The 427,864-nt window shown below is 71.5% G+C and carries 395 protein-coding genes, 1 rRNA gene, 5 pseudogenes and 3 riboswitches; of the genes and pseudogenes, 184 read left to right on the forward strand and 217 right to left on the reverse strand.

The annotated features are described in order from the left end of the window. From rrf to ACWD3I_RS13470, 11 genes are all read left to right on the forward strand, one after another. Positions 1–95, forward strand: a 5S ribosomal RNA gene (gene rrf / locus ACWD3I_RS13420); the annotation flags it as partial. A gap of 109 nt (positions 96–204) precedes the next feature. Next, entirely contained in the window at positions 205–813 is a 609-nt protein-coding gene (locus ACWD3I_RS13425) for a CDP-alcohol phosphatidyltransferase family protein (RefSeq protein ID WP_327715811.1), read from the forward strand. Between the two features lie 116 nt (positions 814–929). After that, complete coding sequence (locus tag ACWD3I_RS13430) at positions 930–3,425, forward strand: mannose-1-phosphate guanyltransferase (RefSeq protein ID WP_365408553.1); 2,496 nt, start codon at positions 930–932, stop codon at positions 3,423–3,425. Positions 3,426–3,592: 167 nt separating this feature from the next. Next, entirely contained in the window at positions 3,593–4,438 is an 846-nt protein-coding gene (locus tag ACWD3I_RS13435; RefSeq protein WP_365408555.1) for a DUF881 domain-containing protein, read from the forward strand. Beyond that, positions 4,435–4,767 carry a small basic family protein gene (locus ACWD3I_RS13440; RefSeq protein WP_003988855.1) on the forward strand — a complete coding sequence of 111 codons (333 nt, stop codon included), beginning with the start codon at positions 4,435–4,437 and terminating at the stop codon, positions 4,765–4,767. Before ACWD3I_RS13435 ends, ACWD3I_RS13440 begins: the two co-directional genes overlap by 4 nt. A 5-nt stretch (positions 4,768–4,772) precedes the next feature. Beyond that, complete coding sequence (locus ACWD3I_RS13445; protein ID WP_365408560.1) at positions 4,773–5,606, forward strand: DUF881 domain-containing protein; 834 nt, start codon at positions 4,773–4,775, stop codon at positions 5,604–5,606. A gap of 61 nt (positions 5,607–5,667) precedes the next feature. Further along, a complete protein-coding gene (locus ACWD3I_RS13450; protein WP_095046465.1) occupies positions 5,668–6,561 on the forward strand; it encodes an FHA domain-containing protein in 894 nt (297 codons plus the stop codon). A gap of 44 nt (positions 6,562–6,605) precedes the next feature. Then, positions 6,606–7,343, forward strand: coding sequence for a transcriptional regulator FtsR (gene ftsR / locus ACWD3I_RS13455; protein WP_365408563.1), 738 nt, complete (start codon positions 6,606–6,608; stop codon positions 7,341–7,343). Between the two features lie 76 nt (positions 7,344–7,419). Beyond that, the gene (locus ACWD3I_RS13460) at positions 7,420–7,893 is read left to right on the forward strand and encodes a bifunctional nuclease family protein (RefSeq protein WP_004002801.1); all 474 of its coding nucleotides are present in this window, start codon (positions 7,420–7,422) and stop codon (positions 7,891–7,893) included. A 251-nt stretch (positions 7,894–8,144) separates the two neighbouring features. Continuing rightward, the gene (locus tag ACWD3I_RS13465; RefSeq protein ID WP_095046464.1) at positions 8,145–8,792 is read left to right on the forward strand and encodes a MerR family transcriptional regulator; all 648 of its coding nucleotides are present in this window, start codon (positions 8,145–8,147) and stop codon (positions 8,790–8,792) included. Between the two features lie 57 nt (positions 8,793–8,849). Further along, positions 8,850–10,238, forward strand: a complete 1,389-nt coding sequence (locus ACWD3I_RS13470; RefSeq protein ID WP_451084087.1) for a DNA polymerase IV — start codon at positions 8,850–8,852, stop codon at positions 10,236–10,238. A gap of 81 nt (positions 10,239–10,319) precedes the next feature. Here the strand turns inward: ACWD3I_RS13470 and ACWD3I_RS13475 are convergent, their stop codons facing one another. Further along, positions 10,320–10,697 carry a PRC-barrel domain-containing protein gene (locus tag ACWD3I_RS13475; RefSeq protein WP_365408567.1) on the reverse strand — a complete coding sequence of 126 codons (378 nt, stop codon included), beginning with the start codon at positions 10,695–10,697 and terminating at the stop codon, positions 10,320–10,322. A 120-nt stretch (positions 10,698–10,817) separates the two neighbouring features. Continuing rightward, positions 10,818–10,914, forward strand: a riboswitch (glycine riboswitch). A gap of 174 nt (positions 10,915–11,088) precedes the next feature. Between ACWD3I_RS13475 and gcvP the strand changes: the two genes are divergently transcribed. Then, positions 11,089–13,974, forward strand: a complete 2,886-nt coding sequence (gcvP, locus tag ACWD3I_RS13480; RefSeq protein WP_365408570.1) for an aminomethyl-transferring glycine dehydrogenase — start codon at positions 11,089–11,091, stop codon at positions 13,972–13,974. Between the two features lie 85 nt (positions 13,975–14,059). On the opposite strand, the gene ACWD3I_RS13485 is transcribed toward gcvP, so the two are convergent. From ACWD3I_RS13485 to modA, 4 genes are all read right to left on the reverse strand, one after another. Continuing rightward, positions 14,060–14,479, reverse strand: a complete 420-nt coding sequence (locus tag ACWD3I_RS13485) for a TOBE domain-containing protein (RefSeq protein ID WP_365408573.1) — start codon at positions 14,477–14,479, stop codon at positions 14,060–14,062. A gap of 26 nt (positions 14,480–14,505) precedes the next feature. Beyond that, complete coding sequence (locus tag ACWD3I_RS13490) at positions 14,506–15,570, reverse strand: ABC transporter ATP-binding protein (protein WP_365408576.1); 1,065 nt, start codon at positions 15,568–15,570, stop codon at positions 14,506–14,508. A 113-nt stretch (positions 15,571–15,683) separates the two neighbouring features. Further along, the gene (locus tag ACWD3I_RS13495) at positions 15,684–16,538 is read right to left on the reverse strand and encodes an ABC transporter permease (protein WP_365408579.1); all 855 of its coding nucleotides are present in this window, start codon (positions 16,536–16,538) and stop codon (positions 15,684–15,686) included. After that, complete coding sequence (gene modA / locus ACWD3I_RS13500) at positions 16,535–17,362, reverse strand: molybdate ABC transporter substrate-binding protein (RefSeq protein ID WP_365408582.1); 828 nt, start codon at positions 17,360–17,362, stop codon at positions 16,535–16,537. Before modA ends, ACWD3I_RS13495 begins: the two co-directional genes overlap by 4 nt. A 221-nt stretch (positions 17,363–17,583) precedes the next feature. Between modA and ACWD3I_RS13505 the strand changes: the two are divergent. Then, a pseudogene (locus ACWD3I_RS13505) lies at positions 17,584–17,866 on the forward strand (hypothetical protein); the annotation flags it as partial. A 62-nt stretch (positions 17,867–17,928) separates the two neighbouring features. Here the strand turns inward: ACWD3I_RS13505 and ACWD3I_RS13510 are convergent. Further along, a complete protein-coding gene (locus tag ACWD3I_RS13510; protein ID WP_365408585.1) occupies positions 17,929–18,324 on the reverse strand; it encodes a TOBE domain-containing protein in 396 nt (131 codons plus the stop codon). Positions 18,325–18,428: 104 nt separating this feature from the next. On the opposite strand from ACWD3I_RS13510, the gene ACWD3I_RS13515 reads away from it, so the two are divergent. Beyond that, entirely contained in the window at positions 18,429–19,025 is a 597-nt protein-coding gene (locus tag ACWD3I_RS13515; RefSeq protein ID WP_365408588.1) for a DUF1707 SHOCT-like domain-containing protein, read from the forward strand. Here ACWD3I_RS13515 and ACWD3I_RS13520 read toward each other — a convergent pair. After that, entirely contained in the window at positions 19,003–19,530 is a 528-nt protein-coding gene (locus ACWD3I_RS13520) for a hypothetical protein (protein ID WP_365408591.1), read from the reverse strand. The two genes, ACWD3I_RS13515 and ACWD3I_RS13520, sit on opposite strands and share 23 nt — an antisense overlap. Before the next feature lie 172 nt (positions 19,531–19,702). Further along, positions 19,703–21,661 carry an APC family permease gene (locus ACWD3I_RS13525; protein ID WP_365408594.1) on the reverse strand — a complete coding sequence of 653 codons (1,959 nt, stop codon included), beginning with the start codon at positions 21,659–21,661 and terminating at the stop codon, positions 19,703–19,705. Between the two features lie 510 nt (positions 21,662–22,171). Here ACWD3I_RS13525 and ACWD3I_RS13530 point away from each other — a divergent pair. From ACWD3I_RS13530 to ACWD3I_RS13550, 5 genes are all read left to right on the forward strand, one after another. Further along, the gene (locus ACWD3I_RS13530) at positions 22,172–23,665 is read left to right on the forward strand and encodes a glycoside hydrolase family 43 protein (protein WP_365408639.1); all 1,494 of its coding nucleotides are present in this window, start codon (positions 22,172–22,174) and stop codon (positions 23,663–23,665) included. A 217-nt stretch (positions 23,666–23,882) separates the two neighbouring features. After that, positions 23,883–25,178, forward strand: coding sequence for an extracellular solute-binding protein (locus tag ACWD3I_RS13535; RefSeq protein WP_365408597.1), 1,296 nt, complete (start codon positions 23,883–23,885; stop codon positions 25,176–25,178). A 6-nt stretch (positions 25,179–25,184) separates the two neighbouring features. After that, positions 25,185–26,183, forward strand: coding sequence for a carbohydrate ABC transporter permease (locus tag ACWD3I_RS13540; protein ID WP_365408600.1), 999 nt, complete (start codon positions 25,185–25,187; stop codon positions 26,181–26,183). Next, positions 26,180–27,007: a carbohydrate ABC transporter permease gene (locus ACWD3I_RS13545; protein WP_365408603.1), complete on the forward strand. Its 828-nt coding sequence runs from the start codon at positions 26,180–26,182 to the stop codon at positions 27,005–27,007. The genes ACWD3I_RS13540 and ACWD3I_RS13545 overlap by 4 nt, the downstream gene beginning before the upstream one ends. Positions 27,008–27,053: 46 nt before the next feature. After that, positions 27,054–28,100, forward strand: a complete 1,047-nt coding sequence (locus tag ACWD3I_RS13550) for an endo-1,4-beta-xylanase (RefSeq protein ID WP_365408606.1) — start codon at positions 27,054–27,056, stop codon at positions 28,098–28,100. Between the two features lie 99 nt (positions 28,101–28,199). Here the strand turns inward: ACWD3I_RS13550 and ACWD3I_RS13555 are convergent, their stop codons facing one another. The 4 genes from ACWD3I_RS13555 to ACWD3I_RS13570 all read right to left on the reverse strand — a co-directional run bounded on the left by ACWD3I_RS13555 (position 28,200) and on the right by ACWD3I_RS13570 (position 30,950). After that, positions 28,200–29,246, reverse strand: a complete 1,047-nt coding sequence (locus ACWD3I_RS13555) for a LacI family DNA-binding transcriptional regulator (RefSeq protein WP_365408609.1) — start codon at positions 29,244–29,246, stop codon at positions 28,200–28,202. A gap of 210 nt (positions 29,247–29,456) precedes the next feature. Continuing rightward, on the reverse strand, positions 29,457–29,663 hold the full coding sequence (locus ACWD3I_RS13560; RefSeq protein ID WP_365408612.1) for a DUF5999 family protein: 207 nt from the start codon (positions 29,661–29,663) through the stop codon (positions 29,457–29,459). Between the two features lie 279 nt (positions 29,664–29,942). After that, positions 29,943–30,527 (reverse strand): hypothetical protein, encoded by a 585-nt coding sequence (locus ACWD3I_RS13565; RefSeq protein WP_361547331.1) that lies wholly within the window; start codon positions 30,525–30,527, stop codon positions 29,943–29,945. A 204-nt stretch (positions 30,528–30,731) separates the two neighbouring features. Continuing rightward, complete coding sequence (locus ACWD3I_RS13570; RefSeq protein WP_365408615.1) at positions 30,732–30,950, reverse strand: hypothetical protein; 219 nt, start codon at positions 30,948–30,950, stop codon at positions 30,732–30,734. A gap of 126 nt (positions 30,951–31,076) precedes the next feature. On the opposite strand from ACWD3I_RS13570, the gene ACWD3I_RS13575 reads away from it, so the two are divergent. After that, positions 31,077–32,597 carry a glutamate-cysteine ligase family protein gene (locus ACWD3I_RS13575; protein WP_365408618.1) on the forward strand — a complete coding sequence of 507 codons (1,521 nt, stop codon included), beginning with the start codon at positions 31,077–31,079 and terminating at the stop codon, positions 32,595–32,597. Between the two features lie 47 nt (positions 32,598–32,644). Here the strand turns inward: ACWD3I_RS13575 and ACWD3I_RS13580 are convergent, their stop codons facing one another. Then, positions 32,645–34,417 (reverse strand): substrate-binding and VWA domain-containing protein, encoded by a 1,773-nt coding sequence (locus ACWD3I_RS13580; protein ID WP_365408621.1) that lies wholly within the window; start codon positions 34,415–34,417, stop codon positions 32,645–32,647. 187 nt (positions 34,418–34,604) lie between these two features. Here ACWD3I_RS13580 and ACWD3I_RS13585 point away from each other — a divergent pair, with 187 nt between their 5' ends. Beyond that, positions 34,605–35,405, forward strand: coding sequence for a CPBP family intramembrane glutamic endopeptidase (locus tag ACWD3I_RS13585; RefSeq protein WP_365408624.1), 801 nt, complete (start codon positions 34,605–34,607; stop codon positions 35,403–35,405). A gap of 23 nt (positions 35,406–35,428) precedes the next feature. Here ACWD3I_RS13585 and ACWD3I_RS13590 read toward each other — a convergent pair whose 3' ends face one another. Next, positions 35,429–36,238, reverse strand: coding sequence for a PhzF family phenazine biosynthesis protein (locus ACWD3I_RS13590; RefSeq protein WP_365408627.1), 810 nt, complete (start codon positions 36,236–36,238; stop codon positions 35,429–35,431). Between the two features lie 50 nt (positions 36,239–36,288). Next, on the reverse strand, positions 36,289–36,708 hold the full coding sequence (locus ACWD3I_RS13595) for a hypothetical protein (protein ID WP_365408630.1): 420 nt from the start codon (positions 36,706–36,708) through the stop codon (positions 36,289–36,291). Between the two features lie 80 nt (positions 36,709–36,788). On the opposite strand from ACWD3I_RS13595, the gene ACWD3I_RS13600 reads away from it, so the two are divergent. Together ACWD3I_RS13600 and ACWD3I_RS13605 are read left to right on the forward strand one after the other, a co-directional pair. Continuing rightward, positions 36,789–37,574, forward strand: a complete 786-nt coding sequence (locus ACWD3I_RS13600; protein ID WP_365408633.1) for a cyclase family protein — start codon at positions 36,789–36,791, stop codon at positions 37,572–37,574. Beyond that, positions 37,571–39,199, forward strand: a complete 1,629-nt coding sequence (locus tag ACWD3I_RS13605; RefSeq protein ID WP_365408636.1) for a thiamine pyrophosphate-binding protein — start codon at positions 37,571–37,573, stop codon at positions 39,197–39,199. The genes ACWD3I_RS13600 and ACWD3I_RS13605 overlap by 4 nt, the downstream gene beginning before the upstream one ends. Before the next feature lie 28 nt (positions 39,200–39,227). Here the strand turns inward: ACWD3I_RS13605 and ACWD3I_RS13610 are convergent, their stop codons facing one another. The 3 genes from ACWD3I_RS13610 to ACWD3I_RS13620 form a co-directional block, all read right to left on the reverse strand. Next, on the reverse strand, positions 39,228–39,860 hold the full coding sequence (locus ACWD3I_RS13610; RefSeq protein WP_451084088.1) for a response regulator transcription factor: 633 nt from the start codon (positions 39,858–39,860) through the stop codon (positions 39,228–39,230). Further along, positions 39,857–41,077, reverse strand: a complete 1,221-nt coding sequence (locus ACWD3I_RS13615; RefSeq protein ID WP_365407698.1) for a sensor histidine kinase — start codon at positions 41,075–41,077, stop codon at positions 39,857–39,859. The genes ACWD3I_RS13610 and ACWD3I_RS13615 overlap by 4 nt, the downstream gene beginning before the upstream one ends. Before the next feature lie 100 nt (positions 41,078–41,177). Further along, the gene (locus ACWD3I_RS13620; RefSeq protein ID WP_365407695.1) at positions 41,178–42,305 is read right to left on the reverse strand and encodes an ABC transporter substrate-binding protein; all 1,128 of its coding nucleotides are present in this window, start codon (positions 42,303–42,305) and stop codon (positions 41,178–41,180) included. Between the two features lie 215 nt (positions 42,306–42,520). Between ACWD3I_RS13620 and ACWD3I_RS13625 the strand changes: the two genes are divergently transcribed. Then, positions 42,521–43,147, forward strand: coding sequence for a PadR family transcriptional regulator (locus ACWD3I_RS13625; protein WP_095046469.1), 627 nt, complete (start codon positions 42,521–42,523; stop codon positions 43,145–43,147). A 75-nt stretch (positions 43,148–43,222) separates the two neighbouring features. Here the strand turns inward: ACWD3I_RS13625 and ACWD3I_RS13630 are convergent, their stop codons facing one another. Together ACWD3I_RS13630 and ACWD3I_RS13635 are read right to left on the reverse strand one after the other, a co-directional pair. After that, positions 43,223–43,651, reverse strand: coding sequence for a type II toxin-antitoxin system Rv0910 family toxin (locus tag ACWD3I_RS13630; protein ID WP_365407693.1), 429 nt, complete (start codon positions 43,649–43,651; stop codon positions 43,223–43,225). 114 nt (positions 43,652–43,765) lie between these two features. Then, positions 43,766–43,954 (reverse strand): hypothetical protein, encoded by a 189-nt coding sequence (locus ACWD3I_RS13635; RefSeq protein WP_266833647.1) that lies wholly within the window; start codon positions 43,952–43,954, stop codon positions 43,766–43,768. Between the two features lie 198 nt (positions 43,955–44,152). On the opposite strand from ACWD3I_RS13635, the gene ACWD3I_RS13640 reads away from it, so the two are divergent. The 3 genes from ACWD3I_RS13640 (at position 44,153) to ACWD3I_RS13650 (ending at position 46,937) form a co-directional block, all read left to right on the forward strand. Continuing rightward, a complete protein-coding gene (locus ACWD3I_RS13640) occupies positions 44,153–44,683 on the forward strand; it encodes a Clp protease N-terminal domain-containing protein (protein ID WP_365407690.1) in 531 nt (176 codons plus the stop codon). Positions 44,684–44,823: 140 nt separating this feature from the next. Continuing rightward, positions 44,824–45,828, forward strand: coding sequence for an EamA family transporter (locus ACWD3I_RS13645; RefSeq protein WP_365407687.1), 1,005 nt, complete (start codon positions 44,824–44,826; stop codon positions 45,826–45,828). 173 nt (positions 45,829–46,001) lie between these two features. Further along, a complete protein-coding gene (locus ACWD3I_RS13650) occupies positions 46,002–46,937 on the forward strand; it encodes a DMT family transporter (protein ID WP_365407684.1) in 936 nt (311 codons plus the stop codon). A gap of 39 nt (positions 46,938–46,976) precedes the next feature. Here ACWD3I_RS13650 and ACWD3I_RS13655 read toward each other — a convergent pair whose 3' ends face one another. Then, the gene (locus ACWD3I_RS13655; protein ID WP_365407681.1) at positions 46,977–47,609 is read right to left on the reverse strand and encodes an FMN-binding negative transcriptional regulator; all 633 of its coding nucleotides are present in this window, start codon (positions 47,607–47,609) and stop codon (positions 46,977–46,979) included. After that, positions 47,609–48,292: a pyridoxamine 5'-phosphate oxidase family protein gene (locus ACWD3I_RS13660; protein WP_365407678.1), complete on the reverse strand. Its 684-nt coding sequence runs from the start codon at positions 48,290–48,292 to the stop codon at positions 47,609–47,611. Before ACWD3I_RS13660 ends, ACWD3I_RS13655 begins: the two co-directional genes overlap by 1 nt. A 48-nt stretch (positions 48,293–48,340) precedes the next feature. On the opposite strand from ACWD3I_RS13660, the gene ACWD3I_RS13665 reads away from it, so the two are divergent. Beyond that, a complete protein-coding gene (locus ACWD3I_RS13665) occupies positions 48,341–49,672 on the forward strand; it encodes an aminotransferase class I/II-fold pyridoxal phosphate-dependent enzyme (RefSeq protein ID WP_365407675.1) in 1,332 nt (443 codons plus the stop codon). Here the strand turns inward: ACWD3I_RS13665 and ACWD3I_RS13670 are convergent. Next, positions 49,669–50,667: a DMT family transporter gene (locus ACWD3I_RS13670; RefSeq protein WP_365407672.1), complete on the reverse strand. Its 999-nt coding sequence runs from the start codon at positions 50,665–50,667 to the stop codon at positions 49,669–49,671. The two genes, ACWD3I_RS13665 and ACWD3I_RS13670, sit on opposite strands and share 4 nt — an antisense overlap. A 74-nt stretch (positions 50,668–50,741) precedes the next feature. Here ACWD3I_RS13670 and ACWD3I_RS13675 point away from each other — a divergent pair, with 74 nt between their 5' ends. Next, positions 50,742–51,644 carry a LysR family transcriptional regulator gene (locus ACWD3I_RS13675; RefSeq protein ID WP_365407668.1) on the forward strand — a complete coding sequence of 301 codons (903 nt, stop codon included), beginning with the start codon at positions 50,742–50,744 and terminating at the stop codon, positions 51,642–51,644. 6 nt (positions 51,645–51,650) lie between these two features. On the opposite strand, the gene ACWD3I_RS13680 is transcribed toward ACWD3I_RS13675, so the two are convergent. Beyond that, the gene (locus ACWD3I_RS13680) at positions 51,651–52,118 is read right to left on the reverse strand and encodes a pyridoxamine 5'-phosphate oxidase family protein (RefSeq protein ID WP_365407665.1); all 468 of its coding nucleotides are present in this window, start codon (positions 52,116–52,118) and stop codon (positions 51,651–51,653) included. Positions 52,119–52,257: 139 nt separating this feature from the next. Between ACWD3I_RS13680 and ACWD3I_RS13685 the strand changes: the two genes are divergently transcribed. Next, entirely contained in the window at positions 52,258–52,911 is a 654-nt protein-coding gene (locus ACWD3I_RS13685) for a cysteine hydrolase (RefSeq protein ID WP_365407662.1), read from the forward strand. Here ACWD3I_RS13685 and ACWD3I_RS13690 read toward each other — a convergent pair. Next, positions 52,877–53,296 carry a Rieske (2Fe-2S) protein gene (locus ACWD3I_RS13690; protein WP_365407659.1) on the reverse strand — a complete coding sequence of 140 codons (420 nt, stop codon included), beginning with the start codon at positions 53,294–53,296 and terminating at the stop codon, positions 52,877–52,879. The genes ACWD3I_RS13685 and ACWD3I_RS13690 overlap by 35 nt on opposite strands. 93 nt (positions 53,297–53,389) lie before the next feature. On the opposite strand from ACWD3I_RS13690, the gene ACWD3I_RS13695 reads away from it, so the two are divergent. The 7 genes from ACWD3I_RS13695 (at position 53,390) to ACWD3I_RS13725 (ending at position 59,409) form a co-directional block, all read left to right on the forward strand. Next, positions 53,390–54,154, forward strand: coding sequence for a HipA family kinase (locus ACWD3I_RS13695; protein ID WP_365407656.1), 765 nt, complete (start codon positions 53,390–53,392; stop codon positions 54,152–54,154). Further along, positions 54,151–54,567: a DUF3037 domain-containing protein gene (locus ACWD3I_RS13700; protein WP_365407653.1), complete on the forward strand. Its 417-nt coding sequence runs from the start codon at positions 54,151–54,153 to the stop codon at positions 54,565–54,567. Before ACWD3I_RS13695 ends, ACWD3I_RS13700 begins: the two co-directional genes overlap by 4 nt. A gap of 125 nt (positions 54,568–54,692) precedes the next feature. Beyond that, on the forward strand, positions 54,693–55,454 hold the full coding sequence (gene fabG / locus ACWD3I_RS13705; RefSeq protein ID WP_365407650.1) for a 3-oxoacyl-ACP reductase FabG: 762 nt from the start codon (positions 54,693–54,695) through the stop codon (positions 55,452–55,454). 11 nt (positions 55,455–55,465) lie between these two features. Beyond that, complete coding sequence (locus tag ACWD3I_RS13710; RefSeq protein WP_046258652.1) at positions 55,466–56,227, forward strand: SDR family oxidoreductase; 762 nt, start codon at positions 55,466–55,468, stop codon at positions 56,225–56,227. A gap of 192 nt (positions 56,228–56,419) precedes the next feature. Then, entirely contained in the window at positions 56,420–58,003 is a 1,584-nt protein-coding gene (locus ACWD3I_RS13715) for an ABC transporter substrate-binding protein (protein ID WP_365407645.1), read from the forward strand. A gap of 89 nt (positions 58,004–58,092) precedes the next feature. Continuing rightward, the gene (locus ACWD3I_RS13720) at positions 58,093–58,776 is read left to right on the forward strand and encodes a uracil-DNA glycosylase (protein ID WP_365407642.1); all 684 of its coding nucleotides are present in this window, start codon (positions 58,093–58,095) and stop codon (positions 58,774–58,776) included. A 111-nt stretch (positions 58,777–58,887) separates the two neighbouring features. Continuing rightward, complete coding sequence (locus ACWD3I_RS13725; RefSeq protein ID WP_365407639.1) at positions 58,888–59,409, forward strand: hypothetical protein; 522 nt, start codon at positions 58,888–58,890, stop codon at positions 59,407–59,409. 358 nt (positions 59,410–59,767) lie between these two features. Here ACWD3I_RS13725 and ACWD3I_RS13730 read toward each other — a convergent pair whose 3' ends face one another. The 3 genes from ACWD3I_RS13730 to ACWD3I_RS13740 form a co-directional block, all read right to left on the reverse strand. Next, positions 59,768–60,253 (reverse strand): hypothetical protein, encoded by a 486-nt coding sequence (locus ACWD3I_RS13730; RefSeq protein WP_365407636.1) that lies wholly within the window; start codon positions 60,251–60,253, stop codon positions 59,768–59,770. Positions 60,254–60,365: 112 nt separating this feature from the next. Next, complete coding sequence (locus ACWD3I_RS13735; RefSeq protein ID WP_365407633.1) at positions 60,366–60,878, reverse strand: DinB family protein; 513 nt, start codon at positions 60,876–60,878, stop codon at positions 60,366–60,368. A gap of 41 nt (positions 60,879–60,919) precedes the next feature. After that, positions 60,920–61,516, reverse strand: coding sequence for a TetR/AcrR family transcriptional regulator (locus tag ACWD3I_RS13740; RefSeq protein ID WP_365407630.1), 597 nt, complete (start codon positions 61,514–61,516; stop codon positions 60,920–60,922). Between the two features lie 74 nt (positions 61,517–61,590). On the opposite strand from ACWD3I_RS13740, the gene ACWD3I_RS13745 reads away from it, so the two are divergent. Together ACWD3I_RS13745 and ACWD3I_RS13750 are read left to right on the forward strand one after the other, a co-directional pair. Next, a complete protein-coding gene (locus ACWD3I_RS13745) occupies positions 61,591–62,772 on the forward strand; it encodes an FAD-dependent monooxygenase (RefSeq protein ID WP_365407627.1) in 1,182 nt (393 codons plus the stop codon). A 13-nt stretch (positions 62,773–62,785) separates the two neighbouring features. After that, positions 62,786–63,691 (forward strand): Gfo/Idh/MocA family protein, encoded by a 906-nt coding sequence (locus ACWD3I_RS13750; protein ID WP_365407624.1) that lies wholly within the window; start codon positions 62,786–62,788, stop codon positions 63,689–63,691. Here the strand turns inward: ACWD3I_RS13750 and lnt are convergent. Then, a complete protein-coding gene (gene lnt / locus ACWD3I_RS13755; RefSeq protein ID WP_365407621.1) occupies positions 63,615–65,180 on the reverse strand; it encodes an apolipoprotein N-acyltransferase in 1,566 nt (521 codons plus the stop codon). The two genes, ACWD3I_RS13750 and lnt, sit on opposite strands and share 77 nt — an antisense overlap. A gap of 78 nt (positions 65,181–65,258) precedes the next feature. Then, on the reverse strand, positions 65,259–65,738 hold the full coding sequence (locus ACWD3I_RS13760) for a nuclear transport factor 2 family protein (protein WP_365407618.1): 480 nt from the start codon (positions 65,736–65,738) through the stop codon (positions 65,259–65,261). Positions 65,739–65,889: 151 nt separating this feature from the next. Here ACWD3I_RS13760 and ACWD3I_RS13765 point away from each other — a divergent pair, with 151 nt between their 5' ends. Continuing rightward, positions 65,890–66,429: a hypothetical protein gene (locus tag ACWD3I_RS13765; RefSeq protein ID WP_365407616.1), complete on the forward strand. Its 540-nt coding sequence runs from the start codon at positions 65,890–65,892 to the stop codon at positions 66,427–66,429. A 9-nt stretch (positions 66,430–66,438) separates the two neighbouring features. On the opposite strand, the gene ACWD3I_RS13770 is transcribed toward ACWD3I_RS13765, so the two are convergent. Then, entirely contained in the window at positions 66,439–67,008 is a 570-nt protein-coding gene (locus ACWD3I_RS13770; protein WP_365407613.1) for a chloramphenicol phosphotransferase CPT family protein, read from the reverse strand. A gap of 50 nt (positions 67,009–67,058) precedes the next feature. Here ACWD3I_RS13770 and ACWD3I_RS13775 point away from each other — a divergent pair, with 50 nt between their 5' ends. Next, on the forward strand, positions 67,059–67,640 hold the full coding sequence (locus tag ACWD3I_RS13775) for a hypothetical protein (protein WP_365407610.1): 582 nt from the start codon (positions 67,059–67,061) through the stop codon (positions 67,638–67,640). 15 nt (positions 67,641–67,655) lie between these two features. On the opposite strand, the gene ACWD3I_RS13780 is transcribed toward ACWD3I_RS13775, so the two are convergent. Together ACWD3I_RS13780 and ACWD3I_RS13785 are read right to left on the reverse strand one after the other, a co-directional pair. Then, complete coding sequence (locus tag ACWD3I_RS13780) at positions 67,656–67,835, reverse strand: hypothetical protein (RefSeq protein WP_365407607.1); 180 nt, start codon at positions 67,833–67,835, stop codon at positions 67,656–67,658. Between the two features lie 114 nt (positions 67,836–67,949). Then, on the reverse strand, positions 67,950–68,825 hold the full coding sequence (locus ACWD3I_RS13785) for an undecaprenyl-diphosphate phosphatase (protein ID WP_365407604.1): 876 nt from the start codon (positions 68,823–68,825) through the stop codon (positions 67,950–67,952). A 271-nt stretch (positions 68,826–69,096) separates the two neighbouring features. On the opposite strand from ACWD3I_RS13785, the gene ACWD3I_RS13790 reads away from it, so the two are divergent. Genes ACWD3I_RS13790 through ACWD3I_RS13805 form a run of 4 tightly spaced genes read left to right on the forward strand, consistent with a single transcriptional unit; the run spans position 69,097 to position 72,707 of the window. Beyond that, the gene (locus ACWD3I_RS13790) at positions 69,097–70,242 is read left to right on the forward strand and encodes a Gfo/Idh/MocA family protein (RefSeq protein WP_365407601.1); all 1,146 of its coding nucleotides are present in this window, start codon (positions 69,097–69,099) and stop codon (positions 70,240–70,242) included. After that, on the forward strand, positions 70,239–71,165 hold the full coding sequence (locus ACWD3I_RS13795; protein WP_365407598.1) for a DUF6807 domain-containing protein: 927 nt from the start codon (positions 70,239–70,241) through the stop codon (positions 71,163–71,165). The genes ACWD3I_RS13790 and ACWD3I_RS13795 overlap by 4 nt, the downstream gene beginning before the upstream one ends. Continuing rightward, entirely contained in the window at positions 71,159–71,866 is a 708-nt protein-coding gene (locus ACWD3I_RS13800) for a cupin domain-containing protein (protein ID WP_365407595.1), read from the forward strand. Before ACWD3I_RS13795 ends, ACWD3I_RS13800 begins: the two co-directional genes overlap by 7 nt. A 52-nt stretch (positions 71,867–71,918) precedes the next feature. Then, positions 71,919–72,707, forward strand: a complete 789-nt coding sequence (locus ACWD3I_RS13805; RefSeq protein ID WP_365407592.1) for an alpha/beta fold hydrolase — start codon at positions 71,919–71,921, stop codon at positions 72,705–72,707. A gap of 15 nt (positions 72,708–72,722) precedes the next feature. Here ACWD3I_RS13805 and ACWD3I_RS13810 read toward each other — a convergent pair whose 3' ends face one another. Continuing rightward, the gene (locus ACWD3I_RS13810) at positions 72,723–73,193 is read right to left on the reverse strand and encodes a winged helix-turn-helix transcriptional regulator (RefSeq protein WP_365407589.1); all 471 of its coding nucleotides are present in this window, start codon (positions 73,191–73,193) and stop codon (positions 72,723–72,725) included. A gap of 107 nt (positions 73,194–73,300) precedes the next feature. Here ACWD3I_RS13810 and ACWD3I_RS13815 point away from each other — a divergent pair, with 107 nt between their 5' ends. Continuing rightward, entirely contained in the window at positions 73,301–74,470 is a 1,170-nt protein-coding gene (locus tag ACWD3I_RS13815; protein WP_365407586.1) for a thiolase family protein, read from the forward strand. A gap of 58 nt (positions 74,471–74,528) precedes the next feature. On the opposite strand, the gene ACWD3I_RS13820 is transcribed toward ACWD3I_RS13815, so the two are convergent. Then, a complete protein-coding gene (locus ACWD3I_RS13820) occupies positions 74,529–75,296 on the reverse strand; it encodes a TVP38/TMEM64 family protein (RefSeq protein ID WP_365407583.1) in 768 nt (255 codons plus the stop codon). Between the two features lie 49 nt (positions 75,297–75,345). Between ACWD3I_RS13820 and ACWD3I_RS13825 the strand changes: the two genes are divergently transcribed. The 3 genes from ACWD3I_RS13825 to ACWD3I_RS13835 all read left to right on the forward strand — a co-directional run bounded on the left by ACWD3I_RS13825 (position 75,346) and on the right by ACWD3I_RS13835 (position 78,456). Beyond that, positions 75,346–76,068, forward strand: a complete 723-nt coding sequence (locus tag ACWD3I_RS13825; protein ID WP_365407580.1) for a DNA alkylation repair protein — start codon at positions 75,346–75,348, stop codon at positions 76,066–76,068. Between the two features lie 254 nt (positions 76,069–76,322). Then, entirely contained in the window at positions 76,323–77,492 is a 1,170-nt protein-coding gene (gene tuf / locus ACWD3I_RS13830; RefSeq protein ID WP_365407577.1) for an elongation factor Tu, read from the forward strand. 118 nt (positions 77,493–77,610) lie between these two features. Beyond that, entirely contained in the window at positions 77,611–78,456 is an 846-nt protein-coding gene (locus ACWD3I_RS13835) for a spermidine synthase (RefSeq protein ID WP_365407574.1), read from the forward strand. On the opposite strand, the gene ACWD3I_RS13840 is transcribed toward ACWD3I_RS13835, so the two are convergent. The 4 genes from ACWD3I_RS13840 to ACWD3I_RS13855 form a co-directional block, all read right to left on the reverse strand. After that, a complete protein-coding gene (locus ACWD3I_RS13840; RefSeq protein ID WP_365407571.1) occupies positions 78,418–79,725 on the reverse strand; it encodes an MFS transporter in 1,308 nt (435 codons plus the stop codon). The two genes, ACWD3I_RS13835 and ACWD3I_RS13840, sit on opposite strands and share 39 nt — an antisense overlap. Positions 79,726–79,788: 63 nt before the next feature. Beyond that, positions 79,789–80,778 carry a hypothetical protein gene (locus ACWD3I_RS13845; RefSeq protein ID WP_365407568.1) on the reverse strand — a complete coding sequence of 330 codons (990 nt, stop codon included), beginning with the start codon at positions 80,776–80,778 and terminating at the stop codon, positions 79,789–79,791. Positions 80,779–80,849: 71 nt separating this feature from the next. Beyond that, a complete protein-coding gene (locus ACWD3I_RS13850) occupies positions 80,850–81,866 on the reverse strand; it encodes a hypothetical protein (RefSeq protein ID WP_451084089.1) in 1,017 nt (338 codons plus the stop codon). A 66-nt stretch (positions 81,867–81,932) separates the two neighbouring features. Next, positions 81,933–82,835: a hypothetical protein gene (locus ACWD3I_RS13855; protein WP_365407269.1), complete on the reverse strand. Its 903-nt coding sequence runs from the start codon at positions 82,833–82,835 to the stop codon at positions 81,933–81,935. 86 nt (positions 82,836–82,921) lie between these two features. Between ACWD3I_RS13855 and ACWD3I_RS13860 the strand changes: the two genes are divergently transcribed. Then, positions 82,922–83,359 carry a DUF4442 domain-containing protein gene (locus ACWD3I_RS13860; RefSeq protein ID WP_365407374.1) on the forward strand — a complete coding sequence of 146 codons (438 nt, stop codon included), beginning with the start codon at positions 82,922–82,924 and terminating at the stop codon, positions 83,357–83,359. A gap of 51 nt (positions 83,360–83,410) precedes the next feature. Here the strand turns inward: ACWD3I_RS13860 and galU are convergent, their stop codons facing one another. Continuing rightward, positions 83,411–84,367, reverse strand: a complete 957-nt coding sequence (gene galU, locus ACWD3I_RS13865; RefSeq protein WP_365407272.1) for a UTP--glucose-1-phosphate uridylyltransferase GalU — start codon at positions 84,365–84,367, stop codon at positions 83,411–83,413. Positions 84,368–84,825: 458 nt separating this feature from the next. Here galU and ACWD3I_RS13870 point away from each other — a divergent pair, with 458 nt between their 5' ends. The 3 genes from ACWD3I_RS13870 (at position 84,826) to ACWD3I_RS13880 (ending at position 89,036) form a co-directional block, all read left to right on the forward strand. Continuing rightward, complete coding sequence (locus ACWD3I_RS13870; protein ID WP_451084090.1) at positions 84,826–86,547, forward strand: RICIN domain-containing protein; 1,722 nt, start codon at positions 84,826–84,828, stop codon at positions 86,545–86,547. Positions 86,548–86,724: 177 nt separating this feature from the next. Continuing rightward, positions 86,725–88,326: a carboxylesterase/lipase family protein gene (locus ACWD3I_RS13875; RefSeq protein WP_365407278.1), complete on the forward strand. Its 1,602-nt coding sequence runs from the start codon at positions 86,725–86,727 to the stop codon at positions 88,324–88,326. 65 nt (positions 88,327–88,391) lie between these two features. Further along, entirely contained in the window at positions 88,392–89,036 is a 645-nt protein-coding gene (locus tag ACWD3I_RS13880; RefSeq protein ID WP_365407281.1) for a DedA family protein, read from the forward strand. An 86-nt stretch (positions 89,037–89,122) separates the two neighbouring features. Here the strand turns inward: ACWD3I_RS13880 and ACWD3I_RS13885 are convergent, their stop codons facing one another. Then, positions 89,123–89,650, reverse strand: coding sequence for a gamma carbonic anhydrase family protein (locus tag ACWD3I_RS13885; protein WP_266899753.1), 528 nt, complete (start codon positions 89,648–89,650; stop codon positions 89,123–89,125). A 109-nt stretch (positions 89,651–89,759) separates the two neighbouring features. On the opposite strand from ACWD3I_RS13885, the gene ACWD3I_RS13890 reads away from it, so the two are divergent. Continuing rightward, positions 89,760–90,512: an acyltransferase gene (locus ACWD3I_RS13890; RefSeq protein ID WP_365407284.1), complete on the forward strand. Its 753-nt coding sequence runs from the start codon at positions 89,760–89,762 to the stop codon at positions 90,510–90,512. 11 nt (positions 90,513–90,523) lie between these two features. Here the strand turns inward: ACWD3I_RS13890 and ACWD3I_RS13895 are convergent, their stop codons facing one another. After that, on the reverse strand, positions 90,524–91,381 hold the full coding sequence (locus ACWD3I_RS13895) for a DMT family transporter (RefSeq protein WP_365407286.1): 858 nt from the start codon (positions 91,379–91,381) through the stop codon (positions 90,524–90,526). A 93-nt stretch (positions 91,382–91,474) separates the two neighbouring features. Here ACWD3I_RS13895 and ACWD3I_RS13900 point away from each other — a divergent pair, with 93 nt between their 5' ends. After that, a complete protein-coding gene (locus ACWD3I_RS13900; RefSeq protein WP_365407289.1) occupies positions 91,475–92,047 on the forward strand; it encodes a helix-turn-helix domain-containing protein in 573 nt (190 codons plus the stop codon). Between the two features lie 20 nt (positions 92,048–92,067). Continuing rightward, entirely contained in the window at positions 92,068–92,625 is a 558-nt protein-coding gene (locus ACWD3I_RS13905; RefSeq protein WP_365407292.1) for a YbaK/EbsC family protein, read from the forward strand. A gap of 10 nt (positions 92,626–92,635) precedes the next feature. On the opposite strand, the gene ACWD3I_RS13910 is transcribed toward ACWD3I_RS13905, so the two are convergent. Next, complete coding sequence (locus tag ACWD3I_RS13910) at positions 92,636–93,670, reverse strand: cation diffusion facilitator family transporter (RefSeq protein WP_365407295.1); 1,035 nt, start codon at positions 93,668–93,670, stop codon at positions 92,636–92,638. A gap of 60 nt (positions 93,671–93,730) precedes the next feature. On the opposite strand from ACWD3I_RS13910, the gene ACWD3I_RS13915 reads away from it, so the two are divergent. Beyond that, a complete protein-coding gene (locus tag ACWD3I_RS13915) occupies positions 93,731–94,090 on the forward strand; it encodes an ArsR/SmtB family transcription factor (RefSeq protein WP_365407298.1) in 360 nt (119 codons plus the stop codon). Between the two features lie 7 nt (positions 94,091–94,097). On the opposite strand, the gene ACWD3I_RS13920 is transcribed toward ACWD3I_RS13915, so the two are convergent. Then, complete coding sequence (locus ACWD3I_RS13920) at positions 94,098–95,321, reverse strand: 4-hydroxybenzoate 3-monooxygenase (RefSeq protein WP_365407301.1); 1,224 nt, start codon at positions 95,319–95,321, stop codon at positions 94,098–94,100. Positions 95,322–95,421: 100 nt separating this feature from the next. Here ACWD3I_RS13920 and amrS point away from each other — a divergent pair, with 100 nt between their 5' ends. Together amrS and ACWD3I_RS13930 are read left to right on the forward strand one after the other, a co-directional pair. Continuing rightward, positions 95,422–96,465 carry an AmmeMemoRadiSam system radical SAM enzyme gene (gene amrS / locus ACWD3I_RS13925; RefSeq protein WP_365407304.1) on the forward strand — a complete coding sequence of 348 codons (1,044 nt, stop codon included), beginning with the start codon at positions 95,422–95,424 and terminating at the stop codon, positions 96,463–96,465. Continuing rightward, the gene (locus ACWD3I_RS13930) at positions 96,462–96,674 is read left to right on the forward strand and encodes a radical SAM-modified peptide, FtsH ternary system-associated (RefSeq protein WP_327715723.1); all 213 of its coding nucleotides are present in this window, start codon (positions 96,462–96,464) and stop codon (positions 96,672–96,674) included. Before amrS ends, ACWD3I_RS13930 begins: the two co-directional genes overlap by 4 nt. A gap of 1 nt (position 96,675) precedes the next feature. Here the strand turns inward: ACWD3I_RS13930 and ACWD3I_RS13935 are convergent, their stop codons facing one another. The 13 genes from ACWD3I_RS13935 to ACWD3I_RS13995 form a co-directional block, all read right to left on the reverse strand. Next, positions 96,676–99,798 (reverse strand): hypothetical protein, encoded by a 3,123-nt coding sequence (locus ACWD3I_RS13935; RefSeq protein WP_365407307.1) that lies wholly within the window; start codon positions 99,796–99,798, stop codon positions 96,676–96,678. A 250-nt stretch (positions 99,799–100,048) separates the two neighbouring features. Then, positions 100,049–101,755, reverse strand: coding sequence for a hypothetical protein (locus tag ACWD3I_RS13940; RefSeq protein ID WP_365407310.1), 1,707 nt, complete (start codon positions 101,753–101,755; stop codon positions 100,049–100,051). A gap of 3 nt (positions 101,756–101,758) precedes the next feature. Beyond that, on the reverse strand, positions 101,759–102,691 hold the full coding sequence (locus ACWD3I_RS13945) for a soluble NSF attachment family protein (RefSeq protein ID WP_365407313.1): 933 nt from the start codon (positions 102,689–102,691) through the stop codon (positions 101,759–101,761). Then, complete coding sequence (locus ACWD3I_RS13950) at positions 102,688–102,966, reverse strand: hypothetical protein (protein ID WP_365407316.1); 279 nt, start codon at positions 102,964–102,966, stop codon at positions 102,688–102,690. The genes ACWD3I_RS13945 and ACWD3I_RS13950 overlap by 4 nt, the downstream gene beginning before the upstream one ends. Positions 102,967–102,969: 3 nt before the next feature. Beyond that, entirely contained in the window at positions 102,970–103,776 is an 807-nt protein-coding gene (locus ACWD3I_RS13955; protein ID WP_365407319.1) for a hypothetical protein, read from the reverse strand. 61 nt (positions 103,777–103,837) lie between these two features. Beyond that, positions 103,838–104,989 carry an AAA family ATPase gene (locus ACWD3I_RS13960; RefSeq protein ID WP_365407323.1) on the reverse strand — a complete coding sequence of 384 codons (1,152 nt, stop codon included), beginning with the start codon at positions 104,987–104,989 and terminating at the stop codon, positions 103,838–103,840. Next, on the reverse strand, positions 104,986–106,845 hold the full coding sequence (locus ACWD3I_RS13965; RefSeq protein WP_365407326.1) for an ATP-binding protein: 1,860 nt from the start codon (positions 106,843–106,845) through the stop codon (positions 104,986–104,988). Before ACWD3I_RS13965 ends, ACWD3I_RS13960 begins: the two co-directional genes overlap by 4 nt. Then, positions 106,842–107,744 (reverse strand): hypothetical protein, encoded by a 903-nt coding sequence (locus ACWD3I_RS13970; protein ID WP_365407329.1) that lies wholly within the window; start codon positions 107,742–107,744, stop codon positions 106,842–106,844. The genes ACWD3I_RS13965 and ACWD3I_RS13970 overlap by 4 nt, the downstream gene beginning before the upstream one ends. Then, entirely contained in the window at positions 107,692–108,723 is a 1,032-nt protein-coding gene (locus tag ACWD3I_RS13975) for a JAB N-terminal domain-containing protein (RefSeq protein ID WP_365407332.1), read from the reverse strand. Before ACWD3I_RS13975 ends, ACWD3I_RS13970 begins: the two co-directional genes overlap by 53 nt. Next, positions 108,713–110,164, reverse strand: a complete 1,452-nt coding sequence (locus ACWD3I_RS13980; RefSeq protein WP_365407335.1) for an effector-associated domain EAD1-containing protein — start codon at positions 110,162–110,164, stop codon at positions 108,713–108,715. Before ACWD3I_RS13980 ends, ACWD3I_RS13975 begins: the two co-directional genes overlap by 11 nt. Continuing rightward, positions 110,161–111,252, reverse strand: a complete 1,092-nt coding sequence (locus tag ACWD3I_RS13985; RefSeq protein WP_365407338.1) for a HesA/MoeB/ThiF family protein — start codon at positions 111,250–111,252, stop codon at positions 110,161–110,163. Before ACWD3I_RS13985 ends, ACWD3I_RS13980 begins: the two co-directional genes overlap by 4 nt. Further along, the gene (locus ACWD3I_RS13990) at positions 111,249–111,995 is read right to left on the reverse strand and encodes a hypothetical protein (protein WP_365407341.1); all 747 of its coding nucleotides are present in this window, start codon (positions 111,993–111,995) and stop codon (positions 111,249–111,251) included. The genes ACWD3I_RS13985 and ACWD3I_RS13990 overlap by 4 nt, the downstream gene beginning before the upstream one ends. Then, positions 111,992–112,885 (reverse strand): effector-associated domain EAD1-containing protein, encoded by an 894-nt coding sequence (locus ACWD3I_RS13995; RefSeq protein ID WP_365407344.1) that lies wholly within the window; start codon positions 112,883–112,885, stop codon positions 111,992–111,994. The genes ACWD3I_RS13990 and ACWD3I_RS13995 overlap by 4 nt, the downstream gene beginning before the upstream one ends. 204 nt (positions 112,886–113,089) lie before the next feature. Between ACWD3I_RS13995 and ACWD3I_RS14000 the strand changes: the two genes are divergently transcribed. The 4 genes from ACWD3I_RS14000 to ACWD3I_RS14015 are packed head-to-tail and all read left to right on the forward strand — an operon-like array spanning position 113,090 to position 118,949. Next, positions 113,090–115,213 (forward strand): hypothetical protein, encoded by a 2,124-nt coding sequence (locus ACWD3I_RS14000; protein WP_365407347.1) that lies wholly within the window; start codon positions 113,090–113,092, stop codon positions 115,211–115,213. After that, entirely contained in the window at positions 115,210–117,063 is a 1,854-nt protein-coding gene (locus ACWD3I_RS14005) for a hypothetical protein (RefSeq protein WP_365407350.1), read from the forward strand. The genes ACWD3I_RS14000 and ACWD3I_RS14005 overlap by 4 nt, the downstream gene beginning before the upstream one ends. Before the next feature lie 9 nt (positions 117,064–117,072). Then, positions 117,073–118,374 (forward strand): hypothetical protein, encoded by a 1,302-nt coding sequence (locus ACWD3I_RS14010; protein ID WP_365407353.1) that lies wholly within the window; start codon positions 117,073–117,075, stop codon positions 118,372–118,374. Further along, the gene (locus tag ACWD3I_RS14015) at positions 118,371–118,949 is read left to right on the forward strand and encodes a hypothetical protein (RefSeq protein ID WP_365407356.1); all 579 of its coding nucleotides are present in this window, start codon (positions 118,371–118,373) and stop codon (positions 118,947–118,949) included. The genes ACWD3I_RS14010 and ACWD3I_RS14015 overlap by 4 nt, the downstream gene beginning before the upstream one ends. On the opposite strand, the gene ACWD3I_RS14020 is transcribed toward ACWD3I_RS14015, so the two are convergent. Next, on the reverse strand, positions 118,950–119,858 hold the full coding sequence (locus tag ACWD3I_RS14020) for a formylglycine-generating enzyme family protein (RefSeq protein WP_451084091.1): 909 nt from the start codon (positions 119,856–119,858) through the stop codon (positions 118,950–118,952). Positions 119,859–119,892: 34 nt separating this feature from the next. Continuing rightward, a complete protein-coding gene (locus ACWD3I_RS14025) occupies positions 119,893–120,300 on the reverse strand; it encodes a CoA-binding protein (protein WP_365407359.1) in 408 nt (135 codons plus the stop codon). A 149-nt stretch (positions 120,301–120,449) separates the two neighbouring features. After that, positions 120,450–120,609, forward strand: a riboswitch (cobalamin riboswitch). 84 nt (positions 120,610–120,693) lie between these two features. On the opposite strand from ACWD3I_RS14025, the gene ACWD3I_RS14030 reads away from it, so the two are divergent. The 6 genes from ACWD3I_RS14030 to ACWD3I_RS14055 all read left to right on the forward strand — a co-directional run bounded on the left by ACWD3I_RS14030 (position 120,694) and on the right by ACWD3I_RS14055 (position 125,319). After that, on the forward strand, positions 120,694–121,701 hold the full coding sequence (locus ACWD3I_RS14030; protein ID WP_365407362.1) for an ABC transporter substrate-binding protein: 1,008 nt from the start codon (positions 120,694–120,696) through the stop codon (positions 121,699–121,701). Then, positions 121,698–122,711 (forward strand): FecCD family ABC transporter permease, encoded by a 1,014-nt coding sequence (locus tag ACWD3I_RS14035; RefSeq protein WP_365407365.1) that lies wholly within the window; start codon positions 121,698–121,700, stop codon positions 122,709–122,711. Before ACWD3I_RS14030 ends, ACWD3I_RS14035 begins: the two co-directional genes overlap by 4 nt. Further along, positions 122,708–123,478: an ABC transporter ATP-binding protein gene (locus ACWD3I_RS14040; protein ID WP_365407368.1), complete on the forward strand. Its 771-nt coding sequence runs from the start codon at positions 122,708–122,710 to the stop codon at positions 123,476–123,478. The genes ACWD3I_RS14035 and ACWD3I_RS14040 overlap by 4 nt, the downstream gene beginning before the upstream one ends. A gap of 171 nt (positions 123,479–123,649) precedes the next feature. Continuing rightward, positions 123,650–124,351, forward strand: a complete 702-nt coding sequence (locus ACWD3I_RS14045; protein ID WP_451084092.1) for a hypothetical protein — start codon at positions 123,650–123,652, stop codon at positions 124,349–124,351. After that, the gene (locus ACWD3I_RS14050; RefSeq protein WP_365412767.1) at positions 124,348–124,890 is read left to right on the forward strand and encodes a SixA phosphatase family protein; all 543 of its coding nucleotides are present in this window, start codon (positions 124,348–124,350) and stop codon (positions 124,888–124,890) included. Before ACWD3I_RS14045 ends, ACWD3I_RS14050 begins: the two co-directional genes overlap by 4 nt. 123 nt (positions 124,891–125,013) lie before the next feature. Beyond that, complete coding sequence (locus ACWD3I_RS14055; protein ID WP_365412769.1) at positions 125,014–125,319, forward strand: DUF6210 family protein; 306 nt, start codon at positions 125,014–125,016, stop codon at positions 125,317–125,319. Here ACWD3I_RS14055 and ACWD3I_RS14060 read toward each other — a convergent pair. Beyond that, entirely contained in the window at positions 125,316–125,495 is a 180-nt protein-coding gene (locus ACWD3I_RS14060) for a hypothetical protein (RefSeq protein ID WP_365412792.1), read from the reverse strand. The two genes, ACWD3I_RS14055 and ACWD3I_RS14060, sit on opposite strands and share 4 nt — an antisense overlap. A 90-nt stretch (positions 125,496–125,585) precedes the next feature. On the opposite strand from ACWD3I_RS14060, the gene ACWD3I_RS14065 reads away from it, so the two are divergent. From ACWD3I_RS14065 to ACWD3I_RS14075, 3 genes are read left to right on the forward strand one after another with little or no spacing between them, the layout of a single operon-like run. Next, positions 125,586–126,212 carry a YigZ family protein gene (locus tag ACWD3I_RS14065; RefSeq protein ID WP_365412771.1) on the forward strand — a complete coding sequence of 209 codons (627 nt, stop codon included), beginning with the start codon at positions 125,586–125,588 and terminating at the stop codon, positions 126,210–126,212. A 51-nt stretch (positions 126,213–126,263) separates the two neighbouring features. After that, positions 126,264–127,436: an exonuclease SbcCD subunit D gene (locus ACWD3I_RS14070; RefSeq protein ID WP_365412773.1), complete on the forward strand. Its 1,173-nt coding sequence runs from the start codon at positions 126,264–126,266 to the stop codon at positions 127,434–127,436. Between the two features lie 34 nt (positions 127,437–127,470). Further along, complete coding sequence (locus ACWD3I_RS14075; RefSeq protein WP_365412775.1) at positions 127,471–130,464, forward strand: SMC family ATPase; 2,994 nt, start codon at positions 127,471–127,473, stop codon at positions 130,462–130,464. 1 nt (position 130,465) lies between these two features. On the opposite strand, the gene ACWD3I_RS14080 is transcribed toward ACWD3I_RS14075, so the two are convergent. After that, complete coding sequence (locus ACWD3I_RS14080) at positions 130,466–130,912, reverse strand: Lrp/AsnC family transcriptional regulator (RefSeq protein WP_266895434.1); 447 nt, start codon at positions 130,910–130,912, stop codon at positions 130,466–130,468. 135 nt (positions 130,913–131,047) lie between these two features. On the opposite strand from ACWD3I_RS14080, the gene ACWD3I_RS14085 reads away from it, so the two are divergent. The 3 genes from ACWD3I_RS14085 to ACWD3I_RS14095 all read left to right on the forward strand — a co-directional run bounded on the left by ACWD3I_RS14085 (position 131,048) and on the right by ACWD3I_RS14095 (position 133,088). Further along, positions 131,048–131,530 (forward strand): rhodanese-like domain-containing protein, encoded by a 483-nt coding sequence (locus ACWD3I_RS14085; RefSeq protein ID WP_365412778.1) that lies wholly within the window; start codon positions 131,048–131,050, stop codon positions 131,528–131,530. Between the two features lie 164 nt (positions 131,531–131,694). Beyond that, positions 131,695–132,213 (forward strand): immunity 21 family protein, encoded by a 519-nt coding sequence (locus ACWD3I_RS14090; RefSeq protein ID WP_365412780.1) that lies wholly within the window; start codon positions 131,695–131,697, stop codon positions 132,211–132,213. Positions 132,214–132,254: 41 nt separating this feature from the next. Next, on the forward strand, positions 132,255–133,088 hold the full coding sequence (locus ACWD3I_RS14095) for an SDR family oxidoreductase (RefSeq protein WP_365412782.1): 834 nt from the start codon (positions 132,255–132,257) through the stop codon (positions 133,086–133,088). Positions 133,089–133,112: 24 nt separating this feature from the next. On the opposite strand, the gene ACWD3I_RS14100 is transcribed toward ACWD3I_RS14095, so the two are convergent. Continuing rightward, positions 133,113–134,801: a DUF885 domain-containing protein gene (locus ACWD3I_RS14100; protein WP_365412784.1), complete on the reverse strand. Its 1,689-nt coding sequence runs from the start codon at positions 134,799–134,801 to the stop codon at positions 133,113–133,115. A gap of 32 nt (positions 134,802–134,833) precedes the next feature. Then, complete coding sequence (locus ACWD3I_RS14105; protein ID WP_307033663.1) at positions 134,834–135,325, reverse strand: Lrp/AsnC family transcriptional regulator; 492 nt, start codon at positions 135,323–135,325, stop codon at positions 134,834–134,836. Between the two features lie 60 nt (positions 135,326–135,385). Between ACWD3I_RS14105 and ACWD3I_RS14110 the strand changes: the two genes are divergently transcribed. Beyond that, positions 135,386–136,588, forward strand: a complete 1,203-nt coding sequence (locus tag ACWD3I_RS14110) for a trans-sulfuration enzyme family protein (RefSeq protein ID WP_365412786.1) — start codon at positions 135,386–135,388, stop codon at positions 136,586–136,588. A 3-nt stretch (positions 136,589–136,591) separates the two neighbouring features. Here the strand turns inward: ACWD3I_RS14110 and ACWD3I_RS14115 are convergent, their stop codons facing one another. The 5 genes from ACWD3I_RS14115 to pdxR all read right to left on the reverse strand — a co-directional run bounded on the left by ACWD3I_RS14115 (position 136,592) and on the right by pdxR (position 145,456). Continuing rightward, complete coding sequence (locus ACWD3I_RS14115; protein WP_365412788.1) at positions 136,592–137,986, reverse strand: GNAT family N-acetyltransferase; 1,395 nt, start codon at positions 137,984–137,986, stop codon at positions 136,592–136,594. A 141-nt stretch (positions 137,987–138,127) separates the two neighbouring features. Further along, positions 138,128–140,770: a DUF7824 domain-containing protein gene (locus ACWD3I_RS14120; RefSeq protein ID WP_451084093.1), complete on the reverse strand. Its 2,643-nt coding sequence runs from the start codon at positions 140,768–140,770 to the stop codon at positions 138,128–138,130. Continuing rightward, positions 140,767–142,197: an SWIM zinc finger family protein gene (locus ACWD3I_RS14125; RefSeq protein ID WP_365405707.1), complete on the reverse strand. Its 1,431-nt coding sequence runs from the start codon at positions 142,195–142,197 to the stop codon at positions 140,767–140,769. Before ACWD3I_RS14125 ends, ACWD3I_RS14120 begins: the two co-directional genes overlap by 4 nt. Before the next feature lie 154 nt (positions 142,198–142,351). Next, on the reverse strand, positions 142,352–143,926 hold the full coding sequence (locus ACWD3I_RS14130) for an alkaline phosphatase D family protein (RefSeq protein ID WP_365405710.1): 1,575 nt from the start codon (positions 143,924–143,926) through the stop codon (positions 142,352–142,354). A 150-nt stretch (positions 143,927–144,076) separates the two neighbouring features. Further along, the gene (gene pdxR / locus ACWD3I_RS14135) at positions 144,077–145,456 is read right to left on the reverse strand and encodes a MocR-like pyridoxine biosynthesis transcription factor PdxR (protein ID WP_365405712.1); all 1,380 of its coding nucleotides are present in this window, start codon (positions 145,454–145,456) and stop codon (positions 144,077–144,079) included. Positions 145,457–145,794: 338 nt separating this feature from the next. Between pdxR and ACWD3I_RS14140 the strand changes: the two are divergent. Beyond that, a pseudogene (locus ACWD3I_RS14140) lies at positions 145,795–146,583 on the forward strand (DMT family transporter); the annotation flags it as partial. A gap of 81 nt (positions 146,584–146,664) precedes the next feature. Here the strand turns inward: ACWD3I_RS14140 and ACWD3I_RS14145 are convergent. Next, complete coding sequence (locus tag ACWD3I_RS14145) at positions 146,665–147,495, reverse strand: alpha/beta fold hydrolase (protein ID WP_266832571.1); 831 nt, start codon at positions 147,493–147,495, stop codon at positions 146,665–146,667. Positions 147,496–147,638: 143 nt separating this feature from the next. Between ACWD3I_RS14145 and ACWD3I_RS14150 the strand changes: the two genes are divergently transcribed. Then, a complete protein-coding gene (locus ACWD3I_RS14150; RefSeq protein ID WP_365405717.1) occupies positions 147,639–148,520 on the forward strand; it encodes an RNA polymerase sigma-70 factor in 882 nt (293 codons plus the stop codon). Between the two features lie 166 nt (positions 148,521–148,686). Beyond that, positions 148,687–149,448 carry a GntR family transcriptional regulator gene (locus ACWD3I_RS14155; protein ID WP_365405720.1) on the forward strand — a complete coding sequence of 254 codons (762 nt, stop codon included), beginning with the start codon at positions 148,687–148,689 and terminating at the stop codon, positions 149,446–149,448. An 87-nt stretch (positions 149,449–149,535) separates the two neighbouring features. Here the strand turns inward: ACWD3I_RS14155 and ACWD3I_RS14160 are convergent, their stop codons facing one another. The 3 genes from ACWD3I_RS14160 to ACWD3I_RS14170 form a co-directional block, all read right to left on the reverse strand. Beyond that, positions 149,536–150,693 carry an ROK family protein gene (locus ACWD3I_RS14160; protein ID WP_266895450.1) on the reverse strand — a complete coding sequence of 386 codons (1,158 nt, stop codon included), beginning with the start codon at positions 150,691–150,693 and terminating at the stop codon, positions 149,536–149,538. 99 nt (positions 150,694–150,792) lie between these two features. Continuing rightward, on the reverse strand, positions 150,793–151,455 hold the full coding sequence (locus ACWD3I_RS14165) for a response regulator transcription factor (RefSeq protein ID WP_365405725.1): 663 nt from the start codon (positions 151,453–151,455) through the stop codon (positions 150,793–150,795). A gap of 14 nt (positions 151,456–151,469) precedes the next feature. After that, positions 151,470–152,639: a sensor histidine kinase gene (locus tag ACWD3I_RS14170; RefSeq protein ID WP_365405728.1), complete on the reverse strand. Its 1,170-nt coding sequence runs from the start codon at positions 152,637–152,639 to the stop codon at positions 151,470–151,472. A 108-nt stretch (positions 152,640–152,747) separates the two neighbouring features. Here ACWD3I_RS14170 and ACWD3I_RS14175 point away from each other — a divergent pair, with 108 nt between their 5' ends. Genes ACWD3I_RS14175 through ACWD3I_RS14185 form a run of 3 tightly spaced genes read left to right on the forward strand, consistent with a single transcriptional unit; the run spans position 152,748 to position 154,880 of the window. Further along, positions 152,748–153,668 carry an ABC transporter ATP-binding protein gene (locus ACWD3I_RS14175; RefSeq protein WP_365405731.1) on the forward strand — a complete coding sequence of 307 codons (921 nt, stop codon included), beginning with the start codon at positions 152,748–152,750 and terminating at the stop codon, positions 153,666–153,668. A 1-nt stretch (position 153,669) separates the two neighbouring features. Continuing rightward, positions 153,670–154,395 carry an ABC transporter permease gene (locus ACWD3I_RS14180; RefSeq protein ID WP_365405734.1) on the forward strand — a complete coding sequence of 242 codons (726 nt, stop codon included), beginning with the start codon at positions 153,670–153,672 and terminating at the stop codon, positions 154,393–154,395. A 41-nt stretch (positions 154,396–154,436) separates the two neighbouring features. Beyond that, positions 154,437–154,880, forward strand: coding sequence for a hypothetical protein (locus ACWD3I_RS14185; protein ID WP_365405737.1), 444 nt, complete (start codon positions 154,437–154,439; stop codon positions 154,878–154,880). A gap of 12 nt (positions 154,881–154,892) precedes the next feature. Here ACWD3I_RS14185 and mug read toward each other — a convergent pair whose 3' ends face one another. The 9 genes from mug to ACWD3I_RS14230 all read right to left on the reverse strand — a co-directional run bounded on the left by mug (position 154,893) and on the right by ACWD3I_RS14230 (position 165,248). Continuing rightward, positions 154,893–155,438 carry a G/U mismatch-specific DNA glycosylase gene (gene mug / locus ACWD3I_RS14190; RefSeq protein WP_365405740.1) on the reverse strand — a complete coding sequence of 182 codons (546 nt, stop codon included), beginning with the start codon at positions 155,436–155,438 and terminating at the stop codon, positions 154,893–154,895. Between the two features lie 13 nt (positions 155,439–155,451). After that, the gene (gene purB / locus ACWD3I_RS14195; RefSeq protein WP_365405743.1) at positions 155,452–156,894 is read right to left on the reverse strand and encodes an adenylosuccinate lyase; all 1,443 of its coding nucleotides are present in this window, start codon (positions 156,892–156,894) and stop codon (positions 155,452–155,454) included. A gap of 83 nt (positions 156,895–156,977) precedes the next feature. Beyond that, the gene (locus ACWD3I_RS14200; protein ID WP_365405746.1) at positions 156,978–157,760 is read right to left on the reverse strand and encodes an SGNH/GDSL hydrolase family protein; all 783 of its coding nucleotides are present in this window, start codon (positions 157,758–157,760) and stop codon (positions 156,978–156,980) included. Positions 157,761–157,865: 105 nt separating this feature from the next. After that, on the reverse strand, positions 157,866–158,879 hold the full coding sequence (locus ACWD3I_RS14205) for a hemolysin family protein (protein ID WP_365405749.1): 1,014 nt from the start codon (positions 158,877–158,879) through the stop codon (positions 157,866–157,868). Continuing rightward, on the reverse strand, positions 158,876–160,219 hold the full coding sequence (locus tag ACWD3I_RS14210) for a hemolysin family protein (RefSeq protein ID WP_365405752.1): 1,344 nt from the start codon (positions 160,217–160,219) through the stop codon (positions 158,876–158,878). Before ACWD3I_RS14210 ends, ACWD3I_RS14205 begins: the two co-directional genes overlap by 4 nt. A 196-nt stretch (positions 160,220–160,415) precedes the next feature. Beyond that, positions 160,416–160,841 carry a GNAT family N-acetyltransferase gene (locus ACWD3I_RS14215; protein ID WP_365405755.1) on the reverse strand — a complete coding sequence of 142 codons (426 nt, stop codon included), beginning with the start codon at positions 160,839–160,841 and terminating at the stop codon, positions 160,416–160,418. A gap of 58 nt (positions 160,842–160,899) precedes the next feature. Next, entirely contained in the window at positions 160,900–161,757 is an 858-nt protein-coding gene (locus ACWD3I_RS14220; RefSeq protein WP_365405757.1) for an LLM class F420-dependent oxidoreductase, read from the reverse strand. Positions 161,758–161,833: 76 nt separating this feature from the next. Continuing rightward, the gene (locus ACWD3I_RS14225; RefSeq protein ID WP_365405760.1) at positions 161,834–164,401 is read right to left on the reverse strand and encodes an ABC transporter permease; all 2,568 of its coding nucleotides are present in this window, start codon (positions 164,399–164,401) and stop codon (positions 161,834–161,836) included. A gap of 4 nt (positions 164,402–164,405) precedes the next feature. Beyond that, positions 164,406–165,248 (reverse strand): ABC transporter ATP-binding protein, encoded by an 843-nt coding sequence (locus tag ACWD3I_RS14230; RefSeq protein WP_365405763.1) that lies wholly within the window; start codon positions 165,246–165,248, stop codon positions 164,406–164,408. A gap of 203 nt (positions 165,249–165,451) precedes the next feature. Here ACWD3I_RS14230 and ACWD3I_RS14235 point away from each other — a divergent pair, with 203 nt between their 5' ends. Together ACWD3I_RS14235 and ACWD3I_RS14240 are read left to right on the forward strand one after the other, a co-directional pair. Beyond that, on the forward strand, positions 165,452–165,691 hold the full coding sequence (locus tag ACWD3I_RS14235) for a hypothetical protein (RefSeq protein ID WP_046263397.1): 240 nt from the start codon (positions 165,452–165,454) through the stop codon (positions 165,689–165,691). Between the two features lie 4 nt (positions 165,692–165,695). Next, positions 165,696–166,070: a fic family toxin-antitoxin system, toxin component gene (locus tag ACWD3I_RS14240; RefSeq protein ID WP_267017840.1), complete on the forward strand. Its 375-nt coding sequence runs from the start codon at positions 165,696–165,698 to the stop codon at positions 166,068–166,070. On the opposite strand, the gene ACWD3I_RS14245 is transcribed toward ACWD3I_RS14240, so the two are convergent. After that, on the reverse strand, positions 166,071–166,754 hold the full coding sequence (locus tag ACWD3I_RS14245; RefSeq protein ID WP_365405767.1) for a class I SAM-dependent methyltransferase: 684 nt from the start codon (positions 166,752–166,754) through the stop codon (positions 166,071–166,073). It lies immediately after the preceding gene. Positions 166,755–166,827: 73 nt separating this feature from the next. Next, positions 166,828–167,514 (reverse strand): esterase/lipase family protein, encoded by a 687-nt coding sequence (locus ACWD3I_RS14250; protein ID WP_365405770.1) that lies wholly within the window; start codon positions 167,512–167,514, stop codon positions 166,828–166,830. A 115-nt stretch (positions 167,515–167,629) separates the two neighbouring features. Between ACWD3I_RS14250 and ACWD3I_RS14255 the strand changes: the two genes are divergently transcribed. Beyond that, positions 167,630–169,999, forward strand: a complete 2,370-nt coding sequence (locus ACWD3I_RS14255; RefSeq protein ID WP_365405773.1) for a helix-turn-helix transcriptional regulator — start codon at positions 167,630–167,632, stop codon at positions 169,997–169,999. A 72-nt stretch (positions 170,000–170,071) separates the two neighbouring features. Here ACWD3I_RS14255 and bioD read toward each other — a convergent pair whose 3' ends face one another. From bioD to bioB, 3 genes are read right to left on the reverse strand one after another with little or no spacing between them, the layout of a single operon-like run. Further along, the gene (gene bioD, locus ACWD3I_RS14260; protein ID WP_365405776.1) at positions 170,072–170,788 is read right to left on the reverse strand and encodes a dethiobiotin synthase; all 717 of its coding nucleotides are present in this window, start codon (positions 170,786–170,788) and stop codon (positions 170,072–170,074) included. Position 170,789: 1 nt separating this feature from the next. Then, entirely contained in the window at positions 170,790–172,070 is a 1,281-nt protein-coding gene (locus ACWD3I_RS14265) for an adenosylmethionine--8-amino-7-oxononanoate transaminase (protein ID WP_365405779.1), read from the reverse strand. Further along, the gene (bioB, locus tag ACWD3I_RS14270) at positions 172,063–173,274 is read right to left on the reverse strand and encodes a biotin synthase BioB (protein WP_365405782.1); all 1,212 of its coding nucleotides are present in this window, start codon (positions 173,272–173,274) and stop codon (positions 172,063–172,065) included. The genes ACWD3I_RS14265 and bioB overlap by 8 nt, the downstream gene beginning before the upstream one ends. A 147-nt stretch (positions 173,275–173,421) precedes the next feature. Here bioB and ACWD3I_RS14275 point away from each other — a divergent pair, with 147 nt between their 5' ends. Then, on the forward strand, positions 173,422–174,549 hold the full coding sequence (locus ACWD3I_RS14275; protein WP_365405785.1) for an 8-amino-7-oxononanoate synthase: 1,128 nt from the start codon (positions 173,422–173,424) through the stop codon (positions 174,547–174,549). A gap of 36 nt (positions 174,550–174,585) precedes the next feature. Here the strand turns inward: ACWD3I_RS14275 and ACWD3I_RS14280 are convergent, their stop codons facing one another. Both ACWD3I_RS14280 and ACWD3I_RS14285 read right to left on the reverse strand, forming a co-directional pair. After that, the gene (locus ACWD3I_RS14280; protein WP_046262967.1) at positions 174,586–174,807 is read right to left on the reverse strand and encodes a DUF397 domain-containing protein; all 222 of its coding nucleotides are present in this window, start codon (positions 174,805–174,807) and stop codon (positions 174,586–174,588) included. 9 nt (positions 174,808–174,816) lie between these two features. Next, positions 174,817–175,686, reverse strand: a complete 870-nt coding sequence (locus tag ACWD3I_RS14285; protein WP_365405788.1) for a helix-turn-helix domain-containing protein — start codon at positions 175,684–175,686, stop codon at positions 174,817–174,819. A 212-nt stretch (positions 175,687–175,898) separates the two neighbouring features. Here ACWD3I_RS14285 and ACWD3I_RS14290 point away from each other — a divergent pair, with 212 nt between their 5' ends. Next, positions 175,899–176,357 (forward strand): ATP-binding protein, encoded by a 459-nt coding sequence (locus ACWD3I_RS14290; RefSeq protein ID WP_365405791.1) that lies wholly within the window; start codon positions 175,899–175,901, stop codon positions 176,355–176,357. Between the two features lie 98 nt (positions 176,358–176,455). On the opposite strand, the gene ACWD3I_RS14295 is transcribed toward ACWD3I_RS14290, so the two are convergent. From ACWD3I_RS14295 to ACWD3I_RS14305, 3 genes are all read right to left on the reverse strand, one after another. After that, complete coding sequence (locus ACWD3I_RS14295) at positions 176,456–176,929, reverse strand: C40 family peptidase (RefSeq protein WP_046262964.1); 474 nt, start codon at positions 176,927–176,929, stop codon at positions 176,456–176,458. 3 nt (positions 176,930–176,932) lie between these two features. Beyond that, positions 176,933–177,131: riboswitch (cyclic di-AMP (ydaO/yuaA leader) on the reverse strand. 351 nt (positions 177,132–177,482) lie between these two features. Then, positions 177,483–177,791, reverse strand: a complete 309-nt coding sequence (locus ACWD3I_RS14300; protein ID WP_365405795.1) for a hypothetical protein — start codon at positions 177,789–177,791, stop codon at positions 177,483–177,485. 7 nt (positions 177,792–177,798) lie between these two features. Beyond that, a complete protein-coding gene (locus tag ACWD3I_RS14305) occupies positions 177,799–178,434 on the reverse strand; it encodes an ATP-dependent Clp protease proteolytic subunit (protein ID WP_365405798.1) in 636 nt (211 codons plus the stop codon). A gap of 64 nt (positions 178,435–178,498) precedes the next feature. Between ACWD3I_RS14305 and ACWD3I_RS14310 the strand changes: the two genes are divergently transcribed. Then, positions 178,499–178,795 carry a type II toxin-antitoxin system Phd/YefM family antitoxin gene (locus ACWD3I_RS14310; protein WP_365405801.1) on the forward strand — a complete coding sequence of 99 codons (297 nt, stop codon included), beginning with the start codon at positions 178,499–178,501 and terminating at the stop codon, positions 178,793–178,795. A gap of 58 nt (positions 178,796–178,853) precedes the next feature. On the opposite strand, the gene ACWD3I_RS14315 is transcribed toward ACWD3I_RS14310, so the two are convergent. Then, positions 178,854–179,858, reverse strand: a complete 1,005-nt coding sequence (locus tag ACWD3I_RS14315) for an ABC transporter permease (RefSeq protein ID WP_365405804.1) — start codon at positions 179,856–179,858, stop codon at positions 178,854–178,856. 117 nt (positions 179,859–179,975) lie between these two features. On the opposite strand from ACWD3I_RS14315, the gene ACWD3I_RS14320 reads away from it, so the two are divergent. The 8 genes from ACWD3I_RS14320 to ACWD3I_RS14355 all read left to right on the forward strand — a co-directional run bounded on the left by ACWD3I_RS14320 (position 179,976) and on the right by ACWD3I_RS14355 (position 187,131). Then, complete coding sequence (locus ACWD3I_RS14320) at positions 179,976–180,623, forward strand: TetR/AcrR family transcriptional regulator (RefSeq protein WP_365405807.1); 648 nt, start codon at positions 179,976–179,978, stop codon at positions 180,621–180,623. A gap of 111 nt (positions 180,624–180,734) precedes the next feature. Continuing rightward, the gene (locus ACWD3I_RS14325; protein ID WP_010355509.1) at positions 180,735–181,037 is read left to right on the forward strand and encodes an urease subunit gamma; all 303 of its coding nucleotides are present in this window, start codon (positions 180,735–180,737) and stop codon (positions 181,035–181,037) included. An 11-nt stretch (positions 181,038–181,048) separates the two neighbouring features. Next, positions 181,049–181,360 (forward strand): urease subunit beta, encoded by a 312-nt coding sequence (locus ACWD3I_RS14330; protein WP_266895517.1) that lies wholly within the window; start codon positions 181,049–181,051, stop codon positions 181,358–181,360. Next, entirely contained in the window at positions 181,353–183,074 is a 1,722-nt protein-coding gene (locus ACWD3I_RS14335) for an urease subunit alpha (protein ID WP_365405811.1), read from the forward strand. Before ACWD3I_RS14330 ends, ACWD3I_RS14335 begins: the two co-directional genes overlap by 8 nt. Next, positions 183,074–183,748 (forward strand): urease accessory protein UreF, encoded by a 675-nt coding sequence (locus ACWD3I_RS14340; protein ID WP_365405814.1) that lies wholly within the window; start codon positions 183,074–183,076, stop codon positions 183,746–183,748. Before ACWD3I_RS14335 ends, ACWD3I_RS14340 begins: the two co-directional genes overlap by 1 nt. Before the next feature lie 220 nt (positions 183,749–183,968). Next, positions 183,969–184,646 carry an urease accessory protein UreG gene (gene ureG / locus ACWD3I_RS14345; protein WP_365405817.1) on the forward strand — a complete coding sequence of 226 codons (678 nt, stop codon included), beginning with the start codon at positions 183,969–183,971 and terminating at the stop codon, positions 184,644–184,646. Then, positions 184,634–185,416 carry an urease accessory protein UreD gene (locus tag ACWD3I_RS14350; RefSeq protein WP_365405820.1) on the forward strand — a complete coding sequence of 261 codons (783 nt, stop codon included), beginning with the start codon at positions 184,634–184,636 and terminating at the stop codon, positions 185,414–185,416. The genes ureG and ACWD3I_RS14350 overlap by 13 nt, the downstream gene beginning before the upstream one ends. 113 nt (positions 185,417–185,529) lie before the next feature. After that, complete coding sequence (locus ACWD3I_RS14355; protein ID WP_365405823.1) at positions 185,530–187,131, forward strand: alpha/beta hydrolase; 1,602 nt, start codon at positions 185,530–185,532, stop codon at positions 187,129–187,131. 35 nt (positions 187,132–187,166) lie between these two features. Here the strand turns inward: ACWD3I_RS14355 and ACWD3I_RS14360 are convergent, their stop codons facing one another. From ACWD3I_RS14360 to ACWD3I_RS14380, 5 genes are all read right to left on the reverse strand, one after another. Then, positions 187,167–188,180, reverse strand: a complete 1,014-nt coding sequence (locus ACWD3I_RS14360) for an NAD-dependent epimerase/dehydratase family protein (RefSeq protein ID WP_451084104.1) — start codon at positions 188,178–188,180, stop codon at positions 187,167–187,169. Positions 188,181–188,254: 74 nt separating this feature from the next. Then, positions 188,255–188,980 carry a lysophospholipid acyltransferase family protein gene (locus ACWD3I_RS14365; protein WP_365405829.1) on the reverse strand — a complete coding sequence of 242 codons (726 nt, stop codon included), beginning with the start codon at positions 188,978–188,980 and terminating at the stop codon, positions 188,255–188,257. A gap of 324 nt (positions 188,981–189,304) precedes the next feature. Then, entirely contained in the window at positions 189,305–190,528 is a 1,224-nt protein-coding gene (rocD, locus tag ACWD3I_RS14370; protein ID WP_365396608.1) for an ornithine--oxo-acid transaminase, read from the reverse strand. Then, positions 190,525–191,349, reverse strand: coding sequence for a dimethylargininase (gene ddaH / locus ACWD3I_RS14375; protein ID WP_365396605.1), 825 nt, complete (start codon positions 191,347–191,349; stop codon positions 190,525–190,527). Before ddaH ends, rocD begins: the two co-directional genes overlap by 4 nt. 124 nt (positions 191,350–191,473) lie before the next feature. After that, positions 191,474–191,989, reverse strand: coding sequence for an Lrp/AsnC family transcriptional regulator (locus ACWD3I_RS14380; protein ID WP_266895525.1), 516 nt, complete (start codon positions 191,987–191,989; stop codon positions 191,474–191,476). A gap of 78 nt (positions 191,990–192,067) precedes the next feature. Between ACWD3I_RS14380 and ACWD3I_RS14385 the strand changes: the two genes are divergently transcribed. Genes ACWD3I_RS14385 through ACWD3I_RS14400 form a run of 4 tightly spaced genes read left to right on the forward strand, consistent with a single transcriptional unit; the run spans position 192,068 to position 196,149 of the window. Then, positions 192,068–192,832 carry a LytR/AlgR family response regulator transcription factor gene (locus ACWD3I_RS14385; protein WP_365396601.1) on the forward strand — a complete coding sequence of 255 codons (765 nt, stop codon included), beginning with the start codon at positions 192,068–192,070 and terminating at the stop codon, positions 192,830–192,832. Then, positions 192,829–193,200 carry a hypothetical protein gene (locus ACWD3I_RS14390; RefSeq protein WP_365396598.1) on the forward strand — a complete coding sequence of 124 codons (372 nt, stop codon included), beginning with the start codon at positions 192,829–192,831 and terminating at the stop codon, positions 193,198–193,200. Before ACWD3I_RS14385 ends, ACWD3I_RS14390 begins: the two co-directional genes overlap by 4 nt. Next, positions 193,197–194,909, forward strand: coding sequence for a sodium/solute symporter (locus tag ACWD3I_RS14395; protein WP_365396595.1), 1,713 nt, complete (start codon positions 193,197–193,199; stop codon positions 194,907–194,909). The genes ACWD3I_RS14390 and ACWD3I_RS14395 overlap by 4 nt, the downstream gene beginning before the upstream one ends. A 34-nt stretch (positions 194,910–194,943) precedes the next feature. Continuing rightward, positions 194,944–196,149, forward strand: a complete 1,206-nt coding sequence (locus tag ACWD3I_RS14400) for a sensor histidine kinase (protein WP_365396592.1) — start codon at positions 194,944–194,946, stop codon at positions 196,147–196,149. A 23-nt stretch (positions 196,150–196,172) separates the two neighbouring features. On the opposite strand, the gene ACWD3I_RS14405 is transcribed toward ACWD3I_RS14400, so the two are convergent. From ACWD3I_RS14405 to ACWD3I_RS14435, 7 genes are all read right to left on the reverse strand, one after another. Next, positions 196,173–196,310, reverse strand: a complete 138-nt coding sequence (locus tag ACWD3I_RS14405) for a hypothetical protein (RefSeq protein WP_199924711.1) — start codon at positions 196,308–196,310, stop codon at positions 196,173–196,175. A gap of 52 nt (positions 196,311–196,362) precedes the next feature. After that, positions 196,363–198,210, reverse strand: a complete 1,848-nt coding sequence (locus ACWD3I_RS14410) for a serine/threonine-protein kinase (protein ID WP_365396589.1) — start codon at positions 198,208–198,210, stop codon at positions 196,363–196,365. 139 nt (positions 198,211–198,349) lie between these two features. Further along, the gene (locus tag ACWD3I_RS14415) at positions 198,350–199,726 is read right to left on the reverse strand and encodes a PASTA domain-containing protein (protein WP_365396586.1); all 1,377 of its coding nucleotides are present in this window, start codon (positions 199,724–199,726) and stop codon (positions 198,350–198,352) included. A gap of 101 nt (positions 199,727–199,827) precedes the next feature. Next, positions 199,828–200,778 carry a cytochrome c oxidase assembly protein gene (locus ACWD3I_RS14420; protein ID WP_365396583.1) on the reverse strand — a complete coding sequence of 317 codons (951 nt, stop codon included), beginning with the start codon at positions 200,776–200,778 and terminating at the stop codon, positions 199,828–199,830. Between the two features lie 112 nt (positions 200,779–200,890). Further along, complete coding sequence (locus ACWD3I_RS14425; protein ID WP_266832467.1) at positions 200,891–201,916, reverse strand: 6-phosphofructokinase; 1,026 nt, start codon at positions 201,914–201,916, stop codon at positions 200,891–200,893. 191 nt (positions 201,917–202,107) lie between these two features. Further along, a complete protein-coding gene (locus ACWD3I_RS14430; RefSeq protein WP_365396580.1) occupies positions 202,108–202,836 on the reverse strand; it encodes a type 1 glutamine amidotransferase in 729 nt (242 codons plus the stop codon). Between the two features lie 18 nt (positions 202,837–202,854). Next, positions 202,855–204,093: a MurT ligase domain-containing protein gene (locus tag ACWD3I_RS14435; RefSeq protein ID WP_046257292.1), complete on the reverse strand. Its 1,239-nt coding sequence runs from the start codon at positions 204,091–204,093 to the stop codon at positions 202,855–202,857. A gap of 103 nt (positions 204,094–204,196) precedes the next feature. Between ACWD3I_RS14435 and def the strand changes: the two genes are divergently transcribed. After that, positions 204,197–204,751: a peptide deformylase gene (gene def, locus ACWD3I_RS14440; RefSeq protein ID WP_365396577.1), complete on the forward strand. Its 555-nt coding sequence runs from the start codon at positions 204,197–204,199 to the stop codon at positions 204,749–204,751. A gap of 54 nt (positions 204,752–204,805) precedes the next feature. Here the strand turns inward: def and ACWD3I_RS14445 are convergent, their stop codons facing one another. Continuing rightward, positions 204,806–205,450, reverse strand: a complete 645-nt coding sequence (locus tag ACWD3I_RS14445) for a TetR family transcriptional regulator (protein WP_365396574.1) — start codon at positions 205,448–205,450, stop codon at positions 204,806–204,808. A 172-nt stretch (positions 205,451–205,622) separates the two neighbouring features. On the opposite strand from ACWD3I_RS14445, the gene ACWD3I_RS14450 reads away from it, so the two are divergent. After that, positions 205,623–206,852 carry an acyl-CoA dehydrogenase family protein gene (locus ACWD3I_RS14450; RefSeq protein WP_365396571.1) on the forward strand — a complete coding sequence of 410 codons (1,230 nt, stop codon included), beginning with the start codon at positions 205,623–205,625 and terminating at the stop codon, positions 206,850–206,852. Between the two features lie 34 nt (positions 206,853–206,886). Here ACWD3I_RS14450 and ACWD3I_RS14455 read toward each other — a convergent pair whose 3' ends face one another. The 11 genes from ACWD3I_RS14455 to ACWD3I_RS14505 form a co-directional block, all read right to left on the reverse strand. Then, positions 206,887–208,119 carry a vWA domain-containing protein gene (locus tag ACWD3I_RS14455; RefSeq protein ID WP_365396568.1) on the reverse strand — a complete coding sequence of 411 codons (1,233 nt, stop codon included), beginning with the start codon at positions 208,117–208,119 and terminating at the stop codon, positions 206,887–206,889. After that, positions 208,116–209,357: an AAA family ATPase gene (locus ACWD3I_RS14460; RefSeq protein WP_365396566.1), complete on the reverse strand. Its 1,242-nt coding sequence runs from the start codon at positions 209,355–209,357 to the stop codon at positions 208,116–208,118. The genes ACWD3I_RS14455 and ACWD3I_RS14460 overlap by 4 nt, the downstream gene beginning before the upstream one ends. 51 nt (positions 209,358–209,408) lie before the next feature. Next, positions 209,409–210,791, reverse strand: coding sequence for a hypothetical protein (locus ACWD3I_RS14465; RefSeq protein WP_365396563.1), 1,383 nt, complete (start codon positions 210,789–210,791; stop codon positions 209,409–209,411). Between the two features lie 87 nt (positions 210,792–210,878). Beyond that, entirely contained in the window at positions 210,879–211,400 is a 522-nt protein-coding gene (locus tag ACWD3I_RS14470) for a cupin domain-containing protein (protein ID WP_365396560.1), read from the reverse strand. Next, the gene (locus tag ACWD3I_RS14475) at positions 211,397–212,614 is read right to left on the reverse strand and encodes a cytochrome P450 (RefSeq protein ID WP_365396557.1); all 1,218 of its coding nucleotides are present in this window, start codon (positions 212,612–212,614) and stop codon (positions 211,397–211,399) included. The genes ACWD3I_RS14470 and ACWD3I_RS14475 overlap by 4 nt, the downstream gene beginning before the upstream one ends. A 1-nt stretch (position 212,615) precedes the next feature. Beyond that, on the reverse strand, positions 212,616–213,677 hold the full coding sequence (locus ACWD3I_RS14480) for a type III polyketide synthase (RefSeq protein ID WP_365396554.1): 1,062 nt from the start codon (positions 213,675–213,677) through the stop codon (positions 212,616–212,618). A 172-nt stretch (positions 213,678–213,849) separates the two neighbouring features. Continuing rightward, positions 213,850–214,086 carry a DUF6213 family protein gene (locus ACWD3I_RS14485; protein ID WP_365396551.1) on the reverse strand — a complete coding sequence of 79 codons (237 nt, stop codon included), beginning with the start codon at positions 214,084–214,086 and terminating at the stop codon, positions 213,850–213,852. A gap of 25 nt (positions 214,087–214,111) precedes the next feature. After that, the gene (locus tag ACWD3I_RS14490) at positions 214,112–215,497 is read right to left on the reverse strand and encodes an NADP-dependent succinic semialdehyde dehydrogenase (RefSeq protein ID WP_365396548.1); all 1,386 of its coding nucleotides are present in this window, start codon (positions 215,495–215,497) and stop codon (positions 214,112–214,114) included. A gap of 65 nt (positions 215,498–215,562) precedes the next feature. Next, positions 215,563–216,024 (reverse strand): NUDIX domain-containing protein, encoded by a 462-nt coding sequence (locus ACWD3I_RS14495; protein ID WP_365396545.1) that lies wholly within the window; start codon positions 216,022–216,024, stop codon positions 215,563–215,565. A 19-nt stretch (positions 216,025–216,043) separates the two neighbouring features. Next, positions 216,044–217,582, reverse strand: coding sequence for an ATP-dependent DNA ligase (locus tag ACWD3I_RS14500; RefSeq protein ID WP_365396542.1), 1,539 nt, complete (start codon positions 217,580–217,582; stop codon positions 216,044–216,046). A gap of 124 nt (positions 217,583–217,706) precedes the next feature. Continuing rightward, positions 217,707–218,633 carry an NAD(P)/FAD-dependent oxidoreductase gene (locus ACWD3I_RS14505; protein ID WP_365396540.1) on the reverse strand — a complete coding sequence of 309 codons (927 nt, stop codon included), beginning with the start codon at positions 218,631–218,633 and terminating at the stop codon, positions 217,707–217,709. Between the two features lie 65 nt (positions 218,634–218,698). Between ACWD3I_RS14505 and ACWD3I_RS14510 the strand changes: the two genes are divergently transcribed. The 6 genes from ACWD3I_RS14510 to ACWD3I_RS14535 all read left to right on the forward strand — a co-directional run bounded on the left by ACWD3I_RS14510 (position 218,699) and on the right by ACWD3I_RS14535 (position 223,959). Further along, the gene (locus ACWD3I_RS14510) at positions 218,699–219,271 is read left to right on the forward strand and encodes a helix-turn-helix domain-containing protein (protein ID WP_365396537.1); all 573 of its coding nucleotides are present in this window, start codon (positions 218,699–218,701) and stop codon (positions 219,269–219,271) included. Between the two features lie 111 nt (positions 219,272–219,382). Then, complete coding sequence (locus ACWD3I_RS14515) at positions 219,383–220,360, forward strand: NADPH:quinone oxidoreductase family protein (protein WP_365396534.1); 978 nt, start codon at positions 219,383–219,385, stop codon at positions 220,358–220,360. Next, complete coding sequence (locus ACWD3I_RS14520) at positions 220,357–221,538, forward strand: acyl-CoA dehydrogenase family protein (protein ID WP_365396531.1); 1,182 nt, start codon at positions 220,357–220,359, stop codon at positions 221,536–221,538. Before ACWD3I_RS14515 ends, ACWD3I_RS14520 begins: the two co-directional genes overlap by 4 nt. Continuing rightward, a complete protein-coding gene (locus ACWD3I_RS14525; protein WP_365396528.1) occupies positions 221,535–222,617 on the forward strand; it encodes an acyl-CoA dehydrogenase family protein in 1,083 nt (360 codons plus the stop codon). The genes ACWD3I_RS14520 and ACWD3I_RS14525 overlap by 4 nt, the downstream gene beginning before the upstream one ends. 172 nt (positions 222,618–222,789) lie before the next feature. Further along, positions 222,790–223,653 carry a phosphatidylinositol-specific phospholipase C/glycerophosphodiester phosphodiesterase family protein gene (locus tag ACWD3I_RS14530; protein ID WP_365396525.1) on the forward strand — a complete coding sequence of 288 codons (864 nt, stop codon included), beginning with the start codon at positions 222,790–222,792 and terminating at the stop codon, positions 223,651–223,653. 111 nt (positions 223,654–223,764) lie between these two features. After that, positions 223,765–223,959: a hypothetical protein gene (locus ACWD3I_RS14535; protein WP_046257273.1), complete on the forward strand. Its 195-nt coding sequence runs from the start codon at positions 223,765–223,767 to the stop codon at positions 223,957–223,959. 3 nt (positions 223,960–223,962) lie between these two features. Here the strand turns inward: ACWD3I_RS14535 and ACWD3I_RS14540 are convergent, their stop codons facing one another. Together ACWD3I_RS14540 and ACWD3I_RS14545 are read right to left on the reverse strand one after the other, a co-directional pair. Continuing rightward, positions 223,963–225,201, reverse strand: coding sequence for a phosphodiester glycosidase family protein (locus tag ACWD3I_RS14540; RefSeq protein WP_365396522.1), 1,239 nt, complete (start codon positions 225,199–225,201; stop codon positions 223,963–223,965). A gap of 65 nt (positions 225,202–225,266) precedes the next feature. Continuing rightward, entirely contained in the window at positions 225,267–225,626 is a 360-nt protein-coding gene (locus tag ACWD3I_RS14545; RefSeq protein WP_365396519.1) for a DUF779 domain-containing protein, read from the reverse strand. 36 nt (positions 225,627–225,662) lie between these two features. Here ACWD3I_RS14545 and ACWD3I_RS14550 point away from each other — a divergent pair, with 36 nt between their 5' ends. Further along, on the forward strand, positions 225,663–226,118 hold the full coding sequence (locus ACWD3I_RS14550; RefSeq protein WP_365396516.1) for an SRPBCC domain-containing protein: 456 nt from the start codon (positions 225,663–225,665) through the stop codon (positions 226,116–226,118). A 3-nt stretch (positions 226,119–226,121) separates the two neighbouring features. Here ACWD3I_RS14550 and ACWD3I_RS14555 read toward each other — a convergent pair whose 3' ends face one another. Then, the gene (locus ACWD3I_RS14555; protein WP_365396513.1) at positions 226,122–226,574 is read right to left on the reverse strand and encodes a MarR family winged helix-turn-helix transcriptional regulator; all 453 of its coding nucleotides are present in this window, start codon (positions 226,572–226,574) and stop codon (positions 226,122–226,124) included. A gap of 182 nt (positions 226,575–226,756) precedes the next feature. Between ACWD3I_RS14555 and ACWD3I_RS14560 the strand changes: the two genes are divergently transcribed. Continuing rightward, positions 226,757–227,725, forward strand: a complete 969-nt coding sequence (locus tag ACWD3I_RS14560) for an alpha/beta hydrolase (RefSeq protein ID WP_365396617.1) — start codon at positions 226,757–226,759, stop codon at positions 227,723–227,725. A gap of 33 nt (positions 227,726–227,758) precedes the next feature. On the opposite strand, the gene ACWD3I_RS14565 is transcribed toward ACWD3I_RS14560, so the two are convergent. Beyond that, positions 227,759–229,021, reverse strand: coding sequence for a YhgE/Pip domain-containing protein (locus ACWD3I_RS14565; RefSeq protein ID WP_365396511.1), 1,263 nt, complete (start codon positions 229,019–229,021; stop codon positions 227,759–227,761). 76 nt (positions 229,022–229,097) lie between these two features. Continuing rightward, entirely contained in the window at positions 229,098–229,658 is a 561-nt protein-coding gene (locus ACWD3I_RS14570; protein WP_365396508.1) for a rhodanese-like domain-containing protein, read from the reverse strand. A gap of 72 nt (positions 229,659–229,730) precedes the next feature. Between ACWD3I_RS14570 and ACWD3I_RS14575 the strand changes: the two genes are divergently transcribed. Then, a complete protein-coding gene (locus ACWD3I_RS14575) occupies positions 229,731–230,009 on the forward strand; it encodes a metal-sensitive transcriptional regulator (RefSeq protein ID WP_171141959.1) in 279 nt (92 codons plus the stop codon). 18 nt (positions 230,010–230,027) lie between these two features. Here the strand turns inward: ACWD3I_RS14575 and ACWD3I_RS14580 are convergent, their stop codons facing one another. The 6 genes from ACWD3I_RS14580 to ACWD3I_RS14605 form a co-directional block, all read right to left on the reverse strand. After that, entirely contained in the window at positions 230,028–230,771 is a 744-nt protein-coding gene (locus tag ACWD3I_RS14580; protein WP_365396505.1) for a sulfite exporter TauE/SafE family protein, read from the reverse strand. After that, positions 230,768–231,097 carry a rhodanese-like domain-containing protein gene (locus tag ACWD3I_RS14585; RefSeq protein ID WP_365396502.1) on the reverse strand — a complete coding sequence of 110 codons (330 nt, stop codon included), beginning with the start codon at positions 231,095–231,097 and terminating at the stop codon, positions 230,768–230,770. Before ACWD3I_RS14585 ends, ACWD3I_RS14580 begins: the two co-directional genes overlap by 4 nt. Before the next feature lie 2 nt (positions 231,098–231,099). Then, entirely contained in the window at positions 231,100–232,470 is a 1,371-nt protein-coding gene (locus ACWD3I_RS14590) for an MBL fold metallo-hydrolase (protein ID WP_365396499.1), read from the reverse strand. Between the two features lie 163 nt (positions 232,471–232,633). Further along, positions 232,634–234,238, reverse strand: coding sequence for a SpoIIE family protein phosphatase (locus tag ACWD3I_RS14595; protein ID WP_365396614.1), 1,605 nt, complete (start codon positions 234,236–234,238; stop codon positions 232,634–232,636). 329 nt (positions 234,239–234,567) lie between these two features. Next, entirely contained in the window at positions 234,568–235,212 is a 645-nt protein-coding gene (locus ACWD3I_RS14600) for a class I SAM-dependent DNA methyltransferase (protein WP_365396611.1), read from the reverse strand. 286 nt (positions 235,213–235,498) lie between these two features. Continuing rightward, entirely contained in the window at positions 235,499–236,323 is an 825-nt protein-coding gene (locus ACWD3I_RS14605; protein ID WP_365396496.1) for an FG-GAP repeat domain-containing protein, read from the reverse strand. Positions 236,324–236,841: 518 nt separating this feature from the next. Here ACWD3I_RS14605 and ACWD3I_RS14610 point away from each other — a divergent pair. The 3 genes from ACWD3I_RS14610 to ACWD3I_RS14620 all read left to right on the forward strand — a co-directional run bounded on the left by ACWD3I_RS14610 (position 236,842) and on the right by ACWD3I_RS14620 (position 242,736). Then, a complete protein-coding gene (locus ACWD3I_RS14610) occupies positions 236,842–237,831 on the forward strand; it encodes a hypothetical protein (protein WP_365396493.1) in 990 nt (329 codons plus the stop codon). 97 nt (positions 237,832–237,928) lie between these two features. Continuing rightward, entirely contained in the window at positions 237,929–239,767 is a 1,839-nt protein-coding gene (locus ACWD3I_RS14615) for an HSP90 family protein (RefSeq protein ID WP_365396490.1), read from the forward strand. A 2-nt stretch (positions 239,768–239,769) separates the two neighbouring features. Beyond that, a complete protein-coding gene (locus ACWD3I_RS14620) occupies positions 239,770–242,736 on the forward strand; it encodes a hypothetical protein (RefSeq protein ID WP_365396487.1) in 2,967 nt (988 codons plus the stop codon). 102 nt (positions 242,737–242,838) lie between these two features. Here the strand turns inward: ACWD3I_RS14620 and ACWD3I_RS14625 are convergent, their stop codons facing one another. From ACWD3I_RS14625 to ACWD3I_RS14650, 6 genes are all read right to left on the reverse strand, one after another. Beyond that, positions 242,839–244,500, reverse strand: a complete 1,662-nt coding sequence (locus tag ACWD3I_RS14625) for an HEXXH motif domain-containing protein (RefSeq protein WP_365396485.1) — start codon at positions 244,498–244,500, stop codon at positions 242,839–242,841. Between the two features lie 351 nt (positions 244,501–244,851). Further along, positions 244,852–245,892 carry an effector-associated domain 2-containing protein gene (locus tag ACWD3I_RS14630; protein WP_365396482.1) on the reverse strand — a complete coding sequence of 347 codons (1,041 nt, stop codon included), beginning with the start codon at positions 245,890–245,892 and terminating at the stop codon, positions 244,852–244,854. Between the two features lie 35 nt (positions 245,893–245,927). Next, on the reverse strand, positions 245,928–247,109 hold the full coding sequence (locus ACWD3I_RS14635) for a hypothetical protein (RefSeq protein WP_365396479.1): 1,182 nt from the start codon (positions 247,107–247,109) through the stop codon (positions 245,928–245,930). 39 nt (positions 247,110–247,148) lie between these two features. Beyond that, positions 247,149–251,456: an FxSxx-COOH system tetratricopeptide repeat protein gene (fxsT, locus tag ACWD3I_RS14640; protein ID WP_365396476.1), complete on the reverse strand. Its 4,308-nt coding sequence runs from the start codon at positions 251,454–251,456 to the stop codon at positions 247,149–247,151. Then, entirely contained in the window at positions 251,456–252,526 is a 1,071-nt protein-coding gene (locus ACWD3I_RS14645) for an AAA family ATPase (protein ID WP_365396473.1), read from the reverse strand. Before ACWD3I_RS14645 ends, fxsT begins: the two co-directional genes overlap by 1 nt. Further along, complete coding sequence (locus ACWD3I_RS14650) at positions 252,498–254,351, reverse strand: VMAP-C domain-containing protein (RefSeq protein WP_365396470.1); 1,854 nt, start codon at positions 254,349–254,351, stop codon at positions 252,498–252,500. Before ACWD3I_RS14650 ends, ACWD3I_RS14645 begins: the two co-directional genes overlap by 29 nt. Before the next feature lie 345 nt (positions 254,352–254,696). On the opposite strand from ACWD3I_RS14650, the gene ACWD3I_RS14655 reads away from it, so the two are divergent. Continuing rightward, positions 254,697–255,572 (forward strand): DUF3592 domain-containing protein, encoded by an 876-nt coding sequence (locus ACWD3I_RS14655; RefSeq protein ID WP_365396467.1) that lies wholly within the window; start codon positions 254,697–254,699, stop codon positions 255,570–255,572. Here ACWD3I_RS14655 and ACWD3I_RS14660 read toward each other — a convergent pair. From ACWD3I_RS14660 to ACWD3I_RS14675, 4 genes are read right to left on the reverse strand one after another with little or no spacing between them, the layout of a single operon-like run. Then, positions 255,565–256,821 carry a CHAT domain-containing protein gene (locus ACWD3I_RS14660; RefSeq protein WP_365396464.1) on the reverse strand — a complete coding sequence of 419 codons (1,257 nt, stop codon included), beginning with the start codon at positions 256,819–256,821 and terminating at the stop codon, positions 255,565–255,567. The genes ACWD3I_RS14655 and ACWD3I_RS14660 overlap by 8 nt on opposite strands. 17 nt (positions 256,822–256,838) lie before the next feature. Beyond that, positions 256,839–258,491 (reverse strand): hypothetical protein, encoded by a 1,653-nt coding sequence (locus ACWD3I_RS14665; RefSeq protein ID WP_365396461.1) that lies wholly within the window; start codon positions 258,489–258,491, stop codon positions 256,839–256,841. A gap of 3 nt (positions 258,492–258,494) precedes the next feature. After that, the gene (locus ACWD3I_RS14670) at positions 258,495–259,706 is read right to left on the reverse strand and encodes a hypothetical protein (protein ID WP_365396458.1); all 1,212 of its coding nucleotides are present in this window, start codon (positions 259,704–259,706) and stop codon (positions 258,495–258,497) included. Further along, positions 259,706–261,067: a hypothetical protein gene (locus ACWD3I_RS14675; protein ID WP_365396455.1), complete on the reverse strand. Its 1,362-nt coding sequence runs from the start codon at positions 261,065–261,067 to the stop codon at positions 259,706–259,708. Before ACWD3I_RS14675 ends, ACWD3I_RS14670 begins: the two co-directional genes overlap by 1 nt. Before the next feature lie 113 nt (positions 261,068–261,180). Between ACWD3I_RS14675 and ACWD3I_RS14680 the strand changes: the two genes are divergently transcribed. Genes ACWD3I_RS14680 through ACWD3I_RS14690 form a run of 3 tightly spaced genes read left to right on the forward strand, consistent with a single transcriptional unit; the run spans position 261,181 to position 262,347 of the window. Beyond that, positions 261,181–261,606 (forward strand): hypothetical protein, encoded by a 426-nt coding sequence (locus ACWD3I_RS14680; protein ID WP_365396452.1) that lies wholly within the window; start codon positions 261,181–261,183, stop codon positions 261,604–261,606. Continuing rightward, positions 261,603–261,884, forward strand: a complete 282-nt coding sequence (locus ACWD3I_RS14685; RefSeq protein WP_365396449.1) for a hypothetical protein — start codon at positions 261,603–261,605, stop codon at positions 261,882–261,884. Before ACWD3I_RS14680 ends, ACWD3I_RS14685 begins: the two co-directional genes overlap by 4 nt. A 1-nt stretch (position 261,885) precedes the next feature. Further along, a complete protein-coding gene (locus ACWD3I_RS14690; RefSeq protein WP_365396446.1) occupies positions 261,886–262,347 on the forward strand; it encodes a hypothetical protein in 462 nt (153 codons plus the stop codon). A gap of 83 nt (positions 262,348–262,430) precedes the next feature. Here the strand turns inward: ACWD3I_RS14690 and exaC are convergent, their stop codons facing one another. The 6 genes from exaC to xylB all read right to left on the reverse strand — a co-directional run bounded on the left by exaC (position 262,431) and on the right by xylB (position 270,086). After that, a complete protein-coding gene (gene exaC, locus ACWD3I_RS14695; protein WP_365396443.1) occupies positions 262,431–263,954 on the reverse strand; it encodes an acetaldehyde dehydrogenase ExaC in 1,524 nt (507 codons plus the stop codon). Between the two features lie 149 nt (positions 263,955–264,103). Then, positions 264,104–265,420 (reverse strand): GAF domain-containing protein, encoded by a 1,317-nt coding sequence (locus ACWD3I_RS14700; RefSeq protein WP_365396440.1) that lies wholly within the window; start codon positions 265,418–265,420, stop codon positions 264,104–264,106. 56 nt (positions 265,421–265,476) lie between these two features. Continuing rightward, positions 265,477–266,082, reverse strand: a complete 606-nt coding sequence (locus tag ACWD3I_RS14705; RefSeq protein ID WP_365396437.1) for an N-acetylmuramoyl-L-alanine amidase — start codon at positions 266,080–266,082, stop codon at positions 265,477–265,479. Positions 266,083–266,125: 43 nt separating this feature from the next. Then, complete coding sequence (locus ACWD3I_RS14710; RefSeq protein WP_365396434.1) at positions 266,126–267,139, reverse strand: acetamidase/formamidase family protein; 1,014 nt, start codon at positions 267,137–267,139, stop codon at positions 266,126–266,128. 144 nt (positions 267,140–267,283) lie between these two features. Next, entirely contained in the window at positions 267,284–268,540 is a 1,257-nt protein-coding gene (locus ACWD3I_RS14715) for an ROK family transcriptional regulator (RefSeq protein WP_365396431.1), read from the reverse strand. A 100-nt stretch (positions 268,541–268,640) separates the two neighbouring features. Further along, positions 268,641–270,086: a xylulokinase gene (gene xylB, locus ACWD3I_RS14720; protein ID WP_365396428.1), complete on the reverse strand. Its 1,446-nt coding sequence runs from the start codon at positions 270,084–270,086 to the stop codon at positions 268,641–268,643. Positions 270,087–270,232: 146 nt separating this feature from the next. Here xylB and xylA point away from each other — a divergent pair, with 146 nt between their 5' ends. After that, positions 270,233–271,399, forward strand: a complete 1,167-nt coding sequence (xylA, locus tag ACWD3I_RS14725) for a xylose isomerase (protein ID WP_365396425.1) — start codon at positions 270,233–270,235, stop codon at positions 271,397–271,399. Between the two features lie 150 nt (positions 271,400–271,549). After that, positions 271,550–272,389 carry a hypothetical protein gene (locus ACWD3I_RS14730; RefSeq protein ID WP_365396422.1) on the forward strand — a complete coding sequence of 280 codons (840 nt, stop codon included), beginning with the start codon at positions 271,550–271,552 and terminating at the stop codon, positions 272,387–272,389. On the opposite strand, the gene ACWD3I_RS14735 is transcribed toward ACWD3I_RS14730, so the two are convergent. Continuing rightward, complete coding sequence (locus tag ACWD3I_RS14735; protein ID WP_365396419.1) at positions 272,390–273,730, reverse strand: esterase-like activity of phytase family protein; 1,341 nt, start codon at positions 273,728–273,730, stop codon at positions 272,390–272,392. Positions 273,731–273,855: 125 nt separating this feature from the next. Between ACWD3I_RS14735 and ACWD3I_RS14740 the strand changes: the two genes are divergently transcribed. Further along, positions 273,856–274,260: an NUDIX hydrolase gene (locus tag ACWD3I_RS14740; protein ID WP_365396416.1), complete on the forward strand. Its 405-nt coding sequence runs from the start codon at positions 273,856–273,858 to the stop codon at positions 274,258–274,260. On the opposite strand, the gene ACWD3I_RS14745 is transcribed toward ACWD3I_RS14740, so the two are convergent. From ACWD3I_RS14745 to ACWD3I_RS14755, 3 genes are read right to left on the reverse strand one after another with little or no spacing between them, the layout of a single operon-like run. After that, positions 274,247–274,798, reverse strand: coding sequence for a GNAT family N-acetyltransferase (locus ACWD3I_RS14745; protein WP_365396413.1), 552 nt, complete (start codon positions 274,796–274,798; stop codon positions 274,247–274,249). The two genes, ACWD3I_RS14740 and ACWD3I_RS14745, sit on opposite strands and share 14 nt — an antisense overlap. Positions 274,799–274,804: 6 nt before the next feature. Then, positions 274,805–276,037, reverse strand: coding sequence for an SWIM zinc finger family protein (locus ACWD3I_RS14750; protein WP_365396410.1), 1,233 nt, complete (start codon positions 276,035–276,037; stop codon positions 274,805–274,807). After that, on the reverse strand, positions 276,034–278,889 hold the full coding sequence (locus tag ACWD3I_RS14755) for a DEAD/DEAH box helicase (protein ID WP_365396407.1): 2,856 nt from the start codon (positions 278,887–278,889) through the stop codon (positions 276,034–276,036). The genes ACWD3I_RS14750 and ACWD3I_RS14755 overlap by 4 nt, the downstream gene beginning before the upstream one ends. Positions 278,890–279,135: 246 nt before the next feature. On the opposite strand from ACWD3I_RS14755, the gene ACWD3I_RS14760 reads away from it, so the two are divergent. Then, positions 279,136–279,318, forward strand: coding sequence for a hypothetical protein (locus ACWD3I_RS14760; RefSeq protein ID WP_365396404.1), 183 nt, complete (start codon positions 279,136–279,138; stop codon positions 279,316–279,318). Positions 279,319–279,329: 11 nt separating this feature from the next. Here the strand turns inward: ACWD3I_RS14760 and ACWD3I_RS14765 are convergent, their stop codons facing one another. Further along, complete coding sequence (locus ACWD3I_RS14765) at positions 279,330–280,715, reverse strand: tannase/feruloyl esterase family alpha/beta hydrolase (RefSeq protein ID WP_365396400.1); 1,386 nt, start codon at positions 280,713–280,715, stop codon at positions 279,330–279,332. A gap of 233 nt (positions 280,716–280,948) precedes the next feature. Between ACWD3I_RS14765 and ACWD3I_RS14770 the strand changes: the two genes are divergently transcribed. Next, positions 280,949–284,317, forward strand: coding sequence for a hypothetical protein (locus ACWD3I_RS14770; RefSeq protein WP_451084094.1), 3,369 nt, complete (start codon positions 280,949–280,951; stop codon positions 284,315–284,317). A gap of 38 nt (positions 284,318–284,355) precedes the next feature. On the opposite strand, the gene ACWD3I_RS14775 is transcribed toward ACWD3I_RS14770, so the two are convergent. Beyond that, complete coding sequence (locus ACWD3I_RS14775) at positions 284,356–285,180, reverse strand: hypothetical protein (RefSeq protein ID WP_365413632.1); 825 nt, start codon at positions 285,178–285,180, stop codon at positions 284,356–284,358. A gap of 134 nt (positions 285,181–285,314) precedes the next feature. Beyond that, a complete protein-coding gene (locus ACWD3I_RS14780; protein ID WP_365413630.1) occupies positions 285,315–285,611 on the reverse strand; it encodes a hypothetical protein in 297 nt (98 codons plus the stop codon). Positions 285,612–286,037: 426 nt separating this feature from the next. Here ACWD3I_RS14780 and ACWD3I_RS14785 point away from each other — a divergent pair, with 426 nt between their 5' ends. Next, positions 286,038–287,393 carry an NAD(P)/FAD-dependent oxidoreductase gene (locus ACWD3I_RS14785; RefSeq protein WP_365413634.1) on the forward strand — a complete coding sequence of 452 codons (1,356 nt, stop codon included), beginning with the start codon at positions 286,038–286,040 and terminating at the stop codon, positions 287,391–287,393. A 3-nt stretch (positions 287,394–287,396) separates the two neighbouring features. Here the strand turns inward: ACWD3I_RS14785 and ACWD3I_RS14790 are convergent, their stop codons facing one another. Further along, positions 287,397–288,074 (reverse strand): class I SAM-dependent methyltransferase, encoded by a 678-nt coding sequence (locus tag ACWD3I_RS14790; protein ID WP_451084095.1) that lies wholly within the window; start codon positions 288,072–288,074, stop codon positions 287,397–287,399. 113 nt (positions 288,075–288,187) lie between these two features. Between ACWD3I_RS14790 and pgm the strand changes: the two genes are divergently transcribed. After that, positions 288,188–289,828, forward strand: coding sequence for a phosphoglucomutase (alpha-D-glucose-1,6-bisphosphate-dependent) (gene pgm / locus ACWD3I_RS14795; RefSeq protein ID WP_365413626.1), 1,641 nt, complete (start codon positions 288,188–288,190; stop codon positions 289,826–289,828). 26 nt (positions 289,829–289,854) lie between these two features. On the opposite strand, the gene ACWD3I_RS14800 is transcribed toward pgm, so the two are convergent. Continuing rightward, positions 289,855–290,379: a PadR family transcriptional regulator gene (locus ACWD3I_RS14800; RefSeq protein WP_365413624.1), complete on the reverse strand. Its 525-nt coding sequence runs from the start codon at positions 290,377–290,379 to the stop codon at positions 289,855–289,857. A 146-nt stretch (positions 290,380–290,525) separates the two neighbouring features. Between ACWD3I_RS14800 and ACWD3I_RS14805 the strand changes: the two genes are divergently transcribed. Then, positions 290,526–291,281: an alpha/beta fold hydrolase gene (locus tag ACWD3I_RS14805; protein ID WP_365413622.1), complete on the forward strand. Its 756-nt coding sequence runs from the start codon at positions 290,526–290,528 to the stop codon at positions 291,279–291,281. Between the two features lie 17 nt (positions 291,282–291,298). Here ACWD3I_RS14805 and ACWD3I_RS14810 read toward each other — a convergent pair whose 3' ends face one another. Further along, positions 291,299–291,898, reverse strand: a complete 600-nt coding sequence (locus ACWD3I_RS14810) for a class I SAM-dependent methyltransferase (protein ID WP_451084096.1) — start codon at positions 291,896–291,898, stop codon at positions 291,299–291,301. 152 nt (positions 291,899–292,050) lie between these two features. On the opposite strand from ACWD3I_RS14810, the gene ACWD3I_RS14815 reads away from it, so the two are divergent. The 7 genes from ACWD3I_RS14815 to ACWD3I_RS14845 all read left to right on the forward strand — a co-directional run bounded on the left by ACWD3I_RS14815 (position 292,051) and on the right by ACWD3I_RS14845 (position 298,604). Continuing rightward, on the forward strand, positions 292,051–292,824 hold the full coding sequence (locus ACWD3I_RS14815; RefSeq protein WP_365405696.1) for an MHYT domain-containing protein: 774 nt from the start codon (positions 292,051–292,053) through the stop codon (positions 292,822–292,824). Between the two features lie 45 nt (positions 292,825–292,869). Then, positions 292,870–295,428 (forward strand): sensor histidine kinase, encoded by a 2,559-nt coding sequence (locus ACWD3I_RS14820; protein WP_365405693.1) that lies wholly within the window; start codon positions 292,870–292,872, stop codon positions 295,426–295,428. Continuing rightward, positions 295,425–295,859, forward strand: a complete 435-nt coding sequence (locus ACWD3I_RS14825) for a roadblock/LC7 domain-containing protein (protein WP_365405690.1) — start codon at positions 295,425–295,427, stop codon at positions 295,857–295,859. The genes ACWD3I_RS14820 and ACWD3I_RS14825 overlap by 4 nt, the downstream gene beginning before the upstream one ends. A 23-nt stretch (positions 295,860–295,882) precedes the next feature. Beyond that, a complete protein-coding gene (locus ACWD3I_RS14830) occupies positions 295,883–296,296 on the forward strand; it encodes a DUF742 domain-containing protein (protein ID WP_266895682.1) in 414 nt (137 codons plus the stop codon). Positions 296,297–296,443: 147 nt separating this feature from the next. Further along, positions 296,444–297,049 (forward strand): GTP-binding protein, encoded by a 606-nt coding sequence (locus tag ACWD3I_RS14835; protein WP_365405686.1) that lies wholly within the window; start codon positions 296,444–296,446, stop codon positions 297,047–297,049. A 133-nt stretch (positions 297,050–297,182) separates the two neighbouring features. Then, positions 297,183–297,596 (forward strand): roadblock/LC7 domain-containing protein, encoded by a 414-nt coding sequence (locus tag ACWD3I_RS14840; protein ID WP_171139844.1) that lies wholly within the window; start codon positions 297,183–297,185, stop codon positions 297,594–297,596. A 126-nt stretch (positions 297,597–297,722) separates the two neighbouring features. Beyond that, positions 297,723–298,604, forward strand: a complete 882-nt coding sequence (locus tag ACWD3I_RS14845; RefSeq protein ID WP_365405682.1) for a DUF6397 family protein — start codon at positions 297,723–297,725, stop codon at positions 298,602–298,604. A gap of 22 nt (positions 298,605–298,626) precedes the next feature. Here ACWD3I_RS14845 and ACWD3I_RS14850 read toward each other — a convergent pair whose 3' ends face one another. Beyond that, on the reverse strand, positions 298,627–299,493 hold the full coding sequence (locus ACWD3I_RS14850; protein ID WP_365405679.1) for an acyl-CoA thioesterase: 867 nt from the start codon (positions 299,491–299,493) through the stop codon (positions 298,627–298,629). A gap of 19 nt (positions 299,494–299,512) precedes the next feature. Beyond that, positions 299,513–302,026, reverse strand: a complete 2,514-nt coding sequence (locus ACWD3I_RS14855; RefSeq protein ID WP_365405676.1) for a DEAD/DEAH box helicase — start codon at positions 302,024–302,026, stop codon at positions 299,513–299,515. 145 nt (positions 302,027–302,171) lie between these two features. Between ACWD3I_RS14855 and ACWD3I_RS14860 the strand changes: the two genes are divergently transcribed. Then, positions 302,172–302,966, forward strand: a complete 795-nt coding sequence (locus ACWD3I_RS14860; protein ID WP_365405673.1) for a metal-dependent hydrolase — start codon at positions 302,172–302,174, stop codon at positions 302,964–302,966. A 70-nt stretch (positions 302,967–303,036) separates the two neighbouring features. Here ACWD3I_RS14860 and ACWD3I_RS14865 read toward each other — a convergent pair whose 3' ends face one another. From ACWD3I_RS14865 to ACWD3I_RS14880, 4 genes are all read right to left on the reverse strand, one after another. After that, positions 303,037–303,303 carry a type B 50S ribosomal protein L31 gene (locus ACWD3I_RS14865; RefSeq protein WP_365405670.1) on the reverse strand — a complete coding sequence of 89 codons (267 nt, stop codon included), beginning with the start codon at positions 303,301–303,303 and terminating at the stop codon, positions 303,037–303,039. Positions 303,304–303,318: 15 nt separating this feature from the next. Then, complete coding sequence (locus ACWD3I_RS14870; protein ID WP_365405667.1) at positions 303,319–303,780, reverse strand: DUF5709 domain-containing protein; 462 nt, start codon at positions 303,778–303,780, stop codon at positions 303,319–303,321. 535 nt (positions 303,781–304,315) lie between these two features. Continuing rightward, on the reverse strand, positions 304,316–306,097 hold the full coding sequence (locus ACWD3I_RS14875) for an ABC transporter ATP-binding protein (RefSeq protein WP_365405664.1): 1,782 nt from the start codon (positions 306,095–306,097) through the stop codon (positions 304,316–304,318). Next, entirely contained in the window at positions 306,094–307,878 is a 1,785-nt protein-coding gene (locus tag ACWD3I_RS14880) for an ABC transporter ATP-binding protein (RefSeq protein ID WP_365405661.1), read from the reverse strand. The genes ACWD3I_RS14875 and ACWD3I_RS14880 overlap by 4 nt, the downstream gene beginning before the upstream one ends. 136 nt (positions 307,879–308,014) lie before the next feature. On the opposite strand from ACWD3I_RS14880, the gene ACWD3I_RS14885 reads away from it, so the two are divergent. From ACWD3I_RS14885 to ACWD3I_RS14895, 3 genes are all read left to right on the forward strand, one after another. Continuing rightward, positions 308,015–308,725 (forward strand): L,D-transpeptidase family protein, encoded by a 711-nt coding sequence (locus tag ACWD3I_RS14885; RefSeq protein ID WP_365405658.1) that lies wholly within the window; start codon positions 308,015–308,017, stop codon positions 308,723–308,725. 57 nt (positions 308,726–308,782) lie between these two features. Further along, positions 308,783–310,414, forward strand: a complete 1,632-nt coding sequence (locus ACWD3I_RS14890) for a peptide-N4-asparagine amidase (protein ID WP_365405655.1) — start codon at positions 308,783–308,785, stop codon at positions 310,412–310,414. A 179-nt stretch (positions 310,415–310,593) separates the two neighbouring features. Next, complete coding sequence (locus tag ACWD3I_RS14895) at positions 310,594–311,988, forward strand: cation:dicarboxylate symporter family transporter (RefSeq protein ID WP_365405652.1); 1,395 nt, start codon at positions 310,594–310,596, stop codon at positions 311,986–311,988. 60 nt (positions 311,989–312,048) lie between these two features. On the opposite strand, the gene ACWD3I_RS14900 is transcribed toward ACWD3I_RS14895, so the two are convergent. Continuing rightward, on the reverse strand, positions 312,049–312,507 hold the full coding sequence (locus ACWD3I_RS14900) for a MarR family winged helix-turn-helix transcriptional regulator (RefSeq protein ID WP_266895710.1): 459 nt from the start codon (positions 312,505–312,507) through the stop codon (positions 312,049–312,051). A 94-nt stretch (positions 312,508–312,601) separates the two neighbouring features. Here ACWD3I_RS14900 and ACWD3I_RS14905 point away from each other — a divergent pair, with 94 nt between their 5' ends. Further along, complete coding sequence (locus tag ACWD3I_RS14905) at positions 312,602–314,404, forward strand: ABC transporter ATP-binding protein (RefSeq protein WP_365405648.1); 1,803 nt, start codon at positions 312,602–312,604, stop codon at positions 314,402–314,404. A gap of 43 nt (positions 314,405–314,447) precedes the next feature. Next, a complete protein-coding gene (gene mltG / locus ACWD3I_RS14910; RefSeq protein WP_365405645.1) occupies positions 314,448–315,305 on the forward strand; it encodes an endolytic transglycosylase MltG in 858 nt (285 codons plus the stop codon). A gap of 12 nt (positions 315,306–315,317) precedes the next feature. Here the strand turns inward: mltG and ACWD3I_RS14915 are convergent, their stop codons facing one another. The 5 genes from ACWD3I_RS14915 to ACWD3I_RS14935 form a co-directional block, all read right to left on the reverse strand. After that, positions 315,318–316,385 (reverse strand): NAD(P)-binding domain-containing protein, encoded by a 1,068-nt coding sequence (locus ACWD3I_RS14915; RefSeq protein WP_365405642.1) that lies wholly within the window; start codon positions 316,383–316,385, stop codon positions 315,318–315,320. A gap of 46 nt (positions 316,386–316,431) precedes the next feature. Then, positions 316,432–317,454, reverse strand: coding sequence for an ABC transporter substrate-binding protein (locus ACWD3I_RS14920; RefSeq protein WP_365405639.1), 1,023 nt, complete (start codon positions 317,452–317,454; stop codon positions 316,432–316,434). Positions 317,455–317,494: 40 nt separating this feature from the next. Then, the gene (locus tag ACWD3I_RS14925) at positions 317,495–318,268 is read right to left on the reverse strand and encodes an ABC transporter ATP-binding protein (protein WP_365405636.1); all 774 of its coding nucleotides are present in this window, start codon (positions 318,266–318,268) and stop codon (positions 317,495–317,497) included. Then, on the reverse strand, positions 318,241–319,116 hold the full coding sequence (locus ACWD3I_RS14930; protein WP_365405633.1) for an ABC transporter permease: 876 nt from the start codon (positions 319,114–319,116) through the stop codon (positions 318,241–318,243). The genes ACWD3I_RS14925 and ACWD3I_RS14930 overlap by 28 nt, the downstream gene beginning before the upstream one ends. A gap of 156 nt (positions 319,117–319,272) precedes the next feature. Next, positions 319,273–319,356 (reverse strand): putative leader peptide, encoded by an 84-nt coding sequence (locus ACWD3I_RS14935; protein ID WP_349817350.1) that lies wholly within the window; start codon positions 319,354–319,356, stop codon positions 319,273–319,275. Between the two features lie 122 nt (positions 319,357–319,478). On the opposite strand from ACWD3I_RS14935, the gene ACWD3I_RS14940 reads away from it, so the two are divergent. Further along, the gene (locus ACWD3I_RS14940; protein ID WP_365405630.1) at positions 319,479–319,907 is read left to right on the forward strand and encodes a secondary thiamine-phosphate synthase enzyme YjbQ; all 429 of its coding nucleotides are present in this window, start codon (positions 319,479–319,481) and stop codon (positions 319,905–319,907) included. A gap of 8 nt (positions 319,908–319,915) precedes the next feature. On the opposite strand, the gene ACWD3I_RS14945 is transcribed toward ACWD3I_RS14940, so the two are convergent. The 3 genes from ACWD3I_RS14945 to ACWD3I_RS14955 form a co-directional block, all read right to left on the reverse strand. Beyond that, positions 319,916–320,347: a hypothetical protein gene (locus ACWD3I_RS14945; protein WP_365405627.1), complete on the reverse strand. Its 432-nt coding sequence runs from the start codon at positions 320,345–320,347 to the stop codon at positions 319,916–319,918. 287 nt (positions 320,348–320,634) lie between these two features. After that, positions 320,635–321,651, reverse strand: a complete 1,017-nt coding sequence (locus ACWD3I_RS14950; RefSeq protein ID WP_451084097.1) for a WD40 repeat domain-containing protein — start codon at positions 321,649–321,651, stop codon at positions 320,635–320,637. Between the two features lie 151 nt (positions 321,652–321,802). Continuing rightward, positions 321,803–322,783 carry an FAD-dependent oxidoreductase gene (locus ACWD3I_RS14955; protein WP_365405621.1) on the reverse strand — a complete coding sequence of 327 codons (981 nt, stop codon included), beginning with the start codon at positions 322,781–322,783 and terminating at the stop codon, positions 321,803–321,805. 109 nt (positions 322,784–322,892) lie between these two features. Between ACWD3I_RS14955 and ACWD3I_RS14960 the strand changes: the two genes are divergently transcribed. Continuing rightward, positions 322,893–323,786 (forward strand): LysR family transcriptional regulator, encoded by an 894-nt coding sequence (locus tag ACWD3I_RS14960; protein ID WP_365405618.1) that lies wholly within the window; start codon positions 322,893–322,895, stop codon positions 323,784–323,786. A 16-nt stretch (positions 323,787–323,802) separates the two neighbouring features. On the opposite strand, the gene ACWD3I_RS14965 is transcribed toward ACWD3I_RS14960, so the two are convergent. Further along, the gene (locus tag ACWD3I_RS14965) at positions 323,803–325,047 is read right to left on the reverse strand and encodes a DUF418 domain-containing protein (protein WP_365405615.1); all 1,245 of its coding nucleotides are present in this window, start codon (positions 325,045–325,047) and stop codon (positions 323,803–323,805) included. 211 nt (positions 325,048–325,258) lie between these two features. Here ACWD3I_RS14965 and ACWD3I_RS14970 point away from each other — a divergent pair, with 211 nt between their 5' ends. Then, complete coding sequence (locus tag ACWD3I_RS14970) at positions 325,259–325,474, forward strand: hypothetical protein (protein WP_365405612.1); 216 nt, start codon at positions 325,259–325,261, stop codon at positions 325,472–325,474. Between the two features lie 76 nt (positions 325,475–325,550). After that, complete coding sequence (locus tag ACWD3I_RS14975) at positions 325,551–327,338, forward strand: ABC transporter ATP-binding protein (RefSeq protein ID WP_365405609.1); 1,788 nt, start codon at positions 325,551–325,553, stop codon at positions 327,336–327,338. Between the two features lie 64 nt (positions 327,339–327,402). Here ACWD3I_RS14975 and ACWD3I_RS14980 read toward each other — a convergent pair whose 3' ends face one another. Continuing rightward, entirely contained in the window at positions 327,403–328,512 is a 1,110-nt protein-coding gene (locus tag ACWD3I_RS14980; protein ID WP_365405605.1) for a sensor histidine kinase, read from the reverse strand. Continuing rightward, positions 328,509–329,168 (reverse strand): response regulator transcription factor, encoded by a 660-nt coding sequence (locus ACWD3I_RS14985; RefSeq protein ID WP_323185318.1) that lies wholly within the window; start codon positions 329,166–329,168, stop codon positions 328,509–328,511. The genes ACWD3I_RS14980 and ACWD3I_RS14985 overlap by 4 nt, the downstream gene beginning before the upstream one ends. Positions 329,169–329,370: 202 nt before the next feature. On the opposite strand from ACWD3I_RS14985, the gene ACWD3I_RS14990 reads away from it, so the two are divergent. Beyond that, the gene (locus tag ACWD3I_RS14990) at positions 329,371–330,573 is read left to right on the forward strand and encodes a DUF418 domain-containing protein (protein WP_365405602.1); all 1,203 of its coding nucleotides are present in this window, start codon (positions 329,371–329,373) and stop codon (positions 330,571–330,573) included. Between the two features lie 22 nt (positions 330,574–330,595). Here ACWD3I_RS14990 and ACWD3I_RS14995 read toward each other — a convergent pair whose 3' ends face one another. The 5 genes from ACWD3I_RS14995 to ACWD3I_RS15015 form a co-directional block, all read right to left on the reverse strand. Continuing rightward, the gene (locus tag ACWD3I_RS14995; protein ID WP_365405599.1) at positions 330,596–332,887 is read right to left on the reverse strand and encodes a zinc-dependent metalloprotease; all 2,292 of its coding nucleotides are present in this window, start codon (positions 332,885–332,887) and stop codon (positions 330,596–330,598) included. 99 nt (positions 332,888–332,986) lie between these two features. After that, on the reverse strand, positions 332,987–333,883 hold the full coding sequence (locus tag ACWD3I_RS15000) for a S1 family peptidase (RefSeq protein ID WP_451084105.1): 897 nt from the start codon (positions 333,881–333,883) through the stop codon (positions 332,987–332,989). A 205-nt stretch (positions 333,884–334,088) separates the two neighbouring features. Beyond that, entirely contained in the window at positions 334,089–334,922 is an 834-nt protein-coding gene (locus ACWD3I_RS15005; protein ID WP_365405593.1) for an alpha/beta fold hydrolase, read from the reverse strand. Between the two features lie 88 nt (positions 334,923–335,010). Next, complete coding sequence (locus ACWD3I_RS15010) at positions 335,011–336,222, reverse strand: SGNH/GDSL hydrolase family protein (protein ID WP_365405590.1); 1,212 nt, start codon at positions 336,220–336,222, stop codon at positions 335,011–335,013. A 127-nt stretch (positions 336,223–336,349) separates the two neighbouring features. Continuing rightward, a complete protein-coding gene (locus ACWD3I_RS15015) occupies positions 336,350–337,414 on the reverse strand; it encodes a LacI family DNA-binding transcriptional regulator (RefSeq protein WP_365405587.1) in 1,065 nt (354 codons plus the stop codon). A gap of 230 nt (positions 337,415–337,644) precedes the next feature. Here ACWD3I_RS15015 and ACWD3I_RS15020 point away from each other — a divergent pair, with 230 nt between their 5' ends. The 4 genes from ACWD3I_RS15020 to ACWD3I_RS15035 all read left to right on the forward strand — a co-directional run bounded on the left by ACWD3I_RS15020 (position 337,645) and on the right by ACWD3I_RS15035 (position 342,924). After that, the gene (locus ACWD3I_RS15020) at positions 337,645–339,927 is read left to right on the forward strand and encodes an MMPL family transporter (protein ID WP_365405584.1); all 2,283 of its coding nucleotides are present in this window, start codon (positions 337,645–337,647) and stop codon (positions 339,925–339,927) included. Between the two features lie 106 nt (positions 339,928–340,033). After that, on the forward strand, positions 340,034–341,242 hold the full coding sequence (locus ACWD3I_RS15025) for a sensor histidine kinase (protein WP_365405581.1): 1,209 nt from the start codon (positions 340,034–340,036) through the stop codon (positions 341,240–341,242). Beyond that, on the forward strand, positions 341,239–341,955 hold the full coding sequence (locus tag ACWD3I_RS15030; RefSeq protein WP_365405578.1) for a response regulator transcription factor: 717 nt from the start codon (positions 341,239–341,241) through the stop codon (positions 341,953–341,955). The genes ACWD3I_RS15025 and ACWD3I_RS15030 overlap by 4 nt, the downstream gene beginning before the upstream one ends. An 84-nt stretch (positions 341,956–342,039) precedes the next feature. Then, on the forward strand, positions 342,040–342,924 hold the full coding sequence (locus tag ACWD3I_RS15035; RefSeq protein WP_451084098.1) for an NAD(P)-dependent oxidoreductase: 885 nt from the start codon (positions 342,040–342,042) through the stop codon (positions 342,922–342,924). A 52-nt stretch (positions 342,925–342,976) separates the two neighbouring features. Here ACWD3I_RS15035 and ACWD3I_RS15040 read toward each other — a convergent pair whose 3' ends face one another. Then, on the reverse strand, positions 342,977–343,840 hold the full coding sequence (locus ACWD3I_RS15040; RefSeq protein ID WP_451084099.1) for a glycoside hydrolase family 16 protein: 864 nt from the start codon (positions 343,838–343,840) through the stop codon (positions 342,977–342,979). Positions 343,841–344,094: 254 nt separating this feature from the next. Between ACWD3I_RS15040 and ACWD3I_RS15045 the strand changes: the two genes are divergently transcribed. Next, entirely contained in the window at positions 344,095–345,513 is a 1,419-nt protein-coding gene (locus tag ACWD3I_RS15045; protein WP_365411955.1) for a condensation domain-containing protein, read from the forward strand. Positions 345,514–345,539: 26 nt separating this feature from the next. On the opposite strand, the gene ACWD3I_RS15050 is transcribed toward ACWD3I_RS15045, so the two are convergent. After that, positions 345,540–345,704 carry an aromatic-ring hydroxylase C-terminal domain-containing protein gene (locus tag ACWD3I_RS15050; protein WP_365411958.1) on the reverse strand — a complete coding sequence of 55 codons (165 nt, stop codon included), beginning with the start codon at positions 345,702–345,704 and terminating at the stop codon, positions 345,540–345,542. A gap of 17 nt (positions 345,705–345,721) precedes the next feature. Between ACWD3I_RS15050 and ACWD3I_RS15055 the strand changes: the two genes are divergently transcribed. Continuing rightward, positions 345,722–346,573 (forward strand): isocitrate lyase/PEP mutase family protein, encoded by an 852-nt coding sequence (locus ACWD3I_RS15055; protein ID WP_365411961.1) that lies wholly within the window; start codon positions 345,722–345,724, stop codon positions 346,571–346,573. Positions 346,574–346,606: 33 nt separating this feature from the next. Here ACWD3I_RS15055 and ACWD3I_RS15060 read toward each other — a convergent pair whose 3' ends face one another. Beyond that, entirely contained in the window at positions 346,607–347,959 is a 1,353-nt protein-coding gene (locus ACWD3I_RS15060; RefSeq protein WP_365411963.1) for an MFS transporter, read from the reverse strand. 110 nt (positions 347,960–348,069) lie between these two features. After that, a pseudogene (locus tag ACWD3I_RS15065) lies at positions 348,070–348,967 on the reverse strand (amidohydrolase). A gap of 124 nt (positions 348,968–349,091) precedes the next feature. Here ACWD3I_RS15065 and ACWD3I_RS15070 point away from each other — a divergent pair. After that, complete coding sequence (locus ACWD3I_RS15070) at positions 349,092–349,523, forward strand: hypothetical protein (protein WP_365411966.1); 432 nt, start codon at positions 349,092–349,094, stop codon at positions 349,521–349,523. A 2-nt stretch (positions 349,524–349,525) separates the two neighbouring features. On the opposite strand, the gene ACWD3I_RS15075 is transcribed toward ACWD3I_RS15070, so the two are convergent. Together ACWD3I_RS15075 and ACWD3I_RS15080 are read right to left on the reverse strand one after the other, a co-directional pair. Beyond that, on the reverse strand, positions 349,526–349,957 hold the full coding sequence (locus ACWD3I_RS15075) for a DUF6174 domain-containing protein (protein ID WP_365411969.1): 432 nt from the start codon (positions 349,955–349,957) through the stop codon (positions 349,526–349,528). An 89-nt stretch (positions 349,958–350,046) separates the two neighbouring features. After that, the gene (locus ACWD3I_RS15080) at positions 350,047–351,006 is read right to left on the reverse strand and encodes a trypsin-like serine peptidase (protein ID WP_365411971.1); all 960 of its coding nucleotides are present in this window, start codon (positions 351,004–351,006) and stop codon (positions 350,047–350,049) included. Positions 351,007–351,214: 208 nt separating this feature from the next. Between ACWD3I_RS15080 and ACWD3I_RS15085 the strand changes: the two genes are divergently transcribed. Beyond that, on the forward strand, positions 351,215–352,420 hold the full coding sequence (locus ACWD3I_RS15085; RefSeq protein ID WP_365411974.1) for a cysteine desulfurase-like protein: 1,206 nt from the start codon (positions 351,215–351,217) through the stop codon (positions 352,418–352,420). Between the two features lie 22 nt (positions 352,421–352,442). Here ACWD3I_RS15085 and ACWD3I_RS15090 read toward each other — a convergent pair whose 3' ends face one another. Then, the gene (locus ACWD3I_RS15090) at positions 352,443–353,264 is read right to left on the reverse strand and encodes a DUF1684 domain-containing protein (protein ID WP_365411977.1); all 822 of its coding nucleotides are present in this window, start codon (positions 353,262–353,264) and stop codon (positions 352,443–352,445) included. A gap of 159 nt (positions 353,265–353,423) precedes the next feature. Between ACWD3I_RS15090 and ACWD3I_RS15095 the strand changes: the two genes are divergently transcribed. The 4 genes and pseudogenes from ACWD3I_RS15095 to ACWD3I_RS15110 all read left to right on the forward strand — a co-directional run bounded on the left by ACWD3I_RS15095 (position 353,424) and on the right by ACWD3I_RS15110 (position 360,751). After that, positions 353,424–356,798, forward strand: coding sequence for a pyruvate carboxylase (locus ACWD3I_RS15095; RefSeq protein WP_365411980.1), 3,375 nt, complete (start codon positions 353,424–353,426; stop codon positions 356,796–356,798). A 72-nt stretch (positions 356,799–356,870) separates the two neighbouring features. After that, positions 356,871–358,155 (forward strand): annotated as a pseudogene (locus tag ACWD3I_RS15100) (MFS transporter); the annotation flags it as partial. Positions 358,156–358,204: 49 nt separating this feature from the next. Beyond that, positions 358,205–359,122, forward strand: coding sequence for a TIGR01777 family oxidoreductase (locus ACWD3I_RS15105; RefSeq protein ID WP_365411983.1), 918 nt, complete (start codon positions 358,205–358,207; stop codon positions 359,120–359,122). A gap of 75 nt (positions 359,123–359,197) precedes the next feature. Beyond that, positions 359,198–360,751 (forward strand): MFS transporter, encoded by a 1,554-nt coding sequence (locus ACWD3I_RS15110; RefSeq protein ID WP_365411986.1) that lies wholly within the window; start codon positions 359,198–359,200, stop codon positions 360,749–360,751. On the opposite strand, the gene ACWD3I_RS15115 is transcribed toward ACWD3I_RS15110, so the two are convergent. The 5 genes from ACWD3I_RS15115 to ACWD3I_RS15135 form a co-directional block, all read right to left on the reverse strand. Beyond that, positions 360,740–361,477 (reverse strand): helix-turn-helix transcriptional regulator, encoded by a 738-nt coding sequence (locus tag ACWD3I_RS15115; protein ID WP_365411989.1) that lies wholly within the window; start codon positions 361,475–361,477, stop codon positions 360,740–360,742. The two genes, ACWD3I_RS15110 and ACWD3I_RS15115, sit on opposite strands and share 12 nt — an antisense overlap. 258 nt (positions 361,478–361,735) lie before the next feature. Beyond that, positions 361,736–362,488, reverse strand: a complete 753-nt coding sequence (locus ACWD3I_RS15120) for an SDR family NAD(P)-dependent oxidoreductase (protein WP_451084100.1) — start codon at positions 362,486–362,488, stop codon at positions 361,736–361,738. Between the two features lie 9 nt (positions 362,489–362,497). After that, on the reverse strand, positions 362,498–365,416 hold the full coding sequence (locus tag ACWD3I_RS15125; RefSeq protein ID WP_365410902.1) for a glycosyl hydrolase 115 family protein: 2,919 nt from the start codon (positions 365,414–365,416) through the stop codon (positions 362,498–362,500). Positions 365,417–365,739: 323 nt separating this feature from the next. Continuing rightward, the gene (locus tag ACWD3I_RS15130; protein WP_365410896.1) at positions 365,740–367,794 is read right to left on the reverse strand and encodes a calcium-binding protein; all 2,055 of its coding nucleotides are present in this window, start codon (positions 367,792–367,794) and stop codon (positions 365,740–365,742) included. A 108-nt stretch (positions 367,795–367,902) separates the two neighbouring features. Further along, the gene (locus ACWD3I_RS15135; RefSeq protein ID WP_365410893.1) at positions 367,903–368,310 is read right to left on the reverse strand and encodes a DUF5997 family protein; all 408 of its coding nucleotides are present in this window, start codon (positions 368,308–368,310) and stop codon (positions 367,903–367,905) included. Between the two features lie 58 nt (positions 368,311–368,368). Here ACWD3I_RS15135 and ACWD3I_RS15140 point away from each other — a divergent pair, with 58 nt between their 5' ends. Then, the gene (locus tag ACWD3I_RS15140) at positions 368,369–369,127 is read left to right on the forward strand and encodes a LysR substrate-binding domain-containing protein (protein WP_365410890.1); all 759 of its coding nucleotides are present in this window, start codon (positions 368,369–368,371) and stop codon (positions 369,125–369,127) included. A 3-nt stretch (positions 369,128–369,130) separates the two neighbouring features. Here the strand turns inward: ACWD3I_RS15140 and ACWD3I_RS15145 are convergent, their stop codons facing one another. Beyond that, positions 369,131–371,944, reverse strand: a complete 2,814-nt coding sequence (locus ACWD3I_RS15145; protein ID WP_365410888.1) for a beta-L-arabinofuranosidase domain-containing protein — start codon at positions 371,942–371,944, stop codon at positions 369,131–369,133. Between the two features lie 210 nt (positions 371,945–372,154). On the opposite strand from ACWD3I_RS15145, the gene ACWD3I_RS15150 reads away from it, so the two are divergent. Both ACWD3I_RS15150 and ACWD3I_RS15155 read left to right on the forward strand, forming a co-directional pair. Next, positions 372,155–374,773: an ATP-binding protein gene (locus tag ACWD3I_RS15150; RefSeq protein WP_365410885.1), complete on the forward strand. Its 2,619-nt coding sequence runs from the start codon at positions 372,155–372,157 to the stop codon at positions 374,771–374,773. A gap of 109 nt (positions 374,774–374,882) precedes the next feature. After that, a complete protein-coding gene (locus tag ACWD3I_RS15155; RefSeq protein ID WP_365410881.1) occupies positions 374,883–376,298 on the forward strand; it encodes an FAD-binding oxidoreductase in 1,416 nt (471 codons plus the stop codon). A 4-nt stretch (positions 376,299–376,302) separates the two neighbouring features. Here ACWD3I_RS15155 and ACWD3I_RS15160 read toward each other — a convergent pair whose 3' ends face one another. After that, on the reverse strand, positions 376,303–376,755 hold the full coding sequence (locus tag ACWD3I_RS15160; protein WP_365410899.1) for a carboxyl transferase domain-containing protein: 453 nt from the start codon (positions 376,753–376,755) through the stop codon (positions 376,303–376,305). Here ACWD3I_RS15160 and ACWD3I_RS15165 point away from each other — a divergent pair. After that, positions 376,714–377,094: a hypothetical protein gene (locus ACWD3I_RS15165; RefSeq protein ID WP_365410905.1), complete on the forward strand. Its 381-nt coding sequence runs from the start codon at positions 376,714–376,716 to the stop codon at positions 377,092–377,094. The two genes, ACWD3I_RS15160 and ACWD3I_RS15165, sit on opposite strands and share 42 nt — an antisense overlap. Before the next feature lie 7 nt (positions 377,095–377,101). Here ACWD3I_RS15165 and ACWD3I_RS15170 read toward each other — a convergent pair whose 3' ends face one another. Next, entirely contained in the window at positions 377,102–377,797 is a 696-nt protein-coding gene (locus ACWD3I_RS15170; RefSeq protein ID WP_365410878.1) for an HAD family hydrolase, read from the reverse strand. Positions 377,798–377,810: 13 nt separating this feature from the next. Then, positions 377,811–378,287: an Lrp/AsnC family transcriptional regulator gene (locus ACWD3I_RS15175; protein WP_365410875.1), complete on the reverse strand. Its 477-nt coding sequence runs from the start codon at positions 378,285–378,287 to the stop codon at positions 377,811–377,813. A 211-nt stretch (positions 378,288–378,498) separates the two neighbouring features. On the opposite strand from ACWD3I_RS15175, the gene ACWD3I_RS15180 reads away from it, so the two are divergent. From ACWD3I_RS15180 to ACWD3I_RS15190, 3 genes are all read left to right on the forward strand, one after another. Continuing rightward, positions 378,499–379,992 carry an FUSC family protein gene (locus ACWD3I_RS15180; protein ID WP_365410872.1) on the forward strand — a complete coding sequence of 498 codons (1,494 nt, stop codon included), beginning with the start codon at positions 378,499–378,501 and terminating at the stop codon, positions 379,990–379,992. Between the two features lie 153 nt (positions 379,993–380,145). Continuing rightward, positions 380,146–381,351 (forward strand): nitric oxide synthase oxygenase, encoded by a 1,206-nt coding sequence (locus tag ACWD3I_RS15185; protein WP_365410869.1) that lies wholly within the window; start codon positions 380,146–380,148, stop codon positions 381,349–381,351. A gap of 102 nt (positions 381,352–381,453) precedes the next feature. Next, complete coding sequence (locus ACWD3I_RS15190) at positions 381,454–382,479, forward strand: lactonase family protein (RefSeq protein ID WP_365410866.1); 1,026 nt, start codon at positions 381,454–381,456, stop codon at positions 382,477–382,479. 89 nt (positions 382,480–382,568) lie between these two features. On the opposite strand, the gene ACWD3I_RS15195 is transcribed toward ACWD3I_RS15190, so the two are convergent. From ACWD3I_RS15195 to ACWD3I_RS15210, 4 genes are all read right to left on the reverse strand, one after another. Next, positions 382,569–383,489, reverse strand: coding sequence for a sirohydrochlorin chelatase (locus ACWD3I_RS15195; RefSeq protein WP_365410863.1), 921 nt, complete (start codon positions 383,487–383,489; stop codon positions 382,569–382,571). A gap of 119 nt (positions 383,490–383,608) precedes the next feature. Continuing rightward, a complete protein-coding gene (locus ACWD3I_RS15200) occupies positions 383,609–384,619 on the reverse strand; it encodes an N-acetylglucosamine kinase (RefSeq protein WP_365410861.1) in 1,011 nt (336 codons plus the stop codon). Further along, complete coding sequence (locus ACWD3I_RS15205; protein ID WP_365410858.1) at positions 384,616–385,293, reverse strand: uracil-DNA glycosylase; 678 nt, start codon at positions 385,291–385,293, stop codon at positions 384,616–384,618. The genes ACWD3I_RS15200 and ACWD3I_RS15205 overlap by 4 nt, the downstream gene beginning before the upstream one ends. A 72-nt stretch (positions 385,294–385,365) precedes the next feature. Continuing rightward, the gene (locus ACWD3I_RS15210) at positions 385,366–386,448 is read right to left on the reverse strand and encodes a WD40/YVTN/BNR-like repeat-containing protein (protein ID WP_365410855.1); all 1,083 of its coding nucleotides are present in this window, start codon (positions 386,446–386,448) and stop codon (positions 385,366–385,368) included. Positions 386,449–386,730: 282 nt separating this feature from the next. On the opposite strand from ACWD3I_RS15210, the gene ACWD3I_RS15215 reads away from it, so the two are divergent. After that, positions 386,731–387,330: an Rv1733c family protein gene (locus ACWD3I_RS15215; RefSeq protein ID WP_451084101.1), complete on the forward strand. Its 600-nt coding sequence runs from the start codon at positions 386,731–386,733 to the stop codon at positions 387,328–387,330. A gap of 11 nt (positions 387,331–387,341) precedes the next feature. Here ACWD3I_RS15215 and ACWD3I_RS15220 read toward each other — a convergent pair whose 3' ends face one another. Together ACWD3I_RS15220 and ACWD3I_RS15225 are read right to left on the reverse strand one after the other, a co-directional pair. Beyond that, positions 387,342–389,345 carry a HEAT repeat domain-containing protein gene (locus ACWD3I_RS15220; RefSeq protein ID WP_365408229.1) on the reverse strand — a complete coding sequence of 668 codons (2,004 nt, stop codon included), beginning with the start codon at positions 389,343–389,345 and terminating at the stop codon, positions 387,342–387,344. A 123-nt stretch (positions 389,346–389,468) separates the two neighbouring features. Beyond that, the gene (locus tag ACWD3I_RS15225; RefSeq protein WP_365408232.1) at positions 389,469–391,109 is read right to left on the reverse strand and encodes a DNA alkylation response protein; all 1,641 of its coding nucleotides are present in this window, start codon (positions 391,107–391,109) and stop codon (positions 389,469–389,471) included. 65 nt (positions 391,110–391,174) lie between these two features. Here ACWD3I_RS15225 and ACWD3I_RS15230 point away from each other — a divergent pair, with 65 nt between their 5' ends. Continuing rightward, positions 391,175–391,906 carry a PaaX family transcriptional regulator C-terminal domain-containing protein gene (locus ACWD3I_RS15230; protein WP_365408234.1) on the forward strand — a complete coding sequence of 244 codons (732 nt, stop codon included), beginning with the start codon at positions 391,175–391,177 and terminating at the stop codon, positions 391,904–391,906. Between the two features lie 63 nt (positions 391,907–391,969). Here the strand turns inward: ACWD3I_RS15230 and ACWD3I_RS15235 are convergent, their stop codons facing one another. Then, positions 391,970–392,740, reverse strand: coding sequence for a pectate lyase (locus ACWD3I_RS15235; RefSeq protein ID WP_365408237.1), 771 nt, complete (start codon positions 392,738–392,740; stop codon positions 391,970–391,972). A gap of 39 nt (positions 392,741–392,779) precedes the next feature. Continuing rightward, positions 392,780–393,458: pseudogene (locus tag ACWD3I_RS15240) on the reverse strand (pectate lyase family protein); the annotation flags it as partial. A gap of 351 nt (positions 393,459–393,809) precedes the next feature. Between ACWD3I_RS15240 and ACWD3I_RS15245 the strand changes: the two are divergent. Together ACWD3I_RS15245 and ACWD3I_RS15250 are read left to right on the forward strand one after the other, a co-directional pair. Beyond that, entirely contained in the window at positions 393,810–395,126 is a 1,317-nt protein-coding gene (locus ACWD3I_RS15245) for an extracellular catalytic domain type 1 short-chain-length polyhydroxyalkanoate depolymerase (RefSeq protein WP_365408240.1), read from the forward strand. A 359-nt stretch (positions 395,127–395,485) separates the two neighbouring features. After that, positions 395,486–396,112: an NADPH-dependent F420 reductase gene (locus tag ACWD3I_RS15250; protein ID WP_365408243.1), complete on the forward strand. Its 627-nt coding sequence runs from the start codon at positions 395,486–395,488 to the stop codon at positions 396,110–396,112. A gap of 3 nt (positions 396,113–396,115) precedes the next feature. On the opposite strand, the gene ACWD3I_RS15255 is transcribed toward ACWD3I_RS15250, so the two are convergent. Next, positions 396,116–397,195 carry an NADH:flavin oxidoreductase/NADH oxidase gene (locus tag ACWD3I_RS15255; RefSeq protein WP_365408246.1) on the reverse strand — a complete coding sequence of 360 codons (1,080 nt, stop codon included), beginning with the start codon at positions 397,193–397,195 and terminating at the stop codon, positions 396,116–396,118. A gap of 120 nt (positions 397,196–397,315) precedes the next feature. On the opposite strand from ACWD3I_RS15255, the gene ACWD3I_RS15260 reads away from it, so the two are divergent. Continuing rightward, positions 397,316–397,669, forward strand: a complete 354-nt coding sequence (locus tag ACWD3I_RS15260) for an ArsR/SmtB family transcription factor (protein ID WP_365408249.1) — start codon at positions 397,316–397,318, stop codon at positions 397,667–397,669. On the opposite strand, the gene ACWD3I_RS15265 is transcribed toward ACWD3I_RS15260, so the two are convergent. Together ACWD3I_RS15265 and ACWD3I_RS15270 are read right to left on the reverse strand one after the other, a co-directional pair. Beyond that, positions 397,589–398,977, reverse strand: coding sequence for a nucleobase:cation symporter-2 family protein (locus ACWD3I_RS15265; RefSeq protein ID WP_365408251.1), 1,389 nt, complete (start codon positions 398,975–398,977; stop codon positions 397,589–397,591). The two genes, ACWD3I_RS15260 and ACWD3I_RS15265, sit on opposite strands and share 81 nt — an antisense overlap. Before the next feature lie 105 nt (positions 398,978–399,082). Next, a complete protein-coding gene (locus ACWD3I_RS15270; protein WP_365408254.1) occupies positions 399,083–400,426 on the reverse strand; it encodes an FAD-dependent oxidoreductase in 1,344 nt (447 codons plus the stop codon). A gap of 199 nt (positions 400,427–400,625) precedes the next feature. On the opposite strand from ACWD3I_RS15270, the gene ACWD3I_RS15275 reads away from it, so the two are divergent. Next, positions 400,626–401,087: a DUF6214 family protein gene (locus ACWD3I_RS15275; protein WP_365408257.1), complete on the forward strand. Its 462-nt coding sequence runs from the start codon at positions 400,626–400,628 to the stop codon at positions 401,085–401,087. Between the two features lie 28 nt (positions 401,088–401,115). On the opposite strand, the gene ACWD3I_RS15280 is transcribed toward ACWD3I_RS15275, so the two are convergent. Further along, on the reverse strand, positions 401,116–401,751 hold the full coding sequence (locus ACWD3I_RS15280) for a DUF305 domain-containing protein (protein ID WP_365408259.1): 636 nt from the start codon (positions 401,749–401,751) through the stop codon (positions 401,116–401,118). Between the two features lie 97 nt (positions 401,752–401,848). Between ACWD3I_RS15280 and ACWD3I_RS15285 the strand changes: the two genes are divergently transcribed. Next, entirely contained in the window at positions 401,849–403,348 is a 1,500-nt protein-coding gene (locus ACWD3I_RS15285; RefSeq protein WP_365408262.1) for an LVIVD repeat-containing protein, read from the forward strand. On the opposite strand, the gene ACWD3I_RS15290 is transcribed toward ACWD3I_RS15285, so the two are convergent. From ACWD3I_RS15290 to ACWD3I_RS15315, 6 genes are all read right to left on the reverse strand, one after another. After that, the gene (locus ACWD3I_RS15290; RefSeq protein WP_365408264.1) at positions 403,336–404,013 is read right to left on the reverse strand and encodes a TetR/AcrR family transcriptional regulator; all 678 of its coding nucleotides are present in this window, start codon (positions 404,011–404,013) and stop codon (positions 403,336–403,338) included. The genes ACWD3I_RS15285 and ACWD3I_RS15290 overlap by 13 nt on opposite strands. Positions 404,014–404,166: 153 nt before the next feature. Further along, on the reverse strand, positions 404,167–404,883 hold the full coding sequence (locus ACWD3I_RS15295; RefSeq protein WP_365408267.1) for an HAD family hydrolase: 717 nt from the start codon (positions 404,881–404,883) through the stop codon (positions 404,167–404,169). Positions 404,884–404,892: 9 nt separating this feature from the next. Beyond that, the gene (locus ACWD3I_RS15300; protein WP_365408270.1) at positions 404,893–405,393 is read right to left on the reverse strand and encodes a hypothetical protein; all 501 of its coding nucleotides are present in this window, start codon (positions 405,391–405,393) and stop codon (positions 404,893–404,895) included. After that, positions 405,390–406,061 (reverse strand): phosphatase PAP2 family protein, encoded by a 672-nt coding sequence (locus tag ACWD3I_RS15305; protein ID WP_365408273.1) that lies wholly within the window; start codon positions 406,059–406,061, stop codon positions 405,390–405,392. The genes ACWD3I_RS15300 and ACWD3I_RS15305 overlap by 4 nt, the downstream gene beginning before the upstream one ends. Before the next feature lie 53 nt (positions 406,062–406,114). After that, positions 406,115–407,050 carry a M56 family metallopeptidase gene (locus ACWD3I_RS15310; protein ID WP_365408276.1) on the reverse strand — a complete coding sequence of 312 codons (936 nt, stop codon included), beginning with the start codon at positions 407,048–407,050 and terminating at the stop codon, positions 406,115–406,117. A gap of 75 nt (positions 407,051–407,125) precedes the next feature. Next, a complete protein-coding gene (locus ACWD3I_RS15315) occupies positions 407,126–407,656 on the reverse strand; it encodes a DUF5134 domain-containing protein (RefSeq protein WP_365408279.1) in 531 nt (176 codons plus the stop codon). A gap of 163 nt (positions 407,657–407,819) precedes the next feature. Between ACWD3I_RS15315 and ACWD3I_RS15320 the strand changes: the two genes are divergently transcribed. The 4 genes from ACWD3I_RS15320 to ACWD3I_RS15335 all read left to right on the forward strand — a co-directional run bounded on the left by ACWD3I_RS15320 (position 407,820) and on the right by ACWD3I_RS15335 (position 413,228). Then, a complete protein-coding gene (locus ACWD3I_RS15320) occupies positions 407,820–409,430 on the forward strand; it encodes an FUSC family protein (protein ID WP_365408282.1) in 1,611 nt (536 codons plus the stop codon). Further along, the gene (locus ACWD3I_RS15325) at positions 409,427–409,963 is read left to right on the forward strand and encodes a MarR family winged helix-turn-helix transcriptional regulator (protein WP_365408284.1); all 537 of its coding nucleotides are present in this window, start codon (positions 409,427–409,429) and stop codon (positions 409,961–409,963) included. The genes ACWD3I_RS15320 and ACWD3I_RS15325 overlap by 4 nt, the downstream gene beginning before the upstream one ends. Positions 409,964–410,050: 87 nt before the next feature. After that, entirely contained in the window at positions 410,051–412,597 is a 2,547-nt protein-coding gene (locus ACWD3I_RS15330; protein WP_451084102.1) for a cellulosome protein, read from the forward strand. Positions 412,598–412,730: 133 nt separating this feature from the next. Then, on the forward strand, positions 412,731–413,228 hold the full coding sequence (locus ACWD3I_RS15335; RefSeq protein WP_365408290.1) for a cupin domain-containing protein: 498 nt from the start codon (positions 412,731–412,733) through the stop codon (positions 413,226–413,228). Between the two features lie 16 nt (positions 413,229–413,244). On the opposite strand, the gene ACWD3I_RS15340 is transcribed toward ACWD3I_RS15335, so the two are convergent. The 3 genes from ACWD3I_RS15340 to ACWD3I_RS15350 all read right to left on the reverse strand — a co-directional run bounded on the left by ACWD3I_RS15340 (position 413,245) and on the right by ACWD3I_RS15350 (position 416,060). After that, complete coding sequence (locus ACWD3I_RS15340) at positions 413,245–414,297, reverse strand: aldo/keto reductase (RefSeq protein WP_365408293.1); 1,053 nt, start codon at positions 414,295–414,297, stop codon at positions 413,245–413,247. Positions 414,298–414,401: 104 nt separating this feature from the next. Continuing rightward, positions 414,402–415,166, reverse strand: a complete 765-nt coding sequence (locus ACWD3I_RS15345; RefSeq protein ID WP_365408296.1) for a VOC family protein — start codon at positions 415,164–415,166, stop codon at positions 414,402–414,404. Between the two features lie 501 nt (positions 415,167–415,667). Beyond that, on the reverse strand, positions 415,668–416,060 hold the full coding sequence (locus ACWD3I_RS15350; RefSeq protein ID WP_365408298.1) for a VOC family protein: 393 nt from the start codon (positions 416,058–416,060) through the stop codon (positions 415,668–415,670). A 70-nt stretch (positions 416,061–416,130) separates the two neighbouring features. On the opposite strand from ACWD3I_RS15350, the gene ACWD3I_RS15355 reads away from it, so the two are divergent. After that, the gene (locus tag ACWD3I_RS15355; protein ID WP_046257150.1) at positions 416,131–416,661 is read left to right on the forward strand and encodes a GNAT family N-acetyltransferase; all 531 of its coding nucleotides are present in this window, start codon (positions 416,131–416,133) and stop codon (positions 416,659–416,661) included. 15 nt (positions 416,662–416,676) lie between these two features. On the opposite strand, the gene ACWD3I_RS15360 is transcribed toward ACWD3I_RS15355, so the two are convergent. After that, positions 416,677–417,360: a glycerophosphodiester phosphodiesterase gene (locus ACWD3I_RS15360; RefSeq protein ID WP_046257149.1), complete on the reverse strand. Its 684-nt coding sequence runs from the start codon at positions 417,358–417,360 to the stop codon at positions 416,677–416,679. Between the two features lie 381 nt (positions 417,361–417,741). On the opposite strand from ACWD3I_RS15360, the gene ACWD3I_RS15365 reads away from it, so the two are divergent. The 6 genes from ACWD3I_RS15365 to ACWD3I_RS15390 all read left to right on the forward strand — a co-directional run bounded on the left by ACWD3I_RS15365 (position 417,742) and on the right by ACWD3I_RS15390 (position 423,616). Beyond that, positions 417,742–419,139 carry a DUF6421 family protein gene (locus ACWD3I_RS15365; RefSeq protein WP_365408302.1) on the forward strand — a complete coding sequence of 466 codons (1,398 nt, stop codon included), beginning with the start codon at positions 417,742–417,744 and terminating at the stop codon, positions 419,137–419,139. A gap of 50 nt (positions 419,140–419,189) precedes the next feature. Further along, entirely contained in the window at positions 419,190–419,939 is a 750-nt protein-coding gene (locus ACWD3I_RS15370; protein WP_365408305.1) for an SDR family oxidoreductase, read from the forward strand. After that, a complete protein-coding gene (locus ACWD3I_RS15375; RefSeq protein WP_365408308.1) occupies positions 419,936–421,006 on the forward strand; it encodes a threonine aldolase family protein in 1,071 nt (356 codons plus the stop codon). Before ACWD3I_RS15370 ends, ACWD3I_RS15375 begins: the two co-directional genes overlap by 4 nt. An 83-nt stretch (positions 421,007–421,089) precedes the next feature. Next, positions 421,090–421,683 carry a transglutaminase domain-containing protein gene (locus ACWD3I_RS15380; protein ID WP_365408311.1) on the forward strand — a complete coding sequence of 198 codons (594 nt, stop codon included), beginning with the start codon at positions 421,090–421,092 and terminating at the stop codon, positions 421,681–421,683. A gap of 8 nt (positions 421,684–421,691) precedes the next feature. Beyond that, the gene (locus ACWD3I_RS15385) at positions 421,692–422,396 is read left to right on the forward strand and encodes a B3/B4 domain-containing protein (RefSeq protein ID WP_365408314.1); all 705 of its coding nucleotides are present in this window, start codon (positions 421,692–421,694) and stop codon (positions 422,394–422,396) included. A gap of 26 nt (positions 422,397–422,422) precedes the next feature. Beyond that, positions 422,423–423,616: a hypothetical protein gene (locus ACWD3I_RS15390; protein ID WP_365408317.1), complete on the forward strand. Its 1,194-nt coding sequence runs from the start codon at positions 422,423–422,425 to the stop codon at positions 423,614–423,616. A 6-nt stretch (positions 423,617–423,622) separates the two neighbouring features. Here ACWD3I_RS15390 and ACWD3I_RS15395 read toward each other — a convergent pair whose 3' ends face one another. The 3 genes from ACWD3I_RS15395 to ACWD3I_RS15405 all read right to left on the reverse strand — a co-directional run bounded on the left by ACWD3I_RS15395 (position 423,623) and on the right by ACWD3I_RS15405 (position 426,152). Then, entirely contained in the window at positions 423,623–424,645 is a 1,023-nt protein-coding gene (locus ACWD3I_RS15395; protein WP_365408319.1) for a hypothetical protein, read from the reverse strand. Between the two features lie 173 nt (positions 424,646–424,818). Continuing rightward, on the reverse strand, positions 424,819–425,547 hold the full coding sequence (locus tag ACWD3I_RS15400; RefSeq protein ID WP_365408321.1) for a lysophospholipid acyltransferase family protein: 729 nt from the start codon (positions 425,545–425,547) through the stop codon (positions 424,819–424,821). Positions 425,548–425,735: 188 nt separating this feature from the next. After that, positions 425,736–426,152 (reverse strand): DUF4395 domain-containing protein, encoded by a 417-nt coding sequence (locus ACWD3I_RS15405; RefSeq protein ID WP_365408324.1) that lies wholly within the window; start codon positions 426,150–426,152, stop codon positions 425,736–425,738. 76 nt (positions 426,153–426,228) lie between these two features. Between ACWD3I_RS15405 and ACWD3I_RS15410 the strand changes: the two genes are divergently transcribed. From ACWD3I_RS15410 to ACWD3I_RS15420, 3 genes are all read left to right on the forward strand, one after another. Further along, positions 426,229–426,642, forward strand: a complete 414-nt coding sequence (locus ACWD3I_RS15410) for a TlpA family protein disulfide reductase (RefSeq protein ID WP_365408327.1) — start codon at positions 426,229–426,231, stop codon at positions 426,640–426,642. Positions 426,643–426,850: 208 nt separating this feature from the next. Continuing rightward, positions 426,851–427,360 (forward strand): flavin reductase family protein, encoded by a 510-nt coding sequence (locus tag ACWD3I_RS15415; RefSeq protein ID WP_365408330.1) that lies wholly within the window; start codon positions 426,851–426,853, stop codon positions 427,358–427,360. 214 nt (positions 427,361–427,574) lie between these two features. After that, a partial coding sequence (locus ACWD3I_RS15420) for an electron transfer flavoprotein subunit beta/FixA family protein (RefSeq protein WP_451084103.1) occupies positions 427,575–427,864 on the forward strand: 290 nt, incomplete at its 3' end.

Below are 427,864 nucleotides of genomic sequence, written 5' to 3' on the forward strand. Positions count from 1 at the left end.
AAACGCCCGGTTACATTCCGAACCCGGAAGCTAAGCCTTACAGCGCCGATGGTACTGCAGGGGGGACCCTGTGGGAGAGTAGGACACCGCCGAACTCCTTTTATAGCTCTGGCTCTTGGGCATACCGCCCAAGAGCCAGAGCTTTTTTGCGTTGAGGTAGGGTCAGGGGGCATCGTTGGCACATTTCCCACAGGAGGCCCCCGGGTGGAGGTCCAGGAGACTCGCGTCCAGACGGAACGAGTCCTCACCATCCCCAACATCCTCAGCATGGCGCGCCTCGTTGGCGTGCCTGTCTTCCTGTGGCTGATTCTCAGGCCCGAGTTCGGAGGCCCCCAAAGTGACGGCTGGGCGCTTCTGGTGCTCGCCTTCAGCGGGGTCAGCGACTACCTGGACGGCAAGCTCGCGCGGCGTTGGAACCAGATCAGCAGCCTGGGCCGGCTCTTGGATCCCGCGGCAGACCGGCTCTACATTCTCTCGACTTTGGTCGGGCTCACCTGGCGCGAGATTCTGCCAATCTGGTTGACCGCTGCACTTCTGGCGCGTGAGCTGGTCCTGCTGGTGATGGTGGGTATCCTCAGGCGCCATGGCTATCCGCCTCCGCAGGTGAACTTCCTTGGCAAGGCCGCCACGTTCAACCTGATGTACGCCTTCCCGCTCCTGCTGCTCAGTGACGGAAGTGGTTGGCTCCCGTCACTCGCTGCTATTTTCGGATGGGCGTTCGCCGGATGGGGTACAACGCTGTACTGGTGGGCAGGAGTCCTCTACGTGGTACAAGTCCGCCGCCTCGTCCGTGCGGACACCATGGCCGATTGAACTCGTCGATAGGCGCGGCCGACAGCGGCTCGATGGCCCGTGGCGAGAAAGTGCGGGACAATCAGTGCGGGTGAAGTCGGCTAGACCGTCGTCTCTTAGAGGAGGACGCTTCCGACATGAAGGCCGTCGTGATGGCCGGAGGCGAAGGCACACGCCTTCGCCCCATGACCTCAAGCATGCCCAAGCCGCTCCTGCCGGTGGTGAACCGGCCGATCATGGAGCACGTGCTACGGCTGCTCAAAAGGCATGGTCTCAACGAGACCGTCGTAACCGTCCAGTTCCTGGCCTCTCTGGTCAAGAACTACTTCGGTGACGGCGAAGAGCTCGGAATGGAGCTCTCGTATGCCAATGAGGAGAAGCCACTCGGTACCGCCGGAAGCGTCAAGAACGCCGAAGAGGCGTTGAAGGACGATGCTTTCCTTGTTATTTCCGGCGATGCCCTGACCGACTTCGACCTCACCGAGCTGATCAATTTTCACAAGGAGAAGGGCGCGCTGGTCACTGTCTGCCTGACGCGCGTACCCAATCCTCTGGAATTCGGCATCACCATCGTCGATGAGGAAGGAAAGGTCGAGCGTTTCCTCGAGAAGCCGACCTGGGGCCAGGTTTTCTCCGACACGGTGAACACCGGTATCTATGTGATGGAGCCCGAAGTCTTCGATTATGTCGAAGCCGACGTGCCCGTCGACTGGTCCGGCGATGTCTTCCCGCAGTTGATGAAGGAAGGCAAGCCGATCTACGGCTTCGTGGCCGAGGGGTACTGGGAGGACGTGGGCACCCACGAGAGCTATGTGAAGGCGCAGGCCGATGTCCTGGAGGGCAAGGTCGACGTCGAGATCGACGGCTTTGAGCTCTCGCCCGGGGTGTGGGTGGCCGAGGGTGCCGAGGTGCATCCGGACGCCGTTCTCCGTGGTCCCCTCTACATCGGGGACTACGCCAAGGTCGAGGCGGGCGCCGAAATTCGCGAACACACCGTCGTGGGCTCCAACGTGGTCGTGAAGAGTGGGGCCTTCCTGCACAAGGCGGTTGTGCACGACAACGTGTATGTCGGGCAGCAGAGCAATCTGCGGGGCTGTGTCGTCGGTAAGAACACAGACGTCATGCGCGCGGCCCGGATCGAGGACGGCGCCGTCATCGGCGACGAGTGCCTCATCGGTGAAGAATCGATCGTGCAGGGCAATGTCAAGGTCTACCCGTTCAAGACCATCGAGGCCGGCGCCTTCGTCAACACCTCGGTCATCTGGGAGTCCAGGGGCCAGGCGCATCTCTTCGGCGCCCGTGGGGTGTCCGGCATCCTGAATGTGGAGATCACGCCCGAACTCGCCGTACGCCTCGCCGGCGCCTATGCGACGACGTTGAAGAAGGGTTCCACCGTCACCACGGCCCGCGACCACTCCCGTGGTGCGCGTGCGCTGAAGCGGGCGGTCATCTCCGCGCTGCAGGCCAGCGCCATCGACGTACGGGACCTGGAGAACGTACCGCTGCCTGTTGCCCGGCAGCAGACCGCGCGGGGCAGTGCGGGCGGGATCATGATCCGGACCACGCCTGGGGTGCCGGACTCCGTCGACATCATGTTCTTCGACGGGCGCGGTGCCGACCTGTCGCAGGGCAGTCAGCGGAAGCTGGACCGGGTGTTCGCGCGGCAGGAGTACCGACGTGCGTTCCCCGGCGAGATCGGGGATCTGCACTTCCCGGCCAGTGTCTTCGACTCGTACACCGGATCGCTGCTGCGGAACGTCGATACGACGGGGATCGCCGAGTCCGGTCTGAAGGTCGTCGTCGATGCGTCGAACGGCAGTGCCGGGCTGGTGCTGCCCAGTCTGCTCGGGAAGCTCGGTGTGGACTCGCTGACCGTCAATCCCGGGCTGGACGAGTCGCGGCCGACGGAGACCGCGGATGTGCGGCGGTCGGGGCTGGTGCGGCTCGGTGAGATCGTGGCGTCGTCGCGGGCCGCGTTCGGTGTGCGTTTCGACCCGGTGGGTGAGCGGCTGTCATTGGTCGACGAGAAGGGGCGGATCGTCGAGGACGATCGGGCACTGCTCGTCATGCTGGATCTCGTGGCGGCGGAGCGTCGTAGTGGACGCGTGGCGTTGCCGGTGACCACCACGAGGATCGCCGAGCAGGTGGCGGCCTACCACGGCACGCAGGTGGAGTGGACGACCACGTCGCCCGACGACCTGACACGGGTCGGGCGGGACGACTCGACCATTTTCGGCGGTGACGGCAAGGGTGCCTTCATCGTGCCGGAGTTCAGCAGTGTGTTTGACGGTACGGCGGCGTTCGTACGGCTCATCGGGCTGGTGGCGCGGACGCAGTTGACCCTCAGCCAGATCGATGCGCGGATTCCGCGGGCGCACGTGCTCAAGCGGGATCTGGCGACTCCGTGGGCGGTCAAGGGTCTGGTGATGCGGCGGGTCGTGGAGGCCGCCGGGGATCGCTTTGTCGACACGACTGATGGTGTGCGGGTCGTGGAGACCGACGGGCGATGGGTGATGGTGTTGCCCGACCCCGCCGAAGCCGTCACCCATTTGTGGGCTGAAGGGCCGGACGACGCGTCCGCGCAGGCGCTGCTCGACGAGTGGGCGGCGGTCGTGGACAGCGCCGGCCGCTGAAAGACGCAGCACGCGTGCGTGCCGGACAGGTGTCCCCAAGGGGGCCTGTCCGGCACGTCGGTGGGGCCATTCGGAGGTAGTGGTCGCGACGTGCGACGATGTGCGGCATGCCGCAGCAGCCCCCCGTTCGGAGCGCCCCTACGCGCCCCTCACGCCCGGACGCGTCCATGTCGCTGCTCACCAACGTCATGGACCACAGCCTCGATGACGGGTACGCCGAGGCGGCCGCGCGGAAGAAGGCCGCGGGCGACAGTGGTATGCCGAAGACGCTCCGGGCGAAGCTCGGGCTGGCCGGCGGGCTGGTACTCGCCGCGCTTGTCGTGACCGTCGGGGCGGCGCAGGCGCGGGTGGCGGCGCCCGTCGTGGCCAAGGAGCGCGAGGAGCTCATCGACCGCATCGACCGTGAGACGGACGCGGCGGACAAGCTCGAGGACAGCGTCGACGAGTTGCGCGACGACGTGAGCGCGCGCCAGCGCGAGGCGCTCAGGGAAAGCGGCGGCAGCGGCCAGGCGGACCTGGTGGGCATTCTGTCGGGGGCCACCGCGGTGCACGGCCCCGGAGTGAAACTGGTCGTGAACGACGCCAAGGAAGCCACCACCGGCGGCGACGGCGACCCGCGCGAGACCTCCGGGTTCTCCGACACCGGACGGGTGCGGGACCGGGACATGCAGCGCGTGGTCAACGGACTGTGGGAGTCGGGCGCCGAGGCCGTCTCCATCAACGGGCAGCGGCTGACGGCGCTGTCGGCGATCAGGGCCGCGGGTGACGCGATACTGGTCGACAACAGGCCGCTGGTACCGCCGTACACGGTGCTCGCGGTGGGGGACGGGCAGCGGCTGAGCACCAAGTTCCAGAACAGCGCCGACGGGCTGTATCTGCACGCCCTGCAGGAGAACTACGGCATCCGGACGAGCATCTCCACGGAGGGCGACCTCCGGCTGCCCGCGGCGCCGAGTGTGATCGTACGTACAGCACAGCCGAACATCGAGAAAAGCGAGAAGGGCACATCGTGATCGCCGTACTGGGCCTCGTCGTGGGAGTCGTGGCCGGCCTGTTGGTCCGGCCCGAGGTTCCGGCGGTCGTCGAGCCTTATCTGCCGATCGCCGTCGTGGCGGCGCTCGATGCCGTCTTCGGCGGACTGCGGGCCATGCTCGACGGCATCTTCGACGACAAGGTCTTCGTGGTGTCGTTCCTGTCCAACGTGGTCGTTGCCGCGCTGATCGTGTTCCTGGGTGACAAGTTGGGCGTGGGAGCCCAGCTGTCCACGGGTGTCGTGGTCGTTCTCGGTATCCGCATCTTCTCCAACGCCGCGGCCATCCGCCGACACGTGTTCCGGGCGTGAGGCCGATGAGCAACCAGGACGAGACGTCGGAGAACAGGCTGCGCAAGGAGCTGCCCGAGGAGGTGCCCTCGGCGGACACCGAGGCCGCCGAACCGGCCGAGAAGCAGGAACCCGGGCTCACCGGCCGCCAGCGGCTGGCGCAGGGCCTGTGGCCGCCGCGGCTGACCCGGGCCCAACTCATCGTCGCCGTGCTGCTGTTCGGCCTCGGCTTCGGCCTGGCTGTACAGGTGGCGTCGAACAGCGACGGGGACAGCGCTCTGCGTGGTGCGCGTCAGGAAGATCTTGTTCGCATCCTCGATGAACTGGATGACCGTACTCAGCGTCTTGAAGACGAGAAGGCGGGCCTCGAGAAGCAGCGTGACGAGCTGGAGAACAGTTCGGACCAGGCCGAGGAGGCTCGCAAGCAGACGCTGGAGAAGGAGAGGCAGCTCGGGATCCTGGCGGGCACGGTGGCCGCGCAGGGGCCCGGTATCACGATGACCATCGACGACACGAAGGGGACGGTCGAGGCGGACATGCTGCTCGACGCGATCCAGGAGCTGCGTGCGGCCGGTGCCGAGGCGATCCAGGTGAACGGCGTACGGGTGGTCGCGGGCACCTATCTGACCGACTCGGGCAAGAGCGTGAGTGTCGACGGGAACAAGATCAACGCTCCCTATCGTTTCAAGGTCATCGGCAAGCCGCAGGATCTCGAACCGGCGCTCAACATTCCTGGAGGCGTGGTGCAGACTCTTGAGAAGGAGCAGGCCACCGTTACCGTCGAGCGGTCGACCAAGATCGTCGTGGACGCCTTGCGAGCGGCGAAGCAGCCTGACTACGCTCGGTCGTCCTCCCAGTGAACCGCGGGTGCATGGGGGGCGTCCGGCCAGGGCATGAGGTTGCGGGGGGTCGGCGCACCGATTGGGTGGTGCGTGGTGGAAACTGTCAGGTGGATACGGACGTTGTGAGGATGTCCGGGTCGGCCGGTGTATGCAATCAGGGTTCGTCCTGCCCCACGGGCGGGTCTGTTTCGGTCAAGGGGAATCGCCCGTGAAGTTGTTTGCGAAGTTGTTCGGCAAGAGCGCGCGAGAGGGTAGCGACAATGCGAACGCGACCGCTCGTCATCGCGCACAGCCAGACGCGGAGGGCCAGCGCCCGCTGTTCCGGGACCAGCTGGGCGGCGACGTTCCCGGAGGTCAGGGCGCGCCGTCTGTTGACCCTGCGCAGTCCGGCGGCATAGGTTTCGGGCAACCGTCAACCTCGAGTACGGGTGGAGAGTTTTCCATGTCGGCCCTGGTGTGTACGAGGTGCGGTAACCGCAACGCGGAGAACAGCCGCTTCTGCTCCAACTGTGGTGCGCCGCTGAGGGGTACGCCCGAGCGCCCGTCGGAGACGACCTCCACGATCTCCATCTCCGGTCTCGAGGCATACGACGCCGAGGTCACCGGTCAGACGCAGATGCCCATGCTCTCTCCGGAGGCACAGGCGGCCGTGGACGCGCTGCCGCTGGGCTCCGCTCTCCTGGTGGTGCGCCGCGGGCCGAACTCGGGCAGCCGCTTCCTGCTGGACGGCGAGCTGACCACGGCCGGACGTCATCCGCAGAGCGACATCTTCCTGGACGACGTGACGGTGTCTCGCCGGCATGTGGAGTTCCGTCGCCAGCCGGACGGCTCGTTCACCGTCGCCGATGTCGGCAGTCTCAACGGCACGTACGTGAACCGTGAGCGGATCGACTCGGTGCCGCTGCACAACGGCGACGAGGTGCAGATCGGCAAGTACCGGCTGGTCTTCTACGCGAGCCAGCGGGGCTACTGACCCGCCCCCGGGCTTCGTCCGGGGGACACCCCCAGGGAAGGTCCATGCTTCAAACACCGAGCGGCGGTGCCCGGGACGGTGCCGCCGCCGCGGACAGTGGGCTGATGAGCATCGGCACGGTGCTGAACGCGCTGCGTGACGAGTTCCCCGAAGTCACCATCTCCAAGATCCGCTTCCTGGAGTCGGAGGGGCTCATCGAGCCGCAGCGGACCCCCTCGGGGTATCGCAAGTTCAGCCCGGAGGACGTCGAGCGCCTCGGACACGTGCTGAGGATGCAGCGGGATCACTATCTGCCGCTCAAGGTGATCCGCGAGCACCTGGACGCGATGGGGCGGGGCGAGGCCGTCGCACTGCCCGTCGTGGGGCGTCAGCGCGACGGTGAGGCGCTGCCCGACCCCTTCGAGGCACCCACCGCCGTACGGATCGGGCGGGCCGAGCTGCTCGTCGCTGCCGAGATCGGCGAGCGGGAGCTCGAGGAGTGGGAGTCGTACGGGCTGATCGCCGCGCTGCCGGACGGGGCGTACGACGCCGAGACGGTCACCGTGGCGGCGCTCGTCGTCGAGCTGGGGCGGTTCGGGATCGAGCCGAGGCATCTGCGGGTGATGAAGGCCGCAGCCGACCGGGAGGCCGGCCTGGTGGACCAGGTGGTGGCCCCGTTGAGGCGGCACCGCAATCCGCAGACGCGGGCGCACGCGGAAGCCCGTGCGAAGGAACTGGCGGGGCTCACGGTGAAGCTGCATGCGGCGCTGGTGCAGACCGCCCTCGGTGTGCGGCTGCCCTGAGGCCTCGTACGCCGGATCCGTCCCCCGTTTCCTGCCCGACTACCCAAACGTCCCGGGCACGGCCTAGGGTTGCTGTGTGAACGAGCTCGATGTCGTAGGTGTCCGGGTCGAAATGCCCTCCAACCAACCGATCGTGCTCCTGCGTGAAGTGGGAGGCGACCGCTACCTCCCGATCTGGATCGGGCCGGGGGAGGCGACGGCGATCGCTTTCGCCCAGCAGGGCATGGCCCCCGCGCGACCGCTGACCCACGACCTGTTCAAGGACGTGCTGGAAGCCGTCGGTCAGGAGCTCACCGAAGTACGCATCACGGATCTGCGTGAGGGCGTCTTCTACGCGGAGCTGGTCTTCGCCAGCGGAGTCGAGGTGAGTGCCCGACCCTCCGATGCCATAGCGCTGGCGCTGCGTACCGGGACGCCGATCTACGGCAGCGACGGTGTGCTCGACGACGCGGGCATCGCCATCCCGGACGAGCAGGAGGACGAGGTGGAGAAGTTCCGCGAGTTCCTCGACCAGATCTCGCCCGAGGACTTCGGTACCAGCAGCCAGTGAGGCATGGCCGGACTCGCGGTCCAAGACGGGGCGGCCGTGTCCGGTGACCACTGAAATGCTGGCATTTGCCAGCGGCGAGTGAGAGCGTCCTGCGGCCCGTCCCGAGCGCATTCGGCTAGCCTTTCCCCGCGGTGGGGTACGGCAAACCACTCCTAGGGTGATTATCACTCGGCGTGCCGAGTGTGGCGATCGTTGACGCACCCCGGGTGACTGCCTACCGTCGAGAAGGCAGGTCAAGGACGGAGGTCGGCGTGAGAAGCAGCGGCGACGGTACGGCTGGGGGTGCTCCCGGACGCAGTCTGGGGGCGAGCGGCCCGTACCCGCTTCACAGCAGCGCGGCCGATCACGCTCCGCAGCGACCGGCGGTCGTGCCGAGCAGCGGCGGAGGGGCGACGTCCATGGCGTCCGAGGAGATCGGCTACCGCGGTCCGACGGCCTGTGCGGCCGCCGGCATCACTTACCGCCAACTGGACTACTGGGCGCGCACCGGGCTCGTGGAGCCGAGCGTGCGGCCCGCCCACGGGTCGGGGACGCAGCGCCTGTACAGCTTCCGGGACGTCGTCGTCCTGAAGATCGTCAAACGGTTCCTCGACACCGGGGTGTCGCTCCAGAACATCCGCACCGCCGTGCTGCACCTGCGTGAGCGCGGGTTCCGGGACCTGGAGCGGATGACGCTCATGAGCGACGGTGCCACGGTCTACGAGTGCACCTCGCCGGACGAGGTCCACGCGCTGCTCCAGGGCGGTCAGGGGATCTTCGGCATTGCCGTGGGCGTCGTGTGGCGGGATGTCGAGAGCGCGCTGTCGCAGCTGCACGGGGAGCGGATCGACACCGGGGAGACCCTCGTAGGACACAACCCGGCGGACGAGCTGGCGCGGCGGCGCAACCGGGCGGTCTGAGGGCCGCTCCACGCTCGCGGCGGGGCATTGTCAGTGGCGTAGGGCAGCATCGGAGATGTGAGAACCGCGCCCACGATCCTGCATCTCGACATGGATGCCTTCTTCGCCTCGGCGGAGCAGGCGTCCAAGCCGAGCCTGCGAGGGAAGGCCGTCGTGGTGGGCGGGCTCGGGCCGCGTGGGGTGGTGGCCACGGCGTCGTACGAGGCCCGGGTGTTCGGTGTGCACTCCGCGATGCCCATGGCCCAGGCACGGCGGCTCGTGCCGAACGCCGCGTACCTTGTGCCGCGCTTCGGGTTCTACCGGTCGATCAGTGAGCAGGTGATGGGGCTGCTGCGGGCGCTGTCGCCGCTTGTGGAGCCGCTCAGCCTCGACGAGGCGTTCGTGGATCTGGAGGCCGGGGGAGCGGCCTGGGACGAGGAGTCGGCGCGGCTGGCCGGGGTGAAGCTGCGCGCCGACATACGGGCCGGCACGGGGCTCACGGGGTCGGTGGGGCTCGCGGCGTCCAAGATGCTCGCGAAGATCGCCTCCGAGCAGGCCAAGCCGGACGGGCTGGTGCTGATCGAGCCGGGGACCGAGCGGGCGCTGCTGGGGCCCAAGTCGGTGCGGATCCTGCCAGGGGTGGGGCCGGCGACGGGTGACCATCTGCGGCGGGCCGGGATCCACACGGTCGAGGAGATCGCGGAGGCGGGGGAGGACGAGCTCGTACGGCTGCTGGGGAAGGCCCATGGGCACGGGCTGTACGCGATGGCGATGGCGTACGACGAGCGGCCCGTGGTGGCCGAGCGGGAGACCAAGTCCGTGTCGGTCGAGGACACGTATGACGTGGACATCCATGACCGGATGCGGGTCGGGCTGGAGGTGCAGCGGCTGGCGGATCGGTGTGTGCGGAGGTTGCGGGGGGCCGGGCTGTCGGGGCGGACCATTGTGCTGAAGGTGCGGCGGTACGACTTCTCCACGTTGACCCGGTCCGAGACGTTGCGGGGGCCGACCGATGACGTGGCGGTGGTGCGGGAGGCCGCGGCGCGGTTGTTGGACTCCGTGGACACGACGGGTGGGGTGCGGCTGCTGGGGGTCGGGGTGAGCGGGCTTGCCGACTACACGCAGGAGGATCTGTTCGCTCAGGCTGCGGGGGAGCGTGCCGAGCTTGCGGAGGAGGAGCAGCGGGTCGAGGTGGCTGAGGAGTCGCCGGTGGTTCCCGTCGAGCGGCGGTGGGTCTCGGGGCACGATGTGCGGCATGACGAGTTCGGGCATGGGTGGGTGCAGGGGAGTGGGCTGGGGAGGGTGACCGTGAGGTTCGAGACGCCGGATTCCGCGCCGGGGCGGGTGCGGACGTTTTCGGTGGAGGATCCTGCGTTGGCGGTGGCTGAGCCGTTGCCGTTGGTGCCGGTGGTGTGTGGGGTGTCCGGTCTTCGGCCGGATTCGGATTCCCGTCCGCACCACCCGTGACGGTTTCGTTGTCGGGCGCGGGTGGCCCCTGTGGGGGCTGAGCACCGTCGTCGGCGGCCGCAGGTCTGTGTGTCTGCTCCGTCAGGCTTCCGCGTCCTCCGTGCCTGCCAGCTTGCCGAAGTCGTGGTCCGGGAAGGGGGGCGGTGGGGCCACGTCCAGGCCGTAGTGGTGGTAGAGCTGGAGTTCCTGGTCGGGGGACAAGTGGCGGCCTACGCCGAAGTCCGGGGCGTCCTTGATCAGGGCTCGTTCGAAGGGGACTCGGAGGGCGCCCTCGAGGAGTTCGCTGGGTTCCAGGGGGACGAATGCGTCCCTGCTGAAGAGGCCGGTGCGTATGGCCGCCCATTCCGGTACGCCGGTCGCGTCGTCGAGGTAGACCTCGTCGATCGTGCCGATCTTGGTGCCGTTGCGGTCGAAGGCCTTGCGGCCGATCAGGTTCCGAGGATCGATATCGGTCTGCACGGGCCCTCCACTAGGTCGCGACTCGCAACTCATCCGTAAGCACTACGAAAGAGCACATTGGGGGAGGCGGCCACTCGAGGGATCCGCGTCTGCCTCGCTGCTAGGCTGACAAGCGGCTGCTGACCCTGTGCGGGAGAGTCCTCCGGACACTGTTCGGAGGCGCCGAAGGAGCAAATCCTCCCCGGAATCTCTCAGGCACACGTACCGCATGGACGAGGCCACTCTGGAAAGCAGGGCGGGAGTACGGCTTCCGCTCTCACCGACGGTGAAAGCCGGGAGCCCTCGGGCGCCCCGGTGAAGCTCTCAGGTTGAGATGACAGAGGGGGAGGCCGTCCGGGTACCCGTGCCGTGGTGCCCCTCGCAGGTCGTGTCAGACCAGGAGGCCTCCGTAATGACCGCCCACCGCACTCCGCTCACAGAGCTCGAGCAGGGGATCCCCTTCGAGCAGCGCCACATCGGGCCCGACCAGGAGGCGCGGGCCAAGATGCTCGCGCAGGTCGGCTATGGCTCGCTGGACGAGCTCACCGCCGCCGCGGTGCCGGATGTGATCAAGAACGCCGATGACCTCGACCTGCCCGGTGCTCGCACCGAGGCAGAGGTGCTTGCCGAGCTTCGCTCGCTCGCCGATCGGAACCAGGTTCTCGGCTCCATGATCGGACTCGGGTACTACGGGACCTTCACGCCGCCCGTCATCCTGCGCAACGTCATGGAGAACCCTGCCTGGTACACCGCCTACACGCCGTACCAGCCCGAGATCTCCCAGGGACGGCTCGAGGCTCTGCTCAACTTCCAGACCATGGTCGCCGAACTGACCGGACTCCCCACCTCCGGTGCCTCGCTGCTCGACGAGGGCACGGCGGCCGCCGAGGCCATGTCGCTGTCCCGGCGCATGGGCAAGAACAAGAAGGGGCTGTTCCTGGTCGACGCGGACGCGCTTCCGCAGACCATCGCCGTGATCGAGACCCGTGCCGAGCCGGCCGGCGTGGAGGTCGTGGTCGCCGACCTCGGCGACGGCATTCCGGCCGACGTCGCCGGTCGTGAGATCAACGGCGTGCTCGTCCAGTACCCCGGCGCCTCCGGTGTCGTGCGGGACATAAAGCCGCTGATCGAGCAGGCGCACGAGCTCGGAGCGCTGGTCACCGTCGCCGCGGATCTGCTCGCGCTGACGCTGCTGAAGTCGCCCGGTGAGCTCGGGGCCGACATCGCGGTCGGAACCACACAGCGCTTCGGTGTGCCGATGGGCTTCGGCGGGCCGCACGCCGGCTACATGGCGGTGCGCGAGAAGTTCGCGCGCAGCCTGCCCGGGCGGCTCGTGGGTGTGTCCGTGGACGCCGACGGGCACAAGGCGTACCGGCTGGCCCTGCAGACCCGTGAGCAGCACATCCGCCGGGAGAAGGCGACCAGCAACATCTGTACCGCGCAGGTGCTGCTCGCCGTGATGGCCGGGATGTACGCCGTCTACCACGGGCCCGAGGGGCTGAAGGGCATCGCGCGGCGGACCCACCGCTACGCCGGCATCCTCGCCGCGGGGCTCACCGCCGGTGGTGTCGAGGTCGTGCACGGCGCCTACTTCGACACGGTGACCGCCCGGGTGCCGGGCAGGGCCGCCGAGGTCGTCGCCGCCGCGCGCAAGAACGGCGTCAACCTGCATCTCGTGGACGCCGACCGGGTCTCCGCCTCCTGCGACGAGACGACCACGCGGGCCCAGCTGAGCGCCGTATGGTCGGCGTTCGGGGTCGAGGGTGACGTCGAGGCGCTCGACGCCGCCACCGAGGACGCCGTGCCGGCCGGGCTGCTGCGGAGCGACGAGTTCCTCGCGCACCCGGTCTTCCACCAGTACCGCTCCGAGACGGCGATGCTGCGCTACCTGCGCAGGCTCGCCGACCGGGACTACGCGCTCGACCGCGGCATGATCCCGCTGGGCTCCTGCACCATGAAGCTCAACGCGACCACCGAGATGGAGCCGGTCACCTGGCCCGAGTTCGGGCAGCTGCACCCCTTCGCGCCCGCCGAGCAGGCGCAGGGCTATCTCACGCTCATCCGTGAGCTGGAGGAGCGGCTCGCCGAGGTCACCGGATACGACAAGGTGTCGCTGCAGCCCAACGCCGGGTCGCAGGGCGAGCTGGCCGGGCTGCTCGCCGTACGCGGGTACCACCGGGCCAATGGGGACGAGCAGCGGACCGTGTGTCTGATCCCGTCCTCCGCCCATGGGACCAACGCCGCCAGCGCGGTCATGGCCGGGATGAAGGTCGTCGTCGTGAAGACCGCCGAGGACGGCGAGATCGACGTCGAGGATCTGCGGGCGAAGATCGAGCAGTACCGCGACGAGCTGTCGGTGCTGATGATCACGTACCCGTCGACGCACGGTGTGTTCGAGGAGCATGTCGCCGACATCTGTGCGCAGGTGCACGAGGCCGGCGGGCAGGTCTACGTCGACGGTGCCAACCTCAACGCCCTGGTGGGGCTTGCCAAGCCGGGCCACTTCGGCGGGGACGTCTCGCACCTCAACCTGCACAAGACCTTCTGCATCCCGCACGGCGGTGGCGGTCCGGGTGTCGGGCCGGTCGGTGTGCGTGCGCATCTGGCGCCGTATCTGCCCAACCACCCGCTGCAGCCCGCCGCCGGGCCGGAGACGGGTGTCGGGCCGATCTCGGCCGCGCCGTGGGGGTCCGCGGGGATCCTGCCGATCTCGTGGACGTACGTCCGGCTCATGGGCGGTGAAGGGCTCAAGCGCGCCACGCAGGTGGCCGTCCTCGGTGCCAACTACATCGCCAAGCGGCTCGAACCGCACTACCCCGTGCTCTACACCGGCCCTGGAGGGCTGGTCGCGCACGAGTGCATCATCGATCTGCGGCCGCTGACCAAGGCGACCGGAGTGAGCGTCGACGACGTCGCCAAGCGGCTCATCGACTACGGGTTCCACGCGCCGACGATGTCGTTCCCGGTGGCGGGGACGCTGATGATCGAGCCGACCGAGTCCGAGGATCTGATCGAGCTCGACCGGTTCTGCGACGCGATGATCGCGATCCGCGGGGAGATCGAGAAGGTCGGCGCCGGCGAGTGGCCCGCGGAGGACAACCCGCTGCGGAACGCGCCGCACACCGCCCGGGCGCTCGGCGGGGAGTGGGAGCACGCGTACACGCGCGAAGAGGCCGTGTTCCCGGCCGGGGTGTCGGTCGCGGACAAGTACTGGCCGCCGGTGCGCCGGATCGACCAGGCCTTCGGTGACCGGAATCTGGTGTGCTCCTGCCCGCCGCTGGACGCCTACGAGGACTGAGCCGGTTGTTGGGATGGGCCCCGCTTTCGGCGGGGCCCATCTTTTGTGTCCGCCGTGTCCGCCGTGGTCGCTGTGTTCGCCTGGCTCACTCGGTCGCGAGGGAGACCTCGGTCGACTTGATCAGAGCTACGACGGGGGTGCCGGCGGCGAGGGCCAGGTCCTCGGCGGCGTCCTTGGTGATGGCGGCGGTCAGTTCGGTGCCGTCGACGGTCACCTTGACGGCTGCCATGGCGGGGCCCGTGGTGATGCCGGTGACCGTGCCGGGGAGCCGGTTGCGGATCGAGAGGCCCTCGACGGGGCCCGTGGCCAGGGAGATCTCCGTCGACTTCACGAGGGCGCGTACGGCGGAGCCCGCCGTGAGGGCCAGGTCCTCGGCCGCTTCCCTGGTGATCGCGGCGGTGAGGTTCTGGCCGCCGGAGAGCCGGACCTTGACCGTGGCCATCACGTCGCCGGGGGTGACCTCGGTGACGGTGCCGGGGAGTTGGTTGCGGATGCTCAGAGTCATGGCATCAACTTAGAGCTGTGTATGGCTTACGCCGGGTATGCGTGCGTTTGCGTCGCCTTCACCGTGGCCCAGACCTCCGCACCCGGGTGCAGGTCGAGTTCGGCCGCGGCGACCGTGGTGAGGTCCGCGGCGAGGGGGAGTTCGCCGGTGAGGTCGGCGCGGATCTGGTCGCCGTGGGTCTCCAGGCCGGCCACCTCGCAGTGCCAGAGGTTACGGGCGCTGGAACCGGTGGGGCGGTCGCGGTAGAGGGTCACGGCGGACGGCGGGAACGCGACGAAGGCCTCTCCCGTGAGGTCCTCGGTGGTGGTGATGTCGGGGCCGGCCTCCAGGTGGACCGTGTGGCCTTCTGACCGGCCCTTGTAGAGGTTCAGGCCTACGAGCCGGGCGATGTAGTCCGTACGGGGGTGGCGGGCGATGTCGGACGGGGTGCCCTGCTGGACGACCCGGCCGTGCTCGATCACGACCAGGCGGTCGGCCAGGACCATCGCGTCCAGGGGGTCGTGGGTGACCAGGACGGCGACGGCCTCGAAGTCGGCCAGGTGGCGGCGGAGTTGGGAGCGGACCTCCAGGCGGGTGCGGGCGTCCAGGGCGGCGAGGGGTTCGTCGAGGAGGAGCAGGCGCGGGTGCGTGGCCAGGGCGCGGGCCAGGGCGACGCGTTGGGCCTGGCCGCCGGAGAGTCTGCGGGGTTTGGCTGTGGCGTGGTCGATGAGCCCCATGCGGGTCAGCCACTCCGTTGCCTGCTGGCGGGCCTCCGCCTTTGTCGCGCCCTGGCAGCGGGGGCCGAACGCGACGTTGTCCAGGGCTGTGAGGTGCGGGAAGAGGAGGTAGTCCTGGAACACGACGCCGACGGGGCGGGATTCGGGGGGTGTGCGGTCCAGGTCGGTGCCGTCGAGGCAGAGGTGGCCGGCGGTGAGAGGAGTGAGGCCGGCGAGGGCGCGCAGGGCGGTGGTCTTGCCCGCGCCGTTGGGGCCGAGGAGGGCTACCACCTCGCCGGGGGCAGCCGTGAGGGTGATGTCGAGGTGGAAGGCGGGGTGGGCGACGACCAGGTGGGCGTGGAGGCCGTTGGTCGGGCGCGGGGGTGTTGTGGGCATCCGGCCTTCGACCGGATCTGTTTTCTCACCCGCACCACCCGTGCCGCTTTCGTTGTCGGGTGCGGGTGGCCCCTGTGAGGGCTGAGCGCCATCGGCGGCGGGACGAGTGTTGGTCATGACGCCGTCATCCAGCGGTCCCGCAAGCCCGCCAGTACCGCGATCGACACCGCCAGGAGCACCAGGCTCAGGGCGATCGCCGCTGCCGGGTCGCTCTGGAGGGCCAGGTAGACCGCGAGGGGCATGGTCTGGGTGCGGCCGGGGAAGTTGCCGGCGAAGGTGATCGTGGCGCCGAACTCGCCCAGGGCTCGGGCCCAGGCGAGGACGGCGCCGGCGGCGATACCCGGGGCGATCAGGGGGAGGGTCACGCGGCGGAAGGCCGTGAAGCGGGAGGCGCCCAGGGTGGTGGCCGCCTCCTCGTAGCGGGGGTCGGCCGCGCGCAGGGTGCCCTCCACGCTGATGACCAGGAACGGCATCGCCACGAAGGTCTCCGCGACGATGACGCCTGCCGTGGTGAAGGGGAGCGTGACGCCGAACCAGGAGTCCAGCCAGCGGCCCACGATGCCGTTGCGGCCCAGGGCCATCAGGAGGGCCACGCCGCCCACCACCGGAGGGAGGACCAGGGGAAGGGTCACCAGGGCGCGGACCAGGCCGCGGCCGGGGAACTCGGTGCGGGCCAGGAGCCAGGCCAGGGGGACGCCGATCAGGAGACTGAGGGCGGTCGCGGCCGTGGCGCACACCAGGGACAGACGTAGCGCCTGCCATACCTCGGCGCTGGTCAGCTGTTCCGGGAGGGTGCTCCAGGGGGCCCGGACCAACAGGGCGACCAGGGGGAGGATCAGGAACGCCAGGCCCAGCAGGGCCGGGAGGAGCAGGGGAAGCGGTACGCCCTTGAACGGCTGCCGGGCGCGGCGGCGCCGCGGACCGCCCTTGAGGGTGTCCGCGACGACGGTCCTGTCCAGGGATGTCATGGCTTGAGGAACCCGGCCGCGGTCAGGACCTTCTGGCCCTCGGCGGACTGGACCAGCTCGATGAACGCCCTCGCCGCGGCGGAGTTGGGGGCGTCCTTGAGCAGGGCGATCGGGTAGTCGTTGATGGCGTCGGCCGACTCGGGGAAGTCCACGCCCTCCACCTTGCCACCCGCGGCCTTCACATCGGTCTTGTAGACCACAGCGGCGTCGGCCTCCTTGAGCTCCACCTTCGTCAGAGCGCTCTTGACGTCCTGCTCGTAGGAGACCGGAGTGAGCTTGAGGCCGCCGGCGTCGAGGGCCTTCTGGGCGGCGGCGCCACAGGGGACCTCCTCGTCGCACAGCACCACCTTGAGGCCGGACTTGGTGAGGTCCTTGAGGGAGGAGATCTTGTCCGGGTTGCCCGGCAGGGTGGCGATCTCCAGCTGGTTGCGGACGAAGGTGGCGGGCGCCCCCGTGGCGTCACCCGCGTCCGTGACGATCTTCATCGTCTTGGGGCTGGCCGCGGCGAACACGTCGGCGCCGGCGCCGCTCGTGATGCTGGCGGCCAGGGTGTCGCTGCCGCCGAAGTTGAAGGTGACCTTGGTGCCGGGATGCGCCTTCTCGAACTCCTTGCCCAGGGTCGTGAAGCTCTCCTTCAGGGAGGCCGCGGCGAAGACGTTCACCGTGCCGGACAGCTTCGCCGACGTGGAGGCCGAGGTGTCGGAGCCCGCGGAGTCGGAGTCGGAGGAGGAGCACGCGGTCAGGGCCAGCAACGCGGCGGCTCCGGCACCGGCCAGTCGCAGGGTCCGGCGGGTACGACGGGTCCGGCGAGCGGAACGGGTCATCACGGTCTACTCCTTCACGTTCTTCGGGCATGGGCCGCTGGGGCCCGGCAGCGGCCTGTCGAAGACCCTGCGGCGATGATACTGCCGCATATGCAAGGCATTAGTCTCCTGTTGCATCGCATGATCCGGCCCCATGGCGGGATGGGGTGCGCATGTGCGTTTGTACGGGACTGCCGTGCGGGTACGGTCCTGCTGGGGGGCGGTGTCTCGTTGCGCGACCAGTGCTCTCCGACGCCGAGCCCGGGTTCGACCCAGGGCGTCGCAAGGACCGGTCGCGCTTCCTCATCGGGGTGACCGGCGTACGGGCATCGCGCGCTGTCGTCCTGGGTCGTGATCGACCCGGACTGCGCCCACGCGCCCGTGCTGCTGGCGGTGAGCATCGACGAGGCTCCGCTCGACCGGGCCGGAGCTCAGCTCGTGCTGCCGCAGGACCGGTGAGGGCGCGCTGTGTCAGCGGGGGTCACCGGGATGCGGGTGGACGGTGGGTACGGGGGCTGGGCCTGACGGGACCGGGGCTTGACCGGCCCGGGTCTGAGCGGCTCGGGTCCGAGGGCCCCGGGGGTCTCTCAGGTGCGGTCGATGTGTACGTTTGTCGACTTCACGCGGGCCGTGGCCTCCATGCCGACCTCCAGGCCCAGTTCCTCGACGGCCTCGCGGGTCAGCAGGGAGACCAGGCGGTGCGGGCCGGCCTGGATCTCGACCTGGGCGGCGACGTCGCCGAGCTTGATCGCGGTGACGATGCCGGGGAAGGCGTTGCGGACCGAGGTGTACGACGGCGCCTCGTCGCCGGTGTCGCCCCTGGCCAGCTCGACGGAGAACGCGGCCAGGTCCTGGCCGTCGATGAGCCGGCGCCCGCCCTCGTCGCGGTGGGTCGCCATCCGGCCCGCGTCCGCCCAGCGGCGCGCGGTGTCGGGGCTCACGCCCAGGAGTCGGGCCGCCTGGCCGATCGTGTACGACTGCATGCGGATCACGATAGGGGCATCAACGGGGAACGGGGGGTGCGGGGTTGAGCGTTGGGTGTAACGCGATATAGCTTTAGTTCGGTACCTGGGATCGGAGTGAGGGCATGTCGGGTGAGTTGGCGCGGGGTGGCGGGGACGCACCGGTCGAGCTGAGGGCCTCGCATGCGGACCGGGACCGGGTCGTGGACATACTGCGTATCGCGGCGGGGGACGGCCGGCTGACCGCTGAGGAACTCGACGAGCGCCTGGAGGCGGCCCTGTCCGCCCGCACCCTGGGGGAGCTGGCCGGGCTGACGGCGGACCTTCCGGCGGACGCGGCCGGCGAGGTCAAGAACGTCGTCCGGATCGAGCAGCAGGGCGGGTCGGCGGTGCGCGGCGACGGGTGGGCGGTACCCCGGCGGCTGGAGGTCGAGTCCTCCTGGGGTGACGTGACGCTCGACTTCACCGACGCGGTGATCACGTACGACACGCTCTACGTCGACCTCGACATGCGGGGTGGGACGCTGCGGCTGGTGACGCGGCCCGGCGTCGTGGTGGAGACCGACTCGCTGGTCGTCGAGTACTCCCAGGTGAGAACGCGTCCTGCCGGTGACTCAGGCACACCTGTCGTGCTGCGGGTGGAGGTCGGCGGGCGGCTGAGGTACGGCAAGGTCGTGGCCCGGGGGCGGCGGGGGTTCCTCAGGAGATCCCGGACGCCCTGAGTACCGACAGGGCGGTCTCGTCCTCGATCTCCTGGCCGAGGTGGCGTAGAGCGTCCGTGCTCTGGCGCAGGGTGCCGTGTTCGAGCGAGTGGCGTACGCCTGTGTCCAGTTCGTGCCAGAGGAAGGGATTGGTGATCAGGACGCGGGGGTCGCATTCCAGGCGGTTGCCGTGGGTGTCGCGGAGGATCAGGTGCGCGGAGATCTGGCCGTAGAGCTGTACTGATACCAGGGCGTCCGTGTGGACCCGGTGGTGGCCTGTGAGGCCCTGTACTTCCAGCCAGCCCGGTCCCGCGGTGATGCGTTGGGGGAAGAGGACCGCGAAGACCGTGGCGGACAGGGTGAGCCAGAGCAGGGCGCGGGTGAGGTTCAGGGTGCCCATGTCCCAGTCGACGAACAGGGTCAGGGCGCCGAAGGTGAGGGCGAGGCCTGTCGCCAGCCGGACGGCGCCGCGCCAGTGGCGGTCGTCGGCCGGGGGCGGGGGGTTGCTCCGTCCGCTCGGTCGCATGAGTCGACGGTAGGGCGAGACGGGGGTGGGTGTGCTGCCACTGACGGCGCTCTGACGTCGTTCCGTTGAAGATTGACGCGATTTCTATGGCGGTGTGTTTGCGGGCGCGGGTGAGCCCTGTGGGGGCTTGGCGCCGTCGGCGGGTCGGATGCGCGTGCGGCCTGTTCGTCCGTCAGCCCGTGTGCACCCGTGGGCGGCGGGCTCTGTCCGGCTCTGCCTCGCGGAGGACCTCTCGGGTGACCGGGGCCACCTCGCCCTGGCCGAAGAGGAAGAAGCGGAGGAAGTTGGCGAAGGGGCTGCCCTCGGTCCACTCGAAGTAGATGTGCGGGGTGCAGCCCGTGGTGTCGCGTACGTGGAGCAGCAGCGCGGCCAGGGCGTTGGGGATGGAGGAGGATTCCAGGGTCAGGATGCGGTAGCGGTTGTGGAGGACCTCACCGCGCACCGTCAGGCCCGCCTCGAATTCGGAGGGGTCCAGGACCGTGACCTCCACGAAGACGAAGTCCTCCTGGCCGGGGATGTCGTTGTCCTCGCGGATCTGCTCGATCTTGTCGCGGTACTCGGCTTTGTCGCGCTGGTCGGGCTCGTTGGCGATGAAGCGGATCTTGCGGCTGGCGATGTCCCTGATGAAACGTTCCGCCATGGGGTCGAGCGTCACGCTCGTCACGCGGAGCTCGAAGGCTCGGGCCAGGCGGGAGAGCAGGGAGACCAGGATGATGCCGGCGATGAAGCAGGCGCCGATCTTCACGCCGTCCGGGCGCTCGATGACGTTGACGACCGTTGTGTAGAGGAACACCGCCGAGATGACGGCGAAGCCGATGGTCCAGTTGCGCTGGCCGGCCTTGCGGGCGGCGATGGTCACCGCGATCGCGGCGGAGCTGATCAGGACCAGTACGCCGGTGGCGTACGCGCCGCCCTGGGCGTCCACGTCGGCGTCGAAGATCCAGGTGACCAGGAACGCGATCAGGGTGAAGACGATGACCATCGGGCGGACGGCTCTGGCCCAGTGCGGGGCCATGCCGTAGCGGGGCAGGTAACGCGGCATCAGGTTCAGCAGGCCGGCCATCGCGGAGGCGCCGGCGAACCACAGGATGGCGATCGTCGAGACGTCGTAGACCGTGCCGAAGGCGCCGCCCAGGTACTCGTGGGCGAGGAAGGCGAGGGCGCGGCCGTTGGCCTGGCCGCCGGACTCGAACTCCTTCTCCGGGATCAGGAGGGTGGTGATGAAGCTGGTGGCGATCAGGAAGCAGCTCATGATCACGGCGGCGGTGGTGAGCAGCTTCTTCGTGTCGCGGATCCGGCCGGCGGGGTTCTGATCGGTATCGCCGGGCTCACCCTTGACGTGCGGCATGACGGCGACGCCGGTCTCGAAGCCGGAGAGGCCGAGGGCGAGCTTGGGGAAGACGATCAGGGCCACGCCGATCATCACGAAGATGTTGCCGTGCTCGTTGGTCAGGGCGGTCGACCAGTCGGTGACCACGTGGTCGGCGGTGATGACGTGCCAGAAGCCGACGATCACGACGACGACGTTCAGCGCGAGGTAGATGCCCACCAGGACGACCGCGACGCCGATCGCCTCCAGGAAGCCCTTGAGGAACACCGCGCCGAGCAGGGCGACCAGGATGAGGGTGATCAGGAGCTGCTTGTCGTGCAGGGCGCTGTTCAGGTGCGGGTTCTCGACGAGGTGGGTCGAGGCGTCGGCGGCCGACAGGGTGATGGTGATCAGAAAGTCGGTGGCGGCGAAGCCGAGCAGGGTCAGGACGAAGAGTTTGCCCTTCCAGAAGGTGAGCAGGCGCTCCAGCATCGCGATCGAGCCCTGGCCGTGGGGACTCTCCTCGGCCACGCGGCGGTACACGGGCAGTGCGCCCGCCAGGGTCACGATCACCAGGACGATGGTCGCGATCGGGGAGAGCAGACCGGCCGCGAGCGCCGCGATGCCGGGCTGGTAGCCGAGGGTCGAGAAGTAGTCGACGCCCGTGAGACACATGACCCGCCACCACGGCCGGCCCTCCGGCTCCGGCTTGGACTCGGCCGGCTGGGCCGGCCGGCCGTGGTCGCCCTTGCCCATGTCGGACAGGCCTTCCAGCATCCATGCGCGCAGCCGACTGGGTGGCGCGTGTTCGGTGGTGGCCATCGGGGCTCCTGTGTGCGGCTCAGCGTGTGGTTCCGGCCATCACCGGGACGGCCGCATCAGCGTAAGCGGAGAGTGACGTCAGGGCCCACGGATGAGGGGGCTGAGGGCGTCAAGCTTCCGTTAAGACTGGCTTTTCGGATGTCCGCGGCACGGCAAGAGAGGAGCGTAGGGGCGGGTTCGGGGTGGATCGCGTCGTGGTGGGGAGCGAGGAGGCGGGGCGGCGGCAGCGGACACCCAGCGTCATGTCGTACGTCTGCGCGCGGAGCGATTCTTGGCGGGACGGCAGCGGCGTCGGCCGCCAACGTCGCGTCGACGTCGGCGACTTCGCAGCGACGGATCCGCGGACAGAATCCTGAGCGACCGCCGTACGTGAAGGAGCAGCCGGTACGTGGGTCTGTGGCCCCGGTGTCTTGTCGCCGGCCCCCTGGCCACCTACAGTGCGACTCCGTAACGTTCGCCAGATCATCCGAAAGTTTCGCCCTCGTGCGACGCTCGAAGGGACTGACGCACATGCGGACGTACGGCAATCCTGTGATCGGCGGGTTCCATCCGGACCCGAGTGTGTGCCGGGTGGGGGAGGACTACTACCTCGTCTGTTCCAGCTTCGAGTACTTCCCGGGGGTGCCGCTCTTCCACAGCCGTGACCTGGTGCATTGGCGGCAGATCGGCAACGTCCTCGACCGGCCCGGGCAGTTGGAGCTGCCCGACGACCTGCCTGCCTCGGCCGGTATCTACGCCCCCACACTGCGTCATCACGACGGCCGCTTCCACCTGATCACCACCAATGTCGGGGCGCGTGGCAACTTCATCGTCACCAGCGAGCGTCCCGAGGGGCCGTGGTCCGATCCCGTATGGCTCGACCTGGCCGGGATCGACCCCGACCTGGCCTGGGACGAGGACGGTTCCTGCTGGGTCGCCGTCGCCGGCTGTGCGGTCGCGCGTATCGACCCGGGCACCGGCAAGGTGCTGGAGGGTCCGCTTCCGGTGTGGTCCGGGTCGGGCATGCAGGATCCTGAGGCGCCGCACCTCTACCGCATCGGTGAGTGGTGGTACCTCCTGGTCGCCGAGGGCGGTACGGCCCATGGGCACAGCGTCTCGATCGCCCGGGCGCGGTCGCCGCGCGGGCCCTATGAACCTGCCCCGGCCAATCCGATCCTGACCCATCGCAGCACCGGTCTGCCCATCCAGTGCACCGGCCACGCGGACCTGGTGGAGGCGGCTGACGGCACCTGGTGGATGGTGCTCCTCGGTACCCGTCCGCGCGGGTACTTCCCGTCCTTCCATGTGCTGGGCCGCGAGACGTTCCTGACTCCGGTGCAGTGGGTCGACGGCTGGCCCAGGGCGGAGCCGGTGCTGGAGCGACACCCGGCGCCGGCGGCCTGGCACGCCGTCGAACCGTCGCCCGCACGGGACGACTTCGACGCCGCCGACCTGGCCCCGCACTGGATCTCCCCACGCCGCAGGCCGGACGGCTCGTGGTCGCTGGGGGAGCGGCCGGGATGGCTGACCCTGCGGGCGACGGGGACCAGCCTGGACCGGCCCGGGCACACCTTCGTAGGGCGCCGCCAGCAGCACCACGACTGTCGGTTCGCGGCCCGGCTGGACCCCGGGGCGGGGCGCGCGGGCCTCTCCGTCCGCCTCGACGAGGCGCATCACTACGACATCGAGGTCGCCGGGGGAGAGGCGGCCGTGTTCGCCCGGATCGGCCCGGTGCGGCAGTGCCTCGTGCGGCGGACGGTGGAGTCGGGGCCGGTCACGCTCACCGTGGAGGTCCGTACGGACTCGCCGGTGTCCCCGACTGGGCAGGAGGAGCCGGGAGTTCGCGCGGGAGGCCCCGACGCGGTGGCGCTCGGCATCGACGGCGTACGGCTCGCCGAGCTCGACGGCCGTTATCTGTCCACGCAGGTCGCCGGTGGCTTCACGGGGCGGGTGGTCGGAATGTACGTCACCGAGGGCAGCGCGGCCTTCGACTGGTTCGAGTATGTGCCCGAGCGGCAGGCGTAGTTCCGGAAAGCGTCGGAAACTCTCGGTCCGGGCCGATCGGTGCCAACCGGCCCGGACATCGGGGAAGTCGGCCGCAGATTCACCGCGTACAAGGGGTTGCCACCGTTTGGCAGCTGTCTCTAGGGTGCGGCATCAACGAACCTTTCTGGATCAACTCCGAAACTTTCGGTCCAGTGGACGGGCGTAGACGCCCCGTCCCGTACCCAAGGAGCACACCATGGGCGACCCGGCACTGTCCCGCCGCGGCTTCCTTTCGGCGTCCGCCGCGGCCGGTCTGGGCATGACCGCACTGAGTGGCTGCGGTGACTCGGATGATGAGGGGTCGTCCGACGGGACGACCACCATCGAATGGTGGAACATCTCCACCACCGAGCCGGCCAAGAGCGTCTGGGCGGCCCTCGCCAAGAAGTTCGAGGCCCAGAACCCCAAGGTCAAGCTGAAGATCGTGCAGTTGGAGAACGACGCCTACAAGTCGAAGATGACGGCACTGATCGCCTCCGGGAAGCTCCCCGACATCTTCCACACCTGGGGCGGCGGCGTCCTCAAGCAGCAGGTCGACGCGGGTCTCGTCGAGGACCTCAGCGACCGGACGAAGCCGTGGGCCGACGGCCTGCTGAAGGTGTCGAAGGAGGCCTACCTCCTCGACGACAAGGTGTACGGCATCCCGTTCGACATCGGCATGATCGGCTTCTGGTACAACAAGGCGCTCTTCAAGCAGGCTGGCATCAGCGAACCCCCCACCACCTGGGGCGCGTTCCTCGAAGCCGTCAGCAAGCTGAAGTCGAAGAACATCACCCCCATCGCCCTCGCGGGCAAGGAGAAGTGGCCCGGCATGTACTACTGGGCCTACCTCGCGATGCGCACCGCCGGCGCGAGCGCCCTGCAGAAGGCCTATGACGACAAGGACTTCACCGGCGCCGAGTTCATCCAGGCGGGTGCCCACCTCAAGACCCTCGTCGATCTCGAGCCGTTCCAGAAGGGCTACCTCAACGCCGCCTACTCCACCCCGACCGGCCAGGCGGCCACCGTCGGCAACGGCAAGGCGGCCATGGAGCTCATGGGTCAGTGGGCCCCGAACGTACAGGCCGACTCCGGCAAGGGCCTCGGGAAGGACCTGGGCTTCTTCCCGTTCCCCGCGGTCGAGGGCGGCAAGGGCACCATCACCGAGGTGTTCGGCGGCGGCGGTGGGCACGCCCTGCGCCGGGGCGCCCCGCAGGCGGCCGTCGACTTCCTGAAGTTCTTCGCCTCCGAGGCCACCGACCTGGAACTGGTCAAGAAGACCGGCACCCTCCCGGTGGTCCCCGGCGCCGAGAGCGCCATCGCCGACCCCAACATCAAGGCCGTACAGACGCAGCTGAACGCCGCCACCGGCTTCCAGCTCTACCTCGACCAGGCGTACGCCCCCGCCGTCGGCCAGGAGGTCAACGACAGCGTGGCCGCGCTCATCGCCGGTTCCAAGTCCCCCGAACAGGTCGCCCAGTCGATCACGAAGACCGCGAAGGAAGAGCAGTAGCAGGCGATGACCTCCACGTTCCTCGCAGACAAGCGGAGCGGCCCCGGCGCCGATACCCCGCCCCCGGACACCGTCAGGGCCCGGGGGCGGGCCCGGCGGCGCGTCCTCAACTGGCTCACCGCGATGGGCTTCCAGCTGCCCGCCCTGGTCCTCTTCTCCGGGCTCGTGCTGCTGCCGATGCTGTTCGCCCTGTACGCCGCCTTCTTCCGCTGGGGCGGCTTCGGGATGCCCGAGGACTACGTCGGTGTCGACAACTTCACCGACCTCTTCGACAACCCGGTCTTCCTGGGCGACCTGTGGCGCTGCCTCGTCCTGGTCGCCCTCACGCTCGCGATCCAGCTGCCGTTCGCGCTCGCCATGGCGGTCCTGCTCAACCAGCGGCTGCGCGGCCGGGCCGTCTACCGGATGCTGTTCTTCGCGCCCTACGTGCTGTCCGAGGCCATCACCGGCGTGCTCTTCAGCATGGTGTTCGCCCCGGACGACGGACTGGCCGACCATCTCCTCGGCAGCATCGGCCTCGACAGCCTCGGTGGCGAGTGGTTCGCCGACCAGTCCTATGTGATGGCGACCCTGTTCATCGTCATGACCTGGAAGTACTTCGGCTTCCACATGATGCTCCTGCTGGCCGGACTCCAGTCCGTCCCCCGGGAGTTGACCGAGGCGGCGCTGATCGACGGCGCCAATGCCTGGCAGCGCTTCCGCAGCGTCACCCTGCCGCTGCTCGCGCCCACCATCCGTATCAGCGTCTTCCTGGCCGTCATCGGCTCGATCCAGCTCTTCGACCTGGTGTGGGTGATCACCCAGGGTGGCCCCGACCACCACTCCGAGACCATGGCCGTGACCATGTTCCAGTACGGCTTCAAGCGTTACCAGGTCGGCTACGCCAGCGCGATCAGCGTGGTGATGTTCGGGATCTGCCTCGTCTTCGCCCTCGCCTACCGGCGGTTCGTGCTCCGCCGCGACCTCGAAGGGGCCACCACCACGATGAGGGGGGCCGGGAAATGAGCCGCAGGAACGCCCGCACGTTGCCCTTGCACCTCATCCTCGTCGCCGTCGGCGTCGTCATGCTCGTACCCCTGGTGTACGCAGTCCTGTCCGGCTTCAAGTCCACCGACGAACTCTCCAGCAACCCCTTCGGACTGCCGAAGCGCTGGCTGGGGAGCAACTACACCGACATCATCGGCGGAAGCGACTTCTGGAAGCTGCTCGGCAACAGCACGCTGATCGCGGTCGCCACGACCGTGCTCGTCGTCGCGGTGTCCGCGCTCGCGGCCTTCTCCTTCGCCCGGTTCGCCTTCCGGGGCCGGGAGGTGCTGTTCACCTTCTTCACGATGGGGCTGATGTTCCCCTTCGCGGTGGCCGCCCTGCCCCTGTTCCTGCTGCTGCGCTATCTCGGTCTGCTCGACAACCCGCTGGGCGTGATCCTGCCGCAGGCCGCGTTCGGGCTGCCGATGACCATCATCATCCTGCGCGCCTTCTTCCGGGAGATCCCCGGCGAGCTGGAGGAGGCGGCCACCCTCGACGGGTGCAGCTCCTTCGGCTTCTTCTGGCGGGTGCTGCTGCCCATGGCCCGGCCCGCACTCGGCACCGTCTCGGTGCTCGCCGTCGTCACCAGCTGGAACAACTTCATGCTGCCGCTGCTGGTGTTCACCGACAACACCTGGTGGACGCTGCCCATCGGCGTCCAGCAGTTCCAGGGCCAGTACTCCGCGGAGTACGCCCGTGTCTTCGCCTATCTCGTCCTCGCGATGGTTCCCGCCCTCGCCTTCTACTCGGTCGCCGAGCGCCAGCTCGTCGGTGGCCTCACCGCCGGAGCCACCAAAGGCTGACGGCGGTCGTACGGCTCACCCACCCCCGCACGTGAGGAGTCGCACCATGCGCAAGAACCGTCTGAGACTCGTCGGCGTCCTCGCCGCCGGTCTGATGGCTGCCGGAGTAGGTGCCGGTGTACCCGCCCAGGCGCACGACCAGCCGACCACACTCGCCGACCTCGCCCAGCGGCACGGCCGTTACTACGGCAGCGCCACCGACAATCCCGAACTCGTCGACGAGCCCTACAAGGCGATCCTCGGCAGCGAGTTCGACATGATCACCCCCGGCAACGGCCAGAAGTGGTACGCCACCGAGCCCCAGCAGGGTGTCTTCGACTTCTCCAAGGGCGACGAGATCGTGAACCTCGCTCGCGCCAACCACCAGCGGGTACGCGGCCACACCCTGGTCTGGCACAGCCAGCTGCCCGACTGGCTGACCAGCCGAGAGTGGACGGCGACCGAGCTGCGGGCCGTGCTGAAGAAGCACATCCAGACCGAGGTACGGCACTACCGCGGCAAGATCTACGCCTGGGACGTCGTCAACGAGGCCTTCAACGAGGACGGCACCTACCGCGAGACGATCTTCTACAAGACACTCGGCCCCGGTTACATCGCCGACGCGCTGCGCTGGGCCCACCAGGCCGACCCGAAGGCCAAGCTCTACCTCAACGACTACAACGTGGAGGCGGTCGGCCCCAAGAGCGACGCCTACTACAAGCTGGCCAAGGAGCTGAAGGCGCAGGGCGTCCCGCTGCACGGCTTCGGCCTCCAGGCGCACCTCGCGCTCCAGTACGGGTATCCGACGACCCTCGAGGACAACCTGCGGCGCTTCGCCAGGCTCGGCCTGGACACCGCGCTCACCGAGGTCGACATCCGGATGATCCTGCCCGCGGACGAGACCAAGCTGGCCACACAGGCCCAGTGGTACCGGGACCTGACCGACGCCTGCCTCGCGGTGCGCCGCTGCGTCGGCATCACGCTCTGGGACTACACCGACAAATACTCCTGGATCCCGGCGTTCTTCGAGGGCCAGGGCGCGGCGCTCCCGTGGGACGAGCAACTCCGCCCCAAGCCCGCCTACTTCGCGATCAAGGAGGCGCTCAAGAAGTAGCGGTACGGCGGTGAGACGCCCGGCGGCTGGGCAAGGAGGGGAGTCCGCCGGGGTGCGGCCCGGCCCGGCGGTGTGGCTCACCGCCGGGCCGGTGCCGGGTCAGCGTGCCGGGGGCGCGGTGCTCGCGCGGACCACGAGTTCCGTGCCGAGCTCCACCCTCGGTGAGTCCGGCTGCTCGTCGCGGGCCAGCTTGAGCACCGTGCGGACGGCCAGCTTGCCCATGTCGGCGAGCGGTTGACGGACCGTGGTGAGCGGCGGGGCGGACCAGCGGACTTCCGGAAGGTCGTCGAAACCGACCAGGCTCATGTCCTCCGGGACCCGGAGCCCGCGTCTGCGCAGCGCCTCGATCGCGCCGAGCGCCATCTGGTCGCTGGCAGCGAAGATCGCCGTCGGCGGTTCGGCCAGGTCCAGCAGCACGTTGCAGCCCTCGAAGCCGGACTCGGGGTGGAAGTCGCCGGGGACGACGAGGGAGTCGTCGACCGTGAGCCCCGTGCCCTCCAGCGCGGCGCGGTAGCCGTCGAAGCGGGCCCGGGAGCACAGCAGCCGGGGCGGGCCCGAGATCAGACCGATCCTGCGGTGGCCCAGCGACAGCAGATGCTCGGTGGCCGCCATGCCGCCCGACCAGTTCGCGGCGCCGATGGTGGGGGCGTCCAGCGCGGGGGAGCCCGCCGGGTCGACGACGACCAGCGGGACGCCGAGGATGCGCAACTCCTCGTGCAGCACCGGCTCCAGGACCGAGGTGACCAGGATGACGCCGTCGGAGGCCCGGGCCCGCAGATTACGCATCCACTCGCGGGCGTCGCCGGAGCGGCCGTGGATCGCCGAGACCACGGTGCCGACGCCGGCCGCGTGCGCCACCTCCTCGACCCCGCGGATGATCTCCACCGCCCAGGGGCTGTCGAGGTCGTTGAAGACCAGGTCGAGCAGGGCCGCACCGCTGGCGGAGGTGCTCGGGCGCTTGCGGTAGCCGTGCAGGCGGAGCAGTTCCTCCACGCGGGCCCGGGTCCTGGGCGACACGTCGGAGCGGCCGTTGACGACCCGGGAGACGGTCGGCACGGAGACGCCGGCCTGTCGGGCGATCTCGGTGATCGTGACCCGGCCCCCGGTCTCGGGCGCCCCCTCGGTGTCGACCTCGTGTGCTGTCAACTCCCCACCTCCGTCGACGGATCGAAACTTCCAGGAGTCTTCCGGAAAACGGGTGCCCATGGGAAGTGCGCCAGGGAGAAGAGCGCATTCCGCATGGGGGACTACACGGAGTGATCGCCCCCGGACATGCGTCGGGGCCGGTTCGCAGCACAGGTCTGCGGGCCGGCCCCTCAAGTCACCGGGCGGTCGGTCCCACCGCGCGGTAGCGCCTCAGGCGGCGGTCATCACCTTTTCGGTGCCCAGTGGGCGGTGCGGGGCGATGATCTTGCCGTCGGGCAGGAGCTCACCGGTGTCCTCGAACTGCAGAACGCCGTTGCACAGCAGGCTCCATCCCTGCTCCGGGTGGTGCGCCATGAGGCGGGCGGACTCCCGGTCGGCGGATTCGGCGGTCGGACACGGCGGCTGGTGCTGGCACATTGGTGGGATCTTTCGCTTTGTCGTGGTTTTCATAGCTGCCCCCGTTGTGATAAGTCGGTCGGAACCAGTGTTGCCCCACGGGCGTCAATCCGCAGGGATTTGGCAGCACCGCTACTCACAGGTTCATGACGCATCACCCGCGCGGACGGTTCATTCCAACTCCGCTGTCTCTTCGGGTGGTTCGGGATGGTCGGATGGGGCTAGTCCGGACGGGGTGCGGGCACGAAAAGGGCTCGTACGAGCTGCTTTTCGCTCGTACGAGCCCCATAATCGAAGATGTCAGGCGAGCTGTCCCAGAAGCGGGGCCGGAGTCGCCCGGTGGGTCAGCACCGGGAGCAGTTCGGCGACGCGGTGCGGCCGGTGGGCCGCGATACCGGGCGGTGCGGGCGCCAGCGGGACGAGCAGATCGGTGGCGGCGGGGTGGCCGGTGGCGCCGTCCGCCGTGAGGTCGCCGTGCAGCCAGAGAGTGAGCATGTAGAGGCCCGGGACCGACAGCAGGCGCGGCTGATAGGGCTGTTGCATGGTCTCGGCCTGGCGCAGCGCACGCTCGGTGGAGGCGATGTAGGGGCCCTCGAAGAAGTGCGAGAAGGCCCAGCCGTCCGGGGTCAGCCGGGTCTCGGCGGCGGCCACCGCGCGCTCCTGGCAGCGGATCAGGAAACGCCACCCGGTCAGTCGGGTGGCGGAGGCGCCCGCGGCGGTGATCTCGTCAAGTACGTGTACGGGCAGGGGGAGTTCGGGGGTCGCGGGTCCCTGTGCGGTGCGCAGGGAGGGAGTCCGGGCCTCGCGGACGGCGGTGGGCGAACCGAGCGCGGTGAGGACGGAGCGAAGTGCGGGCGCGGGAGCCGGGGGGACATGCAGCGGCATGGTGGGTCGCCTCTCATTCGACAGGCACAGTGGCGCGAGGACGTGGGCGGACGGCGCTGTCAGCTCGCGGGGTCAGAGAGGCGGGGCCGGGTCATGGGTGCGTGGGATGTGCGTGAGACCTGCCGTACGTCACCTCGACGACAGGATCAACAGACCGTCGGCGCCAACCTTCTGCCTCGTTCGCGGAGTTTATACGACACGTGTTCAGACGGTGTTTCGTCTACCCGTTTCCGACGTGAACAGCAAGGGTCCATTCAGTCGGCGATACGTGGGAATCATCCCGTTTTTCGGCGAGGATGCGGCGGTGACCTCGATGAATACCGAGGGCGCGGTCGGCCAATTCTCGTCGGCGTTTTTCACGAGGCGTGCGGGGAACCCGAAACTGCACAGTGCCGCATGCCCGGTGAATGTGCCGCCGGTCACTTCGAACAGCGTAGCGGGCACCAAGACCGCGCGGGACGTTATCGATCGTCTCCACTGGGCATCATCCCACGTGACCCGATACCGGCGGCCGGATCTTCGGTCCGCCCATCCAAGGAGGGACGCTCGATGGGGGAGAAGGTCGCGGCAGGTCGGTTCGACCTGTCCGATCGGCAGCTCTACCGCGGCAAGCTCCGCAAGTGCCTGACGGGACTGGAGCGGCTGCTGGCGGAGAAGCGGTTCGATCGCCCGAAGAACCTCATGGGGCTCGAGATCGAATTGAATCTCGCCGGTGCGGACGGTATGCCGAAAATGTTGAATGCGCAGGTTCTCGAGCGTATCGCAAGCCGAGATTTCCAAACAGAACTCGCCATGTTCAACCTGGAAGTAAACATAGCCCCACATCCCTTGGGTGGCCGGGTATTCGACCGGCTCGCCGAAGAACTGCGCACCTCGCTGGCATATGCCCATCGAAAAGCGGGAGAGCTCGACGCGGGAATCGTGATGATCGGCATTCTGCCGACGCTCGACCGGGACGACCTGGTCTCCTCCAACCTCTCGGACGTCGACCGTTACGCACTGCTCAACGAACAGATCGTGGCCGCCCGGGGCGAGGACTTCGTCCTGGACATCGACGGGGTCGAGCATCTCGTCTGCACCTCGAAGTCCATAGCCCCGGAAGCCGCCTGCACCTCCGTGCAGTTGCATCTCCAGGTCACCCCGGGCCGCTTCGCCGACGTGTGGAACGCGGCGCAGGCCGTCGCGGCCGCGCAGATCGCCGTAGGAGCCAACTCCCCCTTCCTGTTCGGGCGTGAGCTGTGGCGGGAGTCGCGGCCGCCGCTGTTCCAGCAGTCCACCGACACCCGGCCGCCCGAGCTCCAGGCGCAGGGTGTGCGGCCGCGGACCTGGTTCGGGGAACGGTGGATCTCCTCGGCGCACGACCTGTTCGAGGAGAACCTGCGCTACTTCCCGGCCCTGCTGCCGATCTGCGACGACGAGGATCCGCTACGGGTCCTGGACGAGGGGGGCGTCCCCTCACTCGCCGAACTCGTCCTGCACAACGGCACCGTGTACCGCTGGAACCGGCCGGTGTACGGCATCGCCGACGGTGTCCCGCATCTGCGGGTGGAGAACCGGGTCCTGCCCGCGGGGCCCACCGTCACCGACGTCATCGCCAACGCCGCCTTCTACTACGGCGTGGTCCGCGCCCTCGCCGAGGACTCCCGGCCGGTGTGGAACCGGCTGCCCTTCGAGGCCGCCGCCGCCAACTTCGACGCGGCCTGCAAGCACGGCATCGAGGCCCGCTTCGACTGGCCGCGGCGCGGACGGTACGGCGGCGGGCTGACCCAGGTCGACGCCGTCACCCTGGTGCGCGACGAACTGCTGCCGCTCGCGTCGGCGGGCCTGGACGCGTGGGGGGTCGAACCCGCGGACCGGGACCTGTACCTGGGCGTGATCGACGAGCGGTGTCGCCGGCGGGCCAACGGGGCGACCTGGCAGGCCGCGACGTTCCACCGGGCCCTGGAGTCGGGCCTCGACCGCGACGCCGCACTCGCCGCGACGACCCGGCGGTACGCCGAGCTGATGCACCTCGGTGAGCCGGTGCACACCTGGCCGGTGGGGTTGCCGGAGCCGGTGCCCCTGGGGTGAGCGGCCGGGGAAGGTGCTCGGGGAAGTCCAGGGCTGAACGGCCCCGCTCAGCCCTGCCCGCTCCCCTCCGCCCCCGCCGCCACGATCGCCTTGAGGATCACCTCGTGGATCTGGGACGGGTCGGAGACCTCCTGGCCCGTGCCACCGGTGGACTTCGCTATCTGCTGGGCCTCTTCGCGGTCGGCGTCGGGGCCGACGGCGATCATGATCAGCGGGACCGGGCGGTCGGGGTCGGTGAGTTCCTGCAGACGCCTGATGAGCGTGGAGCGGGAGATGCTGCCGGGGTCCTGGTTGACGCCGTCGGTCAGCACGACCAGGGCGTTGAACTTGCCCTTGGCGTAGGAGGCGGTGGCCTCCGTGTACGCGGCGAGCGTGGTGTCGTACAGGCCCGTCGCGCCGTTCGGGACCGGAGCCAGTTCGCTGAAGGCCGCCGACAGCTTGTCCCGTTGGGTTCCGCCGTCCTTGTTGTCGCCGAGGCGTCCGGTCGGGACGAGGACGCGGTAGTCCTTGTCGCCGTCCAGCTTGGTGGAGAACTGCCACAGACCGATCTCGTCCTCCGGCGTGAACGTGGCGAGCGCCTGGAGGAGGGATGCCTTGGTCACGTCCATGCGTGACCGGTTCGTGCCCGGGACCAGCTCGGACATGGAGGAGGACGCGTCGACGACCGTGGTGACCCGCGCGCTCTGCACCGTGATCGTCCATGTGCCGAGGGCTTCCTGGAGGGCCCCCTCCGAGGCCGGCTTGAGGGGGTCCTGCGCGTACGGCTGCGGCTTGCTGCCGCCGGCCCGCGTCACCAGCGTCTGCGCGACCTCGTCGACGGAGGTGCGGAACCCGTACTTCCCCATGAGCCGGCGCTGCTCGGGCTTGCGCAGATAGTTCATGAACTTCAGCGCCGCCCGGCTCTCGTCGGTGCTCAGCGCCGACTGGTCGACCAGCGAGTACGGGTAGTCGAGCCGGGGCGAGCCGTCCTTCGGGTAGAAGAGGTCGAGGCCCTCGCCGTCGGCCGCGGTGTTGTAGGTGAACGCCGCCTGCTCGCTGAGGATCAGCGCCTGGTTGCGCTTCGGGTTGCCCTGTTCGGTGCCCGAGGCATCGCGCGGCAGCGTGTCCAGGACCTGGGTGTCGCTGTCGGAGGTGCGCTGCGACAGGGTCTTCATCATGGCCGCGGCCTGGGTGTCCCCGTCCTTGATCTCGGCGGCGCCGGTGCCCAGCTGGGTGAGGGCGAGCAGTCCGGTGGCGCTGCGCGAGGGGTCGGCCGAGCCGAGCTTGAGGGAGTCGTCCTGCATCGTGGCGCCGACCAGCTCGATCCAGCTGTACGACTTCTTCGGCCACCCCAGCGACTTGGCGGCCTCCGGGACCATGGCCACGCCGACCGGACTGGAGGCGAAGCTGCCGACCGGGGTCACCTCCGTCGCCTTGGTGTCCGCGGCGATCCGCTGGACCCACAGCTCCGAGTCCGGTACCCACACCTGGACGTCGGTCTGCCTGCCGGCCAGCAGTGTGTCCGTGAGCTTGTACGAGTCGTGCGCGGTCACCTCGACGTCGACGCAGCGCCCGTCGGAGGTGAGGCTGATGTCACGGGCCCGCTGCGCGGCGGCGCGCAGGGCGGGGGTCATGTCGGGTGAGGCGGCGAGCTTCAGGTCCACCGCGTCGTCCTGACAGGAGGAACCGAAGGAGAGCAGTCCGCTCTGGACGGCGGCCGCGGTGCCGCCCGCGACGGTCAGGACGAGCACGGTCGCGATGGCCACCGAACGGCGGCGGGTGCGTGGGCGGGGGTCGCTGCCGCCCGCCCCATACTGATCGGGCAAGCTGTGACGTCCCATGACTGTGGTGCCCCTCCCTGTTGTCACCTTCTGCCGGTCTCACGGCCGTATGGCATGCAAAGGGGAGGTCAGCCCCGTACGGTGTCCGTCCCCCAACGGCCAGTCGCGCACGATCTTCGCAACTTCTTTCGAGACCTTAGCGGGGCGGCGATGGGGATGGGACGGGATTACTGAATTGGAGTCAGGTGTGCAGGGAGAGGCGGGCCGCGTGGCCGATTCTTTTCCAGAGGAGGGGCCTTCGCGGCGGATCTTCCGGGATGAGACGCTGCTCGTTCTGGGGCTTTCGCTCGGTGCGAGCGGAGTGTCCGCCCTGATCAGCTTTGTCGGATCGGTCACCAAACCGGGCGGCCTCAAGGACCAGGCGGCCACCCTCAACGCCTCGGCCGCGCCGGGCCGCCCCTGGCTCGATCTGTCCTGGCAGCTCTTCGGGATCGCCTCGTCCCTCGTGCCCGTCCTGCTCGTCGCGCACTTCCTGCTGCGCGAGGGCGGGAGCCTGCGCACCCTCGGCTTCGACCGCACCAGGCCGTGGCCCGACCTCGGCCGCGGGGCGGCGGTCGCGGCGGTGATCGGCAGCACCGGAATCGCCTTCTACCTGGCCGCACGCGGGCTGGGGTTCAACCTCACGGTGGTTCCGGAGGCGCTGCCCGAGGTGTGGTGGAAGTACCCGGTGCTGATCATGTCCGCGATGCAGAACGCGATCCTCGAAGAGGTCATCGTCGTCGGGTATCTGCTGCGTCGGCTGGGCCAGTTGGGCTGGACGCCCGGGTCCGCGCTGATGGCCAGTTCCGTACTGCGCGGCTCGTACCACCTCTATCAGGGCATCGGTGGCTTCATCGGCAACATGGTGATGGGCGTGGTGTTCGTCTACCTCTACCGCCGGTGGGGGCGGGTGGGGCCCCTGGTGGTGGCGCATTCGCTGCTCGACATCGGGGCGTTCGTCGGCTACGCGCTGCTGGCCGGGAAGGTGGACTGGTTGCCGACGGCGTAGCCGCCGGCAGCCCGCGTCGGGGGTCAGACGAGCAGGTCGCCCTCGATCGTCGTGACCGCCCGGCCGGTGAGGAGCGTGCGGTCGCCGGCCAGCCGGGTGCGGACGCGGCCGGAGCGGGGCGAGGCCTGCAGACCGGTGAGTTCGGTACGGCCCAGGCGCTCGGACCAGAAGGGCGCGAGGGCCGTGTGAGCGCTGCCGGTGACCGGGTCCTCGTCGATGCCGACGTTGGGGAAGAAGCAGCGGGAGACGAAGTCGTAGCCGAGCGCCGGGTTCTCGGCGCGGGCGGTGGCGATGATGCCGCGCTCCGAGTAGGCGCCGAGGGCCTTGTGGTCGGGGGTGAGGGCGTGGACGGTCTTCTCGTCGGCGAGCTCGACGAGGAGGTCGCCGACGTTCGGACCGGTGTCGAAGGCGATGAGCGGCTCGGCGCCGAGGGCCGTCGCGACCCCCTCCGGGGGCTCGACCGGGGTCAGCGGCGCGGTCGGGAAGTCCAGAGTGATCGACCCGTCCGCACCGGGCGTCGCGATCAGCACACCGCTCCGCGTGGCGAACCGCACCGGCCCCTCGTGGGCACCGGTGGTGTGCAGCACATGGGCCGTGGCCAGCGTCGCGTGCCCGCACATGTTGACCTCGGCGGCCGGCGTGAACCACCGCAGCGCCCAGTCGGCCTCGCCGCCCTCGGGAAGACGGTGGGCGAACGCCGTCTCGGCGTGATTGACCTCGACGGCGATGTTCTGCAGCCGGTTGTCGTCCGGGAAGGCGTCCAGCAGCAGGACCCCGGCCGGGTTGCCGGCGAAGGGCCGGTCGGTGAAGGCGTCGACGATTCGAATACGCATGACACCGACGCTAGGCCGACCCGAAGTCGCAGGCCAAGGCCAATTCCGGGTCACTGGACCGATTTGGGGACGGCCAGCACCCGCACCAGCGCCCCGACGGCTGTCGTGGCATCCGGCGTGGTGAGCACGAGCACGGGATCCGGGGTACGCAGGAGCCGCCCGCGCCAGACCCGGAAGACGGCACTCCCCCCGGGCCCGTTCGTGTCGTAGGAGATGCTCCCCGGTACTTCACGGCCGAGTCCTCCGCCCGGCTCCCAGTAGGGCAGTCCGTCCTCGAAGCGCAGGTAGTTGTGGCTGATGTACGGATACCACCGGCGCAACGGGCTCTCGCGGGCGGCGAGCACGAGTTCCTCCGCGAGCGGCGGTACCCAGGACGGCCCGCTCCGCACGGCGTCGTCGTCGCTTCTCGCGACCCGCACCAGCCAGTCCCACTGCTCGCGCAGCACCCGCGCACCGTCGTCGTCCCCCACGGACCGAGTCTGGACGCGCCCCCGGAGATGGTGCAACGTCGTCAACGCGTCCCGTGCTCAGACCAGTTCAGGAGGTCACCATGACCAAGCCGTCCGTTCTCGCCGCGCTGTTGTCCGGGCTGCGGAGTGGCGCGATCGAGGTCGTCGACCTCACGTCGACGCTGTCGTCGGAGACGCCGGTGATCCGGTTGCCGGAGGGGTTCGGGCAGACGCAGGTGTTCGAGTTGGAGGAGATCAGCCGTTACGACGACCGGGGGCCGGCCTGGTACTGGAACAACTTCCGCACGGGTGAGCACACCGGTACGCACTTCGACGCGCCCAACCACTGGGTGACCGGCAAGGACCTCGCGGACGTGGCCTCCGTACCGGTGAGCCGGCTGATCGCTCCCGCCGCCGTGATGGACTTCTCCGCCCTGGCCGCCAAGGACCCCGACTTCCTCGTCGAGGTGGACCACATCAAGGCCTGGGAGGCCGAGAACGGCCCGTTGCCCGAGGGCGGGTGGCTGCTGCTGCGCACCGGCTGGGACGCGCGCTCGCACTCGCAGGAGGAGTTCCTCAACGCTGACGAGAACGGCCCGCACACCCCGGGCCTGTCCCCGGAGTGCGCCCGCTGGGTCGCCGAGGAGTCGCCGGTGATCGGCCTCGGCACCGAGACGGTCGGCACCGACGCCGGAGGCGCCCACTCCTTCGACCCGGCCTTCCCGTGCCACTCCTACCTGATGGGCAACGACAAGTACGGCCTGACCCAGCTCCAGAACCTCGCGGAACTGCCCGCCACCGGTGCCGTCGTCATCGCCGGTCCGCTTCCGATCCTCAAGGGCTCCGGCTCACCCGCCCGCGTCCTCGCCCTGGTGGAGCGGTCATGAAGGTCGCCGAAGCCGTCGGCCGGGCCCTGACCGCGGCCGGCGTGGACCATGTGTTCGGCGTGGTCGGCTCCGGCAACTTCCACCTCACCAACGCCATGGTGGCCACCGGGGCCCGCTACGTCGCCGCCCGCCACGAGGGCGGAGCGGCCACCATGGCCGACGCCTACACGCGGATGACCGGGAGGGTCGCCGCGCTGAGCGTGCACCAGGGGCCCGGGCTGACCAACGCCCTGACCGGCATCGCCGAAGCCGCCAAGAGCCGCACGCCCCTTCTCGTGCTCGCGGCCGAGGCGACCCGGCCCACCTCCAACTTCCACGTCGACCAGGAGGCGTTGGCCCAGGCCGTCGGCGCGGTCACCGAGCGCGTGACCTCCCCGCACTCCGCGGTCGAGCAGGCCTGCGACGCCGTACGACGCGCCCTGCACGAGCGCCGTACCGTACTGCTCAACCTCCCCCTGGACGTGCAGGCCCTGGACCTGCCCGACACCGCCGCCATCGCCGCCGCCCCGCCACCCGCGCGGGCCGCCGTCGAGCCGACCCAGTCCGATGTGGCGGCCCTGGTGGCCGCCCTCGAACGCGCCCGCCGCCCCGTCTTCGTGGCCGGCCGGGGCGCCCGCTCACCCGGCGGCCGCGACGCCCTCACCGCGCTCGCCGACCACCACGGCGCGCTGCTCGCCACCTCGGCCGTGGCCCACGGTCTGTTCCACGGCGACCCCTGGTCGCTCGGCATCTCCGGCGGCTTCGCGTCCGACCTGACGGCCGAACTGATCCAGGGCGCCGACCTGATCGTCGGCTGGGGCTGCGCTTTGAACATGTGGACCATGCGGCACGGCCGCCTCATCGGTCCGGACGCCACCGTCGTCCAGGTCGACGACGACGCGTCGGCCCTCGGCGCCCACCGGGAGGTCCACCTCGGTGTCGTCGGTGACGTGGCCCGCACCGCCCGGCGCGCACTCGACGCGGGCGGCGCACGGCGGGAGGGGTACCGCGGAGCGGCCATCGGCGTGGGGGTGCGCCGACGGGACGTGCCGTACGAGGACGAGAGCACCCGGGACCGTATCGACCCGAGGACGCTGAGCATCGCGCTGGACGACATCCTCCCGGCGGAGCGGGTCGTCGGCGTGGACTCCGGGAACTTCATGGGCTACCCGAGCGCCTATCTGTCGGTGCCCGACCAGGACGGCTTCTGCTTCACCCAGGCTTTCCAGTCGATCGGCCTGGGTCTGGCGACCACGATCGGCGCGGCCCTGGCCCGGCCCGACCGGCTGCCGGTGGCCGTGCTCGGCGACGGCGGCGCGCTGATGGGCGCGGCCGAGCTGGACACCGTACGCAGGCTGGGGCTGCCGATGGTGGTGGTCGTCCACAACGACGAGGGCTACGGGGCGGAGGTGCACCACTTCGGGCCCGACGGCTTCCCGCTCGACACGGTCACCTTCCCGCCGACCGACATCGCCGCCATCGCCCGCGGCTACGGCTTCGAAGCGGTGACCGTGCGGACGCGCGCCGATCTCAAGGCGGTCGAGGACTGGGTGGCGGGGCCACGGTCGGTGCCGCTGCTGGTCGACGCCAAGGTGGCGGGGGAGCACGGGGCCTGGTGGCTGGAGGAGGCCTTCCGAGGGCACTGAGGGTCGGCCGCGTTGTTCGGTCGGGCTGTCAGTCGAGCTGGATGAGTCCCCGGCGCGCGGCCTCCGTCACGGCGGCCGCGCGGTTCTCCACCTTCAGCTTGCGGTAGACGCGCACCAGGTGGGTCTTGACGGTCGCCTCGCTGAGGAACAGGGCCTGGGCGATGGCCCGGTTGCTCAGACCCTCCGCCGCCAGCCGTACGACCTCGACCTCGCGCCCGGTCAGATCCACGTCGGGGCTGACCACCTGGCCGACGAGTTCGCCGACGACCTCGGGGGCGAGGGCCAGGGCGCCGGCGGCGGCGCCACGGACCGCCCGGAAGAGCTCCTCGGGCGGCCCGGCCTTCAGTACATATCCCCGGGCGCCCGCCTCCAGCGCCCGCACGACGTCGGTCCGCCCGGAGAAGCTCGTCAGCATCAGCGCGGGCACGGCCGGGGCCTCGACGGTCAACCGGCGGACCGCCTCGATGCCGTCGACGGCGCAACCGGCGAACCGGAGGTCCATCAGCACGACGTCCGGCTTCAGCTCCGCGGCGAGCCGTACGGCTTCCTCGCCGCTGCCCGCCTCCGCGATGACCTCGAGATCCGGTTCCCCCTCCAACAGGGCCCGTAGCCCGGCGCGTACGACGGCGTGGTCGTCCGCGATCACCAGCCGTACGGTCATCCGGCGGTCGCCGAGGTCAGACGGGGAGCCGCCGCAGGCAGCACGGCCCGGACCCGGGTGCCCCGGCCGGGCGCGCTGGTGACCCGCAGGTCGCCGCCGCACTCGAGGAGCCGGGCGCGCGCGGCGGGCAGGCCGAAACCGCGGGTCGGCCGGGCGAGAGCCCCGGCGCCCGCCGGGTCGAAGCCCACTCCGTCGTCCTGTACGTCGAGTTCGATCCGGTCCGCCTCGTGGTGAAGAGTGACCAGGACGTTCACCGCGCGGGCGTGCTCGCGGACATTGGCCAGCGTGCCCTGCGCGACCCGGAACAGGGCGGCGGCCGCCTGCTCGTCCAGGACGGGACGGGACTCGCCCGCGGACCGGAATCGCACCTGGGCGGCCGACCCCTGCTCCGCCTGGACGCACAGCAGCCGCAGCGAGCCCTCGAGCCCCTCCTCGGCGACGGCGGACGGTGTGAGGTCGTGGATGATCCGGCGGGTCTCGGCGAGATTGCCGTCCAGGCCGTCGGCCACCGCGCGCACCCGGGTACGGGCAGCGTCCGGCCGCCGGTCCCAGTCCCGCTCGGCCGACTGGAGCAGCATCAGGCTGCCCGCGAGTTCCTGGGCCAGTGTGTCGTGCAGGTCGCGGGCGATCCGGGTGCGTTCGGCCAGTACGCCGGCCTCGCGCTGTTGTCCGGCGAGGATGTCGCGGGTGCTCCGCAACTCGTCGAGGAGGCGCTGGCGTTCGGCGGCGTCCCGCTGCTGCGTCCGGTAGAGGGCCACGGTGCCCCAGACCGCCGCGACCGGGATCAGTGCCATCTCCAGGTCGAGCCGGCCGGTCGAGCCGACCAGCCGCCAGCCCAGTACGACGGAGATCGCGGCCACCGCGACCAGCGCCGCCCGCTTCCCCAGAGCCCGCAGGGCCGCGCACGCCAGCGGTACGCCGCACCAGGCGTACGCCCAGGTCACCGGCGCCTCGGCGAGGAACACGAGGAAGCTCCAGAGACCGATCAGCGTCGTGATCCAGGCGAGCCGGAGGGCGGCGCCGAGCCGGCTCCACAGGCCCAGACCCGCCCCGTACACCACGGCCAGCAGCCCGCTGAGGCTGACCATGTGCCAGCACAGCGGGCTGTTGAGATCGACGAGCCGCACGGCGGCGGCGCCGACGACCAGGAAGAACACGAAGTGCGGGGCGTGTTCCAGGGCGTGTCGGGTGCCGCGGACGGGAGCGCGGTCGGTCACGGCAGATCCCCTTGGACTCACTGATCCACTTGGACAGGGCGTCCGAGTCTATCCGGGGGCTGTATGACCGATGTGAAGAGCCGGGGCGCGCTGTCCGCCCCTACGCGCCGGGGTGCAGTCCCGGCCAGCCGGGCGTGGGGTCGCCCTTCACCTCGCCGAAGTACAGGGCGAAGGTCTGCTTCCAGCGCTCGATCGCGGCACGGTCGGCCATGAAGCGGGGGAAGCCGTCGAGGTGCGCGTTGGGGTACTCCCAGACCGGCTTGAGGCCTGCCGGGGGAGTGACGTCGGTACGCACGGACCAGCCGTTGAAGGACCCCTGCTGGGTGGCGAGCGACAGCTGCCAGTTGAGGTACAGCTTGGCCGCGGTCGGGTTCGCGGCCTGCTTCAGGATCGCCGCGCGCTGGCCCCACGCCATGAACGGGGCGCTGTCCGGGACGACCCACTTCACGGGCCCGGTGGCGAGGGGGGCGCCCGATCCGCCGACACCGATCGCGTGGGTGCCGGCGCGGACCGCGTCGCCGGGGGAGTTGCTGCCCCGCGCGAAGCGCACGTCCTGGGCGGCGAGCTTGGCCACCCACTCCCAGCCGTACTTCTGGGCGTAGAGCGAGTAGAGGTAGAGGACCGCGTCGTCGTCGTGCGGGTAGGAGGAGGCGATCCTGCCCTTCCACTTCGGGTCGACCAGGTCCAGTGGGGTACGCGGGGCGTCCGAGCCGACCGCCGAGGTGTCGTACATGAAGCTGAAGCCGATCGCCCCGATGGCGACCCAGGCGCCGTGCGGGTCCTTGAACCTGTCGTACACCTTGGAGAACCCGGCGGGCTTGTAGCGCAGGAGCCTGCCCTGCTCCTTCCAGCGCGTGAAGTCCTGGAGGGTCTGCAGTTGTACGACGTCGGGGACGAGGGTGTCGGTCGCGAACTGGTTGTCGACGCGGACGTCGTGGTACTTGCTGTAGTCCACGACCAGGGTCAGGTCGATGTCCGGGAAGCGCTTGAGGAACGCGGCCTTGGTGAAGTCCTGCTGGGTCGGGGTGTCTCCGCCGGCGTAGAGGACGAGCTTCCCGCCCTCCGCGAGGGCCGCCTTGTAGAGCTCGTCGAGGGTCCTGGTCTCCTCGGATCCGGTGGTACGCGCGGTGGGGGCGGCCTGGGCCGGGTTGGCGCCGAGCGCACCGATACCGATGGCCGCACCGGCGCCGGTGGCGAGGACACGTCGTCTGCTGGGGAAGCTGGACATGCTGCGGGGGCCTCTCTGCTGGGGGGTGAGGTACGCAGCTTGCTCGTTCCCGGTGGGTGTTCGCGTCCGCCGGGCGGAGCGATGGGCGCGCCGGAGTGGTATCCGCGGTTCAACCGAACGATTGACCAGGCCTTTCGGTAGAGGCTTGCCTTGCGAACTATTCCGATATATCGTTGACGCATCGCGACAGATCAACGATGGATGGAGTGATTGCGATGCGTTCCCATGGATTCGAACGTGGACACGGTGGACCCGGCCCCCGCGGCGGCCGAGGCGGCTTCGACGGACGGCGTGGTGCCTTCGGCCCCTTCGGGCCGGGTGGCGGCCCCGGTGGTTTCGGCGGACCGGGCTTCGGCGGCCCGGGCCCCTGGGGGCCTCGAGGGCGTGGCGGACCGAGGGGGAGGGCGCGGCGCGGCGATGTACGTGCGTCGATCCTGGCCCTGCTCAGGGACCGGCCCATGCACGGGTACGAGATGATCCAGGAGATCGCCGAACGCAGCGGCGGGGCGTGGAAGCCCAGCCCGGGTTCGGTGTACCCCACCCTCCAGCTGCTGGAGGACGAGGGTCTGATCGCCAGCGAGAGCGAGGGCGGCAAGAAGCTGTTCGCGCTCACCGAGGCGGGCCGCACCGCGGCCGAGGAAGGCCCGGACGCGCCCTGGGAGGAAGCCTCCCGCGGCGTCGACTTCGAGGCGCTGAACGAGATCCGCCAGGCCGGCTTCGGGCTGATGGAGGCTTTCGGCCAGGTCTGGAAGACCGGCAGCAAGGAGCAGCGCGAGAAGGCCCTCGCGGTCATCACCGATGCCCGCAAGAAGCTGTACCTGATCCTCGCCGACGAGGACTGACGGTCACGGAGCCGTGAAAAAGGCGCCCCGCGGAGCGATCCGCGGGGCGCCTTCGTGTCCGCTGCCGGGCTGCCGTCAGGTCACCAGCCCGGCCAGCTTGCGCAACGACTCGTTGAGCGCGGCGGTCGCCGAGTCCTTGAGCTTGCCCGCCATCAGCGCGACCGCGGCGCCCGTGAACTCGCCGTCGATACGGACCGTCGTCGCGTCGCCGTCCGGGGTGAGGGTGTAGCGGTTGGCGACGGTCACCGCCATCGGGCCCTTGCCGCGGATGGCCAGCACCCGGGCCGGCTCCAGTTCCTCGATGGTCCACTCGACCTCGGCCGGGAAGCCCATCAACTTCATGTTCTCCTGGAACGTGGCGCCCACCTCGAGGGCCGTGGGGCCGCCCTGCGGGAAGCTGGTGTGGGTGGCGTTCCACTGCCCGTACGCGGGCCAGTCCGTGAGCTGTGCCCACACCTTCTCGGCCGGTGCCTCGATGCGTGCCTCCGCGCTGACTTCGGCCATGCGACCACCCCTTCGACTCGGGCTACGGTGTCGCGGAACGTAGCCGCAGGGCCTGAAACATTCAATGCTGATGAACCGTCAGAAAGTGTGGAGACCCCGGACCGGGGGTGCCGCTCAGGCCACGAGCCGTATCACCGCCGCGTCGAACAGGTCCCACGCCCGCGGGAAGGCGCTCTCGTCGTGGCAGTGCCACGCCTCCCAGAACAGGTCGGCGAGCAGCGCGTCCTCCGGGGCGTACACCCGGTACACGTACTGCCTGCCGTCGATGGCCGGCAGAGCCACCAGCCAGTACCTGCTCTCCATGTCCGTGTTGGACGAACGAGGGAGCACAGTGGTTGCGTGCGGGGCGCGGGGCAAGGAGGCACGCGCCGCCGCGGGGTGAACGGCCTGATCTCATCCGTAAGGAGGAGATTCCGGCCACCGGGGTCCACTCTGTGTGGGACGCGAAGATGGTTCCCTTCGGGGATGACCCGGGTCGGCGTGGCTGATGAGGTGGGGGATGTGCCACCCCGTATCCCCCGGCAATCCGTGAACGAGCCGGGCAGCAACCGCGCGGACATCGATGCCAGGCTCGGCGAAGAGCTGGCGACGGTGGTCTCCGGAGCGCGCCGCCGATCGGTCCGGGACGGGGACCGGCAGATCGACACGGCCCATCTGCTGCACTCGCTCCTGGAGTACGACCCCGAGGTGCGCGCCGTCTTCGAGGACGGCCCGCAGCTCGCACGGCTGCTCGGCTATCTCGTGCAGCGCAGCATCGGCTACGGACTGCGCTGGCAGGGCAGCGTCGAGGACTCCGGCGCGGTCCCCGTGGTGACCGAGGCGGAAGGCCTCTCGCCGCTGGCCGCGGGCGCGATGGAGTACGCCGGTGAGCGCGCCGTCCACCGCGGCGCCGACCGCGCGAACGGGATGGACCTGCTGGCGGCCCTCCTCGTCGACCCGCAGGCCCGCGCTGTCGAGGTCCTCACCCGCGCGGGCATCGACGCGGGCGCGGTGCCGGGCCGGATCGAGAGCCGGGCGCAGAGCGCTTCCTGAGCTCGACGCGGCACCCCCTGGTCTGCCCGCGGGCGCCCCCTTGTCCCACTCATGGGCCACCCCTTTGCCTCTGCTGCGCCGGTCCAGCCGCTGAGACAGGTGTCATCGGGGATGACGCTCCTGTCATCGCCTGTCATCATGTGTCGGTGCATACGACTGACAGCAGGGGCGGCAACCGCGGAAAGGGCGTCGGGCTCGGGCTCGCGCTCGCGTCGGCGGTCGCCTTCGGAGGATCCGGTGTCGCGGCCAAGCCGCTGATCGAGGCGGGACTCGACCCGCTTCATGTGGTGTGGCTGCGCGTGACCGGCGCGGCGCTCGTGATGCTGCCGCTCGCCGTCCGGCACCGTGCCCTGCTGCGCAGTCGCCCCGCGCTGCTCGCCGGGTTCGGACTGCTGGGCGTGGCCGGGGTCCAGGCGTTCTACTTCGCCTCGATCTCCCGCATACCCGTCGGCGTCGCGCTGCTCGTCGAGTACCTCGCCCCCGCCCTCGTCCTCGGCTGGGTCCGCTTCGTGCAGCGGCGACCGGTCACGCGGGCCGCCGCGCTCGGGGTGGTCCTCGCGGTCGGCGGGCTCGCCTGTGTCGTGGAGGTCTGGTCGGGGCTGAGCTTCGATGCCGTGGGCCTGCTCCTGGCGCTGGGTGCCGCCTGTTGCCAGGTCGGCTACTTCGTCCTGTCCGACCAGGGCAGCGACTCCGGTACCGACGCCCCCGATCCGCTCGGCGTCATCGCGTACGGCCTCCTCGTCGGCGCCGTCGTGCTCACCGTCGTCGCCCGCCCCTGGACGATGGACTGGTCCGTCCTCGGCGGCACCGGGGACATGAACGGCACCCCGGTCGCCGCCGCCCTGCTGCTGTCCTGGATCGTCCTCGTCGCCACGGTCGTCGCCTACGTCACCGGCGTGGTCTCCGTACGTCGCCTCTCCCCGCAGGTCGCCGGAGTCGTCGCCTGCCTCGAAGCGGTCATCGCGACCGTCCTGGCCTGGGTCCTGCTCGGCGAGCACCTGTCCGCCCCGCAGATCATCGGCGGCGCGGTCGTGCTGGCCGGCGCCTTCATCGCGCAGTCCTCGGCCCCCGCGCACCCCGCCCCTGAGCCGGTGGCGAGCGGCGGCCCGGAAAGGGAGTTGTCGGCCCGGTCGAGCGCCTCCTAGGCTGCCGATCATGCATTCCCACCGCGTCATCCTCGCGCCGCCCGCCGCCTGAGGCGGGCCCTCCGGAGATCACGCCCGGCTGTGCGCCGGGCGCAACGGTGCTGCCCGCGGACGAAGTCCACGGATCCCGCTGAGCCGGGTTCCTCACTTCTCCATGTCTGCGGAGACGACAAGTGTCGAATGCTGCTTCCGGCCTGCCCATCGGGCGAGGCCTTCTCTATCTGATCATCGCCGGTGCCGCCTGGGGCACCGCGGGCGCGGTCGCCGCGCTGGCCTACGGGGTCAGCGACCTGGGACCGGTCGCCCTTTCCTTCTGGCGCTGCGCTTCCGGGCTCGTACTGCTCACCGCCGTACGCCTGGTGCGCCCGCGGCGCCGGACCGCCGTACGGGAGCCGTTCCGTCGCAAGGGACTGCGGGCGGGTGCCACGGGTCTTGGGCTCGCCGTGTTCCAGACCGGCTATTTCGCGGCGGTGGAATCCACCGGACTCGCCGTGGCCACGGTCGTCACGCTCGGCGCGGGTCCCGTCTTCGTCGCGCTCGGCGCACGACTGACCCTGGGGGAGCGGCTCGGGCGCGGCGGGGCCGTCGCCGTCGCCGGCGCGCTCGCCGGTCTCGGGGTGCTGACGCTCGGCGGCGAGGGTTCGACCCTCCGTCCGTCGGGCGTTCTGCTCGGGCTGGTGTCGGCGGCCGGAGGGGCGTCGATGACGCTGCTCACGCGCCGCTGGGGTCGTGACGGCGGAGCGGACGCCGCCAGTACGTCCTTCGGGGCGTTCGCCGTCACCAGCGTGCTGCTGCTGCCGTTCGCCCTGGCCGAGGGCCTGGTACCGCACACCGCGCGGCCCGGCCCGCTGCTCGTGCTGCTGGTCTACCTCGCGGCCGTCCCCACGGCCCTCGCATACGGCCTCTACTTCGCGGGCGCGGCCGCCGTACGGTCGGCCACCGTGTCCGTGATCATGCTGCTCGAGCCGGTAGGCGCGGCGGTGCTAGCCGTCGTCCTGCTCGGCGAGCGGCTGACGACGCCGACCCTCGCCGGCACTCTGCTCATGCTCGGGGCTGTCACGGGGCTCGCATGGGCGGAGGCGCGCGGAGCGCAACGGCCGGTGGTCTGACGCCGAGGGGCCCTCGCCTTGTGGTGAGGGCCCCTTCGCTCAGGCTCCGCGGCGGCGCAACAGATGCTCGCGCGCCGCCGCGTCACCCGGCGCTGACCGTTCCGTCAGCCTCTCCACGATCCGGTCCTGCACCTCCGGCGTCCGATGGTTCGCGTACTTGAACTTCGCGCGTACACCGGTGACTTCGAGCCGCACACCTCGCAGACCGGAGAGCAGTCGGCCGTACGGCGCCTCGCCGACCGCCACCTCGGCGGAGCCGCCTTCCGGCTGGAAGTGGCCGACCTGGCGGTTGAGCAGCGCGGCCTTCTCCGCCGGGTCGTCCACGACATGGGCCCGGCAACGGAGTTGGACCGCCGCGTAGAAGCTGGTCGGTGTGCCGTGTTCGGGTGGGCTGTCCGGGGGCGCCTGCCAGGGGCCGGGGACGTACACGTAGTCGTCGACCACGCTCAGCACGACCTCCGGGTCCGCAAGCAGCGCGGCCCACACCGGGTTCGGCCGGGCCAGATGTGTCAGGACCACTCCGCCCGGGGCGTCGTACGTGAAGTGCAGCGGCTGGGCGTACGGCGGCTCGCCGTCCAGGCCGTTGACGACCAGCGTGCCGAAGTCGTGCACGGCCAGCCACTGTTGCCATTCGGCGTCGTCGTGGGGCGCGTCCCAGGGGTGGATCAGCATCACAGAGCCCCGAGATAGTCGGGCAGTTCGGTCCCGGGGGCCAGGAGCGGGTCGGCGACCGGGGTCTCGTAGCCCTTGCGCAGCGGGACCACTCCGGCCCAGTGCGGGAGGTCGAGGTCCTCGGGCTCGTCGTTCACGCCACCGGTGCGGATCTTCGCGGAGACCTCGTCCAGGTCGAGCCGGATCACGGCGGTGGCGGCCAGCTCCTTCTTGTTGGCGGGCCGCGAGTCCTTGGAGCGGCCGGCCACGACCTGGTCGACGAGCGCGTCCAGGGCGAGGAGCTTCTCCTGCGGGTCCGTCACGTCGTACGCGGTGCCGTGCACCACCACGGAGCGGTAGTTCATCGAGTGGTGGAAGCCCGAGCGGGCCAGGATCAGCGCGTCGACATGGGTCACCGTCAGGCACACCGGCAGCCCCGGGTCGGCCTGGCCGGTCATCCGCAGCGGACGCGAGCCCGTCGAGCCGTGCACATAGAGCCGTTCGCCGATCCGGCCGAAGAGCGTGGGCAGCACGACCGGCGCGCCGTCCCGGACGAAGCCGAGATGGCAGACGCAGGCCTCGTCGAGTATCGCGTGCACGACCTCCCTGTCGTACGACGCCCGGTCCGCCGAGCGGGTGGGGACCGTGCGGTCGGTCGCCGGGTAGGCGGTCGGCTGAGACGTCGGCTGCTGGGTCCCCTGCATGACTCTCTCCATTTGCGGTCCATGTTGCACTAGTGCATAATCTGCTTTGTGCTAGGAGGATACAAGATCCAAGGGCGTCGCGCAGCTGAGATCGCGGCGAGCGTCGAGCGAGCGGTGGGCTCCGGCGAGCTGGAACCGGGTCAACTGCTGCCGCCGATGAGGGAGTTGGCGGTCGAGCTGGAGGTGAATCCCAATACCGTCGCGGCCGCCTACCGGATCCTGCGGGAGCGCGGGGTCATCGAGACCGCCGGGCGCCGGGGCAGCAGGGTGCGGCCCCGACCGGCCACGACCGGGCGCGAGGCCGTCCGGGTGGATGTGCCCGAGGGGGTGCGCGACGTGGCGAACGGCAACCCGGACCCGGGGCTGCTGCCACCGCTGGCGAAGGTGTTCGCGGCGGCGGCCGAGCGGAACGACCGGGAGCCGGTCCTGTACGGCGACGCCGCCGTCGAGCCGGAGCTGGCGCGCCTGGCCCGGGCCGGCCTGGACGCCGACGGGGTCCCGGACGGGCCTGTCCACGTCGCCTCCGGCTCGCTCGACGTGGTCGAGCGCGTCCTCGCGGTCCACCTCAAGCCCGGCGACACCGTCGCCGTCGAGGATCCCGGCTGGGGCAGCCTGCTCGACCTCGTCCCGGCGGTCGGGCTGCGCACGGCTCCCGTCCGCGTCGACGACGAGGGGCCGCTCCCGGACGATGTGCGTCGGGCGCTGGAAGCGGGGGCGCGGGCGCTGATCGTGACCGACCGGGCGCAGAATCCGACCGGGGCGGCGGTGACGGCGGGGCGGGCGAAGGCGTTGCGGGCGGTGCTGAAGGAGTACCCGCAGGTGCTGCTCATCGAGGACGACCACGGGCACGGCATCGTGGATCTGCCGCTGCATCCCTTGGCCGGTGTCACTCACAGCTGGGTGTTCGTGCGGTCGGCGGCCAAGGCGTACGGGCCGGATCTGCGGTTGGCCGTGTTCACCGGCGACGCCGTGACGGTCGACCGGGTGCGGGGACGGCAGCGGGTGGGGCCCGGTTGGGTCAGCCGTATCGGTCAGCGGGCCCTGGCGGGGCTGTGGGCCGAGGGTGCGGTGGACACCAGGGCCGTGTCGGCGGCGTACGCCGGGCGGCGGGACGTGCTGATCGGGGCTCTGGCGGATCGCGGCATCGCCGCGCACGGCCGCAGCGGCATGAACGTGTGGATTCCGGTGCCGGACGAGACCGGGGCGGTGGCGCGGCTGCTGCACGCGGGGTGGGCGGTGGCCCCCGGGGCCCGCTTCCGGATGGGTGCGGGTCCCGGGATCCGGGTCACGGTGTCGACGTTGACGCAGAGGGAGGCGGTGTCGCTGGCGGAGGCCGTCGCCGCGGCCGTCGGGGCCGGGCCGGTACGGGGGTATGCCTAGCGCGCCGCGAGGTCGTGATGGGGGTGCGGCTCGGCGGGGGCCGGTCGTGCCCCGCGGCGGAGCCGCGCAACGACACGGCCCCGCGCCCCTGACGGGGCGCTGTGGCGCAACTGCGTCAGAGCCGCCCCCGCCAGGACGATCACCGCTCCCACCGGTGTCGACCAGCTCAGCGACTCGCCGAGGATCGCGACGCCCGCGGCGGTGGCGATGACCGGGATGAAGTACGTGACCATCTGAGCGGTCGTGGGGCCGACCTCCGCGACCAGGCCGTACTGGATGAGGAGGGCCAGGCCCGTCCCCAGGGCCCCCAGGGCGGCGATCGCCAGCAGGGGCGTCACGGCGAAGCGGCTGGGCAGGTCGGTGAACAGCGGTGTCACGACCGCCAGTTGCAGTGTCGCCAGCAACAACTGGGCGCCGGTCATGGAGAGATGGGAATGACCGCCGCCGGCCAGCGTGCGGCGGACGTAGATCCAGCCGATCGGGTAGCTCAGCGAGGCCAGCAGGGCCATCGCGGTGCCTCGCGCGTCCAGGCCGTGGAAGCCCTGCCAGGCGCCCAGGACCGTCAGGACGCCGAGGAAGCCGAGGCCGAGACCGGCGACCCGGGTGCGGGTCGGGCGGTCCTCCGACAGGGCGACCAGTGACAGGACCATGCCCCACAGCGGCGAGGTCGCGTTGCAGATGCCCGCGAGCGTGGACGGGATCGTCAGCTCCGCGTAGGCGAAGAGCGAGAAGGGCAGGGCGTTCACCAGGAACGCGGCCACCGTCAGATGGCCCCAGGTGCGCGCCCCGCGCGGCAGCCGCTCCCGCTTCACCGCCATCGCCGTCGCCAGTACCGCCGTCCCGAACAGCAGCCGGCCCAGCGTGACCTGGAAGGGCGCGTACCCCTCGGTGCCCACCTTGATGAGCAGGAAGCTGAAGCCCCAGATCAGCGAGAGGGCCGCGAAGCGCAGACGCCAGTCGAGGGTGCGGGTCCGGGTGTGGATGGCGGTGGTCATGGGGACCACCCTGGCGCCGAACATCGCGTAGCACAATCGAGATTTTCACCCCGGTATCTCGTAGCATTGCTTACATGTTGAACCTGGAGCGCCTGCGCACCCTCGACGCCCTCGCCCGGCACGGCTCGGTGAGCGGCGCCGCCGAGGGGCTGCACATCACGACCTCGGCCGTCTCGCAGCAGATGTCCAAGCTGGAGCGTGAGGTCGGCCAGCAGCTCCTCGCCAAGAACGGCCGGGGGGTGCGGCTCACGGACGCCGGCCGGCTGCTCGCCGAGCACGCGGCCCGCATTCTGTCTCAGGTCGAGCTCGCCCAGTCCGACCTGGAGGCCCAACGCGGGCAGGTCGTCGGAGAGTTGAGGCTCTCGGCGTTCCCGACCGCCGCGCGCGGACTGTTCCCCGCCGCACTCGCCGCCCTCAAGGCGGAGCACCCCGCACTGCGGGTCCGCTCGTGCGAGCTGGAGCCCGAGCTCGGTATCGCGGGGGTGGTCCGCGGCGACCTCGACCTCGCCGTGGTCCTGGACTGGTACAACAAGCCGATGCCGCTGCCGGACGGCCTCGTCAAGGCGTCCGTCCTGGACGACCCGGCGGATGTCGCGATGCCGGTCGGGCACCGGCTCGCCGACCGCGACGAAGTGGACCTCGCCGAGTTCGCCGGGGACGAGTGGATCACCTGGGGGCAGGGCGAGTTCTGTCACGAATGGCTGATGTTCACCCTGCGCTCCAAGGGCATCGAGCCCATCGTCGGCCACCGCGCCGCCGAGACCCACACCCAACTCGGGCTCGTCGCCGCGGGGTTGGGCATCTGCATCGCCCCGCTGCTGGGCCGGCACCCGATGCCCGACGGGGTCGTCACCGTCCCGCTCAAGCAGCGGGTCCGGCGCCATGTGTACGTCGTCTGGCGCGCGGACGCCGACCGCCGCCCGTCGATCAGGGCGGCGGTCGAGGCGCTGCGCGAGGCCGCGGCGAACGTCGGCTGAACCGCCCTACAGGACAGCGAGCTTGCGGAAGTCCCAGGACACGATCTTGTCCGGCGTCAGCCGCATCCACGCATGCCGTCCGTCGTGCGGCATCTCGTCGAGCCTGAAGTTCTTGCGCGCGAACAGCGTCTCGGGGACGTCGAGTTCGGCGTACAGATCCCCGACGCGCGGGGCCTCGCCCACGAAGTCCACGGCCCCGGACAGCTCGACGCCGCGCAGCTCGTCGTACTCCTCACCGGTGTCGACCACTATCGCGACCCGAGGATCGCGGCGCAGGTCGGTCCAGCGCTTGCTCTTCACCACCGAGTACAGCCAGAGCGAGGTGCCGTCCCAGGCGAACCAGAGCGTGCTGACATGCGGGGCGCCGCCCGTGGACACGGTGGCGACCCGGCAGGTGCGCTGGCTGGTGAGGAACTCGTCCAGCTCGCCCGGCGTCATCATGATCTTCCGGCCCCGGCGCTGAGTGACGGTCATGCGGCCCCCTCTTCCTTCTCCCACGTCGTGCCAGAGGAGAGATCCTCTGACATCACGTCAGAAAAGGATGCGGCGTCTTCCGTCCCCACGCAATGGTGGTTACGCTCCCGGCTCCACCGTCGGCGACCAGGGGGCGACCGTGCCGTCGAACGAACAGCTCAGCCAACTCCTCGAACCGCACTCCACGGTCCTGCTCACCGTCGAGTGCCAGCAGGGTGTCGTGGGCCCGGACAGCGCGCTGCCCGAACTCGCCAAGGAGGCGCGGTCGTCGGGCGCCCTCGCCAACGTCGCCCGGCTGGTGGCCGCCGCCCACGAGAGCGGGATCCAGGTGATCCACGCCCTCGCCGAACGCCGCCCCGACGGCCGCGGCGCCAACCGCAACGCCCGACTGTTCCGCGCCGCCGAACGGCTCCCCGTCCAGCAGCTGTCCGGCACCACCGCGGTCCGGATCGCGGCCCCGATCGAGGTCACCGAGGAGGACTTCGTCGTACGACGACTGCACGGGCTGTCGCCGATCCAGGGCACCGACGTCGACCCCCTGCTGCGCAACCTGGGCTGCCGCACCCTCGTCGTCACCGGTGTCTCCGCCAACGTGGCGATCCCCAACGCCGTGTTCGACGCGGTCAACCGCGGCTACACCGTGGTCGTACCGACGGACGCGATCGCCGGGGTGCCCTCCGACTACACCGCCGCGATGATCCGCAACACCCTCGCCCTGGTGGCGACCCTGGCGACCACGGCCGACGTGGTGGCCTGTCTCACGCGAGCGCGATCGAGTCGCCGCTCACCGTGATCTTCTGCTCGGGCAGCGGCTGGGTGGCGGGCCCCTTCTTCACGCTGCCGTCGCTCACCGAGAACTCGCTCTTGTGGCACGGACAGGTGATGACCCCGTCGGAGACCCCCGTCACCGCGCATCCCTGATGGGTGCACTTCGAAGAGAAGGCCTTGAACTCGCCCGCCGCGGGCTGGGTGACCACCACGCCCGCGTCCTTGAAGATCTTGCCGCCGCCCTCGGGTATGTCCGACGTCTTCGCTAGCGCGGTGCCGGAGGCGGCGTCGGACCCGTCGTCGTCCGACCCGCACGCGTTCAGCGTGAGGGCGAGCCCCGCCGCCCCCACCGCCGCCACGACGGTGCGCCGACTCGGTGCCGAGGTGGGATGAAGCGATTCGCTGGACATGGTCACGTCCCCTTCCACGGATATCTCGTGAACTGCCCAGGGGTACGGACCCGGCGTGCCCGTTGTTCAGACACCCCTCGGTAACCTGGGGCGATGCTCAAGGAAGCCATCGCGACCCGCTTCATCACGCCCCTGCGTGAGGGCGGCTCGCTGCCGGGGCTCGTCGAGGCCGACGATCTCGGGACCTACGTCATCAAGTTCACCGGCGCCGGGCAGGGCCGCAAGACGCTCGTCGCCGAGGTCGTCGTCGGTGAACTCGCCCGCCGCCTCGGCTTCCGGGTACCCCGGTTGGTGACGCTCGCCCTGGACCCGGTGCTCGGCCTCGGCGAACCCGAACAACAGGTGCAGGACCTGCTCCGCGGCAGCGGCGGCGCCAACCTCGGCATGGACTTCCTCTCCGGCGCCCTCGGCTTCGACCCGCTCGCCTTCACGGTGGACCCGGAGGAGGCCGGCCGGATCGTCTGGTTCGACGCGCTGGTCAACAACGTCGACCGTTCCTGGCGCAACCCCAACCTGCTGATGTGGCACGGCGATCTGTGGCTCATCGACCACGGCGCGACCATGATCTGGCACCACAACTGGCCCGGCGCCGAGGCCTCCGCGGCCCGCCCGTACGACGCCTCCGACCACGCCCTCGCACGCTTCGGGCCGGACGTCGAGGCCGCCGCCGCACACCTGGCGCCCCTCGTCACCGAGGACCTCCTCGCCGAGGTCACCGCCGAGATCCCGGACGTCTGGCTGGCCGACGAACCCGGCTTCGACACCCCGGACGACCTCCGCCGCGCCTACGCCCGCCCGCTGCACGCCCGTGCCGCCGTCATCCACGACCGCATCAACGGCATCGAGGGAACCACGTGACCGAGCGCCACATCATCCGGGGGAGCGAGCGCAACGACCGGGACGTCTACGAGTACGCGCTGCTGAGGGTCGTCCCCCGCATCGAGCGCGGCGAGTGCATCAACGCCGGGGTGCTCGTGTACTGCCGTGCCAAGGCCTACGTCGGTGTCCGCACCCACCTCGACGAGGCCAAGCTGCTGATTCTCGACCCGGACGCGGACGTGGCCGGCGTGCGGGCCGCACTGCGTGCCGTCGAGAGCGTGTGCGCGGGTGGCGAGGAGGCGGGTCAGGCCGCGTCCGACGACGCCGGGCGGCGCTTCCGCTGGCTGATCGCGCCCCGCTCGACGGTTGTCCAGCCCGGCCCCGTGCACACCGGACTCACCGCCGATCCGACGGCCGAGCCGGAGCGCCTGCTCAACCTCCTGGTGAGGTAATGGATCACACTCGGCTCATGTGACGTTGACACCGGGTGCCAGGGCTTCTAGCGTCACGTCTGCTGAAGGTACTAAGCGGTCGCTCACCAGATGGGCGTCCTTCTCGAGGGCGAGGAGAACCAGCAATGTCCACCACTGAGCAGCGGGTCGCCGTGGTCACCGGCGGAGCGCGGGGCATCGGCGCCGCCACCGCCGTACGACTGGCCGCCGAGGGCCGCGCGGTCGCCGTGATCGACCTCGACGAGGCCGCCTGCAAGGACACCGTCGAGAAGATCACCGCGGCGGGCGGCAAGGCGATCGCGGTCGGCGCGGACGTCTCCGACGAGGCCCAGGTCGAGGCGGCCGTCGCCCGGGTCGTCGCCGAGCTCGGCGCCCCGACGATCCTCGTCAACAACGCGGGCGTGCTCCGCGACAACCTGCTGTTCAAGATGAGCGTCGCGGACTGGGACACCGTCCTCGGCGTCCACCTGCGCGGCTCCTTCCTGATGACGAAGGCCGTCCAGAAGCACATGGTCGACGCCGGCTTCGGCCGCGTGGTCAACCTGTCCTCCTCCTCGGCGCTCGGCAACCGCGGCCAGGCCAACTACTCCGCGGCCAAGGCAGGCCTCCAGGGCTTCACCAAGACCCTCGCCATCGAGCTCGGCAAGTTCGGCATCACCGCCAACGCCGTCGCCCCCGGCTTCATCGCCACCGACATGACCGCCGCCACCGCGGCCCGCGTCGGCATGGGCTTCGAGGAGTTCAAGGCCGCGGCCGCCACCCAGATCCCCGTCGCCCGTGTCGGCTACCCCGAGGACATCGCCAACGCGATCGCCTTCTTCACCGACGAGGCCGCCGGCTTCGTCTCCGGCCAGGTGCTGTACGTGGCCGGCGGACCGCTCGACTAGGGATCACGGACATGACTGAACTTCCTGAGCTCTCCGGCAAGGTCGCCCTCGTCACGGGCGCCAGCCGCGGTATCGGCTACGGCGTCGCCGAGGCGTTCGTCGCCCGGGGCGACCGCGTGATCATCACCGGCCGCAACGAGGACGCCCTGAAGGAGGCCGTCGAGCAGCTCGGCGCCGACCGGGTCGTCGGCGTCGCCGGCAAGGCCCACGACGAGGAGCACCAGGCCGTCGCCGTCGCGCGTGCCATGGAGGCTTTCGGCCGCGTGGACTACCTGGTCAACAACGCCGGTACCAACCCGGTGTTCGGGCCGATCGCCGACCTCGACCTGAACGTGGCCCGCAAGGTGTTCGAGACCAACGTGATCTCGGCGCTCGGCTTCGCGCAGAAGACCTGGCACGCCTGGCAGAAGGACAACGGCGGCGCGATCGTCAACATCGCCTCCGTCGCGGGCGTCGCGCCCTCGCCCTTCATCGCCGCGTACGGCGTCAGCAAGGCCGCCATGATCAACCTGACCGCGCAGCTCGCGCACGAGTTCGCGCCCAAGGTGCGGGTCAACGCGATCGCCCCGGCCGTCGTGAAGACCAAGTTCGCGCAGGCGCTGTACGAGGGCCGGGAGGCCGAGGCCGCCGCGTCCTACCCGCTGGGCCGGCTCGGTGTGCCCTCCGACATCGGCGGCGCCGCGGCGTTCCTGACCTCCGCGCAGTCCGACTGGATCACCGGCCAGACGCTCGTCGTCGACGGCGGCATCTTCCTCAACGCCGGGGTCGGCTGACCGACCCCGCACGCATCACGGGCGCCACTGGACACCAGTGGCGCCCGTGTCCATGTACAAGACCCGCACAGACCTCTGACAATGCCGCCACAGCAGTACCGGCCACGAACATGCCGGAGGGCCCGGTTCAGGCCGAGTAAAGCTGCGGTATGGTCTGCCAACCCTTGGTATGGCAGCTCGAGGAGCGTGCGCGTGTTCAACCGGATCAGAGGCCTTTGGCGGATGGCAGCCATCGCATCCATATCGTCGCTGGTGGCCGGATGTGGTGTGTTCTCCTCGGACTCCTCCGATGGCGGGGACCCGATCGTCGTCGGTACCACCAGTGCCCCGGCCACGCTGGACCCCGCGGCCTCCTGGGACAACTCCTGGGAGCTGTTCCGCAACGTCTATCAGACGCTCCTGAACTATTCCCCCGGTGGCACCGACCCCGAGCCCGACGCCGCCGAGAGCTGCGAGTTCACGGACACGTCGAGCACCGAGTACAGCTGCACGCTGCGCGAGGGCCTGAAGTTCTCCAACGGGCACACACTGGACGCCAAGGCCGTCAAGTACTCGATCGACCGGATCAAGAAGATCAACGTCAACGGCGGCCCCGCGGGCCTCTTGGGCACTCTCTCCCGGGTGCAGGTGAAGAGCGATCTCGAGGTCGTCTTCCATCTCAGCCAGCCCGACGCCACTTTCCCCCTGGTGCTCACCACGCCCGCCATGTCGATCGTGGACCCCGAGGAGTACTCCGCGGCCGAGATCCGCAAGGACGGCAAGGTCAGCGGCTCGGGGCCCTACACCCTCGACGCCTACGACGAGGGCAAGAAGGCCGAACTCGTCAGCAACGACAACTACAAGGGCATAGCGGATCTCCAGAACAGCGCCGTCACCATCCGCTACTTCCAGCAGTCGGACGACATGGTCGACGCCCTCAGGAACAAGGAGATCTCGGTCGTCTACCGCGGTCTCGCCGCCTCCGACACCGTGGACATCGAGGAGAACCAGCGCAAGGAGGGGCTCCAGCTCGTCGAGAACGCCACCTCCGAGATCAGTTACCTGGTGTTCAACCCCAGCGACCCGTGGGCCGCGAAGCCCGCGGTCCGCAAGGCCGTCGCCCAGATAGTCGACCGCGCGGCGCTCGTGCACAAGGTCTACAAGGACACCGTCCAGCCGCTGTACTCGATGGTCCCGGCCGGACTCACCGGCCACACCACGGGCTTCTTCGACGACTTCGGAAGCCCCAGCGTGGCCAAGGCCAAGCGGCTCCTCACGCAGGCGGGGATCACCGAGCAGGTCCCGCTGACCCTCTGGTACGCCACCGACCGCTACGGCTCGACGACCAAGCCCGCCTTCGAGGAGCTGAAGAAGCAGCTGGAGGCCTCCGGCCTGTTCACGATCACTCTCAAGAGCCGCCCGTGGAAGACCTACGTCGAGGGCTACCAGAAGGGCGAGTACCCGGTGTTCGGGCGCGGTTGGTTCCCCGACTTCAACGACGCCGACAACTTCATCGCACCCTTCGTGGGTGAGCAGAACGCGCTCGGCACCCCGTACGACGCCCCCGAGATCACCGGCAAGCTGCTGCCGGAGTCGCGCGCGGAGAGCGACCGCGGGGCGGTGACCCGGCAGATCGAGGACGCTCAGCAGATCCTCGTGGACGACGCACGGCTGCTGCCGCTGTGGCAGGGCAAGCAGTACGTGGCCGCGGACGAGGAGGTCGGCGGTCTGGAGAACGTCATCGACCCGGCGACCATGATGACGATGTGGGAGCTGTACCGGAAGACCAGCTGGTAGTCCCGCGTTCCAGGGGAGTGGAGTGCGTTGTCAGTGGTCGCCTGTAGGTTCTGAGACCTGAAGTGACCGCACGACATAAGGACGTTGACGTGACCGACATCGCCATGCTGCCCGAGTCCTGGCGCGAGGTCCTGGGCGACGAGCTCCAGCAGCCCTATTTCAAGGAGCTGACCGAGTTCGTCGAGGAGGAGCGGGCGAAGGGTCCCGTCTATCCGCCGCGCGAGGAGGTCTTCGCCGCGCTGGACGCGACGCCGTACGACAAGGTGAAGGTCCTGATCCTCGGTCAGGACCCGTACCACGGCGAGGGCCAGGGCCACGGCCTGTGCTTCTCGGTGCGCCCCGGGGTGAAGACCCCGCCCTCGCTCCGCAACATCTACAAGGAGATGAAGGAGGAGCTGGGCACACCGATCCCGGACAACGGCTATCTGCTGCCGTGGGCCGAGCAGGGTGTCCTGCTGCTCAACGCGGTGCTCACCGTCCGGGCCGGCGAGGCGAACTCGCACAAGGCCAAGGGCTGGGAGAAGTTCACCGACGCGGTCATCCGCGCGGTGGCCGACCGGCCCGACCCGGCGGTCTTCGTGCTGTGGGGCAACTACGCCCAGAAGAAGCTCCCGCTGATCGACGAGGGCCGTCACATCGTGGTCAAGGGCGCGCACCCCTCGCCGCTGTCGGCGAAGAAGTTCTTCGGCTCCCGTCCGTTCACGCAGATCAACGAGGCCGTGGCGCTCCAGGGCCACGAGGCGATCGACTGGACGATCCCGAACCTGGGCTGACTGCCGCCGGGCCGGTTCCTCGTCGGGCCGGCCCGGTGCCGCCTGACCGGGATTGTCGGTGGGGGCCGTTAGCGTCGGGTGGTATTGACCGACGAGTGCCCGGAGGACGCGGTGGCGGAGCGACAGGAGCAGACGGCGCCCGATGCCGTGATGACGCGGATCGGGCAGGTCGTCATGCTGCATCACGCGGGGGACCGCGAGGAGGCCCGGCACCGCTTCCTGGACCTGTGGGCGGAGATCGGCGAGGACGGCGACCCGCTGCACCGCTGCACCCTCGCCCATTACATGGCCGACGCCCACGACGACCCCTCGGACGAACTCGCGTGGGACCTGAGGGCGTTGACGGCTGCCGAGGAACTCACGGACGATCGTCTCGCCGAGCATGAGAGCGAGCTCGCGGTCAGGGCGCTGTACCCCTCGCTGCATCTGAACCTGGCGGCCGACTATGTGAAGCTCGGCCGCCCCGACGCCGCGCGCACGCATCTGCGCCGGGCGCGACGGGCGGCGGAATCACTCGCCGACGACAGCTACGGGGACGGGGTACGGGCGGCGATCAGCCGACTGGAGCTGCGGCTCGGGGAAGACGGTTCCTCCGCCACCGGAGGGTGGGGACCGCCGCGGCAGCGGCCCTGAGGCGGCGGAGGCCGGGCGGCGCGGCCGGTGCGGCGGCAGTCCGACCGGCTGACACCCGGCGGCTCTCGGTCCGGAATCCTTGTGGCGCCTTGCCCGGCATCTCGCGGCGCCTTGCGGTGTCTCGCTCGGCATTCCGCGGCTTCTCGCTCGGCACCTTGCGGCGGTTCACCCGGCGCCCGGGGCGCCGCGGCCGGCACCGTCGGGTGGCTCGGCAGATGCCCGCCGCGCGCGTGTGTGACGGACGCCGGCCGCTCAGGTCTGGTAGACGCCCGCCACGTGGCCTCGGCTCATGCCCGCCACGTGGCCTCGGCTCATGCCCGCCACGTGGCCTCGGCTCACGCCCGCTCCGCAGCACCGGCTAGCGCCCGTACGTCCGCTCGCAGATCACCGCTTCCGGGCTGTCCTTGCGCCACCCGCCGTACTGCTTGCCGAGTTTGCAGACGTCAGGGTTCTTCGGGACCTGGGCGGCGACGTCGGGAATCCCGACGTGCGGCCGCGGGGCCTCGGGGTGTCCGGGCTGGGGATGGGCCGGCCGGGCGTGCGGCTGTGAGCGCGGCGCCTGTTGCCCGGGCGCCGGTGCGGCGGCCGAGGAGGGGGGTGCCTCCTTCGGCCGGGGCGCACTCCGTCTCGACTTGCGGGACGACTCGATCAGTTGCAGGGCCTCCTGGGCCGGTGCCTGCACGACCTGCGGCTCCGCCCGGCCGTCGGGCCGGGGCGCCGCCGGCTGGGACGGCACCACCGGCGGCCCCGGGGCGACGGATGGGTGCTGGACGGTCACACAGCCGGAGAGGGCCGAGACGGCCACGGTGACCAGGAGCGTTGCGGTCGTCGTCGTTCGATGCACCCGCGCAACTCTGCTGGGTCGCGCCGGCTTTGGGACACCGGACAAGCGGAGGTTGCCCCGCACGGGTGATCTCCGGCCCCGTACGGAGGGCGGGCCCTGCGCGAGGGTGACGTCAGTCGCCGGTCGCACCGTCGAGGCGCTCGCGGATCAGGTCGGCGTGGCCGTTGTGGCGGGCGTACTCCTCGATCATGTGGGTGTAGATCCACCGCAGGTTGAAGCGCTCGCCGGTGCGCCGGTGCTTGCCCGCGGACAGGTCGTCCAGCCCGAAGCCGGCCGCGTTGCGCCGGGCGACCTCGATCTCGGCCTGCCAGGTGGCCTGGGCCTCCTCCCAGGTGTCCGCCTCGGTGAGATGGAACTCGCCGTCCGGGTCCTCGTCGCTGTAGTAGAGCGGCCCCTGATCGTCGTCGGCCAGCACCTTGCGGAACCAGCCCCGCTCGCACTCCGCCAGATGCCGCACCAGCCCCATCAGGGACAGCTCGGAGGGCTCCACGGCGGCGGTCCTGAGCTGGGCGTCGGTCAGGCCCTCGCACTTCCAGGCCAGGGTCTGCCGGTGGTAGTCGAGCCAACCCTCCAGCATGGTCCGCTCGTCGGCGTCGGTCGCGGGTTCACTTCGCTGCGTCGTCATGCCCGCATCGTGTCCCAATCCACCAGGTCCGGCCACGCATTTCAGGTGCCGAGCATCCCGTCGAGCAGTTCCCGCAGCCCCGCCCGCACCTCCTCCGGCCCCGGCACCCGCGTACTGAACGACCCGGCCACGCAGGAGAACATCAGACCGTCCGCCCAGGCCACCAGGGACAGCACATGCCGGTCCGGTTCGGTGGAGCCCATGGCCGTGACGAGGACGGCGAGCTGGTCCCGGAAGCGGGCGCCGGTGGCGTCGAAGTAGGCCCGCAGCTCAGGGCGGCGCGTGGCCTCCAGGGCCAGTTCGTAGCGGGCGAGGGTCAGTTCGCGGTGGTGGGTGAGGGCGCGGTGCGTCGCCAGAGCCAGGGCCTCCACCAACGCGGGGAGGCCGGCCTGCGGGTCCGGCATCTCGTCGAGCGCCAGCACCTTCGCCTCGCGGTCGGCCAGCCGGCGCACCGCCAGCTCCAGCAGCGCCTGTCGGGTACGGGCGAGATTCGACGTGGAGCCCTGGGGCAGCGCGGCCACCTCGTCGACGGCCCGGTGGGTGAGCCCCCGCATTCCGCGCTCGGCGAGCAGCGCGAGCGCGGTGTCGGCGACGAGGTCGGTACGGGAGGCCGGGGCCGGTTCGGTGCGTACGGGCATGGAGCTCAATCTACCCGGCGCACTACAGCTGTAGTACGGTCGATGCGGAACTACATCTGTAGTGAGGAGTGGTCATGACACAGACCCGGCGCGTAGTCGTCATCGGCGGCGGCATAGGCGGCCTGGCCGCGGCCGCCGCACTGCATCTGAGCGGCCGGCAGGTCACCGTCCTGGAGCGGGCCCGCTCCCTGGAGCCGGTCGGTGCCGCGATCTCCCTGGCCCCCAACTCCCTGCGCGCCCTGGACGTCATCGGTATCGGCGACGAGATCCGCGACCTCGCCGCCTGGACGGGTGACGGCGGCCTGCGCACCCCCGGCGGGCGCTGGCTCTCCCGTTCCAGCGCCGCCGCCGCGGCCGAGCGCTTCGGCGACCCGCTCGTGCTGCTGCACCGGGCCACCCTCATCAACAGCCTGGCCGCAGTGCTCCCCCCGGACGCCATCCGCACGGCAGCGGAGAGCACCCTCGTCGACCCCGGCGACGCCCGCCGCCCGGCCCGCGTGCGGACGCCCGACGGCGAGCTGGAGGCCGATCTCGTCGTCGCCGCCGACGGCGTCCGCTCCGCCGTACGCGCCACGCTGTTCCCGGACCACCCCGGCGCCGTCTACTCCGGATTCACCACCTGGCGTGTGGTGATCCCCGTGCCCGCCACGGAGTTCGCCTCGCACGAGACCTGGGGCCGGGGCCGCATCTGGGGCACCCACCCGCTCAAGGACGGCCGGGTCTACGCGTACGCCGCCGCCCTGGCGCCCGCGGGGGAGCGGGCCCCGGACGAGAGGGCCGAACTCGTCCGCCGCTACGGCGACTGGCACGACCCCATCCCCGCGGTGCTCGCCGCCGCCCGCCCCGAGGACGTCCTGCGCCACGACGTCCACCACATCGCCGAACCCCTGCCCGCCTTCCACCGCGGCCGGGTCGCCCTCCTCGGCGATGCCGCGCACGCCATGCCCCCGACCCTCGGCCAGGGCGGCAACCAGGCGATCGAGGACGCGGTCGTTCTGGCACACCACGCGGACGACCTGGCCGCCTATTCGGCGGCACGCCTTCCCCGTACGACCGCCATGGCCCGCCAGGCTGTCAGGATCGGACGCCTCAACATGACGCCGAACCGCGCCCTCATGGCCGTACGCAACTCCGCGATCGCCGCACTCTCCCTCGCCGGCCCGGCCCTCTTCCTGCGCGGATTCGACGGCATCGCCGACTGGCGGCCGCCGCAGCCGCCGTATGCTTCGGTCGTGTCAGAGGCGGGCAAGCGGTAGGGAGAACCCAGTAGTGAAGGTCGGCTGCATCGGACTCGGCGACATCGCCCGGAAGGCCTATCTGCCGGTGCTCGGCGGTCTGCCCGGCGCCGAACTCCATCTGCAGACCCGCACCCCGGCCACGCTGGCCCGGGTCGCCGACGGCCTCCATCTGCCCGGGGCCCAGCGCCATCAGGACCTCGACTCACTTCTCGCGGTCGGGCTCGACGCGGCCTTCGTGCACGCGCCCACCGTCGTGCACCCCGAGATCGTGACGCGGCTGCTGGAGGCGGGCGTACCGACGTACGTCGACAAGCCGCTGGCGTACGAACTCGCCGACTCGGAGCGGCTGGTGGCCCTCGCGGAGGAGCGGGAGGTGTCTCTCGCGGTCGGCTTCAACCGGCGCTACGCGCCCGGGTACGCGCAGTGCGCCGACCATCCGCGCGAGCTGATCCTCATGCAGAAGAACCGGATCGGGCTGCCGGAGGAGCCGCGGTCGATGATCCTCGACGACTTCATCCATGTCGTCGACACCCTGCGCTTCCTCGCTCCGGGCCAGGTCGACGACGTCACCGTGCGCGCCCGGGTCCAGGACGGACTGCTGCATCACCTCGTGCTCCAGCTCTCCGGCGACGGCTTCACCGCGCTCGGCGTGATGAACCGGCTCAGCGGCTCGGCCGAGGAGATCCTGGAGGTGTCCGGGCAGGACACCAAGCGTCAGGTGGTCAACCTCGCCGAGGTCATCGACCACAAGGGGCAGCCGACCGTGCGACGGCGCGGGGACTGGGTTCCGGTCGCCCGGCAGCGGGGCATCGAGCAGGTCGTCATGGCCTTCCTGGACGCCGTGCGCGCGGGGAAGGTGGTCAGCGCCCGGGACGCGCTGGCGACCCATGAGCTGTGCGAGCGGGTGGTACGCGCGGTCCAGGAGCAGGCCGCCTGAGCCGCAGGGCCCGGACACCCTGCCCCGCGCACCAGACGGCGACGATGAGCAGCGCCGCGTGGGGCACCCAGTCGCCGAAGCGGACGTACGGGGTGACGCCCGTGGCCAGCGGCACCTCGTAGACCGCCGTCGCGCTCGCGCTCGTGCCGAGCCATGAGCCGACCCGCTGTCCCTCCGGGCCGTACACGGCCGAGACGCCGGTCAGGGTCGCGTGCACCATCGGGCGGCCCGTCTCGGCGGCGCGCAGGGCGGCGAGCGAGGCGTGCTGCTCGGGGGCCCAGCTGTGCTGGAAGGACGACGTCGACGACTGGGCGATCAGTACCTCGGCACCGTCCTCGGCAAGATGCCTGCTCATGTCGGGGAACGCGGACTCGAAGCAGACCATCGGACCGACCCGCAGCCCGTGCCCGACGTCCATCACCACCTGCTCGGTGCCCTGCCTGCGGTTCTCGCCCGCCGCCTTGCCGACCGAGGTCGCCCAGCCGAGCAGTGAGCGGAAGGGGATGTACTCGCCGAAGGGCACGAGCCGCATCTTGTCGTAGCGATCGCCGGTGAGGCCGTCGGCGCCCACGAGCACGGAACTCTTGTAGATGCCGGGCTTGTCGGAGCGCCGGGCGTCCACGTTGACGAGGATGTCGGCGCCGGTCTCCCTCGAGAGCGCGGCGAGCCTGCGGGCGAGGTCGGGCCGGGCGACGAGGTCGAAGCCGACACTGCTCTCGCCCCACACGACCAGGTCGACGTCCTGCCCGGCCAGTTGACGGGTGAGCTGTTCCTCGCGGACGAAGCGCCGGTCGCCGCCCTCGATGACACCCGGCTGTACGACGGCGATCCGTACGCCGCCGTCGGCGTCCGGGCGCGGCGACCACATCCAGGCCGCCGAGGCGGCGGCGGCCGTGGCCACGAGACCGGCCAGCGCGGGCACGCGGGACTGCCGGACGGTGATCAGCACGGCGACCGCGACGTTCACGGCCACCACCAGGAAACTGATCAGCCACACCCCGCCCACCGAGGCCAGCCGCAGCGCCGGCGCCACCTCCCACTGACTGGCGCCGAGCATCCCCCACGGCCCGCCGAGGCCCTGCCAGGAACGGACGAGCTCCACCAGCAGCCAGCCCGAGGGCAGGACGAGAAGGGAGCCGAAGATCCGGCCGCGCGAGGGCGTCCCGGCGAGGAAGCGGCGGACCAGCCATCCCCAGGGCGCCCACAGCGCGCCGAGGAGGGCCGCGATGACGAACGTGAACACATGCAGGCTCGGCAGCAGCCAGTGGTGCATGACCAGCATGAAGCCGAGCCCGCCGAACCAGCCGTCGTACGCCGCCCTCTTCGCGGTCGCGGCGGAGCGGACCAGGGCGATCCAGGGGACCAGGGCGACGTAGGCGAACCACCACAGGGACGGGGCGGGGAAGGCGAGCACGGGCAGGGCGCCGGCCAGCGCGACGACGGTGGAACGCCGCCAGGGGGAGGTGAGCCAGTGGTCGAGCGTCTTCATACAGCGACTCCTACCCCGTGCGCCCTCCAGTGTGCGTGGTGCGGACGCCCCGGGGACAGAGGGCGTCGGCTCAGTTGATCATGGACGTGGGGCGGGGGCCGGGAGGCGACGCCATTTCTCCTGTACGACGACCTCGCGGAGCCGCCAGCCGTCGTGCGTGCGCAGCAGCCCGAAGGCGTAGCGGCCGCCGCAGATGAAGTCCGGGGCCGCATCGGCTCCGTCGCCGTCCCGGTCGATGCGCATCGGATTGACGTAGTCGGCCTGGACGCGGGCCGTGTCGCCCGTGTCGTGGTCCCACTGGCCGAAGGTGATGCGCCGGTTGACGATCAGATGCTGCCGCATCGAGAACACCCGCAGGCTCTCCGTGAGCCAGGTGGCGACCTGCCCGGCGTCTCCCTCGACACCGCCGGCCGAGCGGTAGTCCGCGCGCCCTTCCGGGGCGAACAGTTTTCGGTACCCCTCCCAGTCGCCGTCGTCCACGGCCACTGCGTACTCGGTGATCAGTTCGTCGACGGCCAGCCGGTCCATCACGGTGGCGAGCTCCACACGCTGCGTCATCGGCTCAGTGTTGGGCACGGGGCGGGCGGGGCCAAGAGGCGTGCGGTGACATTCGGGTGGCGGGCCGGGTGGCGGCTGATGGCATCGCCTGCTCGTCGAGGTCGTCGGCCGCCCATGTGGTCGCCACCGGCAGGAACTCGTGTTCGGCCGCATGCGTCGCGGTGAGGCCGGCGCGGCCCGGCGGGAGGCCCTCGCGTACCTGGCCGAGCTGGACCTCACAGGGGAACCCAGGAGCTGGAGCAACATCCTTTCGTGGTGGAGCACGCTGTTGGCCCTGTCGGGCCGGTCGGCGGAGCCCGCACCGTCCGCGGACGCGCCGGTGCCGGCGTTCGGTTCGGCACTTCTTCAGTGGTCGCCCGATGTCACACAGGCGTACTTCGAAGGGCTGGGTCCTCTCGAAGACCAGGTCGAGGCGCTACGGCAGGACCCGTCCGCCTCCCTCCCCGAACTGGTCGCCCTGCACCGCAGGCTGACCATCCGCACCGCCGTGCACCGGGAGCACCGCAACTACCGCATCCTGAAGCCGCTGCGCCCCGTCTTCGACGAGAGGGTGACCCTCGCCCGCCGTCTCGCCGAACGGGAGGAACTGGGCCGGGCCTTGACGGACCGTTCCATGTTCCTGGTCGCGGCCAAACAGTACGGGCAGGCCCATGACGACTTCCGCGAGGCCTGCGCCCTGCTGGACGGGTGATCCGGCGGGTCAGAGCAGCGCGCGCAACCGCTCGAACGCCGTCGGTGTCGGGCGGTCCGGCAGGAACTCCTTGATGCGCAGGGCGCATTCCCTCGGGGTGGCGCTGTCGGTGTCGCACTCGACGTCGTAGATCCCGTGGGAATGCACTTGCGCCAGTTGGCCGGCCGCGAGCCCGGGCGGCCGGTCGCCCCGCTCACCCTCCCGGCGCGCCAGCTCCAGGGGCGGGCAGTGCACGCCGACGAACACCACGCCGCGGGGTGCGAACAGCGACAGGCAGTCGTCGAGTCGCCACCGGGCGCTCAGCACATGGTCGACGACGACGTTGTTCCCCGCGGCCGCCATCCCCGCGACCGCGCGGTGGAAGCCCTGCCAGGTGCGGTGCAGGAGGGTGCCCACCTGGTCCGGCGGCACGGGGGCACTCGACCGCATGGCGTGGAACGCGTCCACGGGCATGTGGAACCAGGGTTCGTCGAGGATCGACAGCAGCTCGGTCGCGATGCTCGACTTGCCCGAACTGGAGGTGCCGTTCAGGAAGATGACGAGGCCCTGGCGCGGGGGGACGCTGTCGAGATGCTTCATGGGGTGGATCTTAGGAGGCGCTTCGGCGACCCGTGAGGGATCATCGTGCGATGACGCATGCCGCTTCGTTCCGCCACCAGTTCTGGGCCCAGGGCTTCTACGAGTTGGCCATCGAGGTCGGCTCGACGGATGACGCGGGCCTTCAGGCCGTCCTGGGCGCGGTGTGGGCGGCGGCGGATGTGCAGGGGTGCTACGGACACGGGGACCGGGAGCCGGAGGAACAGGAGGCCGTGCCCTGCACGGTCGCCTCGCTGGAGGAGTTCGGGCATCTCCGCGGCCGCGTCCGGTTGCCCACAGGGGACCTCGCGGCGTGCGGAGTCATGACGGTCCGTGGTGGTGACGACAGCAGTGACTGGCTGGACTTCTATGTGCCGGAGAGTGCGCTGGACGCCGCCGGAGTCGCCTACTGGGACGGTCGGCCCTTCTACCGCTCCGCGCTGATCGACGACTGGCTGGCCGCCATCGCCATCGAGGCGTTCCGCAGCGCGGCCTTCAGTTGTGCCGCCGTCGGATGGGAGGTCTCCGGATGCATCGACGCGGCGTCACTGGCCGGTGAGCTGCCGGAGAAGCGGGGCGTGGGGTATCTGGTGCCCCACGACGGTGTCCTCCGCTACGGTCCCGCCAACGACTGAGCCGCAGGCCTTGGTTCAGGCCGCCTTGATGACGGTCCCCCGGATCGCGGCCGCCCACTCGACCACCAACAGCTCGTATTCCTTGCGCTCCTGGGCCGACAGTGATCCGCCTGCCCGCATCCACAGCGCACGGATCTGCTCGTTCACTTCGGCAGCAGACCGCACGGAACCAGAGGCCACGGAATAGGGGGGCATGCGGACAAGCCTAAGGGCAGGAACTGACACTGCGCTACCGAACGGCTACACACAACGTATGTGATGGGTCACGGTGTTCGCTGTGTGAACGTGTTGACTCCGCTGTCGTAGGTGTCAGCCGGCCGACTCCGCGGCGTGCGGGCTCAGCCCGCCGAAAGTCACCAGCAGGATGATCACGATGCCGAGCGCGATGCGGTACCAGACGAACGGCATGAAGCTCTTGGTCGAGATGAACTTCATGAACCACGCGATGACCACGTATCCGACGACGAACGCGATGATCGTCGCGAAGATCGTCTGGGGCCAGTCGACATGGCCGCCCTCCATCGCGTCCTTGGTCTCGAAGAGGCCGGACGCGAGGACCGCGGGGATGGCGAGGAGGAAGGAGTAGCGGGCCGCGGACTCGCGCTTGTAGCCCATGAAGAGGCCGCCGCTGATCGTGGCGCCGGAGCGGGAGACGCCCGGGACGAGGGCGCAGGCCTGGCAGAGGCCGAAGATCAGGCCGTCCCGTACGCCCAGGTCCTCCAGGCCCTTGCGCTGCTTGGCCGCGCGGTGCTTGCCGCCGGTCTCGTCGCGGGCCGCCATCCGGTCGGCGATGCCGATGATGATGCCCACCACGATCAGCATCGTCGCCGTGATCCGCAGATCGCGGAACGGCCCCTCGATCTGGTCCTTCAGTGTCACGCCGAGTACACCGATGGGGATCGAGCCGACGATCACCAGCCAGCCCATCTGGGCGTCGTGGTCGCTCCGCAACTCCTTGTTGAACAGCGATCTGGTCCACGCCGAGATGATCCGCCCGATGTCCTTGCGGAAGTAGATCAGTACGGCTGCCTCGGTGCCGATCTGCGTGATCGCCGTGAAGGCCGCACCGGGGTCCTCCCATTCGGCGAACGCCGCGGTCAGGCGCAGATGCGCACTGGAGGACACGGGGAGGAACTCGGTCAGCCCCTGGACGAGTCCGAGGATGAAGGATTCAAACCAAGACATGAAGGTAGGGAGTCCAAGCGCTGATCGGAGGAGGAGCGACGGGCACACCGAGCCGTCCGGGCGCGGTGATCACAGGTGTGGAGGGCAGCCTAGCGGCCTCGGACGACAGGCCTGGCACGGGGTGCGGGCCGAGCGCCGGTGAGCAGGGCATGCGCGCTGTTGACCGGCCAGGGTGCGGCCGCTTAGGTTGCTGCGGAGAGAAAGCGCTTGCTGCTCCTATGGCAGGTGTCGGCGCTGTCCGCCGTTCGTTCGAGGAGTGCTGATCGCGTCCATGTCACCCACCACTCCCTACGACGGCCGCCGCATCCGGGCAGCCGTCATCGGTACCGGCGCCATCGCCCGGGGCTCCCACCTGACCGCGCTCGGCGCACTCGCCGAGGAGGGCGAGGTCGAGGTGGTCGCGGCGGTTGACATCGATGCCAAGGCCGTCGAGGAGTTCTGCGCGGCGGGCGGTGTCCCGCACGGCTACACCGACCTCGACCGCATGCTGCGCGAGCAGCGCCCCGACCTCGTCAGCATCTGCACCCCGCCGACCCTGCACCGCGACCAGACCGTCGCCGCGCTGCGTGCCGGGGCCTGGGTGTGGTGCGAGAAGCCGCCGGTGCCGACCCTCGCCGACTTCGACGCCGTGGAGGCGGAGGAGGGCAAGGAAGGCGGCCCGTACGCCTCGATCGTCTTCCAGCACCGCTTCGGCTCCGGCACCCGGCATGTGCGCCGGCTGCTCGACGGGCAGGACCTGGGCCGCCCGCTCGTCGCGCACTGCCAGACCACCTGGTACCGCGACACCGCGTACTACGCCGTGCCCTGGCGTGGCCGCTGGGAGACCGAGGGCGGTGGCCCGGCGATGGGCCACGGCATCCATCAGATGGACCTCCTCCTCGACCTGCTCGGTCCCTGGAGCGAGGTGCGCGCCATGGCCGGGCGGCTGGTGCACGACGTACAGACCGAGGACGTCTCCACCGCGCTGGTCCGCTTCGAGAACGGCGCGCTGGCGACCGTCGTGAACAGCGTGCTGAGCCCCGACGAGGTCAGCCGCATCCGCATCGACTGCGAGCGCGCGACCGTCGAGCTCACCCATCTGTACGGTCACAGCAACGAGAACTGGACCATCACCCCGGCGCCCGGCGTACCGGACGAGCAGACCGCCGCCTGGCGGGACTTCGGCGCGGACGTGCCCAGTTCGCACACGGAGCAGCTGCGCGAGCTGGTCGCCAGCATGCGCGCCGGGGAGCGGCCGCGCAGCAGCGGTGCCGACGGACGTGGCAGCCTGGAGCTGATCGCCGCGCTGTACAAGTCGGCGTTCACGGACGTCACGGTGAGGGCGGGCGAGATCGGCCCGGGCGACCCGTTCTACACGGCCATGCACGGGAACGCGCCCGGCTGGGCCCCCGTCGTCAGCGAGGAGGTGCCCGTATGACCGGGCTGCGCATCGTCCACGCGCACGGCGACCGCGTCACCGTGACCGACCCCGCCACCGGCGTGGAGCTGCTTTCCTACGTCTACCGTCCGGAGGCGGCCTGGGAGGCCCCCAAGCCGTACATCCACCCGCTGCGGACCCTGGCCGGCGACGTCGTCACCGACTACCGGCCCAACGACCACCGCTGGCACAAGGGCCTGTCCCTGACCGCCTCGCACCTGTCGGGCGCCAACCTGTGGGGCGGCAATTCGTACGTGCACGGCGAGGGCTACCTCGAACTCCCCGAGCGCGTCGGCTCGATGGCTCACGTCGGCTTCGACGAGGTCTCCGCCCACGACGACCGGGTCGTCATCGCCGAACGGCTGACCTGGCACCCGTACAGCGGCGAACTGTGGGCCGAGGAGCAGCGCCGGATCGAGATCCACGACGTGGACCAGGAGTGCGGATCCTGGGCGCTGACCTGGACGAGCGCCATCACCAACCGGCGCGACGAGCCGCTGGTCTTCGGCAGCCCCACCACCGCCGGACGCGAACTCGCCGGGTACACGGGCCTGTTCTGGCGCGGCCCGCGCGCCTTCCGCGACGGCCGCATCATCGCGCCGGACGCGGAGGGCCCCGGCCTGCTCGGCGCGCAGGCCCCCTGGCTGGCCCTGTCCGGCGAGCACGACGGCACGGACGGCCACGCCACCCTCGTCTTCGAGCACGCCCCGGAGAACGACCACCTCGGCGCCGAAGGCGCCCACCCGGCCCACTGGTTCGTCCGCAACGAGCCGTTCGCCGGCGTGGCCCCCTCGTGGGCCTTCTACGACGAACTCGAACTCGCCCCCGGCGACACCCTCACCCGCCGCTACCGCGTCGTCGTCGCCGACGGTGCCTGGCAGCGGGAGGAGATCGCCAAGTACCTGGAGGCACACCCGTGGTGACCGCCTTCGAGGGACTGCCCGGCGGGGTCGCCGTCTCGCATCTGTGCGTGTACGACTGGCCCGCCGCCGACGGCGCCTCCGGCGGAACCCCCCATATGCACCTGACCTGTTCGGAGGCGTACGTCGTCACCGGCGGCCGGGGTTCGGTGCAGACCCTCACGACGTCCGGGTACGAGGTCACGCCCCTCGTACCCGGCACGGTCGCCCGGTTCACGCCGGGCACCGTCCACCGGCTGGTCAACGACGACGATCTGCGCATCACCGTCCTGATGCAGAACAGCGGGCTGCCGGAGGCGGGGGACGCGGTGCTCACGCTGCCCCCGGAGTACCTGACCGACCCGCAGACGTACGCCGCCGCGACCGCCATCCCCGCGGACGCGCCCGAGGCCGCACGGGAACGCGCCGCACGGGCCCGCCGCGACCTCGCCCTGGAGGGGTATCGGGTGCTGCGGGAGGCTCCCGAGGGGCTGGCCGACTTCCATCGCGCGGCCGCCGCGCTCGTACGGCCGCGACTGGCCGAGTGGCGGGAGCGCTGGCGCAACGGTGCGGCGGCCGCCGCCGCGGCGACGGGGGAGCAGCTCGACCGCCTCGAACAGGGCGACCTCTCCCACCTCGCCGACGCCGTCGTACGGTCCGAACAGCCCTCGGAGCACGGCAGGTTCGGGATGTGCGGGCGGCTGGACGTCTACAAGGGCGGCTGAACCGCGCTCCGGTCGACGGGACACCGCTCGCGGGGGCGTCTAGCCTGGAGTCATGGCCACGGTGCAGGTGGGCGGGCTCGAGATCGCCTACGACCGCGTCGGCCAGGGCCCCCTGCTGGTCCTCGTGCACGGCGCGGGCGTCTACGCCCGTATGTGGCAGCCACAGCTCACCGGACTGGCGGACGAGTTCACGGTCGTGGCCTGGGACGAGCCGGGGTCCGGACGTTCCTCCGGCATCCCTCCCGGGTTCGGCCTCGCGGACTACGCCGACTCCCTCGCCGCGCTGATCGAGGAGCTGCGGCTCGGCCCGGCCCATGTCGCCGGTCTCTCCTGGGGCGGGACGGTCGTACTGGAGCTGTACCGCCGTCATCCGGCGGTCGTCAGGACATTGCTGCTGGTCGACACCTATGCCGGCTGGAAGGGCTCCCTGCCCGCGGGAGAGGTGGCGGCCCGGGTCGAAGGGGCGCAGCGGATGCTCGCCGTGCCCCGCGAGCAGTTCGATCCGAGGCTCCCGGGTCTGTTCGCCGGGGAACCGCCCGCCGAGTACGTGCCGCTGCTCGACGCCATGGCACGCGACGTACGGCCGGAGACGCTCGGTGCGCAGCTGTTCATGATGGCCGGGACCGACCAGAACGACCTGCTGCCGCGCATATCGGTGCCGACGCTGCTGCTGTGGGGGGAGCTGGACGTGCGTTCACCGCTCAGCGTCGCCCATGCCTTCCGTGACGCGATTCCGGGGGCCGAGCTCGTGGTGATCCCGGGTGCGGGGCACATGAGCAACCTGGAGCGGCCGGCGGAGTTCAACCGGGCGGTCCGTGCGTTCTGCCGCGCGCACCGTTGATCAGTCGTTGCGTCTCTACGCCGCCGCAGGCCCCGTCACGGTCCAGCCGGCCGCCTGTGGATGGGCCGTCAGGTCCTCGTGACGGACCTGCTCGCCGCATGCCGTGCAGGTGACGACCGGGGCCAGTTCGTTGCCGCAGACGTGCTCGACCACCATGGGGCGGTCGTCGTCGTTGCGGAGGTGGCGGTCGCCCCAGGCCATGAGGGTGATCAGGACCGGCTCCAGTTCGAGTCCCGCCGGGGTGGGCCGGTACTCGAAGCGCTGCGGCCGCTCGCTGTAGGCCCTCTTGGTGAGGATCCCGGCGTCGACGAGCCGGCGCAGACGCGTGGCGAGGACGTCGCGCGGGGCGCCGATGTTGCGCACCAGCTGGTCGAAGCGACCGTTGCCGAGGCAGACCTCGCGCAGGACGAGCAGCGAGTACTTCTCGCCGACGAGCGCCAGGGTGTCGGCGATGGAGCAGGGGCGCGGGTGTTTGGTGGCGGCCATGGTGCCGATTCTAGAGGAGGGTTTGAATTTCCAACTCACAGAGTTATGGTGAGTTCGGATTTCCTACTGACCGGTAGTGCCCGAATTCCCAGTGCTGGAGGCCGTCCATGCGTGACGCAGTCATCGTCGAAGCCGTACGCACCCCGATAGGCAAGGGCAAGCCGAACGGTGCCCTCGCGCACGTCCACCCCGTCGAGCTCCTCGCCCACACCCTGCGCACCCTCGTCGAGCGTTCCGGCGTCGACCCGGCCCTCATCGACGACGTCATCGGCGGTACCGTCGACCAGGTCGGCGAACAGGCCATGAACACCACCCGCTACGCCCTCCTGTCGGCAGGCTTCCCGGAGACGGTCCCGGCGACCACCGTGGACCGCCAGTGCGGCTCCTCCCAGCAGGCCGTGCACTTCGCGGCCCAGGGCGTCATGTCCGGCGCGTACGACCTCGTCGTGGCGTGTGGCGTCGAGTCGATGAGCCGGGTGCCGATGTGGTCCAACGTGCCGCCCGGCAAGGACCCCTTCGGCCCCGGTGTCGCCGAGCGCTACCCGGAAGGGCTCGTCCCGCAGGGCATCAGCGCCGAGCTCATCGCGGCGAAGTGGTCGATCGCGCGCGAGCAGATGGACGCGTTCGCGGTGTCGTCCCATCTCAAGGCGGCCGAGGCCTGGGAGAAGGGGCTGTTCGACGCGGAGGTCGCGCCGTTGGAGGGCGTGGCGCGCGACGAGTGCGTACGGCCGTCCAGCACGGCCGAGGTCCTCGCCGGGCTCAAGCCCGCGTACTACGACCCGGCCTTCGCCGAGCGCTTCCCGCAGATCGAGTGGAACGTCACGGCGGGCAACGCGAGCCCGATCAACGACGGCGCGTCGGCTGTGCTGATCACGTCGAGCGAGACCGCGGCCCGGCTCGGCCTGCGGCCGCTGGCCCGGCTGCACAGTTTCGCCGTCACCGGGTCCGATCCGATGCTCATGCTCACCGGCGTCGTCCCGGCCACGGAGAAGGTGTTGCGGAGGGCTTCACTGACCCTGGACGACATCGACCTGTTCGAGGTCAACGAGGCGTTCTCCAGCGTGGTGCTGGCGTGGCGGCAGGAGACCGGTGCGGACCTGGACAAGGTCAATGTGCACGGGGGCGCCATCGCGATCGGGCACCCGTTGGGGGCGAGCGGTACGCGGCTCACGACGACGCTTGTGCATGCCATGCGAGAACGGGGCGCTCGCTATGCCTTGCAGACCATGTGTGAGGCGGGTGGGCTCGCCAACGCCATGGTGCTTGAAGGTGTGTAGGCGGCTGCCGGTCGGTGAGGGCTGGTCGCACAGTTCCCCGCGCCCCTGAAGGGGCGCGTCAGCGGCCCCGCAGATGATGGCGCTTGCGCCACGCCACCACCGCTCCCACCAGCGCCGGGACCGCGATCGTCGCCATCGCGATCAGGAACGCCGGGGACGTCGGTGTCGACGCGCGGGCCCCTGCCACGACGTACGCGGCGGTGTTCGGGATGGAGCCGAGCGCCGTCGCCAGCAGGAACGGCACGTAGCCCATGCGCGAGACCGCGGCGCAGTAGTTGGCGGCGGCGAACGGGACGCCGGGGAACAGCCGGATCGCCAGCATCGAGCGGAAACCGTGGCGGCTGAGCTGGCCGTCCGCGCCCTGCAGCAGACGACCGCGCAGCAGCGGGCGGAGGGCGTCCTGGCCCAGTACCCGGCCCAGCGTGAAGGCGATGCCGGCGCCGAGCACCGTGCCCGCCAGTGCGGCGCCGAGGCCCAGCTGCGAGCCGAAGAGAGCGCCTGCGGCCAGGTTCAGCAGCGGGCGTGGCACGAACGCCACCGAGCACAGCCCGTACGCCACCGCGTACACCAGGGCGGCCGCGGCTCCGCCGAGCTCCGGTGGCCAGCCGTCGGCCAGTAGCCGCTGTGGCTCCAGGAGCAGCACGGTCGACCCGGCCGCCACGAGGAGCGCGACGAGCAGGGACAGCCGCGACCAGGGCGAGAGCAGCACTCTCGAGAAGCGGGCGGCGAGGCCGGCCGTGACGGGTGCCGCGAGGGCGAGCTCCGTGGCGGTGGCCGGGGGAGCGGCCGTGGCGGTGCCCCCAGAGCGGGTGGTGGCATCGAGCATCCGGTGACACTAACCGACCAATGTGTGTGATCGCCGTATGGTTCGTCTCATGAGCGTCACAGGTGTGGGATCTCCCTCACTGCCGCAGAGCACCCTTGCGGACACCGTCCTGGGGCGGCTCACCGCCGTCTACGGCGCCGCGGCCGACCCCGAGCGGGCCGGGCCCATGCGCGCGTACATGAAGGACGTCGCCCCCTTCCTCGGCCTCACCACGCCCGTGCGCCGCTCGCTGTCCCGCACCGTCCTGGAGGGCGCGCCCCGCCCCGACGAGGCCGACTGCACCGCGATCGCCCTGCGCTGCTGGGAGCTGCCCGAGCGCGAGTACCAGTACTTCGCCGTCGACTATCTGCGCCGCCACGCGCGCGTGCTCCCGTCCGGTTTCCTGCCGGTGGCCCGGCACCTCGTCTCCACGGTCCCCTGGTGGGACACCGTCGACCTGCTCGCCGCGCACGTCGTCGGCGCGATGGTGACCGCCGACCCGAAGCTCACGGCCGACATGGACGCCTGGATCGTGGACGACGACCTGTGGATCGCCCGCACCGCCCTGCTCCACCAACTGCGTTACAAGGAACACACCGACGCAGACCGCCTCTTCACGTACTGCCTGCGTCAGTCCGGGCACCCCGACTTCTTCATCCGCAAGGCGATCGGCTGGGCGCTGCGCGAGTACGCCAAGACCGACCCGGAGGCCGTACGGGCCTTCCTCGCCAGGGAGAAGGGCCGCTTCGCGCCGCTGTCGGTGCGGGAAGCACTCAAGAACATCGGCGCCTGACGTCCCGTAGCTCGAAAAACCATTCGACGCCGAGCCGGGCGTCGGCAATGATCGGCCTCATGTTCCGGCACGCCTTCCTCTTCGCAGCATCCGCAGTCGCGGATGCACCGAAGGCTGCCGTTGAAATCCTCCTGGCTGCTGTCGACGGCGCCCGAAGCTGACCCTCTCCGGATTGTCCGGCGGACCCCGCAGGGGGAGGGTCGGCCAGTTCCCCGGGGTCCCCGACACCAACGAAGAGGCTTCGAGGAATCGCCATGCCCAAGACGGCATACGTGCGGACCAAACCGCATCTCAACATCGGCACCATGGGCCACGTCGACCACGGCAAGACCACCCTGACCGCCGCCATCACCAAGGTCCTCGCCGACCGCGGCACCGGCACTTTCGTCCCGTTCGACCGCATCGACCGGGCCCCGGAGGAGGCCGCGCGCGGCATCACCATCAACATCGCGCACGTCGAGTACGAGACCGACACCCGGCACTACGCGCACGTGGACATGCCGGGCCACGCCGACTACGTCAAGAACATGGTCACCGGCGCCGCACAGCTCGACGGGGCGATCCTCGTCGTCTCCGCGCTCGACGGGATCATGCCGCAGACCGCCGAACACGTGCTGCTCGCCCGGCAGGTGGGCGTGGACCACGTGGTCGTCGCGCTGAACAAGGCGGACGCGGCGGACGACGAGCTCGTGGAACTCGTCGAGCTGGAGGTCCGTGACCTGCTCACCACGCACGGGTACGGCGGCGACGCGGTGCCTGTCGTACGGGTCTCCGGGCTCAAGGCGCTCCAGGGCGACCCGCGGTGGACGGCGTCCATCGACGCGCTGCTCGACGCGGTGGACACGTATGTGCCCATGCCGGAGCGGTACTTGGACGCGCCGTTCCTGTTGCCGGTGGAGAACGTGCTCACGATCACCGGCCGCGGGACGGTCGTCACCGGTGCGGTGGAGCGGGGCACGGTCCGGGTGGGCGACCGGGTCGAAGTGCTCGGGGCGGAGGTCGAGACCGTCGTCACCGGGCTCGAGACCTTCGGCAAGCCCATGGACGAGGCGCAGGCCGGCGACAACGTGGCGCTGCTGCTGCGGGGCGTCCCCCGGGACGCCGTACGGCGTGGGCATGTGGTGGCCGCGCCGGGCAGCGTGGAGCCGCGACGGCGGTTCTCGGCGCAGGTGTATGTGCTGTCCGCGCGTGAGGGCGGTCGGACGACGCCGGTGTCGACGGGGTACCGGCCCCAGTTCTACATCCGTACGGCGGATGTGGTGGGGGACGTCGACCTGGGTGAGGTGGCTGTCGCGCGGCCGGGGGAGACGGTCGGGATGACCGTTGAGCTGGGGCGTGAGGTGCCTCTGGAGCCCGGGCTCGGATTCGCCATCCGTGAGGGTGGCCGGACCGTCGGCGCGGGGACCGTGACAGCCGTCGAGTGAGGGTGGCTGACGTCGGTGGGGGACTGCGGGGCCGTTGTGGCCGGCCGCGCAGTTCCCCGCCCCTTCGGGGCACGTCCCTGCCGGCGCGGGACAGAACGGTCACCGGCACAATGACGGGGTGACCGAGCCGATCCCCGTCGCCCGTGCCGTCGATCACGGGTTCGCCAAACTCATGCCCGACGTCGACCGTGCGCGGGCCTGGCTGCTCACCGTCGACGGGGCGCCTCAGTCGTACGTCGATCTGGACGAGCCGACGCATCTGGAGTTCGAGTACGCCCGTCGGCTCGGGCATGTGCTGGACACCGTCGCGGAGGCCGGGCGGCCCCTGGACGCGCTGCACCTCGGGGGCGGGGCGCTGACGTTGCCGCGCTACCTCGCCGCCACCCGGCCCGGGTCCCGGCAGGATGTCGTCGAGGCCGATCAGGAGCTGTTGCGGTTGGTCGCGGAGCATCTGCCGCTGCCCGACGGGGCCTCGATCGCCCTGCACGGCGCCGATGCGCGGGCGTGGCTGGAGGCGGCTCCGGCCGACTCCGCGGACGTGCTGGTCGCCGATGTCTTCGGAGGCTCGCGGGTGCCCGCGCACCTCACGTCCCTCGGCTACGTCCGGGAGGCCGACCGGGTGCTGCGGGACGGGGGCGTCTACCTGGCCAACCTCGCCGACGCGGCGCCCTTCGCCTTCCTGCGGTCCCAACTGGCCACCCTGGGCACGGTGTTCCCGGAGCTCGCGCTGATCGCCGAGCCGGGGGTCCTGCGGGGCCGGCGGTTCGGGAACGCCGTGGTGGTCGCCGCCCGGAAGCCCTTCGACACGGCCGCGGTCGCCCGGCTCACCGCCTCCGACGCCTTCCCCGCCCGTGTCGAGCACGGGGCCGCCCTGCGGGACTTCACCGGCGGTGCGCGGCCCGTGCGGGACGAGGACGCCGTGCCGTCACCCGAGCCCCCCGACGGGGCGTTCGGCATCGGCTGAGTCGGCTGAGTCGACTGCCGCGGACTGTGCCACCGGCTTGCTGCGCCGCCCGAGGTTCCGCACGTCCGGTACGCACAGCACCGCCGCGGTCACCACCACGACCAGCGCCGCGCAGCCCCACAGCGCGTTGGAACGGCCGAACGCCGACTCCGCGGGACCGGCCAGCGCGGTCGCCAGCGGCACCATGGCGACGGAGCCGAACCAGTCGTAGGCCGAGACCCGGGAGAGCTTGTTCTCCGGGATCTCCTGATGGAGGGCGGTCATCCAGCTCACCCCGAAGACCTCCACCGTCACGCCGGTGAGGAACATCACCGCGCACAGGACCCCGGCCGACGTGGGCACCGCGAGGGCGGCCGAGGGGAGGGCCAGGGGGAAGACACCGAGGGTGCCCCAGAGCAGCAGGCGGCGTGGCTTCCAGCGGGTCATGAGCAGGGCGCCGGCGACCGTGCCCGCGCCGAAGAAGCCCAGGGCCAGGCCCCAGGGGCCCGCCCCGCCCAGATGGTCGCGGGCGACCAGCGGGCCGTAGACCGCGTCGGCGGCGGCCACGACCGCGTTCGCGATCGAGAACTGTACGACGATGCCCCACAGCCACGGCCGGCTGCTGAACTCCTGCCAGCCCTCCCGGAGGTCGGCGAGCAGGCCGTCGCCCGGCGTGCGTGGCGCGATATGGCTCACGTCCAGGAAGGAGCGCAGGGCTCCGGCCACCGCGAACGCCACCGCGTCCGCCGCCAGCACCCAGCCCGGGCCGATCGCGGCGACCATCGCACCGCCCAGCGCGGCCCCGCCCACGGTCGCACCCTGCATCGCCATCCGGAACACCGCGAAGGCCCGGCTCACCTGCTCGCCGGAGACCGAGGACATCAGCATGCCCTCGGCCGCCGGGCTGAAGAACGCCTGGCCGGTGCCGCCCAGCGCGGTGAGCAGCATCATCTGCCACAGCTGCGGATCCCCGGCGAGGACGAGCACCGCGAAGACGCCCTGCGACACACAGTTGAGGGCGTTCGCCGCGACCATCACCCGGTGCCGGGGGAGCCGGTCCGCGATCGCGCCGCCGATCAGCAGGAACACCACCAGCGGCAGCGTCCGCGCGGCGGCCACGAGTCCCACGTCACCGCCGTCGCCACCGGTCTCCAGGACGGCGAACGCGGCGGCGATCAGCGCGCCGTGGCTGCCGAGGTTGGTGACGACCGCCGAGGCGGTCAGCAGGCTGTAGTTGCGGCCGGCCCAGTCGGGTCTGCGGCGGCGTATCGGGGCGTCGGCGGAGGTCACCGGCCGACTATCCCCGTACCGCCCCCGACTTGCCAAACCGATTCCCGGCCTTTGACCTGCTGGTCAGCCCGTGGGTTCGCCGTGCAGCCGGACCGTGCCGAGGATCTTCTGGACCGTCGCGTCCGGCACCTCGTCACCGGTGCCCTTGACCCCGTGGAAGGTCCAGGAGACGAAGTCACCCGTGGAGTTCTTGAACGCGAACGTGGTCGCCTTGCCGTTCGTGTCGCACTTGTCCGTCTTCGGCACACCCGTCGAGTAGGTCGTGGCGACGCTGCCCTCGATGCCCGAGGCCGTGGTGTACGCCTTCGCCTTGCCGATGGTGAGCAGTTTCTTGGAGGCGTCCTTCTGGTCGGTGTATCCGCCGAACACCCACCAGGCCGAGTCGTTGCGGGCGACGTCGGCGGTGTTCTTGGCGCCGTTCTGGCCCTTGGTGCCGGCCGTGCCGAGCGCCTTGTCGCTGGTGGTGCCGTCCTTGTCGGAGTCGGAGGTGCACCACTTCTCCTGGACGTAGGCCGGTGCGGACATGCCGATGAGGGCCGAGCCGTCGCCCTTCTTCTCGTCCTCGTAGCCGATGAACACGCCGGGCGACTCGACCTGCCAGTCCGCCGGGACGTCGAAGGCGGTGCCCCACTTCGGGTTGACCACGACCTTCCAGCCGTCGACGGTCGCTTTCGCCCCGTCACCGCCCCGCGGATCGTCCCCGGTGCTCGGGCTCGCCGAGGTGGGCGCAGGGGTCGTGGCGGTCGGGGTCGGGTCGCCGCCGCCGTCCGCCTTGTCGTCCTTGTCACCGCCCAGGACGAGGAAGCCGGTCACACCGGCGGCCACGACGACGGCCAGGGCGGCCACGATCGCCGTGATCTTCGTACGGCTGCCACCGCCGCCGGGACCTCCGGGCTGCGGTGGCCGGGGTATGTCCCACTGGGGCTGCTGCCCGTAGGGGTTGGCCTGCTGATAGCCGGGTTGTTGGTACGGATTGGGTTGCTGGTACCCGGGCTGCTGGTACGGGTTGTGCGGGTTCTGCTCGCCCCCGGGCGGCTGCTGTTCTGGCCACATGGCCGACAACCCTAGGGGGGCGGGGAGGCCGGTGCCGTGCACATCCGGCAAGCGGCCGGCCTCCCCACGGCTCAGCCCGTCGGCTCGCCGTGCAGCCGGACCGTGCTCAGGATCTTCGTGATCGTGGCGTCCGGGAGCTCCTCGTCGACGCCCGTGGCCCCGTACAGGCTGAACGCCACGAAGTCACCGGCGGAGTTCTTGAACCCGAACGTGACCGCCTTGCCGTCGCTCGCGCACTTGCCCTTCTGGGGCGTGTTCTTCGAACGGGCCCAGGCGATGCTGCCCTCGACGCCCGACGTCGTCGTGAACGCCTTGGCCTTCTCGTCGAGGGCGATGCTCTTCTTGTCCGGCTGCGTGTAGCCGCCGTACACCCACCACGCGACCTGGTTGAGGGCGACCTCGTCGGTGTCCTTGGCTCCGTTGGCGCCCTTGGTGCCCGCGGTGGCGAGGGCGGTCTCCTCCTTGTCACCGTCCTTGTCGTCGTCGGAGGTGCACCACTGTTCCTTGAGGTACGCCGGCGCCGACATGGTGATGATGGGCTTGTCGCCGGCCTTGGCGTCGTCCTCCTCGAAGCCGATGATCATGCCCGGAGACTCGACCTGCCAGTCCGCCGGGACGTCGAAGGCGGTGCCCCACTTGGGGTTGATGACGACCTTCCAGCCGTCGATCGTCGCCTTCTCCTCCTCGCCGCCCCGCGGGTTGTCGTCCGAGCCGGAGGCCGACGCGGAGGGATCGGTCGAGGCGGACTTCGACGCGGGCGCGGACCGGCCGGTCTGCTTGTCCGAGCCGCCGTCCGCCTCGTCGTCCTTGTCACCGCCCAGCACGAGGAAGCCGGTCACACCGGCGGCCACGACGACGGCCAGGGCGGCCACGATCGCCGTGATCTTCGTACGGCTGCCACCGCCGCCGGGACCTCCGGGCTGCGGTGGCTGGGGCGTGTCCCACTGGGGCTGCTGCCCGTAGGGGTTGGCCTGCTGATAGCCGGGTTGTTGGTACGGATTGGGTTGCTGGTACCCCGGCTGCTGGTACGGGTTGTTCTGGTCCTGCGGGTTCTGCTCGCCCCCGGGCGGCTGCTGTCCTGGCCACATGGGCAGTCACCTTAGTGGCGCCGGTGCATCGATTCGGTCACCGCCCCTTGTCAGGGACGTAGCAAGTCAGGACTCCTCGGGCGTGAACACGCGTACCGTGCTCAGGATCTTCTCGACCGTGGCCTGCGGAACCTCCTCGTCGACGCCCGCGGCGCCGAAGAACGACCACGACGCGAAGTCACCCTCGGCGTTCTTGAAGGCGAAGGTCGTCGCCTTGCCGTCCGTGTCGCACTTGTCCTGCCGCTCGACCCCGGAGGACTCCGAGGTGGCGACGCTGCCGGTCAGGCCCGACGCGGTGGTGAAGGAGGTGGCCGTCGCGGTGGTCACCTTCTTCTTGTCCGGTTGGGTGTACATGCCGTAGACCCAGGCCGCGGAGTCGGCGCGGGCGATCTCCTCGGTGCTCCGCGCGCCGTTGTTGCCCCGTGATCCGGCGCTCGCCAACGGGGTGTCGTCGGTCGTGCCGTCCTTGTCGTCGTCCGAGGTGCACCACTGCGCCTTGAGGACGGCGGGTCCCTTCATGGCGACCAGCGGTGTCTCGCCGGGATCGTCGTCCTCCGTGACGTAGGACACCCAGTCCCTCGACTCCAGCGCCCAGTCCGCCGGAACGTCGAAGGCGACGCCGAGGTCGGTGTTCACCACGGCCTTCCAGCCGTCCACGGTCGGCTTCTGACCGTCGGCCGTGCGCGGGTTGCCGGACGCGGACGGCGACGCCGAGGAACGCGTCGGGTCCGGCGCCGCCTCGTCGTCGCTGCCGCCCCCGAGGAACACGGCACCGGTCACCAGGGCGGCGACCACGACGGCCGCGGTCGCGGCGAGGGCGACGGTTCTCGTACGCCGGCTCCCGCCGTCCGGTGCGGGCGGCGGTTGCGCGGTGTACGGGTTGGGTTGCTGATATCCCGGCTGCTGATAGGGGTTCGCGTCCTGCTGCGGATTCGTTCCGCCCCCCGGCGGTCGCTCTCCTGGCCACATGGGGCGTAAGGATACGACGATCACCGCACCGACCTGGCCATGCCAGGCTACTCGTGGGTAACATGCCCGTCATGAGCGCAGACCAGATGTCGATCGGCGAGATGCTGTCCGCCACCGTCCCCATGGCCCGGACCCTGCACCTCGAGTTCCTGGAGACCACGCCGGAGAAGGCCGTGGTGTCCCTGCCGGACCAGGGCGAGTACCACAACCACGTGGGCGGCCCGCACGCCGGCGCGATGTTCACGCTCGGCGAGACCGCCAGCGGCACCATCGTCCTCGCCGCGTTCGGGGACCAGCTCTCGCGAGCCGTGCCGCTCGCCGTCAAGGCCGAGATCGCGTACAGGAAGCTCGCGATGGGAGCCGTCACCGCCACCGCGACCCTGGGCCGCCCGGTCGCCGACGTGGTCGCCGAGCTGGACGCGGGGGAGCGCCCCGAGTTCCCGGTGGCGATCGAGATCCGCCGTGCCGACGGGGCGGTGACCGGTGAGATGACCGTGGTCTGGACGCTGCGTCCCAACGGCTGAGCCGCGCGTCCTGACGAGGCCCCGGCCGTCGGTCGGGGCCCCGGTGTGAGATCAGGCCGCGAGCCGCCGGCGTTCGGCTCCGCCGCTCTCGGCCGCCGTGACGAACTCCTTGAGCCAGGCGAGGAATTCGGGCCCCAGGTCGGGCCGGTCGCAGGCGAGCCGGACCACCGTGCGCAGGTAGTCCGCCTTGTCGCCGGTGTCGTAGCGCAGTCCTTCGAAGACGACCCCGTGCACCGTGCCGCCCATGGCGAGTTCCTGGAGGGCGTCGGTCAGTTGGATCTCGCCGCCGCGGCCGGGCGGGGTGCGCTCCAGGGTGTCGAAGACCGCGGGGTCGAGGACGTAGCGGCCGATGACCGCGTAGGTGCTGGGCGCGTTCTCGGGCGACGGCTTCTCCACGAGCCCGGTCACGCGGACGACGTCCTCGTCGTCCGTCCTTTCCACGGCGGCGCAGCCGTAGAGATGGATCTGTTCGCGGGGCACCTCCATCAGCGCGACGACGCTCCCGCCGTGCTCGTCGCGGACGTCGAGCATCCGGCTGAGCAGTGTCTCGCGCGGGTCGATGAGGTCGTCGCCGAGCAGGACGGCGAACGGCTCGGCGCCGACGTGCCGACGGGCGCACAGCACCGCGTGGCCGAGGCCGAGGGGTTCGCCCTGCCGGATGTGGTGGATGTTGGCGAGGCGGGCCGGGTCGCGTACGGCGTCGAGGCGGACCGTGTCGCCCTTCGCCGCGAGGGCCTGCTCCAGCTCGAAGGCGTGGTCGAAGTGGTCCTCGATGGCCCGCTTGTGGCGACCGGTGATCATCAGTACGTCGTCGAGGCCGGCCGCGGCCGCCTCCTCCACGACGTACTGGATGGCCGGCTTGTCGACGACCGGGAGCATCTCCTTCGGCGTCGCCTTGGTCGCGGGCAGGAAGCGCGTGCCGAGCCCTGCGGCCGGGACGACCGCCTTGCGTACGGGGCCGCCGGGGGAAGGGGTCGCGGGGTCGGTGGGGGTGTGGGGGACGATCATGCGGCCCATGCTGGCCGACGGGAATGAGAGCTTCCAGAGAGAGACGTGGGAGCGCGCTGTGTGTCGGGCCCGGGGTTGCGAAAGTTGGAGATTTCGTGTGCCAACTGTCTTTGCTTGCACACAACTTGGGGTCGGCCGGTTCGGCGCTTCGAATGCGGGTGCGGATACCGCCGGTAACTTATCTGAATTCACTGCGTTTTGAACTTTGGTCACTCGAACTTCTTGTTTCCTGTGTTTCACGTGTGCGAAAGTGACCGCCCCGAATGACCGCACCGTACCTGACGCGGCATAGGTATGCACCAATCACGCACCTGCTTTCCGGCGGACGCGCAATAGCCATGCCGTCCTGCGGCTTGGAAGGAAATGGTTCAGTGCAATCCCCTTACCCCCCAAGGCCCCCCTATCCGCCGCGCCCCGGAGCGACTCCGGGGGAGACCGACCGAAATCTCGTCGCCCAATTGGGCGGTGCCGAGGGCGGTGACCGTGCTGTCGCGCTGCTGATGGCCCGGCACTGGCGGGCCGCGCATGACTACGCCGTCATCTGTCTGGCCTCCTCGTCCGGTTCGGCGGAGCTCGTGGCCGCCGCTGCGTTCCACCGGGTGCTCGGGCGGGCGGGCGGGGGTGCGGTGCGGCCCCAGCTCCTGGCCGCCGTACGGGACACGGTGAAGGAGTGGGCCGCACAGGACCGCATTTCCGCGGCGCTGCCGGAGCTGGGCAAAACGACCGGCGGCCGTGGACTGCGTGCCGCGCGGGGCGCCACCCCTGAAAGGCGGCAGCTCGCCGAGCGTGCATTCCGGGCCCTTCCGGGTGCCTCGCAATGCCTGTTGTGGCATGTCGAGGTCGAGGCCGAGCACATATCCGTACCGGCCGGTCTGCTGGGGGTCGACATCCCCCAGGCGGCGGACGGGTTGGAACGGGCGCGCGACCAATTCCGGGAGGGCTGTGTACGAGCCCACCGGGAACTCGCGCCCTCCAAGGACTGCCGCTTCTACAACCGCCTCCTCGACGTCCCGATTCGCCGTGGCGGCGCCCTGCTCCCCGATGTGCAGCAGCATCTGATGGAGTGCCGCCACTGCCGGCACGCTGCCGAACAGCTCAGCCATTTCGAGGGCGGCCTCGAGGCGCTGCTCGCCGAGACCGTGCTCGGCTGGGGAGCCCGGCGCTATCTCGACTCCCGGCCCGGCCGCGGCGGTTCGAACCAGTCGCCGGCCGCCCGTCCGCGCGGCGGCCGGCACCGGCCCACGCGTGTCGCCGCACCGAGACGGCACACCAAGGCGGCGATGGTCGTGGGTCTGACCTCCTTCGCTCTGCTCGCGACCGTCCTCGTCGCCAAGGGCTGGTCCGATGACAACGGTGTCCCCGACCCCGGTGTCACCTGGGGCGCGCCCAGCGGCAACGACACCGTGCCCAGCCCCGACTCGGTGCCCTCGTCCGACGGTTCCCCGTCGGCCGCCTCCGCGAGCGAGCCCGTGGAGATCGGCCAGGGCCGACTCCGCAGCCGCGCCGCCGACCTCTGCCTCGACATCCGTGGGAACAAGGTCCAGGCCGGCTCCACGACGGTGCTCGGGGCCTGCTCCTCGGCGCTGTCCCAGCAGTGGTCGTACCAGGACGACGGCCTGCTGCGCAGCCTCGCCGATCCCACGCTCTGCCTCGGCGCCGACACCGACGACGGTTCGGTCGTCCTCGCCGGATGCCTGGTGCACACCGGTGAGGTCCAGTACGACCTCACCGTCCGCGGTGAACTTCTGCTGCGCTGGGGCAAGGGGCTGGTCGTCGCACCCGACAAGGACCTCGACGTCGTAGTGGTCGAGCGCGACGGCTCCGCGGACCAGGGGTGGCTCTTCGAGACGGCGGACACGCCCACCGCGGAGACGCGGAAGAAGGGCGAGACGGAAGAGAAGGAAGACAGGACGGAGAAGACGGAGAAGGGCGAACCGAAGGAGAAGGGGGAGAAAGAGGAGGACGGGGATCGCCAACTCCCGGACACCGCCTCGAAGTCACCCACCGCCGCGCCGGTGCGCCCCGATGACTCCGACGGCCACGCTCCGGGCGAGGTGGAGGAGTACGAGCCGCGCGCGGCCCAGGTCGACCACCGGGACGAACCCGAGGACCCGGGCGTTCTCCAGGACGTGCCGGTGGCGGGAACCGTCGTCACCGCGGTCGGATCCCTCCTTCACTGACCCAGGGGCCGCCTCGTCGAGGCGGCCCCTCCTTCGGTTCTTGTCGGCATCCGGCCGCTTCTTTTTCACCGCATTGACACGAGTCACCAACGGTCATAGTTTTCCCGCCGCGCCCATGGCGTTTCTCACCGGATGTGTTCACCAAGTCGTGCCCGCACACCGAAGGAGTGACGGCTCATGACCGACACCGTCTCCCGGCGACCGGCCCCGCGTCGGCTGGGCGGGGCGATCGCCGTCGCCCTGACGGCACTGGCGGCCGCGCTCGTGGCGCCCGCACCCGCTCGGGCAGCCGGCTCGTCCGATCCCGTGGTCCGTACGGAAGCCGGTCTGGTACGAGGCGAAGTCACCGCCGAGGGACGGCAGTTCCTCGGCATCCCGTACGCCGAGCCGCCCGTCGGCGCGCTCCGCTGGAAGGAACCGAGAGCGGTCCGGCCGTGGCACGGGGTGCGTACAGCACAGGACTTCGGCAACAAGTGCGTGCAGGCGTCGAGTTGGGACCCCGGGTACGAGCGGCCCTCGCACACCGAGGACTGCCTCGACCTCAATGTGTACGTCCCCGAAGGCAACGGGCACCGCGCGGTCATGGTCTGGTTCCACGGCGGCGGGCTCACCGCCGGGGCCGGACAGGACATCGTCCCCGACACCTTCGCCCGGCAGACCGGCACGGTCGTGGTCACCGTCAACTACCGCCTGGGTGCGATGGGTTTCCTCGCCACCGCGGGGCTCGACGACGAGGCCCGCGACGGGGTCTCCGGCAACTTCGGCATGCTCGACCAGCAGACGGCGCTGCGCTGGGTGCGCGCCAACATCGGACGCTTCGGCGGCGATGCGGGCCGTGTCACCATCGCCGGTGAGTCCGCGGGCGGCCGCTCGGTCTGCACCCAGCTCGCCTCACCCACGGCGAAGGGACTGTTCCGGGCGGGCGTCGTCGAGAGCGGGGCGTACGACGACTGCGCCGCCCGGACACGGGAGACGGCCGTGAGCCAGGGAGCCGCGTTCGTGCGGCAGCTCGGGTGCGAGACGGTGGCCTGTCTGCGCGGCAAGTCGGCCGCCGAAGTCCTTGCCGCACAAGGGGAGTTCGACTGGGGTCCGGTGGCCGGTGGACGCTTCCTGCCCACGCAGCCCTCGGACGCCTTCGCCCAGGGTGCCGCCACCGGGGTGCCGGTGATGAACGGGGCGAACCAGGACGAGGGCCGGCTCTTCGCCTTCGCCCGCTTCGACCTCGGCGGGGCTCCCCTCACGGCCGAGCAATATCCGACGGTCATGCGGGAGGAATTCGGCGAGCAGGCGCTGCGGCGCTACCCGGTCTCGGCGTACCCGACGCCCACGATCGGCTATGCCACGGCCCTCGGCGACCAGCTCTTCGCGTGCAGCGCGCTAAGGCTCGACGGCGTGCTCGCCGGCCGCGGACCGGTCTACGGGTACGAGTTCGCCGACCGCACCTCCCCGGCGTTCGCCTCACTGCGCAATCTGGGGACCGACTTCGACTTCGGGGCCACCCATGTCAACGAGTTGCAGTACCTCTTCAAGCACTTCGGCCTCCGGTCCCCGCTGAACAGCGAGCAGAAGGTACTGGCGCGGCAGATGGTCCAGTACTGGGGATCCTTCGTCCGCGGAGGAGTGCCGCGGGCCGACGGACAGCCCTCGATGCCCGGCGGTACGGGGACGGTGCTCTCGCTGCGGACGGCGTCCGCCGGGGGTAACGCCGTGAGTGCGACCGTGCACCGTGAGCACCGGTGCAACCTGTGGGACGCCGCCACCGTCTCACTCAACGGGTAGGCTGCCCCGGCGCACGCTCGTGTGGAGCGTGCGCCGGGAACACAGGACAACGGGAGGAACCGGCGGTGCACGTCCAGGAGTGGCTCGAGACCGTACCCGCGGTCAGCATCTATCTGCTGGTGGGCCTGGTCATCGGCCTGGAGAGCCTGGGCATTCCGCTGCCGGGCGAGATCATCCTCGTCTCGTCCGCGCTGCTCGCCTCCCAGCACGGTGAGATCGACCCGTTCGTCCTCGGTGCCTGCGCCAGCGCGGGAGCGATCATCGGTGACTCCATCGGCTACGCGATCGGCCGCAAGGGTGGTCGTCCACTGCTGGCCTGGCTGGGCAGGAAATTCCCCAGGCACTTCAGCGAGGGGCACATCGCCACGGCGGAGCGGTCCTTCGAGAAGTGGGGCATGTGGGCCGTCTTCTTCGGCCGGTTCGTCGCCCTGCTGCGGATCTTCGCGGGGCCGCTGGCGGGTGTGCTGCGGATGCCGTACTGGAAGTTCCTGATCGCCAACGTTTTCGGTGGGATCCTCTGGGCGGGCGGTACGACGGCCGTCATCTACTACGTGGGGATCGTCGCGGAGTCGTGGCTGAAGCGGTTCTCGTGGCTGGGGCTGGTGCTCGCCGTGCTGATCGGGCTCACGTCGATGCTGGTGCTCAAGCGCAAGGCCGCGAAGGCGCAGGGCGCGGTGCGTGAGGCTGAGACCGTAGGGGCTGCCGAGTAGTTTCGGGCGCGGGTCGGCCGTGGCTGGTCGCGCCCACGCGGCGGAGCCGCAGATCGATACAGCCCCGCGCCCCCAGGTCCGCTGCTCTAACCGTGGATTTCGTTGTGCGCCTTCGCCAGATCCGCGTACAGCGTGCCGTTCAGTGTTACGCCCTGACGCTCCTCCTCCGTCAGCTCACGCCTCACCTTCGCCGGTACCCCCGCCACCAGTGAACCCGGCGGCACCTGCATGCCCTGCGGGACCAGCGCCTGTGCCGCCACCAGCGATCCCGCGCCGATCACCGCGCCGTTCAACACGGTCGCGCCCATGCCGATCAGACAGTCGTCCTCGACCGTCGCCCCGTGCACCACCGCGTTGTGCCCCACCGACACCCGCTCGCCGATCGTCACGGGGAATCCCGGGTCGGCGTGCAGGGTGCAGTTGTCCTGGATGTTGCTCTGCGCGCCGACGGAGATCCGCTCGACGTCGCCGCGGACCACGGCCCCGTACCAGAGGCTCGCCCCCGCCTCCAGCGTCACGTCGCCGATCACCGAGGCGGTGGGGGCCACGAAGGCCTCGCCGTCGATCTTCGGTTCCCGGCCGCCGATGCCCGTGATCAACGCCTTGTGCGTCATCGCCTTCTCCTCGTCGTCGCTGACACCGGCACCGTACGCCACGCGCGTGGGGCGAAGATCACAGGCCCGGTCGCTCATCGCCCCACCTCACCCTGAGTACGGTGACCTCGTGCCGAAGAAGAACACGTTCTCATCCTGGTGTCGCGGCCTCACGCAGCGTGCCGTCCACGCGGGCTGGGCCTGGGTGCAGCGCACGGGTTCCGTGACCGCCGAACACCCGGGACGGTTCCGCTTCGGCGCGCTGGGCGAGCACTCGCGGCTCGCGTTTCCGCTCGGCACGGTCTTCGGGGAGCCGTGGATCCAGCTGGGCTCGCACTGCATCGTCGGTGAGCAGGTCACCCTGACCGCCGGTCTGATGCCCGACCTGGACCTCGGTCCGGAGCCGATCCTGCGGATCGGGGACGGTGTCGTCCTCGGCCGTGGCAGCCATGTCATCGCCGACACGACGGTCACCATCGGCAGCGACTGCTACTTCGGGCCCTATGTGTACGTCACGTCCACGAACCATTCCTACGACGATCCGCACGAGCCCATCGGCAAGCAGTGGCCCCGGATGGAGCCGGTGGAGATCGGCCCCGGCTGCTGGATCGGCACCGGTGCCGTGATCCTGCCGGGGGCGCGGATCGGGCGGAACGTGGTCGTGGCGGCCGGGGCGGTGGTGCGCGGTGTGGTGCCCGACCACGCCGTGGTGGCGGGGGCGCCCGCCAGGGTCGTACGGCGATGGACTCCCGAGGCCGGCTGGCAGCCGCCGCTGCGGACCCCGGCGCCCAGGCCGATACCCGAGGGGGTCACGCCGGAGCAGCTCAACGCGCTGGCCGGGCTGGACGAGGAGACCGCGGCGAAACTCGCCGAGCTGGACTGATCCGGGACGGCTCAGCCGGTCGCCAGCAGCAGTGTGCCCACCAGGGCCAGGCCGGCGCCGGCGGCCTGGACCGCCCGCAGCCGTTCGCTGAGGAAGCCGCGTGCGGCGAGGGCGGTCACCACGGGGTAGAGCGAGGCGAGCACCGCCGCCACGGTGACCGGGCCCAGTCGGGCGGCGATCGCGTAGGTGCCGTTCGCCGCGACGTCCGCGAGGCCGACGAAGGCCAGCGTCGGGAGCGAGGCCCAGGGGAATCCGCCCGGCGGGAGCGCGGGGACGCCCTTGCGGACCGAGACGTACAGGGCGCCGCCGCCCACGGCGACGTTCACCACGCGCTGCACGAAGAGTGCGAGGAACAGCCCGGTGACCGTGGTGGACGCCTCCGCGATCAGCGCGAACACCGTGCCGAAGCCGAACGCCGCGACCAGGGTGAGCAGGATGGTCTGCCGCTGCACGGGGGCGCCCCTCAGCTGCGGGCCGCCCGCGAGGACGACACCGAGGACGGCGACCCCGATCCCCGCGAACTGCACCGGACCAGGGCGCTCGCCGAGGTAGAGACCCACGCCGACCGGGACGGCCACGCCGAGGGTGCCGAGCGGGGAGACCACGCCCATCGGGCCCAGGGCGAGCGCCTTGTAGAAGCAGATCAGGGCGACGGGGCCGACGAGTCCGGCGGCGACCGCGAACCACAGCCGCGGTCCGGTCTCGCTCCAGCCGCCGGTGGCGACCACGATCGCACCGAGCACGACCGTCGCGATCGCCTGCGAGACGACCACCACCGTGAGCGCCGGGGTGCGCCGGGTCAGCAGTCCGCCGCCGAAGTCGGCCAGCCCCCACAGGAGACTGGTGGCCAGGGCGAAGAATGCTGTCACGGGGTGCCTCGCAGTACAGTTCGGTGAACAATCGGGTGCATCTCACCGTAGTTCAACCGAGTGCACTGTGTCATACAGAATATTGGACGTGATGTGTCGGACCTCGATCTGCTGACCCAGTCCCTGGCGCGCAACGTCAAGCGCTGGCGGGCCGAACGCGGCTTCACCCTGGATGCGCTCGCCGCACGCGCCGGAGTCAGCCGCGGCATGCTCATCCAGATCGAACAGGCCCGGACCAATCCGAGCATCGGCACGGTCGTGAAGATCGGCGACGCCCTCGGTGTCAGCGTCACCACCCTGCTCGACTACGAGCAGGGTCCGAAGGTGCGTATCGTCCCGCCCGAGCAGGTCGTCCGTCTGTGGCACACGGACGCGGGCAGCTACAGCAAGCTCCTCGCGGGCACGGAGGCCCCCGGCCCACTGGAGATGTGGGGGTGGAAGCTGATGCCGGGTGAGAGCAGCTCCTCCGACCCGCACCCGGTCGGCACGGTCGAGATCGTGCACGTCACGGTCGGCGAACTGACCCTCACCGTCGACGGCGTCGAGTACCGCGCCCCGGCCGGTTCCAGCGTCACCTTCGAGGCCAACGCCTCGCACACCTATGGCAATCAGGGTGACGTCCCGATGGAACTGCTGCTGGCCATCTCGGTGCCGGCCGCGCCCTGAGCGGCTGTTAGCGTGCGGCCATGGACGCACCCATCGGACACTTCGACAACGCCCGGCCCGCCCCCGACTGCCTCGACGAACTGACCGCCCCCGTCGCGGACGCCGTACGCCGCTGGAGCGGCAGTGTCCCCGCCGGCGAGATCATCTACGTCGAGACCGACCCGGAGTGGGCCGACACGGCCGTCTTCGTGCAGCACTACGGGCAGGAGCTGCTCGAACAGTCCGCGAACTGCGTCGTCGTCGCGGGCAAGCGCGGCGGAGAGTCCCAACTGGCCGCCTGTGTCGTCCTGTCCACCACCCGCGTCGATGTCAACGGCGTGGTGCGCCGCCAACTCGGTGCCCGCAAGGCCTCGTTCGCCTCGATGGACACGGCGACGGGGGAGAGTGGCATGGAGTACGGCGGCATCACCCCGGTGGGACTCCCCGCCGACTGGCCCGTGCTGGTGGACTCGGCCGTCGTCGACCTGCCCTACGTACTGGTGGGCAGCGGACGTCGGCGCGGCAAGCTGCTGGTGCCGGGGAAGGCGTTCGCGCAGCTGCCGGGTGCGGTGGTGCTGGAGGGGCTGGGCGTGGTCTGAGCCCCTGGGTTCAGGCCGGCGTGTGGTGGGCGAGGGTGAGATGCGGGTCGTCCTCGCCCGGCAGTGGTGCGGGGTCGGCGTGCACCAGGGCCGCGGTGAGCCGGGGGACCGCGTGCAGCAGGGCGTGCTCGGCCTCGACGGCTACCGCATGGGACTGACGTACCGTCATGTCGCCGTCGACGACCACCGCGACCTCGGCGCGCAGCCGGTGCCCGATCCAGCGCAGCCGCAACTCACCGACCTCGCGCACGCCTTCGACCTCCCGCAGAGCATGCTCGGCCCGGTCGACGAGCGCCGGGTCGACGGCGTCCATCACTCGCCGGAACACCTCGCGCGCCGCGTCCCGCAGCACGAGAGCGATGGCGGCGGTGATCGCCAACCCCACGACGGGGTCGGCGAGTTGCCACCCCAGGGCCGAACCACCGGCCCCGAGCAGCACGGCCAGTGACGTGAATCCGTCCGTACGGGCGTGCAGCCCGTCCGCGACCAGCGCGGCCGAACCGATGTCCCGGCCGACCCGGGTCCGGTACCGCGCCACCCACTCGTTGCCCGCGAAACCGACCAGCGCGGCGACGGCGACCGCCCCGACGTGCTGGACCGGACGCGGGTCGAGGAGCCGCTCGATGGCCGTCCACCCGGCGAAGGCCGCCGACGCGGCGATCGTCAGCACGATCGCGATGCCCGCGAGATCCTCGGCCCGCCCGTACCCGTAGGTGAAACGCCGTGTCGCCGCACGGCGGCCGAGCACGAACGCGATCCCCAGCGGAACGGCGGTCAGCGCGTCCGCGGTGTTGTGCACGGTGTCCCCGAGCAGCGCGACCGACCCGGACATCACCACCACGACCGCCTGCGCCAGCGCCGTCACACCGAGCACCGCGAGCGAGACCCACAGGGCGCGCATGCCGCGCGCGGAGGACTCCAGGGCGGAGTCCAGCTTGTCGGCGGTCTCGTGGGAGTGGGGGGTGAAGAGATGGGTGAGGCGGTGGCGGAGGCCGGAAGGGGTGTGATGGTGGTGTCCGTGTTCGTGGTGATGGCGGTCGCTCACGTGTTTCCCCTTCCGGCGCGTGTAGTGGACGTTCCCCGCCCACGGCGCCATTATGTGCGTATGAGCGCACGCATGCACCTATCACCTGCGCATCATGCGCACCCGCGTACCCCCGGCGACGAACAGTTCGCCCTCGCCGCCGAGCTCCTCGCCCTCCTCGGCGACCGCACCCGCCTCACGCTGCTGCACGCCCTGACGGCCGGAGAGGCCGACGTCACGACCCTCACGGAGGCCTGCGGAGCGGCGCGTCCCGCGGTCAGCCAGCACCTGGCCCGGCTGCGGCTGGCCGGGCTGGTGAACACACGGAAGGAAGGACGACGGGTGATCTACTCACTGCGGGACGGGCATCTGCGGCGGCTGGTGGACGAGGCGCTGAGCGTGGCGGACCACCGGCTCGACGACCGGCCGGTTCACGACTGAGAGGGGCTCAGTACCCGGACCCCTTGCCCAGGTACTGCTCCGCGAAGGCCGACGCCGCGGACGGCGAGCCGAAGAGCCGACGCAGGCGGGCCAGGGTGGTGCCCGCGCGGTAGGGGTCGCCGGAGGAGGTGCCGTGGTAGATGTCGGAGAGCCACTGGGAGAACTCCTGGTAGTCCCAGACCCGGCCCAGACACGCCGCCGAGTAGCCGGACAGACCCGTGCCGTCACCCTTGCCGAGCTGTGCGATGAGCGCGTCGCCGAGCAGGAACGCGTCGTGCAGGGCGAGGTTCATGCCCTTCGCCGCGATGGGTGCCGTGAGATGGGCGGCGTCCCCGGCGAGGAAGAGGCGGCCGAAGACCATCGGCTCGACGACATGGCTGTGCATGTCGAGGACGCGCTTCTCGATCAGCCGGCCCTCTGTGAGGGGCGGTGCGCCCGCCGCCCCCAGGCGCTCCCGCAGCTCCGACCAGACGCGGTCGTGCGACCAGTTCTCCGGGTCGTCGCCCGGCGGGCACTCCAGGTAGTAGCGGGTCACCTCCGGGCTGCGGGCCATGTGGCCGGCGAAGCCGTTCGGGTGCATGCCGAACACCACGCAGTCGTTGGACGGCGGCGCCTCGGCGAGCAGCGCCAGCCAGCCGATGCCGTAGTCGTAGCGGGAGATGTGCGCGCGGTCCGGCGTCAGTACCGCGCGGGTCGCGCCGCGAGCGCCGTCGCAGCCCGCGACGAAGTCGCAGTGGATCAGCACGCGTTCGCCCGACTCCGGGTCCGTGTACGACACCGACGGGCGGTCCGTGTCCAGGTCGTGCAGCTCCACGTCCCGCACACCGAACCGTATGTCGCCGCCGCGCACGTCGGCGTACTCGCGCACCAGGTCGGTCACCAGCAACTGCTGTGGATAGATCCAGTGGTGATGGCCCGTCAGCCCGGCGTACTCGAACCGGTACCGCTCCCCGCCGAACCGGAACTCGCACTCAGCGTGCCGCTGCGCCCGCTCCAGCAGGTTCACCGCGAGGCCCCGCTGCTCGAGACCGCGTACCGCCCACTCCTCCAGAACCCCGGCCCGGGGCCGCTGTTCGATGAACTCACGGGTCTCGATCTCCAGGACCACGCAGTCGACGGAGGCGGCCCGCAGAATGTTTCCGATGGTGAGCCCCGCGGGCCCGGCGCCGATGACGACGACCGGACTGCGCCGCGCGGCACCGGAGTCGGAGTGGGGGGTGGGGGAAGTCATCCGAGCATTATGTCCGCGCCCTGTCGCAGCCGGGAACCGAGTACCGTGGAAATCCGGGTGACCGTGCGGTGCTCGTGAGCGGGGTGATGGGTTGGACGGGGTGGTCGCTTGGGTACCGGCCGACTTCTACCGTCCCGTCGCCGGTGGCCTTCAGTGCACCCTCTGCCCCTTCCGCTGCCGGCTGCGCGACGGTGACACCGGCGCCTGCAAGGTGCGCCGGCGGGAGGGCGACCGGGTCCTGACCGCCACCCGGGGAACCACCGTCGAGCACTGGTCGTCGGTCGAGCGCAAGCCCTTCTACCACTTCCGGCCCGGCCTGCCGCTGCTGACGCTGGCCCCGCCGGGCTGCTCGTTCCGCTGCGACTACTGCGTCAACCACCGTGTCTCCCAGTACGGCAGGGACCCCGACAGCCGCGTCGCCCCGCGCGACACCGACCCCGAGGCACTGGTGCGGGCCGCGGCGGAGCGGGGCGGCGGCATCGCCCTGTCGTACTCCGAGCCCTCCCTCGCGGCCGAGCTGACCCTCGAACTCGGCGCGCACGCGCGGACGTCGGGCGTCCCGGTGGTCTGGAAGAGCAACGGCTTCCTCACCCCCGAAGCCGTGGAGCGCGTCGCGCCGGTCCTCGCCGCCGTCAACATCGACCTCAAGGCGGCCGGTGAGGAGGAGCACCGCCGGCTCACGGGTGCGCCGCTCGCCCCGGTCCTGGAGACACTGCGGCTGCTGAAGGCCGCGGGGGTGTGGGTGGAGGTGAGCACACCGCTGATCCCCGGGACCAGCGCCGAGGACGAACAGCTCGCCAGGATCGCCGAGTTCGTCGCCGGACTCGGCCCCGACACGCCCTGGCATCTGCTGCGCTTCACCCCGACCTATCGGATGAACCGCCAACGGCCCACCACGCCCGAGCGGTTGGGGCGTGCCGTGCGGATCGGACAGGCTGTGGGACTGCGGTATGTGTACGTCGAGCGGGCGTTGGGCGCCGAGGGACGGGCCACTCGCTGCCCGGGGTGCGATGCCGAGGTGGTGTCGCGCGGGGTGTGGGAGCAGGCCGGGAGCCGCTTGCGGGACGGGCGGTGTCCCGGGTGCGGGGAGCCGATCGCGGGTGTGTGGAGCGACGTCGACGTGAACGAGGGGAGCCGAGGATGAGCACCGAGTACCGCTTCGTGGAGGACCTGCCGGACCTGATCGACGCGTCCGAGTACGACGAGCATCCCGACGGACGGCTCGTACGGCTGCGGATCACCTGGGACGAGCAGGGTGTTCAGGTGCTGGGCGACGCCTTCCGGCCGGACCTGCTGGAGGCCCTGCTGGAGAAGATGGGGCCGGACGCGGTGGAGCAGATGCTCTGCGGGTGACCTAGAGCCGGCCCAGGATCCGCGTGAGCACCCGCCGCAGCTCCTCCCCGCCCGGTTCCGGTGCCAGCACCCATGCGTCCGGACCCTCGGGCGGCACCGGGTGGTGCGGATAGTGGACCCGCAGGGTCAGCGCGCCGGGCACGGGGAGCGGGGGCTCGTGGGCGTGGGTCAGCAGCAGGGTGCGGGGCTCGCCCGAGTCCACCGCGGCCAGGTCGCGTGCCGCTTCGCGGGCCAGCGCCGCCGCACGTAACGGGGCCGCGGGTTCGGGCATGACCGGCGTCCACAGCCGGCGCAGGTCCGCCGCCGACGTCAGCCGGTCGGCTGTGCCGAGTCCGTCGAGACGTACCAGCGCCACCGCCCGCTCGGCCTCCAGCAGCGCCGCCGCCAACAGGTGCGCGCACAGCCGCAGACAGCTGCCGACCTGCCCCTGCGCCGCTGCCCCCGTGTCGAGCACGAGCACGGCGTCCCGCTCGGTCCACGGCAGCCGGCCGCGCCGCGTCCGGTACAGCAGGGCGTCCTGGGCCCACAGGGCGTTCACCAGGGGTGCCGGGAGCGCCATCTGACCCGGCACCAGACGGTCCGGCGGGCCGTGCCGGGCCCACTGGGCCGGGGCCCCGGCGGTGGTCGGACCGGGCACGTCGTCACCCAGCGGCACGGGCAGCCGCGACGGCAGACCGGGGAGCCGGGCGGCGGCCTCCGCGGCCGAGGCCCACGGTCCGTCCGCGAGCCGTAGCGGCAGCGCCGGGTCCTGGCACACCGCGTCCGGGCCCAACAGGGCCAGCAGCGGAAGGAGTTCGCGGTGCACCCGGTCGAGTGCGGTGGCCAGCCCGTCCGCCGTGACCGAGGACCGCTCCGGCTGCTCGCCGCTGCCGCGCAGCCCCCACTCCAGCGTCGTCCGCAACTCCTGCAACGGGATGCCCGGGGGCGGGACGTAGCGCGGGTCCGGCGGCAGCCGGGACGCCACCACCGCGCTCAGCGCCGGATGCGCGCCCCGCGGCCAGTCGAGGTCCCGCAGGGCGCGGGCCGCCCGACCTTGGTGCAGGAGCCGCCGCCCCGCGGGCGCTGCCGGTCGCAGCAGTGCCGAGATGTCGACGAGCGCGTCCAGCGGTACGGCGGCGTCGACCGCGGCGGCCATGGTGCCCAACTCGGAGAGATACTCGGGTGATTCGGGCAGCGGCGGGCCGGGTTCCGTGGTCTCCTCGGAGGTCAGCACGTCCCACAGGACCGTACGGCCGCCGCTGTACGTCGTCGCCAGCCGCCGTCCGTCGGGGGACCAGCGCACGGACCACACGGGTCCCGGCGAGGGGCCGTCGGGCTCCAGGGCCATCGCCACCGCGCCCCGGGCCACGTCCCACACCTCGACCACCGAGGTCGCCTCGCCAGGTCCCGGCGCGGCCAGCAGCGACCCGTCCGGCGACCAGGCCAGGGCCGGCGCCCAGCCGCGTCCGCCGGGGGTACCGAACTCCCGCTGCACCCGCCAGGTGAGCGTCGACCACACCACCGACGGCCCCTGCCCCGCGGGCGGCGTCGCCGCCAGTCGGCTGCCGTCCGGGGACCAGGCGACCCGGGTGGCGAACGCGCCGGAGGGCAGGGCCAGCCGCCGGGCGCGCTCCAGCCGCGGCATGTGCCACAGCACCACCGCGCCCGCGGTACCGGCGGCGAGCAGCGTCCCGTCGGGGGACCAGGCGGGGCGGCCCGTGCCCTGGGGCAGATGCAGACTCCTGGGCTGCCGCGCGGGGGTGCCCCGGGCGTCGAGGGTGTGCACGTACAGATGGGTCGGCGCCGGCCCGGGCTCGGGCACCGCGAGCGTCGCCGTACCGTCGTGGGACGCCGGACACCACGCGGGCGCCTGGCCGCCCTGGAGTACGGCACGTGTCTCACCGCTGTCCAGGTCGAGGACCGTCAGCCCCGTCTGCCCGTCACGGGAGGAGCAGGCGAGCAACTCGGGTGACCCGGTGGAGAGTTCGAGGTCGTGGGCGCCCCCCGGTCCGGTGGCCGCCGTGGCCGTCCACTCCGTGCCCGGCCGACCGGGGGTCCGGGCGGCGAGGGTGCCCGGTTCCGTCTCCAGCACGCAGCGGCCGTCGCGCGCCGACCAGGCGACGGCGGGGGCCCACAGCCGCTCCCCGCCGTCGTACAGCGGCGTCGGCCCGGAGATCCGGGGCGCGCGGTCGCGCAACGACGGCAGCGCGCGGCCGACGGACCGGCACATCGCAGCGGCCCAGCTGCGCAGCAGTACCCCGACCCGGCGCTCCGAGGGGTACGGGGCCGCGTCCGGCAGCTCCCACAACTCCCGTCCCGCCAGCACCCGGCCGGTGGGCGACACACTCAGGTCGCGGGCCGAGCCCGCCCGCGCGGGGAGGAGGGCGACGGGCTCCAGCGCACGGTCCAGGACGAGCAGCGCTCCCTGGTCCGTGGCGGTCACCAGGAACCGTCCGGTACGGCTGAAGCCCAGCCCGAGCACGGCACCGGACACCGCGGCGTCCGCGAGCGCACGGCCCGTGGCGCGGTCGACCAGATGGACGCCGGCCGCGTCCGCGAAGGCCAGCGCGTCCCGGTCGGGGGACCAGGCGAGGGCGGTGACGGCCGTACGGCCGGTACAGGGCGCGAAGTCCATCCGAACCGGGGAGACGCTCCACAACTGCAGCGCGGTGGCGGTGGCCAGACACAGCTGACGGCCCTGGGGATCCCAGGCGAGCGCGACCACGGGGTCCACGGTCGGCAGCGCGGACGAGGCGAGGGTGCCCCGGTGATGGAGCAGCACACCGCTGCCGGCGCAGGCCACCCACAGCCCGTCGGGCGACACCGCGAGCGTGTGCGCGCCCGCCGGCACCGCGAACCCGTCGTCGGCGAGGGCCCCGCTGTCCCCGTCGTACACCTCCACCCGTCCGCCCCGCAGCACGAACACCTCACCACCGTCAGGGCCCCACGCCACCGCCTCCGGCACCCCCTCGCCGGGCGCCGACCACAGCACCCGCCCGGTGTCGTCACGGCAGGTCAGCGCACGATCCATGAGCTGGAGGAACGCGGTGCCGTCACGGGAGAGCCCGGCACAGGGCCCGTCGCCGGTGAGGGCGAGGAGCCGGCGGGGGGCGGGCGGCGCGGGGGCGTCGGGGGTGGCGGTCATGGCCGTCCCGGGAGGCGGGGAGGGGGCGGCTGACGTCGTACGGACCCGGCGCGGATCGGCGCGTGCGGTGCGGTCGTCCCCGCCGGATCGAGCACTTGCGGTACGACGGTGAGGGCGCCCGGCGTGGCGCTGATCCGGGACCTCCGGCTGGGGTGTGCCGACGCGGCCGCGCTCACGGGTCGTGCCGCGTCACGGTGGGCGAATCCGCCCCTCCCGGCGATGCGGACGTGGCTTGTCGGCGCCGTCGTCGTCACTGTTCCTCCGCCACGTCCAGCGCCGCCTGTTCGTACAGCCGGGCCGCCTCCAGCAGATCCCCCGCGGAACGGTACGCCTCGGCCGCGCCCTCGTGGTCGCCCAGGGCGCGCAGGCGGGTGGCGCGTTCCAGCGCCTCGCCGCGGTCGTGGGGGGCGGTCGGGTCGGTGGGGTGGGGCGGGGTGTTCGTGCCGGCCAATACCTCCAGGGCGTCCAGGAGTTCACGGCCTGCCTTGGAGAGGCCGCTGGACACCTCCACCGGGTCCGGTGGGGTCCACAGGGTCCAGACGGGGACCATCGGGGTCAGGGGGAAACGGTGTCGGCCGCCGTGCCAGCAGACCACCGCCGACGTGCCGTCCAGGGCGAAGAGGCGGGCGCGGGCCGACGGCGGCAGCGGGGGTGCCAGGGTGTGGCCGGACTCCAGGAACAGGCTGCCGGGGCCGAGTCGGCGCAGCGGTACGCCGAAGGGCAGATCCCGGGCAAGGCCCGCCGGTTCGAGGAGCAGATGGCAGCCGGGGCCGGGCAGCAGGAACCCGGCCTCGCCCAGTGGGCGGCCCGGCAAGTAGCGGCGCAGCAGAGGGAGTTCGTCGTCGTGCAGCAGCACCGCGTCCACCGTGGTCCCGGCGCCCGCGTCCGCCACGACCCGCACCTCCACCGAGGGGTCCCGCGCGCCGCCCGGCAACTCCCGGGTGGGTTCGGGTGGTTCGGGGAGGATCCCCACCAGTTCCGCCGGTACCGGGGCGGGCGGGCCGAGCGGCTCCAGCCGCAGCGGAGGCCACTCCTCGCAGTCACCGACGAGCCACAACTCCCCTTCGGGCACCGGGGAGTACAGCAGCGCGTCGGACACCCGAGGGCGCAGCCGTACGTCCAGCAGCAGCCGCTCGCAGGACGCGACCGGGCGGCAGACCACGGTCCTGGGCAGCGCCGACAGGGACACGGTCAGGGCGTGCGGGACCGCGTCGGGGCCCTCCAGGGACAGCAGCGTCGTCTCCCGTTCCGTCGGGTCCGTCCCCTCCAGGGAACGCACGCGGACGGCGAGCGTCGACACCTCTATGCCGAAGGCGAGCGCCTGGCGGACCACCGAGGGGAGCAACTGCGGGGCGGCGAGCACATGGAGCGTGCGGTGGGCCGTGGTGGCGGGCGCGGCGAGCGGCAGCCGGGAGACCAGGTCCACCACGTCGAGCCGGGGCCAGGCCAGCACGTCGGACAGCTGCCCCGGGCCGCCCGCGAGGGCACCGTGCGAGAGGACCGGCAGGGCCTGCGCGCCGTGCAGGGTCAGCAGTTCCGCGCCTACGGCCGGGCCGATGACGCTGAGCAGCCAGACCGCCCCGCCACCGGGCTCCGCGTGGCAGCTCCACTCCGCGGCCCCCGCGCTCCGCAGCGCCTCGATCGCGCCGAGGACCCGGTGCGCGGCGGGGAAGCGGCCGGCGACCCGCCAGTCGACGGTCGGGGGCGGCGAGTACGGCACGGGCGGCACCGGTGCCGGCCCGTCCTCGTCCCTGGGGCGTGCCGGACGCACGCTGAAGCGGATGCCGTGGTCGGAGCCACCGCCCGACTGGCGCGGTGGATGGGCGGGCGGCGTCGGCGGGGGCGCACCACGGGCCGCCGGCCGGGCCACGAGCGGGGTCGGCGGGGCGCCGGCGGTGCCGTTCTCCGAGCTGATGCGGTTGAGCAGCCGACGCAGCGGGCTCTCGGGGCGGTCCATCGGTCAGGGGCCCTCCGCGCGGCCGGTGCCTTGCTCCGCGGGCGGTCCCAGCGGCGGTCGGGTCGTGGGGACGAGGCGGCTTGTGGTCCGGTCTCGCGCCGAGCCGGTGTCCGTCTGCGCGGGCGGTTCGGACGGCTGCCCGGCCATGACATCGACGCGGTTCGCGGTCCGGCCTTCCGCTCGCGCGGTGTCGGCTTCGGCGGAGGGTTCCGACGGCGGCCGGGCTGCGGCAGCGAGGTGGTGCGTGGCTCGGCCTTCTGCCCGGTCGGCGTCCGCACCGGCGGCGGGTTCCGTCGGGAGCCAGGCCGCGGAGCCGAGGTGGTCCGTGGCCCACTCTCGCCAGCGGTTCAGTACGTCGCCGCCGCCCTGGCCGTCGTACGCCGCGCGGAACAGCCGCGCGCCCCAGTCGAACCGCTCGACGCGGTCCGCGGCCTCCACGCCCCAGCCCAGCATCAGCCGGCGCTCCGTGCGGGCGGCCAGGGTGGGCAGTCGGGCCTCGATACGGGGGAAGAGGCCGAGCAGCGGGCCGGCGGGGCCGCCGCCGAGGCGGTCGGCGAGGGCGCGGGCGAGTTCGAGGCGCAGCTGCTGCGGGCCCTTGCCGACGGCGTCGGTGCCGGCCAGTAGCTGCCGGGCCGGGGTGATCTCACCGGCGAGGAGCAGTTCCCAGGCGGCCTCCAGGCGGCGGCCCCGCTCCTGCCAGCAGCGGGCGGCGAGTTCGGGCCGGCCCAGGAGGCGGTAGCAGCGGGCCGCCTGTTCCGGGTGCCCGGCCTGGCGGTAGGTGCGGGCCGCGTGCTCCAGGTCGCCCGCCCGCTGGTAGGCGTCGGCCGCCGACCACTGCCAGCCGAGGAGGTCGTAGCAGCGGGCGGCCTCGGTGTGGGCCTGGGCCTCGGAGTAGCAGCGCGCGGCCTTGAGCAGCAGCCGCGTGCGCGAGCTCATGATCTCTCCTGTTCACCCGGGGCCGCCTCGGTCTCCTCGTCCTCGGACCGCGACCCCGCCGTCGGCTGCGGGCCGTGCCGCCACCGCGGCGGCTCCTCGAACGGCGAGACCTCCTCGACATCGGGTCTGCGGGCCAGGACCTGCCCCAGTTCGGCACTGATCCGATCGTGCTCGGCATCGTGCTCGGGGCCGGAGCCGGAGCCGATGTCGTCCACCTGGAACAGCTCGACCTCTCCGGTCTCCGTGTTGAACCGGAACCGCACACGCACCCGCATCGGTCAGTTCTCCATCCCGAGATCGAGCTCGAACTCGATGTCGATACCGTCCTCGGACTCCTGCTGCCGGACGCCGGTCGCGCCGTGCTGCCGGGCGAAGTCGAGAAGGGCCCTCTGATAGGCGATGGCCAGGACACCGTTGACCGCGCGCAGTCCGTCCCGGCCGAGTGCGGTGATGCGTTCCCGGTTGCGGGTGTCGAGGTCGGAGCGGACCCGTTCCCGCTCCTCGGCCAGCCGGGTCCGCGCGTCGGCGTCGGCGGCCTCCTGCAGCCGTGCCTGCGCGGCGGCGGCGGCCGTCGCCGACTCCCGGTCCGCCTGCATCCGCAGCCGGCCGGCCAGCTCTCGGGCCCGCTGTACCGCGTCGGCCTCGGCCGCCACCTGCGCCTCGCGCTCGGCCACCTCACGGGTCCGCCCGGCGAACCCGTCGGCGTAGTACCGCCCTTCGGCGCTGCCGGTGGCCTGCTCCCGCACCGCGCCCCGCAGGGTCTCGGAGGCGCGGCCCTCGGCGGTCACCGAGTCCTCGAGGCGTGCGGTGACGACGAGTTCGCCGGTACCGGGGTCGTAGCGGACCTGACCGTCCGGCAGGGTCAGCACATGGCCGCCCTGTTCCACATGCCAGTCGTCGGCCGTGGCGAGCGTGCGCTCGAAGACCAGGCGGGTGGCCTGTCCCAGAGTGCCTCCGAAGGGATGGCGCACCTCCAGCTCGCTGACCACGGAGTCGCTCGCGCTGGCGCGGCGTTCCAGGGCGAGTTCCCACGCCTCGACGACGTCCCGGGTGGCCTCGACACGGACCCTGCGCGGATTGCACATGTAGCTGGTGTCCCCCTCATTCCGCAGCGGGGCGCGCTCGGAGCGCGCCCTTCGGTGTGCGTCAGCCCTGGTCCAGCAATTTCAGAGTCTCGTCAATGATACGCGCGACCTCCCCTTCGCCCTCTCTGTTGCCGGGAACCGCACGCCTCAACTCCAGTCTCAAAGCGTTGAGTTGCCGCAGCACCCGCTCGACCGCGGCGGGCGGCGAACCGGCGTCGACCTGGCGGCTGACGATCCGGGCCTCGGAGACCAGACGCCGCATGGTGCGGGCCGGCTCGTCGGGGTCCTCGCCCGGCCGGCCGGTGCGGCGCCGCACCGCCTCCCGCACCACCGTGGCGTGCGCCGGGTCGGACCAGAAGTGCTCCAGCGGCCACAGGTCGGCGGGTTCGGCCCGCACCCGCTCGGCACGCAGGGCGGCGGCCGCCACCAGGCGCTGTCCGCGGATGATCCGGCGGTCCGACAACGTCACGCCCTGGCCCAGGAGTTCACGGACCAGCTCGGCGTACTCGGGGGTGACCGCGCTCAGATCGGCGTGCGCCAGCTGACGGCCCAGACGGCCCAGCGCGGCGGGGTCGATCCAGCTGTGCCCGTCGCCTTCGGCCGGGGTGCCACGTGCGGCCCCCTTCGCCAGCAGCTCGTCCAGCCGGTCCCCGGCCACCGGCGGGATCGTCAGCCGCAGCAGGAACCGGTCGGCGAAGGCCAGCAGCGACGGGTCCTGCGGCAGGCTGTTGGCGGCGCCGACGAGGGTGATGAGCGGGACGGACTCGATGTCGTGGCCGTTGTGGAAGACCCGCTCGTTCATCACCGTCAGCAGGGTGTTGAGGATCGGGCTGCCGCTCTGGAAGATCTCGTCGAGAAAGGCGACCTGTGCCGTGGGCAGCATGCCCTCGGTGCGGAACCGGTACTGCGCGCCGCTCTGGAAGGCGGGCACGTCCACCGGCCCGAACAGCTCGGCCGGTTCGGTGAAGCGGGTCAGCAGCCGGACGAAGGGACGGCCGCCCAGGCCCGCGGCGAACCGGCTGACCAGGTCCGTCTTGCCGGTACCGGGAGGGCCGAGCAACAGCACGTGCTCATGCGCGATCACCGCGACCTCCAGCAGATCCAGAGCGAGCCGACGCCCCACGAAGTGCTGCTCCACACTGCGGCCGAGCGCCTTGAGCCGCCGTACGGCCGAGAGGTCCTCGTCGCTCCAGGTGGTGGTGACGGTGGTCATCGGCGCTCCGAGATCATTTCCAGGCGCCCCTGCTGGAGGCGGCCCACCAGCCAGCCCAGCCGGCGCGCGTCCGGTTCGATGCCGTGCATGTGGCGGCCGACGAACGCGTCCCGCATGAGCGAGCGCAGTTCGTCGCCGTTGCGGCCCGCGGTGGCCTCGGCGATCAGTTCCAGGACCTCGTCGTCCAGAGAGACGTGATAGCGGCCGGCGTGGTGGCGCAGGATCGCCCGGCGCGCTGTGACGTCGGGCAGCGAGATGGCGATCGAGCGGAACCGGCTCGGCCGCAGCAGCGCCTTGTCGATGATGTCGATGCGGTTGGTGGTGCCGATCACCAGCATCGGCACCTCGGGCCGGAAACCGTCCATCTCGGTGAGGATCTGCGCGACCACGCTGTTGCCGGCCCGGGTGCCGCCGTCAGGGCGGCTGCTGCGTTCCATCGTGATCGCGTCGATCTCGTCGAAGACGATGACGGAGGGTGCGCTGCGCCGCGCCGACGCGAAGATCTCCCGCACCTTGCGCTCGCTCTCACCGACGTACATGTCGGTGACCTCGGGCCCCGACACCACCTGGATGGTGGCGTTCATGCCGTTGGCGATGGCCTTGGCGAACAGGGTCTTACCGGTGCCGGGCGGGCCGTAGAAGATGATGCCGCGCGGGACGAGTTCGCCGCGCACCTCCTCCATGTCGTCCGGCAGGCTCTGGGCTCCGCTGATGATGGCGAGGGTCCGCCGGATCTCGTCCTTGACCTCCTCGTAGCCGCCGATGTCGTCCAGCGTCACATTGGGCACCTCGAAGTGGGAGGACTGCTGCGCCTTGAAGGTCAGCAGGGTCTCCCGCAGGTCCTGGAGCGTGGCCCGGCTCTCCCGCTGGCGGTGCCGCTCGTGGGCGTACCGCATGGCCTGCCGCAGCCGTACGGGGTTCATGCCGGCCACGTGCTTGTAGAACTCGCGCGGCTGGAACCCCTCGAAGGTCCCGGCCTCCTCCCGGGTCACCAGGGCGACCCCCAGCAGGCTCTCCTCGTGCTCCGGTGTCCTGACCTTCGGCGGCAGACCGCTGAGGGTCACCCGGGCGCTGAACCGCTCGGCCAGCACGTCCGGCAGTGGCAGGGTCGGGTCGGCGAAGGCCAGGACCAGCTGGTCCGGGAAGGCGTACAGCAGCTCGACCAGCTCACGGGCCTCGGCGTGCCGGCCGAGGTCTGCGCTGCCGGCCAGCAGGTCGAGATGGGTGAGGACGATGACGTCGCCCTCCTTCAACTCCTCCAGTTGGGCGCGGAGCCGGGCCAGTCGCCGCTGGCGGGTGTTCATCGACGCGCCGGACATGTCCGCGACCGGATCGTCGGAGGGGCGGCCGCCACCGTCCTCGGAGGAGTCGTCGTCGAGGCGGACGCCGCGACACTCGGCGAGGGTGACCATCTCCTCCCACAGATGGGTCACGACCAGCTTCTCGCTGATGACGAGGACGGGCAGACCGCTGCGCAGCAGGGAGGCGACGGCCTCGATGTGCGGGTAGTAGGCGAGCCGGACGGCCTCGGCGTCGGTGATCTTCTCCGGGTGGGCGGCCGGTTCGGGGCCGGCGGGGGACTCGACCCCCGGGGCCGCCGGTGGCGGTTCGTCCTTGACGAGCGACGGTACCCCCGGCGGCGCGAACAGCGCTGTCTCCGGGGCGAGTTCGGTCCGCAGCCAGACGTCCGGACCGAACTCCGACCAGGGCCGCTCCAGCAGCTCCGCGTCCAGCGGGTCGAGGAGCCACACCTCGCACGAGGCCAGCACCTCCCGCAGTGAGCGGTCGCCCGGGGCGCCGAGGAGGTCCATCCGGCCGCCGTGGTCCGCGGTGGCCAGGCGCAGGGGTCGGGTCATCGGTCCAGCACCTCGCGCAGTCCCTCGAACTCCCGTACCCGGCCGTAGACACGGTGCAGTGCCACGCCCACGCGGTGCCCCTGGAGCATCCTGCGGCGGCGCAGCTCCTCGGGGTGCCGTCGGGCCATGACGGCCAGGGGTTCCCACCAGTCGAGCGTCGACCGCGCCCACTGTCCGCGCGAGTCGTCCTCCAGCAGCCGGGCCGGGTTGCCGCGCGCCAACTCCCGGATGTCGTCCGTGAGTCGGTGGTAGTACTCACCGTGGTGCAGCAACGCCGTCTCGTACACCTCGTACACGACTGTTCTCTCCCCCGGGGTGAAGCGGAACCGGCGCAGCAGCGCCGCGCGATGGCGTGCGGTCTCGGGCGAGGACGGTGGCGCCGCGAGGGCGTCGACCGCCGTGCGCCGGCCCTCGGGGTGGTCGAGGAACCGGTCGAGGAGCTGCCCGCACTGCTCCCGCATGTCCGGCGGGGGAAGGTCGAAGAGCGCGGTGACGGGGGAGGCGCGCAGCAGCTCCGCGCGCAGCTCGGCGTCGACCGGCGTCGCCGACAGCACACGCCCCACCAGGCCGTGACGGCACATCAGGTCGCGTACGGTGCCGGATCCGGTTACCCCGAACACCGCCTGCCGGGCGGTCGGCGGGTCGTCCCTCAGGGCCAGTGCGGCGGCGACCATCAGCGGCTCCAGGCCTGTCGGCCCGCGGTCGCCGAGGGGCGGGTCCGACAGGTGCAGCCGGGCCGCGGTGACCCGGGCCAGCCGCTCCAGGAGGACGACGGGATCGTCCGCGCTCTCGTGCGGCCGGGCCGAGGCGGTCGGGGGCGGCGCGGGTGTGCCGCCGGGCGCCGGCTCAGTGATGGCCCAGTGAAGGATGCGTACTACGGTGCTTGTCAGCGTCGTCATCGAGGTTCCGGATCGGACAGGGGGCCATCCAGTCGTCGGAGGAGGCGTAGCAGGTCAGCACCCGCCTGCGCGAGGTGAGGTTGATGAGGGCGGCCACCTGCCAGGGGCGTCGGAAGGTGTCCCGGTGCAGGTCGATGTCGGTGCGTGAGAGGCCGATGGTGCGTTCGGTCTGGAACAGGTGGGTGTGGTACCAGCCGACCAGCTGCCGGTCACCGAGGGTCCGGTTCATCGCGCCGAACGAGTCGCCGGTGAACGTGAAGTGCATCAGCGAGGCCCCCGAGTGCTCGGCCGGCAGCACCTCGTCGACGATCACCGCGTGCAACTCCGGTACGTCCGCCCGCCGGAAGGCCCGCCCGACCAGGAACCCGCCCTCCTCGATCTCGGTCGACAGCTCCATCTCCATCAGCCGCCGCCGCACCCCGGCGCCGAGCAGCACGGTCACCGGAGCCTCGGTGTCGGTGAGTTCGACCCCGTACTCGGCCAGGTCGAGCAGGGGGATCTGGGGCTCGGCCGCCGGACGGATGCCGAACGCCAGCCGGGTGGAGCGGGAGGTGTCGATGTCGTCCGTGCCGTCCACCACCGGGGGCAGCCGCTGAGCCGACTCGTCGTCCTCGGCCGAGGGCAGCCCAGCGATACGGAACGCCCACCGGCGCTCCTCGGGGGCGAGTCCGCGGGCCAGCCGGGCCAGGACCGGGCCGACGAGACTGTTCACGGAGTAGGGCTTCTGGTGGACCACGCGTCCCTCCATGTGGATCTTGACATGGATGTACCCGAAGTCGGCACGGAGATTGGTGAGGTGAGGGTCCTCTCCCTCGTAGGTGTCGGGGCCCGGGTCGTTGCGCAGCATCAGCACGAAGCGGGCGCTGCCCTTGAAGCCTGCCGTCTCCGCCGCGAAGGCCGGCTTCAGCAGCGAGATCAGCGGTGCGGTGTGCACCAGCTGCCGTGACTCGCCCTGGAACAGCTCGACGTCAAGTGCCATCGGCCACCCCGTCCGTGGGCCTTATCCGCAGGGCGCCGACGCGCAGCGCGCCGTCCACGGGAGGCGGGGCCGCCACCGGCGGCTTGCCCCCGATGGCCTCGATCATGGCCGCACCCTCCTCGGTCTGGGCCCAATACGCCGCGATCGGGTTGAAACTGTCCGTGATCTCGTAGTTACGATACCCAGCCATGTCCACGAGCATCTGGCACAGTTGGCCGAAGTCCAGGGCCGGACGCCAGGAGTGGGCCAGCACGCCCAGGCACACGGCCCCTTCGGCCTGGGGGTACTGAGGATCGGGCCCCTTGATGTTCGGATGGAAGATCGGGCTCAGCCAGAAGACGGCCGGGGCGACCAGCGGGAAGTCCGGACCCAGCAGGATCAGCGCGTTGTGCCGGTCCTGGCGCTCGGGGCGCGGGAAGGTGTTCGCGCTCCGCTGGTCGGGGAGGCGCAGACCGGATCCCTTGAAGCGGATCTCGTAGTCGGTGGGGAACTCCGGGTCGTCCGTGTCGACGATCTCGAAGTCCGCGTGCTGGTCCGCGTAGCGCTGCATCTCCTCGCGGACCCGGATGATCGCCTGCATCCGCAACTGGGCGTTGCCGGCGGTGGCTTCGGGATAGACGTTGAGGGTCTCGCCCTCGCGCACCCCCGCTTCGTGCAGGGACTGCGCCGGGTCGAGTCGGCGGAAGCTGCCGTCCGGCTGCTGGTGGTCGACGACGGTACGCGGGCGGCGCCCCATCCGGCCCTCGTAGTGGGCCAGCACGGCGGCGGCGATGTCCCGCACCGGCGTGATCGACGGCACACCCGCCAGGTCGTACGGCTGCTGGTCGGGGCCGTTGACCCGCAGCGCCTCCAGCAGATAGGGGCGGTGGTCGTAGACCTCCTGGAGGAGCTCCAGGTCCGTCGGGGCGCCCGCGTCGACCAACCGCCCGCGCAGCTCGTCGATCTGACTGTCCGTCAGTTCGTAGGTCAGCGACATCGCGATCTGTCCGACCTGGGCCTCCTCGCCCTGACTGACGAAGAACAGCTCGGCGCGGGCGTCGAAGTCGCGGACCTCCTCGATGAAGTCGGCGTGGTGCGTGGTGCACACGAAGACCAGCGTGGGATAAGTCTCCGCACCGGGCGGGCTCGCCTGGCCGACGGACGCGGCATGCGGTACCGCACGGGGCGGCGTCGGCGGCTCGGTGACCGGCTCCAGCGCCTCGACCGAGGCCCGGAACAGGGCGTTGCCCGGGTACTCGTTGTGCACCGCGCGGGCCAGTTGGGCCTCGCCCTCCACGAGCACGCCCGCGTCGATCAGGCGGCGCGCCTCGGACCAGTAGACCCGCGAGGTCGCGTCCACCGACGGTAGCCGGCTCTCCGGGAACCCGATGGTCCGCAGGATGATCTCGCCCTCCCGGGGGTTGATCACCCGCTCCAGCTCGTTGTACAGCTCGTCCCTCACCGGGCACCCTCCGTTGTCGCGCGGTGTTCCTGGGCCGACTCGCCGGGTGCACCCACCGGTTCACCCGCGCTCGCGGCCAACTCGACGTATCGCAGCCCCGATCCGTCCCGCCGGGCCACGGGCAGCACTTCGCGCGGCGCCACCCCCAGTGCGCTCAGCCGCGCCGAGGCGGGCGCGGACCGCAGCCGGGAGGTGACGGCGGGCACCGCCGCCCGCCGCCGCACCGGCCTGCTGAATCCTGCCCAGGTGAGAGGCTCTTCGCGCATGTCCACGTGGTCCAAGAGCTCGGCCACCGTGGCCCCGTGGTCCAGCGGCAGCACCGGGACCTCGTCGGGCAGCCGCTCGTGCAGCGGGCAGTCGGGGTCGGGCCGGTCGTGCGGGGCGGTCCCGGACAGCGGTACGGCGAGACCGGCGGCGTCGATCCGCAGCGGCGCGTCCGGCACGGACAGCCCGAGCAGCAGTCGTACGGCGAAGTCGGCCAGCCAGGTGCCGACGAGCGCGGACACCGGGGCCGAGGCGCCCACCGCACCGGCCGGATCGGGTGCCGCGCACGACCAGGGGTCGTCCTGCACCGCCCGCTCGGCGGGCCCGAGGCCGCATGCCCAGCAGCGTCCGCCGGGCGGGAACCAGGAGACCTCGCCGCCCCACGCGTGCGTGCCGCCGTCGAGCATGCCCGTCCCGGCGAGCGTGCACCGCCCGGCCAGCGCGATCCGGGCCGCCCGGCTGTCCAGCGCGCCCACCACCAGGTCGGCCGCGCGCAGTTCGGCCAGCCCGGCACCCGAGACATGGGGCGCCTCGCGTGCGTCCACCACGGTGTCGGGGGCCAGATCCGCCAGTGCCTCCGCGAGGACCTGCGCCTTGGGCCGGCCCACGTCCGTCGCGCGGAACAGCGGGCAGCGGCTGAGGTTGCTGACGGCGACCGTGTCCGGGTCGCACACCACCAAGCGGCCCAGACCGGACAGGGCGAGCGTCTGAGCCACCGTGTTGCCCAGCGCCCCGGCGCCTGCCAGTACGACCGTCGCCCCGGCGAGCCGCTTCTGGTCCCAGCCGGGGATCAGGGCGTGCCGCGCGAACCGGTCCCCGGTCACCGGGTGTCCCGCAGGGAGTTGAGCATCAGACAAGGGACCCCCGGATGCTGCGCCTTCCAGTCGTCGTAGCAGACCAGGCCGTGGTCGGGGTCCCGGTGGACGGCGCTGGCGCAGGTCGGCGCGTGCGGCGAGCAGGTGCAGTGGATGACCACCTCGTCCGGGCGGAAGGTGTGGCCGCACACCCAGCACCGGTGGCGGGTGGGCGCCCCGTCGCCCGGACCGGGATGGAGCCGCAGCAGGGGGTGGTCGCCCTGCAGCCGTACGGTGGACAGCTCCGGTGGCGGCGGGTTGGCCTCGTCGAGCCCCGAGTGGAACAGCGCGGCCGTCGCGGTGGTCTGCGCGCCGGCCTCGGGGTTGAGGCAGTCGAGCAGTCGGCTGCGATGCTTGAGCACGACCCCTGGGCCGGTTTCCGCCCGCTCGATGGAGATCTGCTCGCCCAGCCGGAAGGAGTGGTGGCAGACGGGGCAGGTGGTCCCCGCCGAGCCGAGTTTGCGCAGCAGCTGCGAGGTGACGACGGAGACCTCCTCGCCGGGCTCGTCGTCGTCCCAGCCCGGCAGGGCGTCCGACTCGCGGCTCCCGCCCGCCTGGCCGAGCAGGAAGTCGTACGCCGCCGCGCTCGGTCCGCCGACCGTCTCCGCCTGTGTCTGCGCGCGCTCCCGTTCCTGGCTGCGGCGGCGCCGCTCGGCCACGTTCACGCCCTGGGGGACGTGCACGCTCACGGTGCGGGGCCGCGGGTCCGTCATACCGTGTCGCCCTCCCGGGCTCGCACCGCGCGCCGCAGGTCCGGCAGCCCGCGCGGGCCCAGGCCGACGCCCGCCCGGCCCCGGTCGAAGGCGCCCTCCCAGGACGCACCGAGGGCCAGCGCCGCGTAGTAGTCCCGGCAGAAGGCCAGCGCGTCCTGGTCCGCGAGCCGCTCCGGGGAGCCGATGACCTCCTGCGCGTGCGGGGCGAGCACCTCCGCATAGCGGCCCAGATGACAGGCGTTGAGCACGACCACGGTCACTCCGCCCACGGCGTCCAGGACCGCGGCGAGGGCCTCGGCGCCGACGGGGGCGACCGAGCCGTCGTCCTCCTCGAGGAGCAGATGGCCGCTCGGCGCACCGTGCCCGCCGAAGTGCAGGACGTCCGGCTTGTGTTCGGTGAGCGCCGGGATCACGTCCTGGCGCCGGGTCGCCGCCGACAGCCGGATGTCGAGGGCGCGTCGGCTGCCCCGGCGGGCGGCCTCCTCGATGGTGCGGTATTCCAGGCGCAGTTGGAGCCGTGACGCCTCCTTCGGCCCCGCGAGCAGGCAGAGGACCGTGAGTTCGTCCGGCGGGGCGAGGAGGGCCGATTCGTCCGGTGGGGCACCGGGACCGGTCGTCACCGAGCGCAGGACCTGGTTGCCCGGATAGTCCTGGGCGGCTTCCTCGAGCAGGTCCTCCAGGGTGAACCGGAAGGCCCCGTTCTCGATCATCCGGCAGACCGCGAACCAGGTGCTGAGCGGCGCCTGGGCGCCGCCGAACGGCGGCAGCCGCGACGGGTCCGCGCCCAGGCGGTACAGGAGCTGTTTGGCCTCAGTGGCATCGTCGTAGAGAGTGGCGACGACACGCAGCACCCCGTCGCGGTGCAACTGCACAGCCGTCAGTGCCGCCATGGGCGCCCCCTCCCGTCGTGCCTCGACTGTACCGGCCGGGCGCGATCTCCGACTTGGCTTCTGCCAACCGAAGTTGATCAGCCGTCAGGAAGGTGTGGAGGGCAAGTGCACTCATTCAGATGCTCTGCCTGAAGCAGGGCCCGACCGGGCAACGTTCTGTGATAGTTGGTCTTCCACGCGGTTCAACGGGGAGGAGACGCGGGGGTGGTGGAGTTCCGGGGGCGACGGCCCGGTTCCGGAGACGGAGAAGAGGCGGTCTTCGACCTCGAGGCGGAGACGGGGGAACGCGCCCGGTTCGAGCTGCCTCCCTTCCGGGTGCGGCGCTACCGCAGGATGCCCGGCCGGCATCCGGTCATGGTGCAGGAGGCGATAGGGCCCGACGCCGAGCGGCAGATGCGCCGCCACGCCGAACTCTCCGGCAGCGTGGTCGACTTCCACGGCCCGCAGGTGCCCCGCCAGCTCGCCCACGTCCTCGCCTACGACCACTCCGAGCGCCCCCACAAGCTGATCCTCGACTGCCGCGGCGAACGCCTGGCCGACTTCGCCTCCCCGGACCGGCTGCACGGACCGAGGCTGCGCACCGTCGTGCAGGACCTGTTCGAGGCCGTCGCCGCGCTGCACAAGGCGCGGCTCGTGCACGGCCGGATCAGCCCCGAACACCTGTGGTGGGACGAGGCCGAGGGACTCCAACTCGCCGGACTGGAGGGCGCGGTGTACGCCACCGAGCCACTGCCCGACCGGCCGGTGACCGACTGGGACGCGCCCGGCTTCCGGCCCGGTGTGCTCGCCGCCGCCGACCAGGACGTACTCAGTGCCGCGCTGGTGGCGTTCTGGATGGCCACCGGCGAGACCCTGCCGCGCGGCATTTCGAACCCCCGCGTCCACAACCTCGTCGCGCAGGGCCACGAGGACTGGCTCCAGGACCTGCTCCGCTCGGCGTTCCCGCTGGGCTCCACGGTGACCCCGCCCGCCCGCGAGCTGGCCCGCCGGCTGGCCGAAGGCGACGCCCCGCAAGGACTGCTGGAGCGGCCGCTCGCGGAGCGGGAGCGAGCGCGCGAGGCCCACGCCCGCGAGGAGTTCCGCGCCCTGCGCGCCCGGCAGGGGGCCGGCGCCGGGAACCTGCGGGCCAAGCGGCACAGCACCGCCACCGCAGGGCCACCGGCGTGGTGGCGCCGGGTGGGACAGCGGCTGCGGATCCTGCCGGACCGCCCGCTCCTCGCCCTCGGCGCCGTCGAATGCCCGATGTGCCTGAGAGCGCTGAACTGGGACACGGCCGAGCGGGTGGTCCTCGACGCGTCCGGCGAGATGGTGCCCGAGCGGGATCTGCCCGTCCACTCGGAGGCCGAGCGCAACGCCCAGCTCGCCCGCACCTATGTGGTCTGCCCGGGCAACGACGACGTACCGCAGCACGAACTCCCGGACCGCTACCCGATGTTCGGCACCGAGCCGGTACGCATCGGGCTGGTCGGCGCCTCCTCCACCGGCAAGTCCCACCTGCTCGCCGCCATCATCGACCAGGCCCGCAAGACCACCGTCATGCGGCGGTACGGGCTGCGGGTCGAGGCCCTGGACCCCCAGCGCTACCACCACTACCTCAACGAGGTCGTCGCGCCCTTCATCGACCGCCGCGAGGAACTCCGGGCCACCGCCGACCGGCCCGAACTGCGCTACGCCACCGGCCTCGTCGTCACCGACGAGCACTCCGGCAGATCGCACAGCGTGATCTTCTTCGACGTGGCCGGCGGCCGGCTGGAACGCCCCGGCCGGGAGGCGGACTTCCTCAACCGGCTCAGCGCCCTGCTGTGCGTCGTCGATCCCACCCGCGTCCCCGGACTGACCTCGCACGGCGGGGCGACCGGTCGCGACCCGGCGTTCGAGCACGTCCGCCAGCGGCTGCGCCAGCAGGCCGACCCGGCCGTCCCCTTCCTGCCGGTGCCGTGCGCGCTGGCCGTGACCAAGAGCGATCTGCTGCGCTTTCGCGGATACAAGGAGATCGACGACTGGCTGCACGAGAAGCCGGACGCCGAAGGCGACCTGAGCACCGTCCAGCAGGAGAGCGAGGACGTGTACGCCTTCCTCGCCGCCCGCGGGGGCGGCGACTGGCTGCAACTCGCCGGCGAATGCCTGGGCTCCACCCTGCACCTCGCCTCCGCCACCGGCACCGGACCCCGCGAGCAGGGCGACCGGGCGGCCGCGCGCCGCTTCGACGAGACGCTGTTCCGCCAACACCGGGTGCTACGACCGCTGTTGGCGCTGTTCGCGATGAAGGGCGTCATGACCGGACCGGCCGCGGACGCCCTGCTGCGCGGAGGGGGCCACGGCACATGAGCCCGCCCCCGCACGGCGGTCCGCGCGCCGACATCACCGTCTACCGCTGGTCCGAGCGCTCCCTGACCGGACGCGGCGACGTCGGCCCGGTCACCACCTCCCTCGACCGCGAAGCGCTGCTGCGCTGGAACAGCCGTATAGAGAACATGGTGTGGGCCACCCAGGAGCACCCCGGGGACACCGCTCCCGGCTTCGTCTACCTGCGCTACGGCCCCGAGGCGGCCGTCCTGCGCAAGCTCCCGGTGCGCGACCCGCACGGCCGCGCCGGCTCCACCCTCACCCATGTCCTGACCGGCCCGGCCGCCGGGATCGACCTCCACCTCGCGCTCGCCGCGTGCCGCAGCGACTGGGACGACTGGCTGCCCCCGCAGGTCCGCCAGGACGCCCTCCTCGACGGGAAGGCACCGCGGGAGAACGCCTCGGAACCACCGCAGCGCGTCCCCCTGGACCTGGTCCGTCGGCTGCTCCTGGAGGAGAAGCGGCTCCTCGACGCCCTCGACACGGCCGCCGCCGAGCTCTCCGACGAGTTCCTCCTCCGGCTCGCCGAGGCGCTGATGGAGGAGCCCGGAGCGCCCCTGACCGTGCTCGGCTCGCCCGTGGACGGCGAGGTCGTCATCCACGTCCTGGCCGGGCTGCTGGGCCGGGTCGTCGCCGGCAGCTGGAGCTTCGCCACCCGCGAGGAGAACGACGGGGCCAAGGACCTGCCCCAGTTCGTCTTCGTACGACGTGACAGCGCCGGCACGCTCCAGTCGGCGCGGCGCCGCATCGACGCCGAAGCCGCCGCGGGACCCGGCGGCCCCTTGCGCGACCAGGCCGCGCGGCTGGTCGCCTTCCACCGGCGGCGCGGCGCGGACGCGCTGACCCGGCTGGCGCCCGCGCAGCCGCTGGGTACCTCCGCGCAGATCCTCGACTGGGCGGCCGGACACCAGGTGGCCCCCGGACTGATGAGCGACGTCACGAGTCTGCTGGAGGCCGCCCCGCGCGGCGACCTGTCGCAGAAGGAGGACGCGTATCTGCGCAGCCCGACCTCACTGCCGCGGGTGCAGCTGGAACTGGACCGCCTGACCGACGGTCAGCTGGCCCATCTGGTGGCCCTGTGGCGGAAGGACACCCTCGAAGCCGGGTCCTACCGGCACCTGAGGCCGGAGATCCACACCTGGGCACTGCACCGCTGCCTCGACGCGGCCGCCCACGGCGGCGCCCCCGACCTGGTGCGCGAGCTAGCCGTGCGGCCGCCCGAGGACCAGGTGGTGCTGCGCGTGCTGAACGAACGGATGGAGCGCGCCGCGCACCGGCGCGCCAGCTTCGACGTGCTGCCCCTGCTGCGGACCGCCCAGGAGATCGGTGTCTCCCGGACGGCGCTGGACGACCTGATGAGGGTGATGGTGGAGCGCTTCGCGATGGCCGACCTGCTCAGCGAGGTCGACCGGATCAGCCGGATCGCACCGGACCAGGCCCGCACCCTGCTGGAGAACTGCACCCGGCGCCGCGACTCCGGCCGGGAACGCCGCGACCCCTTCGACGTGCTGCGCCGCACGGGGTTCCTCGCCGAGGCGGTGGACCGGATGGCGCCCCAGAGCCCCTGGCGGGCGGTACATCTGTACCGGCTCCTTCTGCTGTGCACGGTGGGCGAGTCGGTGGGCCAGCGCGAGGTGCTGGACGTCCTGGACGCGGCGGGCCGCACGCCGTCGCCGTATCTGCTCCAGGCGCTGGCGGACAGCTGCCGCCGGGGCAAGGCCCAGGACACCGTCTTCGCCGCCGTCGTCCAGCAGTACTTCCGGGAGCATCTGCCCGCCCGGCCCGACGACGGGCACGGCCGCGATTCGTCCCGCCGCGACCCCTGGTACTGAGGAGAGGTTTTGGCCAGCAGGAAACCCGCCCGGCACCAGTCCGTGCCCCCCGTCCCGGAGTCCTTGCCCGATGCTCCCGCTCCGGAGCCCGCGCCGCCGGCCCCCGAGCCCGCGGACTCGTTACGGACGGCCGCCGACCGACTGGCGGAGCTGGCCGACGAGTGCCCCGAGGGCAGCACGGGGCGCACCGTACTGACCTGGATCGCCGACGACGCCCGGGCCGGCGGGCGCGCCCTGTCCGGCGTCAACCTGCTGCACGCCTATCCACCCGACACACTGGTGCCGGACGAGCCGTCGAGCAGCAGCGGGCGGATAGCCGTCGTGTCCACGTTCCGGGACGTGGCGGTCTTCCTGCCGATCGTGCTGACGTGGCTGTCCCTGTGGTTCGCGTTCCGGGACTTCGAGGACGCGCCGAAGGGCACCAACTTCCTGACGCTGTGGTCCTCGGGGCTCGGCGGTACCGCGGTACTGCTCGTCGTCCTGCTCATCGGCGGGGTGGTCCTCGCGACCCTGTGGCTGCAACGCCTCGAATGGGCCACCGAGCGCGACGCCTCCCGCGAACGGCTGCGCGGACAGGTCGCCGGGCAGCTGGCCCTCCTCACCATGGAGCTCGCCAAGTACGCGGTCCTGGAGGCGCAGGCCGTGCCCGCGGGCCAACTCGTCGGCATCGCACGGGACATCACCCGCAGCACCGCCGAACTCTCCCGCACCATGGCGGACAGCGCCGACCGGATGGAGAGGATCTTCGAGCCCGGCCCGGAGAGCAGGTTCGTCACCGCGATCGACAAGTGGACCGAGTCGGCGGGCGAGTTGGGCGCGATGGGCCGCTCCCTGACCGTGCCGCACCAGCTGTTGCGCGACTTCGCCCGGATGCGCGAGGAGCTGCGCGCCGACGAGACGGCGACCCGGGAGTCCCTCACCCGGCTGCTCGCCGAACTGCGCAAGGCGGCCGGCAGCTCCCAGGAGGCCAACCGGGTGCACGCCACGGTCGCCGACGAGGTCTCGGAGACCACCCGCAAGGTCGGCGTGGCCATGCAGCTCCTGAGCGACAACAGCGAGCGGATGTACTCCTACATGGACGCCCTGGAACGGGTGCTCGCCCTGCTCCAGAACGACCGGCCGGTCGGCTATGGCCCGCTGCCGATGTCGAACTCCGACGGCATGGCGAACGGCTCCCACAACGGAGGACGGGGGAACGGCCATGGCGGCGGCGCGCAGCCCCCGTCCGAGACCCCCCGGCCGGACGGCGGGGCCGGGACACCGCCGCCCCGCCGCCCCGGTGACGACTGGTACGGGCAGGACCAGGGATGAGGAGGCGCCCGACGGGCACCGGCGTCGCCCCGCGCCACCTCGCGGGCTGGCTCTTCGCGGACCTGTTCCTGGTGCTGTTCCTCGTCGTGCTCGGCATGGTGGCGTCGGACGGCACGGACGAGGCGTCGGGCACCGGCAAGAAGCCGAAGCCGTCCGCGTCACCCTCGGCCGCCTCGCCGTCCCCCTCCCGAACCGCCAAGGGCCCACTCGGACTCGACCCCCAGCGGCACACCTTCACCGTGTCCCTTTCCTCCGGGGCGACCGGGCGCGCCTCCGGCAGGGGCACCCTGAACGCGGCCGACCGCAAGAAGGTCGTCGCGGCCCTGGACAAGGAGATCCGCAAGAGCGCCGACGGCCGCCGCATCGGCATGGTCATCACCTTCGGAGTGGCCCCGCAGGCCCAGCTGGGGGCGGCGACGGACCTCGCGGAGGACGTGAACCGCATCCTCAAGTCAGGGCGCCCGCAGGCGTTCTGCGGGGGGAACGTCGGTACGCGGCCGTTCTGGTCCGGGGGTTCGGCGGACCGGGTGGAGATCGAGCTGTACTACATCAACGCGTGCGAGGGTCAGGGGTAGTCAGGACCTCCGTGCGCAACGGAAACCCGTGTGCCCACTGGAGCTGTCAGGGGTGTTGGCGCTGCGCGCGGCCACCCGGTAGCGGTTGCAGTAGGACTTGTGGCACATGTACGAGCCACCGCGGATGACCCGGGCGGCGTGTTCACGGCTCCACCGGTCGGCGCACCATTCCCATACGTTGCCGGACACGTTGTGGAGCCCGAACCCGTTCGGTTCGAAGGCGTCCACCGGAGCCGTGCCGCGATATCCGTCGGCGGCGGTGTTCCTGGTGGGGAAGGCGCCCCGCCAGATGTTGCAGCGGTACGTGCCGTCGGGGTCGAGTTCGTCGCCCCAGGGATACCGCTTCTGCTCCAGACCGCCGCGGGCCGCGTACTCCCATTCCGCCTCCGTGGGCAGCCGCTTGCCCGCCCAGGCCGCGTAGGACGCCGCGTCGTGCCACGACACATGGACGACCGGATGGTCCGCCCGGTCCTCGACCGAACTGCCGGGCCCCTCAGGCCGGTTCCAGAGCGCTCCCTCGACCCCGCACCACCAGGGCGTGTCCTCGGGTCGCGGGGCGCCGCGGCGGAGCGTGGCGGGCAGGAAGCCGGCGAAGACGTACGACCATCCCAGGCGCTCGGCATCGGTGGCGTACCCGGTGTCGGCGACGAACCCGGCGTACTGCTCATTGGTCACCGCGCACGCGTCGATCCGGAAGGGTTCGACCCGCACCGCCCGCACCGGACCCTCCCCGTCGGCGGGGAACCCCTCCGCGTCCTGCGCGCCCATCAGGAACTCGCCACCGGGCAGCGCCACCATGCCATCGTCCGGACCCCGGGGAGCCCGTGACGGCGGTACGACCCGCGGCTCCTCGCTCGGGCCGCCTCCCGACGGCATGCAGCAGCGGGCGGGTGACGGCGACTCGTGCATGGCGCGAGGCTAGGCGACGTTCCTGTGCGGCCGGTCAGCCGAGCCGGGGGATCTCGATGGCGGGGCAGCGGTCCATGACCATCTCCAGACCGGCGGCCCGGGTGCGCTCGTAGGCGGCCTCGTCGATCACTCCGAGCTGGTACCAGACGGCCCCGGCGCCCTTCGCGACGGCCTCGTCGGCGACGGCACCGGCGAGGTCGCTGTTGACGAACACGTCCACGACGTCGACGTCGAAGGGGATCGCCTCCAGCGAGGGGTAGCCCTGCTCGCCGTGGACCGTCTCCGCCTTGGGATGCACAGGCACGATGCGCTTGCCGTACCGCTGCAGCACGTCCGCGACGCCGTAGGCCGCGCGCCGCTGGTTCGACGACAGGCCCACGATCGCCCAGGTGTCGCCGCTCTCGGTGAGGATCTTGCGGATCGTTGCTGGGTCGCCGTACACGCTCGGCCTCCTCGGAAGTCCTGCCAGGGCTGATGTGCGCGACAACAGCGGACGCGGCTCGTCGATTCCCGCAGAGCGCCGGACCGGTCTCCCTCCGGTCCGGCACAGCCGTTCGAAAAGGGTACGCACCGCCGTGATAGCTTGCCGAGGCCAGTCGAACCCATGGACGTGGGTCAGGGAATCCGGTGCGAATCCGGAGCTGACGCGCAGCGGTGAGGGTGACGGGCGGGGCCTTTCGCCACTGGATGTCGTACGACGTCCGGGAAGGCGCCCCGGCCCGGCGGAACCCGAGTCCGAAGACCTGCTGGCGGCCCCCGCGGCCGACCTGCGGCGGGGGAGCACCGTACGACCGGGCTCCGCGTTCGAGCCCTCGACGACTGAGGACCGACTCCCGTGCCGCACGCGCGTTCTGCCACCCTGCTCGTGGCAGGAACCCTGCTCCTGACCGCCTGCTCCGACGCCGACTCGACCGATGCCAAGCCCGCCGTCACCCTGAAGAACTGCGGCCACACCGTCAGCGTCGCTTCGCCCCCGAAGCGGGCCGTCTCCCTCAACCAGGGCACCACCGAGATCATGCTCTCCCTCGGTCTCGCCGACCGCATGGCGGGCACGGCGACCTGGACCGACCCCGTGCTGAAGGGACTGGAGAAGGCCAACGCGAAGGTGGCGCGGATCGCCGACAACGCCCCTTCCTACGAGCGGGTCCTGGAGGCCGAACCCGACTTCGTCGCCGCCTCCTTCGTCTCCACCCTCGGCAAGGGCGGCGTCGCCACCCGCGAACAGTTCGACAAGCTCGGCGTCCCCACCTACGTCTCCCCGTCCGACTGCGCAGGCAAGGACAACGACAGCGGCGGCGACGGGTCGCGGAGCAAGGCTCTCGGCATCGACGCCGTCTACGGCGAAGTCCGGGACCTGGCCAAGGTGTTCGGGGTCGAGGAACGCGGCGAGAAGCTGGTCGCCTCGCTCAAGGAACGGATGCGGAAGGCCACTTCGGGCCTCGACGCCTCGGACGTGACCCTCCTGTACTGGTTCGCCAACTCCGAGTCGCCCTACATGGCGGGCTGTTGCGGCGCACCCGGCATTATCACCCGGACCCTGGGCGCGAAGAACGTCTTCGACGACACGCACGAGGAGTGGCCCCAGATCAACTGGGAGACCGTCGCCGACCGTGACCCCGACGTCCTCGTCATCGGCGACCTCACCCGCAAGTCCCAGACCGCCGAGTCGGCCGACAGGAAGATCGCGTTCCTGGAGTCGAACCCGGTCACCAGGAACATGGCCGCCGTCAGGCACAAGCGGTACGTGCTGCTCAGCGGACAGGCCATGAACCCGACCATCCGCACCATCGAGGGCGTGGAGAAGGTCGCGGCCGGACTCCGCGAGTCCGGGCTCGCCAAGTGACCGCACGGCCTCTTGCCCTCGGGGTGGCGGGGGCCTTCCTGCTGGTCGCCTCCGTCGCCGTGGCGATCACCATCGGCCCGGCGGACATCCGGGTCCAGGACGTGTGGTCCACCGTCATCGCCCATCTCGGCGTCGGCACCTCGGAGTTGACGCCCATCCGGGACGGCATCGTCTGGCAGCTCCGGCTGCCCCGCACCCTCCTCGCGGCGGTGTGCGGGGCCGGACTCGCCGTGTGCGGTGCGGTGATGCAGTCGCTGCTGCGCAACCCGCTCGCCGACCCGTTCGTCCTCGGCGTGTCCTCGGGCGCCTCGACGGGGGCCGTCGCGGTGGTCGTCCTCGGTGTCGGCGCGGGCGCGGTGTCCGTGCCGACGGGGGCGTTCGTGGGCGCCCTGGTCTCCTTCGCGCTGGTGCTGTTCCTCAGCCACACCCTCGGCGGCAGCACCGACCGGGTCGTCCTGGCCGGCGTCGCCGCCATGCAGCTCTTCTCCGCGCTGACCTCGTTCATCGTGCTGACCGCGGCCGACGCCGAGACCACCCGGGGCGTCCTCTTCTGGCTCCTCGGCTCGCTCAGCGGCGCGGGCTGGACCGACGTATGGGTGTGCGCGGCCGTGCTCGCCCTCGCACTGGGGGTGTGTCTGACGTACGCCCGTACCCTCGACGCCTTCGCCTTCGGCCAGGACGCGGCGGCCGCGCTCGGGGTGGCCGTCGCGCGGACGAGGCTGGTCCTCCTGTGCGTCACGGCCCTGCTCACGGCCGTGCTGGTCAGCTCCGCCGGGGCGATCGGCTTCGTCGGCCTCGTCCTGCCGCACGCCGTGCGCGCCCTCGTCGGCGCGGGCCACGCCCGGCTGCTGCCGCTGTCCGCGCTGGCCGGGGCGGTGTTCCTGGTGTGGGTGGACACCCTGGCCCGCACCGCGCTCGACCCGCAGGAGGTGCCGGTGGGTGTGGTGACGTCACTGATCGGAGTGCCGGCGTTCGTGGCGGTGCTCTACCGGACGAGGAAGGTGCGATGAGCCTGCGCGCGGACCGTGTCGGCCGTACGACCGACGGCCATCTCATCCTCGACGGCGTCACCCTCGCCCCCGAACCGTGCTCCGTCGTCGGGCTGTTGGGCCCCAACGGCTCCGGCAAGTCCACCCTGCTGCGGCTGCTCGCGGGGTTGCTTGCACCGACGGCAGGGGTGGTGACCCTGGACGGCGCTCTCCTGTCCGGCCTGCCCCGGCGCGAGGTCGCCCGACGACTCGCCGTGGTCGAACAACAGGCGGACACCCAGGTCGAGTTGACAGTCCTCGACGTCGTACGACTGGGTCGCGTCCCGCATCGCCGCGCCTGGACGCCTGCGACCGAGCAGGACGAGAAGGCCGTACGCGCGGCCCTGGAACGCACCGGCCTCACCGAACGCGTCCACCAGCCCTGGCACACCCTGTCCGGCGGCGAACGCCAGCGGGTGCAGATCGCCCGTGCCCTCGCCCAGGAACCCCGCGAACTCCTCCTCGACGAACCCACCAACCACCTCGACATCCACCACCAGCTGGACCTGCTGGACCTGGTCGCCGGGCTCCCCGTCACCACCGTCGTCGCCCTGCACGACCTCAACCTCGCGGCGATGTACTGCGACCACGTCGTCGTCCTGCACGCCGGCCGCGTGCACTCCCGCGGTGCGCCCGGGGACGTGCTGACGGAGGAGCTCATCGCCGAGGTGTACGGCGTGCGGGCGGCCGTGAGCAGGGAGGGAGCGGACGGACGGCCGCACGTACGGTTCCTGGGGACGCTGCTCTGAACGCCTGTTCGGCCGACCGGTCGCGAGGTACCGTGCGGGCAGTCCGCACACAGGGGGTGGCCGATGTCCGGACACGTCACGCGTGCCGTGCCTGCCGTCGGACTCCGCCACCCTGACCGGAATCCGGGCCACCTGCCTGCGCACGACCCCGACCCCGCCTACGCTCACCACGTGCTGCACATCATCGACGCCCGAACCGGCGCCCCCGTCCCTGCCCGCCGTGGCCCGACCCGCGTCGAGGCACATGTGCCGGGCTACGACGGCACCGCCCTGCGCGTGCTGCTCGTCGCCGACGTCCTCGCACGCGCCCTGGAGATCGGCGGCACACCCGTCTGGTCACTGCTCAGCACCGAACAGGACCGGGCGGAACTGCGGGCGGGTGCGGCGGCCCTCGGCATCCGGCCCTTCGAGGACGGCCGGGACAGCGGCCCGGGGACGGGCGGGTCCCAGGTCATCCACGTGGTCGGCGAGGGCGGGGCGACACCCGACGGGGTGCGGGTCACCGTCGCGCCGGTCGCGGGTGCCCCGGAAGGAGCCGACCCCGGTGTGCTCCGTCTCGCGTTCCTGTCCAGCCGCCACGGCCTGCCCGTACGCCTCGACGCGGCCGCCGTGTCGGAGGCCCACGACACGCTCGCACGCTGGCGCCGAGCCGTCGCCGCATGGGCGCGCAAACCGTCGAAGCCCGTCCCCGAGGACGTGCGCGGAGAGCTGTGTACCGCCTGGGAGGACGATCTGGACGTCCCCGGGGTGCTGCGCGTCCTGCACCGGGTCGAGACCTCCGACCTCCCGGAGGGCGCCCGCTTCGAGACGTACGCCTACGCCGACCGGCTCCTCGGCCTGGAACTGACCCGCGACCTGGGGACCTTCGCGTGATCGCGCGTGCCGGAGCGGGCCCGCTGCGCCGCCTGGTCGTGCTGCGGCACGCCAAGTCCGCCTGGCCCGAGGGCGTCCCCGACCACCAGCGCCCCCTGGCCCCGCGCGGCCGCCGGGACGCACCCGCCGCGGGCCGCGCGGTCGTCGAGGCCGACTTCCTGCCCGACCTCGCGCTGTGCTCCACCGCCGTCCGCGCCCGTCAGACCTGGGACCTCGCCTCCGGCCAGTGGGGCACTCCGCCGCCGGTCCGGCACGACGGGCGCCTCTACGGTGCCGACGTGGCCGAACTCCTCGAGGTCGTGCACGAGGTGCCCGCCGAGGTCGAGACGCTGCTGCTGGTCGGCCACAACCCCGGTCTGGAGGAGCTCGTCGTCGATCTGGCGGGCGACGGCCTCGACGACACCCTGGAGCGGGTCCACGTGAAGTTCCCGACCGCGGCCATCGCCGTGCTGACCTGGCGCGGCACCGGGTGGGAGGCCCTGCTCCCCGGCACGGCACTGCTGACCGCGATGACGGTGGCGAGGGGCAAGAAGGAGTGACCGAGGCCAAGCGGTACGTCTTCCTCGACCCCGACGGCACCGGAACCGATCAGGGCTGGATGTTCGTGGTCGTCGCGGCGCCGACCGGCGTGGTCCATGGAGCCCAGGGCGGGGGTTACGCCTGTGCCCTACGAGCAGGAGGGCTATCTGCTCCCTGTGTTCGGGCGGGACCTCGACGACGAGCTGAAGCAGATCTTCGTGCGGGGACTGAAGGGATGGGGTTCGCGCGGCCTGGACTGGCCGGAGGAGCTCCTGGCCCGGCTCAGGAAGGCGGTCGCCGTCCGCCTCCACGGCTCCGCCAACCGCGACGACACCTGGCCCAGCACCCTCGTCCTGGACGAGTCCCGCCTCGCCGAGGCCGACGAGGCGTGGGTCCCGGTGCTCACCCCCGACGGACCCGGCTTCCTGGTCCGGGAGAACTCCGACTAGCCGACGTGCACCCGGGGCCGTCGCTCCGGGTCCGGCTCGGCCCGCCGCAGCACCACCTCGGGGGTGGCGTGCGGCCCCGGGTGCCGGGCCGTCTGCTCGCTCAGCCCTTCCCGCAGCCACTCCCGGCAACGGGCCCTGGCATCGCCCTCCGAGCCCTCCGCCTGCGTGCCGGTCATGCGGTGACCTCCCTGCGGCGCGATCTTCACCACATCGTCGCCCGCACCTCCGGGTCGGGCGAGCCGAGACGGTCCGCATAGGGTGGCCGGATGCCGGACGAGTACCGCACAGTCGCCCACGCGGGCGTGCACGAGACCGAGGTCAACCGCTCCCGCTTCCTGTGCGCCCTCGCCCCCGCGGCCACGGAGCAGGAGGCCCAGGACTTCATCGCGTCCGTCCGCAAGGAGCACGCCGACGCCACCCACAACTGCTTCGCCTACGTCATCGGCGCCGACGCCGCGATCCAGAAGGCGAGCGACGACGGCGAACCCGGCGGCACCGCGGGCGTCCCCATGCTCCAGATGCTGCTGCGCCGCGACATGCGGTACGCCGTCGCCGTCGTCACCCGCTACTACGGCGGCGTCAAGCTCGGCGCGGGCGGCCTCATCCGCGCGTACGGCGGAGCGGTCGGCGAAGCCCTGGACGTCCTCGGCACGATCACCCGCCGCCGCTTCCGCCTCGCCAAGGTCACCGTCGACCACCAGCGCGCCGGCAAGCTCCAGAACGACCTCCGCTCGACCGGCCGCGAGGTCCGTGACGTCCGGTACGGCGAGGCGGTCACGATCGAGATCGGGCTGCCGGACGCCCATGTGCCGGCCTTCGAGGCGTGGCTCGCGGACGTGACCGCCGGGACGGCCGGGTTCGAACTGGGTGGAGAGGCTTATGGCGATGCCTGAAAGGCCGGTAACCGCCCGTGATGTCAGACCCGGCCGTTAGTCTCGGGGATCATGCGACTGCTGCACACTTCCGACTGGCATCTCGGCCGGGCGTTCCACCGGGTCAACATGCTCGGGGCGCAGGCCGAGTTCATCGGCCATCTCGTCACCACCGTGCGTGAGCACGGCGTGGACGCCGTGGTCGTGTCGGGAGACGTGTACGACCGGGCGGTGCCGCCGCTCGCCGCGGTCGAGCTGTTCGACGACGCCCTGCACCGGCTGGCCGGCCTCGGTGTGCCCACGGTGATGATCTCCGGGAACCACGACTCCGCCCGTCGACTGGGCGTGGGAGCCGGCCTCATCGACCGCGCCGGCATCCATCTGCGGACCGAGCCCGCGGCGTGCGGGACACCGGTGGTCCTGGCGGACGCCTTCGGTGACGTGGCCTTCTACGGGCTGCCGTATCTGGAACCCGCCCTGGTGAAGGACCAGTTCGGCGTGGAGAAGGCCGGTCACGAGGCGGTGCTCGCCGCCGCCATGGACCGTGTCCGCGCCGACCTCGCCGCACGCGCGCGTGGACAGAAGAAGCCGCGGTCCGTCGTCCTCGCGCACGCCTTCGTCACCGGCGGCGAGGCCAGCGACAGCGAGCGGGACATCACGGTCGGCGGAGTGGCCGCCGTACCGGCAGGGGTCTTCGACGGCGTCGACTACGCGGCGCTGGGACATCTGCACGGCTGCCAGACCATCACCGAGCGCGTGCGCTACTCCGGCTCCCCGCTGCCGTACTCCTTCTCGGAGGCCGACCACCGCAAGAGCATGTGGCTGATCGACCTGGACGCCGAGGGCGCGGTGAGCGCCGAGCGCATCGACTGCCCGGTGCCCCGCGCGCTGGCCCGCATCCGCGGAACGCTGGAGGACCTGCTCGCCGACCCGAAACTCACGCGCCACGAGGAGGCGTGGGTCGAGGCGACCCTCACCGACGCGGTGCGCCCCGCCGACCCCATGGCCCGGCTTACCGAGCGCTTCCCGCACACCCTCAGCCTCGCCTTCGACCCCGAGCGGGCCCCGGACGACCCCGACGTGTCCTACGCCCAGCGGCTCGCGGACCGCAGCGACCAGGAGATCGCCGAGGACTTCGTCGCCCATGTGCGCGGCGCGGGGCCCGACGAACACGAACAGAGTGTGCTGCGGGACGCGTTCGACGCGGTCCGGGCGGACGAGGCGGTACGGGAGGTGGCGCGGTGACGCCGCGCGCGACGCAGACAGGGGAGGGCGCCCGGTGAGGCTGCACCGTCTGGACATCACCGCGTTCGGGCCTTTCGGCGACTCCCAGAGCGTCGACTTCGACGCACTGTCGACCGCCGGTCTCTTCCTTCTGCACGGACCGACCGGCGCGGGCAAGACCTCCGTCCTCGACGCCGTCTGCTACGCGCTCTACGGCTCCGTGCCGGGCGCCCGCCAGTCCGGCCAGGGCATGACCCTGCGCAGCGACCACGCCGCTGCCGCGACCCGCACCGAGGTCCGCCTCGCACTGACCGTCGCCGAACGCAGGTTGGAGATCACCCGCCAGCCGCCGTGGGCACGCCCCAAGAAGCGCGGTTCGGGCAGCACCCTGGACAAGGCCCAGAGCTGGCTGCGCGAGTACGACGCCCGGTCAGGCACCTGGAAGGACCTCAGCCGCTCCCACCAGGAGATCGGCGAGGAGATCACCCAGCTGCTCGGCATGAGCCGCGAGCAGTTCTGCCAGGTCGTGCTGTTGCCCCAGGGCGACTTCGCCCGCTTCCTGCGCGCCGACGCCGAGGCGCGCGGCCGGCTGCTGGGCCGGCTCTTCGACACCCACCGCTTCGCCGAGGTCGAGAAGCGCCTCGCCGAACGCCGCCGCGCCACCGAGACCCAGGTACGCGACGGCGACACCGAACTCCTCGCCGACGCCCATCGCATGCAGCAGGCGGCCGGCGACGCCATGCGACTCCCCGACACCGCACCGGGTGAGCCGGGCCTCGCCGACGCCGTCATGGGCGCCGCCGCGATCGCCCGCAGCACCGCCCGTGAACAGCTGACCATCGCCCACAGCCGCCTCACGGCCGCCGAGTCCGCCCAGGCCGCCGCCGAACGCGCCCTGGCCGATGTACGCGAACTGGCGCGACTGCAACAGCGGTTCACACAGGCGCGGGACCGGGCCGCACTCATGGAGGAGCGCTCCGACGGCTACCGGCAGGCGCAGGCCCGCATGGAGCGGGCCCGCAAGGCGGAGGCCGTGGCACCCGCCCTGGAGCTGCGGGAGGCCGCCGACGCCGAGCACGGCAGAGCGGCGGTCGCACAGTCACGCGCGCGTGCCCTGCTGCCGGAGACCTTCGCGGGCGCCGGTGCGGCCGGGCTCGTGGCCGCCGCCCGCCGGGCCGCCGAGGAACTGGGCGGGCTGGAGTCGGCGCGGCGCGGCGAGCAGCGGCTGGCCGAACTCGTCGCCGAGCGGGCAGGGCTGGACCGTCAGGAGCGTGCGGACGAGGACGTTCGCCAGGAGGCGGAGGCGTGGCTCGCCGGGTGGGAGACGATCCGCGCCGGGCTTCAGTCCCGCATCGACTCCGCGCAGGAGGCCGCGACGCGGGCCGAGCAGCTCGGCGCGCAGCGCGAGCCCGCGCAGAAGCGGCTCAACGCCGCACGGATGCGGGACCAGTTGGCCGGCGACACGGACACGATCGCCGATCGGGTACGCCTCGCCCAGGAGGACGCGCTCGCGGCCAAGGCGCGCTGGCTCGACGTCAGGGAACAGCGTCTGAACGGCATCGCCGCCGAGCTCGCCGCGCAACTCGCGGACGGTGAACCCTGTGCCGTCTGCGGTTCGACCGACCACCCGGCCCCGGCCCGCAAGGACGCCGGGCACGTCGACCGGGAGGCCGAGGAGCGCGCGCTGGCCGCCTACCAGCAGGCGGACGAACGGCACGTCGAGCAGGAACGGCGCCTGGGCACCGTACGCGAGGCGCTGGCCGCCGCCACGGCGGAGGCGGGGGACACCCCCACCGGTCAACTCGCCTCGACATCGGAGGAGTTGGAGCGGCTGTACGCCCAGGCTCACCGGGACGCCTCGGACCTGCATCCCGCGCGCGAGGAGCTCCGCCGTGCCGGGGTCGAGCACGAGCAGCGGACCACCGCACGGCAGCAGGCCGAGGTCCGGGCGGCCTCGCGGGTGGGGCACCGGGAGCGGTTGGACCAGGAACGGGCCCTGCTGCAGGAGGAGTTGACCCAGGCGCGCGGGCCCGCCGACAGCGTGGCCGCGCGGGCCGCGCAGCTGGAGCGGCAGACCGCCCTGCTCACCGACGCCGCCGACGCCGCCCGCGCCGCCGAGGACACCGCCCAGCGGCTCAAGGACGCCGACGCCCGGCTCGCCGACGCCGCCTTCCGGGCCGGCTTCGACACACCGCAGGCCGCGGCCGACGCCCTCCTCGACGACGACGCCCACCGTGACCTCCAACGCCGGCTGGACGCCTGGCAGTCCGAGGAGTCCGCCGTGCGGGCCGTCCTCGCGGAACCCGAGACCGTGGACGCCGCCCGGCAACCGTCTGCCGACCTCGCGTCGGCGGAGCGGGACGCCTCCCTCGCGGCCCAGCGGGTGCGCGACGCCGCCTCCGCGCGCGACGCCGCCGCCCGGCGCTGCACCGACCTCGACCGGCTCTCCGCGCGCGCGACCGGCTCGGTGCGACGGCTCGCACCGCTGCGCGAGGAGTACGACCGCGTCGCCCGCCTCGCCTCGCTCGCCGCGGGCACCTCGGCGGACAACGAGCGCAAGATGCGCCTGGAGTCGTACGTCCTGGCGGCCCGCCTGGAGCAGGTCGCCGCCGCCGCGACCGTACGGCTGCTGCGGATGTCCTCCGGTCGCTACACCCTTGTCCACTCCGACGACCGGGCAGGGCGCGGCCGCAGCGGGCTCGGGCTGCATGTCGTCGACGCCTGGACCGGCCGTGAGCGGGACACCGCCACGCTGTCCGGCGGCGAGACGTTCTTCGCCTCGCTCGCCCTCGCCCTCGGGCTCGCGGACGTCGTCACCGACGAGGCCGGCGGGGTCCGCCTGGACACCCTCTTCATCGACGAGGGGTTCGGCAGCCTCGACGACCAGACCCTCGACGAGGTCCTCGACGTCCTCGACTCCCTGCGCGAACGTGACCGCAGCGTCGGCATCGTGAGCCATGTCGCGGACCTGCGGCGTCGCATCCACGCGCAGCTGGAGGTCGTGAAGGGGCGGGCCGGGTCGGCGCTGCGGCAGCGCGGCGCGGGGTGAGTCAGCGGCCCAGCGGGCGGCGGGGGAGCGGCGAGGAGTAGACGACGCTCGTGGTCACCGAGCCCAGCGAGCCGATCTTGCCCGACACCTCCTCCAGATGCCGCATCGAGCGGGCGGCGACCTTGATGACGAAGCAGTCGTCGCCCGTGACGTGGTGGGCCTCCAGGATCTCCGGCGTCACCTCGACGAGGTCGTGGAACGGCTTGTAGTTGCCGTTCGGGTACCGCAGCCGCACGAACGCCAGGATCGGCAGCCCCAGCCGGTCCGGGTCGACCACCGCGGAGTACCCCTGGATCACCCCCGCCTCCTCCAGCCGGCGCACCCGCTCGGTCACCGCGCTCGGGGACATGGAGACGGCACGGGCGAGCTCGGCGAAGCTGGCCCGGCCCTCCCGCTGGAGGACTTCGAGAATGCGCCAGTCGGTGGCGTCCGGGGAAAACGCGGTCATGACCGAGAGATAGCAGGGGATTCACCGGCCGATCAAGCCGAAGGCCGGGGATCGGCACTTCTGAATCATGATCAGCGGCCGTAGATTTCCGGTCGTGGAGCTACCCCACGAGAACCGCCAGGGAGAGGCCAGAGCATGAGCACCAGCACCGCCGTCGTCAACCCCGTCCTGCGTGTCGCCCCCGCGGCTCCGGCCGAGGCCGCCGCCTACTTCCGTGCGAGCCTCGTCTTCCACGCCGACGTGTCCGACGTCGCCGCCGCCCTCGCCGCCGACGGCGACCCCGGCTTCGTCGTCCTCGACTCCCGTTCCACCGAGGCCTGGGACCAGGGACACATCCCGGGCGCCGTCCACCTGCCGACCGCGCTCGTCCCCGAGCAGGCCGAGCGGCTCCTCGACAGGAACGTGCCGGTCGTGACGTACTGCTGGGGCCCGGGCTGCAACGGCGCCACCCGCTCGGCCCTCGCCCTCGCCGAACTCGGCTACCAGGTCAAGGAGATGCTCGGAGGCTTCGAGTACTGGGCGCGCGAGGGCTTCGAGTTCGAGACCTGGGAGGGCGCGGAGCGCCGGGACGCCGACCCGCTGACGGCGCCGGTGGGCGCGGAGAGCTGCGGGTGCTGAGGCTGGCGCTCCGCCGGAGGGTCATGTTGCTGGGCCTGGCGTTACGCCGTGGGTCCGTGCTGCTGAACCGGACGCTTCGTGGAGCGACGCCATAGCTGAATCCGATGTTCCGTTTTTTGGTATCCGCCGACATGAGCTGTCATGCACGCGGTAGATTCCGCGCCATGGTGCGATACGCGGAGCCGGGCGCGGCGGAGTGGGTCGAGTCGGGCGGCGGGCCGCTGATAGCGGTGCCGGAGACGGTGCTTCCGTTCTGGGCGGGCGCCGACGGCGACGAACTGGCCTCGGACTACGACCGGGCCTGCGAGGTGGACGGATACGTCGGGCTGCTGCCCGTCGGGGACAGCGCGGCGCTCGTGCTCGGCGACGAGCCCGCCTCCACCACGTATCTGCCGGACCACGGCATCTTCGTACGGTGGTCCGCGGGGGAGTCCGAGGAGCGGCTGCTGGCCGAGGTGCCGGCAGCGCTCGACAGCGCCGTGTGGGGGCCCGAGGTCGCCTGGAACGTGCCAGGGCCGGTGCTGCTGTTCGACGCCGCGTGGCCCGGGAACGACTCGCTGCGCACCGATCACGTGTGGATCGCGCTGGACCCCGGCCGTTACGCGGTGCGTGCGGCGCATGTGCGGCCCGGTCCGGAGACCTGGCTGGGACTCGTACAACTGAGGCCCCTGGCCAACGGATAACCACGTGCGCCCCAGGGGCGCCCTGACCATCATGGTCCTCCATGCCCCGACTCCCGCACCCCGCCCCCGAAGACCTCCGCCGTGACCCCCTGCCCCTGCGCGGTCGCACCGCCCTGGTCACCGGCGCCAGCAGACGCGGCGGCATCGGGCACGCGGTCGCCCGACGGCTGGCCGCGTACGGCGCGAGCGTCTATCTGCACCACCATGTGCCGCACGACGCCGCCCAGCCGTGGGGCGCCGACCGCCCCGAGGACGTCCTGGCCTCCGTGCGCGCGGCACTGGGCGATCCGCGGGCCCGGGTCGAAGCGGGCCCCGGTGACCTGTCCGACCCGGCCGCACCCGCCGAACTGATCGACACCGCCGTCTCCGCGCTCGGCGGCCGCCTCGACATCCTGGTCGCCAACCACGCCCTCAGCGGCAGTGACGGCACCCTCGACGAGATCGACGCGACCATGCTCGACGCGCACTGGGCGGTCGACACCCGCTCGGTGCTGCTGCTCGTGCAGGCCTACGCCCGGCACCGCTCGGACACCCCGGGCGGCCGGATCGTGATGATGACATCCGGCCAGGACATCGCCGGCGGCATGCCGGGCGAGATCGCCTACGCCCTCCAGAAGGGCGCCCTGGCCTCCGTCACCCGCTCGCTGTCGACCGCCCTCGTTGCCGACATGATCACCATCAACACCGTCAACCCCGGCCCCGTGGACACCGATTACCTGACCGGCGAGGTGTACGAGGCCGTCGCGGCCCGCTTCCCCGCTGGCCGCTGGGGCATGCCGGACGATCCCGCCCGCCTCATCGCCTGGCTGGCGACGGACGAGGCGGGCTGGGTCACCGGGCAGGTGATCGACTCGGAGGGCGGATTCCGGCGCTGACTCCGAGCGGGTTCCCGCACGGGCTCAGAGCGCGGAGAGCTCGTCCACCAGGTCGTCGAGGCCGAGGGAGCCCTGCGAGAGCGCCGCCATGTGCCACGCCTTGAGGTCGAAGGCGTCGCCTTGGCGGCGCTGCGCGTTCTCCCGGCCCAGCAGCCAGGCCCGCTCGCCCAGCTTGTAGCCGATCGCCTGCCCCGGGATCGTCAGATAGCGGGTCAGCTCGCTCTCCACGAAGTCCGCAGGACGGCTGCTGTGCGCCCCGAAGAACTCCTGCGCCAGATCCGGGGTCCACCGCTCGCCCGGGTGGAACGGCGAGTCGGCCGGGATCTCCAGCTCCAGATGCATCCCGATGTCCACGATGACCCGCGCGGCCCGCATCATCTGCGCGTCGAGATAGCCGAGCCGCTGCTCCGCGTCCGTGAGGAACCCGAGCTCGTCCATCAGCCGTTCCGCGTACAGCGCCCAGCCCTCGGCGTTGGCACTGACGATGCCGACCGTGGCCTGGTAACGGGAGAGGCTGTCGGCGACGTGCACCCACTGCGCGAGCTGGAGGTGATGGCCCGGGACGCCCTCGTGGTACCAGGTCGACACCAGGTCGTACGCCGGGAAGCGGGTCTGGCCCATCGTCGGCAGCCAGGTGCGGCCCGGGCGCGAGAAGTCCTCCGACGGGGGCGTGTAGTACGGGGCCGCCGCGCCGCCGGGCGGCGCGATGCAGGACTCCACCTTCCGTACCCGCTCGGCCAGTTCGAAGTGGGTGCCGTCCAGCGACTCGATCGCCTGGGTCATCAGAGCCTGGAGCCAGTCCCGGACCTCGTCGACGCCCTCGATGTGCTTGCCGTGCTCGTCGAGGTGTGCGAGCGCCGCCCACGGCGTCTCGGCGCCGGGGAGGATCTTCTCGGCCTCCTTCTTCATCTCACCGAGCAGCCGGTGGTACTCGGACCAGCCGTACGCGTACGCCTCGTCCAGGTCGAGGTCCGTGCCGTTGAAGTAACGCGACCAGTGGGCGTAGCGCTCACGGCCCACCGTGTTCGGCGCGCCCTCGATCGCCGGCACGTACACGTCCCGCATCCAGTCCCGCAGCTCGGCCACGGAGGCGGTCGCGGCGCGGGCGGCCTCGTCGAGATCGGCGCGCAGGGCCTCGGGACCGTCCGCCGCGAAGTCCTCGAACCAGCCGCGGCCCTCACCCGTGTCCGCCCACTCGGTGAGCTGCTCGACGAAGGTGGCCGTGGGGCGCGGGGACGCGTACAGCTTGCGTTCCAGACCGAGCGCGAGGGACTCGCGGTACCCGGCGTACGCGGCCGGCACGGCCCGCAGCCGCTCGGCGATCGCCGCCCAGTCCTCCTCGCTCTGGTTCGGCGTCACGGTGAACACCTCGCGCACCGAATGCGCCGCCGTCGCCATGTTGCCGACCGAGCGCAGCCCCTCGTCCGCCTGGTGCACGGCGAGCTCCGCGGTCAGCCGCTCGCGCAGCAGCCGGGCGCAGCGGCGCTCGATGTCACTGTCCGCACCGGGCTGCCGTTCGGCCTCGTCGAGCCTGGCGAGCGTGGCCCGCTGCAACTGCGCGAGCGCCTCCTGGCCCGCCGGCGAGGTGTCGGGCAGCCTGCTCGAACTCTCCTTCACGCCGAGGTACGTACCGGTGATCGGATCGAGGGCGATGAGGTCGTCGACGTAGGTGTCGGCGACCTCACGGGGCAGCGGGCTCTTGGTCTCTGACATGCGGTCCATCCTCATACGAGGGGCCGCGCACGTCACGCGGATTGAGCCGAGGGCGTAGGCGGCAGCAGCGGTCCGCAGTCCCACTGCTGGAAGATCAGCCGCGTCTCCACCCGGGCCACTTCACGATGAGCGGTGAACTCGTCCAGGACCAGCCGCTGCAGATCCGTCATGTCCGCCACCGCGACATGGACCAGATAGTCGTCCGGGCCGGTCAGATGGAAAACGGTCCGCGACTCCGGCAGCGCCCGGATGCGCTCCACGAACGGCCCCACCAACTCCCGCCGATGCGGCCTGACCTGCACGGACAGCAGCGCTTCCAGGCCGCGCCCCAGCTTCGTCGGGTCCAGCCGCAGCTGATGGCCGAGGATCACGCCGGCGCGCCGCAGCCGGGTCACCCGGTCCAGACAGGTCGACGCCGCGACCCCCACCTGGGCGGCGAGGTCGCGATAGGTGGTCCGGGCGTCGTTCTGCAGCAGCCGCAGAAGATGAAGGTCCACCGGATCCAGTACGACAGATTCGGCCATTGGCCGAACGTAGCACGGTGTTCGAATCCATTACCCCGGTCGGTGTTCACCCTTGCCCGCATGGAGACGACGCCTGTGCCCATGAGAGCCCTGGCCACCGAAGCCGTTCACGCCGGCCGCGACGACCTCGCCCGGCAGGGACTGCACGCCCCGCCCATCGATCTGTCGACCACCTACCCCTCGTACGACAGCCGAGGCGAGGCCGCCCGTATCGACGCCTTCGCCACCACCGGCGCCGACCCGGACGGCCCGCCCGTCTACGGCCGTCTGGGCAACCCGACCGTCGCCCGCTTCGAGACGGCCCTGGCCCGTCTGGAGGGCACCGGGTCCGCGGTGGCCTTCGCCAGCGGTATGGCCGCGCTGAGCGCGGTACTTCTCGTACGGGCCTCCCTCGGCCTGCGCCATGTCGTCGCCGTCCGCCCCCTGTACGGCTGCAGCGACCACCTGCTCACCGCCGGACTCCTCGGCTCCGAGGTGACCTGGACCGACCCGGCGGGCATCGCGGACGCGCTGCGCCCCGACACCGGCCTGGTCATGGTGGAGTCCCCGGCGAACCCCACACTGGCCGAGGTGGATCTGCGGGCGGTGGCCCATGCCTGCGGCTCGGTCCCGCTGCTCGCGGACAACACCTTCGCCACGCCCGTGCTCCAGCGCCCCGTGGAGCAGGGCGCACGGTTGGTGCTGCACAGCGCCACCAAGTACCTCGGCGGGCACGGTGACGTGATGGCGGGGGTGGTGGCCTGTGACGAGGAGTTCGCCGGACGGCTGCGGCAGGTCCGTTTCGCCACGGGGGGCGTACTGCACCCGCTGGCCGGATATCTGCTGCTGCGGGGCCTCTCCACCCTGCCGGTCCGCGTCCGCGCCGCCTCCGCCAACGCCGCCGAACTGGCCCGCCGCCTCGCCGCCGACCCCCGGATCGCCCGGGTCCACTACCCGCGCATCGGCGGCGCGATGATCGCCTTCGAGGTCCACGGCGACCCGCACGAGGTGATCGCGGGCGTCCGCCTGATCACCCCGGCGGTGAGCCTGGGCAGCGTGGACACATTGATCCAGCACCCGGCGTCCATCAGCCACCGCATCGTGAACGAGGGCGACCGACGGAACGCGGGGGTGAGCGACGGCCTGCTGCGCATGTCGGTAGGCCTGGAGGACGTGGAGGACCTCTGGACGGATCTGAACAACGCGCTGGGCAGGACGCCGCTCAGGGGTGCGGGGAACTGCGCGACCAGCCACGACACACCCGCAGTCGCCAGCGCTTCCTAGGCCCTACGGCGCTTCGGCGCTCGAAACCTCCATGGCCCCCTCGACCAGGGCGGCGACCCCGTCCAGCCGCGCAGTGATCACCAGGGTCCCCTCCTCGATCTGATAGTCGAGGGGGAGCCCCAGCCCTCGCATCGCCGCGACCATCCCCGTGTTGGACGCCTGCGTCACGGCGTACACACTCTCGCACCCGGCCTCAAGAGCCATCCCCACCAACCTGCGGAGCAACTCCGCACCGATACCGCGCCGCTGCCACTCGTCCTCGACCAGCAGCGCGACCTCCGTCTCGTCCCCGTCCCACAGCAGATGACCCAGGCCGACCAGCCGACCCGACGTCGTCTGAACGGCCACGGTCCGACCGAAGCGCGGACTGAGCAGGTGGTTCAAGTACCGGTCCGCGTCGGCCATCGGCCCGTGATACCGCAGCGACAACGTCCGCTGCGAGCAGCGCTCGTGCATCGCCTTCGCCGCTTCCAGGTCGCCGACGTCGGCCCGGCGCACGGTGATGTCGTTGCCCTCGGGCAGCGTCAGTACGTCCTCGCTGCGAGGCACCCGGGGTCCGAGCACCGCGTCCAGCTCCACCAGGGCCCGCGCCCGCGCGAACTCGGTCGGGGTGAACGGCAGATAGGGCCGCTCCACGGTGATCACTCCGCCTTCCGGCGCCCGCAGCCTCATCACGGTGTCCTCGAGCGCGCCCTCGGTGGGCACGGTCTCGGGCCCCGCACCCGCGGGTGACTGCCGGATCGTGCACCGGCCCAGCAACTGCCGCAGCGTCAGCGGAAGTTCCGCCGCGTCCAGCGCGGTACGGGTCGCGAGGCCGAGCACCCGGGTCGGTGCGTCGACCAGGTCATGGGCGTCGGCCCGCTCGATCCAGGTACCGGCACCGCCGGCCAGCGAGACCGCCCGGGTGATGGCGGACGCCTCGAGCGCACCGGGCGCCCGCAGCAGGAACTCGTCCACCGTGCCCTCGGCCAGCGGATGCGTCTGCAGGCTGAGGATGTCGACCCGGTGACCGGCGAGCGCCGTGCACAGCGCGGCCAGCGATCCCGGCTCGTCCTTCACCGTCGTCCGCATCCGCCACAGCGTGCTCGCCCCGGCCTCGGCCGGTGACTGCTCGGACGGCCCGGCCTGCTCCGGGGGGAGCGGCCGGGCGTCGGTATCGGTATCACCGACCGGCGGTGCGTGACCGTGGTGTCGTGCCCACCATGTGTGGAACGCCGCCGTGGCGACCAGCGCGACCGCCGAGATCAACAGCAGCACCGGACCGTCGGGGCCGTGTCCGACCAGATTCGCGACGGCGTCCGCCACCGCGACCGCGGTGAAGAGTGCGGCGAGTTCGATGACGTCCCGCCGCCAGTGGTGGACCGGACGACCATGCCTCGCACGCGTCACATCAGACATTTCTCGTTTCATACAGCCACTGTGAAGGAACGGTGTTGCGTGATCACGAACGCTTTGTGACCGGGCGGTAAAGACTAGATATGCACCATTTGTGGCTGTTCTTACGTTTGTGTTGCGGCAGACGGTGCATGGGGGTGAACGTCAAGCGGCCACCTCCAGAGCCAGCGCGCTGTGCAACCGCCGGGCCTGCGTGACCAGTCGGGACGAGCCACGCCGGTCCGCGGTCCGTGCCAGATGCGGCAGCTCCCCCCGTGCCCCGGACCGCTCGGCGCACTCCGCGGCCACGGCGAGCAGTTCACCGAGGCCCCGGACCTTCGCTGCCTGGCCGTCCGGCCCGCCGGTGGCGAGGTCGGCGAGCAGCACGGGCAGGGTGTGCCGCAGCAGCCCCCAGATGGTGGCGTTCGCCCCGGTCGCCGCCGCCGCTCGCACCGACTCCGTCAGCCGCAACGGCTTCACGGCCCCGCGACGCACCAGCTGCCCGAGGTCCGCGCCCAGCAGAGATGTGTCGAGCTGGCCCCGCGCCGCGAGCACCAGCAGGGCGTCCACGGTGGCGAGTCGATCCTCCTCGTGCCGGGCCCCGAGCCCGTACGCCAGGCACAGATGCACGGCGTCACCCGCCTCGCCGCCGGACTCGGCGAGCAGCGGAAGTATGGCGGCGGCTCCTCGGGTGTCGTCGACGGCGACCGTCGAGATGTCGCGCAGGACGCGGGCCGCGATGAGTTCGCGGTGCTCGGGGAGCAGGGCGAGCCAGTGCTGACGAGGGGTGTCGTCCCAGTGGTAGCAGTGCCAGCGGTCCTTGTACACACTCACCGGCCGGCCCAGGTGACGGAACTCGCGGCCGAAGTCGTCCTGCAGCTCCGGGAGTTCACCGAGCTCGACCAGTAGGCGCGCTCCCGCGGTCCGCCGCCGGTACGTGGGCAGCGCCGGCGGCCCCGAGGCGAGCCACCGGGCCAGGCGCTTCCCCTGCGACGTGCCGAGCCCTGCCGCCTTCTCGGCCGCCGCCGCGGCTGCCGACTCGTCGGTGCGGCGCACGCGGAGCAGGGCGTGGTCGAAGTCCGCCGCCGACACCCGCGCACCGAGGCGCCGGTACTCGTCGAGGCGGGCCACCAGCTCGTCGGGCTCCAGCAGACCCGTGCTCCAGGTGGGTGCGGACAGCAGGAAGGGCAGCGGCTCGGTGGCGATCCGGTACGCGACCTCCGCGACGCGGGCGTTGAAGGCCTGAGCCAACGGGCTGTGTACGCAGGCGTGCGCCGACGTCCCGTGCTGGACCGCGGCGTGGAGCGTGTCTGTACGCACCTTGCCCAGCAGCGTCGCCAGCACCACTTCGAGGGAGGACAGACGGCCGCCGAAGGCGTACTGCCGCTCATGCCCGGGGTCGCCGACGACCCACCACAGGCGTGCCACCACCGGGCCGAGCGCCTCGATCAGGGACTCCCGGTCCTGGTGGGCATGGCGCACGAGCCCGTCCAGGGTCCGCTCGAACGTCGCCACATCCCCTCCGGACGCCAGCCACGCCCCGACCTCTTCGGCGAGTTCGGCGGCCGACTCGGGCGCAGGCGCGACGCGCACCGGCTCCGGGACCGGTGGCAGCACCTCCTCGTGGACCACGGTCTGCGGTGCCGCCGGTGCGGTACCCAGCATGGCGACCGCCCGGGCGCGCAACGCCGGGATCAACTGCTCCGCCGCGCCGCCCAGTTCCTCCCGCACCGCGGCGCCGGCCTTCCCGACATGCCGTTCGACCAGCTTCAGCGCCCGCTCCTGCACATCCGAGTCCTCGTGCCCGAACGCCTGGGCGGCGGCCGGCAGCAGCTCGTCGACCGCGCCGGCGTCCCGCGCGAGTGCCTTGCCCAGCAGGACGAGCTGGGCCCGCACCAGCTTCTTCTCCGTACGGAACAGCACCGCGCCCGACATCTCGGCGAGCCGGCGCACGGGCAGGCCGCCGTCCTGGGCCAGCGCGCCCAGCACCGACTGTGCGTGCGACGCGACGGTCGACGTGGCGTCCGCGGCGAGGGCGAGCCAGTCCGCCGTCCGTTCGCGCTCTTCGTCGCGAGTGAGGTCCAGTGTCCTGAGGAGGCGGAGGAACACCCGGTGATCGGCGGGCCGGCCGCCCCGCAGGAGCCGGGCGACACACGCGTCGACCATCGTCCGCCGGTCGAGCGTGCCCTCGGCCGTGAGCCCGGCCAGAGCCTCGGTCCAGCTGTTCGGCCCGTCACCGGACAACCACCCCAGCAGGGAGCCCATGTCGTCCGTCTCGAAGACGGCCGCCACCAGCTGCGCGAGATGCGGCTCCCGACGCAGGCGGTCCTGCACGGTGCCCTCGCGATGCCAGGTGGTGCCGATGTGGAGCAGCCAGCCCCGGACGTACGCGTCCGTCGTCGGCACCGGACAGCCCGAGAGTCGCACCAGGCCGGACATCAGCTCGTACGCCACATCGGCACCGGCCGGACGCTGTGCCAGCCGGTGCGCCACGTCCGCCAGCCATGCGGGATCACGGTCGCCCAGCACATCGATCAGCACCGCCGGCTGCGCCTGCCACCAGCTCATGTCGGAGGCCCCGAGCCAGCTCGCCACCGCCGCCGCACCGGTCTGGCAGGCCGCGCCCGCCACGTGCAGGGCGGGGTGCGCACGCCGCGTGGCCGCGCCCCAGCGATCCGCCCGGAGCTCCTTGCGCAGCTCCTTCAACTCGGGGAAGACCGCCCGCCGTTCCGCGTCCGTCATGCCGTCCAGCAGACCCAGCACCTCGGCCGTCCGCCCGCCCCGCACCGCATCGATGAGCTCGCTCATCGCACACCCCCGTCGACCCGAACCGTCTCCTGCCCCACCGCGGCACCCCGCCGCACCATGCGCACCGCCAGCGCGTGCTTGCACGGCCCGCGCCCGCCCCGGTACTTCGCCCACCACAGACAACTGCAGCTGAGCACCCCCGCCTCGTCCCGCACCCGGTGCACATGCCCGTCCTCGGCCGTGACCGTGCCGCCCGTGCCGCCCGTGCCGCCCGTGCCGCCCGTGCCGTCCAGGGCGACCGCGCCCGCCGCCACCAGCGCCCGGGCCGACCGCAGCCGCGGGTTGTGGCGCTCCACGCGCTCGGCGTCGTAGGGCAGCTCCCGGTGGAAGTAGGCCGCCTCCGCGGTGTCGTACCCGACGCGCCCCGAGGTGCCCAGGCGGACCAGGGCCGCCCGGACCCGGTCGGCCGTGAGTCCCGCCGAGGCGGCGAGATCGGCGATGTCGACGCGGGGCTCCCATGCCAGGAGCACCGAGATCAGCTCGGCGTCCTCCGCGGCCTCGTCGGTGGCCAGCGCGTCGAGGACACCGCCCTCCCCGGAGAAGCCGCGTGAGGCGTCGGGCGACAGCGTCAGGGTGAGCCGCATGCCCGGCAGGACGGCCTCCCAGGCGCCGGCCGTGGCGGCGCTGCCGGAGCCCGGGGCGACCGACGGGCCGTACACCCGCAGGGCCGTGGCGTGCCTCAGCACCCGCTGGAGCGCGACCAGCCGCTCCGGCCCCGGCAGGCACACCGCTCCCGGCACCGCGCGGGTGGTCGGCCGCAGCGTGCCGCCCGCCGGCACCACCCAACGCGGGGTGCCGCGCCCTCCGCCGCGAGGCAGCGCCCGCAGGAAACGCACGGCCTCGGTGGCGGGCAGCTCGGCCCGCAGGTCGAAGCCCGCCGCGATCACCTGGGCCTCCGCGAAGCCGCGCAGCCAGCGGTCGGGGAGGGGCACCTTCTTCTCCACGACCGGGCCTTCGAGCGTGGTCACGGCCAGCTCCTCGGGGCCGACCCGCAGATGGAGCGGGTCGTCCGCGCCGATCCGCGAGAGCGCCTCGCGCAGCGGGTTGTTGACGTCGACGTTCGTCGTGCCGTGCCCCACCTCTCCGCCGTCCAGGCCCGGCGCCAGCACGTCGAGGCGGGCGTAGACCCCGCCGCAGCCGGAGAAGGACTCGAAGCGCAGCCGGTCGCCGTTGCCCGTCACCACCGGGTCCAGCGAGGCGCGCAGCTGCGGCTGGAAGTAGCGCGCGGCCGCGACGTCGGCCACCGCGAGCAGTCCGGCGGAGGCCACCTGAGGAGACGTCAGGAAGCCCGCGAAGAACCGTGGATGGTCCTCGGCGCCCGAGGGCGTCGCACCCCGTGAGGTCTCGAGCCCCAGGCGCTGTGAGCCCGCTGCGGACTCCAGTACGGAGGGTCGGCGATAGGCCACGGCCTGCAGAGATCGCGTCATGGAAAAACCGTAGAGGCGACCACTGACAATCGACCCTGACCTGCGAAAACACCCTGGGTGAGGGGGAGTTCGCAGGGCCACCGGCCGGGAAAACACGCAGGCCGCGCACCGGGGGATGACGCCGGGACGCGGCCCGCCTACGAGAGTACGGGAGTCACTGGCCCACGCGGCCCGGTTGGAGCACCTGTGTGAACAGCACGGTGCCGTCCGACTCCCGCAGCCGGACCGTCAGCTCCCCGCTGCCGCCGTCGATGTCGACCTCGCCGAAGAACTGGTAGCCGCCGGCGGGCGAGACGTTCGCGGTCGGCGGCGCCTTGACGAACACCCGCTCCGGGCCGAAGGTGCCGTCCAGCGTGTTGGCCTGGAAGGCGCCGGCGTTGAGCGGCCCGGACACGAACTCCCAGAACGGCTCGAAGTCGGTGAAGGCGGCCCGGGACGGCTGGTAGTGCTGGGCCGAGGTGTAGTGGACGTCGGCGGTCAGCCACACCGTGCCGGTGATCCGCCGGTGCTTGATGAACCGCAGCAGCTCCGCGATCTGCAGCTCACGCCCGAGCGGCGCGCCCGGGTCGCCCTGGGCGACGGCCTCGATGTTGGGCTTGCCGTCCGTGCCGTCGGGCACGACCAGACCGAGCGGCATGTCCGAGGCGATCACCTTCCAGACCGCCCGGGAGCGTGCCAGTTCCCGCTTGAGCCAGGCCAGCTGCTCGGCGCCGAGGATGCCCTGCGCGTCGGTGGCCTGGTCGTCCGGCGAGTTGGCGTTGCGGTAGGTGCGCATGTCCAGCACGAACACGTCGAGCAGCGGGCCGTGGTTGACCACCCGGTACACCCGGCCGTCGGGGCGGCGCAGGGTCGAGATCGGGAAGTACTCGGAGAACGCCCGCCGGGCGCGCGCGGCCAGCACGTCGATGTTCTTCTCGGTGTAGCGGGAGTCGGCGAGGATCTCGCCGGGGAACCAGTTGTTGGTCACCTCGTGGTCGTCCCACTGGACGATCGAGGGGACCTGGGCGTTGAACCGCCGGAGGTTGTCGTCGAGCAGGTTGTAGCGGAAGTTTCCGCGGAACTCGGCCAGCGTCTCGGCGACCTTGGACTTCTCCTCTGTGGTGACGTTCCGCCAGGTGCTGCCGTCGGGCAGGGTGACGGACGCCGAGAGCGGACCGTCGGCGTAGATGTTGTCGCCGCTGCAGACGAAGAAGTCGGGGTCCAGGGCGGCCATCGCGTCATAGATCCGGTATCCGCCGAGGTCCGGGTTGATGCCCCAGCCCTGCCCGGCCAGATCGCCCGACCAGACGAAACGCACGCCGTCGCGCCTCCTGGCCGAGGCCGTGCGGAACGTGCCGGCGACCGGCTCACCGGTACGGCGCGGGTCGTCGGGGTCGGCCAGCAGTACGCGGTAGTGGATCTGCTCGCCGGGCGGGAGGCCGTGCAGCCGGGTCGTGCCGGTGAAGTCGGTGTCCGCGCCGAGCAGCGGGCCGTGCCAGCGGCGCGGGTGGCGGAACGACTCGGTCGCGGACGTCTCGACGATCATGCGCGCCGGACGGTCGGACCGCACCCACACCAGCCCCGAGTCCGAGGTCACGTCGCCCGTCTGTACACCCCACCCCGCCTCGGGGCGCCCGGACAGGGCGAACGCCGGTGCCGAACCGGCAGCGGCGGGCAGGGCCAGGGCCGCCGACGCGACCAGGGAGCCGCGCAGGACGGTGCGGCGGTCGGGGAGCGGACGATGTGACATGGATGCGCCTCCAAGGACGGGATCCGGCCAGTGTGCGATGCCACAACTACTCGTGCGCCGCAGCGCACACGCAAACCACAAGTGAACAACTGACCGCGGGCGTAAGGGAACCGGTGTGCGATTCGCGGACACGGCGAGGTACGGCGTCCCTCACCCGGAGCCCGCCTCGGCCATCAGCCGTACGCCCGAACGGATCCGCGCGGGGGACAGATGCGCGTATCCGACCACGAGCCGGGTCTCCGCCGAGCCCTCGGCACGCGCGTGCGTGCAGTCCGACAGCGGACGGACCGCCACCCCGGCCGCGGCAACGCGCGCGAGGAAACGCTCCTCGGGCCCGTAGCGTTCCGGCAGCGTGGCGATGACGTGCAGCCCCGCGGCGATCCCGGACACCTTCGCGCCGGGGAAGCACTCCTCCAGAGCGGCTACGAGTGCGTCGCGCCGCTCGCGGTAGGCGCGCTGGCAGCGGCGCAGCTGACGGTCGTAGTCGCCGCGCTCCACGAAACGGGCGAACAGCGCCTGGTCGAGGGTGGGATGGCCGAGGTCCATGGTCCGTTTGCGCTCGATCACCTCGTCGGCGAGCGACTCCGGTACGAGCAGCCAGCCCAGCCGCAGCCCCGGGGCGAGCGACTTGCTGACGGAGCCCGCGTAGGCCACACGGTCGGGATCGAGACCTTGGAGCGCGCCGACCGGGGCGCGGTCGTAGCGGAAGTCGCCGTCGTAGTCGTCCTCCAGGACGAACCCGTCCACGGACCGTGCCCAGTCGAGCAGTTCGGCACGGCGGCGCGCGGAGTACGCGATCCCGGTGGGGTACTGGTGGGCGGGCGTCGTCACGACGGCCCGCACGCCCGACGCGCGCAGGGGCTCGATGGCCAGCCCGCCCTCGTCCAGCGGCACGGGCACCGCGGTGACGCCCGCCGCGGCGTACAGGCCGTCGTGCTGCGGACTGCCGGGATCCTCAACGCCAACCTCGCGCAGCCCGCGCGCGTGGAGGGCGAAGCCGAGCAGGGTCGACGCCTGGGCCACCCCGGACACCACCACGATCCGCTCCGGGTCGGCCACCACCCCACGGCGGCGGGCGAGGAGTTCGGCCAAGGCGGTGCGCAGCCGGGGCAGCCCGCGCGGATCGGGGTAGCCGAGCTCGTGGTGCGGCAGCTCCGCGAGCACCCCGCGCTGTGCCGCGGCCCAGGCGGCGCGCGGGAACAGGGACAGGTCGGGCGTCCCGGGCACGAAGTCCGCGCGGGCGCCGGGGGGACGCGGCGCGAGATCACGCGCGCGTGGCTCGGCGGAACGCACGGCACCGCCCACCCAGGTCCCCGCCCCCCGCCCGCTGCGCAGATACCCCTCCGCCGTCAGCTGCTCGTACGCCTCCGTCACGAGCCCGCGCGACACACCGAGGTCACCGGCCAGGTCCCGGCTCGACGGCAACCGGGTCCCCGGCGGCAGCCTCCCCGATCGGACCGCCGCCCGCAGCGCCGCCTGCAACGAACGTCCACGCGCGCGTGCGGGTGTGGAGCCGAGAGGGAGCAACAACTCCCAGGCAGCGGAGCCGACCCGATCACCCGAGGCGAGGGGCGCCCTCCGATCGCCGGACGCGGAGCCTGCCGGCTCCTTCGGCGCGGACGCCCCCTGATCGCCCGCCGCGGAGCCTGCCCGCTCCGCCGGCGCGGACGCCCCCCGATTGCCCGACGCGGAGCCGGTCCCGTCCTTCGGCGCGGGCGTCCTCCGACCGCCGGGCGCGGAGCCGATCCGATCCTCCGGCGCAGAGCCCGCCCCCTCGCCCGACGTCCTGGCTCGCTTCCGATTGGTCTCCGATGACGTCATGGGAATGGACCTTAATGCGGGCCAACCCGCTCCCTAGCGTCGTTGCCATGAACGCCACCACCACCCGCGGAGTGCTCCTCGCCGCGTTCGCCTGCGTCCTCGTCGGCGCGTCCTTCACCGCCAACAGCGTCCTGGGCGACTACCCGTACGCGGGCGGCCAGTTCCTGCGTTACGGCCTCGCCTGCCTGCTGCTCGTGCCGTTGGTGGGGCGCGGCGCGGCGGCCCGGCTGCGGACACTCGCGCCCCGGCAATGGGCCCGCCTCGCGCTGCTCGCGGCCGTCGGCATGGTCGGCTTCAACATGGCCGTCATCGCGGCGGAACGTACGGCCGAGCCCGCCGTCCCCGGCGTCCTCGTCGGCTGCGCGCCGGTCGTGGTGGCTGTTGTCGTGCCCCTCCTCGACGGACGCCGCCCCCAACGTGCCGTCCTGTACGGGGCGTTGCTCGTGGCCCTGGGCGCCTTCACGGCCCAGGGCTGGGGGCGGACGGACGGCGCGGGCCTGGCGTTCTCCGTGTGCGCGCTGGCCGGAGAGGTCGGTTTCGCGGTTCTCGCCGTGCCCGTGCTGCGGCCCTTGGGGCCACGGCTGCTGTCGGCGACGGTGTGCGGGATCGCCGCGCTCGAGTCCCTGGCGACCGGACTGGTCGTGGACGGCACGGCGTGGCTGCGCCCGCCCGACCGGACCGAGGCCGCCGCGCTGCTGTGGCAGGCGGCGGTCGTCACGGTCGTCGGGTTCGTGTGCTGGTACATGGGCATGCAGCGGATCGGCGCGGAACGCGCCACGCTGTTCTCCGGTCTCATCCCGGTCGCCGCCGCCTGCACCGCCCCGCTCGTCGGAACGGGCTCCTACGGCGTCGCCCAGGCCGTCGGCAGCGCCGTCGTCGGTGCCGGAGTCGCCCTCGGGGCCCGCGCGTCGAACAGGTCAGCGGCTGCCGTCGAGGATGACGCGCGCGACGAGCGCCGGGTCGTCGTTCATCGGGCAGTGGCCGCAGCCGGGCAGCCGCACGAGGCGGGCCTTGGGGATGATCTGCTTGGCGCGGACCCCCTGCCGGCGCAGGAGCAGACGGTCCTTGCTGCCCCAGGCCACGGTGACCGGAACACCGGGGATGTCGTCGACGAACTGCACGGAGCCACCCGCGCGGAGGGTCTCGGCGAAGCCGGTCGCGTTCACCAGCGCGAGCGTCTCGGCGACGACGGCCTCGGGTGAACGGCGGGCCGGGCGGGCGTAGATGGTGCTGGTGAGCGCGGTGCGGCCGGCCGCCGAGCGGGACAGACGCTCGACCATCGGCCGGGGCATCCGCAGGGCTATGCCGCGCATCGTGAGCAGCACGGCGAAGGCGTAACGCCGCTCCGCCTCCGACCAGAACCCCGCCGGGGAGAGGGCGGTGACGGACCGTACGAGCTTCTCCCGGCCCAGTTCCAGGGCGAGCAGGCCGCCGAGCGAGTTGCCCGCGACATGGGGCCGGTCGAGCTCCAACGCCTCACAGAAGGCGCCGAACACGGCGGTCGTGGTGGCGAGGTCGTAGGTGAGTCCGTCCGGCAGTCCCGGGGACGCCCCGAAGCCGGGCAGATCCACGGCGATGACCTCGCGCTCGGTCGCCAGGATGTCCACGACCGGGTCCCAGGCCTGGCGGTGGTGGCCGATGCCGTGCAACAGGAGCAGGGGTTCGCCGCTGCCCACGCGCGCGTAGTCGACGGTCACGGTCCGTGGGCCGTGCGGGGAAGGGACCTTGAACGAGACGGTGGCGGCCATGTACGTGTGCTCCTCGTCTGGGACTCGCAGCCGGACGGCGTGTAGACAGCTTGTCAGCAATTGCTACCGGCGGGTAGCCCCCTTCGTGGGGCACGTGCCGGACTTGCCTGGACAGCACGCGGGACGTCGGCTGGGATGGTGTCATGAGCACCGACACCGTGACCGACGTATTCGAAGAGCACCGACCTGTTCTGGTGGGCGTCGCCTACCGCATGTTGGGGCGGGTGGCCGACGCGGAGGACGTGGTCCAGGAGGCCTGGCTGCGCTGGTCCGGCGCGGACCGCAGCGAGGTGCGCGAACCGCGCGGCTATCTGGTGCGTGTCACGACCCGCCTGGCCATCGACCGGCTGCGCCAGGTCCAGGCGCGCAACGAGACGTATGTCGGCCCATGGCTGCCGGAGCCGTACGTCACGGACTTCGGTGACATGGTCCCGGACACCGCGGAGCGCGCCGTCCTCGCCGACTCGGTCTCCCTCGCCGTCCTTGTCGTCATGGAGTCCCTTTCGCCGCTGGAGCGGGCGGTGTTCGTGCTGAGGGAGGCCTTCGGCTACCCGTACGCGGAGATCGCCGCCATGCTCGACCGCGGTGAAGCGGCGGTGCGTCAGCTCTCCGGGCGGGCCCGCAAGCACGTAGAGGAACGGCGGCCCCGCTACGACGTCGACCCTGTCCAGCGCCGGGATCTCACCGAGCGTTTCCTCGCCGCAGCCGCGGAGGGCGACCTCCAGGGGCTCATGTCGATGCTGGCCCCCGACGTCCGCCTCGTCGGTGACAGCGGCGGCAAGTCCAGGGCGCCGCTGCGTGTCATCGAGACGGCGGACAAGGTGGGCCGTTTCCTCGTCGGCGCCGCACGCAAGGGCGTCCCGGACATGTCCTTCCGCTTCCTGGAGCTCAACGGCGGCCCCGCGTTGCTGCTCCTGTCGGGCGACAAGCCCGACTCGGTCTTCCAGCTGGACGTCGTCGACGGCCGGATCCAGTCGGTCTACGTCGTACGCAACCCCGACAAACTGCAGTCGCTCGCCGCGTAGCCAACTCCAGCGCGAAGCCCCCGTCCCGCGACGGGGGCTTTGTCGTCATCAAGGATTGGTCTTGACCAAGGGTGGGGGCCGCCCTATGGTCGCAGAGAAGTGAAACAACCTTTAATAAACAAGGGCGCTAAAACGCCGCCGGACCACGGCGATTGCGGAGGACAGGGTGGGGACCACGCAGCTGGAAACGGTGCCGGAACCGAAATATTGGCATCTCAAGACCGTGCTCACTGAGGCGCTGGACTCCGAGTTCTCGGTGGGGGAGATCCTGCCCAACGAGCGCGACCTCGCCGCCCGGTTCGGCGTCGCGCGCGCCACGCTCCGTCAGGCACTGGAGCAACTCGAGCTGGAAGGCCGGCTGCAGCGCCGCCGCGGGGTCGGTACGACCGTCGCCCCGCCCCGCGTGGGTGTCGCCGTCGGCACGGAACAGCATGTCTGGCCGGGCACGGCCCCGGACGCCTGGCAGTCCGTCGACAGCACGCTGGAGGTCCCGTCGGCAGCCGTCGCCGGGACACTGGAAACCGGCCACGACGAAGCCGTGCACATCGTCCGCCGCTCCCGTATGACGCACGGCCAGCCCGTCGCCGCGGAACTGCTCTACATCCCGCAGTCCTCGGTGCCCGACCTCTCCGCCATAGACGCCCCGTCAGGTGCGGCACGCGCGCGTGCCGTGCTGCGCGAGCTGCAGCGCCTGGGGCTGGAGGGTCAGGACAGCGCCGTGGAACTGGGCTCGGCCCGCGCCGACGACGCCAAGCAGCTGGACCGGCTGCCCGGGGCGCCCGTCCTCGTGGTGACGACCCGCTTCTTCTCGCAGGGCCGCACCGCCGCGTTGTCCGTCGCCACGTACCGCGCCGACACCTGCCGGCTGACCTTCGGTGACTCCGGCGGCGTGGAGATCCACGAGGACCCGGAGCGCCGGGCGTCCTGACCGCCGCAGCGCCCGACGCCTCGCGCCCCGGAGCGACTCCGGGGCGCGAGGCGTTTCAGCGACAGCGGCAACATGAGCAGCAGCCCCTCAACGTCGCGCCGTCACCGTGCCCTCCACCGCGAAGAGTTGCTCCTCCACATGGTCCAGCGCCAGCCGCAGCGCCCCCGTCGCCACGGCGGCCTCGCCGAGGAGCGACAGCGTCACCTTCGGCGGCCGCAGACAGTAGCGCGCCAACTCCAGCCGCAGCGGCTCCAGTACGTCGACAAGGCCGGTCGCCCAGCCGCCGATGACGACCAGTTCGGGGTCGAGGGCGAGGGAGAGGGCGGCCACGTCGTGGACGAGCCGCTGGATGAAACGGTCGACGGCCGCCCGGGCCCGCTGGTCTCCCTCGCGTGCCTGCGCGAAGACCTCGGCGACCGCCTGCTCGTCGAGCGGGTGCAGCGGCTCGTCCGTGGTGGACAGCAGCTTCTCCGGCGTCACCTCGCGTCCGAGCAGATGCAGCGCGCCGATCTCGCCCGCCGCCCCGCCGTACCCCCGGTGCAGCCGCCCGCCGATCAGCGCACCCGCGCCCGGACTCAGCCCCGCCAGCACGAACACGACGTCGTCGGACTCGGTGGCGGCACCCTTCCAGTGCTCGGCGACCGCCGCGGCGTTGGCGTCGTTCTCCACCAGGACCGGGCACTTGAAGGAACGGCTCAGCCGCTCACCGAGGCGCAGCCCCGTCCACTGGGGCAGCGCGGCGCACAGCCGCACGGTGCCGTCCGCCTCGACGATCCCGGGCGAGGCGACCCCCACCGCCCGCAGCGACTCGCGTGCGACGCCGGCCCGGCGCAGCAGCTCGGCCACCGCGGTGCGCAGCCGCTCCAGGCGCTCGTCGGCCGACGCCGTCTCCGAGACGTCCTTGGCGACGGCACCGAGCACCCGGCCGTCCAGGTCCGAAAGGAGCGCGGCGACCCGGTGGGGCCCGATGTCGAGGCCCAGCAGATGCCCGGCCTCGGCCCGGAACCTGAACCGTCGCGCGGGTCGCCCCTGCCGTCGTACGACACTCTCGTCGGCCGCCTTCTCGACGACGTACCCCGCCTCGATGAGCCCCTCGACCACGCCCTCGACGGTCGGCCGGGACAGGCCGGTCACCCGCGTGATCTCGGTCAGCGTCGCGCAGTCCGTGGCGCGCAGCGCGTGCAGCACCACCGCGGAATTGATCCTTCGCAGCAGCGAGGGATCCCCGCCGGTCAGCCGCCCCAACGTCCGTCCTCCCAGCTCGTGCGCGTGTTGGCCGGATCGTACTCGTAGGGACGGAGCCGGGCGAGTGCGGGGACCCGAGAGATCGTGAGCGGGTCCCGGTCAGCCGGGCGCCACGAACCCCGACTCGTACGCCGCGATCACCGCCTGCGTGCGATCTCGCACCCCGAGCTTCGCCAGTACGCCGCTGACGTGGGACTTCACCGTCTCCGTCCCGACGATCAGCCGCTCGGCGATCTCCGAGTTGGACAGCCCGCGGGCCATCAGCCGCAGCACCTCGGCCTCCCGTTCGGTGAGCTGGGCCCGCTCCATCGCCGCCCGGGCCGCACGATTTCCGCCACCCTCGGCGTACTCGGCGGCGAGCTGCCGCACCGACGCCGGGAACAGCAGCGACTCACCCTCGGCCACCAGCCGTACCGCGTGCACGATCTCGGCCGGCCGGGCCCGCTTCAGCAGGAACCCGTCGGCTCCGGCCCGCAGCGCCTCGTACACGTACTCGTCGTTCTCGAACGTCGTCACCACCAGGATCTTCGGCGGCTCGTCGATCGTCCGCAGCACCGCGCGCGTGGCCTCGATCCCGTCCAGCAGCGGCATCCGTACGTCCATGGCGACCACGTCGGGCCGCAGTCGACGCACCAGCGGGATCACCGCGGCCCCGTCCGCCGCCTCCCCGACGACCTCGATGTCGGGCTGGGCCTCCAACACGGCCCGCAGACCCGCGCGTACGAGGGGTTCGTCGTCGACGAGGAGAACGGTGACCGGCATCCGGCCAGGGTAGATCAGCGCAGTGGCAGCTCCACCCGCACCTGCCAGTCGCCCCGGTCGGGGCCGGTGTGCGAGCTGCCGCCCAGCAGGGCCGCGCGCTCGCGGATGCCGCGCAGACCGCTGCCGCGGCCCGGGCCGGGTATGTCGGCCGTCAGTGGATTGCGGACCTCCAGAGCGAGGCTGTCCTCCACGACCGCGATGCGCACCCGGACGGGGACGGCCCCCGCGTGCCGCAGCACATTGGTCAGCGATTCCTGGAGGATGCGGTACCCCTCGCGGGAGACCGGTCCGGGCAGTGTGTCGACGGGCCCGGTCAGCTCGGCGTCGACCTTCGCGCCGGAGGCGCGGGCGGACTCCAGCAGACGGTCGCAGTCCGTCAGCGTCGGCCGGCCGCTGACCGGCCGCTCGGACTCGCGCAGGATCCCGAGGACCCGTTCCAGGTCCTCCAGGGCCGCCCGGCCGGTCTCCTCGATCGCGCCCAGGGCACGATCGGTGAATTCGGGATCACCGGCCGCGCGGGCGGCGCCCGCCTGGACGACGGCCACGGTCAGCGCGTGGCCGATGGAGTCGTGGAGCTCGCGGGCGATGCGGGTGCGCTCCAGGAGCTGCTCGGTGCGCTCCTCCAGGGCAGCCATGCGATCGGCCGGAGAGGGGCCCAGGAGACGGCGGGCGAGCGCGGTGATGAGCCGGCCCGAGCCGACCACCGTCACCGCCAGCGTGATCAGCGCCGGAGGCACGAGCAGGACGTGCCACCAGGCGTGGCCGTGGAGCGGGACCAGCAGTCCCTCCCCGACGTCACGGCCGAACGCCGACGACACCAGGTCGACGGAGGCGATGAGCAGCTGGACGGCGAACACCGAGGTCGCGCAGCCGATCAGCAGCCGCGCCTCCAGCCATACGACGACCCGCCCCCGGTCGCCCCAGGTGGCGGATGGCGAGACGACGATGTCGGTGCCCGCGCTGTCATGCCGGTGGCCGGTCAGCAACAGCCGGGCCTGCAGACCCTCCACGGTGCGCATCGCGGGCACCAGCCCGACCGGAGCGAGGACCACGGCCGCCATCACCCAGGTCCACCAAGCCTCCTGGATGAACAGCCACATGCTCGGCCACACGATCGCGATGAACAGATGCAGCAACCGTGTGTACGTCACCGCCCGGCCGAACGGGCGCAGCAAACGGACCATTCCGTCATCGTGCCAGCCGCCACTGACAGCGAGCCTCCCCCGCACGGGGGAGACGATCTCCACCCGTGGGGGAGGCCCCGCCCCCGCCCCACCGGCCAGGCTGCAACCATGACCAGCATCGAAGTCCAGAACCTGACCAAGGAGTTCGGCACCCGACGAGCCGTGGACGACCTCACCTTCACCGTCCTCCCCGGCCGCGTCACCGGCTTCCTCGGCCCCAACGGAGCCGGAAAGTCCACCACCATGCGGCTCGTGCTCGGCCTCGACCGGCCGACGTCCGGCACCGCCACGATCGGCGGCCGCGCCTATGCCGGCCTCGGCGAACCCCTGCGTCACGTCGGCGCCCTGCTCGACGCGCAGGCCGCGCACGGCTCCCGCACCGGCCGCGACCACCTGCGCACGCTGGCCGCGAGCAACCGCATCGCGGACAGCCGCGTCGACGAACTGCTGGAGGAGACCGGCCTCGCCCCGGTGGCCCGGCGCCGGGTGAAGACGTACTCCCTGGGCATGCGCCAGCGGCTCGGCATCGCGGCCGCGCTGCTCGGCGACCCCGAGGTGGTCATGCTGGACGAGCCCTCCAACGGCCTGGACCCCGAAGGCATCATCTGGATCCGCGGGCTGCTGCGCCGGCTCGCGGGGGAGGGGCGCACGGTCCTGGTCTCCAGCCACCTCATGAACGAGACCGCGTCCTTCGCCGACCACCTCGTGGTCCTCGGCCGGGGCAGGCTTCTCGCCGACACCCCGATGCGCGGGTTCATCCACGCACGCGTGCAGCCACGGGTACGGATCCGCACCACGGACCCCACCACCCTCAGGACCGTCCTGGCCGAACACGGTCACGACGCCGCGGAGCACGAGGACGGGCACTGGACCGTGCACCACGCGCGCGTGGACGAGATCGGCCGCCTCGCGTCCGCCGCGGGCATCCCGATCCTCGAACTGGCCTCGGAGGAGGGCACGTTGGAACAGGCCTATCTGGACCTCACCTCCACGGAAGCCGAGTTCACCGCACAGCCGCAGGAGGCCTGACATGTCCTACGCACCCGTTCTGCACGCCGAGTGGCTGAAGATCCGTACGCTCCGCTCACTCCCCGGGGCGCTGCTGGCGCTGTTCGCGGCGACCACGGCGTTCTCCGCGCTCGCCGGGGCCTCCGAGACGTCCGACCCCGACTTCGACCCGCTGTTCACGGCGTTGTCCGGGGTCGCGCCCGGTCAGATCGCCGCGATCTCCTTCGGCGCCATGGCCGTGTCCTCGGAGTTCCACGGCGGTGCGCTGCGGCTCTCGCTCGCCGCGGTGCCGCGGCGCGGACGGTGGTACGCGGCCAAGGTGACCGCGATCGCCGCACCGACCCTGGTCGTCGGGCTGATCACCGCCCTTGCCGCGCTCCTCGTCGCGAAGGCGGGCCTGGGCGACGCGGCGAGCGGCCTGACCGCGGGTGAGCAGGCACGCGGCGTAGTGGGCTGCGGCCTCTACCTCATGCTGATGGCGCTGCTCGCGGCCGGCCTCACGGCCCTGCTGCGCAGCGGGGTGGGCGCGCTCTCCCTGCTGATCCCGTTCGTCCTCGTCGTCTCGTTCGTGATCGGGGACGCGGTGGGCGGCGCGACGGATTTCCTGCCGGACCGGGCGGGACAGGTGGTCCTGTACGAGACCTACGACGGTCGGATGGGGCCCTGGGCGGGTCTGGGGGTGACCGCGCTGTGGACGGCGGCGGTACTGGTGGCGGGCGCGTGGAGCGTGCGGCACAGGGACGCCTGACGGCACGCCAGTTGTCAGTGGGACCCGGTTTACTGGATCGCATGAACATCGCGCAGTGCCTCGCCACGATCGACCTGCTGTGCGCCCGGGAGTTTCCCGCGGTGCCCGGCAGGACGGAGTTCGGCACGGCAGGACCCGGCTTCCACATAGCCGAGTTAGAGACGAGTGGCGACTTCCACGAGGACGACGGGACGGAGCGGGAGGAGACCGAGGCGCAGTACGAGCGGGACAAGGACGGCCTGGCCGAGCGGTTGACCGAGCGCTGGGGCGCGCCGCGGGACTTCAGCCTGTACAGCGTCTTCGAGCGGTCCACGGAAGGCGAGGAACTGGCGGAGCCCTGGGCGTCGCTCAGTTCGCACGTGCCCGACGTGCACCTGTGGAAGTCGACGGACACGGGCCGCTGGATCGCCCTCGGAGTATCCCAGTGGGACACCGAGTTGCCGTTCCAGCTCCTGGCCGTCGTCACGGCCGTCGCCCCGGAGTGACCCGGCGGGCCGCTAGCCCTCGGCCGCCACCCGCAGCCGGCCGAACTCCTCCGCCATCGTCGCCGCCGTCCAATGCGCGTTCAGCCCGCTCGGATTCGGCAGCACCCACACACGCGTGTCCCCGAACGTCCGCTCCTGCGGCCCGACTTGGGCCTTCCTGTCGTCGAACGCCGCCCGGTACGCGGTGACCCCGACCACCGCCAGTCGGCGGGGCCGCAACCGCGCCACCTTGAGCGCCAGTTGCCGCCCGCCCTCGCGATACTCCTCCGCGCTCAGCTCGTCCGCCCGCGCGGTCGCCCGCGCCACGACGTTCGTGATGCCGAGCCCGTACGACAGCAACTCCTCCTGCTCCGACGGCTTCATCAGACGGGGCGTGAACCCGGACAGGTGCAGGACCGGCCAGAAGCGGTTGCCGGGACGGGCGAAGTGATGCCCCGTGGCGGCGGTCATCAGACCCGGGTTGATGCCGCAGAACAGCACCTGGAGACCGTCCGCGACGACGTCCGGTACCAGACGGTCACGGGCGGCCTCCAGCTCCGCGGGGGTGAAGCGCGTCATGCCGTGCGGCGGATCAGAGGATCGCGCCGGGCGTGTATCCGGCGGCCTCCGGGTGCTGCTTCACGATCTCCTCGATCCGGCCGACGACCACACCGACCTGGTCGGCCGCGGCGCCCGTGAAGGAAAGCTTGTCCGCCATCAGCGCGTCCAGCTGCGCCCGGTCGAGCGGGATGCGCTCGTCCGCGGCCAGCTTGTCGAGGAGCTCGTTGCGCTCGGCGCCCTGCTCGCGCATCGCGAGCGCGGAGGCGACGGCGTTCTCCTTGATCGCCTCGTGCGCGACCTCACGGCCGACGCCGGCACGCACCGCGCCCATGAGCACCTTGGTGGTGGCGAGGAACGGCAGGTAGCGGTCCAGCTCGCGGGCGACGACCGCCGGGAAGGCGCCGAACTCGTCGAGGACCGTCAGGAACGTCTCCAGCAGACCGTCGAGCGCGAAGAACGCGTCCGGCAGCGCGACCCGGCGCACCACCGAGCAGGACACGTCGCCCTCGTTCCACTGGTCGCCCGCCAGTTCGCCGGTCATGGACGCGTAGCCGCGCAGGATGACCATGAGGCCGTTGACGCGCTCGCAGGACCGGGTGTTCATCTTGTGCGGCATCGCGGAGGAGCCGACCTGGCCCGGCTTGAAGCCCTCGGTCACCAGCTCGTGCCCGGCCATCAGCCGGACCGTCTTGGCCAGCGAGGACGGCGCCGCCGCCAGCTGCACCAGCGCGGTCACGACCTCGTAGTCCAGCGAGCGCGGGTAGACCTGGCCGACCGAGGTGAACGCCTGAGAGAAGCCCAGGTGCCGGGCGATCCGCTGCTCCAGGTCCGCCAGCTTCGCCGCGTCGCCGCCGAGCAGGTCGAGCATGTCCTGCGCGGTGCCGACCGGGCCCTTGATCCCGCGCAGCGGGTAGCGGCCGAGCAGCTCCTCGACCCGGCCGTGGGCGACGAGCAGTTCGTCGGCGGCGGTCGCGAAACGCTTGCCGAGGGTCGTGGCCTGCGCGGCGACGTTGTGCGAGCGGCCGGCCATGACCAGCTCGCCGTACTCGCCGGCCAGCTTGGCCAGGCGGGCCAGGACGGCCACCGTACGGTCGCGCATCAGCTCCAGCGAGAGCCGGATCTGGAGCTGCTCGACGTTCTCGGTGAGGTCGCGCGAGGTCATGCCCTTGTGGACGTGCTCGTGCCCGGCGAGGTCGTTGAACTCCTCGATCCGCGCCTTCACGTCGTGCCGCGTGACCTTCTCGCGCTCGGCGATGGAGGCCAGGTCGACGGTGTCCAGGACACGCTCGTAGTCGGCGATCGCCGCGTCCGGCACCTCGATGCCGAGGTCCTTCTGGGCCCGCAACACGGCGAGCCAGAGCTGCCGCTCCAGCTTCACCTTCTGCTCGGGCGACCAGAGCGTGGCGAGCTCGGCGGAGGCGTAGCGTCCGGCGAGGACGTTCGGGATGCGGGGCTTGGCGGGAGCGGAAGTCACGTGTACGGATTCTACTGGCGATTCGTGCAGGCCAGCGCCACGGATACCTTCGGCGGAAGCTACGAGACCTGCGTCACGTCGAGTTATGCCGCCGGCCCCTCGTAGGGCAGCAGGTCGGGCCGCTTCGCCGGCAGGCCGTCGCCCGAGGAGCGGCCCGTGAGACGCCGGCCGATCCAGGGGAGCAGGTACTGCCGGGCGAACCGGGCGTCCGCGACCCGTCGCGCGGCCCAGCCCGGCGGCAGCGTGGCCGGCATCGGCGTACGCCACTCGGTGTCGTCGGGGTCGTAGCCCAGTGTCTGCCAGACCGCCTCGGCGACGCGGCGGTGGCCCTCCGCCGTGAGGTGCAGCCGGTCCACGTCCCACAGGCGCGGATCGCCGAGGGACGGCGCCCCGTACAGGTCGACGACGATCGCGTCGTGCTTCTCGGCCAGCCCGTCGACGCACTCGAAGAGCTCTTCCATGCGCGGCCGGAAGCGCTCCAGGACCGGCCCCTGGCGGCCCGGGCTGCGCATCAGCACGAGCCGCTCGCAGGACGGGGCGAGCCGTTCCACGGCCTCGGTCAGCAGAGCGCGTACCCGCCCCATGTCGCACTTGGGCCGCAGGGTGTCGTTCAGCCCGCCCACCAGCGTGATCACGTCGGGCCGCATGGCCACGGCCACCTCGACCTGCTCCTCGACGATCTGCTGGATGAGCTTGCCGCGCACCGCGAGGTTGGCGTACCGGAAGCCGGGCGTCACCGCGGCCATCCGGCCGGCCAGGACATCGGCCCAGCCCCGGTAGGAGCCGTTCGGGAGCAGGTCCGACATGCCCTCGGTGAAGGAGTCGCCGAGGGCGACGAGGCTGGTGTGTGTGGGGTTCTTCTCCATGGCGGAGAAAATGCTAACCCGTTCACATACCCGGCGGTCGGTCGGCCTCCCCGGACCACCGGCGGGGCCCCGCCCCGATCCCCGCCCGGACCCCCGGCCGGGCCCTCAGGCCCGCTGTCCGAACAGCTCCCGCAGCACGTCCTCCATCGTCACCAGTCCCGCCAGCCGCCCGTCGCCCCCCAGCACCGCCGCGACATGCGTACGACTGCCCCGCATCGCCGTCAGGACGTCGTCCAGCGGCGTGCTCTCCCGCACGCGCGCGATGGGCCGCATGTCCCGGACCTGGAACGCCAGATCCCGCGGGGAGGCGTCCAGCGCGTCCTTCACATGCAGATAGCCGAGGATGCGCCGTCCGTCGTCCACCACCGGGAAACGGGAGAATCCGGACTCGGCCGACAGCCGCTCCAGCTGCTCCGGAGTGACGCCCACGCGCGCGTAGACGACCCGTTCCAGCGGGAGGACGACATCGCGCACCGGTCGGCGGCCCAGTTCCAGGGCGTCGTGCAGCCGCTCCCGGGTCCGGTCGTCGATCAGGCCCGCCTCGTCGGAGTCCTTGACCAGCCGGGCCAGCTCGGCGTCCGAGAAGGTCGCCGTGACCTCGTCCTTGACCTCGACCCGCAGCAGCCGCAGCAGGGTGTTGGCGAAGGCGTTGATCGTGAAGATCACCGGCCGCAGCGCCCGGGACAGCGTGACCAGCGGGGGGCCGAGCACCAGCGCGCTGCGCACCGGCTCCGCGAGCGCGATGTTCTTCGGCACCATCTCGCCGAGCAGCATGTGCAGATACGTCGCCGCGGCGAGCGCGATCACGAACGACACCGCGTGTCCGGCGCCCGTCGGCACACCGAGCGCGTGGAACACCGGCTCCAGCAGGTGCGCGATCGCCGGTTCGGCGACCACACCGAGGATCAGCGTGCACAGGGTGATGCCGAGCTGCGCCGCCGCCATCAGCGCGGACACATGCTCCAGACCCCACAGCACGCTCTTGGCGCGCCGGTCGCCCTCCTCGGCATAGGGCTCGATCTGCGAGCGCCGTACGGAGATCAGTGCGAACTCGGCGCCCACGAAGAAGGCGTTGACGACGAGGGTCGCCAGACCGATCAGCAACTGGATCGCGGTCACTTCCCGGCCTCCCCTTCGAAGGATTCGGACGTGTCGTCGAGCGGAGCGTGCAGCAGCACGCGCGCGGCCCTGCGCCCGGAGGCGTCCACCACGTCCAGCCGCCATCCGACGACCTCCGCGGTGTCGCCGATGACCGGGATACGACCGAGCTCGGTCGCCACGAGGCCGGCAAGGGTCTCGTACGGCCCCTCGGGCGCCCTCAGGCCCACGCGCGCGAGGTGGTCGATGCGTGCCGAGCCGTCGGCCGAGTACAGGACGCGGCCCTCGTCGTCGGTCCCGGCCGCGGCCAGGTCGGGTGTCTCGTGCGGGTCGTGCTCGTCACGGACCTCGCCGACGACCTCCTCGACGATGTCCTCCAGCGTGGCCACCCCGGCCGTACCGCCGTACTCGTCGATCACCACGGCCATCGTGCGCTTGCCGGACAGCCGGTCGAGCAGTCGGTCCACGGTCAGTGACTCGGGGACGAGCAGCGGCTCGCGCATCAGTTCGGAGACGGGGACACGGGCCCGGCGCTCGGCCGGGACCGCCAGGACGTCCTTGATGTGCGCGGTGCCCACGACCGAGTCGAGGTTGCCGCGGTAGACCGGGAACCGGGACAGGCCCGTCGCGCGCGTGGCGTTCGCGACGTCCTCGCAGGTCGCCTGGGCGTCCAGGGCGATGACCTGCACGCGCGGCGTCATCACGTTCTCCGCGGTCAGGTCGGCGAGGTTCAGGGTGCGTACGAACAGTTCGGCGGTGTCGGCCTCCAGCGCGCCCTCCTTGGCGGAGTGCCGGGCCAGGGCGGCCAGCTCCTGCGGCCCGCGCGCGGCGGCCAGCTCCTCCGTCGGCTCCACGCCGAAGAGACGCACGATCCGGTTCGCCGTGTTGTTGAGGTGGGTGATGAAGGGCCGGAACGCCGCGCTGAACCAGCGCTGTGCGTTGCCCACCCGCTTGGCCACGGCCAGCGGCGAGGAGATCGCCCAGTTCTTCGGCACCAGCTCGCCGACGACCATCAGGACGACGGTCGACAGAGCCGTACCGAGCACCAGCGCGACCGACGAGGCCGCCGAGCTGGAGATGCCCAGGGACTCCAGCGGACCGGCGATCAGCTTGGCGATCGACGGCTCGGCGAGCATGCCGACCACCAGGTTGGTGACGGTGATGCCGAGCTGTGCCCCGGAGAGCTGGAAGGTCAGATTGCGTACGGCCTTCAGGGCGCCCGACGCGCCCCGCTCGCCGCGCTCCGCGGCCCTCTCCAGGGCGCCGCGCTCGACCGTGGTCAGCGAGAACTCGGCGGCGACGAAGGCACCGCAGGCCAGCGAGAGCAGGATCGCCACGAGCAGGAGGAGCACTTCGGTCATCGGGTCACCTCCGTCCCATGATCGGACAGGGTGCGGGGTATCGCGCGATCTCGCGTACTACTGGGAGGCTCGCCCATGGGCGGACGCTCACACCTTTCATTGGAGGACCGAGTGGTCCCCCAATGTTAAAGGACCGGCAAAGGGGGTCGGACGGTGAGGCGCTGCCCCGATCAGGCGGTGAGGCGCGTCCCCCCGGTCAGTCGGTGAGGTGCTTCACCCAGCGCCGCCACTTCTCCTCGGGCGCGTACCCGGCGGCCCGCCACGCATGCTGCCCCGTCTCGTTGCGCACCAGCACCATCGCGTCCGCCCGGCGCCCGCCGAGCCGTACGAACCGCTCCTCCGCGGCCGTGAGCAGCGCCGAGCCGATGCCCTGGCGGCGCCGCTCCGGGTGCACCGCCAGCCGGTACAGATGGCAGCGCCAGCCGTCGAAGCCCGCGATCACCGTGCCGACCAGCTCCCCGCCCCGCTCGGCCAGGATCAGCGCCTCGGGGTCACGCGCCACGAGCCGCTCCACGCCGTCCCGGTCGTCGCTGATGCTCGTGCCCTCGGCGGCGGTCTTCCAGAAGGCCAGTACGGCGTCGAGGTCCGCGGGCGCGGCGGCGCGAATATGCAGTTCCGTCATACGGAGATCCCATCACGCACGCCGGACGGGTATGCGCCGAATTTCAGCATGCGGACGGTCACCTGCCGCCCAGCTCCGCGACGACCGGAGCGAACGCCTCCATGTACGGCTCCAGGACGGTCAGGTAGGTGAAGCCGTACGTCTCGCGCTGGGCCAGCACCTGCGCGGTGATCTGGTCCAGGGTGCCGACCAGGAGGATGGGCAGCTCCAGCGCCTGCTCCACGGTCGCGTCCGGCACCCGTTCCACGAGCGGTGCCACGGCGGCCGCGCGGTCGTCGGTGACGGCCACCATCTGGACGAGGAGGTTCAGCTCGGCCGGTTCCTTGCGGTCGGCCGCCAGCTCCTTGTACCGGGCGAGACGTGCCGCGAAGTCCGCGTTGGCCATCGGCACCAGCTTTCCCTCGGTGCTTCCCGGTACCAAGGTCGCTCCCGTGAACGCCGCGATGTCGGCGTGCTCGGCGGCGAGCCCCAGCATCCGCTCGCCGTTGCCGCCGAGCATCAGCGGCACCTCCGAGTCCAGCAGCCTCCCCAACTCCTCGACGGTGCGCTGAAGATGGTCCACACGCGCGCGCGGCGAGCCGAAGGGCAGCCCAGCCGCGTCGTGCTCCGCCTGTACGTACCCCGTGCCGAGCCCGAGTTCGAGGCGCCCGCCCGTCAGCGCGTCGGTCGTGGCCACCTCACGCGCGAGCAGCGCCGGGTTCCAGAAACCGGCGTTGAGCACGAAGGTGCCCAGCCGCGGCCGGTCGGTCGCCCCGGCCGCCGCGACCAGCGCCGGGAACGGGGCGGGCATGCCCAGGTGGTCGGGGACCAGGATCACGTCGTACCCGAGCTCCTCGGCCCGGCGGCACTTGGCCCGCCACTCGCCGGCGGGCGCGGGATCGATGAAGCTGACACCGAAGCGGAACGGACGCGGCATGAACTCTCCTCGTGCGCGGGCGACTTGAGATCACACCGATTCCATCACTCGCCGACGACGGCCGCCACCGCGCTCCTCACTCGTGCGCGATGGCCGCCAGCACGTTCATCCGCGACGCCCGCAGCGCCGGCAACAGCGCCGCCACGACACCCACCACCGCCGAGCCGACCACGACCGCGACGATCGTGGCCCAGGGGATCGCCAGCGCCGACATGCCCTGCAACGCCAGCACCTGCTGGACGCATACCCCCCACACCAGGCCGAGCGCCAGCCCGAGGACCGCGCCGAACACGGCGATCACCACCGACTCCAGGCGGATCATCCGGCGCAGCTGACGCCGGGCGAGCCCGATGGCGCGCAACAGCCCGATCTCCCGGGTGCGCTCCACCACCGACAGGGCGAGGGTGTTGACCACGCCGAGCACCGCGATCACGATCGCGAGCCCGAGCAGCGCGTACACGAGGTAGAGCAGGACGGCGATCTGGTCGTGGACCAGGTCCTTGTAGTCGGCGATGTCACGCACCTGGACCTGCGGATACGGGTCGAGTGTCTTCTCCAGGTTCGCGCGCAGCTTGTCCGAGCCGGTGCCGGAGGCCGCGTTGACGTAGAGCCCCGAGTCCTGTCCGCCGGGCGCGTACCGCTGGAGCGTGTCCAGGCCGAAGTAGATGCCGCCCTGCGTCCCGAAGCCTTCGGCGGACTCCTGGTCGGTGAGGGCGCCCACGGTCAGCTCGGCCGTTTTCCGGCTCTGGAACTCCACGGGGATCGTGGAGCCGATCCGCACGCCGTGGTCGCGTGCGAAGTCCGCGTCCATGGCGATGCTTCCGGAGGCGAGCGCCGCCGTGGTGTCGCCCTGTGCGTACTTGATGTCGGCGACGTCGTCGAGCTGCGGGTCGTAGGCCGCCGCGGTCGTCTTGACGCGGTCGCCGTCCGGCAGCCGTACGGCGACCGGAGCGAACTGCGAGCGGACCACGAGCCCCACGCCGTCCGTGGCGCGGACCTTTTCGGTGACCTCCTGCGGGAAGGGCACGAAGTTGCTGTTCTGGATGACGAAGTCGGCGCCCAGGGTGTCGTCGATCTGCTGGTCGAAGGACTTGGTCATGGAGGCGCTGGCGACGGACATTCCGCCGACCAGGGCGAGTCCGACCATCAGGGCGCCCGCGGTGGCGCCGGTGCGGCGGGGGTTGCGCAGGGCGTTGCGCTGGCTCATCCTGCCGATCGAGCCGAACAGCGCGGGGAACGCCCCGCCGAGGACACGGATGACCGGGCGCACGAGCAGCGGTCCCGCGATCACGGTGCCGATCAGTGTCAGGACGACACCGAGGCCCAGCAGGGACGCCGCCGACGACGTGTCCGACGAGAGGACGCAGCCCAGCAGGGCTGCCGCGCCGGCCCCGAAGACGACGCCGCCCACCAGGGCGCGCACCTTCAACGGCCGTCCCACGCCCGCGATCTCGGCGTCCGCCAGCGCGGCCATGGGCGAGACACCGGCCGCGCGCCGGGCGGGAAGGTACGCCGCCACGAAGGTGACGCCCACGCCCACGACGTACGCGGCGACCGGGGTACCCCAACCGATCACCATCTCGCTCGACTTGATGTTCATGCCGAGCGTGTTCATCAGCGCGATGAGCCCGGCGGCGAGCCCGATGCCGGTCGCGAGCCCCAGCGTCGAGCCGACCACACCGAGCAGCATCGCCTCGGTCAGCACCGAGCGGCGCACCTGGCGCCGGTCGGCGCCCAGCGCCCGCAACAGGCCCAGTTCCCGGGTCCGTTGGGCGATCAGCATCGAGAAGGTGTTGACGATCAGGAAGACACCGACGAGGACGGCGATGCCCGCGAAGCCGAGCATGACGTACTTGATGACGTCGAGGAATCCGCCCAGTGACTCGACATCGGACTTGGCCTGCTCGTCGGCGGTACGGATCTCGTGGTCGCCGGTGCCGATCGCGGCGGCCACGCGCTGCTTCAGCTGCGCGTCGCTCACGCCGTCCTTCGCGTCCACGGAGATGCCGGTGGCCGCGTCCGCGTCGCCCAGCAGCTTGGTCTGCGCGGTCGGAGTGTCCAGGAAGAGCAGGGTCGCCCCGGGGTTGGTGGTGGTGAACGTGGCGATACCGACGAGCCGGACCTTGAAGGTGCCCTGCGGTCCGATGACGCTGAGCGTGTCACCGATCTTCAGGTCCTTGCGCTCGGCGGACTCCGAGTCGAGCAGGGCCTCGCCCGCGCCGTGCGGGGCATGACCCGAGGTGAGCTCGACAGGACTGCGCGGACCCGGGCTCCAGTCGGTGCCGATGGTGGGGGCGCCGGTGGTCGAGCCGACCGCCTCGTTCTTGCTGTCGGCGACGGTGATGTTCTGGACCTCGGCCTCCAGGCGCGCGTCGGCGACCCCGTCGATCCGGGACACCCGGTCCAGGAGCGAGGCGGGCAGGGTGGCCGTCATGCCGGAGGGGATCGCCTCGTCCAGTTCCTCGCGCGGGCTGACCGTGACGTCGGGCGCGGTCGAGGCGAAGAGCCGGTCGAAGGTGCGGCTGAGCGTGTCCGAGAAGATCAGGCTGCCCGCGACGAACGCCACGGACAGGACGACGGCCAGCGCGGACAGCAGCAGCCGTCCCTTGTGGGCGAGGAAGCTGCGGAGCGTCGCCTTCAGCACGGCCTCAGTCCTTGTCGAGGGAAGGGGCGTCCGCGGGTGCGGTCCCCGGTGGCGGGCTCTCCTCGTGGTGCCCGCGGATCACGTCGAACCGCTTCATGCGTTCCAGGACGGCCTCCGCCGTGGGCCGCTCCATCTCGTCCACGATCCGTCCGTCCCCGAGGAAGAGGACCAGGTCGGAGTGGGCGGCGGCGCCCGGGTCATGGGTGACCATGACCACGGTCTGGCCCAGTTCGTCGACGGCCTCGCGCAGAAAGCCGAGGACCTCCAGACCGGCCCGCGAGTCCAGGTTGCCGGTCGGCTCGTCCGCGAAGATCAGCTCGGGCCGGGAGGCCAGCGCCCGGGCACACGCCACGCGCTGCTGCTGGCCGCCGGAGAGCTGGGCGGGCCGGTGCTTGAGCCGGTCCCGCAGCCCCAGGGTGTCGATGACCTGGTCCAGCCACTTCTCGTCGGGTTTCTTGCCCGCGATGTCCATGGGCAGGGTGATGTTCTCGGCCGCGTTCAGGGTGGGGATCAGGTTGAACGACTGGAACATGAACCCGATCCGGTCCCGGCGCAGCCGCGTCAGATCACGTTCCTTCAGCCCCGTGATCTCGGTGTCGCCGAGCCAGACCTGGCCGGCCGACACGGTGTCCAGCCCGGCCAGGCAGTGCATCAGCGTGGACTTCCCGGACCCCGACGGACCCATGACCGCGGTGAACCGGCCGCGCGCGATCTCCACGTCCACCGAGTCCAGGGCGATCACCGATGTCTCGCCCGAGCCGTACGCCTTGGTCAGACCGTGGGCGCGGGCCGCGATCCCGTCGGCCGACGCATGGCCCGGGGCGTGCTCCGCAGCAGGTGTGGACAAGGCCGCCTCCTCAAGGACGTGCCGACTCCTCGGTCCCGGCCGAGGGTAGTGTGATCCACCCCACATCCGAAATCCCCCTGGGGTGCCGGTCGCTCTCCATCGCAGGTCGGGTCCCTGATTTCCGTGTAAGGGGCACACTTAAGGGGCGGGCCCCGTCGGACGCGCCCTTGCCGCTGCTAGCACTCCGGCGCTAGCGTCGAGGTATGGCGAAGACCCAGCTGAACGTACGAGTGGACGAGGGCACGGCCCGCGCCGCTCGCGAACGCGCCCTGGCCCGCGGGATGAGCGTCAACCGCTACATCGAAGAACTCGTCAAGCAGGACACCGGGGAGGTCGGCCACACCTTCGTGGAGGCCGCCGCCGACTTCATGAAGCAGTACGAGAACGTCTTCGCCGAGGAACTGGGCGGCGAACGCGAGGGCTCGCGCGAGGGTCGTCACTGAACCGTTGAGCCACCTCAGGATCGACCTCGCCTGGCTTCTCATGCTCGCCGACCAGAAGACCCCGGGAGACCCCCAGGTCACCGACTGGGGCGCCCTCGTCGCCGCCGTCGCGCGCCACGAGGCCGAGATCTTCGACGTCCCGGTCTACGACAGCCCGCACGCCCGGGCCGCCGCCCTGCTCCAACTCCTGATCCACGTCCCGGCGTTGGAGCGTTCCAACGCCCTGTTCGCGTCCGCCGTGGCCTACGCCTACCTCGTGGCGAGCGGCCTCAAGGTCGTCACCTCGCCCGAACAGGTCCGGGAACTGGCCCGACTGGTCAAGAGCGGTGAGGCGTCCGTGCACGACATCGCGCAGGAACTGCGCCAGTGGAGTCTGTGATCAGCTCTCGGCGGGGCGCCAAGCGGTGCCCAGCACACAGTAGGAGGAGGGCAGCTTCGGCCCCTTCTCCGGCATCGACACCTGCCGGTAGGGGCCGAGTTCGAAGCCGGCCTCCCGCAGGGCCGCGATCGGATCGCGGGACAGGTGGCAGCCCCCGCTCAGGGGCGGCCACACGGTCCGGTCCAGGGCGCGCTGGGTGAGACGCATCGCCTGCCCGCCGCCCCGGCCGTGCTCGAAGAACCGCACGACACCGCCGGGCCGCAGCACCCGCCGTATCTCCGCCAGGGCCCGTGGCAGGTCCCGCACGCTGCACAGCACCAGCGAGACCACGACGGCGTCGAAGGCCTCGCTCTTGACCGGCAGGGCTTCCGCCGCGCCCGGTACGACGTCGACGGGCACCCCGGAGCGCAGGGCGGCGTCCACCGCCAACCTGCGCAGCGTGCGTTCGGGTTCGATCGCCACGACCTCCGAGACCGTGCCCGGATAGTGGGCGAAGTTCAGCCCGTTGCCCGCGCCGATCTCGATGACCCGCCCGGACAGTCCGGCGAGCAGCCGTGCCCGCACGGCGGCCATGCCGGCGCGGGTCTCGGCGGCGACGCTGACACGGGCGTAACAGCGGGCGAAGAGCGGGTGGTGCACGGGATCGCGCGGCAGCTTGCCGGAACCGGCGGACCGTAGCGGCATGACGACCTCCCGGACGGGACGGGGTCCACCTCGATTGTCCCCCGGATGCGCCCCGCGCACCCTCGCTCGCGCGCTACGCGACGAAGTTGCGCACCTGCTCGTACACGCCGTAGTCGTTGTTCATGTCGGTGTGCGAGACGCACCCGACCTCGACGTTGGTCGCACCGCTCAGGATCGCGGTGGTGTCCGGGGTGAGCGCGTCGTCGCAGTTCGACCAGTAGCTGGCGTACGAGACGCTGCCCGGAGTCTCGTCACCGGAGTTGAGCGAGGTCAGGAACGAACTGCCCGTGTACATCTGGGCACACGATGTGTACAGCCACGAGCACCAGGAGGCGGTCGTCGTGCCGTGGTTGACTCCCGCGGTCGACACGAAGTCGTCCACGTACGACGTCCCGCCGAGGTTCTTGAGGTAGTAGCGGGAGTTGAGCGCGCCCATGGAGTGGACGACCAGGTCGACCTTCGAGGCGCCGGTCTGGGAGAGCACGCTCTGGATCTTGGTGGACAGCTGCTGGGCGGTGGTGACGTTCGACTGTGTCCAGTCGTACGACCACGCGAACAGCTCGGAGGAGGAGTAGCCGTCGGCCTTGAAGTCGGCGATCCAGTCGTCCCAACTGCTCGCGGAACTGCTCAAGCCGTGGACGAAGACGATCGGATTGTGGGTCGCGGCGTGAGCGGGGGCCGCGGAGAGGGGGAGCGCCAGAAGGAGCGATGAGACGACGGCCGATACGGCCGCTGAAATGCGACGCTGGGAGCGCTGCATGATGCCTCCTGAAACGGGTGGGGTTGCCAGGAGTGTCAGGCGGGGTCTACGCGCGCCGCATCGGCGAACTCGCCGGTCTTTACGTGTCAATTAACTCGCCAGTAACGTCAAAGGTGTGCTGACTCCTGTAACCCCACCGCCCCTCGAGGGCACTTCGTCACCGCAGCTCGCGGAGGCGTGGCAGGACCTGGCCGCCGGGCTCCCGGAGGGCGTCCGGGTGCGGCTGCTGCATGCGGTGCACGGCGATCCGCGCGCGGCCGCCGAAGCCGTACGGCTGCTCGGCGCACGTCAGTCGGCGGGCCTGGACCCGCTGCCGGCGGAACCGGCGGAACTGGCGCCGGCGTTGCTGCGCGCACACCGTGCGCAGATCAGGAAGCTGCCGGACGACACCCGGCTGTTGCTGCTCCTGGCCGCGGCCGACCAGTACCCCGTCGCCACCCACGCCTTCCTGCGGGCCGTCGCCGCCGCCCGGCTCGACACCCGGCCCCTGGAGGCCGCCGAGGCGGCCGGGATCGCGCACGCCTCGGCGACCGGGGTCGTCTTCCGCGACACATGGACGAGGATCGCCGCGTACGAGTCGGGATCCCCGGCGGACCGCCGCGATGTCCACCGGCTGCTGGCCCGCGTCCTGCGCACCGGTGGTGAAACGTCTCTGCGGTCCTGGCACCGCGGCGCGGGAGCACTCGGTCCGAGCACCCGGCTGGCGGCGGAACTGGGAGCGGCCGCGACCAGGTCCCGCGACGCGGGCCGCCTCCAGCAGGCCCGCGCCCTCGCCGAACGCGCCGCCGCGCTGAGCCCCGACCGACCCGAACAGACCCTTCTGCTGGCCCGCGCGGCGGCGTACGCCTGGCAGGCCGGGGACGGGGACCGGGCCCGCCGGCTGGCCGCACCGGCCGACGGCGACGCGCTCACCGGGGTGCTCGCGCTGCGGGCCGGCAACGCGGCGGAGGCGTTCGACGCGCTGCTGACGGCCGTGGTGGCGGAAGAGGACGGGGTCGGCGGAGAGCCCGGGGCCGCGGAGACCCTCCTCCGAGGCCCGGGGCATGTCACTCGCGCGGAGCCGTACCCGATGCCCGTGCGGACACCGAGCCGGCCGCACGTCCCGGCCTCGCCGTCCGCCGGTCCCTCGACCCCCTCGCCCGCGCCGCGCCCCCGCATCGCGACCCTCGACGTCCCCGACCCCGCCCTCCATCTCCTCGCCCGCGCCACCGAGGCCGCCATCTACACCGGTGACCTGCGTCGATGTCGGGAAGCGGCCCTGGTCGCCCGGCGGTTGGGGATCGTGCCGCCGGGCACGCTCGGCGGGCTCGCGGCGGCGTTCGAGGGGCGGTACGAGGACGCGCGGGACCTTCTCGCGGCGGTGGCCGGACGGTGCGGGCCCGGCGGCGACCCCACCCTCCTCGTCCACGCCGGCATCGCCGCACTCCTGCTCGGCGACCACACCCTCGCCGCCGCCGCGACTGTCCGCGCGGCCGCCTCGGCCCGGATCCGAGGCGCGACGGTCGTCGTGGCGCAGGCCATGGAGTTCCGCGCCTACGCCGACTTCTGGACCGGACGCCCGCGCGCCGGAGAGGCCGCCGCGACGGACGCCCTCTGGCAGGCGTACGCCACCGGCCAGGACAACGGCGCCTGCCATCTGCAGGCCGCCCTCGCCATGTTCGCGGCGCTGACCGGCGACGCCGAGGTCTGCCGCGAACGCGCCGCCACCGCACGGTCGTACGCCCGCTCCCACGGCCTCGGCCTGCCCGCCGCCCTCGCCCAGTGGGCGCTCGCCTACCTCGACCTCAGCAGTGGCCGGTTCGCCGCCGCGGCGGCACGGCTGCGCGCCCTCGCCGGCTTCGGTCCGGGCCACGGCCACCGGGCGATCCGCCACATGGCCACCCCGCACTACGTCGAAGCGGCCGTCCGCACCGACGACACCCGGGTCGCCCGTGCCGCCCACGCCGACTACCACCGCTGGGCGAGCGCCGTACGCAGCCCCGACGACCTGGCGCTCAGCGCCCGCTGCCGCGCCCTGCTCGCACCCGGCGCCGAGGCGATCGAGCACTACCGCACCGCACTCGACCTCCACGCCCGCGGCACCCGGGACTTCGAACGCGCCCGCACCGAGCTGCTGTTCGGCAGCGCACTGCGCCGACTGCGCCACCGCACGGAGGCCCGCGACCGCCTGCACAGCGCCCTGGAGGCCTTCGAGCACTTCGGCTCCCCGCACTGCGCCGCCCAGGCCCGCACCGAACTCCGCGCCCTCGGCGCCCCCGCGACCCCCGCGCCGGGCGCCCCCGACGACCCCACCGTCCGCCTCACGGCCCAGCAGCTCATGGTCGCCCGCATGGCCGCCGAGGGTGCCACCAACCGCGAGATCGCCACCCGCCTCGCCCTGAGCCCGCGCACCATCGACCATCATCTGCGGGGTGTGTTCACGCGCTTGGGGATCCGGTCGCGGATCGAGCTGGTGCGGTTGCTGGGCGAAGGGGAGGGGAGGTGACGACGGAGGCAACGGCGGCCATGCGGGAGTCGACGCAGAGATCCGGACCCCGCTGACGCCGACTGCATCCGGTCAGTCGGCCGCCCGCTCCCGGAACACCTTCGCGTCCCACACCCCGTCCAGCCGCGGCGCCAGCCAACTCGGCGCCGCCGCACGGAAGTCGGCGGGGGCCAGCGACCCCGCGCCCACGGGCAGCGCCCCGAGCAGCGGCGCTCCCGACACCTCCGGCAGATCCGCCACGTTGCAACGCGACGCCAGATCCGGGGAGTCGGGCCAGCTGCCGATCACGACACCGAGGAAGTCCAGGTGCCGGGCGCGGAGTTCACGCGCCGTCAGCTCCGTCGTGTTCAGCGTGCCCAGGCCCGCCGACGCCACCACCAGCACCGGCGCCCGCAGCAGTTCCGCCGCGTCCGCCAGGGTGCCGCCCTCCTCGTCGAACCGTACGAGCAGTCCGCCGGCGCCCTCGACCAGCACCAGGTCGTGCTCGGTGGCCAGCTTGGCGACGGCCTCGGCGACCTCCCGCGGGTGGACCGGCGCGAGCCCGGCCCGCCGGGCCGCCGTCGCGGGGGCCAACGGCTCCGGGTAGCGGGCGACTTCGGCGGTCGTCACCGGCCCGGCCAGCCGCGCGACCTCCTGCGCGTCCCCGGGCTCGTCCGGCCGTACGCCGGTCTGGGCCGCCTTGAGCACCGCCACGGACCGCCCTGTCGCCACCGCGGCGGCAGCGATCGCGGCGGTGGCGACGGTCTTGCCGACCTCCGTGCCCGTCCCCGTGATCACCAGTACCGACATGTCATCCTTCCCGGGCCGCCGCGCAGACCGCGCGCGCGATCCGTGCCACATCCGCGTCCCCCGTGACATACGGGGGCATCGTGTAGACCAGGTCGCGGAACGGCCGCAACCACACGCCCTCGCGTACCGCCGCCTCCGTGGCGGCCTTCATGTCCACCGGGCGGTCGAGCTGGACCACGCCGATCGCCCCGAGGACCCGCACGTCCCGCACCCCCGGCAGCTCCCGGGCCGGCGCCAGCCCCTCCCGCAGGCCCGCCTCGATCCGCTTGACCTCGGCGAGCCAGTCCTGGCCGAGCAGCAGCTCGATCGAGGCACAGGCCACGGCCGCGGCGAGCGGATTGCCCATGAACGTGGGGCCGTGCGCGAGCACCGGGACCTCGCCCCGCGAGATGCCGTCGGCCACCTTCGACGTGCACAGCGTCGCCGCCATCGTGAGATAGCCGCCGGTCAGCGCCTTGCCCACGCACATCACATCCGGCGTCACCGCCGCGTGCCCCGCCGCGAACAGCGCGCCCGTACGCCCGAAGCCGGTCGCGATCTCGTCGAACACCAGCAGCACGTCGTGGGCGTCGCACGCCTCCCGCAGCACCCGCAGATACGCGGGGGAGTGGAACCGCATCCCGCCCGCGCCCTGCACGACGGGCTCCACGATCACCGCGGCCAGCTCGTCGGCGTGCCGTGCGATCGCCGAGCGAAGCTCCTCGGCGTACGACTCCTCGTACTCGACCGGCGGAGGCCCCACGAACACCTGGCGCTGGAGCACGCCGGTCCACAGTTCGTGCATCCCGCCCTCGGGATCGCACACCGACATCGGCTGCCAGGTGTCGCCGTGATAGCCGCCGCGCCAGGTCAGCAGCCGCTGCTTGCCGGGGCGGCCCAGCGACCGCCAGTACTGCAGGCACATCTTCACCGCGACCTCGACCGACACCGAACCGGAGTCGGCGAGGAAGACATGTTCCAGACCGTCGGGCGACATGTCGACAAGGAGCTTCGCGAGCCGTACGGCGGGCTCATGGGTGAGCCCGCCGAACATCACATGACTCATCCGCCCCAGCTGCTCGCGCGCGGCCTCGTTCAGCACCGGGTGGTTGTAGCCGTGGATCGCCGACCACCAGGACGACATGCCGTCGACGAGCTCGCCCGAGCCGTCGGCCATCCTCAGCCGCACCCCGCTCGCCGACTCCACGACGAGCGGCTCGGCACGGCCCGGCATCGGGCCGTAGGGATGCCAGACATGCCGCCGGTCGAGCTCCAGCAGCTCGGACACGGGCAGCTCAGGCATTGGGCGCGAGATCCGTTCCGGCACCACGACGGCGTACGGCGACCAGGTCCGTACGGGGCTCACTCACGGCCGGCTCGGGAGCCGAACCGCAGACGGAGCCGCACCCGGCACTCTCGTGGGAACCGCACCCGGCGCCCTCGTGCGATCCGCAGCCCGCGCTCTCGTGCGATCCGCAGCCGCCCGCGGCGGCGGCCACGTCCGCCCGGTGCTGCGGCAGCGTCACCTCGCCCGCGCCCTCCACCTCGAACCCGGCGTCCGCGATCATGTCCAGGTCGGCCTTGCCGGCCTGACCCTCGCTGGTGAGGTAGTCGCCGAGGAAGATCGAGTTGGCCAGGTTCAGCGCGAGGGGCTGCATGCTGCGCAGATGGACCTCGCGGCCGCCCGCGATGCGCACCTCGACGTCCGGGCAGACGAACCGGACCATCGCCAGGATGCGCAGACAGCGCTGCGGGGTGAGGTTCCACTCCTTGGCCAGCGGGGTGCCCTCGAAGGGGATCAGGAAGTTGACCGGCACCGAGTCCGGGTCCAGCTCGCGCAGCGAGAAGACCACGTCGATCAGGTCCTCGTCCGACTCACCCATACCGGCGATGAGACCCGAGCACGCCGACAGACCGGCCGCGTGCGCCTTCTGCACGGTGTCGACGCGGTCGGCGTAGGTGTGCGTGGTCGTGATCTCGCCGTACGTCGCCTCGGACGTGTTGAGGTTGTGGTTGTAGGCGTCGGCGCCCGCCTCGCGCAGCCGCTCGGCCTGGCCGTCGGAGAGCAGACCGAGGCAGGCACACACCTCGACGTCCTCGTTCTGGTCCTTGATCGCCTTGATGGTGTCGGAGACCCGGTCCACGTCCCGGTCGGTCGGCCCGCGACCGCTCGCCACCAGACAGACCCGCTTGGCGCCGCCCGCGAGTCCGGCCGCGGCGGCCTTGGAGGCCTCGTCCGGTTTGAGCCAGGTGTACTTCAGGATCCCGGCCTTCGAGCCGAGGCGCTGCGAGCAGTAGGAGCAGTCCTCGGGACACAAGCCGGACTTGAGGTTGACGAGGTAATTCAGTTTCACCCGTCGGCCGAACCAGTGCCGGCGCACCTTTCCGGCCGCGGCCACCACATCGAGCAGGTCGTCGTCGGAGGTGGCGAGGACGGAAAGTGCTTCCTCGCGGGTCGGCAGCTCGCGCCGAAGCCCTTTGTCCACCAGCGTGTTCAGCAGGTCCATGAAAACTGATCCTGTCCTAAGGAGCCGTCTCGGGCCAAGGAGAGTTCGCACAACAGCGGCCATTCACTGTGTGGGTATTGCCACACAGTGGGTGGCTGCTCATCCCATTAGTGTCTGTTCGCTGCCTACAAAACCTTCGGAGGACCCATGGCGTTCGGCTGGATCGACGAGCAGGCGCTGCTGCGCCGTCGCGCCGGACTCGTACGCACCCTCAGGCCCCGCCCCGCCGACTCACCGCTCCTGGACCTGGCGAGCAACGACTACCTGGGGCTGGCCCGCCACCCCGAGGTCACCGAAGGCGCCGCGCGGGCAGCCCGGACCTGGGGCGGAGGCTCCACCGGATCCCGACTCGTCACCGGCACCACCGAGCTCCACAGTCAGCTGGAACTCGAGCTGGCCGAATACTGCGGTTTCGAGGCGGCCCTCGTCTTCTCCTCCGGCTATGCCGCCAACCTCGCCGCGGTCACCGCACTGGCCCCGCACGGCACCCTGATCGTCTCCGACGCCGGCAACCACGCCTCACTGATCGACGGCTGCCGGCTGGCCCGCGGCACGACACAGGTCGTCGGCCACGCCGATCCCGAGGCCGTGCGCAAGGCACTCCAGACGCACGCGGGCCCCGCGGTCGTCGTGTCCGACACCGTCTTCTCGGTGGACGGCGACGCCGCCCCCCTGGCCGGACTCGCCGAGGCATGCCGGGAGCACGGCGCGGGGCTGCTGGTCGACGACGCCCACGGCCTCGGCGTGCTCGGCGACGGTGGCCGCGGCGCCCCGCACGCGGCGGGACTCGCGGGCGCCGACGACGTCGTCGTGACGGTCACGCTGTCCAAGTCGCTCGGCAGCCAGGGCGGCGCCGTCCTCGGCCCCGCCCGGGTGATCGACCACCTGGTCAACGCGGCCCGGACCTTCATCTTCGACACCGGGCTCGCCCCCGCCGCGGCGGGGGCCGCCCTCGCGGCACTGCACCTGCTGCGCCGCGAGCCCGCGCGCGCGGCGCGGGCCCGCGAGGTGGCCGCCGAACTGCACGCACGGCTGACCGCCGCGGGTCACGAGGCGGTACGCCCGGACGCCGCGGTCGTCTCCGTGCGCGCGCCGTCCCCGGAGGAGGCCGTGCAGTGGGCGGCGGACTGCCGTACCGCGGGTCTGGCCGTGGGCTGCTTCCGTCCCCCTTCCGTGCCCGACGGCATCTCACGGCTCAGGCTGACCGCCCGCGCGGACCTCTCCGAGGCGCAGATCGAACGCGCTGTACGTGTGATCGGTGAGACACGACCATGAGTCGGCGTGACACGGCCGTGCTCGGGGCGGAAGGGATCAGAACGCGGCCGTGAACTCCGCCCAGCTCCCGGGGGAGAAGAGCAGCGCGGGTCCGGACGGGTTCTTGGAGTCGCGCACGGCGAGCAGCCCGGTCCCTGGACCGGTGTGCGGCCGAGCCGTCTCGACACAGTTGTTGGCTCCTGTGCTGTAGCTGCTGCGCAGCCACCGCACAGTGTGCAGATCGGTACTGGAAGGTACGTTCCGAGGCATTGCGGACATGGTGCCTCCTTACGCGCCGTCACCTATCCCGGCGATGTAATCCAACGAGTCCTCGGGCGAAAGGGCGTGGATCTGAAGAGCGTTGAAGGCCTCGGTATAGGCCTGGAGGTCTTCTTTCCGCTCGAGGTAGAGGCTACTCGTCAAGTGGTCGAGAACAACCACGTCCAGATCAGATGTGCTCGAAAATGAGAAAATTACGAAAGGCCCTGTGATGCCGATGTGGGCTCCTGCGGCGAACGGGAGTACCTGAATCCGGACTTGGGGCAGCCGGGCCGCTTCCATGAGCCGCCGCAGTTGTCGCGCCATGACGTCGGGCCCGCCGATGTCCCGGCGCAGCACCGCCTCGTCCAGCACCGCGCTCAGCTTCAGCGGCGGTTCCGCCCGCAGTACGTCCTGCCTGGCCAGCCGGACCTCCACCAGCGCGTCGAGCCGCTCGTCCGGCTCCGTGTCGAGCCCGTTCACCGCGGCCCGGGTCACCGCGCGCGCGTACTCGGGCGTCTGCAGCAGCCCGGGCACCACGGAGGTCTCCAGCGTGCGCATCGCGCTGGCCTGGGACTCCAGACTGATGAAGTCGCGATACGTCGGTGGCAGTACCCCGCGGTACTGGTGCCACCAGTGGTGCCGTCCGCCGCCCTCGTCGCTGCCCGCCAACACCAGGAGCAACTCCCGCAGTTGGGTATCGTGCACCGCGTAGGCGTCCAGCAGTAACCGCACGTCGGCCGGTTTCACGCCGCTGGCGCCGGTCTCGATCCGGCTCACCTTCGACTGGTGCCAGCCCACCAGCCGGGCCGCCTCACCACTGGTGAGCCCCGCACTGGTGCGCAACGCACGCAGTTCGGCGCCCAGTTTCCGGCGGCGTACCGCGGGACCGTGCTGCATGGGCTACTCCTTACTCCTTCCGGGCCACCCAAATACGGTCTTCCGTCGGAGAGTTCACCGCTTCGAGCGACAGATATATGCATATCTTGGTGGATCGGCACCGTGACCGGCCGGGTAATGGCAGTCTGGCGATGAAGCACCAGTCCGGGACCGTACTCGAACCATCCGCTCCGTGTCGGACTGCGGTCCCGTGGGAAAGGGACGACGTCGCCATGGCAGACCATCTGGAAGCATCCGTCACTCTGCCGAGCGATCCCGCCTCGGTCTCCACGGCCCGCACGTATGTCATCGCCACGCTGGCGGAATGGGGTCTGCCGGCGGACACGGAGGCGGCCGAGACGATCCGGCTCATCGTCTCCGAACTCGCCACCAACGCCGTACAGCACACGTTCGGGCAGTCCCCCACCTTCACAGTGGACATCCAGCTCGACCGTGACGAACAACTGCGCATCGGAGTCACCGACAGCCATCCGCGGTTCCCGAAGCGGCTGCCGGCCGCCGTCCAGCAGGACAACGGCCGTGGCATGGTCATCATTCGCTGGCTGACCGCGGAGTGCGGCGGCAAGCTGAGAGTCCGGCCCACCCGTGAGGGCGGCAAGACCGTCTCCATCGAACTCCCGTGGACGGTACCGGCCGAGCCGGTCTCGGCAGCGGGGCAGCAGGAGCCGTAGAGAGGCGCCTCCGGAAGTCGGAGGCGCCTCTCAGGGCGTCACGGCCACACCCGCGAGGGTGACGGCAGGTCAGGTCGCCATCACCCGCACGGGGTGGGTCACTTGACCCGGCCGTACCAGACGCTCTTGGTCCAGATCTTCTGCAGCTTCACGACCTCCCCGCTCTTCGGGGAGTGCCAGATCTTCCCCTTCCCGGCATAGATGCCGACGTGGTACACGCTGGAGCCGGAGTGGAAGAACACGAGGTCTCCGGACTTGCGGTTCCCCGCGGAGATATGGCGGGTCTTGTTGTACTGCTGGGCCGCCGTACGAGGCAGGCTCTTGCCCGCCTTCTTGAACGAGTAGAGCGTGAGCCCGGAGCAGTCGAACCGGTGCGGCCCCGCGGCGCCCCACTTGTAAGGGGAGCCCTTTTTGGAGGCAGCGACCTGGAGTGCCTTCGTCGCCGGTGTCGCGGCCTCGGCGTCGGATGCGACGCCCGGGACCACGAGAGAGCCGCCCACTGCGGCGATGGTGAGAGCCGAGGCCGTACCGGCCCGGGCCATGAGCGACGGGACACGATTGAGCGCAGACATGCGCAACCCTTCGTCAGCCGCCTGTGAAGGATGACCTGTCGGATTCGGGCTGGCGAAGTTGCCCGGCCGCGTACTGCGGCTTCACCCCAAGGGCTGCTCGGAACGGCTGTTGACGGCCGATCCGGCGACCCGTCGTGCCTGGGTCCTCCACTCCTGCCGATCCACTCCTGTCGACCGGTCATCCGGGCGGCGGCAGGACTCGGCGTCCGCCCGGATCGCCCCGCCGCTGCGGCGGGGTCTTGTCGTCAGACAGGGATCTTCACGTACTCCACGCCGAAAAACCCAATGGAATCGGGGATTTGTGGCGTTACTCACCACTCACCCGTTCGGGTGGACACTCGTCTGTTCGAGGGAGCGTCGACAGGGTCGAGCACCCCCGGACCAGCGACGGAGGTACTCATTCCGGAGTCGGGCTACGCGCGTTGCGCAACCTTGGAGGCCCTGTCAAAGGAGGGGCGTCTACTCCAAACGGGGGTACACCGTTTGGTCCGTTTGAACGCCGGTCCGGACGCCTCGCCACGCGGTCGGGCGCGCCGGGCCGGATGCCGTCACGTCAACTGTCGGATTGCGGCGGCACCGTGACCCGGGCCGTGCGCCGCTCGCCGTCGAGCACCCGCAGCGCCCGCGCCAGGGTCATGGCGTGCACCTCGGTCTCGCCGCGCTGATGCATGGTCGCCAGCGCGTCGCGCAGCTCGGCGGCCTTCGCCACCAGCGCCTGGGCGGCCCGCAGTCCACGGTAGGTGTCACCGTGGTGCGCCGGGTTGATACGGCCGAGCAGGTCGACCGCCTCGAGATAACGGTCGATCAACTCGCCCTCGGCGCGCGTCAGGGCGGGCAGCGGAGGAAGCTCCGGTGGCAGCATCGCCCGCTCACCGGGCGCCGGGCGCGGTGAGCGACGCCTTGCGGCTGGGGATGATCCGGTCCACCAGGCCGTACTCCACGGCTCCTTGCGCGTCCAGGATCTTGTCCCGCTCGATGTCCGCGCTGACCTGTTCGTGGGTGCGCCCGGTGTGCCGTACGAGCATCTCCTCCAGTCGGAACCGGATGCGCCCCAACTCCGCGGCCTGGATGGCCAGATCGCTGGCCTGCCCCTCCACCGGCCGGGGCAGGGACGGCTGGTGGATCACCACGCGTGCGCCGGGCAGGGCGAACCGCCTGCCCGGGGTGCCGGCCGCCAGCAGTACCGCGGCGGACGAGCCGGCCTGTCCCAGGCAGATCGTCTCCACGTCGCAGGTGACGAACTGCATCGTGTCGTAGATCGCCGACATCGCGCTGAACGAGCCGCCGGGGGAGTTGATGTAGAGGGAGATGTCCCGGTCCGGATCCTGGTACTCGAGGTGCATGAACTGGGCCATCACATCGTTAGCCGACGTGTCGTCGACCTGGGTCCCGAGGAAGACGATCCGCTCCTCCAGGAGCTTGGAGTACGGGTCCATCGTCTTCGAGCCGGAGCTCGTGCGCTCCGTGAACTCGGGCAGCACATAGCGGGCGGACGGTCGGGTCATGAGGCACCCCTCCTTCTGTGTCTGTAAAAAATGTACAGGATGTACGTGACGCTAGAATGGGGTCATGGCCTACGAGATTCCGGTGACGCAAGCCAGGGCTGAACTCGCCGACCTGATCAACCGCGTGGTGTACGGCGGTGAGCGCGTCGTCGTGACCCGCCACGGCAAGCCCCTCGTCGCCCTTGTCTCCGCCGCTGACCTGGAACGACTGGAGAGTCTCGCGGAGCCCGTCGGGCCGGCCGAGCTCGCCGAGGAGCAGGTGATCACCGCGGTCTCCGCCGTCCGGGAGGTCGCGTCCGCTCCCCGCGAACAGCAGCGCTTCGGCATCACGGCGCACCACCGGGGGACCGGAGCCTCCTGAGACACGGAAAGACCGTGCACCCCTGAGGGACGCACGGTCATGGTCGCGGGCCGGTCCGTCAGCCGACCGGCGCGAGCTCCCGCTCGGCCACCAGGGGCTCGACGCTCCTCTTCCGGTCCTTGAGGGCGCTTCCGAGCAGGACCGCGCCGAGGCCGAGCGCCGCCCACCAGGCCAGGGTCAGGGCGGGGCCCGTCGCTGCCGCGCCGTCGAAGTACGCCACCGAGCGCGTCAGGGTCGCGCTGGCGCCCGGCGGCAGCCACTGGCCGATCATGCCGGCCGGCTCGGGCAGCATCTGCGGCGCCGAGGCCGCGCCGGACCACGGGTTGCCGAACAGCATGACCACGCCGGCGACGATGCCCACGCCGGCGGTGCCGAACAGGGCGGCGAGACCTGCGACGGCGCCGCTCACGGCCAGCGTCGTCAGTCCGAACACCCCGGCCTGCGCCCACCAGTCGCCCGCGATCACTCCGAGCCAGCTGTCCGCGACACCGGCGGCGGCCACGCCGACCAGCGCGGAGGCGCCGACCAGGACGATCACGGCACGCGTCCCGCGCAGCCCGCTGAAGGTCACCACCGCGCCTGCCGCCATACCGGCCAGGGCCAGCGGCAGCACGCTCGCCGTGAGGGCGGCGCCGCGCGGGTCCGCGGCCGGGGCGGCCACGACGTCGACCGTCCTGACCTGTGCGCCGTCGGCGGCCGCCTGCTCCGCCACCGCCTGCTGGAGCAGCTGGGCGACGACCGGGCTCGCGGCTGATGCGGTCAGCAGCACCGGACCCTCGGTGGTGACGACGACCGCCCCGTATACGGTCCGGTCCTCGATGGCGTCCCGGGCCGCGGCCTCGTTCTTGTAGTGGTGGAGCTCGAACGCTCCCTCGTGCTGTGCCAGTTGCTTCTCCACCTGGGCGGTCGCGGCGGCGGGCCCGGCCACGCCGAGCGGCAGGTCGCGGGGCGCGGTGCGGGCGGCGGGCCAGGCGAAGGCCCACAGGGCGAGCGCTGCGATGACCGGGACGAGCAGGGCGACCGCGATCATGCGGCGGGCGTTCCCGGTGGGGGCGGTGGACATGGCGTTTTCCTTCCGAGCGGAATCCAAAAAGAAGGATCGTTCGTTTTAGTTGTGTCACCACCGTCCTGCGGTCGCCGCCTCTTGTCAAGAAGGAACGTTCGTTTTAAGTTGGTGACCATGGCCCGCGTATCTCAGGAACACCTCGACGCCCGTCGCCGGCAGATCCTCGACGGCGCGGCGGTCTGCTTCGCCCGCAACGGCTTCCACGCCACGTCCATGCAGGACGTGCTGAAGGAGATCGACCTGTCGGCCGGAGCGGTGTACCGCTACTTCAGCGGCAAGGAGGAGCTGATCGCCGAGGTCGTCGGGGAGGCGCTCGACTCGGTCCGCGGAGCCTTCGAGGAGGCGTCGCGCCAGAGCCCGCCCCCGCCGCCGGACGACCTCCTCACCATGGTCCTCGGCCGGATCCTGACCGCCCGGGAGAACCTGACCGTCGACGGCGAGCCCGCCTTTCCACGGCTCGTCATCCAGGTGTGGGCGGAGACGGTGCGCAACAAGGAACTGGCGGTCGTGCTGCACGACGGATACGCCGGGGTGCGCCAGGCATGGACGCTGATCGTCGAGGGCTACCAGGGCGCCGGGATGATGAGAGCCGACGTACATCCGGACCACGTGGCCCGCACGATGATCGCGGTCGCGGTCGGCTTTCTCGCCCAGCAGTCCCTCTTCGGGCCCGCCTCGGTCGAGATCCTCCGCGACGGTCTGCAGGCGTTGATGAGCATGCCGGACCCGCGCACCGCAACCGATGGATCACAGCTCGGTTAACTTGCTTGAAATGCGGTCCAACTAGCCTTCCGCCACGCCACCAGGGACTTTGCCCCGGGGCTGAGGCAACCGGACCCCGCACGGTCCGGAGCGAGGACTGTGAGGTGGGACGTGCAACTGACCCCGCACGAGCAAGAGAGGCTGCTCATCCACGTGGCGGCCGACGTGGCCGAGAAGCGCCGGGCCCGGGGGCTCAAGCTCAACCACCCGGAGGCGGTCGCCCTCATCACGTCGCACATCCTCGAAGGCGCCCGTGACGGCCGTACGGTCGCCGAACTGATGGCCTCCGGACGCAAGCTGCTCACCCGGGACGACGTCATGGAGGGCATCCCCGAGATGATCCACGACGTCCAGGTCGAGGCGACCTTCCCGGACGGCACCAAGCTCGTCACCGTCCACGACCCGATCGTCTGACGGGGGCTGCCGTGATTCCCGGAGAGATCCTTTTCGCCGAGGGCCCGATCGTCTACAACGAGGGCCGCGAGGTCACCCGCCTCACCGTCCTCAACGCCGCCGACCGGCCCGTCCAGGTCGGCTCCCACTACCACTTCGCCGAGGCCAACCCCGGCCTGGAGTTCGACCGTGCCGCCGCGCGCGGCAAGCGGCTGAACGTCGCCGCCGGCACCGCCGTGCGCTTCGAGCCCGGGATCCCCGTCGACGTCGAACTCGTCCCGCTCGCCGGCGCCCGGATCGTGCCCGGACTGCGCGGGGAGACCGGAGGTGCCCTCGATGCCTGAGATCTCGCGTGCCGCGTACGCCGACCTGTTCGGCCCGACGACCGGCGACCGCATCCGGCTCGCCGACACCGATCTGATCGTCGAGATCGAGGAGGACCGTTCCGGCGGGCCCGGACTCGCCGGTGACGAGGCGGTGTTCGGCGGTGGCAAGGTCATCCGTGAGTCCATGGGGCAGTCACGTGCTACGCGCGCAGACGGCACCCCGGACACCGTCGTGACGGGCGCGGTGATCATCGACCACTGGGGGATCGTCAAGGCCGACGTCGGCATCCGCGACGGCCGGATCACCGCGATCGGCAAGGCCGGCAACCCGGACACGATGGACGGCGTCCACCCCGACCTGGTCCTCGGCCCCGAGACCGAGATCATCGCGGGCAACGGGCGGATCCTCACCGCCGGCGCGGTCGACGCGCACGTCCACTTCATCTGCCCGCAGATCGCCGACGAGGCGCTGTCCGCCGGCGTCACCACGCTCGTCGGCGGCGGCACCGGACCCGCCGAGGGCTCGAAGGCGACCACCGTCACTCCCGGCCCCTGGCACCTCGCCCGCATGATGGAGGCGATGGAGCAGTACCCCCTCAACGTCGGCTTCCTCGGCAAGGGCAACACCGTCTCGCACGAGTCGATGCTCTCCCAGATCCGCGGCGGAGCCCTGGGGCTGAAGCTCCACGAGGACTGGGGCTCGACCCCGGCCGTCATCGACGCCTCGCTGACGGTGGCGGACCGGACGGGTGTCCAGGTCGCCATCCACACGGACACGCTCAACGAGGCCGGGTTCGTGGGCGACACGCTCGCCGCGATCGCCGGCCGCGGTATCCACGCGTACCACACCGAGGGTGCGGGCGGCGGGCACGCGCCGGACATCATGACCGTCGTCTCCGAGCCGCACGTCCTGCCCAGCTCGACCAACCCGACGCGGCCCTTCACCGTCAACACCGCCGAGGAACACCTCGACATGCTGATGGTCTGCCACCACCTCAACCCGGCGGTGCCGGAGGACCTGGCCTTCGCCGAGTCCCGGATCCGGCCGACGACGATCGGCGCGGAGGACATCCTCCACGACCTCGGCGCGATCTCGATCATCTCCTCCGACGCCCAGGCCATGGGCCGCGTCGGCGAGGTCATCATGCGGACCTGGCAGACCGCCCACGTCATGAAGCGCAAGCGGGGCGCGCTGCCCGGGGACGGCCGCGCGGACAACCAGCGGGTGCGCCGGTACGTCGCCAAGTACACGATCAACCCGGCGATCGCGCAGGGCCTGGCCCGGGAGGTCGGGTCGGTGGAGACCGGCAAGCTCGCCGACCTCGTGCTGTGGGAGCCCGCGTTCTTCGGGGTCAAGCCGCATCTGGTCGTCAAGGGCGGGCAGATCGCCTACGCGCAGATGGGCGACGCCAACGCGTCGATCCCCACCCCCCAGCCGATCCTGCCGCGGCCGATGTACGGCGCGATCGGGCGGGCGCCGGCCTCCAACTCGTTCAACTTCGTCGCCCCGCTGGCGATCGAGGACGGGCTGCCGGAGCGGCTTCAGCTAGGGAAGCGGTTCGTGGCGATCGAGTCGACGCGTGGGGTCACCAAGGCGGACATGCGCGAGAACGACGCGCGGCCTCGGGTGCAGGTCGATCCCGACAGCTTCGCCGTGCACATCGACGGAGAGCTGGTCGAGGCCACGCCCGCCGCCGAACTGCCCATGGCCCAGCGTTACTTCCTGTTCTGATGTCCAGGGGAGCACTTCTCGTCCTGGCCGACGGCCGCTTTCCCGCCGGGGGGCATGCGCACTCCGGCGGGGCCGAGGCGGCCGTCAAGGCCGGGCGGATCACCGGGGCGGCGAGCCTGGAGGCGTTCTGCCAGGGGCGGCTGCAGACGGCGGGGCTGGTCTCCGCGTCCCTGGCGGCTGCGGCCGTACTCGGTGTGGATCCCGTGGAGTTGGACGCGGCCGCGGATGCGCGTACGCCGTCGCCGGCGCTGCGGGTCGCGGCTCGGAAGCTGGGGCGGCAGTTGATGCGGGCCGCGCGGGCCACCTGGCCGTCGGGTGAACTCGACGCCCTGGCGCGGGAGTTCCCCAAGGGGGCGCACCAGCCCGTGGTGTTGGGTGTCACGGCTCGGGCGGCCGGGCTCGATGCGGTCGACGCGGCGTACTGCGCGGCGTACGAGAGTGTGAGTGGGCCGGCGTCGGCGACGGTGCGGTTGCTGAGTCTCGATCCGTTCGATGCGACGGGGGTGTTGGCCCGGTTGGCGCCGGAGCTGGACCGTGTCGCGGATCGGGCGGTGGAGGCGGGTCGCAGGGTGGCGGATGAGGGTGTGGGTGCCTTGCCTGCGGCTTCCGCTCCGTTGCTGGAGATCTCGGCGGAGTTGCATGCGGCTTGGCCGGTGCGGCTGTTCGCGTCGTAGGGGGTTGTCCGCCCCCGCCGCCCCTACCCGTTCCCATCCCCAGGAGCGGAGCCCCTTCGACCCCGCTGGGGCTCCGCCCCACACCCCGATCGGCCCGAAGGGCCTCGTCCTCGAACGCCGGACGGGCTGAATTGCCCAGACCCGCCACCGATCTGTGAAACGCGTCCGCGCGACCAGCCCCCACGAACCCGCACCCGACCACTACGTGCAGGAGCCGTACATGCACCTCGACCACCACCACGACGGCCCCGCCGCCCTCAGCGCGGACGCGCACCGTCCCGACGGCTCGCGGCGTGCTCTGCGTATCGGGCTCGGCGGGCCCGTCGGATCGGGCAAGACCGCCACGGTCGCCGCGCTCTGCCGTGCCCTGCGGGACGAGTTGTCCCTCGCGGTCGTCACCAATGACATCTACACGCGCGAGGACGCCGAGTTCCTGCTGCGTGAGGCCGTGCTGCCGCCCGAGCGGATCACCGCCGTGGAGACGGGGGCCTGTCCGCACACCGCGATCCGGGACGACATCTCGGCGAACCTCGAAGCGGTGGAGGATCTGGAGGACGAGATCGGGCCGTTGGATCTCGTGCTGGTCGAGAGCGGTGGCGACAACCTGACCGCGACCTTCTCCAAGGGGCTCGTGGACGCACAGATCTTCGTGATCGACGTCGCCGGCGGGGACGACATCCCGCGCAAGGGCGGCCCTGGTGTGACCACCGCCGATCTCCTCATCGTCAACAAGACCGACCTCGCCCCCTACGTCGGCTCGGATCTCGGGCGGATGGCGGCGGACGCCAAGGCGCAGCGGGCCGAACTGCCGGTTGTCCTCCAGTCGCTCAGGAGCGAGGCCGGGGTGGCGGACGTCGCCGCGTGGGTGCGTGCGCAGCTGGCCGCGTGGACGGCGTGACGGTGGGCGCGACGGGTGTGGCGGGCGTGAAGGCCACCGCACGGATCGGGGCGCGGGACGACGGACGCGGCGGTACGTCGCTGCCGGTGCTGGAGGGCGACGGGCCGCTGGCGTTGCGGCGGACCCGGGGGAGTGCCGACGAGGCGCGGGTCATGCTCGTCGGTGCGATGAGCGGGCCGCTCGGCGGGGATCACTTCACCGTCGAGGCCGATGTGGCGGACGGGGCCCGGCTGCGGGTCGGGTCGGCCGCCGCGACGATCGCACTGCCGGGACAGGCCAAGGGGGAGGCCCGGTACGATGTCCGGCTCACCGTCGGCGACCGGGGTGAACTGCACTGGCTGCCGGAGCAGTTGATCTCCGTGCAGGGCAGCGAGCTGTACGTCACCACACGGGCCGACGTGGCGGCGACCGGGCGGCTCGTCCTGCGTGAGGAGCAGGTACTGGGGCGTGCCGCCGAGCAACCCGGCCGGCTCACCAGCCGTCTCACCCTGTGTGTGGCCGGGCGTACCGTCCTCGACCAGGAGTTGGCCTGCGGGCCCGGGGCGCCGGCCGGCTGGGACGGTCCCGCCGTGCTGGCGGGGCATCGGGCCGTGGGGCAACTGATCGTCGTACGGCCGGAGTTCGCCGCGGAGCCGGTCGCCGCGCGCGTGCTCGGGGACGGGGCCGTGGTCGTGCCGCTCGCCGGGCCGGCCGTTCTGGTGAGCGCCGTGGCGCCGGACGCGCTGAGGCTGCGCAGGCTTTTGGACGAGGCGCTGACCTCGCTCGGGTAGCGAACGCCCCTCTCCGTTTATCGGATTGGTAAAGAAGAGGCGGCCACCCCTGTTCTCAGGCGACGCACAGCCGCGAGGATCCCCTTGTCATCAACGACATAGGGGAGTTCCAGTTGAGGCACCACAGATCGACAAGGCGGGCCGCAGCGTTCGGCTCGGCCGGAGTGCTGGTCACGGCGACCCTGATAGCGGGGGCCGTCACGGCCCCCACCGCCAGCGCGAGCGCGGCCGGCCGCCACGGCCAGGACCGTGAGGCCCGCGGCGCCGCCATCGCCGCCGCCCGCGCCGAGAAGGCCGGGATCGACTGGCAGGACTGTCCCGCCGACTGGGGGCTCGAGAAGCCGATCCAGTGCGGCTGGGTCAGCGTGCCGCTGGACTACGCGAAGCCGGGCGGCAAGCAGATCAAGCTCGCCGTCGACCGCATCGGCAACACCGGGACCAAGGCCGAGCGCCAGGGCGCGCTCATCTACAACCCGGGCGGGCCCGGCGGCTCCGGCCTGCGCTTCCCGCGCCGGGTCACCACCAAGGCACCCGTGTGGGTCAACACCTCCAAGGCGTACGACTTCGTGGGCTTCGACCCGCGCGGTGTGGGCAAGTCGGCGCCCATCTCCTGCATCGACCCGCAGGAGTTCGTGAAGGCGCCCAAGATGGACCCGGTGCCCGACTCCACGGCCGACAAGCTCGCCCAGCGCAAGCTCGCCCGTGAGTACGCGGAGGGCTGTGCCGAGCGCAGCGGCCAGATGCTGCCGCACATGACCACCCCGAACACCGCGCGCGACCTGGACGTCATCCGCGCCGCGCTCGGCGAGAAGAAGCTGAACTATCTCGGCGTCTCCTACGGCACCTACCTCGGCGCCGTCTACGGCACGCTGTTCCCGGGCCACGTCCGCCGCATGGTCGTCGACAGCGTCGTCAGCCCGTCGCGGGAGAAGATCTGGTACGAGGCCAACCTCGACCAGGACGTCGCCTTCGAGATGCGCTGGAAGGACTGGCAGGACTGGGTCGCCGCCAACGACGCCGCCTTCCACCTCGGCACCACCCGTGCCGAGGTCCAGGCGAAGTGGCTGGAGTTGCGTGCCACGGCCAAGAAGAGCCCCATCGGTGGCGTCGTCGGCCCCGCCGAGCTGATCGGCTTCTTCCAGAGCGCCCCGTACTACGACTCCGCGTGGGTCTCGACGGCCACCGTGCTCAGCAAGTACTTCGCCGGCGACACCCAGGCGGTCGTCGACGCGGCCGCGCCCGACCTGTCGGACACCGCGGGCAACGCCGCCTCGGAGAACGGCAACGCCGTCTACACGGCCGTCGAGTGCACCGACGCCAAGTGGCCCACCAGCTGGAAGAAGTGGGACCGCGACAACACCCGGCTGCACAAGGACTACCCGTTCCTCACCTGGGCCAACGCCTGGATGAACCTGCCCTGCTCGACCTGGCCGGTCAAGCAGCAGACCCCGGTGGACGTCAGGACCGGCAAGGGACTGCCCGGTGTGCTGATCGTCCAGTCCGAGCGTGACGCGGCGACCCCGTACGGCGGTGCGGTCGAGCTGCACAAGCGCTTCAAGGGCTCCCGCCTGATCATCGAGAAGAACGCGGGCTCCCACGGAGTGACCAGCCTGGTCAACCCGTGCATCAACGAGCGGGTGGACTCCTACCTGCTCAGCGGCAAGCTGGACGCCTCCGACGTCACGTGCGGACCGCACGCGACGCCGAAGCCGTAACACCCGGGGGCGGCCCCGGTCGGGCCGCCCCTCTTTCATGCCGTGAACCAGGCGTCCTCCGCCGCGTAGTCGAAGAGGTCGCCGTACGACCGGGCCATCTTCGGGTACGCCTCCCGCCAGTCCCGCCCGGTCAGGTGTCCCTCGATCCAGGCGACGGTCTCGGGCAGCGTCTGCGCGTACCGGATCACCGCCCGGTACCCCAACTCCCGTTCGGCGGCGGTCATGTCGCAGACGACGGGCACCGGCACCGACCACGGCGTGCCCCCGACCGTGGGCGAGGGCGGCGGCCCGTCGACGAGCACGTCCTCCCGCTCCACGCCCATCACGGCGTCGATGGCCCGGGCGATCTCCGCCACCGTCGGCGCGTCCGGGTCCACGGCGTTGAGCACCCGGGTCCCGGGCCGCGCGGCGGCCAGCCGGACCAGCTCGGCGATGTTGTGGACGCTCGCCGGATGGAACCGGCTCCGGCCGCCGTAGGCGAGGACGCGCCGGACCCTCCCGTCCAGGTTCCGCTTGACGAACCAGAGCTCGCGCGGTGTCCGGCAGTGCGGCCCGTGGATGGCACCCGCCCGCAGCAGTGTGGTGGGCAACCGCTCCCCGGCGCCCAGCAGTTCGCGCTCCAGCGCGGCCTTGCGGGTGCTGTACGACTGCTCTCCCGGCTGAACGGTCCGCTGGTCCTCGGTGATCCGCACCGGGTACTCGGGGAAGCCGTCCGGCTCGTCCTGGGTGTCGAAGTTGCGGCCCCTGTCGTCCTCGTACACCGACACGCTGGAGATGACGACGGCGGACCCGACGCGATCGGCGAGGCCGGTCAACTGCCGTGCGTGCGCGGCTCCGTAGGCCACCATGTCGACCAGCACATCGCACCCGTCACCCACCGCGGCGGCGAGCGCGGTGTCGTCCTCGCGATCGGTACGGGCGACCCGCACCTCCCCGGGCCAGCCCTCGTCCCGCCCGCCGCCCCTGGAGACGGCGGTGACCTCCCAGCCGTCGCGGGCCAGCGCACCCACCGTCGCCCGGCCGATCTGCCCGGTCGCCCCGATCACCACAGCACGTCGCGTCATACGGCGACAGTACGACGGTCGACTCGGGGCCTCCCAGGGCCTTCTGCCGACAGCAGAGGTCAGCGCAGGGGGATCCGCGGGAACCGGCGTTCCTTCTCGGAGCGCTCCGCGGCTTCCGCGGCCTTCGCGACGGCCGCGTACTCGTCGACGTACTCCTGTCCGGAGAGGTTGAGGATGGCGTAGATGATCTCGTCCGTGATGGCGCGCAGGATCGCCTTCTCGTTCTCCATGCCCTCGTAGCGGGAGAAGTCGAGGGGTTCGCCGAAGCGGATGGTCACGGGGTGGACCTTGGGGATGACCTTGCCGGGCGGCTGGGCCTCGAAAGTGCCGATCATCGCGCAGGGGATGACGGGCACCCCGGCCTTCAGCGCCATCACCGCGACACCGACCTTGCCCTTGTAGAGCCGGCCGTCGTGCGACCGCGTGCCCTCCGGGTAGATCCCGAGCAGCTCGTCCTTGGCCAGCACCCCGAGGCCCTCACGGATGGCGGCCTGGCCGGCCTCCTTGCCGGTGCGGTCGACAGGGATCTGCCCGGCGCTGCGGAAGAAGAACGCGGTGAGCCGGCCCTTCACGCCCGGCCCCGTGAAGTACTCCTTCTTCGCGAGGAAGGTGATGCGGCGCTTGAGGATCGCCGGCATCAGGAAGTGGTCCGCGAAGGACAGGTGATTACCGGCGACGATGGCCGCCCCGGTCGCCGGCACGTGCTCGAGCCCCTCGATCCGGGGCCGGAAAACCAGTCTCAGCAGGGGTCCCAACAACACGTATTTGAGCAGGTAGTAGAACAACTGGACGCTCCTCACTCCGGCAAATCGGCTCAACCGCCGCGTTCCAGCAGGTCAACCGGCGTGTCGTGGGGGTGCCAGTGTATGTGCATGCGGGGGCGCGCGGAACTGGGTCGCGAACGGCGGGGAGGCGACCACGGGATCAGCCTGGTGCTACTGGCGGGTAGGCGGCAATCAGATCGCTCAGCATGACGGATTCGCGAGCATGGGTGGCGGAGAGGGAGGTCTTGCGTCCGGTCCCGATGAGCGATGGCCGTCGTGGAGGTGCCTTCGCCGACGGCGAAGGGTGCGGCTCCTCGCGGAGCCGCACCCTCCCGGGTCGGGCGCTCAGCCCCGGGTCAGCACCTTCTCCAGCGTCCCGAGCGCACCGGAGAGTTCATCCCCCGTGATCGTCAACGGTGGTGCCAGCCGGATCGTCGACCCGTGGGTGTCCTTGACCAACACGCCTTCCCGCATCAGTCGTTCACTGATCTCCCGCCCGGTCCCGAACACCGGGTCGATGTCGACGCCCGCCCACAGCCCGCGGGCACGGAAGCCGAGGACGCCCTTGCCGACCAGCTCCGACAGACCGTCCCGCAGCACCACACCCAACTCGGCGGCCCGGCGCTGGAATTCGCCCGTCTCCAGGAGCTCGACCACGGCCGTGCCGACGGCGGCCGCGAGCGGGTTGCCGCCGAACGTGGAGCCGTGCTCACCCGGTCGCAGCACGCTGAGCACATCCCGGCGGGCCACCACCGCGGACACCGGGACGATGCCGCCGCCGAGCGCCTTGCCGAGGAGCAGCATGTCCGGGACGACCGACTCGTGCTCGACGGCCAGCGTGCGGCCCGTGCGGCCGAGACCGGACTGGATCTCGTCCGCGATGAAGAGACAGCCCTTGCGGCGGGTCAGTTCGCGGACGCCGGTGAGGTAGCCCTCGTCCGGGATCACGACCCCCGCCTCACCCTGGATGGGCTCCAGGAGCACCGCCGCCGTCGTGTCGTCGACCGCCGCCTCCAGTGCCGCCAGGTCGTTGTACGGCACGATCCGGAAGCCGGGGGTGAAGGGGCCGAAGCCCGCGCGGGCCGTCTCGTCGGTGGAGAACGACACGATCGTCGTCGTACGGCCGTGGAAGTTCTCCGCGGCGACCACGATCGTCGCCCGGTCCGCGGGAACGCCCTTCACCTCGTACGCCCACTTGCGGGCCACCTTGATGCCGCTCTCGACCGCTTCGGCGCCGGTGTTCATCGGCAGCACCATGTCGAGACCCGTCAGCTGGGCCAGGCGCTGGGCGAACTCGGCCAGCTTGTCGTTGTGGAAGGCCCGTGAGGTGAGCGTCAGACGGTCCAGCTGGCGGTGGGCCGCCTCGATCAGGGCCGGGTGGCGATGGCCGAAGTTGAGGGCCGAGTAGCCGGCCAGCATGTCCAGGTAGCGGCGGCCCTCGACGTCCTCCACCCAGGTGCCCTCGGCGCGGGCGACCACCACGGGCAGGGGGTGGTAGTTGTGCGCCAGCACCGGTTCCTCGGCGCTGATCAGATCGGCGGAGGAGCGCGTGTGTACGGCAGCGGTCATGAGCGGATCTCCTGGGTGCAGCACTTGATGCCGCCGCCGGCCTTGTGGAACTCGGAGAGGTCGACGGGGACGGGGACATAGCCGTGGTCGTCGAGGCGCGCGGCCAGCGCCTCGGCCTGCGGTGCGATGAAGACATGGCGGCCGTCGGACAACGAGTTCAGTCCGAACGCCATCGCGTCGTTCCGGGTCGCGAGCACCGCGCGGGGGTACAGGCGCGCGAGTACCTCGCGGCTGCCCGGTGAGAACGCCTCCGGGTAGTACACGATGTTGTTCTCGCCCTCGGAGTCGTCCAGGACGAACAGCGCGGTGTCCAGGTGGTAGAAGTGCGGGTCCACCAGCGTCAGGCTGATCACCGGGTGGCCGAAGAACTCCTGCACCTCGCGGTGGGCCTCCCGGGTGGTCCGGAAGCCGGTGCCGGCCAGTACGTACCGGCCCGTCCAGACGAGATCGCCCTCGCCCTCGCAGACGGACGCCGGGCGGTGGACCTCGTAGCCCGCCGTCTTGAACCACAGGTCGTAGTGCGTGGACTCGGGGCGCCGCTCGGGCGCGTGGAACAGCGAGCCGAAGACGCGGCCGCCGACGACGACCGCCGAGTTCGCGGCGAAGACCATGTCCGGGAGACCGGGGACCGGGTCCAGGGCGTCGACGGCGTGGCCGTGCGAGCGGTAGGCGCCGATCAGCGCCTGCCACTGCTCCTGGGCCAGGTCCACGTCGACGTGCGTGTCGGGATGCATCCAGGGATTGATCGCGTACTGCACGGCGAAGTGTCTGGGTTCGCAGACGAGGAAACGCCGTCGGCGCGGCACACGGGAGTCGGACACAGAGGGGTTCCTCCGCTTCCTGCGGTGTCTACTGAGGGTTGACACCAAGGTAAGAAGTGGTGGTCACGCTCGACAAGCAATAGGAATTGCGTGTCTGCGCAGGAATGCTGCGTGTTTCTCCGGTTCAACGCAGCTCTGATGCGCGCTGCGAGGTTTCGGCCGGTGCGGGCTGACTCGCCCCCGCCTCCGGGCTCTCCGGGATCAGATGGGACAGCACCATCACACTGATCGTCTTGCGGATGAAGGGCTCGATCCGGATCCGCTCCAGCACCTCCTCGAAGTGCTCCACGTCCCGCGCCCGCACATGCAGCAGCGCGTCCGCACCGCCCGTCACGGTCATCGCCGCGGTGATCTCCGGATGGTTGCGCACCACCTCCGCGAGCCGCCGCGGCGGCGCCGCGCCCTCGCAGTACACCTCGACGTACGCCTCCGTGCGCCAGCCCAGCGCCGACGGCTGCACCGTGGCCGTGAACCCGGTGATCACCCCGGTCTCGCGCAACCGGTCCACGCGCCGCTTGACCGCCGTGGAGGACAGCCCCACGGCCGTGCCGATCTCGGCGAAGCTCGTCCTGGCGTTCGCCATCAGAGCGGTGATGATCTTCCGGTCGAGCTCGTCGAACGGTGCGGGCGCGCTGTGCATGTCGGCACTGTATCCAGCGACAACGTCCATACCTCGGCACGTGTGCAGACGTGCGAATTGCTCCTACACTCCGGGTTCATGCTGCGCGCCCTGGCTGTCGACGACGAACGCCCCTCGCTGGAGGAACTCCTCTACCTCCTGAACGCCGACCCCCGGATCGGTTCCGCGGAGGGCGCCGGCGACGCGACCGAGGCGCTGCGCCGCATCAACCGGGCCCTGGAATCCGGGCCCCACGGCCCCGAGGCGATCGACGTCGTCTTCCTCGACATCAACATGCCCGGCCTCGACGGCCTCGACCTGGCCCGGCTGCTCACCGGGTTCGCCCGGCCACCGCTGGTCGCGTTCGTCACCGCCCACGAGGACTTCGCCGTACAGGCCTTCGACCTCAAGGCGGTGGACTACGTCCTCAAGCCCGTCCGCAAGGAACGCCTGGCGGAGGCGGTCCGCCGCGTCGTCGAGCTGCGCTCCGCCGAGATCCGCGGCACCACACCGCGCATCCCCGTGAGCGAGCCCGACCCCGACCACATACCCGTGGAACTGGGGGGCGTGACCCGTTTCGTCAGCGTCGAGGACATCACCCACGTCGAGGCCCAGGGCGACTACGCCCGGCTGCACACGACCAAGGGCAGCCACCTCGTCCGTATCCCCCTGTCCACCCTGGAGGAGCGCTGGCGCTCCCGCGGATTCGTCCGTATCCACCGCCGCCACCTGGTCGCCCTGCGCCACGTCGGCGAACTGCGCCTCGACGCCGGCACCGTCAGCGTCCTGGTCGGCTCCGAGGAACTCCAGGTCAGCCGCCGCCACACCCGCGAACTGCGGGACCTGCTGATGAGGAGGCCGTGACGGTGCCCCAGAACCAGAACCCCGCCGAACGCCGGGTCGTCGTCACCGGCCCGCCCCGACAGACCCGCCGCGTCCCCGGCTACAACCGCCCCCGCACCGAGATCGACGAGCAGACCACCCTCGGCCACACCTACGTCCGCTCCCTCATGCGCACCCAACTGCGCGCCGCCCTCACCGTGTTCGCCGTCCTCGGCCTGCTCGTCGGCCCGCTCCCGCTGCTCTTCGCCGCGATGCCGGGCGCCCGCCGCGTGGAGTGGGCGGTCCTCGGCTTCGGCCTGTACGTTCCGCTGGTGCTCCTCGCCCGCTGGTACGTGCGGCGGGCGGAGCGCAACGAACGCGACTTCGTACGCCTCGTAGAAGACCGATGAACTCCAGTTACGCCGTTCCGGCCGTCGCCCTCGTCGTGGTCGCCACCGTCCTCGTCGGCGCCTTCGGCCTGCGGATCTCCCGCACCACGTCCGACTTCTACGTCGCCTCGCGCACCGTCGGCCCCCGTCTCAACGCGGCCGCCATCAGCGGTGAGTACCTCTCCGCCGCCTCCTTCCTCGGCATCGCGGGTCTGGTCCTGGTGCAGGGCCCCGACATGCTCTGGTACCCGGTCGGCTACACCGCCGGCTACCTCGTCCTGCTGATCTTCGTCGCCGCCCCGCTGCGCCGCTCCGGCGCCTACACGCTGCCCGACTTCGCCGAGGCCCGGCTCGCCTCCCAGGCGGTACGACGGCTCGCGGGGGCCTTCGTCGTCGGCGTCGGCTGGCTGTACCTGCTGCCCCAGCTCCAGGGCGCCGGGCTCACGCTGACGGTCCTGACCGGGGCACCCGACGGGCTCGGCGGAGTGATCGTCGCCGTCGTCGTGGTCGCGACCGTCGCCGCGGGCGGCATGCGCAGCATCACCTTCGTGCAGGCCTTCCAGTACTGGCTCAAGCTCACCGCGCTGCTCGTCCCCGCCCTCTTCCTCGTCCTCGCCTGGCAGGGCGACGGCGCCCCCACCCACGCCTTCGAGGAACCGGCCACCTTCCGCGAACAGCGGATCGTCCGCGTCGACGACAGCCTCGACCTGAAACTCGACCGCCCGCTGACCGTCACGGTCGACGGCACCGTCGACGGCCGCACCCACGAGGACACCGAACTCCGCCTCCCCACCGGCACCCACCACATCGACGCCGGCACCCGGCTGACCTTCGCCCAGGGCGCCCCCGTCCCCGAGGCCGACCGCAACAGCGGAGCCGGCCTGTCGCCCTCCCAGGCCGAGACCCGCGGCGAACGCCCGCTGTACGCCACGTACGGACTGATCCTCGCGACCTTCCTCGGCACCATGGGCCTGCCGCACGTGGTGGTCCGCTTCTACACCAGCCCGCACGGCGTCGCCGCCCGCCGCACCACCGTCGCGGTCCTCGGCCTGATAGGCGCCTTCTACCTCCTGCCGCCGGTCTACGGCGCCCTCGGCCGCCTGTACGCCCCCGAACTCACCCTCACCTCGAACGCGGACGCCGCCGTCCTGCTGCTGCCCGACCGGATGATCGGCGGCCTCGGCGGCGACCTCCTCGGCGCACTCGTCGCCGGGGGCGCCTTCGCCGCGTTCCTGTCCACCGCCTCGGGGCTGACCATGGCGGTGGCGGGCGTGCTCACCCAGGACGTCCTCCCCTCCCGCGGCGTACGGCACTTCAGGCTCGGCACGGTCCTCGCCATGGCCGTACCGCTGGCGGCGAGCGTCCTGGTCGGCGGCCTGCCGGTCGCCGACGCGGTCGGGCTCGCCTTCGCGGTCTCGGCCTCCTCCTTCTGCCCGCTGCTCGTCCTCGGCATCTGGTGGCGCCGACTGACCCCGCCGGGCGCGGCCGCCGGGATGCTGGTGGGCGGCGGCTCCGCCCTGGTCGCCGTGGCCGCGACGATGGCCGGCCTCCCCGGCACCGGAGCGCTGCACGCCCTGCTCGCCTGGCCCGCCCTCTGGTCGGTACCGCTGGCCTTCCTCACCATGGTCCTGGTGTCCCTGGCCACCCCGGGCCGGGTCCCGGCCGGAACGGCGGCGATCCTGGCGCGATTCCATCTGCCGGAGGAACTGCGGGCGGAGGTGAAGGCATGAGGACATCCCTGACGGGCCTGATCGGGGCGGTCGTATGAGCGGTTTCCTGGCCGGCCTCTGTGTCGCCGTCCTCCCCCTGCTCGCCGCCGGCTTCTGGCTGGGCCGCCGGACCGCGCGCCCCGAGAGTCTGCGTGGCCTCGGCACCCCCGTCGAGCACGCCACCTTCGAGACCCTGCACACCGCCTCCCTCGCCGCGCCCCCGCTCAGGGCGGGCCTCACCGAGGAGACCGCCGGCAAGTCGGCCCGCCGGCTGCGCACGCTCCTCGGCACGGACGCCCTGTGTCTGACCGACCAGAAGGCGGTACTGGTCTGGGACGGCATCGGCGGCCACCACCGCGCCCAGATCATGGAGCGGCTCGCCGGACCCCTGGAGACCGGCCGCGGCGAGGCCTTCCCGCTGACCTGCGACCACCTCGACTGCACGGTCCGCTGGGCCGTCGTGGCACCGCTCACCGTCGACGACCGGATCCACGGAACCCTCGTCGCCTTCGGGCCCCACGAGTCCGCCGTCCTCGTCCGGGCCGCCGGGGAGGTCGCCCGCTGGATCTCCGTCCAGCTCGAACTCGCCGATCTCGACCAGTCCCGCACCCGCCTCATCGAAGCCGAGATCAAGGCCCTGCGCGCCCAGATATCCCCGCACTTCATCTTCAACTCGCTCGCGGTGATCGCGAGTTTCGTCCGCACCGATCCCGAGCGCGCCCGCGAACTGCTCCTGGAGTTCGCCGACTTCACCCGCTACTCGTTCCGCAGGCACGGCGACTTCACCACCCTCGCCGACGAACTCCACGCCATCGACCACTACTTGGCGCTGGTACGGGCACGCTTCGGCGACCGCCTCTCCGTCACCCTCCAGATCGCCCCCGAGGTGCTGCCGGTCGCCCTGCCCTTCCTCTGCCTGCAACCGCTCGTCGAGAACGCCGTCAAGCACGGCCTGGAAGGAAAGGCCGACAAGGCGCACATCAGCATCACCGCTCAGGACGCCGGCGCCGAGGCGCTCGTCGTCATCGAGGACGACGGCACGGGAATGGACCCCGCCGTGCTGCGCCGCATCCTCGCCGGAGAGGTCAGCCCCTCGGGCGGCATCGGACTGTCCAACGTCGACGACCGGCTCCGCCAGGTCTACGGCGACGACCACGGCCTCGTCATCGAGACCGCCGTAGGAGCGGGAATGAAGATCACCGCCCGGCTGCCGAAGTACCAGCCGGGGGTGCACTCCGCCGGGCGCCTGAGTCGCGAATAGGGCTCAGGCACTGCGCGTGGCCCTCAGGTACTGCGCGTGACGACCATCCCGAGGGTGATCAGGCCCAGCACGACCCAGCCGAACCACAGCCAGCCGTTGCTGCCTAGCGCCACCGTGTAGGCGGTCACCACGACGAGACCGCCGACGGTGAGCACCCCCATCGTTCTGGTCGAGCCATCCGTAGAACCGGTACCGGGCATCGCAACACCCTCCTCAGGATTGGTCTCCCTCCATGGTGCCCCCGTTCTGCTTCCTGACGGTGCAGACGACGAAATGAGTGCCCGCCTTCCAGGGACCTTCGCTCGTCCAGGAGCCCGCCGTGTACACCGACGGGTCGAAGCCGTAGTCCCGTGGCGGCACCTCCCGCCCACACGCCACGTCCGACTCGGTACGCGCCTCGTCGAGCGTGACATCGGCACCCAAACGGGTGAACCCGAGCACCTCCTCGTCGTGCGCCCCCGCACAGGACACCAGCCGGGCGGACCGGTTGGACCGTACGTCCAGACAGTCCCGCTTCTGCATGTTCGACACGTCGGAGAACGCGGAGCCGGGCTCGCGGTGATCGCCGAGCGGCCCGTACACCGGCCCGTGCGCGCCCAGCACCAGACAGGCGGTGCGCTTCCCGGCGGCCACGAAACCCGCCTCGGTCGGCACGACGGCGACGCTCCGCACATCCGCCAGCCTCCCGCGGAGCTCCGCGGTCCGCTCCTCGCACCCCGCAGGGCCCCGCTCCCGGGCCTCGGCGGCGGACACGGCCCCGACGAAGGCCAGCACCTGCCCGTCGGCCCCGCTGCCGCAGCCGGACTCCAGACGCAGCCGCGGAGTGCCCTTGAAGGCCCCGGTGTCCCCCCAGTCGGCCAGCACGCAGTCGCCCTCCTTGAGGGGCCGGGAGAGCCCGACCTGGGTGCCGTACGGCTGTGCGGTCCCGCCCTCCTTCCCGTCGGCGGGCGGCTGCTGGGCCACGGCGTACCAGACCCCGCCCCCCGCGATGGCCAGCCCCAGCAGACCGGCGAGGGCGGAGTGCAGGGCCCGGGGGCGGGTACGCCGCCTGCTGCCCCCCGAGGTGACCAGGGGCCCGAAGCCCTCCGGGACGGCCGGCGGCGACGGCACCGGTACGGGCGGTGGCGGCATCGGCCGGGCCCAGGGCGGCTGCGATCCGAGGTCGGTCTGGGTCCGGGCGTGGGCCTCCGCCTGCGACGCGACGAGCCGCGACAGCGCCGCCTCCGCCTGGGCCGCGGTGATCCGCCGTCCCGGATCCTTGACCAGCATCGCTTCGAGTACGGGGCCCAGGGCGCCGGCCCGCTCAGGTGGCCGCGGCTCGTCCATGACCACCGCGGTGATCTCCGCCAGATGCGACTCGCGGTCGAACGGACCGCGGCCCTCCACGGCGTGGTAGAGCGTGCAGCCCAGCGAGAACAGGTCCGCGGCCGGGGTGGGCGACCCGCCCGTGGCGCGCTCCGGCGCCAGATAGCCCGCCGTGCCCACGAGCACGGACGTCAGCGTGTACCGCGTCTCGCCGGCGTCCGGCTGCACGGAGATGCCGTAGTCGGTGAGCAGGACACGGCCGTACGGCGACCCGGAGCGGTCCGGTGCGAGCAGGATGTTCGCCGGTTTCACGTCCCGGTGCATGACGCCCCGCTGATGCCCGGCGGTCAGCGCGTCCAGCACGGCCAGGCCGACACGGGCGCACTCCGCGGGCTGCAGCGAGCCACGCCGGGCGACCAGGTCGCGCAGGTCCACCGCGCCCGCCACGTACTCCATGACGATCCACGGCAGCCCCTCGTGCTCCAGCACGTCGTGCACGGTGACCACGTGCGGATGGCCGCGCAGTCCCGCCGCGTACCGGGCCTCCGCGCGGGCCCGCGCCACCCGGGCCTCCCGTTCGTGGCCGGCCTCCACCGCGTCCCGGAAGACGATCTCCTTGAGCGCGACCTCACAGGCGAGTCTCTGGTCGTGGGCGAGCCAGACATGGCCCATGCCGCCGCTGCCGAGCTGGTTCAGCAGCAGATAGCGGCCGGCGATGACCCGGCCCACTCCCGACGTCGATGGTCCTGAAGGCATCCGGTGACTCCCGGGGTCTGCGGGGCGCCAGGCGCTCCGCTGGATGTGCGGTGCTTCGTCCGCGGGTCCGTCGTGGCTGGTGAGCAGTCCCCGCCCTTTCGGGTCGCGGCGGGGCCGCACCGGACTTCGTCGGCCCCGCTCAGACGGTGGCGCTTTCCGTGGGCTCCTCGGCGGCGGGCTCGCTGGTGGGCGGCTCGCTCGTGGCCGGGGCGCTGGTGGTCTGCGGCGGCGGTGGCGCGCTGCTCGTCGTCTCCGGGGGCGCGCTCGTGGTCACCGGGGGAGGCGGTGATGTGCTGGTCGTCACCGGAGGCGACGTGGTCACGGCCGGGGACGAGCTCGTGGCCGGTGGGCTGCTCGACGGGGGTGGTGACGGGCTGCCGCTCGACGGCGGGGGCGAGGAGCTGGGCGGCGGACCGGACGAGGGCGGGGCGGACGACGGCGGTGGTGAGCCGCTGCCGGAACCGGAGCCCGGTGTCGACGGCTCGGAGGTCGACGACTGCGGGGGTGTGGTGGTCGTGGGCGGGGGAGTGGTCGTGGACCCGCCCGAGGAACCGGAGTCCCCTGCCACGCTCAGCATCACGTACTGCCCGAAACCCAGCTCGGTCCCGGCCGGCGGATCGGTTGCCGTGACCTGGGCGTCGTCCGGCGGCAGCCCCTTGCTGTCATAGCCGACCGCGAGCCCCTTGTCGGTCAGTGAGCGCCGGGCCTGGCCGAACGTCGCCCCGGCGAGGTTCGGCACCGCGCGCTTCTCCCGCGTGTCGAACGCCGCGTCCTTCGCTCCCGAAGTGCCGACCGGCCGGTTGATGCCGCGGTCGGTGTCCTCGACGTCGACGAGGGCGATCTTCTCCATGGGCCGGGGCGCGGGTCGCACCGCGACGACGGAGGAACGGTCGTACCCCTTCCACTCCTCGTTCCCGTCCTCGAACTTGACCGAGATACGGCTCGTGTCACCTGCGAAGGGCCGCAGCGGATTTCCGCACGAGCACTTCACGGCGGGCCGGCCCTGCGCATCGACCAGAATCGCGATTCCGGCCTGGAGCAGGGAGTCGTAGGGAACAGCCTTTCCCTTTTTGTAGTCGTGGTTCTTCACGAGAGTGTCGTGACGCAACAGGACGGGTGTGAGCCGGTCGAGATAATCCGGTATCCGATCCGTGGAGATTTTGAGGGCACGCGCCCATGCCTGTGCCTTCTGGTCGTTCCTGGGATCGGTGAGGAATTGCTCGAGCCTGTCGATGTCACAGACGGTCGGCTGCTTCGAACCCCCGTACAGACCTGGGGTGTCGCCCTGCTGCAGGCTGCCCCGCACGGGCCGCGACGCGACCTGCGCGTCCTTCCCCAGCCCGCTGTTCTCGTCGAAGAAGGGATCGAGCGCGGGCACGCCCGCGGCGATCGCCTTCACCAGCGTCAAAGGCGTCTCGCGGTCGCATCCGCTGAGCGCCAGTACACAGACCAGCAGTACCGCGATCCGGCGGATCGAAGATTTCCCGGTCCTTTGCAGAAAAACGCGAATTGTCATCACCGCTCCCCCCGGCGGTTACCCAACGCGTTTCATGCTAACGAACGGAAAAGCATTCCCGACGGATTGAGGACAAAGAGCGGACTGAGGGGAAAGAGGTGTCAGCGGCCCTGTGCGTTGAGTGAGGCCAAATAGGCGTTGTACGCCTCGAGTTCCTTGTCCCCGTCCCGGTCGGCGGCCCGGTCCAGACGCTTGGCCTGCCGCTGCTCGGAGCCGTACCACTGGAACAGCAGCGCGATCAGCACCAGTACGGACGGGATCTCGCTGAACGCCCAGGCGATACCGCCCGCGGCGTTCTGGTCGGAGAGCGCGTCGATACCGAGTGAGGCGGGCGGGTTCTCGAACGTCTTGACCATCGGGGTGGACGCCATCATCAGCGCGATCCCGAAGAACGCGTGGAACGGCATGCCGGCGAACAGCTCCAGCATCCGCATCAGATAGCCGGGCCGGGCGGGCCCGGGATCGACACCGATGATCGGCCAGAAGAACACCACGCCCACGGCGAGGAAGTGCACCATCATCGCGACGTGCCCCGTCTTCGAGCCCATCAGGAAGTCGAAGATCGGCGTGAAGTACAGCGCGTACAGGCTCGCGATGAACAGCGGGATGGTGAACGCCGGGTGCGTGATGATCCGCATGTACCGGCTGTGCAGCAGGGCGAGGAGCAGCTCACGCGGTCCCTTGCGCCCCCTGCCCGCGACCGGCAGCGCACGCAGCGCCAGGGTCATCGGGGCGCCGAGCAGGATGAGGATCGGCGACAGCATGCTGATGATCATGTGCTGCACCATGTGCACGCTGAACATGACCATCCCGTAGTCGTTCAACTTGGTGCACATCACCAGCCCGATGGACAGCACACCGGCGACGTACGACACGGTCCGCCACACCGACCAGGCGTCCCCGCGCCGCCTGAGCCGGACGACCCCCCACACGTACAGCACCAGCCCCACGAGGCAGGCGACGAGGAAGAACGGGTCGGCCGACCACTGGAGACCCCGCCCCAGCGTGAACGGCGGCAGATCCATGGTCATGCCGTGCCCGCTGTGATCCATACCGCCGGCTCCTGATTCGTGGGGGTTGTGCAAGTCTGTCCGTCACAGACTAGAACCGCCCCCGGCCGCAGCTGCGGCCGGGGGCGGATTCTTCAATTCCGCACGGTGTGTCCTAGAGGACGCACTCGGCTTCCTCATAGCGCTCCGCGGGAACCGTCTTCAGCGTCTCCACGGCCTCCGCGAGCGGCACCATCACGATGTCCGTCCCCTGGAGAGCGGTCATGTGACCGAACTCCCCCCGGTGCACGGCCTCGACGGCATGCCAGCCGAATCGCGTCGCGAGAACACGGTCGTACGCCGTCGGCGTACCGCCCCGCTGCACATGCCCCAGGATGACCGGCCGCGCTTCCTTCCCCAGCCGCTGCTCCAGCTCGATGGAGAGCTGACGGGCGATCCCGGCGAACCGCTCGTGCCCGTAGATGTCCTTCGCGCCCTCGTCGAACTCCATCGACCCGGCGGCCGGCTTGGCCCCCTCCGCGGCGACGACGATCGCGAACCGCTTGCCCGCCTCGAACCGTTCGCCGACCCGCTTGGCCAACTCCTCGATGTCGAAGGGCCGTTCCGGTACGACGATGGCGTGCGCGCCGGCCGCCATGCCCGAGTGCAGCGCGATCCAGCCGGTGTGCCGCCCCATGACCTCGACGACGAGCACCCGCTGGTGCGACTCGGCGGTGGTCTTGAGCCGGTCCAGGGCCTCCGTGGCCACACCCACGGCCGTGTCGAAGCCGAAGGTGACGTCCGTGACCGCGATGTCGTTGTCGATGGTCTTCGGCACGCCCACGATGGGCAGACCGGCGTCCGACATCAGCCGGGCCGCCTTCAGTGTGCCCTCGCCGCCGATCGGGATGATCGCGTCGAGACCCAGGTCCTGGACATGTCCCTTGGCCCGCTCGACCCCGTCACGCAGATGGGAGGGCTGGACCCGGGAGGAGCCGAGGATGGTGCCGCCGCGGGCCAGGATGCCGCCCACCGCGTCGAGGTCGAGCTTGAGGTAGTCGCACTCCAGGAGGCCCTTCCAGCCGTCCCGGAAGCCGATGACCTCGTCGCCGTGGTCGACGACGGCACGGTGCACGACGGACCGGATGACGGCGTTCAGGCCGGGGCAGTCGCCGCCGGACGTGAGGACACCAATGCGCATAGCCCGAAACAACCTTCTCAACGTGGGCCGGGGACCGGACCACGCTGTCCGGCTCGATCCCCGCCACCCTAGCGGCAGGAGGGGGCGGGGCCGTACCGTGCGTCCGCCTGCTGGACGACCCCGCTCAGGTGTGCGGACCCATCGTCAGACGGGCTGGTAAAAGCCGCCTGGAGCGCAGGTGAACTCGCAGCTCAGGCAGGCTGCTCGGCAGCGGCGATGCGCTCGGTGCGCAGCGCCTCGTACCACCGGTCGTCGGTGGGCGGCAGCGCGTTCACGTCGAGCGCCAGCTTCAGCAGCAGGTCGGCGATGAGCGGGTTGCGCGCCAGCACCGGGCCGTGCATGTACGTACCGAAGACGGTGTCGTTGTACGCGCCCTCCGTACCGTCGCCCGTGCCGTTGCCGTTGCCGAACTTGACCCGGGCGAGCGGGCGGGCCGTCGGTCCGAGGTGGGTGATGCCCTGGTGGTTCTCGAAGCCGGTCAGCGGGGGCAGGCCGAGGCGCGGGTCGATGTCGCCGAGTACGTCGCCGACGCACCGCGCGCCCTCACCGCGTACCGAGACCACGTCCAGCAGCCCGAGGCCGGGTTCCCGCTGGCCGAGGTCGTTGATGAACTCGTGGCCGAGGATCTGGTAGCCGGCGCACACCGAGAAGACGATCGCGCCGTTCTCCACGGCCCGGTGCAGTCCGCCGTCCCGGCGCAGCCGCTCGGCCGCGAGCCGCTGCGGACGGTCCTCGCCGCCGCCGATGAGATAGATGTCCCCGGAGGTCGGGATCGGCTGGTCGCTGCGTACGTCGAGACGGGCCACGTCGAGGCCGCGCTGTCGCGCCCGGCGCTCCACGACCAGGACGTTGCCCTGGTCGCCGTACGTGCTGAGCAGGTCGGGATAGATCCAGACGACCCGCAGCTGGTTGTCGCTCACAAAAGTCCCCTGAGTGTGTCAGTTGCCGACGCGGCGGCGCAGGTCCTGGAAGGCGGTGTAGTTCGCGATGACCTCGATGCGGCCCGGCGGGCACATCTGGACGGCCTGGTCGAGGTTCTCGCAGACCTGGAAGTGCTGGTTGGCGACCTCGAGACGCACCGCGAGGTCCAGCTTCCGGTCGCCGACGACGCAGATCGGATGCCCCGTCAGCCGCGTGTAGTCGACGTCCCACAGCCAGGAGGTGTCCGTGCCGTCGGCGCCGCGCGCGTTCACCGAGAGGATCACCGGGGTGGGCGGCGGATCGATCAGGCTGAACGTTTCGAGCCAGCCCGCGGGGTTCTTCGCGAGCAGCAGTCGCAGGTCCCGCTCCTGGAACTGCACGACGTCGTAGCGTCCGGCCACGGCCTGTACCTGGTACATGCGTTCCAGGGCGACCTGCGGCGGCACCCCGAAGACGGCGGCGACGGCGGCCGAGGAGGCGGCGTTGGCCTTGTTGGCGCGGCCGGGCAGCTGGAGATGGATGGGCCACGCGGAGCCGTGCGGGTCGAGCACATGGTCCCCGGACAGCGCCCAGCTCGGCGTGGGCCGGCGGAAGCCGCACTCACCGCAGAACCAGTCGTCGCCCGGCCGCTGCATCACACCACCGCAGGACGGGCAGGACCAGGCGTCGTCCTTCCACATCTGCCCCGCGGCGACCCAGATCACATTGGGGGAGGAGGAGGCCGCCCACACGACGAGCGGGTCGTCGGCATTGGCGATGATGACGGCCTTGCTGCCGGCCAGTCCCTCGCGCCAGTTCTCGGCGAGCATGCGGGTCTCGGCGGCCCGGTCCAGCTGATCGCGGGAGAGGTTGAGCAGGGCGATGCACTTCGGGTCGGTGTCGCGGGCGACACCGGCGAGGTACTTCTCGTCGACCTCGATCACGCCGTACCGCGCCTCTGAGCTGCCCGCGAGGGCCGAGGTGATACCGGCCGGCATGTTGGCGCCGAGCGCGTTGGAGACGACGGGCCCGGCGGCACGGAGCGCCTCCGCGATGAGCCGGGTCGTCGTGGTCTTGCCGTTGGTCGCCGACACCAGGACGACGTCCAGGTTCTGGGCGAGCCGGGCGAGGAGGTCGGGGTCGAGTTTGAGTGCCACCCGGCCGCCGATCACCGAACCGCTGCCGCGCCCCGCGGCGCGCGATGCCGCTGCGACCGCCTTACCGGCGGTCACGGCGATCTTGGCCCGCGGCGTGAGCGGGTCCGAGTTGCCTGCCATCAGTTCTCGATCCTCCTTGCGTACGCGCCGCGCCTGACGGCAACGTGGTGGTGGTCAGCCTATCGAGATCCATTCGCACTCCCGAATCCGTACCCTTGCCGACATGCGACACGGTTTGATTCCGGGCACCCGCGGACGCGTGCGGCCGATGACTCTCTTCGGCGATCCGGTACTGCACTCCCCCTGCGAGGACGTCACCGACTTCGGTCCCGAACTGGCGTCCCTGGTCGAGGATCTGTTCGCCACGATGTACGCCGCCCAGGGCGTCGGCCTGGCTGCGAACCAGGTGGGCGAGTCCCTGCGGGTCTTCGTCTACGACTGCCCGGACGACGAAGACGTACGGCACCTGGGCCATGTGGTGAACCCACGGCTGGTCGAGGCCGACGGTCTGGTGCTTCGAGGCCCGGAGGGGTGCCTGTCCCTCCCGGGTCTGGAGGCGGGAACGGAACGCTACGACCACGCGGTGGTCGAGGGCTTCACGGCGACGGGGGAGCAGATCAGGGTCCACGGCACAGGCTTCTTCGCGCGGTGCTTGCAGCACGAGTGCGACCACTTGGAGGGGCGGGTGTATGCGGATCACCTGACAGGCCGGCGGCACCGCAGACTGATGCGACAGGTGTCCCGAGCCTCTTGGGGCAAGGGCCCTCGACCCACCTAGGGGCGCGGGGAACTGCGCGACCAGCCCCACCGGCCGGTGGCCGACATACGACCGTCAGAACCCCGGACCGCCCACCTTGTCCCCGGCCGCCGCAAGCCGCCCCCACAGGAGGTCGGCCAGACTTCGCACCAACTCCGCACGCGAGCACGGCCGTTCCCCCAGCCACCAGTCCCCGGCGGCGTGCATCATCCCGACGATCCCATGCCCCCACACCCGAGCCAACTGCTGCCCCCCGGGCCCGAGATCCAGCCGATCCTCGATGACCTGAGCCAACTCCTCGCCCATCCGCCGAAGCAACGGCACGGAGTGCTTCCCGACGTCGAACCCGGGGTCTCCGGACTGTCCGCCGTCCGCCGGATGCATCAGGAACCGGTACACCTGAGGCCGCGCCTCGATCGCCGCGAGATACGTGTCGAGCGTGGCCTCCACCCGCTCCCGCCGCTCCGCCGGAGCGTCCAGCGCGGCCCGCAGGGAATCCAGCAACGCATCCGTATGCCTCGTGGCCAAAGCCGCGTAAAGTCCCCCCTTGTCACCGAAGTGACGGTAGAGGATCGGCTTGGTGATGCCTGCTTCCGCGGCGATCGCGTTCATGGAGGCCTGTGGTCCGTCACGCAGGACTACTCTGTCCGCGGCCTCCAGCAGCTCGCGGCGACGGCGGTCTGCGGACCGTTGCTGATCGGTCCGCTGCGTGGTGTCCATGAGCTCTCCCCACCCGTGCTGATTCGGTGACGCCTGCGCAAACTAACACTCAACATGCCCCACGCATCGAACGGGCTACCGAGCGGTCATCAGGAGTTGACTTTTCCTACCGACCGGTAACAGACTCGGGTTACCGCTAGTAACATGCACGTGCGCCGCCGCTGGAGGGGACATGGCCGAGTTCACCATGGAGCTCAACGACGAACAGAAGGAGGTCCGGGACTGGTTGCACGGCTTCGCGGCCGATGTGATCCGGCCCGCGGCCGCCGAATGGGACGAGCGTGAGGAGACTCCCTGGCCGGTCATTCAGGAGGCCGCCAAGGTCGGGATCTACTCACTCGACTTCTACGCCCAGCAGTACTTCGACTCCACCGGCCTCGGTATTCCGATGGCCATGGAGGAGCTGTTCTGGGGCGACGCGGGCATCGCCCTGTCGATCGTCGGCACCGGTCTGGCCGCCGTGGGCGTCCTCGCCAACGGCACCGAGGAGCAGATCGGCACCTGGATCCCGCAGATGTACGGCGACGCGAACGACGTCAAGGTCGCCGCGTTCTGCTCCTCCGAGCCCGACGCCGGCTCGGACGTGGCCTCGATGCGCACCCGCGCGGTGTACGACGAGGCCAAGGACGAGTGGGTGCTCAACGGCACGAAGACCTGGGCGACCAACGGCGGTATCGCCAACGTCCACGTCGTCGTCGCGGTCATCGACTCCGAGCTCGGCTCCAAGGGCCACGCGTCCTTCATCATCCCGCCGAACACACCCGGCCTGTCCCAGGGCCAGAAGTTCAAGAAGCACGGCATCCGCGCCTCCCACACCGCCGAGGTCGTCCTGGAGAACGTCCGCGTTCCCGGCCACTGCCTGCTCGGCGGCAAGGAGAAGCTGGACCAGCGCCTGGCCCGCGCCCGCGAGCGCGCCAAGGCGGGCGGCGGCGAGCGCGTCAAGAACGCGGCGATGGCCACGTTCGAGGCATCCCGCCCGGCCGTCGGCGCGATGGCGGTGGGCACCGCCCGGGCCGCGTACGAGGTCGCCCTCGACTACGCCAAGACCCGTGAGCAGTTCGGCCGCCCGATCATCGACAACCAGGGCGTCGCCTTCCAGATCGCCGACATGCGCACCTCCATCGACGCCGCCCGTCTCCTGGTCTGGCGCGCCTCCTGGATGGCAGTCAACGGCAAGCCGTTCACCGCGGCCGAGGGCTCGATGTCGAAGCTCTTCGCGAGCGAGACGGCGAAGAAGGTCACGGCCCAGGCGGTCCAGATACTCGGCGGCAACGGCTACACCCGGGAGTACCCGGTGGAGCGGATGCACCGTGACGCCGCGATCTACACCATCTTCGAGGGTACGAGCGAGATCCAGCGCCTGGTGATCGCCCGCACCCTGTCGGGGATGCCGATCCGATAGCGCCACGGGGGCGCCGGCACGTCGGCCGGCGCCCCTACCCGATGTCCACCACCCGGGCCCAGTCGGGCGGGGAGTCCGGCACGTAGTCGGGATCGTCCTCGTCCCAGGAGGCGGACCGGGGGAAGAGTCCCACCACGGTCCGGCACGGTGGCCGGGTGTCCGGCCAGGGTGTCTGGCCGTCCGTCAGGACCACGACGACATCGGGCTTGGGACGCGCCCGCAGCGCCCTGGCGAAGCCCGTACGCAGATCCGTGCCCCCACCGCCCATCAGCGGGATGCCCTCGCCGCGGCAGAGCGGATGGATGAACTGGGCCGCCGCGTCGCAGGGCAGCACCGAGACCAGGTCGCGCCGGCCGCCCACGGCACGCGCGATGGCGGCGACCTCCAACAGCGCACTGCCCAGTTCGGCATCGCTGACCGACCCGGACGTGTCGATCACCACGGAGACTCGGGGTGGTCTGCGCCGCAGGCTCGGCAGCACGGCACCGGGCACGGACGCCGAGCGCCGCGAAGGGCGGCCGTACGTGTAGTCCTCGCCCACGCCGGGCCCGGAGGCCGCCGAGCGGACCGCCGCGCCCAGCAACTCCCGCCACCGCTGCGGCGGATGGAACGCGTCCTCCGCCCACCGCTGCCAGCCCTGCGGGGTCGTCCCCGGACGCGCGGTGATGCCCTGGGCCACCCGGAACCGGACCGCGTCCCGTTCCTGCTCGCTCAGGCCGTGCGCGCCCTTCGGCCCCAGGTCCCACTCCCGGTCTAGGCCGTCGGCGCCGCTGCCGCAGTCCAGCCAGGAGAGATCCTGCGTCAGCGGCCCGAGCCGGAACTGGCGCAGGTAGTCCTCCATGAGCTGCCCCGCGGGCAGGCGCAGGGACTCCGGGTGGACCGCGCCCTCGGGCCGGACCAGGCCGTCGCCGAAGGCGTCGTCGTTGATCTCGCAGTCCGCGGCGATGTTCATCCGCAGCCGTTCCCCGGCTCCGGTCAGCCCGCGTTCCCGCGCCACCCGGTCCCCGCGCCCATGATGGTCGCGCAGCAGGTGCGACACCTCGTGCACCCACACCCCGGCCAACTCCTCCACGGGTGTCCGGTCCACGAACCCCGGTGAGACATAGCACCGCCAGTGCCGGTCGACGGCCATGGTCGGTACCCGTGGTGACGCGACGGTGTGCAGGGCGAACAGGGCCGTCGCGAGATAGGGCCGGGCCCGCGCGGCCTGGAGCCGGGCCGCGAAGAGCTTGTCGAGATCCAGCGTCCCGCGCGCGTCCCCGCTCAACGGCCCGCCCTCACCGCGGTCTTGGCGCGCGACGCGGCCTCGTCGGCCCGCCGGGACAGGGTCACCACCCCGGCGAGCTGCTCGATCGACGGAGGTACGTCCCAGTCCTCCTGCCGCAGCGAGGCGAGCGTGCTCGCGGGCACGACCACCAGGTCCGGGGCCCCGGTCTCCACCGCCCGGACCAGCAGCGCCCACGCGGCGTCCCAGCGGGCCCGGTCCGGACGTGCGCGGACCGCCGCCACCACCCCGTCGAGCGCGGCCTGCCGCAGGTCACCACGCTCGGGCAGCTCGGCGCCCGCCGGATCGGCGAGCAGCAGCTCGGGGTCGGGCAGATCCATCCGGTCGATGCTCGCCAGCAGTTCGAGCCCCGGCCCGTCCCCCACGGTCCCCCGGACCAGCAGGGACAGCACGTCCCGGGAGGAGCCGGCCGCGGTGGCGAAGGCGATGAGGCTCAGCGTCATGTCCCAGCTGCGGGGCGAGGGCCAGGGGCCGCCCCGGCGGGTCTCGCTGTTGGGCAGCCGGTGCACGAGCCCGGGGCGGGCGGCGAGGAGCCCGCACACCGCACGCCGTGCGAAGTCCACGGCCTCCGGCAGCTTCTCCGGGGCGAGCCGCGGCAGAGTCGCCCGGGGCCAGGTCCCGCCGAGACCGCGTACGACGACCTCGTGGTCGTGGGTCCACTGCAGATGGACGAACCGGTTGGCCAGCGGCGGGCTCAGCTCCCAGCCGTCGGCCGCCGAGGACCGCGGGTTGGCGGCGGCCACGATCCGGACCCCGGGCGGCAGCTGAAGGGCGCCGATCCGTCGCTCCAGCACCAGCCGGAGCAGGGCGGCCTGCACGGCCGGCGGTGCGGTGGACAGCTCGTCCAGGAACAGCAGGCCCCGGCCGGCCCGGACCAGGCGTACGGCCCAGTCCGGCGGGGCCATCGGGACGCCCTGTTCCGCGGGGTCGTCACCTACGACGGGCAGCCCCGAGAAGTCGGAGGGCTCGTGCACGCTGGCGATCACCGTGGTCAGCGGCAGGTCCAGGGACGTGGCGAGCTGGGTCAGGGCCGCGGTCTTGCCGATGCCTGGCTCGCCCCACAACAGCACGGGCAGATCGGCGGCCACGGCGAGGGTGAGTGCCTCCAGCTGCATGTCGGGGCGCGGCTCGGTGCCGGTGTCGCGGAGCAGCGTCAACAGGTCGCCGGCGACGTCGAGTTGGGATGCAGGGGCAGCAGTAACAGGCGTACAAATGGGCATATGTCATCACCTTGGGTAGCAGGAAGAGGCGTGAGGAGGGTGGGTGCGGGGTCAGCCGCGGGTGGCGGGGCGTGGGCGCGAGCGGTGGGCGCCCGGACGGGGGCGGGCCTTGTCGAAGCGGACGCGACCGGGTCCGGGGCCGGCCATGCCCGCCCTGAACAGCCCGTAGACGATCCGCTGTCGCGCGGCCGCCTCCAACTCGTCCCGCAGCGCACCGCCGCGCAGCACCGCGTCAGGGCCGAGCAGCCCCTCGACGACGGCCAGCGCACCGGAGACGTCCCCGTGGGCGAGGCGTTCGCGGACGTCGTCGAGGCACTCCGGATGCCGGTGCGTCTCGTCGATGACCCGCAGACAGGGCAACGGCGTGCCGTTCAGCGCGGCCAGCAGTTCCTCCCGCCGGACCTCGGCGGGATCGTGGTCCAGCGGGGCCAGCGCCCCGTCGACCAGGCCGATCCGGTGCAGGGCGCCCCGGCAGTCCACGAGCCGAGGCTGTCCCGCCGGATCCGGCACCGCGGCCGAGGAATCCGGCACATGTCCCGGTACGAGGGCGGCGGCTACCAGCGGATGCAGCCGCTCGGCCTCGATCGCACCGGTGCGGAGCAGCTCCAGGTCGGGCAGCACCCAGGTCGCCGCGTCGGGCAGGACCGGCAGCGCGGAGGCGGCGCCGGATGCGGACGCCTCGGTGATCCGCATCGCCGGCGGCCCGTCCCGGTTCGCGACCAGGTCCAGGACCAGCCGATGCCGGGCCCCGCACCGCACGCCCACGCGACCGTCGGACCGGCCCTCGGCGCGGAGCAGGATCGCGGCCTCGGCCGCCCACCGGTCGACGGCACAGCGGCGCCCCTGCGGTACCGGCCCCAGGACAGCCGGATCCGTTACGGGAGGGGCGTCGACGCCTGAGCGGACGCGCAGCTCATCGGCCCTGCGCGCGTCCCACAGGTGACGGTGCAGGTCGAGCCGGTACCGCCGGTGGGGCGGGGGATGCGGATGGCGGCTGCCACCGGCCCCGGAGCCGGACGATCCGTCCCACAGCGCGAGACTGATCCGCTGCCCGGCATCCGCCCAGGCGGGCGGGGTCCGCACCACGAGGTGCACCGGCCGCTTGCCTTCACTGTCATAGCGGGCCAGCGTGAGGGTCACGCCCGGGCGCAACAGCCCGTCGGGAGCGATCCTCGGCATGTGCCAGCGCAGCAGGTCGGGAGCCAGATGCCGGAGATCGGCCCGGACCCGGGCGGCGAGCTCCGCGCCATGGACACGCGCCACGGAACGCGGCTGGAGATCGACATCGAACCCCGCGGCGGCACAGGCCCCGCCCCAGTCACCGGCGCGGCGACGAGCGGTCGCGGTCTCGATCATGGAGGCCGGCACGGCGAACTCGCGCACGCGCAGCCAGAAGGAAAGGCGGGAATCCCCGGTCACGGGCGAAGTGAGCATCAGCACTCACCTTGCGCGGACGGGTCCCCCAATCTGTGAACAGAGTGAGTGGTCATCGAGCTGATCGTAGCTTCAACTCCCACCGTGTCAACGGTGTTTCAACGGCGTCAGCTGCTCGATGTCGTACCGTCCGCGCAGCTCCTCGATCGCCGCGTCGTCCGGCGGACCCCCGTCACCCAGGATCTCCAGGAGCTCCTCGAAGTACCGCTCGTGGTCCGGCGGCGGGGACGCCTGGAAGAACATCTTGGCGGGGGAGTCCGTCGGGTTCGCGAACGCGTGCGGACAGCCGGGCGGTACGACGATGACCGTCCCCGGCGTCGCGCGTACCACCCGACCGCCCGAACTCGACTCCCAGCGCTGCCAGTTGTCGGGGGTGCGGATCCGCGGCTCGAAGGCGAGGACGTCCAGCTCGCCTTCGAGGACATAGAACAACTCCTCGCTGCGGGTGTGCACATGGGCACCCACATCGAAGCCGGGCGGCACGATCACCTCGAAGGTGGACGCCGTCCGGGAGTGCGAGCCCGTCACCTTGAAGGTCACGTGCTGGGCCGGGGTCTGGACGACCCGGCCGTGCCCCGGCGGAACCAGGAGCCCTTCGGCAGCCGTCACCACGTCACCGGAAGGGCCTCGGGACCACGGATCAGCGCGCCCTTCTTGAACGGGACCTGCTCGCGTGGCACCGCCAGCCTCAGACCCGGGACACGGTCCAGCAGAGCGTCGACCAGCAACTCGGACTCCAGCCGGGCCAGCATGCCGCCGGGGCAGTAGTGCGGGCCGAAGCCGAACGACACATGGGGGTTGGGGCTGCGGGAGAAGTCGATCGTCTCCGGGTAGGGGAAGACGCCCGGGTCGCGGTTCGCGGACAGGTACGACACGTAGACCGCGTCGCCCGCCCGGATCCGTACGCCCTGGATCCCGACGTCCTCCAGGGCGATCCGGGACAGACCGACCGCGTTGCGGTGCGGGATGTAGCGCAGCAGTTCGTCGATGGCCTGGGGGCGGATGTCGGGTTCGGTGCGCAGCCGGTCGGCGAGGTCCGGGCGGGTGAGCAGCAGGTAGAACATCTGGCCGCTGTTGTTGGTCACCGCCTCGCCGCCGATCTGGAGCAGGACCGCGAGGCCCACCGCCTCCTCCAGGGTCACCTCACCGCGTCCCACGGCCGCCCCGAGCAGGGACGCCACGTCCTCGCCGGTGCTGCCCTCCCGGAGCCCGATGAGGTCGGCGAAGTAGGCGCCCATCTCGTTCCTGGCCTTCTCGCTGACGTTCTTGCCGTGCGAGGAGGACAGGATCAGCTGGGTCCAGGTGTGCATGCCGTGCCGGTCGGCGGCCGGGACGCCCATCAGCTCGCAGATCACCGCGATGGGGAACGGTGTCAGGACGGTGGCCGTCAGATCGGCCGGCGGGCCGTCCTGCAGCAGTTCGTCGACCAGCTCGTCCAGCATCCGCCGGGACTTCTCGCGGATCCGCTCCACGCCCTTCGTGGTGAACGCGGCGGCCACCGAGCGCCGCAGCCGGGTGTGGTCCGGCGGGTCCAGGAAGCCCACCGCGCCGCGGGCCGGGATGAAGTGCGGGGCGAGCCGGGTGACGTCGGGCTGGTCCATGACGGCCTCGCGGCCGAAGCGGGGGTCGTTGGTCACCGTCCGTACGTCCTCGTACCGGGTGACCAGCCAGGCCCAGCCCTCGCCGTTGGGCAGCTGGATCCGGGTGACGGGGCCCTCACGCATCAGCTCGGTGAGCACCGGGTCGAAGTCGACGCCGTTCAGGTCGAGCGCGGGCCAGTGCCGGATGGGGGACAGGATCTCGGTGATCGTCTCTTCGGTCATGTCATGCCGTCTCTGCGTAGCGCTGCCAGCGGCCCAGGGCCATTTCCGCGGTGATGCCGGGCCCGAACCCGGCGAGCAGCCCGCGCGCCCGGTCGTGCGCGCCGCCCTCGTCGAACAGCCGGCGCAGCGCGTCCAGTACGACGGCGCTGGCGATGTTGCCGTACTCGGTGAGGGTGGCCCGGCTGAACCGGAAGGCGTCCGGGTCGACCTGGAGGAACTTGCTGAGGTCGTCGAGTATGCGGGGTCCGCCCGCGTGGACGATGTAGAAGTCCAGGTCGGCGGCGTCCCAGCCGTGCAGCCCCGCGAGGTCCTGGAGCGCGGGCGCGAGCGGCTCCATGGTGGCCGGCACCCGCTTGTCCAGCTGGAAGTGGAATCCGGTGGCCCGGACGTCGTACATGATCCACTCCTCGGTCTTGGGGATCAGATACGACCCGTTGCGCTCCAGCGAGATCCCCTCGCCGCCCCGCCCGCGCACCACGGCGGCGGCGATCCCGTCCCCGAACAGTCCGTTGGAGAGCAGGTTCCCGATGCCGAGGTCGGTGGGCTGGTAGCACAGCGAGCAGAACTCGCAGGCCACGATGAGGGCGTTGGCCTCGGGGTAGGCGGTGCAGAAGTCGTGCGCCCGGTTGATCGCGGCCCCGCCGGCCGCGCAGCCCAGCTGGGCTATGGGGAGCTGCCGGGTGGTGCTCTCGAAGCCCATCTCGTTGATCAGCCAGGCGGTCAGCGAGGGCATCATGAAGCCCGTGCAGGACACGTAGATGATGACATCGATGTCGCTGGTCAGAAGCTCGGCGTCGTCGAGCGCCCGCTGCACCACGGCGGGCACCCGCGCCTTCGCCTCGGCCACGTAGACCTTGTTGCGCTCCTCGAAGCCCGGGTGCTTCAGCGTCTCCTCGATGGGCTGCACGACGTGGCGGGTACGCACCCCGGTGTTCTCGATCAGCCGGAGGGCCAGAGCCAGTTGGGGATGGTCGGAGTGCCGGGAGCGAGCCAGCTCCAGCGTCTCCTCCATCGTGATCACATACTCCGGGACGGACACCGAGGGTCTGCACAACGTCGCCATGTACTGTGCCTGCCTTCACCTCAGGAAGTGGTCCAGTCCACGATCACCTGAGAGGCCGACGACTTCGCGCGGGGCTACTCCAAACGCAGGACGGCCGGAGACACCTGAAGGGGCGCGGGGAACCGCGCGACCAGCCACGACGAACCCGCACAAGGCATCGACACGGCAACCCCTACGGCGCGGTCCCGCTGCTGTGCGCAATGCACGCCACATCAATACGATCGGCAAGTTTCGCAAGCTCAATGGTCAAAGCCGCCACTGTGTCCTCGTCGAGCCCGTCTTCCCCGGCCTCGACAAGATGCAGCCACCGTCCACCCACCGTCCGCAACAACTTGCTCACATCGGCCGCGGACACCTGCAAGGTGCCCCGGTCATCGACGATCAGAGGCAGAGTCACTTCACGGTTCACACCCGGGATCGTAGCTGCGCAAGTGTCACGCTCCGTGCCAAACCGTCGTGATGTTGCAGAACTCGCGGATTCCGTGCCCGGACAGCTCACGCCCGTACCCGGACCGCTTCACCCCGCCGAACGGGAACGCCGGATGGGAGGCGGTCATGCCGTTGAAGAACACGCCGCCGGCCTCCAGATCCCGTGCGAACCGGTCGACCTCGGCCTCGTCCCGGGTCCACACGTTCGAACTCAGCCCGAACGGTGAGTCGTTGGCGATGAGCACGGCCTCGTCGAGGTCGCCCGCGCGGTACAGCGTCGCGACCGGCCCGAAGGCCTCCTCGCGGTGGATCCGCATCTCGCGGGTGATGTCGGCGAGCACGGTCGGCGGGTAGTACCAGCCGTCCCCGTCGGGCCGTTCTCCGCCGCACAGCACGCTCGCGCCACTGCGCCTGGCGTCGTCGACCAGCTCCTCCAGATCCGCCCGCCCCTGCTCGCTCGACAGCGGACCGACGTCCGTCTCCTCCTCCAGCGGATCGCCGACCTTCAGCGCCTTCATGCCCTCGACGAACCGTTCGGCGAAGGCGTCGTACACGTCCGTGTGGACGATGAACCGCTTGGCGGCGATGCAGGACTGCCCGTTGTTCTGGACACGCGCCGTGACCGCGATCTGCGCGGCCCGGTCGATGTCGGCCGACGGCATGACCACGTAGGGGTCGCTGCCGCCGAGCTCCAGCACGGTCTTCTTCACCATGTCCCCGCACACCGCCGCGACCGCCCGCCCGGCGGGCTCGCTGCCGGTGAGCGTGGCCGCCTTGACGCGTTCGTCGCGCAGGATCTCCTCGACCTCGCCGGAGCCGATGAGGAGGGTCTGGAAGGTGCCCTCCGAGTAGCCCGCCTGGTGGAAGAGGTCCTCCAGGAAGAGGGCGGTCTGGGGGACGTTGGAGGCGTGCTTGAGGAGACCGACGTTGCCGGCCATGAGCGCGGGCGCGGCGAACCGGATCACCTGCCAGAGCGGAAAGTTCCACGGCATCACCGCGAGCACCGGACCCAGGGGGCGGTAGCGCACGTGGGCCCGGGACGCGCCCGAGTCCTTGACGTCGTCGTCGGCCGGCTCCTCGTCGGCCAGCAGCGACTCCGCGTGCTCGGCGTACCAGCGCATCGCCTTGGCGCACTTGGCGGCCTCCGCGCGGGCCTGCTTGACCGGCTTGCCCATCTCGGTGGTCATGACCCGGGCGATGTCCGGCTGGATCTCGTCGAGCAGACCGGCGGCCCGGTGCAGCAGACGGGCGCGTTCGGCGAAGGGCGTCGTCCGGTACGTGCGGAACGTGGCCTCCGCGAGCTGGAGCCTGCGCTCGATCTCCTCGGGGCCCATGGCCTCGTACGTCTTGAGCGTCTCGCCGTTCGCCGGGTTCACCGTCGCGATGGGCATGACCGACCTCCTGGGCAGCGGACTGTGTTTCGACCTTCCCGCGCGGCGGCGCCCGCCGCAACGTGTCAGGGCGAGTGCTCCGCCAGCCGGTCGAGAAACGTGGTCTGCGCCTTGACGATCACGGTCCGGGCCCGGTCCAGGGCGAACCACTCGACGCGGTCCAGTTCGGGGAACTCCTGCTCCTGGCCCGACTTCGGCGGCCACTCCATCCGGAAGGTGCCCGGCACGACGGTCGCCGGATCGAGGTCCGCCTCGATCGCCCACGCCGTGACGACCTTCCCGTTGGTCTGCTTCACCTCGCCGAGCGCCACGGCCGCCCCGTCGGGCGGCGGCAGGCCGAGCTCCTCCTGGAACTCGCGCCGGGCGGCGTCCCAGGCCGGTTCCTCGGCAGGTACGTACTCGCCCTTCGGGACGGTCCAGGCACCGGCGTCGCGGCGCGCGAAGAACGGGCCGCCCATATGGCCCAGCAACACCTCGAGGCCGTCGTCGGTGTGCCGGAACAACAGCAGGCCGGCGCTCGTCTTCATGCCCTCACCTCGGGATGCTTCACGGCTTCACTCCAGGGTGCGCGGCCAGCAGCGTCTCCACCGTGTCTGCCTCCTCCGGCCGTTTGTCCTCCCGGTAGCGGACCACGCGGGCGAAACGGAGCGTGACACCGGCCGGGTAGCGGGTGGACCTCTGGAGACCGTCGTAGGCGATCTCCACGACGAGTTCGGGGCGTACGGTCACCACATGGCCGTCGGTTTCGACGGCCAGCTCCTGGAGCCGCTCGGTCTGCCAGGTCAGCATCGCGTCGGTCATGCCCTTGAAGGTCTTGCCGAGCATCGCGAAACCGCCGTCGGCGGTGCGGGCGCCGAGGTGGAGGTTGGAGAGCCTGCCGGTGCGGCGGCCGTGGCCCCACTCGGCCGCCAGGACGACCAGGTCGAGGGTGTGCACGGGCTTGACCTTCAGCCAGGACGCGCCCCGGCGGCCTGCGCTGTACGAGGTGTCGAGGGATTTCACCACCACTCCCTCGTGGCCGCGCTCCAGCGTCTCGGCGAGGAAGGCCTCGGCCGCGCCGACGTCCTCCGCACCGGACACCAGCGTCCGCCGCACCCGCATCGGCTCGGGGACCAGCCGCGCCAGCTCCGCGTGCCGCTCGACGAAGGGGAGGTCCAGCAGGTCGCGGTCGTCGACCGAGAGCGCGTCGAAGAAGACGGGGGAGACGGGGACCTCGGCGGCGGCCGTCGTCACGTCCACCCGGGAGCCGACACGTCCGGCCGTCTCCTGGAAGGAACGCGGTCGCCCTTGCGTGTCGAAGGAGATGACCTCCCCGTCCAGAATGAAGCGCTCGCCCCTCAACTCCAGGGCGGCAGCCGTCAGTTCGGGCAGCCGGTCGGTGATCTCGTCGAGGGTGCGGGTGTAGATCCGTACGTCGTCGCCGCTGCGGTGCACCTGGACACGGATGCCGTCCAGCTTCTCCTCGACCACGCACGCGCCCAGCTTCTCGACCGCCTCGGCCACCGAGGACGCGCTGTGCGCCAGCATCGGCAGGACCGGGCGGCCGACGATGAGCCGGAAGCGGTCCAGGGCGGCGGGGCCGTCCGCGAGCAGGGCCTCGGCGACCGCCTGGAGGGAACCCGCGAGCATCACCGCCCGGCGAACGTCGGCCGGTGGTGCCTCCGTCGCCTGCGCGAGCCCTTCCGTGGCGACCGCGTCCAGCGCGCCCTGCCTTACCTCGCCGCTGATCAGGCCGAACAGGAACCGTTGCTCGTCCTCGGTGGCCGCGCCCATCAACTCCCCGACCAACCGGGCTCGTTTGGTTTGTGAGCCGGTGCCCGAGACCTTGCCCAGCTCGGTGAACAGGGCGTCCACGTCACGGACGGCCAGGCTCGGCCCGGCGGCCGGGGCGACCGGACGGCTCAGCACCTTCCAGCCCACCCCGAGCCGCCCCTGCGGCAGCCGTCCCGCCAGATACGGGATGACGACCGGTACGTCGTCCGGCTCGGCCTCCCGGAACAGTTCGGCGAGCAGCGCGATCTTCGTCGAGCGCGCCGAGGTCGCGGCGACCTCCTGGGACACCTGGGCCAGCCGGGCAAGCAGCATGCATCCAGAGTGCGGGACGCTTCGCTGGATTTCACGGCGAAGGATGGGTTGCGTTTTGTCTGCGATTGCGTTGGGGCTGGTCGCGCCCCGCGGCGGAGCCGCTGATCGACACAGCCTCGCGCCCCTAGCGCGTTGCGTCGAGGTCCGCCATCAGCAGCTCCCCGTTGATCGTGGCTCCGGCCCGGTAACCGCCCGCCGCCGCGTTGATCACCTGCTCGCCGAAGCCCATCGCGTTGCCTACCGCCCAGACGCCCGGCACGGAGGTGAGCCCGGTGGGGTCGACCACCGGGTACGAGCCGAACGGGGTCTCCGTGAGCTCGGCTCCGAGCCGCTCCAGCAGCCCGGTCTGCGGTACCGCGCGGGGCGCGACGAACAGCACCTCGCGAGCCTGCACCGTGCCGTCGGTCAGACGGACGCCCGTCAGTCGGTCGTTCTCGGTCACCAGCTCGGCCACCGAACCGGGTACCACCTTGACGCCGGCCGTCGCGAGCCTGCGCACGTCGTCGTCCGACAGGTCGGTCTCCGCGACCTCGTGCAGGAAGAACGTCACGTCCTTCGACCACTGCGACACCATCAGCGCCTGGTGGACGCTCAGCGGGGTGGTCGCGAGCACGCCGAAGGCCTGGTCGCGGACCTCCCAGCCGTGGCAGTACGGACAGTGCAGCACGTCCCGGCCGAAGCGCTCGGCGACGCCGGGCACAGGCGGGAGCTCATCCCTGAGGCCGGTGGCGATCACGAGGCGACGGGCCCGGACCGTGCGGCCGCTCGCCAGCGTCACGGTGAAGTCCGCGGTGACATCCACCGCGCGGTCCTCCACGAGCTCGACGCCGTACCGTGCGATCTCCTCCCGGCCGATCGCCAGGAACTCGGTGGGCGGCATGCCGTCCCGCGTCAGATAGCCCTGCATGTGCGCGGCGGGCGCGTTGCGCGGCTCGCCCGCGTCGATGACGAGGGTGCGGCGCCGGGCGCGGCCCAGGACGAGAGCCGCGGACAGGCCCGCCGCGCCGCCGCCGATCACGATCACTTCGTAGGTCCCGCTTGTCTCCGTCATACCGACACCGTCGTCCCGTGGGTGCGGTATTGACAAACTTCTTTGCTGATTCTGCAATACATGACATGACTACCGATGACGTTCTCGCGGAGGTCGGGCCCCGGCTGCGCCGGATCCGGAAGGACCGGGAGGTGACACTCGCGGCGCTCTCCGAGTCGACCGGGATCTCCGTGAGCACCCTGTCCCGGCTGGAGTCCGGCCTGCGCAAGCCCAGCCTGGAGCTGCTGCTGCCGATCGCGCAGGCCCATCAGGTACCGCTCGACGAGCTGATCGGGACACCCCCGGTGGGGGATCCGAGGGTCCGGTCCAAGCCGCTCGTGCGGCACGGGCGCACCTACTGGCCGCTCACCCGGCAGCCCGGCGGCCTCCAGGCGTACAAGGTGCTGGTGCCACAAGGCCGGGAGGAGCCCGAGCCGCGCACCCATGAGGGCTACGAGTGGCTGTACGTGCTGGCCGGCCGGCTGCGGATGGTGCTGGGGGAGCACGACGTGGTGCTCGCGGCCGGGGAGGTGGTCGAGTTCGACACGCGTGTGCCGCACTGGTTCGGGTCGACGGGGGAGGGGCCGGTGGAGTTCCTGAGCCTCTTCGGTCCGCAGGGGGAGCGGATGCATGTACGGGCGAAGCCCCGGAGGTCGTGACGCCCGCGTGATGCCCGCTACTGTTCCGCGGCGGGCTGTTCCCTGATGGGCAAGCGACCGCTTAGTATGCGATGGACCCCGTCAGACGATGCAGTCGCGTGGAGGCACCGCATGCAGGCATGGCAAGTGCACGAGAACGGCGAGCCGGGCGAGGTGATGCGCCTCGAGGAGGTGGCGACACCGACGCCCGGCGACGGCCAGGTCCTGCTGAAGGTGCGTGCCGCGAACATCAACTTCCCCGATGTGCTGATGTGCCGTGGCCACTATCAGGTGCAGCCGCCGCTGCCCTTCACGCCGGGCGTGGAGGTCTGCGGGGAGACCGAGGACGGGCGCCGCGTGCTCGCCAACCCCGCGCTGCCGTACGGCGGTTTCGCCGAGTACGCCGTCGCCGATGCCGCCGGGCTGCTGCCCGCGCCGGAGTCGCTGGACGACGCGGAGGCCGCCGCGCTGCACATCGGGTACCAGACGGGCTGGTTCGGTCTGCACCGGCGGGCCCGTCTGGAGGCCGGTGAGACGCTGCTCGTCCACGCCGCCGCCGGTGGGGTCGGCAGCGCGGCCGTGCAGCTCGGTAAGGCGGCCGGCGCCACCGTGATCGGTGTCGTCGGCGGTGCCGACAAGGCCGCGGTGGCGCGGGAGCTGGGCTGCGACGTCGTGATCGACCGGCGTGCGGAGAACGTCATCGCCGCCGTGAAGGAGGCCACCGGCGGCCGGGGCGCCGACGTCGTCTACGACCCGGTCGGCGGCGAGGCCTACACGCAGTCCACCAAGGTCGTCGCCTTCGAGGGCCGGATCGTGGTCGTCGGCTTCGCCAGCGGCACCATCCCCAGCCCGGGCCTCAACCACGCGCTGGTGAAGAACTACGCGATCCTCGGCCTGCACTGGGGCCTGTACAACACCAAGAACCCGAAGCTGATCCAGCACTGTCACGAGCAGCTCACCGAACTCGCCGCCCGGGGCGCCATCAAGCCGCTGGTCAGCGAGCGGGTGCCGCTGACCGAGGCCGCGGCAGCGGTCCAGCGGGTCGGTGACGGGGTCACGACGGGCCGGGTCGCCGTCGTCCCGTCTCTCCGGAACGGAGCCGCCGCATGACCGACGCAGCCGAACTCAAGCGCCGCACAGCGGAGTTGGTGGCCGCACACCCGCCGGTCACCACGGACCGCCTCGACTTCCTGAGGGCCCGCTTCGACGCCGGCCTGGCGTGGGTGCACTACCCCGAGGGCCTGGGCGGCCTCGGCGCCGCGCGCTCCCTCCAGGCCGTCGTGGACGCCGAGCTGGAGGCCGCGGGCGCCCCCGACAACGATCCGCGGCGCAACGGCATCGGCCTCGGCATGGCCGCGCCGACCATCCTCAAGTACGGCACCGAGGAGCAGAAGCAGCAATTGCTCCGGCCCCTGTGGACGGGCGAGGAGGTCTGGTGCCAGCTCTTCAGCGAGCCCGGCGCCGGCTCCGACCTGGCTGCGCTCGGCACTCGGGCCGTCCGGGAGGGCGACGACTGGGTCGTCAACGGGCAGAAGGTCTGGACGTCCAGCGCGCACAACGCCCGCTGGGCCATCCTCATCGCCCGCACCGACCCGGACGTGCCCAAGCACGCGGGCATCACATACTTCCTGTGCGACATGACCGACCCCGGCGTCGACGTGCGACCGCTGCGCCAGATCACCGGCGAGGCCGAGTTCAACGAGGTCTTCCTCACCGACGTCCGCATCCCCGACTCCCGCCGCCTCGGCGAGATCGGCGACGGCTGGCGGGTCGCGCAGACCACGCTCAACAACGAGCGTGTCGCCATCGGCGGTATGCGGCTGCCCCGCGAGGGCGGCATGATCGGCCCGGTCTCCAAGACCTGGCGCGAGCGCCCCGAACTGCGCACCCACGATCTGCACCAGCGCCTGCTGAAGCTGTGGGTCGAGGCCGAGGTCGCCCGTCTCACCGGCGAACGCCTGCGCCAGCAACTCGCCCTGGGCCAGCCCGGCCCCGAGGGCGCCGGCATGAAGCTCGCCTTCGCGCGCCTCAACCAGGAGATCAGCGGCCTGGAGGTCGAACTCCGCGGCGAGGAAGGCCTGTTGTACGACGACTGGACCATGCGGCGGCCCGAGCTGGTGGACTTCGTCGGCCGGGACGCCGGCTACCGCTACCTCCGCTCCAAGGGCAACAGCATCGAGGGCGGGACCAGCGAGGTCCTGCTGAACATCGTCGCCGAGCGCGTCCTGGGCCTGCCCTCGGAACCGCGCACCGACAAGGACGTCGCGTGGAAGGACCTGTCCCGATGAAAAAGGCGCCCGACCTGCTGTACTCGGAGGAGGAAGACGCGCTGCGGTCCGCCGTACGGGACCTGCTCGCCGACCACTGCGACGCCCCCGGCGTCATCGCCCGCACCGAGTCCGACGCCCCGCACGACCTGGCGGCCTGGAAGGCCCTCGCGGACGGCATGGGCCTCGCCGGACTCCTGGTGCCGGAGGCGCAGGGCGGCCAGGGTGCCACGCACCGCGAAGTCGCCGTCGTGCTGGAGGAGTTGGGGCGTGCGGTCGCCCCCGTGCCGTACCTCACCAGTGCCGTCGTCGCGACCGAGGCGCTGCTGGCCTGCGGCACCGAGGACCTGCTTGCCGAGCTGGCGTCGGGGCGGAAGATCGGCACCCTCGCCGTCTCGCTGCACGTCGCCGCGGGCGGCGCCTACAAGGTCGTACGCCATGAAGGCGGCTCCCTGCACGGGGAGTTGACCGGGATCGCGGACGCCGCGGCCGCCGATGTGCTGCTGATTCCGGCGGACGACGGCGGGCTGTACGCGGTGGACGCGTCCAGCGCGACCGTCACCCCGCAGGTGTCCCTGGACCTGACCCGGCCGCTCGCGACCGTCACTCTGGACGGTGCCCCTGGCCGTCTCCTGGGCGACGCCGAGCCCGCCGTACGGCGGGCGTTGCGGTCCGGTGCCGGCCTGCTCGCCTCCGAGCAACTCGGCATCGCCGACTGGACGTTGACCGAGACCGTGCGCTACCTGAAGGAGCGCAAGCAGTTCAACCGGTCGGTCGGCGGGTTCCAGGCGCTCAAGCACCGGCTCGCCCAGCTGTGGCTGGAGGTCGTCAACCTGCGGGCCGCGGCACGCAACGCGGCCGACGCGCTGGCCAGCGGTGAGGACGCCGATGTGGCGGTCGCCGTCGCTCAGGCCTACGCGGCCTCCGTCGCCGTGCACGCTGCCGAGGAGGCCCTGCAGCTGCACGCCGGCATCGGTATGACGTGGGAGCACCCCATCCACCTGTACCTCAAGCGGGCGAAGGCCGACTCCATCGCCTACGGCACCGCGGGCGCCCACCGTGCCGCACTGGCCGAACTCGTGGACCTCCAGGCCCCCTGACGTTCACCAGGGAAAGCCCGCCCCACCTGGGGCGGGCTTTTTCGTGTGCCCCGAGCGGGGGTGATGAACGGACAGCGGCAGTCCGGCCAACTCCTGTCACGAGCATGCCCTTTGAGGCACCGACGACCCCATACTCGCCGGTGTCCCGTACCGCCCTCAAAGGGAGGCAGGCATGGCCCTCACCACCCGTCGCAGAGCCCTCACCACCCTCGGCGCCGCCCTCGCGGGCGCCGTCGCCCTGCCCGCCACCGACGCGTTCGCGGGTGAACACAAGCACCGCCCGCGGCCGTTGTGGCGGGCCCACGCCCACAACGACTACGAGCACCCCCGCCCCCTCCTCGACGCCCTCGACCACCGCTTCGGCAGCGTCGAGGCCGACATCTTCCTCGTCGGCGACCAGCTCCTCATCGGCCACACCGCGGACGACCTCGACCCGGCCCGCACCCTGGAGTCCCTGTACCTCGACCCGCTGGCCGCCCGCGTGAGGGCCAACCACGGCTCGGTGTACCGGGGCCACCGCAAGCCCCTCCAGCTGCTCATCGACATCAAGACCGAGGGCTCCTCGACGTACCTCGAACTCGACCGGCATCTGCGGCGCCACAAGCACCTGTTCACCACGTACGCCCACGGCCGTGTCCTCCCCGGCCCGGTCACCGCCGTCATCTCCGGCGACCGCGCCGCCCGTGCGCCCATGGAGGCGCAGACCGTACGACGGGCCTTCTACGACGGCCGCCTCGCCGACCTCGGCAGCTCGGCGCCCGCCTCCCTCATCTCGCTGATCAGCGACAACTGGACACTCAACTTCACCTGGCAGGGCGTGGGGGCCTTCCCCGACGTCGAGCGGCAGAAGCTGCGCGGCATCGTCCGGGCCGCCCATGCGCGCGGGCAGAAGGTGCGCTTCTGGGCCACGCCGGACCTGCCGGGTCCCGCGCGTGACGCGCTGTGGGGCGAGCTGCTCGCCGCCGGCGTCGACTACCTCAACACCGACGACCTCGCCGGCCTCGAAGCCTTCCTGGACGCCCACCGGTCGGCGTAGACACCACACGTTCGGCGGACAGGTCAGCCGCCCGGACGAACCCTCCGCTACGCCACACTTGCGGCCGAACGCCGTGAACCGGGCGTACTGGCGTGGCGGAGGAGGCCGACGATGGCGATTTCCATCTCTGTGGTGATGTTGCTGCTGATCCTGGCGGTGATCTTCCTGCGCAACGGCGGGCTGAAGGTCTCGCACGCACTGGTGTGCGCACTGCTCGGCTTCTACATGGCCAGTACGAGCATCGCCCCGACCATCCACAGCGGCCTCACGGCGACGGCGGACATCGTCAGCAGCCTCCGGCCCTGAGGTTCATCCGGTCGAGAAGACCCCGATGCCGTTCGGTACCGGGCGTTCGGCGCCGCCGGTGGGGTGGTTGCGCACCGACACGGCACTCGCCCCGGGATCGCGGGAGACCAGCGTCGACGATCCGCCGCCGTCCAGGCTGAAGGCGTCGACCGAGCCCAACCCCTTCATGGTGCCCGCCACTTCGGCGACGGTCAGACCCGTGCGGTACGCGACCGCGCCGTCCACCGCGAGCAGCAACACCCGCCGGCCGCCGTCCGCGATCCCCACGGCGGTGCGCACGGCAGCGGTGGTGCCGTCCAGGCCGGGCAGCGGCTGTCCGTCGTCGAGGACCGGGTAGCCGCCGATGGCGAAGCGGTACGGGACCCGGGTCGCGGAGGGGACCAGGCCGTGCCGGATGCGGACGCGCTCGCCGACGGAGAGCTTCCGTAACTGCCGCGCGCCCTCCTCCCGGCCGACGAGCACGGTGGCGCCCGCGGCGACGGGGCCGGCGCCCGGGGTGTCGGCGGCCGCCACGACCCGGCCTCGACGGACCGTCACCTCGTGGGTGTCCGTGCTGCACGGGGCGGCCCGGTCGGTGTCCGTGCCGCAGGTGGCGCGTACCCGGGAGGCGCTGCCCCAGGCGCTGGTGAACGCGCCGACGGAGTTCACGGGCAGCGCGTACTGATTGAGCCCGCCCAGCGGCAGCCGCGCCCAGGGCGTGCGGACGGATCCGGCCAGGGACAGACTGTCGAGCCGGGCCCGTCGGTCGACCCCCATGCCGAGCACGTTCCTCGTGGACGTGCCCGGTGGCATCGCGGGGCCGAAACGCTGGCCGTCGGGCACCGCCGCCTTGAGCGTGCGGCCGCTCGCGATCGCCGGGCCCACGCTCGCGCCGGTCGCCTCGACGCCCGGGTGCTGGGTCTCGGTGATGTTGAAGAAGTCGCCGTTGACGCCCGCGACCGCGCCCTGGGTGTCCGCCAGTTGCGAGACGGGCGCCCGCGCGGCGACCGCTCCCGGATGCAGCAGGTCGAGCCGGACGTGCGGGTCGCGCAGGTCGACGGTGAGCACATGAACGCGCGTGGGGCCCTTGGCGGCCTGGATGTCGTACTGCCGGTACGTGACGCCCGCCGCGATCCGGACGGCGGCCTGCGCGGCGTCGGCCGGTGCCGCCCCCGTCAGGACCGCACCGGCCAGCGCACCGCATACCGTGAGAAACGTCAGTACCGCTCTGCCTGCTCGGAACCTGTTCTGACGAAGCGTCACAGTCCCCCCTGAGGTCTCGTCAACTGTCCCAGGACTCAGAGGAAGTGCACCAGACGGCAGTCTGTCTAGGAGCCGAGAAGACGGGAACGGATCAGGAAACGCACTCCTTCGGGTGCTTCGAGCGAGAAGCCGCTGCCCCGCCCCTCGACGACGTCGACGATCAACCGGGTGTGGCTCCACACCTCGAACTGGCTGCGCGACATCCAGAACGTCACCGCCTCCCCGACGCCCTCGACCTCCAGCTCCGCGAGCAGCACGTCCGAGCCGCCGGTGCGGAACTCGCCCGCCGGGTAGCACATGGGGGCGCTGCCGTCGCAGCAGCCTCCGGACTGATGGAACATCAGCGGGCCGTGCGCCTCGTACAGCCGGCGCAGCAGGTCGGCGGCCGCGGGGGTGAGCTCGACGCGCGGGGTCTCCTCATACATGTGCCCCAGCGCAGCACGCGCCACGTTGCGAGAACGTTGCACCCCGGAACAGGGTGGGGCCATGCACTCGACCCGCGTGCGGCCGTCCACCGGATGCCCGTGGACGCCGACGCGCTCGCCAGGTGGCGGGTGCCCGAGGGGATGAGCAGCGAGGTGCACGCCTTCGACGCCCGGGAGGGCGGCGCGTTCCGTATCTCGCTCACCTACGACCTGCCGACCGGCACCGGCAAGCCCGGCTCGCACACCGACACGTACCACGGCCGGTTCCTGAAGCTCGTGCCGGACGAGCGGGTGGTCGAGGAGTTCGAGTTCGAGACCGGGGACCCCGCCCTGCGCGGCACGACGACGATGACGACCACGCTCACCGACGTGGCGGGCGGGACCGAGGTCGTCGTCCTGCACGAAGGGATTCCCGACGCCGTGCCGGCGGACCAGAACGAGGAGGGCACGCGGATGGCGCCGGCCCATCTCGCGCGGCTGGTCGAGGGCTGAGCGTCAGACCTCGCCGACGTTGGCGGTGAGCAGGCGGAGCAGCTGCTTGGCCGTGGCGTCCTGCTCGGGGGTCAGTCCCATGGCGTCCCCGATGGCCACCGGAACCGTCTGCGCCCGGTCGCGCAGTTCGGCTCCCGCGTCGGTGAGGGTGAGGGAGACCGAGCGCTCGTCCTCCGGGCGGCGTTCACGGCGCAGCAGGCCGTTCGCCTCCAGGCGCTTCAGCAGCGGGGAGAGGGTGCTGGACTCCAGCTGGAGCGCGGTGCCCAGATCGCGTACCGAGATCGAGTCCTGCTCCCACAGCACGAGCATGACCAGGTACTGCGGGTAGGTCAGCTGCAGCGCGTCCAGCAGGGGCCGGTAGCGGGCGGTGACCGCGCGGGAGGCGGCGTAGAGGGCGAAGCACAGCTGGTCGTCGAGGAGCAGGGAACCGTCGTGCTTCGGTTCGGCAGTGCTCATGGCCTGGCTCCTTCGATTGAGTCCTCTCGATTCTATCGAGCCATAAACAGTCGCGAAATAGATAGTCGCACTCGATTAAGTTGTGCACGACTAAATCGAGCGCTACAGTCATGGATGTGCCGCCGCTCCTGGCGAACAGCGTCGACGGAGCGCCCGCGGCCACCCCTTCCGAGGAGATCGCCATGTCCGACCAGACCGGCACCCGCCCTGTCCTCGAGCCCGCCGCCCAGGCCTTCGTCGAGGCGACCGCGAACCCGCCGTACCTCTTCGATCTCGGCCCGGTCGAGGGCCGTAAGACGGTCGACGAGGTGCAGTCCGGGGACATCGCCAAGCCCGCGATCGACGAGGAGTGGATCACCGTGCCCGGCGGGCCCACCGGCAGCGTCCGCGCCCGGATCGTCCGCCCGGCAGGCACCCGGGGCACCCTCCCCGTGATCCTCTACATCCACGGCGCCGGCTGGGTCTTCGGCAACGCCCACACCCACGACCGCCTGGTACGCGAACTCGCCGCCGGCGCCAACGCCGCGGTCGTCTTCCCCGAGTACGACCTCTCGCCCGAGGCCCGCTACCCGGTCGCGATCGAACAGAACTACACCGTCGCCCAGTGGATCGTGCAGGAAGGCGCGACGAAGGACCTGGACGCCACCCGGATCGCCGTCGCGGGCGACTCCGTCGGCGGCAACATGACCGCCGCCCTCACCCTGATGGCCAAGCAGCGCGGCGACGTCCCCCTGGTCCAGCAGGTGCTCTTCTACCCGGTCACCGACGCCGCCTTCGACACCGCCTCCTACCACCAGTTCGCGCAGGGCTACTTCCTGCGCCGCGACGCCATGCAGTGGTTCTGGAACCAGTACACGACCGACGCAGCCGAACGCGCCCAGATCACCGCCTCCCCGCTGCGCGCCACCACCGACCAGCTCACCGGCCTGCCCCCGGCCCTCATCATCACCGGCGAGGCCGACGTCCTGCGCGACGAGGGCGAGGCCTACGCCAACAAACTCCGCGAAGCCGGCGTCCCCGTCACCGCCGTCCGCTACCAGGGCATCATCCACGACTTCGTCATGCTCAACGCCCTGCGCGAAACCCACGCCGCCCACGCCGCGATCAACCAGGCCACCACCACCCTGCGCACCGCGCTCGGTACGGCGTGACCGTGTGACCCGCCTCTGGCGCCGCGGTCCGTCTCAGGCGGGCTGTGGCGTCAGGCGTTTGTGGCCCTTGCGGTCGTAGTAGGCGGTCATCGCGAAGCCGAACAGGATTCCGAGGGCGGCGCCGATCGCGGTCATCGTCCAGGCGCGGGTGAGGCCCGCGTCGCCGCGTGCGTCGAAGTAGAGGATCGCGCGGACGCCGTCGCCGAGCTGGCGCATGGGCTCGAAGTGGGACAGGAAGCGGTAGAAGGCCGGCACCGCCTGGAGCGGGACCGTGGCGCCCGAGGACGGCAGGCCCAGGACGATGAACACGAACATCGACACGAGCTGTCCGATGCCGCCGAACGCGGCGTTGATCGCCTGCACCCCCAGGCCGACCGCGAGCGACGCGCAGTACGAGTAGATCCACAGCAGCGGGAGATGGGTCGCGTCCATGCCCAGGACCGCGACGCAGGCGAGCATCACCAGGGAGACGGTGAGCACGGTGATGCCCGCGGTCATCGCCATCTTCAGCAGCAGCGTCTGGGTGCGGTTGATCGGCACGGTGGGCAGCCGGGTGTGCCAGGGGCCGATCTCGTTGTCGGCGTAGCCGAGTGCGGTGTCGACGCCGTTGCTGACGATGTTGCCGCCCATGAAGCCGGCCAGGACGAGCAGCAGCGTGTAGTAGAAGGCGGTCAGCCCCAGCCCGCTGTGGGTGCCGACGGGGTGGCCCACCTCGGTGGCGACGGCCACGGGGTCGGCGAGCAGCAGCTTCCGTGTGGCGTCGGCCCGCGGGGTCGACCGGGTGAGCTCCTTGCCGATGGTCTGCGAGGCCTGGTGTGCCGTCTGCGTGCTGATCTGGCTGGCGAGGGAGGAGCCGAGGCTGCCCTTGCCGGGGTTGGTGAGCACCGTGAGCGTCGGCCGCGCGGTGGCGCCGGTGCCGGTGAGCGCGCCGACGGAGGCGGTGAAGTCGGCGGGGATGACGAGGGCGCCGTAGACCTTGCCCGAGTCCAGCTCGTCCTGGGCCTGGGTCCGGGTGAGTTGCCGCCAGTCGGCCTTGTCGCTCGAGGTGTCCGACATGATCGCCGCGGCGATCTGCGTCCCCAGGTTCTGCTCCTGCCCGGCCGGCGGCTTGCCGGTGTCGGCGTTGACGAGCGCGATCGGCAGGTCCTTGAGGTCGCCCTGCGGATTGACGATGCCGCCCATGTACAGCAGGGACAGCAGTAGGGCGAGCAGTCCGCTCAGGAGGCTGGGCACCACCCACAGCTTGGGGCGGCCGAGCAGCGCGGAGGCACGGGCCTGGGGAGCGGGGTCGGTCATGGCTCTCCCTGGGGTGGGCGGTGACGCGTTCCTCCCAGTCGTACGCGACCACCGCCCATCCCGCACGCAGAGCGGCTCACACGGCCAGGCGCGCCAACGTCTCCTGGAAGGGCACCGCGCCCACGGCCCGCCGGTTGTACGGCAGCCTGCCCAGCAGGGCCGCCATGCCACAGGTGTTGGTCACGGCGGAGAAGAACAGCCCGCCGCCGATCAGCCCGGACAGCCAGTGGGCGGGCGGCCGGGCCAGACCCGCGACGAAGCCGGCGAGGACCAGGGAACCTGCGGTGAGCCGGACCTGACGGTCCATGGGCCAGGGCGTGCGGGCGCCCGCCGAACGCTCGACCGGGTGGCCGGCCGCCGCCCAGGCGCCGGTGCCCCCGTCCAGGGAGACAGCCTCGACGCCGAGCGCCGCCAGTCGGTCGCAGCCCTTCGCGGACCGGGCACCGGAGGCGCAGACGACCAGCAGCGGCCCGCACGCGGCGGCCGTCCGCAGGGCGCTCGCGGCCTCGTCGAGCCGGTCCAGCGGGATGTTGTGGGCGCCGGGGACATGCCCGCCGGCGTACTCGCCGGGCGTGCGCACGTCGACGACGGTGAACTCGCCCAGACGGGTGGGGGCCACGGTGATGGCGGTGGTCATGGAACAGAACCCTTCGATGAGGTGTTGCCCCGCACGGTAGGATACCCACGGGGGTATATAGGAGGAGGAAACGTGCAGCTCGACATGTCCGCCGAGGAGCTGAAGTCCGCGCTCAACCGGCTGCGCCGGGCTCAGGGGCAGCTCGCGGGAGTCATCCGGATGATCGAGGAGGGCCGGGACTGCGAGGACGTCGTCACCCAGCTCGCGGCGGTCTCCAAGGCCCTGGACCGGGCCGGCTTCGCGATCATCGCGACCGGCCTCGAGCAGTGCATGACCAGCGAGGACCCCGAGGTGCGGGACTCCGCGCAGATGCGTGCCCGACTGGAGAAGCTCTTTCTCTCCCTGGCCTGAGCCGTCACAACGGGGCCGTCACCGCAGGACCGTGCCGGCCATCGCCACGGCGACCGCCAGGAGCACGGTTCCGAAGACGCGCTGCAGCACGGGGGCGGAGACCCTCGCGGCCAGCCGCCTGCCGTCCCAGGCACCCAGGACCGCGGTCGCGAGGAACGGCATGATCAACGCCCAGTCCAGGTCGACGGCGGTGTGCGCGCGGGCCGCCAGGGCCACCAACGCGTTGGCGACGATGACCAGCAGACTGGTCCCCACCGCCGCGCTCATCGGCACCGCCAGCACCGTCACCAGCGCCGGCACCGCCAGGAAACCGCCGCCGACCCCGAGGAACCCGGTCACCGCGCCCAGCCCGGCACCCGCTCCGGCGGCTCGGGCGGCCGACGCCCGGCCGGTCGCGTGCGGCGTACGACGACGCAGCATCTGTACGGCGGCCAGGCCGGCCAGCGCCGCGAACAACAGGGTCAGCAGGGCCTCCGGGGCACGTGCGGACAGGGCGCCCGCAGCCGCGGTGGGCAGCAGACCGGCCGCCGCGAACAGCAGTCCCGCCCGCCAGCGCACCGCGCCGCGGCGGGCGTGGGCCACCAGCGCCGTGACCGACGTGACGATCACGACGACCAGGCTCGCCGTGGCCGCCGCCGCCGGGCTGAAACCGAGCAGACAGACGAGGGCCGGGACGGTGAGGATGCTCCCGCCCGCCCCCAACGCGCCCAGCGCCAGACCGACCAGGGCGCCGGCGAGCAGGGCCAGGACGAGCGCGGTCATCTGACGACCCCGGGCGCCCCGTACACGTCCTCGACAGGAAGGCCCTGCGCGGCCCAGCCGCGCATGCCGCCGATCACATCGACGGCCGCGATCCCCCGCGCGGCCAGCAGGGCGACGGCCTGCCGGGATCGGTTGCCCGAGCGGCAGACGAGGATCATGTCCCCTCTGCCGGGCAACGCCCGGGACAGGGATGCGTGCAGCGCGCCGGGTGCGTGACCGGCCCGGAACTCGTCCGGCTCGCGGACGTCGACCAGAACGGCCTTGCCGTCCCGGACCAGTCGGTGGGCCTCGGCGACCGAGACACGGCGGTGAGAGGAGTCGTCCATCGTCAGCGCTCCCGGGTGATCAGGGTGAGCCCCGCCTCGGCCGCGGCGGCGTACCCGTCGTCGACGGCCACCACCTCGCGTCCGGCGGCGTCGAGCACGGACGCGGCGATGGCGGCACGCATCCCTCCCGCGCAGTGCACCCACACCGTGCCGTCGGGCACCTCGGCCAGGCGGCGGTGCAGCTGGTGGACGGGAAGGTGGACGCTGCCCTCGATCCAGCCGTCCGCGCGCTCGCCGTCCCGGCGCACATCGACCACGACCACGTCCTCGCCGCGCGCCCGGGCGGCGGCCAGGCCGGCGAACGTGCCGCGCGGGAAGGAGGACGGCCGGGACCCGTCCACGAGCCAGTCGGCCGGGCCGCCCACGGCCGCCGCGGCCGGGCGGTCGATGCCCACCCGGGTCAGCTCCCGCTGGGCGCGCCCGACGGCCTCGGCGCTCTCCGCGAGCAGCGTCACCGGCCTGCCCCACGGGATCATCCACGCGAGATACGTGGCCAGTTGCGCGTCGGCCTCGAAGTTGAGCGACCCGGCCACATGCCCGGCGGCGAAGGCCACCCGGTTGCGCAGGTCCACGACCCACTCGCCGGCCGCGAGCCGCCGGGCGATCTCCTCGGCGCCGGCGGGCCGCGGGGCCGTGAGGTCCACCGGAGCCGGGCCGCCGGCGTTGGCCGGACCCATGTGGGCGTAGTACGCGGGGACGTCGTCGAGCCCGGCCAGCAGGTCCTTGACGAAGCTGTCGACGTCCTGGACGAGCGCGGGGTTGGAGGTCTTCTCGGTGCCGATGGTGCTGTGTGTCCCGCCCGCCCGGGACGAGGAGCAGAAGCTGCCGAAGCCGTGCGTCGGCATGACCGCCACCTCGTCGGCCAGCTCCGTGGCCAGCCGGTGCACGGAGGCGTGCTGCGCTCGGGCGAGCTCCTCGGTGAGCCGGGGTTCGACGAGGTCGGGCCGGCCCACGCTGCCGATCAGCAGCGAACCGCCGGTGAAGGCGGCTGCCGCGCGTTCCGCTTCCTCCAGTACGTACGAGGTGTGGTGCGGGGTGTGCCCGGGAGTGGCCACGGCCCGCAGCGCCAGCCCCTCGTCGACGGGCTCCACGTGTCCGTCGGCGACCGGCACGCGCGCGTACGCCACCTCGGCCCCGGCCGGCACCAGATAGCGGGCCCCGGTGAGCCGGGCCAGCTCCAGACCGCCGCTCACGTAGTCGTTGTGCACATGCGTCTCGGCGACGGCCACGATCCGCACTCCGCGCCGGGCGGCCACCGCGAGCACGCGGTCGATGTCCCGCGGCGGATCCACGACCACCGCGGCGCGGGTCCCGCCGGCCAGGTGGCTGCGGTTGCCCAGCCCCTCGGTCTCCAGGGCGTCGACAAAGAACACGGCTGACTCCTTCGTGGAAATTACCCCCGGGGGTATCTGGCTTCTACGGTAACAGAGATACCCCGGGGGGTATATTTCGGCGTGTTTTGCGCACTCCCGTGCACGGGGACGGCAGGTCAGGCAGTTGCCGTACGAATCGACGAAGAGGTGAACTCCGCCCGGTTCAGCCGGAGTTCGGCCCGCCGGGCAGGGGCAGTTCGAACCAGACCACCTTGCCCGTGCTCACTCTGGTCGCTCCCCAGCGCTCTGCCAGCTGGTCGACCAGGAACAGCCCCCGGCCGCCCTCGTCGCTCAGCCGCGCGTGCCGCATCCTCGGCACCACCGTCGAGTCGTCCTCCACCTCGCAGCGGAGCACGTCCGTGCGCAGCAGCCGCAGGGTGATCGGCCGGCCGGCGAACCGCACGGCGTTCGCCACCACCTCGCTGACCAGGAGCTCGGTGGACTCCAGCAGGGACTCCAGGCCCCATTGGCGCAGCGTCCTGCGGGTCAGCCGCCGGGCCTGGCCCGCGGTCTGCGGACGCGGCGCCAGGTACCAGTACGCGACGGTGTCCGGCAGGATGCCCTCGAACCGGGCGGCGAGCAGGGCGATGTCGTCGTCCCGGTCGCCCGCCCCCAGTGTCCCGAGCGCCTGGTCGCACAGCTCCTCCAGCGCCGGGGCCGCGGTTCCCGAGGCGCCCGCCCGCAGCCGTGCGCACAGCTGCTCCACGCCGGTCATCACATCCGAGTCGCGGGACTCCACCAGACCGTCCGTGTACAGCAGCAGGGTCGCGCCGGCCGGTGCGTGCATCTCGACGGACTCGAAGCCACCGCTGCCGACCCCGATCGGCGCCCCGGGCGGCACCTGCACGACCTCCGTGCTGCCGTCGGGATGCAGAAGCACCGGCGGCAGATGCCCGGCGTTGGACATCAGCAACCGGTGCAGCACCGGGTCGTACATGGCGTAGAGGCAGGTCGCCGTGTGCTCGCTGCCCAGCCGCTCGGCCTGCTCGTCGAGGTGGTGCAGGATCTCGTCGGGGGAGAGGTCGAGTCCGGCGAGGGTCTGCACGATGGTGCGCAGCTGCCCCATGATCGCGGCGGACGTCATGGAATGGCCCATCACGTCGCCGATGACCAGTGCGACACGGTTGCCGGGCAGCGGGATCGCGTCGTACCAGTCGCCGCCGACCTGCGCGGTCCGGGAGGACGGCAGATAGCGGCTGGCCAGCCCGACTCCCGTCGGTTCGGGCAGGGACGCCGGGAGCATGGTGCGCTGCAACGCGTCCGCGACGGCCGCCTCGCGCGCGTAGAGCACCGCCTTGTGGATGCCGAGTGCGGTGTGGGTGGCGAGCTGGGAGGCGACCAGGAGGTCGTCGTAGGTGAAATCCGGCCGTCCGGGGCCGCGGATGAGGACCACGCTGCCCATGACATGGCTACGGCCGTGCAGCGGAGCGATGATCAGCCGCCGTCCGGGTGGCACCGCGCCCGGCGCGTTCGCCGTCCCCAGCAGCTCGGCCACCACGGAACGCAGACCGGGGGTGTTCCCGAACACCGGCCGCCCGGCCTGGAGCAGCTTGGTGAGCAGACCGTCCGCGGCCGGCTGTACGGCTTCGGCCGCCTGGACGGTGGCGGCGTCCGGGGCGGGTGCCGTGGTGTGCAGCCGCAGGACACCGGGGTCGGCGATGCTCTCGTCGCCCACCGGAAGCGGCGCGTACAGGTGGACGAACGCCGTGTCGGCGAAGGCAGGGACGGCAGCCCGGCACAGTTCGCCCAGCGTCTCGTCGAGGTTCATGCCGCGGGCGATCTGCCGGGTCGCCGCGTCGAGATAGCGGAGCCTGTCGGTCTGCGGCGCGGACGCGAGCGGGCGTCCGGCGGGCGCTTCCGGGGGCGGCGGGCGCACGGCCGCGCCACCCGCCGCGCCGCCCTCCTCGGAGCCCTTGGCCGCGTGTGCCGTGCCGGACTTCGAGGAGGAGACGGGAGGCTCGGGCCGACGCGGGGCACCGGAAGGCCCGTGCCCGCCGGCCGCCTGCCCTCCGGTGCCGCCATCGGCTCCGAGCTGCTTCGTCACGCGTGTCCTTCCGGCCGTGCGGGCCCGCGCGGAGCGGGCTTGATCAGCAGCGCTCAGCCACGCCGTCGGCAGCGCAGGAAGATCTGCACCTCGGGCGGCACGTCCACGGACGCCGGAGCGTACGAGAACGAGGACTCCTCGGCGACATCGAAGCCCTCCGCCTCCACGACCTCACGCAGCTCGTCCCTGAGATAGCCGGAGACCCGGATGGTGCTGCCGATGAACGGGATCGAGAAGTCGTCCACATCGGCCTCCACCATCGACAGGGCGAACAGGCCGCCCGGAACGAGCAGGTGGTGGATGGTCCGCACGGCGAGGGGGATCTCGGCCCGCGGCAGCATGAGCAGGGAGAAGAAGGCGGCCACCGCGTCGAAGCGACCGAGGTCCCGGGAGCCGTCGGGCCGCAGGTCCGCGATGTCGGCACGGTGGAACGTCCCGGTGGGCACCTGCTGCTGGGCGAGCGTGACCATCCGGTCCGACAGGTCGACCCCGACGACGTCCAGGCCGCCCTGCGCCAGCTGGCGTGCGGTCGGGATCCCGGTGCCGCAGCCCAGGTCCAGTACGCGTGACCCGGCCGGCAGGGATGTGATGAGCCATTCGGCGGACGCGACCTGGCCCTCCTTGTGCGGGAAGGCCTCGTCGTAGCGGTCGCCGATGGCGTCGAAGGCCTCGGCCTGGCCGGTGCGGTCGAGCCGCATGCTCCCGTAGCCGAGCTCGTCGGCGGGGCTGCTCACGAGGAATCTCCTTTGATGTCGTATGGGTGATTTTTTCACAGTTATGCGGACTGGGGCGCGGTCTGGCAGCTGATCACACCGGCCTCGATGGTCATGATGCCCCGCACCCCCGCCGGCGGGCGGGCGTTCGGCGGCGGTGCGGGGCGGCTTATCGGTCCCTCTCGGCCCGCTCAGTCGCAGGAGCCGGTGAACACGTCGATCCGGTCGTCGGCGCTGCTCGCCACCACGAGGTCCTGAGTACCGTCGGAGGTCAGGTCGGCGGCCGCGGCCTCGTAGGCAAGGCGCCGTCGGCGGTCAGCTCGGCCAGTTCGGCGAGGGCACCGCCCGGCGTGCCCTGGAAGACGGTGACGGAGTCCCCGTTCAGGGAGGAGACCAGGACGTCCGTGACGTCGTCCCCGTCGAGGTCGGCGGCGTTGACGGAGACCGGTAGGGCGGACGTGGTGTGGGCGACGGAGTCGTCGAAGGTGCCGTCGCCGTTGCCCGTGAAGATCTCCAGGGTGTTGGAGCCGTTGCTGACGGTGGCCAGGTCGGTCCCGCCGTCCCCGTCGAAGTCGCCGGAGGTGATGGAGTGCAGCCGGGCGACACTGGCGTACTGCGTGACGTCGCCGAAGGTGCCGTCGCCGTTGCCGAGCGCCACGCTGACGCCGCCGGCGGTGGCGGCACTCGCGGTGGCCATGTCCAGGTCGCCGTCCCCGTCGAAGTCGGTGAGGGCCAGTCCGTGCGGCCGGGTCACGGTGACCGCTTCGAGGTCTGCCGTGAACGATCCCGTGCCGTCGCCGAGCAGCAGACTGAGGCCGCCGCCCGATTCCTCGGCCGGTGACCGGACGGGACCGTCAGCGCGTCGCCCGCCCCGGCCGTGGGGGCGGTGGCCCAGTCGCGGGTGGCCGCCCACTCGGCGACCAGGGCGCTGCGGGTCTCGCGCCCCGCTGCCGCGCGCGGCGTCGCTCTCCGCCATGGCCCGTACCGCGTGCGCGAACATCACCGGATCACCGGTGCCGACCGCGGCGCCGGCCACCTCGAGCGCGCGGGTCAGCCCCGGCGACGCGGACGCGGCCCGCGGCGAGAGCACGGCCACGGTGAGGCCGACGCCGACACCGAGCAGTCCGCGCGCGGCCGGTCAGCCGGTCGCCGCGGCTCTCCTCGTCCACCTCGTCCTCCCCCGCCACGGCGCCTTCGACGGCAGGAGTGAGAGGGACGGCCTCATGGTCCCAGAGGTGATCGAGGAAACGGGTCAGGATCTCCAGGGAAGCGCCGCATTCCAGACGCAGGGCGGATCCCGCCTGTTCCAGGGAAGGGGTCGACACCACAGCCACCCACCGGTCCGCGATAACCAGCCGGGCGGGAAGTGCCGCGGCGATACGGATACTTGCCCCAGGCATCCTCAAGGGGTCGTCTTGTCATACGAGATGGAATGTGTCACTCCGGCCCTGACGATCATCTTCCCTGGCCGGACGGCTTTCGCGGGTGTGGCGCCGTGCGGCCCGAGCATCGTGTCCGGACCTTGGAGCACCGGTGAAAACCCTGTGGAAGCGGTGTCGGTGGGGCCCCTTATGCTGCACCGGACGATCACGCGGGACCAGGGGAGGGCGCGGCATGTTGGGCAAGCTGTTCGGGAGAAGTGCGGAGAGACCGGCGGCGCACTCACATGCCCTTCCGCCACGCAAGCAGAAGCACGGGACGTACGCGTTGCGCGCGCTGGGGGACGCGCGGGTGCTCGCGCTGGTCGAGGCGGCCGACGCGGGCGACTGGGCGGCGGTCAAGGCGGCGCTGGCCCCCTTCGACCTCGGCCGCGAGGAGGTGGTCCTGGGGCAACTGACCGATGTGGACGGTGTGGAGGAGTGGATCGTCCGGGCCGCCGAGGAGGACAAGGACGACAAGGAGCTCCGGGCGACCGCCCTGCTGATATCGGGTGCGCGCCATGTCGCCTGGGGCTGGGAGGCGCGCACGTCCGCCCGTGCCGTGGACGTCGGTCGCGAGCAGTGGCAGATCTTCTACGAGCGGCTGCGCATCGCCGAGGAGCATCTGCTCGAGGCCGCCGAGCTGCGGCCCGGCTGGGTCACACCGTGGCGCCATCTGCTCACCTCGGGACGCGGCATGTCCGTCGACGACAGTGTCCAGGAGGCCCGGCTCGCGGCGGGGCTGCGCCGGGATCCGCTGAACCTGGACCTCCACCTGGAGTGGGTGTCGCACCTGCAGCCTCGCTGGGGCGGAGAGCCGGGCCAGGCCCTGGAGTTCGCCCAGAAGGCCTTCGCCGCCGCGCCCGACGGGCACCGGCTCGGCTGTGTCATCGCCATGGCACGTATCGAGGAGTGGGTGGAGTCCGATGACCGCGAGTGCCTGCAGCAGCCGCGGATCCGGGCCGAGTTGAGGGAGGCCGCGGAGCGCAGCGTCCTGCACCACGCGTACGAGCGCCGCCTGGGCTGGCAGGGCGACTACAACATCTTCGCCATGGCTCTCTCGCTGGCGGGCAGCAGCACGGCCTCCAATGTCTTCCGCGAGTTGGAGGGTGTGATCACCCGGTGGCCGTGGACCTTCATGTCGGACCCCGAGAAGGCGTACGCGCGCTTCCGCAAGGCCTTCTGAGCCACCGGCTGCACCGGCCGCGGCGTCAACGCCCGTCTCCGGCCGGTCCCGCGGACCACCGCCCACCCCTGCCCTTCCCTCGACCCCGGACTGACTCATGCCCCTGCGCGACACCTCCGCCCACCAAGGCGCCACCGACCGCACCTTCCAGGTCGACCTCCGCGGCCTGGTGGACCTCCTCTCCCACCACCTCTACTCCAGCCCCCGCGTCTACCTGCGCGAACTCCTGCAGAACGCGGTCGACGCCCTCACCGCACGGCACGCCATCGAGCCCCGCGGCGCCTTCGGCATCCGCCTGTACGCGGACGGCTCCGTCGTACGTGTCGAGGACGACGGTGTCGGTCTCACCGAAGACGACGTGCACACGTTCCTCGCCACCATCGGGCGCAGCAGCAAGCGTGCCGAGCGGATCGCCGAGCAACGCGCCGACTTCATCGGCCAGTTCGGCATCGGGCTGCTCTCCTGCTTCCTGGTCGCCGACGAGATCCACGTCCTGAGCCGCTCCGCCCGCACTCCCGACGCCCCCGCCGTGGAGTGGCGAGGCCGTGGAGACGGCAGCTACACCGTCCGCACCCTGCCCGCCTCCGCGCGTCCCCGGCCCGGCACCACCGTCACGCTGACGCCGCGCGCCGACGCGGGCGAGTGGACCCGCCCGGCCCAGGTACACGCCCTGGCCCGGCACTTCGGGTCCCTGCTGCGCCACCCGGTGACCTTCGACGACGGCACGGGAGGCGCGGACGCGCCGGTGAACCCCGAGCCCGCGCCCTGGTCGCGTACGTACCCCACCCCGGGAGCCCGCTCCCGCGCGCTGGCCGCGTACGGCGAGGAGGTCTTCGGCTTCACGCCGCTGGACACCATCGAACTGGACCTGCCCGCCGTGGGTCTGAAGGGCATCGCGTGCGTGCTCCCCGAGGCGGTGCCGGCCGGGCGCCGTCACGGCCACCGGGTGCACGTCAAGGGCATGCTGCTGTCAGAGCAGGCCGAGGAGATCCTGCCCGAGTGGGCCTTCTTCGTCCGCTGCGTCGTCGACGCCGAGAGCCTGCGCCCGACGGCGTCCCGCGAGTCCCTGTACGAGGACGACACGCTCGCCGCCGTCCGCGACGCCCTCGCCGAGCGGCTGCGCGCATGGATCGCCCGGGCCGCCGCCAGCGACCCGGACCTGCTCCACCGTTTCCTCCAGGCCCACCACCTGGCCGTGAAGTCGCTCGCGGTGCACGACGACGAGATCCTGCGGATGCTGCTGCCCTGGCTGCCGTTCGAGACCACCGACGGCCACTGCACCCTCGACGAGTTCGCGCGCACCCACCGCACGGTGCTCGTGACGTCGAGCGTGGAGGAGTTCCGACAGGTCGCGGCGATCGCCTCGGCCGCCGGACTGGGCGTCGTCAACGGCGGCTACACCTACGACCGCGAGCTGGTGCACCGGCTGCCCGAGATCAGGCCCGAGGCCAGCGTCGCCGACCTCGACCCGGCGACCCTCACCGCCCATCTCGACCCCGTCGACCGGGAGACGGAACTGGCCGCCGCGGCCTACCTCGCCCAAGCCCGCGACGCACTGTCCGTCTTCGACTGCGACGTCGCGCTGCGCACCTTCCAGCCCGCCTCCGCACCCGCCCTGCTGGTCGACAGCCGCGATGCCCGGCACGAGCGCACCCGCTCCCAGCTCGCCCGTGAGCAGGAGGGCGGCCTGTGGGGAGACATCCTCGGCGCCCTGCGCCAGGAGGCGCCGCGGGCCCAGCTGATCCTCAACCAGCTCAACCCGCTGGTCCGCACCGCCGTGTCCATCGACGAGCCCGAGCTGGCCCGCACCAGCGCCGAAGCCCTCTACGGACAGGCCGCGATGCTGTCCCGGCGTCCGCTCAGGCCCGCCGAGTCGAGCCTGATCAACCGCTCCTTCCTCGACCTTCTCGCCCACGCCCTGCGCAAGGACAGCTGACGATGCCGACCGCACCCCTTCCCCAGAACACGGACGAACTGTTCCAGGCGCTCCAGGAGAACGACCGGCGCCCGTACGGCCGTACCCGCACCGTCACCGCCGAGGAACTCGTCGACGCCGCCGAGCAGTTCGAGGACCCCGGCGTCCTCATCCACGCACTCCTCGAACTCCAGGAGGCGTACACCTACGGCTCCGAACCCCGGAAGTCGCCCGTCGTCTTCGCGCGTCTGCTCACCCTCTTCGACGAGCAGCCCGACCTCTTCGACGAGCGCCTGCGCCACATGCTGTTCTGGCGGTTCAAGTGGGTGTCCCACGCCCTGCGCCAGTTGCCCGAGATACCCCTGACCAGCCTGCGCCAGTGGCTGACGGAGATGCGCGACCGGTACGAGAAGGCCGACCTCGGCCTCCAGCCCTACTACGGACAGGCGTACCAGCTCGCCGTCCACGTCGGCGAGGACACCGCCCTCGCCCACGAGTTGTGGGCGGGCCGCACCCGCACCCGGCTCAGCGACTGCGAGGCCTGCGAGATCTGCCAGCGCGCCCGGTACCACCTCAGGGCGGGCGACGACGAGCAGGCCCTGCGCGCCTGGGAGCCCGTCCTGGCAGGGAAGGAGTCCTGCAAGGAGGAGCCGGCCCGCTCCGCCTCGTACGCGCTGCTGCCCCTGCTGCGCACCGGCCGCACCGACCGGGCCCGCGAACTGCACCTCGTCGGCTACCGTGCCTGCCGCCGCAACCCCTCGATGTCCGAGGAGGTCGCCAGGCACCTGGAGTTCTGCGCGCTCACCGGCAACGAGGCACGCGGTCTTGAACTGCTCGCCGAGAACCGGAACCTGTTCGACGAGGTCGACTCGCCGCTGGACCAGTTCGGCTTCCTCACCGGCGTGGAGGTCCTCCTCCAGCGCGTCGAACTCCTCGGCCACGGCGACCTGCCCACCATCGGATACGCGGGCCGCACCTGGACGGTGTCCGGTCTGCGCGCCGAGGTCCGCAAGCGCGCCGACGACCTCGCCGCCCGCTTCGACGCCCGTAACGGAACCACCGCCCACGCCGACCGCCGCAGGGCCCGTCTCGACCGGGCCCCGCTCCTGGACGCGCTGGAACTGACCCTGCGCCCGCGCAGCCTCGACGACGCGGCCCCGGCCTCCCCGGTCACCGCGCCCGTCGCCCGTACGGCCGCCGCCGTCCCCGACGCGCTGCCCGAACTCATCCTCAGGGCACGAACGGCGGAGGAGGAGGGGCACCCGGACGCACATGCGTGCTGGGCGCGGCTGCGCACACTCGCGGCCGCCCGCGACTACACCCACCCCGACGACCCGGCCGTGGGCTCGCTCGTCCGCCTCCGCGCGGACCTGCTGGCCGACGAGGCGAACCGGGCGGGCGAGAAGGACGAGTTCGCCGACGCCGCCGCCCTCCACGAGGAGGCCGCGGCCCTCTACGACGACGCCGGACTCCCGGGTCACGCGGCGCTCGCCCGCGCCTGCGCCCTGCTCGCCACCGCCGAGATCCCCGCGGAGCGGGCCGAGGGGGAGAGCGACGAAGGGCAGAGCACCGACGGAGCCGAGGCGAAGGCCGCGGCGCTGACCGCCGCGCACGCGTCCATCGTCCACCTCCATGAGGAGACGCCCGGACTCGCCCCGTACCAGGAGGCCCGCCTGCTGCGGCTGCGGGCGACCGCGCTCGCCCTGCGGCTGCAGACATCGGGCAGCGAGGAGCATGTCGCACCGGTCTTCGCCGAGGTGGACGCGTTGCACGCGCTCGCCACCCGGCACGCCCTCGACGGGCAGATCTCCGGCGCCCTGCTGCTGCGCGCCAGTACCCACGCCATCTCCGGCAACGTGCCCACCGCGGTCACCGAGATCGACGCGCTCCTCGACCGGCTGAAGACCCAGGGCCCCGCCTGGCACCTGCCCCGCACGCTCGGACTGCGCGGCCGGTTCCAGTTCGGTCTCCAGGACGCGCAGGCCGCGCACACGGACCTGTCCGAGGCCCTTCGACTGGCCGCCGACTGGCCCGCCGACACGGTCGACACCGCCCGCCTCCACGGGGACGTGGCCCAGGCCTGCATGTACCTGGGCCGCCCCGACGAGGCACTGCGGCATCTGACGCGCTCGGCGGAGCTGGAACTTCGCCGCGGCAGCCGGACGGACGCGTTCTGCACCTACAGCAACGCGGCCCAGCTCAGCCTCGACCTGGGCCGTGTCGAGGACTGCATCGCGCTGCTCGACTCCCTGCTGGCCGAACCGGACGTCACCGGCGGAGAGCTGAACGACCGGATCGTCGCCCAGCTGCGCCTGACCCGCGCCCGCGCGCTGCACACGGGGGAGGACCTCAAGGCCGCCACGGCGGAGTTCGTCACCCTGTCCGCCGAGTCGGCCGGCTGGGACGACGACCCGGGGAGCCACGCCATGATCGCCGCGGAGACCGCCGTACTCCTCGGCGAGTCCGGCGAGTTCGAGCGGGCCCGCGAAGTCGCGGACCAGGCACTCGCCGCCCACGCCCGGGCCCCGCGCTTCGAGCACCTCAGCAACTCCCTGCGCGAACTCGCCCGCCTCCAGGCCCAGCAGCAGGGCCCCGACGGCCTGACCGACGCGCTCGCCTTCCTCACCGACGCGGGCCGCGTCGCCGACGAGGCCCGCGCCGCCGCGTACGAGACCCAAGGCCGCTCCCTGGACACCGCCCTGGCCTACGAACACGGCCGGGTCAACGCCTACGCCGGCGCGTACGACGACGCCCTGACCGCCCTGGACAAGGCCCTCGCCCTGCTCGGCGAGCCGGGACGGGACGACGACGCCGGCGAATGGGCCGAGTGCGTCCGCCTCGCGGGCGCGGTGGAAGGCCTCTACCTGGAACGCCCCGCCCCCGCCCTCACCCGCCTCGACGCGGCCGTCTCCCACCTGACCGCCCTGGGCCACACCGAGGAGACCGAGCCCCTGACGTCCTTGGTGGCCCGGCTGCGCGACGAGGAGTGAGGCGAAGGGCGCCTGCCGGGGGTCCTCCCTGGACAGGCGCTCTTCCTGCTTCGGCCACAAGTTCACTACGGCCCAGCGGCTTGACCGGTGAGGATCAGTAGGTCACTGCTCACCGGGGGTGAGGGCGTGAGCCAGCTCGGGACGGGCCAGTGCTGCGGCCGCCGCGCGACCGGGGAAGGCAAGGGCGGTCGAGACGACGAGGCCGGCGCGGGCGGAGGGGTCCCGCGGCGCGGCCCGGCTGTACAGGGGGAGAGCGGCAGCGGGGTCTCCCGCGGCGAGGAACTCATCGGCGGTCGTGGGGTTCGCCGAGACATGAGCGAAGCCAGGGGTACGGGGGTCGGGCCAGGAGCTGTCCGAGGGCACGGGATCAGGGAGCGGGGGGCGTAGGTTGCGCAGGCGCCACTCCGTGCGGTGCAGGCGGGCGGCGGTGCGTGCGCGGTAGAGAACACGCGGGGGTACGTCCTCGTGGAGCCAGTCAGTCAGCGTCCGGCCCAGACCATCGACGATGGCGCTTCCGTGAGGAGTCAGCCGGTCCGACTGGCTCAGCGTCCGTACGACCAGACGAGCCTGGAGGCGGCGCAGCGCGAAGTGGTACGCGGCGAACTCCTGCCCGGCGGTGTCGCTCGACGGATCGTGCATGCGGAGTCGCCAGAAACCGGCGACTCCGGTGAAGGCGTAGGCGCCGTGCAACAGTCCGGTGAGATGGCGAGGGTCACTGCGCCAAGGGGCGTAGTAGCGCTCGGTCCGGTCGTCGTCGAGGAGCGGGAAATGGTGGAGGAGGGCGGCGAGCTTGCTGTGCTGGAATTCGTGGACCAGGGTCTCGGCGAGCCGGACGGCGTCAGGTGGCCGCGAGATGACCATGGAGGCGTAGGCGTCGCCGGTTGAGGCGGAGAGCTGAGGGTGGTGCGTGCCGTGCTCGCCCGGATCCGCGGGCTGCCACGGGACGATGGTGCGGATACGGCTCGGGTCCACGGTTCCGGCCATGAGGAGGGCGAGGGTGTCCGAGCCGGTCGTCGTGTCCGCGGTGAGGATGGCGTGCGCCTCGGCGAACAGGCTCTGCCAGCTTGCTGCTTCGCCGGCGGACAGGGGCTGGGGGGCCACTGGTTCGTCGAGGTCCCGGTACGGGTCGAGGTCGTCGAGGGTGACGGCGCCGGGTCGCAGAACGCGCAAAGGCAGCCAGTGAGCGGCGGACGGCGACGCCAAGGACGTGTGCGGCGTGGTTCCCTGATCCGTGGTCAGGACGAACACGCCCTGGTTGATGACCAGTCGACCCACGCTGTGCTCGGGATGCCGTCCGGGCGCCTTCACAAGCCCGAGATTCGGGAGCGACAGACTGCCTTCGCGCAGGGGCACCGGCAGATCCGCGTCGATTCCGCAACGCAACGCGGCAGTGGCGGCGAGAGCGAAGAGGCGACCGGTGTCCGTCCACAGGTCTGCCCATGCGTGTTGCCGGTGCAGACGGCGCAGGGTGTGGGCCAGCCAGGTGCCGGTCTGTGGACTGGTGAGCAGTTCGTCGGCGATCGCGGGTGCGGTGCGGGCAGCCCGTTCGAGAAGGTTCCAGGCGACGGTCCACGGACCGATGGGTGCGGTGAGTTCGGGGCGGGCGGCGAGAGCGTCGAGGAGTTGTCTGAGCAGCAGGAGCCGACGAGTTCGCTCGCCCTTCTCGAGGAAGGTCAGAGCGGTGGGAGTGGCCCCGCCGGACGCGAGAGCGTCGAGGTCCTCACTTGACAGAGCCAGACTGGGGTACGAAGCGTCGGCACTCATGTCAGCTCCGGTTGTCCGCTGTTATTCGGCACGCCCCGGATTCGATCCGCCCAGAGCATTCGCACGCGGGCGTCGAAGTTCGTCGAGGAGCCGCTCGTCGGGCGTCGGGAGTGCGGCGGTGCGCAGATTGTGCAGCGACACGGACGCCATGTCGGGCAGGTCCGATGCCCAGCGGCCCGCAGGTTCCGATGGCAGATGGGGCACTTCGGTAACTCACCTCGACTCTGGTCCTGAACCGCGGTCGAGGCGCAGGGCATACGCACGCGGTAAATGCCACCGGTCCGCCGAGGCGGGCAGGCACGCGTGAGGCTAACAGAAATCAACGCCAAGTCGTGCCACGTCAGGGAAGTCTCAGACCGAGCCGTCGATGATCCTTACGGCCACGCGCAGTGCGTCGAGGCCCCCGTCGACTTTACTGAGATGGACCACGATGCCGACGAGATCCGAGCGAGACGTTCGCGAGCGCGGGACGTGTTCGCGGAGCCGACGCGGCAGGGCGTCCACGAGGTTCTGCCGGATGTCCGGATCCGACGCCCAAGGGCGCCGGCACAGTTCGTCGACGAGGACGCTGATGGTGTCGTCCGCGCCGGGCAGGGGGCTTGGTCGTTCGGGGCCCGCCAGTGAGCCGAACTCGACGTCCCGTCCGGGCTCCCGCAGGCGTGTCCAGTTGGGTGCGTACCCGTCCTCCGTCGTACGGGCTTCCCGTTCGACAGCGTCTATGAAGGTGGTGTCGAGGGGAGTGACGGCGTCGTCCCGAAGGCGGAGATGCCTCAGAACGAGGCTGGAGAAGCGGCCGGTGCGTTCCGCGGACAGGTTGGGGGCGCGTTGTCCTCGGCGGGCCGCGTGGAAGTGGATCTGGCGTGACCGGTCGGCCGGCTCGGAGCGGGGCAGGGTCTCGGTCGGCGGGGCGACGGCGAGCTTCATCTCCTGCTGGAATGTCGCGCAGGAGTCGACGATCCAGACCTGTTCCGGGTGGTGGGGAACGGTGGTGCTGTTGTAGTACGCCAGGGCGTCGTCCAGATCGATGTTGAGGGCATCGCGTTCCGACGCGTCGGCTGTGAGCAGGCACAGGTGGCCTCGGCTGTCGATGTAGCCGTGGCCGCCCCAGAACACCCAGAGCAACCGTGACGAGACGGCAGGGAGGTCCTGGACGAGTGTGCGGCGCAGGGCCCAGCGATCGCAGGAGCGGTAGGGAACGTCAGGTGCGTAGCCCGGAGCGGGAGCGAGGTGGAGCCGGATGTTGCCATCGGGAACGCCGCGGTCCAGCAGCCAGTCGCGAAAGCGCAGGGCGTCGTCGGAAGGGCCTGGAAGGGTCCAACGCGACCCGAAGGCGTAGGACTCGATCCCCACGACCAGGGCGTGGACGGTGTCGGGGGACGCCTGGTTGGTCATCGTGCTCCTCGTACGCGCGGGTCAGCCGGGTGAACTCATGGAAGGCGTCTGGCCACCGCCTCGTACAGCGCAGGGTTGGTCCAGTAGGCACTGTGGGAGTGGGGGAACGGTTGTCCGCTGGAGAGCGGGACGTCGGTGGCGTGTGCGGGGAACAGGGGCTGAGCTGCGAAGGCGAGGAGATCGCGCGGGTCGTAGATGTTGAGCCACGTGGGAAAGGAGGGTGGCAGGGGCCGCGGGTGCCGGAGGGAGGGGAGGGCACCGGTCTCGTAGAGGAAGGAGGCCTGGCTGCCCGCGGTGATCAGAAGGGTGACGTGGGGGAGGGAGTGCGTGACGAGGGTGTCGACGGCGATGACGCCGCCGAGGCTGTGGCAGAGCAGGACGACAGGTGGGGGCTGTGCGCGGACCAGGTCGGCGAGAAGGGCGCGATGGGCGTCGCCTCGGGCGAGGTAGCGAAGGATGTCACCGGCCGCCGGGTGGGTCGCGTGGGTGATGGCCGAGCGGCGGCGGACGGCTGCCCGGGACGCGAGTGGAGTCACCGCACGGAGGAAGAGTCGGGCCGGGCCCCGGTCGGAGCCGGGGGGACGGCCGCCGAGGCGCGCGGTCAGGACGGCGACGGCCGTGTCCCGGTCGTGGGCGGTCGGAATCAGCGGATCCCCGGTGTCGGACGCCTCGGCGAGGAGGTGTGCGACCAATGCCCGCGCGGTGACTTCCGCCAGGGTGTCCTCAGGGGCTGCCTGCGCTGCTTCGGCGAGTTCGGGGGCGTCGAGGAGCGCACGCACGGCTTGCTCGATGTGCGGTGTGGCGGTGAGTCGGAGTGTCGCCTCCAGTTCACCGGTGCTGTGGAGCAGATCGGCGAGTTCGCCGCGGATCGCCGCGTCGGCGGGGATCTGATGGGGTGGCACGGGGCCGGCTGGGGCGGCTCCCGCGCCGATCAGGCGGAGCTCGGCGAGCGGGTCGGTGTGGAGGAGTTCCCACCGGGCGGCGTCGGCCTCGTCATCGGCGTCCGCCGCGAGGCCGGCCCCGCGGTGGCGGCCTTCGTCGGCCGGGATGCTCGCACCGTTCGCCGCCAGGGTGGCGCCGTGCTCGGAGCCCCAGTCACAGGCGACCAGGCGGGCGTGGGGTGCGACGCGGTGCAGCCCGTGGTCGACACGGGAGATCAGCGCGGTCAGGGCGGTTTCCCGTACGCCGGTCCCGTGGACGAAGACGACAGTGGTCAAAAGGTTCCTCCTTCGCCTGCTGCGGTGGCCTGACCTCTGTCACAGCGGCATCGGTGAGGTGTCGCACTCGATGCGCCGCTCGTCTCGGGCCGCGAGAAGCCAGTCGTGGCCGGAGCCCACCACACGGGCGAGTCCGTCGATGGCGATGCGGGTGTGTTCGTGCGCGGCCTCGGCCCGGCCGAGGGCAGTCAGGTCGGTGGCGAGATTGGCATGGAGCGCAAGGGTCATCGGGTGGTCGGTGCCGCAGAGCGTGGTGAGTTGTGGCAGTAGCGCCTCCTGGACGGAGACCGCCTGTCCGTGCTCGCCGCCCAGGTGCAGGTCGGCCGCCTGCCCCATGGTCACGATGAGGCTGTTGAGATGGTCTGGGCCGACGGTGGAGTTGAGCCGGGCCAGAGCGGCCTCGTCCAGAGCACGGGCCCGGTCGGCCTCACCGAGCGCGCGATATGTGGCGGCGAGGTTGGCCAAGGTGATGAGCGTGTACATGTGGTCGGGGCCGAGGGCTTCCTCGTAGCGGTCGAAGGTGTCCTGGCCGATCTCGCGTGAATGGTGGAGCTCGCCACCGATACGGCGGTCCACCATGACGTTGACCGCCGCGGCGAGGGTGTCGCTGTGGTCGCGTCCACATTTCTCGACGAAGAGCTGGAACACATGCTCGCTGAGCTCCCAGCCGGCGTCCAGCGCCCCGTCCCTGCGGCGGCAGACGGCGAGGTCGCGTGCTGCCCGGATCGTCGCCGGGTTCTCGGACCCGAACGCGGACCGGTAGGCGGCATGGACGTCCTCCTGGAGCTGGCGGGCGCGTGGGTAGTCGCCGCACTCGCGGATGTCTATCGACAGTCCGTTCCTGGTGTTGAGGGTGAAACCGTCCGCGTGTCCGTAGACCAGTTCCCATTGGCGCGCGGTCTCCTCGTCGAGGGCGCGGGCGGTCTGGAACTCGCCGCACATCCGTAGCGAGACGCCGAAACTGTGTGCTGCCTTGAGCGTGTCCGGATCGTCGGGACCGAACAGGTTGCGTGCCCGCTCGAAGGCTTCCTGGTCGAGGGCGCGGGCGGCGCTGAAGTTGCCGCGGTAGCGGTGGGCGAACGCCATCTGCCACATCGAGTCGATCAGCTCCTCCTCCGGCACGCTCGCACTGCGCGACACGGCGAGGGCTCGCTCGTTGAGGGAGAACGCGTCCCGGTCGACGCCGATGATGCGCTGGCAGAAGGCGTACAGCTTGGCCATCTGGATGACGAGGGTGTCGGGCTCGCCCGTGTCCTCGTTCCAGTGCCGCCACGCCTTCCCGGCGAGGTCGACGGCCTGCTCGTGGTCGCCCCAGTAGTAGAGGTAGTACACGAGGTTGGCGACGAGGTCGCGGACCCAGCCGTCGTGGCTCGCGGCCGCCTGCGACGACACGGCGTGTGGCAGAAGTGCCTGGTAGCCGTCCCAGTGGTCGGGCGAGGAGGGGCTGCCCGCCGGCTTCGCGGCCGCGAGCAGGGAGTGCGCGGTGTGGAGGAGCCCCTCTCGCTCGCCGGGCTCGGTGGTCGTCCGCAGGACGCTCTGCATGAGGCGGTGCATCTGGATGCTGTCGCGACGGTGGTCGACGCGTATGAGAGAGAACTTGGACAGCTCACGGATGGCGCGGGACAGTCGTATCGGGTCGCGCAGGATCGGGTCGAGTTCACGGCTGACGCTGATGCGCCCGCCGCTGCGGAAGATGCTCAGGGGGACGGGCTCGGCGGCCAGGCAGCCGCATACTCCGAGGAGTTGGTAGACGCCGGGGGATTCGCTCTGGAGGTAGGCCAGCGTGATGCGCCAGGCGGCGGCGACCGAGGAGGGGTAGTCGTGGACGAGCCCGCTCGCGTCGAGTTCGGTCCGATGGCGTTCCAGGAGTGCGAGGTAGTGGTCGACCGGCATGTGAGAGGCCGCGTGCCAGGCGGCGGCGAGCTCGATGGCGAGGGGGAGGTCGCCGAGAGCGGCTGCCAGCTGGTCCGCTTCGTCCACGCTGAGTGTGGGGGAGCGGCGCATCAGCAGGTCGCGGCTCTCCTCCCGACGGAACACATCGACGGTGAGTGAGGTCGCCACTCCCTCCCAGGCCCGGTTGCGTGAGGTGACGATGACCTTCCCGTTGCCAGTCGTGGGAATGAACGGGCGTACACCGTCGACGTCTTCGGCGTTGTCGAAGATCAGTAGCCATCTCCCGTATCGGTCACCGTCCCGGAGCGCTTCCAGGACCCGCGGTACGGCGGTGCCCGGCTGCGGTCCGACCGTGAGACCCAGAGCACGGGCGAGACCGGCGAACGAGGACAACACCAACGACTGCTGCTCGGCCGGTATCCACCACACCACGTCGAATTCCTGCTGATGGCGGTAGACGTACTCGATGGCGATCTGTGACTTGCCGACACCACCCGTGCCGTGCAGCGCGTGCGGCAGGACCGCTGCGAGCTCTCCGTGCTGCAACTGTTCAGCGACGGTCGCGAGCATGTCGTCGCGTCCGATGAAGTGGGCGTTGCGGGGTGGCATGGGGCCCTTGATGCCCGGTTGACCGTGGCGGCCGCCGGCGGGGCGGGGCGGTTCGGGAGCCATGGCGCTGCCACCTTTCGAGTCCGGTCGCCAGGGTGCGGAGGCGGGCGGAGTGGGATGTTCCATAGCCTCGCGGAGTCTGCGTGCGCGCCGGGAATGTGATCCTGACAGCGCCTCCAGCACGGCGAGTTCGAGCCGTAGCCAGGCTCGGTCGGTGCTGTTCGGATCGGGTAGCGGTGCCAGATCGGGGTCCGTGAGGGCAGCGCGCAGCCGGATTGCCCGGGGGTCGGGTCGGCCGGGCGGGAGTTCGGCGAGACCGGAGACGATCGCGGCGAGTTCGGAGCGAGTCCCGCCGGCGAGCAGTGCCTCACGCACGCCGTCGGCGAAGTCGACGGTGGCGCCGTTGCGTCCGGGCCACTCCAGCAGTCCGCCCATCAGGATCTCCGCGAGATGCTCCGGACCGGACAAGGGCAGCATCAGGCGTTGGACGGCCTGAATCGTGTCCAGCGCGAGGGGTACGGCCGCCAGCTGCGAAGCGAGTCGGCGGGCCGTGGGCGTGGCGAGTGAGGTGAAGGTGCGTACCGCTGCCTCCGGGCTGCCCGCGCAGTACCGCAGCCCCGGCGCCGGGGGTTCCTTCGCGAGCGTTCCCGCCTGGACCACCTGACACCGCTGCTCCGAGCCTGCACCACCGACCACCAGGTCGGCCCAGCCCATGAGGGACGCTGCCTTCAACGACAGCACTGGAATGACCGCTTGGTCGCCCTTCTCGTCAGGAGGCCGCGAGCGCAGGGGGTCGTCCAGCTCCTCGTCCGCGACCTGCGTCAGAGTCGTGTTCGCCCGTCCGAAGCCACGGGCCGTGAGTGTTGCGGGGAACGGACGCAGCGCGGAGCGGTGGCGCAGGTGTGTCGGCAGCAGATGGACGATCGCACAGGGGCCGGTACCGGCCAGGCGGTGCAGTAGCCGGTCCGCGCCCGCCGACGCCCATCCGTCGCTCAGTCCGTCCGTGACCAGCAGGAACGCTCGTTCTCCCCGTGGGTCCAACAGCTCGGCCGGCGATGCCCGGCGACCGCCTGGCCGCAGGAGCCACGCCGCACCGTTCGAGGGCAGCGACAGTGAGACGGTGCGCACGTCCCGGAAGGCACCGGACAGCGCGGCCTGCTCGTACAGCGCACGCGTTTCCCGCTCCCACACCCGCATGGTCTGTCCGGCGTCCACCAGAACCACCAGATCCAGCGCTCGTTCCGGCACCGGACGCATCACGGGCAGCCAGGAAGCGCCGTCCAGTACGCGATCCGCCGTCCGCTCCTCGTCCAGTTCCCACCGGTGGGCCGAGGGCCGGCGACGGGCGAGTCGGCGCAGCGCGCGGGCGAGCGGCAGCGTCCCCGACGCGGCCTGCGGCCTGCCGGGTGGCTGCGGAAGGCGTGGTGGCGGTAGGGGGAGTTCTATGTCGCCGGCCGGATCGGGGCGGACCTGGGGCGGCACGTCAGAAGGTGTGGCGCCGACTGCTCGGTCGGCTTTGCCGGCACCGGCGTTCGTGGTTCCCGGCATGGCCTGGGCGGGCAGGAGGGGTCCCGAGAGCGCGGTGGGACGGTCGCCTGTGACAGGCTCGACGGGTGACGCGGACGCAGGCAACGGGCGGTCCGCCGCGATCCAGAGTGCGCCCAGCCAGGCGGCATCGGCGAGTTCGGTCCAGAGCACGTCGGGCGGGGCATCGTGCTCGGTGGGCACGGTTGCGCCGGTGTCCACCATTGCGTCGGACGGGTCCGGACGCATTCCGGAGGGGGCGTTCGACGCGCCGGGTGCTGCCTGCGGCCGGGTGTCGCCGGTCCCGTCCGGGGATTCCATCAGTGTCCCTTGGACAGATCGCGCAGCAGTGTCTCGATCAGCGCTTTGCCGCGTGATCCCGGCGGGAACCCCTTCTGCGTGATCAACTGCGCGGCGTTGAGGAGCTGATCGACGGAGTGTGTGCCGCCGTTGCCGAGCCGCAGGGCGAAGTCCTCCACGAGTTCTTCCAGCCCGTCGGGCCGATGCCGCAGATGTCCCTCCACGATCGCCAGCAGCAGTTCCCGGCTCGGCGGCCGCATCTCCAAGGGCAGACAACGCCGGCGGAACGCGGCCGGAAACTCTCGCTCCCCGTTGCTGGTCATCACCACGATCGGGAACTCCGCGCATTCGACACGCCCGCGCTGCACCACCGTTCGACCCTGCGGGTCGTCCGTGTGCACCTCGATGTGATTCTCACCGGTCCGCACCAGCTCAGGAATGTCGAACGCGCCGTTCTCCAGGACGTGCAGCAGGTCGTTGGGCAGGTCGATGTCGCCCTTGTCGAGTTCGTCGACGAGCAGGATCCTGGGCAGCCGGTACGGCAACAGCGCGGTGCCGAGCGGACCGAGGGTCAGGAACTCTCCGACCGACGGCCGTGACGGTGTGTCATGTTCCGCTTTCCCTACCGCCGTTGGCGTCGCCACGCCGTCTGTGCTCGTACGCACCGCGAGCTCCGCCACGGTCTGGGCGCGCCCGATCGCGTCGTAGTCGTACAGCCCGCTCCTCAGTGTCGAACGGCTCACGATGGACCACTGGAGCACTCGCCCCAACCCGAGTTCCCGGGCGATGAGATACGCCAGGGTCGACTTGCCGATCCCCGGTGGCCCCGTCACCAGCAGGGGACGGCGCAGCAGGATCGCGGCGTTCACCACGTCGATCTCGGCCTCGCCGAGCTGTGCGAGACGGTTGCTCGCACCGAGCCGTCGAGCGGATCCGGCATCCCACTGGTCGGGCTGCGGAAGGGGCGGGCCGCCTCGGAACTGCCGCCAGGGCGGCGCCTTCGGTAACGGTGCGGGCTCAGCCTCGGGAGTCTGTCCGGTGGCGTGGAACACCCGCCATCCGTCACCGGGGCGGGCCGGGCCGGTGGTCATAGTGGGTCTCCTCGGCGGTCGACGAGTCGGGTGTTCGGGAGGGACCGGGTGTCTGGGGCGGGCTGCCGAAAGCGGCCGGAGGGTGTGAAGGACCCGGTCCGAGAAGGTCGGCCAGCACCGGTGGGTCACCCGGTGCGGATCGGCCCGGCTGGCAGTCGACGACCCTGTCCGGGTCGTCCCACAGACAGGCGACGTGACGGCCGAGAAACACGTCTCCGTCCACGTCCGCCTCGGCGCGTGCCCGCATCTCCTGCACCCTCCGTGGCACGCCGTGGGCTGTCCGGGTGCCGTCCAGCAACTCCGAGATCGTCTCCCGGCTCCGCGGTTCCAGCTTGCCGCGACGGTCCCACAGGGCCAGTCCGAACCCCTCGGCGATCGCCCGCTTCAGCGCCGCCAACGCCTGGCTTCCCTGCCTCGGCGCGTCCAGCGCCAGTGCCGTGTACGGTGCGGAACCGTGCTGGCGGTGGGTCAGCGACCGCGACCAGCGGTCCATCGGGACCCTGTCGCCGTGGGTCCAGTGGTGCAGCCGCGTTCCGTGCTGGTGCAGTTCCTGCCACCGCTGTCGCCAGCGCTTCGCGATGAACGGATCGTGGGGCACCCGCCGTAACCGGTCGAGGCTTCGCAGGTGTACGCAGTACCGTGGCCCGATCGCTGCGGCGCCCGGTCCGTCCGCCCCGATCTCCAGCCGTGCGACGTCATGGTTGAGCAGCAGGTAGGGCAGGATGAACTCGACGAACGGCGGCAACTGGTCCGAGGGGTCCGCTCGAGAGGTCGCCCACAGCCGCTCCCCCTCCGCCAGCGCTCGTTCCACCGCTGCCCCGAGTCCGTCCATGTGTGTCTCGGCCGCCTCCCCGGCGCGCGGAGCCCAGTGGCCGGCCAAGTCGTTGATCCAGTACCGGACCGTCACGTCGTCGCTGCCGTCCTCCGCAGGTTCGACCATGATGAGCAGCGCTCGCGGAACGCGAGGGTCGGCCTGCCACAGATCCCGCGCCTGCCTTCGCCGCAGCAGCGCCGGTAGACAGTCATGGTCGCGGGCCCAGCGTTCTGCCCACTCCTGGCACCGGTGTGCCGCGGTCTTGTCCACGGTTTGAGCCGCCACCCATTCGAGGGCGACGACCGACGGCGGTATGCGATCGGGGGAAGCGTTGAAATCCACGAGGACGTCGAAGAGGTCGAGCAGTGTCGATGGTTCGCCGGGAACGGGAAAGCCGAGCTCGAAGCCGATGCTGTCCCGCAGTGTGTGCATCTGCTGCGGTCCGGTCGGTTCGAGCCTCAGTAACTGCTGAACGCGACGGTGTTCGTCGGCAGTGAACGGGCTGGCGAGTTGAGGGTAAGCGGGTGCTGTCGGGGGCGGGGCGGGAGCCGGGGCACGCTGTTCCGTGGTGCCGGGGGGTTTCGACCCGTCGGCGTATCCCAGCCCGTCGCGGGGGAGCCGCCCGGGTCGTGTCGCACGGTCGGCGCCGTCGCCGGGCAACGGAGACGCGGGCGAAGGGGAATGATGGTTGGCCCTCTCGTCCGGCCGCGTCGCCAGGAACGGACGCAGTCGCAGCCACAGGGATTCCCGTCGCGGTTCGTCGTACCAGCCGACCACCGTGCACAACGTGGACACCCGACCGGTGGGATCCAGGCTGACATGGCGCGCTACCTCCACCCGGAACGCGGGCAGGGTTCCCTCCCATAATTCGGGGGAGAGCCCGAGGTGTTCGCCGACCGTTCGCCGGCTGGTGCCCTCGTCGAGGAAACGGCAGTGAATCAGCTCGTCGACGATGGCACCGACGAACGCCTCCCGCTCTGTGCCCTCCAGCCTGCCCCGCGCGTCAGCCATCGGATCTCCCCCCGGACACAGCAATCCGATCAGAGCAGCATCTCAAAATTAGCATGTGTTCTGACGCTGAGTAAGATTCGAGTCCTGAGTCGAGTTGATGGTCATCTTTCCAGGTGGCGGCCCTGCGAGCCAACGCGTGCACACCCAACCGGCGCGGGTGCAGCAGCACTTCGGCACAGCGCGGGTCACGGCATCTGCCACCTCCTGCTCGCAACCCGCGCTGTCAGGGCCTCTGCAATAGACCCGGCTTCTTCGGCGAGTAGCTGACGAGCAGGCTCGAAAGGGATGGCCGGCCCCACCCGAACCTGGGATCGGTAGGAGTCCCGGCAGCGAGAGCCTCGCCGCATGGACCTGCAGAAGATGCTCGGACTGTGGTGGACGGTGCCCGCGGGGCTGGCGATCGTGGGTTACGCGTGTTCGCTGGCCGGGCTGACCCGGCCGCAGCGGGCGGTGTGGGTGACGGCTCGGGTCGTGGAGGTGCATCCGCCGGGACACGGTGAGTCGGGGCAGCACGGGATACCGGTGACGATCGTGTACCAGGACCCGGGCACCGGGCGGGAGTTCAGGCTGCGGCACGAGAACAAGCGTGGTGACCGGGTGCTGGTGGCCTGGGTGGGGCAGGAGTTCCCGGTCCGGTTCCCACGGCGGCGGCCGGAGCGGTTCTATCTCATGCTGGACAGCGAGGGGCGGACCTCCGGGGTCGGCGGGCCGAACTGCATGGTGATCCTGCTGGTGTTGGGACTGGTCGTGCAGTCGTTCTTCGTGTGGGGCTGGCAGTGGGGGCTGATCTGCGTCGGTGGCCTGCTGCTCCTCGTCGTCGCGCTGAGCCGGGACGGCGAGTACGCCCGCGCCCGCGCCGCTCAACTGGCCGCGGGCGTGACCGTCCAGGGCCGCGTGGTCGCCGTCACCAGGGACGTCCACTCCGACGCCGAAGGCGGTGAGAGCGTCAGCCACGCTTCCGTCGTCGCCTTCACCACCCACGAGGGCGTCGAGGTCACCGCGCTGTGCACGCAGGGCATCCGGAACATCGCCAGGTCCCTCGGCCGTGACATCCCCCTCCGTTACGCGCCCGCCGACCCGTCCCTCCTCACCGCCGACCCCGATCACGAACGCCGTGAGCGCACGTCCCACATCAGGTTCGTAGCCACCCTGCTGGCCACCGGGATCGCCTTGGTCGGACTGGGCGGTTACTGCCTCCACCACCCCTGGCCCCTCACCTGACGATGCAGGTCAGGGCCGCCCAGAGGAGGGGCGAGTGCTCGATCCGGCCGTCGGCGCGCCACCGGTCGAGCTGCTGTCGCTGCCAGGTGCCGAGATGGCGGACCGGGTCGTGGTCCTCGTGGGCCGCGTCCACGGCGACCACGGCCTCCGTGAGCGGCCGTACGGACTCCGGCAGACCGGCCAGGCGGTGGAAGGCGAAGCTGGTGGGGAGCACCCAGCGGGTGGCGGTGACCAGTTGGGCGCCGTTGTGGATCATCGCCGTCGCCAGGCCGAAGGACTCGGCGAAGCGGAGATCGCCGCCGCTCTCGCAGGCGATCAGCGCGACGCGCGGCGGTGCGGGCCAGAGTTGAGCACCCGGCACGCCGTCCGCGCGCAGCGGGAGCGTGCCCAGGAGAAGGTCCTTGGCGGACAACGGGCGGTGGGTGCGCATCGGTTCGGTCATCCCCGTGGTCTCCGGGCCGCAGCACAGGTGGAGGGTGACGTCCTCGCTCTGCCCGCCCTCGACGGGGGCGCCGCTGACGTGACCGACGTACAACAGGCGACGGGCACCCTTGCGCAGCGCCTCGCCCAACCGGTCGCGGTCGAGGTCGGTGCGGCGGAAGGCCTCGGCGGGGGTGGCGACGGACGGTACGACGGTGCCCGCGTCGAGCCTTCGCTGGACGAGGGACAGCAGCGCCGGGTCCGAGCCGGGCTGCCCCAGGACCGAGCCGAGCGGGGAGTCGGCGCGGAAGCCGGGGACGCGGGGGTCCAGGACGAGAACCACGGCGTCCGAGTCCGAGTCCGGGTTCTGATCGGTCGGGGTGGTACCTGCCCGTCGTAGCGATGCCGGTGCCGTGGTGGCGATGTCCACGAGGTCGATCAGCCGTACGTCGCTGTCGTCACCGTCGCCGTCCACGGCGAGCAGCTCCCACGGGACCTGGGCGACCCGGGGCGACGGCTGGAGCCGCATCAGCGGACGGCCCAGGTGGGCGGAGACCTGGCGGATCTGGTCGGTCAGGCCCGGCGGCCACAGCACCTCGGCCAGCATGCGGGAGAGACGGCGCTCCTCCTCGTACGTGGCCAGCGCGCCGGACTCGAACACGCGCCGCATGCCTTCCGCACCGCCGCCCGGCAGTTCGGCGGCCAGTGCGCGGACGGCCTCGTCCACGTCCGGACCCGGGGTGTACCCGGTGCCGAAGCCCTGGGCACCACGGGCCCACGTCCAGGTCATGTGCAGGTCACCGGCGTCGGCGAGGCGGACCTGGACCACCGGACGGTTCGCGTCGGTCAGATCGTCGGCGGACAGAACGGCACCTCTTCCTCGCTCACGATCCGCCGGTGATAGCGGAACTCGGCTGCCTGGACGTACTCCTGGAGCGCGGTACGGCCGCCCGCCTCCGCCGACATCACGATCTTCGGTGGCGGTGCGACCCGCAGGCCGACGGAGACGGCGGCCTCGGCCGCGATGCCGCCCAACGTCAGGGGAGCGCCGTCATCGGGGGCGTACGTCTTCATGGCGGCGTCCGGGAAGACCGCCGCCGCCCTGTCGGCGGTGGACGTACGGCTCAGCGCCAGGGAGGCGCCCGCGCACCGGTGTTCCACCAGCTCGAAGATCAGCCCCTGGTCGTTGCTGCGGAGAGCCAGGCGGAAGACCAACTGCATGGCCTCGTCGGCCAGTTGGAGCCACTGGCTGCGGGCGTGGGCGGTGGCGAAGTCGTAGCGGGCCGCCTCCAGCGTCAGGGCGGCGGGCAGGGCGAGGGAGAGAGCGTTGGCGAGTGAGGTGCGTTCGTGGACGCCGTGGTCGGTCCGGTTCAGGTTGTCCTCGAGGGTTCGCGCGAGCATGAGGTCCACCTGGGCGCACCGCTCGTACACCCCGCGCTCCTGGTACACGTCCCGCGCGCCCTGGGCGAGCCGCTTCATCTCGTCGATGTCGCCCCGCTCGTACGCGTGCCGGGCGCCCAACAGCATGGTGTCGGCTGCGGCGATCGCGGCACCGACCTGCTGGAAGCGGGCCAGGCCGGACGCCGTCAGAGCGGCGGCGCCGGCCGCGTCCCCGCGGTGGGCGGCGATGGCGGCACGGGCCTGTTCGCAGACCGCCAGGTCCTCGGCCTGGCCCTGCCGTTCGAAGATCTCGGCGGCCTCCGCGTACAACTCCTCCGCGCGGTCGAGGTCGCCGGCCCGCAGCGCCGCGTACGCCCGGTGGGAGAGCACCTGCTGGCGCCCCGCGTGGTGGCCCAGTGTCAGATAGGCCTCCTCCGCGCGGGCGAAGTAGTCCTCCGCCTGCGCGAACCGCACGGTCGAGGCGCAGACGACCCCCAGGCAGTCCAGCAGATACGGCTCGGCGAGCGGCGCGTCGGCCAGCAGTGCGCAGGCCAGTTCCTCGGCCGCGCCCCACGCGCTGCGGTCCATCAGCAGATGCACCCGGCTCAGGCCGATCTCGGCGGTGCGCAGCCCTTCGAGGTCGTCGAACTCCGACAACAGGGCCGTCGCCTCGTCCATCGCCTCCTGCGCCTCGTCGAACCGCCCGGTCCTGCGCAGCAGTTCGACCCTGGCCAGCAGCGTCTTCAGGAGGACTTCCAGCCACAGCCGGCGGCCGTTCGGTCCCATCGGCACGGACGCGATGCCCCGCACCAGGTCGAGGGACTGCCCGATGGACAGGGCCGCTCCGGGCAGATCCGTGGCCGCGAGCTGGACTGTGCCGATGTTGGACAGCAGGTGCCCGCGCAGGAGCTGTACGTCGGGGGAGTCCTCGAACGACTCCGCCATGGCGAGGAGTTCGTCGTAGACGGCCAGCGCTGCCGGGAGGTCCGGGGTGAGTTGATGGTGTTCGGCGAGTGCGAAGCCGCTGTCGAAGGGCTCGCCGTAGCTGAGCCGCGTCGCCTGCTCTTCCTGTTCCGCTGTGTCTTCCGGGTCTTGAGGCTCTTCCGGCTCTTCCGTCATGGGCTAGAAGTCCTCCTCCACGGCAGCGGCGGCCACGACCTCGGCGAGAAACGGCTCCGGGTGTGCGGCCTCGCCGTCGTGCGGTGCTGCCGCGACGCCGAGCCGGTGCCGGGCCAGGGCTCGAACCGCCTCACGTGCCGCACGGTCATCGGCGTCGCCCGGTCCCGGGTCGAACCCCGGCAGTAGGATGCCGACTTCGATGCCCGGTGTCGTCGAGGCCGGGATGTCCAGGTCCGCCAGGCCGGTCCACACGTCGTCCCGCCTGGCCAGCGGAACGCGGTTCGGCGGGCCGCCGTCCACGTGGACCTCCGCCGCTAGGCGCACCCCTGTGGCGGGTGCCGCGACGTCGGCGACGACCTCGACCTCGATCCGCCGCCCGGCGCCGAGCGCGTACGCCGTCCAGGACACGGCGTCCTCGGCCGCGTCGACGAAGCCGGGAGGATAGCGGCACCAGTCGTTGGTCCCCGAGCCCCGGGCGATCACGCGGTCGGTCGCGGTGCGGAGACTACCTGCCGCGAGGGCGAACTCCTGCTGCCATACGCAGAGTTCGGCGAGGTCGAGCGGTGTGGCGGTCGGCCTGTGGTCCTGTTCCAGGGCCGACCGGAGACGCCGTAGTGCCTCCCCGTCCAGTCCGGCGTTGTCGGCCGCCTCGTCGATCAGCCGTAGGACACGGTCCAGTTGGCGAGGCGGGGCCGCCGACTGCCGCCAACGGATCAGCGGGTCGAGCGCGGCCAGGTGCTCCTCCAGCAGATCGGCACCCTCCAACTCCCCTGACTCGTCGAGGAGTTGCTGGCATTCGTGGATCAGTGCGGCCAGCTCCAGCCCCAGCAGGTCCGGTTCGAGTGCGGGAATCCCGTCCAGATACGACGTCGGCCACCAGCGGGCCGCCCAGTGCCCGAGGGCCAGGCGAGCGGCAGCCTCGGCGAGGGCGGTCGGCTGCTCGGGCAGCGTCAGCTCGGCGGCCGGGCCTCCCGACGCGACGGCGTCGACAGCGGCGGCCGCACGCTCGCCGTAGACCGCCCACAGCCACTGCTGGGCCTGCCCCACGTCGTGGATCTCCGCTGCCGGCAGACCTGTCGGGCCGAGGACGGGCCAGGTCAGGACGGCGCCCGCGACGTCGAGAACGGCCAGGGTGAAGGGGGGACCGGCGGAGGGTCCCGCGATGCGTACGGTGCGGTCCTCGGCTCGCGTGACGGCACAGCGCCGTTCGGGCATCACGCGCTCCTCGGCTCGGCGGTGGGCTCGGCGGCCACCGACAGGGTGCGCAGTGCCGTACGGACTCGTGCGCGGTGGTCCATCATCACCGAGCGGGCGACCCCGTCGAGCACGCCCCAGGCCGATGCCGCGTCGGGCAGTGCCGCGTCGCGGACGTCGCGCCCGTGCAGCCGTACCCAGAGGCGCCGCATGTACGCGGCCCACGGGGTGCGCAGGTCCTGGGCGAGGGCGTTCAGCACACCGCCGTCCGGGTCGGCGGTGGGGGAGACGGTCATCCTGCGGGCTCGGAGGACCGAAGCCTCCCGCTGCCAGCGGCTGTTGACGATGCGGTGTGCCGCCGTCGACCCCGCCACGGAGGTCCCGGCGCCCAGCGGATCGAGGCCCACCGCGAGCCGGCCGCCGAGCACGACGGTCACGCGGAGACTCTCGTCGTACAGGCCGAGTGGGGCGCAGCTGCGGGCGACCTCCCGCCGGACGAGCTCCGGCACGGTCGGCAGCTGCTCGCGGTGGGTCGACACCTGGAGCACGGTGAAGAGCCGTTCGAAGAGCGTGCGGTCGAACGGCGCGGGGAGCGTGGCGGTCGAGGCGCTCCGGCCGACCTCGGGGCGCGGGGGCACGCGGTGCGCGGTCAGTCCGAGGTGCGGGGGTACGTCGGCGCGGTCCCAGACGTCGGCCGGGTGCGCCGCCCACAGGGCACGCCCGAGCAGACCGCCGTGCCCGGCCCGGACCATGGCGGCGAAGGCCGGTGAATCGGCCCCCGCCGCACCGCAGGTCTCGAGAACCTCGGCCGCCAGGCCCGTATCGGCGGAGCCCGGCACCGCCTCGCGTCCGTCCCACGCCGCTGCCAGCTCGGCGTCGAGCCGGGCGCGCCGGGCGGCGTCCGCCAGATGCTCCCTCAGTGCTTCCACCGTCCGTCCGCCGGAAGCGTCCACGACGTCTTCGAGTACCACCCTCGCCACCGCGCCCGCGCCGGGCCCCGGTGCCCCGTGCTCGGTCGCCAGCTCGAAGCACCGCTGGAAATACAGGTCCTGCGGGTTGCCCGCCACGATCCCCAGTGCCCGGCGGGTCTTCTTCAGCAGCGTGAACCACCGTGCCGTCGCTTCCAGAACCGCACCGGACTCCCGTATCAGCGCCTCGAGTCGCTCCGCCTCCCGCGCGTCGAGGAAGTCGGCGGCGAGCTCCGGACGCAGCGCGGGCCGGACGATCAGCGGCAGCACGATCAGCTTGACCGTCCGGGTCAGCGGCGCGCCACCGGGCCCGCTCAGCGCCTGGGGACCCGGCCCGAGGCCGCGCCAAGCCGTGTCGATGACCATGGCGCGCGGACGGCGCTCGCCGGTCGACGGCCGGCTCGGGATCGGCATGGGCAGAGCGTACGTCCTGGGGGAACTGGTGGTCGAACCTGGGATCGGTAGGTGCCGCCCGCCTCCTAACGTCCACACCACCAGGCAGAACGGACCGGAAGGGCAGGCACAGCATGGGAATCTTCGGCAAGGGCAGGAGCCGCGAGGAGAAGGCCGCCAAGATCGCGGAGCAGGTGGCCGGCGGCAAGGGTTTCTACGGCCGTATGACGCGCGCGACGCTCGGCGGCGAGGACTACGCCAAGCTCCAGCAGTCGCTCGGCGCGTACCGCTCCGGTACCACGGTGCGGCAGCTGCTCGCCATGGGCGTACCGACGACCCCCGCCGTCGTCGTGTCGATCAGCGACACCGGCAAGCTGGTCAACTACGACCCGGTCGTCGACCTGGTCCTCCAGCCGACCGGGGTCACCGCCGACCCGTTCACGCTCCAGACCATCGTTTCGAAACTGCGCATCCCCCGCGCCGGTGATCAGGTACTACTGATCGCGGACCCCGCCAACCCCGGCGGTTACCTCTACGCGGGAGACGGAGAGACGCCGTGACGACACCGCCGAGCGAGGTGCTGGCGACCGACACCACCCTGCTCTCCTTCGACGGCCGGGTGCTGGAGCTGTTCGCCTTCGGCGTCGCGCAACGCATGCACATCTGGCAGGAACCCCGTTTGGAGTTCGGCACCGGCCGCAAGCCCAGGATGGAGATCATCACCGGGCACCCGGGAGTACGCCGCCACATCTTCCCCTACGACCCGGAGCGCCTCGACGCCCTGCGCGCCTTCGCGGCGCAGCCGGCGCGGGGCGTGGCCGAGAGACCGCGACTCTGACGTGACCGACGGGGAGAACGGCCCCGCGCCGACACAGGTGTCGAAGGTCGGTCCCTGGGCGGCCGCCTGGATGTACCTCTTTCTCGTGGCGCTCGGGCTGTTGGGACCGTTCCTGATGGTCCTCGGCGTCTTCGCCGGTCAGGGCCTGATGATCACCGGAATCGTGTGCACGGCGGTCCTCGTTCCCCTGGGCTTCGCGCTGGGGCTCACCGTCGCCGCCGAACGGAGGTACAACCGGCGGCTCGACGCCTTCGGGGTTCCGGCGACCGCGGAGATCACCGAGCTCACCGAATGGGACACCGGGGACGACGGCGGTGCCGTGGTCGTCCTGCGGGTCAGCGGGCCGGACTTCCGGACGTTCGAGGCCACCTGGAAGCGCTCGCAGCATCCCGCCCTGCGTGTGGGGCTCCGTCTCGACGCCGTGGTCGACCCGTCCGGGAACCTGTTCCGTGTCGTGCTGTGACCGAGCCGACGGAGACCACAAGGTGTCCTTCGTGTCGGGTTGCCTGGAGCGCAACGATGCCTCCAGGCAACCGACTCGAGGCACTAGAAGAACCCAAGTTTCTTCGGGCTGTAGGAAACGAGAAGGTTCTTCGTCTGCTGGTAGTGCTCCAGCATCATCTTGTGTGTCTCGCGGCCGATCCCGGACTGCTTGTAGCCGCCGAAGGCGGCGTGTGCCGGGTAGGCGTGGTAGCAGTTGGTCCAGACGCGGCCTGCCTGGATGGCGCGGCCGGCGCGGTAGGCGGTGTTGATGTCGCGGGTCCAGACGCCTGCTCCGAGGCCGTACAGGGTGTCGTTCGCGATTTTGATGGCGTCGTCGAAGTCGTCGAAGGAGGCCACGGAGACGACCGGTCCGAAGATCTCCTCCTGGAAGATCCGCATCCGGTTGTCACCCTCGAAGATGGTCGGCTGGACGTAGTAGCCGCCCTTCAACTCACCGTCGTACTCGATGCGTTGACCGCCCGTGAGGATCTTCGCGCCTTCCTGCCGGCCGATGTCGAGGTAGGAGAGGATCTTCTCGAGCTGGTCGTTGGAGGCCTGGGCGCCGATCATCGTGTCGGTGTCCAGAGGGTGGCCCGGCTTGATCAGTTCGGTGCGGGCGACCGCCGCCTGAAGGAACTCGGCGTAGTGGCCGCGCTGGACCAGGGCCCGGGACGGGCAGGTGCACACCTCGCCCTGGTTGAGGGCGAACATGGTGAAGCCTTCGAGGGCCTTGTCGCGGAAGTCGTCGTCGTGCGCCCATACGTCGTCGAAGAAGATGTTGGGCGACTTGCCGCCGAGTTCGAGTGTGACCGGCTTGATGTTCTCCGAGGCGTACTGCATGATCAGCCGCCCCGTCGTGGTCTCGCCGGTGAAAGCGACCTTCGCGACCCGCGCGCTGGAGGCGAGCGGCTTGCCCGCCTCCACGCCGAAGCCGTTGACGATGTTGACCACGCCCGGCGGCAGCAGGTCGGCGATCAGGCTCATCCAGTAGTGGATGGACGCCGGGGTCTGTTCGGCCGGCTTGATGACGACCGCGTTGCCCGCGGCGAGGGCGGGGGCGAGCTTCCACACCGCCATCAGGATCGGGAAGTTCCACGGGATGATCTGCGCGACCACGCCGAGCGGTTCGTGGAAGTGGTACGCCACCGTGTCGTCGTCGACCTCGCCGAGCGAGCCCTCCTGTGCGCGGATCGCCCCCGCGAAGTAGCGGAAGTGGTCGATGGCGAGGGGGATGTCGGCCGCCAGCGTCTCGCGCACCGGCTTGCCGTTCTCCCAGCTCTCCGCGACGGCCAGCGGCTCGAGATACGCCTCCATGCGGTCGGCGATCTTCAGCAGGATGTCGGAGCGCTCGGTCACCGACGTACGGCCCCACGCCGGGGCGGCCGCGTGTGCCGCGTCGAGCGCCCGCTCCACGTCCTCCGCCGTGCCGCGCGCGACCTCGGTGAACGGCTGCCCGTTGACCGGTGAGGGGTTCTCGAAGTACTGCCCACGGGCCGGCGGTACGTACTCGCCGCCGATGAAGTGGTCGTAGCGCGCCTGGTAGGAGACGATCGCGCCCTCGGTGCCGGGCGCCGCGTAACGGGTCATGCTGGTCTGCCTCCCTGCAGCAGCGCTGCCCGCCGTTGGGCAGCTCTCTGCGCGAGGCTAGGGATGGGGACGTTGCAACTACGTTGCCGTCGGCCTCAGGGGCAGGCGGCAGGGGGCAGGGGCGGTGGGCAGTGGCCGGGGAGGCGCGCCTACGGTGCCGCGACTCCCCGGCGCCGTACGCCCGGTGTCGACAGCTCCGCCTCCAGGGCCGCCAGGCGCGAGCGCACCGCCGCCGTCGGACGGGCCGCCGCCAGGGCCCGCCACACCTCGAAGTCGTCCTCGCCCCACGGCGTGTGCGCCCAGTCCGCCAGCAGGTCGGGGTCGCGGCGGGCGACCAGCGCCGTACGGAGGCCGTCGGCGAGACGGTGCCTGAAGCGCACCACCGACGGGGCCTGGGAAGCGGGCAGCAGCGGACCGGAGTACGCCGTCGCCGCGGCCGTGACCGCACCGGTCTCCAGTCGCCGTTCCACGACGGAGACATCGGACTCGACCGGCACGGTGAGCCGGTAGGGGCGCGAGGCCAGCAGGCCGGGGCCGAGCACCCTGCGCAGCCTGGCCAGTTCGGCGCGCAGTGTCACCGGCGTCACCGACTCGTCCTCGTACAGCGCGCACAGCAGCTCGTCGCCGGTCAGCCCCTCCGGATGGCGGGACAGCAGCACCATGATCTCGCTGTGCCGGCGGCTGAGCCTGATCCGGCGGCCGCCGGTGAGCAGTTGGGCCTCGTCACGGCCCAGCGCGGTCAGCTCGGTCAGGTCGGCCGCGGGCATCTCCGGGGCGAGCAGTGCCAGATGGGACTCCGCGGCCCGTGCGACCGCCTGGACGAAGCCCAGACTGTGCGGATGCGCGAGCCCGTCCCCGCCGGTGATGTCCACGGCACCCAGCACCCGCCCGGTCCGGGGATCGTGCACCGGAGCCGCCGCGCAGGTCCACGGCTGCACCCGCCGGATGAAGTGCTCGGCGGCGAACACCTGCACCGGCCGGTCGAGGGCGACCGCCGTCCCCGGCGCGTTGGTCCCGACCGCGGTCTCCGCCCATCGCGCCCCCGGCACGAAGTTCATCAGCCCCGCCTGCCGCCGGGTCGACGCATGCCCCTCGACCCACAGCAGCCTGCCGTGCGCGTCGCACACCGCGAGCAGATGCTCCCCGTCGGCCGCGAACGTGCCCAGCAGTTCACGGAAGAGCGGCATCACCCGGGCCAGCGGATGCTCCGCCCGATAGACGCCGAGGTCGCCGTCCATGAGCTCGACGCTCGCGCTCCCGTCGGGCCCGACACCGGCCCGCGCGGAACGCCGCCACGAGTCCGCCACCACCGGGCGCACCGGCCGCGGCACGGTACCCGCCTCGGTGAACGTCTCGTGCGCGCGGCGCAGCATCCGCGCATGCTCGGCGGGGTCGGCCCCCGGCTCCAGGGCCACCCACGGATCGGTCAACTCGGCCTCCCCGAAAGGCGATGCGGCTGGAGACATCGTCACTCCCGGTACGCGCGCGGACAACCGTTTCGACCGGCGTCACCCGAACGACATCACTGCCCGGCGCGCTCGACCAGCCCCATATAGCGCTCCCAGTCCCAGTGCGGCCCGGGGTCGGTATGGTCCGAACCCGGTACCTCGTGGTGCGCGATGACATGCGCCCGGTCCTTCGGGATCGCGTACTTGGCGCAGATGCCGGCCGTCAGCCGCGCCGACTGTTCGTACAGGACGTCGGTGAAGTATTCGGGGCGGTCCACCCACCCTTCGTGCTCGATGCCGATACTGCGCGTGTTGTGGTCCCAGTTCCCCGCGTGCCAGGCGATGTCGGCCTCACGCACGCACTGCGCGATGTTGCCGTCCCGGGAACGGACCACGTAGTGGGCGGAGACCTGCTTCCCGGGACTCCGGAAGACTCCCAGGGTCTTGCGGTAGCTCGTCTGCGTCACATGGATGATCACGAGGTCGATCGGGTGGCTCGTCGGGCGGTTCGCCGCGGTGCGGTTGGCGGACGTCGCCGGCTGCCACTCGGCGAGCGGGTGGTCGACGGCGTGGGTGTCCGCTCCGGCGCGCGCCTCCGGCAGCAGCGCGTACGGGACGGCGGTGAGGGCGGCGCCCTTCAGGAGCCGTCGCCTGCTCGGCAGCGGTCTTGCCCGTTCCATGGACGATCGCCTTTCGGTGGTGCGGTGTTGACCGAGACGCGGGTCAGGGACGGACGGTTGCCGCGGTCTCCCTCAGCCGCGCGTGCACACCACGGTGCGTCTCCCGCGCGGGCAGCCACTCCTTGCGGATCTTCGCCACGCACGTGTAGTTGGTGTCGCACACATTGGCCAGCGGCGACTCGACGGCCTGGGTCGCGAACTGGTACGCGTCCAGCTCGCTGAACCCGTAGTCGCGCACCAGCCATCGCACCAGGTCGAGTTGGGAAATCCGGAACGCGTCCTCCAGCGGGCGCGCCGACCCCGTCGAGATGATGTGGGTGTCCGACTCGATGCGTGGCCAGGGCGTCGCGATCCCCTTCAGCAGCTCCACGATCACGACGGTGTTCATCGCGCACTCGACGGCGACCCCGCAGGTCTCGCCCTCGCCCTGCCGGGCATGTCCGTCGCCGAGGCTGAGCAACGCGCCCTCGACGTTCACACCGAGGTAGCAGGTGACGCCGGCCCGCATCTCCGGTGTGTCCATGTTCCCGCCGTGCGCGTCGGGCACCAGCGCCGAGCGGACCTCCAGGTTGGCAGGGGCCACTCCCACGGTGCCGTGCATCGGGTCCATGGGCAGCTCGGCCTCGAAGTCGCTGTCGTGTGCCCGGAACAGCGCGGTGCGGCGGGTCCGGTCCAGCTGCCAGATCCAGACGGTCTCCGGGAGGGGTGGCTGCAGGGTGGCCGTGGTGTGGGTGGAGGTGAGCGCCCCGAAGAGGGGGACCGTGGTGGACGCGGCCCAGTCCCGGGCCGGCTCGATCGACACGAAGTGCACGGCGACCGTGTCGCCCGGCTCGGCGCCCTCCACGTGGAAGGGACCGGTCTGAGGGTTCAGGAACGGGAACTCGCACACTTCGGAGACCAGATCCTTCTCGGACCGCACCCGTCCGGCGAAGCAGTCCTCGGTGTACAGGTCGAGAACCGTGCCGGGCGCGATGCGCGCCACGGGCGGCGCACCGCCGAACGTCCAGGCGTACTCGCCCGGTTCGGGCCGCACGGTCAGGATCCGGGGGTCGCTCATGGCTGCACTGCTCCGTTTCGCGGAAGGCGGATGCCGCACCGGCTCGAGCGGCTCGCGCGCATCACGGTACGTCGCTCGCGGGTTGGGCAGAAGGACGCAGCGTGTTCCGGTGGACGGCCTGCGACCTGTGGAGAACTCGCTCACTCAGCCGGGTGAACGAGGCGAGCGGACCGGACCGGAGTCGCCCTGGGGGCAGGCCCGTTCGGCCACAGCGGCAGGGTCGTCGAGGACGGCCCGCACCACCGAGTGAGCGGCCCCCAGCAGCGGCCCCTCGGGACCCAGCATCGACACGGACACCGGACACGGCGGTCCCGCGGTCCGCCGGGCCAGCTCGGCCTCCAGCGAGGGCAGCAGCCACGGTGCGAGCCCGGACAGCTCACCGCCCAGCACCACGTTCTCGGGGTCCAGCAGATTGACCGCCCCGGTGAGCGCGACGCCGAGCGCCCGCCCCGCGTCCCGCAGGGCACGACGTACGTCCTCGTCCCCTTCGGCGGCACGCGCCGCGAGCAGCCCGACCCGGTCGCCCCCCGGCTCCAGACCGGCCGCACGCAGCACCGCCTCCTCACCGGCGTACTGCTCCAGGCAGCCACGCCCACCGCACGGGCACTGCGGCCCCTCGGGTTCCACCGGCACATGACCCAGTTCGCCCGCGAAGCCGCGGGTCCCCCGCAGCAGACCGCCGGCCACGACGACGGCCGCACCGATGCCGATCTCCGCCGACACGTGCAGGAAGTCGGGTGGGGTGCCGTCGCCGAGCCAGAGTTCGGCGAGGGCGCCGAAGTTGGCCTCGTTGTCCACGGTCAGCGGGTACGCCGTGGGCAGCAGGGCGCCGAGGTCGGTGTCGTGCCAGTCGAGGTTCGGGGCGCGCACGACCGTACGGCCGTCGCGCGCCACCAGGCCGGGCACGGCCACGGCGAGCCCCGTCGGCCACAGGCCCTCGCCCTCCGCCTCGGCGACGACCCGGTCGATCAGCTCGGTGAGCTCCTCGATCACCGGCGCGGGGGAGCGGCCGCGGTTGGCACCGTGCCGTACGGCACGGGCCCGTACCTGGCCGCGCAGGTCGACCGCGCAGACCGCGAGGTGGTCGACGCCGACCTCGGCGCCGATCCCTGCGGGGCCGTGCGCGCTGACGGCGAGCGCCGACCCGGGGCGGCCCACCCGGCCCGGCCGCTCGGGGCCGAGCTCTTCGAGCAGGCCCGAGCGTATGAGCTCGTCTACGAGGGTCGAGACGGCCGCACGGGTCAGCCCGATCCGTGAGGCGACGGCGGCACGGGAGAGCGGTCCCTCGGCGCTGACGGTGTGCATCACCCGGGCCAGGTTGCGGCGGCGCATGCCCTGCTGGGTGTCGGGCAGCGCGCGCCCCGGTCCGGCCGGGTGGGCGTCGTGCAGCGGTGCGGTCATGCCTCCGTCAGTCCTCTGGTGATCGATACGGTTCTCCGCGAGCCCGGCAGGCGGTGGCGACCTCGGCGGGCCGCCGTGCGCCTGCCCGGCGGCGGACGTCTCAGCCGGTCTCCGTCGGCCTGTCCAGCAGCGGAGCCGCGTCGGAGAGTACCCCGGAGATCCTCGCCATCGTCGTCTCGTCCCGCTCCACGGCCTCCAGCACCGGGCCGGCGGTCGTGTTCCAGCGCCGGGCGACCGCGGCCGGGTCCTCGCCGGTCAGCAGGCCCGCCGCCTGGGCGGCCGCGCCGAGGGCGACGAGCTCCTTGGCCTCGGGGATCTGCACGGGACGGCCCGAGAGCCGGCGTACGGTCTCCTGCCAGGCCCTGCCCCGGGCACCGCCGCCGATCAGCAGCAGCGGGACCGAACGGTCCGCGTCCTCGTCGAGGACCAGGTCGAGCGCGCCGAGCAGCGCGTGGACGGCACCGTCGTAGGCGGCCTGGAGGAGCTGACCGCCGGTGGTGTCGTGCCGCAGGCCGTACAGGAGCCCGGAGGCGCCCGGTAGCGCGGGGGTGCGCTCGCCGTCCAGGTAGGGCAGGAGTGTGACCCCGGTGGTGGGCTCCACGGCCTCCCGGTCGAGGCCGAGCAGGGCGGCGACGCGGTCGACGGCGAGCGTGCAGTTCAGGGTGCAGGCCAGCGGCAGCCAGTCGCCGTGCGCGTCGGCGAACCCGGCCACGGTGCCGGTCGGGTCGGAGGGGCGCCGCTTGGAGACCGCGTACACCGTGCCCGACGTGCCCAGGCTCAGTACGGGGGTGCCGGGACGCAGTCCGAGGCCCAGCGCGGCGGCCGCGTTGTCGCCGGTGCCCGGGGCGACCAGGGTGCCCTTGGAGAACGGCAGGTCGTGGCGGTCGCGCACGGTCCCCGCGACCTCGCCCGGCCGGACGACGCGCGGCAGCAGGGCGGGGTCGAGACCGACGTGCGAGAGGGTCTCCTCGTCGTACGCCTCGGTCGCCGATGCCCACCAGCCGGTGCCGGAGGCGTCGCCGCGGTCGGTCGTGCCGTGGCCCGTGAGGCGCTCGGTGAGGTAGTCGTGCGGGAGGCGCACCGCCTTGGTCGCGCGGATCGAGTCCGGCTCGTTCTCGGCGAGCCAGGCCCACTTCGTGACCGTGAAGGACGGGCCCGGCACACTGCCGGTGCGCTCCGCCCAGGCCTTCGGTCCGCCCAGTTCCTCGATGAGCCGGGCGGCCTGCGGAGCGGAGCGCACGTCGTTCCACAGCAGGGCGGGGCGTACCGGCTCGCCCTGCGCGTCCAGCGTGACGAGGCCGTGCTGCTGCCCGCCGATCGACACGGCGGCGGCCTCGCGGGCCGCGTCACCGCACTGGTGCAGGGCCTCGCACAGCGCGTCCCACCACTGACGCGGGTCGCTCTCGCGCCCCGCCCCGGAGGAGACGGTGTGCGACGCCTGTCCGCTCGCCACCACCCTTCCGGTCGACGCGTCGACGACCAGGGCCTTGGTGGACTGCGTGGACGTGTCCACGCCGACGACGAGCGGACCCTCGGCAGCTGACATCGGGCTCTCCCTTTTGCGTGCTCAAGCGGCTCGTGTCTCCGTCCGAAGACCGTCGGAGACATCTTGTCTCTTCCCAGAGACGCGATCGCATACTAATTTGTAAACGGCCATGACGAAATAGTCGCAAGCGAGCAAGGAGCCGCGACATGAACTACCAGCCCACCCCCGAGGACAGGTTCACCTTCGGCCTGTGGACCGTCGGCTGGCAGGGAAGGGACCCGTTCGGCGACGCCACGCGGCGTGCCCTGGACCCTGTCGAGACCGTGCGGCGCCTGGCCGAGCTCGGCGCGCACGGTGTGACCTTCCATGACGACGACCTGATCCCCTTCGGGTCCTCGGACACCGAGCGCGAGGGCCACATCAAGCGCTTCCGGGAGGCCCTCGACGCGACCGGCATGAAGGTGCCGATGGCCACCACCAACCTCTTCACGCACCCCGTCTTCAAGGACGGCGCGTTCACGGCGAACGACCGTGACGTGCGCCGCTACGCCCTGCGCAAGACGATCCGCAACATCGACCTGGCGGTCGAGCTCGGCGCCGAGACCTACGTCGCCTGGGGCGGCCGTGAGGGTGCGGAGTCCGGTGCCGCCAAGGACGTACGCGTGGCCCTGGACCGCATGAAGGAGGGCTTCGACCTCCTCGGCGAGTACGTGACCGAGCAGGGTTACGACCTGAAGTTCGCGATCGAGCCCAAGCCGAACGAGCCGCGCGGCGACATCCTGCTCCCGACGGTCGGGCACGCCCTGGCGTTCATCGAGCGCCTGGAGCGCCCGGAGCTGTACGGCGTCAACCCGGAGGTCGGCCACGAGCAGATGGCCGGGCTGAACTTCCCGCACGGCATCGCGCAGGCCCTGTGGGCGGGCAAGCTCTTCCACATCGACCTCAACGGCCAGTCCGGCATCAAGTACGACCAGGACCTGCGCTTCGGCGCGGGCGACCTGCGGTCCGCCTTCTGGCTGGTCGACCTGCTGGAGACCGCCGGTTACGCGGGTCCGAAGCACTTCGACTTCAAGCCGCCGCGGACCGAGGACTTCGACGGTGTCTGGGCGTCGGCCGCGGGCTGCATGCGCAACTACCTCATCCTCAAGGAGCGTGCGGCCGCCTTCCGTGCCGACCCGCAGGTCCAGGAGGCGCTGCGGGCCGCGCGTCTGGACGAGCTGGCGCAGCCCACGGCGGCGGACGGCCTGAAGTCGCTGCTCGCGGACCGTACGGCCTTCGAGGAGTTCGACGTGGAGGCCGCCGCCGCGCGCGGTATGGCCTTCGAGCAGCTCGACCAGCTGGCGATGGACCACCTGCTGGGCGCCCGCGGCTGAACGCACGCGCGCGTGCGTGTGTGATTCGGTCTCCGCGGTTGACCGTCCCCCGTGCGGAATGCTCCGGAACGATGCCATCCATGGCATGAGTCGGTATCAACTTCCGTACGGGGGTCGCGCCGTGTCCCGCGCACGGCGACCCTGGACGGTATGGCCATGCCGCCCGTACCGCCTCAGCCGCCCGGGCCGCCGGACGACACGCCGCCCTACGGCGGCGGCTTCGGCCCTCCTCCTGAAGGCTTCGGCTCCTCGGGAGGGGGCTACGGGCCCCCGGGCGGGTACGGCCCGCCTCCCGGAGGCAACGGACCGCCCTCGTACGGGGGATGGGACCCGCCTCCTCCGCCGGAACCGCCCGGTGGCCCGGGCCGGGGCCGCAATCCGCTGTTCGTCCTGCTCACCGTGCTCGTGGTCGGTGCCGCCGTCGCAGCGGTCGTGCTGATGGCGTCGGGCAACGACGACGACTCGCCGGGCGACAAGCCCAGCGCGAGCAGTTCGCCCCGCCCCACACTGAGCCTGCCGACCGGACTGCCCAGCGAGCTCCCGACGAAGCTGCCGACCCGACTGCCCTCACAGTTCCCCACCGACCTGCCGAGCGAGTTCCCGAGCGGCCTCGAATCGCTGATCCCGTCCTTCGCGTCCGACGAAGTGCCCTACTACATGCTGCGGACCGGCGACTGCTTCGACACCGACGGCGACCGGCCCGGGCAGGCGGCCAAACGCCCCTGCGGGAAACCGCACGACGCCGAGGTCGTGAAGATCGCGGAACTCGAGGGCGACTACACGACCGACGCGGCCCTGAAGAAGGCCGCGTCGGACCTGTGCGAGCGGACCCTCGACAGCAAGGCGGCGGACCAGCCCGGCGGAACCGTGCGCGGCGTCCTGGTGCAGTACCCGGACCCCGCCGGCTACCGGCTCGGCATCGACAACGTCGCCTGCAGCCTGGCAGCCGACACCCAGGGCACCCGCAAGCTCACCGCACCCCTGACGTGATCAGATGCCGCGTGGCAGCCGCACGTACGTCACCGTCGTCTCCACCCCGCTGTCGACCAGCCGGCCCTGAGCGTCGAACGCGCCGGTGCCGTCGGTCATCCCGAAGTCGTTGTCGTTGATCAGGGCGAGCGTGTCGCGGTCCACGCGCGCGACGCCCTCGATCTTCCCCGGCACCCCGTCGAGCGTGCCCAGGTCGACGACCAGGCGCTTGGCGAGCACCGGCACGCCCGAGGCGGCCGGATCGTCGAGCTGCTCCAGCGACGGGGACGTCGTGTCGTCGTCGTAGGGGCCGCCGAGGATGTTCGCCTTGCGGTCCAGGCGGACGAGCTGGAGCCGTGCCGCCTTGTCGGTGCGCTCCTCGACCAGCAGACGGTCGCCGCCCACCGCGACCACCGAGGAGATCTTCAGCTCGGAGGTGTCGTCCTCGCTCGGGTCGACGACGTCCACCGGGTCGAAGCGGTACGCGTACTCGGCGGTGACCGCCTGCTTCCTGGGCGAGAACCGCAGCAGACGGGTCGTCCGCGACGCCTCTCCGGCATCGGTGTCCGGCAGGGACAGCGGGCTCTGCACGGCCAGTACCAGGTCGCCGCCCGGCAGTCGGGCGAGCCCCTCGAAGCCGCGGTTGATCTTCCGGTGCAGCAGGACGGCGGGCAGCGCCTCCGCCACCGGATAGCCGGCGCCGGTGAGGTGCAGCCCCTCGGGGACGTAACGCGTCAGCACCTTCCCGCGCGCGGAGACATGGACCAGCGAGGGCCCGTACTCGTCGACGAGCCAGAAACTGCCGTCCGTGGCCCGCACGATGCCCTCGGTGTCCAGCCCGCTCGGGTTGTACGACAGAGGCGTCCTCGCGTCATAGGTGAACGGCGCCTCGTCGCGCCCCTCCTGGTTCGACAGCCCGGTGACCGGCTTGCCGGAGGAGGTGGTGATCGGGATCGCGTCCAGCACCTTCACCGTGCCGCCCGACACCTTGATCTTCACGATCGCCGGATCGAATCCGGGCACGGGGAACGTACGGCGCTTCGTGCCGTCGACCTTGATCTGGCCGTTCGGCCCGCGATCGGTGACGGTCCAGAACTCGCCCTTGCGGCCCGCCGGGTAGATGTCGCTGCCGATGCCGCCGAGGTCCACGCCCCGGTCGTCACCCACCGTGCCGGGCAGCAGCGTGTTGCTGAACGCGCCCAGCGGGATGTCCCCGAGGGCCGCCGTGCGGACGACATGCGGGTCGCCCGACGAGGCGCCCTGGGCCGGGGAAGCGGCCACGAGCGCGGCCAGCACGGCGAAGGGCACGCCCGCCGCGAGGGAACGGTGGACGCGGCGCCGGCCGGTGGCAGACGGGGACATCGGGCCTCCTGGGTGAACAAGTTCACTGACAGCGGCCAGATTTGGGCCCCGTGTCGAACGCGGTGCGACCGGCAGGTGAACGAAGTGTGGCAGGGGCTCGTCGAGCGTGGGTGAGGATGGGGCCCATGACACAAGAGGTGCTGGAAGTCGTGGCGGCCGCGTTCGTCCGCAAGGGGCGGCTCCTGGTGGTGAGCAAGCAGGCGGCTCCCGAGGTCTTCTATGTGCCTGGCGGCAAACCGGACCCGGGTGAGGCGCCCCTGGAGACCCTGTACCGCGAGCTGGACGAGGAGTTGGGGGTACGGCCCCTGGAACCGCGGTTCCTGGCCGATGTCGAGGCCGTGGCGGCCCTCGAAGGCGTGCCCATGCGGATGTCCCTCTACGGTGCCCGCCTCGCCCAGGTGCCCCGCCCCGCCGCCGAACTCGCCCATCTGCGCTGGATCACCGGGCACGAGGACGACATCCGGATCGCGCCGGCGGTCAGGGACCACGTCCTGCCGATGCTGTGGCAGGGCCGCCTCACGGAGTCGTAGCAGCCCCGGCGGGTGCCAGGAACACGACCACGTCCGTCTCCTGGCCTGGCAGCGGTTCGGGCTCCGTCCAGCCGGTACGCCGGTAGAACGCGAGCGTGTCGTGCGCCTGGTCCCAGGTCAGCAGCCATGCCCGGCCCCCGGGCACGGTGGCGGTGAGGGCCGACAGCAGCCGACGGCCCAGACCCGTGCCGCGGGCTCGCGACCGTACGCCCAACTCGTCGACCTCGAAGGCGCCGACCAGCAGCTCGTCGACCCGGTCGGCGCCGAGCCGTCGGGTCACCTTGCCGTACGCGCGGTCGCTGCGGAAGGGAGACGGCGTGGTCCAGCCCGTGACGAAGCCGTCCACGCCACCGCTGTCCGAGAGCGCCAGGACGGCACGGAAGCCGGGGCGGTGCGCGTCCGTCTCCAGACGCTCCCGGAACGCCGAGCGGGTCTCCTCGGCGTTCCGGTCGCCCCAGGGCGGGGCGGTGAAGATCTCGACGTACGCCTCGGTGAGCTCGTCCCCGACGGTGAGGATGTCATGGCCGAAGTGCCTCATGGCACGTCAATCTATCTCCAGGGCCTCCTGGGCCGCGGCCAGCGCGGTCGCGGGATCCTGGACGGCGCCCCCCGCGGGCACCCAGCGGCCCCGCTCCTTCCGGTACGGCCACCAGCGGCCGTCCCGTCCGAGGCGCAACTGGCTCGAAGAGCCCACCACCGTCCACCGGTTGCCTCTCGCCCGCAACGACGGCCGCTCCTCCTCGTCCCACGCCGAGTCGAGCGCGGCACGCGCGCGTGCGAGCGTTTCACCTCCGACCGTCCATTCCTCCTCGAGCACGTCCAGCGCGGCCACGCCTCCGTCCCGCCACGCGCGCATGGCCGGCGCCAACTCCTCCAGGGTGCGCCCCGAGCCCTCCGACAGCCGCTCCAGCACGGCCGTCCCGGGAGTGCCCGCCGCGAGGCGGACGGCGTCCTGGGCGACCGTCAACTCGTCGTCGAAGGCGTCGCGTTCGGCCAGCAGACGGTGTGCCTGTGCCGCGGTCCGGGCGGCCAGGAACTCCAGGGCGGCCGGATCGACACCGGAAGGGGCCGGCGTCTCGGTGTCCAGGGACGGCGGTACACCGGGCTCCTCGGGGAGTTCCGGCAGGGCGGGCAGCGGCGGAAGGATGTCCCCGGCCGCGTACGCCTCGGCGGCGTCCACGCCCTCCCGGAGGGCCGGCGCCTCATCGGGTACGGCGGTGCGGTCCTGGAGGGCGTCCAGCAGGGCGCGCTCACCGCGGCCCCGCATCAGCAGCAGGACGAAGGGGTCCTCGTCCAGCAGTCGCGCCACCTGGTAACAGAGCGCCGCCGTGTGCCCGCAGTGGTCCCAGGCGCCGCAGTCGCACTCCGGCTCCAGATCGCCCATCCCCGGCAGGAGTTCGACGCCCGCGGCCGCCGCGTCCTCGACCAGGTGCGGAGGCATGTCGCGGTCCAGGAGAGCCGCGACATGGCCGGCGCGCTCGACGGTCATGTCCAGGAAGCGGTCCCACTGGTCGTCGGACAGTTGCTCCAACAGCACATCGGCCCGGTGCGGGGTGCGGTCGCGATCCTGGACGACGGCCGTGATGCGCCCCGGCCGTACCGACACCGCGCCGACGGCTCCCGCGCGCGCGAGCCTTCGGCCGGTCTTCACCTGCGCGGTGTCGAGCGCGGCGTCCTCCAGCGCCTTCAACCAGGCCTGGCCCCACCAGCTCTGCGCGAAGCCCCTCCCGTGCGCGGGAGGCAACGCGGCGAACGTGCGCTCAGTGTCGTCACTCATCGTGTGCCCCCTCGCAGTTCGACCAGATCCGCCAGCTCCGCGTCCGTCAGTTCCGTGAGCGCCGCCTCCCCGGCGCCGAGCACCGCGTCGGCCAGCTCCCGCTTGCGGCTCAGCATGTCGGCGATGCGGTCCTCGATGGTGCCCTCCGCGATCAACCGGTGCACCTGCACCGGCCGGTTCTGCCCGATCCGGTACGCACGGTCGGTGGCCTGCGCCTCCACGGCCGGATTCCACCAGCGGTCGTAGTGCACGACATGCTCGGCCCGGGTGAGGTTCAGCCCCGTACCCGCCGCCTTCAACGACAGCAGGAACACCGGGACCTCACCGTCCTGGAAGCGCTGGACCATCGCCTCCCGCCGAGCGACGGGCGTGCCGCCGTGCAGGAACTGCGAGGGCACCCCGCGGGAGGCAAGGTGTCGCTCGATGAGACGGGCCATCTGCACGTACTGCGTGAAGACCAGCACGCTCGCCCCCTCGGACAGGATGGTGTCGAGCAACTCGTCCAGGAGTTCCAGCTTTCCGGACCGTCCGACGATCCTCGGCCGGTCCTCCTTGAGGTACTGCGCCGGGTGGTTGCAGATCTGCTTCAGCCCGGTCAGCAGCTTCACGATCAGCCCCCGCCGCGCCATGTTGTCGGCGCCGGAGATCTCCGCGAGCGTCTCGCGCACGACGGCCTCGTACAGACCCGCCTGCTCCTTGGTGAGCGACACTGCCCGGTCCGTCTCCGTCTTCGGCGGCAGCTCCGGAGCGATGCCCGGATCCGACTTGCGGCGGCGCAGCAGGAACGGGCGCACCAGCCGCGACAGCCGCTCGGCGGCCCTCGGGTCCCGGCCGCCCTCGATGGCCTGCGCGTACCGCGCGCGGAACGTGCCGAGGCGGCCCAGCAGGCCGGGAGTCGTCCAGTCGAGGATGGCCCACAGCTCCGACAGGTTGTTCTCCACCGGGGTGCCGGTGAGCGCCACGCGTGCGCGTGCGCCGATGGAACGCAGCTGCCGTGCCGTCGCCGAGTACGGGTTCTTGACGTGCTGTGCCTCGTCCGCCACGACCATGCCCCACGACACGTCGGCCAACCGGCCGGCGTCGAGCCGCATCGTGCCGTACGTGGTGAGCACGAACTCCCCGTCGGCCACGGCGTCCAGGTCCCGTCGTGGCCCGTGGAAGCGGCGCACGCGCGTGCCGGGAGCGAACTTCTCGATCTCGCGCTGCCAGTTGCCCATGAGGGAGGTCGGGCACACCACGAGCGTGGGACCGGCGGTGGAGGCGTCCGTCTGCCGGTGCAGATGCAGGGCGATGAGCGTGATCGTCTTGCCGAGTCCCATGTCGTCGGCGAGACAGCAGCCCAGCCCCAAGGAGGTCATCCGCACCAGCCAGTTGAGGCCGCGCCGCTGGTAGTCCCGCAGTGTGGCCGCGAGCTCCGCGGGCTGCTCGACCGGCTGTTGCGCCTCGGGGTCCGCGAGCCGTTCCCGCAGGGCCGCGAGCCATCCCGTGGGGTGGACCTCGACCCGGTGGCCGTCGATCTCCGTGGAGCCCGTGAGAGCGGCGCCGAGCGCGTCGACGGGGGTGATCTTGCGGTCCTGCTGGGCGCGGGCCCGGCGCACCTCGTGCGGGTCGATCAGGACCCACTGGTCGCGCAGTCGCACGACAGGGCGGTTCGACTCGGCCAGTCGGTCGAGCTCCTCGCGGGTGAGCTGCCGGTCGCCGAGTGCGAACCGCCAGTTGAAGGCCAGCAGCGCGTCGGCGGAGAGGAACGACGGGGTGTCCGAGGAGAGTCTGCCGGGCTCCGACGAGTCGTCCGGCGGACCGACCACCGCGCGGGCCGTCAGTTCGCGGGCGAGTTCCTTGGGCCAGTGCACGTCGACGCCGGCGACGGCGAGGGTCCGGGCGCCGGCCGAGAGGAGATCGACGACCTCGTCGTCGGCGAGTTCGAGCGCGTCCGGCACGGCCGCCGAGAGCAGGGGCGCGAGCGGCGGCCAGGCGCGGGCCGCGCGGCGCAGCGCGAGCAGGGCGTCCATCCGCGCACGAGGGCCGAACGCCCCGCCCTGCCCTGCCCACACCTCGGCGGCGTCCGCGACCAGTGCCGGATCGCTCACGTCGTGCACCTGCGGCACGGCCCGGAACGCCGGTGCGGCCTCGTCCTGCGCGGCGGTCGAGAGCCCGGGTACCTCGATCCGCAGCGACAGCCGTACGCCCGCGTCGTGGCCGGCGGCCACATCGGCCGCCCAGGCCCGGTGCCCGGGCACGTGCTGCGGTTCCCGCGCCGCGTAGGAGGCACCGCCGGTCACGAGCGACGCGGCGGGGGAGCGGGGCAGCGTGTCGGCGATCGCGTCGAGGAAGGCGCGCAGCAGCCGCTCGGGGTCGGGCAGCCGCAGCGGTGTGCCGCCGTCGAGCGGTACGGCGTGCGCCTCGGGAGGCATCGCCGCGGCCAGCGCCCGGACGCGCTCGATGTCCTCGGGGCGCAACGGACCCACGCGCCAGGCGTCGTGGTCGCCCTCGGACAGGCCGGGCAGCAGCAGTCCACGGGCCGCGAGCTGCAGGGCGTGCACGGCGGCCGTGCCCCAGAACACGGTCGCCCGATGGCCGTGGGTGGCGGCACGCGCACGCGTGAGGACGGGCAGGGCCGCCCGCACCGGCAGCAGCACGGCAGGCACGGTCACCGTCTCCACCCCGTCCTCGCCGGGCACGACGACGGTCAGGTCCTGGACGGACCCCGACGCGACGGCCGGCGGCGCGTCGCCATCGGGGTCCCAGAAGGCGACGGAACCGGTGCGGGCCGGGTCGCCGGGGACGAACACGGCACAGCAACGGGCCAGTTCAGAGATCTCGGACGGTGTTGCCGCGGGAATCCTCGGCACAGGAATGCGACACTCCTCAAACTTGACTACTCAGCGCGGAGTGGCCGAGGATACAGCACTTGCCCGGCCGGCCCGGAATGACCGGGCCGTGATGTGGGTCACCTCATGGCGGGGACGGGTATCCCTGTCTCAGGGACGCCTAGGGGTAGCGCCTCAGGGACGTCTCAGGGTCGAGGTGCGGAACCGTGGAGAGCGCGGGCCCGTTCTCAGGACAGAGAGCGGCAGTGGCCGCGAAGGAGGCGACACATGTCGAAGAACGCGAAGATCGCCGCAGGAGGTGTGGCGGTCGGCATCCTTCTGTTGTTCTGGCTGCCGTGGTGGGCCGCGCTCCTGATAGTCCTGGGAGTACCGGCCGCCGCGTACCTCACGCTGGACCCCTCGCAGCGGCGCCGGTTGCGCCGAGTCACACGCAAGGAGCTCGGTCGCTGAGACCCCTTGGGCTACCGGGCCGCCTCGGCCCGGTCGGCCAGGGTGCAGGAGTCGACCACGTCGCCGCTCGCGGGCCTGCTCACGGCATGGTCCGCGGGCGGCGGGGTGCCTCGCTCCACCCATGACACCAGCGCGTCGAAGGCCGACCGGTAGCAGGGCAGTATCGGCCGCAGCCGGTCCGGATAGGTGTCGTACAGGCCGTCGACATGGGTGCCGCCCTCGACCGTGTAGTAGCGGTGCAGCCGGCCCCTGCCGCTCGCGTCGATCATGCGCGCGTACACATCGGAGTCGGCGGCCGCGGGCAGCAGCGCGTCCAGGTCGCCGTGCAGGGTGATCAGCGGTCGGCCGATCCGTCCGGTCAGCGCCACCCGGGCCACGGCGCGATGGACGGACGCCGGGCGTGCGGCGTAGTCGTAGACCGCGTCGGTGGCACAGGGCGCCAGCACCTGCTCCGTGGTGGTCCCGGCGGTCGGGCCGGGGCAGGCCGGATCGTACGCCGGGTCGAACTCGGCGCGGTAGATCTTCTGCGTGACTCCCCAGTAGGCCTTCTCGTGGTACGGCCACAGGAACTCCGAGGCGCGCGGGAAGCCCACCGCGTACAGGTCCTCGTCCCGCGCCGAGCCGGTCGTACGGGCCACGGCCGTGGGCAGCGAGGTGAGCGGATTCGGGCCGTCCGCGGTCCACAGCGTGCCCTCCCAGTCCACGCCGCCGTCGTACAGCTCCGGATGGTTCTCCAGCTGCCGGCGCGTCAGATAACCGCCGTTGGAGATACCCGTCATGTACGTGCGCGTCGGCGCGTGCCCGTAACGCCGGGCCACCGCACGCTTGGCCGCGCGCGTGAGCTGGGTGGTGCGGGCGTTCCACTCGGCGACCGCGTCACCGGGGCGGGTGCCGTCGCGGTAGAAGTCGGCGCCGTTGTTCCCCTTGTCGGTCGCGGCGTAGGCGTAGCCCCGCGCGAGCACGTGGTCGGAGATCGCCGTGTCCGTGGCGTACTGCCTGCGCGTACCCGGTGCGCCGGTGACGACGAGTCCGCCGTTCCAGCGGTCCGGCAGCCTGATCACGAACTGGGCGTCGTGCTGCCATCCGTGGGTGGCGTTGAACCGGGAGGAGTCCGGGAAGTAGCCGTCGATCTGCACACCGGGAACCCCGGACGGGGTGCGGGTCGCCCTGGCCGTCAGCCCCGCCTGGTCGGCCATGTCGGTGTACGGGGTGCCGGCCAGCCCGGTCGTCGTCAGGTCCGTCAGGCACGCGCTCCGTTGGAAGGCCGCGCCCGGCACGTGGGCGCGGTCCTGTCGTGCGCAGTGACCATCTGCCGTGCCTGCGGCGGGAGTCGGCCAGGTGAGGGCCGTGGCCACCAGTGTGGCGGCGAGGAGCGGGATGCCTCGGGACAGGCGCATGAGGGCCTCCAGGACGGGTCGGGGAGTCGCGGGCTGCCTCATGGTGCGAGTGCGGCAGGGCGCCATCCATGGGTCGGGGCCACATGGAATGGGCTCGCCGTATGTGAAGTGCTGTGCGGAGGAAGGAGATCGGAGCGGCGCGAGAAATTCGTTTGCGCAGGTGATCGGCGGCACCCCACCATGGCCGACATGACTTCTGGAAAGGGGGCCCAGCGACTCCACGGTGAGCGCTGATGGCCGCACACGAGGCGTCCCCGACGCCGTCCCGACAGCCCCAGAACCCGCCGGCGCCCCTGACGCCCGCCTGGCTGAGGGCCCACTTCGACACCCTGCCCTTCCCGGCCCGTACGAGCGCCCTGGCGCGGTACGCCCGCACCCTCGCTCCGGGCGCCTACGAGACGCTCCACCACGTCCTCGACCACGGCGATCCCGCCGACCGGCACACTGCTCTGTTCCTCGCGGTGGTCCGCCGCGACCTGGAACGGGTGACGGAGGCTCTCGCGGACCCGCTGCTGGGACGCCGGGCCCGCTCGGCGGCCATCCGGCTGCCCGTACCCGAACAGGCCCTGGAACGCCTGGCCCTGGGCGACATCAGGGCCGTACGCCACGACACCTATCGACTGCTCAAGCTGAGCCGCCGCACGGCACTGGCGGCCAGGCTGCTGCCGCAGATCCACGAACGCCACGGCGGCCGGGAAGCCGCCGCACTCCTGCCCGCCTGCCCTCCCGAGACGGTGGCCGAATGGCTGCCCCGCGTCGCACCGGCACCCGGCGTCCTCAACTCCCTGGCCCGCACCGCCCCCTGCGCCGTCGCCGCACACGTGACGGCTCAATGCGCCCACCGGCCCCAGCACCTGACCCGCCAGTTCCGTGCCGTCGCGTCGCTCGCCGCCCGGCGTGACCCACGCGCGGCGCTCCTGTTGCTGGACCGGACACCGCTGCTGCTCACTCCCGCAGCCGTCCTCTCCGCCCTGAACCGGCCCGCCGAAGCGCTGGCCGTGCTGCGCACACCACCCCTCGGTCCCGGCGACCGCGCCCGTGAGCGCCTCGTTCCCGTAGGCCCGCTGCCGCCCTCGCTGCGCCGGAAGCTCCTCGCCCTGCCCGCCCGCGACCTGGTGGAACTCGCCGAGCACTGCCGCTGCACCGGACGCCGGCCCACGGCCCCGGGCCGCACCGACGTCACCCCGGACGGCCTGCTCGGTCTCCTCCCACCCGCCGAGCGGCGCCGCATCGTCGAGCAGCACACCAGCGCGACGCCACGGCCCGTCCCGGCGCTGGTGAACGCGCTGGCCGCACTCGAACCCGCCGACCGGGCAGATCTGGTCCGCCCCTCGGCGATGGGCGGCGAACGCCGCCCGTGGACCCTGGTCCGAGCGGCACAGGCCCTGCCGCTCGCGGAGGGTGAACCGTTGCTGAAGGCGCTCGCGGACAACCACCGCGCCCAACACCGCTCCCTGGCCTGGCCCGCCCTGCTGGTCTGCGCCGAACTCGAAGGCGACCCCGAACAGTTCGCACGTGTCGCCGCCGACTGCGAACGGGCCTGGCACGACCAGGACGCCGTGCGCCGTCCCGCGCTCGAACAACTCGCCGGCGCCGCCGGTCACTTGCTCGCCGCACTGCCCGAACGCGTCCTGCGTGACGCCGTCCTCACCACCGTCCAGGCACGCGACGCGACGGAAGGCACCGTCAGGGCCGCGCGACGGCTGCTCCACCGGGTCGTCGAGCGGGCGGCGGCGACCGGCCGACCGGACCGGGCAGCCTACGCGGCCGGACTGCTCGGCGAACTCGTCACGCGGCCGGAACAGACCGAGGCGCTGCCCCCGTTGCACGTCGGCGAGACGACCGCCCGGGCCATCTGGACGGCGATCGCACCGACGGCCCTGCGCCGGCCCGAGGTGGGCACCGCCCTCGCCGAACTCCTCGCGACACACCTCACCGCGCTGCCGGAACTCGACGCCGAGGCGTGGCGGCTCGCCGTCGAGTGCGACGATCCGCACCTCGCGACGCGTGCCGCGGCGGCATGGGTCCGGCCGCCGCGGCTGCGCGAACAACGCTGCGCCGAACTGATCGCCCTGGACCCGACCTTCGTCACCGTTCCCGTCGTCCTGCGGTGCGTCGCCACCCGCCGCACCGATCTGCTCGATCCCGTCCTGGCCGCCGCACGCGAGGGCCTCACGGGCCGGCTGCGGACCCGCCGTACCGCTTGGACACCGCACCTCGCGCCCGGCGTCGCCGGAAGGTGGCTGCCTGCCCAGCGGGACGCCTGGGAAGAGCACCACGCGCGCGTGGTGCTCGACGAATCGGCTCCGCTGCGGGTGCGGACCGATGCGGCGCGGCTGCTGAGGGACCCCGAACGTCTGACGGCGCTCGCGCAGGACGCCCCACAGCCGGTGGCAGCGGCGGCACTCGCGGCCCTCGGCGACGTCCCTGATCGCGATTCCGTGGCCCTCCTGCTGAGGCACGCGGGAACCGGGGGCGTGCGCGGCCGTGCCGCGATGGCCTCGGTGCGGCGGCTGATCGCACGGCTGCCGGACGAGGACGCGGTACCCCTGCTGGCACCTGTGGCCTGCGCCGCGGACAGCCCGGTGGGTGCCCGCAAGGAAGCCGTACGGGCGCTGGCCGACCTCCCGCGGCAGGACGCCTTCCAAGCCCTCCTGGCGGCCTGGGACGTGCCGGGCCGGCATCGGGACGTGCGCGCCGTCCTCGCCCGCGTCCTGCTGCCGGCGATCGACCACCGGGACGTGGCCGACCGGCTGGCGGGGGCCGTCCATGAGACCGCCGTACGCGACGAGGTCGTGCACGCGCGCGTGGGCCTCGGGCTCACGGTTCCGAGGGAGGCGTACGCCGCCTTCCTCGTGCGGCTGGTGGAGACGGGCGACGAGGACACCGTGGTCGCCGCGTGTCAGGCGCTTCCGACGTGGCTGGTGCCCGGCGGCGCCGACGGTGCCCATGTGCTCGCGGACGCCCTCGCGGACCCGACCCGCCCGCGCAAGGTGTGGGACGCGGCCGCGCGCCAACTCGTCCGGCTGCCGCCCGGTCCGATGACCGAGTCGGCGTTCCGAGGCGCCTTCGGCGCCCTGGCCGCACGAGCCGTGGACCCGTGCACGCGTGCCGACGCGCTGCGGCGCCTGCACGCGTGCGCCGAGTACTCGGATCCAGGAGGCAGCGAGGAGCCGTCGGCCGTGCTGGACGCGCTCGCCGACACGCTGGAGGCCGTGGGACTCCACGCCGACGCCGCGCGCGTGAGCTGGGACAGCGCCATGGTGCTCGTACGCAACGGCGAACACGACGAACACCGGTGGGAGAGAGTCGCGCGGCAGTGCGAGGCGGGGGCGGGACGGATGCCGACGAGGCACTCCGTACCGGCCGATCTGCACCGGCCACGCGTGCGTGCCGCCCTGCTCGCCGCCGCACGGACCCTCCGTGCCCGGGGCTCCGCCGTGACCGGCCGCCTCGCGCTGGACCTCGTCCGGGCCGGTGGCCGGGCGGCGTCCTGGGACGCCCCCTGGCGCGCCGAACTCGACGCGCTCAGGGCCCACCAGGACGCGGACACCGTCGTGGACGCCCTGCTGGTGGACCCGGACGGCCGCGGCCGTCGATGACCCGGTTCAGCCGGGGTCGCGGCCGTCGATGACCCCGTTCAGCTGGGACGCACGGCCATCTTGTCGAGCGCCTCCAGCAGCCCCGGCAGCTCGGGGCCGCGGCCGACCGGCAGAACCTCGCCGGGCTCGTCGTCGAGCAGCACGAACGCGATGTCGTCGGTCCTGGCCACGAGCGACCAGCCGGGTCCGTCGGCGCGCAGGGTCCGGGCATCGCCCGACGCGAAGGACGACCGGACCCGGCCCAGGGGCGGCGGCGTGTCCACGTACCCGCGGGCCTCCGCGAGGACACGCCGGATGCCGCTGTGGCCCTTGGGCGCGTCCTCCTCGCCGTTCTCGGCGGACTCGATCGGTTCCGGCACCGGGAAGTCGGCGTCGTCGATCTGCTCGCGCCATGTGGCCCACTGGAGGGCGATCTCGTCGGCCCCCAGCCGGCGCTGAGCCGGTCCCCACGTGCTGGTGTCCGGCGGGGTCAGCGGAGGGCCGTCGACCTCCGGCGCGGGATCGTGCGGCGCGGGCACGTTCGGAGCCGCGACGGCGACGGCGAGAGGCCAGCCCGGCAGGGCGGCCACGACCGTGCGTTCGTCGGGCGACAGGTCGTACTCCATGCCGCAGTCCCAGGACGCGATGGCGACGGCGACCAGCGAGACGTCGTCGATGACGACCGTCCAGCGGGAGCCGTCGCCGTCCTGGCCGAGCACCAGGCCGTACCCGTCGGCGAGCGGCGCGAGACCGAGCGCCGCACAGGCCTCCGGATAGTCGTCGCCCAGCACGCTCGGGAACTTCGCCGGCGTCAACAGCACCGCCGTCAGCACATAGAGCGCGTCGTCCGCGGCGGCGACGGTGTCCTCGTCCGTCCCGGCCATCCCAGCCTCCCCATCGGTATGTCCAACGGCGCGCACCCTAGTGTGCGCGGAAGCCGCTTGTCACGACTCCCCAGCCCACCCGGAGCTGCTGTTTTCCGGCCGGACAGGGCGAATCGGCCTCTATGGACCGTCGATCAGGCCGCCGGAAGCCCCAGGAGGGCACGGGCCACGGTCTGCGGCGACTCGTCGCGCTCCCGCGCGAGCGCGATGACCGCCCGGCACGCCAGCTCGCTCACCCCGAACGACAACGCCTCCGGAGAGACCCAGCCGGCGGCCTCGTCGATCTGGTCCTGGTCGTCCTCGGCACAGGCCGAGACGTAGGCCGCCGCGGCCTCGAACAGGTTGTGTGTGCGTTTGTCCCGGCCGTTGTCCGTATCGGCGCGCACGGTGTTGAAGAATCTGGTGAAGGACTTGCGGACCCTGCCGAACATGCTGACCACCTTCCCCCTGCGTGGTTGGCTGACCGATCGTTCACGTCCCCCTACTGAACGTAGGGTTGGAGCTCCGGCGGCAGAAGGGGGCGGCGCGGTGAAGGCGCCGCCGAATGTCGGCGATCCGTCCCGGAAGGCGTAGCCGTGTCGTCCCGCCACACGGTGACCGGCAGTCGGGGGACGGGAGCGAGCGGGTCCTGAGGCGGACCCTCGTTCCCCATGCGTCTCCCTCGTGTGAGCAGGCATTCACAGGTTGGCGGGTTCGGGATGTGCCGAAGAGCCGGAACACGGTCAACCCACCTTGCGACGAAGGATACTTGTGCCTTCTCACTGCATGGCGACCAAGGGAGCGGATCGGTGAACTCTGTCGTAGGAACGGGCCGAGGGAGCGAGGGCGGCGGTCGGGGCGAGCGGCATGCGGTCGTCGTGGGCGGCAGCATCGCGGGGCTCCTCGCGGCGCACGTCCTGGCCGGGCACTGCGACCGGGTGACCGTCATCGAGCGTGACCGGTTCCCGGAGGCCACCGGGTCACGGCCCGGCGTACCCCAGGGCCGGCATCCCCATGTCCTGCTGGAGGGCGGGCAGAAGGCCCTCGAGTCGCTGCTGCCGGGCTTTCTGACGGAACTGGAGGAGGCGGGGGCGCCGCGGGTGGGGATGCCGTCGGACATGGTGCTGTGGCAGAACGGCCGCTGGCTTCGCCGGTGGCCCGCGTCGACGCACATATACACCGGCTCCCGCGCGCAGCTGGAGGAGCTGATACGGCGGCGGGTTCTCGCCAATCCGGTGATCGGCGTGATGGAGGGGGCCGAGACCGTCGGGCTTCTCGGTGACGCCTCACGTGTACGGGGCGTACTCCTGCGGGAACGTTCCGGCGACGTCGGCGCGGAACCCCGGGCCCTGGAGGCCGACGTGGTCGTCGACGCCTTCGGCAGCGGCACCAAGGCGTCGCAGTGGCTCGCGGCGATCGGCGCCGAGACCGCGCACGAGGAGACGATCGACACCGGGCTCGCCTACGCCTCGCGCGTGTACCGCGGACGGAAGGGCACCCTCGACGGCGAGACCCTCGGCCACTACGTCTATCCCGGGCTCGACCAGGTCAACGGCGGCGGTGCGCTCCCCCTGGAGGACGGCAGCCATCTGGTCATCGTCTCGGGACTGCGCGGCGACGAACCGCCCACGGGCGACGACGAGTTCGAGACGTACACCAAGCGACTGTCGCATCCGCTCCTGGACCGCTGGCTGGACGAGGCCGAACCGCTCTCGCCGGCGTTCGGCTACCGCCGGACCGCGAACATCCGGCGCCGCTACGACCTGCCCGGCCGCCGCCCGGCCGGATTCCTCGCCACCGGCGACGCCCTGTGCACCTTCAACCCGATCTACGGGCAGGGCATGGCCATCGCCGCGATGAGCGCGGTCGCCCTGCGCGACACGCTCGCCGACCGGCGCCGCACCCCCACCACGCGTCGCGTGCAGCGGGCGCTGCTCGCGGCATCGCGGCAGGCGTGGGACATCTCGGCCGGAGCGGACCGCGGGATGCCGGGCGCGGTCGGCACCGCGGTCGCGGCCGGCCCCGCGGACCGCGTCGCGGGGTGGTACCTGCGCCGGGTCACGGAACGGTCGCCCGGCGACCCCGTCGTGGGGCGCGCCTTCCGTGCCGTGCTGGTCCTCGCCGAGCCCGTCACCGCCCTGTTCGCCCCCTCCGTCGCCCGGGCCGTCCTCTTCAGCCGGCCCGGGCCTACGCCCGCCGAGCCGCCGGCGACACCGGAGGAACAAGGGCACTGAGCGTCAGAGCCCGGTCTCGTCGCGGCGGCAGTACAGGAAGAGATGGGGCTCGGGCCCCGCGCTGGGGTGGTCCGGGGTGAAGGTGAGGCTGTGCCGGGACAGCACCGTCAGCCCGGCCGCCTCCACCATGGCGATCACGTCGTCCTCGGCGAAGCTCGTCGCGCGGACCGGCCGGCCCATGAAGACCACCTCGAGGTCCTCCACGTCCGCGGGCACGGTGGCCAGCACCAGATGCCCACCGGGCCTCAGGGCCAGGGTCAGGCGCCGCACCAGGGCCGACTGCTGGGCGCGGGTCATCTGCAACAGCGAGAAGAACACGCACACGCCGTCCAACGAGTCCGTGTCGAGCGGGAGATCCCGGATGTCGGCACTGCGGAACTCGGCCTCGGGGACCTGACGGGCGGCGAGTTCCACCATGACGGGGGAGAGGTCGACGCCCACCACCGAGTGCCCCGCCCCGACCAGCGCCGCCGCGGTGGGCCGCCCGGTGCCGCTGCCCACGTCCAGCGTCCGCGCGGCGGGCGGCAGCCGCTCGATCAGCCACTCCAGCGCGGACAGGTGCGCGGGGGCATGGGCGAAGGCCTTCTCGTAGTCGGCGCCCAGTGCGTCGAACAGCACGGCGGCGGGCGGCCGTTGGTCCTCGTGCGTCACGTCGGTGTCCCTTCGCTCGCCGACCCGCATCGTCGCATCCGTCGTACGCGTGCCACAACGGTCGCCCGGTGCGCGTCCCGGCAGACCGGACAGGGGAGAATGGGGCCGTACCCCACGGTCGACTCTTGCGGAGGAGCGGGCATATGCAGGACGCGCGAGCGGGACAGGTCGCCGGGCCCGAGGACCTCATCGATGTGGCCCGCCTGGTCACGGCGTACTACGCGCTGCACCCGGACCCGGCCGAGCCCGGGCAACGAGTGGCGTTCGGTACCTCCGGACATCGCGGCTCGTCGCTCGCGGCGGCCTTCAACGAGGACCACATCGCCGCCACCAGCCAGGCCATCTGCGAGTACCGCGCCGCCCGGCGCACCGACGGCCCGCTCTTCCTCGGCGCCGACACCCACGCCCTGTCCGAGCCCGCGCGGATCACGGCGCTGGAGGTGTTCGCCGCCAACGACGTGGCCGTCCTGATCGACCAGGCCGACGGCTACACACCCACACCGGCGGTCTCGCACGCCATCCTCGCCCACAACCGGAACCGCACCTCCGGCTTCGCCGACGGCGTGGTGGTCACCCCCTCGCACAACCCGCCCGCCGACGGCGGCTTCAAGTACAACCCGCCGAACGGTGGCCCCGCCGGGTCCGAGGCGACCTCCTGGATCCAGGACCGCGCCAACGAGATCATCACCGGCGGTCTGAAGGACGTACGGCGCATCCCCTACGCCCGTGCCCTGGCCGCACCCGGCACCGGCCGCCACGACTTCCTCGGCACCTACGTGGCCGACCTGCCGAACGTGCTGGACCTGGACGCGATCCGGGCCGCCGGCGTGCGGATCGGCGCCGACCCGCTGGGCGGCGCGTCGGTCGCCTACTGGGGCCGGATCGCCGAACAGCACCGGCTCGACCTGACGGTGGTCAACCCGCTCACCGACCCCACCTGGCGCTTCATGACGCTCGACTGGGACGGCAAGATCCGCATGGACTGCTCCTCGCCGTACGCCATGGCCTCGCTCATCGAGCAGCGCGACCGGTTCGACATCGCCACCGGCAACGACGCCGACGCCGACCGGCACGGCATCGTCACGCCGGACGGGGGCCTCATGAACCCCAACCACTATCTGGCGGTGGCGATCTCGTATCTGTTCTCGCACCGGGAGCAGTGGCCCGCGGGCGCCGGAATCGGCAAGACCCTGGTGTCGTCCAGCATGATCGACCGCGTCGCGGCGGACGTCGGCCGGCCGCTGGTCGAGGTCCCGGTCGGCTTCAAGTGGTTCGTGGACGGCCTGTCGGACGGCTCGCTCGGCTTCGGCGGCGAGGAGTCGGCCGGCGCGTCCTTCCTGCGCCGGGACGGCTCGGTGTGGACCACCGACAAGGACGGCATCATCCTGGCCCTGCTCGCCTCCGAGATCACGGCGGTCACGGGCAGGACCCCGTCGCAGCACTACGCCGGTCTCACGGACCGCTTCGGCGCCCCCGCCTACGCGCGCGTGGACGCCCCGGCCTCCCGCGAGGAGAAGGCACTGCTGGCCAAGCTGTCGCCGCGCCAGGTCACCGCCGACACCCTCGCCGGCGAGCCGGTCACCACGGTGCTCACCGAGGCCCCCGGCAACGGCGCGGCCCTCGGCGGCATCAAGGTCGCCACCGCCAACGCCTGGTTCGCGGCCCGTCCTTCGGGCACGGAGGACGTCTACAAGATCTACGGGGAGTCCTTCCTCGGCGCGGACCATCTGCGGCAGGTCCAGGAGGAGGCCAGGTCCGTGGTGCTCGCGGCGCTGGGTGCGTGACGCGCACGACCGACGGTGAGGTGTCCTCAGCCGTCCAGTGAGGCGAGGGTGTCCCGCAGCCAGGTGAGTTCCGCCTGGGACGTGGCGCGCGCGATCGTCAGGATTCCGCGCCGGAAGGGATCGTCCAGTTCCTCGGCGCGCAGCGGCCGGTCACCCTCGTAGAAGAAGCTCGCGGGTTCCTCCAGGAACGCCAGCCTGCGCCGCAGTACGGCCGTCTGCGCCGCGGCGTCGTCCAGGTGCCGGAGGAACGCGAGCAGGGTGAACCAGCGGTTCTCGTCGGTGATGTCGCGCTGTACGGGCTCGGCGAGCCGGCGGCGCAGATCGTGTCGGCCGTCCTCGGTGAGCGTCAGGACGTGTCGTGGCGCGGCGACGGAACCGGGCTCGGTCGCGCGCTCCAGCAGCCCGGCCTTCTCCAGGCGTTTGATCGCCGGATAGAGCGTGCTCTCCGCGATGGGCTTCACGTGCCCGGTCAGCGCTGCGATGCGTTTGCGCAGCTCGTAGCCGTGCAGGGGGGCGTCGTACAGGAATCCGAGGATGGCGAGCTCCAGCATGCCCGCATTCTGCCGTACGTCCGGTGTACATCGCCCGATGAATACATCGTCTTACCTATACCTCGTCACCGATGTATTGTCGCGACGATGGTTCGCAGGGGCGGCTCGCGAGGACGCCGCCAAGGGCGCAGCTCAGGGAGGACGCGATGAAGCAGGCCGAGTTCGACGGCAAGGGAAGCTGTATCCGCTGGACGGAGGTGCCCGGCGAGGAACCCACGCGCGTGTACGTGCACGGACTGGGGTCGGTCTCGTCCGTGTACCACGCGCATATCGCGGCCCGGTCCGAACTCGCCGGCAGCCGAAGCCTGTTCGTGGACCTGCCCGGACACGGCATCAGCGACCGGCCCGAGCACTTCGGTTACACACTCGACGACCATGCCGGCGCCCTCGCGGCGGCGCTGGACGCGGCGGGTGTCACGGGCGCCGAGCTCATCGCGCACAGCATGGGCGGCGCCGTCGCCCTGGTGCTCGCCCACCGGCGCCCCGAACTGGTCTCCCGCCTGGTGCTCACGGAGGCCAACCTGGACGCGTTCCCGCCGCCCGCCGCGGGCAGCAGCGGCATCGCCTCCCACGAGGAGGAGGCCTTCGTCGAGGGTGGTCACGCGCGCGTGCTGGAACAGGTCGGACCCCTGTGGGCGGCGACCATGCGACTGGCCGACCCGCGCGCCCTGCACCGGACGGCCGTCGGGCTGAGGCGCGGATCCGACCCTGTCATGCGCACCATCCTCGAAGACCTCACCGTGGAGCGCGTGTATCTGCAGGGCGAGTTGAGCGGTGAACTCGAGGGCAGGGGCGATCTGGAGGCCGCGGGGGTGCGCGTGGTGACCGTGCCCGGCGCGGGTCACAACGTCATGTTCGACAACCCCGACGCCTTCGTGGCGGAGGTCGCCGGGCGGGGCTGAAGACGCGGTGCCGAGGGTCAGTCGTTCCGCACGGCCAGTGCCAGGAACCGGGTGTCCTCGTCGGCGTACGACGTCATCCGCCACCCGGAACCGGTCAGCAGAGGCCGGAGGTTGGGCTCTGCGCGCAGGTCGTCCGGCGTGATCTGCCGGCCCTGTCGTGCCGCGAGCGCGGCCCTGCCGATCGGGTGGAAGAGCGCCAGCGTGCCGCCCGGACGCACCACGCGCGCCAACTCCCGCAGGTTCTCGGCCGGATCGGGCAGATGGGAGATCAGCCCCGCCCCGAACACCGCGTCGAGCGACTCCGCACGCAGCGGCAGCGCGGCCACGTCGGCCAGCAGCAACTGCCCGTCCCGGTCCCGTCCGGCCCGTACGGCGGCCTGGAGCATGGCCGGGGTCAGATCGGCCCCGAGGACCACTCCCGAGGCTCCCACGGCCGCACGCAGGGGCGGCAGAGCGCGCCCGGTGCCGCAGCCGGCGTCGAGCACGCGATCCCCCTCGCGCAGCCCGAGGTCGGCGACCGCGGCGGCGTAGGCGGGGCCGTCGTCGGGAAAGCGGGCATCCCAGTCGGCGGCTCGGGCGCCGAAGAACTCCTGGACATGTGTGTGGTCGTCGCTCATGTTCCGCATGATCTCTCACCGACAAGGATGATGCTCCTGCGCACACGTTCGAGCGCGCCGCGATCGTTCAGGTGCATCTCTGCGTCATATTCCAACACCTTTCGAACTGCGCCCCCTTTGTGCGCCCATGCCCCGACTAGCGTCCCGGAGCCATGGGACACCTGGACCACGCCGCACTCGGCTGGCTGACCCCCGTGCTGTCGTACGTGATGGCCTGCATCGGCGCCGCACTCGGGCTGCGCTGCACCGTCCGCGCGCTCGGCGCCACGGGGCGTTCACGCCGCAACTGGCTCATCACCGCCGCCTCCGCGATCGGAACCGGCATCTGGACCATGCACTTCGTGGCCATGCTCGGCTTCAGCGTCAGCGGCACCGACATCCGCTACGACGTGCCGCTCACCATCGTGAGCCTGCTCGTCGCCATGATCGTCGTCTGTGCCGGCGTCTTCGCCGTCGGCTACAGCAAGGACCGCGGGCGGGCGCTCTTCCTGGGCGGGCTCACCACCGGACTCGGCGTGGCGAGCATGCACTACCTGGGCATGGCCGCCGTCCGTCTGCACGGCGACGTGAAGTACGACCCGGCCCTCGTCGGACTGTCCGTGCTGATCGCCGTCGTCGCCGCGACGGCCGCCCTGTGGGCCGCGCTCAACATCAAGTCGCCCGTCGCCGTCACCGTCGCCTCGCTCATCATGGGAGCCGCGGTGAGCAGCATGCACTACACCGGGATGTTCTCGGTGAGCGTGCACGTCAGCCCCTCCGACGCGGCCCTGCCCGGGGCCACCGCGATGCAGTTCATCTTCCCCCTCGCCGTCGGCCTCGGCTCCTATCTCTTCCTGACCTCCGCCTTCGTCGCGCTGTCGCCGACGTCGGGGGAGCGCGAGGCGTCCGCCTCGGCCCAGCGGCCGGTCGAGAGCGTCGCCCGCTGACGGGCCGCCGGGCCCGCCCACCGACCACTTCCGAGGCAGGAGGCCATGCGTACATCCCGTAGGACCCCCACGAACGGCGCCGAGGCGTCGGCTCCGTCCCCCGCCCGCGGCCGCCGCGCCCACGCCGGACCACCGGCCGACGAACGCCTGGCCGAGCCGGTGGGCGCCGTACCGGACGAGACGCCCACGCGCGCGGGACGCTGGCTGATACGCCCGCGCACCGTGCGCGCCAAGATCGTCTGCCTGCTGATGGTGCCGGCCGTCTCGTTGCTGGCCCTGTGGGCGTACGCCACCGTCACCACCGCCCAGGACGTCTCCCGGCTCAGGCAGTTGCAGCGGGTGGACGCCGAGATCCGGTCCCCGGTCGCGGCCGCGGTCGCCGCGCTCCAGGCGGAACGCGCGGCCGCGGTGCGCTATGCGATCGCCCCGACCGGCGGCCGCAGCGCAGACCTCAAGGCCCTTGCGGAACGCACGGACAAAACCCTGGACAAGCTCCGGCTCGGCGACGACAACACCGTCGCCGACGGCGAGGAACTGCCCGCCGGAGTGGCCCAGCGCCTCGAGACCGTCGTGACCGGCGGTGAGCAACTGCGCTCCGTGCGGGCCGCGGTGCTCGACCGCCGCGCCGGCTGGGACGAGACGTACGGCCGCTATACACGGACCATCACGGCGGCCTTCGGCGTGGGCGGCGCCCTCACCGGCATCCAGGACGCCGAACTGGGCTCCGACGCGCGCGTGCTGCTCGAGTTCTCCCGCGCGGGAGAGGCGTTGGCCCAGGAGGACGTCCTGCTGGCCGGCGCACGTCTCGCCGGGCGCATCGACGGCGAGCGGCTGCGGCTGTTCACCGGCGCCGTCGCAACCCGCCGAACCCTCACCGAGTCCGCCGTCGCCGACCTGCGCGGCCCCGAACGTGCCGTCTGGCAGGACCTCGCCGACGGCAGCGACTACGCGGCCGTCGGCACCGTGGAGGACAAGGTCCTCGCGAGCCGCGCGGGCGCGTCGGCGATCGCCGCGGCGCCCGAGGCCACCTGGAGCAAGGCACACGCGCGCGTGCAGGACGGGATGCGGACCATCGAGGAGGACGCCGGACGTGGCGTCGCGGACCAGGCGGACCCGTTCACGCGCGGTCTGCTCACCCCGGCCGGCGCCGCCGTCCTGTTCGGCCTCGCCGCCGTCCTCGCGTCGCTCGTCATCTCCGTACGCATCGGACGCGGCCTGGTCATCGAGCTGGAGGGCCTGCGCAACCTCGCCCTGGAGATCGCGCGGCGCAAACTCCCCGAGGCGATGCGGAAGTTGCGCGCCGGCGAGGAGATCGACGTCCAGGCCGAGGCCCCGCCCGGACCGCCCTCGGAGGACGAGACGGGACAGGTCGCCGAGGCTCTGGGGACCGTGCACCGCGCCGCGCTGCGGGCCGCCGTGGAACGCGCGGAACTCGCCAGCGGCATCTCCGGGGTGTTCGTCAACCTCGCCCGCCGCAGCCAGGTCCTCGTGCATCGCCAACTGAGCCTGCTGGACAACATGGAACGCCGCTCCGACGACCCCAACGAGCTGAGCGACCTCTTCCGGCTCGACCACCTCACCACCCGTATGCGGCGCCACGCGGAGAGCCTGATCATCCTCTCCGGAGCGGCACCCGGCCGAGCCTGGCGCATGCCGGTCTCCCTGACCAACGTGGTGCGCGCGGCCGTCTCCGAAGTGGAGGACTACGCGCGCGTGGAGGTACGACAGCTCCCCGAGGCGTCGGTCATCGGCGGGGCCGTCGCCGACGTCACCCATCTCCTGGCCGAGATCGTCGAGAACGCCGCGCAGTTCTCGCCCCCGCACACGCGCGTGCGCATCACCGGTGAACCGGTGGGCAACGGCTACGCGGTCGAGGTCGAGGACCGGGGGCTGGGCATGGGCAAGGAGTCCCTCGCCGAGGCCAACCACCGCATCGAGCAGTCCGAGGCGCTCGACCTGTTCGACAGTGACCGGCTCGGACTCTTCGTGGTCAGCAGGCTCGCGGCCCGGCACGGCATCAAGGTCCACCTGCGTACCTCGCCCTACGGCGGCACCACGGCCGTCGTCCTTCTGCCCACCGCCCTGCTGCACAGCGGTTCGGAGGAACGTTCCCCCCGCAAGGCCGTGGACCAGGAACACGTGTACGCGCGCGTGCCCGGTGCGGCCAGGCCGCAGGAGTCCGTGCACGCCTCGGCCGACCGTCCGGCACTGGTGGCCCCCACTCCGGTCGCCGCGGAGGCCAGGGCTGAGGCCAGGGCGGAGGTCGCGGCGTCGGCGAGGGCGGAGTCCGGGTCCGACAGCCCACCCCCCGGAGTCACCACCTTGCGACTGCACCGTCCCCCGGACGACTCCGAAGCATCGGACGACCTCCCGCGCCGAGTCCGGCAGGCGAACCTCGCCCCTCAGCTGCGCGAACCACGTACGGAGGAACCGGAATCACACTCCGACCCACGGGGTGAGGACCGGCGTACCCCCGAGCTCGTACGGGACCGGATGGCGGCCTACCGCGACGGCTGGGCACGCGGCGGCGGCCGTCGGCCCGGCCGCGGCGCCACCCCGGATTCCGCAGCGGTCAGTGACAGCAGCGAAGGAGACCCCGCATGATCCAGGATCCCGGTATGAGGGCCGCCCAGCGGTCCGGTGAACTCGACTGGCTGCTGGACGACATGGTGTTGCGCGTCAGCGAGGTACGGCACGCCGTGGTGCTCTCCAACGACGGTCTGGCCGTGGGGGCGTCGACCGATCTGCGCCGTGAGGACGCGGAGCACCTGGCCGCGGTGGCCTCCGGTTTCCACAGCCTGGCCAAGGGTGCGGGCCGCCACTTCGGGGCGGGCGGAGTGCGCCAGACCATGGTCGAGATGGACGACGGCTTCCTGTTCGTGGCCGCCGCCGGGGACGGCTCCTGCCTCGCCCTGCTCACCGCCGTGACCGCCGACATAGGCCTGGTGGCCTACGAGATGGCACGGCTCGTCAAGCGTGTCGGCGAGCACCTGTACACGGCGCCGCGCGTCGCCGCGCGGCCCCCCGCCGGATGAGACGAGAAGGGCGGTCCACGCTCATGACGGAGGACATGACGGACGCCCCGCGGGAGCAGGGCAGTCAGTGGTACGACGGTGAGGCGGGGCCTCTCGTCCGCCCGTACGCCATGACGGGCGGACGCACCAAACCCGGCCCCACCGGGGTGCGTTTCGACCTCATCGCCCTGGTCACGCTGGACGCGGCGGCTCCCGGTGTCGACGACGACACCGCGCTCGGACCGGAGCACCGGGCCCTGATCGAACTGTGCCGTATCGAGACCCAGTCGGTCGCCGAACTCGCCGCGGACGCCGACCTGCCCGTCGGCGTGGTCAGGGTGCTGCTCGGCGACCTCCTGGAACTCGGCTGCGTCACCGTCAGCCGCCCGGTACCGCCCGCGCAGCTTCCTGACGAACGGATTCTGCGCGAAGTGATCGAAGGACTGCGGGCACTGTAGATGAAACTTCGTAACCGAACGCGCGCGAATCGGCCACATCGGTCAAATAGCGGTGTAACCCCTCGAAGGGGTACCGCAGTTGTCATCATGCTGACTTCGCACACCTGCACCGTCGGCCGTTACCGGTACTCCCGAGAGAAGTGATCAATGGTCTCCGAGACTTCCGATGCCCAGGGCGGCGAGTCGACCGCGCTGGCGTTGAAGATATTGGTCGCCGGCGGATTCGGCGTGGGCAAGACCACCCTGGTGGGCGCGGTCAGTGAGATCAGGCCGCTGCGCACCGAGGAACTCCTCAGCGAGGCCGGTCAGTTGGTGGACGACACCGGCGGCGTGGACCAGAAGGTCACGACCACGGTCGCCATGGACTTCGGCCGCATCACCATCCGCTCCGGGCTCTCCCTCTACCTCTTCGGCACCCCCGGCCAGGACCGCTTCTGGTTCCTGTGGGACGAGTTGTCGCAGGGCGCCCTGGGCGCCGTGGTCCTCGCGGACACCCGGCGCCTGGAGGACTGCTTCCCGGCGGTCGACTACTTCGAGCACCGGCACATCCCGTTCGTCGTGGCCGTCAACTGCTTCACGGGCGCCCGCACCTACGGCGCCAGTGACGTCTGCCGAGCCCTCGACCTCGACCGCGGCACCCCCGTGGTGCTCTGCGACGCCCGGGATCGTGACTCCGGCAAGGAGGTGCTGATCCGGCTCGTCGAGTACGCGGGACGGATGCACACCGCCCGACTGCTCGACTCCGTGGGATGACCCCGGAAACCGTGCAAAGGTTCGGCCATCTTCCGCGGCTTGGCCCGTCTTCCTTGCCGGGGCACTGGCCGTCGGGAAGGGTGGCCGGGAGATCCTCCGGCCAGGGGGAGACGTCACACGGGGAGACGGAATCATGGCGCAGAACCAGGGACTCGGCTGGTTGCTGGACGATCTGACGGAGCGTGTCGACCACGTACGGCACGCATTGGTCCTGTCCAACGACGGGCTGGTGGCGGGAGCGAGCACCGGGCTGCGCCGTGAGGACGCGGAGCACCTCGCCGCCGTCGCGTCCGGACTGCACAGCCTGGCCAAGGGGTCCGGACGCCACTTCGGCGCCGGCCGAGTGCGCCAGACGATGGTCGAGTTCGACGACGCGGTGCTGTTCGTCACCGCGGCGGGGACCGGCAGCTGTCTGTGTGTGCTCAGCGGCGCGGAGGCCGACATCGGGCAGATCGCCTACGAGATGACACTGCTCGTCAACCGCGTGGGCGAGCACCTCGGCGTGGACGTCCGCCGCCCCGAACAGAGCTCGGCCATGGACCTCTGACCTGCTCCTTCTTCCTCCCCCGCGGAGTTATCCACAGGCTCACCAGGAGATCCGCCGGACCGGTTACGGTTTTTTCACGGCGAGCGCACACAGCGTGAGCGACCGACTCCACGGGGGAGTACGACCATGTCAGGCAGCACCGTCACCGCACCCCACCAGCTCTCCTGCGCGCCGAGCCGCGCGGCACGGGAACTGGGGCTCAAACGAAGCGAGTTCGACCTCGCCGTCCACCTCGGCCACATCTGGACCGTCCCCGACGAAGGCGGTGGAGGCCGCCGCGTCACCCGCTCCGAGATCGACCGGCTGCGCACGGAGGACGGCTTTCCCGACGCGCTGCAGGAACGAGTGCGGGTCGTGGGCACCACCGAGGGCGCGGCCGTCATGGATGTGCCCGTCAGCAGGTTCACGCGCCTGGCGCGACTGGGCGTGGTCGCGCCGGTGCGCTTCTACCTCAACCGGTACCGGGCGGTGGTCTGGCTGTATCTCGCCGAGGAACTCCGGCAGTTCGCGGCCGAAGAGGAGAACTCCCCACTGCTGAAAGCCCGTCGCACGCCCGAGGGGATGCGCGACCTGCTGGACGCGGGGCTGGACCTGAGGGCGCGCAACTGGCGCGGACGGCACCTGGAGTTCCTGCTGCGCGTGGCCGACGGCCCATGGGAGAGCGCCGGGGCCCTGGCCGCATTCCTCGACCCCGTCCAGATCTCGGAGATCGTCCCGGACCCCTGTGAATGCTCGCATCTCATGCGCTTCCGGCCGGGCCCGCCGACCCAGGGCGCACAGGGGTCACCCGCCTCCTACCTCGCAGAGAGGATCATGACGGCGGACGACCCGGACGAGATCAGCCGGTTGAAGGCCGATCTGACCCGGACGCTGGAGGACGCCCGCAGGCTCCGGCCCGCGCCACGACCTGCCGCGAAGCAAGCGCCTCCCGGGCCGGAGCGGGGGTCCACCGCCTGCGAGCAGCCGTCCCGTGGCCTGCTCGGCCGGCTGCGCCGCAGAAGCGCGTGATCCGCAGCAGAGGCCGAGTGACCTACAGCGCCCGGAACAGCCCTTCCTGGACGACCGACACCAACAGCCGCCCCTCCACGTCGTAGATCCGCCCGCGGGCCAGCCCCCGGCCGCCCGTCGCGACGGGCGACTCCTGGTCGTACAGGAACCACTCGTCCGCGCGGAACGGCCGATGGAACCACATGGCGTGATCCAGCGACGCGATGTCGAAGCTCCGCGGGCCCCACAGGGGTTCGACCGGGATACGGACGGCGTCCAGGAGGGTCATGTCACTGGCGTAGGTCAGCGCGCAGGTGTGCACGACCGGATCGTCGCCGAGCGGACCGACCGCGCGCATCCACACCGCGCTGCGCGGCTCGGCGTCCTTGACCTCCTCGGTCGTCCAGCGCAGGCGGTCCACATAGCGGATGTCGAAGGGCTGGCGGCGCGCCATCCGCTCCAACTGTTCGGGCAGCGTGCCCAGATGCTCCCGGATCTCGTCCGTGACCGACGGCAGCGACTCCGGGTCCGGGACCTTGCGGGCCGGGGGCAGCTGGTGCTCGAAGGAACCTTCCTCAGGCTTGTGAAAGGAGGCGGTGAGATTGAAGATCGTGCGGCCCTGCTGCACCGCGGTGACCCGGCGGGTCGTGAACGACCTGCCGTCCCGCACCCGTTCGACCTGGTACACGATCGGCACACCCGGCCGGCCCGGGCGCAGGAAGTACGCGTGCAGGGAGTGCACCGGGCGGTCGCCCTCGGTGGTGCGGTTGGCGGCGACCAGCGCCTGGCCCGCCACCTGGCCGCCGAAGACCCGCTGCAGGGACTCGTTCGGGCTCAGGCCACGGAAGATGTTGACCTCGATCTGCTCCAGGTCGAGCAGATCGACCAGCTTTTCGGCCGGGTTCGTCATGGGTGGGATTCTCCTGTGCTCACAGCTGACCGACATCGGAGACGCGGACGACCGCGCGGCCCTCCGCGTCGGAGGCCGTCAGATCGACCTCCGCGCTGATGCCCCAGTCATGATCGTCGTTCGGGTCGTCGAAGATCTGGCGGACCCGCCACAGACGGTTCTCCGGCTCCTCCTCGATCAGGAGCAGCTTGGGGCCGCGGGCGTCGGGACCGGTGCCGAGGTCCTCGTACTCGTCCCAGTACTTGTCCATCGCCTCGCCCCAGGCATCGGCGTCCCAGCCGGCCTCGGCGTCCAGCTCGCCCAGCTCCTCGACGTGGTCCAGGGCGGCGAGCTCGACACGGCGGAACATGGCGTTGCGGACGAGGACCCGGAAGGCGCGCGCGTTGGTGGTGACCGGTTTGACCTCGTCGGCCTTCTCCTGGGCCTCCTCGGCGGTCATCTCCTCCGGGTTGGCGAGCTGCTCCCACTCGTCCAGCAGGCTGGAGTCGACCTGGCGCACCATCTCGCCGAGCCACTCGATGAGGTCCTGGAGGTCCTCCGACTTGAGGTCGTCCGGGATGTTGTGGTCGAGCGTCTTGTAGGCACTGGCGAGGTAACGCAGGACAATGCCCTCGGTGCGGGCGAGCTCGTAGTGGGACACCAACTCCGTGAAGGACATGGCTCGTTCGTACATGTCGCGGATGACGGACTTCGGGGAGAGCGGATGGTCGCCGACCCAGGGGTGGCTCTTGCGGTACGTGTCGTACGCGTGGAAGAGCAGCTCCTCCAGAGGCTTCGGGTAGCTGATGTCCTGGAGGCGCTCCATGCGCTCCTCGTACTCGATGCCGTCCGCCTTCATCGCGGCCACGGCCTCGCCCTTCGCCTTGTTCAGCTGGGCGACGAGGATCTGGCGCGGATCGTCCAGCGTCGACTCGACGACGGAGACCATGTCCAGCGCGTAGGACGGCGATTCGGGGTCGAGGAGTTCGAACGCGGCGAGCGCGAACGTGGACAGCGGCTGGTTGAGCGCGAAGTCCTGCTGGAGATCCACGGTGAGGCGGACGATGCGACCGCTGGCGTCCGGCTCGTCGAGCTTCTCGACGATGCCGCCGTCCAGCAGCGAGCGGTAGATCGCGATCGCCCGCCGGATGTGCTTCAGCTGCTGCTTGCGCGGCTCGTGGTTGTCCTCCAACAGGTGCCGCATCGCGTCGAAGGCGTTGCCGGGACGGGCGATCACCGACAGCAGCATCGTGTGCGTGACCCGGAAGCGGGACGTCAGCGGCTCGGGGTCGGAGTTGATGAGCTTGTCGAAGGTGTTCTCCGTCCAGGCGACGAAGCCCTCCGGAGCCTTCTTGCGGACCACCTTGCGACGCTTCTTCGGGTCGTCGCCCGCCTTGGCGAGCGCCTTCTCGTTCTCGACGACATGCTCGGGCGCCTGTGCGACGACGAAGCCCGCCGTGTCGAAGCCGGCCCGTCCGGCGCGTCCGGCGATCTGGTGGAACTCGCGGTTGCGCAGGGTACGGACGCGGTTTCCGTCGTACTTGGTGAGAGCCGTGAACAGCACCGTGCGGATGGGGACGTTGACGCCCACGCCGAGCGTGTCCGTGCCGCAGATGACCTTCAGCAGACCGGCCTGCGCGAGCTTCTCCACCAGACGCCGGTACTTGGGCAGCATGCCGGCGTGGTGGACGCCGATGCCGTGCCGCACGTAACGGGAGAGGTTGCGGCCGAACTTGGTGGTGAAGCGGAAGTTGCCGATCAGGTCGGCGATCTGCTCCTTCTCCTCCTTCGAGCACATGTTGATGCTCATCAGCGCCTGCGCCCGCTCCACGGCCTGCGCCTGCGTGAAGTGCACGATGTAGACCGGCGCCTGCCTGGTCTGGAGGAGCTCGGTGAGGGTCTCGGTGAGCGGGGTGAACTTGTACTCGTAGGACAGCGGCACCGGACGGGTCGCCGAGCGGACCACCGCCGTGGGGCGGCCGGTGCGCCGGGTGAGGTCCTCCTCGAACATCGAGACATCGCCGAGCGTGGCCGACATCAGGATGAACTGCGCCTGGGGCAGCTCCAGGATCGGGATCTGCCAGGCCCAGCCGCGGTCCCCCTCCGCGTAGAAGTGGAACTCGTCCATGACGACCTGGCCGACGTCCGCCTGCTTGCCGTCGCGCAGCGCGATCGAGGCGAGCACCTCGGCGGTGCAGCAGATGACGGGGGCGTCGGCGTTGACGGACGCGTCGCCGGTCAGCATGCCGACGTTCTCGGTGCCGAAGATCTTGCACAGCTCGAAGAACTTCTCCGAGACCAGCGCCTTGATCGGCGCGGTGTAGAAGGTGACCTCGTCCCGGGCCAGCGCGGCGAAGTGCGCGGCCGCGGCGATCATGCTCTTGCCGGAGCCGGTGGGCGTCGACACGATCACGTTCGCCCCCGAGACCACCTCGATCAGCGCCTCCTCCTGATGGGGGTAGAGCGTGAGCCCGCGCTCCCCGGCCCACGACTCGAAGGCTTCGTAGAGGGCGTCGGGGTCTGCGGTCTGCGGCAGCTGATCGATGAGGGTCACCCACCCATCTTGCCTGCCCATCTGCCCCATAGTGGAATCGGATGCGGCGGCGAAGATCACGAGCAGTACGCTGTGTCGCCGACAGAGCGTCAGCACGGCCGTTCAACTGGACAGCGGCACAAGAGGAATGGGGCGGGCAACGGCGATGATGGGACCAGCACACTCACTGTCGGGGGCTGCCGCCTGGCTCGGCGTCGGAGCCGCGGCCGCCGCGGCGGGCCACACGATGCCCTGGCCGGTCCTGCTGGCCGGCGCCCTGATCTGCGCGGGGGCGGCGCTCGCCCCCGACCTCGACCACAAGGCGGCCACCATCTCGCGGGCCTTCGGCCCGATCTCACGGGGCCTGTGCGAGATCGTCGACAAGCTCTCGTACGCCGTCTACAAGGCGACGAAGAAGCAGGGCGACCCTCGTCGCTCCGGCGGCCATCGCACCCTCACCCACACCTGGCTGTGGGCCGTGCTGATCGGTGCGGGCGCCTCGGTCGCGGCGATCACGGGCGGGCGCTGGGCTGTCCTCGCGCTGCTCTTCGTGCACATGGTGCTGGCCATCGAGGGCCTGCTCTGGCGGGCGACCCGCGGCTCCAGCGCCGACATCCTGGTCTGGCTGCTCGCCGCGACCAGCTCGTGGATCCTCGCCGGCGTCCTGGACAAGCCGGGCAACGGTTCGGACTGGCTGTTCACGGCGCCGGGCCAGGAGTACCTCTGGCTGGGCCTGCCCGTCCTGCTGGGCGCGCTGGTCCACGACATCGGGGACGCGCTGACGGTGTCCGGCTGCCCGATCCTGTGGCCGATCCCGGTGGGCCGCAAGCGCTGGTACCCGATCGGGCCGCCCAAGGCCCTGCGGTTCCGGGCGGGCAGCTGGGTCGAGCTGAAGGTGCTGATGCCGGCGTTCATGCTGCTCGGCGGGGTGGGCTGCGCGGCGGCGCTGAACTTCATCTGAGGAAGGCGCCGGGAGCAGATGACCGGGGCGGCCTCCAGGGGCGCTCGCCCCGGCCCGCCTCGGCCGGCGCTCACCCCTCGGCGTTCTGCCCCGTCCCACCGCCGTACCGTCGCTCGAACTGCGCGACCCGTCCCTCCGAGTCCACCGTCCGGGCCTTGCCGGTGTGGAAGGGGTGGCTCTCCGAGGAGATCTCCACGTCCACGACGGGGTAGGTCTCGCCGTCGTCCCACTCGATGGTCCGGTCGCTCGTGGCGGTGGACCGGGTCAGGAAGGCGTAACCGGCGGCGCGGTCGCGGAAGACCACCTCGCGGTAGTCGGGGTGCTTGTCCTGCTGCATGTGTGCTCCTCGGGGTCAGCCGGACAGGGCGTCCTCGTCGACGATGTGCATCGCGGCCTCCTCGGCCGACGCCGCCGCACCGTCGATGCCCACATCCGTGGCGATCAGACCACTCTCGTCGTCCTCATGGGCGCCCTCGTCGGGAGCCACGAGCCGGCCGGAGCGGCGGGCGCCGACCTCGTTGTCCAGGAGTTCGCCGTCGCTGCCGTCGCAGTCGCCGAGGCCGTCACCGTCGGGCACGGGGGTCTCCGGCAGCTCTTCGGCGAGCCGCTGGTCCAGGGTCTCGCGTCCGGCCGCCGTCACACCGGTGTGCTCGACCGCCCAGGGACGCTCCGGAGGAGACCAGCCCCGGTCGAGAGGATCGCCGACACCGTCGTCGTCGAGGGTGTCCTCCGCGTCCAGCAGGCCCGCGTCGTCCTGGACCTCGGACCCGTCGGGCTGGTAGACGTCGTCTCCCCATCCGTCGGCGCTGTTCACGGATACCTCCAGGTGGTGGGGCCGACCCGTGGCCACCGCGGCCGTCCGCGGTGCGGGCACAGGCTGCGTCCGGCGCGAAACGCGTGGTTTCCGGACGCTCCCCGAACCGGTGCCGCTCTCCAGCCTTCCACCCCTTTTCACCCCGGCGCAACGGCACGGAGCGCGAACGGGGCCCCGAGCGGTGGGCCGGAGCCGGTTCGCGCTCGGTCGGACGGCACCCGGAGGGTGGGGCCGCCGGCACCTGAGGAGCGCCCCACCAGGCGATCGGCGGATGAAACCGGTGCGCCGAGGGTCGAGCCCTCCCGCACCCCGCCGACGGCCGCACCGAAAGGTGGCCGTCGAGCGGACCGGCTGTCCGGGCGCCGCCTCACCCATCACCGACCAGTCCGGGACCGCGACACCGGCATGCCCGGGCCGACCGGGTGCGCGCTACCCGCACGCCCCGGCCGACCGGAAGGCGACATCCCCACGCTCCGAACGACCGGAAGCCGCCGTACCGAAGCACGACGGCTCCCCACCGGCCGGGATGGCCCCGTCACCCGTGCCACGACCTCCACAGCGACGCGTACGCCCCGTCCGCCGCCACCAGCTCGTCATGGCTGCCCAGCTCGCTGATGCGGCCGTTCTCCACGACCGCGATGACATCCGCGTCGTGGGCGGTGTGCAGACGGTGGGCGATGGCGACGACCGTGCGGCCGTCGAGGACCCGGGCCAGGGACCGTTCCAGGTGCCGGGCCGCGCGCGGGTCCAGCAGGGACGTCGCCTCGTCGAGGACCAGCGTGTGCGGGTCGGCCAGCACCAGGCGGGCCAGCGCGATCTGCTGGGCCTGGGCCGGGGTGAGGGCCAGGCCGCCCGAGCCGACCTCCGTGTCCAGCCCCTCGTCCAGGGCACGCGCCCAGCCGTCCGCGTCGACCGCGCCCAGTGCCGCCCACAGTTCGGCCTCGACGGCGGAGGTGCGGGCCAGGAGCAGGTTGTCGCGGAGCGAGCCCACGAAGACGTGGTGCTCCTGGTTCACCAGGGCCACGTGTGAGCGGACCCGCTCAGCCGGCATCCGGGACAGTTCCGCACCGCCCAGGGTGATCCGGCCGTCCCGGGGCGCGTAGATCCCCGCGAGCAGCCTGCCCAGGGTGGACTTGCCCGCCCCGGACGGGCCGACCAGTGCGAGACGGGTGCCGGGGGCGACCTCCAGGGACACCTTGCGCAGCACGTCCACACCCTCGACGTAGCCGAAGTGCACCCGGTCCGCGTGCACCTCGCGCCCGTCGGGACTCACCGAGTCGTCGCCGGCGTCCGGCTCGACGTCGCGGACGCCGACCAGCCGGGCCAGTGACACCTGGGCCACCTGGAGCTCGTCGTACCAGCGCAGGATCAGCCCGACCGGGTCGACGAGCATCTGTGCGATCAGCGCACCGGTCGTCAGCTGACCGACGTCGATCCAGCCCCGCAGGACGAACACACCGCCGACCATCAGGACCGAGGAGAGGATCAGGACGTGGCTCACGTTGATGAACGGGAAGAGCACCGACCGCAGATAGAGCGTGTAGCGCTCCCACGCCGTCCACTCCTTGATCCGCTGCTCCGACAGTTCGACGCGGCGCGCCCCGAGGCGATGTGCCTCGACGGTGTGCCCGGCGTCCACGGTCTCGGCGAGCGCGGCGGCGACGGCCGCGTACCCGGCGGCCTCCGAGCGGTAGGCGGACGGCGCCCGCTTGAAGTACCAGCGGCACCCCACCACCAGCACCGGCAGGGCCAGCAGCACGGCGGCGGCCAGCGGCGGCGCCGTGACGACGAGCCCGCCGAGCAGCAGGAAGACCCACACCACACCGATCGACAGCTGGGGCACGGCCTCGCGCATCGCGTTGGCCAGCCGGTCGATGTCGGTCGTGATCCGCGACAGCAGATCACCGGTGCCGGCCCGTTCCAGGACACCCGGCGGCAGCCCGACCGACCGCACGAGGAAGTCCTCGCGCAGGTCGGCCAGCATCCGCTCGCCGAGCATCGCGCCGCGCAGCCGTACCTGCCGTACGAAGACGGCCTGGACGACGAGCGCGAGCACGAACAGCCCGGCGGTCAGCTCCAGATGAAGTTCACGAGCCTCCTGCGAGACCCGCTCCACGAGCCCGCCGAGGAGCCACGGCCCCACCATCGACGCCAGCACGGACACCGTGTTGACGGCGATCAGGGCCAGGAAGGCACGGCGGTGCCGGCGGAACAGTTCGGTCACGTACGCGCGTACGGTCGCGGCGCCCCCGACGGGCAGGGTGTTCGCCGTCGTCGGGGCCGCCGGGTCGTACGCCGGTGGGGCCACGCCGATCATGCCGTCTCCTCGATCTCTTCCAGTACGCCCGTCAGGGCGTCGTCGTCGGTGGATTCCGTCTCGCGGGTCACGACCGCGCGGTACCGGGGTTCCTTGTGCACCAGTTCGCGGTGCACACCCACGGCCACGACCTCGCCCTCGTGCACCAGCACGACCCGGTCCGCACGGTCCAGGAGCAGCGGCGACGAGGTGAAGACCACGGTCGTGCGGCCGGAGCGCAGGTTCCGGACGCCCTCGGCGATCCGGGCCTCGGTATGCGAGTCGACGGCGGAGGTCGGCTCGTCCAGGACCAGCACCTCCGGGTCCGTGATCAGCGACCGGGCCAGGGCGAGCCGCTGGCGCTGGCCGCCCGACAGGGAGCGCCCGCGTTCGGTGATCCGGGCGTCCATCGGGTCCTCGGCGCCGAGCGAGCCCTGGACGAGCGCGGCCAGGACGTCGTCGCACTGCGCCGCCGTCAGCGCCTCCCTCGGGTCGACGTCACCCGAGGCGGGCACGTCGAGCAGCTCGCGCAGCGTGCCGGACAGCAGGACCGGGTCCTTGTCCTGGACGAGGACGGCGGTCCGCGCGGCCGAGAGCGGCAGCTCGTCCAGCGGCACCCCGCCCAGCAGCACGGATGTCGCCTCTTCGGCGGGGTGGCCGCCCAGACGCTCCGCCAGCTGTCCCGCCGCGTCCGGGTCGCCGCACACCACGGCGGTGAGCCGGCCGGACGGCGCGAGCACACCGGTCGCCGGGTCGTACAGGTCTCCGGACGGCGTGTCACCGGCCAGCGAACCCTCCTCGGACGTGGCGCGCTCCAGCGACAGCACCCGCGCGGCCCGGCGGGCCGACGGACGCGAGAAGGAGTACGCCATGGCGATCTCCTCGAAGTGCCGCAGCGGATAGGTGAGGATCATGACCGAGCTGTAGGTGGCGACGAGCTCGCCGATGGTGATCCGGCCCTCGCGGGCCAGCCCGACGCCGTGCCAGACGACCGCGATCAGCAGCAGCCCCGGCAGCAGTACCTGGATCGCGGAGATCAGGGACCACATGCGGGCGCTGCGCACGGCGGCATGGCGCACCTCCTGCGAGGCGCTGCGGTAGCGGTCGAGGAAGAGCTCCTCGCCACCGATGCCGCGCAGCACCCGCAGACCGGCGACCGTGTCCGAGGCCAGCTCGGTGGCACGGCCCGCCTTCTCCCGCTGGAAGTCGGCACGCCGGGTGGCGCGGGGCAGCAGGGGCAGTACGGCGACCGCCAGCACCGGCAGGCCCACGGCGACCACGACGCCGAGCGCCGGCTGGTAGATCACCAGGCCCACGCAGACGATCACGATGGTGAGCGCCGCGGCGGTGAACCGGGAGACGGCCTCCACGAACCAGCCGATCTTCTCGATGTCACCCGTGGAGACGGCCACGACCTCACCGGCCGAGACCCGTCGGGTGAGCCCCGAGCCCAGCGAGGAGGCCTTGCGGGCCAGCAGCTGCTGGACGCGGGCGGCGGCGGTGATCCAGTTGGTGATGGCGGCGCGGTGCAGGAAGGTGTCTCCGATCGCGCTGCCGGCGCACGCCAGTGCCAGCAGTCCGCCCGCGAGGGCGAGCCGGCTGCCGGACCGGTCGACGACGGCCTGTACGGCGACGCCCACACAGAACGGCAGGGCGGAGACGGACACGAAGTGCACCAGTCCCCAGGCCAGGGATCTGAGTTGTCCGCCCAGCTGATTCCGGAAGAGCCACCACAGGAATCGGGGACCCGAGCGCGCGTCCGGCACACCCGGGTCGGGATACGGAAGGTCGTGAATCTGCATGACGGATGACGTCCCAGTGGCTCGTGTCAGGGGGGTGGAGGGACCGCGGACGGCGGTAGCAAACCGTGAAAGGTTCGCGTCATCGCAGGGTCGGGTGCAAACGGTTTTCCGGTCGGACGGATGCGACCATGGCGGGGTGGCGAGCGATGTACGACGTGCGGTGGCCTGCGGGATCCTCCTGGCGGCCCTGGCCGCCTGCGCGAGCCCCCGGACCGAACCGGCGAAACCCGCGGCGAGGCCCACGACCACCGCCCCTGCCGCCGCCCCCACCGGCGTCCCGGACATCGGCGACCGCTTCCGACGCCGCATCCCCGGCGACTCCCGCCAGGTCGTCGCGGTCTACGGCGACGGCAGGAACTCGCCCGATTCCACGGTCGTTCTCCACACGAAGCACGGCTCCACCTGGGAGCGCACCCGCAGTTGGCCCGCGCACAACGGCAAGAAGGGCTGGACCACCGACCACCGCGAGGGCGACAAGCGCAGCCCTGTCGGCGTGTTCACCCTCACCGACGCGGGCGGGGTCCTCGCCGACCCCGGCTCCAGGCTCCCGTACACCCGGTCCGCCGCCTTCGCGGCCCCGCGCTGGTGGGCCGAGTCCCACCGGCACGACTTCGACTACGTCATCGCGATCGACTACAACCGGGTCAGGGGCACCCCGCCGAACGACCCCACCCGACCCGGCGGCGATGCCAAGGGCGGCGGGATCTGGCTGCACATGGACCACGGCAGCGGTACGTCCGCCTGCGTCAGCCTGTCCAGATCGGCGATGCGGTACCTGCTGCGCACGCTCGACCCGGACCAGCATCCTGTGGTGGTGATGGGGGACAGGGCCGACCTGGCGAGCTAGCACTCGCGGGGGAGGCCTCATTGCGGAGGGCGCCCAACTCGCCGTAGAACACCGGCCATGAAGAGACGGATCATCATGTCCATGTTCGCCGGAGCGACCCTCCTGGCGAGCACCCTCCTCGGCGCGACCCCCGCCCAATCGACCGACGCGCTCGTCCGGTCGAGCGACGTGCCCACTCGATTCGCCGGAGTCCCCGCCGAGTTCGGCTCCGACTGGCACGATCCCATCACCGCCGCCCCGCCCGTCACCAAACCCTCCGGCACGTCCTGTGAAGTGACGCTCGCCGAGGCGCAGTTCCGTGACTTCACACCGTACAAGGGCACTTACACCCCGCCCGACGGCTGCGGCGACCGCTGGAGCAAGGTCGTGCTGCGGATGGACGGCAAGGTGAAGGGGCGTCAGTACGACCGGCTCGGCTATCTGCACGTCGGCGGGATCGAGATCTTCCGTACGTCGACCCCGCAGCCGTCGCCCGACGGGATCGAGTGGTCGGTCGAGAAGGACGTCACGCGCTACAGCGACACCTTCCGCGCCGGCCACGACGTCGAGATGCTCATCGGGAACGTCGTCGACGACACGTACACCGGCATCATCGACGTCAAGGTCACCCTGACGTTCTACGCCGGCCGCCCCGCCACGACCCCCGACCGGGTCCTGACCCCGACCGACGGCACCGTCACCACCCCGCGCAACAGCGAACGCATCGTCGCCGAGGTGTACGCCACCGGATCAGGCGGCGGCTGTGAGGAGTACTGGTATCTGACGGTCCCCGACGAGGCGCCGTACTCCTGCAAGGCGACGGGCGGCCCCTACCGCGAGGTGCAGATCAAGGTCGACGGCCGACTCGCCGGGATCGCCGCGCCGTTCCCGCACGTGTGGACCGGTGGCTGGTCCAACCCCTTCCTCTGGTACGTCGTGCCGGGACCGCGCGCCTTCGACGTCAAGCCGATCGAATACGACCTGACGCCGTTCGCCGGGATTCTCAACGACGGCCGTCCCCACCGCATAGAGGTCGACGTCGTCGGCGTCCCCGAGGGACAGACCGGCTGGAGCGCCCCCGTGAACGTGCTCGTCTGGCAGGACGCGAAGAGCACGCGGGTCACCGGCAAGCTCACCACGCACACCGTCGGCGACCTCGCCAACTCCTCGACGTACACCCCCGGTTCGGAGCACCGTCTGGACACCGAGGGCGCGCACCGGCTCACCGTCGCCGGATACGTCGACACCTCCCACGGCCGTGTGACCACCACCGTCCGGCGCGCGCTCACCAACTCCTCCGCACACCGCTGGACCGACGGCGAGAACATCGACGCGCTCCGGGCCACCTGGGCGGACGACGAGTCGGTCACCGTCGACGGACGGGGCCCCGCCCGCACGACGCGCACGCATCGGACGTACACCATGGACGGCACCACCACGCTCGGTACGGACGACCGGCTGCGGACCGTGCTGACGCTCGGCGACCGGGCCACGGCGGTCGCGTCCCAGGACGGCCGACGCCTCAAGTGGTCGCGGCTCGACGACACCTACACCGGCGACGCCACCTGGACCGTCAACGTCCCGCGCGACCAGCGGCACGCGGTCGGCACGACGAGCGAGCGCTACCGGCTGTACGGATCGGACGGCTGCCACGACCGCTCCCTGACCAGTGTTCAGGGGGTGCTCACCGAGGATCGCCGAGGCTGCTGAGGGGAGTTGTGTGCGATGCGTCACTCGGGGCGTGATTTACGCGGCTGAAACACGGCGGTCTTGCGGGAGATCAACGGCGCCTTCAAAGTGATCGCCACGGAAGCCGCTTTCCGTATCGCAGAAGTACCCGACGTCCCCTCGGGGCCTCTGCGCACCGACGTCCCCCACAAGGAGTGCCCGTGCCGCCGTCCGTCCCGTCCCTGCCGCGACGCGTCGCACACATACTGCGTACCTCACTCTTCGCCCAGGTCGCCGTCGCGCTGGTCCTCGGCATCGTTGTCGGAAAGCTCTGGCCCGACTTCGCCTCCGACCTCCAGCCGCTCGGCGACGGCTTCACCCGGCTCATCAAGACGATCATCTCGCCGCTCGTGTTCTGCGTGGTCGTCGTCGGTATCGCCAAGGCCGGCGACCTCAAGGCCTTCGGCCGGATCGGGCTCAAGGCGCTGATCTGGTTCGAGGTCGCGAGCACGCTGGCCCTGATCATCGGTCTCCTCGCGGCCAACCTCGTCCAGCCGGGCTCGGGGATGAACGTGGACCCGTCCACGCTGAACAGCGCGGCGGTCGACGCGAAGACCGGCGGCGGCTCGCTGCCCACGACGACCGAGTTCATCGTCAACGCGATACCCACCAGTTTCATCGGCGCCTTCGCCGAGAACGAGCTCCTCCAGGTGCTCATCCTGGCCTGTCTGGTGGGTGCCGCGCTGCTCCACCTCGGCCACACCAAGGTGCCGAAGGTGCTGCCCGCCATCGAGCAGGCCCAGGAGATCATCTTCGCGGTCGTCGGCTTCATCATGCGCCTCGCCCCGATCGCGGTGTTCGGCGCGATGGCCGTGCTGATCGGCCAGTACGGCCTCGGTGTCATCGAGACCTACGCCAAGCTGATCATCCTGTGCTACGCGGCCGCCGCGCTCTTCATCGCGCTGCTCGCCGTCGCCCTCAAGATGGTCACCGGGCTCAGCCTCTGGAAGTTCCTGCGCTACATCCGCGAGGAGATGCTGCTCGCCCTCGGCACCGCGTCCACCGAGTCCGTCATGCCGCGCGTGATGCAGAAGCTGCGCAAGGCGGGCGCCCGCGACGACGCCGTGGGCCTGGTGCTGCCGACCGGCTATTCCTTCAACCTCGACGGCGCCTCGCTCTACCTGTCCATCGGCACGCTGTTCATCGCCCAGGCGGTGGGTGTCGACCTCAGCCTCGGCCAGCAGATCACCGTGGTGCTGGTGCTGATGCTGACCAGCAAGGGCATGGCGGGCATCCCCGGCTCCGCCTTCCTCGCCCTGTCCGCGACCGCCTCCTCGCTGGGCGCGATCCCGGCCGGTGCCGTCGCCCTGCTGCTCGGTGTGGACCGCATCATGGACTCGATGCGCGTCGTGACGAACCTGCTCGGCAACTGTGTCGCCGTCTTCGCGGTGTCCCGCTGGGAGGGCGCGCTGGACCTGGACAAGGCGAAGAGGGTGCTGGACGAAGGGAAGGCCGATCCCGATCCCGACGCCGACGCCGAGCCGGAAGAGGCCGGGGAGCCGATCGCCGCAGTGCCCACCCAGAAGGCCAAGGAGACCGCCTCCGAAGCCAGTTGACGGCAGCTGCACGAAAAGAAGAGGGCCGCGGCGACCAGCCGCGGCCCTTCTTTCATGTCCTCAACAACGCTTCCCCGGCTCGGGCACGGCCCCGTCCACCAAGGTGTCCAGCAACCCGCCCAGCACCTCGCGCTGCTCCTCCGTCAGCGGCGCCAGGATCTCGGCCGCCGCCGACCTCCGAGCCCCCCGCAGCTCGCGCAGCGCCTTGCGCCCGTCGTCCGTGAGTTCGATCCGGATGACCCGCCGGTTCGTCGGATCCGGCACCCGGCGCACCTTGCCGCTCGCCTCGAGGCCGTCGACCAGCGACGTCACCGCGCGCGGCACGACTTCCAGGTGCTCGGCCAGATCGGCCATGCGCGGCGCCGAGCCGTAGTGCGCGAGGGTGCGCAGCAACCGCAACTGGGCGGGAGTGACGCCCAGACCGCTCTGCTCGATGTGCCGCTTCTGGATGCGGTGCACACGCCGCGTGAACCGCAGCAGCTGCTCGGCGAGCGGGCCGTCGGAATCGGGGGTGGTCATACGGGAACAATAACAGGACCATGTTCATTGTGAGTATAGGTAACAATGAGCTAAGGTCCGTAAGCCCCTCACGACGAGTCTCCCGAAGGAGCCCATGCACCCCGACAACGAACCCGCCCGGCCATCGCCCGGCGACTCCGAGGAGCAGCCGCGGCAGGTGCGCCGCATCCTGAAGCTGTTCCGCCCCTACCGCAGCCGGCTCGCCGTGGTCGGCCTCCTGGTCGGCGCCGCGTCGCTGGTCTCGGTCGCCACTCCTTTCATGCTGAAGGAGACGCTGGACGTCGCGATCCCCGAGGGCCGCACCGGCCTGCTCAGCCTGCTCGCGCTCGGCATGATCCTCAGTGCCGTGCTGACCAGCGTCTTCGGCGTCCTGCAGACCCTGATCTCCACGACGGTCGGCCAGCGCGTCATGCACGACCTGCGCACCGCCGTCTACGACCGCCTCCAGCGCATGTCGCTCGCGTTCTTCACGCGCACCCGCACCGGCGAGGTCCAGTCCCGCATCGCCAACGACATCGGCGGCATGCAGGCGACCGTCACCTCCACCGCCACCTCGCTGGTCTCCAACGTCACGAGCGTCGTCGCCACGATCGTCGCGATGATCGCCCTCGACTGGCGCCTGACCGTCGTCTCCCTGCTTCTGCTGCCGGTCTTCGTGTGGATCAGCCGCCGCGTAGGCAACGAACGCAAGAAGATCACCACCCAGCGTCAGAAGCAGATGGCCGCGATGGCCGCCACGGTCACCGAGTCCCTCTCGGTCAGCGGCATCCTCCTCGGTCGCACCATGGGCCGCTCCGACTCGCTCACCCAGTCCTTCTCGGACGAGTCCGAGCGCCTGGTCGACCTCGAAGTCCGCGCGAGCATGGCCGGCCGCTGGCGCATGGCCGTCATCACGATCGTCATGGCCGCCATGCCCGCCGTCATCTACTGGACCGCGGGCCTCGCACTCCAGATGGGCGGCCCGGACGTCTCGATCGGCACCATCGTCGCCTTCGTCTCGCTCCAGCAGGGCCTGTTCCGCCCCGCCGTCAGCCTGCTCGGCACCGGCGTCCAGATACAGGCCTCCCTCGCGCTCTTCCAGCGCATCTTCGAGTACCTCGACCTGCCGATCGACATCACCGAACGCGAGCGCCCGGTCCACCTCGACGCCATCAAGGGAGAGGTCCGCCTGGAGAATGTCGAGTTCGGTTACGACGACAAGAGCGGCCCCATCCTCGACGGCATCGACATCACCGTCCCCGCGGGCGGCAGCCTCGCGGTCGTCGGCCCGACCGGCGCCGGGAAGTCGACGCTCGGCCACCTGGTCCCGCGGCTGTACGACGTGACGGGCGGCCGCGTCACACTCGACGGGATCGACGTGCGCGACCTCGACTTCGACACGCTCGCCCGCGCGGTCGGCGTCGTCTCCCAGGAGACGTACCTCTTCCACGCCACCGTCGCCGACAACCTGCGCTTCGCCAAGCCCGACAGCACCGACGAGGAGCTCCACGCGGCGGCGAAGGCGGCCCAGATCCACGAGCACATCGCCGGTCTGCCCGACGGCTACGACACGGTCGTCGGTGAGCGCGGCCACCGCTTCTCCGGTGGCGAGAAACAGCGCCTGGCCATCGCCCGCACGATCCTGCGCGACCCGCCGGTCCTGATCCTGGACGAGGCGACCAGTGCCTTGGACACCCGCACCGAAGCGGCCGTCCAGGACGCCATCGACGCCCTGTCCGCCAACCGCACCACGCTCACCATCGCGCACCGGCTGTCCACCGTCCGAGGCGCCGACCAGATCGTGGTCCTGGACTCCGGGAGCGTGGCCGAGCGAGGCACGCACGAGGAACTGCTGGAGAAGGACGGACGGTACGCCGCCCTCGTACGCCGGGATGCTCAACTGGAACCGACAAGCTGAAGATATGCCGGGTTTGTAACGATATGAGGGTTACCGTGCCCGCATGTATCAGAACACTCCGTCACGGAGCTCGATTCGACTGACCCGCCGGGGCCGCCTCGCCCTCATCGCGACCGGGGCCGTCGTGGCCGGCACCGCCGTGGCGGTGCCGCTGCTGGGCCTGGACAGCGACAAGGACGCCAAGCCCACTTCGCTGGTGATCCCGGAGGGCTGGCGCGCGAGCCAGATCTACGACGCCGTCGACAAGGTCCTCGCCCGCCCGGCCGGCACCACCAAGAAGGCCCTCGCCAAGGCGAACCTGAAGCTGCCGACCGACGCCGAGGGCAATCCGGAGGGCTACCTCTTCCCGGCGACGTATCCGCTGAACGAGAAGACCACGCCCGAGGCGCTGCTGACGTTCATGGCCGACACGGCGCACCAGAAGTTCAACGGCGCCCCGATCGCCGCCGGCGCCCAGCGCAACGCCATGAACGTCTACCAGGCCGTCACCATCGCGAGCATCGTCCAGGCAGAGGCCGCCACCAAGGCCGACATGGGCAAAGTGGCCCGGGTCATCTTCAACCGCCTCGAGCGCGGGATGCCGCTGCAGATGGACTCCACCATCAACTACGCGCTGGGCCGCTCCACGCTCAGGACGAGCGAGGCGGACACCCGGATCGACAGCCCTTACAACTCGTACCAGCGCATGGGCCTGCCCCCGACCCCGATCGACAACCCGGGCGAGGAGGCCGTACGCGCGGCGATCACCCCGACACCCGGTGACTGGCTGTACTTCGTCACGGTCAAGCCGGGCGACACCCGCTTCACGGCCAACTACGAGGAGCACCTGCGAAACGTGGCCGAGTTCAACGCCCAGCAGAAGAGCGGAAGTTCATCCGCCTCGCAGCAGCCGCCGAAGTGACCCGGCGGGGCGTCAGGCGGCGACCGGTTCCCCTTCCAGCAGCCGCCTGATGTCCCGTACGGCAGCGCGGCCCGCCCGGTTGGCGCCGATGGTGCTGGCCGACGGGCCGTAACCGACTAGATGGATACGGGGGTCGGCGACCGCGCGCGTCCCCTCGACGCGAATCCCACCGCCCGGCTCGCGCAGCTTCAGCGGTGCCAGATGATCGACGGCGGCCCGGAAACCGGTCGCCCACAGGATGACGTCGACGTCCGCACGCCGCCCGTCGTTCCACTCCACACCGTCCGGAGTGATCCGGTCGAACATGGGTTGCCGGTCCAGGACCCCGTCCTCGACGCCCTGCCGGATCGCGTCGTTGAGCGGCAGCCCGGTCACCGAGACCACGCTCTTGGGCGGCAGCCCCTGCCGTACCCGCTCCTCGACGAGCGCGACGGCCTCCCGGCCGAACTCCTCGGTGAACGGGCCCTCGCGGAAGACCGGCGGGCGCCGCGTGACCCATGTGGTGGAGGCCGCGTACGGGGCGATCTCCAGCAGGTGCTGGGTGCCCGAGGAGCCCCCGCCCACCACGAGGACCCGCTTCCCCGCGAAGTCCTCGGGCCCCGGGTACTGCGCGGTGTGCAACTGCCGTCCCCGGAAGGTCTCCTGGCCGGGATAGCGCGGCCAGAAGGGCCGGTCCCAGGTGCCGGTCGCGTTGATCAGCGCCCGTGTCGCCCAGGTCCCGGCCGAGGTCTCCACGAGGAGGCGTCGGTCCGTCCCCTCCCGCACCGCGTGCACATCGACGGGCCGCCGCACGCGCAGGTCGAAGGTGCGCTCGTAGGTGTCGAAGTACTCGGCGATCACCTCGGAGGAGGCCCGAGAGGGATCGGCGTCCTTGAGCTCCATGCCCGGCAGGGCGTGCATTCCGTGCACCTTGCCGTACGTCAGCGAGGGCCACCGGAACTGCCAGGCGCCGCCCGGACCGGGGGAGTGGTCCAGGACCACGAAGTCGCGCTCGGGCTCGAAACCGGTCCGGCGCAGGTGATAGGCGCTGGACAGACCTGCCTGACCAGCGCCTATGACGACGACCTCGATATTGTTCACGCTTCTACCAACTGTGCCGGGGCCGCAGATCTTCCCGGCCGTCGGTCTACGACTTCTCGCCGCGCGCGGGGGTCGTGGACGGCGGCAGATCCGCGTTGAACCGCGTGTCCACGAAGTCCGCGAAGTCGACCTTGTTCGGGATCAGCTTCAGCTCGGTGAAGGCGTCCGCGATCTCCTGCTCGGAGGCGATGAGCGGCTTGTCGACCGCGACCGAGATCCGGCTGGCGTTGGTGCGCTTCACCGACGCCAGCGCCACCTCGTACGGCAGGCCGGTGTCCTTCGCCCACACCTCGGCCCACTCCTCCTGGTGGTCGTACACCCACGCGGTGGCCCGGCGCAGCCGCTCCAGGTAGTCCTTGATCGCGGCGGACTTCTTCTTGTCCTGCAGTGCGCTCGGCGCCGCCACCTGGAAGGTGAGGCCGTTGGTGATGCCGTCGCCGGTGGTGAGGACGCGGCCCCGCTCGCCCTGGAGGATCTGGGAGGTGTACGGGTCCCAGACCGCCCAGGCGTCGACCTTGCCGGAGGTGAACGCGGCCAGCGCGTCGGCCGGCTGGAGGTACTTGACCTTGACGTCGCTCAGGCTCAGACCGGCCTTCTTGAGGGAGGCGACCAACTGGTAGTTGGCGGAGGACCCCTGGGCCACGGCGACCGACCGTCCCTTGAGCTGCTCGGCCTTCGTCAGCTTCGAGTCGTTCGGTACGAGGATGGCGTCACCCTTGGACGTGCCGTGGAAGGCGGCCACGACCTTGATCCTGGAGCCGGCACCCGCGGCGAACACCGGCGGGGTGTTGCCGACGCCACCGATGTCGACGGCCTTGGCGTTGACGGCCTCCAACAGGGGCGGGCCGGAGGTGAAGGTCGACCACTTGATCTTGTAGTCGAGGTCCTTGAGTTCGCCGGCGGCTCGCAGGATGGCCTCCGAACCGCCCTTCTGGTCCCCGACGTTGAGCGTGAGGGAACCCTTGCCGTCGGTGTCGGACCCCGTCCCGGCAGTTGCGCTGCCGCCGCAGGCGGTGAGCAGGAGGGCGAGGGGGAGGAGCAGTGCGGCGGGGGCGAGGCGTCGTCGCATGGGGGTTCCGTTCTGTGGTGTCGCTGTTGACGTGGGGGGTTCAGGCGGCTTCGGCGGCGGTGTCGACGCCCAGACGTTCCAGGAGGCCGGCGCGCAGCTCCGCGAATCGGGGGGCGGTGATGTCGCGCGGGCGGTCGAGGTCGATCCGCTGCTCGTGGGCGATGACCCCGTCGTCCATCACCAGGACACGGTCGGCGAGCAGGACGGCCTCCTCGACGTCGTGCGTGACGAGCAGCACGGCGCAGCCGCGGCGCTGCCACAACTCGCCCACCAGACGCTGGGCCTTGATACGGGTGAGTGCGTCCAGCGCGCCGAACGGCTCGTCGAGCAGCAGGAGATCGGGCTCGCGCACCAACGCCCGCGCCAGCGAGGCGCGTTGGGCCTCACCGCCGGAGAGCGTCTTGGGCCAGGCGTCCGAGCGGTGGCTCAGTCCGACCTCTTCCAGGGCCTTGTCGGCGACGGTCCGTGCGGGCTTGCCCGGCAGGCCGAGCAGGACGTTGCGCCACACCTTCTTCCACGGCATCAGCCGGGGTGCCTGGAAGGCGACGGCCTTGCGGCGCGGCACCAGGACGGTGCCCTCGATCTCACGGTCGAGGCCGGCGAGGATGCGCAGCAGGGTGGACTTGCCGCAGCCGCTGCGGCCGAGGAGAGCCACGAACTCGCCCGGCCGGACGTCGAGTTCGAGATTGTCGATGACGGCACGGCCGTCGAAGGAGCGGGTCAGTCCCTCGACGCGCACCGCGTGCGGGGCGCGGGGAGCCGGGGGCCTGTCCGACCCCTTGGTGATCACCGGCCGGTGAACGTCGGTCGCCATTGCAGCAGCAGCCTTTCGAGGGAGCGGACGATGAAGTCGGCGAGCAGGCCGAGGAAGGCGTAGACGATCAGGCAGACCACGATCACGTCGGTCCGTAGGAAGTCGCGTGCCTGGACCATGAGGAATCCGATCCCGGAGTCCGCGTTGACCTGCTCGGCGAAGACGAGCGCCAGCCAGGCGATGCCGAGGGAGTAGCGCAGACCGGTCAGGGCGCCGGGCAGCGCCCCCGGCAGGACGACGTGTCTCACCAGCCCCCATCGCGAGAGGCCGAGGGACTCGCCCGCCTCGATCAGCTGGGCGTCTACGCCGCGGATACCGGCGTAGACATTGAGGTAGAGCGGGAAGGTCACGCCGAGCGTGATGATCGCGACCTTGGGTGCCTCGCCGATGCCGAACCAGATGATGAACAGCGGGATGAGACCGACGAACGGCACGGTCCGCAGCATCTGGACAGGGGCGTCCACGAGGTCCTCGCCGATCCGGAACAGGCCCGAGACGAGGGCGAGTCCGGTGCCGACGAGGGTGCCGAGAAGCAGACCGGCGGCGACGCGCTGGAGCGAGATGGTCATGGCGGAGGCCAGCGAACCGTCGGAGATCAGATCGCTCGCGACCTGCGCGATCCGGCCCGGTGAGGCGAGGACGTCGGAGGCCAGCACGCCCGTGGCGCTGAGGAGTTGCCAGAGCGCCAGCAGGAGGACCGGGCCCGTGGTGCGGCGCAGCCAGCGGGGGACGCGGGTGCGTCGGGAGGAGGCGGGGACGATGGGTTCGAGGTCGAGAGGGCCACCCGACTCGGACTTCACCGAAATATCGGGTTCGTGGGGGTGTGGCGGGGCATGGCTGATGCTCATGAGTGCTCCACGGAGGGGAGAGCGGCCGATGAGGGGGAGTTGGAGGGCCGCGACCGTGTGCCGTCGTCTCAGGCGTGCACCGGGGTGAGGGGGTGCGCGCGGATCAGACGTGCGGGCAGAGCGGAGCGCAGGCGCGAGGGGGTGTGAAAAGGGGCGTCAGCAGCCGCGGCGACACGCGGCGGAGGCCACCCGCAGCAGGTCGATGTGACCGCGCGTGGTGAGCAGAGCTGAACGCAACATGCCGCCGAAAGTAGCCAGATGGCGTGGCCATGGTCAATGGCGTCTCGCGGAGTGGACCTGCCGTATCAACGGTCGGGCGGCCGGTCGTTCGCGACACCGGGCGAATGGGCGAGGATGGGCGTATGTCAGATGCGTTCACCACCCGGGTTCTGAACATCACTTCCGGTTCGACGGAGCGGGTCGTCGACCTGACCGCCGACTGCGAGGCGTTCCTGCGCGAGGCGGCCGCCGGCCGCGACGGTCTCCTCAATATCTTCGTCCCTCATGCCACCGCGGGCATCGCGATCATCGAGACGGGCGCCGGCAGCGACAACGACCTCCTCGCCGCCCTGCACACCCTCCTCCCCTCCGACGACCGCTGGCAGCACCGCCACGGCAGCCCCGGCCATGGCCGCGACCATGTCCTCCCCGCGTTCGTACCGCCGCACGCGACACTGCCGGTGGTGGGCGGGCGGCTGGAGTTGGGGACGTGGCAGTCGGTGTGCCTGGTGGATACGAATCGGGACAATATTGAGCGAAAGGTGCGTGTCACCTTCCTTGCGGGTTCCTGATCCCTGCTCTACGCGTGCATCGCGGTGGTGAAGTACCACAGCAGGCCGGCCGCCATGACGAGCACGACCGGCACGCCGACGAGGAGGCGGATCAGCAGGATCAGGGTCCTGACGCACGGCTGCCCCGGCCCCATGGCGAAGTCGGGTCTGGCCGGGTCGTACGAGATCCTCTTGTCGGGCGCCGGCGAGTCACCCGCGCGCTCGAAGGTGTGAGGTGTGCCGCTGGTGTCGGTGAACGAGTACAGGACGGTGCCGGGGTCGGTGGGGTCCGGCGCGGGGTGGTGGCCGACGCATGTGGCGACGGTCGTCACGCCGTAGCGGTGCGGCAGCCACCAGGTCACCGTGGCACGCCACGTGCCGCGGGCGGCGACGCAGCCGTACGCGAGCCCCGGGAGGACCGCGGCCCACAACTGGGCGAGGCGCCCGTCGCCCGCCGACACGGGGAGCAGCAGACCGAGGACGAAAAGGCAGGTGATCGTGGACCAGGCCCACCACTCGCCCGTGGACAGGAACGCTCCGCGCCGTGGCCCGGGCCTGGACGGTCTCGATCGCGTCGAGGGGAACGGTCAGCCGGATCCCTGCCCGGTCCAGTACGACGGCCTCGCGCTCCAGGCGTGCGGTTCCGCCTCTGCCGCGCAACGTCGTTCCGGCTGCGGGCTCGGCATCCGTGAGAGCCATGACCGGGCCCTCCTCATGGCCAACTGGCTTGGGTTTCAAGGGAGTCAGGTCACCGGATCGGCCACAGTCGCACCGTGCTGTCGAGGCCGGCTGAGGCCAGGGTCCTGCCGTCCGGGCTGAACGCCACTGATGTCACCTTGTCGGTGTGGCCGGTGAGGGTGTCGACGGGGACGACGTCGAGCGTGCTCGTGTCCCACAGCCGCACGGTTCTGTCCTCGCTGCCGGTGGCCAGGGTGTTTCCGTCCGGGCTGAACGCCACCGTCGTCACAGGGGCGGTGTGCCCGGTGAGCGCGGCGTCGACGGTGCCTGTCGCCGAGTCCCACACGCGTACGACGTCGTCGGCGCTGCCGGTGGCCAGCGTCCTGCCGTCCGGGCTGAACGCCACGGGCTTGAAGCCGTGCCAGAGCGGGGCGTCGAGAGTGGCGTGGACGGTGTGGGTGCGCAGGTCCCACAGCCGGACCGGGCTTGCGGTGAGGTCCGCGCTGCCGGTGGCCAGGGTCCTGCCGTCCGGGCTGAACGCCACCGCGTTGACCACGGCCATGCCCTGCGTCGTCAGTGTGGTGGTGACGGTGCGGGTCGGCAGGTCCCACAGCCAGGCGGCACCGTAGCGGCCGCCGGTGGCCAGGGTCCTGCCGTCCGGGGCGAACGCCAGGTCCAGGGGGAGCTGGGGATGGGGCAGGACGATGCCGGTGCGGTCCGTCAGGTTCCAGAGGGACACGTCGAGGGCGCCGGTCGTGGCCAGGGTCCTGCCGTCCGGGCTGAAGGCCGTCTTTGTCACGTCTTCGAGCTGGTCGGGCCAGGGAGTGCTCGCGGTGCCCTCGGTCACGTCCCACAACCGCAGCGTGCTGCCTGTGCCCTGGAGCGCGGACAGGCCGGCGGCCAGCGTTTCTCCGCTCGGACTGAAGGCCACGCAGGTGGCGTAGCCGTCGGGGACGGTGAACACCACCTTGCGGGGTGCGGTGTCCTGGGCTCTTGACTCGACCAGCACGAGCGGGACGGCGACGGCGGACACGCCGAGCGCGGCGAGCAGCAGGGTGCGGCGCCGCACCCTGGCGGGAGGTTCCACCGACGGTTCGCCGGATCGCGGTTGCGGTCGCGTTCCACCGGCCGTCGCGGCGGGAGTGTCGATCTCTGCGGGTTCGACGGAGTCCATCGGCGCACACCCGGTCCTTGTGGAGGAAGTAGGGGAAGAAGAGGAAGCGGAGGGAGACAGGGGCTCATGCCGGCCGAACGGGCCCTGCGACGAGGGCGGTTGCGGCGTCGGCGCAGCCCCAGGCCAGGGTGACTCCGGCGCCTCCGTGGCCGTAGTTGTGCACCAGCCGCCGCACCCGGCCGTGCGGGCGGGGGTCGGCCTCCAGGCGGACGCCCCCGTCTCGATGGGGCCGCAGGCCGACCTGGTGGCCGAGGACCGGAGCGCCTGCCAGTTCCGGGAGCAGTTCGGTGCAGCGGCGCAGGATCGCGGAGGCGGTGGCCGGCGACGGGGTGGTGTCCCACTCGCCGATCTCGAAGGTGCCGCCGAGGACGATGTCGGTGCTGCGGGGGTGGACGTAGGTGTAGCCGTCGACGTTGTCCTCGTCGCGGACGGACGTGTGCAGCCCGGGATTGGCGACGAGGACCAACTGTCCTCGGACCGGCCGCACTTCGGTGTCGCCGCACAGGGCGCGGGCGCCCAGGCCCGAGGCGTTCACCACCACGGGAGCCCATATGCCCGCCTGTTCCAGGGCGTCGATGCGGCGATGGATCAGCGTGCCGCCCGCCGCGGAGAAGGTCTGCTGGAGCCAGGGCAGGTAGCGGGACATCTCCACGGTCGGAACGGTGAACGCCCAGCCGCCGCTGAACGGGGCCCGTATCTCGCCGCTGCGCAGGGAGCGCAGGTCGGGAAGGGCCGAGGCCCACCAGGGGACGTCGGGGACCGCGCCGCGCAGCAGCATCCGGGTGGGGCGCATGACCACGCCGGGGACCCCGTTCGCCGCCTGGCGGGCCAACTCGTCGAAGGTGCGGGTGGCCCAGTCCATGACACGGGGCTCGAACCGGGTGCGGGTCGGGTACCAGACGGCCGCGGCCACGGAGGACGTCGTCGCGGCCGACGGCTCGGCCGTGACCACGGCGACGCGGGCACCGGCCTGCTGCAGGCGCCGTGCGGTGGTGAGCCCGATGGCCCCGGCGCCGACGACGACCGCGTCGAACCTGTCGCCCATGTCTCCCCCTTGATCGCGGAACCGTGTGATTCTCACTGTCGGCGGGGAGTTGACTACCTGTCCAAGACCAGTCATGTTCAATGCCATAAGCCACGCTTATAGTTGGTGGATGGACTTGCGGCGGCTGCGGTACTTCCTCGTGCTGGCGGAGGAGTTGAACTTCACGCGGGCCGCGCACCGGCTGCACATCGCCCAGCCCGCTCTGAGCCAGCAGATCAGGGCGCTGGAAAGGGAGATCGGCGCCCAACTGCTCGAACGCGGCGGCCGGAGCTGCCGGTTGACCCTCGTCGGTGAGGTCGTGGCCCGCGAGGCCGGCGAACTCTTGGCCCATGCGGCCGCGTCGCAGGAACGGATCCGTGCGGCCGTCGGCGGACGGCAGGGGCAACTGCGCCTGGCCCTGACCCGATCCGCCCGCGGCGGCCCCGTCGACGCCCTTCTCGCCGCGTTCCGTACCCTCCATCCGGACGTGGATCTCGTCGTCCGGACCGGGTGGACCGCGCACAACATCACCGAGTTGCTGGCCGGCAGGCTGGATGCCGCCTTCGTACGGCCCCCGCTGGACGGCGAGGACCTGGAGTGCCGGCACATCGCCCGCGAGGAACTCCTCGTGGCCGTCCCCGCCGATCATCCCCTCGCCCGTGAACGCAGGGTCACCCGCGCACGCATCGCCGCCGAACCCGTGATTCTCTGGCCGCGCGAGAACGCCCCCGGAATGCACGACCTGATCACCCGGCAGCTGTGGCCCGACGGCGGGCCGCGCATCGTGCGGGAAGAACCCGACGACGAGCAACTCCTCCTCAGCGTCGCCGCGGGCACCGGCATCGCGCCGGTGCCCGAGGGGCGTGCTCGCGCGCTGCGCATACCCGGGGTGCGGCTCAAGCATGTGACCGCGCCCATGCCCACCGTGGACCTCGCCCTGGCCCACCGGTCGGCGAGCACCGCGCCGGCACTGCGAGGACTCCTCGGCCTCATCGACACCGTGCCCGGGCCGACGGCCGACTGACGTCGGCGGCCCGGGCTCAGCGGATGTGCTTCGCCGGCTTGGTGGCGGCGTTGAGCAGGTACTCCAGGGGGCCGCGACGGAAGAAACGGGACCAGATCGCGGCGAACACGATCGCCCCGAGGACGAACATGATCAGCGTCACCCAGGACTCCTCGTCGTGGGTCGCGCCGAACCGGGGCAGCCAGCCCTGCATGACGAAGTGGCCGACGTAGGCGGTCAGGGACATGGTGCCCACGGCGACCACCGGTGTGGCCAGGCGGCGCAGCCGAGGGAGGCGGTCCATCGCCACCGTCGCGCCCACGATCATCAGGATCGCGACTCCCACGCTGCCGATGATGTCGAACGTGGTGCCGCTGTGCGGCCCGGCCGTCAAGAGCGACGACGCGTGGGACCGGAGCGACTCGCCGTCGAGGGGCATCGACCCGGAGCCGCCGGACGACGACCCGTCTTCCGCCGTGCTCCGCAACGCGTCCTTGCCGGCCAGCAGCAAGGACATGCCGTACGCGGCCACGGTGAGGGCGGCACCGAGCGCGGCCAGGCGCCACTGGACGGCGGTCGCGGACAGGTCGAGGCGGGCCAGTGCCATACCGGCGATCACGAAAGCGATCCACGTGATCGTCGGGTAGAAGCCGGTGAACAGCAGATCGAGCACTCCCACGTCGCTGAGCCGGTGGAGCGGGTCGTAGGCGTCGACGCGCTGCCGGACCGGCTCGGTCAGCAGCGAGTTGAGGGCGAACGACAGCTGTGGTGTGACGAGGGCGAGGGCGGCCGCGGTGATCGCGAGCGTCCTGGCACGCAGTCGCACCAGGGGCAGGGCGAGCAGGAAGTAGACGCCGTAGAAGGCGAGGATGACCACTTCCCCGTACTCCATCGCCATCACGGTGCCCAGCGCCAGCAGGACCACGGCGCGGATCGCGATCCTGGCCCTCGCCTGCCGGCCGGCCAGGCCGGTCTTCGGCTCCCGGCGGCCGGCGAGCAGCATCAGTGAGAACCCGGCGAGGGTGGCGAACAGGACCGACGAGTGACCGTCCGCCATGTACCGGATCCAGCCGGCGACGCCGTCCGTGGCCGACAGCGGTGGGCCGATGTGCACGACGTACATGCCGAACACGGCCAGCGCGCGGGCCAGGTCCACCCCGACGAGGCGTCCCGTCGAAGGACCGGGCGGGGCCGGCACGGCGGACTCGGGGGATGTGCGGGGCTGCGGAGGGGAGTTCTCCCGCGGGGCTGAACTCCCCCGCAGCGGTTGCGACTGTGTCATACGGCGAATCTCGCGCGGGCATCCGCAGGCGGACCATCCGGCAGGCTTCGGTAACGGCCCCGCCGATCGGCGGGTACCACCCTGCCGACCGGCGGAGTCACGCCCGTCCGGTCCGGCCCGACCGGACGGCGGTCCTCTCCAGCCACTCGGCGGGGGCGGACCCGACGGTTGCCGGATGGGCGCGGGGCAACCGGCCTTCCAGGCTGGAGGCATGACACACCGTGGGCGGCGCAAGGAGCGCGAGGACCTCCTCGGATCATCGGCCGGCATACCGAGCCGTGACGCAGTCCCCGACAGGGGCGAGTTCCTGGAGTTCCTCGGCCTGACGCTGACGGCGGGCGCCTTCGCCCTGTTCGTCGTGCGGCCTGAGACATCCGAAGCGCTGGTGCACGCCCTCGTCACCCGGGCAGCCGCATTCGTCCACTGAGCCGACAGATGTCCACGCCCGGGTGCGCCGGCCCGCTGACGCGGTGCCCGGCAGACCGCAGAAGAAGAGGAATCTCGTGAACACCGCAACCGCCCCGACGACGGACGAGACGTCCCTGTCCGCCCGAGAGACGGTCAAGGCACTGTGCGCCTATGTCCGGCCGCACCGGTGGGCCGTCGCTCTCGGCCTGTTGTGCGCCCTGGTCGGGGCCGCCGGGGGACTGCTCCAACCGCTGGCGACGAAGGTGCTGGTGGACCGGCTGGCGACCGGTGAGACCATCGCCGGGATCCTGATCGCGCTGACCGTGCTGGTGGTGCTGGGCACAGCGGTCGAGGCGTTCGGCGCGTATGTGCTGGAGCGCACGGCGGAGTCGGTGGTCCTGGCCGCGCGGCGCACCCTTGTGGGGCGGTTGCTGCGGCTGCGGATCGCGGAGTGGGAACGGATCCCGCCGGGTGATCTGATGTCCCGGGTCACCTCGGACACCACACTGCTGCGGGCGGTCAGCACCCAGGCGGTGGTCTCCGCGGCCACCGGCGCGGTGGCCTTCGTGGCGGCGATCGTGATGATGGCGTTCCTGGACGTCGTGCTGCTGTGTGTGACGCTCGGCGTAGTCGTGCTGGTCGGCGGGGCCGCCGCTCTGGTGATGCCGCGGATCGCGCAGGCCACCGAGCGGTCACAGGAGGCGGTGGGGGAGATCTCCACCGCGTTGGAGCGGGTCTTCGGGGCGTTTCGCACGGTGAAGGCGTCCGGTGCCGAGGAGCGGGAGGCCGCCCGGGTGGAGGCCGCGGCACAGCGGGCGTGGCGGCACGGGGTGAACAGCGCGAAGTGGGAGTCCGTGGCGGGCTCGGCGGACGAACTCGCCGTACAGCTGGCCTTTCTCGCGGTCCTCGGGGTCGGCGGGGCGCGGGTCGCGTCCGGGGAGATCCCCGTGTCCACCCTCATCGCGTTCCTGCTGTACCTCTTCTATCTGATCGAGCCGGTGTCCAAGCTGGTCGACGCCGTGTCCCACTATCAGGAGGGGGCGGCCGCGATCTCCCGGATCGCGCAGGTGGAACGCCTCTCGACGGAGCCGACCGCCCGGCACAAGGGCCTCCGGCTCAGGGCGGGGGCAGCGGTGCCGGGCGCCGCGTCGGTCCACTTGGAGGACGTGTCCTTCCGCCACGGTCCTGGACTGCCGTACATCCATCAGCAGGTGAGTTTTCAGATACCGGGCGCCGGCATGACGGCCTTGGTCGGTCCCTCCGGTGCGGGCAAGTCGACGGTGTTCGCACTCATCGAGCGGTTCTACGAGGCCACCGGCGGCCGGGTACTGGTCGACGGCAAGGACGTACAGGACTGGTCCCTGTCCGAACTGCGGTCCGCCATCGGATACGTGGAGCAGGACGCTCCGGTGCTGGCCGGCACCCTGCGCGAGAACCTGGTCTTCGCGGCGCCCGACGCAACGCACGACGCCATCCGCGACGTTCTGGCCCGGTCGAAGCTCGACACCCTCGTCGACCGCCTTCCCCACGGCCTGGACACCCAGGTCGGGCACCGCGGCTCGAAGCTGTCGGGCGGCGAGCGGCAGCGCATCGCCATCGCCCGCGCACTGCTGCGCAAGCCCAGGCTGCTGCTGTTGGACGAGGCGACCTCGCAGCTCGACGCCGTCAACGAACTGGCGCTGCGGGACGTCATCGCGGACGTGGCCCGGGAGACCACCGTGCTGGTGGTGGCCCACCGTCTGTCGACGGTGACCGGCGCCGACCGGATCATCGTCATGGACGCCGGACGAGTCCGGGCCGTGGGCACCCACGAGGAACTGGTGGCCCAGGACCGGCTGTACACGCAACTGGCGGCCACCCAGCTCCTGGCCCCCACGCGATGACCCACCGCACCCCGGGTCTCGCGAGCCGGCGCAAGCCGGCTTGACGGCACGGGGCCCAGGTCGGTCAGTCCGTACTGAGCGGAATCCGCAGCCGCACCCGGTAGCCGCCCTCCGCGGTCGGCCCCGCCTCCAGGGTGCCGTGCAGGATGTCGGCCCGTTCCCGCAGACCGACCAGGCCCTGCTGTGAACCGGGCAGGGCCAGGGAGGGACGCGTGGGCGCGGTGTTGGCGACGGTCACTCCGACGTCGTCGCCGTCCTGCCACAGCTCGATGCGGGCCGTGGCGCCGGGGGCGTGCTTGCGGACGTTGGTCAACGCCTCCTGGACCGTGCGGTAGAGGGCCCGTTGGGCCGGGGTGCCCACGGCGGGCGGAAGCTCACCCGACAACTCCGCGTGAGTGCCGCTCGATTCCACCAGTTTGCGCAGGTCGGCCAGGGTGGGCTGAGGCGTCGGCTCCGTGGCGTGGCCGCCGGAGGCGCGCAGCAGCGTGACCATGGTGCGCAGTTCGTCGAGCGTGGTGACGCTCAGCGAACGGATCGTGCGGGCGGCCTCCTTGGCGTCCGCGTCCTTGGTGGCGACCTGGAGGGCTCCGGCCCGTACGGCGATCAGGCTGACCTGGTGGGAGACCACGTCGTGCATCTCGCGGGCCAGCTGGGCGCGTTCGCGGGCGAGCACGGCCTGGGCGTGCAGGGCCCGCTCGTGCTCCCTGGCCTCCTCGATCTCGGCCAGCCGCCGCGCCAAGTCCCGTTGCGCCTGGAGAAGCTGGCCGAAGAGGACGGGGGCCGCGGCGGTCGCGAAGCTGTAGGCGAAGTTGACCAGCGTCATCGTCCGGTCGACGTCGGCCAGGGGCCAAGGCGTGCTGCCCGCGACGGCGGTCAGGGCGATGCACGCCACCAGGAGACGGCGGTCGCGGGAGCGTTCGGCCAGGGTGAACAGCGCCACGAGCACCGCGACGGCGATGTCCTGCATCAGCGCGATGGGCAGGGTGAGCAGGAAGACCGCGAGCGGGAACCTGCGCCGGAAAGCCAACGCGGCGCAGCCGAGCGCGGCCGGCGCGACACCGAGGCGTGTGTGCTCCCACATGTTGAGCCAAACATCCACGGCCGCCACCGCCACCAGGACGAGGTCGACCACCGGAGCGGGAAGCCGCTGCCAGGTGACGCGTGCGCGGTTCACCGTCCGGCCCCGGGCCGTGGGCGCTCGTCCAGCAGTCCCGCCCGCTGCGCCAGTAGCGCGGCCTGCACCCGGCTGCTCACCCGCAGCTTCGTGAGGATCGCGCTGACATGGTCCTTCACCGTGCCGGCACCCAGGTGGATGCGCGCCCCGATGTCGGCGTTCGACAGCCCTTCCGCCACCAGGACGAGAACGTCGCGCTCGCGTGCGGTGAGCAGCCGGACCCGGGCCGCCTCCTCGTCGACGACGGCCTCGGTGCCGGGGTGGCTGTGCAGCAGGGCGCGCGACGCCTTGGGGGACAGCACCACACCGCCCGCGGCCAGGGTGCGCACCAGGTGGGCGAGCTGCTCCGGTTCGGTGTCCTTGAGCAGGAAACCGGCCGCGCCGCAGTGCAGCGCGGTCAGGATGTACTCGTCGGCGTCGAACGTCGTCAGCATCGCCACCACCGGAGCGTCCGGCATCGTCCGCAGCTCGCGCAGCACGGTGAGCCCGTCGACGTCGGGCATCCGGATGTCCAGCAGCACCACGTCGGGCCGCTCACGGCGGACGGTCGCGACGGCGTCGCCCCCGCTCGCGGTCGCGACGACCTCGATGTCCTGCGAGGCCCCCAGAATGAGTTCGAAGCCCGAGCGGACCAGTGCCTCGTCGTCCACCACCACTACCCGGATCACGCGCGCTCCGCCTCACCTTCATCCATGCCGTCCGACCCATACCGACTCGACCCTAAAGCCCCACGGATTCCCCGCGGCCCGACGAGCGGCAGGTCCAGCCACACGGCGGGGTATCACCCTCCGGTCGGCAGGGGCACCGCAGCCTTCCGCCGGATACTCCATGATCGGCCCGGCCTCAAGCCTGATCGGCATGACACCTCCCACGGATTCCCCGCTGCCCACGACCGACGCGGCGCCCCCTGCACGCGAGCGCGGTGAGCCCTCGACCGGCGCGTCCGGCGTGGGCCGACTGATCGGGCTGGACCTGGCCCGCGGTCTGGCCGTCTTCGGCATGTACGCGGTCCATGTAGGCCCCGCCCCGGGCCAGGACGGTGTGATCGGCTACCTGATGGAGCCGGCGCAAGGCCGCTCCTCCGCCCTGTTCGCCGTCCTGGCCGGCTTCGCGGTCGCCCTCATCACCGGGCGCCGCACACCGAAGACCGGGCCGGCCGGCCGCCAGGCCGTCGCCAAGGTCGTCATCCGGGCCGTGATCCTGATGGCCCTGGGCACCGCCCTGACCCTGACCGGCACCCCGGTCGTGCCGATCCTCGCCTTCTACGGACTGTTCTTCCTGCTCGTGCTCCCGCTGTACCGGCTGGGCGCCAAGCCGCTGGCGCTGATCGCGGCGGGCTGGGCCCTGGTGGGCCCGCAACTGCTGTACGCGCTGAAGCCGGTGTTCGGCGGCCGCGTGTTCCTCTCCTACGGCCAGGCCGACGGCCCCGTCTCGCTGTTCTTCACCGGCGGCTATCCGGCCCTGACCTGGGTCCCGTTCGTCATCGCCGGTATGGCGGTCGCCCGCTGCGACCTGGCCGCCAGGGCTGTCCGGATACGCCTCGCCCTCACCGGCGTCGCCCTCGCCGTCACCGGCTACGGCGGCTCCTGGCTGGCGTTGCGTCTCGTACCCGGTGCCGCCGAAGCCGTCCGGAAAGCCGAAGAGGGGCCGGGAATGTCGTCCGTGTCGCCCGACAGCATCGGCATCTTCGGCGACACCCCCGCCGGGATGCTGGCCTCCGCCCCGCACAGCGAGGCGACCCTGTCCATCGTGGCCGCCACCGGTGTGGCGATCCTGGTGATCACCGCGTGCCTGGCCGCCATGGACGCCTTCCCCCGGCTGCGCCGCCTGGCCAGGCCCGTCATCGCGGTCGGCTCGATGTCGTTGACGGCGTACGTCTACCACATCGTCGCCATCTGGCTCCTGAGCACAGAGGACCGGACCACCTCACCCCTGTACGTCCTGCTCGGCTTCATCGCGTCCGTCACCGTCCTGGCCACCGTCTGGTCCCACTTCTTCCGGCGGGGGCCGCTCGAATGGCTGATGGGCAGCGCGACCGGGATCGCCCGGCGCATCCAATGAGACGCACCCGACGGCCCTGGTCTCAGTTGGGCGCGCCCGGCGGCACTCGCGGGGGCGGGTCGAGGCGGACGTTGTCCGGGTCGGTCAGGTAGGCGGTGAGGAATTCGGCGCCCTCGTGGTGGTGGTCGCCGTCCTTGTGCCGTAGGTCCGCGGCGAGTTCACGCAGGGTGGACCGGAGCTCGGACCGGACCGGGGCGTGCAGGGTGTCGGTGTCGAGGGTGCGCAGCGCCTGGTGGAGGAGGGTCCAGTCGACGGTGTGCTGGACCGCGGTGCCCGCCGGGACGTCGGCGGGGACCGGGTCGTCCCGGCGCCAGGTGGCGGCCAGGAGTTCGGTGAGCAGGTCCGCGACGCCGGGCACGGCCGGATCGGTGGCGTGCTGCCAGGCCAGACGGTTGAGACGGGCGGGCTCCAGCAAGGGCTCCGTCACCAGGGTGGCCGCGGCCCGGACCGCGGCGAAGGGGTCGAAGACACGGCCCGCCCCGGTGTCGAAGTACTGGTCGGTCCGTCCGTAGCGGATCGCGGGCGGCGTGAGGGCGTCCAACACCGTTGTGGGCAGGGCGAGTTGTTCCGCATGCAGCAGTGCGGAGAGCCGGGTCAGGGCCCGCCGCTGGGTGACGGCGTCGACGGGCACGGTGCCGGTCCCGGTGTCGCCCGCCAGGCCGTACGCGTACCGCACACCGCCGATCAGCCGGGCCACCGCCGTCACCTCGTGACGGTGCAGCAGATGCAGCAGCACGGCCCGCTCCTCCAGCTCGCCGGTCTGCCGGTCGGGCGGCAGCACACCGCGGGAGAAGCCGGACAGGGCGATCCGGCGTACCCGCAGGATCGTCTCCAGGGCCTGGAGCGCACCGCCCGCCGTGACCCACGGGACGCCGTCGGCGTGGGCGGCTTCGGGGCCGTGTCCGTCCTCGTCCGTGACGTGGACCAGCCCGGCCTCGGCGGCCGTACGGCGAAGGGCGGCGAGCTCGCGTTCCTCGTCCGGGAACCGGCCGTAGGCGTGGGCGACCAGGAAGTGGTCCCAGGGGCCGAGGCCCGTGGCGTACGCGCCGGAGAGGTCCAGGCGCCCGTCCTCGGTGACCGCGATCCGCGCGTGCGGGTAGTCCATCACCGACGGCTCGGAGTGCTGTGTACTGGCGTAGTTGTGCATGAAACCGAGTGCGTGGCCGATCTCGTGCGCGGCGAGCTGGCGCAACCGGGCGAGCACCAACTCCTCGACGGCTGCCAGCCGTTGCGTCTCCTCGGGGTGTCCGTAGGGAGCCAGCAGCGCCTCGCCGAGGGCCCGGACCTGTTCTACGCGCTGGGAGCCGAGCCGCACCCGGGCATGCAGGACCTCTCCGGTGCGCGGATCGGTCAGACCCTGTCCCAGAGACCAGCCGCGTCCCGCGCGGTGCACCCACACCACGCCGTTGACGCCGGGGTCGTACGGGTCGAAGTCCGCGCCGCCCGCCTCGACCCGGTACGCGTCCGGGAAGCCGATGCCGGTGAAGGCCTCCCGCCACCAGTTGCCGCCCTCGACGACCGCGGACAGCAGCGGTTCGGGGATCGCCGGGTCGACCTGGAAGACGATCGCGGGGGCATCGGGGCCGACCCGGAAGCGGGGCTGGAACCTGACCTGGGTACCGGCCCGTCCGATCAGGCCGTGGTCCGCGTAGCCGATGCCGTAACCGCCCGACGCGGGGTGGTAGCGGCGGGCGGGCATGGGCCGTTCGGGCAGCCGGAGGAGGGTCAGCTGCTGGACGAGGGTGAGGGCGCGCGGGTCGGCGGCCACCGCGCGGACCGCCGCGCCCCGGCCGGGGCCGCGGAAGGTCAGCAGCGCCGGGAGACGGGTGGCGCGCGGACCGGTGCGGCTGTCTTCCACGAGCGGCAGGCTGGCCGTCGGATCGATCCGGTAGTCGCCCTGCTCCTGCTCGTGGAGGTGCTCGGCGACACGGTCGTGGTCGGCGACCACCAGCTCGGTCGCGTCGATGATCACCAGGCCGTCCTCCTCCCGCAGTACCGGCCCGCTCCAGACCACGGACAGGGCGAAGGACTCGTCACCGGCCCGTACGGCGGCGGCGTCGCCCAGGGTCAGGAAGTGCTTGTTCCGTACGACGAAGAGCACCCGGTCGCCGACCCGGCGGAACTCCGCGAGCCGGGCCTTGCCCGCCCGTCCCCGGTCGAGCCACAGGTCGCTGGAGCCGAGGCCCTGGGAGAGGGACACGGTGAGCAGGAACGGCTCGTCGAAGTGGCGGATGCCCAGCAGCAGGCGGTCCTCCGCGGCGGGGTCGGGTATGAGGTCGAGGAAACCGGGCGGGCTGGTCTCTTCGGTGGGCATGGCGGGCTTCTCTCGACGAGGGCGGGCGAGGACGTCGGGGGCGTGCGAGCCATTGTGACCGCGCTGGTCAACCCCCTGCCCTCGCCGGCCGCGTCGCGGTCAGTAGACCGACAGCCCGTAGGCGCTGAGCGCTTCCTGGATGGGCTGGTAGAACGTGGTCCCGCCCACGGTGCAGTTGCCGGAGCCGCCGGAGAGGATGCCGATGACCTTGTCGCCGGCATAGAGCGGGCCGCCGCTGTCGCCGGGCTCGGCGCAGATGTTGGTCTGGATCAGGCCGTATACGACGTCTCCGCTCCCGTAGTTGACGGTCGCGTTCAGCGCGGTGACCCTGCCGCAGTGGACGCCGGTGGTCGCTCCCCGACGGCAGACGGTCTGGCCGACGTAGGCGGTCGCGGTCCCCGTGATGTCGACGGATCCGATGGCGCCGGGGTGCGGTACGGCCGGGTTGGAGTACCGGACGACACCGAAGTCGTTGCTCGGGAAACTGGTGGCGGTGGTGGAACCGATCGTCGTGGTCCGGGCGGAGCTGGTGTACCAGGTGGTCGCGCCGTCGGTGCAGTGGCCCGCGGTGACGAAGTAGTAGGTGGATCCGCTCTGCACGTTGACCCCGGCCGAGCAGCGCCAGGCGGACGTGTAGATGCCGTCGCCGCCCGAGAGGAGGGTGCGGAGCGGGCCGTCGAGCCGTTCGAGGCTCGCGGCACCCGGGAGACGCCCGGTGGTGCGCCGCAGTTGTGCCAGGTCGGTCTCCGTGACCGTGGAGTCGGCGAGCACCCGTAACGTTCCGGTGCGCTCGTCGACGGCCCAGCTGGTCCCCGCGATTCCCAGGGAACCGACGGCCGAGGCCACGTCGGACACCGAGGCGGCGGACGGCGCGGCGCCGGCCGTGGGCTCCGTGGCCGCGCCGGCGTCGGACACCGCGAGAGCGGTCACGACGAGCAGGCTCAGCACCGAGGCGATCAGCCGTGGACGTCTGGTGGTGGTACGGCGTGCTCTGATCACCGAAGTCTCCCCGAGGTCGGTAGGTCGGGTTCGCGGCAGGCCCGAACGGTCGTCGGGCGTGCCGTACTTCCGTGCGTGGTGCTCCGGCGCCGTGGTGCGGTGTGCGCGTGCTCAGGGCGCGGTTGTGGCGGGACGCGGCCTCAGTGTGCCCGGCCGCGCCCGGCGGGGGTAGGCGGTCGTCGGCCGACCTGGATCCGGGGTGTCAGCCGGCGGTCCGGAGGTGTTCGAGCAGCAGACGGTTCAGCGACTCGGGTGCCTCCTCGGGGATCCAGTGGCTGACACCTCGCAAGGTCTCGAACCGGTACGGCCCTTTGACCCACTGCGCGGTGTCCCGCGCGGCCACCGGTCCGAACGCGGCGTCCGCCGTGCTCCAGACGTACAGCGTGGGTACGTCGATGACGCCGATGGCGCGTTCGGGGCGGCCGGACCGGTACCAGTTCAGCGCCGCCGTGAGGGCGCCCGGTCGGGACAGCTGACGTACGTAGGCCTTGGCACCGGCCTGCGGGAGCTTTCCGGCGTAGAAGGCGCGCAGCTTCTCGGCGTCATGGGCCAGCATCTCGTTCTCGGTGGCGGGAGTCTTGCGCCAGTCGATCATGTAGCGCGACCGTGCACGCTGGTCGTCGTCGGTGCGCAGGGCGTGGGCGAGGGCGCCGGGGTGCGGGGTCGAGACGACCGTCAGCGTGCGTACGCGGGCGGGATGCGCATCGGCGGTCCACCAGGCCACCGCACCTCCCCAGTCGTGGCCGACCAGGTCGAACGTCGTCCAGCCCAGTTGCTCCGCGATCGCGACGACGTCGTCGACCAGGATGTCGACGCGATAGTCCTCGGGGCGCTCGGGGCGGACCCCGGGGGAGTAGCCGCGCTGGTCCGGCGCGACCACGCGGTAGCCGTGCGCGGCCAGCGTCGCGATCTGGTGCCGCCACGCGAGCCTCGTCTGCGGGAAGCCGTGCAGGAGCAGTACCGGGCGACCGTCCGGCGGGCCCGCCACGGTGGCGTCGAACGCGCCCGCGGGAGTGGGGATGCTCAGCTCGGTCACGGCCGACTCCTTCATACCGACTGGTCGGTCAGCTTTCTGTCGTAGGGCCGGAATGTCAAGACGGAAGGGACCGGGCGACAGCATGGACTCACGCCGAGGACGGTCGGGCCGACCTTGCTGCCGGAGAGGGGCCGGCCGCTGCGACTGCCGGGACGTCGCCGGAAGGCGGGAAAGGGGTCTCGCCGAACGACAAGGGCAGGAAGCGCTCGGCCATGCGGGCATAGCCGGCCGCGTTCGGATGCAGGCCGTCGGGGAGGTCGGCGATGTCCTCGGGCCCGAACAACGCCGTTCCGTCGATGAGTCGGAGTCCGTCGTCGCCGTCCTTGCGGCGCTGTTCGACGTGTTGTGCGAGCAGCTCGCGGATGCGGGTGAGGGTGAGCGCCCCCAGGGCGAGTTCGGCGGGGCGGTCGACGGTGTGCACGCGCAGGTCGGGGCCCACGAGGGTGGGGCCGGGCCGGCTCTCGGCGGCCGGGCAGACGATGGGGGTGATGATCAGGATCGGAGTGTCCGGGTGTCCGTCACGGATCGTGTCGAGGAATCCGTGGAAGGCCGCGACGAAGGTGCGCTCCCGCATGCTGTCGGCGTTCAGCACGTTGATGCCGAGTTCGAGACTGATCGTGTCCGCGGGCAGGTCCCGGATGGCGCGGGCCATGAAGGGGTCGAGATGGCACTGTCCGCCCAGACCGAGGTTGAGCAGGGACAGACCCGCGGAACGGGCCACGATCGCCGGCCAGGTGCCGGTCGGCCGGTCCGCCTCCGCGCACTGGCTGATCGAGCTGCCGTGATGCACCCACAGCGGGCCGCTCGCGGGAGCCGCACGCACCGACGCCCCCTCCGGCACGCGTACGTCGAGGAGCTCGAGCGTCGAGGCGACAGGGAGCCAGATCTCGACACGGCGCTCACCGGAATCGGGGCCGAGAGGGAAGCGAACGGTCGCGGGTTCCGCCGGCCGGGTCTCCAGGTCCCCGGAGACGGGGTCGAGGAAGACCAGGGACTGTCGCGTGGCCACGACCGGTTCGCGCAGTTCGCCGTCGACCACCAGGTCGAAGACGGTGCCGCCGGCCGGCATGCCCGGCGGCAGGACCACGGTCAGCCGGACATCGAGCTCGATGTCGGTGGCGTCGGTCAGCAGGTCGAACCGGACCCCTGAGGGCACGGCGCTGGTGAATTCGAAGGCGCTGTCGGCCAGTTGGGCACGTCCCGCATCCGGTGACCGGTGCAGGGTCACTCCGGACGGGCCGGTGGTCCTCCCGAGGGCACCGACGACACACTCGAGCGCGAGACCGAGGACGGATTGCACAGCTGGGCCCTTCGGTCGTGGTCCTCGATCCGCCGGGTCACCTCGGGACGGTGGCGTCCTCGCCGGGCGGCACGGTGACCTTATCGGCCAACGTGTTCCCCGGGACGCCGCGGACAATCACGAATCCTCACCGACCTGTGCCGGTCGGGCGCGGGGGAGCCGTCGAGGCGCGGACGACCAGGTCGACCGGCGGGGCGCTCGCCGGCAGGGGGTCGGCGTCCGGGTTCTCGATGGCGTGCACCAGACGCTTGAGCCCCTCGTGGGCCACGGCGTCGAAGGGCTGCCGCACCGTGGTCAGGGGCGGAGTGACGTAGGCGGCGACCGGAATGTCGTCGAAGCCCACCACGCTGACGTCGTGGGGCACGTGCCGCCCGGCCTCCGTCAGCGCGCGGACCAGCCCGATCGCCATGTCGTCGTTGGCGGCGAACACGGCGGTGACCTCGGGGTCCCGGGCGAACTCGCGGCCCGCCGCATACCCGGACGCGGCCGACCAGTCGCCCTCGACGACGGCGGGCACGTGCCTTCCTTGCGAGATCAGCGTGGTCCGCCACCCCTCCAGCCGGTCCTGGGCGGCGAACCACCGCTGCGGACCCGCCAGATGATGGACCGTCACATGGCCGAGCCCCAGCAGGTGTTCGGTGGCGGCACCGGCCATCAGATCGGCACCCCCGCCCGCGGTCAGCACCGCCGGGGAGGTGAGCGGCGGCGGCGGAGCGCCGATGACGAGGACCGGGACGTCGATACTGAGGGGTCCGGCTTCGCCGTCGCCCGGCTCGTCGATCGGCTCGGAGATGACGATGCCGTCCACGCCCTGGTCGAGGAGCGAGTCCACGGCACCGGCGAGCCCGGCCGGGTCGCCCTCCATCGTGTTGACCACGCGCAGCGCGTACCCCGTGTCCCGGACGACCCGTTCGACGCCCATGAGGAGTGACGCGGGCCCGTACAGGGCGGTACCGAGCGTGATGACACCGATCGAGCGGGTCCGTCCCGACGCCAGTGCCCGGGCGGCGTTGTTGCGCCGGTAACCGAGCTGTTCCGCGGCTTCGAGAACGCGTCTGCGTGCCTCGGCGGAGACATAGGGCTCTTCGTTGAAGACTCTCGACACCGTCTTCTGGGAGACCCCGGCGAGACGCGCCACATCCACACTGTTCGGCGCCGCGGAGCTGCCGCTCCGTCCTGTGCCTCGCTTCATGGTGTCTCCCGATGACCACACGATCGAGTCGCAATGATGTCAGACGCCACCACCCGACCGCGGAGACGTCGTACCGGCGTAGGACCCGGCGGCCCGGACACGTACTGCGGTTTCAGTAGAGGGTCCTCCGGATGCGGTGGTCGGGAGTGCCAGTAGCCGCACGACGACGGGAGGGGGTCCGCCAGGACAGCCTGATCGGGTAAACGAGAGCAGATGCGGAGTTCCCTGACGTGGCTACTTTTCTGTATCGACTGGGCCGGCTGGCCTTCCGGCGGCGCGGTTACGTCGCCTTGATATGGCTGGCGGTACTGACCGCCGTCGGACTGGGTGCCCTCCAGGCGCCGGGAGCATCCGACGAGGAGTTCTCGATGCCGGGCATCGAGTCGCAGAAGGCGTACGACCTGATGCAGGAGCGCTTCCCCGGAGCCGCCGCCGACGGCGCCACCGCCCGGGTGGTGTTCGTCGCCCCCGACGGGCAGAAGGTCACCGCGACCGCCACCAGGCAGGCGATCGAGGAGACGGTGACCGCCCTCGGCGACGGCTCGCAGGTGGCCGGCGTCGTGGATCCCTTCGAGGCGAAGGCGGTCAGCCAGGACGGTTCGACCGCCTACGCCACCGTCACCTACAAGGTGAAGTCGTCCGAGGTCACCGACGCCAGCCGGACGGCGGTGGAGAAGGCCGCCGACCAGGCCCGGGAGAGCGGTCTGGCCGTGGAGACGGGCGGCAGCGCCATGGACAGCGGGGGTGGTCCGGGCGGGGTCGCCGAGATCATCGGCATCGCGGTGGCCGCCCTCGTCCTGCTGATCACCTTCGGCTCGCTGGCCGCCGCGGGGCTGCCGCTGCTGACGGCGATCCTCGGTGTCGGCGTCAGCATGTTCACCATCACCATGCTGGCCGACGCGTTCGGGCTGTCCACGAGCACCGGCACCCTGGCGATGATGCTGGGCCTCGCGGTCGGCATCGACTACGCCCTGTTCGTCGTCTCCCGCTACCGCGAGGAACGCGACAAGGGACGCACACCCGAGGAGGCGGCCGGTCTCGCGGTCGGTACGGCCGGTTCGGCGGTCGTCTTCGCGGGCCTGACCGTCGTCATCGCCCTGGCCGGTCTGACGGTCGTCGGCATTCCGATGCTGACCAAGATGGGCCTGACCGCCGCCGGTGCCGTGGTCGTCGCCGTGCTCATCGCCCTGACCGTCGTGCCCGCGCTCGTCGGCTTCTGGCCGAACGCCGTGCTCTCGGGCGCGGTGCGCAAGCAGGGACGCGCGGGCCGCTCGCCCCTGTCCCGAATGCTCCGATTCCGTCCGCTCCGGCGGCCCGGTAAGCCGTCGGAGCAGGACGAGCTGGACAACCGCGGAACCCGCTGGGCCCGGTTCGTGCTGCGCCGCCCGATCCCCGTCCTGCTGCTGGGTGTCGTGGGCCTCGGCGTCCTGGCGATCCCGATGACCCAGTTGCAGCTCGGCATGCCCGGCGACGAGGCCAAGTCCACCTCCACCACCGAGCGCCGCGCCTACGACGCCCTCGCGGAGGGCTTCGGCCCCGGCTTCAACGGGCCGCTCACCATCGTGGTCGACGCCGAGGGCACCGACGACGCCAAGGCCGCGGTGAACGCCGTCCACCAGGACATCACCGACACGAAGGGTGTCGTCTCGGTCGCCGTACCCCGCTTCAACGACGCCGGGGACACGGCCGTGTTCACCGCGACACCGGGCACCAGCCCGACCGACGAGAAGACCAAGACCCTCGTCAAGACCATCCGGGGCGAGCGCCCGGGGATCGAGTCGGCGACCGGCGCGTCCTTCGAGGTCACCGGTACCACGGCGCTCAACATCGACATCGCGACGAAGGTACAGGCCGCGCTGGTGCCGTATCTGATCACCGTCGTCGGTCTGGCCGTCGTCCTCCTGCTGGTGGTCTTCCGGTCCCTGCTCGTCCCCCTCAAGGCGGCGCTCGGCTTCCTGCTCTCGGTCCTCGCGGCCCTGGGCGCGGTCGTCCTGGTCTTCCAACAGGGCCACGGGGCAGGTGTGTTCGGGGTGGAGCAGACCGGTCCGATCATGAGCCTGATGCCGATCTTCCTGGTGGGCATCGTGTTCGGCCTGGCCATGGACTACGAGGTCTTCCTCGTCTCGCGGATGCGGGAGGCGTACGTCCATGGCGAACCGGCCGACCAGGCGATCGTCTCGGGGTTCCGGCACAGCGCCCGGGTCGTCGTGGCCGCCGCGCTCATCATGATCGCCGTCTTCGCGGGCTTCATCGGCGAGAGCGACTCCATGATCAAGATGATCGGTTTCGGCTTGGCCACCGCCGTGCTCCTCGACGCCTTCGTCGTCCGCATGGCGATCGTGCCCGCGGTCCTCGCCCTGCTGGGCGACCGGGCCTGGTGGCTGCCGAAGTGGCTGGACCGGCGGCTGCCCCGGGTCGACGTGGAGGGCGAGGCCCTCACCCGGCGCCCGGCCGCCGAGGTGGCGGACCGGGACCCCGACCCGGACGGCGAACCGGTCGAGGCGCGCGTCTGACCGGGACGACCGTCCCTCCCAGGGCTGCCTGTGGCGAAGGCCACGGGCAGCCCGCACGCCGTACGTCGTCCACCATGGGGCTCAGGCCCTTCACCCGGAGAGACAGATGACCACCAGCCCGGACCGCCGCACAGGGCGCCGATACACCGCCGTGGACGTGATCCTGGTCCTGGGGCTGCTCGGCACCGTGACCCTCGGCGCGTCCATCGCCATCCCCGGTGTCAGCCAGCCGCGCGAGGACTGGCCCGCCGAAGTCCTCGCGGCCGTCTCCTGCCTCGCCCAACTCCGAGCCCGCACCTACCCGCGCAGCGCACTCGTCGTGGCCACCGTCTGCACGGTGATCACCGTGGCCCTGGGCTACCTGGTGACCCCCCTGATCCTCGCCCCCCTGATGATCGCCCTGTTCCGGCTGGCCGCCGGCACCGACACCAGGACCACGCGGGTGTGGGGTGCCCTGACCATCGCCGTGGTGGTCGCCACGGCCGTGTTCGACACCCACACGACCGGGATGCTCCTGCTGCGCACCGTCGGGCCGGTGCTGTGGCTGATGCTGCCCCTGGTGGGCGGCAGCCGGGACCGGCTGCGCCGTGCCCACACGGAGTCGGTGCAGGCACGTGCCGCGTACGCCGAGCGCACCCGCGAGGAGGAGGCCCGGCTACGGGTCGCCGAGGAGCGGCTGCGGATCGCCCGCGAACTCCACGACGTCGTCGCCCACCACATGGCCGTGGCCAACGCACAGGCCGGAACCGCCCGCCACCTCGCCCCCACCCACCCCGAACAGGCGATGAAACTGCTCGACGAGCTGACCGCCACCACGTCCTCCGCGCTCCTCGAACTCCGGGCCACGGTAGGGGTGTTGCGCCAGATCGGCGACGACTCCGACGACGACTCCCTGGAACCCGCCCCCGGCCTGGACCGCCTCCCCGAACTGATCGCCACCTGCGAGAGCGCCGGCGTCGAGGTCACCGTCATCACCGAGGGCGAGCCCCGGCCGCTGTCGCCGGGCGTGGACCTGACGGCGTACCGGATCATCCAGGAGGCCCTCACCAACGTCACCAAGCACGGCGCGGGGACGGGGGCGAGCGTCCGGCTGACGTACTCGGACTCCCGTGTGCTGATCTCGGTCACCAACGACGCGGCCGCCACCACGTCGTCGGTCCCGGGCGGAGGTTACGGTCTGATGGGCATGCGTGAGCGCGCCCACTCCATCGGAGGCGATCTGCACGCCGGCCCGCGCCCCGAGGGCGGCTTCGAGGTCGCCACCGCGCTGCCGTTGCACCCCCTCGCCCCGGACGAGAACGAGGCAATCCTGTGACCATCCGTGTCCTGCTCGCCGACGACCAGGCCCTGCTGCGCGGCACGTTCCGGCTGCTGATCGACTCCTGCGAGGACATGGAGGTGGTCGGCGAGGCCGCCAACGGCCAGGAGGCGGTGGACCTCGCCCGCACCCACCGGCCCGACATCGTCCTGATGGACATCCGCATGCCCGGCACGGACGGCCTCGCCGCCACCGCCACGATCTGCGACGACCCCGAACTGGCCGGCACCCGGGTGCTGGTCCTGACCATGTTCGAGACCGACGAGTACGTCGCCAAGGCACTGCGCGTCGGCGCCAGCGGTTTCCTCGGCAAGTACGTCACCACCGACGCCCTCCTGGCGGGCATCCGCACCGTGGCCGCGGGTGAGGCCCTCCTCTCACCCGGCGCCACCCGCGCCCTCATCACCCGCTTCCTCACCGCCCCGGCCCCCGGCGCCCTCCTCGCACCCCCGGACCGCCTCAACGACCTCACCCCCCGCGAACGCGAGGTCACCTCCCTCGCCGCCCGAGGCAGGTCCAACGACCAGATCGCCGAGGAACTCGTCCTCAGCGTCCTGACCGTCCGCAGCCACATCCAACGCGCCCTGACGAAGCTGGGCGCCCGCGATCGCGCGCAACTCGTGGTGATCGCCTACCAGACCGGGCTCGTACGGCCCGCGTCCCCCTCGGGGCCCGGCAGGCAGGAGTCCGGCCGGGGCCCCGCAGCGTGAGGGCGGTCACGGCTTCACGGAGTCCTGGTCGACGGGCGTCCGAACCCTATGCTCGGGTCCCCGCCCCCAAGGGAAGTTGACGTCATGAACGACAAGCCCACCGTGAGTGTCCTCGGCACCGGAATCATGGGCGCCGCGATGGCCCGCAACCTCGCCCGCGCCGGACACACCGTCCGTGCCTGGAACCGCAGCCGCGACAAGGCCGAACCGCTCGCCGCCGACGGCATCGCCGTCGTCGGCACCCCCGCCGAGGCCGTCGAGGGCGCCGATGTCGTCCTGACCATGCTCTACGACGGTCCCGCCGCCCTCGACGTCATGCGGCGGGCCGCCTCCGCGCTGCGCTCCGGCGTCGCCTGGGTGCAGTCCACCACCGCCGGTGTCGAGGGCGTCGCCGACCTGGCCGCCTTCGCCCGCGAGCAGGACCTCGTCTTCTACGACGCCCCCGTGCTCGGCACCCGCGGGCCCGCCGAGGCCGGACAACTCCTCGTCCTCGCCGCGGGGCCGGTGGACGGACGGCGAAAGGTGACGCCCGTCCTCGACGCCGTCGGCGCCCGTACGGTGTGGACCGGCGAGGACGGAGCCGAAGGCAGCGCCACCCGGCTGAAGCTGGTCGCCAACAGCTGGGTCATCGCGACCACCAATGCGGTGGGCGAGGTCCTGGCCCTGTCGAAGGCGCTCGACGTCGACCCGCAGAACTTCTTCGACGCCATCGCGGGGGGCCCGCTGGACATGGGATACCTGCGCGCCAAGTCCGCGCTGATCCTCGAGGAGCGGCTGTTCCCGCCCCAGTTCGCCGTGTCGACCGCCGCCAAGGACGCCCGACTGATCGTCGAGGCCGGCGAACGAGGCGGCGTCCGGCTCGACGTGGCCGCCGCGAGCGCGGAGCGCCTGGAGCGTGCCGCCGCGCAGGGACACGGCGACGAGGACATGGCCGCCGCGTACTTCGCCAGCTTCGACGAGAAGGCCTGAGGGAACGTACGTGAGCCGGGCGCGGACACCTCGCCCGGGCGGCTCGTGCGGGTCACTTCCAGTCGTACGCGTACGCGGCGACCCAGGTGATGTCGAGCTGGGCGCTGCTGCCCGGAGCCGCGCCGGGGCCCTGAAGGGCGCTCTCGTTCTGGAGCACCCAGGACAGGGGCTGCCGGGGAACCTCTCGGGTGTCGTGCCCCACCTGCCGTCCGTCCACGAAGAAGCGCACATGGCCGGGCGTCCACTCGGTGGAGACCGTGTGCCACCGCGTCCAGTCGTCGCTCCCTGGGAAGTAGCCCTGTTCACCCCCGCCGCACGGATGGTGGAAGGCCGTGAGGTCCCCGGTCCACTCGCCCTCGGGATGGTCCATCTCGCAGCCCCCGCCGTAGTGCAGCCAGGCCGACTTGTAGCCGGGCGCGAGCTTGGTCACCTTGATACGGGCGCTGTACTTGCCGTACTTCATCTGCATGACGGCACGAGGTACCACTGCCGCAGCGTGCACGGGACCCCCGTCGGCGGGCCGCCACATACGGATGGACATCCGGCCGTCGCCGTTCTCCGCGGGACCCACGCTCACGGTGTCCTCCGGATGGTAGACACCCACGACCTGCCGACCGCGGTCATTGGCCGTGTCACGCCAACCGGTCGGATAGGCCCACCAGTTGTCACGGTACGCACCGCGCAGGCCCCCGCAGTACGCGGCGGAGGTGTCGGCGTGGTGGTCGCAGTCGCTGAACCCGCCCAGCGGCACCCGGTCACCGTTGAAGTCCTCGGCGAGGACCTGCCAGAACGGCCCGCAGTCGCCGCGGGGCAGTTCGGTGCCGGTGGTGCGGCAGGCGTCGGCCGCACCGGCTTCCCCCGCTGCTCCGTCGGCGCTGGGGACGCCGAGGACGGCGGCCAGGAGCACGAGCCCCATGGACACCAGCAGAGCGCGCTTACGACCGTTCGGTGCTGCGTGTGATCCCATCGGGAGGCCCTCCGGTCCTCGGTGCGCCGACGTCGTACGACGGGAAGTGCCGCGCGAGGGAGCATCCTCGCCGCGGGCCGGTGCGAACGCCATCCCCGGAACGGCCGTAGTACCGGAGGGTCGGCCTCCAGTCGCGTTGCTTCGGGCCCGTCCGCTCGTTGATCTCTCCACGCGGTGAGCGATGATCGGAGAGCCCTGTGCGCATGACCGACCTCCAGCGGTGCGAGATCCGGCCCGGAAGGCTCGTGGAGTGGACCCTGCATCCGGCGTCGGTGGACGCGGCGCGGGCCTTGCCGGACGACGCGAGGCCACCGGCGTACGTCCAGGAGTCCCACATCCGCACGGCACGGACGGTGCGGGAGGACGGGCTGTTCGTGCCGACCTGGCTCGGTACCGCCTTCGACATCCCCGGACGGGTCGAACTCGACGTTCTGCAGGGCGCGTTGAAGGCCTGGATGCTGCGGCACGAGACGCTGCGCAGCGGGTTCAGATGGGCCGGCGACGAGATGCGGCGGTTCACACTCGACTCCGAGGCCGTCGCCCTGCACCGCGAGGACATCGGCGAGTTCGCGGACGCGGTGACGCTGACCCGGTACCTGCAGGACCGTTTCGACGTCGCCGCCGACGCGCTCACCTGGCCCAACTTCCTGTTCACGGCCGTCGTCCGGGACGACGGCGCGAGCGTGTACATGGCGTTCGACCACAGCAACGTGGACGCGTACTCGATCCACCGCATCACCGCCGAGATCCACGAGTTGTACGCGGCAGGCCTCGACGGGCGGGTCGTCGCGCCCCAACCGGTCGCCAGCTACGTCGACTTCTGCGCCGACGAACGCTCGGACGCCGACCGGATCGACGACACCCACCAAGTCGTCGGCCGCTGGCGGGAGTTCATCGCGCGCTGCGACGGCAGGCTGCCGAACTTCCCCGTCGACCTCGGCCTGGACCCCGAAGGCCCGCTGCCCGAGCAGAGGTTCGTCCAGGAGATGCTCGTGGACGCCGCGGACGCGGCGGCCTTCGAGGCGTACTGCCGTCCCTACGGCGGCAGTCTGGTCGGTGTCGTCGCGGCCGTCGCGCTCGCCGCCCGCGAGATCAGCGGCCTGAGCGTGTACCGCACCGTCGTGCCCTTCCACACCCGGGTAAAGTCCCGCTGGGCCGACTCGGTCGGCTGGTACGTGGGCGGGGCGCCCGTCGAGATCCCGGTGGAGCGGGCCGTGGACTTCGACGCCGCCCTGGAACTGGTCCGCACCGCGCTGCGCGACACCCGGGCGCTGTCCCGGATGCCCCTGGCCCGCGTCCTGCGCCTCCTGGGCGCGGACTTCCGGCCCACCTCACCGGACCTGTACTCGATCGTCTCGTACGTCGACTCGCGCGGTATCCCCGGTGCCGAGCGCTGGCAGGAGCTGAAGGCGTACGGGCTGATCAGGGTGTCCTACGGCGACCAGGTGTGCGCGTGGGTCACCCGGGTCCCCGAAGGGCTGCAGTTCGCCTGCCGACTGCCGGACACGCCGGCCGCAGACAAGAACATGCGGCGCTGTGCGGAGCTTCTGCGGGCGAGGATCGTCGCGGTGGCGCGCGAGACCGGGCCCGTGGGCGCGGGGGCGGCGGCCCGTCAGGGGTAGAGCCCTCGGCAGGTCCGCGTCCCGGGTCAGCGGGGTGTCGAGGCGGTGACGGTGGCGAGGGCGCTGCGGAGTGCGTCGTCGGCGGGTGGGTCATCGGGCCGGCGGGCCGCGATGTGGCCGTCGGGGCGGACGATCAGGGCTCCGTGGGTACACGGAAGCGCGATCGACTCGCTGGCCGTGGGCGGTGCCACGACGTACGTTCGGGTGCGTGAACATCGACAGCCGAGAACGAGCAGAGCGTTTCGTCGAGTTGCATCAAGAGGGGTGCTTCCTGCTCCCCAACGCCTGGGACGTGGGAAGCGCCCGGATCCTGGAGTCGGCCGGCTTTCCCGCCGTGGCCACCACGAGCGCGGGTGTCGCCTTCTCGCTCGGACGCCCGGACCACGACTTCCACGACGAGAAGACGTCGGACGGGCGGATCGACCGCGACACCACGATCCGCCGGGTCCGTGAGATCGCGGACGAACTCCGGGTGCCGCTGAGCGCGGACCTGGAGGACGGGTTCGGTGAGGCGCCCGAGACCGTGGCGGAGACCATTTCGATGACCCGCGCGGCAGGCGCCGCGGGGGGCAACATCGAGGACTTCACCGGCGACCGCGCCCGGCCCCTGTACGAGGAGTCGCTCGCGGTGGACCGTGTCCGCGCCGCCCGTGCCGCCGTGGACGCCGCCGACGTCCCGTTCGTCCTGGTCGGCCGGACGGATGTGCTGCTGGTCGGCGGCTCGCTCGACGAGGCCGTACGGCGGGCCAACGCCTATCTGGCGGCCGGCGCGGACTGCGCGTTCGTGCCGGGCGCCGCCGACGCCGAGACCATCGGCACCCTGGTGCGGGAACTCGACGGCCCGCTCAATGTCGTCATGGGGCTCACCGGCAACGCACTGGCCCTGGACGACCTGCGCGAACTCGGGGTGCGCAGGGTCACCGTCGGCGGCAGCATCGCCCGTGCGATGTACCGTCACCTGCTGGACGCGGCAAGGGAGTTGGCGGACCGGGGCACCTTCTCCTACGCCGACGACCAGCTCGCCCAGACGGATCTGAACGACCTGTTCCGCCAGGCCTGACGCTCACCGTGTGACGGCGCGGGTGGCCGGTTCTCATGCGGAGATCTCTTCCGTGCGGGGGACGGAGGGGCGGGCGGTGGAGTCGTCGAGGGTGCTGCGGTTGGTCTCGCGGACGAAGCAGACGGTCACCGCGGTGACGGCGGCACCGCCGCAGAGCAGCAGGGCGACGGGGGTGCTGTTGCCGCTTCCGGCCACCAGGCTTCCGGCGATCATGGGGGAGAAGCCGGCGCCGACGAGGGTGGCGCCCTGGTAGCCGAGGGAGGCGCCGGTGTAGCGGACCTTGGTGCCGAACATCTCGGTGAGCAGCGCGCCCAGCGGGCCGTACATCGTGGACTGGGCGATGCCGTGGCCGAGGACGACGGCGAGGATCAGCAGCCCCGGCGACCTGGAGTCGACCAGCGCCAGGACGGGGAAGGCGAGCGCGGCCGAGGCGATGGCTCCGGCGAGGACGACCGGGCGGCGGCCGACCTTGTCGGAGAGCGCGGAGGCGCAGGGCAGCACGACGAGCGCGACGCACGCGGAGACGGTGAGGGCGTTGAGCACCTGCGGCCGGGCGTACCCGATGCCGGTGGCGTACGCGATCATGTAGCTGGTCAGCAGCGACTGCGCGGTGAAGGCGCCGATGCCGACACCGCAGGCCAGCAGCACGGGGCGCGGGTTGCGCAGGACGTCGAGGATCGGCAGCCGGGACTCGGCGCGGTCCTTCTTCACCTCGGCGAAGAGCGGGCTCTCCACGACCTTGAGCCGGACGAAGAGGCCGACGCCGAGCAGGGCGACGCTGAACAGGAACGGCACCCGCCAGCCCCACGCCGCGAAGTCGTCCTTGGGGAGGGTGACGACGTACGCGACGACCGCGGTGGACAGCAGGGAGCCGAGCGGGGCTCCCATCTGCGTGAAGCTGGACCACAGGCCGCGGCGCCGCTCTCCGGCGTGCTCGACGACCATCAGGGTCGCGCCGCCCCACTCACCGCCGATGGCGATGCCCTGGACGACGCGCAGGGCGATCAGCAGGACCGGAGCCCACACGCCGATCGTGTCGTACGTGGGCAGCAGGCCGATGAGGAAGCTGGCGCCGCCCATCAGACCCATGGTGAGCAGCAGCATCGACTTGCGGCCGAGCCGGTCGCCGAAGTGGCCGAAGAGGATGCCGCCGAGCGGTCGGGCGACATAGCCGGCGGCGAAGGTGCCGAACGCGGCGATCGTGCCGACGGCCGGATCGGCGCCGGGGAAGAACAGTTCGCCGAAGACGAGCGCGGCGACCGTGCCGTAGACGAGGAAGTCGTAGAACTCCACGGCGGTACCGAGCAGACCGGAGGCGGCGACCAGGCGCAGCTGCCGGGCTCGCTCGGCGGCCGTGGACGGTGATGCGACGGGGGACGAGGGCATCGCGGTCTCCCTTGAGCGGGGGAAGGACACCGCGAAAGTAGGCTCTGGCGTGACCGCAGTCAAGAAAGTGCACAACATTAGAATGTGGAGCGGCCCCGGCTCACTCGGGTTCAGTGACTCTCGCCGGTCAGCAGCCGTCGAGGGTTCGCGATCCGGAAGGCATGCGCAGCGGCCCCGCCCGGACCGAAGCCGGGATGCCGCGGGGGCTCCGCGTACGGCCGGTCCGAGCCCTGGACGACGGCGTCCGTCCCGAGGACGCGGACCACGGCGTCCACGGAGCGCGGACCGTAGGAGGAGGTCTCGACGAAGACCTCCGGATCCACCGCCGCCGAGCCGTCGCCACGGGCGGCGAAGCGCTCCCCGTGCAGCGGGGCCAGTCCGGCGAGCAGCGCGAAGCACACCCGCAGGCGAGGGTGGCGGGGGCGGCCGAAGGCGCGGAAGGCGAACCAGGCGGCGTGCATCTGCTGGACGTAGGGCACCATCGCGGGCCACCAGCCGGGCCCCCCGGACCCGCCCGGTGCGGGCCCGGGGTGGACGAAGAGCGGCAGGTCGCGCTCCTCCAGCAGGTCCAGCAGCGGGGCGGCGCGCGTAGCAGGCGGTGTCCACCAGGGCGTCGGCCGGGAGCTGGAGCCCCACGAAGCCCCCGTCGAGGTCCTGGGCCGTGGCCTTCGCGTCGATGTCCCGCACGCATGCGGCGGCCCAGGCGCCGAACGGCTCGGGGAGGGCGGCCGCGTCCTCGTGGTAGGCGTCGAGGAGCGGGCGGGCCTCGGCCGACGGCAGCCACTCCACGCCGATCGGGGCCGACATCGAGACGAGCGCCCGCCCCAGACCGTCGGCGCGGGCGAGTTCGGCGCGCCGGGCGATGTCGTGGTCGGCGGGCGGGATGTCGTACGGCGGCTCCCCGTCCAGGTACAGGGTCCAGCCGTCCGGACGCGGCGGCTCACGGCGTGAGCGCAGGGCCGCCACCAGGGACGGGGTCCACAGATGCTGGTGCACGTCGACGTTCATGACACAGGATCTCGCGGGCCCCCGCCACCAGGTCCACCCCGCGGCGGACCGAACTGAACACCCGCCGCGTCGCACCCGTACCTCCTGGCATACGTCCGGCCGACGTCCCGAAACGGAGAGGTACGTGTCCCAGCGCGCCCGCAGTCCGCTCACCGCCCACCTGCTACTGGCGGGCGGGCTGGCCCTGCTCACCCTGGTCACGGGGTGCGGCGCAGGGTCGGACGAGTCCAAGGTGAGCAGCAGCACGAAGGTGACGGCCGCTCCTTCCGCCGGTGTCGTGGCTCCCGCGAAGGTGGAGGTCATCGCCGGGCTGGTCGGCTGCAAGGTCAAGATCCGCACGGATGCCGACGAGTTGAGGGAAGGCGTGTGCCACGGGAAGGACGGTGACTTCCTCATCACCACGTTCCCCGAGGAGCGGCTCAAGCTCACCTGGCTGGACGCCGCCTCCGTCTACGGCGGCAAGTACCTCGTCGGCACCCGCTGGGTGGTCAGCGCCCCGGAGGCGCTGCTGAAGAGGTTCCGCCCCGAGCTCGGCGGGAACATCCAGCAGTTGTAGCGCTAGTCGGCGGCCGGTTCGTAGCCGGTGATGTCGTAGCGGACCTCGTCGTCCATGGCGTTCTCCTCGCCGTCGATCTCGATGCGCGTCGGATGCCCGTCCGCCGCGTACCGGGCCTCCGCCGTGTCCGCGTCGTCGCCGCGCGCCCGCTCCAGCTCCTCCAGCAGTGCGCCCAGGGTGGGTACTTGGTCGGGCAGCTGCCGTACGACCCGACGCGCGCTGTCGTCGAGGCCGACCGCCTTCGTGACCTCGCCGCCTCGGACCGTGATCCGGAAGGTGCCGATGAGGGCCCGTTCGCCCTCGCTCGACGTCAGCGTGTACGTGTACGAGGCGGGCTCCTCCCAGGCGGGCGCGGCCGGCTCCGCCTCGTCACCGCAGGCGGCCAGGCCGCCCACCAGTACGGCCACGAAGAAGAGCGAGCGTACGACGGTCATGGCGGCCCCTTCGAAGACGGTTACTGCTACGACGCCGGCCGGCCCCAGGACGTTCGGGGCCGGCCGGCGTTCGTACCGTCAGGAGCCGCTCAGGACGACTGGGCCGTCTGGTAGAGGTTCTGTGCGTCCGCGCCGAAGTACGGGCCGTACATCGCGTTCGGCAGGAAGTTGTACTTGAAGCTGTTCACCGAGGACTGGAGTCCGGTGCCGGTGGCCTCGTCGAACTGGGTGAACCAGGGGCCGCCGCTGGAGCCGCCGGTCATGTTGCAGGTCAGACCGTGGTCACCGGAGAGCAGGAAGTCGCGGTAGGTGGTGCCGCTGCAGTAGATGAACTTCTGGCCGTCGTACGGGGCGGCGGCGGGGAAGCCGAAGGCGTACATCGCCTTGTTGTAGCCGGTGTTGAACGCCAGGCCCTGACCGCCGACGACATCGGTGAGCAGTTGCCCGTTCAGCGGGGCCACCACGGCCGCGCCGACGTCGTAGTTGATGTCCTCGCTCGCCGTCCACTGCGGGGTCGACAGGGTCTTGGACGCCGGCCAGGTGCCGTACGGCGTCTGCCCGTCGTGGTACCCGGGCGCGAACACCCAGTTGGTGTGCCAGGCGCCCTCCAGTTTCACGCAGTGCCCGGCGGTGAGGACGGTGGACTTGTTGGCGCTCGTGACGGCGTTGCCGGAGCAGGAGGCGGTACGGCCCTGGTAGGTGAAGAACACCCGCCCGGCGGTCTGGACGACCGCCCCGCCACCGGCCCACGCGCCGCCACCGTTGGGGAACGCCAGCGCGCCGACGGACGAGCCCGGCGCGCTGGGTGCGATGAGCGTCTTCCTGCCCTTGCGAGGCTCGGATGCCGACACCGCGGAGCGGTCGACGGACAGGACGTCGAGCGGAGTCGCCTGGCGCATCCGCTCCGGCGTCCAGAAGGCCTGGGTGCGTTGCTGTGCCGTGAGTGACACGGTTCCCGGGTCGGGGGCGGCGCCGGCCGGCGTGGTGAGGACGCCGGCGGTCAGCAGTGCGGCTGCGCCCACCAGGGCGGCACGAAGTCTGCCTATCACGCGGTCTCCTTCTGCGGTGGGGGTCGGAGGGTGTGACCGTTCTGCGCGCAGAGTGCCACCGATCGTCCTATTTGGGCAGGTGCACGTCAGGATGATGGCCGAAAAGGCACACCCTCTCTCCGCCGGCGACACAGGGGGCGATCTCGCCGCCGCCCGGAGGATGGGGTTGACTGCGAGCCCCGGCCCGGAACCACGACAGGAGCCCTTCGTGACGTACGACATCACCGCCCTCCGCTCCCAGTTCCCCGCCCTGGCCGCCGGAACGGCCCACTTCGACGGCCCGGGCGGCACCCAGACGCCCCGGCCCGTGATCGACGCCATCGCCGACGCGCTGGCGCAGCCGCTGTCGAACCGGGGCAGCGTGACACTGGGGGAGCGCAACGCGGAGACCCTCGTCACCGAGGCCCGCCGGGCCATGGCCGACCTGCTGGGCGCGGACCCGAGGGGGATCGTCTTCGGCCGCAGCGCCACACAGCTCACCTACGACTTCTCCCGCACCCTCGCCGACACCTGGTCGCCCGGCGACGAGGTCGTCGTCACCCGCCTCGACCACGACGCCAACATCCGCCCCTGGGTCCAGGCCGCCGAGCGGGTCGGTGCCACCGTGCGCTGGGCCGACTTCGACCCGGCCACAGGCGAGTTGACCCCTGACGACATCGGCGCCGTGCTGTCCGACCGCACGCGCCTGGTCGCCGTCACCGCCGCCTCCAACCTGATCGGAACCCGCCCCGACATCGCGGCGATCTCCCGACTCGTGCACGAGGCAGGCGCGTTCGTGTACGTCGACGGTGTCCATCACACCGCTCACAGTCTGGTCGACCTGGAGTCGCTCGGCGCGGACTTCTTCGTCTGCTCCCCGTACAAGTTCCTGGGCCCCCACCACGGAGTCCTCGCCGCCGCTCCGGAGCTGCTGGAGACCCTGCGCCCCGACAAGCTGCTGCCCTCCACCGACATGGTCCCCGAACGGTTCGAACTGGGCACCCTGCCCTATGAGTTCCTCGCCGGGACCAGGGCGGCCGTCGACTTCATGGCCGGCCTCGACGCCACGGCGACCGGCTCCCGACGCGAGCGTCTGGCCGCGGCCTTCGCGGAGCTCGAAGCGCACGAGCAGGCCCTGCGCACCCAGCTCGACAAGGGTCTGGCCGCGCTCCCCGGCATCACGATCCACTCCAGGGCGGCCGACCGCACCCCCACCCTGCTGTTGACCTTCGAGCACCACGCCACGACCGACGCCTACCGCTTCCTCGCCGAGCGCGGCATCCAGGCCCCCTCCGGCTCCTTCTACGCCATCGAGCCCTCCCGCCACCTGGGCCTCGGCGACACCGGCGGCCTCCGCGTCGGCCTCGCGCCCTACAACGACTCGCAGGACGTCGACCGGCTCCTGGCGGGGCTCGGAGAGTTCCTGGCACGCTGACGGGCCGTTCGCCGGCCCTCCGTCAGGGCTGTCCGCCCCGCTCCAACGGGATCCGCTCGCCCGCCTCGACCGCGACCGGCAGCCGGTTCTCCGCCGGCGGCAGCGGGCAGGTGGCCAGGTCGGTGTAGGCGCAGGGCAGATTCGCGGCGCGGTTGAAGTCGAGCGTGACCTTGCCCCCGGCGTCGGGAGCGGCGATCTGCAGCGAGCGGTTCGCCGCGTACGTCGTCACGCCCGAGGTCCTGTCCGTGAACAGCACCATCAGCGCGCCGGGCCCCCTGCCGTTGAACGCCGTGAGCCGGTGCCGCGCGCCGGCCAGCTCGAACTCGACCTGGCCGGGGGAGTCGTACACGTGCTCAAGGCCCTCGACGGCGGCGCCCACGGTCACCGGGCGCGGCCCGGGGAAGGGCAGGAAGCGGCCGGAGACCACCCAGCGCGGGTCGGGGGCGTAGGCCGGGGTCCGGGTGAAGGACGTACGCAACGGGTTGTCGGGGTGGCGCGGGCGCACGATGTCGTGTCCGCCGCGCCTGGCGACCTCGATGACCGCGTCGCCCGCGCCCACGTACACGCTGTCCCGTTCCGCGACGACACCGAAGTCGTACCGGCCGCGCACCGGCTCCCCGTCGACGGTCAGCTCCTCGCCCTCGTCCAGCTCGACCACCACCCCTTCGGCGGTGCTCGACCAGGCTCCGGGCGCGTCCTCGAACCGCTCCGGCTCCGGGCCCAGCCAGTGGAGGCCGGTGATCGCGAGGAAGCCGTGCGGGCCGGAGAGTACCGCCTCCTTCTGCCGGTGCCACTCCTGCCATTCCTGTGCGAAGCTCACTCGGTCGACGTCCTGGACGGTCATGTCCGCTCCCTCGCGCTGCGGTGGTGGTGCTCCGTGCAACCGCCGTACCGTCGCAGATCATCCCCAAACGGCAATCCGCGCGTGACCCGGCTCTCATGGCACGACGGAGACATTGCCGAGACGATGGTGGGCGTCACAGGCAGGCCGAAGGGATCCGGAATGCTCCGCAAGGTACTGGTAGCCAACCGTGGTGAGATCGCGATTCGCGCGTTCCGAGCCGGTTATGAGCTGGGCGCGAGGACGGTCGCCGTCTTCCCCCACGAGGACCGCAACTCGCTGCATCGGCTCAAGGCCGACGAGGCGTACGAGATCGGCGAGCCGGGACACCCGGTGCGGGCCTATCTCTCCGTCGAGGAGATCATCCGGGCCGCCCGTCAGGCGGGCGCCGACGCCGTCTACCCGGGCTACGGGTTCCTGTCCGAGAACCCCGAGCTCGCGCGGGCCTGCGAGGAAGCCGGCATCACCTTCGTCGGGCCGAGCGCGGAGATCCTGGAGCTGACGGGCAACAAGGCCCGCGCCGTGGCCGCCGCCCGGGCGGCCGGCGTACCGGTGCTGGGCTCCTCCGAGCCCTCCAGCGACGTGGACGAGCTGGTGCGGGCCGCCGAGGACATCGGGTTCCCGGTGTTCGTCAAGGCCGTCGCGGGTGGTGGCGGGCGCGGTATGCGCCGCGTCGAGGACCGCGCCCAGCTGCGGGAGTCCATCGAGGCGGCGGCCCGTGAGGCGGCCTCCGCGTTCGGCGACTCGACGGTCTTCCTGGAGAAGGCCGTCGTGAACCCCCGGCACATCGAGGTGCAGATCCTCGCCGACGGCCAGGGCAACGTCATCCACCTCTACGAGCGCGACTGTTCCCTCCAGCGCCGCCACCAGAAGGTCATCGAGCTGGCCCCCGCGCCGAACCTCGACCCGGAGCTGCGCGACCGGATCTGCGCCGACGCCGTGCGCTTCGCCCGTGAGATCGGCTACCGCAACGCCGGCACCGTCGAGTTCCTGCTCGACCCGGCCGGCAACCACGTCTTCATCGAGATGAACCCGCGCATCCAGGTCGAGCACACGGTCACCGAGGAGGTCACCGACGTCGACCTCGTCCAGTCCCAGCTCCGCATCGCCGCCGGCGAGACCCTGGCCGACCTCGGGCTGTCCCAGGAGACGGTCGTCCTGCACGGCGCCGCACTCCAGTGCCGTATCACCACCGAGGACCCCGCCAACGGCTTCCGCCCCGACACCGGCCGCATCAGCGCCTACCGGTCGCCCGGCGGCTCGGGCATCCGCCTCGACGGCGGAACCACCCACGCCGGTACGGAGATCAGCGCGCACTTCGACTCGATGCTGGTCAAGCTCACCTGCCGGGGCCGGGACTTCGGCACCGCCGTCAAGCGCGCCCGGCGTGCCGTCGCCGAGTTCCGGATCCGCGGTGTGGCCACCAACATCCCGTTCCTCCAGGCCGTCCTCGACGACCCGGACTTCCAGGCGGGCCGTGTCACCACGTCGTTCATCGAGCAGCGCCCGCACCTGCTGACCTCCCGCACCTCGGCCGACCGCGGCACGAAAATCCTCACCTACCTCGCCGACGTCACGGTGAACAAGCCGCACGGCGAGCGCCCCGACCTGATCGAGCCCACCACCAAGCTCCCGCGCCTCACCGGCGAGGTGCCCCCGGCCGGCTCCAAGCAGAAGCTCACCGAGCTCGGCCCCGAGGGCTTCGCCCGCCTGCTGCGCGAGTCCCCGACCATCGGCGTCACCGACACCACGTTCCGCGACGCCCACCAGTCGCTGCTCGCCACCCGCGTCCGCACCAAGGACCTCCTCGCGGTCGCCCCGGTCGTCGCGCGCACCCTGCCCGAGCTGCTGTCCCTGGAGTGCTGGGGCGGCGCCACCTACGACGTCGCCCTGCGCTTCCTCGCCGAGGACCCGTGGGAGCGGCTCGCCGCGCTGCGCGAGGCCGTCCCCAACATCTGCCTCCAGATGCTGCTGCGCGGCCGCAACACCGTCGGCTACACGCCGTACCCGACCGAGGTGACCGACGCCTTCGTGCAGGAGGCCGCCGCCACCGGAATCGACATCTTCCGCATCTTCGACGCCCTCAACGACGTCGGCCAGATGCGCCCGGCGATCGAGGCCGTACGGGAGACGGGCACCGCGATCGCCGAGGTCGCCCTCTGCTACACCTCCGACCTGTCGAACCCGGACGAGCGGCTCTACACCCTCGACTACTACCTGCGGCTGGCCGAGCAGATCGTCGAGGCGGGCGCCCACGTCCTGGCCGTCAAGGACATGGCCGGACTGCTCAGGGCCCCGGCCGCGGCGACCCTCGTCTCCGCCCTGCGCCGGGAGTTCGACCTCCCCGTCCACATCCACACCCACGACACCGCGGGCGGCCAGCTCGCCACCTACCTGGCCGCGATCCAGGCCGGTGCCGACGCCGTCGACGGGGCGGTGGCCTCCATGGCGGGCACCACCTCGCAGCCCTCCCTGTCGGCGATCGTCGCCGCGACCGACCACTCCGACCGCCCCACCGGCCTCGACCTGCGGGCCGTCGGCGACCTGGAGCCGTACTGGGAGAGCGTCCGCCGGATCTACGCCCCCTTCGAAGCGGGCCTCGCCTCCCCGACCGGTCGCGTCTACGACCACGAGATCCCCGGCGGTCAGCTCTCCAACCTGCGCACCCAGGCCGTGGCCCTGGGCCTCGGCGACCGGTTCGAGGACATCGAGGAGATGTACGCCGCCGCCGACCGCATCCTCGGTCACCTGGTGAAGGTCACCCCGTCCTCGAAGGTGGTCGGCGACCTCGCCCTGCACCTCGTCGGCGCGGGGGTCTCCCCGGAGGACTTCGAGGCGACGCCGGACCGGTTCGACATCCCCGACTCCGTGATCGGCTTCCTCCGCGGCGAGCTGGGCACCCCGCCCGGTGGCTGGCCGGAGCCCTTCCGCAGCAAGGCGCTCGAGGGCCGTGCGGACGCCAAGCCCGCACCTCAGCTGACCACGGAGGAGCGCGACGGACTGGAGAAGGACCGGCGCGTCACCCTCAACCGCCTGCTCTTCCCCGGCCCGACGCGCGACTTCGAGACGCACCGCCAGTCCTTCGGCGACACGAGCGTCCTGGACAGCAAGGACTTCTTCTACGGCCTGCGCCCGGGGAAGGAGTACGCCGTCGACCTCGAACCCGGCGTCCGTCTCCTGCTGGGCCTGGAGGCCATCGGCGAGGCCGACGAGCGCGGTGTGCGCACGGTGATGTCCACCCTGAACGGCCAGCTCAGGCCCATCCAGGTGCGCGATGCGGCCGCCGCGTCGGATGTTCCGGTCACCGAGAAGGCCGATCGCTCCAACCCCGGCCATGTGGCCGCCCCGTTCGCCGGAGTGGTGACGCTCGCGGTCGCCGAGGGCGACGAGGTCGCGGCCGGCGGCACGATCGCCACCATCGAGGCGATGAAGATGGAGGCCGCGATCACCGCCCCCAAGGCGGGCAAGGTCGCCCGGCTCGCCATCAACCGGATCCAGCAGGTGGAGGGCGGCGATCTGCTTTTCGTGATCGGCTGACGGCCGCACATGGTGAGGGCGAGGACTCCGGAACCCGTGATCCGGGTCCTCGCCCCGAGCGCGCCGCGTCGCCTGGCCCTGGCGGCTGCCCTGATCCTGGGCGGCAGGCTCGGTGACCGTCTGGGACGGCGCACCTTCTACCTGATCGGCGTCGCCGGATCCACCCTCGCCTCCGTCGCGATCGGGCTCGCCGGCTCGATCGAGGGCGTGATCGTCTTCCGTGCGGTCCAGGGCTTCTTCGGCGCCCTGCCGATGCCCAACACCCCCGGTCTGCTGCACGCGGTGTTCCCGCCGAGGAAGTTCGGCATGGCGGTCGGCATCTGGGCCATGGTCTCGTCCGTGTCCACCGCGCTCGGCCCCATCGTCGGAGGTCTGCTCGTCCAGCACGTCAACTGGGAGTCCGTCTTCTACATCAACGCCCCCATCGGCGTGATCGCCCTCGTCCACAGCGCGCTCGTGCTGCCGCAGAGCAGGAACACCGCGGACGCGGGGGAGAAGTTCGACATCCCCGGCGTCGTGCTGCTCGCCGTGGGGCTGCTCGCCGTCGTGTTCGGTGTGGTCAAGGGCGAGACGTGGGGCTGGACTTCGGCCGGTACCCTCGGCGCGATCGGCGCGGGCGTGGTCGTCCTGCTGGTCTTCGGCCTCTACGAGACCCGCGTCGCCCACCCGCTGCTGCCCATGCGGCTGTTCCGCAACCCGGCCCTCACCGTGGGCACGGTCATCACCGCCCTGAACTTCTTCGTCCTGCCCGGCACTTCTTCGTCATGCTCTACCTGCAGAACGTGCGCGGTTTCTCCCCCGTCGAAGCCGGCGTCCGCACCGTGCCGTTGAGCCTCGCCTCCGTGGTCGCCTCCCCGCTCGGTGCCGCTCCGACCGAGCGGTTCAGTGCCCGGTTCACCATGCCGCTGGGCGTGCTGCTTGCCTGGGCGTCGGCATGGTGATGTCCGCCTCCTCGGAGGCCATCGTGGGCAACGCCCCGGTGCGGGACGGCGGTGTGGCCGGAGGTCTTCAGGCCACCGCGCTGCAGATCGGCGGCGCACTCGGCACCTCGGTCCTGGTCTCCGTCATCAGCAGCCGGGTGGGCTCCGCCCTCACCGGCGAACTGACCGACGCCGGGGTGCCCGCGCGGCCGGCGCACGGCCTGGGCGAGGCCAGGGACGCGGTGGCCATGGGGGTGGCGCCCGTCTCCGACGCGATGCCGGCACAGCTGAGGGTCGCGGTGGTCGAGGGCAGCCACGACGCGTTCATGAACGGCGTGCATACGGCGGTGCCGGCGACCGGTGTCCTCGCGGTGCTGGGCGCGATCGCGGCGGCGATCGGGGTGCGGCGGGCTCCGGCCGTGGAGCACGGAGTATGATGCTTTAAGTCTCAAGCACCTGGCGTGTCCCTCCGGATCGAGGTCCCCCATGCACGTAGTCATCAGCGGTTCTTCGGGATTGATCGGCGGCGCCCTGGCCGCGTCGCTGCTGGACGACGGGCACCGGGTGACCCGGCTGGTCCGCCGGGAGCCGCGGTCCCGCGACGACGGCAGCGCGGAGGCGCGGTGGGATCCGCAGGCGGGCCTGCTGGATCCCGCCGTGCTCGAAGGCGCGGACGCGGTGGTCGGGCTGGCCGGGGCCGGCGTGGGGGACCGCCGCTGGACACAGACGTACAAGAAGCGGATCCGCGACAGCCGCGTCCTCGGCACCACCGCCCTGGCGACGGCTATCACGGGCTGCGAGAAGCCGCCACCGGTGTTCGTGTCCGGTTCGGCCGTCGGCTACTACGGCGAGACCGGCACGGCCGAGGTCGACGAGTCGGGCGCTCCCGGCCGGGACTTCCTGGCCGGTGTCTGCCAGGAGTGGGAGTCGGCCGCACAGGGCGCCGGCGCGGTCGGCACGCGGGTCGTGAACGCACGCTTCGGCATCGTCGTGTCGCCTCGCGGCGGGGCGATGGGACGCCTGCTGCCGCTCGCCCGCGCGGGCCTCGGCGGGCGCCTCGGCAGCGGGGACCAGTACTGGAGTCACATCTCCCTGACCGACGCGGTCCGCGCCCTGCGCCACATCGTCGCCACGGACGGCATCACCGGACCCGTCAACATGACATCCCCGCACCCCGCCACCAACCGCGACGTCACCGCCGCCGTCGGCAGGGCCCTGCATCGGCCGACCGTTCTCGCGGTGCCGGGCTTCGCCCTGCGGCTCGTCCTGGGCGAGTTCGCGGACGGCATCCTGATGAGCCAGCGCGTGGTGCCGGGTGCCCTGCCGGCCTCCGGCTTCACCTTCGAGCACCCGACCATCGACGCGGCGCTCGCCGCGGCAGTCGGTCGAGGGGCAATGGGCTGATCGAGTGGTGACGTTCTTGAGGCAGGCGTACGGTCGAACAGTGGACGCCACTGTTCACTGAAAGCGCGATACCTCATGACCAGCAACCCGCAGCCGACTTCAGCAGCTCAGGCCACCACCGGGAGCACCGGCGGTGGCGGAAACGGCATGGCGCTGCTGGTCATCGCCTCGTGTCAGCTGATGGTGGTCCTCGACATCACCATCGTGAACATCGCGCTGCCGGACATCCAGCGCTCCCTGGACTTCTCCACCACCAGCCTGGCCTGGGTGGTCAACGCCTACACCCTCACCTTCGGCGGTCTGCTGCTCCTCGGCGGCCGCGCCGGTGACATCCTCGGCAGACGGCGGGTCTTCATCTGCGGCGTCCTGCTCTTCGTCCTGGCGTCCCTGCTCGGCGGGTTCGCGCAGAACGAGGCCCAACTCCTGTCCGCACGCGCCCTCCAGGGCGTGGGTGGCGCCATCGCCTCCCCGACCGCCCTCTCCCTGATCAGCACGACCTTCCGCGAAGGCCCGGAACGCAACCGGGCGTTCGGGGTGTTCGCCGCGGTCTCGGCGGGCGGCGGAGCGATCGGACTGCTCGCCGGCGGCATCCTCGTCGAGTATCTGAACTGGCGATGGGTGCTCTTCGTCAACGTCCCCATCGGACTGCTCATCGCCCTCGCCGCGCCCCGTTGGATCAAGGAGTCCGAACGCCACCCGGGCCACTTCGACATCGCCGGCGCACTGACCTCCACCGTCGGCATGGTCCTGCTGGTCTACGGGTTCATCAGAGCCGCGCAGGAAGGCTGGCGGGACGCGCTCACGCTGGCCTCGTTCGGCGCGGCCGTCGTCTTCCTCGCGCTGTTCATCATGGTCGAACGGCGTTCCCGGCAGCCGATCACACCGCTGCACATGTTCGCCGACCGCAACCGCGCGGGCACCTACGGCATCATGCTGTGCCTGGCCGCCGCGATCTTCGGCATGTTCTTCTTCCTCACCCTGTTCGTGCAGAACGTCCTGGACTTCAGCCCGTTGGCCACCGGGTTCGCCTTCCTGCCGGTCAGCGCGGTCATCGCGGTCGGCGCCGGGCTGGCCTCGCGGTTCCTGCCCGTCTACGGGCCCAAGCCGTTCATGGTGGTGGGCGCGATCCTGGCCGCGACGGGACTGGCCTGGCTGACCCTGACCGATGTCCACTCCACCTACGCGGGCAGCGTCCTCGGACCGATCCTCGTCTTCAGCCTGGGCATGGGCATGGAGTTCGTCTCGCTCACTCTGATGGCGCTCTCCGACGTGCCCGTCCAGGAGACCGGCGCGGCCTCCGGACTCCTCAACGCCACGCAGCAGGTGGGCGGTTCGCTGGGACTGTCCATCCTGGTCACGATGTTCGGCACGGCCAGCACCAACGAGGCGGAGAAGCAGGTCCCGCGCTTCCTGGAGCAGGCCACCCCGGCCGAACTCCTGCAGTTCAAGCGCACCGGGCAACTGCCCGGCCACTGGGGCGACGAGGTCCTGACCGCCGGAGTCTCGGCCGCCTTCGTCGTGGCGGCGATCTTTACCGTCGTCGCCGCGCTGATCGCCGTCTTCGCCATCCAGGTCCGCCCGTCCGACCTGGAACGCCTCAAGGGCGACGGCGTGCCCTCACCCCCGTGAGGCCGGCGTGGGGACAAGACCCAACCGCTGGGCGCGCAGCACCGTCCCGAGCCGGTCATGGGTGCCGAGCTTTCGGTAGACGTTCGCGACATGCTTGTGCACCGTCCGCTCGGATATGCCGAGGCGGCGGCCCATGGCGGCGGCCGTCAGCGCGTCGCCCAGCAGGAGCAGCACGGTCGACTCCCGCGGTGTCAGCCCCACGTCGTCGCCACTGGGCACGACCACCCGCTGTAGGAGCTGCCGTTGCTGCTCTATCCCCGCCAGCAGCGGCTGAAGCCGTCCCGCGACGACAACTTCCTCATCGGTGAAGTCCCGCCCGGAGCGGTAGACGATGCAGCCGGTGATCGGCGCCCTCGACTGCGGCAGCGGAATCCCCAACGCGTGGTCCACGTCCATGATGTCGTCGAGCAGCCGCGCGGTCGGGCTCGCGGACCACTCCCGCCCGGCCGCCCGACGCGCCGTCACCGGCGCCCGGTCCGGGCTCGCCCCGTAGTGCCGCGCGAAGGGGTACCCGGTCCGCAGCAGCCCCGTGGCCTCGTCCCCGAGCCCGTCGAACTCCGGGGCCACACCGGGCGACAGACCGAGCGTGCCCCCGCTCTCGCTCCAGTCGTCCAGCTTGTAGATCAGGACCTCGGCCCCGATGAGGTCCGGCAGCGCACCCGCGACCAACGGCCACAACCGCCCCGGATCCCGCTCGTGGAGTGCGGCGACAGCCACCGCCAGCATGCGTTCGTAGGCTCCGACCAGCCCCTGTGCCACGTTCGTGCTCCACTCGTTCGCATACGCAGTTGTACCCATACCTGCGCGACCTCTTGCCCCTCCAGAATGCAACAGAGCAACAGCGACGTTCTCGTGTACTCCAGCACATCGGCGCTCCGGCGACCGCAGGCAGGGAAGAACAGGCTCGGAGGGGATGCCTGGATCTCTCCCTCTCTCCGTGCGGACCGCCGGCACGGGGGACCGGCGGTCCGCACGGAGCTCTCCCTACGGTCCGTCCGGCCGCATCGCGTCCGAGATGGACTTGACGCCACCGTGAGCCGTGAGACCGCCGTCCACCGGAATGTCCGTCCCGGTGATGAACGAGGACTCGTCGGAGATCAGGAAGACCACGAGCGGGGCGATGTCGTCGGCCCTGCCGCTGCGCCCGAGCGGCGTCTCGCGGATCGTCGTCGCACGGAACGCCTCGGTGGCCGCGGCCGTCATCTCCGTCTCGATGTAGCCCGGATGGATCGTGTTGACCCGGATGCCTCGCGGCCCCAGCTCCATCGCCGCGATCCTCGACACCCCGCGCAGCGCCCACTTGCTGGCCGTGTACGCGACCGGGTAGTAGCCGGTCAGCGCGGCGGACGAACCGACGTTGACGATCGACGAGCCCGGCGGCATCAGAGGGGAGAGCTGCTGGATGCCGAGCAGGGGACCGGTCGTGTTGACCGCCTGGACCTGCGCCATGTCCTCGGGGCTGACCTCCCCGAGCCGCCCGCGCTGGATGACGCCCGCGTTGTTCACCAGGCCGTGGACATGCCCGTATGTCGCTCTCAACTCGGCGGCCAGCTCGGCCCAGTCGGTCTCGTTGCTCACGTCGAGGCGACGGCAGCCGTCGCCCTCCGGCCGTACGTCGGTGGCGATCACCTCGGCCCCGGCCCGGGCCAGGGCGGCCGCCTCCGCGGCGCCCTGACCACGGGCCGCGCCCGTGACGACCACGACTTTCCCGGCCAGCCGGGATGTGCTCTCACTCATGCGGGCAACCTACTGCCCCGGCACGTCCAGCCCCGGCTGGTAGGCGGGCTCGGGGTTGAACACCGGATGATAACTCTCGGGCGGGGCAAGGTAACTGACGGGCAGCCCACCGGTGTCGACGACGATCTGGTCCACGGCGATCGCCGCGTCCACCATGAAGATCCGCAGAATGTGGTCACCGGCTTCGGTGACGGTCACGTTCGCCGTCAGCTTCTCGACGCCGTCCTCGACCTGACGCGCCCACGCGTCCCCCCGGTTGCCGGTGGCGACCGACTGCCCGCTGAGAACGGTGGCCGGCCGGTCGTCGAGCGCGACGGCCACCCGGCGTCGGCCGCGCTCGTCGAGGGAGGGCAGCCGGAACACGGTGACCGGGAAGGTGCCCGTGCTCGCGAACCGCACCCGGTATCTCAACTCCGGTGCCCGGTCGGCGAAGTCCTCGGTGATCGAGGCGGCCGTCGACGGGATCGCCTCCATCGCACCCGTACGACGACCCAGCCCCCGTACGACCCGCCAGCGCGCCCCGCCCCGCGCCACCCGCTGCGCGAAGTGCGCGGCGTCGATCGACACGAACCCGTTGGCCTCGACGAACCCCCGGGCTCGCCGCAAGGCACGCTCCCCGTCGTTGACCACCCGCACCGGCACCTCGGCACGCTGTCCGGCCCCGGCGAAGGCGACCGTCGTGTCGAGCGTGCCCTCGGGTGCCCGCGCCCAGTCGATCTCGACCCACACGCGGGTCTGTTCGGTGAGGGATCCGCCCGCGGAGCTCAGCCGGAGCCAGGAGGCGCCGGGCTCGGCCGTCCAGTCCAGGGGGAGGAAGCCGGTGTTGAAGACGTCCACGAACCGACGGTCGCGGGTGGCGGAGGAGAAGGACAGCGGCCGGGCGGCCCCGGTCTCGTTCCCCTCGGCCGCCACTCCCAGCCCCGAGGTCTCGCGTCGGGCGACCCTGGTGACGCTCGGCCGCCCCGGTGCCTTGGGGATCTGCGAGGGGTACGGGTTCACGATCCCGTCCCACTTCCCGCCCGCCACCTCGGTGTTGTACCGCTTGGTGAGTGCCACCTCCTGGGCGTGGGCGGCCTCGGCCAGGTCCGCGAACCGGTTCGTCCCCGCACCGCGCCCCTGCGTCACGGCCAGCCCGTTCCGGTCCGCCCAGTAGTACTTGAGGTTCATCAAGTAGGCGCCGTGGACGGGGTATTCGACCAGTTCGTAGAACGCGTCCCGGTATGCCTCGGGCAACTCGGCGCCCACCGCCCGCACCCGCTCCAGCAGCCGGTCGTAGGCACCCAGCCGGCGCCCCGCCTCATCGCCGTGGTGGATCACGGACAGGATGCCGCGGGCGATGAACTCCGGCCGCAGCTCCGCCGCCAGCCGGTAGTACTCGGTGCGGATCGCCGCGATCTCCCGCCGGTGCAGGCGCCCGAACTGCCGCCCGGCCCACTCGGCGAGGAAGTCCTCGACGTCGTCGGCGTCCCACCGGTCCACGTCCCAGGCCATGTCCATGGAGAAGGACAGCCCGGTCTCGATCGACTTGAGGTCACCCACGTTGAAGATCCACATGCGGTCGACGCCGTGCTCGTGCACCCGGCGCAACTCCTGCCAGACCTTGGCCAGTTGAGTGGTGTCCAGCCATAGATAGCTCTTCGGACGGCCCCAGTAGGAGAGGTGGTAGTAGATGCCGTTGCCACCCGGGCGGGCGCGCTCCGCGTCGTTCGGCAGCTGGCGCATGTTGCCGTGGTTGTCGTCCGGCCAGATCAGTGTCACGTCCTCGGGGACCTGGACGCCCGCGTTGTAGAGGTCCAGAACCTCCTTGTACGGGATGAAGATCTGCGGCTCGGCCGCGGCACCGACCTCCTCGGTCAGGGTCCGGCGCTGGTCGGCGATGATGTCGTTCATCACCACGACCTTCTCGGGGATCGTCGTCGCGTACTTCGTCTCCAGCGCGCTGTCGTGCAGCCCGCGCATGCCGAGCGTCCAGCTGCTCTCGTACGCCGCGTTCTGTCTCGCCCGGGCTCTCCAGTAGTCGGAGATGACCGCGGGGTTCACGGTGTAGTCGTACACCGGCGGGGTGCCGTCCGCGTTCGGGTGCTCGGCCGCCCACGGTTCCCACTCGTGGACGCCGTTGCGCAACAGCGCCTCGGGGTGGCTGGAGCCGACGACGATGCCGTAGCGGTCGGCCAGTTCGGGGTTCTTGCGGTGCTTGTTGAAGAAGTCGGAGTAGGGGTGCATGGCCGGCCACAGGTAGTTGGCCTTGAGCCGGAGCAGGAGCTCGAAGACGCGCTTGTACGTCTCGGGGCCGATGTTCTTGTCGGTCTCCTGGGTGCGGTGCGACCAAGTGGTCAGGTTCTGCTCGTCGTTGATGAAGATGCCGCGGTAACGGACGGACGGCTCACGCCGTTTGAAGGTGTCCGCCGGGACCGTCACGGTGTCACGGCGCTCGACCGGCACGTCGGCCCACCAGTACCAGGGCGAGACCCCGATGCGCTCCGAGGTGTCGTAGACGCCGTAGACGGTGCCCCGCCGGTCGCTGCCCGCGATGACCAGGGCACGCCGCACACCGGGCACCGGGCGCTCCACCACCTGGGTCACGGAGGCCTCCCAGCGCCCCCGGACCCCGGAGACGTCGAGCCGCCCGGCCTCGACGAGGCGGTCGATGACCGGACTCGAGCCGATCGTGCCCACCAGGACCAACCGGTCCGCGTTCGTGGGCAGTTCGTGCAGCAGCCCCGGCCGTACGCCGCCGACCCGCTCGATGTCCGTCTGCAGATCGCCGGCGGCGCGGATCACGGCGGGGTCGTCGACGGCGTCCACGAACACGTCGACGGCGGCACCCTCACCCACCAGTGGGAAGTCGGGCCGGCCGGAGTCCGCGGCCAGGGCGGTCGCGGCGGGCAGCAGCCCGGGAAGCAGGGGAGCCGCTCCTACTGCGGCCATTCCCCGCAGGAAGGACTTACGGGTCCAGGACGTTGACTGGCCGTTCGGTTCGTGGTGCGGCACGGAACGCTACCTTTCCGCGCCGGTCCGCGCCGGTCCGCGTCGGCTCGCGCACGGAACTGTCGGCGGAGCTCGGCGCATGACGGACTGGCTGGCATCTTAGAAAGCGCTTGCTGTGCAGCCTAGGCCAGGGTTTCCCGGGGCGTCCAGAGTGGTGCGTGGGGTGACTTGGGAGGCCGGCCACTGTCGCGGACGCGTGGCGGAGAACGCGGCGGCGGCCCTCGGGGACATGGAGGACCGCCGCCGGGTGGCTGTGCCGGGGATCAGGGGCAGCTGATGCGGATGTCGCCCGCGTCGGTCGTGCAGGTGTCCGTGTTGAAGCCGCCGTTGGCGGTGTCGTTGCCGGAGACGCTGTCGACGGTGTTGAGGTTGTCGGTGCCGTAGTTGCCGATCAGGTTGTCGTTGCCGGGGCCGCCGTTGAGCGTGTCGTTGCCGAACTGGCCGTCGAGGCGGTCGTTGCCGTATCCGCCGTGGACGGTGTCGTTGCCGTAGCTCGCGTTGACGGTGTCGTCGCCGCCGAGGGCGCAGATCACGTCGTTGTTGTAGGTGCCGGTGAGGGTGTCGTTGCCGCTGGTCCCGATGCGGGTGCAGGCGCGGGCGTTGTTGACGGCGGTCGTCTTGGTGGCCGTGTTGTTGGCGGCGGCCGGGTCGGTCGTGGTGGCGGCGACCGTGGCACGGTCGGTGAGGGTGCCGGTGGCGCGGGGTTCCACGACGATCGTCACCGTGGCGCCGGGGCCGGCGGCGGAGATGCTGCCGAGGGCGCAGGTGGCACCGGTGGCGGTGATCGTGCAGCTGCCCTGGGTGGTGGTGGCGGAGACGACCGAGGCGGCGAGCCCGCTGAGCGTGTCGGTGAGGGTGACGCCGGTCGCCGTGGTGCCGGCGGTGGTGTTGGTGACCGCCACGGTGTAGGTGGCACGGTCACCGATGCTCACCGTGCCGGTGCCGCTCTTCGTGACCGAGAGGTCCGAGCCGCTCGGAGGCGGTGGTGTGCTGCCGCCGCCCTGGAAGCGGGCCAGCGCGAAGTCGCTGTTCGGGCCGCCCGCGCCGGCGGCGACGATTCTGCCGGCGGAGTCGAGCTTCACGCCGCGTGCCACGTCGACGCCGCCGAAGTCCGCGGTCGCCTGACCGGCGGTGCCGAAGCCGCTGTCCAGGCTGCCGTCGGTGTTGTAGCGCAGGACGGAGAAGTTGCTGCCGCCGGTGCCGGCGGCGACGATCCGTCCGTCCGGCTGGAGCACCATGTCGGCGGCACCGGCGGCGGGCGTGAGGACCCGGCCGTCGCCGTCGAAGCTAGTGTCCAGGGTGCCGTTGGCGTTGTAGCGGGCCAGCGCGGCCCGGGTGTCGCTCCCGCCCGCCGCGACGATCCTGCCGTCGGGCTGGATCGCCAGCGCCTCCACACCGTCGTATCCGCCGAAGTCGGTGCGGACGATGCCGTCGCCGTCGAAGCTCGTGTCCACGCTGCCGTCGGTGTTGAAGCGCATCAGGGCGAAGTCGAAGCGGGTGGAGCCGACCTCGCCCCCGACGACGATCTTCCCGTCGGCCTGCAGGGCCAGGGCACGGCCGTCCCCGCCCTCCTGGAGGTCAGGTCCCGCCGGGTTGGCGGTCACCGTGCCGTCGCCGCCGAACGTGCTGTCCGGGGTGCCGTCGCCGGTGAGCCGGAGCACGGCCATGTGGCCCCCGGTGTAGCCGGCCGCGACGATCCTGCCGCTGGAGTCGATCGCCACGTCGAGGGCCTCGGTCGGGCCGGCGATGTCGGCGAAGACCCGGCCGTCGCCGCTGAAGGTGTCGTCCAGCGTGCCGTCGGCGTTGTAGCGGACCACCACGAACCAGCAGCAGTTCTCGTACTCCCGCCAGCTGCTGCCCACCACGACGATCTTGCCGTCGGCCTGGAGCACCACGGCGTGGGCGTCGCTCCACTGGAAGTTCGTGTCCATGTTGTTGACGGCGGTCGTCACCGTGCCGGCGCTGTCGCCGTCGTGGCCGCCGAAGCCGGTGTCCAGGGTGCCGTCGGCGTTGTGGCGGGTCAGCGCGAAGCGGCTCTCCAGCACCGACTCGTCGGTGGAGGTGCCGACCGAGACGATCTTGCCGTCGGACTGCACCGCCACGTCATTGGCGTGATCGTCGTCGGCGAAGCCGGTGAGGACCTTGCCGTCGCCGCTGAAGCCGGGATCCAGGTCGCCCGGGGCCGCGAGGGCGGTGCCCGGCAGGATCAGGACCAGTGCCAGGACGGTGGCCGCGACGGTCCCGGCCCGGGCCAGGAGGGACCGGCGGCGACGTCCGTCGTGTCGGCGCCGTGCTGACCGCACATGAGGTGTGAACATGCGCGACAGCCTTCCGTCGCCCGCACACACAGGCGGCCACCACGAGCGGCGTTGCACTCACCGGACGCGCGAATCCATCCGAGCGGCGGAGCGCGGGGCCGTCTGGGGTCAGTCGCGGGTGTCGCGCTCGGCCTTCTCCGCCTCCTCGGCGTGCTTCTTCTTGATCCGGACCGTCTCGGTGCGGACCTCGGCCTGGGTGGCGCGCTCCTTGGCCAGCCACTCGGGCTGCTCCTGCTTCAGCGCCTCGATCTGCTCGGTGGTGAGCGGCTCGGTGACGCCGCCGCGCGCCAGGCCCGCGATGGACACGCCGAGCTTGGCCGCGACCACCGGACGGGGGTGCGGGCCGTCGGCGCGGAGATCCTGGAGCCACTGGGGCGGATCGGCCTGGAGCTCGGTGAGCTGTGCCCGCGAGACGACACCCTCACGGAACTCGGCGGGGGTGGCCTCGAGGTACACACCCAGCTTCTTCGCCGCGGTCGCGGGCTTCATCGTCTGGGTGCTCTGGTGCTGCGTCATGGTGTCAAGGGTATCGACTGGGTGAACGTCCGCCGACCACGGCCGGTAACCTGGCCAGGTGACAGGCTCGGAAGAACCCCCGCAGTTCCGGCTCGCCTACGTCCCGGGCGTGACCCCCTCGAAGTGGGTGCGGATCTGGAACGAGCGGCTGCCCGACATCCCGCTGACCCTCCTCCAGCTCTCCGTCGCCGAGGCGCGCGACGCGCTGCGGGACGGGGCCGCGGACGCCGGTCTCGTACGGCTGCCGGTCGACCGTACGGTGTTCAGCGCCATCCCGCTCTACGACGAGACCACGGTCGTCGTCGTCCCGAAGGACCACGTCGTCGCCGCGGTCGACGAGGTCACCACCGAGGACCTGGCCGACGAGATCGTGCTGCACCCCCTGGACGACGTCCTGGAGTGGTCGCGGCTGCCGGGACAGCCCGCCTTCGAGCGTCCCGCGACCACGGAGGACGCCGTCGAACTGGTCGCGGCCGGCATCGGCGTCCTCGTCGTCCCCCAGTCGCTCGCCCGGCTCCACCACCGCAAGGACCTCACCTACCGGCCGGTCACGGACGCCCCCGTGTCCTCCATCGCGCTGTCGTGGCCCGAGGACGCGACCACGGACATGGTCGAGGACTTCATCGGCATCGTCCGCGGGCGCACGGTGAACAGCACCCGCGGCCGCCCGGCCGCTCAGGACAAGGACAAGGACAAGGCGAAGGCCGAGCCGAAGAAGCAGCCCAAGCGCCCCGACGCGGCCGGCGGGCGACGCAAGCCGCCCGCCGCCAAGAAGACCCAGGGCGCCAGGCGCGGCAAGCCCCGACGCCGCTCGTAGGACTCAGGACACGTAGGTCGCCTGCCCCGCCGTGTTGATCACCACCTGGCCGTTGGCCTGGGAGAGCAGCCCCGCGGACACCCAGGTGTTCACGGTGCTCGTCACCTTGGTCACGAGCGCGCTCTTGCTCGCGAACGGCGCCCCCGCCCAGATCTCGTCGAGCAGCGTGGTGCCGTCGGACTTCGCGGGGTTGGCGATCCCGGAGTCGAGGGTGCCGAAGACGACCTTGGGCTCCGAGCGCCGGAAGTAGGCGTGCGTCGGATTCTCCGTCCCCTCCAGGAAGGGCGCGAACTCCGTGCCGTTCAGGGTGTAGTGGAGGGGCTTGCCGCTCACCGGGGCGAGGGTGGGCAGCAGGTCGCCGGACAGGGCCGCGTCGGCGTACAGCCCGAAGGGCAGGTAGCTGGTGGCCGAGTTGCGGGCGACCAGGTTGACCGGCCCGTAGAAGAGGGTCTGCAAGGTCGGGTCGTCCAGGGCCTTTTCGACGCGCAGCCGGAACGGGACGGTGATCCGGACGACGTCACCCGCCTTCCAGGTCCGGGACACCGTGAAGTAGCTCCCGGCGGCCGGAGTCCCGCTCGCAGCACTGCCGTTGACGGTCACCTGGAATCCGGCCGTGGCCCACGACGGCACGCGCAACTTCAGGGCGAAGGCCGCGCTGCCGCCGCCGAAGGTGAGCGTGGTGCCCTGTTCGCGCGGGTAGTCGGTGGCCTGAGTGACCGTCACCCCCTTCTCGGCCCACGTCAGTTGGGAGGGGCTGTAGAGGTTCACGTAGAGCGTGCCGCCGTCGGCGGCCTTGAAGTACACCGAGTCCTGGTACTTGGTGGCGCTCTCCATACCGGTGCCCTCGCAGCAGGTCGTTCCCTGCTTGGGCGTGTAGTCCCGCACATGACCGGGTGTCAGGCCGATGAAGTACGTGACGAGCGGCTTCTCCGCGTCGGCCTTGTCCTGCTTGGAGCCGAGCACCTGGTTGAGCAGCGCCCGCTCGTAGTAGTCCATGTACTTCGGGGTCTGCTCGTGGAAGAACAGCGTCCGGCTGAGCTTGAGCAGGTTGTACGCACAGCACGTCTCGGCGTCGGTGTCGCTGATCGTGCCCGCGATCAGCCCGGAGGCCTTCCAGAACTCGCCGGTGCTGGTGCCGCCGATGCCGTACATGCGGTTCGGTACGACCATGCCCCAGAAGTTCCGTGCGGCGGTCAGGTACCGCGTCTCGCCCGTCGCGTCGTACAGCCGCAGCAGGCCGGTGAAGATCGGTATGTGCTGGTTGGCGTGCAGCCCGTTGAGGGTGTCGGTGTTCGCGGCGCAGGCGTCGATGAGCGAGTCGAGGTCGAACAGCTTGGCCAGCGCGAGGTGTTCGGCCTTCCCTGAGTAGGAATGAAGGTCGACGATCGCCTCGACGATGCCGCCGAACTCGCCGCTGGAGAACAGCCCCCACATGCGCTGGAGGGTCGCCTCGGGCAGGACGGACAGCCGGGAGTACATCCAGTCGCCCATGCCGGACGCGAGATCGAGGGCGCGCGCGTCGTCCGTGGCGGCGTACGCGTCCAGCAGACCCTGCAGGATCTTGTGCGCGGTGTAGTAGGGCGCCCACACCTTCGTGTAGTCGCTGGCGGTCCTGGTCTCCAGGTCGATGAACTGCGTCTCCGGGTACGCCGCCAGGAACCCGGGGTGGCTCGGCCCGCCCCAGGTACGGCGCAGGGTGGCCGTCAGGCCACGGCCGGAGGCGTCGCCGAAGGTACCGCCGCTCGTGGTCTGGAACCAGTACGAGGCGAGGTTGCCGAGTCCCGCTGTGGAGAGCTTGGCCTCGTTGGTCTGGAGCGAGGTGATCTCGGCCTGGGTCAGTGCGCGTGACCAGATGTTGAACTCGTCGTAGGCGCCCGCGTACACGGGATCGCCCGAGTAGTTCGAGCGACCGAGCCAGTTGTTGGTCAGCGTGCCGAGCGTCGCCGGGTTGAGGGTCATCGCGGTGTTCGTGGCGACGGCCGTGCCGTTGACGTACAGCGTGCCGGTGCTGCCGGAGATCGTGACCGCCAGATGGCTCCACTGGTTCAGCGGCAGCGCGGCCGTGCCGTTGAGTGCCTGCTCGCCGCCCGCGCCGGTGGTGGTGATGGCGAACCGGGGCACACCGCTGCCGTTGCGGGTGGCCAGGTACATGTACCGGGTGGTGTTGTTGCCGAAGTCGAAGGCGCGCTGCCAGTTGGCGTCGTGGGTGGGCTTGAGCCACACCGACAGGGTGATCGCGGAGGCGCCGCCGAGGACCGCGGCGGGCAGGTCGACGTACTGGTAGGAGCCGCGCACGTTCTCGTGTGCGGCGCCCCACTTCCCGGTGACGGCGAGCATCTTCGGGTCGGTGCGCAGGGCGGCGCGGGCCTGGGTCAGCGCGGTGATCATGGTCGCGATCCTGTCCGCGAACACCTGCTCGCCGGTGCTCGCGTACGCCTGCGCCAGCATGGTCAGGAAGTGGCCGGTGTAGTGCCCGCGCAGATTGCCGTTGGCCTCGCCGTCCAGGCCCTCCCAGCCGCCGGGTGCGACCGCGCCGCCGGTGGAGAGGCCCGCGTTGGCGCGGAAGACCTGGAGGAGCCGGTTCACGTCGTAGCCGCGCGCGTGGTCGAGCATCAACTGCCGCTTGTCGGCGAAGACACCGGGTCTGAGGGCCACCTCGTCGAGCGCGAAGGGCTGCACGGTCCAGGCGGCGGGCGCGGCTGCGGTGGCGGACGTGGCCGCGGTGGCCCGGCCGCTCGCCGCGTACGAGATCGCGGGTGCGACCGCGGCAAGGGCGGCGGCCTGGAGGAGGTTTCGTCTGGAGAGGGGCGGTGCCATGTGTGCTCCTCTATCGGTGTTCTATATTTCGAACGCCATTCGAATGGTCGACCAGACGATAGAGAGGGGGCGGGTGAGCGTCAACGGGTCTGGAGCGATCAGTTCCGGCCGCTCGGTCGAGAAGTCACCGCTCGCCGGTCACCAGGTCGTGGCGGGCGGAAGGCGCGGGGGCGGGGTCCCGTCCGGTGCCGCGGTGGCAGAATCTGGCGCGTGGATCGGTGGCTCCTCGAACGCGAGCCCGAACTGACGCGACTGGCCGCGGCCGCACGAGAGGCCGCGGACGGCGCCGGTTCGGTGGCGCTCGTCTTCGGCGAGGCGGGAATCGGCAAGTCGAGTCTGGTGAAGGCGATGCCGGAGCGGCTTCCCGAGCGGGCACGCGTCCTGGTCGGACAGTGCGACGACCTCGCCACCCGGCGTCCCCTCGGCCCGTTCCGCGACCTCGTCGGCAGTGTCGGCGCCGAGCTGGCACGGGCCGTCATGGAGGGCGGTGACCGGCACCGCGTGTACGAGGCACTGCACGGCGAACTCGCCGGCACCCCGCATCCGGCGGTCCTCGTCGTCGAGGACGTCCACTGGGCCGACGAGGCCTCGCTGGACGCCCTGCGCTTCCTGGTCCGGCGCATGGAACAGCTGCCCGCCCTCCTCGTCCTCACCTACCGCGACGACGAGTTGAGCCGCGACCACCCCCTGCGCCACCTCCTCGGCCAGGTCTCCCGCACGTCCCGGGTGCACCGGCTGCCCCTCGCCCGGCTGTCCCTGGACGCGGTCCGCACACTGAGCGCCTCCCGGCGCCTCGACGCCGCCCAGGTGTACGAGGTGACCTCGGGCAACCCGTTCTTCGTCGCCGAGATCATGGCCGCCGGCGGCACCGGGGGAGTGCCCCCGACCGTCGTCGACGCCGTCCTCGCCCGGCTGCGCGGACTGGACGCGGCCGCGCTGGACGCGCTGGAACAGCTCGCCGTCGTCCCCTCGGCCGTCGAACGCCCGCTGGTGGACGCGCTGCTGGCCGACGGTGTGGCCGTACTGGCGGAGGCCGAGCAGCGCGGACTGCTCGCCGTTGCACCGGAGCGCGTGGCGTTCCGTCACGAGCTGATCCGGCGCGCCGTCGCCGACTCCCTGCCCGCCGCCCGACGTATCGAACTCAACCGCAACGTCCTCGCGGCACTCGTCGCCCGGCCCGGATCCGACGCCGCCCGCATCGTCCACCACGCCGACCACGCCGGCGACCAGGACGCCATCGCCCGCTACGGCCCCGACGCGGCCAAGGACGCAGCCGGCGCCGGCGCCCACCGCGAGGCCGCCGCCCAACTCCGCCTCGTCCTGCGCCAACGCCACCGCTACGCCCCGGCCGAACTCGCCGACCTGCTGGAACGCTATGCCGTGGAGAGCTACACCATCGCCGACTCGGCCGCCGCCGTCACCGCCCAGCGTGAGGCCGTCGCCCTGCGCCGCGCCCTCGGCGACACCCTCGCCCTCGGCGCCGACCTGCGCTGGCTGTCCCGCATCCACTGGTGGGCCGGGGACGCCGACCAGGCCCAGGAGGCCGCCAGGGAGGCCGTCGCCGTGCTGGAACACGCCGGCGACGACCGCCTCCTCGCCCTCGCCGTCAGCAACACCGCCCAGCTGCGCATGCTGTCCGACCGCTACACCGAGGCCGTCGAACACGGTGAACGCGCCATCGCCCTGGCCCGCAAGGCGGGCGACGCGGCGATCCTCTCCCACGCCCTCAACAACGTCGGCTGCGCCCGCTGGCGCGGTGGCGACCCCGCCGGGCGGTGGCAGCTGGAGGAGAGCCTCGACGTCGCGCTCGCCGCAGGCGAGGTCGAACACGCCTGCCGGTCCTACGCCAACCTCATCTGGACCCTCCTCGACAACCTCCGCTACGACGAGGCCGACACGTTCCTGGTCCCGGCGATGGACCTCGCCGACCGCGCCGAACACCTCGGCTTCCTCAACTACCTCCACGTCGGACTGGCCATACGGCGGCTCGCGGCCGCCGACTGGGACGACGCCGAGAAGCACGCCGAGTACGGCATGCACGACTTCGTGCCCGCCCGCTGCCCCGCGCTCACCGTGCTCGCCCGGGTCCGCACTCGCTGCGGCCGGACCGGCGCCGCCGAACTCCTCACCGAGGCCTGGGAGATCGCCGTACGGACCAAGGAACTGCAACGCACCGGGCCGGTGGCGGCGGCCGTCGCGGAGGCGGCATGGCTGCGCGGCGACCTCGCCGCGGTCGTCGCGGCAGCGGGACCCGTCCACGCCCAGGCCGACCTTCTGCCCGGCGTCCCCTACCGCGCCGAGCTCGGCTACTGGCTCACCAAGGCGGGGCACCCCGTGTCACTGGACGACTCGGACCATCCGTACGCGCTCCAGGCCCGCGGCCAGTGGCGGACGGCCGCCACCCGCTGGCAGGAGGCGGGCTGCCCCTACGAACACGCCGTCGCCCTTGCCGAGAGCCCCGACCCCGCCGACAAGCTCACCGCGCTCGCCGCCCTGGACGCCCTGGGCGCCGAGCCCCGGGCCCGTATGCTCCGGACCGAACTGCGGCACCTCGGCGTCCGCCACATCCCGCGCGGCCCCCTGGCCGAGACCCGCGAGAACCCCGCGGGCCTGACCCGGCGCCAGCTCCAGGTCATGCGGTTGCTCACGGAAGGCCTGACCAACGCCGAGATCGCGGCCCGGCTCGTCCTGTCCGTGCGCACGGTCGACAACCACGTACGCGCCGTCCTCGACAAACTCGACGCGCCCTCCCGACGGCACGCCGCCGACCGCGCGGCGCGACTCGGGCTGCTCCCGGAACGTGAAGCTTCGCTTCCCGGCGAAACGTAGGTACTCGCAGGCCCCGAGCTGGGTGACGGCCACGGATGTCCGCTGTGATGCGACGCGAGTAGAATATACGAATTGACCGGATTCACCCGATTCCTGAACGGGGGACCGCATGACCACCACGATCGCTCAGGCGGCACGCAGGGAACTGAACGGATTCACCGGAGAGTTGATCGGCCCCGACGACACCGGCTACGAAGAGGCCCGGACCGTCTACAACGCCATGATCGACCGGCGTCCCGCGCTCATCGCCCGCTGCGCCGACGCGGACGCCGTCGCCGGCGTCATCGCTTTCGCCCGCGCACACGACCTGCCCCTCGCCGTCCGGGGCGGCGGCCACCACGGCGCCGGTCTCGGCACCGTCGACGACGGGGTGGTCCTCGACCTGTCACCTCTGAAGGAGGTCCAGGTCGACCCCGAAGCCCACACCGTGCGGGTCGGCGGCGGCTGCGTCTGGGGCGAGGTCGACCGCGCCACCAACGCGCACGGTCTCGCCACCCCCAGCGGCATCATCTCCACCACCGGCGTCGGCGGCATCACCACCGGCGGCGGACTCGGCCATCTCACCCGCAAGTGCGGGCTGACCATCGACAACCTGCTGGAGGCCGACGTCGTCCTCGCCGACGGCCGCAAAGTACAGGCCAGCGGCTTCGAGAACAGCGACCTGTTCTGGGCGATCCGCGGCGGCGGAGGCAACTTCGGTGTCGTGACGTCCTTCCTGTTCCGGCTCCACGAGATCAGCACCGTCGTCGCCGGCCCGACCTTCTGGGCCGTCGAGGACAGCGCCGAAGTCCTCTCCGCCTACCGGGACTTCCTGCCGAACGCGCCCCGCGAGCTCAACGGCTTCTTCCTGCACGGCACCGTGCCGCCGGCCCCGCCGTTCCCCGAGGAGATCCAGCTCCGCAAGACCGCGGGTGTGGTGTGGTGCTACGCCGGCGCCGACCCCGAGGCGGCCGCCCGCGAGATGGCCCCGCTCCTCGACGCCCTGCCCCAGCCGCTGCTGCACGCCCCCATGCCCATGCAGCACCCCGACATCCAGTCCGCGTTCGACGGGCTCTACCCGCCCGGCCACCAGTGGTACTGGCGCGCCGACTTCGTCGAGGACATCCCGGACGAAGCCGTCGAACTCCACGCCAAGTTCGGCGCCGAGGTCCCCACCATGCAGTCGACCATGCACCTCTACCCGATCGACGGCGCCGCCCACGACGTGGGCCAGGACGACACCCCCTGGGCCTACCGCCACGCCCGCTGGGCGTCGGTCTACGCCGGCGTCGACCCAGACCCGGCCAACGCCGAGCTGATCAAGCGGTGGACGGTCGACTACTTCGACGCGCTGCACCCGTACTCGGCGGGCGGCGCCTACGTGAACATGATGATGGACGAGGGCCAGGAACGCGTCCGGGCCAGCTACCGCGGGAACTACGACCGGCTGGCCCGCATCAAGGCCGACCGCGACCCGGACAACGTCTTCCGCCTCAACCAGAACATCCAGCCGGCGCCGAAGCCCTCGCACGAGGCGCGGCCGTAGCGGCTCACCAGGTATCCACGAACGGGCGGTGCCCCGGCTGCGGGACGGGGCACCCCTGAAGTACCGCAAGGATCCAGTCCCGCGACCCGGCCGGGTCGATCACCGCGTCGATCTCCAGCGCAGCCGCCGTGTTGACTGCCTTCCCGCGCTCGTACAACTCGGCGACCCGCGCCGCGAAGGCACGCGTCCGCTCGGCCGGGTCCGCGATCGCCGCCAACTCCTTGCGGTAGCCCAGCCGGACGGCACCCTCCAGCCCCATGCCGCCGAACTCCCCGCTGGGCCAGGCGGCGGTGGCCAGGGGAGCACGGGTCGAGCCGCCCGTCATCGCCATCGCTCCGGGTCCGTACGCCTTGCGCAGCACCAGACTCACCGACGGCACCCGCAGATTCGCACCGGTCACGAAGAGCCGCGCGAAGTGCCGTACGGTCGCGGTCCGTTCGGCGTCCTCGCCGCCCAGGACGTACCGGGCGTCGACACGGACGACATCCGTGCCGTCGCCGAGGCGTCCGTCGGCGCCTTCATCGCGGCCTGTGCGCAACACCTGCCGCTGCTGGACCTGCTGGACCTGCTGGACCTGCTGGACCAGCAGGTCCGTACCGACGCGGACATGGGCGCGCTGTGGGAGGAGATCGGGGAACGGCCCGTCCACCGCCACGCCCGTTGCATCAGCCGCCTGGTCGAGCAGGGGCGGGCCGCTCCGGTCGCCGAGCGGCCGGACCGGTACGACGACGCGGTCCGCGAAGTCACCGCCCTCTGTCTGCACCTGCTCGGAGCACCGGGAGGCACCGCGCCATGACGCCGGATCAGGAGGACGGGGCCGAGCGCACCAGCCAGTCGTACGCGGACCGCGCCGTGAACTCCGTCTGACCGCCACGCAGCAGCAGACTCGCGGTGGTGAACTCCGGGGCGTCGGCCTGCGCGGCGACGTACGGGATCGCGATGCAGCGCATCCCGGCCGCGTGTGCGGCGGCGGCACCCGGGGCCGCGTCTTCCAGGACCACGCAGTGCGCGGGGTCCGCGCCGAGGCGGCGGGCCGCCTCCAGGAAGACGTCCGGGGCGGGCTTGCCGCGCTCGACCTCGTCGGCGGAGACGACGGTACGCAGATGGGCGTCGAGGCCGGTGCCCTGGAGGATCGCGTCGATGGCCTGCGGTGACGAGCCCGAGGCCACGGCCATCGGTACGCCCTCGGAGGCCAGCAGTTCCACGAACTTGCGCATCTCGGGGTAGGCGGGAGTGTTCGCGCGGGCCAGCTCCAGATAGCGGCGGTTCTTGGCGGCGAAGAGCTCCTCGACGGAGGCGTCCAGGTCGTACTCCCGCTTCCAGAGCCCGACCGTCTCCAGGGTGCTGATCCCGACGTACCGCTCGTGCTCGGCCCAGGTGAAGTCCGGTACGCCGTGCTCGGCGAGGATCTGGCGGCCCGCCTCGTAATAGTTCGGTTCGCTGTCCACGAGCGTTCCGTCGAGATCGAAGATGACCGAGAGGATGCCGAGATTGCTCATGGTGTTCAGGATGTCAGGTACGGACGGAGCGGCCGATCGACTCCACCAGCGGCAGCAGCCGGTGCGGCACCCGCTCGCGCAGCGCCACCTCCGTACGGGTGCGGACCACGCCCGGCAGGCTGATCACCTTCTGGATCACGTCCTCGAGATGCGCGTTGTCCCGCGCCACGACCCGTGTCAGCAGATCTCCGCCGCCCGCGATCGAGAAGGCCTCCACGATCTCCGGTACGGAGGCCAGTGCGTCGCCCACGTCGTCGAGCCGGCCCTGGGTGACCTCGATGTGCACGAAGGCCAGCACCGGGTGGCCGAGGGCCGCGGGGGAGAGGACCGGACCCGTGCCGGTGATCACACCGTCGCGCTCCAGACGGTCGAGGCGGGCCTGGAGCGTGCCGCGGGCGACGCCGAGGACACGGGCGTACTCGCGCACGCTCGTACGGGGCTGTTCCAGGAGCAGCCGCAGGATACGGGTGTCGAGCTCGTCCACGGCCATGGTGCGCGGCCTCTCCTCGTCCGTGGTCCGTTGGCCCGCTGATGGATGGGAAAGGACCGTTGCTGCTGTACCAATGGCCCAGCATATTCGACGCCACTTGAGCCAGTCGTGGCGGCGATGCTGCAATGAGCCTGTCGATGGCGCTGCGGACCCCGCGGCGCCTTTTTCATGCCGGGATTCAGGCCGGGATTTCAGTAGGGGGCGGACAGCAGTGCTGAAGAGGGTGTTCATGGCCCCGGACCCGGGGCGCGTACGGCTGCGCTTCGCCGCGCGGGCCGTGCTCGGCATCGGGCTCGCGGTCGTCGTCTGCGGCCTCGCCGGACACTCCCTGGTCGGCGCGGTCACCGGCGGGCTCGCCGCGCTGCTCGCCCTGTTCACCGTCACCGACGCCACGGTCCGCGGGCAGGCGGTGACCACCGCGCTGCTGCCCGTCGTCGGACTCCCCGTGCTGGCCGCCGCGGCCGGGCTGCACGACCAGCCCGTCGCCCGTGACCTCACCTTCCTCGCCGTGATCGGCGCGGGCGTGTACGCGCGCCGCTGGGGCCCGCGAGGGCACAGCCTCGGCGTGTTCGCGTTCATGACCTTCTTCGTGGCGCAGTTCCTGCGAGCGACCCCGGACCGGCTGCCCGAGCTGTACACGGCCGTCCTGCTGTCCGTGCTGATCGCCGCCGTGGTGCGCTTCGGCGCGTGGTGCTACGAGCGCCGACTGCCTCCGGCCCCCGTGCCCGCCCCGCCCGCCGGCACCGGCCTCGCCCGCGTGACCACCCGCCAGGCGGTCCAGGCGACCGCCGGCTCGGCCTTCGCGCTCGTCGTGGGCCAGCTGGTGTCCCCGGAGCGCTGGTACTGGGCCGTCGGCGCGACCTGGTGGGTCTTCGTCAACACCACCTCGCGCGGGGAGACCCTCGTACGCGGCTTCCGGCGGGTCCTCGGCACGGTGATCGGCATCGGCCTCGGCCTGCTCGTCGCCGTTCCGGTGGCGGGGTCGGCGGTGCCCTCGGCCGTGCTTCTCGCCGTGTGTGTCTTCGGGATCTTCTACACGGCCGCGGTCTCGTACACGTGGATGATGCTCTGCGTCACCGTCCTCGCCGAGCTGCTCTACGGCCTCCTGGGCCTGCTCAGCCCCGCTCTGCTAGCCCTGCGCCTGGTGGAGACCGGCATCGGGGCGCTCGGCGCGATGCTCGCCGTGCTGTTCGTGCTGCCGGTCAGCACCCACACCACCACCGACGCCTGGATCCAGCGCGCCCTGCGCTGCGTCCACGCCTGCACCGCCGAGGCCGCCGCCCGCCTGCGCGACGTGGCGGGCGCCGACCCGGCCCCGCGCGTGGCCGAACTGGAGCAACTGCTCGGCCGTGTACGGCTCTCCGTCGCACCGCTGGTGCACTCGCTCAACCCGATGCTCGGCCGCAAGCGGCGCGCCCGCCGGGTGCTCGCCCTGCTCGACGACTGCGCCCGTGAGGTCCGCGGTCTGGTCGCCGTCGCCGCCGACCCGGAGGCCTCGCACGACGCCCGCCTGGCCGCCGCCTGCTGGCGGGTGGAGGCCGCGGTGGAGGCACTCACCGGTGGAAGGCGCGAGGAGGTGGCGCGGGTGGACGTTCCGCCCGCCGCGGAGCCCGCGCTGGCCCACCTCCACGGTCTGGAACGGGCCCTGGCCGAACTGGCGACGCCGCTGCGGACACCGTCCGGGTCGCCCTTGGTAGGGGCCTGACCCCCTCCCCGTGGGCAACCGGAAGAACCGCTTTTACGCGCCGTCTACAGGGTGGATCAGGCCACGCGGCGGGTAACTCCGCGGCTATCGAGGCACGGAACCCCCGCGGGCCGTGCGGGAGCGGTCCGCGGACGAGCCGCCTGGGGGTGTGCCATGCGGAACTTCCCACGCAGCAACGGACACCGGACGCCGGTGCCGGACCGGTTCGCCGTCCTGCGGCGCGATCCACCGTCGTACGAACTCCTCCGCGCCGCAGCGGAGTTCCTCACCCTGCACCACTCCGAGGAACGGCTCGGCGACCCCGCCCACCGGATCGCCGCCGTCCACACCGAGATCGCGGGGACGGGCACGTACCGCCACACCACGGAGGAACTCGTCTTCGGCGCCCGGGTGGCCTGGCGCAACGCGAACCGGTGCATAGGGCGTCTGTACTGGCGTTCCCTGCGCGTGCGCGACCTGCGGGAGGTCCGTGACGCGCACGACGTGGCGGAGGCGTCCGCCGGCCATCTGCGGGAGGCGACCCGGGACGGCCGTATCCGCGCGCTGATCTCGGTCTTCGCACCGGACGGACCGCGCCGCCCCGGACCGCGCATCTGGAACGAGCAGCTCGTCCGCTACGCCGGCTACACCCGCCCCGACGGCCGTGTCACCGGCGACCCGCGCAACACGGGCCTCACCGGGCTCGCCCTGCGCCTGGGCTGGCCCGGCGGTCCGGGCACCCCCTTCGACGTGCTGCCCCTGGTGGTCCAGGGCGGCGGCGACGAGGGTCCCGCCTGCCACGACCTGCCGGCCGACGCCGTGCTCCAGGTGGAACTGACGCACCCGGAGTACACCTGGTGGCGCGCGCTGGGTCTGCGCTGGCACGCGGTGCCCGCACTCGCCAACATGTGCCTGGAGATCGGCGGGATCTGCTACCCGGCGGCGCCCTTCAACGGCTGGTACATGGGCACCGAGATCGGCGCCCGCAACCTCGCCGACACCGACCGCTACGACCTCCTGCCCCGCATCGCCGCACACCTCGGCCTCGACACCCGTTCCGACCGCACCCTGTGGAAGGACCGCGCCCTCGTCGAGCTCAACCGCGCGGTACTGCACTCCTTCGACCGCGCGGGCGTGACCGTCACCGACCACCACACCGAGTCCCGCCGCTTCATCGACCACCTCGACCGCGAGGAACGCACGGGGCGCCGCGTGGGAGCAGACTGGTCCTGGATCGTGCCCCCGCTCTCGGGCTGCACCACACCCGTCTTCCACCGCACCTACGAGACGGTGGAACACCGGCCGGCGTACGTCCACCACCCCGAGTCCCTGGCCCGCGCCCGCGGCGAGAGCGTCACCGCTTCCGTCACGGGTCCGTGAATGTCGCGGAAAGTCGACGAGATCGCCCCCCATTTGGTCTAGACCGTTGCTGATCCACTGCTACGGTCGCCCCGAACGGCACAGGACCGAGAGGGGACAGCGGTGGCAGAACGGCAGCGGAGGGCCTTCATCGGGTCGTTCACGGCGGCCGGGGGCCCCGGCATCGTGACGGCGGCAGTGGACCCGGACAGCGGCGCCCTGACGCCCCTGAGCAGCGTGGACCGCGTACCCGACCCCTCGTATCTGGCCCTGGCGCCCGACGGGGGCACGCTCTACGCGGTCAGCGAGACCGCCGACGGCGCGGTGGCCGCGTACCGCGTCACCGGCGACAAGCTCGAGCCGGCCGGCGCGCGGGTGCGGGTCGGCGGCGACGGGCCCACCCACCTGGGCCTGTACGACGGGCACGTGCTGACCGCCAACTACGGCTCCGGCAGCGTCACGGCCGTGCCCGTCCGCCCCGACGGCACCCTCGCCTCCGCCGCCTCCGGCGTGCTGCGGCACACCGGCTCGGGCCCGCACGCCCGCCGCCAGCAGAGCCCGCACGCCCACCATGTCCAGGCCGACCCCAGCGGGCGGTGGGCCGTCACCATCGACCTCGGCACGGACTCGGCGAGGGTCTGCACGCTGACCGGCGGCAACCCCGTCCTCCATCGCGAGGTCGCCCTGCGCCCCGGCTCCGGACCCCGCCACCTGGCCTTCCACCCGGACGGCACATACGCCTACGTGCTCAACGAACTCGCCCCGACCGTCACCGTCTGCCGCTGGAACGCCGCCGAGGGCCTCCTGGAGCCCCTCACAGAGGCCCAGGTGCTGCCGGGCGCCCCGGCGGGCGACGCCTACCCGTCGGGCATCGTCGTCGCACCCGACGGCCGCTTCGTATGGACCGCCACCCGCGGCGAGGACGTCCTGTCCACGTTCGCCGTCGAGGGAGAGCGACTGCGGCTCATCGGGACCGTGCCCTGCGGAGGCCACTGGCCCCGGGCGCTCGCCGAGTCCGACGGCTTCCTCTACGTCGCGAACGAGCGCTCCGGCGACGTGACCTGGTTCGCGGTCGACCCGGCCACGGGACTGCCGAGCCGGAGCGGGTCCACCGAACTGCCCGCGGCGTCCTGCGTGGTCCTCGGCTGAGCCCCACCGGACCTCTCGACAACGCCGAAGGGCCCGCTCCCGCGCCGGGAGGGGCCCTTCGGCATTTCTTACGGTGGTGAGGCGCGACGTCAGCGCGTCGGCGCGCCCTGCGGCTGCTGCGGCGCGATGCCCAGCGCCGTCGTGTACTTGGCCAGGGCCAGCTTGCCGATCGCCGGGTAGGGGCCGAGCGCCTCGGCGGCGGCACAGCCCGCTTCCTTGGCCGCCTCCTCGATCAGACCCGGGTCGATCTCCGGCCCTATCAGGTACGGCGCCAGCGCCAGGTTCTGCGAGCCGGAGCCGCGCAGCTGGTCGGCCACCGAGGCGATCGAGCCCTCCTGGTCGAGCGCGGCGGCCATCACCGGCACGGCGAGGCGCGCGGCGAGCAGCATGCCGGTGATCCCGGCCGCCTGTACCGCCTCGTCACCGCCCACGGAGGCCAGGATGATGCCGTCCGCGGCGGTCGCCACGGTGAACAGCCGGGCCCGGTCGGCGCGGGCCAGACCGGCCTCCGACAGACGCACGTGCAGCGCCTCGGCGAGCAGCGGGTGCGGGCCGAGCACATCGGTCAGGTCGGCCGCGACACGGCTGTCCATGACGGCCTGGCGGACGACCCGCAGCAGCGCGCTGTCCGGACCGGCCAGCAGCGGCACGACGACGGCGACGGGGCCCTCGGGCTCCTTGACCTCCACACCGGCGGCCCTGGCCTGCTCGAAGCGTGCGGCGCGCTCCTGGGCGGTGTGCGTGAGTACCGACTGGAGTGTGGGGAACTCCGCGTCGTCCCCGTCGAGGTACCCGATCCGCGCGTCCAGGCCGGGGAGCTCGGAGCGGGCGATGCTCACGACCTCTTCGGCGAGGCTGCGCGTGGCGGCGCTGGGCGTTCCCGGCACCGCGAGAACAAGCGCGGGCGCGCCCTCGGGAGCCGCCAGAGGCTCGGGACGGCGGTGCCGTCCGGGCTGGCGGGGGCGCGGCATTCGTACTGGCAGGCCGGCGGGCCCAGTGGGGGAGCTCATGGCGCCGCATGTTACTGGCTTACTGGGCTTCCCTGTTCGGGGAGGGTGCAGGTGAGCGGTATCCGTCCGGTTTTGTCTGATGAGTTACGTACGGATCGGAAGCGGCGGCCGTGTCTGGATCAGTCGCTCGATCCGGTCACCACGTACAGCATCGCCCTGTCACCCGGCAGAGTGAGCGCCCCGGTCGCGAGATCGACCGCGATCCGCACGGACCCGTGCAGCGGATCTCCGGCCGACGGCACCCGGCGCGCGTGGGGCAGCCGTCTCGCCAATTCCTCCTCCAGGGGTACGAGAAGGGGGGCGCCGATCTTGAACAGGCCACCGGTGAGGGCGACATCGGGCGTTCCCCCGGCGGGACAGACGGCGGCCGCGGACTCGGCCATGTGCCGGGCGGCGGTACGCAGGATGTCCGCGGCGACGGGGTCGTCCGGGGCGCAGGCGGCGACCTGGGGAACGAAGGAGGCGAGGACGGCCGGACGGTCCGGGCGCGGATAGAGCCGGCCGGGCAGCCCGGGCATCGCCCCGAACAACTCCTCGGCGGCGGTCAGCAGTCCGGTCGATCCCCCCGGCCGCCCGTCGTAGGCACGCAGCGCGGCCTCCAGGCCGGCCCGTCCGATCCAGGCACCACTGCCGCAGTCGCCGAGGAGATGGCCCCAGCCGTCCGCACGGCGCCACCGCGTCAGATCCGTCCCGACGGCGATCAGACCGGTGCCGGCGGCGACCACGGCACCGGGCACCGACCCGAGGGCGCCCGCGTAGGCGGTGACGGCGTCGGCGACGAGCGCGACCTGACCGACTCCGAACTCCCGCCCCAGGGCGTCCGGGAGCTCGGCACGCAGGGCCTCGCCGAGCGTGCTGAGACCGGCGGCGCCGACGACGGCGGTGCGCAGCCGGGCCACATCCGTCTGCGCGGTCAACGTCCGCACCATCGGCACCAGTTGTTCCATCAGATGGGCGGGGTCGATGCCCCGCGCCCCGGTGCGCACCGGTTCCCGTGACTCCCGCTGCGCCAACGCCCCGCGCTGCACCGTCCCCACGACGGCCCGCAGACCGGAGCCACCCGAGTCGACGGCGAGAAATCCGGAGTCGTCGACGGGGAGAGCCGCGGAGGACGCCCCCGCCCCGATCACGGCAGGCGCCAGTCCACCGGCTCTCCGCCCTGCCCGACCAGCAGGTCGTTGGCCCGGCTGAACGGGCGGGAGCCGAAGAAGCCGCGGTCGGCCGACATGGGGGAGGGGTGGGCGGACTCCACGGACGGAAGGTTGCCCAGCAGCGGGCGGAGGTTGCGGGCGTCGCGGCCCCACAGAATGGACACCAGCGGCTTGCCGCGAGCGGCCAGCGCCCGTATCGCCTGCTCGGTGACCTCCTCCCAGCCCTTGCCGCGGTGCGCGGCCGGCTTGCGCGGGGCCGTGGTGAGCGCCCTGTTGAGAAGCAGCACGCCCTGCTGGGTCCACGGCGTCAGATCGCCGTTGGACGGCTGGGGCAGGCCCAGGTCCGTGTTCAGCTCCCGGTAGATGTTGATCAGGCTGCCGGGCAGCGGCCGCACCTCCGGCGCGACCGAGAAGCTCAGCCCCACCGCGTGTCCAGGCGTCGGATACGGATCCTGTCCGACGATCAGCACGCGGACGTCGTCGAAGGGCTGCTGGAAGGCCCGTAGGACGTTCGGGCCGGCCGGGAGATAGGTGCGTCCCGCGGCGATCTCCGTCCGCAGGAAGTCACCCATCTCGGCGACGCGTCCGGCGACGGGTTCGAGGGCCTTCGCCCAGCCCGGTTCGACGATTTCATGCAAGGGTCGTGGAGCCACGGCGTCACCCTACTGCCGTACAGACAGGGGTGATCAACCGGTGGCCAAAGCCCGACCGTCCCCCCTCGTGACTCATCCGACCACCGCGGCCCGCACACACAGCACGTCCGGCAGATGCGACGCGAGCTGCTGCCAGCTGTCGCCGTCGTCGGCCGATGCGAACACCTCGCCGTTGCGGTTGCCGAAGTACACGCCCGCCGGGTCCGCGTCGTCGGTGCACAGCGCGTCCCGCAGCACCGTGCCGTAGTGGTCCTCCTGAGGCAGCCCCGCCGAGAGCGGCTCCCAGCTCTTGCCCGCGTCCGCCGTACGGAAGACCCGGCAGCGGTGGTCGGCCGGGACCCGGTCCGCGTCGGCGTTGATCGGGAACACATACGCCGTGTCGCCGCGGTGCGGATGCGCCGCCGCCGCGAAACCGAACGTGGACGGAAGGCCCTCGCCGATGTCCGTCCAGTGCGCGCCCGCGTCGTCGCTGCGGTACACGCCCCAGTGGTTCTGCAGATACAGCCGGTCCGGAGTCGCCGCGTCCTGGGTGACCTTGTGCACGCACTGGCCGAACTCGGGGTTCGGATCGGGCAGGAACACCGCGGAGACACCGGAGTTGGAGGGTGCCCAGCTCGCGCCGCCGTCGGTCGTCCTGAACACCCCGGCCGTCGAGACGGCGACCGTCACCGCCTGCGGGTCCCGCTTGTCGGTCAGGACCGTGTGCAGCCCCTCACCGCCGCCGCCCGGCACCCACTTGGACCGCGTGGGGTGCTCCCACAGCGGGCGTACCAGCTCGAAGGTCTCGCCGCGGTCCTCGGAGCGGTACAGCGCGGCCGGTTCCGTGCCCGCGTACACCACGTCCGGCTCCGCGGCCGCCGGATGCAGCTGCCAGACCCGCTCCAGCGAAGCCCCGGTGTCCTTGGGGAACTTGACGGCCGGCTGGGCCGGCTCGGTCCAGCTGCGCCCCAGATCGGAGTGGAACACGGACGGCCCCCAGTGCGCGCTGTCGCCACCGGCCAGCAGCCGTGGTCGCTCGCCGCGGGTGTCGATCGCGACCGAGTACACGGCCTGTGCGTTGAAGTAGGGACTCTCGTCGAACTCCCAGGTCCCACCCCGCCTGCGCCCGATGAACAGGCCCTTGCGGGTGCCCACGGCGAGCAGTACCTCGGTCATGCCGACCACCTCCATGACGTCGTTGTCCCGGATATCGGCCAGTCTGCACCCAGGCACTGACAGTCACCCCTGGAAACCGCTCCGCCGCAGGTCAGGGGCGAGTCAGAGCGGGGACGGCAACCGCTTGAGGGGAGCTGCGGGCCGCTTTGCGCACGTCGCGGCCTCGGGGGTGTGACCCGTGCGACGGCCGTGCCGGCGGCCGCGCCCTGAGCACCGAGGAGCCGTCCCCCGTATGGAAAGGCGGTCCGGCAGGTTCGCGCGTTCATGAGGAGGAAGCCTTCGATGGCGTTCCGTGGTTCGAAGGTGTGGTCATGGCGCTGGCGGCGCAATCCGCTCAAGCGCCGCGCCGACAAGGTGGAGGCCTGGATCGTGCTCGGGGCCTGGCTGCTCACCGCCCTCACCGGGGTGCTCGCCGGTATGGGCGCCACCCGCTCCGTCGAGCACAGCCTGGCCCGCGAGCGCGTCGAGTGGCGGCAGGTCGAGGCGCAGCTCGTGGAGGAGGCGCCCGGGACGTTCGCCGGGCAGACCGGGACGGCGAGCAGCGACCAGGTGTGGGCGAAGGTGCGCTGGGCGGCGACGGACGGCTCGTCCCGCACCGGCCAGGTCCGCGTCCGCCCCGGCAGTCCCTCGGGCACCACGGTCGGCGTATGGACGGACCGGGAGGGCCGGCTGGTCACCCGTCCGGCCACCGCCTCCCAGGCCGCCCTGCGCGCCTGGCTGATCGGCGGCCTGGTCGGCGCGAGTGCCGCCTTCGTGCCCTTCGCCGCCGGCCGCGTGCTGCGCGGCCGCCTGGAAGGCCGCCGCATCGACCAGTGGGACACCGAGTGGGAACGGTTCGGGCCGATGTGGAGCGGGCGACGGGCAGAGGGCGGCTCGTGGTGAGGAGGCCGCGCCTACGCGTCCCTCAACGTCTCCCGGCACACGTCCAGCAAGCGCTCGTCGGTGAAGACGTCGTGCATTCCGTATCCCTCGGGCGCCGTGTGCCGTCGCGGGGCGGCCAGTTCGGTCCGGAGCAGGTCATGCAGGGCGACTCCTTCCGGGCCCATGGCCGCGATGCACTCGGCGATGGGGACGCGGGTGTGCACGTTCCCCGCCCACGCGTCGCGCAGCACCGGAAGGGCGAGCTCCGAATCGCCCGCGATCCGCCACAGCGCGCACGCCACCGACGTGCGCTCCCACGGGTGCGAGGCTCCGATCCGCCGCCGCAGCCCCTCGACCGCGGGCTCGGCGACCGGCCCCATCCGGGCCAGTACGTCGGCCGTGGCCCCGAGCCGACCGGCGCCTTCGCCCTCCAACGCCCGTATGAGAACAGGCAGGACAAGATCGGTATCGCCCTCGATCGCCCACAGTGAATCCGCCGCGGCGACCGCGCTCCCGCCCTCCAGCAACCTCCGGACCACCGGTGTCGCCTCGCGTGCCGCAGCCCCCAGTGCCCCGAGCGTCCGGAGCCCCGCCTCCGCCAAGGCGTCCCTCGACCGGTAGTCCTCCGGCACCCCGAGCAGCAGCCGCAGCACCAGCGGCACGCTTTCCCGGTCGCCGAGTTCCCCCAGCGCCGCCATCAGCGGCGCGGCACGGTCGTAGACGTCCGACGTGTCGAGGGGGACGCTCGCGAGCCTTTCCCGCAGCGCGGGCGCGAGCGGGACCGCGGCCTGTCCGAGGTGCCGGACGACCCGGCCCAGCTCGTCGGGCACGTCGGGCCCCGCGAGCACCTCGCCCAGGACCGGCACCGCTCGTGGATCCCCGCACCTGGCCAGCGCCTTGAGCGGCCCGCCCAGCCAGGACACGCCCCGCTCCACGGGCTGCACCCACAGATCGGGGCGCCGCGTCACCAGCGCGGCAAGGTCGTCGGCGGCGGGCACGGCCAGGTCGAACAGGCCCTCCAGGACGGACGTCGCGGCCTCGAGCAACCGGCCCTCCTCGGCCCTCAGCTGAGCCCCGATCAGTGCGACGGGCCCGCTGTGGTCGCCGCGCCACTCGCCGATCAGCCCCATCGACATCCACACGGCGTTGCACCGGTCGGTCGGGTCCGGGCTGGTCAACTGTCCGTCGAGCAGGGCGATCCGGTCGTCCACCCGGTCGCCCAGCGCGGTGTGCAGGGTACGCAGCAGCTGAGATCCCTCCTCGTCCGAGGGGCGTAGCAGCCGCAACCGGCCGACCAGCGTGTCCGTGTCCGGACGGTCGGGTTCGCACGGCGCGACGGGCCGCTGCCCGGATCGCTCCCGGAGCAGTCGGACGACCGTGGAAACCAGGTCGGCCGGGAGCCGGTCAGGAGCACAGCCCGCGAGCTGTCCGAGCGCGGCCAGCCGCAGCCCGGGGCCGAACGGCGGTGCGCTCTGGGCCTCCAGGAGGTCGACGGCCTCCGTCGCGTGCCCGGGGTGGTGGCGGGCGAGGAACCCGAGTCCCTCGGCCAGCGCGAGCAGCACCCGGTCGTCCCGCTCCACCCTGATCCGCTCCCGCAGCAGGCCCAGCACATGGGCCGGTTCGTCGAGGAACCGCACGACGGCTCTCGCGGCCGCCCCGCGCACCGCGGCGTCGGCGTCCCCGGCCAGCCGCTCGAAGACCTCGGCACCCGACCGCACGGCCGTCCTGGCCATGGCGTACGCGCCGCCCTCGGACACCTCGCCGTCCCCGCCGATGCTGACCAGGAGCGCCACGATCTCGCCCCGCTCCGGCACCTCCTCCCGCGCGGCGAGCGCGAAGAGGAACGGCACGCAGGCGAGTGTCGAGTCGTACACGTCTCCCTGGTGGTGCACGGCCCCGTACATCCCGTCGAGCGCGATCTCCCGTTCGGTGGCGTCCGCGGAGGCCAGCCCCCTCAGCAGGCCGGGCACGTCCTCCGCGCTGCCGTACGCATGCCGCATCGAAGCCCAGTCGACCTCGTCGATCCCCGTGAACACGCTGTCCTCCCCCATGCGAAACGCCAACTGATCGGAGTCTGCACCACGGCACTGACAACGAAGCGGAATCGTGGGGTGACTGTCTGCCAACGGCCCTACGGTGGCCGGTCGTTGCTCCCTCGGTCAGTCTTCGCCGGGCAGCGCACGGCCCAGGATCGCGCCCAGGTCGGCCGTGTCGGGAAGCGTGCCGAACGCGTGCCCCCAGTCACCGCCCAGCCGGGTGGCACAGAAGGCGTCGGCGACCGGGGCCGGGGCGTGGCGGACCAGCAGGGAGGCCTGAAGGGTCAGCGCCATCTGTTCCACGAGCCGTCGGGCGCCGGTCTCGGACGCCGAGGCCAGCAGCCCCCGCAACCGGGTCACGGCCGCGTCCAGGTGGGCGTCCGCCCCCTGCGCCAGGGCGAGTTCGGTGAACAGGGCGTCCACCGTGCCGGGTTCCTTCACCAACGCCCGCAGCACGTCGAGGGCGTTGACGTTCCCCGAGCCCTCCCAGATCGACAGCAGGGGAGCCTCGCGGTAGTGGCGGGGCATGCCCGAGTCCTCCACATAGCCGTTGCCGCCCAGGCACTCCAGGGCCTCCGCGGTGAATGCCGGACCCCGCTTGGTGACCCAGTACTTGCCCACGGCCGTCGCGATGCGCCGGAAGGCCTGCTCGCCCTCGTCGCCGCGCACCGCGCGGTCGGCCGCCCCGGCCAGCCGTAGCGTGAGCGTCGTCGCGGCCTCGGACTCCAGGGCCAGATCGGCGAGCACGTTGCGCATCAGCGGCTGGTCGGCCAGCCGGGCACCGAACGCGCGGCGATGGCGTGCGTGGTGGCCCGCCTCGACGAGCGTCTTGCGCATCAGCGTCGCCGACATCATCACGCAGTCCAGGCGGGTGCAGTTGACCATGTCGATGATCGTCTTGACGCCCCGCCCCTCGGCCCCGACCAGCCAGGCGACGGTCCCCTCGAACTCGGGCTCGGAGGAGGCGTTCGACCGGTTGCCCAGCTTGTCCTTGAGCCGCTGGACGCGGAACGTGTTCCGGCTGCCGTCGGGCAGGATGCGCGGCACGAGGAAGCACGACAGCCCCTCCGGCGCCTGTGCCAGCACCAGGAAGACATCGCACATCGGCGCCGACGTGAACCACTTGTGCCCGCGCAGCGTGTACACGCCGGGCTCGGCGGTGGGGGTGGCCGTCGTGCTGTTCGTGCGGACGTCGGAGCCGCCCTGCTTCTCGGTCATCCCCATGCCCGCCAGCAGACCGCGCTTCTCGGTCGGCACCCGCAGGACCGGGTCGTACTCCCGGGCGGTCAGCAGCGGTTCGTAGACCTTCGCGAGCTCCGGCTGGTGGCGCAGGGCCGGGACGGCGGCGTACGTCATCGAGGTCGGACAGCCGTGCCCGGCGTCGGTGTGTCCCCAGGCCAGCCCGCCCGCGGTACGGGCGACATGGGCGCCCGGCCGGCCGTCCGCCCAGGGCGCCCCGGCCTGCCCCTCGGTGACGGCGACCCGCATGAGGTGGTGCCAGCTCGGATGGAACTCGACCTCGTCGACGCGATGCCCGTACCGGTCGTGCGTGCGCAGCACGGGCTCGTGGCGGTTGGCGAGCTCGGCCCACTCCTGGGCCTGCGCGCTCCCGGCCAGCCGCCCGAGCCGCCGTACGTCCTCCTCGGCCCAGCCGGCACCCTCGCGGCGCAGTCCTTCCAGGAGGGCCGTGTCCTCGGACGCGTCGTACGGGGCCAGAGGAGGGGGCTGATTGGTGACGTCGTGCGTCGCGCTCGTGGAGTCCATGGATCGAGTGTTGCACTATCGCTGCGGTCGTAGCAATTGTGCAACACGACATACAGTACGTGACCATGCGGACGAACATCACGGTGCGGCCCGACGAGCCGGAACTGCGCCCGCTCTCCGCGCGCTCGGTCGTGCTGAGCCTGCTGCTGGGGGTGCATCCGCCCGAACTGCCGGTGAAGGAGCTCGTGCGCCGCGTGGAGCCCTTCGGTGTCGGCGGCTCCACCGCGCGGGCCGCGCTCAGCCGGATGGTCGCGGCCGGTGACCTGCGGCGCACGGACACCGTGTACCGGCTCAGCGACCGGCTGCTGGAGCGTCAGCGGCGCCAGGACGACGCCGTGCTTCCACGCACGCGCGCGTGGAGCGGCGACTGGGAGATGCTCGTGGTCACCGCGACGGGACGCGGTCCCGCAGAACGGGCAGACCTGCGCACCCGGCTGACCGCCCTGCGGCTCGCCGAACTCCGCGAGGGTGTCTGGCTGCGTCCCGCCAACCTGCGCCGCCCGCTGCCGGATGACCTCGCGCCGGTGGCCGAGCGGTGTACCGCCCGCCCGGACCGCCCCGCGGGCGAACTGGCCGCCGCCCTCTGGTCGCTCGACGCCTGGGCGGCCACCGGCCGGGCCCTGCTCGCCCACGCCGCCCGCGCGGATGGCCCCGCGGAGCTCTTCACCGCCTTCGCGGCGGTCGTACGACACCTGCTCGCCGATCCCGTCCTGCCCGGCGAACTCCTGCCCGACGGCTGGCCGGGGGAGGCCCTGCGTGCCGCGTATGCGAACTACCGCCGGGAGCTGGGCACATGATGCGGCGGCCGTGCGAAGCGCCGTGCGGGGACGCTTCGTACGGCCGCCTTCACCGTGGGGGGACTACCTGTAGGTGATGTCCGAGGTGGAGTACAGGCAGTTGGTGCTGTCGGGGCCTGTGCCCACCGCGGTGGTGTTGTTGTACTTCTGGCAGGGCACGACCTTGCGGCTGGAGTCGTTGAGGATCGTGATGCCCCTCAGCGTCGCCACGTCGTTGCGGTTGACGTTGATGCCGACCAGGCGCGCGGTGGACCCGGTGCCGGTCACCTCGATATTGCTGAGGTTGACCTTGCGCGTGTACTGCGTGGAACAGTCGCCACAGGACCGGTACAGCGTCTTGAACTCGCTGACGGCGAAGTTGGAGATGTTCACGGTGCCGGGTCCGTTGTGCTGGAAGACCTTGTCCGCGGCCTTCTTGGCGCCGCCGCCCGTCACGGTGTACGTGGAGCCGCCGCGGAAGGTGGCGGCGTCCTCGCCGACGTCCTCCCACCACACGTTCTGGAGGGTGCAGTTGCCCTCGCAGTGGATGCCGTCGGCGCCGGGCGCGCCGATGATGACGTTCTTGAGGGTGGCTCCGGCCGCGAGTTCGAAGATCGGGTCCTGGCCCTCCTCCTGTCCGTCACCTGCCAGGTCGCCGCTGCCGTAGTAGCGCTTCATCCCGCCGTCCACGGTGCCGGAGACCGGGATGGTCGCGGACACCGGCACGCTGCTGGAGGGCGTGGGCCAGGTGGCCGCGTTGGCCGGAGCGGCTCCGGTAGTCATGATCATGCCAAGCGATAAACCGAGAGCGGCCGTCGCGCCGGTCAGCGCGCGCGTACGTGGTGCAGAAGTCATGTCCCGATTCCTTCTGTCCGTCGAGCGGTCGAGGGGGTGTCAGAGCTTTCCGGCGCCCGCGCCGGACGTCACCGAGGCGACGGCGGTCGAGGCGGACTCCGGGGTGTAGCCGTACGGCGGGCCGGTGAAGCTGCCCGTCCGGGAGATCTCGGTCGCGGCCCCGCCGAGATCGTTGCCGCGCAGATTCGCGTAGCCGTCCACGTCACTGCTGCGGTTCGTGGTGACAGCGACTCCCGTGTTGCGGAAGACGTTGTTCTCCACGAGCATCTGGGCGCCCATGCGCGAGTGGCAGGCGGTCTCCGCGCCGTCCACGTGGTTGTTGGAGAAGTGCCTTGTCCCGAAGCGCAGGCTGGGGATGCGCGAGTGGACGTTGCTGAACCGGTTGTGGTGATGCGTCACCCTCAAGTGCCCGGTGTCCTTGCTCGCGTTGCTCCTTGAAGGTGTTCCACGACACCGTGACGTTGCCGGAAGCGTGGTCGATGTCCAGCAGGCCGTCGTAGGAGTCCTTGTCGTGACTCCGGTCGGCGGAGAAGGAGTTGTGGTCGATCCGCACCTTCGTCGACGCCTGCACCTCGATGCCGTCGGCCGGCGCGAGGGGCGTGCTGATGTTCAGGTTGCGGACGACGACGTCGGTGGCCTTCTTCAGCCGTAGCCCGCCCCCGGTGAACCCGGACGACGAACCGACGCCCAGGACCGTGGTGTCGGAGCCGACGTCGACCGCGGCCGGCATCACCGCAATTCTTCGCGCATGTGTACGTGGGGGGAGAGTACGCATGGGGGTGCGTCCCTTCGGGAGGGCCCTACTCGAACATCTACTTGAACGCCGTTCGCTGATCTGAACAAGGATGTGCGGACATTGTGACCTCCAGGGCTTCTTGTTCAGCCTGCTGGACACGCTGCTGAACGGAACGTAGAGGGCAAGCGCTTTCTAGTCAACGCTTTGCGCACAACGGATCGAGTCGGCAACAGGGTGCGTGGGAGCGCTTCCATGACAGCCATGTGCATGTCACCATGCCTGTTACTCCCCTCAGCGATGCCCCCACGAGCCGCCATCACGAAGGGACCCACCGTGTCCGCCACTGCCGGCACCCTCGCGAGGAGACCGCTGCGCGCGGTCCTCGTCGCGCTCCACGCACTGCTGGTGGCGTTACTCGCCGCCGGCTTCCTCGCCGCCCCGCAGGCCTCCGCCCGCGAGGAGGTCGCCCCGACCGCAACGCTCACCGAGATCACGAACTTCGGTACGAACCCCAGCAACCTGCAGATGTACCTGTACGTCCCCGAGAGCGTCACCGAGAACCCGGCGATCGTCGTCGCGGTCCACTACTGCACCGGTTCCGGCCCGGCGATGTACTCGGGCACCGAGTACGCCTCGCTCGCCGACCAGTACGGATTCATCGTCGTCTACCCGTCGGTCACCCGCTCCAGCAAGTGCTTCGACGTCGCCTCGCCCCAGGCGCTGCGGCGCGGCGGAGGCAGCGACCCGGTCGGCATCAAGTCCATGGTCGACTGGACGGTCGAGGCGTACGACGCCGACACCAGCCGCATCTTCGCCACCGGCATCTCCTCCGGCGCGATGATGACCAACGTCCTGCTCGGCGACTACCCCGACGTGTTCGCCGCGGGTGCCGCCTTCTCGGGCGTGCCGTTCGGCTGCTTCGCCACCACCGACGGCTCCGAGTGGAACAGCGCCTGCGCGCAGGGCACCGTGGCCCACACCGCACAGGAGTGGGGCGACATCGCCCGCGCCGCCTACCCCGGTTACACGGGACCCCGGCCGCGCATGCAGGTGTGGCACGGCACCGAGGACGACGTACTGCGCTACCCCAACTTCGGCGAGGAGATCAAGCAGTGGACGAACGTCCGCGGCGTCAGCCAGACCCCGGCGGCCACGGACACACCCCAGTCCGGCTGGACCCGCACCCGCTACGGCGGCACCGGTGACCAGGCCCCGGTGGAGGCCATCAGCCTCCAGGGCGTGGGCCACAACCTGTACGCCTGGGGCATGGCGGCCCGAGTCCTCACGTTCTTCGGTCTCGACAGCGACGGCCCCGCACCCCAGCCCCCGGCCGGCCCCTGCAAGGCGACCGTGACCACCAACGCGTGGAGCACCGGGCTGACCGCCTCGGTGACGATCACCAACACCGGCACGACCACGCTCAACGGCTGGCAGCTCGGCTTCACCCTGCCCACCGGCCAGACCATCACCAACGGCTGGAACGCCACCTACGCGCCGAGCTCCGGCGCGGTGACGGCGACGAACGCCTCGTACAACGCCACGCTCGCCCCGAACGCGAGCGTCAGCATCGGCTACCAGGCGACGCACACCGGCAACAGCGCGGCGCCGGGCGCGTTCACCCTCAACGGAACGGCCTGCACGACCGGTTGACGTCCCCAGGGGGGCGGCCGGAGCTCCTCCGGCCGCCTTCCGGCGGTTCAGTACGGCAGCACGCGCCCCGAAGGTGTCCGGCGGTCGATCTTCTCGTCCCGGGGTGCTGCGGGGCGGCGGCTGACGCGGATGCGGATCTGGCGGTTCATGGCACCCTCCTCACGTTCGATGTGGCCAGCCTTGTCGTCGGGGGCCCCCGGCGCATCGTGCGTATGGAGACATCGACCCCGACCTTCCGGGAGTACGTGCCGGGGGCGCCGTACTCCGGAGGGAGGACCACGGGACTAGGTCACAGGTGCCGGTCCGACCGGGGCCGTGGACCGATCCGCCGAGAGCCGGCCGCTGGCTAGCGTCACGGCATGCGTATAGGACTGCTCGGCACCGGCAATGTCGCCCGCGCGCTGGCCCACGGCTGGAGCGCCGCGGGACACGATGTGCTCCTCGGTTCCCGAAGGCCCGAGGAGCGTTCCGGCCTCGGCCTTCCCGTGACGGATCTCGGTGCGACGGCGGCGCACGCGGAGGCACTGGTCAACGCCACCCCGGGGACCGTCTCCCTGGAACTGCTGCGGTCCATCGGGGCCCCGGCGCTGGCCGGCACCCTGTTGATCGACGTCGGGGTCGGTCTCTCCGACGACTACACCGAGCTCTCGCACCCCAACGGCAGCCTGGCCGAACAGATCCAGGAGGCCTTCCCTCTGACCCCCGTCGTCAAGACCCTCTGCACCATGGACTCCACGGCGATGACCGCCCCGGACGGGCTCGACGGCCCGAGCACCGTCTTCCTCTCCGGCGACGACGCCGCGGCCAAGCGGACCGCCGGCCTGCTGCTCACCGACCTCGGCTGGCCCCCGTCGTCCCAGCTGGACATCGGCGGCATCGCCACGGCGCGGGGTCAGGAGCACTTCGCCCTGCTCTTCATGGGCATCGCGGGAGGGCTGGGGTCCCACACGTTCAACATCAAGGTGGTGCCCCGCCGCCCCGCGTGAGGCTCAGACCGACCGGTGGTACTGGTCCGGCACATGCACGTCCCCGCCCAGCTCCCGCGCCGCGTGCCGCGCCCACGACGGGTCGCGCAGCAGCTCACGGCCCAGCAGCACCGCGTCCGCCTCGTCGTTGACCAGGATCTTCTCGGCCTGCTCGGGCTCGGTGATCATGCCGACCGCGGCCACCGGCAGCGAGGTCTGCGCCTTCACCCGGGCGGCGAAGGGGACCTGGTAGCCGGGGCCGGTCGGGATGCGGACACCGGAGGCGTTGCCGCCGGTGGAGACGTCGAGGAGGTCGATGCCGTGGGCCTGGAGGTCGGCGGCGAAGCGGACCGTGTCGTCCGCCGTCCAGCCGCCCTCCTCCAGCCAGTCGGTCGCCGAGACACGGAAGAACAGCGGCTTGTCGTCCGGCCACGCCTTCCGTACGGCGTCCACGACCTCGAGGGCGAAGCGGGTGCGGTTCTCGTACGAGCCGCCGTAGGTGTCCGTGCGGTGGTTCGAATGCGGGGAGAGGAAGTTGCTGATCAGATAGCCGTGGGCGCCATGGATCTCGGCGACTTCGAAACCCGCGGCGAGGGCGCGACGGGCCGCGTCCGCGAACTGGCCGACGACCTCCTGGATCTGAGCGACCGTCAGCTCGGTCGGCACCGCGTGCCGTTCGTCGAAGGCGAGCGGGCTCGGCCCCAGCGGCTGCCATCCGTCCCCGTCCGTGCCGAGCGGCGCGCCGCCCTTCCACGGCCGGTCCGTGGCCGCCTTGCGGCCGGCGTGTGCGATCTGGATGCCCGGCACCGTGCCCTGGGACACCAGGAAACGGGTGATCCGGCGGAACGCCTCGACCTGGGTGTCGTTCCAGATCCCGAGGTCGTACGGCGAGATCCGGCCCTCGGGGCTCACCCCCGTCGCCTCGACGATGATCAGCCCTGTGCCGCCGGCCGCGCGGGCCGCGTAGTGCGCGAAGTGCCAGTCGTTCGGCGCCCCGGTCTCCGGGCCCTCGGGCGACGCGGAGTACTGGCACATCGGCGGCATCCACACCCGGTTGGGGATCGTCAGATCGCGCAGGGTGTAGGGCTCGAAGAGGGCACTCACGGCGGGCTCCAATCGTCACGGGACCGAGTGGTCTGCTCGTACGATAGGCATCGTAGTACGGAGAGTGTCAAACTACGAGAGGTCTCGTACAATGGGGTTCCCGAAGAGTCTGGAGCCGCCGTGACCTCTCCCGCCGTCAGCACCCGCGACCTTCCGCACCCGGCGCGCGAGGAGATCCGGCTGGAGCCGATCCTGCACGCGCTCTCCGACCCGATGCGGCTCCAGATCGTGCGAGAGCTCGCCGCCGTGGGCGACGAGCTCTCCTGTTCGCAGTTCGAGCTGCCGGTCACCAAGTCCACGACCACACACCACTTCCGGGTGCTGCGCGAGGCCGGGGTGATCCGGCAGATCTACCGGGGCACGGCCAAGATGAACGGTCTGCGCAAGGACGACCTAGACGACCTCTTCCCGGGACTTCTCGACAGTCTCCTCGGTGCCGCCTCCCGCCAGGCCGGCCGCCTCGGGAGCGACTGAACCGGCCTTCGAGGGAAGGTGGTTGAACAGCAGGTTGAGCACGATCGCCGTCAGGCAGCCCGCGCTGATGCCGCTGTTCATCACCGTCTGGAACCAGTCCGGGAACTTCTCGTAGACCGTCGGCACCCCGACCGGCAGCATGCCGATGGCCACCGAGACGGCCACCACCGTCAGGTTGTTGTTGCCCTTGAAGTCGACCTGCGTGAGCGTCCTCAGCCCGCTCGCCGCGACCGTCCCGAACATCACCAGACCCGCACCGCCGAGCACCGGCGCCGGTATGGCGGCCACGACCGCGCCCAGCTTGGGCAGCAGGCCGAGCAGGACGAGGATGCCGCCCGCCGCGGCGACGACCCAGCGGCTGCGGACCCGGGTCATGCCGACGAGACCGACGTTCTGCGCGTACGCCGTGTACGGGAAGGTGTTGAAGACGCCGCCGAGGACGGTGGACAGGCCGTCGGCGCGCAGACCGTCCGCGAGGGAGCGCGGCTCGACCTTGCGGTCCGTCATCTCACCGACCGCGATCAGGTCCCCGGTCGTCTCGGTCATCGTCACGAGCGCCACGACCAGCATCGAGACGATCGCCGAGAACTCGAAGGTGGGCGCACCGAAGTGGAACGGCGTGCTGATGCCGAGCCAGTCCGCGTCGCCGACCCCGCCGAAGTCCGTGAACCCGAACGGAACCGCGATCGCGAGCCCGACCACGATGCCGATCAGGACGGCGATCCGGCTCAGGAAGGCCGGCGCGAACCGCTGCACACCCAGCACGACGAGCAGTACGAACGCGGCGAGCCCGAGGTTCTTCGGCTCCCCGAAGTCGGCCGCACCGACGCCGCCCGCGGCCCAGTTGCCCGCGACCGGGAGCAGCGACAGCCCGATGATCAGGATCACGGTGCCCGTGACCAGCGGCGGGAAGAAGCGCAGCAGCTTCCCGAACACCGGCGCCAGCAGCATGATCGCGAGCCCCGCGACGATCACCGAGCCGTAGATCGCGGGCAGTCCGCCACCGGTGGTGCCGATCAGCACCATGGGCGACACGGCGGCGAACGTACAGCCCTGCATGATCGGCAGGCGCACGCCGAAGCGCCAGAACCCGATGCACTGGATGAGCGTCGCTATGCCGCACACCAGGAGGTCGGCGGTGATGAGGTACGCGAGGTCGGCGGCCGACAGTTTCATCGCGCTGCCGACGATCAGGGGGACGGCCACGGCTCCGGCGTACATCGCGAGGACGTGCTGGAGGCCGAAGGCGGCCAATTGGCGTACGGGTGGGACTTCGTCGACGGGGTGCACGGGAGCGGTTGTCGTCATGGGCGAGACCGTAGGCTCCTTGAACAGTTTGTTGATTTCGGGTGGGTTGCTGCTTCGTTTCCGGGTGCGGGTCGTGTGTGACTGGTCGCGCAGTTCCCCGTGCCCCTAACCGGCGTTGCCGTGCGCCGCGATCATCAGGGACTGCCAATCCGGGAGTTTCACCACTCCCCGTCCCAGCGATGCCCCTAGTTCCGCCTCCGCACGCTCGATCGCGCACCAGCCCGCCCACTCCACCGGCTCGATCCCGTCCGCCCGCAGCCCCGCCAGCGGATCACCGGGCAGCTCTTCGCGTACGAGCATCCCGGCATCCTCGATCAACGACGTCACCGTCTCCTTCGCACACGGCCGATTCGTGCCGATCACCCCGGTCGGCCCCCGCTTGATCCACCCCGCCACGTACTCACCCGGCGCGACGGCCCCCTCGCGCAGCACCCGCCCGGCGAGGTGCGGCACCGTGCAGGTCGCGGGGTCGAACGGCAGCCCCTCCAGCGGCACCCCGCGATAGCCCACCGATCGCAGCACCAACTGGGCCGGGATGTCCTCGTACCGGCCCGTCCCCGTCACCCCGCCCCGTCCGTCCGGCACCGTCCGCTCGAAGCGCACCACGCCAACCCGCCTGTTCGCGGCGAGGAGTTCGACCGGACGCAGGAAGAAGCGCAAACGGATCCGGCGTGACGCGGACCGCCCCGGAGCCGTGGCCCAGCCGCGCAGCACCTCCACATTGCGGCGCGGTGCGGCGGCCAGCGCGGAGGGGTCGAGGTACGCCGGATCCAGCGCCAACTCCTCCGGATCCACCGTCACTTCCGTGTCCGGCAGACCGCCCAGCTCGCGCAGCTCCTTGGTGGTGAAGCGGGCCTGGGAAGGGCCTCGCCGGCCCACCATGTGGACCTCGGTCACCCGGCTCGCGGCCAGCGCGGAGAGCGCCGCCTGCGGCATGTCCGTGGGGCTCAGCTCCGCGGCGCCCCGGGCCAGCATCCGCGCCACGTCGACCGCGACGTTCCCCACGCCGATGACCACGGCCGAGCGGGCGTCGCGGACGAAGCCGTCGTCGACGGCGTCCGGATGGGCGCTGTACCAGGACACGAACTCGGTCGCCGACCAGCTGCCCGGCAGGTCCTCGCCGGGAACGCCCAGATGCCGGTCGGTGGCGGCCCCCACGCAGTACACGACCGCGTGGTACAGCTCCCGCAGCCGGGCGGCGGGCACCCCGTCCTCGCCCACCCGCACCCCGCCGAGGAAGCGCACCCGCTCGTGCTCCAGGACCGTGCGCAGATTGTTCTGGAGGGACTTGATCTTCTCGTGGTCCGGCGCCACCCCGTAGCGCACCAGGCCGTACGGGCACGGCAGCCGGTCCAGGACATCGACGTGGACCGACGGATCCAGCTGGACGAGACTCTGGGCGGTGTAGCACCCGCTCGGCCCGGAGCCGACGACGGCGACACGAAGCACGGCGGTACTCCTTATCCGAGGGATCAGAGGAGATCGCTGATGCCTCCAGCATCGCACCGTCGCTGCTGCGCTGACAGGGTGCTGTACGGGTCCGTGGACGCGTGTCCGTTGGTATGGAAAGTGATCATGCGGTTACGTTGCGTGTGTGCTAGAAGCATCGTTTCTTAATCTTTCTGATCGTTGCCCGACGGACGGTGCCGTGTCCGTGTGGCCCGCGTGGGAAGTGCGGGAGGGCGAGGGCGCGACAGCCTGGTTCAACGTCCGGCTGGCGTTCACCGACGGTGCCCGGGTCGAGGCGCTCGCCGTCGTGGCCGAGAGGCAGGTCTCGATCGAGGACGTCCGGGCCCAGCCGGCGCTCTCCCTGGACGACCTCGCGGTGTTCGCCGACTGGATCGAGGGTCCGCTCTTCGAGGCGTGCGGTGCCGGACCGGCGGAAGGGGAGGACGAGCCGGCCGGATCGCGGCGTGCCCGGCCGGCCTGGCCGCGTGGAGTCGAAGGCCGACTGCTGCTCGCCCAGGAGTACCGGGCGGCCCAGGAGGACGGCGTCGACCCGGTGCTCGCGGTGATGTGCGCGACCGGCCACAGCCGCCGCAAGTCGCTCCGGTTGATCGCGCAGGCGCGCGACGCCGGGTACCTGACGCCACGTCACGCCCGGCGCTGAGTGCGGCTGTTGCGGTCGGCGAGGGCCTCTACTGCATGTCCCGCATCCGGGAGATCTCGGCCGTCTGCTGGGCGACCACGTCGTCGGCCATCTCCTCGATCCGGATGTTGTTGCCCTGACCCTTCACGTCGGTGGCCATGGTGATCGCCCCTTCGTGATGCGTGATCATCAGGGTGAGGAAGAGCTGGTCGAAGGCCTTGCCCTTGGCGGCCCGCAGCTTGTCGATCTGTGCCTCGGTGGCCATCCCGGGCATGGAGGCGTGGTCGTGCGCGTCGCCGCCCTGGGTCTCCTCCTTGTCGTATGTCTTCAGCCAGCTCCGCATGGCGGCGATCTCCGGCCCCTGGGAGGCCTTGATCCGCTCGGCCAGCTTCTCGACCTTCGTGGACTGCGCGCGCTCCGGGGCGAGTTCGGTCAACTCCAGTGCCTGCGTGTGGTGCTCGATCATCATCCGGGCGTACGAGACGTCCGCCGAGTTGGGGGAGTCGTCCTCGGCGCGCTGGTCCGCGGCCTCGTCGGCGGAGAGGGTGCGGTTCGCCTCGCCGGGCTTGCCGGGCACGAGCACCGACGGTCCGCTCGGGGCCGGCGTCGCGTCCGAGTCCGCGTCGCAGGCCCCAAGTCCCAGCATCGCGAGGGCGGTGAGGGCCACCGGAGCGAAAAACTTCATTGCGATCTTGTTGCCCCCTGTTGGTATGTGCATGGCGAAGACAATACTTCGGTGGTGCGTGACCCGTTCCGAGGTGAACGGAACTAGGGAGGAAACAGTGATCCTGTTGAAGAATCCCCGAACGCGGCACAGACGACCGGGAGTTGCCACGGCCGCGGCCGGGCTCCTGGCGGCGCTGCTGACGGCGGGACCCGCGGCCGCGACCCCCGACCCCGGGGACGGCTCGACCGTGGGCGAGGAAGTGTCCCAGAGCACCGAGGCCGAGGTCCGGGCCGCGATAGCCGACGGCGAGATACCCGGCAAGGACGAGATCGTCCACTCCGACAACATCGAGCATGTGGCCAACTCGCCCAAGGCTTTGGCGAGTCTCAACTCGGACCTGGCGTTCCAGGGCAAGTACGCCTTCTCCGGCAACTTCGACGGCTTCGTCATCTACGACATCAGCAACCCGAAGGCACCGAGGACCGTTTCCCAGGTCCTGTGCCCCGGTTCCCAGAACGACATCTCGGTCTCCGGCGACCTGCTCTTCCTGTCGACCGACTCCTCGCGCACCGACAACAGCTGCAACAGCACCACGCAGCCCGCGACGGAGAAGTCCTCCTGGGAGGGCATCAAGGTCTTCGACATCAGCGACAAGGCGAACCCGAAGTACGTCGCCGCCGTCGAGACCGCGTGCGGCTCGCACACCCACACCCTGGTGCCCGAGCGCAAGAACGTCTATGTCTACGTCTCCTCGTACTCGCCGAACGCCGCGTACCCCGACTGCCAGCCGCCGCACGACGGCATCTCCGTCATCAAGGTGCCGCGCAAATCCCCGCAGAAGGCGGCGGTCGTGAGCTTCCCGGTGCTGTTCCCGGGTGAGGGCCCGGACGGCGGCGGCAACCCCGGTGGGCCCACCAACCCTGGCGTCTCCAAGACCACCGGCTGCCACGACATCACGGTGCTGCCCTCGAAGGACCTGGCGGCGGGTGCCTGCATGGGCGACGGCATCCTGTTCTCCATCAAGGACCCCGAGAACCCGAAGGTCGTCGACCGGGTGCAGGACAACGTCAACTTCGCGTTCTGGCACTCGGCGACCTTCAACCAGAAGGCCAACAAGGTCGTCTTCACCGACGAGCTGGGCGGCGGCGGCGCGGCCACCTGCAACGCGGCGATCGGTCCGAACCGCGGCGCCGACGGCATCTACGACATCGTCGGCAAGGGTGACAAGCGCAAGCTGGTCTTCCGCAGCTACTTCAAGATCCCCCGCCACCAGGCCGACGTCGAGGTCTGCGTGGCCCACAACGGCTCGCTGATCCCGGTCAAGGGCAAGGACATCATGGTCCAGGCCTGGTACCAGGGCGGCGTCTCCGTCTGGGACTTCACCGACTCCTCCAAGCCGAAGGAGATCGCCTACTTCGAGCGCGGCCCGGTCAACACCGAGCAGCTCACCACCGCCGGTCCCTGGTCGGCGTACTACTACAACGGCTACATCTACTCGAACGACATCGCCAAGGGCTTCGACGTCCTGAAGATCAAGGACCGGCGCACGGACCCGGCGAAGTGGGTCCGGCTGGACGAGCTCAACGTCCAGACGCAGCCCGACTACTTCGACTGACCGGCCGCGGGATCCCCGGTCGCGAAGAAGCGCGACAGATCGGTCTCGTACGTCCCGTCGGACGCCTCATCGGTGTCCGGCGGGACGCCCAGTTCCCAGTCCAGCCGGTAGCGCCCGAACAACTCGGCCCGCAGCACCGGGATGGGCATCGGCGCGCCGGGCACCAGGGCGGCGTAGACCGAGCCCATGAGCAGGGCGCGCAGCATCGGGTAGTCGGCGTCGACGTCCTTCGAGCCGTTGCGGGCGACGGTGTCCCGTAGCAGTTCGGCCAGGCGGCGCTGTTCCGGGCACGGCATGAAACCCTCGGCGTGCAGCAGTCCGGCCATGTGCTGGCGCATCAGTACGGGCCGCTCCCGGGCCAGGCCCAGGATCGCGTCGATGGCCCGCGCCATCCGCTCCCTGCCGTCGTCGGTGCGCGGCTCGCGCTCCAGCGCCTCCTCCAGCGTGCGGTGCATCAGCCGGTGCACGGCGGACTGCACGAGCTGGCGTTTGCCGGGGAAGTAGTACGACGTCAGCCCGCGCGCCGAGCCGGCTCGGTCCGCGATGTCGCCGAGCGTCGTCGCCTCGTAGCCGTGCTCGGAGACCAGCTCGAGCGCGGCCTGCAGGAGCCGCTCCCGGGAACGGCGGCGCAACTCTTCATTGACCGAGGCGCTGCGCGGGGACATGCTGTAACTCCTGCGTTGACTGGTTACCAGCCAACTATACTCAGCACGTCCGGACCGGCCGGTGAAACGGCTGGTCAGGGCTGCCGTCTGTCTCGGGCGACGCGGGGGATCGCCCGAGGCGGGCGGTTTTTCCGCCTCAGTGGTGGCCTGAGGCTACTTACCGGCGATGTTCTCCCGAGCCCCGTCCATGAGATCCAGCACCGCCAGCAGCCCGTCCGGGCGCTGGGCCACCGGCAGATGGTCCACGAAGTGCAGCCCGCACCCCAGCGCGGCCGCACCGCCGTCGGCCCGGCGGTCGTCACCGACCATCAGGGTCCTGCGCGGGTCGGCCCCGAGGCTCTCGCAGGCGAGGGCGAACAGTCGCGGATCCGGCTTCTGGACGCCGTGCTCGTACGACAGGGCATAGGCGTCGACGTACGGGTCGAGGCCGTGCTCCCGGAACACGGGCCGCAGGTCCCACCCGATGTTGCTCACGATCCCGACGCCGACCCCGCGCTCGCGCAGCACCCGGAGCACCTCGGCGGCGTCCGGGTAGGGCTGCCAGGCGGACGGTGACCGGTGGCGGTCGTAGAGCTTGTCGTGCAGCCGCGGGTCGGGCAACGGCACCTGCCGCGAGAGCCCGGTGTAGGTGGCCCGGTGCAGCTCGGCGCTCTCGTCCCGGGTCGCCCACCGGCTCGCCAGTTCCTCGGGCACCCGCACCGGATTCGCCCCGCCCGGCAACGCCCCCGCCACCTCCAGCGCCTTCGCCGCCGCGGTGATCTCGGCCTCGGGGAGCGCGATCCCGGACTCCGCGAGCGTTGCGCGCAGCCAGGACTCGGTGGACTCGATGCGGAACAGGGTCCCGGAGAAGTCGAACAGCACTGCGATCATGCCGAGATCCTACGAGTCGACGTTCCACTCGACCGGAAGATCACTGCCGCAGAACACGCACACGAACTCGCCCTCACGCACCACGGAACACTCCCGGCACCGCTCGCAGCGACGGAAGACCACCTCGTGGGTGAAGCGGCCGGGATGGCCGACACCGGCGGCCTCCAGGGCATGGGCGACCGCGCGCCACGACGTGAGGTCCGGGCAGTAGCCGGTCGACTGGTTGCTGATCTCGTGGGCCGTCCACGGCCCGGACGCGCGGCTGAAGGCCATCTCGCCCGCCGCCAGCACGGGACGGCCGCCCGCGCAGGCCACGTGCTCGCTGCGCCGCGGCGCGAGCCGCAGCCGGCCGTCCGGGTCCACGACGAAGGTGTACGGCTCCCGCGCCTCGGCCTCGCCGCGCTCGGTCACCCAGGCGCCCAGGTCGGCCGGGGAGCCGATGGCACGGCCCTCGGAGCCGGGGCGGACCGCCGCCCGGATCTCCGCCGGTCCCACGTAGCGGTAGCTCACGTCCTTCGCCGTGCGTGCACCAGCACCGCCACGGCCACCACCAGCACCCCCAGCAGCCAGCCGCCCACGACGTCCGAGGTCCAGTGGACGCCGAGCCAGATACGGGTGAGGCCGACGCCGACGACGGAGAGGAGGGAGACGGCCAGGACCGTGCGGAAGACGCGGCGGTCGGCGCCATGGTGATGCAGGAGCCACAGCAGGAGGCCGCAGACGACCGTGGCCGTCATGGCGTGGCCGGAGGGGTAGGCCGCGTAGCGGGCCGAGTCGACGGGGTCCGGCCAGACCGGGCGGGGACGGTCGACGGCGGCCTTGAGCCCCTGTTGCAACAGGGTGCCCAGCAAGCACGTGATCCCCAGCCACAGGGCCGTCCACCATGCTTGGCGCCGCCACATCAGCCACAGCGCGACCACCGTGCACAGCAACCGCATCGTCCACGGGTCCCACACCCAGTCCGTGAGGATGCGGAAGGCCTGAGTGAGCCCTGACTCGTCCACCGCCCAGCGGTGCGTGGTCGTCGCGATGTCCTGGTCGAGACTCATCAGGGGATGCCACCGGACCGCGACCAGGGTGAGCAGCAGTATGGAGCACACGGTCAGAACACCGGCCGAGCGGAGGGCGGTGCGCTGGTCCTGCGGGCGGGACGGGGCGTCGACGGGCGGCGAGTGCATACTACGATCCTCGCCGACCGGCGGGGCAGGAGGCGAATTCCGCCGGACAGGCCCTATCCGAGCGCCCGCAATCCCGGCACGAACGCCACCAGGACCGGAACCACCGGCACCAGTGCCGCCGTCGCCGTCAGGCGCAGCCGACGGGCCGCCGTGAGCCGGTCCGGGGGAGTGAGCAACCGGTTCACCCGCTGCGGGACATGGGCCTGCGGGGTCGGGCAGGGGCCGAACACCCCCCGGTCCTCGTTGAGTTCCACCAGCGCCAGCGCGGTCGTCAGACGCCCGAAGCGGCGCGAGGCCATGTCGTCCGCGGCGAGCTCGACGAGCCGGTGCATCTCGTCGCGGAACGCGGCGAACACCGGAACCTGCGGAAACCCGCCCGCCAACGCGCCGGAACTGTGCAGCAGCCAGTCGTGCCGCGCCTGCGCGTGACCCTCCTCGTGGGCCAGCAGAGCGTCCAGCTGCCGCCCCTTCAGGCGGCGCAACGCGGCCGTGGTGATCACCAGTTGGGGCGCCGACCCGGGCAGCCACCAGACGTCGGGGCGCTCGCCCTCCAGGACCACGAGACGACCGGTGGCCCGCTCCTCGCCGGGCAACATCGGGGCCCGCACCAGGAGTTCGGCCCTGCGCAGCCGACGCCGCGCACGCGCCCGTACGACCTCCCGGACCAGCATCGCCGCGCTCCACACCCCGCCCAGCGCCAGCGTCACCGCGGTCGTCGCCGCCCAGCTGCCGCCCCTGCCGAGCGCGTACGCCTCCACGACCCCGGACGGCGCCGGCGCGAAGACATGGCCGCGGACCGCCTGCCAGGCCGCGGCCGCGCTGAGCGTCATCGACAGGGCGCAGCACAGGAGTACGGCCGCCACCGCGCACTGCCACACCCACAGGGCGACCACGGGTTCACGGTCCACCCAGTCGACCCGGGCGAGCAGCCGAGGGGCGAGGACGGCGGTCAGCGCGCCGAGCAGCAACAGTGCCGCGGGGACCATCATGGGAGCACCCTATGAGCGGCTCACCGCCCAGGGGTACGGCCCACGAGGGCAAAGTGACGCAGGACACGGAGGCGTTCAGAGCGTCGCCAGCATCGCGACCATGGCGATCCCCATCGACAGCCGGCACGCCCGCGCCAGCTCCGGCCGGTCGCCCCAGCCGACGGTCCCGCCTCCGGCGGCCACGGGCACCAGCCGCACTCCGGACAACAGGACGTACCCCGCGAAGTAGAGGAGCAACACCCCGGTCAGCAAGGGGATCCCGGATCCCGCGTGATGCCCGGGCGAGGCGGCCATCACGACCGCCATGTAGACCATGGCCGACGCCCCCACCAGGTGGTGCAGATGGTGGGTGCTCGCCCGTGCCGCCCACAGGGCCCGCACGGCCGCCGCGCCGAACACGAGGGCATAGACCGACCAGGTCCACGCCGGCGGGGTGAACACCGCGGCCGGTACGGCCATCGCGGCCATGCCGAAGCCCATGAGTGCCTCGCCGCCCGCCGCACGGCGCTGCTCCTCGACCTCGCTGCGCATCCGCAGCAGACAGTAGGCGCCGGTCGCCGCGCACAGCGTCACCAGCAGCCAGCCGGGCGAAGCCGGTCCGTGCACACGCACCTCCCCGCTCGACGGTCGGTCAGGGATGCGATGCCCCGCTCCCGTGGCGCGCACGCGGGCGCAAGGGTGTACACGGGGAGCATTCGGCGGAGCACGGCAGGTCAGCGACTGTCCAACGAAATCGTTTATGAGTAAAACACCTGCTAAGGTTATGGGTATGAGCAGCGCGACCCCACGTCTCCCCCTCGCTGGCGTCCTGCGCCTCGGCCGACCCTCGGACATCTGGTTCAAGCCCGCCCTGAGCGTGGTCGTCGCGGTCGCCCCGCCCAACCTGACCCTGCTGGCGCTCGGTCGCCTCGACCTGGCGATGTACACCATGGCCGGCTCCCTGTGCGCGCTGTACGCCCACAACCGCCCCTACGTCGCCCGGGCCCGCACCCTGGCCTGGGTCGTGCTCGGCATGCTCGCCGGCCTCGCCGTCGCCCTCGTCGCCGCGTCGCTCACCACGAGCGCCGTGGCACTGGTCACGGTCGGCGCCCTCCTGGCCGCGACGCAGAAGGCACTGTGTGACGCGGCTCGCATCGGCCCGCCCGGCAACGTGATCTTCACCTTCATCAGCACCGCCGCCCTGTTCGCCCCACAGACCCTCGCCCAGGTCCCCGGCCACCTGGCCCTCGCCGCCGCGGCGGGCGTCTGGGCGTGGCTCATCGGCATGGCACCCGGCCTGGTCCGCCCGCACGGCCCGGAACGCCGGGCCACCGCCCACGCGCTGCGCACCGCCGCCGCGTACGCCGAGAAGCCCGACGACCCCCGCGCCAGGGCCGCCGCGGTCGCCGCCGTCCAGGCCGCCTGGCAGGCGCTGCTGTCCGCCGGCGCCCGCACCGAGCCCCGCCGCGCCCTCGACCGCCTCGTCGTCCGTGCCGAGGTCGCCCTCGCCGCCCCCGCCGACACCGACCCGGAACGGCTGCGGGCCTGGGCGCGCGACCTGCGCGGCAACGGACCGGTCCCGCGGATCGAGGACCGGGGTGAACTGCTCGGCATCGACGCCGAACTCGGCCTTGAAAGCGTCCCGTTGTGGCGCCGACTCGGTCCCCTGGCCCCGCTCGCCCTGCGTACCGCCCTCGGGTGCGCCCTCGCCGGATACGCCTCCCTGGCCCTCGGTGTCGGCCGCCCGTACTGGGCCCTGGTCACCGCCGCCTCCCTCTACCAGGCCAACCTCACCCTCACCTGGAGCCGTGGCGTCCAGCGCGTCGTCGGCAACCTCGCCGGCGTCCTCCTCTTCGCCGCCGTCGTCCCGCTCGCCCACCTCGGCCCGGCCGCCCTCGTCCTGTGCTGCCTCGCCTTCAACTTCGGCGCCGAGGCGCTGATCAGCCGCAACTACTGGCTCGGCAGCGTCTGCGTGACCCCGATGGCGCTGCTCATCACCGAGTTCGCCGGCTTCCAGGAGCCCGGCCGGCTGATCACCGAGCGGGTCGTGGACACCGTCGTCGGCGCCCTGGTCGGCTTCGGAGCCGCGCTCGCCGTCACCAACCGGCGCGCCGGCGACCGCATCGAGCACGCCCTGAGCGCCGTCGACCGCGCCCGCGAGCGCACCGCCCGCCTCCTCGCCGAGCCGTACCCCGCCCCCGCCGCCCTGGAGTCGGCACACCGGACCCTGGCCGCCGCCCTGGTCGAGCTCCGTGCCACCGTGGACGCCGCGTCCGGCGAATGGTGGCAGCGCGCCCTGCCTCAGGAGCGGGTCGTGCTCGCCGAGCAGGCGGGACACCGTACGCTCGCCGCGACGACACGACGGCTGACCAGCGCGACGACGGAGGACGTACGGCCATGACGGCGGAGACCAGCGGGGGAGACGGCCCGAGGACGGACACGGTCGCGGCGGTCGTCCGGCAGTGGCAGGCCGTCCATCCCGGCCTCGACACCGGACCCATGGAGATCATCGGCCGCATCAACCGCTCCGCCGCCCTCCTCCAGCAGGCCGAGGACGCCCCCCTGCGCCGGGCCGGTCTCAGCCGCCCCGAGTTCGACCTGCTCGGCGCGCTCCGTCGCACCGGCCATGAACTGACCCCCGGCGAGCTGGCCCGTGAGACCTTCTCCTCGGGCGCGGCCGTCACCAAGCGCCTCAAGCAGCTCACCGAGCGCGGACTGGTCGAACGCCGGGGCGACACCCGCGACCGCCGGGTCGTCCACCTCCGCCTCACGGACGCCGGCCGCGATCTCGTCGACGGGATCCTGCCCGAGCAGCTCGCGTACGAGACCGCCGTGCTGTCCGTGCTGGACGGGAGGAAGCAGGGAGAACTGGCCTCACTGCTCGGCGAGTTGCTGACGCAGCTGGAAGGCCGTCTGGGAGCGCTCCGCGTCTGATCGGCCGCTTCGGAAATTTCGGAAGCGGCCCCTCCATTGACGTGATCCACACCCGCTCCCTAGGTTCGGTTCGATTCGCCGACTCATGTGCGAAATACCGGACGAAAGAGAGATGCCGTGGCAGCCGAAACGCTCACCGTCGATCTCGGCACCGAGACGGGCCCCTTCCACGGCGGCGCGAGCGGCACGCTCTACGGCCTCTACGGCGACGGTGTGCCCAGCCGTGCCGTCGTCGAGGGCATGTACGTCCGTACGGTCGCCACCAAGGCCCAGGACGGCATCCAGCACCCCGGCGCGGACGCCCTGGAGATCCTGCCGTCCTTCGTCGCGGCCGGTGGCCAGGACGTCTACCTCTACATGCCGGACATCCTGCGCGGTTTCCCCTACGAGTGGCCCGGCGCCACCGGTGAGGAACGGCTGGCCGGCTTCACGGAGAGCATCCGCAAGCAGGTCGAACAGGTCCTGACCATGGGTGAGTTGAAGTCCCACGTCGTCTACGTCCCGTTCAACGAACCCGAGGGCAACATGTTCGGCGACGGGGAGTGGAGCTACGACGGCATCTCGTGGCACACCGACCCGAGGCACTACTTCGCCGCCTGGCGGGACGTCTACCGGCTGATCAAGGGCCTCGACCCGGACGCCCGTGTCGCCGGACCCAACACCTGCATCCTGTATCCCGAGGTCAAGGGCTTCCTCGCCTTCGCCAAGGAACACGACGTCCTGCCCGACGTGATCACCTGGCACGAACTGTCCTCGCCGGACGAGGTCCGCACGAACGTCGCCAAGTACCGCGAGTGGGAACAGGAGTTGGGCATCGGGCCACTGCCCGTCAACGTCAACGAATACGCCCACAACTACCACTTGTCCGTCCCCGGGCAGATGATCCAGTGGATCGCCGCGATCGAGGAGTCCAAGGTCGACGCCGACATGGCGTACTGGAACATCGCAGGCAACCTCAACGACTCGGCCGTCGAGGCGAACAAGGCCAACGGGCAGTGGTGGCTGTTCAACGCCTACGGCCAGATGACCGGGAACACGGTCGCGGTGACCGCGCCCCGGCCCAACGTCCAGTACACGCTCCAGGGTGTCGCCACGCTCGACCGGGAGAAGCGGCAGGCGCGGGTGCTGTTCGGAGGGTCGAGCGGTTCCGCCGACATCGTCGTCAAGCGGCTCGACCTCTTCGGCGCGACCGTCCGCGCACGGCTCCAGGAGATCCCCTGGACGGGCCAACTCGGCGCCTCCGCCCAGCCGCTGATCCTGACGGAGGAGGTACTCCCGGTGCTGGACGGCAGGGTGACGCTGCCCCTGACCGGCCTCGACGAGATGTCCGCCTACCAACTGATCCTGTCGCCCGGCGGCGAGGGGCCCGTGCGCCCGCAGCCGCCGGCAGGCTGGCGGAGGGCCTACGAGGCCGAGGACGCCACCTACACGGGCGGCGGCTACTCGAAGAACGGTCCCGAGGGGTCCCCGGCGGACGTCGACAAGTTCGCCACCTCCGGCGGCCACCACGTCGGCGGTCTGCGCACCGGCTCCGACGGCGTGCTCGCCTTCGACGTCGAGGTCCCGCGGGACGGGACGTACGAGATCCGTGTCTACGCCAATGCGCACAACCTCGCCGAACCGGTGCGGGAGCACGGTCCCACCAACGTGTTCCTGCGCGTCGACGGCGAGAACCCGCGCGAGCTCCTGCTGCCGCTCGGCTACAAGCGGGCGGTCTGGGGCCATACCGACACCGAGGTGGAGCTGACCGCGGGCCGTCACCGGATCACTCTCGCGGCACAGGACCCCGACCTCGGTGCCACCCGGGGTGACGCGGTCGTCGACCGGCTGGACCTGGTCCTGCGCGACACGGAGAGGGGCGCGCGGTACGACGCCGCGTACGCGGCCCTCGCCGACGGAGCGCGCGTGAGCGGCCCCGCCGCCGTGCTTCCGAGCGGTGGGAGCGCGACCTTCTGGGTGCACGCGGCCGACGACGGGGAGGCGACCGTCGGCCTCCGCGGAGACGGCGAGGGGCTGCTGACGGTCAACGGGGAGGAGATCGGGCGGACCGGGGCCGCGGACCTGTCCGTCTTCCTCGCCGGGGGCGTCAACAAGGTCACGGTCACGGCGACCGGGGAAGAGCTCCTCGTGGAGGAGTTGACCGTCGGTCCGTCGCGCGGGCTGCTGCCGACCACGACGTATCCCGCGGAGGAGGGCGTGCTCGCCGGCACCGCGAAGGTGACCGCGTTCTCCTACGCCACCGGCGGCAAGGCCGTCGACGGCATCGGCCGCGGCCCCGCCAACGCGCTCACCCTGACGGTGACGGCGGACCGCCCCGGACGCCACGCGCTGACGATCCGCTATTCCAACGGCGAGCAGCCGCCGAGCACCCACTACAACCCGGACCCGGTCTGCCGTCACGCGGACATCACCGTCAACGGGGACGACACACGCCGCGTCCTGTTCCCCACCACCTTCCACTTCAACAACTTCTGGCAGCTCTCCGTCCCCGTCACCCTCCAACAGGGCGCGAACACCGTCACGTTCACCGCCGACGAGCTCCCCCACTTCGACGGCACCACGAGGAACGCCTACGGACAGCGCTCCGCCCACGCCCCGGTCCTCGACTCGGTGACAGTGACGCCGCTCGCCTGACGACCGCCTCCCGGACCAGGACTAGGTCCGAGGCCCTCGTTCCCGGACCCGCCGAGATCGTCCGGAGGCCCGATGCCGCCGTCCGGGGGCGCGAGCGACCCTTCCGGTGAAGACCTGCCAGAAGGAGCGCATCATGTCCTACCCGGAACAACTCCCGTACCCGGAGCCCCGCTACCACGGCGACAAGGGTGAGGTGAACGCCGTCTTCCGCCCCGCCGACACCCCCGCGGACCTCTCCTCGCCGGGCGGTTCGACCCACTACCTCGCCACCCACGACTCGACCGGCGGCGAGTTCGGCCTCTACAAAGCGGAGTTGGGCCCGCGGTCCGCCGGCGCCAGAACCCACTTCCACAAGGCGATGTCGGAGTCCTTCTACGTCCTGTCGGGCGAACTGGAGCTCTACGACGGCGAGAAGTGGGTCACGGGCCGCGCGGGCGACTTCCTGTACGTGCCGGTCGGCGGTCTGCACGCCTTCAGGAACGTGACCGACGAGCCGATGTCCATGCTCATGCTCTTCTCCCCGGGCGCCCCGCGCGAGGAGTACTTCGAGCGGGTCGCGGAGATGACGCGGCGTGGTGGCGCGGAACTCGAGCAGTTCCGCGTCCGCCACGACAGCTACTTCGTCGACTAGAAGGGACCAGGGGGGACTAGAGGACGTCGGTCGCCGTACGCCGGTACCCGGAGCGTCGGTCGTCGATGTCCGCCCAGCGGTCGCCGTAGATCGTCCGGACGACGTCCGGGTCCCGTACGAAGTCGTGCGGGAAGCCCAGCGACACCGCGCTCACCTCGTCCAGGCGGGTGACCGCGCCGGCGTCGAGGCGGACGTCGACGCTGCCGAGGTTGTCGGCGAGCTGGTGTTCCTTGGTGGCCGCGATGATCGGAACGATGTTGCCGGGCCGCTGGAGCAGCCAGGCCAGCGCCACCTGGGCCGGGCTCCAGCCGCCCTGCTCGGCGATCTCCAGGACGGCGGTGACGACCTCTTCCTCCTGTGCGCTCGGCTTGCCGGCCCAGGAGTCGAGCCGGCCCGACTCGCCCCGCCGGTACTTACCGGTCAGCTTCCCGGCCGCCAGCGGTGCCCACGCCAGCACCGCCTGGCCGAACGCCCGTGCCTGCGGCAGCAGTTCACGCTCCGGTGTCCGCTCCAGCAGGTTGTAGCGCAGCTGCGAACCCGCGAACGCGGTCCAACCCCGCAGCTCCGCGAGGGTGTTGGCCTGCGCGATCTCCCAGGCGGGCCAGTCCGAGACACCGACGTACAGCACCTTCCCGGTCCGTACGAGGTCGTCGAGTGCCCGCATCACCTCGTCGACCGGGGTGAAGTTGTCCCGCGCGTGCACCCACAGGACGTCGAGCCGGTCGGTGCGCAGCCGCTCCAGGCTCGCCTCCACCGACTGCGCCAGGTTCTTGCGGTGGTTGCCGGCCGCGTTGACATCCCCCGCGCGTGTGCCGCACGTGTACTTGCTGGCCAGCACGAACTTATCGCGCCGACCCTCCAGCAGCTCGCCCAGGATCCGCTCCGAGCTGCCGCCCGAGTAGATGTCGGCCGTGTCGATGAAATTGCCACCCGCGTCGGCGTAGGCGTCGAGGAGCTTGGCGCTGGTCCCCTTGTCGGAGCCGGCGCCCGGGTCCTCACCCATCACCATCGTGCCGAGGCTCAGCTCGCTCACGCGCAGACCGGTCCTGCCGAACAATGTGTAACGCACGCTCAGTTCCCCCTCCGGACGGTTCGTGCGGCCGACGCTACGAGGTGGAGCGCACTTCAACGCAAGCGTGTTTCGGGGACACCGGGAATTCGTCCCCTCAGGTCTCAGCGCTCCGCACCCGCCAGATACACCCCGAACATCGCCCCTTGAGGATCCCGCAGCACCGCGATGCGCAGACTGTCGGGCACCGTGGTGGGCTCCATCAGGACCGTGCCGCCCGCCTCCGTCGCCGTGGCCGCGCTCGTGTCCACGTCCGCCACCGCGAAGTACGGCAGCCAGTGCGGCGGCACCTCGGGCGGGAACTTGTCGTCCATCGTCACCATGCCGCCGAAGTCGGCGCCGTCGAGGCCCCACTGTGTGTAGTGCTCCGAAGCGTTGACACTCCAGCCGAACACCGTGGTGTAGAAGTCCACCGACCGCTCGGGCTGCCTGCTCATCAGCTCCACCCAGCCCAGCGAGCCCGGCTCGTTGAGCAGGCCCGCCCCTTCGAAGCCCGCCGCCTGCCACACATGGAAACCGGCGCCCTGCGGATCGGCGACGGACGCGAAGCGCCCCATGCCGGGAACGTCCCCGGGCTCGAACACCACAGTGCCACCAGCCGACTTGATCCTCTCCACCGTGGCGTCGACGTCCGCCACGGCGAACGTCACGAACCATGTGACCGGCTGCGGCTCCTCGCCCAAGGGCACGAGCGCGGCGACGGGGAGATGGCCCATGTACGCGATCGTGTAGCCGCCCATCTCCGCGCGGGAGTCGGTCTCCGTCCGCCAGCCGAAGAGCTCGCCGTAGAAGTGCCGGCCGGCCTCCAGATCCGGGGTTCCCACCTCGGCCCAGCAGGGCCCACCGGCCACCGGCTTGTCGAGTTTCATGGCGTCACGGCCTTCCTGCCGACGCGGGCGTCCCCTTTCGCACGCTAGCTCCGCTCGACCGCCGCTGCCATCCGGCGCCGCGCTCCGGCCCCAGGTGCTCGCCTGTCACTGCCCGACCCACCATCCGATGCCCCCGAGCCTGCCAGCGCTCCGAGGAGGATCAGCAGGCCGGCGGGCACACGCTCGACCGTGATGCGTGTACCTCCGATCCGAAGGTCGAGGAAGCGACGCGAATCCTCCCGCTTCACATGGACAGTGGTGCGCTCGGGCATGGCTGATCAGTTCCATTCACGGGTGGGGGTTCGAGCAGGCGCCGGTTGCGCCAGCCACAGAGTGGCACGCGACGCGGGCGCCTTTGAGAAATCCACCAAGATATGCATATATCCGTCGCCCGATAGGGTCAACTTCCCGACGGGAGACCGTATTTGAGTCCAGGCCCCCAAGGCGGCGCCGGGTGGCGCCACTGCCGGCCGGTGCCGGCCGCTCTCTGTGCGGTGGTCGTCAGATGCCTGGGCGGAAGCGGATCGGGTGGTCTTCGGGTACCTCGACGAGGACGATCCTGCAGCCGTCCGGATCGGTGATCCACATCTCGATCAGCCCCCAGGGCTCCTTCACCGGCGGCCGTACGATCGCCACGCCCTTCGCCGCCAGCTCCTCGTGCGCGGCCGTCACATCCGCGACCTGCATCCACAGCTGCACGGCCGCGGACGGGGGCGTCTCGGAGCGACCCGAGAGCTCCAGGAAGCCTCCGCCGAGGAAGTAGACGGTGCCGCGCTCGGGCCCCGTGCCGAACTCGCGGTAGACGCCGAGGCCGAGCTGCTCGCCGTAGAAGACCCGGGAACGCTCGGGGTCGGTGGGGTGGAGGAGGGTTCGGCCGCTCAGTACATGCACCATGCAGCGGAGCCTAGTGGGAGCGCTACGCTCGTCCGTGCCCGTGCCGTGCCCGAGAGCGGAGATACGCCTCATGACCGCTGGACTCACTTTCCGCGATGCCATCGACACCGATGTGGACGCCCTGGTCGCGCTGATCGAGTCGGCGTACCGCGGGGACTCCAGCCGGACGGGGTGGACCACCGAGGCGGACATCCTCGAGGGGCAGCGGACCGACCCCGAGGGCGTTCTCGAGGTCATCAAGTCGCCCGAGAGCCGGCTGCTCGCCGTCGAGCGCGACGGCGAGGTCGTCGCCTGCTGCCAGCTCGAACACCGAGGGGCCCACGCCTACTTCGGGATGTTCGCGGTCAGCCCGAAGCTCCAGGGCGGCGGCCTCGGCAAGGTGATCATCGCCGAGGCCGAGCGCCGGGTCCGCGAGGAATGGGGCGCCACGGAGATGCAGATGACGGTGATCTCCGTACGGGACGACCTGATCGCCTGGTACGAGCGCCGCGGCTACCGCCGTACGGGCCGGATGACCCCGTTCCCGTACGGCGACGAGCGCTTCGGTGTTCCGCAGCGCGACGATCTTCAGTTCGAGCTGCTGGTCAAGCCGCTGGTGTGACGTTCATGCAGAGGGCTATGCGGTGAAGCGGGCGGTGCGTTTGATCTCCGGGTAGTCGGTGGTCGCGCCGTCCAGCTGCAGGGCCCGTACGAGCCGCAGATGGTCCTGTGTGTTCACCACCCAGCCGATGATCCTGAGATCCGCTTTGCGGGCGGCCTCCACGACCTCCAGCGTGATCCGGCGGATGTTCAGACAGACGGTCGCGGCACCGGCCTCGACGGCGCGGTCCACGATGTCGGTGCCGTACCGGCTGGCGATCAGCGCGGTCCGTACGCCCGGCACCAGGCGGGAGATCTCGGCGATCGCCTCGTCATGGAACGAGGACACCTCCACCCGGGCGACCAGGTCCCGCCTGAGCATGACCTCGGCCAGTGCCCGGGCCGCCTGCATGTCCTTGATCTCGGCCTGGAGCGGCGACCGCACCGCGTCCAGGACCTCCTCGAAGACGGGTACGCGCTCACCGCGGCCCGCGTCCAGGGCGCGTAGTTCTGCGAGGGTCTTCTCGGCGATCGGACCGGTCCCGTCGGTCGTGCGGTCCACGTCCGTGTCGTGCATGACGACCAGGGCACCGTCCTTGCTCAGGTGCAGGTCGAGTTCGATGACGTCGAGGCCGGCCTGTTGGGCGGCCACGAAGGAACGGAGGGTGTTCTCGGGTTCGAGACCCATGACCCCGCGATGACCGATGGTAAGGAAGTTCAAGGTACAACTCGCTTCCGTCGACGGCGGCTCGGCGTCCGCGCGGACCGGAGCGGACGATCGCGCGGGCAGATCCGCAGCCTAGTGCGCCCGGCCGGTGATGTACCCGCGCGTACACGGGGGATCGGGGTGACACGAGGGGCGGACCTGCCCGGTACGGCTCCGGGTGGTCACCCTGGGGTGGGCGAGTCCTGCGGACATTGACCACGCGGGTCCGCCGAGAGATCCATGTATACCCACCTGAGTGGCCCTCAAGGCATCCGACAGGAAAAAGTTCCGTGACCATGCGGGCGCGCAGGATAATTTCCCGAGTCCACACTTGCTGGAAGGAAGCCCATATGCATACGGTGTCCTGACGCGAGGTTCTCCCGTGGAGGATGGGGCATGACGGAAATTCTTGTGCAGGCGGCGACGGGGGAGCAGGCTCCTCCCGCGACCAGGGTGGTGGAGCACCCGGCTTGGCCCGTGCTCAAGGATGCCGTGGAGCGGATCCGGCCCTGGCAGGCCAAGGACGGGTCGATCGACTTCACCGCCGAGGGCGCCCCGGCGCGCGCGGACGCCGCGGCCGTCGTACGCCAGGTCGTCGACGCCGTGGAGGAGCTGGCGCCGCTGCTCCCGCACGACAGCGCCTACCACGAGGCCCTGGTCAAGGACCTGGAGCGCTGGACCGACGGTGGCTTCGAGGTGCCCGACTTCCTCGACTCGCTGCTGGCCTTCCAGCCCGCCAAGGGGCGCGCGGACGGTCTCCAGCACCTGGTCGTCTTCCCGATGTACACCCAGAACGGCAACCCCGACCGCAATCTCGAAGCGGTCGTGCTGCGCATGGTCTGGCCCGAGTGGCTGGCCGAGCTGGAGCGCACGCGCTACGACAACCCGCTGTTCTGCGGTATCAAGTTCGAGGACTTCACGGCCGGCTACGACACCAACTCGGCCGTCCTCTTCCCGGAGACCATCGCCGTGCGCGAGGCGCCGGAACGATTCTCCTGGGGTGGCATCTTCTGTGACCGCGAGGCCGCCCGCTTCCGCCGGGTGACCGACGCCGCCGTCGGCATCCTGGGCCTGGAGCTGCCCGAGGACGTCGCCGCGATGGTCCACGACCAGACGCGCTGCGAGGAGGCCTTCGTCCTGTGGGACATGGTCCACGACCGCACCCACAGCCACGGCGACCTGCCCTTCGACCCGTTCATGATCAAGCAGCGCCAGCCGTTCTGGATGTACGGCCTCGAAGAGCTGCGCTGCGACCTCACCGCCTTCAAGGAGGCCGTGAAGCTGGAGGCGGAAGGCGTCTCGCAGGCCCGCGACGTGCAGTTCGCGGTGCTCTTCGACCGCATGTTCCGCTTCCCGGTCACCGGTGAGCGCGTCCGCAACTACGACGGCCTCGGCGGCCAGCTGCTCTTCGCCTACCTGCACAAGCACGACGTCGTCCGCTGGACCGACAACAAGCTGCACATCGACTGGCAGCGCGCCCCGCAGGTCACCAACCAGCTGTGCGCCGAGATCGAGGACCTCTACCGGGCGGGCATCGACCGCCCGAAGCTCGTCCACTGGTTCGCCGCCTACGGCCTGGTGTCGCAGTACCTCGCCCCGCACCCGGGCTCCCGCTGGGCCAAGGGCCCGGACGCCCTGGATCTTACCCAGCCGCCGCGAAAGCTCGTCGATGACGTGCTTCCGGACGAGTTTCCGCTGAGCATGTTCTATGAGGCCCTCTCCAAGAAATTGAAGACGGTGATCGCCTCGACCCGGGGCATCACCGCGGAGAGCGCCGAGCGGATCGCCGCGTGAGCGTTCGCGGCACCGAGAACACTGCACAGCAAGCTCAGGAGGCGAAGAACATGGCGGGGAACGGAGCTCTCAGCGGTGCGGTGATCGCGGTGGCCGGCGCGGGTGGTCCCGCGGGCCGCGCGACACTGCTGCGCCTCGCCGAGGCCGGTGCGACGGTCGTCGGCGCCGACAACGACCCGGAGCGCCTCGCGGAGGCCGTGGACGCGGCCCGCTACAGCGCCGGTGGCGCCACGGTCACCGGTGAGCCGGTCGACCTGCTGGACCTGGAGTCCACCCGTGACTGGGCCACACGTATCGAGAAGGACTTCGGCGGCGTCGACGGCGTGGTCCACCTTGTCGGTGGCTGGCGCGGCAGCGAGACCTTCATCAAGACGAGCCTGGACGACTGGGACTTCCTGGAGCTGCTGCTCATCCGCACCGTGCAGCACACCTCACTCGCCTTCTCCGAGGCGCTCCAGCGCAGCGACCGCGGCCGCTACGTCCTGATCAGCGCCGCGGGCGCGACCAAGCCCTCCGCGGGCAACGCCGCCTACGCCGCCGCCAAGGCGGCCGCCGAGGCCTGGACGCTCGCCATGGCCGACTTCTTCCGCAAGGCGGGGGGCGGTGAGGCGCTCACCTCGGCCGCCACCATCCTGGTGGTGAAGGCGTTGGTGCACGACGCGATGCGCGCCGAGCGTCCCAACGCGAAGTTCGCGGGCTTCACGGACGTCAAGGACCTCGCGGGGGCCATTGCCGACGTCTGGGAGAAGTCCGCCGGGGAAGTGAACGGAAACCGTCTGTGGCTCACCGAGAAGCCGTGAACCCTCCGAAGACCGACGCCCGCCGGCACCACGACCCGGACAGCCGGGGCTTCGCCAGTGACAACTACGCCGGCGCCCATCCGGAGGTGCTCGCCGCCCTGGCCCTGGCCAACGGCGGGCACCAGGTCGCCTACGGCGAGGACGACTACACCGAGAACCTCCGGACGATCATCCGCAGTCACTTCGGCGCCACGGCCGAGGCGTTCCCCGTCTTCAACGGCACCGGCGCCAACGTCGTCGCCCTCCAGGCGGTCACCGACCGCTGGGGCGCGGTGATCTGCGCGGAGAGCGCGCACATCAACGTGGACGAGGGCGGCGCCCCCGAGCGTATGGGCGGCCTCAAGCTGCTCACGGTGCCCACACCGGACGGCAAGCTCACGCCCGAGCTGATCGACCGGCAGGCGTACGGCTGGGACGACGAGCACCGCGCGATGCCGCAGGTCGTATCGATCACCCAGAGCACGGAGCTGGGCACCCTCTACACGCCGGACGAGATCCGCGCGATCTGCGACCACGCTCACGCACACGGCATGAAGGTGCACCTGGACGGCTCCCGCATAGCCAACGCGGCCGCCTCCCTGGACGTCCCGATGCGGACGTTCACCAATGCGGTCGGCGTCGACATCCTCTCCTTCGGCGGGACCAAGAACGGCGCGCTGTTCGGCGAGGCCGTCGTGGTCATCAATCAGGACGCCGTCAGCCACATGAAGCATCTGCGCAAGCTGTCCATGCAGCTCGCCTCCAAGATGCGCTTCGTGTCGGTCCAGCTGGAGGCGCTGCTCGCCAAGGACCTGTGGCTGCGCAACGCCCGCCACTCCAACGAGATGGCCCAGCGGCTCGCGGAGGGGGTCCGTGCCGTGCACGGCGTGGAGATCCTCTACCCGGTGCAGGCCAACGGCGTGTTCGCCAAGCTCCCGCACGAGGTGAGCGTGCGCCTGCAGAAGCGGTTCCGGTTCTACTTCTGGGACGAGACGGCGGGCGTGGTGCGCTGGATGTGCGCCTTCGACACGACCGAGGAGGACGTGGACGCGTTCGTCGCGGCGCTGAAGGAGGAGATGGCGCACTAGCGGCCTCTCGATCTATGCATAGATATGCGGTCACCCGAAAAAGCATTGACTCTCGGGTGATCGCATTCCTATGCTCTGCGGTCATGGAGCTGATCCAGAACACCCCTGACCTGTCCGCATACTTGGCCGCCGACGAGGTCATCGACCATGACCATCCACGGGTGCGCGAGACGGCCGCGCACCTCGCCACGGAAGCCGCGGACTCGTATGCCTATGCACAGCTGGCTTTCGAGTTCGTGCGCGACACCATCCCCCACTCGCAGGACTCCGGCGACATGCGTGTCACCTGGAGGGCCTCCGATGTGCTCGAACAGGGCACCGGCATCTGCTATGCCAAGGCCCATGCGCTGGCCGCGCTGCTGCGGGCCGAAGACATCCCGACCGCGCTCTGCTACCAGCGGCTGGCGGACGACGGCGGGGCCGGGCATGTCGTGCACGGCCTGGTGGCCCTGCGGTTCAACGGGGCCTGGCACCGGCAGGACCCGCGCGGCAACAAACCGGGGGTGGACGCCCGGTTCTCCCTCGAAGGTGAGCGGCTGGCGTGGATTCCGGACCCGCAGTCCAATGAGGTGGACTATCCGGTGCTGTACGCTGAACCGCATCCCACCGTGTTGAGTGTCCTGCAGGCCGCCCCCGACCGGCCCTCCCTGTGGAAGACGCTCCCTTCCGCACTCTGAGGCAGTCGATGACCTTCTCCCTGACCGTGTCCGACGAGGTGCGCGCGCTCGCCCCCGGCTTCACACACGTCGCCGTCGAGGCGCACGGCCTCGTCAACGGACCGAGCACCGACGCGAGTTCGGCGCTGCTCGACGACGCCGCCCGCCGTCTCGCCGTGCGCCTGGACGGGCGGGCCCCGCACGAGGACCCGCACCTGGCCGCCTGGCGCGAGGCCTACACGGCGTTCGGCTCGAAGCCGTCGCGTACCCGCAACTCGGCGGAGTCGCTGGCCAAGCGGGCGTCGGCGGACGGCGGGCTGCCCCGGATCAACCTGCTCGTCGACCTCTACAACGCCATCAGCGTCGCCCACCTGATCCCGGTCGGCGGCGAGGACATCGACCGCATCGAGGGCGGGATGCGCCTGGTGCGGGCGACCGGGGACGAGGACTTCGTGACCGTCGCCGGCGGTGCGGAGGTCGTCGAACACCCCGACGCCGGCGAGGTGGTCTGGCGCGACGAGCGGGGCGTGACCTGCCGGCGCTGGAACTGGCGCCAGGGACCGCGCACCCGGCTCACCGAGGAGACCGTCTCCGGCATCTTCCTGCTGGAGAGCCTCGCGCCGATGCCGGTCCCCGAGGTGGAAGCGGCGGCCGCCGAACTCGCCGAGCTGCTGGAGAAGTTCAGCCCCGGGGCGCGTATCGAGGTGCATGACGCCGACCCGGTGCGCGGCTGAAGCGTCGCAGTCGCTAATCTCCCGGCATGCGTGATGGGGGAGCAGTGGACGACAGCACGAGCGTGGACGCGGAACAGCCGGCGGGGCCTCTCGCCCGGCTGAGGAAGCACTGGCTGCTCACCTCGGCCGTGGCGCTGGCCGTGCTGGCGACGGCCACGGCCGTACCGGTCGTCCTCGCGGACTCCGGGGACGACCCCCCGTGCCAGGAGATCCCCGCGTCGACCCGCGCGCTCGCGAAGGACCCGGCGGCCGCCACCCGCGCGCTCGACCCGGGCGACGAACTGACCCTGTTCGGCGCCGTGCGCGACCTCCTGGTGCACGAGAACCCGTGCGGGGACGGCGGCAAGGTGCTCGGCCAGGTCATCGACGCGGCCACCCGTGCCCCGGCCGAAGGCAAGCGCCACACCCTCGCCCAGGCCCGCGGCGCCTACGCGGTCGTGGCCGCCTTCGACGACAAGGACGTGCCCGCCGGGATGGCACCCGGCCTGGCCCGCCTGCTCGCCGAGTACGTCGTGGACGCCAACCGCTATCTGAGCCCCGACGACGAGTCCTACACCCCGGCCGCCGACGCCACGTCGGCCGCACCGGACGACACCGGCTGGACGCCGTACGGCCGCTTCCTCGCCCCCGGTGAGGCTCACGCCGACTTCGAGCACACCCAGCCCTACTCGTCCGTGGGCGCGAACCCGGAAGCCCTGATGGCCGAACTGGCCAAGGACCCCGAGGCGTTCGCGATCCTCTACGACGCCCAGCGCGCGTACCTCGCCCACTACCTCGAACGCCTCACCCGGGCGGGCGCGGACCCCGACTACCACCCGGAGCCGGACAAGGACGGGACGGCCCGGCGCACCGACACCTGGGTCGACATCGACCTGGAACACCTCGCCGACCGCGTCGGCACACTGATGAACCTCCGGGCGCGCTACGCCAGGGAGGGCACCATCCCCGACCTCGCGGCCTTCGACAAAGCCGTACGACAGCACACGCGCGGCGCCTACCGGGCGGCCACGCGGCAGTTGAGCAGCCGGCCGCCGGTGGGGGACATCGCCGAGCGACAGATCTCCGGACCGGTCGCCGGGGACCTGATGGACGGGCGGCACCAGCTGTTCACCGTGCTGGACGCCTGGGTGAAGGCGCGCAACGTGCCGCGGGAACGCGCGGCCGACCTGCGGCAGTTGATCGACGACCGATACGTCAGGGCGCTCTGGTTGACGTTCTGAGCGGACTCAGCCGCCGAGCCTCAGGTCCGTGCAACCCCGCTGCCGCACCTGCTCGCGAGCGAAGGCCGCGAGCAGCTTCCGCTTCTCGGCCTCGCCCACGCCGGGGATGTCCTTGTCGTCACTGAGCGCGAAGTTGGCCGACTCGCCGTCGCAGCGGGCCGTCGCCGTACGGGCGGCGGGCAGGCGGCCCTCCTCGCCGATCAGACGGCGGCTCCAGTCGCCGTACCAGGCGGCGAACCGCAGTCGCGTCTCCGTCTCGCCGGAGTCGGCGTCCCGCGCGTACAGGTCGCAACGTCCCACGGGACCCGCGTCGTTCATGAGCGTCGCGACCTGCCACTGGGACGCTTCGAGCACCCCTGACTTGAGGGCCCAGCCGCAGGCGCTGTCCGCGGAGCCGTCGAGGGACACCGTCTTCGGATCCTTGTCCGGATCCACCGGCGCGGCTTCGCCTCCCGGTGCCTTCAACGGCTCGGCGCCGCAACCGAGCCGCTCGGACGCGGAGTTGGTGAGGGTCACGGCCGTCTCGTAGGCGGCGGGCGTGCCCCACAGGGTGTCCCGGCCGAGCCGGGTGCGCACCAGCAGCTTGGGCTGCCGGCCCTCGTCGTCCTTCTCGAGGGCCGGACAGGGCACCAGGAGCTGCAGATCGCCGAACTTGTCGATGAAGCCGGGCATTCCGTCCGGCATCGGTGCCACGGTGTCGAACCCCGTCTCCGGGAAGACCGTCATCAACTCCCGGTCCAGGTCGTCCCGTCGGGTGTACGCCTCCATCAAGAGCAAGCGGTCGCTGCGCAGTTCGTCGCCCTCGAAGTCGAGGGAGCAGCCGTAGTCGCCCAGCTCCTCGTGGGAGGCGGACGTCGCGTCCTTGAAGTGCGAGCCGCTGCGCCCGAGTTCACGCACCGCGTCCACGGGCAGCGCCCCGTCGCAGGCCGTGCGCAGCAGCCACCAGTCGTTGACGTACGGGGTGCCGACCCAGCCGCCGATCCCCAGCACGACCGCAGCCGTGACCGACACCTTGACCCAACGCCGCATGTACAGCCCCCGTAGCGAACCCCGGACACCTGGCTTCCGGTTACGTCACGGACTCTATCGACACAGCCCCGCACCCCAAAGGGGGGCGGGGCTGTGTCGATGTCAGGCTCCGCCCCGGGCGCGACCAGCCGTCACCGGCCCGCAGCCGTAAGGCGACCGAGCCCGGCGAGGTCTCAGCGGGCTTCCGCCGCCTTGACTTCCTCGGGCGTCGGCGCGGTCCCACCGAGATGCGCCGGCATCCACCACGTGTCGTTCGCGTCCTTCGGCCGCACCGGATAGGCGCGCTGCGCGGCCTCCAGCATCTCCTGGACACGCTCGCGCAGCTGACGGGTGATCGCGCCCGCGTACTTGTCCTTGGACGCCTCGATCGCCTCGCCCACCCGGATCGTGATCGGGATGTGGCTGCGCTTGAAGTTCTTGGGGTGGCCCTTGGTCCACAGCCGCTGCGTGCCCCACACCGCCATCGGGATCAGCGGGACGCCCGCCTCCTGGGCCATGCGCGCGGCGCCCGACTTGAAGGACTTCAGGGTGAACGACTGCGAGATCGTGGCCTCCGGGAAGACCCCGACGATCTCGCCGGAGCGCAGCGAATCCAGCGCGTGCTGGTACGCGGTCTCACCCTGCTTGCGGTCCACGGGGATGTGTTTCATCCCGCGCATCAACGGTCCGGAGATCTTGTGCCGGAAGACGGACTCCTTCGCCATGAAGCGAACGAGTCGTTTCTGCGGGAGCGCCGCCAGGCCGTCGAAGATGAAGTCCAGGTAGCTGATGTGGTTGCTCACCAGCACGGCGCCGCCCGAGCGCGGGATGTTCTCCGACCCCTGGCAGTCGATCTTGAGGTCCCACGCCTTGAACAACGTGAGCGCGAGGCCGACAGCGGGTCGATAGACAAGCTCTGCCATGGACGGGGTGGACCCTTCCTTCTCTGCTGGGAAAGACGGCTCCCGGCGGGAAAGTTACGGCGCCGTAGGTTTACGGCATCTCGCAGATCGTGCCCCAAGAACGGACCGGGGGCCAGTCTTCGTGCCCGTGAACGGCGAGATCCTTGTCACGTCGGCTGCTTGATCCACCTCGTGCTTTTACGCCGCCTTTACTGCGCGCGCACCGTCACCCGCCGTACGAGCAGGTACATCTCGCAGCCCAGGCAGTACCCGAACGCGGAATTGAGAAAGGCGGCCGCGAGCGCCGCACCGGTCGCGGCGAGCCCCAGCCACGTGGGTCCGAGCGCGTAACCGACGAGCCCCACGGCGGCGAACGCGAGCCCGACCGCCTGAGCGAACCGCGGCGGCTCCGGCGCCTCGAACTCGGTCGGCGGGCCGAGCCGGGGCCGAACGGCCTTGCGGAACAGCCAGCCGTACGGCGAACGAGCCACTCCGCCGGCCGCGCCCAGTGCGAACGCCAGGGTCTGCCAGGCCAGGAGCCACACGTTGCCGGTGATCAGCACGACCGCCAGTACTAGGGTCGTCACGGCCGCCCCGAAGCGCGGTCCCCTCACGTCGATGTCCATGAATCAAGCATTCCGCATGGGGAACGGTCAGTGGCGCCGGGAATCTTTGCAGTCTTGTGAACGCTGGAGCTGGGTGATGGCCGGAGTTGTGGTGTGTGTGGTGGTGCTCGTCGCCGCGAGCGCCTATGGAGTGCTGCACAAGCGGCGGAGCGGGAGAGTACGCGTGCGCGGGCGTGACGACGGCAAGCGGCTCGGCGCGGCCGAACTGGGCGGGGAGTTGGGGGAGCGCGCGACGCTCGTCCAGTTCTCCAGTGCCTTCTGCGCGCCCTGCCGTGCCACCAAGCGGATCCTGGGCGAGGTGGTCGAGATGGTGCCCGGAGTCGCCCACATCGAGATCGACGCCGAGGCCCGTCTGGATCTCGTGCGCGAACTCGACATCCTCAAGACGCCGACCGTGCTCGTGCTGGACGCCGACGGTCGTGTCGTGCGGCGGGCCAGCGGGCAGCCGCGCAAGGCGGATGTCATCGCGGCCCTGGGGGAGGCGGTTTGACAGGGCTCACGCGGACGGTGAGGCATCTCCCATATGCCGGGACGTACTTGACTGTGCGCGCCACCTATCGTCAGCCTGACCGTATGCCTTCGGAACTCCTTCTCTTCGGGCGGGTCCACGTCGACCTCGCCCGCACGGCGAGCGCGCGCTGTCCGGGTTGTTGAGCGCCCACGGACCCTCTCGCCCCTCCTTGCCGAAGGATCACTCGATGACGGCCTCGCCGGAACTCCGTACCCCTCAGCTCGCTTCCGCCGACCTCCTGCGCTCCGTCTTCCGGCGGCATGCGGCGGGGGTCGCCGTGATCACCGCCGGTGGTGAGGGCGGTCCGGTCGGCTTCACCGCCACCTCCCTCACCTCGGTCTCCGTCGAGCCCCCGCTGCTCTCCTTCGGGATCGGTGTCGGCGCCTCCAGCTGGCCGGCGATATCCGAGGCCGACCATGTCGGCGTGCACATACTCGGTGAGCACCAGCAGGAGCTGGCCGCCACGTTCGCCCGCAGCGGCGCCGACCGCTTCGGCGCACCGACGGCCTGGCGGGAGGGCCCCGAGGGCGTTCCCGTCCTCGACGACGTCCTGGCCTGGCTGGTGTGCCGGGTCGTCACGCGCGTTCCCGCCGGGGACCATCGCATCGTCCTGGCCGAGGTGCTCCTCGGCGATCCGACCGGTGCCGGCCGTCCGCTCGTCTACCACCAGGGTCGGTTCGGCGGTCTGCGCGACTGACGCCCTCTTCTGCGAAGCGGTCGAGTTCCGATTACGCTGCGTTGCGAAGGTCACAGTTCAAAGCGCTTGCTTAGCGGGAACGAACTGGGTGTACTGACGAGTAATATTTCGATCGGAGCGCGGGTCGCCCCGATCGGGATCGGCCGCTTGGGGCGCCTATGCTGCCTGCAAGTAGGCAGCAGAGAAATGTCGACGCAGCAGTAGGAGAGCCGGCGTGAGCTTGAGGATCGTTGTCACCGTGAAGTACGTGCCCGACGCCACTGGCGACCGGCACTTCGCCGATGACCTGACCGTCGACCGTGACGACGTGGACGGTCTGCTCTCCGAGCTGGACGAGTACGCGGTCGAGCAGGCGCTGCAGATCTCGGAGAACTCGGACGACGACGTCGAGGTCACCGTCCTCACCGTGGGTCCGGAGGACGCCAAGGACGCGCTGCGCAAGGCGCTGTCCATGGGTGCCGACAAGGCGGTCCACGTCGAGGACGACGACCTGCACGGCACGGA

The organism is Streptomyces sp. NPDC002817, assembly GCF_053592055.1.

Coding starts and splice junctions, on each gene's coding strand:
- ACWD3I_RS13430 (WP_365408553.1), top strand. CDS start 930: ATGAAGGCCGTCGTGATGGCCGGAGGCGAAGGCACACGCCTTCGCCCC.
- ACWD3I_RS13435 (WP_365408555.1), top strand. CDS start 3,593: ATGTCGCTGCTCACCAACGTCATGGACCACAGCCTCGATGACGGGTAC.
- ACWD3I_RS13445 (WP_365408560.1), top strand. CDS start 4,773: ATGAGCAACCAGGACGAGACGTCGGAGAACAGGCTGCGCAAGGAGCTG.
- ftsR (WP_365408563.1), top strand. CDS start 6,606: ATGCTTCAAACACCGAGCGGCGGTGCCCGGGACGGTGCCGCCGCCGCG.
- gcvP (WP_365408570.1), top strand. CDS start 11,089: ATGACCGCCCACCGCACTCCGCTCACAGAGCTCGAGCAGGGGATCCCC.
- ACWD3I_RS13485 (WP_365408573.1), bottom strand. CDS start 14,479: ATGACTCTGAGCATCCGCAACCAACTCCCCGGCACCGTCACCGAGGTC.
- ACWD3I_RS13490 (WP_365408576.1), bottom strand. CDS start 15,570: ATGCCCACAACACCCCCGCGCCCGACCAACGGCCTCCACGCCCACCTG.
- ACWD3I_RS13495 (WP_365408579.1), bottom strand. CDS start 16,538: ATGACATCCCTGGACAGGACCGTCGTCGCGGACACCCTCAAGGGCGGT.
- modA (WP_365408582.1), bottom strand. CDS start 17,362: ATGACCCGTTCCGCTCGCCGGACCCGTCGTACCCGCCGGACCCTGCGA.
- ACWD3I_RS13510 (WP_365408585.1), bottom strand. CDS start 18,324: ATGCAGTCGTACACGATCGGCCAGGCGGCCCGACTCCTGGGCGTGAGC.
- ACWD3I_RS13515 (WP_365408588.1), top strand. CDS start 18,429: ATGTCGGGTGAGTTGGCGCGGGGTGGCGGGGACGCACCGGTCGAGCTG.
- ACWD3I_RS13520 (WP_365408591.1), bottom strand. CDS start 19,530: ATGCGACCGAGCGGACGGAGCAACCCCCCGCCCCCGGCCGACGACCGC.
- ACWD3I_RS13525 (WP_365408594.1), bottom strand. CDS start 21,661: ATGGCCACCACCGAACACGCGCCACCCAGTCGGCTGCGCGCATGGATG.
- ACWD3I_RS13530 (WP_365408639.1), top strand. CDS start 22,172: ATGCGGACGTACGGCAATCCTGTGATCGGCGGGTTCCATCCGGACCCG.
- ACWD3I_RS13535 (WP_365408597.1), top strand. CDS start 23,883: ATGGGCGACCCGGCACTGTCCCGCCGCGGCTTCCTTTCGGCGTCCGCC.
- ACWD3I_RS13540 (WP_365408600.1), top strand. CDS start 25,185: ATGACCTCCACGTTCCTCGCAGACAAGCGGAGCGGCCCCGGCGCCGAT.
- ACWD3I_RS13545 (WP_365408603.1), top strand. CDS start 26,180: ATGAGCCGCAGGAACGCCCGCACGTTGCCCTTGCACCTCATCCTCGTC.
- ACWD3I_RS13550 (WP_365408606.1), top strand. CDS start 27,054: ATGCGCAAGAACCGTCTGAGACTCGTCGGCGTCCTCGCCGCCGGTCTG.
- ACWD3I_RS13560 (WP_365408612.1), bottom strand. CDS start 29,663: ATGTGCCAGCACCAGCCGCCGTGTCCGACCGCCGAATCCGCCGACCGG.
- ACWD3I_RS13565 (WP_361547331.1), bottom strand. CDS start 30,527: ATGCCGCTGCATGTCCCCCCGGCTCCCGCGCCCGCACTTCGCTCCGTC.
- ACWD3I_RS13575 (WP_365408618.1), top strand. CDS start 31,077: ATGGGGGAGAAGGTCGCGGCAGGTCGGTTCGACCTGTCCGATCGGCAG.
- ACWD3I_RS13580 (WP_365408621.1), bottom strand. CDS start 34,417: ATGGGACGTCACAGCTTGCCCGATCAGTATGGGGCGGGCGGCAGCGAC.
- ACWD3I_RS13590 (WP_365408627.1), bottom strand. CDS start 36,238: ATGCGTATTCGAATCGTCGACGCCTTCACCGACCGGCCCTTCGCCGGC.
- ACWD3I_RS13600 (WP_365408633.1), top strand. CDS start 36,789: ATGACCAAGCCGTCCGTTCTCGCCGCGCTGTTGTCCGGGCTGCGGAGT.
- ACWD3I_RS13605 (WP_365408636.1), top strand. CDS start 37,571: ATGAAGGTCGCCGAAGCCGTCGGCCGGGCCCTGACCGCGGCCGGCGTG.
- ACWD3I_RS13610 (WP_451084088.1), bottom strand. CDS start 39,860: ATGACCGTACGGCTGGTGATCGCGGACGACCACGCCGTCGTACGCGCC.
- ACWD3I_RS13620 (WP_365407695.1), bottom strand. CDS start 42,305: ATGTCCAGCTTCCCCAGCAGACGACGTGTCCTCGCCACCGGCGCCGGT.
- ACWD3I_RS13625 (WP_095046469.1), top strand. CDS start 42,521: ATGCGTTCCCATGGATTCGAACGTGGACACGGTGGACCCGGCCCCCGC.
- ACWD3I_RS13630 (WP_365407693.1), bottom strand. CDS start 43,651: ATGGCCGAAGTCAGCGCGGAGGCACGCATCGAGGCACCGGCCGAGAAG.
- ACWD3I_RS13635 (WP_266833647.1), bottom strand. CDS start 43,954: ATGGAGAGCAGGTACTGGCTGGTGGCTCTGCCGGCCATCGACGGCAGG.
- ACWD3I_RS13655 (WP_365407681.1), bottom strand. CDS start 47,609: ATGCTGATCCACCCCTGGGACGCGCCCCACGACGACGCCGAATGGCAA.
- ACWD3I_RS13660 (WP_365407678.1), bottom strand. CDS start 48,292: ATGCAGGGGACCCAGCAGCCGACGTCTCAGCCGACCGCCTACCCGGCG.
- ACWD3I_RS13670 (WP_365407672.1), bottom strand. CDS start 50,667: ATGACCACCGCCATCCACACCCGGACCCGCACCCTCGACTGGCGTCTG.
- ACWD3I_RS13675 (WP_365407668.1), top strand. CDS start 50,742: ATGTTGAACCTGGAGCGCCTGCGCACCCTCGACGCCCTCGCCCGGCAC.
- ACWD3I_RS13680 (WP_365407665.1), bottom strand. CDS start 52,118: ATGACCGTCACTCAGCGCCGGGGCCGGAAGATCATGATGACGCCGGGC.
- ACWD3I_RS13690 (WP_365407659.1), bottom strand. CDS start 53,296: ATGTCCAGCGAATCGCTTCATCCCACCTCGGCACCGAGTCGGCGCACC.
- ACWD3I_RS13695 (WP_365407656.1), top strand. CDS start 53,390: ATGCTCAAGGAAGCCATCGCGACCCGCTTCATCACGCCCCTGCGTGAG.
- fabG (WP_365407650.1), top strand. CDS start 54,693: ATGTCCACCACTGAGCAGCGGGTCGCCGTGGTCACCGGCGGAGCGCGG.
- ACWD3I_RS13710 (WP_046258652.1), top strand. CDS start 55,466: ATGACTGAACTTCCTGAGCTCTCCGGCAAGGTCGCCCTCGTCACGGGC.
- ACWD3I_RS13735 (WP_365407633.1), bottom strand. CDS start 60,878: ATGACGACGCAGCGAAGTGAACCCGCGACCGACGCCGACGAGCGGACC.
- ACWD3I_RS13740 (WP_365407630.1), bottom strand. CDS start 61,516: ATGCCCGTACGCACCGAACCGGCCCCGGCCTCCCGTACCGACCTCGTC.
- ACWD3I_RS13745 (WP_365407627.1), top strand. CDS start 61,591: ATGACACAGACCCGGCGCGTAGTCGTCATCGGCGGCGGCATAGGCGGC.
- lnt (WP_365407621.1), bottom strand. CDS start 65,180: ATGAAGACGCTCGACCACTGGCTCACCTCCCCCTGGCGGCGTTCCACC.
- ACWD3I_RS13760 (WP_365407618.1), bottom strand. CDS start 65,738: ATGACGCAGCGTGTGGAGCTCGCCACCGTGATGGACCGGCTGGCCGTC.
- ACWD3I_RS13765 (WP_365407616.1), top strand. CDS start 65,890: ATGCGTCGCGGTGAGGCCGGCGCGGCCCGGCGGGAGGCCCTCGCGTAC.
- ACWD3I_RS13770 (WP_365407613.1), bottom strand. CDS start 67,008: ATGAAGCATCTCGACAGCGTCCCCCCGCGCCAGGGCCTCGTCATCTTC.
- ACWD3I_RS13775 (WP_365407610.1), top strand. CDS start 67,059: ATGACGCATGCCGCTTCGTTCCGCCACCAGTTCTGGGCCCAGGGCTTC.
- ACWD3I_RS13780 (WP_365407607.1), bottom strand. CDS start 67,835: ATGCCCCCCTATTCCGTGGCCTCTGGTTCCGTGCGGTCTGCTGCCGAA.
- ACWD3I_RS13785 (WP_365407604.1), bottom strand. CDS start 68,825: ATGTCTTGGTTTGAATCCTTCATCCTCGGACTCGTCCAGGGGCTGACC.
- ACWD3I_RS13790 (WP_365407601.1), top strand. CDS start 69,097: ATGTCACCCACCACTCCCTACGACGGCCGCCGCATCCGGGCAGCCGTC.
- ACWD3I_RS13795 (WP_365407598.1), top strand. CDS start 70,239: ATGACCGGGCTGCGCATCGTCCACGCGCACGGCGACCGCGTCACCGTG.
- ACWD3I_RS13805 (WP_365407592.1), top strand. CDS start 71,919: ATGGCCACGGTGCAGGTGGGCGGGCTCGAGATCGCCTACGACCGCGTC.
- ACWD3I_RS13810 (WP_365407589.1), bottom strand. CDS start 73,193: ATGGCCGCCACCAAACACCCGCGCCCCTGCTCCATCGCCGACACCCTG.
- ACWD3I_RS13815 (WP_365407586.1), top strand. CDS start 73,301: ATGCGTGACGCAGTCATCGTCGAAGCCGTACGCACCCCGATAGGCAAG.
- ACWD3I_RS13820 (WP_365407583.1), bottom strand. CDS start 75,296: ATGCTCGATGCCACCACCCGCTCTGGGGGCACCGCCACGGCCGCTCCC.
- ACWD3I_RS13825 (WP_365407580.1), top strand. CDS start 75,346: ATGAGCGTCACAGGTGTGGGATCTCCCTCACTGCCGCAGAGCACCCTT.
- tuf (WP_365407577.1), top strand. CDS start 76,323: ATGCCCAAGACGGCATACGTGCGGACCAAACCGCATCTCAACATCGGC.
- ACWD3I_RS13845 (WP_365407568.1), bottom strand. CDS start 80,778: ATGTGGCCAGAACAGCAGCCGCCCGGGGGCGAGCAGAACCCGCACAAC.
- ACWD3I_RS13850 (WP_451084089.1), bottom strand. CDS start 81,866: ATGTGGCCAGGACAGCAGCCGCCCGGGGGCGAGCAGAACCCGCAGGAC.
- ACWD3I_RS13855 (WP_365407269.1), bottom strand. CDS start 82,835: ATGTGGCCAGGAGAGCGACCGCCGGGGGGCGGAACGAATCCGCAGCAG.
- ACWD3I_RS13860 (WP_365407374.1), top strand. CDS start 82,922: ATGTCGATCGGCGAGATGCTGTCCGCCACCGTCCCCATGGCCCGGACC.
- galU (WP_365407272.1), bottom strand. CDS start 84,367: ATGATCGTCCCCCACACCCCCACCGACCCCGCGACCCCTTCCCCCGGC.
- ACWD3I_RS13875 (WP_365407278.1), top strand. CDS start 86,725: ATGACCGACACCGTCTCCCGGCGACCGGCCCCGCGTCGGCTGGGCGGG.
- ACWD3I_RS13885 (WP_266899753.1), bottom strand. CDS start 89,650: ATGACGCACAAGGCGTTGATCACGGGCATCGGCGGCCGGGAACCGAAG.
- ACWD3I_RS13905 (WP_365407292.1), top strand. CDS start 92,068: ATGGACGCACCCATCGGACACTTCGACAACGCCCGGCCCGCCCCCGAC.
- ACWD3I_RS13915 (WP_365407298.1), top strand. CDS start 93,731: ATGAGCGCACGCATGCACCTATCACCTGCGCATCATGCGCACCCGCGT.
- ACWD3I_RS13920 (WP_365407301.1), bottom strand. CDS start 95,321: ATGACTTCCCCCACCCCCCACTCCGACTCCGGTGCCGCGCGGCGCAGT.
- ACWD3I_RS13930 (WP_327715723.1), top strand. CDS start 96,462: ATGAGCACCGAGTACCGCTTCGTGGAGGACCTGCCGGACCTGATCGAC.
- ACWD3I_RS13935 (WP_365407307.1), bottom strand. CDS start 99,798: ATGACCGCCACCCCCGACGCCCCCGCGCCGCCCGCCCCCCGCCGGCTC.
- ACWD3I_RS13940 (WP_365407310.1), bottom strand. CDS start 101,755: ATGGACCGCCCCGAGAGCCCGCTGCGTCGGCTGCTCAACCGCATCAGC.
- ACWD3I_RS13945 (WP_365407313.1), bottom strand. CDS start 102,691: ATGAGCTCGCGCACGCGGCTGCTGCTCAAGGCCGCGCGCTGCTACTCC.
- ACWD3I_RS13950 (WP_365407316.1), bottom strand. CDS start 102,966: ATGCGGGTGCGTGTGCGGTTCCGGTTCAACACGGAGACCGGAGAGGTC.
- ACWD3I_RS13955 (WP_365407319.1), bottom strand. CDS start 103,776: ATGTGCAATCCGCGCAGGGTCCGTGTCGAGGCCACCCGGGACGTCGTC.
- ACWD3I_RS13960 (WP_365407323.1), bottom strand. CDS start 104,989: ATGACCACCGTCACCACCACCTGGAGCGACGAGGACCTCTCGGCCGTA.
- ACWD3I_RS13965 (WP_365407326.1), bottom strand. CDS start 106,845: ATGACCCGACCCCTGCGCCTGGCCACCGCGGACCACGGCGGCCGGATG.
- ACWD3I_RS13970 (WP_365407329.1), bottom strand. CDS start 107,744: ATGACGACGCTGACAAGCACCGTAGTACGCATCCTTCACTGGGCCATC.
- ACWD3I_RS13975 (WP_365407332.1), bottom strand. CDS start 108,723: ATGGCACTTGACGTCGAGCTGTTCCAGGGCGAGTCACGGCAGCTGGTG.
- ACWD3I_RS13990 (WP_365407341.1), bottom strand. CDS start 111,995: ATGACGGACCCGCGGCCCCGCACCGTGAGCGTGCACGTCCCCCAGGGC.
- ACWD3I_RS13995 (WP_365407344.1), bottom strand. CDS start 112,885: ATGGCGGCACTGACGGCTGTGCAGTTGCACCGCGACGGGGTGCTGCGT.
- ACWD3I_RS14005 (WP_365407350.1), top strand. CDS start 115,210: ATGAGCCCGCCCCCGCACGGCGGTCCGCGCGCCGACATCACCGTCTAC.
- ACWD3I_RS14015 (WP_365407356.1), top strand. CDS start 118,371: ATGAGGAGGCGCCCGACGGGCACCGGCGTCGCCCCGCGCCACCTCGCG.
- ACWD3I_RS14020 (WP_451084091.1), bottom strand. CDS start 119,858: ATGCACGAGTCGCCGTCACCCGCCCGCTGCTGCATGCCGTCGGGAGGC.
- ACWD3I_RS14040 (WP_365407368.1), top strand. CDS start 122,708: ATGAGCCTGCGCGCGGACCGTGTCGGCCGTACGACCGACGGCCATCTC.
- ACWD3I_RS14060 (WP_365412792.1), bottom strand. CDS start 125,495: ATGACCGGCACGCAGGCGGAGGGCTCGGAGGGCGATGCCAGGGCCCGT.
- ACWD3I_RS14065 (WP_365412771.1), top strand. CDS start 125,586: ATGCCGGACGAGTACCGCACAGTCGCCCACGCGGGCGTGCACGAGACC.
- ACWD3I_RS14070 (WP_365412773.1), top strand. CDS start 126,264: ATGCGACTGCTGCACACTTCCGACTGGCATCTCGGCCGGGCGTTCCAC.
- ACWD3I_RS14080 (WP_266895434.1), bottom strand. CDS start 130,912: ATGACCGCGTTTTCCCCGGACGCCACCGACTGGCGCATTCTCGAAGTC.
- ACWD3I_RS14085 (WP_365412778.1), top strand. CDS start 131,048: ATGAGCACCAGCACCGCCGTCGTCAACCCCGTCCTGCGTGTCGCCCCC.
- ACWD3I_RS14090 (WP_365412780.1), top strand. CDS start 131,695: ATGGTGCGATACGCGGAGCCGGGCGCGGCGGAGTGGGTCGAGTCGGGC.
- ACWD3I_RS14095 (WP_365412782.1), top strand. CDS start 132,255: ATGCCCCGACTCCCGCACCCCGCCCCCGAAGACCTCCGCCGTGACCCC.
- ACWD3I_RS14100 (WP_365412784.1), bottom strand. CDS start 134,801: ATGTCAGAGACCAAGAGCCCGCTGCCCCGTGAGGTCGCCGACACCTAC.
- ACWD3I_RS14105 (WP_307033663.1), bottom strand. CDS start 135,325: ATGGCCGAATCTGTCGTACTGGATCCGGTGGACCTTCATCTTCTGCGG.
- ACWD3I_RS14110 (WP_365412786.1), top strand. CDS start 135,386: ATGGAGACGACGCCTGTGCCCATGAGAGCCCTGGCCACCGAAGCCGTT.
- ACWD3I_RS14115 (WP_365412788.1), bottom strand. CDS start 137,986: ATGTCTGATGTGACGCGTGCGAGGCATGGTCGTCCGGTCCACCACTGG.
- ACWD3I_RS14120 (WP_451084093.1), bottom strand. CDS start 140,770: ATGAGCGAGCTCATCGATGCGGTGCGGGGCGGGCGGACGGCCGAGGTG.
- ACWD3I_RS14125 (WP_365405707.1), bottom strand. CDS start 142,197: ATGACGCGATCTCTGCAGGCCGTGGCCTATCGCCGACCCTCCGTACTG.
- ACWD3I_RS14130 (WP_365405710.1), bottom strand. CDS start 143,926: ATGTCACATCGTCCGCTCCCCGACCGCCGCACCGTCCTGCGCGGCTCC.
- ACWD3I_RS14145 (WP_266832571.1), bottom strand. CDS start 147,495: ATGGCCGCCACCGTCTCGTTCAAGGTCCCTTCCCCGCACGGCCCACGG.
- ACWD3I_RS14150 (WP_365405717.1), top strand. CDS start 147,639: ATGAGCACCGACACCGTGACCGACGTATTCGAAGAGCACCGACCTGTT.
- ACWD3I_RS14165 (WP_365405725.1), bottom strand. CDS start 151,455: ATGCCGGTCACCGTTCTCCTCGTCGACGACGAACCCCTCGTACGCGCG.
- ACWD3I_RS14170 (WP_365405728.1), bottom strand. CDS start 152,639: ATGGTCCGTTTGCTGCGCCCGTTCGGCCGGGCGGTGACGTACACACGG.
- ACWD3I_RS14175 (WP_365405731.1), top strand. CDS start 152,748: ATGACCAGCATCGAAGTCCAGAACCTGACCAAGGAGTTCGGCACCCGA.
- ACWD3I_RS14180 (WP_365405734.1), top strand. CDS start 153,670: ATGTCCTACGCACCCGTTCTGCACGCCGAGTGGCTGAAGATCCGTACG.
- ACWD3I_RS14185 (WP_365405737.1), top strand. CDS start 154,437: ATGAACATCGCGCAGTGCCTCGCCACGATCGACCTGCTGTGCGCCCGG.
- mug (WP_365405740.1), bottom strand. CDS start 155,438: ATGACGCGCTTCACCCCCGCGGAGCTGGAGGCCGCCCGTGACCGTCTG.
- ACWD3I_RS14200 (WP_365405746.1), bottom strand. CDS start 157,760: ATGGAGAAGAACCCCACACACACCAGCCTCGTCGCCCTCGGCGACTCC.
- ACWD3I_RS14210 (WP_365405752.1), bottom strand. CDS start 160,219: ATGACCGAAGTGCTCCTCCTGCTCGTGGCGATCCTGCTCTCGCTGGCC.
- ACWD3I_RS14215 (WP_365405755.1), bottom strand. CDS start 160,841: ATGACGGAACTGCATATTCGCGCCGCCGCGCCCGCGGACCTCGACGCC.
- ACWD3I_RS14220 (WP_365405757.1), bottom strand. CDS start 161,757: ATGCCGCGTCCGTTCCGCTTCGGTGTCAGCTTCATCGATCCCGCGCCC.
- ACWD3I_RS14235 (WP_046263397.1), top strand. CDS start 165,452: ATGGCGAAGACCCAGCTGAACGTACGAGTGGACGAGGGCACGGCCCGC.
- ACWD3I_RS14245 (WP_365405767.1), bottom strand. CDS start 166,754: ATGCCGCTACGGTCCGCCGGTTCCGGCAAGCTGCCGCGCGATCCCGTG.
- ACWD3I_RS14250 (WP_365405770.1), bottom strand. CDS start 167,514: ATGCAGCGCTCCCAGCGTCGCATTTCAGCGGCCGTATCGGCCGTCGTC.
- bioD (WP_365405776.1), bottom strand. CDS start 170,788: ATGTCGGTACTGGTGATCACGGGGACGGGCACGGAGGTCGGCAAGACC.
- ACWD3I_RS14265 (WP_365405779.1), bottom strand. CDS start 172,070: ATGCCTGAGCTGCCCGTGTCCGAGCTGCTGGAGCTCGACCGGCGGCAT.
- bioB (WP_365405782.1), bottom strand. CDS start 173,274: ATGGACCTGCTGAACACGCTGGTGGACAAAGGGCTTCGGCGCGAGCTG.
- ACWD3I_RS14275 (WP_365405785.1), top strand. CDS start 173,422: ATGGCGTTCGGCTGGATCGACGAGCAGGCGCTGCTGCGCCGTCGCGCC.
- ACWD3I_RS14280 (WP_046262967.1), bottom strand. CDS start 174,807: ATGTCCGCAATGCCTCGGAACGTACCTTCCAGTACCGATCTGCACACT.
- ACWD3I_RS14285 (WP_365405788.1), bottom strand. CDS start 175,686: ATGCAGCACGGTCCCGCGGTACGCCGCCGGAAACTGGGCGCCGAACTG.
- ACWD3I_RS14290 (WP_365405791.1), top strand. CDS start 175,899: ATGGCAGACCATCTGGAAGCATCCGTCACTCTGCCGAGCGATCCCGCC.
- ACWD3I_RS14295 (WP_046262964.1), bottom strand. CDS start 176,929: ATGTCTGCGCTCAATCGTGTCCCGTCGCTCATGGCCCGGGCCGGTACG.
- ACWD3I_RS14300 (WP_365405795.1), bottom strand. CDS start 177,791: ATGCTGCCACCGGAGCTTCCTCCGCTGCCCGCCCTGACGCGCGCCGAG.
- ACWD3I_RS14305 (WP_365405798.1), bottom strand. CDS start 178,434: ATGACCCGACCGTCCGCCCGCTATGTGCTGCCCGAGTTCACGGAGCGC.
- ACWD3I_RS14310 (WP_365405801.1), top strand. CDS start 178,499: ATGGCCTACGAGATTCCGGTGACGCAAGCCAGGGCTGAACTCGCCGAC.
- ACWD3I_RS14315 (WP_365405804.1), bottom strand. CDS start 179,858: ATGTCCACCGCCCCCACCGGGAACGCCCGCCGCATGATCGCGGTCGCC.
- ACWD3I_RS14320 (WP_365405807.1), top strand. CDS start 179,976: ATGGCCCGCGTATCTCAGGAACACCTCGACGCCCGTCGCCGGCAGATC.
- ACWD3I_RS14335 (WP_365405811.1), top strand. CDS start 181,353: ATGCCTGAGATCTCGCGTGCCGCGTACGCCGACCTGTTCGGCCCGACG.
- ACWD3I_RS14340 (WP_365405814.1), top strand. CDS start 183,074: ATGTCCAGGGGAGCACTTCTCGTCCTGGCCGACGGCCGCTTTCCCGCC.
- ureG (WP_365405817.1), top strand. CDS start 183,969: ATGCACCTCGACCACCACCACGACGGCCCCGCCGCCCTCAGCGCGGAC.
- rocD (WP_365396608.1), bottom strand. CDS start 190,528: ATGACCGCTGCCGTACACACGCGCTCCTCCGCCGATCTGATCAGCGCC.
- ACWD3I_RS14380 (WP_266895525.1), bottom strand. CDS start 191,989: ATGCACAGCGCGCCCGCACCGTTCGACGAGCTCGACCGGAAGATCATC.
- ACWD3I_RS14385 (WP_365396601.1), top strand. CDS start 192,068: ATGCTGCGCGCCCTGGCTGTCGACGACGAACGCCCCTCGCTGGAGGAA.
- ACWD3I_RS14395 (WP_365396595.1), top strand. CDS start 193,197: ATGAACTCCAGTTACGCCGTTCCGGCCGTCGCCCTCGTCGTGGTCGCC.
- ACWD3I_RS14400 (WP_365396592.1), top strand. CDS start 194,944: ATGAGCGGTTTCCTGGCCGGCCTCTGTGTCGCCGTCCTCCCCCTGCTC.
- ACWD3I_RS14405 (WP_199924711.1), bottom strand. CDS start 196,310: ATGGGGGTGCTCACCGTCGGCGGTCTCGTCGTGGTGACCGCCTACACG.
- ACWD3I_RS14410 (WP_365396589.1), bottom strand. CDS start 198,210: ATGCCTTCAGGACCATCGACGTCGGGAGTGGGCCGGGTCATCGCCGGC.
- ACWD3I_RS14415 (WP_365396586.1), bottom strand. CDS start 199,726: ATGACAATTCGCGTTTTTCTGCAAAGGACCGGGAAATCTTCGATCCGC.
- ACWD3I_RS14420 (WP_365396583.1), bottom strand. CDS start 200,778: ATGGATCACAGCGGGCACGGCATGACCATGGATCTGCCGCCGTTCACG.
- ACWD3I_RS14425 (WP_266832467.1), bottom strand. CDS start 201,916: ATGCGCATTGGTGTCCTCACGTCCGGCGGCGACTGCCCCGGCCTGAAC.
- ACWD3I_RS14435 (WP_046257292.1), bottom strand. CDS start 204,093: ATGGCAGGCAACTCGGACCCGCTCACGCCGCGGGCCAAGATCGCCGTG.
- def (WP_365396577.1), top strand. CDS start 204,197: ATGCGACACGGTTTGATTCCGGGCACCCGCGGACGCGTGCGGCCGATG.
- ACWD3I_RS14445 (WP_365396574.1), bottom strand. CDS start 205,450: ATGGACACCACGCAGCGGACCGATCAGCAACGGTCCGCAGACCGCCGT.
- ACWD3I_RS14450 (WP_365396571.1), top strand. CDS start 205,623: ATGGCCGAGTTCACCATGGAGCTCAACGACGAACAGAAGGAGGTCCGG.
- ACWD3I_RS14460 (WP_365396566.1), bottom strand. CDS start 209,357: ATGCCCATTTGTACGCCTGTTACTGCTGCCCCTGCATCCCAACTCGAC.
- ACWD3I_RS14465 (WP_365396563.1), bottom strand. CDS start 210,791: ATGCTCACTTCGCCCGTGACCGGGGATTCCCGCCTTTCCTTCTGGCTG.
- ACWD3I_RS14475 (WP_365396557.1), bottom strand. CDS start 212,614: ATGACCGAAGAGACGATCACCGAGATCCTGTCCCCCATCCGGCACTGG.
- ACWD3I_RS14480 (WP_365396554.1), bottom strand. CDS start 213,677: ATGGCGACGTTGTGCAGACCCTCGGTGTCCGTCCCGGAGTATGTGATC.
- ACWD3I_RS14490 (WP_365396548.1), bottom strand. CDS start 215,497: ATGCCCATCGCGACGGTGAACCCGGCGAACGGCGAGACGCTCAAGACG.
- ACWD3I_RS14495 (WP_365396545.1), bottom strand. CDS start 216,024: ATGAAGACGAGCGCCGGCCTGCTGTTGTTCCGGCACACCGACGACGGC.
- ACWD3I_RS14500 (WP_365396542.1), bottom strand. CDS start 217,582: ATGCTGCTTGCCCGGCTGGCCCAGGTGTCCCAGGAGGTCGCCGCGACC.
- ACWD3I_RS14505 (WP_365396540.1), bottom strand. CDS start 218,633: ATGACGGAGACAAGCGGGACCTACGAAGTGATCGTGATCGGCGGCGGC.
- ACWD3I_RS14510 (WP_365396537.1), top strand. CDS start 218,699: ATGACTACCGATGACGTTCTCGCGGAGGTCGGGCCCCGGCTGCGCCGG.
- ACWD3I_RS14515 (WP_365396534.1), top strand. CDS start 219,383: ATGCAGGCATGGCAAGTGCACGAGAACGGCGAGCCGGGCGAGGTGATG.
- ACWD3I_RS14520 (WP_365396531.1), top strand. CDS start 220,357: ATGACCGACGCAGCCGAACTCAAGCGCCGCACAGCGGAGTTGGTGGCC.
- ACWD3I_RS14525 (WP_365396528.1), top strand. CDS start 221,535: ATGAAAAAGGCGCCCGACCTGCTGTACTCGGAGGAGGAAGACGCGCTG.
- ACWD3I_RS14530 (WP_365396525.1), top strand. CDS start 222,790: ATGGCCCTCACCACCCGTCGCAGAGCCCTCACCACCCTCGGCGCCGCC.
- ACWD3I_RS14535 (WP_046257273.1), top strand. CDS start 223,765: ATGGCGATTTCCATCTCTGTGGTGATGTTGCTGCTGATCCTGGCGGTG.
- ACWD3I_RS14545 (WP_365396519.1), bottom strand. CDS start 225,626: ATGTATGAGGAGACCCCGCGCGTCGAGCTCACCCCCGCGGCCGCCGAC.
- ACWD3I_RS14555 (WP_365396513.1), bottom strand. CDS start 226,574: ATGAGCACTGCCGAACCGAAGCACGACGGTTCCCTGCTCCTCGACGAC.
- ACWD3I_RS14560 (WP_365396617.1), top strand. CDS start 226,757: ATGTCCGACCAGACCGGCACCCGCCCTGTCCTCGAGCCCGCCGCCCAG.
- ACWD3I_RS14565 (WP_365396511.1), bottom strand. CDS start 229,021: ATGACCGACCCCGCTCCCCAGGCCCGTGCCTCCGCGCTGCTCGGCCGC.
- ACWD3I_RS14570 (WP_365396508.1), bottom strand. CDS start 229,658: ATGACCACCGCCATCACCGTGGCCCCCACCCGTCTGGGCGAGTTCACC.
- ACWD3I_RS14580 (WP_365396505.1), bottom strand. CDS start 230,771: ATGACCGCGCTCGTCCTGGCCCTGCTCGCCGGCGCCCTGGTCGGTCTG.
- ACWD3I_RS14585 (WP_365396502.1), bottom strand. CDS start 231,097: ATGGACGACTCCTCTCACCGCCGTGTCTCGGTCGCCGAGGCCCACCGA.
- ACWD3I_RS14595 (WP_365396614.1), bottom strand. CDS start 234,238: ATGAACCTCGACGAGACGCTGGGCGAACTGTGCCGGGCTGCCGTCCCT.
- ACWD3I_RS14600 (WP_365396611.1), bottom strand. CDS start 235,212: ATGCGGCTCGACCGCACCGGCCAGGCCGAGGCCTTCGACGCCATCGGC.
- ACWD3I_RS14610 (WP_365396493.1), top strand. CDS start 236,842: ATGTTGGGCAAGCTGTTCGGGAGAAGTGCGGAGAGACCGGCGGCGCAC.
- ACWD3I_RS14615 (WP_365396490.1), top strand. CDS start 237,929: ATGCCCCTGCGCGACACCTCCGCCCACCAAGGCGCCACCGACCGCACC.
- ACWD3I_RS14620 (WP_365396487.1), top strand. CDS start 239,770: ATGCCGACCGCACCCCTTCCCCAGAACACGGACGAACTGTTCCAGGCG.
- ACWD3I_RS14625 (WP_365396485.1), bottom strand. CDS start 244,500: ATGAGTGCCGACGCTTCGTACCCCAGTCTGGCTCTGTCAAGTGAGGAC.
- ACWD3I_RS14630 (WP_365396482.1), bottom strand. CDS start 245,892: ATGACCAACCAGGCGTCCCCCGACACCGTCCACGCCCTGGTCGTGGGG.
- fxsT (WP_365396476.1), bottom strand. CDS start 251,456: ATGGAATCCCCGGACGGGACCGGCGACACCCGGCCGCAGGCAGCACCC.
- ACWD3I_RS14645 (WP_365396473.1), bottom strand. CDS start 252,526: ATGACCACCGGCCCGGCCCGCCCCGGTGACGGATGGCGGGTGTTCCAC.
- ACWD3I_RS14650 (WP_365396470.1), bottom strand. CDS start 254,351: ATGGCTGACGCGCGGGGCAGGCTGGAGGGCACAGAGCGGGAGGCGTTC.
- ACWD3I_RS14655 (WP_365396467.1), top strand. CDS start 254,697: ATGGACCTGCAGAAGATGCTCGGACTGTGGTGGACGGTGCCCGCGGGG.
- ACWD3I_RS14665 (WP_365396461.1), bottom strand. CDS start 258,491: ATGACGGAAGAGCCGGAAGAGCCTCAAGACCCGGAAGACACAGCGGAA.
- ACWD3I_RS14670 (WP_365396458.1), bottom strand. CDS start 259,706: ATGCCCGAACGGCGCTGTGCCGTCACGCGAGCCGAGGACCGCACCGTA.
- ACWD3I_RS14675 (WP_365396455.1), bottom strand. CDS start 261,067: ATGCCGATCCCGAGCCGGCCGTCGACCGGCGAGCGCCGTCCGCGCGCC.
- ACWD3I_RS14680 (WP_365396452.1), top strand. CDS start 261,181: ATGGGAATCTTCGGCAAGGGCAGGAGCCGCGAGGAGAAGGCCGCCAAG.
- exaC (WP_365396443.1), bottom strand. CDS start 263,954: ATGACCCGTTACGCGGCGCCCGGCACCGAGGGCGCGATCGTCTCCTAC.
- ACWD3I_RS14700 (WP_365396440.1), bottom strand. CDS start 265,420: ATGTCTCCAGCCGCATCGCCTTTCGGGGAGGCCGAGTTGACCGATCCG.
- ACWD3I_RS14705 (WP_365396437.1), bottom strand. CDS start 266,082: ATGGAACGGGCAAGACCGCTGCCGAGCAGGCGACGGCTCCTGAAGGGC.
- ACWD3I_RS14710 (WP_365396434.1), bottom strand. CDS start 267,139: ATGAGCGACCCCCGGATCCTGACCGTGCGGCCCGAACCGGGCGAGTAC.
- ACWD3I_RS14715 (WP_365396431.1), bottom strand. CDS start 268,540: ATGACCGCACCGCTGCACGACGCCCACCCGGCCGGACCGGGGCGCGCG.
- xylB (WP_365396428.1), bottom strand. CDS start 270,086: ATGTCAGCTGCCGAGGGTCCGCTCGTCGTCGGCGTGGACACGTCCACG.
- xylA (WP_365396425.1), top strand. CDS start 270,233: ATGAACTACCAGCCCACCCCCGAGGACAGGTTCACCTTCGGCCTGTGG.
- ACWD3I_RS14730 (WP_365396422.1), top strand. CDS start 271,550: ATGGCCATGCCGCCCGTACCGCCTCAGCCGCCCGGGCCGCCGGACGAC.
- ACWD3I_RS14735 (WP_365396419.1), bottom strand. CDS start 273,730: ATGTCCCCGTCTGCCACCGGCCGGCGCCGCGTCCACCGTTCCCTCGCG.
- ACWD3I_RS14740 (WP_365396416.1), top strand. CDS start 273,856: ATGACACAAGAGGTGCTGGAAGTCGTGGCGGCCGCGTTCGTCCGCAAG.
- ACWD3I_RS14745 (WP_365396413.1), bottom strand. CDS start 274,798: ATGAGGCACTTCGGCCATGACATCCTCACCGTCGGGGACGAGCTCACC.
- ACWD3I_RS14750 (WP_365396410.1), bottom strand. CDS start 276,037: ATGAGTGACGACACTGAGCGCACGTTCGCCGCGTTGCCTCCCGCGCAC.
- ACWD3I_RS14760 (WP_365396404.1), top strand. CDS start 279,136: ATGTCGAAGAACGCGAAGATCGCCGCAGGAGGTGTGGCGGTCGGCATC.
- ACWD3I_RS14765 (WP_365396400.1), bottom strand. CDS start 280,715: ATGCGCCTGTCCCGAGGCATCCCGCTCCTCGCCGCCACACTGGTGGCC.
- ACWD3I_RS14770 (WP_451084094.1), top strand. CDS start 280,949: ATGGCCGCACACGAGGCGTCCCCGACGCCGTCCCGACAGCCCCAGAAC.
- ACWD3I_RS14775 (WP_365413632.1), bottom strand. CDS start 285,180: ATGGCCGGGACGGACGAGGACACCGTCGCCGCCGCGGACGACGCGCTC.
- ACWD3I_RS14780 (WP_365413630.1), bottom strand. CDS start 285,611: ATGTTCGGCAGGGTCCGCAAGTCCTTCACCAGATTCTTCAACACCGTG.
- ACWD3I_RS14790 (WP_451084095.1), bottom strand. CDS start 288,074: ATGCGGGTCGGCGAGCGAAGGGACACCGACGTGACGCACGAGGACCAA.
- pgm (WP_365413626.1), top strand. CDS start 288,188: ATGCAGGACGCGCGAGCGGGACAGGTCGCCGGGCCCGAGGACCTCATC.
- ACWD3I_RS14800 (WP_365413624.1), bottom strand. CDS start 290,379: ATGCTGGAGCTCGCCATCCTCGGATTCCTGTACGACGCCCCCCTGCAC.
- ACWD3I_RS14805 (WP_365413622.1), top strand. CDS start 290,526: ATGAAGCAGGCCGAGTTCGACGGCAAGGGAAGCTGTATCCGCTGGACG.
- ACWD3I_RS14810 (WP_451084096.1), bottom strand. CDS start 291,898: ATGAGCGACGACCACACACATGTCCAGGAGTTCTTCGGCGCCCGAGCC.
- ACWD3I_RS14815 (WP_365405696.1), top strand. CDS start 292,051: ATGGGACACCTGGACCACGCCGCACTCGGCTGGCTGACCCCCGTGCTG.
- ACWD3I_RS14820 (WP_365405693.1), top strand. CDS start 292,870: ATGCGTACATCCCGTAGGACCCCCACGAACGGCGCCGAGGCGTCGGCT.
- ACWD3I_RS14825 (WP_365405690.1), top strand. CDS start 295,425: ATGATCCAGGATCCCGGTATGAGGGCCGCCCAGCGGTCCGGTGAACTC.
- ACWD3I_RS14830 (WP_266895682.1), top strand. CDS start 295,883: ATGACGGAGGACATGACGGACGCCCCGCGGGAGCAGGGCAGTCAGTGG.
- ACWD3I_RS14835 (WP_365405686.1), top strand. CDS start 296,444: ATGGTCTCCGAGACTTCCGATGCCCAGGGCGGCGAGTCGACCGCGCTG.
- ACWD3I_RS14840 (WP_171139844.1), top strand. CDS start 297,183: ATGGCGCAGAACCAGGGACTCGGCTGGTTGCTGGACGATCTGACGGAG.
- ACWD3I_RS14845 (WP_365405682.1), top strand. CDS start 297,723: ATGTCAGGCAGCACCGTCACCGCACCCCACCAGCTCTCCTGCGCGCCG.
- ACWD3I_RS14850 (WP_365405679.1), bottom strand. CDS start 299,493: ATGACGAACCCGGCCGAAAAGCTGGTCGATCTGCTCGACCTGGAGCAG.
- ACWD3I_RS14860 (WP_365405673.1), top strand. CDS start 302,172: ATGATGGGACCAGCACACTCACTGTCGGGGGCTGCCGCCTGGCTCGGC.
- ACWD3I_RS14865 (WP_365405670.1), bottom strand. CDS start 303,303: ATGCAGCAGGACAAGCACCCCGACTACCGCGAGGTGGTCTTCCGCGAC.
- ACWD3I_RS14875 (WP_365405664.1), bottom strand. CDS start 306,097: ATGATCGGCGTGGCCCCACCGGCGTACGACCCGGCGGCCCCGACGACG.
- ACWD3I_RS14880 (WP_365405661.1), bottom strand. CDS start 307,878: ATGCAGATTCACGACCTTCCGTATCCCGACCCGGGTGTGCCGGACGCG.
- ACWD3I_RS14890 (WP_365405655.1), top strand. CDS start 308,783: ATGAAGAGACGGATCATCATGTCCATGTTCGCCGGAGCGACCCTCCTG.
- ACWD3I_RS14900 (WP_266895710.1), bottom strand. CDS start 312,507: ATGACCACCCCCGATTCCGACGGCCCGCTCGCCGAGCAGCTGCTGCGG.
- ACWD3I_RS14905 (WP_365405648.1), top strand. CDS start 312,602: ATGCACCCCGACAACGAACCCGCCCGGCCATCGCCCGGCGACTCCGAG.
- mltG (WP_365405645.1), top strand. CDS start 314,448: ATGTATCAGAACACTCCGTCACGGAGCTCGATTCGACTGACCCGCCGG.
- ACWD3I_RS14920 (WP_365405639.1), bottom strand. CDS start 317,454: ATGCGACGACGCCTCGCCCCCGCCGCACTGCTCCTCCCCCTCGCCCTC.
- ACWD3I_RS14925 (WP_365405636.1), bottom strand. CDS start 318,268: ATGGCGACCGACGTTCACCGGCCGGTGATCACCAAGGGGTCGGACAGG.
- ACWD3I_RS14930 (WP_365405633.1), bottom strand. CDS start 319,116: ATGAGCATCAGCCATGCCCCGCCACACCCCCACGAACCCGATATTTCG.
- ACWD3I_RS14935 (WP_349817350.1), bottom strand. CDS start 319,356: ATGTTGCGTTCAGCTCTGCTCACCACGCGCGGTCACATCGACCTGCTG.
- ACWD3I_RS14940 (WP_365405630.1), top strand. CDS start 319,479: ATGTCAGATGCGTTCACCACCCGGGTTCTGAACATCACTTCCGGTTCG.
- ACWD3I_RS14955 (WP_365405621.1), bottom strand. CDS start 322,783: ATGGGCGACAGGTTCGACGCGGTCGTCGTCGGCGCCGGGGCCATCGGG.
- ACWD3I_RS14960 (WP_365405618.1), top strand. CDS start 322,893: ATGGACTTGCGGCGGCTGCGGTACTTCCTCGTGCTGGCGGAGGAGTTG.
- ACWD3I_RS14965 (WP_365405615.1), bottom strand. CDS start 325,047: ATGACACAGTCGCAACCGCTGCGGGGGAGTTCAGCCCCGCGGGAGAAC.
- ACWD3I_RS14970 (WP_365405612.1), top strand. CDS start 325,259: ATGACACACCGTGGGCGGCGCAAGGAGCGCGAGGACCTCCTCGGATCA.
- ACWD3I_RS14990 (WP_365405602.1), top strand. CDS start 329,371: ATGACACCTCCCACGGATTCCCCGCTGCCCACGACCGACGCGGCGCCC.
- ACWD3I_RS14995 (WP_365405599.1), bottom strand. CDS start 332,887: ATGCCCACCGAAGAGACCAGCCCGCCCGGTTTCCTCGACCTCATACCC.
- ACWD3I_RS15015 (WP_365405587.1), bottom strand. CDS start 337,414: ATGAAGCGAGGCACAGGACGGAGCGGCAGCTCCGCGGCGCCGAACAGT.
- ACWD3I_RS15025 (WP_365405581.1), top strand. CDS start 340,034: ATGACCACCAGCCCGGACCGCCGCACAGGGCGCCGATACACCGCCGTG.
- ACWD3I_RS15035 (WP_451084098.1), top strand. CDS start 342,040: ATGAACGACAAGCCCACCGTGAGTGTCCTCGGCACCGGAATCATGGGC.
- ACWD3I_RS15040 (WP_451084099.1), bottom strand. CDS start 343,840: ATGGGGCTCGTGCTCCTGGCCGCCGTCCTCGGCGTCCCCAGCGCCGAC.
- ACWD3I_RS15045 (WP_365411955.1), top strand. CDS start 344,095: ATGACCGACCTCCAGCGGTGCGAGATCCGGCCCGGAAGGCTCGTGGAG.
- ACWD3I_RS15060 (WP_365411963.1), bottom strand. CDS start 347,959: ATGCCCTCGTCCCCCGTCGCATCACCGTCCACGGCCGCCGAGCGAGCC.
- ACWD3I_RS15075 (WP_365411969.1), bottom strand. CDS start 349,957: ATGACCGTCGTACGCTCGCTCTTCTTCGTGGCCGTACTGGTGGGCGGC.
- ACWD3I_RS15090 (WP_365411977.1), bottom strand. CDS start 353,264: ATGACCGTCCAGGACGTCGACCGAGTGAGCTTCGCACAGGAATGGCAG.
- ACWD3I_RS15095 (WP_365411980.1), top strand. CDS start 353,424: ATGCTCCGCAAGGTACTGGTAGCCAACCGTGGTGAGATCGCGATTCGC.
- ACWD3I_RS15105 (WP_365411983.1), top strand. CDS start 358,205: ATGCACGTAGTCATCAGCGGTTCTTCGGGATTGATCGGCGGCGCCCTG.
- ACWD3I_RS15110 (WP_365411986.1), top strand. CDS start 359,198: ATGACCAGCAACCCGCAGCCGACTTCAGCAGCTCAGGCCACCACCGGG.
- ACWD3I_RS15115 (WP_365411989.1), bottom strand. CDS start 361,477: ATGCTGGCGGTGGCTGTCGCCGCACTCCACGAGCGGGATCCGGGGCGG.
- ACWD3I_RS15120 (WP_451084100.1), bottom strand. CDS start 362,488: ATGAGTGAGAGCACATCCCGGCTGGCCGGGAAAGTCGTGGTCGTCACG.
- ACWD3I_RS15125 (WP_365410902.1), bottom strand. CDS start 365,416: ATGGCCGCAGTAGGAGCGGCTCCCCTGCTTCCCGGGCTGCTGCCCGCC.
- ACWD3I_RS15130 (WP_365410896.1), bottom strand. CDS start 367,794: ATGTTCACACCTCATGTGCGGTCAGCACGGCGCCGACACGACGGACGT.
- ACWD3I_RS15135 (WP_365410893.1), bottom strand. CDS start 368,310: ATGACGCAGCACCAGAGCACCCAGACGATGAAGCCCGCGACCGCGGCG.
- ACWD3I_RS15145 (WP_365410888.1), bottom strand. CDS start 371,944: ATGGCACCGCCCCTCTCCAGACGAAACCTCCTCCAGGCCGCCGCCCTT.
- ACWD3I_RS15155 (WP_365410881.1), top strand. CDS start 374,883: ATGACCACCACGATCGCTCAGGCGGCACGCAGGGAACTGAACGGATTC.
- ACWD3I_RS15170 (WP_365410878.1), bottom strand. CDS start 377,797: ATGAGCAATCTCGGCATCCTCTCGGTCATCTTCGATCTCGACGGAACG.
- ACWD3I_RS15175 (WP_365410875.1), bottom strand. CDS start 378,287: ATGGCCGTGGACGAGCTCGACACCCGTATCCTGCGGCTGCTCCTGGAA.
- ACWD3I_RS15185 (WP_365410869.1), top strand. CDS start 380,146: ATGCGGAACTTCCCACGCAGCAACGGACACCGGACGCCGGTGCCGGAC.
- ACWD3I_RS15195 (WP_365410863.1), bottom strand. CDS start 383,489: ATGAGCTCCCCCACTGGGCCCGCCGGCCTGCCAGTACGAATGCCGCGC.
- ACWD3I_RS15210 (WP_365410855.1), bottom strand. CDS start 386,448: ATGACCGAGGTACTGCTCGCCGTGGGCACCCGCAAGGGCCTGTTCATC.
- ACWD3I_RS15215 (WP_451084101.1), top strand. CDS start 386,731: ATGGCGTTCCGTGGTTCGAAGGTGTGGTCATGGCGCTGGCGGCGCAAT.
- ACWD3I_RS15225 (WP_365408232.1), bottom strand. CDS start 391,109: ATGGACTCCACGAGCGCGACGCACGACGTCACCAATCAGCCCCCTCCT.
- ACWD3I_RS15230 (WP_365408234.1), top strand. CDS start 391,175: ATGCGGACGAACATCACGGTGCGGCCCGACGAGCCGGAACTGCGCCCG.
- ACWD3I_RS15235 (WP_365408237.1), bottom strand. CDS start 392,740: ATGACTTCTGCACCACGTACGCGCGCGCTGACCGGCGCGACGGCCGCT.
- ACWD3I_RS15250 (WP_365408243.1), top strand. CDS start 395,486: ATGCGTATAGGACTGCTCGGCACCGGCAATGTCGCCCGCGCGCTGGCC.
- ACWD3I_RS15265 (WP_365408251.1), bottom strand. CDS start 398,977: ATGACGACAACCGCTCCCGTGCACCCCGTCGACGAAGTCCCACCCGTA.
- ACWD3I_RS15280 (WP_365408259.1), bottom strand. CDS start 401,751: ATGAAGTTTTTCGCTCCGGTGGCCCTCACCGCCCTCGCGATGCTGGGA.
- ACWD3I_RS15290 (WP_365408264.1), bottom strand. CDS start 404,013: ATGTCCCCGCGCAGCGCCTCGGTCAATGAAGAGTTGCGCCGCCGTTCC.
- ACWD3I_RS15295 (WP_365408267.1), bottom strand. CDS start 404,883: ATGATCGCAGTGCTGTTCGACTTCTCCGGGACCCTGTTCCGCATCGAG.
- ACWD3I_RS15305 (WP_365408273.1), bottom strand. CDS start 406,061: ATGCACTCGCCGCCCGTCGACGCCCCGTCCCGCCCGCAGGACCAGCGC.
- ACWD3I_RS15310 (WP_365408276.1), bottom strand. CDS start 407,050: ATGATGGTCCCCGCGGCACTGTTGCTGCTCGGCGCGCTGACCGCCGTC.
- ACWD3I_RS15320 (WP_365408282.1), top strand. CDS start 407,820: ATGAGCAGCGCGACCCCACGTCTCCCCCTCGCTGGCGTCCTGCGCCTC.
- ACWD3I_RS15325 (WP_365408284.1), top strand. CDS start 409,427: ATGACGGCGGAGACCAGCGGGGGAGACGGCCCGAGGACGGACACGGTC.
- ACWD3I_RS15335 (WP_365408290.1), top strand. CDS start 412,731: ATGTCCTACCCGGAACAACTCCCGTACCCGGAGCCCCGCTACCACGGC.
- ACWD3I_RS15345 (WP_365408296.1), bottom strand. CDS start 415,166: ATGAAACTCGACAAGCCGGTGGCCGGTGGGCCCTGCTGGGCCGAGGTG.
- ACWD3I_RS15350 (WP_365408298.1), bottom strand. CDS start 416,060: ATGGTGCATGTACTGAGCGGCCGAACCCTCCTCCACCCCACCGACCCC.
- ACWD3I_RS15355 (WP_046257150.1), top strand. CDS start 416,131: ATGACCGCTGGACTCACTTTCCGCGATGCCATCGACACCGATGTGGAC.
- ACWD3I_RS15365 (WP_365408302.1), top strand. CDS start 417,742: ATGACGGAAATTCTTGTGCAGGCGGCGACGGGGGAGCAGGCTCCTCCC.
- ACWD3I_RS15370 (WP_365408305.1), top strand. CDS start 419,190: ATGGCGGGGAACGGAGCTCTCAGCGGTGCGGTGATCGCGGTGGCCGGC.
- ACWD3I_RS15380 (WP_365408311.1), top strand. CDS start 421,090: ATGGAGCTGATCCAGAACACCCCTGACCTGTCCGCATACTTGGCCGCC.
- ACWD3I_RS15385 (WP_365408314.1), top strand. CDS start 421,692: ATGACCTTCTCCCTGACCGTGTCCGACGAGGTGCGCGCGCTCGCCCCC.
- ACWD3I_RS15390 (WP_365408317.1), top strand. CDS start 422,423: ATGCGTGATGGGGGAGCAGTGGACGACAGCACGAGCGTGGACGCGGAA.
- ACWD3I_RS15395 (WP_365408319.1), bottom strand. CDS start 424,645: ATGCGGCGTTGGGTCAAGGTGTCGGTCACGGCTGCGGTCGTGCTGGGG.
- ACWD3I_RS15400 (WP_365408321.1), bottom strand. CDS start 425,547: ATGGCAGAGCTTGTCTATCGACCCGCTGTCGGCCTCGCGCTCACGTTG.
- ACWD3I_RS15405 (WP_365408324.1), bottom strand. CDS start 426,152: ATGGACATCGACGTGAGGGGACCGCGCTTCGGGGCGGCCGTGACGACC.
- ACWD3I_RS15410 (WP_365408327.1), top strand. CDS start 426,229: ATGGCCGGAGTTGTGGTGTGTGTGGTGGTGCTCGTCGCCGCGAGCGCC.
- ACWD3I_RS15415 (WP_365408330.1), top strand. CDS start 426,851: ATGACGGCCTCGCCGGAACTCCGTACCCCTCAGCTCGCTTCCGCCGAC.